The following is a 337424-nucleotide window of genomic DNA, read 5'->3' as shown; positions in this document are numbered from 1 at the left end:
CCCGCGGCCTCCTCCTTGGGAGGTTTGTCAACGCGGGCCGACACAGGCCCAGCCACCACCGTCGCGCCGCGGCCCGCATCGAAAAACCTTCGCCAAAGCTGACAGCATGGAGAGCCCGATCGCCTTGAACCGCCTTGCCGAAAACAACGTCTTCCGTAAAGGTGATGTTTTCGTCCTCTTCGGCGAACTCTTCGGTCGCGGATACGCGACTGGCTTGGTCGAGGAGGCTCGGCGGGCTGGAATGGAGATCGTGGGAATTACGGTCGGGCGGCGCGACGAGAACAACGCACTGCGGCCTCTAAACGCCGAGGAACTTTCTGCCGCCGAAGCCCGATTGGGTGGCAGGATTATCAACATACCGCTCATGGCTGGCTTCGATCTCGACGCTCCGGCAGGCGGCCCCACCCCGACTGATCTCCTCGCGACGATGACGCTGGAGAGCTGGCAGCATGACAGGCTCGACTGGGACTACATTGGGCTGTGCCGGGACATCGCCACCGCGCGGTTCACGAATTCGCTTTCACAGGTCATGGCCGTCCTCGACGGAATGATTGCCGACGGCCGCAATGTCTTTTTCGCCCACACGATGGCCGGAGGCATCCCGAAAGCGAAGGTGTTCCTGGTCGTTGCCAATCGAATCTACAAGGGTGTTGGTCCCCGCCACATGTCGTCGCAAACCCTGATCGACAGCGACATGGGCAAGCTCATCCTGCAGAATTTCGACGAAGTCTCGGCAATCACCTTTCGACATCTTATCGACTTCAGCGCGGCGATCCGGGAGCGCGTGGAGGCATCGGGCGGTCAGGTCCGCTACACGGCCTACGGTTATCATGGAACGGCAATCCTGATAGACGGCAGCTACCGCTGGCAGACCTACACCAACTATACGCAAGGTTACGCCAAGATGCGGCTNGAAGGCATCGCGGAGGATGCCTGGGCAGCGGGCGTCAAGGCAACCGTCTATAACTGCCCCGAAATACGGACCAATTCTTCCGACGTATTCACCGGTATCGAGCTTCCCCTGATACCGCTGCTACTTGCCTTGAGGAAGGAGAACGGGGGCCAATGGGCAGAGGAGCAGTGGCGGGACTGCCAGCAGCTTTTGGCAGACGGCTTCACGATGAAGGATGTGTTCCAAAAAATTACCGATATGCAAGCCAACGAGGTCATGCATCCGTTCTACGACTTCTCGGCGTGGCCGATGGCCAACAGCCAAGCCCAGGCCGATCTGACCATCGGCACGTCCATCGAGATCACGCAGATGCATCGGGACAGCAAGGCGATGATCAGCGACCTCCTGAGTGCTCTCGTGGTGGAGGCGACGGGGCAGCTCATTTTTGGCGCGTCTTCAGATCCCANNGGTCCCATCCGGTGGCTCAACCACGATATCGTGGCGCGCCGGCTTAACGCTTCCCACCTGCAAAGGGAGTCGCCCGCTCCGTTGATCGCGCAAGGGGCGAAAGCCTCTCACCTCGAGATGGCCTGACAGCTTCCCATCTAGCTTGGGAACGTCTCGGTGGCCTATGCCCGAGGACATGTTCCCGACAATGCACTATGCGATCTTTTGAGCCCGGGGTTTCAAGGCTCGCCGACATGCTCGAGTTCGAAGAAATAGATCCGGCCGTCGCCTCTGATCGTCATCGCCCCCATGATTGTCACCTTATCAATGCGACGGAAATAGTCGATGATGGGCTGGTGGTCATAGACCATGGCTGCGCTCTCGACGCCGCCAAACACCAAGGTCTTCAGGGATGCCACCGGCCCCTTCGCCCGCAATCGGCGCTGGAGGAAGGAAAACAGATCTCGCGCAACCTGCGTCCTGCCAACTCCATGGAAACGTAGCGCCAGCCGGAGCGGTATCCATTTAGGATCGACGGCAACGAGCCGCCGTTCGCTGGATCGGAACAATAGCGCATCGGCACGCATGTCCGGCGTGAACCGCTTGCCGAACCAGCCGAGATTTTCCAGCACGCCGTCGAACGGATGGCCGGTCGGGACTCCCTGCCCTTTCCAAAGACCGACAAGTTCGCGCGGCGCGATGGACGGCAGGCTTTGAAACTCCTCAAGGGCTGTCTGCCGTTTTCTCACCGGAAGAATTGTCCTTCTGCTTGCGCTCCTCGGCCCGACGCCTGGATCTGGCGTCGCGTCGGGCGATCCGCAACTCATCGAGCGTCGGCATCCACCAGCCTCGGTCGACTTCGTGTTGTGCCGGCGGTGTTCGAGCGGGCCAGGTCGTCACCAGTTCTTCGAGTGCGCCCGCTCGCCAGAGGGCCCAGACATATTCTTCGCCCGCCGCTGCGGGAAAGTAGAACGTGCTGACCGTCGCCGGGTCGGCCAATTCACCGTGCGTGCCGATGAAAAAGACGACACCGACATGGGTGCCGATCGCGCGCTCGATGGGTGGGCCATCATCGGCAGGGACGGGATAACGCTTCCGCCGGCGCTCCCTCGTCCTCGCCTTGGAGGCCTGCTCTTCTTCCGCCCCCTTGATTGCCTCACGCCGCGCGCGCCTGGCTTCCGGTTCGCTGCGTTCAGCTGCCGCTTCGATCGCCGGCCATCTTCGCCGGAGTTCGTCGAACGAGCGATAGGGCACAGTCCAGAGGCGACGATCGCCATCCCAGCGCGCATGAGGGATTTCGCGGATTTCGTTGACGACGCTACGTGAATAGGGGGTCCGGATCTGAAAGGTTGCCGGCGTCGCCTCAAGGTAGACGCTTTCGATCGGATCGAATACGAAAGCGTCCCTGCCCTTCTCGTCGGCAAAGGCGTCGGCCTCAGCTTCCATTTCGGCCAGCCAGCGGCCGATGCGCTTCTCGGCAGTGCGGCCCGGCACAAACCAGGCATTCAGACTGTCGCTCCACCGCGCACGTGGGAATGCCTCCCGAAAGCGCTGGACCGTCATTCGGTCATGCGGCAGGTCAGTGGAGGCGCCCACACGCGGGGGCGAGGGGGTTTTGTCTTTCGGTTCCTTGTCCATGTGCCTTAACCCGACAACGACCTGAGCAGCTCAGGCGGCCCGATTGGATTTGCCGAGACGCTTGATCGCTTGCTCCAAGGGCCGCCCGCCATGACAATAGTCCTGCCAGGCAGACGTTTTCGCAAGCAGCGCCGGCACAGAGCGGCATCGATACGGTGGCGTCGGGGCTCGCGCGGCGATAGCGGCGCTACGGCCGTCGCCATGCGATCATTGCCTCCGCCCAGGCGAGAGGCTTTCGTTTGTTGACGGCGAGCGGGTGATCACATGCAACCCCTTGCCGCCGGTGGTCTTGCAGAAGCTGACGAGACCGAGTTCGTCAAGCCGATCGCGCATCTCTCGAGCCGCCGTGACCACGGCCGAGGCACGTCGGGCCCAGGATCGAGATCGAGCACCAAGCGTCCCAGTACTTCCAGAAGGCCAAGCTCGCAGTTCCACCGATGCAGATCGATGTCACCGTTTTGGTCGATCGTCGCAAGTCCTTCGATCCGATCGATCTGCAAACTCTCACCAATTCGAGAAGGTTCGAAGTGCCGGGCATCGCATGGCAGGAAAAAGCCCTATCCACACTAATCCGGCGATCAAGTGAGATCATTGAGAAAATCCCGGCACCAGCGCGAAACGTCGTGTTCCAGCAGATGAGCCATCATCGTCTTCCAGCGCTCCTTCCGCTCTTCCAGCGGCATGCTGAGCGCGCGCGCCATGGCGTTTGCGGTGCCCTCTATGTCGTACGGGTTGACGAGCAGCGCTCCCCTTAGCTCGCGGGCAGCTCCGGCGAAACGCGAAAGTACAAGTACCCCCGGATCGTCGGGATCCTGGGCGGCCACATATTCCTTCGCGACGAGGTTCATCCCGTCTCGAAGCGGCGTCACGAGCCCGACTTTGCCAAGCCGGTAAAGGCCGGCAAGAATGTGGCGGCCTACCGAGCGGTTGATATAGCGTATAGGCACCCAATCGACGGTGCCGAGCGCGCCGTTCACCCTGCCGGCCTGTTCGGCAACGGTACGCTGCATGGCCTCATATTCCGGCACTTCGGAGCGGGACTTCGGCGTAATCTGCAGATAGGTGACACGACCCTGCTGTGCCGGATTTGCCAGAACGAACCGCTCAAACGCGTCGATGCGTTGCGTGATCCCCTTGGAATAATCGAGGCGATCGACACCGATGATCAGGCTGCGGTGTTCGATGCTTTCACGCGCTTTTCTGACCGTCTTGTTGGTCGACGCCTTTTTGGCGAATTCGGCAAAGGCCGCAGTCTCGATGCCAATTGCGTATGTGCCACCCTTGAATATTCGGCCATAGGCAATGAAACGACCTCCGCCAAGTTCGTCGCCGATGCCTTCCCGCCTCAGGCAGCCGACGAAGTTCTCAAGGTCATGATCGGTCTGAAAGCCGACGACATCGTAGTGCGACAGGCCACGCATGATCTCCTCGTGAACCGGCATCGTGAAGAGCACGTCCGCAGGCGGCCAGGGAATGTGAAGGAAGAAGCCGATGCGGTTCTTCAAGCCCATCTGACGCAGTTCCGCTGCGAGAGGGATCAAGTGGTAGTCGTGCACCCAGATGACGTCATCGGATTCGACAAGCGGCGCCAACCGATGGGCAAAGAAGCGGTTGACGCGGAAATACCCGGCCATTTCCTTGCGGCCGTATTCGGCGAGATCAAGCCGATAGTGGCAGATCGGCCAGAGAACCCGGTTGGCAAAGCCGTGGTAGTATTCCTCCACATCGGTATCGGTCAGATCCGTCAGTGCATAGACGATATTGCCCTGCTGCAGTTGCGCAAGCGGCTGCGGCTCGTGCTCATCGCTCGATTTCCCCGACCAGCCCATCCAGATGCCGCCATGCTCTTCGAGGGCGACTTTCAGCGCGACCGCCAGCCCGCCGGCCGGCGTCGCAATGCCGCCCTTCTCCGGAACGGGCACGCGATTGGACACGATGACGAGACGGCTCATGCCGAATTCCTTTCATGCATGAAAATATGTCAGGTGCTCAAATATTCAGGAGGCCAATGCGGCGATGACGGCACGCAGGGCATTGGCAGAGGGAATAGAGCCGAGCGCTTCGCTCGCAGGCGATGGTGGTCCGATGCGGATCGAATAGCCGCCGAGCCGGTTGACCGTGCGAAACATCGCTTCGTCGGTCACATCATCCCCGATCGCCAGCGCGCGTCTGCCGGCGAAGGCTGGCTGCGCGAGAAACGCCGCCACTGCGTGGCCCTTGTCGGCGCGGGCCGGGCGGATTTCGATCACCATCTTGCCGTGCTGGAGCGTCCAGTTTGGCCCTGCGCGAATCAATGCCCGCTCCATCAGCAGTTCAAGTTCGAGCTTTCTGTCCGGCGCCAACCGGTAATGGGCGGCGACTGCCGCTCCCTTGTCCTCGATCAGAACACCCGCCCAGTTGGCAGTCTCGGCAACAAGATCGGCCTTCAGCCGCTCGAATTCCGCCGTCGCTGCGGCTTTGTGCACGATGCCATCCGGATCGCGGCGCTCGGCACCATGAAGCCCGGCGATCGGAAAATGGGACAGAGAGAAAAGCTGGTCGACATAATCAAGAGCGCGACCGGTCACGAGGGCCAAAGCACCGCCGAGTTTTCTGGACAAGGCATCAAGATTTGCAGGCAGCGAAGGCGGAACGGTCACGGCATCCGGCGTTGCGGCAAGGTCCAGCAGCGTACCATCGATATCGAGGAACAGCGCCCAGGCGTCCAGATCCCTCGGGAAGATGGAAAGAATGAAATTCTCTCCTGAGACGGCCTCCGAGGAGCTGAGAAGCTGCGTCGGGTGTGACATATGGCTATATGTACATCAGATCCCTGTTACCGGCCAACCCTAACTTTCATTTAGGGTGCGATGACGAGTGGATAGTCCAAGTTGGCTGAAGTTCGCTGCTTTGGAGGGGTTCGAGTAAAGGCCTGGACTGCCCCTGCCCATCCATTGCCTTCCTCGGAAATGCGAACTGATCGCCGTTCCTTCGCCTTGAGAGGATTAGAACCAGAGACACCGTCGTTGCTTTCGACTGAAGTTCAACGTTGCGTAGTTCGAAGATCAAGATGCAGGCTGATTTTCAGAGAACAGATCAGCCTATGAACTGAGGCTCTGCAGCTATTATCAGCTTAGAGACTTATTCATGTTTACGGTCAGCCTGTGAACTGATATGATATCACTTGAAATCAAGTTACAGTCTGAGAAACCCATGAAGAGCGATGCTCGCAAGAGAGGCCGGCTGCGCCTCGACGAGAGGCTTCACGCACTACAGCCCATCGATCGGTTCAGGGCGCCCCCGAAGGGATGGGTGCGCGCTCTGCGCGACGCTCTCGGCATGACAGGTGCGCAGCTCGGCGCGCGCATCGGGGTTCGGCCCCAAACCATCGAATCGATCGAGAAGTCAGAAGCAGCAGGGACGATCCAGCTCAACACACTGCGCCGGGCCGCCGAGGCTCTGGATTGCACGCTTGTCTACGCCCTCGTTCCAAACAGCTCGCTTGAAGCCGTCGTTGAGGCTCGCGCACGCAAGATCGCAATACGCGAGCTCCAGCGCGTTGCGCACACGATGCGGCTGGAAGCTCAGGGGACGGATAATGCAGATTTCGAAGCTCGCGTCCATGCGTACATTCGCGACAAGCTTTCTGAACGCGATCTCTGGAACGAAGCATGACGGATCTCTTCCAAGAGCCTGATGACGCAACACCGCTTGAGCCGCACGAGCGAGAGGGCCTGCTTCAGACCTGGATCACCCACCGCAACGACCTCAACGAGGCCGAGCAGGAAAACATCGTTGAGGGTGCCGCCTGGGCGCGCGGGCGCCGGCGTTTGCCCCTTGAGCAGGTGCTCACCGAAGACTTCATGCGAACATTGCACAAGCGAATGTTCGGGGACGTTTGGCGATGGGCCGGTACGTTCCGGACGACGGAGCGCAACATTGGCATTCAGGCGTACCGCATCGGAATGGAACTCACGAGTCTATTGGGCGACATCCGCTATTGGATCGAGCATGAGACCTTTCCGCCGGATGAGATCGCGATCCGGTTCCACCATCGGCTGGTGCCGATTCACCCATTTCCGAACGGAAACGGTCGTCACGCACGTCTGGCGGCTGATCTTCTGATTGAGCGACTTGGCGGCGAGCCCTTCAGTTGGGGCGGCGGCAGTCTGGCCGACGTCGGCGAACTGCGCGCACGTTACGTCGCCGCACTACGCGCAGCGGACAATCATGACGTCGGGGCGTTGCTGGAATTCGCGCGCAGCTGAGTGCAGAGATCTCCCTCTATTCATTTCGCCGCGGCACGAGCGTTCGAACTGTAGGAGGCGGTCGGTATAGGCATGCTCATGCATGAGCGTCAGGTCCAGAGTTCCGGACGATACATTATGCGATCTTCTTGGCCCAGAACGTGAACATCCTCGCAACACGCCGTGCACAGGGGTCGTGACGAACGGCTTCCTTCGACCCAAGGACGAAGCCGCTCGCGCGGCACTGGCGCCCGTGGTGAGGGTGCAGGAATGATCTGAACGGCGTGCATTTGCAGGTGTGCGGTCCTGGCTGACGATTGAGGTGTTCTCAATCTTCAGACAGGAGGTTGCCATGACGGAGGAGAGGACGACCCCGCTGCGCGAGCGGATGATCGAAGACATGCGCATCCGTGGGATGGGCGACAAAGCTCAGCAGGCGCATATCCGAGCCATCAAGGATTTCGCCGGGTTTCTGAAGCGATCACCGGACACCGCCACAGCCGATGACCTGCGCGCCTACCAACTGCACATGACCAATGCGGGCATCACCCCGCCGACCTTCAACGCCCGCATCGTGGCGCTGCGGTTCTTTTTCGCCACCACCTGCGGCCGCGAGGAGATGAAGCGGCATATGCAGTTCCGTCGGCAGCCGCAGACGTTGCCCGTGGTCTTGAGCATCGAGGAGGTCTCCGACCTGCTGATGGCGGCTCCAGGGCCGGGCCTGAAGTATCGGGCGGCACTCAGCATCTCCTATGGCGCCGGACTGCGCGCCTCCGAGGTCTGCAACCTGAAGATCAGCGACATCGACAGCGACCGGATGCTGATCCATGTCGAACAGGGCAAGGGGCAGAAGGACCGCAAGGTGATGCTGTCGCCCGGGCTGCTCAAGCTGTTGCGCGACTATTGGCGCGAGGCGCGACCACAGGGGTGGCTGTTCCCGGGCAAACCGAAGATCAACCCGATCTCGCCGCGGCAGCTCAATCGCGCCTTTACCGCCGCCAAAACCATGGCCGGTATCGGCAAGCCCGCGACGCTGCACAGCCTGCGGCACAGCTTTGCCACCCACCTCTTGGAAGCGAACACCGATGTCAGGGTCATCCAGGTCCTTCTCGGCCATGCCAGGTTGGTGACCACCGCCCGCTATACCCATGTCGCCACCAAGACGATCCGCGACACCGTCAGCCCGTTCGAGACCCTGCAGACGCTGCAGGACCAAACGCTCCGACGCGGACTGGAGTAGCGCCGGTGCGGTGATCCGGCCGAGACTGGAGATCGGCGACATCTTCCGTGCCTATGGCCCGGCGTGGCGGCGGGCCAATGCCGGGCATGTCAGCCTCACCCAGCTCAAGGTCATGGCGGCCATCGAAGCCTGCCGAACCGAGGCGCTCGGCGGGCATGTGGCGGCCTGTGCCAAATGCGGCCACAGCCACATCGCCTATAATTCCTGCAAAAACCGACACTGCCCCAAGTGCCAGGGGCCTGCCGCGCGGGACTGGATGGCCGCCCGCGCCGAAGACCTGCTGCCGGTCGAGTATTTCCACGTGGTTTTCACCCTGCCGGCCGAGATCGCCCAAATCGCCTACTGGAACAAGAAGGCTGTCTATGACCTGCTGTTTCGGGCATCGGCGGAGACACTGACCACCATCGCCGCCGATCCCAAGCGGCTCGGCGCGCGCATCGGCATGACCAGCGTGCTGCACACCTGGGGATCGGCGCTGACCCATCACCCGCATGTGCACATCATCGTACCCGGTGGCGGACTGTCGCCGGATGGCACGCGCTGGATCTCATGTCGCCCCGGGTTCTTCCTGCCGGTAAAGGTTCTGTCGCGTCTGTTCCGGCGGCTGTTTGTCGAAGGACTGAGGGCACTGCATCAATCCGGCAGCCTCGCCTTCTTCGGGGCTCTCGCCGGACTTGCACAGGCGAAGGCCTTCGCTGCCTGGCTTGCCCCGTTCCGCAAATCCGAATGGGTCGTCTACGCCAAGCCCCCGTTCGGCGGTCCCGAGGCGGTCCTGGCTTATCTCAGCCGCTACACCCACCGCGTGGCGATCTCCAACAGCCGCCTGATCAGCGCCGACGCCGAGACGGTCTCATTCCGCTGGAAGGATTACCGGATCAAGACCGGTGACCGGCAGAAGGTGATGCGGCTGGCCACCGACGAGTTCATCCGCCGTTTCCTGATCCACGTGCTGCCCGACGGATTCCACCGCATCCGCCATTACGGTCTGCTCGCCAGTGCAGGCCACAAGGCCAATGTCGCAAGGATCAGGAAACTGCTCGGGGCGCAAACGCCATCGCAGCACGACGCACCAAACGCCGAGGTCACGCCGCTCACCCTGAGAGAGCCATGCCCGGTTTGCGGCGGCCCGATGCGCATCGTCGAGATCTTCCGCCGCGGCCAACAACCCAGATGCCGCGCGCCACCCCGAAAGGACGCCGCATGACGAAATCCATCTCACATCAGCCGAGGCTGGTCCGCATCGACGAGGCGTTCCGGGGTGGCGCCGGTCAGCCTAAGGCAACCCAGCACACTGAAAAATCGCCGGCGCGAACCTACCAAAGACCTGTGACCCCGATCCCGATCGGCTCATGCAAACCTTCGGGGCTACACCTTCGCACCCGACGCTGCCGCCGATAGCCCCCTTGAAAAACCGCAGCCGCACGCTTTCCCCATAGGCGCTCTACCCAGCCCCCGCGGCCTCCTCCTTGGGAGGTTTGTCAACGCGGGCCGACACAGGCCCAGCCACCACCGTCGCGCCGCGGCCCGCATCGAAAAACCTTCGCCGAAGCACACTGTCAATTCGTTGCGCGTGAACGGCAGGTTTGCGCCCGCATTTCCGCCATTCAGACCACCGTTGCAGCTTCCCGAAAGCTGACGGTCTGCTAAGCCGGCACTAAGGCCTCGAATGGGGGTGCTAGCGGTTACGCCGCCGGTCACAGGTCCTGGAACACCGCCTGCATCCAAAATATCAAGCAAGTACTCCTTCGCGGCCTCGTCTAGGCTATCCGCCCGCGTGGTCGTTGCCACCGTGCGCGGCGATGAACATGGCGACGGCCGACCGGCAATAGGATTCGATTTCGTTGTCGTCCTCTGCGCTCGCCTCATCGAAGCGTGCGATAATCAGGAGATCGGAGCCTTTGAAAAGCGCGGCAAACAAGCGGGCGGACCGGAGAGGATCGGGCACGTTCAGAACCGCCTTCGCGTGCAACTGACGCAACAGGGCCTCGATTTGCGCGATGATATGGGCGGGGCCGGCTTCGTAATGGAGCTTGCTTAACGACTTTTGACTCGTCATGTCGGCCATGACCATGGCTTCGACATTGCGGACGTCCGGGCGCAACAGCGTGCGAAGCAGTGATGATCCCACCGCCATGAGCTGATCTTCGGCCGAACCGTCGACGCCTTCAAAAAGGGCCTGTGGTATTAACTGACGGCAGCGGGCCGCAAACGCCGCGCCAAACAGCGCCTCCTTGTTCTCGAAGTGCCGATAGATGCTGAGCTTGGATATCTTCGCTCGCTGGGCGACCTTGTCCAATGTCGTCGCTTGAAAACCCAGTTCCGCAAAGAGTTCACCCGCGGCGTCGACTATCGTTTGGCCAAGCGCCTCGTTGGCGGGCCGGCCGCGCCGGCCCTGGCTATTTTCGGTCACGACAATTCCAGTACTTGACAGTATCCTAATTCTTTAATTACGATACCATGTAGTATCTAAAATGTGCAAGCCAATGGGTGGGTTTCAGCCCAACCCCCTCGAACCACAACACGGAGACCCATCACATGGATGACGTCATCATCGTCGGCGGCAGCTTTGCCGGTCTCGCCGGCGCCCTGCAGCTCGGCCGTGCCCGCCGCAAGGTCACCGTTCTCGATACCGGCCTGCCGCGCAATCGCTTCGCCGGCCACTCGCATGGTCTGCTCGGCCACGATCACAAGCCGCCGCTGGACATCCTGGCCGAGGCGCGGCAGCAGCTGGCGCGTTATCCCACGATCAGGCTGGTCAATGCCCGGGCCGACAGCGTCTCCGGCGCCATCGACGATTTCTCCGTCCTCACTGGCAAAGGCGAAAGCCTTGGAGCGCGCCGCCTGATCCTGAGCTATGGCGTTGCCGACCAGATGCCTGATGTTCGGGGCTTTGCCGAAGGCTGGGGCACGTCCATCGTGCCCTGCCCCTATTGCGACGGCTTTGAAGTCGCCGGCCAGCATTGGGGCCTCGTCTGGTCCGGCCCGCAGTCGCACAATCAGGTCAGGCTGTTCCACGATTGGACCGACAGGTTGACGCTCTTCGCCGATGGTCACGACATTCCGCCCGATATCCGGGCCGATCTGGCGCGTCGCAACATACCTGTCGTCGAGGGCCGGATCACCGAGATCGCCCGTCACGGGGGCCATAGCGCCACCGTCAAGCTCGATACCGGCCCCGATGTCGCGGTCGACATCCTGTTCGCGCATCCGCGCAACAAGCCGTCCGCAAGCCTGCATGAATCACTGGGCCTCGCCACGGTCGATACGCCCCTCGGCATCGCCCTCAAGGTCGACGAACGCCGCGAAACCAGCATGCCCGGCATCTACGCCGCCGGCGACCTCGCCAACCCCCTCATGCCCTCGGTCACCACGGCATCATGGCAAGGCGCAATGGCGGGCATCTTCGCCCAGCAGTCGATGCTGGTTTGAGAGCACAGATTGGAGATGAGCATGGCCGTCGAACCGGACAACGCGGGTGTGCGCTTCCCTCCGCCCTTCGTCTATCTGGGAGCGCTGCTGTTGGGGCTAGTGGCGGAGCGGTTCGTCACCCTGCGCTCTTTCGGCATCGACTGGCGGTTGCTGGTCGCGACGGGCGCGCTGCTGTTCGTTGCCGGCGCGGCGATGATGCTTGCGGCGGCGGGGCTGTTCCGGCGTCTGCGCACCAACGTTCCGCCGTCGCAGCCAACGACCCTCATCGCCACGACCGGTCCTTATCGGTGGACCCGCAATCCCATGTATCTCGGCATGGCGCTTATCTATGCCGGCCTTGCGATCGGCTTCGACGGGCCGATCGCCTTCGCCTTGCTCCCGTTGGTGCTGATCGCGATCCAGACACAGGTGATCGCCCGCGAGGAGCGCTATCTCGAAGCGAAGTTCGGCGACGACTACCGCCGCTACAAGGCCGAGGTTCGCCGCTGGCTCTGACTATTCCGCCGCTGCCGCCTGCGGGGCCTTCTGATAAACCAGCACCGATCGTCGAACGGTGGGTGTCGAGCATCGGGCTTGACCCCAAGCGCTACGGCACGCATTCGATGAGGAGGACGAAGGCGGCCCACATTTACAAGAAGACAGGCAACCTGCGCGCCGTCCAGCTCTTGCTCGGCCACAAGAAGCTGGAGAGCACCGTGCAGTACCTCGGAATAGAGGTGGACGACGCCTTATCCATTTCTGAGCAAGTGGAGTTGTAGCACTCAAGGCCGGCGCTTCGCTTCGAAGCGCCGGCCGCTGGCCTGCTGAGGCGAAAGTTCGACTGGTTGCAAGCATCGGAATTTGCTTGCCCCTACGGCGCAAGTTGATGCCAGCCGGTCATTCGTCCGACCGGCCACTCAGCCTCTGGAACCCCCCTGCAAAAACGTTCCCGGCGCGAACTCGCGCCGTCAGAACCGAGCTTTCAATCCAGGCCTGGATTTCGGATGTCAGCCGGCCGAGAAAGATGACTTCCGCCAACGTCGCCGCCGCATGCAACGCGGTCATTTCGGGCCAGTTCATGGCGATGTCGTGGTGCCCGATCCAAGCGTCAGGATCCTTGTAGTCGATAACGCCGCGCGCCGTCCACTCCGACGCGTTCACGAAGAACCTGTAGGACTGGACTCCCGGATGACCTTCGGCTTCGGCCCGCGTTGCCAGTGCGCTTACGGCGATCTCAAAGGCTTCCGGCGCCCCCTTCAACTCGTATAGGTTCAGGATGGTGAGGCGGTTGTCGATCATGATTGAACCTCGATCCGAAACAAACTTCGTTCGCGGAAACCGCAAGTACAGCCGGCACGGGATCAGATGCGGCAGCCAACCATACCATCAACAAGCCATTCCTCGCAGCCGTCGAAGTCAGGATAGCGCGCGAGTTGCTCCTTCCAATCGGATGAGACGAGCGACAGCTTCCCTCGCTACGCGATCCGAACCGGACAGATCGACCCGAAGCGGTCATCGAACGCAGGCGCATTGAATGGCTCGATCGATCCCCATTGCAGCCTTCGGCTCGAAAGCGAGCGTACCTGCCAGAGGGGAGTGTTCATTCCTCGCCTTGAATGGACTCAATCCGCAGACGCCGCCATTACGGCGGCCCCTACCCTGCGCTCTAACTGCATCAGCGGCAACGTCGCAAGGATCGACCCAAGGCGGCATATGCCGGTAGCGCATTGAAAATCCGGTCGTGGGTGCAAACGCGCTCTTTAACGCGCCCATCGAGACCCCCATATCGTCATAATTAGTGAGCAGACGTCACGTGACGGGAACGAGATCCCTCATCTGCAATCCTGAACTCAGCCCACGCGACCAGTCCAGCATCCTCTGCCGGATTCTCATCCACGGCGTTCAGAGTGGTCGCGCGACAGTCGTCCCATCCGCCATTGAACGTTAGCGTGTGCAGCGCACGACGACGGTGACAGGCAGGGCCAGCTCGCGAGCCGGGGCAAGCGTTCTCCCTTCATGACCGAAAGGGAGAACGCGCGTCGATAGGTTTGACAAGTGAAGGGCCAAAGATGCCCTTCAGGCCGGGCGTTCGGATGCGCTCGGACGCCACTTGATGAGGCGTTTCTCTGCTACGTCCAGTAGGCTGTCGATGATCAGGACGAAGATGGCGAGGATCAGGATGCCGGCGAAGACGCCCACTGCATCGAAATTGCCTTCGGCTTGGGCGATCAAATAGCCAAGGCCAGCGGAGGAGCCGAGATACTCGCCGATGATCGCTCCGACGACGGCAAAGCCGACCGATGTGCGCAGAGAGGAGAGTATCCAACTCGCCGCTGCTGGGAAGTAGACGTGGCGAAGCAGGTCGGACCGCTTAGCTCCCAGAATGCGGGCGTTCGACAGAACCACAGGGTTCACTTCACGGACACCCTGCATCGCGTTGAAGAAGGTGACGAAGAACACCAGCGTCACGGCCAGCGCCACTTTGGACCACAGCCCGAGGCCGAGCCACAGCACGAAGATAGGCGCAAGCACGACACGGGGGATTGCGTTCAGACCCTTGATGAACGGGTCCAGAATGCGCGCGGCCGAACGGCTGAGACCGAGCCAAACACCAGCCGCGACGCCCAGTGCCGTTCCCACCAAATAGCCCAGCACTGTTTCCGTCAGGGTGATGGCCACATGGCTATAGAAGCTGGCCTCCAGCACCCAGGATACCACCTGGTTGAATATGTCGACCGGTGCCGGGAAAAAGAAGACGTCGATCACGCCTGCTGCCACACCGAGTTGCCAGCCGCCGACAATTACCACCAGCAGCACGACCTGGATGAAGCGTTCAGTCATGGCGTTCATAGCTTTTCTCCACTTCGCCGCGCAGGGACGACCAGATGTTGCGATAAAGATCCATAAAGCGCGGGTCGAGCTTGATTTCTGCGACATCGCGCGGGCGTTCGAGATCCACGGGGAAGCTGTCGATCACCCGCGATCGCGGTCCGGCGGCGAGCACCACGACCCTATCGGCGAGGGCAATTGCCTCCTCGAGGTCGTGTGTGATCATCACCACGGCGCGCCGTTCCTCCTGCCAAAGCCGCAACAGCTCGTTCTGCATCAGGTGGCGGGTATGGATATCGAGCGCGGAGAAAGGCTCGTCCATCAGGATGACCTTGGGGCCGGTGATCAGCGCCTGGGCCATCTGCACGCGTTTGCGCTGACCCCCTGAAAGCTGATGCGGATAGCGATGCTCGAACCCCTTGAGTCCGACTTTCGCCAGCCACCTCATCGACTGCTCGCGACGTTCGGCAGCGCCGACACCCTTGAACATCGGACCGAGTTCCACGTTCTCGATCGCGGTCTTCCACGGAAGCAATGCATCCTGCTGGAACAGATAACCGATGTCGTTCTGGATCCCGCGCACCGGCTGACCATCGATTGATACGGTGCCACTCGCAGGTTTCAGCAGGCCGGCAATCGCATTGAGTATTGTGCTCTTGCCGCAGCCGGTGGGGCCGACGATGGCGAGGAACTCGCCATCGGAGACTTTCAGGTTCACATCTTGCACGGCCACGTAGGCGCCGAAGGCCATGGTGACAGAGTCGAGGGAAACCATCGACTTTGCTTGATGAGGGTTGTCCGTCGGGGATGCGGTTTTTACTACGGCCAATGCCATGACCTCCTCCTGTCAGTTGGCAGCGACGTTCGGGACCTTGCCGACGAACTCATTCGTGTAGGTTTTCGTAAGGTCGATTTCAGCCGCAGCGACTTTTTCGTTGAAGCTCTTCAGGACGGCCAGCGGAGTCTTGATGTCTTCCTCGTTGATGCGCCCGTCCTTTGAGAAGATCGCCTTCGCGTTCTCGACCGCCTTGATGTAGGTGTCACGATCGCCGGAGATGAACTCCTTCGGGAGCTTGTCGACGATCTCTTCTGCGGAGTGGCTATTCATCCACTCGAGCGCTTTGACCGTCGCATTCGTGACCTTCTGGATGGTCTCCGGATTTTCCTCGATATAGCTCTGTGTGGCATAGAGGACGGAGGTTGGGTAAATCCCGCCATAGATCGCCTTGGCACCGTCGTCGCTGCGCCCGTCGACCATGATCTTGCCGACGCCCTTGGCCTCGATGAAGGTCGCTGCCGGGTCGTAGTTGACGAGCAGGTCGACCTTGCCCTGTTCAAGGGCCGCGACGGCGGCGGAGCCGGAGCCAACGCCGATCAGCGAGACGTCGTCCGCGGACAGTCCGTTGCGCTGCAGGTAATAGCGGACGAAGAAATCGGAAGACGAGCCCGGCGAGGTGATCCCGACTTTTGCGCCTTTGATCGTTTCCGGTTTTGCCGGGTCGAAAGTGCTGTTCTTGCCGCCAGCCAGCACGAGCCCGGAATTGCGGGCGAGCTGCACGAAGGCCACGACAGCCTTCTTCTGCGACTGCATCTGGATCGTATGGTCGTAGAAGCCGACGGCGATATCCGTCGAGCCGGCAACAAGCGCCTGAAGCGTCTTCGACCCGCCCGATGCAAAGTTTTCAACGGTCACCTCCAGGCCTTCCTTTTCATAAAGGCCGAGTCCCTGGGCGACCGGAAAGGGGAGATTGTTGAGATTATAAGAACCGACGCTGATGCGGACGGGATCCGCCAATGCCGAACCGGCAAGGGCGACGGTGGCCGCGAGGGCGAGCATGAGCTTGTGCATGATATTCTCCTCCTGTTGGTGGCGCCCTCCCGGCGGCCACGATCATTATGCCGCGCAACCCAGTTGCGTGACAGGTTTTGCGAAGACATGTCCTTCGAACAGCCGCCTGGCGGTACGAAGGATGCCGGCAACGATCTTGCCGTCCCTTTCATAAAGCTTGACGTCCAGGTGGCCGCTCGGGTGCTCAATCGAAAGCACCACCGGTGGTTTGCGCGTGCCGACGAGAAGGGAAGCGACGGTGCCTTCATTGATGCAGGCGGTGGCAATCCCCACGGCTCCCGTCGTCGCCAGCGAAGGGTGACATTGATGCGGCATGAAATACCGTACGCTGATGTCGCCTCCCGACTTTGGCGGGGAAATGAGCACGGGCTTCGGGGTCACCTGGTTCCGCACGTCTCCAAGGCCCATCCGTTCGCCAGCAGCGATGCGCAGCCTCTCCAACCGATCAAGCAGCGTCTTGTCGGCATTGAGCTGAGCCGCTGACTCGAAGCCGGTTGCGCCGATCGAGTCTGCCTCGACCAACACCATCGGCATGGCGCAATCGATGCATGTGACAGCCACACCGTCGATGGAATCGATGGGCTTGCCGGTGGGGAAGAGCTGTCCGGTACGCGCGCCGGCTGCGTCCATGAAGGTCAGCGCGATCGGCGCTGCGCTGCCCGGTACACCGTCGATCGCCGCTTCGCCGAGATAAGAGACGTTGCCTTTCGGCGTGGGAACGTCGGCTTCGATCATCCCGCCGGTGTTAACGTTGTGGATCCGGACGAGCGTCGTTTCGCCTCGGGCCGGAACGAGGCCCGCCTCGATGGCGAAAGGGCCGACCGCGGCAAGCATGTTGCCGCAGTTCGGTGAGGTGTCGACAATCTGTTGGTCGACCCGCACCTGGGCAAAGAGGTAGTCCACGTCAGCACCAGCGATGGTGGCAGGGCCGACGATGGCCACCTTGCTCGTGACCGGGTTGCCGCCGCCGATGCCATCGATCTGCAACGGGTGACCCGAACCCATGACGGACAGCAGGATCTTGTCCCGCTCGCTGGCATCCGCGGGAAGATCGTTTGCCAGGAAGAACGGACCTTTCGAGGTGCCGCCTCTCATCAGGACGCAAGGAATCGCCAAGAGGTCGTTCATCGCTTGTGCTTCCATTGGAATTATGTCATCGCCGTATCAATCGGCCTATTTGATCCAATTATCGGAAGTACGGTTGATTTGTGAAATGCTAAGAATCGGGAAATTGATGCAAGATGAGCATTAATTGCGAGATCCTTGACCTGCGGGCGTTCTTGAGCGTGGTCGAACTGGAGAGCTTTCATCGCGCTGCCGATGCGTTGCATCTGTCGCAGCCCGCCCTGAGCCGCCGGATTCAAAAGCTCGAGCAGGCAATTGGAGCGCCCCTACTGGAGCGAACGACCAGGCATGTGTCGGCGACGGCGCTCGGAACAGAACTCATTCCGCTTGTGCGGCGCATGTTGGAGGAATTCGACGGTTCCTTGTTCGCGGTACGCGACGTTGGTACCAATCGAGGCGGGCTGGTAACGATCGCATGCCTCCCCACCGCAGCATTCTACTTCCTGCCGACCGTCATTCGCCAGTTCAACGAGGAGTATCCCAACATTCGCTTTCGTATCCTCGACCTGCCCGCGACCGACGGCCTCCAAGCCGTGGCACGCGGTGAGGTGGAGTTCGGCATAAATATCATGGGCACGTCGGACCCGGACTTGATCTTCGACCGGCTGGTAGAAGACCCTTTCGTGCTGGCAGCGCGCAGAGATCATCCCCTCGCCGCCAAGCCCGCGGTCGGCTGGGCAGAGCTTGAGCCCTATCATCTGATTACCGTTCATCGATCGAGCGGCAACCGAACCTTGCTTGACGCGGCCTTGGCAAAATCCAATATCAAGCTGCGTTGGTTCTATGAGGTGACCCATCTGTCCACCTCCCTCGGTCTGGTGGAGGCCGGCCTCGGAATATCCGTCCTACCCCGCATGGCGACCCCGCAGGATGACCATCCGTTCCTGATCACACGCCCGATTGGCGATCCCGAGATATCGCGTACCATCGGCGTGGTCCGCCGTCGGGGCGGCACCTTGTCGCCGGCGGCGGAGCGATTTCTTGAGATGCTGATGGGCGTATGGGGCAGTAATTGAAGGCGAGGCCTTTACGCCTCTGGGTGAACACCGCAGTCGTGGAGTACCTTGACCGTTCCAGCACATGATGGGACTGCCTCCGGAGCGCGAAGAAGCGCTTTGACGCAATTCGACCGACCCTGAGCTGGCATTCAGAAATACCGACGGGAATGTGCAGTGCGGGTCCAAAAAGCGGACAATGAGGCGGCTGCTGGATGGACGCTTCCCGGAGAGTTCCCACCGTCGATGAAGCTGCGCTGCGTTGTTGATCAGGAAGTCCATTGGGCCGAGGCCAGGTTCAATCTCGGTAAACGCGATCCTGGCTCGAAAGATGACACGACAACATTTTAACCGTCGCCTGCTTTGCGATCAGATCGCGCAGCCTCAAGACCGCCTGTTCGGAACTGCTGAAAACCGGCAAACCGCTGCTCTAACTTTGCGCACTTTCCTGGACGCGGGAGCGCGCGTTTAGTGCGGAGGACATGTGCAGCACACCAAGTTCAGGGCTAGTAAGTACTGGCACCGATGCCTCGCTCATCTCATTTAGAGCATTTGCCATTGATGCTTGAGCAAGAACAACCACGTCGACGTTGCCCACGAGCGAAGCGAGACCTTCACGTATCATCGCGTCATGCGCCGCCCTGTCCCCGTTTCGCAATTTATCAAAGGCTCCTTCACAAAGACGACCGGTCACGGAAACGTTCTGACCCATTTTTTGAGCATGGCGTTCAATTAGGCGGGTTGTAGGGTTCATTGTTGTGACCAGAGTTGCAAGGACGCCAATTCGGTTCCCGCGCTGGATCGCCTCAATCGCCATCCCGTCATCTATACGGAAGAGGGGTACGGGGCAGAGCGGCACTGCCGCATCCACTGCAGGGCCGAGCGAGGAACAGGTGACGAGGACAGCCGAAGCCCCCGCATCCACCGCCGACCAAATGTGAGTCGCGAGCCGCCGCATGGTCTGACGTGACAGCGTGCCTTCGCGGATCGTGTTCCCCAGCAGGCTCTCATCCAACATGTTGAACGGGCGCCAACCGGGCAGATGGCGGCCAACGAGTTCGTTAAAGGCGGGGATGATCCCGGGGACCGTGTGGATCATGGCAAGCGCAGGGGACTCATGAACGTCTGTAGTCATGGCTTCATCTCTGTTTTTGATTGTGCACGCTCTTCAATTTTCTGTGGCAGCAGGGGTGATACGAACCCGATCGCGGTATCTGTCGTGCTCGACCGAACGTCGATTCAAAACCACTACGATGCTCTGTAGCTTACCCGCGCCACGGCCGCAGATTTGATCGTCGCGCCGCCGAAAACGGAACTTTCGGCCGTCCCTCTATCTTCAGTCGATGCATGCTGCTCGCCTTCCTACGGTAGCTTCCCATGAGCTCACTTCGAGGACGCGCGATGACAGCAAGCTATCAGACAGTCTTCCCTGCCCGTCGGGAATTTCATCGGCGAGGAGTGCGCTGTCGGAGGGGCAGGAAATAGTGCCGTATTAGATCGGCCGCCACAATCAATTCAGGTCAGCCCCCATGTCTCCAATTGTCAAACGCATACAGAACGATCAAGAGCTTCCCGCCAAGGCCGATGTTGTGGTCATCGGCGGCGGCATTATTGGTGCAACGGCGGCTTTCTTTCTGGCGGAGAGGGGACTGTCCGTCGCTCTGGTCGAAAAGGGCCATGTCGGCTGCGAGCAGTCGAGCCGCAACTGGGGTTGGTGCCGCCAACAGAACCGGGATGAGCGCGAGCTGCCGCTCTCGGGTGTCGCCCTGCGGCTATGGGGTGAGTTCGAGTCCAAGATCGGAGAGGACGTCGGCTTCCGCCGATGCGGTCTGCTTTACGCTACGGACAATCCGCAGCAATTGGCGGAATGGGAAGCATGGCGTGACATAGCGCGCCAGTTCAACGTCAATACGAAGATGCTGAGCGCCAAGGAAGCGGCTGCCACGATTCCGGCAAACGGCCGCCGGTGGCTCGGCGGGGTCCATTCGATCGATGACGGCAAGGGCGAACCTGCCATCGCCGCGCCGACGATCGCGAACGGCGCTCGCAAATTTGGGGCGACGATCCACCAGGAGTGCGCTGCGCGAGGCCTCGATCTGGTCAATGGCGCGGTGGCCGGGGTGATCACCGAAAAGGGAACCATCCGGACACAAGCGGTTCTCTGCGCCGGCGGCGCCTGGACGTCGATGTTTTGTCGCCAGCACGGCGTTTTGTTTCCGCAGGCGAGCGTGCGTCAGACAGCGCTTCGTACGCGGCCAACAGCGAATCTGGGTGAGGCGATCTATACACCGGAGTGCGCGCTGACCCGTAGGTTGGATGGCAGCTACACGCTTGCGATCAGCGGCAGGGCGATGCTCGACATCACCCCGCAAGGCATTCGCTACGCCCGCTGGTTCATGCCGATGTTCATGAAGCGTCTGAAAGCGGTGCAGTTCGGCATCGGCAAGTCCTTCCTTCAGGGTCCGGAGGCATTTGGAAGCTTGAACAAGAGCAAGCCGACGGCCTTCGAGCGGATGCGCGTTCTCGACCCGCCGCCGAGCCGCCGCACCATCGCGGCTATTTTGAAGCGGGTCACCGAGCAGTTTCCTGCATTGGCGGGAGTCGAAGTCGCCGACAGTTGGGGAGCCTACGTGGATTTCACGCCGGACGCGGTGCCGGTCATCTCGCCGGCCGACGGTGTGAGAGGTCTTTATCTGGCGGCGGGCGCCTCCGGCCATGGCTTCGGCCTGGGCCCCGGTATCGGCCGCCTGGCGGCCGACCTGGTTGCCAATGATACACCCTGTGTTGACCCCACCCCCTTCCGCCTATCGCGCCTCCTTGATGGTTCGAAAGTCAAAGTCGGCGCAATCTGACCGTGAGGCCAGATCCGGAGAAGGCCGTGGGAATACGCGCCGAGAGAAGCTAGCGGAATGGATTACGACGTAATCGTCATCGGCGGCGGGCTGGTAGGGGTATCGATAGCCTGGGGTCTGTCGAGATGCGGACAAAGGGTTGCAATCCTCGACGAGGGCGATGTGGCAAACAGGGCCGCCCGGGCGAATTTCGGTCTCGTATGGAGCTCCAGCAAGGGCCTCGGCAACGCCGCCTATTCGCGGTGGTCGCGAACCTCGACGGCGAACTGGCACCGGCTGGCAGCCGAACTCAAGGCCGAAACCGGCATCGATACCGGCTTTGTCCAGTCGGGGGGCTTCTCAATCCGGCTCACGCCAACGGAGCTGCAACGCGGGATCGCATCGATGGCGATGCTCGCCGGCCAAGCAGGAATGGACGCGGAAGGAACGCCGCCGCTCGAATATGAGATCCTCGACCAGGCGGAGACGCGCCGCCGCTTGCCCCTCGTCGGAGAGACAGTGGCAGGCGCGATTTTCAGCCCGCTCGATGGACACGCCAACCCGCTGCGGCTGTTCGCTGCCTTTCACAAGGCGCTGCAGCAGCGTGGCGTTCACTATCTGCCACATCGCAAGACGACTGCGATCCGCCATCGCGCCGGCGGCTTCGAAGTGGCTGGGGAAGGCTGGAGGCTCGGTGCCGGCAAGATCGTGCTTGCGGCCGGCATCGGCAATACCGCGCTCGCCCCGATGGTTGGGCTGAGCGTTCCGCTCTCGCCCAGCCGCGGCCAGATCATCGTCACCGAGCGGCTGAAGCCTTTCCTCAGCCACGCCACCGGCTACCTGCGGCAGACGGACGAGGGCTCTGTACTGATCGGCGAGAGCAAGGAGGCGACGATCGATCATCAGCGACCGCGAGGACCTATCACCTCAGTTCTGGCCGAACGCGCCCTACGCACCTTCCCCCTGCTCAGGGACGCCAAGGCGGTGCGGATCTGGACTGCATTCCGCGTGGTGACGCCCGACGGCTACCCCATTTACGAGCAATCGGAGAGGTTTCCAGGTGCCTTTGCATTCGCCTGCCATTCCGGCGTGACGCTGGCGGCGAACCATGCGCTGGTCCTGCCGCGGCAAATTTCGGCCGGGGCGCTTTCTGAGGATCTTTCCGTATTTCACTCCCGGAGGTTCCATGTTCCGGCGGCTGTCTGACAGAAGAGAGAGCTCGGTCTCATTCACATTCAACGGCGTGCCGACCATGGCCCGCCACGGCGACAGCGTTGCCGCTGCCCTGTTGGCCGCGGGGCATTGCAGCACGCGGCGCACCCCGGTGTCCGGCGCCGCCCGCGGTCCTTACTGCATGATGGGTGTCTGCTTCGAATGCCTGGTCAAGATCGATGGCCGGCCGAACCGGCAGGCTTGCCTGACCACCGTGGTCGAGGGCATGCGGGTCGAAACACAGGATGGCGCGGCCATGCCGGGGCGGGAAGAATGATTCAAAACATTCAGTCTGCAGCCGACCTCGCTCCTGCCTATGACCTCGTCGTCGTTGGCGCCGGGCCCGCCGGCCTCTCGGCTGCGATTGAAGCATCGACCCACGGCCTCGCCGTATTGCTGGCCGACGAAAACGACTCGCCTGGCGGCCAGATCTATCGCTCGGTCGAGCGCGCTTCGGACGCCGATCTCGCGCGCATGGGGCCGGACTACGCTGCCGGTCGGATGCTCATCGAGCGGTTCCGGCGCGCGGACCTGAGCTATGCCCGCCGGGCGACGGTGTGGAACGTCGGGCCCGCTGACGAGGAAACCTGCGATGGCGCCCATGCGCTCGAGGTCGGGATCGCGCTCGGCGGCATCGCTCGGCCGATCGCCGCCCATCGAGTGATTCTCGCAACCGGCGCGCTCGAGCGTCCGTTCCCGTTCCCGGGGTGGACCATGCCCGGCGTCATGGCGGCAGGAGCCGCGCAGATCTTGATGAAGTCGTCAGGCCTGGTGCCCTCCGGACGGACCATCCTCGCCGGGACCGGGCCACTGCTGTACTTGCTGGCAAGCCAACTCCTCAGGGCCGGCGTCTCCGTGACAGCGGTCGTCGACACCACGCCGGTCGAGAACTGGCGCTCGGCCCTGCCTCACCTGCTTGGCTTTGCCACGTCGCCCTATGCCCTCAAGGGCCTCAAACTCCTCTTGGAGGTTCACCGTCGAACCCGTGTCATTCGCGGGGTGACTGCGATCGAGACGGTCGGTTCCGCACAATTCAGCGCTTTGCGGGTCCATCGCGGCAACAAGCCCCTGCGCATCGAAGGCGACCTGCTCCTTCTGCACCAGGGGATCGCGCCGAACCTCAATCTCGCGCTCGCAGCCGGCTGCGACTATGTCTGGGACGAGCGCCTGGCAGCATTCCGCCCGGCCGTCGACGTTCGCGGCGCAAGTTCGGTTCCGGGGGTTTCAATCGCCGGTGATGCGGCGGGAATCGTCGGGGCGGTTGCCTCGGCTCGGCAAGGAGAACTCGCGGGCCTGTCTGCGGCGCTCGATCTAAATCGCATTGACCAGGGCGCCTACGAACAGCGCCGGAACGAACTCGCGCGAAAGCTCGCGCGAGCCCTCAGGGGCAGGGCTTTCATCGAGCATCGGTTCCGGCCCGGCAAAAGGTTTCGCGTGCCCGAGGACGACGGCACCATCGTCTGCCGCTGCGAAGAAATTACAGCAGTCAAGCTGCGTGAAGTTGCGGCGCTCGGAGTGCCGGGCCCCAACCAGATGAAGGCGTTCACACGATGCGGAATGGGACCATGTCAGGGCCGGCTGTGCGGTCTGACCGCGGCTGAACTGCTGGCGCAATGCCGTAACGTTCCGCCGGGCGAGGTCGGTTACTATCGGCTACGCCCACCCATTAAACCGGTGACGCTGGGCGAGCTTGCCGCTTTGCCGCACACGGATGCAGCCATCGTCGCCGTCGCCGGATTCGTCGAACGCGCCGCCGATGGGGCGCAGGACGTCACAAATGGGAGCCACCAATGAAATACGCCCACAAGTTCTATATCGGCGGTGAATGGGTCGAGCCCACGGTGCCGAGATCCCGCGAGGTCATCGATCCGTCGACCGAGCAGCCAATGGGAACGATCGCGATCGGCAGTGCCGCCGATGCCCAGAAAGCGATCGCAGCCGCGCGTAGTGCGTTTTCCTCCTTCTCGCAGACGACGAAGGAAGAACGGCTCGCACTGCTAAAGCGCGTCCTGACGATCCTGAAGCGCCGCAATGACGAGCTCGGAGATATCATCTCACGGGAAATGGGCGCGCCGCTCGCCATGGCCCGGAGCGAGCAGGCCGGCCTCGGCGCTGCCCATTTCGAGCAGACGATCAAGGCGTGCGAGACGTTCGCCTTCGAATACATGCAGGGCTCGACCCGCATCGTGCATGAACCGGTTGGGGTGGTGGCGATGATCACGCCCTGGAACTGGCCGCTCAACCAGATCGCCTGCAAGGTCGCTCCGGCGCTCGCCACTGGCTGCACCATGGTGCTGAAGCCCTCGGAGATCGCTCCCCTCAACGCGGTGATCTTTGCCGAGATCATGGATGAGGCCGGCGTGCCGAATGGAGTCTTCAACCTCGTTCAGGGTGACGGTCCGACGGTTGGCGTGATGCTGGCCAGCCACCCGGACGTGGACATGGTGTCCTTCACCGGCTCGACCCGCGCCGGCATTGCCGTGGCGCAGGCCGCGGCACCGACCGTCAAGCGGGTGCATCAGGAGCTCGGCGGCAAGTCGCCGAGCATCGTCCTGCGCAGCGCCGACTTTTCAGCCGCGGTCGACGCCGGGGTCCGCCGCTGCTTCGGCAATTCCGGCCAAACCTGTACTGCGCCGACGCGGATGCTGGTGCCGGCAGCGCGAATGGACGAGGCAAGCTCAATCGCCGCCAGGGAAGCGGCTGCGCTCGTTGTCGGTCCCCCTTCGGATCCGCGCACCGACCTCGGACCGGTGGCAAGCGCCGCCCAGTTCGACAAGATCCAGGCGCTGATCGAGCGCGGCATCGCGGAAGGAGCGGAGCTCGTCGCCGGTGGCCCTGGCCGCCCTTCGCATCTCAATGCGGGCTACTATGTGCGCCCGACCGTGTTTGCCCGCGTAACCAATCAGATGACGATTGCGCGGGAGGAAATCTTCGGCCCGGTGCTGTCGATCATCGGCTATGACAGCGAGGATGAAGCGATCGCGATCGCCAACGATACGGCCTACGGCCTGGCAGCCTACATCCAGGGCGATCCGAAGGAAGCGCGGGCGCTCGCAGGCAGGCTGCGCGCCGGCACCGTTCGCCTCAACAGCTCCGCCTGGGACAGCGCCGCCCCTTTCGGCGGCTACAAGCAATCCGGCAACGGTCGGGAATACGGGAAGTTCGGACTGCACGAGTTTACCGAGATCAAGGGCATCGTCGGCTTCCTGAACGAGTGATGCTCAAAATGCGGTATGTCCGTTTCGAATGCCTGCGCGAGACGCGGTAGTAACAGTCGGTTGGGCGGCGTTTGCCGGCAGCAGCGTGCCTATGGTGAGAACGCGCGGCAGCGTGGGAATGGTCGACGCCGTGACGACAGCCAGAACGCGGTATTTGGGACGCCACTGCCCGCCGAGCCGCCGGTTCTAGTTTCTGAAGTCGCCTCATCTGGAAGTCTCAGGTGCGCCTATAGTCGGGCGCACCTGAGTTTTGCTGTCACTCGTAAACACAAACGTAAATCTTGCGTACAGTCTCGATCGTACGCCAAACACCGACGAAACCAGGTTTCATGACGAAGCTGTCACCAGCGCGATAGGTCTGCGTCTCGCCGCCCTTCTCCTCGATTTCCACGAGGCCTGAAATGATGTGGCAGAATTCGTAGGTGGTCCCCTTGATCGAATGATGCTCGCCAGGCGTCGCCTCCCAGACGCCAGTCAGCACCTTCTCGCTTTTCGAGGCATCCTGTGCCCAGGTCTTGAAGAATGGATTGCCCGAAATGAGCCGTTCCGGTGCGGGGACCGCGTCCTTTGGTGTGAAGTCCGGATCGGTATCGATAGTAATCAACAGTGACATGTCATGTTCCTCATTTGGTTCGCGGGCTGCCGGATCGACGAGGGCGATTGCATTCTTTCCCGGGCGGCGGATGTTTCGAATGACGATCCTGCCCTGGCGGTTCAGGCAGCGATGTGCCTCGGAGCTGGCTCGGGCGTCACCCAGAATAGGTCGATGGAGGAGTTTGCATTGCCAAATAGAGCGTCGGTCTAGCAGATAATCTCAAAAATTCGCCGCGAACCAGCGGACCTGCCCGCCCCTTGCGCCAGTTGTCGCCGCGCCTGCGACACAGTGGCAAGTCTCTTTTATTGTGAGACACTGACTTGCCCGATGCGCCGCGGCGGGACGGCATCATCGCCATCGAGGGCACCCCTGCTTTCTGCACAACGGTGCAGTCCAGTTTCAGCATGTAGCCTAAACCATCCCCTGCCGGGAACACCGTGACCGGTTGCGCAATGACGGCTCTTGTCTGCAAACGCCGCCATTCAGCGCGTTGAGCGCCTAATTCCGCTCACCATCCACCCACGACGCTGTTGAAGGCGAATTCTCGACCGGCCACTGGTCGTGGATGGCGCAAAGGTCCGCAGTGGCTGGCATCTCGGGTCGTTCCACTTCGGCCCCTTGGCTTTGCTCCAATGCGCCATCAAGCAAGAACGTTTCGAGTAATTCTCACAACCGCTTCAGAATGACTTCTGATGCCTTCTCCGCGATCATTATCACCGGCGAGTTCGTATTGCCGGAGACAATCGTCGGCATGACGGAGGCGTCGACGACACGCAATCGGCCGATGCCGTGCACGCGCAGTTTCGCGTCCACAACGGACATAGGGTCACTCCCCATCTTGCAGGTACCGACGGGGTGAAAGATCGTTGTGGAAATGTCGCCGGCGCGGCGGATTAGATCCTCGTCGCTGTCGTGCTCGCGACCGGGGAGCATTTCCTGCGGCCGGAATCGCGCGAGCGCTTTAGTTTCCATGAGGCTGCGGGCGTGGCGGATGGACTTCGCCGCAAGCAATCGGTCGCCGGCGGTGGAGAGATAATTTGGGCGGATTTCGGGTGGCGGTGCCGCATCACGCGCGATGACATGCACTGTGCCGCGGCTCTCCGGCCGGAGATTGCAGACGGACACCGTGACGGCGGGGTAACGGTGCAATGGCTCACCGAGCCGGTCCGTGCTAAGCGGCTGGACGTGGTATTCGAGGTCGGCCGTGGCGACGGAGGGATCGCTCTTGGCAAAAATGCCGAGCTGGCTCGGTGCCATGGAGAGCGGGCCGGACCGGCTGATCGCATACTGCAGGCCCATGCCCGCGCGGCTCAGGAGGTTGTGGTAGAGCTGGTTCAGCGTGCGCGCGCCTTCGATCTTGAAGACAGTGCGTATCTGCAGGTGGTCCTGCAGGTTCTCGCCGACGCCAGCAAGGGCGTGATGAACGGGGATGCCGAGGGCGGAGAGCAGGTCCGGCCGCCCGACGCCCGACAGTTCTAGGATTTTCGGCGAGTTGATGGCTCCAGCCGACAGCACAACCTCTCGGGAAGCACGGGCGAAGCAGAGCCGGTCACCGAGACGGAAACGCACGCCGGTCACGGCCTTGCCGTCGAATTCCAGCCGTTCGGTCTCGGCGCCGGTGAGCACGCGCAGGTTCTTGCGCTTCATGACGGGCCGCAGGAAGGCTTTGGTCGTATTCCAACGCAGGCCGCCGCGCTGGTTGACCTCGAAATAGCCGGAGCCCTCGTTGTCGCCGCCGTTGAAATCATCCGTCTTCGGAATGCCGATTTCCTCCGCGGCATCGCGGAAGGCGTCGAGGATCGGCCAGGAGAGACGCTGGCGCTCGACGCGCCACTCGCCGCCCGCCCCGTGCATGGCGGACTTGCCGCGGTAATTGTCCTCCGACTTCAGGAAATAGGGCAGCACGTCGTCCCAGCCCCAGCCCGCATTGCCCGCCTGCCGCCAGCCGTCATAGTCGGCAGCCTGCCCGCGCATGTAGATCATGCCGTTGATCGACGAGCAGCCGCCGAGCACCTTGCCGCGCGGATAGTTCAGCGCGCGGCCGTTGAGGCCGGCTTCCGCGACCGTCTTCATCATCCAGTCGGTGCGCGGATTGCCCATGCAGTAGAGATAGCCGATCGGCACATGGACCCAATGGTAGCGGTCGCTGCCGCCTGCTTCGAGCAGCAACACTCGATTCTTGGGATCGGCCGAGAGCCGGTTTGCGAGAACGCAGCCAGCCGAACCGGCACCGACGATAATGAAGTCGTATATGCCTTCGTCCACCGGCATTTCAGTGTCATGTATAGTCATGCTGCAACTCCCGCCTCCCGGCCTGTGCTTGCCGAAAGCCGCCGCCAAAGCGGGGTCATCGCCTCTGCTATGTCCTTGTAAAGCGCATAGCGGCGATGGTAGTGCGCGGCGAGCGCGCTATTCGGTCTGTAGTGCCGATCGACCCGCACCATGGCATTCGCCCCGTCCGTGAAGTCGGCGAAGAGGCCGACACCCGTCCCCGCCGCGATCGCGGCACCCAGCGCGCCCGTTTCCCGCGAGACGGAGACGGAGACGGGAACGCCGAGCACATCGGCAAAGATCTGCGGCCAGAGGCGGCTGCGCGATCCGCCGCCGGAGAGCACTGCCTCGTCGAAGGTCGCGCCTGCCTTGCGGATCGTTTCGACATGCTGGCGATGGCCGAAGGCAACGCCTTCGAGCAGGGCACGGATCAGATGCCCCTTGGTGTGCCAGCCGGCGATACCGTAGAAGCCCGCCCGCGCGTGGCCGTCCTGTTGGGCGCCGTAGAGATAGGGGTGGTAGAGCGGATCGTCCGCCGCTGGCTCAACGGCAGCCGCCAGCGCGCAGCAGGCGTCGAAGGGCGAGAGACTCTCCGCATGCTCCCCCTCGAAGAACTCCCGCACAAGCCATTCGAGATTGGCGGCCGAGGTGGCGCTGTTTTCCATCGCCATGTAGCGAGTACGGTCGAAGGTCGAGGACATGAAGACGGCGCCATCGAGATCGGGACCGTCGATGATGACCTGGTTGACGCTCCAGGTGCCGGCGATGATCGAGGCGCTGCCGGTGCGCGACACGCCCGAACCGAGCGCCGAGGCGACGACGTCGAAGAGCCCGCCGATCACCGGCGTGCCCACGGCAAGCCCGGTCTCTCTCGCCACCGCCTCCGTCACCGTGCCGGCGATGTCGGTGCTTTCGATGAGCGGCGGCAGAAGGTCCATGCAATCGGCAAGGCCATAGGCCTCCATCAGCGCCTTGTCGTAGCGGCGCGCCGCGAGATCGAGCAGGCCGGCGCCGGACATGTCCGAGACCTCGCTGACGCGGCTGCCCGTCAGACGGTTGACGACGAAATCCTTGGAGAAGAACACCGTGCCGATGCGCCTGAAGACCTCCGGCCTGTGGCGCTTCAGCCAGGCAAGCAGGGTCGGCGTCTGCGAGGGCCAGGGACGCTGACGCGCGATCGAATAGGTCTGCTCGCCGACGCCTTCGGCCGCCCATTCCTCGACGAGGCCGGTCGCCCTCGTATCCAGTGACTGGATCCCGAGCAGCGGCTCACCATCCCTGTCGAGCGCATAGAGCCCGTTGCCGTGGCCGGCGCAGCCGATCGCGGCGATGTCGCTCGCCGCAATCCCCGCCTTGTCGAGGCAGGCGTGAATGACGCGCTTGGCATTGGCCCAGAGCTCGCCGAGATCGCGTTCGACATGGCCGGGGCGCGGCCCGTGGCTATGCCCCTCCTCCCCGGCATGCGCCAGCTCCCGGCCTGTCCGGTCGAAGATCACCGCCTTGATGACGGTATTGCCGGCGTCGAGCCCCAACAGATATTTTTGCATTCTGAACCCCTCCCAAGGTCCCGTCCTTGTTTTACGCAATTCCGGACGGAAAACCGCTCCACACTTTTCCTGGAATTGCTCCAGCACCTCACCCCTGCTGATAGAGTGCGAAGGCCTCCCCGCCGCTCGCGTCCTCATGAACGATCGCCATCAGCCCGCGCACCACGGCGCTCGGATTGGCGTGCTGGTAGATGTTGCGCCCATAGACCATGCCCATAGCACCCTGCCGCATCAAGGCGGCAGACTTGTCGAAGACGGCGCGAAGGTCCTCCTTGCCGCCGCCGCGCACGAGCACCGGGCAGCGCGCCGCTTCGACTACACGATGAAAATCCTCCGGGTTCGTCGTGGGGTCGGCCTTGATGATGTCCGCGCCCATCTCGCGGGCAAGCCGCGTCAGCGTGACGATCTTGTCGGCGTCGCCGTCGACCATGTAGCCGCCGCGTTCCGTCACCGGCTGCATGACGAGCGGCTCGATCATCAGCGGCATGCCGTACTTCTCGCAGTCGGCTCGCACGCGGGCGATGTTCTGGACGCACTGGCGGAAGAGATCGGGCTCGTCCGGCAGCATGAAAAGGTTGACCACCACGCAGGCCGCGTCCATCTGAAGCGCGCCGATCAGCGGCTCTGCCTCGTTCTGCAACACGGCCCACATGTCGCTATGGCGGATGCGGTTGTAGGGGTTGCCCATGTCGATGCGCATGACGAGGGCGGGCCTGTCCTTGCCGGAAAGGTCCTGCAGCAGGTCGGCCTGACCGTAGTTCATCTGGATCGCATCGGGCTTGGCATCGACCAGCGCCTTCACGACAGCGGGCATATCCTCCAGCCCGTCGAGAAAGGACGACTCGTTGCAAACGCCGTGATCGATCGCCACGTCCAGGCAACGGCCGTTGCCGAACAGCCGGTTCATCCGGACCTTGCGGTTGTCTCGCATAATTCACTCCTTTGTTCGTTCCTTGCGGAAAGGGTTGCCTCCGCGACGCCGTGGCGCTCGCGCATGAGGGTGAGAAAACGGTTGCGCTCCTCGGCTTTGCGCGGCGCCGACCAGCCCTTTTCGGCTGCAAGCAGGTCGAGCGCAGCCTCGGTCATGTCGAGGGAAAGCTCACCGGTGATGGCGAGTGTCGTGCGCCGGAGGAGCAGGTCGTCCAGATGTTCGACCGCCTCCGTGCGGATGAGGTGCAGGAGCTCCCGGGCACTGTAGCCGGCATGCGGCAAGCGGTGGTCCGGCCCCGCGGCGGTGAAGCGGACTATGTCCTTCGCATCTGTGCCGTAGCGCTCGAAAAGCGTTGCGGCGCGATCGGGGGGAAGGCCTGTCGAGTCCGACAGGTCCCGAATCCAGCCGCTCCGGTCTTTCGGAAATCCCCGGCCGCCGCCGAAAGTACGATCGGTCGTTTCGACGCCGCGGCTGTGGCCAAGCCGTTGCAGTGCCATGTCGGCGGCCAGTTCGCCGAAGGATCTGAAGGTCGTCCACTTGCCGCCGATCATGCAGAGCACCGGCGGCCCGCCGTCGCGGGCTTCGAGCAGGGTACAGAAATGGTCGCGCGGGATGCGGCCGGTGAAGCTGTCGTTGCTCGCCGGCAGCGGGCGTACGCCGGCAAACTGAAAGACAATTTCTTCCGGTTGGATGCTGACGCCCGGCAGCACGAAGGCAAGCGATTGCAGGATATAGTCCCGCTCATCGGCTTCGCACCGCGCAGCGTCGGGATGGTCGACGCGGATATCGGTCGAGCCGACCAGCACCTTTCCGAGATAGGGGAACAGAATGCAGATGCGCCCGTCCTCGTTCTCGTAGTAGATCATGTGCCCGTCGAGCATGTCGCGAAGCGCAGGATTGTCGATGATCAGATGTGAGCCCTTCGTGCCACCCATCAGCGGCGCGGGTCGGTCGTCTGCAGGAAACAGCATGCCGTTTGCCGTATCGATCCAGCCGCCGGTGGCGTTGATGACCAGCCGCGGCCGTATCGGGAACTTTTCCGCTGAGATGCAATCGCGCAGCAGGAACTCCCCGGCCTCCGCCTGCTCGATTACTGCGTAGTTCAGGGCGCCGGCATGCGCCCCGGCGGACAGAGCATCGCGCAAGAGCTCGATGCCGATTCGTTCGGGATGGCTGACCCAGGCGTCGTGATAGGTCGCGGAGCTCAGGATTGCCGGATTGAGCGCCGGCCATTTTTCCAGCGTCGACTTGCGGCCGCGGAATTGATGCCGCGGCATCAGCGCCCGCTTGCGCGTCAGGAAATCGTAGATCCCGAGACCCGCCTTTACGGCGACGGCACCGCGACGGCTAGGGCGGCGGGTGAGGCCGAGAAAGCGCACGATGCCGTTGGCAAGACCGGAGAAGACGTCGAAGATCGGCACCGTGGTCGGCAGAGGAGCGACATAGTGGGGGGCGTTGCGCAGCAGCCGGTCGCGCTCGACGAGCGCCTCCTGCACCAGGCCGAACTCACCATTCTCCAGATAGCGCAGACCGCCATGGACCATGCGCGAGAGGGCGGCGCTTGCGCCGGAGCAATAGTCGCCCTTCTCGACAAGCAGCACGCTCGCGCCCTGCAGCGCCAGCTCGCGGAAAACGCTGATTCCGTTGATGCCGCCGCCAAGGACGCACACGTCTACCTTCGGGCTTTGGCGTAGCCCGTCCAATGTCTTTTTCCGGTCCATGATAGCAGTCCGTTATCGGTCCATGTTGGCCAGCTTCGCCGTAATGGCGGCATCGATGGCCGCTAGGTCTTCCGCACCGAGTCGCAGCGTGCCCGCTCGCGCATTGTCGAGCGCCTGTGCCGTGTTGCGCGCGCCGCACAGGGCAAAGGTCACGCCCGGCCGGTTGAGCGTCCAGGCGATTACCGTCTGCGCTATGCTGGCGCCGTGCCGCTCCGCGACGGGCCGGATCGCCTCGGCGAAATCCTTCGCCTTCTGCCGGTTGGCCACGGAAAAGCGTGGATTGTCCTTGCGCTGGTCGTCGCCTGAAAACGCCCGGTCCGGTCCTATCGTGCCGGAGAGCAGGCCGAGCGCGAGCGAAGAGTAGCTGAGCGTCGACACGCGATAGGCGACCGTGAGCGGCAGCAGGTCCGCCTCGATTTGGCGATCGATCATGCTGAACCGTTCCTGGATCGCGTCGAGCGATCCGGTGCTGATGTATTGCTCCAGTTCCGACGGGCTGACGTTGCTGGCGCCGATCGCGCGGATCTTGCCGGCTTGCTTCAGCTCTTCCAGAGCCGCAACCGTCTCCTCGACGGGCGTCGTCGCGTCCTGCCAGTGGGTGATATAGAGGTCGATATGATCAGTGCCGAGCCGGCGCAGGCTTTGCTCAACCTCATGGATGATCGAGCTCCGACCGAGATAACGATGGACTGGCTTGCCGTCCTGGTCGAAGAAGTGGTTGCCTTTCTGCGTATGCCACACGAGGCCGCATTTCGTGACTATCACCGCCTTGTCGCGGCGGCCCGCGATCGCCTTGCCGACGATCTCTTCTGACCGGCCGAGGCCATAGGCCGGCGCCGTATCGATGAGGGTGACGCCGGCGTCGAGCGAAGCCTGAATGGCGGCAATCGCTTCCGCCTCATCCGTTCCACCCCACATCCAGCCGCCGATCGCCCAGGTGCCGAGGCCCACGGCGGATGCCTTGACGCCGGAGCGTCCGATTTCGCGGATTAACTGCTCACCACTCATGCGGAAAATCCTTGCTCGGACGCAATTTCAAGAATGCGCGCGCCGGTGGCCTCGTCGGTTACGAGCGTGTCGAGATGATTGCCCCGCATGACGCTGAGAATCGGGCCCGCCTTGTTGGGTCCGCTCGCGACGCCGATCTTGGTCGGGATCGAGGCAAATTCCTCAAGCGTCAGCGACACCAGCGAACGGTTGAGGCTGTAGTCGCAAACCCGGCCCCGATCGTCGAGCAGGTGGGCGAGCAGTTCGCAGGTCGCGCCGGAGCGTTCGATCGCCGCCCGATCGGTGCTGGAGGACGGGTGCAGATCGTAGTAGCTCGAGTCGTCCGTCAGGATCGAGCCGATGCCGACCACCGCCACCTTCGCCTCGCGCGCCCGTTTGAAGACGTCGGCCACGGAGCGCATGTTGATCAGCATCGCCCGCTGCTCGGCATCGTCGGCAAAGAGGGGTGCGTGGATCTGGTAGGAGCGCCCTCCGAGCCGGTCGGCCATCAGGGTCGAGACATGGTTGACGTCCGTATAGTGTTTGCCCTGCACGCAGCCCGTTGCCGGAATGACCTCGACATCGAAGCGGCGCGGCGGCTGCAGGCCGGCGACGACGGCGCTGACGCCCTTGCCGCCAGTGATGCAGATCGTGTCGCCGTCGCCGATCTGCTGGAGCAACAGCCGTGCCGCCGCCTCACCGACCGCCTGGAGCGCAGTCTGCGGGTTGTCGGAGACGGTGGGCACCACGACCGCGCGGCTGATGCCGCCGAGCGCCAGCAGTCGCTCCTCCATTTCGACCAGCGCCTCGACCGGCGATTTGATCTTGATCTCAACGAGACCGAGCTGGCGGCCGCGCTTGATGAGGCGGTTGACGGTGGCCTGCGAGATGCCGAGATGGTCGGCGATCTGTGCCTGCGTCAGACCCTCCATATAGTGCAGGACGAGCGCCTGGTGCATCTGGCGGGCGATGACGATCTCCTCGCGCGGTGCTGTCGTCTTGAGTTTCGGTTTGGCAATTGGCATGTCAGGCGGCCTTCCGCTTGTGCAGAAAATGGTCGATGGAAACGGCAGCGAGCAGAATGCACCCCTTGATCATGTCCTGCCAATAGACCGAAACGTCGAGCAGGATCAGCGAGCTGGTAACGACAGAGAGAAGCGCGATGCCGAGGATGGCGCCGAGGATCGTGCCCGAACCGCCGTTGAGCGACGCGCCGCCGATTACCGCCGCCGCGATGATGTTGAGCTCCATGCCGACGCCGAAGGTGGGGGTCGCGGCGCCGAAACGGGACATGTAGATGACGCCTGCGACACCGGCGAGCGTGGAGCAGAGCACCGTCACCCAGAACTTAACCTGATTGGTCTTGATACCGGAATAGAGCGCCGCCTTCTCGTTGCTGCCGGTGTAGAAGACCTTGCGGAAGGCGGTCGCACGGCGCAGCAGGAAATCGAACAGGATGACGACGGCGACGAAGATCAGGATGACATAGGGAACGCCGTAGAACGTGCCCTGCCCGACCGCCTTGAAGCCCGCCGGCAACGTGAAGAGCGAAAGCGGCGTGCCCTTTGTGATTATGAGGCAAAGCCCGCGTACGATCACCATGGCGGCGAGCGACGTGATGAAGTGGTTGAGGCCCACGACCGTCACGAAGAAGCCCATGATGCCGCCGATCGCGCTGCTCGCGGCGATGCCGACGAGCGAGGCCGTCCAAGGGTCGAGACCGGCGAGGAAGAGCGTGCCCGAGAGCACCATTGCAAAGCAGACGACGGAGCCGACCGCGAGGTCGATGCCACCGACGATGAGCAGGATCGTCATGCCTACGACGACGATGCCTTCAACCGAAAAACTCATCAGCATGGCGCGGAGATTGCCGAGTGTCAGGAAGTGCGGCGAGGCGAAGCTCATGACCACGCAGAGCGTGAGGATGATCGCGATCAGCCCCGCCTCGCGCATCCTGCCGATGCGTTTCCAGGACGATGTCTTCGTCGCGCCTGCCACCATCGTGTCGATTGCCATTCCCGTCCCTCCCACGTTCTCGTCACGCGGCATGGTTTGCCGCCTTTGCCGTCCCCACCCCCGAGGCAAGGCGGATCACGGCCTCTTCCGTCATCTCGTCAACGCCGAGTTCACCAGCAATGCGCCCCTCCCGGACCACGAGCACGCGGTCCGAGAGACCGAGCAGCTCCGGCATTTCCGAAGAGATGACGATGATGCCGATGCCCGAGCAGGCAAGCTCACGCAGCAGGCGGTGAATTTCCGCCTTCGCGCCGACATCGATGCCGCGTGTCGGCTCGTCCATCAGAATAACCTTCGGCTTCACCGCGAGCTGCTTGGCGATCGCCACCTTCTGCTGATTACCGCCGGAGAGCGACTTTGCGGGTGCCTCGATACCGCCCATCCGGACCGCAAGCCGCCGCGCGAAATCCTCTGCAAGCGAGGCCTCCGCACGGACGTTCATGAGACCGACGGAATTCGTCAGCGACTTCAGATCCAGCACGGAAATGTTCTGCGCGACCGACATCTCCAGAAAGATGCCGGAGCCCTTGCGGTCCTCCGACAGATAGACGATCCCGGCCTTCACGGCATCGGAATAGGAATTGATCCCCTGCGCCTTGCCGCGCAGGCGTACCGCACCCGCCGTGCGCGATCGAAGCCCGCAGATCCCCTCGGCGATTTCCGTGCGGCCGGATCCGATCAGGCCACCGATACCAAGAATCTCGCCCTTGCGCAGCGCGAAGCTGACGCCATGGAAGCGCTCGCCGTCACCGATGTCGTCTACCTCGAAGATCGGCTCGAACGCCCCGCCCGGTTCGAGCTTTTCCGGATAGAGCTGCGAGATCTCGCGCCCTACCATGCGGCGCACCACGTCGTCCGGCGTGATATCGGCGATGCGATCGGTGCAGACGTAACGGCCGTCGCGGAACACCGTGACACGGTCGCAGAGGCTGAAGATCTCGGCCATGCGATGGCTGATATAGATGATCGATATGCCGTTCGCCTTGAGGTCGCGGATGATCGAAAAGAGCTGCTGCGCCTCGGTTTCGGTCAGCGCCGCCGTCGGCTCGTCCAGGATCAGCACGCGGCAGTCGAGCGTCAGCGCCTTGGCGATCTCGACGAGTTGCTGGCTGGAGATTGGCAGGTCCGCAACCTTGCGGCCGACGTCGATCGCGGCAAGCCGGTCCATCACCGCCTGCGCGCCACGTTCGAGCGCGCGGTAGTTCATGAAGGGAGTACGGCGGCGGTTGGTCGCCGCCATGAACATGTTTTCCGCGACCGTGACATCCGGGCAGAGCGCGATTTCCTGATGCACGAGACCGATTCCGAGCAACTGGGCAATGGCAGGAGAGGCGATTCGCACGACCTTGCCGTCCACGCGGATTTCGCCTTCGGTCGGCAGCAGCACGCCCGCGATGATGTTCATCAGCGTCGACTTGCCGGCGCCGTTCTCGCCGCACAGCGCATGTATCTCGCCGCGCTCAAGCGTGAAGTCGACGTCCGTCAATGCCTTCACCGCCCCAAAGTGCTTGGTCACGCCGCGAATCGTGAGCACCGGCTCCGCCATCGCTTCCTCCCCCTCCCTCCGTGGGGCCATCCGCACTATGAGGCGCGGATGGCGCTAATCCGGAGCTTACTCCTCGATGCCCTTCGTGCCGCGACGCTGCAGGTACTTGTCCCAATAGAAGTCGTCGGCATTTTCCGCCGTCACAATGGAGAGGCCATTGTCGACGACCGGGATGCTCATGGGGTTGAAGCCGGAGCGCTTGGCATCGTTCATCGGATCGATCAGTTCGGGATGCTTGGCGAGCCAAAGCAGCATGAAGCCCATATAGCCCTGCATGCCCTGGTTCGGGTTGATCGAGCCGAAGACCTCGCCGGCCTTGATCATGTCGAGGATATTGGCGTTGACGTCCGCGCACATGACGAGGACCTTACCGCCACTTTCCTTGTTGGCCTGCGCGGCACCGATCGCCGAGTTCGCCTCCGGCATGAAGACGGCACCGAGGTTCGGATTGGCCTGGATGATGCTGTTGAGACCCTGATAAGCCTTGGTCGGATCCTGGTTGGAGGCGGCGCGGCCGACGAGCTTCATGTCCGGCCACTTCTCCTCCATGCGGCCAATGAAGGCGGCGATGCGCTTGTCGTGGTTGTCCTGTCCCGGATTCTCCAGAACCGCATATTCACCCTTGCCACCCATCTTCTCGGCGATCGCGTCGGCCGCATAGATACCTTCGCGGGTGTTGTCCGAGGTGATGAAGGACACGCGCCTGGAGAGCGGCGAGTCGGCCGCGAAGGTGACGACTGCCGTGCCCTGGTCGGTGGCACGGTTGATCGGCTCGATGAACGGGTCGGAGTTCATCGGATGGACGAGAATGCCGGCCGGATTCTGCGCCAGTGCCTGGTCGAAGGTAGCGATCTGCTTGTTGACGTCATATTCCGGCGTGCCGGTATATTCCGTCTCACAGCCGAACTGCTGGCCGGCCTGCTTGAACATTTCATAGACCGGGAACCAGTATTCAACGCCCGAGACCATGACGTTCATGACGTATTTTTCGCCCGGTTTGCAGCGGAACGGGTTATCTGTCTCGGCCGCCGCGGAACCGGCAAAAAGCGCTGCCGTAAGGACCGCCATCGCGGTCGAGCTGAAAAAAGTGCGCAAGTGTCCTCCTCGAGGCCGAAGCCCCTCCCAAAAAGCCCGAGGGCGTCGAGCCGACGCTGATCTCAGTGAAGACCGGATTTCCTCCTCGAAGTCCGGTATGGGCAGCTAAACGCAAAGCGCATCGCCTGTCAATATAATTCAAGTTGTGAATTATAATTCAGGCGCCACAGGAGAAAGCGCCCCGGGCAGCCTGCGACGAGACAAGCGTCGTCTAACCAAATGCTCTGCTCTACAAGCGCGGGTGATACGGGGAGCGGCAGAGGGTTCTGCTGGAACGTTCGCGGCCCCGGTGCGGTCCGCGCGTCTACCGCCGCGCTGGCTTGACTAGTGGTCGTCAGCGCCGGGTTTTCAACGTGGAATGAGTAGCTGGATGCGCATAACCTGTGGAGCCGAATGTTAACGTGGGATGGATTTGTCGAGTCGGCTTGGCGGCGACAGTGTCAATGGCCGCTTCCGTCGGGCGAACTAGAGCTGAATGGAGGGGCAGCCAAACCTCCGCTTTCCACCCTGGTGAGACCTACAGGAATAAGCAGAATCGACCCACTGCTGTCCTTCAGGATTTCACGGGCTACGGCGCGAGTTGCCGGCCAAACCAGACATTCGTGCACGATCTTGTATCGAAGACAGCGCCTTTGCGGCTCAAGCCAACGTGACTTTGTCTCCAACGGCAATGGTGCTCGGCTCCGTGACAATGCAGTAGATGCCGAGATTTCGCCGATTTTGCCGAACGATAGTCCTGAGAACCTCAGGCTCTTCCACGATGTTCGGCTGCGCGATCATCGTCATCCCGCAACGTTTCGTTTCTTCCGTCGCGCGCATCATAACCGAACCGACACGGATATCGCGCCCCAGCCACATGGACTCGATAAATCCTGGCTCGCAGTCGGTTCTCACGAGGATCGTGGGACGAAACCGTCGTGCGCTTATCCTCCACGGCACCCCGTATGACGACAGTCGATCCAAGGAGGCCGTGGTCACGAGATGGACCGGGCTCGGCAGGTATCTGTTCTTGACCATGCTGGGCTCGCCATCGCCGTAGGGTCGCGCCTCGACCGGAAAGGAAAAATGGCGCTCCAGCCGTGGCGAAAGTCTGTTGTCGGTGACGGCAAGCCATTCGCCATCGGGAAAGCCTATTTCAGGCACCGTGTCCGCAAGTCGAGACCTAAGAAACAACGCGGCGCGCCATCGCTGATCGGTCTCGGGGGTGGCGGGCTTATTCGTCTGGGGATCGACTAGACACCAGGTTCTGTCTCCAAGCGCGCCGTCTGCGCCCAGTTGGGCCGAGGACAACGGCTCCCCGCCGAGGGAGCTCACCGGATAGCGCCAGATTTCTTCTATGATGCCGATTGCGCCTGAATTCATCCACCTCACCTTTAGCCATGCTGCCGCATGCTTCATTGGGCCCTAGATAACGCAAGCGCCCACCCGGACTCTAGGCGGCCACCGACATCGCCAGGGCTCGTTCTCGAAAACTATCGACCGAACCACCGTCTCGTCTTCGGCCTGTCCTCGTCTCTTGCGGCGTGCATCCCATGAAGCCCTTGTAAACCTTCGCAAAGTGCGACTGGCTGACGAAGCCAGAAGCCATCGCGACGTCGATGATCGGGATCATGGAGTTCTCGAGGAGAGCATGGGCGCGCTCGATACGAAGCTGCCTGTAGTATCTTTGAGGGGACATGCCGAGGTGCTGTTGGAACAATCGTTCGAGATGACGCCGAGATATGCCGGACGAAGCCACGAGCTCATCCAAGTTCAACGGATCGGCCACCGTCTCCTCCATGAGCTTGACGACGGGAAGCAGTGGGGAGGAAATCCTCTCGAGCCGCATGTGCAGCGCCATCGCCTGTCGGTCCGCCCGACTGCGGACGCGGCCCTGCAAGGCGACGTCATTTATCGAGTCCCTCAAGTCCTGGCCAAAGTCCTGCTTGATAATCTCCAGGATCAGGTCGAACGAGGCTGCCTCGCCCGCGCATGTATGGAGCAGGCCGTCGATCTCGTAGAAGGCTCGCGAGAACACCACATCCGGGAAGTTCTCGACGCTTAAGCCGAACACGCTCCAATGTACGGCGCAGCGGCGACCGTCGAGGAAGCCATGTTCCGCGAGCATGAGAGCGCCCCGGCCGATCCCGGCCACCGAGACCCCACGCGACAGGGCCTCCCTTGCCCATGAGATCAAGCGTGCAGGGAATGGCCCGCGTCTGTCGCCTGGCAAGAGCGCAAGGAACCGCGTGCGGTCGTAGGGCTTCGCGTTCCGTGCCGCCTCGATGTCGCAATCGACCGGGAGGCAAAGACCGCAGCTTGTGCGAACCGACGCGCCCAGTTGGCCAACGATGTCCCAGGAATAGGCTTCGTATCCCAGAACCTCGTTGGCGATCCGCAGCGGCGCGGTCAGGGAGGTGAACGCCAACAGCGAGAAGCCGTCCGAAAGGAATATGCTGAAGTGCCTGCGCAAGGTCGAGAGCACTGCGGTACCTCCATGCCTATCGTTCGAGCACGCCATCGAGGCCGTCGCGAGGGGTGAGCGGATCGGACAAGTCCACGATGATCTGCGACCGAGTGGTGATCCAACCTCGTCCGGTGACGGTAACCGTGACGCCGTTACGCCCGTGGTAAGGATCGACACTGACGACGTTGGCGAGAAGATCGGTGTCAAAGATGGAAATGGTTCTTAGAGCGTCCCCTACGGAAAGCTTTCCCTGTTCGACCAGTTGGACAAGGACAGCCGTGCTCGGCACACCAGCTGGAGCCCGACAAACACTGTTGCGCGGATATTCATAGCAACAGATGCGTCGCTCCCACTCGCCCTCGGCCACCTTGTCCGGCTCTCCCGCGAACACCACAAACGACAGCGGAACCTCATCGCCAAACACTGGATGGACGGGATGATGATGTTCTCGAATCATGGGAATGAAGTCGCGCGCGAACTCGACAAGCGAAGCTTCGTCTTCCCTGATCAGCTTGAATCCGAGTTCCGACGCGTTGACGACCGGATAGAACGCCCCAGTCCAGATGAGGTCGAATTTGATCTTTCCTCGGCCTGGCATGTCCAGGACAAGGTCTCGGGCGGCCATATATGAAGGAGTGTTCGCCTTATAAGCGACCGACTTCACCTTGCCGTTTTCGCAGTACGCGTCGACGTCGATCAGCCCGCCAGGTGCTTCGAGCACCAGGCTGTTCGGTCCTTCTACCATCGGAAGCCGCCCCATCTCGAGAAGAGCGATAGCGGTGCTCATCGTGTTGGTGCCCGAAATCAGCGGGTAGCCCATCAACTCCATGATGATGAAAGCCGCGTCGGCCTTGGGGTTCTTGGGCTCGACCACCAGGTCGGCATAGAGCGACGGGTGTCCGCCTCGGGGTTCCTCCAGCAGTATTTGCCGCAGTCCATCGGCGTTGTCACGAAGGTGAGTCATTTTCTCGAGAACGGACTCACCGGGCAATTCGACGATACCGTCGAGAACGATACGATGCAGGTCGCCGCCGACATGGACGTCGACGACGTCGATGACACCTGAACGAGGCGAGATTGGAAGCTGAGACGTTTGAGACATCGAAATCGTCCTGTTTTGGGTGTCCGAGGATTGCGGGTGACCTGATTAAGCTGGCCCAGGAGTTGGGTCGACGTCGTGGCCAACGGTCTAGGATCGAGAGCCATCCTTGATGTACCAGCCCCACGGTTCCGCGCTCGCGAACCGGGTGATTTGTTTGGTTTCGAGGTAATTCTCGAGACCCCAGCGGCCGAGCTCGCGCCCGATACCCGACTGCTTGTATCCACCCCAGGGAGCCTCCGTGAACGTAGGCTGGCTGCAGTTGATCCAGACGATTCCCGCGCGCAAGGCGGCGGCGACCCTTTCGGCTCGCTCGTCGTCTTTTGACATTACCGCGGCGGCCAGGCCGAACTTGCTGTCGTTGGCAAGCTTCACCGCTTCCGCTTCGGTCGCGAACGGACGCAGGCACACGACCGGCCCGAAGATTTCCTCGTTCCACGCGTCGCTATCCAACGGGACGTCGATCAGCACCGTCGGCTCGACAAAGAAGCCCCTGTTGAAGCCCGCGGGACGCCCGCCGCCGACCGCGACTTGGGCTCCATCGGCGCGGGCTTTGTCTATCGCGGACAGGACCTGATCCATCTGCCGCCGCGAGACCAAGGGCCCGAGCAAGACGCCGGGCTCCTGGCCGTCGCCGATCTTGATCTTCCTCGTCTCTTCAACCAGGCGGTCGAGGAAGCTGTCGTAGATGCTCTCCTGTACCAAAACCCGCGAAGTCGCCGAGCAGACTTCACCCTGGTTCCAGAAGATGCCGAACATGACCCATTCGACGGCAGCGCCAATATCGGAATCTTCGAATACGAGAAACGGCGACTTGCCGCCGAGCTCGAGGCTGACGCGTTTGATGTCGCGCGCGGCTGCCTGCATGATCTTCGAGCCGACGGGGACCGACCCCGTGAACGCCAGCTTGTCGACGTCGGGATGATCGGCGAGGGCCTGTCCCGCAACCGGTCCGGCCCCGGTCACGACATTCAGAACGCCAGGCGGCAGGTCCGCCGCCTGTGCGATTGCCGCCAGCTCCATCGCGGTCATCGAGGTCAGTTCGGCGGGCTTGAGAACCATCGTGCATCCGGCCGCCAAGGCCGGAGCCACTTTCCATGCCGCCATCAGCAGCGGATAGTTCCAGGGAATGATCGCCGCGGCGACACCGACGGGCTCTCTGACGGCCTTGGACGCGAAGCGGGCGTCGGGCAACGCGATAGGTTCCTCAGGCTTGCGGTCGAGTTCCTCGGCGAGGTCCGCGTAGAAATCGAAACAGCCGGCGGCGTCGCCGATGTCCCATTCAGCCTCGGGAATTGGCTTTCCATTGTCGATGGTCTCAAGCCGCGCCAGTTCCTGCAGCCGATTGCGGATGCCCGCCGCGATCGCGCGAAGATACCGCGCGCGCTCGGCTCCCGACATCTTGGGCCAAGGCCCCTCGTCGAATGCCCGGCGCGCCGCACGCACTGCCAGATCGACGTCCTCGGCGGTGCCGGCCGGGCCATGATGCACCACTTCCTCCGTCGCGGGATTCACGATCGGGAAGGTGCCGCCTTCGACTGGCTTCACCCACCGTCCATCGATAAAGAGCTCGTTTCGCATTTGCATCGCCTTCTATGGCGCGGCCTATCGGCCGCGGCGGATTGAATTGAGTTGAGGTCCGTTCCTGTCGCTATTCCGACTTGAAGTCGGTGCTAAGGGACAGGGCTTCCCACTTGGCCATCTCATCGACGAACTGGCCCAGCTTGGTGCGCGCGGGCCAACGCGTCGCTTTCCAGCAGGAGGTGCAGCGGCGGGTTTTCGCTATCGGCCAGGGCGATGATCGCCTTCGCCGCGAGTTCGGGATCGCCAGCCTGACGACCGTCGACTGTCTTGAACGCCGCCGCACTCTTGCCGATCGTCTCCGAATAGGCGGCGTCGGCCGCCGCACTCTCGTCATCCTCTCGGGATCAATAGAAGACGTCACATCCTCGTCCGGTCGCCCTTGGGGTCGTACATCGGCTTCAACGACGCCTCGGCGGGGAAACGCTGGCCCGCGATCTCGATTTCGTATGTCGACGCGAGGACATCGTCGGCACTCTCGCCAGAACATGGGACGTAGCCCATGCCGATCGCGCCGCCGAGGTGGTGGCCGTAATTTCCTGACGTGACGATCGAGACGATCTTGCCGTCCCGGACGAGCGCCTCGTTGTGGAAGAGAAGGGGCTCGGCGTCCTTGAGCCTGAACTGGAGCATCCGGCGCTCCAGCCCGCTCTCGCGCTTTCGCAGGACCGCGTCGCGCCCCATAAAGTCGGCCTTGTCGGTCTTCACCGCGAAGCCAAGCCCGGCTTCCAGGACATGGTCCTCGTCCGTGACGTCATGGCCGAAATGCCGGAAGGCCTTCTCGATGCGGCACGAGTCGAGGGTGTGGAGGCCGCAGAGCTTGAGACCAGAGGTCGCGCCTGCCTCTTCGAGGGCTTCGAAGACATGGGCGGTCTGGTCGGACGACACATAGAGTTCCCAGCCCAGTTCGCCGACATAGGTAACACGGTGAGCACGGGCGAGGCCCATGCCGATCTCGATTTCCTGCGCCGTGCCGAACGGAAAGGCCTCGTTCGAGAAGTCGTTCGGACTGACTCCGGTGATCACCTCACGCGCCTTCGGGCCCATCAGCACGAGAACGGACTCCGAAGCGGTGATATCGGTGATGACGACAAACTCGTCCTCACGGACGTGCTTCCGCATCCACGCCAGATCACGCTGCAACGTCGCTCCGGGCACGACGGCGAAGAAGGCGGTCTCCGAAAAGCGGGTGACCGTGAGGTCGCTCTCGATCCCGCCCTTGCTGTTGAGCATCTGGGTGTAGACGATACGGCCGGGGGCGACGTCCATCTGGTTCGCGCAGAGTCGATTGAGGAAGGTGCATGCGTCGCGGCCCTCGATTCTGATCTTGCCGAAAGAGGTCATGTCGAACAGGCCGACACTGTTGCGGACGGCGAGATGCTCTTCCCGTTGGTTCTCGAACCAGTTCTGGCGCTTCCAGCTATATCGGTATTCGCGCTCCTGATCGGGCCGGGCGAACCAGTTCGCGCGCTCCCATCCGGCGACTTCGCCGAAGACAGCGCCCCGCGCCTTGAGATGCTCGTGCAGCGGCGAACGCCGGATGCCGCGCGAGGTCTCGACCTGGCGGTAGGGGAAGTGGTCGGCGTAAAGCAGGCCCAGGGTCTCGGTCACCCGTTCCTTGAGATACCGGCGGTTCTTCTGGAACGGCTGCGCGCGGCGGATATCGACATCCCAGAGATCGAACGGCGGCTCGCCGTCGTTCATCCATTGAGCCAGCGCGAAGCCAGCGCCGCCGGACGAGACGATGCCGATGGAATTGTAGCCGGCCGCGATCCAATAGCCCCTCACCTCCGGCGCCTCCCCGAGATAGTAGCGGTCGTCGGGCGTGAACGACTCAGGGCCGTTGAAGAACGTGTGGATGCCCGCCGTCTCAAGCATCGGCATACGGTTGACCGCCATCGACAGGATCGGCTCGAAATGGTCGAAGTCTTCAGGAAGCTGGTCGAAGCAAAAGTCTTCGCGGATGCCCTCCATGCCCCACGGCTTCGCCTTGGGCTCGAAGGCACCAAGCATCATCTTGCCCGCGTCCTCTTTGTAATAGGCGCACTCGTCCGGAACGCGCAGCACCGGGAGACGCGTCAGGTTCTCGATGGCCTCGGTCACAATGTAGAAATGCTCACAGGCATGGAGCGGTAGGGTCACGCCGGAGCGCGCCGCGAGGTCCCGCCCCCACATGCCGCCGCAGTTCACCACGAGATCGGTTTCAATCGTACCGAATTCTTCGCCGATCGCCCATGAAACGCCCGTCACCCTGCCGTCGCGCTTATGGACGTCCGTGACCTTGACGTTCTCCACGATCTTCGCGCCCAGCTGGCGCGCGCCCTTGGCCAGTGCCATCGCGATGTTCGTCGGGTCGCATTGACCGTCCAGCGGCAGGTGCACCGCTCCGACGACATCCGAGGTGTTGAGATGCGGATACATCTCCTTGACTTCGCGAGGGGAGACCTCGTTGACGTCGATGTCGAACGCCCGCGCCAATGTCGCCTGGCGATAGATTTCCTGTTTGCGCTCTTCGGTCAGGGCGACGGTGATCGAGCCGTTCTGGCGCATTCCGGTGGCAATCCCGGTTTCCGCTTCCAGCTTCACGTAGAGGTCCGCCGAGTATTTCGCGAGGCGGGTCATGTTCTGCGAGGCGCGCAGCTGACCGATGAGACCTGCTGCGTGCCAGGTCGTGCCTGATGTCAGCTGCTTGCGTTCGAGCAGGACGACATCAGTCCAACCGAGCTTCGCCAGATGGTAGGCGACCGAGCATCCGGAGATTCCGCCGCCGATCACGACGACTCGAGCTTTCGTTGGCAGGTTGGGCATGCGCGTCTTCTTTCGTGGTTCGTCGGTCCTGGGGGGACGGTCGTTGGTCTGGTTTTGCCCGGCGGACGGGCGCAGTTGTCCATTCAGCCCGGAAGCGGCTAGCAGGCTGGTCGTGTGGTGTTCGGAGTCTACGAAGTCAGGTCGACTAGCCCGGCCCTCGTCTTCGTGCCTGCAGTGCGCCTTTCGACACCCGGTCCAGCAGGATCGCGATCGCGACGATTGACAGTCCGGCTCTCAGGCCGAGGCCCATCTCCATACGGGTCAGTCCCCGCGTCACCTCGAGGCCCAGCCCGCCGCCGCCCACGAGGCCAGCAAGGACGACCATCGCCAGGCTGAGGAGAATGCACTGGTTCAGGCCCACGATCAGGGTCGGCATCGCCGATGGAATCTCGACCTTGAAGAGGATCGAGCGTGAAGAAGCGCCGATCGCCTGTCCCATCTCCACCATAGACTTTGGCACCTGATTGAATGCCAAGGTGGTCAACCGGAGCATCGGGGGGATGCCGTAGACGATCGTCGCGATGGCGGCTGGAACGACACCCAGGCTGAAGATCATCACGGCTGGAATGAGGTAGACCCACGGCGGCACCGTCTGCATCACGTCGAGGATCGGTCGGAGGATGGCCTCGACCCGTGGACGGCGCGAGGCGAGGACGCCCAGGGGAAACGCGACGAGCACGGAAACGAGCACTGCGGCGACGACGAGGGCCACGGTCTGCATGCTTGCCGTCCAGAAGCCCGCGAGCAGACAGAAGGCAAGCGACAGGAGGACGACAATTCCGATGCGAACGCTGATGAAGTAGGCAGCCGCAACGGCGGCAATGGCGATCACCACGTATGGCGGTAGGAAGAGCAGCGCGGTCTCGAAGCCGACCAGCGCGGCCTCGACCCCCTTCGCCACGGCGGCGAAGAAAGGGTGGAAGTTGGAGTTGAGCCAGCCGACGACGGGGGAGACATAAGCACCGGGCGAGAATTGAAGCTGATCGAGGTTCATTTCCCACCTGCCTTCGCCCGCTGGGCTGCGTTCTGGGTCACCCGATCAAGAACCGTCGTGAGCACGACAATGGCGATCGCGGCGTCGACAGACGTGGCGATGTCGAGCGTGCGGACCGCGCCGTAGATCGTTTCTCCAAGTCCGCCGGAGCCGACGATGCCTGCGATGACGACCATGCCGAACGACATCATCAGGCTTTGGTTGATTCCGGCCATGATGCTGGGGATCGCGAACGGCAGCCTGATCTTCGTGAACATCTGCCAAGGGGTCAGGCCATTGGCGTGACCCAGCTCGATGAACTCGTGCGGTGTCATCCGGATACCGAGTGAAGCCAGCCGTATCGCGGGCGGCATGGCCACGATCAGCGTCGCGACGAGGGCGGTCGCGGGACCGTACCCCAGAAGCGCGATGGCGGGCAGAAGGTAGATGTAAGGCGGAAGCGTCTGCACAAGGTCAAGCACAGGCTCGAGGGCGGAGTTCAGCGTGGCGAGAAAGCCAGCCGCGATCCCGATCGGTAGCCCGACGACGAGCGCGAGCACGGTGGCGGTGGCGACAAGCGCGAGCGTGCTCATGGTTTCGGCCCAGAGGCCCATGGCAGCGCAAAACGCGAGCGCGATCGCCGTAAGCACGGCCGACACCGGACCGATTGCTCTCCAGGCGATCAGTGCGAGGACGAGGCAAACGACATAGAAGGGCGGAAACTCAAGAAGCCACAGGATGCCATCGTACGTGCCTTCCAAAAGCTGCCTCAACGGGTCGAAAAGCCACTCGCCGTTATCGCTGATCCAGGTCAATCCGTCATCGACCCAGGTGTCGAAACTCTCGGTCAGGCTGGTCGTGTCCATGTCCGCCTCCCTCAGGCCGCCACGCGCGGTTCGACCGGGTTGCCCGCGACACCGCGGAGAAGCCCGCGTGTCGTGACGACACCGACGACCTGGCCGTTGTTCACGACCGCGACCGCGTCCCGGTCCGTCTGCATCGTGAGGTCGATCAGTTGCCCGATGTCAGCGTCGGGCGTCGCCTTGAGCAGCGAGTGGACGTCGATATTCGGATGCGAGGCCCTGAATTCGGCGACCGACTTCATGACCGAATGCGCCTTCACCAGGTGGATGCGGGATATGCCCGCGACGAAATCGGCGACGTAGTCGTCGGCAGGCTTGGTGACGATCTCTTCGGCGGTTCCGACCTGAACGATGAGGCCGTCCTTCATGATGGCGATGCGGTCGCCGATGCGGATCGCCTCGTCGAGGTCGTGGGTGATGAACACCGACGACTTGCCCAACGACTTCGTCAGCTGCCGAAACTCGTCCTGGAGCTGCTTGCGAATGAGGGGATCAAGCGCGCTGAACGGCTCGTCCATCAGGATGATCTCGGGGTCGGACGCCAGCGCCCGGGCGAGACCGACGCGCTGCTGCATGCCGCCGGACAGCTCGGACGGATATCGTGAGGTCCAGTCCGCCAGGCCGACCTTTTCGAGTGCTGCGGTCGCGATCAGGTTTCGCTTCTCCTTGGCGACCCCGCGCGCCTCGAGCCCGAATGCGGCGTTCTCGAGCACTGTTCTGTTCGGCAGGAGCGCGACGCTCTGGAACACCATGCCGATGGTGTTGGCGCGCATCTCGCGCAATTCGGCGGGTTTGAGGGCCGACATCTCGCGGCCCTTCACGGTAACCGTTCCGAGGCTCGGTTCGATCAGACGATTGAACAGGCGGACGAGGGTCGACTTGCCGCTGCCGGACAGGCCCATGACGCAGAAGATTTCGCCGCGGCGGAGTTGCAGGCTGGCGTCGGCGACGCCGACGACGCAATCGAATTCCTGAAGCACCTGCTTCTTCGAGAGACCGCGTTCGATGACGGCCTTCACGGCCGCAGGCGCGCGCGATCCGAATATCTTCCAAACGTTCCGGCAGTCCAGCAACACATCGGCGTCATTGATCTTGTTTTCCATGACATTCCCCATAGCCAGTCCTCGACGGGTCGTTTTTATGAAAGAGGGGCGAGCCAACGCCGATGCTCCGGCTCGCCTGCGAGGGTCATTCGCCGCTGATGTTCTCCCAGCGCTTAATCAGGTCGGCATGGCTGTCCGTCCATTCCTTGACCGCTTCGTCCATCTTCTTGCCGTCGAAGACGGCGCCGTTGATGGCGTTGATGTCCTCGAGGGGGACATAGACGCTGGCGAGCACTTCACGTGCGTGCGGGTGCTCAGCGCTGAAGCCCTTCTTTCCGATCCAGTAGTAGGTCTGGGACGGCGAGAAGACGTTCTTCGGGTCCTTGAGGAACTTCATCGGATACTTCGCCATCATCCAAGAGGGTTCCCAGACGGTGACGGCGATCCATTCGTTGCGCTCGATGGCCGACTTGAGGGCCGCGGTCATGGCGGCGGTCGAACCTTCGACAAGCTGAAGTTTCAGGTCATACGCCTTCATTGCGTCGCCGGCTTCGCGCATCAGGCCCGAACCGGGCTCGACACCGATGATCTTGCCGCCGAACTTGTCGGCGTGGGCGTTGAGGTCTTCCATCGAGTCGATGTTGGCGTACTTAGGCACGGCGACGGCCTGGTAGAGGCCATGCGACACCGGGGAAATCTTCTCGAGCTTCGTCTTGTTCTTGTCCCAGTAGTCCTGAGACACGTAGTTGACCTGCGATGCGAGGATTTCGATGTCGCCCTTCTTGAGAGCGGCAAAGGCGATGCCCCATTCGGAGAATTCCTTGACCTCGACCTCATAACCCTGGTCTTCGAGCACCTTCCTGGTGATGCCGGTGATGGGGGTCAGGTCCTCCCAGCCCATCGTGCCGACGACGATGGACTTCGCTTCGGCGTGGGCGGCCGACAGGAACGTCATACCCACCATCGCGGCGGCGGCCAGCGATTTCAGTAATGCTTTCATTGCTTCACTCCTCAGTTTTTGTTCCCACTGACCGGAGGCCCGGCTAGCGGGCCTCCTCCATTGCGCGGCGAGCCGTGATGCCTCGCTGCGTGCACGCAATTTCAAACTACCCGAGCATTGCGCTCGATCGGGAGCCCCGCCGCCGGCCGCGCGCTCCTTTCACATGTGTCTCGTCAGGCCGCCGTCCACGCGGATGTTCTGACCCGTGATGTAGCCTGCGTCGTCCGACAGCAGGAACGCCGCGGTCTTGGCGATCTCGGCCACGGTGCCGATCCGGCGAAGCGGTATCGGATAAGCCGCCTCGGCCGGATGCGCCATGCTGTCGATGTAGCCGGGAAGGAGCGCGTTCATGCGGATGTTCCTCGGGCCGTACCTGTCGGAATACATCTTGGTGTACGCAGCGACCGCTGCCCGATAGGCGCACGAAATCGGATAGTTCGCGTCCGGCTCGAAGGTGGCGAGTGTCGTGATGTTGAGGAACGCCCCGCCGCCCTGTGCGAGCATGAGGGGTGTCACCAGCTTCGCCATCCGTTGGACCGAGAGCAGGATCGACTGGTTTCCAGCCTCCCAAACCGAGTCCTCGATTTCGAGAAGCTCGCCCGTCGGTGGGTGGGCGGTGTTGTTGACCACGGTGTCGATCCTTCCGTAGGACGACATCGCGAGGCCCACTAGCGCCTCCAGATCGGCGAGACTGGCGGTCGATCCGCGCAGCCCCCGGCCACCGAGTTCGCCAGCCAACTTTTCCGAGCTCGCGGAAGGCGACATGAGGACGAGCTCATATCCGCGACCGCGGAGCTCGCGGGCTATGGCCGCGCCCATTCCGCGGCCCGCTCCGGTTATCACGGCGACTGGTTTCGTGTGGCTCAAGGTCGAATCCCGGTCCGGTTGGAGTTCAGTTCGCAAAGGCTTCGAAGAGGGGCGCGAGCGCCTTCTGAAGCGCCTTGTCCTGTTCCTCGGTCAGCCTGGAAAGCGGCCTGCGGACATTGCCCGTGCCGTAGCCACGCAGCTGGGAAGCTCGGAGGACAGAAGGCGTGTAGTGTGTCCGCCAGATGAACAGGAGGGACGGCAACATCCGCTTCCAGAGCTCGAGCGCCTCCGCATGCCTTCTCGCCGAGACCAGATCGTAGAGTTGGACCGCCTCGCGAGGCATGTAGTTCGCGCCGCCCCAGATAACGCCCTTCGTCCCGGCCATGAGGGCGTAGACCGTGCTCGTGTCGCAACCGTTCAGGACAGAGGCCGACGTTCCGAGGTATTCCTGATGGACCGTGAGGTCGCCCGCGCTGTCCTTGATCCAGTTGAAGTTCTTGAGACCAGCCAGTCGCTCGAGCAGATCGACCGACACCGAGATGCCCGTGGCCTGGGGGATGTTGTAGCCGATAATGTCGATTCCGACCGCGGCATCGATGGCCTCGTAGAAGGCAAACAAGCCGTCGTCGTCGCTCGGACCCTCGAAGTAGGGCGGCAGGATCATGAGGGCGTCAGCGCCGATCGACTCCGAATGCTTGGAGCGGCGGATGACCTCGTCCATGTTCAAGGCGGAGGACTGGCAGATTGCGTTGCAACGGCTGGCAATGCGCTTGGCACCGATCTCATAGAGCTTGTTGCATTCCTGCTCCGTGAGATAGGGATGCTGACCCGTTCCCGCTCCGAGCACCAGTCCGTGGACGCCCGCGTCGACATACTTGTCGATCAGTTCCTCGAACACCTTGAAGTTCACCGACCCATCGTCGTTGAACGGGGTCTGCATCGCCAGATTGATGCCCTTGAGATCAGCCATTCCAATATTCCTTTTCGCTAAACTTCTTTGCCAGCCTGCTTGAAGCGCCATCCAGTGACGAACCGGACGCCCGTCGACGTGATGAGCCTCGGATAGGCCCGCGACGGCGGGACACGCCGCTTGAGGATTTCAATGATGGGGGAGGACCGACCCGCGGCGAGTTCGGCAACGGACTTGCCGAACGACGTGCCGCGGGAGACGCCCGTGCCGTTGCAGAAGGCCGCGCCGTAGACGTTGTCGGCAAGCTGGCCGAAGACCATGCCGCCGTTCTGCGCCAGGGTCAGCAAGCCGCCCCAGCTGGCGACGAAACCCATAGTCGAAAGCTCCGGCCAACGGCGGTCGAACGCCATCTGCTGCTGCGCCTTCGCGCCTTCGACATCTTCGAAGGTGGTCTTGAAGTTGTTGGCGTAGGAATAGACGTTGCGAAGGAGAAGGCGGTTGTCGTTGGTCCGACGGACGGTGGTGCCGAAGCTGTTCGCCGGGATCAAACCATAGGGGCCGTTGTTGCCGACTTTCGCCAGCTCCGACGGCGTGAGCTCCCGCGTCATGCTGGCGAAGGTGTAGAGCGGGATCGCGCTATTGGGATAGAAACCGAACTCCGTCAGATAGCCGGCCGCGCAGATAATGACCTTCTTGGTCTTCATCACGCCCGTCGGGGTCTGGAAGACATGGACCGGGTTGCCATACTGCGCGCCGATGATCGCGGTGTTCTCATGTACGGTGACGTTCTTGGGAAGCGCGCGGGCGGCGTTCTTGAGATACTTCGCGGGCTGGATCAGGATCGTCCCGGGGTGATGGAGCGCGCGGATGTAATGCTTGCTTCCGGTCAAGGCCTGGATTTCGTCCTTCTCGACCCATTTGTATTTTTGTCCCATCTTGTCGAGGGCGTGCGAGAAGCTCACGAGATCGGCGACGCCATGATCAGTCGCGGCGCTATGGTATTTGCCCTGGGGGTCCCAATCGCATTCGACACCGTGTTCCTCAACGGCCGAGCGCAGGTAGGCATTGCCGTCGCGATTGACTTCGAGCTCCTCTCGGTTGCCCTGGATGTCCTCGACGAAATCCTGCTTGCGGGGATTGTGCGCAAGATCGATGGCGAAGCCCATGCAACGGCCGGACGCGTTGTTGCCGATCCGGCCTGCCTCAACGAGAACAACAGATGCGTCCGGACGAAGTTCAGCATAGCGGCGGGCGGCGTGAAGTCCCATCCAGCCTGCGCCGATCACCAGGCATTCGCAGGTGGTTTCGCCGCCCTGGGAGATCAAAGGCAGGTCCGGACCCGATGTCAGATACCAGCCCGAAACCGTCGGTTCGTCATAAGGCCGGGACACAGTAATATGCTCCCGCGGCGCGTTTCGATGTGTCGAAGCCACGTTGTTCTCTCTCAGCTCTGGAAAATTCGCGGGGCCTCCCGAGCATCCCGCCTTCAAGTGTGGCGCAAGCTAAACACACATTTCGCAGGTGCTGTAGACGGAAAAGAAATCAGCTGATATGAATTCCATTCATGTCAAAGCTCCGCTCCCTCGTGCCGTCTCCACATTCCCTCTTTGTGTTTGAGGCGGCGGCCCGAAACCTGAATTTCGCAATGGCATCAAGGGAGTTGAACGTCACCCAGCCGAGCGTTTCCCACTCGATCAAGGCGCTGGAGAAGCATTGCGGTACCGTTCTCTTCACGAGGGAGAATCGGGGAGTGCAACTGACGGAAGCAGGCCGGGTGCTTTACGACGGCATCCGGGCAGGCTTTCTGAGAATGGAGGACAGTTTCAACGCCATCTCACCGGAAGCGACCCAATATCTCACGCTCGCCGCCTCCACATCGACGGCCGCCCATTGGCTGATGCCAAAGCTCTACGAGCTCCAGCACGATCATCCCAACCTGAAGATCAAAGTGGTGACGACGGACCGCGACGTCGAACCGGACTCCGAAATCGACATGACGATCTGGATCAGGGATCGGGGATTTCAGCGACCAAACACGTGGTTCATGTGTGATGAGATGGTGTTTCCGGTCTGCTCGCCCACCTATCTCACCAATCATCCTCCCGTCCGAGATGTCTCGGATTTGGCCGCTCATCACCTGCTTCACTCATTCGATCCGCACCGAAAGCGGATCAACTGGGATGAATGGTTCGATCGCGTCGGTGCAGGCGCTGCGCAAGCGCCGCCGAACATGGTAGCCAGTGACTATCAGCTGGTGATGCAGGGGGCGCTGTCCGGCGAGGGTATCGCGCTTGGCTGGAATTTTTCTGCGCAACTCCTGCTCAAGAACAAGCTCCTCGTCAGGCCGTTGGATGTCTCAGTCAAGACGGGAGGCGCGTTCTTCCTGGTGGCCAACGAACGGCGCGTCGAACAAGACAAGCTGGGCATTCTGGTCGAGTGGTTCCTGTCGCAGACTGCCGACCTCCGCTGACGGGCCTCACGTCTCCTTTTGCCGCAACTTGCTCGTTCAGATGAGCAGGGCGATGGGCCGTCTTCCACCCGGTCTGACCGTTGCATCCTGCCGTGCGAAGTCCGTTTGAGGCCAAAACGGGAATCTGTCGGAGGGCGAACGCTCTGCTCAGAGCGCAGGCGTTGGCTTGTACAGTCTGTATAGGGTAGCTTGAACACGCCGTATAACCAGAGATTATCGATGCGCGATTTCGGCGTGAGCGAAGTGGCAAAGCTTTTGACTGGCTCGTCGATCAATATTTCCGCTCTGCGCGATTTAAGCGTCTCGACGCGGCGACGCAGCGCGATAAGCGCAGCGTGTTGATGCGATTCTGCGAGACCGCCCGGGCCACCTCCCTACAAAAAATTCCGCCAGGAGGACGTCGAAAGAAGTCAACTGAAGCGCAGGGAAACGCCTGGCGCGGCTGACAAGCTGGTGAAGGTTTTGAGGGCGTTTTTCAATTGGGCGATGAAGCAGAAGCCTCCGCTTGTGAGTAGCAATCCCGCCGTCGGCATCGAGAAGCTAAACGCGGCGTCCGAAGGCTGGCACCCTTGGACCCCCGAAGAGATCGACCAGTCCGTGATTATCACGTCATGGGCACGAAGGCACGCTTGGCGCTTGAGATCATGATCAACACAGGCGCCCGCCGCTCCGATGCCGTTCGGATCGGTCGCCAAAGTGGTGAGTGGCTACGCTTCACGGCTTGGAAAATCGTAACCGCAGCCCAACTGTGATCGAAGTTCCTGTAACGCCAGAACTGCGCGAAGCCGCTCGGAGCGCGAAGACGGGCGACTTCACATTCTGGTAACAGATTACGGCCAGCCCTTCACGAGCGCGGGGCTAGGCAGTCGAATGCGGGAGTGGTGCGACGAGGCCGGCCTGCCTCACTGTTCGTCGCACGGCCGACGACGGGCTGCGGCCGTGATGCTCGCTGATAGCGGCGTAAGCGCTCCAGAACTGTGCGCCGTGTTCGGCTGGACGAAGCTTGAAACTGCCGAGATCTACACCCGTCAGGCTCGAAAACGAAAGATGGCAGGCAATGCCTTTGCCCGCCTGGAAGACTATCGGAATCGAGAAAGTGTCTCATTTTCGCAGACTGAAAACCCTGGTGAGACAAAACGAGGAAAAAAGCATGAAAAATCAACGTCGAGAAATGGTGGGCCCGGAGGGACTCGAACCCCCAACCAAGCGGTTATGAGCCGCCGGCTCTAACCATTGAGCTACAGGCCCTGCCGGTCGTCCGGCCGTCGCGAACCAATGGCAATTCGCGGCCCAATGGCTCTAGCGGAAAACTTTTTTGACGACAAGCCATTGCCGCAATGCCTACACAATCGACAAGCATGGATTGACGATAACAACCGGAGAGAAACATCCATGATTTCTACACCCATTGCCCGCTCGGCTCATGTCGTGGCGCTTGCCGCCGCCATCGCGGGTGCCTTTGCGGCTGGCGCTGCGGCGCAAGACAACGGTGCCGGCAAGGGCGACGGCAAGGGGCGTCCGGACGGCGCGCGGGGCCGCCAGGCGGTGATCAAGGTCTCCGGCGAAGGCCGGGCGACGGCCGCACCCGACATGGCGACCCTGCAACTGAGCGTCGTCAAGGATGCCAAGACCGCCCGCGAGGCGCTCGACGCCAACAACAAGGCGATCGCGGACGTTCTCGCCGGGCTGAAACAGGCCGGTGTCGCCGAGCGCGACCTGCAGACGAGCGGCTTCTCGATCATGCCGCAATACAACTATCCGCAGAACAGTGACGGCAGCAACCGGCCGCCGGAGCTCATCGGTTATCAGGTCGTCAACGGCGTCAGCGTGCGTGTGCGCGACCTCACCAAGCTCGGTGAGATCCTCGACAAATCCGTGACGCTCGGCGTCAACCAGGGCGGCGGCATCGAATTTGCCAACGACAAGCCGGAGCCGGTGATCACCGAGGCCCGCAAGGCCGCCGTCGCCGACGCGATCAACAAGGCAAGGGTGCTGGCAGAAGCCGCCGGCGTCTCGCTTGGCCGACTGATCGAGCTTGCGGAACAGCCGGCCCGCCCCGAGCCGCCGGTGCCGATGCGCAGCATGGCCAAGGAATTCGCCGCCGATCAGGTGCCGATCGCAACCGGTGAAAGCGCCTATAACGTCACGGTGAACGTGACTTTCGCGGTCAACCAATAGGCTCGCCTCGGCCGCCGCAGCGTGCTCGCCCTGAGGCGCAACTTCACGCATGCGCCCGCTCTGACCCACGCGGCCACATCCTCAAAAAGAAAGAACCCCCGACGCGATTGCGCGGGGGCTCTTGGTCCGTCACCCCGGGGCGACGGAAAGGGCTGGGGCCTTACCAGCGACCGATAATCGGGCAGCCGCGCACATTGGCGAAGATGATCGCCTGGCGGTCGCCGTGACGACGGCCCTGAACGACGACCTGGCGGCGCGAGACGTCGGCGACATGGGCGCGGCGCAGGCCGCGGTCACGTGCCTTGTCCACGGCGAGCCACGGTTCGCAGCGGCCGCGGCGTTCCCAGCGGTCGCGGCGCCAATCACCTTCATCCCAACGGTCATAGTCGCGTTCGCGGTATTGAACGCCGCCACCCTGGCCGAATTCGAAGACCAGCGCATCAGCCGAAGCCGTGGTGGTCGTACCGACAAGGCCGGTCAGCCCAACGACGGCTGCGACGGCTGCAGTGACAAGAAACTTTCTCATGGCATTTCTCCGTTTCGCGAAGGGTTGGCGGTCGCTCTCTCAACGATTGGTCCAAATCTAGACCGGACAAGCTGAACGATACCGGAACCCTTCGTTCATGCCGCGTTCAGGAAGACTCCCGCCTCCGCGCGTCGATCTCAGCCGATTCGGCCGGAATTGCGGCAGGCCATGGAAACAGCGTGAACGGACGTTCGCTCGCGCTTTTCTCTTCCCGTTCAAGGGGAAACGGGAAAACAAGGAATTCGTTCCTTTGAGTTGTTCAACGCGTGTGCTAACGCTTTGAAAAGCGCGCATTTCCTTCTGCTCGAACTAGCTGGAAAGTTCTCGCTCGAACAAGCGGAGGTTGCGATAGTGGCTGAGCCGCGTGATGACACCGTCTTCGACCTCGAAAATGAAGACGCTCGGGATGGCATAGGCCTGGCCCGACGCCTCCGGGAAGCCGGCCATCGTCTCGCGGTAGGTGCCCCGCGCGGTCGTGTCGGCCGCCACCCGCTGCCCGAACGCATCGCGCATCAGCACGACGTCACCGAAGCTCTCGTCGAAATGGCGCAGATAGCTCATCACCCAGGTTCGGAGCGGGCCGATGCCGAGGGTGCGCTGGCCGGTCAGCGAATCGAAGGCGACATCGTCGTCGAGGAGGCGGGCGAGCGTTTCGAAATCCCGGCCGTTCACGGCCTCGATGAAGCGACCGGCAATGGTCTGGGCGTCCGTCATCGTCTCCTCCTCATGTGAGCACACCGTTCATTCTACAGCAGGACTCTTCGCAGCGGCCAGTGCAGAGGAGCGAGCAGAACGTCAACTGCCGAGATGCAAGACGATTTCGCGGCGGTGCGGGCGATCGCGATGCTCGAAAAGGTAAATCCCCTGCCAGGTACCGAGCGCCATGCGCCCGTCGATGACGGGGACGCCGAGCGAGACCTGCGTCAAGGCCGCCTTGATATGGGCGGGCATGTCGTCAGGCCCCTCCTCGGTGTGGACGACCCCGCCCATCGAAGGATCGGACGCCGGCGGCACGAGGCGCTGGAAGAATTGGAGCAGGTCGCGCCGGACGTCCGGATCGGCATTTTCCTGAATAATCAGCGAGGCGGAGGTGTGTCGTACGAAAACGGTCAGAAGCCCCTCCGAGTTTCCGCACGCCCGCACGAAATCCGCCGCCTCGCCGGTGAACTCGTAGAGCCCCTGCCCTCTGGTGGCTATGGTGATGACGGTCTGCGGCATTGCTGTCGTCCTGCTTCTCCGGCAACGCTGTTCACGCGTCCGCACCCGGTAAGAGCTTGAATTGGCGAACGACCTTATGCCGAAAACGGTCCCGACTTAAAGGCGTATGCTCCCCGCTCGCCGGTCAGAGTTCCAGAAAGCTCTCGAACCCGCCATAGATCATCCGCTTGCCATCGAAGATCGATTTCCATTCGTCGCCCTGGAGCCGCGGGTCCGCCATCACCTTGGCGACGATCGCATCGCGGTCCTGGCGCGACCTGTAAACCACCCACGAGAACACGACCGTCTCATCGTCCTTGGCCTGCACCGCGCGCGGAAAGGATGTCAGCTCGCCATAGGGAACGTCGTCGCCCAGGCACTCGACATAGTTGAGCGCGCCGTGCTCCTTCCAGACCGCACCGGCTTTCCGGGCCAGGTCCTTGTAAGCCTCGACATTCTGCTTCGGCAGCGCAATCAGAAAACCATCAACATAAGCCATGTCCGTCTCCTGCGTTGAAACACAACAAGGACGACTGGAGCGGAAAGGTTCCGACCGGCAACTCAATTTTTTTACAGGAGTGTCGGACCGGCCTCTTGCCGTTCGTCCTCCGCAGCAGTTCCACCGTGGGAGACATGCCATGCAGAAGATCACGCCTTTTCTCTGGTTCGACCATCAGTTGGAAGACGCCGTCGAATTCTATACCTCCATCTTTCGCAACGCCCGTATCCAGGACCTGCGGCGCGGGCCGGATGGCAAGCTGTTCACAGCGACCTTCGAACTCGAAGGCCAGCAGTTCATGGGGCTCAATGGTGGCCCGCACTTCAAGTTCAGCGAGGCAATCTCGTTTTTTGTGCGGTGCGCCGACCAGGCAGAGGTCGACTATTACTGGGACCGCCTGCTCGAGGGCGGGACACCGCAGCATTGCGGCTGGCTGAAGGATCGCTACGGCGTTGCCTGGCAAATCATTCCGGACGCCTTGATGCGTCATCTCGGCGATCCGGACGCGGCCAAGGCCGGCCGGGTTCAACAGGCGATGATGCGCATGGTGAAGATCGACGTCGCCGGCCTGGAGGCCGCGGCCGCCGGCTGAGGCTGGTATGGACCGCTAGAGCAATTCCAGGAAAAGTGTACAACGGTTTTCCGTCCGGAATTGCGTAATTTCAAAGAGTTGGATCATTTCACCGTTTCAATGAAACGATGAAATGATCTAGCCGCCGCAGCCCTGCAACTGCCGCGCATAGAGCGCTGCGACGTTGTTGGCGCGTTTGGCGCCCGTCTTCGCCGTATCGCTCCAATTGCCACGCGCATAGCCGCCGTGGCCATGATAATAGGCGATGTAGAGCCGATAGGGGTCGTTGAGCGCGATGCCGTTCTGCTGGTGGCTTTGACTGTGGTACCAGGCAATGAAGCGGATTGCGTCGGCGAAATCGGTCCGGCGCGCCATCCAGCGTCCGGTTTCGGCCTGATAGCGGGCCCAGGTGCCGTCGAGCGCCTGCGAATAGCCATAAGCCGAAGAGACCCGTGTCCAGGGAATGAAGCCGAAGAGCTTGGTGCGCGGCGGCCGTGCATTATGGCGGAAGCCGGACTCCGTATAGATCGTCGCCATCAGCACGGGCACGGGCACGCCATATTCGCGCTCCGCCGCATAGGCGGCGCGACGCCAATTGTTGAAAAGGCCATCTTGCTGCTCGAAAACCGCACAGGCGTTCCGGGTATCTCTCGGCACCGTTCCGCAGCCGGCCAGCAACAGGAGGACGGCGACAAAAACGCAACGCATCGCGGAACCTCTCGTATGCGAGAGATTGATAAATCGTAAATGTTAAGGAACGGTTTTGAATCGACGTTGAATGACCGCTCACGGGGCGAAAACGAGGGCGAGAAAATCGGAATCGTTTTTCGGAAAGCACGATGCGTAGATTCAAAAGTGCTACAGTATCCTTTGCGCATCTGAAAAGACGCGAGGCGCTAGGTGTCGTGGACACTTATCTGATCCACAGTACGATAGCTGCGATTGTGACGACGGCGAGGTAGTTTCTGGCTGTTTTCTCGAAGCGGGTGGCGACGCGCCGGAACTGCTTGAGCTTGGAAAAGCAACATTCGATCAAATGCCGTTGGGCGTAGAGGTGCTTGTCCAAAGGGTATTTCTGCGCACGCGAGGGGTTGTTGGGGATCACCGCGACAGCGCCCTTCTCGGCGATGGCCTTGCGCAGGCGATCGCTGTCATAGGCGGTGTCGGCCATGACGATGTCGGCGGGCAAGCCCTCGATCAGAGCGTCGGCCTGCGGTGCATCGCCCTTCTGACCCGCGGTGAGCGCGAAGCGGACCGGGCAGCCGAGGCCGCGCACGGCCATGTGGATCTTGGTGCTCAAGCCGCCGCGCGAACGGCCAAGGGCCTGATCTTCAGCCCCTTTTTTGCGCCGGCGGCGTGCTGATGGGCGCGGACGATGGTGGAATCGACGATCAGGTATTCGAAGTCGGGATCGTCCGACATCGCCGCGAAGATGCGCCACCAGATGCCCTTGCGGCTCCAGCGGCTGAACCGGCGGAAGGCGCTGTTCCAACTGCCGAATACCTCCGGCAGATCGCGCCAGGGCGAACCGGTCCGTACGATCCAAAGCACCGCTTCGACGAACATGCGGTTGTCGCGGCCCGACGAACCGCGCGTGCGCTCGTCGCCAATGATGTGCGGCGCTATCCGCGCCCACTGCTCGTCGCTGAGGATCAAACGATCCATAACACCCATGACTGCCTCCAAAAGACAGTCTTGAATCTGATTTGCCCAGCCTCGGGAATCCCAAGAGTCCACGCGACCTAGAGCAATTCCAGGAAAAGTGTGTAACGGTTTTCCGCCCGGAATTGCGTAATTTCAAAAAATTAGATCACTTCACCGTTTCAATGAAACGATGAAGTGATCTACTGCATGTTTCCTTCAATCGTAGCCGATTGAAGGACAAAAATATGCAGCAATTCAAAGTGCTACAGCGTCCTTAGTGCGTCTGATAAGACGCACGGCGCTGTAGTGACGCGGCCGAGGGAACCCGGGCGGACCCTTCGCCGCGGTTTCACGAAACGGTGGCACAACCGCCTCCCGCCCTCCGGCCAGAGGCGGTAGCGTTGCCTAGCCGAGCGTACCGATCAGTTCGCGATAAGCCGCTTCCGGGAAGGCTTTCAGCGTTCGGCTCCTGACATTGCCGTAGGTGCCCAGCGTCAGCGCGAAGCGGGCCGCCACCGCATCGTCCGGCGCCTCGCAGATTGCGACCATGTCGTATTCACCCATGGTGAGATAGAAATCCTTGAAGGAACCGCCCATTTCCTCAAGCACCTTCCTGGCCGCATCCAGCCGTTTCGGCGACTCGCGCACGGACTTGATCCCCTGATCGGTCCAATTGAGGAGTAGGACGTAAGTGGTCATAGCACACCTCCCGCGGAACATCCCGCTCTCGAAGGAGAGCGTCCAAGATGCTCCGATTTTCGAAAGGGCCAGAGCGCTTCTGACGCGTTCAAGTGCTGGCGCTCTCATGCACGGTGGACGCCTGCGGTGCAACTACTCCTCTCGCACTGCAACCAGTGCCCCTTTCGCTGCAAGCCATAAAGTATAATCCCGCGGTCACAACCGAACAAGTTGAGCGCGTGCCGACCGTGCCTTTGCAGGTCTCGAAATGAAAAAAGCCGGGCGCTGGGCCCGGCTTTCCGACTTGCTTCAGGTCATCGATGCCTGCTCAGCTATCCAGGAACGAGCGCAGCTTGCGCGAACGGCTCGGATGTTTGAGCTTGCGCAAGGCCTTCGCCTCGATCTGGCGGATGCGTTCGCGGGTGACCGAGAACTGCTGGCCGACTTCTTCGAGCGTGTGATCGGTGTTCATGCCGATGCCGAAGCGCATGCGCAGCACGCGTTCCTCGCGCGGCGTCAGCGAAGCGAGAACGCGCGTCGTCGTCTCGCGCAGGTTCGCCTGGATCGCCGCGTCGATCGGCAGCAGCGCGTTCTTGTCCTCGATGAAGTCGCCGAGATGCGAATCCTCTTCATCGCCCACCGGCGTCTCGAGCGAGATCGGTTCCTTGGCGATCTTCAGGACCTTGCGCACCTTCTCGAGCGGCATGGCAAGCTTTTCCGCCAGTTCTTCCGGCGTCGGCTCACGGCCAATCTCATGCAGCATCTGGCGCGACGTGCGGACGATCTTGTTGATCGTCTCGATCATGTGCACAGGAATGCGGATGGTGCGGGCCTGGTCGGCGATCGAGCGGGTGATCGCCTGCCGGATCCACCAGGTGGCGTAGGTCGAGAACTTGTAACCGCGGCGATACTCGAACTTGTCGACAGCCTTCATTAGGCCGATATTGCCTTCCTGGATGAGATCCAGGAACTGCAGGCCGCGATTCGTGTACTTCTTGGCGATGGAGATGACGAGACGCAGGTTCGCCTCGACCATCTCCTTCTTGGCGATGCGTGCCTCGCGCTCGCCCTTCTGCACCATCGAGACGATGCGGCGGAACTCGGCAATCGAAATGCCGGTTTCGGTGGCGAGATTCTGGATCTCCTGGCGGATGTCGCGGATCGTCTGGTTCTCGGCCTTGGCAAATTCCTTCCAGCCCTTGCCGGCGAGATTGCTGATCGACTTCATCCAGTTCGGATCGAGCTCGGCACCGGAATACTGTTCGAGGAAGGAGTCGCGCTTGACGCCGTAGGATTCGGCAAGACGCAGCAGCCGGCCCTCGTTCTGCATCAGGCGCTTGGAGATGTCGTAAAGCTGCTCGACCAGCGCATCGATGCGGTTCTGGTTGAGCGACAGCGACTTCACCGCCTTGATCAGCTCGTCCTTCAGCTCCTTGTAGCGGCGCTCCTGCGCCGGCGACAGCGTGCCGGTCGCGGCAAGGCGCGCTTCCACCTGCTGGTCCTGCAGCTTGCGGAGCTTCTTGTAGGTCTCGGCGATGATGTCGAGCGTTTCCATCACCTGCGGGCGCAGTTCCGCTTCCATCGCGGCGAGCGAGAGGTTCGATTCGTCGTCGTCCTCTTCCTCTTCCTCGGCGGGCTGGCCCTCGCCGCCGACATTGGTGATGTCGTCGTCATTGGCCGGAACCCGCGACTTGCGGACCTTTTCCTTTTCCTCGGCCGCCTTGCGGTCGGCCTCGATCTTTTCCGGGCTCTGGAACTGCGGCGCAGCCTTGGCCTCGGGGCCGGAATAGGTCGTCTCGAGATCGATGATCTCGCGCAGAAGCGTCTGACCCTCGTTCAGTTCGTCGCGCCAGATGATCAGCGCCTGGAAGGTGAGCGGGCTTTCGCAGAGGCCCGCGATCATCGTTTCGCGGCCGGCCTCGATACGCTTGGCGATGGCGATTTCGCCCTCGCGCGAGAGAAGCTCCACCGAGCCCATCTCGCGCAGATACATGCGCACCGGGTCATCGGTCCGGTCGGTCGGTTCCTTCTTCTTGCCGGTCGCCAGCGCAGTCCCGCTGACGGTCGCCAGTTCGCCGCCTTCGCTTTCGCCGTCGTCGCCGCCGTCCTCGTCGTCGCCGCCGGCCGCTTCCTCGGCTTCCTCATCCTCGATGACGTTGATGCCCATGTCGGAGAGCATCGCCATCGTGTCTTCGATCTGCTCGGAGGTGACTTCTTCGGAAGGCAGGACGGAATTCAGTTCGTCCATCGTCACATAGCCGCGCTTCTTGGCGGCCTTGATCATCTTCTTGACAGCGTCGTCGGAAAGATCGAGAAGCGGACCGTCCGGAGTGCCTTCGCGTTCAACGTCTGCTTCTTCGTTTTCTTTGACTTTTGTTGCCATTTATTCGTCGCTTTCCTTGTCGCAACCGGCGTGTTCCCGGTGCCCAATGCCGCTCGGGGGTCCGGGCGCGCCGCGCACCCGCCACCGACTCATTTCCCCTGACGTAACGGGATGATGTTTAATTCCTGTTTAACCACGACAGCGATCGCGGTCGAGCGGGCAAGCTTCGACAGTCCTGCCACTGAATCGTCTCTGGCATGATTCCCTATCCGCCGTACCATGTCGCCATTTCTGCTTGAAATGGTGATTCCCAGAATTTTTCATCCCGTCAAGCTTTTCCGGTGAAAAACCGCGCAAATCGGCAAAAAACGCTTATCGACGGGACTATCTCGCCGTTCACCAGGGTTGCTCAAGATGTAGGAGCGCCCTCTTAAAAGACAAGAGGCGCGGACTTTTTCCGGGATCGGCGCGTTGTTCCATTTCGGGATGCAACCCGCAGTCACATCAAAGCCAATCCATCACTACCTTGCCGGAGTTGCCGGAACGCATCGCCTCGAAGCCGTCGCGGAACTCGTCGATACGAATGCGGTGAGTGATGACTGGCGAAAGGTCGAGGCCGCCCTGGACGAAGGCGATCATCTTGTACCAGGTTTCAAACATTTCGCGGCCATAGATGCCCTTCAGGTTGAGCATCTTGAAGATCACTTTGTTCCAGTCGATCTCGAAGCCGGCCGGTGCAATGCCGAGAATGGCGATCTTGCCGCCATTGTTCATCTTGTCGATCATGTCGCGAAAGGCTGGTGCAGCGCCCGACATTTCGAGGCCGACGTCGAAGCCTTCGGTCATGCCGATCGAGCGCATCACATCGGCGAGATTCTGTTTCGATGCATCGACGACATAGTCGATCCCGAGCTTACGGGCGAGGTCGAGGCGCACCGGGTTGATGTCGGTGATCACCACCTTGCGTGCGCCCGACCGCTTGGCGACCAGCGCACCCATGATGCCGATCGGTCCGGCGCCGGTGACGAGCACGTCCTCGCCGACGAGGTCGAAGGAAAGCGCCGTGTGCACCGCGTTGCCGAACGGATCGAAGATCGCGGCGATCTCGTCCGGCACGTCGTCCGGGATCGTCACGACATTATATTCCGGCAGGCAGACGAACTCGGCGAAAGAGCCCGGTCGGTTGACGCCGACGCCGAGCGTGTTACGGCAGAGATGCCCCCTGCCCGCCCGGCAATTGCGGCACTTGCCGCAGACGATATGGCCCTCGCCGGAAACCCGCTCACCAACATGGTGCTTGGTGACCGCCGAGCCAACCTCGGCGATTTCGCCCATGAACTCATGGCCGACGACCATCGGCACGGGAATGGTCTTCTGTGCCCACTGGTCCCAGTTCCAGATATGGACATCGGTACCGCAGATCGCCGATTTCTTGACGCGGATCAGCACATCGTTCGGCCCGACCTCCGGCACCGGTACGCGTTCCATCCACAGCCCGACCTCCGGCTTCGTCTTGACCAGCGCCTTCATCATGTTGGTCATTGCACTATCCTCGCTCCCCCGCGCCTCACGCAGCTTACTCAGATCACCCCTAGTTCGCGTCCCACTTCCTCGAACACCGCAATCACACGCCGCACGTCCGCCTCACTGTGCGCCGCCGACATCTGGGTGCGGATGCGCGCCTGTCCTCTCGGCACCACAGGGAAGGAAAAGCCGATGACGTAGACGCCTTTCTCCAGCATGCGGGCCGCCATCTCCTGCGCCAGCGCCGCATCGCCCAGCATGACGGGAATGATCGGGTGCCCCTCGCCGGCCAGCGTAAAGCCGAGTTTCGACATCTCGGCCCGGAACAGTGCGGAGTTGGCATAAAGCCGCTCGCGAAGCGCATCGCCGTTGTCGATCAGTTCGAAGACCTTGAGCGAGGCCGCGGCGATCACCGGAGCGAGCGTATTGGAGAAGAGATAGGGCCGCGACCGCTGGCGCAGCCAGTCGACGACCTCGGCCTTGCCCGAGGTGTAGCCGCCCGAGGCACCGCCAAGCGCCTTGCCGAGGGTGCCGGTGATGATATCGACCCGCCCCTCGACGCCGCAATGCTCGGCCGAGCCGCGGCCATGCTTGCCGACGAATCCGACCGCATGGCTGTCGTCGACCATGACCATGGCACCGTATTTCTCCGCCAGATCGCAGACGCCCTTCAGGTTGGCGATGATGCCGTCCATGGAAAAGACGCCGTCGGTGGCGATCAGCTTGAAGCGACTGCCCTCGGCCTTCTTCAACTCCTCCTCCAGCGCCGCCATGTCGTTATTGGCGTAGCGGAAGCGCTTAGCCTTGGAGAGCCGCACGCCGTCGATGATCGAAGCGTGATTCAACGCGTCCGAGATGATCGCGTCCTCCTCGCCGAGCAGGGTCTCGAACAGCCCGCCATTGGCATCGAAGCAGGAGGAATAGAGGATCGTGTCCTCCATGCCGAGAAAGGAGGAGATGCGCGCCTCCAGTTGCTTGTGCTCCTCCTGCGTGCCGCAGATGAAGCGCACCGAGGCCATGCCGTAGCCGTAGCGGTCGAGCGCCTTCTTGCCGGCATCGGCAAGTTCCTCGCTGTCGGCAAGGCCCAGATAGTTGTTGGCGCAGAAGTTCAGGACCCTTTCGCCGGAACCGACTTCGATCTCGCCCGCCTGCTTGGAGGTGATGACGCGCTCGGACTTGTAGAGCCCGGCCTGCTTCAGGCCATCGAGTTCCGAACGCAGGTGGGAGAGGAAGGCAGAGGTCATGGCAGCCGCTTTCGAAGAGGGAAAAGAATTTCACGTCTAGACAAATAGCATGCCAATTTTCGATGTGCAGCACTTTCTCAGCGCATTGTTGAGGTGAAACGCGCAGGATTCAAGCAACTTCCGCGCCGCCGACGCGGCGCTGCTGAATCCCTCTGACAAGCGCCGGCATGAGGGAGCGGAAGTCGACGTCCAACCAGCCTCAGCTTCGTCGGGGAACACCTGCCCTTCTCAGCCGCCCTCTTCGAACGCATCGATGACCGCCAGGAAGGCCTCGCCATATCTCTCCCGCTTGCTCTCCCCGATACCGGGAATGTCGATGAGATCGTCGAAGTCGCGCGGACGCTGCTTGGCGAGCGCGATCAAGGTCGTGTCCGGGAAGACGACATAGGGCGGGACGTTTAAATCCTTGGCGATCGAAAACCGCTCGGCGCGCAGCTTCTCGAAAAGCTCAAGATCGGAGCCGGCAAGGTCCGAACGCTCGCGGGCCGAGGCCGATTTCTGCCCGCGCGCCGCCTTGCCGGAACTCGGCCGATCCTTGCGGAAGAGCACCTGCCGCTCGCGCTTGAACACCGCTCGCGCTTCCGGCTCGAGTTTCAAGGCGCCAAAGGCAGCGTGATCGACGGTGATCAGCCCCATTGCGAGCAATTGCCTGAAAACCGATTGCCAGGTTCGCGCCGGCAGGTCCTTGCCGGCGCCGAAGACCGGCATGTCGACATGGCCGAAGCGCTCGGTCTTCTCGTTGACTGCCCCCATCAACACGTCGACCACATGGCCGGTGCCGAACCGCTCGCCGGTCCGATAGACGGCGGCGAGCGCCTTGATCGCCGCCTCCGTGCCGTCCCAGGTCTCGACGGGCTTCAGGCAGGTGTCGCAGTGACCGCAACGGCCGGGATGCGCCTCGCCGAAATGCGCAAGGATCGCTTGCCTCCGGCAGCCGGCCGTCTCGCAGATCGCCAGCAGGGAATTAAGCTTTGACCGTTCGATGCGCTTGATCTCGTCCGGCGCGCCGCCCTCGTCGATCATCCGTCGGCGCTGTATAACATCGGCCATGCCATAGGCCATCCACACTTCGGACGGCAATCCGTCGCGCCCGGCCCTTCCCGTTTCCTGATAGTAAGCCTCGACCGAGCCGGGCAGATCGAGATGCGCGACATAACGCACATCCGGCTTGTCGATCCCCATGCCGAAGGCGACGGTCGCGACCAGGCAGAGATTTTCCTCTTTCAGAAAGGCGTCCTGATGCCGATCGCGCAAGGCGCGGTCCATTCCGGCGTGATAGGGCAGCGCGCGGATACCCTGTCCGTTCAGCCACTCGGCCGTATCCTCGACCTTGGCACGCGACAGACAATAGACGATGCCGCTCGAATCCTTGAAGCGCGACAGGAAGCGCAAGAGCTGCTGGCGCGGCTGGTCGCGTTCGACGATCTCGTAGGCGATGTTCGGCCGATCGAAGCTGGAGGTAAAGACCCGCGCGCCGCGAAGCGCCAGCCGCTCGACGATGTCGTCGCGGGTGTGCGGATCGGCAGTGGCCGTCAGAGCGATGCGCGGCACGCCCGGAAAACGCGCGGCAAGGCAATCAAGTCCACGGTATTCGGGCCGGAAATCGTGTCCCCATTGCGACACGCAATGCGCCTCGTCGATCGCAAAGAGGGCGATGTCCATGTCACCGATCATTTCGGCGAAACCGTCGGTGACCGCGCGCTCGGGCGTGACATAGAGGAGGTCCAGTTCATCCGCCGAAAGCGCGCGACGGACGGCGATCGCCTCGTCGCGGCTGAGCGAGGAATTGAGCGCCGCCGCACGAATGCCGACCTGCTTCAGCGCCTCCACCTGGTCGCGCATCAACGCGATCAGCGGCGAGACGACAATGCCGAGGCCCTTGCGGCAAAGTGCCGGGATCTGGAAGCAAAGCGACTTGCCGGCCCCGGTCGGGAAAAGCACGACCGCGTCCCCACCTGTAACGACGTGCTCGACGACGGCCTGCTGCTGACCGCGGAAGGCGGAGTAGCCGTAGACGCGCTTGAGAATATCGAGCGGATTGCGGGCGTCCTCGGTGTCGAAGGGGCGGACGGTGGAGGCGTCGTCATTGTATGGCATGAAATCGCTTTCGTCGGCGGGCAGTATGAGAATTGGAAACGGTGGATGCAAACGAACAAGGGTTGACTTGCGCCTCATCCTGCAGCTTTGCCCCTCTCCTCGGGTTTAACCCAGGGTTTAGCCCGAGGACTAGCCCTCTCCCGCAAGCGCGGCGAGGGGACAGGTGTGCGCTCCGTTGACAGTCGCCTCATACTCTGGAGGCGGAAAATGCGGGGCAGAGCGAGTGCCTCGAGTCCCTTCGCCCCGCTTGCGGGGAGAAGGTGCCGGCAGGCGGATGAGGGGCAATTCGCGGAAGGAAATCACCTCGCCGCCGGCCCCTTCACTCTCCCCGAAAGCACGCCAAAACCTTCGATGATCGCTTCCTGGTTCTCGAGCCGGGTGACTTCCAACTGAACCTCCTGTAGCGTGCGCAACAGTTGCGGCACGGCCTCGAGATCGCCTTCCTCGGTGGCGTGCGCCAGTTCCCGCTCGAGCTCGCGGCGCTGCCAATTGAGCGCCTTCGTGCGCTTGTGCAGCGCAAGCGCCTGCAGATAGCCCTCGCGCGCATCCTCGGGTGCAGCCGCCGTCGTCGCGGTCCACAGACGCGCATAGCGAATCTGCTGGTCGAGCGCGCCGATCAAAGGGGCGAAACCTTCGGCCTCCAATTGCTCGACGAGCCCTTCCCGCGTCAGCCGCGGGCCGTTTGCCGCCGCGGCGTTCAGGACAGACGCCCAGCAACGCTGTAACTCGCGATGATCGAACTCGATCGTCGAGATCTCGTCATATTCGTCGAAAAGCAGTTGCGGATGATTGACGATCGTCAGCGCGAGCACGCTCTCGCGCAGCATCGGCGCCGCCTGCTGACCGCTGACGAGCGACGAGCGCGCCAGCCGATCGGAAATCGACGTCGGGCCGGCGTTCCGGTCGCCGGCTTGGCGAAAACCGCCTTGCCGCCCACCGCGCTCGCGCCCACCGCGCTCGAACGGCCGCCGCTCGCCCCTGAACGGCGCGCTCACCTGCAAGAAGGCGTTCAGCCGGTCGCGCATGTCCTGGCCGTAATGGCGGCGCACGCTTTCGTCGGCGATGACGGCGATCACCTGTCTCAACCGCGCTTCGAGCTCGGCGCGCTTTTCCGGCGTGTCGAACCCTCCGCCCTGAACCTCGCGCATCCAGACCATCTCCGCCAGCGATCGGGCATTGGCGAGCACCTTGTCGAACGGCTCGCGTCCCTCATGGCGGACGAGGTCGTCCGGATCCTTGCCATCGGGCAGCATGGCGAAACGGACCGACCGGCCGGGTTTCAGATGCGGAAGCGCCAGGTCGACGGCACGGTTGGCCGCCCGGATGCCCGCTCCGTCGCCGTCGAAGCAAAGCACAGGCTGGGGCGTCATCTTCCAGAGGAGGTCGAGCTGGTTCTCGGTCAGCGCCGTGCCGAGCGGCGCCACGGCGTTCTCGATGCCCGCCTGGTGCAGCGCGATCACGTCCATATAGCCTTCGACGGCGATGATCGTGCCCGCGCCATCGGCGCCCTGCGAAGCGCGCCGGGCGCGCGCGAAATTGAAGAGCACATTGCCCTTGTGAAAGAGCTCGGTCTCGTTGGAGTTCAGATATTTGGCCGGTGCGTCCGCGGACATCGCCCGGCCGCCGAAGGCGATCACCTTTTCGCGCGCCGAGAGGATCGGAAACATGATCCGGTCGCGAAAGCGGTCGTAAGAGACCGGGACGTCCGGCCCATGGACGACAAGGCCGCAGGCTTCGATCTGCTCCTTGCCGACCCCCTTGCCGGCGAGAAATTCCTTCAACGCGTTGCGGCTGTCCGGCGCATAGCCCAGCCGGAAGGTCTCGATCGTGCGGCCGGTGAGGCCCCGTTCGCGCAGATAGGCGCGCGCCTTGGCGCCGATCGCGGTCTGAAGCTGGTCCTGAAAGAACTGCGTCGCCAGTTCCATGACGTCGAGCAGGCTCGTCCGTTCCTTCTCCCGACGCTCTGCCTGCGGGTCGGGCTGCGGCATGGCGACGCCTGCCATGTCGGCGATCAGCTGCACCGCTTCGGGAAAACTCAGGCCCTCGAGATCGGTCAGGAAGCGGAAATGGTCGCCGGAGACCCCGCAGCCGAAGCAGTGATAGCGGCCCTTGCGATCCTCGCAGTGGAAGCTCGGCGACTTCTCGCCGTGGAAGGGGCAGCAGGCCCAGTAGTCGCCGCGCGACACATTGGTCTTGCGCCGGTCCCAGGTGACGCGCTTGCCGATCACGTCCGAAATCGGAACGCGGTCGCGGATCTCGTCAAGGAAGGACGGTGAAAAGCGCATGGATACCTCTGGCCAGCTTCCATATAAGCGGCCTGGCCGGAGGAAGCCACCGTTCCTCTCGGTCTTGCCCGCTTTTCACAGGCGGCTATCTAAGCAGGCGGGAAACTGAGGCAGCGCCGCCGATCAGGCGCAGCGCCGCGGACTAATTCAACAGTTCCTTGACGATGCTGGACGCCTTGGCGAAATCCATCTGGCCGGGATAACGCTCCTTCAGCGCATTCATGACCTTACCCATGTCGCGTAAGCCCTGAGCCCCGATTTCCGCGATGATCGCGGCGCAGAGCTCCCTCACCTTCTCCTCGGAGAACTGCTCGGGCAGGAACGCGTTGATGATGACGATTTCCTGCCGCTCCTGCTCCGCAAGCTCCGGGCGACCGCCCTCATCGTAGATGCGGGCCGATTCCTCGCGCTGCTTGATCATCTTGGCGAGGATCTGCATGATCTCGTCATCGCCGGCCGGCCCCTTGCTCTGGCCGCGATTGGCGATGTCGCGATCCTTGATCGCCGCCTGGATCAGCCGAACCGTCGACGTGCGCCGGGCATCCTTGGCCTTCAGCGCTTCCTTCAGGGCGTTTGCGAATTGCTCGCGCATCTCTTTCTCCCTACCGAGCCGCCCCCTGCTGCCTGCAACCGGACCGGCTCGTTTGCCTCATTGTCGTCGTCGTCTTAAACCAGTGCGACAGGTACAATCAAACCTATCGCGCAACCAATTGAATTGTAACGAACTTTATTTCCGGGCAATTCGCGGGCGCCCGGTTGACCCCGGTAAAGCCTTTGTTTATTTTCCGGCACCTGCACGAACATCGGCATGAACCTCTTTCTCGCGGGACTCCGCGCGCCATGCCGCATGCAATTTGAAATGGGCTGAACCGACCGGCTTTAAAGCCGCGCCTTCGCCGCAACGGGATAGGAACGATGACCGCGACACCCGCATGGACAACCCAGAAACCCACTGCCCTGCTCGTTCTGGCCGACGGCACGGTGATCGAAGGCAAAGGCATCGGCGCGACCGGCAAGGTTCAGGCCGAGGTCTGCTTCAACACGGCACTGACGGGGTATCAGGAAATCCTCACGGACCCCTCCTATCTCGGCCAGATCGTCACCTTCACCTTCCCGCATATCGGCAATATCGGCGCCAATGACGAGGATATCGAGGACCTGACCCCCGCCGCCCGCCACGGCGCTGTCGGGGTGATCTTCAAGGCCGACATCACCGATCCTTCGAACTATCGTGCCGCCAAGCACCTCGACGCCTGGCTGAAGGCGCGCGGCGTCATCGGGCTGTGCGGCATCGATACGCGGGCGCTGACCGCCTGGATCCGCGAGAACGGCATGCCGAACGCCGTCATCGCCCATGATCCGGCCGGCGTCTTCGACATCGAGACCCTGAAGGCCGAGGCAAAAGCCTGGAGCGGTCTCGAGGGGCTCGACCTTGCCAAGGTCGCGACATCGGGTCAGTCCTATCGCTGGAACGAGAAGCCATGGGTGTGGAACGAAGGCTACTCGACACTCGGGGAAACCGAAGCCGCCTATCACGTCGTGGCGCTAGACTACGGCGTCAAGCGCAATATCCTGCGTCTCTTCGCCGGCCTTGATTGCCGGGTCACGGTCGTTCCGGCCGAGACGAGCGCCGAGGAAGTGCTGGCGCTCAAGCCGGACGGCATCTTCCTGTCGAACGGCCCCGGCGACCCGGCCGCCACCGGCGAATATGCCGTGCCGGTGATCAAGAACCTGCTGGAGAGCGACATCCCGGTCTTTGGCATCTGCCTCGGTCACCAGATGCTGGCGCTGGCGCTTGGCGCCAGGACCGAAAAGATGCATCAGGGCCACCACGGCGCCAACCATCCGGTCAAGGATCACACGACCGGCAAGGTCGAGATCGTCTCGATGAACCACGGCTTCGCGGTCGATTCGAAATCGCTGCCGCAAGGTGTTGAAGAGACTCACATTTCCCTCTTCGACGGCACCAATTGCGGCCTGCGCTTGAGCGGCAAGCCGGTCTTCTCCGTCCAGCATCACCCGGAAGCCTCCCCAGGCCCACAGGACAGTCACTATCTCTTCCGTCGCTTCCTGAACCTCATCCGCGAGAAGAAGGGTGAGCCGGCGCTGGCTGAACGCTGAGAAAGCCGAAGAGAACGAATGAAGGCCCGCTTGCGCGGGCCTTTTTTGCTTCAGCCTTCGCCGAGCCGCTCCGCTATGAAATCGATCGTCGCACGCACCGAAGGCAATTGGCCGCGACGATGTGGCATCAGTATCGTCGTCGTCACCTTGCCCGCAGTCCACTCCGGGAGGATGTGGACGAGTGCACCCCTTGCAATTTCCTCCTGGCAAAGCGTGCCAGGCAGCGCGGTTACCCCAAGTCCTGCCACCGCGGCCGCCAGCAGCACCCGGGATTCGTCCGCCACAAAGCGCGGATTGGGTGAGATCTGCACGCTCGTGCCGTCTTGGTGCTCGACCAGCCAGCCCAGCGAAGTGAGTGACGTCATCAGCCCATCGTGCTCCTGCAACGCCTCTGCTCGTGCAGGCACTCCCCGCTCTCTTAGATAGGCAGGTGCGGCGACGAGAAGTTTGCTCTGTGTGCCGACGCGGCGCTGCACGAGACCAGAGTCCGGCAGCGGCGCAAAATGATCGCGCACCGCCATATCGAAGCTTTCCTGGACGATATCGACAAAGCGGTCAGTCGCGTGCAGGACGACGCGAAGCTTGGGATAGGCGAGCGCGAGTTCGGGCAATAGCGGGGCTAGCGAAAGCTGCGCCGTCGGAACGGAAGCCGTGATCCTGACAGCGCCGCTCGGTTCGGCAAGCCTGCCTTTGATGACATTTTCCGCCGCTTCCGCCTCCACCAGCATCGCCGCCGCGTGGCGGTAGAAGTCTTCCCCCGTTTCAGTCACCGCGAAGCGGCGCGAGGTCCGGTTTATGAGGCGGACGCCGAGGTTCTTCTCGAGCACCGCCACCCGCTTGCTGAGCGTCGATTTCGGCACGTTGAGCGCACGCGCCGCTGGCGCAAAACCGCCGTGGTCCACGACGTGGACAAAGAAGGTGAAGTCGTTGAGGTTCGCCATGGTCGCCAGCGTCTGCAATTGTGGACGATATATCCACGATAAGCCGTCTACCACAAGACCGTCCACGAATGCATCTCTTTCTCATCATTCAATCGAACCAAAGAGGAAGACATCATGGCGATCTATCAGGGTAAGAAGGCGATCGTGGTCGGCGGCACCCACGGTATGGGGCTGGCGACGGTCAGGCTGCTCGTCAATGGCGGCGCTGAAGTGCTCCTGACCGGACGCAACGAGGAGAATATCGCCAAAGTCAGAGAGGAGTTCGGTCCGAGCGTTCACGCCCTGCCCTCGGATATCGCCGATCTCAGCGATATAGCGGTCCTTGGCGCCTCCGCCGGCCAGAAGCTTGGGGCCATCGACCTCCTTCACGTCAATGCCGGCATTTCCGAACTCGAGCCTTTCGATCAGGTCAGCGAAGCCTCCTACGATCGCCAGTTTGCGGTCAACACCAAGGGCGCCTTCTTCACCGTGCAGCGCCTGGCACCGCTGATCCGCGAGGGCGGTTCGATCGTCTTCACCTCCTCCGTTGCAGACGAGGGTGGGCATCCGGGCATGAGCGTCTACAGCGCCACCAAGGCCGCACTCGTCTCCTTCGCCTCGGTGCTGGCGGCAGAGCTCCTGCCGCGCGGCATCCGGGTCAACTCGGTGAGTCCCGGCTTCGTCGACACGCCGACCAAGGGTGCCGCCGGCCTTACCGATGCGGAACGCGCGGAGTTCAAGGCGCTGGGCGATGCGATCACGCCGATGAAGCGCAACGGTACCGCCGACGAGGTGGCCCGTGCGGTGTTGTTCCTCGCCTTCGAGGCCACCTTCACAACGGGGGCAAAGCTCGCCGTCGACGGCGGCCTCGGCCAGAAACTTTCCGTCCCCGCGTGAGACAAACGTACTTCCTTCCCAAGAAAGCAAAATCAATGAGCAAGATCTCCATTCTCGGGCTTGGCGCGATGGGTGCCGCGCTTGCCGCAACCCTCATCCGCAACGGTCATGACGTGACCGTCTGGAACCGGACGGCCTCTCGCAGCGAACCGCTCGCCTCGGCCGGCGCAACTGTCGCCGCGAGCCCCGCCGCGGCTATCGCGGCGAGCGATTTGACGATCCTCTGCGTCGTCGACTACACAGCGGCACACGCAGTCCTTGCCGACGCGGAGCCGGTTCTCGCAGACCGCGATCTCGTCAACCTGACCAATGGCACGCCGGGAGACGCGAAGAGTCTCGCCGCGTTTCTAGAGGCCAAGGGTGCGGCCTATCTCGACGGTGGCATCATGGCGATCCCGCCGATGATCGGCGACGATGGCGCGCTGATCCTCTACAGTGGTTCAGCGGAATTGTTCGAAAGGCACAAGGCAGCACTCAACGCGCTCGCGGCAAGCCACTATCTCGGCGACGATCCGGGCCTCGCGGCACTCTACGACCTTGCTCTGCTCTCGGGGATGTACGGGCTCTTCTCCGGCTTCATGCACGCCAGCGCGCTGGTGACGAGCGGCGGTGGCAAGGCGGCCGATTTCCTGTCGCTGTTGCTCCCCTGGCTTCAGGCGATGAGCGGCACTCTGCCGGACCTGGCCAACAAGGTCGACGTCGGCCAGCATGACCGAAACGTAGTCTCGAACCTGGCGATGCAAAGGATTGCCCTCGATAACATTGTCAGGGCAAGCGGTGAACAAGGCGTTGCGCCGGACTTCATCGAGCCGATGCTGCGGCTCGCCGCCCGCCGTGTCGCCGACGATCATGGCGCCGACGACATCTCAGGCGTGATTGAAATCATCCGGCCGCAAAAATGAATCGGATTTCAAGCCGATAGAGCCGCCACTTGAATCGAGTTGGCAAACCGTTGAATCGCATTGTGAGCGACAACAAAAAAGCCCGCCGGAATCGGCGGGCTCTTTGCATGCGGCAAAGCTGATCTTACCTGCAAGCGGCGCAGAAACGCTGGATGCGCCGGCAAGCCTCTTCCAGCAGCGCCTCGGAGGTCGCATAGGAGATGCGGAAGTTCGGGCCGAGGCCGAAGGCCGAACCATGTACCACCGCGACACCTTCCGCTTCGAGAAGCTCGGAGACGAAGTCCTCGTCGGTCTCGATGACCTTGCCCGACGGGGCGGTCTTGCCGATCAGCCCAGCGCAGGAGGGATAGACGTAGAAGGCGCCTTCCGGCGTCGGGCAGGAGATGCCGTTCGCCTGGTTCAGCATCGACACGACGAGGTCGCGGCGGCCCTGGAAGATCTCCTTGTTGCGCGGGATGAAATCCTGCGAGCCGTTCAGCGCCTCGACGGCCGCCCACTGCGCGATCGAGGTGGCGCCCGAGGTCTGCTGGCCCTGGATCATGTCCATCGCCTTGATGAGCGGCAAGGGGCCCGCGGCATAGCCGATACGCCAGCCGGTCATCGCATAGGCCTTCGAAACGCCGTTCATCGTCAGGGTGCGGTCGTAAAGACCGGGCTCGACCTCGACCGGCGTCGCGAACTTGAAGTCGCCATAGGTCAGGTGCTCGTACATGTCGTCTGTCAGCACCCAGACATGCGGATGCTTCATCAAGACGTCGGTCAGCGCCTTGAGCTCGTCATGCGAATAGGCGGCACCGGACGGGTTCGAGGGCGAGTTGAAGACGAACCACTTGGTCTTCGGCGTGATAGCCTTGTCGAGATCCTCGGCCTTGAGCTTGAAATTGTTTTCCTGTGTCGTCGCGACGAAGACCGGCGTGCCGCCGCACAGCGCCACCATCTCCGGATAGGAGACCCAATAGGGCGCCGGGATTACAACTTCATCGCCCGGATTGAGGGTTGCCATGAAGGCGTTGAAAAGAATCTGCTTTCCGCCAGTGCCGACGATCGTCTGTGCAGCCGTATAGTCGAGATTGTTCTCGCGCTTGAACTTCTTGGCGATCGCTTCGCGCAGTTCCGGAATGCCGGAAACCGGCGTGTACTTCGTTTCGCCGCGGTTGATCGCGTCGATCGCCGCCTTCTTGATGTTGTCCGGCGTGTCGAAATCCGGCTCCCCTGCTCCGAGGCCGATGACATCGCGGCCTTTCGCCTTCAATTCGCGGGCTTTCTGCGAAACGGCAATGGTGGCGGAGGGCTTTACACGGGAGAGGGCATCGGCAAGGAAGGCCATGGTGTGAGGTCCTGATCGTTTCGAAACGGGCGTGAGACGCTACGGAACGGAAGACCGGACTCCATAGCGGTTAGGTCTATGTCGAAAGACGCCCGGTCTTGCAAGCGCCCGACGCAGAAAAACCGCGGCCAAGCTGCGTAAAATGCGTCACCATGACAAAGTTTCATCACTGCGATCACGCGGCTCGAGGGATGACCGCGCCCGTCCGTATGTGGCGCCGCCAATCCGGACAATTCGTCTTGAGAATATCCCCGCCCTCCAATGCGAAGGGGCTTTCGATCACAGGATCCTTGCTGCGCTCTACGCCGGAAATCCCATGATCCTCACCCGCCCTTATTTCGCCACAGTAACTGTCCCAGTGCGCCGCAATTCCGTCCTTCAAGAGCCGATATCGAGGCGTCTTCTTCCATTGCGCATGCATTGGCATCGTGGGGGTTTGCTATGGTTCTCGATGACGAAATCGCTTCGGCGCGAACGGGCCGCAACGAGGCGCGCTGGGGGTTTTACCTCGCGCTGGCGGCACTGGCAGTCTGCATGGTGATGATTTTCGGCCTGGTGGTCGAGACGACCGCCGAGGCGGCTCCGGGCGAGCAGGAACAGCACGCCGCTATGCTCGTTTCCCAACCCGCGGCCGCGGCGGTGCTGGGCGGCGAGCGGCAGATTTCCGTGGGCGCGACGCTGCTTGCCGCCGCGCTGACGGCGGGCACCACTTTCGTCATCGGCCACCGGATCGCCGCGACGAGCAAGGCAAGAAGCAGACGCCATGGCCGATAACGAAGACGATCTGCCCGAACGACGTGCCGGCTTCCTTGCCCAGCTCTCGGCTACCGAAACTATCATTGTCGCGATCATCGTAATGATTGCCCTTGCCGGCCTTATGCTGATCGGCAAGGGCTTTTACACGAAAGCGACCGCCGAGCTCTTTGCCGCGGAAAAGCAGGTGGCAAGCCAGTAGCCGGTTGGCACCAGCAGGTCGCTGCAGGTCCTCCTCAACCGCTTGTAATGCGCTCGCTGCGGCGCGCACGTCCGATAAAGCCGTTTTGATCGGATTTGACTTGAAGCCAAGGCGACTGGGCACCAGTTTCTCTCCTGACCTGCAAAGACAATCATGCAGAAGCTTGGAGCGTCGATTCGCATGTGGCACTGGGCAAAAACCAAACCGAGCAAGATCCCCGTCACGCTCCTTTCGCCCGCCCTGCCTCTGGCGGCGGCTCTGTTGCTTTCCGCCGCTCTGCCTGCCGCGGCACAAGAGGCCCGGGAATTCCAGACACAGACGGGAACAGTCCTTGTCGAGACGCTCGCGCACGGGCTCCAGCATCCCTGGGCGGTCGAAGTCCTGCCCGACGGGGCGCTGATCGTTACCGAGCGGCCAGGACGGCTCCGCATCCTCCGCAACGGCGAGCTCTCGCCCGCGGTCGAAGGTGTTCCTGATGTCGCGGAACGTGGCCAGGGAGGCCTGCTCGACGTTGCGCTCGACCCGCAATTTTCCCGCAACCGCACCCTTTACCTCACTTTCGCGACCCGTGGCGACGGCGGTTATGGCACCGCTGTGGCGCGCGCGACGCTCGCCGACGACGAGCGAAGGGTCACGGACGTCAAGGAGATTTTCCGGATGAACCGGTTCACCCGGGCTGGCCAGCACTTTGGCTCGCGCATCGCCATCGACCGCGACGGCAGCCTGTTCTTCGGCATCGGCGACCGCGGCGATGGGGAGCGGGCCCAGGACCCGCGCGACCACGCCGGCGCGATCCTGCACATCAATGCAGATGGTTCCATCCCCTCCTCCAATCCCTATCGCGGCGGGACCGAGGGCCTGCCGGAGATCTGGTCGAAGGGCCACCGCAATCCCCAGGGCCTCACCTTCGATAAGGCCGACGGCAAGCTCTTGACCGTAGAGCACGGCGCGCGCGGCGGCGACGAAGTGAACAATCCCCAGCCCGGCAAGAACTACGGCTGGCCGGTAATCACCTTCGGAAAGGACTATTCCGGCGCGGAGATCGGCGAAGGCACCGCCAAGGAGGGCATGGAGCAGCCGCTCTATTATTGGGATCCGTCGATCGCGCCGGGCGCGCTCGCGGTCTATCGCGGCAACATGTTTCCGGAATGGAACGGCGACCTGCTGGTGGCGGCGCTGAAATACCAGCTGCTGGCGCGGCTTCAACGCGACGACACCGGGGCGATCACCGCCGAGGAACGGCTGTTCGACGGCGAGTTTGGTCGCATCCGCGATGTGATCGTCGCACCGGACGGCGCACTGCTGATGGTGACCGACGAGCAGGATGGCGCCGTTCTCAGAGTTTCGAAGGCACCGACCGAATGAGGGCTCTCAGAGAGAGGCCCTGATTTCCTTTCGGAACATGAATTTCAGCCCGGACCACACCGGGTCCACGGCGCAGACCTTTACGTCGACAAGACTGAGTGGCAGGAAGATATTCCGCAGGGCATCCTCGGTCAGGGTGCTGGCGATGCCGGAGGTGCGCTTCGGCCACGATATCCAAAGCATCCCGCCAGGCTTCAGCCGGTCTGCAAGGGCCGCGGCCTTCGCCTCTAGCCTCGCCATCTCCGTGTCGAAGCAATGGATATAGTCGAATCGGCGCGATGCCGTCCCCTCAATCGCGGTGACGAGGTGGGCAAATCCGGGGAACGCGGAAATCTCCGGCAGATGGGCAGGCACATCGAGAAGCAGCGCGGCCTGCCCGTCGCGCAGGCCGAGCTTCTTCGCGAGCGGCGTTCCCGAATAGCCTGCCGGCTTCACCTTTTGCTCCAATCCGATCGACATGCGCGCTCCCTATTCCCATTCGGGCAGCGAGGATGAGGCTTGCCCCGCCAAAACGCAACTGTTAGAGCGGCGATGCAATCACGGGGCGAAGCTGCTTTGATTGCTTTCCGTACAAGTCGCGCGCCCGGGAGCCCCAAGTGACTCGCATTCAGGCCAATCTCTTTCTGCTGCTTTCCGGCGCGATCTGGGGGGCTGGCTTCGTCGCCCAGTCGACCGCGATGAGTGCGATCGGCCCGCTCTGGTTCATCGGCCTGCGCTTTGCAATCGCCACGCTGGTGGCGCTGCCGTTCGCCCTCATAGAAGCCCGCCGGGCCATATCACCGCTCCCGCGCGGCGCGATGCGCAACTTCATTTTCATCGGCCTCGCGCTTTTCGGTGGAGCCGTGACACAGCAGTTCGGGCTTCTCACCACCACCGTCACCAATTCCGGCTTCCTGACGGGGCTCTATGTCATCTTCGTGCCGGTCCTGACGGTCGTCTTTCTCCGTCGCCGGCCGCACTGGATCATCTGGCCGGCCGCGCTGATGGCAAGTTTCGGCATTTTCCTCTTGAGCGGCGGCACCCTGTCGGGACTGAACGGCGGCGATCTGCTGACGATCGTCTGTGCCCTCTTCTGGTCGATCCAAGTCCTGTTGATCGGCATCTTTGCCGCTGGCACGGGGCGGCCGATGCTTCTGTCGATGACGCAATTTGCCGTCTGCGCTTTGTTGGGAAGCCTGCTTGCTCTTGTCTTCGAGCCCCTCAGTCTCGACATCGTCGATGCCGCCCTGCCGCAGATCCTCTATGCGGGTGTGTTTTCCAGCGGCATCGCCTTCATCTGCCAGGTCGTCGGCCAGCGCTATACGACGGCCCCGCAGGCGGCGATTTTCCTGTCGAGCGAGGCTCTCTTCGCTGCGCTCTTCGGCGTGCTGCTGTTGGACGAGCTTATCACCCCGATCGGCTATCTCGGCTGCATCGTCATCTTCACAGCGATGCTGGTCGTCGAACTCGTGCCGGAACTCACGAAGCGGCGCCGGCAGGCGGCAGAAGCCGCCGCTTAGACCTACAAGATTTAGCTACATTGGGAAGCCAAGCTGGACTTACTATATTACTTATTACTCTACACCACCGCTCTACTTTGCCCTCATTTGAAACAGATGGCCTTCGCGAGCCGCCCGCGATGTTCCTTGTATTTTTTCTGCAAGACAAACAACGCAATCGACTCGGTCGCTTGAACCTTCTCGAAGCATGAGACTTATCAGAGGGTTGCGAGAGAGACGGGGAACTGCCCAACATCAAGGCATGCCTGGGAGCGACAAAACTTGACGCAAACAATCCAAATCTAGGATTGGCCCGTCAAAAAGCTGTGGATTCAAGACCTTGCAGCCTCTCTGGAATATCCATCGCAAAAGCGCCAATTGACCTGTTTTTGAGCAATGAGAAGTCTCAATACCTCACCAGAAAAGTTTTGCTTGCCAATTCAAAACAAACTGATCACTCTTACTGTGTTCGGGCAATTTGCGAACGCGGGAAGATCTTGAAATAAATGCGGGCCGGAGACGCAAGCAACTCCGGGCGGAGAACCGAGGGAGGGCCATTTTGCCATCCTTTCCAAGGTTCGTCGCGATAACAGGACCCTTTCCTCAATTGTCGAGAACTGCCTGCCCCACGCCCTTCTGGGCAAAACTGCAATGCCACCCGTCGACGGGTGGAGAGAAAAGGACCTGACGCATGGCCGAAACTGGCACTGTTAAATTCTTCAACACCGACAAAGGCTTTGGCTTCATCAAGCCTGAAAATGGTGGTGCAGATATCTTCGTACATATTTCAGCCGTACAGGCCTCCGGCCTGAGCGGTCTGAGCGAGAACCAGAAAGTCTCCTTCGATACCGAGCCGGATCGCCGCAGCAAGGGCCCGAAGGCGGTCAATCTGCAGATCGTCGGCTAACGCCGCTCTCTGTCAATAATTGCATTTGTAGCCCGGCATTTTTGCCGGGTTTTTTCGTTCAGGCTCCGTTCAGTTTGGGCTATATACAGTCCGCTCATCATGAAAGCCGGGCCTTCAGTCCGGTTCCTCCATGCACAGGATTGAAGCCCATGAACAAGTTCCTCAAAGCAACCGTTCTCTCGCTCGCCGCGGCCGCCATGGTCCTCCCAACGTTCGGCACGGCCCAAGCAGGCGACGATCACGATGATGCGTGGGCAGCAGGCGCAGTGGGTCTGGTGACAGGCACGCTTATCGGAACCGCGATCGGTTCACAGCCACGCTATTACAGCGAACCCACCTATATCGATCCGGAGCCGGAATATTACGAGCCACGTCCGGTTTACCAGCCCCGTCCCGTCTACCGCGCCCGCCCGGCCTATCGTCAGGTTGTCGTCGACAGCTACGACCTTGAGCCTTGGACACCGGCTTGGTACCGCTATTGCTCGCAGCGCTACCGCTCCTTCGATCCGGACAGCGGCACCTTCGTTGGCTATGACGGCCGCAGCCATTTCTGCACCGCCGGCTGATCAGAGCGTCGCCCAATTTTAGACGAGAACCCCCGTGCCTCATATGAGTCACGGGGTTTTTATCCCTGTAATCCGATCAGAGCCCGCGCAGATACGGGTTGGTGCGGCGCTCCTCGCCGATCCGTCCGCCCGGCCCGTGGCCGCAGATGAAACCGACGTCGTCGCCGAGCGGCAGGACCTTGTCGCGGATGGAATCGAGGAGTTGTTGATGATCGCCCCCCGGCAGGTCGGTGCGGCCGATCGAGCCGTGAAACAGCACGTCCCCGACATGGGCGAAGTTCTGGGCGCGGTTGAAATAAACGACGTGCCCGGGGGCATGGCCCGGGCAATGCAGCACTTCGAAGACGTGATCGCCGAAGGAGACCGTGTCGCCGTCTTCGAGCCACTGGTCCGGCAGGACGTTCTGCACCTTCATCGCCAGGCCGAAGCGCTCCGCCTGGCTCTCCAGCCGCTCGAGCAGAGGCAGGTCATCCTTGTGCGGACCGATGATTTCGAGGCCCAGTGCCGCCTTCAATTCCTTGGCGCCGCCGGCATGATCGATATGGCCGTGCGTCAGCCAGATCGCCTTCAGGGTGATACCGTTTTCGCGGATCGTCTGGAGGATGACGTCGACATCGCCGCCGGGATCGACGATCACGCCTTCCTTCGTGTCGCTGTCGAACAACACGGTGCAGTTCTGCTGAAAATGGGTAACCGGGATGATGCCCGCCTGTAACATGCCGACCGCCTCGTGCTTACATCGCAAATAGGCGGTAAACGCCGCCACGCCACCTATAGCGATATATGGACGCGGAAACAGTGCAAATCAGCGAAGCGCGACAATTTCCGTCGTGTTCGCCCCGGTCGGCAACTGCACCGTGGTCAGCAACAGCGCGGATACGGCGAGTTTCGCCGCCACGACAACAAGGACCAGCGGGCGCAAACGCTGGGCGGCAAGCTTGGCCTCGTCGACGGTCTCATACTGCATTTTCCGCACTCCCCGCTGATCATGCCCTTTGGGCAGACGTCGAGACTTCATCCAGTTCCTCGGTGATCGAGAGGCGCCTCGCCACATCGGCAATCGTTTCTCCACCGTCGGCCCAGGCAACGCTCGGCGCCGGCAATATGTTTCATGTTCACATTTCCTGATGTCACGCGGGGAACATCCGGGGTGCGCGGTGCGTTTGGCCCGCATCATAGAAGAGGAGCAAGACGATGAAGACCCTCTCCCCCCACCTGTTCAAAGCGGTCGCGGCAGCGGGTTTGATCCTCGCCGCAGGCATTTCGACCGCTGCCGCGGCGATGAGCGCGACGGCCGTGACTGATCTCAATGTGCGCGCCGGCCCCGGCCCACAATATCCGATCGTCGGCATGGCGGCGCGCGGCAGCACGACCGTGCTCGAGGGCTGCATCGAAGGCAGCCTCTGGTGCCGCGTCAGTGTCGGCGGCGTCAGCGGCTGGGCCTACGCCAGGTATCTCTCCGCCGACCAGAGCGGGTCGACGGTGGTAATTTCCGAACGGCGCGCAGAACTCGGCGTTCCGGTCGTGACCTACGAGGCGACCGGCAGCACCGTGGCCACGCCGGCCGAGCCGCTGGAGCTGATAGGGCCGGTGGAAGAGGTCGATGCCATCACGCCGCCCCAGGCCGTTGGCACCTACATCACCTCCAACCCGGTGGACCCGGTCTATCTTGATGGCGAGGTGGTTCTCGGCGCCACATTGCCGAACACCGTGGCCGTCCGGCCGATCCCGGACTACAACTACGAATATGTGATGGTGAACGGGCAGCCGGTGCTTGTGGAACCGTCCACGCGGCGGATTGTCTATATCTACCGCTAACCATCCTACGCGCCCGCGTTTTTTCAGGCGCACAAAGGTGGGATTGCTGCATGTGTCGTTGACGCTGTCCTATTCCAGGACACATGCAGTCGCTTTGCAGGTTCCTAATCCGCAGCGCGCACAAACGCGCTGCGGATTTTTTCGTGGCGGCCAACGCGCCGCCCCTGCCTCACAGTGCCGCGACGGAATTTGAACGCTATTCCCTTCATCAGGCATAGAATTGTGTCAACAAAGCTGACATGTCTTTCTATATATGTCGCAGAGTGCAATCTGCCTTGAAAGGAAATGACCGCGTGGCCGGCCAATCCAGGGACAACAGCCAGTTCATGACCGATGTCGCTCGCAAGGATGAAGACACGATCGATTTCGAGATCATCGAATTGCTGTTCTTTGCCTATCGCGACTTCACCGGCGATCCGGATGCCATCCTCGAAAAAAGGGGCTTCGGCCGCGCGCACCACCGCGTCGTGCACTTCGTCAATCGGGAGCCGGGCATGACGGTGGCCGACCTTCTCGAAACGCTGAAAATTACCAAGCAGAGCCTCGCCCGCGTCCTCAAGCAATTGATCGACTCAGGCTATATTCGCCAGGTAACCGGTCCGGAGGACAGGCGTCAGCGCATGCTCTATACGACGAAAGAGGGCCAGGCTTTGGCAAGGGCACTCGCAGAGCCACAGTCCCGCCGCATAGCGGATGCATTGGCGAAGACAGGTCCGGGGGCGCGCGAAATCGTCAAGCGGTTTCTCGTCAACATGAAGAACAGCGCCGCGGACTGATGCCCGCACTTTGATACGCGGTCATTCATGTTCGGGAGGAGGACGCATTGATCAGCCGATCGCGCGATCCAGAGGGGAAACAAGGCTCTGCCGAGAATGAAGGTTTGCCAAGGATGATAGCCAAAGCGAAAGTGGCCGATGATGCAGCGCATCTTCTGATCGTGGATGACGACCGGCGCATTCGCGACCTGCTCAACCGTTATCTGGTCGAACAGGGATATCGCGTGACGACGGCCGCCGACGCCGACGAAGCAAGACGAAAGCTCATCGGACTCGATTTCGACCTGCTGATCGTCGACGTGATGATGCCCGGCGAAAGCGGCATCTCCCTGACGCAGAGCCTGAGACAGATCAAGACCGTGCCGATCATCATGCTGACCGCGCTCGCCGAGGCGAATTCACGCATCGAGGGCCTTGAGGCGGGCGCCGACGACTACCTGCCGAAGCCCTTCGAGCCGCGCGAACTCGTGCTCCGGATCAGCAACATACTGCGCCGAAACCAGCCCACACAGGCGCCGAAGGTCGATCAGGTCATTTTCGGCCCCTACACGTTTTCGGTCGTGCGCAAGGAGCTTCGCCGCGGTGCCGAGCACATTCGGCTGACCGACCGCGAACAGGAGATCATGACCCTGTTTTCGCAACGCGCCGGCGAAACCATTCCGCGTCACGAATTGATCGGCGACGACGCCGAGGTCGGCGAGCGGACGATCGACGTGCAGATCAACCGGCTGCGGCGCAAGATCGAGGACGACCCGTCCAATCCCGTCTGGCTGCAGACGGTGCGCGGCGTCGGCTATCGATTGAGTGTAGACTAGTCTAGGGTCCGCTTCGGCATCCCGTTTTGACATCGGACCGCTTCGGCAAAGACGCAGACGACGATGGTAAGCTTTGACAGCCTCAGGCGCAACAGATCGAGCAGCGCCGACAGCGCCTGGAAGCGCCTCACCCGCTGGCTGCGCCGCCGCCTGCCGATGGGGCTTTATGCCCGCTCGCTGCTGATCGTCGTCATTCCGATGGTGCTGCTGCAGTCGGTCGTTGCCTTCGTCTTCATGGAGCGCCACTGGCAGCTCGTCACGCAACGACTCTCGGCCGCGGTCACCAACGACATCGCGGCGATCGTCGACCTGATCACGACCTTTCCGCAAGACGGCGACATAGACCAGATTGTCCGCATCGCCCGCGACGAACTCGACCTCAACATCGCCGTCGAACCGGGCGGCGACCTGCCGCCACCCCGGCCCAAGCCCTTCTTCGAAATTCTCGACCAGATCCTCAGCGAAGAGATCTCCAACCAGATCCGCCGTCCTTTCTGGATCGACACGGTCGGCAACTCGAAAATCGTCGAGATCCGCATCAAGCTCGAAGACGGCCGCATTCTCCGCGTCTATGCACGACGCAACCAGGCATATGCGTCGAACACGCATATCTTTCTCGTCTGGATGGTTGGCGCGTCGCTCGTCCTACTGGCGATCGCGATCCTCTTCCTGCGCGGACAGATCCGGCCGATCCTGGCGCTTGCCAGTGCTGCGGAGAGCTTCGGCAAGGGCCAGAAGATCGATGACTTCGCCCCGCGTGGTGCCGAAGAAATCCGCCGCGCCGGCCTCGCCTTCATCCTGATGCGCGAACGCATCGAACGCCAGATCGAACAGCGGACGGCCATGCTGACCGGTGTCAGCCACGATTTGCGCACGATCTTGACGCGTTTCAAGCTGCAGCTCGCACTCGCCGGCGACAATCCGGATCTCGACAGCCTCAATCAAGATGTCGAGGACATGCAGAACATGCTGGAAGGCTATCTCGCCTTCGTCCGCGGCGAGGCGGAAGAGGATGTCGGCGAGTTGAGGCTCAGCGACCTGATGGCCCGGCTCGCCGCCGAGGCCGAGCTTTACGGCAAGACGCTGACCACCTCGATCGAGGGAGAGGACAATATTCGGGTCCGGCCGAACGCCTTTACGCGCCTCGTCGCCAATCTGGCGTCGAACGCCAATCGCTACGCCGACACGGTGCGGATCGAGGCACGCCATACGTCCAAATGGCTGACAATCACAGTCGACGATGACGGTCCCGGGGTTCCGGAGCGGTCGCGCGAGGATGTCTTCAAGCCGTTCTTCCGCCTGGATGAAGCGCGCAATCTCGACAGTTCTGGCACGGGCCTAGGGCTCGCGATTGCGCGCGACATCGCCCGAAGCCACGGCGGCAATGTCACGCTCGGCAACAGCCCGCTTGGTGGGCTGCGCGCCACGGTGCGCGTCCCGACGTAAGACCGGTTCTCGAAATTGCTATCGCGAATAGGTCGAGGTCATACCACCCCGTTCGTTGACGCGGCGCCAAGTTCTGTCTCGAACATCATGTCGCCTCACATCAGCTTTCTGCCATTCGGAACCGGCTTGTCAGTCGCGGCCAGTACAATCGCGCCCTCTTCGTCTGCAAAGCCGAGCGTCAGAACTTCGGAGCGGAAAGGGCCGATCTGGCGCGGCGGGAAATTGACCACGCCCAGTACCTGCCGGCCGATAAGGTCCTCCGGCCTGTAGTGCACAGTGATCTGGGCCGACGACTTTCTTATGCCGATCTCCGGACCGAAGTCGATCCTCAGTTTGAAGGCGGGCTTGCGCGCCTCGGGAAAGACCTCGGCCTCGACGATTGTGCCGACGCGAATATCGACTCGTTCGAAATCGGCAAACTCAATGACGTCCGACATCACAATCCCTCGGTATATTGGCGCTTTGAAGAAGATCCGACCGCGCCCGGCTCTCGTCACAGAGTGCGACGTTTTCGACTGCCGCGAGCGATCGGCGCCAGCCGCGCAGACACCCAAAGCGGAATGTCTTGGTCCGATGGTCGCGCGCGTGCCTTAGCCGGCAAGTTCTTCGGCGCGCGTGCGCGCAGCCGCGATGGCCCGGTCGAAAAGCGGCTGCATGCCATCGTCCGCCATCAGGATTGCGAGAGCCGCGGCGGTGGTGCCACCCGGCGACGTGACGTTCTGGCGCAACCGTGCGGCGTCGTCGGGGGACTGATGTAGGAGCTCACCAGCCCCCGCGACGGTTTCCCGAGCGAGCCGCATGGCAAGGTCCGCCTCGAGGCCGAGCTTTCGCCCCGCCTCCGCCATGCACTCGACGAGATAGAAGACGTAGGCCGGTCCGCTTCCGGAAACCGCAGTCACTGTATCGATGTCGGCTTCGGTGGCAACCCATTCGACCGGCCCGCTGACCTTCAGGAGATCATGAACGAGCGCGCGTTGCTTTTCGGTCACGCGGACGTTGGCGAAAGCGCCCGTGACGCCGCGGCCGATCATCGCCGGCGTGTTCGGCATCGCCCGCACGACCGCCGCTTCGCCGAGATGGTGCTCGATAAAACCGAGCGTCTTGCCGGCCGCGACGGAAACGATCACCGTGTCGGGGCCGACGAGTCCTTTGAGCGGCGGCAGCGCCGCCTCCATGACCTGCGGCTTCACGGCCAGAAAGACCACACCCGCCTGGACGCCTCCGGGTGCGGTGGCCGCATGGCCCACGCCATTGTCAGCGATCAATTTCGCCATCGCCGGAGGCGGTCCTGGATCGATGACGAGGACATCACCACCGCTGACGCCGCTCTTGATCCAGCCGCCGAGCATGGCGCCGCCCATATTGCCGGCACCGACAAGAACGATGGGACCGGAAACGGCGATGCTCATCTCATGCCTCCCCAACGGTCGCGAACAGGACGGCATCGACGGCGCGCTGCGCGTCCATGCCGGACCAGACGACGAACTGGAACGCCTGGAAATAGGTTTCGCAGGCATCGAGCGCGCTCGACAACAACACTTCCACCTGCCGGTTCGTCGGCTCGGCGCCACCGGCAAGCAAGAGAGATTGCCTGAAGATGATGACCTCTTCTTGGCGCCAGAGATCGAAATGCCCCATCAGCACCTGACCGTTGATCTGCGAGAGCAGGCGGATCACCTCGTTGACGCGGCTTTCCGAAACCTTGATGTCGAAGGCGCAGGCGAGATGCAGCGCCTCGAATTCCTCCATCCAGGAAAAGGAAACATGATAGTCCGCCCACCGGCCTTCGACCGTCATGGCGATCTCGTCTTCGCCGGACCGCTCGAAAGACCAGTCATTGTTGGCGGCGACGAACTCGATCATATCGACCGGGTTGGACTGGCGCTCGACTTCCATTTCCAAAAGGCTCATGCATCACCCTAAAGGCACGGCGCAGGCGCGCAAGATCGCGTTCACAAGACGCAACGCTGCAAACCCGACACCGGATACCGACACACTATGATTGCTGGACCTGCGACTATCCTGGCTTACTTACCCTGCCCGGAGCTTGCGTGGCCCGTTTCGAATCATCATTTAAAATCAGTGTATAACGGCAGAGTCACCCTGCCAGCCCCTGAACCGAAAAATTGCAGGGAAGAACTCTCGTCGCCTTAGGATTTCGATTCAGCGCGGATGCTTAAACGACTCTGCGATAAGGGTTTTTTGGCAGTGTCCACAGGTGGAAAACTTTTCAGCTTTCATTAACCCTGAGGCTGAAGCAGCGATTGCGACGCAAATCACCGGCTCGCGAGTCGGCCGGCCACGGAAATCGCCAGATTCCGGTGGCGCTTGAGCCGTCGGCATGGCGGCTCAAAGGCAAGATTCCAAGTCGTTGCGCCCGCTGGGGGCGACCTTCTACAGCTATTTGCCGGTCGTAACGTCCGCGCCTGCCTGTCCTGCCGTGCCGAGGCGGGCTTCCAGCGCCGCGATGCGCGCGAGCAAAGCGTCGTTTTCTTCGCGCGCCTTGGCGGCCATCTCCTTGACGGCCTCGAACTCCTCGCGCTTCACCACGTCGAGCGAATTCAGCCAGCTTTCGGCCTGCGCCCGAAAGGCCGTTTCAACCTCCCGCCGCACACCCTGGGCCGCACCGGCAGCATCCGTCATAAGCTTGGCCAGATCATCGAGAATGCGATTGGGCCCTGTGCTCATCGTATTTGTCTCCGTTTCACTCCCGCACTACATGCGGCGTGCTTTGTCGATTTCAGGTAGGGTCGTCCGGGCAAGGATGCAAGGAAAATAAGAGCCTACGACCTGAAGACCGGGCCGGCAGCTTGACCCCGCCGGTTTCGATCGTCATGTTCCGCCCAACCAATCGGCCGGTATGAGAGAAGACCTTGGAAACACTTGCAAGCCGCCTTGCCATTCTCCCCTTCCCCGAAATCGATCCCGTGATCTTCACGATCGGGCCGCTCGCCGTGCACTGGTATGGCCTCGCCTATGTCGCCGGCATCCTGCTCGGCTGGCTCTACGCCCGGCGCATGGTCCAGAAACCCGCGCTTTGGCGCAGCGACGCCCCCCCCGTCAACCTGACGCAGCTCGATGATTTCCTGCTCTGGGCGGCCGGTGGCATCGTGCTTGGCGGACGCCTCGGCTACACCCTCTTCTACGACCTCGCCTCGGTGCTGCAAGACCCGATCCGCGCCGTCGAGATCTGGAACGGAGGCATGTCGTTCCACGGCGGGCTTCTTGGCACCACTTTGGCCATTATTCTGTTTGCCCGCAGGAACGCCATCCCCATCTGGAGCCTGCTCGACGTCGTGGCGGCCGTCGTGCCGATCGGCCTCTTCTTCGGCCGTATCGCCAATTTCATCAACGGCGAACTCTGGGGGCGGCTGTCATCGATGCCCTGGGCGGTCGTCTTCCCGACCGGGGGGCCTTTCCCGCGCCACCCGAGCCAGCTCTACGAGGCCCTTCTCGAGGGCCTTCTGCTGCTCGCTGTGCTTGCCTATTTGGTTTATCGACGCAAAGCCTTGAGGACGCCCGGCTTCGTCACCGGCATCTTTGTCTGCGGTTACGCCGCAAGCCGTATTTTCGTCGAATTCTTCCGCGAACCGGACGCGCAGATCGGCTATCTTGCCGGCGGCTGGCTGACCATGGGCATGGTGCTTTCGCTGCCGATGGCTTTGGTCGGACTATGGGCCATTGCGCGGGCGCGCAGGGCGGCAGCCGCCGCCGCATAACTGGACGGGTGCATGACGAATCCTCTCGCCGACAAGATCAAGGCGCTGATAAGGACCAACGGGCCGATCAGCGTCACCGATTATTTTTCCCTCTGCCTCGCCGATCCGCAGCACGGCTATTATCGCGTTCGCGAGCCCTTCGGACCGACCGGCGACTTTACGACGGCGCCGGAGATCAGCCAGCTCTTCGGGGAAATGATCGGCATATTCCTGGTTCACGCCTGGCAGGAGCATGGCTCGCCGATGCACGCGACCATTGCCGAAATCGGGCCGGGCCGCGGCACGATGATGTCGGATATCCTGCGGGTCGTCGCGCGCCTGGCGCCCGATCTCTATGCCGCCGCCAATGTTCATCTCGTCGAGACCAGCGAAAGGCTGCGCAAGATTCAGGCTGAAACGCTCGCCGCCCATGAAGGCAAGGTGCATTGGCACGCAAGTTTCGAAAGCTTGCCCTCCGGCTTCCTGCTTCTCGCCGCGAACGAGCTTTTCGACGCGATCCCGATTCGCCAGTTCGTGCGAACCGCACAGGGGTTCCGGGAACGCATGATCGGGCTCGATGCCGACGACGAACTGGCCTTCGCCGCCGGTGTGGCTGGCATCGATCCGTCCCTGCTGCCGACGCCGGCGCAATCAGTCGCCGAAGGCACGATCTTCGAGATCGCTCCAGCACGCGACGCGGTGATGGCAGCGCTTTGCGAGCGTCTCCGCGTCAATGGCGGCACGGCGATCCTGATCGACTACGGCCATCTTTCGACCGGCTACGGTGATACGCTGCAGGCCGTCCGCGACCACCACTACGATCCCCCGCTTGCCCATCCGGGGCGGGCCGACCTCACCAGCCATGTGGACTTCGAGCAACTGGCGCTGCGCGCCAAGGTGGAGGGCCTGCAGGTGAGCGGCCTCGCCCACCAGGGCGACTTCCTGGTCGGCCTCGGCTTGCTGGACCGTGCTGCGGCTCTCGGCCGCGACAAGGATATGGCGACTCAGGAAAGTATCCGTGACGATGTCGAGCGACTTGCCGGTGCCGGCGCCGGAAATATGGGCGAACTGTTCAAGGTCCTGGTCGTCAGCAGTCCGGAAGTGACTTTGGCGCCGTTCCGGAAGAAGGTCCGGTAGCACATACGCAGCGCGATCTCGCTCCGCCACCCCATTTCGTTGCGGTTCTCGAAGGGGAATTGCCGGCGCGGGCGGGACGCCGTCTCGATGCTCCACGATTGACAGCCCCGGCCCGCCGGGCCAACATCGCCCGGCAAATCAGCCGGAATCATCGGGCCGGACGCGCCCTCAATCCAACGAAACCAAGTAAATACAAGGGCGAGAACACCGAATGCAGGACGACGCCTCGCTTTCACCCGTGCAGAGTCCGCTCTTCGGCGCCGAGGCGGGGCCGGAGATTGACCATGGCTACTTCACCCGCCAGGGCGGCGTTTCCGAGGGCATTTATCGCGGCCTCAATGTCGGCCTCGGCTCCCATGACGATCGCGAACGCGTCGGCGAGAACCGCGCCCGGGTCGCCCGCTGGTTCAACGCCGAGCCGCGACGTCTTGCAACGGTTCATCAGATCCATTCCCCCGATGCAATCATCGTCGACGACAGCTACGACGGCGCGCGTCCGGATGCCGATGCGCTGGCGACGGCGACGCCGGGGATCGTCCTCGGCGTCCTTTCGGCCGATTGCGGCCCGGTGCTCTTCGCCGACCGCCAGGCGCGCGTCATCGGCGCCGCCCATGCCGGTTGGAAGGGAGCGCTCGGCGGCGTGCTCGAAAGCACGATCGACGCAATGGTCTCGCTCGGCGCCAGCCGGAAGCGCATCGTCGCCTGTCTCGGACCATCGATCAGCCGCCAGCACTACGAGGTCGGCCCCGAATTCGTCGAACGCTTCCTGGCGGCCGACGACAGCTACGGATCCTTCTTCAGTCCCTCTGGCCGCAACGGCCATGCCCTGTTCGACCTGCCGGGCCTGACGGTCCGGCGGCTCATGGATGCCGGTGTGACGGCGGAAAACCTCGACATATGCACCTATGCCGACGAGGACCGCTTCTTCTCCTATCGCCGCACCACGCACCGGCAGGAACCCGACTACGGGCGGCAGATATCCGCAATATGCATACGGGAGGCTTGATATGGCGCTTCACTTCGCCGAAGAGGAATATGCATCGCGCCTGGCGCGGCTTACGGCCAGGATGCAGGAAGAAAGGCTCGATGCCATCCTCCTCTTCGCGCAGGAGAGCATGTACTGGCTGACCGGTTACGATACGTTCGGCTATTGCTTCTTCCAGACGCTCGTCGTCAAGCAGGACGGCTCGATGGTGCTGCTCACGCGTTCGGCCGATCTGCGTCAGGCGCGCCACACCTCCAACATTGAGCGCATCGAGATCTGGGTGGACCGCGTCAACGCCGACCCCGCCATGGACCTCAAGAACCTTTTGAGCGAGCTCGACCTGCTCGGCTGCCGCATTGGCGTCGAATACGACACGCATGGCATGACCGGCAGGACGGCGCGCCTCGTCGACAATCAACTCTCCACATTCGGCGAGTTGCTTGACGCATCGATGCTTGTCAGCCGCCTGCGCCTCGTCAAGAGCCCGGCCGAGATCGCCCATGTCGAGAAGGCCGCGAGCCTTGCCGACGATGCGCTCGACGCGGCCTTGCCGCTGATCCGCCCGGGCGGCAGCGAGGCCGACATCCTCGCCGCCATGCAGGGCGCCGTCTTTGCCGGCGGAGGCGACTACCCAGCCAACGAATTCATCATCGGCTCCGGCGCCGATGCGCTGCTCTGCCGGTACAAGGCCGGCCGGCGCTCGCTCGATGCCAATGACCAGCTCACGCTCGAATGGGCGGGCGTCAGCGCGCACTACCATGCGGCGATGATGCGCACGATCGTGATCGGCGAACCCACCAACCGCCACCGCGAGCTCTACAGCGCCTGCCGCGAGACGATCCAGGCGATCGAGATGGTGCTCCGGCCAGGCAACACCTTCGGAACGGTCTTCGACGTCCATGCGAAGATCATGGACGAGCGCGGTCTCGCTCGCCATCGCCTGAACGCCTGCGGGTATTCGCTCGGCGCCCGCTTCTCGCCCTCCTGGATGGAACACCAGATGTTCCACGTCGGCAACCCGCAGGAGATCGAGCCGGACATGTCGCTCTTCGTGCACATGATCATCATGGACTCCGACAGCGGGGCGGCCATGACGCTTGGCCAGACCTATCTGACGACCACCGAGAGCCCGAGGCCTTTGTCGCGCTACGGACTGGACTTCATATCTGCGTAAGGAAATCGTCCTATGCTTTCCGGCGAGAAGTGAGCAGAAGCGCGGCAGCCGGTTTTCCGGCCGCCGGCCTCGCCGAGATCGAGCCAGACGGTGGGAACGATGCGTAAGCAGATCATGCCTATCGCAAGCCTTGGCCTTGCCGCAGCCCTTGCCGGCTGCAACACCACGGACGCCTTGATCCCGCAAGTGGACGTGGGCGGCGGCACCTTCCGCTCGCCACCGGTGACGCAGTCCGACCTGGAAGCCATGTCCACGCAGACGGCGGTGATGCCGGTGGAAAGCGTGCCGGCAAACCGCACCGCCGCCTTCGCGGCGCAGCCGAATGTTTCCAGTCCGCCGACACAATACGCGGCCGGCCACACCGATTATACGGATCCCGCCGGTACCCTTGAAGGCCAGGCAAACCGCCTCGCCGAGGGCGCGGCACCGGTGCAGACGATGCAGCCCCAGCCGGTGCAGGCAGAAAATCCGACGCCGCAGGCAGAAAGTACGGCGCCGTCCGAGGAAGAAACCGCAGAGCCGCCTGCGCAGCCTGACGTCGCAAGCGCACCGGAAGAAACGAAACAGGCCGCCGCTTCGCCGGCTGCCGCAGCGACCGGCTCAGGCGGCATTCGCTTCCTGCCGATCATCGGCGCTCCGGTTCAGGCGGTCACGCCGCTGTCGAAACAGCTCGGCGCCTCGGCTCGGGCGCAAGGGCTTACCATCAAGAGTTCCAGCGACACCACGAGCAACCATATCCTCAAGGGCTATTTTTCGGCGCTCAACGACGGCGGCAAGACGACGGTCGTCTATGTCTGGGACGTCCTGGACGGCAGCGGCAACCGCCTGCACCGCATCCAGGGACAGGACTCGGTGACAAGCAGCGCCGCCGAGCCGTGGAGTGCCGTGCCGCCCGAAACAATGCAGGCAATCGCCAGCAAGACGATCGACGCCTACCTCGAATGGCGCCGTTCCCAGCCCGGTTGACGCAAAGTTTTTAGGATAATAGGCGCTGCGGCGCAGCAATCCCCTTGCATTCACCTTCAAGGACGCTAAAAAGCGGCCGATCAGCTCTGACAGCGGCCATCGCAGCGATTGCCCGCGATCGGAATGGCTCAGGGAATCTGCGCGGACAATCCAGACCCGGACTGCACCGGACGGTGGCCGCGCCAGCTCAAGGCGGACCGTCTATGAAGGTTTTCGCAGGCAATTCGAACCGGCTGCTGGCCGAAGCGATCTGCAACTATCTCAATCTGCCGCTCGGCAAAGCCACGGTGCGGCGCTTCGCCGACCAGGAAATCTTCGTCGAGATCGGCGAGAACGTGCGCGGCGAGGATGTGTTCATCGTCCAGTCGACGTCCTTCCCGACAAACGATCATCTGATGGAACTGCTCATCATGATCGACGCCGTCCGCCGATCCTCGGCCCGCCGCATCACCGCCGTGCTCCCCTATTTCGGCTACGCCCGGCAGGACCGCAAGCCCGGACCGCGCACGCCGATTTCCGCCAAGCTGGTCGCCAACCTCATCACCGAAGCAGGCGCCGACCGCGTTCTCACCCTCGACCTCCACGCCGGCCAGATCCAGGGCTTCTTCGATATCCCGACCGACAATCTCTACGCGGTGCCGATCCTGGCGCGCGACGTCAAGGAGAACTACGACCTCAAGAACGTCACGGTCGTGTCGCCGGACGTCGGCGGCGTCGTCCGCGCCCGCGCGCTTGCCAAGCGCCTCGACTGTCTGCTGGCGATCGTCGACAAGCGTCGCGATCGCCCCGGCGAATCGGAGGTGATGAACGTCATCGGTGACGTCCACGGCAAGGATTGCATCCTGATCGACGACATCGTCGATTCCGGCGGCACGCTCTGCAACGCCGCCGAGGCGCTGCTCAAGAACGGCGCCACCAGCGTCACCGCCTATATCACGCACGGCGTGCTCTCCGGCGGCGCGGTCGCCCGCGTCACCTCCTCGATGCTGAAGGAACTGGTGATCACCGACTCCATTCAGCCGACGACGGCCGTGCAATCGGCACACAATGTTCGCGTCATCTCGACCGCCGGCCTGATCGGCGAAGCGATCAGCCGCACCAGCCAGGAAGAATCGGTCTCGAGCCTCTTTGACTGAGGTTCCATACCGGGCCAACGGTCTCTCGAAAGTTGGCGCTGGCCGCGCTTAAATGCGGCCGGCCGGTTATCTTTTTTCGTCCAGCATATATGACGCCGCTTCGCCAGCGGGCATCGCATCGCTCGAATAGGTGAAGGTGCCGTGCTCCCTGACCTCCCGTGCGGCACGCACCAGCGCGCCAAGCGCTGCCCGGGCGAAGGAGCCTCCGACACTGATACGCTTGACGCCGGCCTCCTGCAGTTCCTTGACCGTAAAAATTTGCCCGGTCAGGCCCATGACGACGTTGACCGGTCGCCTGACGGAAGAGCAGACCGTTCGGATCGCCTCGAGACTTGGCAGCCCAGGGGCGTAAAGAACGTCCGCACCAGCCTCCTCGAATGCAACAAGGCGCCGGATCGTATCGTCCAGATCAGGTCGCCCATGCAGGAAGTTTTCCGCCCGCGCGGTCAAAATGAAAGGGTGCTTGCGGGCCGCTTCAGCAGCGGCGGCAATTCGTTCCACGGCCAAACCAAACTCGAAAATTGGGTCGTCCGGATCGCCGGTGGCGTCTTCAATAGAACCACCGACGAGACCAACCTCCGCCGCCATCGAAACCGTCGTGGAACAGTCCTGCGGATTGGCGCCAAAACCGTCCTCCAAGTCGGCCGACACGGGCAGATCGGTCGCTTCGACGATATTTCTGGCATTCTGCAGGATCGCATCGCGCGAGATTGCCGCTGCCGAATCCCGCCTGCCGATGGAGAAGGCGAAACCGGCGCTCGTCGTAGCCAAAGCCTCGAACCTAAGCGCCGTGAGGATGCGTGCAGAGCCGGCATCCCAAGGATTGGGCATAACGAAAGACCCCGGTCGCTCGTGCAATGCACGGAAGGTCTGATGCTTGCTCGCCTGATTGTCCATGCGTCACCTCTCGCAGACTATGGCGAGAGATAGCATTTATCGAACAAAAGCGGAACACTCAAATTCGACGGATCAGCGCTGGATCGGTACCGCACAAGCCTCGCCGCCGCCGAAGAGACGCGACCTCGTGAGGAAGCGCTTCTCGCGGCCATTGTCGAGCGAGAACATCCCGCCTCTTCCCGGCACCACGTCGATGATGAGTTGCGTATGCTTCCAGACTTCGAACTGGCTGGCGCTGATATAGACCGGCACGCCATCGATTTCGCCGAGCTTCACGTCGTTGTCGCCGACGATGTAGTCATCCGCCGGGTAGCACATCGGCGACGAGCCGTCGCAGCAGCCGCCCGACTGGTGAAACAGGATATCCGGATGATCGCGGCGGATTTCGCGGATGAGTTCGATCGCGGCATCGGTCGCAAGCACCCGCGGCTCGCCATTGGTTTCCGTCATCATTCCCTCCTTCCAGGACGCCGATGGCTCCCGGTGAAACACCGGGAGCCTGCCGGGAGGATCGCCGGCACGAGCGGGATGGGAAATTTGAGCGGTCCCCCACTCTCATCCCCGCTCGAACTCTTGGGCCGGGATCAGAAGAAGCCGAGCGCCTTCGGGCTGTAGCTCACCAGCATGTTCTTGGTCTGCTGGTAATGGTCGAGCATCATCTTGTGCGTCTCGCGGCCGATGCCCGATTGCTTGTAGCCGCCAAAGGCGGCATGCGCCGGATAGGCATGGTAGCAATTGGTCCAGACGCGACCGGCCTGAATCTCGCGGCCGAAGCGGTAGCAGCGGTTGGCATCGCGGCTCCAGACCCCGGCGCCGAGGCCGTAGAGCGTGTCATTGGCGATCTCGAGCGCCTCGTCCTCGGTCTTGAAGGTCGTCACCGACACGACCGGCCCGAAGATTTCCTCCTGGAAGATGCGCATCTTGTTGTGCCCGCGGAACACTGTCGGCTTGACATAGTAGCCGCCGGAGAGGTCGCCTTCGAGCACGTTGCGCCCGCCGCCGATGAGGACCTCGGCCCCCTCCTGCTTGCCAATGTCGATATAGGAGAGGATCTTCTCAAGCTGCTCGCCGGACGCCTGGGCGCCGATCATCGTCGCGCTGTCGAGCGGATTGCCCTGCCGGATCGCCTCCACCCGCTTTACCGCCCGCTCGATGAAGCGGTCGTAGATGCTTTCCTGGACCAGGACACGGCTCGGGCAGGTGCAGACCTCGCCCTGGTTGAGCGCAAACATGGCGAAGCCTTCGAGCGCCTTGTCGAAATAGTCGTCGTCCTCGTTGAGCACGTCGGCAAAGAAGATGTTCGGCGACTTGCCGCCGAGCTCGAGCGTCACGGGGATGAGGTTCTGGCTGGCATATTGCATGATCAGCCGTCCGGTCGTCGTCTCTCCGGTAAAGGCGATCTTGGCGATGCGCGGGCTGGTCGCCAGCGGCTTGCCGGCCTCGAGCCCGAAGCCGTTGACGATGTTGAGCACACCCGGCGGCAACAGGTCGGCAATCAGTTCGGCGAGCACGAGGATCGAGGCCGGCGTCTGCTCGGCCGGCTTCAGGACGACGCAGTTGCCGGCGGCAAGCGCCGGCGCCACCTTCCAGGCGGCCATCAGGATCGGGAAGTTCCAGGGAATGATCTGGCCGACGACGCCGAGCGGCTCGTGGAAATGATAGGCGACCGTATCGTGATCGATCTCGCCGATCGAGCCTTCCTGGGCACGGATGCAGGCGGCGAAATAGCGGAAATGGTCGATCGCCAACGGAATGTCGGCGGCCATCGTCTCGCGGATCGGTTTGCCGTTGTCCCAGGTCTCGGCGCGCGCCAGGAGTTCGAGATTGTCCTCCATCCGCGCCGCGATCTTCATCAGGATGTTGGAACGTTCCGTCGTCGAGGTCCGGCCCCACTTCTCCTTGGCGGCATGGGCGGCATCAAGCGCGAGCTCGATATCGGCCGCATCTGAACGGGCGATCTGGCAGAGCGAGCCGCCGGTGACGGGCGTAGTATTGTCGAAATAGCGGCCGGCGACCGGTTCGCGCCACTCGCCGCCGATGAAGTTTCCGTATTTGTGCTTGAACGGGTTGTCGAGAATTTTCTGATGCAGCATGGCTTCCTCCCTTAGAAAAACAGCACTCCAATTTGCTGTGGAAGGAGAGTGAAGCCGGATGGGGATTTGCGGTAGAGTGCCGCGGCATCCCGCTTCGCCATCTGTTTCAGAATTGAGACAGGTCGGCTTTGCCTGTCATGCTGCAGTGCAGCGATGGCCTGATGGAGAAGGATTTTCGTGCGTGGCGGCGCCCTCATCCCGCTGCCGCGACCTTCTCCCCGCCAGCGGGGCGAAGGGACGATGCCGCCGCCCAAGTCCCCTCTCCCCGCATGCGGCTAGTCCTCGGATTAAAGCCGAAGAGAGGGCCATTCTCGAGAAAACTCAATTCAGCGAAAGCCGCTTCATTTTCCGATAGAGCGTCGCGCGGCTGATCCCGAGAAGGTCGGCGGCCATCGACACATTGCCGTTGGTGCGCGACAGCACGCGGCGCAGGGCCGCCCGCTCGGCGTCCGGCAATTCGGCGCCCTCGCCGGGAGCCCCCTCCTGCAGCAGGTCGGTGGCCGGAATGCCGGCGGCGATGCGCTTGTCGTCGAGCCCGAGCCACTGCCTTGCCGCTCGCGTCGCGCCAAGCACGAGATCATCACGGTCGACGGCAAGCAGAGCCGGCCCTTGTCGATCGACCGGGACAAGCACGATCCGCGCCTCCGCAAAGGCCCGGCGGAACAGGTTGGCCTCGATACGGGCAGCCGCATCGCGCACCGCCTGCGAGAGGATCGACAGCGTCCCTTCCGAGGCGTCGTCGCGGCAAGTGGAAATATCGAGCGCCGCGGCAAGGCGCCCGGTTTCGTCGCGGATTGGCGCTGTCGCGCAGCTCAAGCCGATATTGCGGCTGAGGAAGTGCTGGTCGCGATGAATGATGACCGGGCGCTCGTCGGCGATCGCCGTGCCGATGCCGTTGGTGCCGACGCTCGCCTCGCTCCACACGGCGCCCGACCACAGGCCGACGCCGCGAAAATCCGCATCGTCCCCGCCTGCCCCGCGGCGCTCGAGCGCAACCCCCTTCTCGTCGGTGAGCAACAGGCAGCATCCGGCCTTGACGATGACGGCGAACAGCCGGTCGAGTTCCCCGACGGCTTCCGCAATCAGCACCCCGGAGCGTTCGCGCGCCTGCAGGAACTCGCCATCCGAGAGGCGCCATGGCAGACGCGCCTCCTCGGGCGCAAGACCGTGCAGGGTCATGCAACGCCGCCACGAGGCGGCGACCGGTGAGCTGACGCCTGCTGACGGCTGTTGCGCGGTCTTGTAGACGTGTTCCGTATGCTCCCTGACTGCAGGCATTCGCCCCCTCCCTGAAAGCGTCCTCCGGCGTTGGATCGCGGGGGGGCCGATCCCAGGTTCGGCGCCGCGTCGGCCGTCACTATAGGCTGAGGTTGACCGGCCGGTCTAGCCAGACGAAGGTCGTGCGGCCCCGTCCTCCGCCGATACGCCGGCCTGCGGTATCGACACGGCTGCCAATATGCTAGAGCCGGTTCCTGCGACTCGCCCGCAACATCCGGTTGTCCGCCATGCTTCGTGATTTCTCCGTCCAAAGCCTCTTCATGGGCGTGCTGATCGCCTTTGTCGGCTTCGCAAGCTCCTTCGCCGTCGTTCTGCATGGCCTCGCCGGCGTCGGCGCCACGGAGGCCCAGGCGGCCTCGGGCCTGATGGCGCTCTCCATTTCCATGGGCGTCTGCGCGATCGTCATCAGCATCGCCACACGGCTTCCGGTCAGCATCGCCTGGTCGACACCCGGCGCAGCGCTGTTGGCGACATCGGGAGCCGCCCCGGGGGGCTTCAATGCCGCTGTGGGCGCCTTTCTGGTATGCGCCCTGCTGATCGTCGCCGCCGGCCTCTGGAAGCCGCTCGGTCGGATGGTCTCTTCCATTCCGCCGGCTCTGGCCAACGCGATGCTCGCCGGTGTGCTGCTGAGCCTCTGTTTCGCGCCGGTGAAGGCGATCGCCTTCAACCCGCTCTTCGGCCTGCCGATCGTCTTCGCCTGGGCGATCGTCGGCAGCGTCAACAAGCTTTATGCCGTGCCGGCCGCACTTGTCGCCTTCGTGCTGGTCATCGCTTTCGGCGTCGAGATGCCGGACAATGTCTTTGCGCAATTTTCATCCGCTCTTGTGCCTAGGGCTGAACTCGTCCCGCCGGTCTTCAATGCGGCGGCGATGGTCAGCATCGCCCTGCCGCTCTTCATCGTCACCATGGCGTCGCAGAACATTCCCGGCATCGCGGTGTTGAAGGTCAACGACTATCACCCAAATCCCGGCCCGCTCTTCGCAACGACCGGGCTCTTTTCCCTGTTCAGTGCACCGTTCGGCGGCCATGCCGTCAACCTGGCGGCGATTACCGCGGCCATGTGTGCCGGCCCCGACGCCCATCCGGACCGCAGCCGTCGCTACTGGTCGGCGATCACCGCCGGGATCGCCTACATTCTATTCGGCCTTCTCGCCGGCGCCGTCACCACCTTCGTCAGCTTGGCCCCACCGGTGCTGATCCAGGCCGTCGCCGGCCTGGCGCTGATCGGCGCCTTCTCGAGTTCCGCCGTGGCCGCCTTCACGGAGGCTCAGACCCGGGAGGCCGCCGCCATCACGTTCCTCGTCACGGCGTCCGGCGTCAGCTTTGCCGGCGTCTCCGGCGCTTTCTGGGGCTTGATTGCCGGCGGCCTCATGCTGGCGTTGGCGCGTTTTTCCAGGCGGCAACGCTGAGAGGCGCTACGCTCCTTGCAATTCGGCCGGTTCTCCGCTAAGGACCCGGCGTCCGCGCAGACACCCTTGGAGGCAACGCGGATGGGGCCGCCACGCGGCTTCAAGTTTTTCCGCCCGTGGCGGACGAACTCTCCAAATAACCAGAAAGGTCTATCCATGAGCCAGACTTACGAGCTCAAGGCCGAGACGCGCGAACGGGTTGGTAAGGGGTCCTCCCGTGAACTTCGCCGCAACGGTCTTATCCCGGCTGTCATCTACGGTGACAAGCAGGCCCCGCTTTCCATCGCACTTTCCACCAAGGAAGTGACGATGAAGATCCACGCCGGCGGTTTCATGACCACCGTCGCGACGATCGACGTCAATGGCGAGAAGATCCGCGTCCTGCCGAAGGACTACCAGCTGGATCCGGTTCGCGACTTCACCATGCATGTCGACTTCCTGCGCGTCTCCAAGGGCAGCCAGGTGTCGGTTCAGGTTCCGGTCCACTTCGAGAACGAAGAGAAGTCCCCGGGCCTGAAGCAGGGCGGCACGCTGAACATCGTTCGCCACGAAGTCGAACTGAACGTTTCCGCCGACAACATTCCGGAGTTCCTGAGCGTCGATCTCAGCGGCCTCAAGATCGGCGACACGGTCCACATCTCGAACGTCAAGCTTCCGGCTGGTGCGACCCCGGTCATCGCCGATCGTGACTTCACGATCGCCACGATCGCCGGCCGCGCGCAGGAAGTTGAAGCCGAAGAAGAAGCAGCCGAGGGCGAAGCGGAAGCTTGATCCGCGGCTGACGCCCCATTCCGGTCGCAGCATTCGAGAAACCCGTCCCAACCCCAGGGGCGGGTTTTTTTATTCCATATTGCACCACACACGAGCCGCGGGCACGCCTCATGAAATCTCGGCGTGCAATTTCAGCAACATTTAAGATTTTGATGATGTTCTGCACGCGGGGAAAAAAGCGTGGCAGTGCAGAGTATCCGAATGTTGAGAGTGGTGACGTCCGTCATCGGGAGCATCCGATGATGCACTCGGTTGAGAACCGGTTTATTGCGATCGTCTGCGGCGCGATGCTTGTGTTCGTAGCGCCCCTGTTGGCACTCTTCCTCGCCATATCCAGCGAGCGCCTTGCACGAGAGCGCCTGCAGAACGTCGAATTGCTGATGCAGGCAAGCGGCGAAGCGCTTGGCAAGCCGATCTGGGACTTTGATCAGGACGGCATCGAGCGGATCGCTCATTCGCTCGCAAATGCCACCGACATTCGCGCCGTCACGATTCGCGATACTGCCGGAAACGTCCTTGTCGCACTGCCTTCGGGAAGCGCTGAAACTGCAGTCGGCAAGTCCCTTGAAACGGCCATTTCCTACGATAGCGTCAAAGGCCCCGTGCCCGTCGGCGCGCTGACGGTCGTCGTTCCTACGTCCGGCCTCCTACTGCGCTTCAGTACGGACGAGTGGGCGATCCTCGGCATCCTTCTTTTTGCCGTCGCAGCGGTGTTCGCGGCGGCGCTGATCGGCAACCGCTTCATGGTCGTACGGCCGCTGATGCGGCTGACCGCTGCAGTCGAAGCGACCCGGCGCCTCGGATCGCGCCATCGGGTCGACTGGAATTCAGATGACGAGATGGGCGCTCTGGCTGGCAACTTCAACGTGATGCAGGACCGGCTGGAACGTGAGGAAAAGGAGTTGAAGAGCGCACATGCCCGGGCGACGGAAACCTACAACCTGACGCCGGCCATGCTCTTCTCCCTCGACGCCGCGGGCCGGCTGACCGCGGTCAGCGACTATTGGTTGCTGGCGACCGGTTATCTCCGCGACGAGGTCATCGGACGCAGCTTCACCGATTTCATCGACCCTTCCTGGGACGAAGCCTACCACCTGCGCTCGAAAGCGGCAGCGGCCGATGGTCACGGCATCAGCGACCTGACCCTGCCCTTCCGCAAGGCCGACGGCACGTTCATGACCGTGCTGATCCTGGAGACGGAGACGAGCGGCGGCGGGATCTCGCTGTCGGTGATGACCGACGTCACGGCCCTGAAACAGGCCGAAAGCCGCAATCATGCCCAGGCAATCACCGATCACCTGACCGGGCTTTTGAACCGGCAAGGCTTCGAGAACGCGCTCGACGAGGCGATTCTGAGCGCCGACCAATGCGGCATGCAACTCGCCTGCCTGTTCATCGATCTCGACCGCTTCAAGTGGATCAACGACAATTTCGGCCACGCCGCCGGCGACGCCGTCCTGCGCCAGACGGTGGAGCGTATCCAGGCGGCGCTTCGACCCGAAGACGTGATCGCACGGCTCGGCGGCGACGAGTTCGCCATTCTCATTGCCGCAACGGACGTCGAGGCGCTGGCAAGCGACATCGGCGAGAGTATCTGCACTGCGTTGCACGAAGCGATGCCGGTCGCCGGCAACGAACTCTTCGTCAGCGCCAGCGTCGGCGTTTCGGTTTACCCGAGCCACGCCTCGGGTGCCTCGGACCTGCTGCTCAAGGCCGACATGGCCATGTACGCGCGCAAGCGCGACGGCAAGAATGGCCTGCAGGTTTTCGATGCCGGCATGCTCGATGCCGCGCGCGAACGCCATGAGATCGAACAATGCATCGAGGCCGGCCTCAAGGAGGATTGGTTCGAAGCCTGGCTGCAGCCGATCGTAAGCCTCGGAGACGGGCAGATCGTCGGCTTCGAAGCGCTGATGCGCCTCAATCATCCGGAAAAAGGCCTGATGCCGCCGGGCAAGATCATCGGGATCGCCGAGGAGACCGGCACGATCGGCCGAATCGGCGACCGTGTTCTGGAAAAGGCGATCCGTCATCTCGCCGCAATTTCCGACCTGGACGGAACCCAGAGCACCTATCTCGCCGTCAACTTCTCGCCGTTGCAGTTCGAGGTAACGCTGCCCCACAAGCTCGCCGCGCTCCTGCTCAAGCATCACATTTCGCCACAACGCATCGTCGTAGAGATCACCGAAGCGGTGCTGATGCTCGACAATCCGGAAGTCCATGCCGTCCTGAAACAGCTGAATGAATTTGGCTGCCGTATCGCCCTTGACGATTTTGGCACCGGCTTTTCGTCGCTCAGCTACCTCAACCGCTTCCCGGTCGATATCGTCAAGGTCGATCAGTCCTTCACCCGCTCATTGAGCTCCGGAGCCGCCGACGTGCGGCGCAAGAGCCGAATGTTGATCAAGGGCATTCGGACGATCTCGCACCAGATGGGTTGCACGGTCGTAGCCGAGGGCATCGAGACGAAAGAACAGTGGCAACTTCTGCGCAAGCTCGGTGTGGATAATGGTCAGGGTTATCTCTTCAGCCGACCGATGCCGATCGACCATATGCTGGCCATGCTGGAGAACGAATCCGAAGCCAAGGCCAGCGCTCCTGCCTAGCGCATCGGCCCGAAAATCGGACCCGATTTTCGGAAAGCACGATGCGCAGGTTCAAAGTGCTACAGCGACCTTTGCGCGTCTGATCAGACGCGCGGCGCTGTAGGAGTAGGCAACAAGGAGTTAAGGCGTGAAGCAACTGATCCTGGCATTCTTCCTCGGTCTTTCCGCCGCCGCCCACGCAGAGACGATCCATTTCGTCACAGAGGAATATCCGCCTTACAATTTCTCGACCGACAAAGGCCCAAGCGGCGCGTCGGTTGACCAGATCGCCCTGATCATGGAGGCCGTCAAGCTCCCCTACGAGATCGAGGTGCTGCCTTGGGCGCGCGCCTTTGCGCTTGCCGAAAAGGAGCCCTTCCATTGCGTCTTCACGACCGGCCACGACACCGAACGGGACAAGAAGTTCAAGTGGATCGAGCCGCTTCTCGTCGACCACATGATCATGGTGCGTGGCAAGGATTCGGCCACCAGGCCGCGGTCGCTCGATGAGGCCAGAGAGTTCATCGTCGGGACGCAACGCGAGGACTTTTCCGCCAATTATCTGAAGGAACACGGCTTTCAGAAGATCGACTATGCCGCCAATCTCGACTCGACGCTCAAGAAGCTGATCGCAGGTCGCGTCGACCTGATGATGACCTCGGAAAAGACCTTCGAGACGATGCGCGCCGACGGCAAGCCCGTCGAGGCGGCACTCGTGCTCGAAGGCAAGCAATATGGCATTGCCTGCCACAAGGACATGCCCGACGAAATCGTAGCCGGCATGCAGACGAAGCTTAACCATCTGATCGCCCAGGGAGTCCAGGACCGGATTTTCGAGCATTACGGCATTCGCCCGGCAGGCATAAGGCAGGCGGCGAAATAGGGATTGACTCGGCCGGTCCAGGGGTGATTTTGGGTTGAGCGACGGGCTACGGCGGAAAATTGCCCCTCACCCTGACCCTCTCCCCGTCAAGACGGGAGAAGGTCGCAGCAGCGGGATGAGGAGCAAGAAACCTCGCCTCTCCGCATGGGCATCCCGTCGAAGCAGAAGCATCAGGAGTTCGCCGCATGCTGATCATCGCGGGACTTGGCAATCCGGGATCGAAATATGCCGGCAACCGCCACAATATCGGCTTCATGGCGGTCGATGCCATGCAGCGACGCCAAGGCTTCTCCTCCTGGTCGAAGAAGTTCAAGTCGGAGATCGCCGAGGGCGAGATTGGCGGCGAGCGCGTCCTGCTGATCAAGCCGCAGACCTTCATGAACCTTTCCGGCGAAGCGGTCGGCGAAGCCATGCGCTTCTACAAGCTCGCGCCGAAGGACATCGTCGTCATCTATGACGAGCTGGATCTCCCGGCCGGCAAGGCGCGCATCAAGACCGGCGGCGGCCATGGCGGCCATAACGGCATCAAGTCGATCGACGCGCATTGCGGCAAGGAATACCGCCGCCTGCGCCTCGGGATCGGCCATCCCGGCGTCAAGGACCTCGTGCATGCGCATGTGCTCGGCGACTTCGCCAAGGCCGATCAGGCCTGGCTTTCGGCCCTTCTCGACACCATCGCCGAGAATGCCGGCATGCTCGTCAAGGGCGAGGATTCGCAGCTCATGAACAAGATCGCCCTCGCCACCGGCGGCAAGTCCGACGCGGATGAGCCGCAGGCACCGAAGAAGCCGGTCGCCAAATCCCACATCCACCAGGCCCGCAATGCCGCCCAACCCAAGAAGCTGCCGACAACCGGTCCGATGGCCGAGATGCTGAAGAAGATGTTCGGCTCCAAGGGGGACTGAGGGCACGATCCCCGGCCGCAGGGCACCGCGTCGACAGCGCCGTCGAACGTCGCACGCTCAAAGGTCGCTGCACCTTGGATTGCTGGATTTTCTTATCGTTAGATCGCCGATCCAGGTGCTGTCCGTGGCATCACTCCTGCTCCTCCTGTGCCCGGACGGCGGATTTGCGCGACTGTTCTGAGTCCGACGGACTTCTTCTATCAGAGGACGTTTTCCAAGAGACTTGTCGCGCACGCGTGAGCGTGAACGCGCGCGTCGCAGCGAGGAGCAGAAACCAGAGACCAAAATCGCTCATCCGTCTTCCTCCTGGATGTTGCCGGTGGAGCGCCGCCTCTACTCAGATGCGATAGCCCGCGGGCGTTCCCGCGGCCTCATGGCATCGCGCAAGCCGCTCAAGCCACAGGGCCAGGTCCTCGGGGATTTCCGCTTCACCGCTCTCCATGGCCTCCACCCACGCGAGTTGGCATTGCAGCGCCGATGTGAGATCGATTGCGGTCCATCTCAGGCTGGTGAGGCATTCGACAAAACGTTCGGGCGTCATCGGCCGCACTACGTCGCAAGGCAGGGGAGAGGTCATCGGTTCAACATTGCACGGCGCATAGGTCCACTGCGGTGCCTAAGCCCCGCCAGGAAGTCCCGACGGGGCATCGACAGCTCACACGAACAGGAAGTCGCTGAGTGCCAGCGTCGATACGTGCGTGCTGCTATTCGCAAGCGTCACGATCAGCTCGGCGTCATAATTGTTGCCGGTGCCGTCGCGGTCGTACCAGAGGCGGCCATTGTCCGTTTCGAACAGGAATTGCGGACCCGTTCCCGAAGCTACGGGGTTGGCACCGACGACAAATCCCGGATTGCCGGTTGCCGCCATGCCGAAGTCCGAGCGGTCTATGACGAGCTTATCCTGGCCGCGCGTGAAGTCGACGATCTGGTCGCCGGTGCCAAAACCGTCGCTGTGGAACACGAACTGGTCCTTGCCGGTGCCGCCCTGCAGCAGATCCCCGGCCGCGCCGCCTTCGAGCACGTCGTCTCCGGCACCGCCGAAGAGGAAGTCGTCCGCGCCGCCCCCGAAAAACGTCTCGTTGGCGGACGTGCCGCGAATGTCGTCGTCCTGGGCCGAGCCATAGACGACCTCGATGCCGGTCACGGTCATTCCCTTTGCCATGCCGCCATTGGTGGCATTGTTGGCAAGGTCGAGCTTCACCGACATCGAGGAGCTGAAGCCGAACTTCAGTGTATCCGTGCCGGCGCCGCCATCGAAGCTATCGGTGCCAACGTCGTTGGTGCGGATCAGCGTGTCGTTGCCAGCGTCGCCATAAAGCTTGTCGTTTCCGGCGCCATCCTCGAGGCGGTCGTCGCCCGCGCCGCCCCGCAGCGCATCGTTGCCGCCATTGCCCTTGAGCACGTCGTTGAGAGCGCCGGCGGTGACACTGTCGTTGCCGCTGGTGCCGTAGAATTCCAGGCTTTCGGCGCCGGTAAATTTGGTAGCCGCATTGACCGTCACGGTGCCGTTCGAGAAGGCAAAGCTTACCCCGGTCGCCTGGTTGGCGAGATCGACATAGACGCGGTCGGTGCCCGTGCCCGCATCGGCAAAGTCGCCCTGGTTGATGCGCAGGCTGTCATTGCCGGCACCGCCGTAGAGCTTGTCTGCCTGCGTGTCGAACTGCGTGCTGTAGGTCGCCTGAAGCGTGTCGTTTCCGTCACCGCCTTCGAGCCGGTCGGCTCCGACCCCGCCATAGAGCCGGTCGTTGCCGGCAAGACCCTTCAGCGTGTCGTTTCCGGCGCCGCCATGGAACAGATCGTTGAGGGCGCCGCCCGTCAGGCTGTCGGTGCCCGATCCCGTCCAGATCTGCACGGCTTCGATGTTCTTGAGCGTCACGTCGCCATTGGTCAGCACCGCGTTTGGCGACACCACAAAACTCATACTGGCGGTGCCCATGGAGCGGTTGACCGAAACCGTGTCCGTTCCCGCGCCGCCGTCGACGGTGAACTTGCCGGCAGTAAGTCCGCGAAACGAGTTGATCTTCACCAAGTCGTTGCCGGTTCCCAGCAGGATCGAATTGGCAGCGGTGCCTGTGCCGATCTCGATGTCCACCAGGTCGTTGCCGGTGCCGGCATCGATCGTGTTGGCGCCGCCGTCGTCATAGATCGTGTCGTTGCCGTCGCCACCCCTAAGCGTATCGTTGCCCGCTCCGCCGTCGAGCAAATCGCTGCCTTTTCCGCCCGTGAGCCTGTCGTTGCCGTTAGCGCCATAGAACTTGACGGAAAGTGCCGCGCCGGCGGTGAGTGTATCGCTGCCGGAACCTGCATGGATCGTGTAGTGCTCGGCGTCGGTGACACTTGTGCCGTCATTGAGCGTGCCGGTCACGCCGGTGATCGCAAACGTAAGGTTGGTGGTCGCATCACTCCGAACGATGGTGACCGAGTCCGTGCCGGCACCGGCCCTGATCGTGTCCTTGCCGCCGTTTGCGACCAGAATCGTATCATTGCCGTCGCCACTGTTGACGATGTCGACGCCGACCCCGGCATCGATCGAATCGTTGCCCTTGCCGCTGGTGAGCGTATCGTTTCCGCCCCACGCGACCATCGTGTCGTTGCCGTCACCCGTGGTCCAGTTGTCGACGGTTGAACTGCCTATACCGCTGTTGAGCGAATAGGCCTCCATGTTGATGAAGGTCGTGCCATCCGACAGTGTATTGGAGAGATTGGACGCCTTGGCGGTGAAGGTGCCGCTCAGGTTCAGGACTTCGAGAATATCGGTGCCCGCGCCGCCGTTGATGGTGTCCCGGCCGTGGCCAATCGTGACGCCGACGCGGTCGTTGCCGTCTCCGCCAATGACGTTGTCGAGACCTAAGCCGCCGTAAAGAGTGTCGTTTCCGCTCCCTCCATCGAGAGTGTCGTTCCCGCTCACGGTCAGGTTGAAGGCGGCATCGCCCCACAGCATATCATCGCCGTCGCCGCCCGACAGCGCGTCGTCCCCGTTGAAGCCGGTGAAATTGTCGTTACCGGCCTCGCCGAAAAGCTTGTCGTTGCCGTCGCCGCCATCGCCCATGTCATTGCCGTAGCCGCCATTGATCGTGTCCGCGCCGGCTTCGCCAGACAGAATGTCGGAGCCGTTGCCGCCATTGAGCGTGTCGTCGCTGTCGGCGCCGTCGAGCATATCTCGACCGATGCCGCCGTTCAGCGTGTCGTTTCCACCGCCGCCGTTGAGGAAGTCATTCCAACGGCCGCCGGCGATCGTGTCGGCGAAATTCGTCCCGACAATCATAAACTGCTCGACGTTGGTGACCTTGATTCCGCCGGCAAGCGTCGATTGCCCAATCGGATCCGGCGCGACGAAGGTGAGCGCGGTCGTTCGTTCCTCGAACATAAGCGCCAACGTATCGAATCCCAATCCGCCATCAACGACGTCCCCGTCGCCATCAGCCAAGTCGAAAGCCATGACCATATCGTCGCCGGTGCCGGCATTGATCGAATCGGCTCCGGCTCCGCCTTGAATGTTGTCGGAGCCGGAACCGCCGCTGATTGCATCGTTCCCGACGTCACCGTTGATCGTGTCATTCTGGAAACCGCCGGACAGCACATCATCGCCGGCGAGCCCGAATATCTGATCGGAGCTGAAGCCGCCGGACAGGGTATCGGCCGTGTCCGTGCCGAGGATAAAGTCCTGCTGGTCGGTGCCTGGATTGGTTGCCATTCTCTTCTTCCCTCTACAATGGACGCAAGAAACCTGCTCGCCGCGCGCAGCGAGGCAGCTTGGAATCGTTTCAGTTCTGGCTGGGCGGTCCGGACAAGGTGAAGCAGCCCGTCCGGTCGTGTCATCAGAGTCGTGTCGGACGTAGGGTTTAGAAACCGATCGGCCGTTTGTGAAATTCAATATTCATATGGGCTCGATCCACGCGGTAAATGCAGCCCATCAAGATCGGCATCATCTTGCCGTCCGGCATGCCGAGCAATTGGCCGGGCCGACCCTTCCCATCTGACCGATCGCCTGTACCCGTGGAAACAGGGGATGCACGGGGAACTGCGATACAGGCTCCTGAAACGGCTGGGCTGCAGGTCCATTCAGAATTGCCACCGACGTGCGCTGGCTATTGAACTTGCTGCCTCTTCTGTGCGTCTGGTCATTTGCCGTTTGACAGGATAGCTATTCTCGGGATCGGTCCGGCAAGAATTGCGGCCGCATGGGGCACATCGATGAATTTGAATGCGTTCGACCTCAATCTTCTGCGAGTTTTCGACGCCCTCATCCGCGAGCGCAGCGTAACCCGCGCCGGCGACCAGATCGGTCTTAGCCAGCCTGCGGTCAGTGCGGCGCTGAAAAGGCTACGCGACCTCCTGGATGACCAGCTCTTCATCCGCCGCGGCAATGACATGATTCCGACTCCGCGCGCGCTGGAGCTCGGCTCCCCCGTCCGCGACGCGCTGGGCAAGATCGAGTTCGCTCTGCACAAGCGCAGACACTTCGACCCGGCGACGATTCAACGGCGGTTCACGCTTCTCGGCTCGGACATATTCTCCGTCATGGCGATGTCCGCGCTCTCCCGCTGCTGCGCGGAAGAAGCGCCCGGGATTTCGCTTCATCTCGTCGATAGTGCCTTGGGAAACGCCGAGCGCCTGCTCCAGGAAGACGCGGTGGATATCGCCCTCGAGACCGAACTCAATGTCCCTGATTGGGTGTCGAGCATGCCGCTGCTGGCGGCACCCTATGTCGTGGTGGCTTCAGCCAAACATCCCGGGATCGCGGCGGCAGGTATTGCCGCGCGCGAAGCGATCCCCCTTGATCTCTTTTGCCAGTTCCACCACGTGGCGCGGTCGTCCGCCGGTGTGCTAAACTGCGTCGTCGACGCCGAACTCGCCAAGGTCGGGCGCAAGCGGCACGTGGCGCTAACCCTGCCCCACACTTTGGGGGTTGCCATCGCGACCGCCAATTCCCTGCATCTCGCCACGGTTCCTCGGCAATTCGCGGAACTGATGGCCACCCATCTGGGGCTGAAGATCTACGAGGCGCCCGTGCCGCTTCCCGCGACGAACATTAACGTTTTCTGGCACTCCCGCCACGATGGCGATCCTGCACATCAATGGCTGCGCCGGCAAATCGTGCGGGTCCGGGATGAATTCGATGCGAAGATGCGCACGCGCACCAACCCCGCGCTCTCGATAGGATGCCCGTTCGACACCAACGAGCCGACGAAAACGACTCGGAGCGACGACGGCATCGCCGCCCGCGTCGCGTCCAACAAAAGCCCGGCAACGCTGCACGTCTCACCAGACGCACAGAAAATCGCCGCGGACCTTTGAGATTTCGACCGTTCCTAGCCTCTGCTCGATTGATCGCAGGCCCTACTCTTCCGGCTCGGTCGTGAACATCAGGGGGTAGCCGGCTTCCTTGCCGAGATCGGTCGCCTCCTTGGCCTTGGTCTCGGCTATGTCCCGGGCGCAGACCACGACCACCGACGTGCCGAGCTTGTGGGCGGTCATCATCACCCGGTAGCCGGCCTCCTCACTCATGCGAAAAATGGCCTTCAACACCATCACCACAAAGTCGCGCGGCGTGTAGTCGTCGTTGACGAGGATGACCTTATGGAGCCGCGGCCGCTCGAGCTTGGGCTTCACTCTCGTTTTTCGTTTTGGGGCAACTTCATTGTCACTCATCGGAAACTTCACCCGTTGATGACATGCGATGGGCCGAAATCCAGTATCGCGCCTGCGGCGTCGGCGTTCAAGTCGAAGCCGGCCAAGTTCCACCCAATGCGCGCGAAGCGCTTGACCGCCCCGCTCCTTTCCCCCATAGCCACGCCCAAGAAATTCAAGAACGACAGGTTTAGGCCATGGGCTTCAAATGCGGTATCGTCGGGCTGCCGAATGTCGGCAAGTCCACCCTCTTCAACGCGCTGACCAAGACGGCGGCGGCGCAGGCGGCGAACTATCCCTTCTGCACGATCGAGCCGAACACCGGCGAGGTCGCCGTGCCTGACGCGCGCATGCGCAAGCTTGCCGACATCGCCAAATCGAAGGAGATCATCCCCACCCGCATTTCCTTCGTCGACATTGCCGGCCTCGTGCGCGGCGCCTCAAAGGGCGAAGGCCTTGGCAACCAGTTCCTCGCCAATATTCGCGAGGTGGATGCCGTGGTGCACGTGCTGCGCTGCTTCGAGGATGACGACATCACCCATGTCGAGGGCCGCATCCATCCGGTCGAGGACGCCGAGACGATCGAGACCGAGCTGATGCTCGCCGATCTCGAAAGCCTCGAGCGGCGCACCGAACAGACGCGCAAGCGTGCGATCGGCAAGGACAAGGAGTCCATGGCACAGCTTCCGATCATGGACGCCTCGCTGAAGCTCCTGCAGGAAGGCAAGCCGGTCCGCACCCTGCTGCCGAAGCTCGATGCCGAGGAACTGCGCATCCTCCAGGGGCTCAACCTCCTCACCGCCCACCCGGTGCTCTACGTCTGCAACGTCGCGGAGGCAGACGCCGCAACGGGCAACGAACACACCCGCGCCGTCGCCGAGATGGCCAAGGCCCAAGGTGCAGAGACGGTTACCATCTCCGCCGCGATCGAATCCGAGGTCGCCCAACTGCCGGAAGAGGAGGCCAGGGAATTCCTCGGCGCTCTGGGCCTCGAAGAGGCCGGCCTCGACCGGCTGATCCGGGCGGGCTACAAGCTGCTCGACCTCATCACCTATTTCACCGTCGGCCCCAAGGAGACGCGCGCCTGGACCATCGCGCGCGGCACCAAGGCGCCGCAGGCGGCCGGCGTCATCCATTCGGACTTCGAGCGCGGCTTCATCCGCGCCAACACGATCGCCTATGACGACTTCGTATCGCTTGGCGGCGAGACCGGCGCCAAGGAAGCCGGCAAGGCGCGCGACGAAGGCAAGGAGTATGTCGTCCAGGATGGCGACGTGATCCACTTCCGCTTCAACACGTGACGTGTAAGGGTGCGGTTCTATCGTCGCATCCTTCCGGCTGCATGGAGAGGGCATGCTCTATTTCGAGGATTTCACGCCGGGGCGGCGCTTTGACTATGCGCCCGTTCAGATGCAGGCTGCAGATATGATCGCCTTCGCCGGCGAGTTCGACCCGCAGCCGATGCATCTCGACGAAGAGGCAGGTCGGAAAAGCATTCTCGGTGGCCTTGCCGCCTCCGGCTGGCACACCAGCGCCATCGGCATGCGAATGATGATCGATGCCTTCCTTGGCCATTCGTCTTCGCAGGGCTCGCCCGGTATCGACTTCATGGACTGGAGGAAGCCCGTGCTGACGGGCGACGTGCTTTCCGGTTTCAGCCTGGTTCTGGAATCGCGCCCGTCCAAGTCAAAGCCCGGCCTCGGCATCGTCAAGTTTCGCAACGAGATCTGCAATCAGAGCAACGAAGCCGTCGCCGTCTCCGAATGCTCGATCATGTTTCGACGCCGAGAGGGCCGGCGGCCATGATGACGCTGGAGGAACTCTATGCGGCCGGCCGCAAGACCACGATCGGCAGCCTGACATTCGGGGCAGAGGACATCATCCGCTTCGCGCGCGATTTCGATCCGCAGCCTTTCCATCTCGACGAGGAGAAGGCAAGGGACTCGCTTTTCGGCGGTCTTTGCGCCTCCGGCTGGCACACCTGCGCCGGCTGGATGAAGTGCTTCATCCGCTTCTGGACGGGTGAGGTCCGGCGCCTCGCGGCAGAAGGACTGCACGCGCCGCGGCTCGGACCTGCTACCGGCTTCCGGGCGCTCAAGTGGCTGAAGCCGGTCTATGCAGGCGATACCGTGGCCTATGCCGTCACGCTGCTGGAATCGCGCGCCATCGCCTCCCGCCCCGGCTGGCGAATCAACGCGATCCTTTGCGAGGGCGAGAACCAGCACGGCGAGCCGGTGATCCGCTTCGAAAGCAAGGTGATCGAATTCACGTGAGAGACCGGCGGGGAGCCTTTGCCTTTGCCTTCGTCTCCCTCAATGGCCCTCGAACTCGATCAGCGTACGGACCTTGACGCCGAGCGCCTCGAGCTTCTTGCGCCCGCCGAGCTCCGGCAGGTCGATGATGAAGCAGGCGGCAATGATGTCGGCGCCCATTTGTTGCAAGAGCTTGGTGGCGCCCTCGGCGGTCCCCCCCGTGGCGATCAGGTCATCGACCAGGATCACCTTTTCGCCGGGTGTGATCGCGTCTCTGTGCATCTCCATCTCGTCCACGCCGTATTCCAGGCTATAGGCGATCCGGACCGTTTCATGCGGCAGCTTGCCCTTCTTGCGGATCGGCACGAAGCCGGCCGAAAGCTGGTGCGCGATCGCGCCGCCCAGGATGAAGCCGCGCGCTTCGATGCCGGCGATCTTGTCGATCTTGGTTCCGGCATAGGGGTGGACAAGTTCATCGATCGCCCGCCGGAACGTCTTCGGGTTGCCGAGCAGCGTGGTGATGTCGCGAAAGACGATGCCCGGCTTCGGATAGTCAGGAATGCTCCGGATGGCGGAAGTCAGTTCCGATTGAACAGCGTTCATGGTGTGGAAACGGCCTTTATGGAAGTCTTGAGGATGGCAAAGCCATAGCACCATCGAACGGCATGTTCACAGGAATTTCTTTGAGCGGTGAGCGCCTGGAACAATTTGGCCCGGCCGCTAGTTGATGTTACGCTTAGCTGTCGGCAGGTCCCGGCCGCGGCTGTGCTCAAATTACAATGACGACCAGAGCGGGAGAGGCAAGGTGTCGGCGGTCCTCCGCCCGTCCCGCTCCACTTCTTGGAAGCAACCACGATGCTTTTGGCGCGATGCGAAAGCATGCTGATCCAGAGGAAGGAGAACACCATGCGCCTATTCGAATGCGGTTCGCTTGTCCCGGGTTGCGCCTGGCACACCCGCGCGGAGAACGATGCGGAAATCGTCCGTCGCGTTATCGAGCACATGCGCGACACGCACGGCGAGACGGTCATTCGCGAAAACATGGTCGACAACATCAAGGCTCGCATCGTCGACGAAACCCAGGCCGCGTAATCCTACAACGCGCTGTCGGTCAGCCTGAACCGACCAGCGATTCGAGCCGGGCGACCAGCGTCGCCCGGTCGACATTGAAGTTGCGGTCGATCCAGAAATTTTCAAGCTCGGTCAGCAGTTCCCCGACCCTCGGCCCGGCGGGGACGCCCGCCTTCAGGACATCGGCCCCGTTCAGCGGGAAGACCGGACGCTGCCACTTTTCCGCACGCGCCAACAGCCGCTGAAAGGCGGCAGTCTCAGCCAGGAACGCCGGATCCGTTTCCGACTTGCGGCGAGCCGAAGCGAGCGAAAGCTTGAGTCGGGCTATGATGCCTTCCGACCCCTGGCGGTAGAGCTCCCGAGCGAGCGCGGTGTCCGCAAGTGTGGCCGCAACGGCTGGCGCTTCGGAAAACCGGGCGAGGAAGGCCCCTTCGGCTTTCGAAAGGCGCAATCGGGCCGCCATCGCCTCGAGCCGCGCGGCATCGGGCGGAACGATTGCCGCCAGCCGCAGAAGCGGCTCCGGCGTCCAGGCAAAGATCTTCTCGGCGGCAATCAGACCCGGAATGGCGTCAATACCCCATTTCTCGGTTTCAGGCAGGACCTCGCCGAGCACGCCTGCCTGGCGCATCCACAGAAGCGCTCGGCCCGGATCCTCTGCGGCCAGCAGTTTTTTCATCTCGCCCCAGACGCGCTCGGCCGAGAGCGTTGCTAGTTTCGCGCGCGCCTGTGCACAGGCTTTGAGCCCGTCCGCATCCGGCCTGCCCTGGCCGTAATGCGCGAAAAAGCGGAAGAATCGCAGGATGCGCAGGTAATCCTCCGCGACCCGCTCGGCGGCGCTGCCGATGAAACGCAGAGTCCGGCTCTGGATGTCGGGTAAGCCGCCGACATGGTCGAAAATCTCGCCTTTCGCGTCGGCATAGAGGGCGTTGATCGTGAAGTCGCGGCGTTCCGCGTCCGCTTTCCAATCGGTGCCGAAGGCCACCTCGGCGCGGCGGCCGTCCGTCGCAACGTCGCGGCGCAACGTCGTCACCTCATACGGAATTCCGTCGATCACCAGCGTGACGGTGCCGTGGTCGATGCCGGTCGGCACCACCTTGATGCCGGCGCCCTTCGCCCGTTCCGCCACTTCCTCCGGACGCCAGGTCGTGGCGAGGTCGACGTCACCGGCCGGCAAGCCGAGGAGGCTGTTTCGAACGGCGCCGCCGACGACGCGCACCTCGCCGCCGGCGGCGTTCAACAGCTCGAAGACGCGGCTGAGCGATGGAGCCCGGAACCAGGGCTCGGCGGCGATGGAAGTCATGCATAAAGCCTTTCGTAGAGCATGCGGACGATACCGGCGGTGATCCCCCAGATGTTCCGTTCGCCATAGGGCATCCGGTAGAAATGCCGTTCCGCGCCCTCCCAGTGGCGGCTGCCCCGCCCGTGATTGCCGGGGTCCATGAGAAAGGAGAGCGGAACCTCGAAGACGCTCTCGACCTCTTCGGGATTTGGCGCGAGTTCGAATCCCGGCTGGACGACGGCAAGCACCGGCGTGATGCGGAAGCCGGACATCGCCATGTAGTGCGGCAGGCGGCCGATCGTTTCGACGAACCGCGGATCGAGGCCGATCTCCTCCTGCGCTTCGCGGAGCGCCGCCGCCTCGATGGAATGATCTTCGGGATCGACGGCGCCGCCGGGGAACGCGATCTGGCCGGAATGCTTGCGCAAATGCGAGGTGCGCTGGGTGAAGATGACGCTTGCATCGTCGCCATCGTCGACCACCGGCACGAGCACCGCTGCATCCTTCAGATGCAGGGACTCGAGATAGGGCACGATGCCGGGGTTGAGGAGAAAGTCGCCGTGATCGCGCCAGGCGGTCTCGATTGGACCGCCCGCCTGCCTCAGCGCACGGTGGCGAAACTCGTCAGCGGAAAAAAGCGGGTGACTCATCGAGACAGCGCTTCCAGTTCGGCTGCCGGCATGACTGGGAAGACCGCTCCTGCGGACCGGACACAGTACATGTCGATGCCGTCGATCGGGACGGTTTCGCCGAGTTCGACGATGTCGTACATGACCGGCCGGGAAACGAGCGCCTCCAGGCGGCCGCGCACGTGCAGATAGGGCTTCAGCTCGCGGTTGTCGCCGTGGATGACGAAGCGCAGCGGATGCTCCGGTCCGGCCTCGACGACGTCGCCGACATTGGTTCGGAAGGTAAGTACCGTTTCGCCATCCCTGGCCGTCACACTCATCTCGACGGCGATGAACGGCGCATCGGCGACGCGGATGCCGACCCTTTCCACCGGTGTGACAAGGTAGGTCCTGCCGTCGTTGTCCTTGCGGAGCACCGTGGAAAACAATCTCACCAGCGGCTGCCGGCCGATCGGCGTGCCCATGTAGAACCACGTTCCATCGGAGCGGATTTCCATGTCGATGTCACCGCAGAACGGCGGATTCCAGCGCTCGACCGGCGGCAACCCTTTTGCTTCGCCGCCTGTCTGGCCGGCAGCGCGCGCGATCAGCGCGGCAAGCCCCGCCGCGTCGCTCGTCTGCTCAATCTTGGTCTCTGCCATCGTTCTGTCCCGTTTGGCCCCAATCCTGCCTTGGAAAGTACGTCGATGCGATGTTCGTCACCGGTTACGAGCATCTTGACCGAACGTCGCGCTTGGCGGAGAAGCCGGAATGCTTCAGGGCTTCCTGAAGCTCACGAGATAGTGCGTTGGGGGCGGCTTGTCAGCCGTCTGCCAGGGTCTAAATTGAAAAAAGGGAAGCCGAATGCCGGGTAAGGCCGAATCGGTTCGCCACGCAGGAGCGGGAGACAGGCGATGAGTGTTATGAAGGGCGCGGCCGAAGCGGCCGACGAGAAGGCGATCGTCGCTGCTGCGGAAGCGGCTCTCGGCGAAATCGCCCTCATCCGCGCGGAGGTCGGCAAGGTTATCTTCGGCCAGGAGAGCGTGGTCGAACAGACGCTGCTGGCGGTGCTTTCCGGCGGCCATGCGCTGCTCGTCGGCGTGCCCGGCCTCGCCAAGACCAAGCTCGTCGCCACGCTCGGGACCGTCCTTGGGCTCGCCAACAGCCGCATTCAGTTCACGCCCGACCTGATGCCCTCGGACATTCTCGGTTCAGAAGTCATGGACCAGGATCAGGCCGGCCACCGCTCCTTCCGCTTCATCCCCGGCCCGATCTTCACCCAGCTTCTGATGGCCGACGAAATCAACCGGGCCTCGCCGCGCACCCAATCGGCGCTGCTGCAGGCCATGCAGGAGTATCACATCACCATCGCCGGCGCCCGCAAGGACCTGCCGCAGCCCTTCCACGTGCTCGCGACCCAGAACCCGCTCGAGCAGGAAGGCACCTATCCTCTTCCGGAAGCCCAGCTCGACCGCTTCCTGATGCAGGTCGATGTCGGCTATCCTGAGCTCGCCGCCGAACGGCAGATCCTGCTGGAGACGACCGGCGTCACGGAGGCCGAGGCCCGTCCCGTCATCAATGCCGAGCGCCTGCAGCAGCTCCAGAACCTCATTCGCCAGATGCCGGTCGGCGAGAAGGTCGTCGATGCCATTCTGTCGCTTGTCCGTTCCGCCCGCCCCGGTAACGGCAATCCGGCCACCGACAAGAACGTCGCCTGGGGACCGGGTCCGCGCGCCGGCCAGGCTCTGATGCTCTGTGCCCGGGCCCGCGCGCTCTACGACGGCCGGCTGGCGCCCTCCATCGACGATATCCTCGCGCTTGCCGAACCCGTGCTGCAGCACCGCATGGCGCTGACCTTCGCCGCCCGCGCCGAGGGCATGACGGTTCGCGACGTCATCGCCGAACTGGTGAAGCGAGCCAAGGGATAGGCTATGGCCTCGATCGGGCAGACAGTCGCGCGTACACCGTCCGGAGAAGTCCTGTCGCGCGCCCAACAGCGTGCGATGCTCGTCCCCGACTGCCTTGTCGAGGCCCGTCGCATCGCCAATACGGTGATCGCCGGCTGGCACGGCCGCCGCAAGCGCGGCATCGGCGAAAATTTTTGGCAGTTCCGTCCCTACAGCCAGGGCGAAAGTCTGTCGCGCATCGACTGGCGCCGCTCCGCCCGCGACGATCACACCTATGTTCGCGACCGCGAATGGGAAGCGGCACACACGATCTGGCTTTGGGCCGATCTTTCGCCCTCGATGATGTACAAGTCGACGCTCGGCGCCGTCTCGAAGGAAAGCCGCGCACTGGTATTGATGCTGGCGCTGGCCGAGATCCTCGCCCGCTCCGGTGAGCGGATCGGCTGCCCAGGCGTGATGGAGCCGGTTTCCGCCCGCAACGCCGCCGAGCGCCTGGCGACGGCGATCATGCTGAGCCCGCTTGGCGAAGGCCTGCCTGAGACCGGCATGATCCGTGGCGCCAGTGATCTGGTCCTGATCGGCGACTTTCTCGACCCGGCCAACGAGGTGATGGGTAGACTCGGCCCGCTCGCCCGCCGGGGGTTGCGCGGGCATGTCGTCGAGATCGCCGACCCCGCCGAAGAAGTCTTCCCCTATGCGGGCCGCACCGAATTCACCGATCCGGAAAGCGGCGAAAAACTGACGGCAGGCCGCGCCGAGATCCTGCGCGAGGACTACCAGCGCGCCTATCGCGCCCGCCGCGACAGCCTCGGCGAGAGCCTCCGCCATGTAGGCTGGACCTTCATTCCGCATCGGACCGACCGGCCGGCGTCGGAAGCCCTCGTCGCCGTTCACATGTATCTTTCCGGAATGCCCACCCGCGCGACACACGGGGGGCAGCTATGATCGGCGGCCTGGCCTTCGCCTTTGCCAACCCTGCGATACTGGCGGCGCTTGTCGCCGTGCCGGTGATCTGGTGGCTTCTGCGCATGATGCCGCCGAGGCCGGCGGCGGAGGTGTTCCCGCCTTTGCGCATCCTCGCCTCGGTGATGAAGCGCGAGGAGACGCCCTCGAAAAGCCCCTGGTGGCTGACGCTGCTCAGAATGCTGATGGCCGCGGCGGTGATTTTCGCGATCGCCGACCCGGTCTTCAATCCCCGCAGCAACACGCTTGCCTCCTCCGGTCCGTTGGCGCTCATGATCGATAACAGTTGGGCAACCGCGCCCGATTGGGAGCGAAGGGTCGAGGCTACGTCGGCGCTGATCGACGATGCCGAGGCGAAGGATCTCGCCGTTTCGATCGTTTTCACCGGCGATCGCCAGCACGATGCGACACCGGCATCCGCGGCCGCAGCACGCACGCGGCTCGCCGCCGCCGCGCCCGAGCCGCTTCCCGCCGATCGCCGATCGGCGCTTGCGGCGCTGAAGACGGCCTTTGACACCAGCCCGCCCGGGACGATCGCCTTCGTTACCGACGGCATCGAACCGGCCGATGCCAAGACCATGGAGGCGCTGGACCAAATCGGCGCAGCCGAGATCCGGGTGATCGAGGCCGACGGCGGTCAGGCGGTGGCACTGACCGGCACGAGCAATGAGTCGATCGGCATGTCGGTGACGGCGACCCGCCTCAAAACGGACGACCGCCGGTCCCTTTCGATCGTCGCTTACGACAGCCGCGGCCGTGCCATCGCCGACGGCGCGATCGATTTTGGCCTGGGCGCAGCCGTCGCCAAGGGAACGATCGAAGCCCCGTTTGAGCTGCGCAACGATTTCGCCCGCATCGGCATCGAAGGTGCCGCCACCGCCGGCGCCACCCATCTCCTGGACGACGGATTCCGCCGGCGCCGCGTCGCACTCCTGAGCGGCGAGGCGCGCGACCTCTCGCAACCGCTTCTGTCGCCGCTCTACTATATAAACCGCGCGCTCACCCCCTATGCCGATCTCATCGAACCGCGCGAGACCGATCTCGCCGTCGCCATTCCCGAACTCCTGGAACAGCGTCCCTCGGTTCTGATCATGGCCGACATCGGTCGATTGCCCGAGGAAACCTATCCGCTGCTGGCGAAGTGGATCGAGAATGGCGGCATGCTGATCCGCTTCGCCGGCCCGCGGCTTGCCGCCGCACCCGCAGACGATCCGCTTGTGCCGGTGACCCTGCGGCAGGGGGAACGGGCGCTCGGCGGCGCGCTCTCCTGGTCGGAACCGCAGCCGCTCGCCGACTATCCGGCCAACAGCCCCTTCGCGGGCATGGCGAAGCCGAGCGATATTCTCGTCAAACGGCAGGTTCTGGCAGAGCCGACGGCAGATCTGGTCGAACGCACCTGGGCAAACCTCGCCGACGGCACGCCGCTGGTGACGACATCGGCGCGGAGCAATGGCCGCATCGTCCTCTTCCATGTCAGCGCCGAGGCGACCTGGTCGAACCTGCCGATTTCCGGGCATTTCGTAGAGATGCTTCGCCGCAGCGTCCAGCTTTCGCGCAGCGGCGGCGTCGCTGGTGAAGGCAAGGCGGTGCAGGCGCACACGCTGGCGCCTTTCCGGCTCCTCAATGCCGACGGCGTGCTGGTTGCTGAAACCGGCAATGCCCGCCCGCTGGAAGTCCAACCAGGCAAGACGCCGGTCACCACGCCGGACAACCCGCCCGGTCTCTACGGCTCCGAGGACGGGTTTACGGCCTTGAACCTGTTGCCGCGCGACGCGGAACTCAAACCGATCGACATGACTCTTGCCGGGCCGCACATCGTCGAAAGGCTCACTCGGGCGGAGAGCTGGTCGCTGAAACCCGCCCTGCTGACACTGGCCCTGCTCCTGCTCATCGCCGATGCCGTCATCGTGCTGTTCATGGGCGGCGCCTTCTCTCGTCTTCGCATGGCACGCGCCGCATCGGTGCTGGTCCTGATGGTTGCCGCGGGCGCCCTCTTCACGCCGCAGCAGGCCTCTGCAGACGACACGCGCCCGGATGATGAGCGCATACTCGAACGTCTCGACACGACCCATCTCGCTTATGTCGTCACCGGCGAGGACGAGGTCGACCGGCTCTCGGAGAGCGGGCTTCGCGGCCTGACCGATTTCCTGACCTACCGCACGACGCTTGAACCCGGCGCGCCGGTCGGCCTCGACATCATGAGGGACGAGCTCAGCCTCTATCCGATCATCTATTGGCCGGTCTCGGCGAGCGCACCGATGCCGAGCCCGCAAGCGGTCAGCCGTATCGACGCCTATATGCGCGCCGGCGGCACCGTCCTCTTCGACACGCGCGACCAGTTCTCCTCGCTCGGCGCCGCCTCGAGCGGCACCAGCCCGAACACGGAGCGGCTGCAGGCCATTCTGGCCAATCTGGACATACCGCCGCTGGAGCCAGTGCCTGCCGACCACGTCCTGACCAAGGCCTTCTACCTTCTGACGAACTTCCCCGGTCGCTACACCGGCAGTCCGCTGTGGATCGAGGCGCAGTTCGAAAATCGCGACGAGCCGAGCAATCGGCCGGCCCGTTCCGGCGACGGCGTCACGCCGATCATGATCACCGGCAACGACTTCGCCGGGGCCTGGGCGGTGGACACGAACGGCGTCGCCCTGCTGCCGACCATCCCGCCGGACGAGATGCAGCGCGAATATGCCTTCCGCTCCGGCGTCAACATCATGATGTACATGCTGACCGGCAACTACAAAGCCGACCAGGTACACGTCCCGGCCCTGCTCGAGCGGCTCGGGCAATGAGGCAGCGATGACGATCGATTTTTCACCGCTCCTTCCCTGGCCCTACCTTGCCGCCCTCGCGCTCATTGCAGCGGCCCTGGCGGCGTTCGGCATCTGGCGAGGGGTTCGCGGCGCCTGGCTCCGCGCCGCAGCACTCACGGCATTTTGCCTTGCGCTTGCCAATCCGGTGTTTTTCCAGGAAGAGCGCGAGCCGCTTTCGACCATCGTTGCCGTCGTGGTCGACCGCAGCCAGAGCCAGGACAATGCCGGCCGGCGCGAGCAGACCGACAAGGCACTCGCCGACCTCCAGGAGCGGCTCGCCCGCTTCCCGCAGATAGAGACGCGCGTCGTCGAGGCAAAGGACGGCGAGGAGAGCGAGGCGCCCTCGACAAGGCTCTTCGGCGCTCTTTCGACGGCGCTCGCCGACGTGCCGCCCGCCCGCGTCGGCGGCGCCATCTTCATCACCGACGGCCAGATTCACGACGTGCCCGACGTCAACCAGAAGCTCGGTTTCGAGGCGCCGATCCACGGATTGATCACCGGCAAGCCGGACGAAGTCGACCGGCGCATCGAGATCGTCAACGCACCGCGCTTCGGCATCGTCGGCGAGCAGCAGAAGCTGACCTTCCGCGTCGTGGACGACGGCACGGCCGCGGGCGGCGGTGCCGAAGTGACGATCCGTCTCAACGGCAACGAGATCGCCACGGAGCATGTCGAACCGGGAACGGACGTCCCGTTCAGCTTTACCGTGCCGCGCGGCGGCAACAACATTCTCGAGTTCGCGGTGAACCCGATCGAAGGGGAAGTGACGGAGGTCAACAACCGCGCCGTTCACGTGCTGGATGGCATTCGCGAGAACCTGCGCGTCCTCCTCGTCTCCGGCGAACCGCATGCCGGCGAGCGCGCCTGGCGCAATCTTCTGAAGTCCGATGCCGCCGTCGATCTCGTGCATTTCACGATTTTGCGGCCGCCCGAGAAGCAGGACGGAACGCCGATCAACGAACTCTCGCTCATCGCCTTTCCGACGCGCGAGCTCTTCGTCGACAAGATCAGCGAGTTCGATCTGATCATCTTCGACCGCTACCAGCACCGCGGCGTGCTGCCCATTCTCTACTACGACAATATCGCCCAGTACGTGCAGAACGGCGGCGCACTGCTGATTGCGGCGGGGCCAGAACATGCCGGCGACGACTCGATCGCGGCAACCCCGCTGTCCGCGGTGCTGCCCGCAAACCCCACCGGCGTCATGAACGAGAAGGCTTTCTTCCCGCGGCTTTCCGACGAGGGCCGCAAGCATCCGGTGACCCGCGGCCTCGAAGGCGCCGCGAGCGAGCCGCCCGGCTGGGGACGCTGGTTCCGCACCGTGGACGTCGACCGGCCGCTCGGCCAGACCGTCATGGAGGCGGCGGACGGCAAGCCGCTGCTTGTCCTCAACCGCGTCGGCAAGGGACGCGTCGCCATGCTGCTCTCCGACCAGGGCTGGCTCTGGGCGCGTGGCTTCGAGGGCGGCGGGCCGCATGTCTCGCTTTACCGGCGCACCGCCCACTGGCTGATGCAGGAACCGGCACTCGAGGAAGAAGCGCTGACTGCGCGCGCCCTTGGGCGGACGCTGGAAATCACCCGGCAGACGATCGAAGGCGACCCCGGCCAGGCGACACTCACCTACCCTTCCGGCAGAACACAGGAGGTAGGCCTCACTGAACGTGAACCGGGCCTCTACAAGGCAGAGGTGAAGACCGACGAAATCGGTCTCTTCGAAGTCGCCAATGACGAGCTGACGACGCTCGTCCATGTCGGCAATGCCGATGCGCCGGAGTTCAAGGCGGCGATTTCGACCGAGGAAAGGCTCAAGCCCTGGGCGGAGAAGACCAAGGGCATCGTCCGCCGTCTCGCGGATGCGGATGGCCCTGTCGACCTGCCCTCGATCCTGCCGGTCCGGGGGGCCGTGCGTGTTGCGGACGACCAGCGCCTATCGCTGCGCATGACCGACGAAACCGTGCTCAAGGGCGTCAATTCGCTGTCGCTGTTCGCCGGCCTGTTCGGCCTCGCCGCCCTGCTCTTCCTGATCTCAGCAATGTGGTACCGCGAGGGACGGTGAGAGGGGAGTCACGAAGTCAACTCGCGCCCTGCCTCCGGCGGAATTTTGCTCCCGTTGGACTTGCACGCTGCAAACCTCCTCTCTGTTCGTCATCCTCGGGCTTGACCCCATATGCGCTAACTTAGACTTGACGGTGATGGATTTAGATGATTCACCGTGGTGATGAGCGAATCATTGCAAGCGCTGGATTGGGACGAGCTGGTCGGACGACTGGGCTCGGCGGAAGCGTTGGAGGCGAGCGCGCGGGAGGCGGGCGCGCTGCTTCGCAAGCGGCAGGTGGGCGGGGCAGTCGACCTGTTGCGGTTATGCTTTGCCTATGTGCTGGGCGGGTTTTCGCTGCGGACCCTGGCGGCCTGGGCCGAGCAGCGGGCGCTGGCGTCGATGTCCGACGTGGCGATGCTCAAGCGTCTGAAGGGCAGCGCCGATTGGGTGGGCGGCTTGGTTGCGGCGCTGCTTGCCGAGCGCTGCCCCGAGGCGTTGACCGGCGTCGCCGGCGAACTGCGGCTGATGGCGGTTGACGCTACGGCTGTGGCACCCGCCCGGGCCGAAGCGGGACTATTGGCTGGTGCACACGGTGTTCGACCTGTCGCGGCTGCAGCTCTGTTCGGTGCAGGTCAGCGACCGCCGTGAGGCGGAGCGGCTGTCGCGCGGCGCCAAGGCCGGCGAGCTTCGCATCGCCGACCGTGCCCACGCCAAGGCGACCGATCTGGCCCAGGTGGTCGCGGCCGGGGCCGATTTTCTCGTCCGCGCCCCTTCGAACTATCCGCGCCTGCTGGACGGCAACGGCCAGCCGTTGGATCGTCTGACCCTCTGCCGCGAAGCGGGCGAGAAGGGCGGGCTCGATCGCGCCGTGCGGGTCCAGGACGGCAAGTCCAAGGCCGAAGTGGCGGCGCGGCTGGTGATCTTGCCCTTGCCGGCCGAGGCGGCCGAGAAGGCCAGGCGGGCGGCGCGCCGGGCGGCCTCGAAGGCGCAATACCAACCGAGCCAGGCCGGCATCGAGATGGCCGGCCATCTGGTGCTGCTGACGTCGCTGGCAGGCTCGCCGCGACCTATCGCCTGCGGTGGCAGATCGAGCTGGCCTTCAAACGCATGAAGTCACTGGTGGGACTGGAAGACCTCCGCGCAAAGGATGCCGACCTGGCCCGCCTGTGGATCAACACCGCCCTGCTGGCCGCCCTGTTGGCCGAGGACGACCTGCCGGCCCTCGATCCCGAGGCGCCGGACTTTCTCCCCCTGGCCGCCTGAAGCGATCCACCTTGCCGATCTGGCGCCTCGTCGTCATCGCCATCACCAACATCGCCATCGCCGTCTTGCACGGGCCTATCCGGGCGATCCCCATCGACCGGTTGCTGCATCGACTGCGCGAGCCACCGCGAAGGCGACGCGCCATTGCGCATCGACAACTAAGTTAGCGCGTATGGGGCTTGACCCGAGGATGACGAGGAGGAAGAAAAGCGCCTGACTGCGGCAAGGGGCCCAGCGCCCAAGAATCAGGCGGCAGCGCCCGTAGAGGCGCACGCGCTGAGTTCGGCCGCAGGGGCAATGCTGCTGTCCTCCCGCCAGGCAATCACACCCTCGAGCCGCCTGTGAACATCGGCAGCGATCGGCACGACGAGCACCCGGGCGGGATCGACCGGACCGGGGAATTCAAGTGCCGCGTAGCGCACCTTTTCGAAGCCCAGCGGCTGATAATAGGGCGGATCGCCAACCAGGATAACCGCTTCGGAACCTTTCCGCCGCGCCGCCTCGACGGCAATCCGGACCAGTTCCCGACCGATACCCTTGTTCTTGTGCGACGGCCGCACGGCGAGCGGACCGAGCAGGTGTCCCTTGACCGATCCGGCATTCACCGGCGTCATCCGCACGGATGCAATCGTTTCGCCATCGTCGGTGCAGATGAAGGACAGCGACCGGTCGTGCGGGCCCTGTTCGCGGATTCGCGCAGCCGCACGGGCAAACCGACCCGGCCCGAAGGCTTCCTCATTGATGATTTCGATGGCTGCGTCGTGGGATGCGTCTTCGATCAGATAGACGAGATCGTGCTTTTTCATGGATGTCGAGAACCGGCAAGCGAACAGACAATAGGGATGGCGCGCCCTAAAGGGGCGTTTGCAGCATCAGCGTCGTCGCAGGCTTCCCGACAGGATCATGACCAGATCGTTTCCAAGAGTGAAAAAAGCTTCGGATCGCCGATAGCAGAAAATCGCCGACCGTCAAAGCCTAAAACGCACTGTTCCGAATTTCACCCCTATCGGCGCGGCGATCGCGCCTTATCTATCGAGTTGGAAAGAACAGGAAGGATCACGTTCATGGGCAGGCTGGTGGACGGCGTCTGGCAGGACGTCTGGTACGATACCGTGGAAACCAACGGGCATTTCAAGCGCAGCGTGTCGCAATTCCGCAATTGGGTCACCGCCGACGGTTCACCGGGCCCGTCCGGCGAAGGCGGCTTCAAGGCCGAGGCCGATCGTTACCATCTCTATGTGTCGCTTGCCTGCCCCTGGGCGCATCGCACGCTGATCTTCCGCAAGCTGAAGAAGCTTGATGAATTGATCCCGCTCTCCGTCGTCGATCCGCTGATGCTGGAAAACGGCTGGGAATTCAAGGGCGAGAACGGCGGCACCGTCGATCACCTCTTCGCCTCCAAGGCCCTGTGGCAGGTCTACGCACGCGCCGACTCCAACTATTCCGGCCGCGTCACCGTACCGGTGCTCTGGGACAAGAAGAAGGACACGATCGTCTCCAACGAGTCCGCCGAAATCATCCGCATGTTCAATTCCGCCTTCAACAATCTTACCGGCTCGACGGCGGACTTCTATCCGGCGGATCTCAGGGAAGAAATCGACGCGCTGAACGCCCGCATCTACGACAAGGTCAACAATGGCGTCTACAAGGCCGGCTTCGCCACGCGCCAGGAGGCTTATGCGGAAAGCGTCACGGCCCTGTTCGCCATGCTGGACGAACTGGAGAGCCGCCTCGCTGCGCAACGCTACCTATTCGGCGACCGTTTGACAGAGGCGGACTGGCGCCTTTTCACGACACTTCTGCGCTTCGATCCGGTCTATGTCGGCCACTTCAAGTGCAATATCCGCCGGATCGCCGACTATCCGAACCTGCAGGGCTATCTGCGCGACCTCTATCAGGTGCCGGGCGTCGCAGGGACCGTCAACATGCACCACATCAAGGAGCACTATTACCGCAGCCACAGGATGATCAATCCGACCGGCATCGTCCCCGTCGGACCTGAGTTCGATCTTCAGGCGCCGCACGGGCGCGACAAGCTTTAGATTACCAGACGGTATCCGGCATCGCCGTTCCGGCGAGTTCGGCAAGCCTGCGGCGCGTCGCCGGCGTCACGTCCGCGGGCAGGCCGTCGAGCGGGAAAAAGCAGGCGGCGGCGATTTCCAGGTCTGCAACTTTCGGCTTTTCCTGGCGAACGCCGTCGCAGCGGAAGAAGACGACATGATCGCGCTTGCTGGTTCCGGGGTTGTAGTAGACCTGCACGAGCAGCGGCGGCGCACTCAGTTCCAGATTGCCTTCCTCCCGGAGTTCGCGGACGAGCCCGTCGACCGCCGTCTCGCGCCGGTCGACGCCCCCGCCGGGCAAGTGCCAGCCGGGCAAATAGGAATGCTTGACGAGGAACACCCGACCCTCCTCATCGAAGCAGGCTGCCCGCACGCCAAGCGTCATGCCGCGCGACACGGCAAAGTACATGTGAGCAAGCCGCGCCAGGGGCCAGAGCCAGTTGCGCACCTCTTGCGGGCGGTGCTGGTCCATGGGTTTCTCCTTCGCGGCAACTCATTATGCGGCAGCAACCCGGGTGACGTCTGATTGGGCCTGCGCCGCCGCGTCGGGATAACCCATACAAGTGATTCCCCTGCCGCCGAATATGCGCTAGACCGACGCGATGTTCAAACTTGCGCATATTTCTGACGTCCATCTCGGCCCCCTGCCTGACCTGTCGTTTCGCGAGCTCGCTTCCAAGCGCATCACCGGCTTCGTCAATTGGCACAGGAACCGGGCGCACCACCTCTTTCCGGGCACGCTCGAATGCCTGATGGACGACATCGAAAAACGCGACCCGGACCACCTGGCGATCACCGGTGATCTCGTGAACCTCGCCTCCTCCCGGGAGATCGAAGTGGTTACCGAATGGCTCGCCGAGGCGGGCGACCCGCAGAACATTTCCATCGTGCCGGGCAATCACGACGCCTATGTTCCGGGCGCCTACGAAAAGACGGCGCGCGCCTGGTATCCCTATATGCGCGATGACGGCGGACCGTCCGGATGGATGAAGGATCACCACTGCTTTCCCTACATGCGGGTGCGTGGCTCGGTCGCCCTCATCGGCTGCTCGACGGCGGTGGCCACGCCCCCCTTCGCAGCCAGCGGCTATTTCGGCCCGCGTCAGGCGCGCGCCACGGTCAACCTGTTGCGCGCAGCCGGCGAGGCCGGCCTGTTCCGGGTCGTCATGATCCATCATCCGCCGATCCGCGGCGCGACATCCATGCACAAGCGCATGATCGGCATCCGCCGCTTCGCCGCGACCATCTCGTCGGGCGGTGCCGAATTGGTGATCCACGGCCACACCCATTTCAACACGGTCTATTGGCTCAGAGGACATCCGGCGCCGGTGCCGGTCGTCGGCATCGCCTCCGCCTCACAGGGCCCGGGCGGCAGCAAGCCGGTCGCCGCCTACAACCTCTTCTCGATCGGAGGTGAACCGGGCGCCTGGACGCTGACCCGCGATCGCTACGCCCTCGGTGCGGACGCCAAGACCGTCACGCTTGCCGAAACGACCCAGTTCCACCCTTGAGCGAATGCTGAGCGAAAGAGATTTTTTCGATGCCCGCCGAATAATCGGCAAGGCTCCGGCGTCTATTTCGCGTTGGGAGGTCAACAGCCGCCGGAGCGACACCTGCGTCGGCCGGTCAGCGTCCACCGCGATGTTCACAGGAGACACGCATGATGAACCGAAAGGTAGTTCTCTTCACCCTTGCGGCCTTTGCTGCCTCAATGGCGGGCCAAGCGGCATGGGCCGTCGGTGATGATACCAGCGCACCGCCGAAGAAGACGAAGACGAGCACCCAGTGCAAGGACGGCAAGGTCTGGGACGCCAAGAGGAACAGATGCGTCGAAGCGAAGCGGAGCGACCTCGGCGACGATATCCTGTTCGACGCGGCACGTGAGCTCGCCTATGCCGGCCAATACGAGAATGCGATCAAGGTTTTGGGCGCCATGAAGGAGCAGAGAAGCGCTCGCGTCCTGAATTACCTCGGCTACGCCAATCGCAAGGCCGGGCGCATGGAACTCGGCATGCAATACTACAAGCGTGCACTTCAGGCCGACGAGAACTACATTCTCGCGCGCTCCTATATGGGACAGGCTCTGGTCGAACAGGGACGGGTCGAGGAAGCGCGCGTGCAGCTCGTCGAAATCCGCGATCGCGGCGGCGAAGGCACGTGGGCATACAGGGCACTGCTCCAGTCTCTCGGAGGTGTACGTCAATACTGACGGCCGTGCGGCAAGGATGATATCTGAGGAGCGCCGTGCAGCAGCCCCCGGAAAATCCGGATCCGGAACGCAAAAAACTCTTTGCGTTCCGGCTCTTCCCTTGCAGACTTCGGATCAAGTTTCATATCATGGGCCGTGCCTTCGCATGGCGAATAGACGGATGATCCGGCACGTCTCACTGGAAGAGAAATGCGCCCAGCGGCAGAGATGAAGGATTTCAGACGGGATTTGGTCAGCCTGCTGCCCAAATTGCGCCGCTTCGCGATGACGCTGACGCGCAATGCCAACGATGCCGATGACCTCGTCCAGGAGGTTTGCGAGCGGGCGATCAGCCGCAGCCACCTTTGGAACGGCGAGAGCCGGCTGGAGAGCTGGATCTACGCCATGACACGCAATCTCTGGGTGGACGAGGTTCGTAAGCGCAAGGTCCGCGGCACTGGCGGCATGGTCGACATATACGATCAGGACACGCTGAATGTCGAAGCCACCGCCGAGAAAGCCGTCTATGCCAATCAGCTGCAGGAGATGATCCTTTCCATGCCGGAGGGACTGGCGAGCGTCTTCCTGCTGGTCAATGTCGAGGGCCACAGCTACCGCGAGGCGGCAACGATCCTCGGCATCCCGATCGGCACGGTGATGAGCAGGCTTTCGACGGCCCGCCTGCGGCTTGCGGCGATGTTGTCCGAGGATACCGAAAGGAGGGCCTGACCGTTGCAGCAGACGAAGGGGCTGGCGCTCGAAGTGCGGTTGTCCGCCTATATCGATGGCGAACTTGGCGAGGCGGAAAGGTCCGAGCTCGACGCCCTTTTGGCGCGCGATGACGACGCCAGGAGGCTGCTCGATAAACTGCGGGCAGGCAGCGCATTCGGCAACAGGGCGTTCGAGGATTTTCTTCACGACCCGGTGCCGCTGGCATTGGTGCGGCAGATCAAGCAGGGACCTGGCATCAACCCGAAACTGGAGCGGGTGACGACGTCGAACCTTCCCAAGCGAAGCGTCCGGATCTTGCCACGCCTGGTGGCCGCATCGGTAGGCCTGGTGCTTGCGGGAGGGATCGCGGGGTTCATTCTGGGCAGCACGACCAATTTCGTCGACCCGGTGATCGAGACCGCCGCAAGCCCCTGGATCAACGAGATTGCCGACTACCACCGCATCTATTCGCGTCAGAAGGCGCATCTTGTCGAGGTACCGGCCGCTCAGGCGGGCGAGATAGAACGTTGGCTGACGTCCAGCGTCGGCGTTCCGTTCAAGGTGCCCGATCTCGCGCGTAAGGGGCTCGCCTTCGTGGGCGCAAGGCTGCTGGTCGCGAATGGAAAGCCGGTGGCCCAGCTCGTCTACCGTGACCAGGAAGGCGAGATCTTCGCCATCTGTTTCCTACGAGGCGGCGATGGCGCGGGGACGGCCGAGCTCAGCGAAACCATTCGCGGCGATCTCGGATTCGTCTCCTGGCAAAAGGAGGGCGCCTCCTTCGTCTTCGTCGGGCCGTCCTCGGCCGCCGAATTGCAGGATCTGGCGCAAACGGTAGCTGCCGTCATCTGACTCGGAGTCGCGGTTTCTGCCCCTCATCCGGCCTGGCCGGCCGCCTTTCTTCCCGCAAGCGAGGCGAAAGTGACGTGCCTCACTGCTGCAGGCCCCCTCTCCCCGCTTGCGGAGAGAGGGTCAGGGCGAGTGGCAATCGCAGCGCGCGCAGCCTTCGGCCACGGTTTGCCGGCTCCCGGCCGAGCTTATTTGCCGGTCATCTCCAACACCCGGTTGGCGGCCGAGACGATCGCTTCGAGCGAGGCTGCGACGATGTTGGTATTGATGCCGGCGCCGAACAGCGTGCCGCCCGGATACTCGACCTCCACATATGCGATGGCGGCAGCATTCGAGCCGTGCTGCAGCGAGTGCTCGGAATAGTCCGCGACCGAGAGTTCGATGCCGAGATAGATCGACAGCGCATTGATGAAGCCGTCGATCGGACCGGTGCCCTTGCCTTCGATCCGCTTGGTCTCGCCGTTGTCGGTGATCTCGGCGGCGACAACCCGCACGCCCTTGTGCTCGCCGACCGGATAGGTGTGGTGATCGACGAACCTGATGCGCGCGCCCGGCTGTTCGACATAGCGCTCCAGGAAGCGCTGATGGATGCGCTTCGAGGGAAGCTCCTTGCCCTCCTGGTCGGTGATGCGCTGAATGTCTTCGCGGAACTCCACCTGCAGGTTGCGCGGCAGGTTGATGCCGTAATCCTCCTGCAGGATATAGGCGATGCCGCCCTTGCCCGACTGCGAGTTGATGCGGATGATCGCCTCGTAGGAGCGGCCGACGTCGCGCGGATCTATCGGCAGGTACGGGACCTCCCACAGCGGCTTGTTGGCGGTCTTGATCGCCTTCATGCCCTTGTTGATCGCATCCTGATGCGAGCCGGAGAAGGCCGTATAGACCAGTTCGCCGACGTAGGGATGGCGCTCCGGAATGACCATCTGGTTCGAATATTCGTAGACTTCCTTGATGCGCTCGATATCCGAGCAGTCGAGTTTCGGATCGATGCCCTGGGTGAACATGTTGAGCGCCAGCGTCACCACGTCGACATTGCCGGTGCGCTCGCCATTGCCGAAAAGCGTGCCTTCGACGCGATCGGCGCCGGCCATCAAGCCCAGTTCCGTGGCGGCGATGCCGGTGCCGCGATCGTTGTGCGGATGCAGCGAAATGATCAGGTTCTCGCGATTGTCGAGGTTGCGGCACATCCATTCGATCTGGTCGGCATAGACGTTCGGCGTCGCCATCTCGACGGTCGAGGGCAGGTTGAGGATCAGCTTGTTGTCCGGCGTCGGCTTGACGATCTCGGTGACCGCGTTGCAGATCTCTAGTGCAACTTCCAGTTCGGTGCCGGTGAAGCTCTCCGGCGAATATTCGAAACGGTAGCCGCCGCCGGCCTTGGCAGCCATCTCGGTGATCATCTTGGCGGCGTCGGTGGCGATCTGCTTGATGCCGGCGACGTCCTTGCCGAAGACGACGCGGCGCTGCAGCTCGCTCGTCGAATTGTAGAAATGCACGATCGGCCTATGGGCGCCCTGAAGCGCCTCGAAGGTCCGGGTGATCAGCTCCGGTCGGCACTGCACCAGCACCTGCAGCGAGACATCTTCGGCGACATTGCCCTCCTCGATGCACCAGCGGGCGAAATCGAAGTCGGTCTGCGAGGCCGAAGGGAAGCCAATCTCGATTTCCTTGAAGCCCATGTCGAGCAAGAGCTGAAACATGCGCGCCTTGCGGTCGTGACCCATCGGGTCGATCAGCGACTGGTTGCCATCGCGCAGGTCCACCGAGCACCAGATCGGCGCCTTGTCGATCGTCTTGGACGGCCAGATGCGATCCGGCAGCCCAACCTGCGGATAGGGCTGATATTTCACCGCGGCCTCGGGCATGCCGGTCTTGATGGGATGCGATTTCAAAATCATTGCAGCTTCTCTTCGTCACTGGAGCGTAGCTTGCCGGATGCAATAGCCGATCACGGGCGATATTGCGAGGCTGATGCCGACGCGTTTTGTTTCAGCTTTGGGAATTCGAGGAGCAATCTGCCGGCAAGGCTTTTCGGCCGCCGGGCGCTCCTCACCGGACCCGGCAACCGCGAGTAAGACCGAGAAGAAGAAGCGAGGCAAAGGCACGCGAAGGGGCACGATCGTGATCGTGTCCGGAGAAGATCGCTGCGATCTTGTGCGCGTATGCCTTGGTCATGGGAGTGCCTATACACGGCCCGCCGGCCCGGAGCAAGGGGCAACTGCCGGTTCGCTCGCCACTGCGCCCCAGGGCACCCTGTGAAGTACAAAAGGCAACGGCGTCTCCGCCGGTGCCTTGGATGGTGCCCCGCCGGGAAGAAAAATCCAATCAGATTTCTGCGACGGAGGTGACGATCCGCGAGACGAGCCCGTAGGACTTCGCCTCGTCGGCGCCGAGCCAGTAATCGCGATCCGTATCCTTGGCGATCTTCTCGACCGGCTGGCCGGTCGCTTCCGAGAAGATCTTGTTCAACCGCTCATTCATCTTGATGATCTCGCGTGCCTGGATCTCGATGTCCGAGGCCATGCCGCGGGTGCCGCCGGACGGTTGGTGGAGCAGGAAGCGGGTGTTCGGCAGGCAGATCCGCCGCTCCTTCGGCGGAGCGACAAAGATGAGCGCGCCGGCGGAGGCGACCCAGCCGGTACCGATCGTCCAGACCTTCGGCTTCACGAACTTGATCATGTCGTGGATGCTGTCGCCCGATTCGACATGTCCGCCCGGCGAGTTGACGAAAAGGCGGATGTCTTCGTCGCTGGCCGAAGCGAGCGCCACGAGCTGCGAGCAGACCTTCTGCGCCAGTTCCTGGGTGATCGTTCCGTAGATGAAAATCGAACGCGACTTGAAGAGGTTCGCCTCGGTTTCCTTGCCCAGCGGCAGCTCGGTCTTCTTTTCTTCCTGGTCGTCGTCGTTCATCCGCATGCTCCGGACTCCTCATGAAATGTCTCAAGGTCAGATAATGCGACTCGACGCCGAAGACAATGCAAACCGTCCTTCGCCGGCCGGATTGGGTCACCAGCGCTGTCGCGATGGTAAATGCCACCACCGTCAAATGCCGTATGGACAGCGGACGAAAGCCCCATAAGATCAGCGCATCAAAGCGGACGGATCGCCTCCCGGGCCTGTCGACAAGTGGGGACCAGAATGAAGACACGCATGCTCATTGCCACCGCGGCGCTCGGCGCTTCCGCCGCGCCCGCCGTCGCGCATCTCAATCCGGCCGAGCACGGCTCGCTGGCGGCGGGTCTTTCCCATCCGCTTTTCGGCGCGGACCATGTTCTCGCAATGGTCGCCGTGGGCCTCTGGGCCGCGCAGATCGGCGGCCGCGCGCTCTGGGCTGTCCCCGCCGCCTTCGTCGCCATGATGGCTGTCGGTTTCGGACTTGCGCTTGCCGCCGTTCCCCTGCCCTTCGTCGAGCCGGCAATCCTCGCCTCGGTCGTCGCCCTCGGGCTGATCGTCGCGATGGCCGTGCGCCTCGACGCGGCTTCGGCCGCCGCGGTCGTCGGCGTTTTCGCGCTCTTCCACGGGCATGCCCATGGCGGCGAGTTGGGTACGGCCGGCGCCTGGTCTTTCGCGACGGGATTCGTCATCGCGACCGCATTGCTGCACGCCATAGGCGTTGGTCTCGGCATTGCTCTCCGGCGGCTGTCGAGCAACGGCGCACTCGCCCGTTTGCTCGGCGGCGCCACCGTGCTGGCCGGAGCTGCGCTGCTCTTCGGTTGAAAGGCACGACTGCGCTGCCGAAAGCGACGGGGCTCCCCGTCGCCTTATCCACGGCCGCGATAGGTCGGCACGCCCTGATCCGGCAGCCAGACGCCTTCGGGCGGATTGCCGGTCTGCCAGAACACATCGATCGGGATGCCGCCGCGCGGATACCAATAGGCACCAATCCTCAACCACTTCGGCGAAAGCAGCGACACCAGCCGCTTGGCGATGTCGATGGTGCAATCCTCGTGGAAGGCGCCGTGGTTGCGGAAGGAATGGAGAAACAGCTTCAGCGACTTCGACTCGACCAGCCAGCCGTTCGGCACATAGTCGATGACGATATGCGCGAAGTCCGGCTGTCCCGTCATCGGGCAGAGCGACGTGAATTCCGGCGCGGTGAAGCGGACAACAAAGTCCGTGCCCTCATGACCGCTCGGCACCCTTTCCAGCACCGCCTCCTCCGGGCTCTGCGGCAGGTCGACCTTCTGCCCGAGCTGTGAAAGTCCTGTTACGTCCGTCTTCGTCATTTTCCTCAATTCCGTAAGTTAAGCGATGCGGGCCGAAAAACCGCAGATATCTTTCCTCAGCCCAATCTGGTTTTGACGCGCACGCCGTGCGCCTTTTCGCCTTCCGGCTCGACATGAATGGCGATCCTCGCGCCCGGTTGGACGGCGCGGATCGCATCCTCGATCCGGTCGCATATATCATGGGCGTCGCCGACCGGCATCGCCTCGGGCACGACCATGTGGAAATCCACGAAGGTCGCCGAGCCGGCCTGCCGGGTCTTCAGGTCGTGAACGCCGAGCGATCCGCCTGCAGCCGCGGCGATCGCCTGCTTGATCGCTTCCTCTTCCGCTGCCGGAACGGCCCTGTCCATCAGCCCGTCGATGGAGCGCGAAATGACGCCCCAGCCCTGGAACAGGATATTGCCGGCCACGACCACCGCTAACAGCGGGTCGAGGATCGCATAGCCGGTAGCAATGGCAAGAACAAGGCCGGCAAGCACGCCCGCCGATGTGATGACGTCGGAGAGAAGGTGATGCCCATCAGCGCTCAGCGCCGGCGAGCGGTGCGCTCTACCGGCGCGGATCAGAACATAGGCCCAGATCGCGTTGATGACGCCGGCGGTAAAGTTGATCGCAAGACCGAGCGCCGGCGCGTGCAGCAGGGACGGCGCCAGCATTTCGGGCACGGCCTGCCATATGATCAGAAGCGCTGCCACGACAATCAGCACGCCTTCGACAACCGCCGAGAAATACTCCGCCTTGTGATGCCCGAACGGATGGTCGGTATCCGCCGGCTTCGCCGCGTAGCCGATCACCGCATAGGCGATTACCGCAGCGATGACGTTGACGGTGGACTCCAGCCCGTCCGAGAGGAGCGCCACGGACCCCGTCATCCACCAGGCGAGCATCTTCAGCCCCATGACGCCGAGGGAAAGCGGAATGCCCCAAAAGGCGAGCTTCAGAACCGTTCGGTTGTCGGACGCGGTCATCTTCATTCCTCGCGCAGATGCAAACGAGTTGCAAATGCATGCCCATTCAAACGCAAAACCGCCCGCGCGGGTTTTCGCGCAGGCGGGTTTTCATGCTCATATGGGCGATGTCGGCGAACTTGTCAAAGGGGCGAGTGCGAATTCCCCCGTGGCCCGTCAGGCGGCTTTGACCTTCGCCCTTTTTGCCAGATGGGCCACGACGTTCTCGATCATCCGCATGCCGGCGTCGCCGCCGAGCGTCATGATCGATTCCGGATGGAACTGCACGGCCGCCACCGGCTCCTTGACATGCTCGATGCCCATGATCGTTCCGTCCTCGCTTTCGGCGGTGATCATGAAGTCGCGCGGCAGGCTCGACGGATCGGCGAAGATCGAATGATAGCGCCCGACCGTCACCTCCTTGCCAAGACCGGAGAAGACGATGCCCGGTTCCAGAACACGGATGCGCGACGGCTTGCCATGCATCGGGATCGCCAGCTGGCGCAAATCGCCGCCATAGGCCTCGGCCAGCGCCTGCAGGCCGAGGCAGACGCCGAAGATCGGAAGCTCACGCGCCCGCGCCTTCTTGATCGTCGCCTTGCAGTCGAAATCCTTCGGACTGCCCGGCCCGGGCGAAAGCACGACGAGGTCCGGTTTGACGCGGTCGAAGATCTCGTCGGCGACCGGCGTGCGAACCGTGGTGACGGTCGCGCCCGTCTGCCGGAAATAGTTCGCCAGCGTGTGGACGAAGCTGTCCTCGTGGTCGACGAGCAGGATATTGACGCCCGCGCCGACCGGCGCAACGTCAGGCCCGGCCTTGGCGCTGTTGGCGGCTTTGGCGTCGCGGATGGCTGCAATCATGGCGGATGCCTTCAGTTCGGTTTCGGCTTCTTCTTCTTCCGGATTGGAATCGTAGAGCAGCGTGGCACCCGCTCTCACCTCGGCAATCCCGTCCTTGATGCGGATGGTGCGCAAGGTCAGGCCGGTGTTCATGTCGCCATTGAAGCCGACCATGCCGATGGCGCCACCATACCATGCGCGCGGGCTCTTCTCATGGCTTTCGATGAAGCGCATCGCCCAGAGCTTCGGCGCGCCGGTGACGGTGACGGCCCAGGCGTGGCTCAGGAACCCATCGAAGGCGTCCATGTCATCGCGAAGCCGCCCTTCGATATGGTCGACCGTGTGGATCAGCCGCGAATACATTTCGATCTGGCGGCGGCCGATCACCTTCACCGAGCCCGGCACGCAGACGCGGCTCTTGTCGTTGCGGTCGACGTCCGAGCACATGGTGAGTTCGGACTCGTCCTTCTTCGAGTTCAGCAGCTTCAGGATCTGCTCGCTGTCGGCGATCGGGTCGTCACCGCGCTTGATCGTGCCGGAGATCGGGCAGGTCTCGATGCGGCGGCCGGACACGCGTACGAACATCTCGGGTGAGGCACCGACGAGATATTCCTGATTGCCGAGATTGATGAAGAATGAATAGGGCGACGGGTTGATCGCCTTCAACCGGTTGGAAATCTCCGAGGGACGGCTTTCGCAGCGCTCGTAGAACTTCTGCCCCGGCACCACCTCGAAGAGGTCGCCGCGGCGGAAGCTTTCCTTCGCCTTGACGACAAGCTCGGCGTATTCGCCGGGACGATGGTCCCCGTGCGGCGGGATGCTGTCGACGGTGAGGAACGGCTCGGGCGCGATATCCGACGCCTGGCCCTCGGTCGACACCCCGTCCCTGGCGAAATCGTAGCGGTCGATCCAGGCCTTCGCGGCATAGTGGTCGACGACGAGGATTTCATCGGGCAGGAAGAGCACCATGTCGCGCTGGTCGTCCGGCCGGGCGAGCTTCAGGTCGATCGCGTCGAACTGGAAGGCGAGATCGTAGCCGAAGGCGCCGTAAAGGCCGAGGCTCGCATCCTCCTCCGAATGGAAGAGGTTCGTCACGGCGCGAAGCATCGTGAAGACCGTCGGCATCTTCGAGCGCTCTTCTTCGGTAAAGACGCGATCGGGCTCATTGATGCTGAGATCGAGACGGCGGTCGGTCAGCGTCCCGAGCGTGATGTCGGCAACCGTTTTCAGGTGCTCGGCGATCAGCGCCAGCAGCACCTCGCCGCGCCCGTTATAGGCTTCGATCCAGAGCGAGCGACCGAAGGAGGAGATGGCGAGCGGCGGATCGACGACGGCGGTATCCCAGCGCGTGTAGCGGCCGGGGTATTCGTAGTTCGACGAGAACACCGCGCCGCGACGCTCGTCGAGCCTGTCCACATAGGAGGCGATCGCATCCGCATAGGACGCGTCGCGCCGCCGCCGCGTCACGACGATGCCGCCATTCGTGGTGTAACTCTCCGCGCCGTCTTCCAGAATTACCGTTGCCATTCGCCTCGCTCCGTAAAAGCCCGGTCATTCCACGCGGCTCGAATACGAAAAAAGCCGCCTCGAAATCTCCGGGCGGCTTCATGTCTCAATCACGCATGACTGGTCAAGGCCGCCTCAGCGAGCCCACCACCAGATCGAAATGTTCTGCGTGTTTGCCATGGGCGAAGTGTTAGCGTGCCTTTTGGCGGCACGCAAGCGGGAAAACGGCACCGAATGTTCGCGCGCCCCGAAAGAAAAGAGGCGGCCCTTTCGAGCCGCCCCTCCATGCAGTCGTCGACGCGAAGAAGGCTTAGAACTTCGCCTTCGCCGTGACGAGGAACGTCCGGCCCCGGCCGGTGTCAACCGTGCTGCCGGCGATCGTGCTCGACGCCGGGGTGTAGGTCTTGTCGAAGACATTCGTCACGCTGCCGGTCAGTTCGAGACCGTTCTCGAACTTGTAGTTGGCGAAGAGGTCGACCAGCCCGTAACCGTCGACGAAAGCCGAAGCAGGCGGCGTCACGTTCACGTCGCCGATGAAGGCCTGCGAAACGGCATAGAAACGCGTGCCCACGGTCAGACGCTGGTCCTCCAGGAAGCGCGCCCCGACGGTGGCGCTGAAGATGTCGTCCGGCAGGTAGCTCTGCACGCCGAAGCCGTTGATCTGCGACGGAAGCTCGCTGTCGGTATGCGTGTAGGCGAGATTGCCGAAGACATAGCCGGCATCATAGGCAGCCTGCAGCTCGAAGCCCTTTACCGTGGAAGTCCCCGGGTTGTTGACGAAGAAGAATTGCGGAATAAACCCGCTCATCGCCATCGCGCCAGTGATGTAGTTGTCCACCCTGGTGTAGAAGTAATTCGCCTTCAGCCGGAAGCTGTCGCCGGCGTCAAGCACGCCGTCAAGACTAATATTGGCGCCGAACTCCCAACCTTTGGATGTCTCCGGCTTGAGGAAAGGATTCGGGAAGAACATCTGGGTGGATCCCGGGTGCGAACCGCCAACGAAGATTTCGTTGACCGTCGGCGCGCGCGAGGTCTCGGCATAGGTCACGTAAGGTTGCAGCCAATCGGTGGCATTGACGGCGAGCGTGATGTTGGGATTGAGGCGGCCGTCCGATTCGTCGACGCTATAGGCGCCCGCCGGCATGCCGAGCGGATTGCCGGCACTGACCGAGCCTGAGCCGTCGATCGTGAAGCGGTCATAGCGCAGGCCGGCGGTCAAATCGACGATTCCATAGGTGAAGGTGGTCGAATTGAAGATGCCCGTCGTCGCGTTCTTGCCGCTGCCGTTGACGCCGCCAGTCGGCTGCGCCGCGCTGTTGATGACATCGTAGTCATCCTGGAAATACTCGACGCCGTAGTTGGAGCGGACGGCCACCTCGCCGAGATCGAAAGTCGAGGTGTTCGAGATGTCGAAGCCGATGCCGGTGTCGGTGATCCGGCGCCCCGCCGCCGCGCCGGCGCCCAGAATGTTGGTATCGTACTTCATCCGCAGCCGGTTCCAGTAGGCGTTGGCGCGGAAATCGATCAGCTCATTGTCGGGTGTGTAGGCATAGTTCGCGCTGACCGTCTGGTTCCTGACGTTCTGGAAATAGGAGTTCGCGAAGAAATCATTGTCGTAGGACATCGCGCTGAACTTGAAGGAATGGTCCTTGTCCGGCGTGATTTCGGCCTTCAGGAGGCCGGAAAGCAGATCCTCTTCGGTGAAAGGAACTTCGATGCCGTCGCCGTTGTCATAATTCCCCGGATCGCTCTTGCTGATGCCGCCAAGCACCGAGACGACGTCGTTGAAGCGATAGGCGCCGAGCAACGATTCAGACCAGCCGCCACCATTCGTGCCGTAGGTGGCGACAGCCTGGCCGCCATAGTTCTTGCCGTCCTGGATCAGGTCCTCGATGTCATAGGTCTTGAAATTGACCGAGCCGGCAAGAGCGCCGCCGCCGACGCCGGTAACGGCGCCGCGAGTCAGGTCGATCTCGGAAAGGAAAGCCGGATCGACATAGGCGAAGCCCTGGGCCTCGTGGCCGGTGAAGCGGAAGTTCTGGCGCACCCCGTCGATCATCATGTTGACGCGGCCCGAGCCTTCGAAGCCGCGAATGTTGACGGCAACGCCCGGGTTCTGGGGGTTGTTCGCCGTCGAAGTGCCAGGAACGCTGCGCAGCAGATCATCGGTCTCCTGGCCGGACTGAAGTTCGATTTCGTCCGTGCCGACGACGCTCGAGGGGCCGGGTTTCGCATAGGGATCGGCATCACGCCCGCCCTTGACGACGATCGGCGAGAGATAAGTCTCGCCTTTCCTTGCGGCTTCGGCTTCTTCGGTCTCCGTCTGCTTGGAGGTCGTCGCGCTTTGCGCGAAGCTGTCGGAAGCGACGGACAACGCGAGTGTCGCCGTGCATGCGAGAAGAGCCAGGCGATGATGCCGGTTGAGCATGGACCAGTCCTTTGAAATTGTCGGCCGGGCTTGCTGTTGAGCGGCACTCAAGGGCTGGCTGGGCGGTGTCGGAATCGGCGAAAACGGTCATGTCATCGCCTTAATTGGGCCACATAAAAAACATGACAAAAAAAGTCAATATAATTTTAGGGGCACCGGCAAAACATCCTTCTTCCGGCACTACCAGGGCTTTTCTCCTCAGTTTGAGCACAATTTGAAACAGGATTGTCCCCTCGTGCGTTTGGCGAGGACAAACGGGAAGGACCTGCATGCGCGTAGCCGGAGTGATCCTGATATCCGCCTTGATGCTCTCCGGGGCGAGTCTTCCGAGGAAGGGCCCCTTGCCGATCGCAAGGCCCGCCGCTGAGGGCGAGCAGCCGACGCCAACGCCAAAACCCGCCGTGCCGCAGAGTGATCGTCAAGCGCCCGACCAGGGAAAGGCCAGCGGACAGCCCAGAGGCGGCTTGCCGCCGGGCTGGAAAGACGACGATCTCCGGTCCGTGCCCGAGGCGAAAGAGGTGATCCTGGAGATCGAGAAGGAAGACCCGAAAGCCTATGCGTCCTGCCTCGCCGCTCTGAAGGAAATCGGCAGCACGTTCAAAGAGACCGCCCGCGTCGATGACGGCAAGGGTTGCGGGATCGACAAGCCGATCGGTGTCAGTGCGGTATTGCCGGGCCTGGCGCTCAAGCCCGAGGGCGTGATGCGCTGCGAGACGGCCCTGGCGCTCGCCCGCTGGGTCAAGGAGACCGCCGCTCCGGCGGCGAAGGCCGCTTTCGGACCCGAAGCCCGCATCTCAGCCTTGAACCAGGCGTCCACCTATGTCTGCCGGCTGCGAAACAATGCGAGCACCGGCAAGATATCCGAGCACGCACGCGGCAATGCAGTGGACATTGCCTCCTTCAGCCTCGCCGATGGCAAGACCATCGAGATCCAGCCGCGCGACGAGGACGGAACGCTGGCCGGCGCCTTCCAGCGCGCCGTGACGGCCTCCGGCTGTTTGTACTTTACGACCGTGCTCGATCCGGGCAGCGATGCAGCGCATGAAACGCACCTGCATTTCGACGTCATCGAAAGGAAGAACGGCTATCGCTATTGTCGATAGGCACAAATCGAGGAGGCTTCGGCCCGGAGTCTTTTTCAGGGAGGCAAAGATATCCGCTGCCGGTTGAACCCAGAGCAGGTCGATACGATCTATCGAGCAGCACCGACGGAAGCCATAGCCTTCCGCTTCTGCTTCGGCTGCAATCACCGCCTTCAGCGAGGAACAGTTCCATGCCTCTGACAATGTACGCGCTCACCATTCCTACCTTCACCCGCGGCTTTGCCGCACTCGGAGGGCTCCTCGACAAGGCCGAGGCCTTTGCCGTGGAATCAGGCACGCCGATCGATGAATTCTTCAGGGCGCGGCTCGCGCCGGACATGCTGCCGCTCTCGGGCCAGGTCCAGCGGGCGAGCGACACCAGCAAGAATGCGATCGCCCGGCTGACGCCGGTCGAGGTGCCGCGCTTTCCCGACGACGAGCAGAGCTTCGCCGATCTGCGCGAGCGGATCGCCAAGACGGTGACGTTCTTCGAAACCGTCACCCCGGAACACCTCGAAGGCAGCGAGACGCGCGAAGTGACGCTCAACTTTCCGAATCTGAAGGTCAGCTTCAGCGGCGAGGACTATCTCCTGCGTTTCGTTCTGCCGAACTTCTATTTCCACTTGACCACCGCCTACGACATCCTGCGCCACAGGGGTGTGCCTATCGGCAAGGCGGATTTCATCGGCCGCCTCGATTGACGATCGGCGCGGCGCGGCGTCAGAACAAGCCCTCGATGTAGCCCGCTTCGTTGAGGTGGATCTTCTCCGATGACGGCACCTTCGGCAGGCCCGGCATCGTCATGATCTCGCCTGTGATGACGACGACGAAGCCGGCGCCGGCCGCAAGGCGGACCTCGCGGATCGGTACAGCATGGCCGCTCGGTGCGCCGCGAAGGTTGGGATCGGTGGAGAAGGAATATTGCGTCTTGGCCATGCAGATCGGCAGGTGCCCGTAGCCCTGGTCTTCCCAGGTCCTCAACTGGTCCCGTATCAGCTTGTCGGCAATGACTTCGCTGGCATGATAGATGTCCTTGGCGATGGTCTCGATCTTGTGGAAGAGCGGCATATCGTCCGGATAAAGCGGCGAGAACTGTGTGTGTCCCGCATTGGCAAGATCGACGACCTTGTGCGCGAGCTCCTCGATGCCGGCTGATCCCTCGGCCCAGTGCCTGCACAGGACCGCCTCGGAACCGAGCGTTCTGACATAATCCTTGATCGCCTGGACCTCGGCCTCCGTGTCGGAGGTGAAGTGGTTGATGGCGACAAGCACCGGCACGCCGAATTTCTTGACGTTCTGCACATGGCGTCCGAGGTTCGCGCACCCCCTCCTCAGCGCCTCAAGATTTTCCTTGCCGAGGTCATCCTTTTTCACGCCGCCATTCATCTTGATTGCCCTGACGGTGGCAACAATGACGGCGGCGTCCGGCTTCAGGCCGGCCTTGCGGCACTTGATGTCGAAGAATTTCTCGGCGCCGAGATCCGCTCCGAAACCTGCTTCGGTCACGACATAGTCGGCGAGCTTCAGCGCCGTCGTCGTCGCCACCACCGAATTGCAGCCATGCGCGATATTGGCGAAGGGGCCGCCATGAACAAAGGCCGGATTATTCTCGAGCGTTTGCACCAAATTCGGCTGCATCGCATCCCTGAGCAGGACCGCCATTGCCCCGTCCGCCTTGATGTCCCGCGCATAGACCGGGCTCTTGTCGCGCCTGTAGCCGATGATGATGTTGCCGAGACGCTTTTCCAGGTCCTTGATGTCGGCGGCAAGGCACAGGATCGCCATCACCTCCGAGGCGACGGTGATGTCGAAACCCGTCTCGCGGGGGTAGCCGTTGGCGACGCCGCCGAGCGAACCGATGATCTGGCGCAGGGCCCGGTCGTTCATGTCCATCACCCGCCGCCAGGCGATGCGGCGGATATCGATCGCCTGTTCGTTGCCCCAATAGATGTGGTTGTCGATCAGCGCCGCGAGCAGGTTGTGCGCCGAGGTGATGGCATGGAAATCGCCGGTGAAATGAAGGTTGATGTCCTCCATCGGCACGACCTGGGCATAGCCGCCGCCGGCCGCACCGCCCTTGATGCCGAAGCAGGGGCCGAGCGAGGCCTCGCGGATGCAGACGATCGTCTTCTTGCCGATCCGGTTGAGGCCGTCGCCGAGCCCCACCGTCGTCGTCGTCTTCCCCTCGCCGGCCGGAGTCGGGTTGATCGCCGTCACCAGGATCAGCCGGCCGCTTCTCTTTTCCTTCTGCGCCGCAATGAACTCGGCGCTAACCTTCGCCTTGTCATGGCCGTAGGGGAGCAGATGTTCCGGCGGAATGCCGAGCTTCGCGCCGATCTCCAGGATCGGCTTCTTCCGCGCTGCGCGCGCGATCTCGATATCGGACTTGACCTCCGGCATGGCTCTCCCCCTTTTAAGCGCTGCGCGTCCGCGCAAGCCGCCATCGCCACGTTTGACCGCCCGCTCATCCCGCCTCCTCTGCGGAATGCGCACGCTTCGTTGCTTTCTGCTTACGCTGCCATGCCGGCCGTCAGCGGGCAAGGATGTCGCGCATCTCAACGAGGTTCGACCGCACGCGGAGAATATAGAAGCCCATCGTCGCCAGATGCGTCGGCATGATCCAGCCGTCCTCGCGGCCGTTCGAAATGATCAGCGGCTGGATGCGCAGCGCCGAGCGAAGCTGCTTCATCGTTTCCGTGTAGATCGGCATCAGCCCGCGCTGGGCGACGACATTCTCGAAATCGGCACCGGCCGCCGAGAGAATGCCGTAGTAGCCGTAGAGCTGGCCGAAGGCGAACCAGAAGCGGTCGTCGGCGCGCGTATCGAACCAGCCGCCATTGTGGAACTCCGAGCGCTCGCGGATGATCGCCGAGGTGTTGCCGAGGTCGTTGGCGATGCGGTCGAGGAACTCGACCATGTTGTCGGAGCGGCCGTCGAAGATCGCCTCGCATTTGCCGAGCGAAACATTGAACTTCCGAAGGTCGCGCTCCGCGGCGCGGTAAAAGCTTGGCGTCGGAGTCTTCGGACCGAACGGATTGATGCCGAAATACCAGGTTTCCTCGTCGAACTGAATGTTGCCGCGGGCCGCCTGCAGGTCGTTGTTGACGCCGGAGGTGCCGCGTACGCGGCCGAGCGAGTCGACCAGTTCGACGGTGGTGCGGCGCACCGCCTGGTTGATGCCGCGCTGGAACGAGGCCTTATTGTCGAGCCAGGGCGTGTCGTCCCAGTCCATCCCGAACAGACCGAGCTTGTAGGCGAGCATCGAAGAAATCCAGGCGTTCTGGTTGACGTTGAGGTCGATGAGATCGGCCGCGACATCGACGATCGCCGAGGTCTGGCAGACCGTGCCGGCAGGCAGCTGCACCATGTCGAGCGCTTCGGTGGTCGACCCGTTCGGGGGCACCACGGCTGCGGCCTGGCTGGCAGCCGCCGCGCTGCCGGATTGTCCCGTCGTGGCGCCGGGGCCGCTGATCGGCGAACCCGCCGGCACCTTGCGCTCGGCGAGCTTGTAGCGATTGACATAGTCCGGATCGAAATTGGTCCAGGCCTGCGTCTGCCAGATGAAATAGCCGTAGAAGAAAATCAGCCCGAGCAGCACCAGGCCGATCGGCCCCTTGATGATCCAGCCCCGCGCCCGATACCAGTTGGCGAGCGCAACGAACGGCCAGAGGAGCCAGGAAACCGCCAGACCTATGCCGCGGCCGATCGCCGTGAACACGCGCTGAAAAAACACAACGATCGGATCGAGCATGTCCTATTCCTCTTTGAGACCGTAAAGCTTGTGGCGAAAGGTGGTCTTGTCTTTCAGATATGTGCCCGTCAGGGTCGCCACAACATATTCGCGGAACTTTTCGCTGTAGTGCTCGTAAGCGCCATAGAATCCCTGCTTGTCGAACACGAATCGCGAGACGAAGTCGCGCGGAACGAGCTGTGCAATCAGTTGGTTGACGAGCCATCTGTCCGGATGGTCGGGAGCGGCCCGTACCAGCAGGAATCGATTCTCTGCGGCAACGTCCTGCATCTTGATCGTGCCCGTCGCGGCGATCGACCGGGACATTTCCTGCAGGAAGGGATAGCTGCCATCGCGAGCGACGAGTGCGGCATTGCGATGGATCCAGGTCTGCAGCCAGATCCGATCGGCGTTGAGGAGATCCGCATCAGGATCCGTGTCATTGATCAACCCGCGGATGGCCATGTCGGCGCGATGCTGGAACAGCCCCGATTCCTGCACCCAGGACGCCTGCGGCAGTTGCAGCCGATTGGTCGACGCCAGGAAATCGTAGATGCGTGCATGATCGGTGATGGCGATGTAGCTCACCTGCCATGGGCGCGAACGCCGGAAGCCGGGTACGGACGGATCGCAGATCACCGTCGTCGTCTTCTCGTCGAGGAAGACATAGACGCCGCCGAAGTGATTGGCCCAGAAGGCCTCGTGGCGAAAGACCAGTTCGTCGGGGACCAGCGCATTCTGGCGGATGTCGCCGGTCAGCTTGGCAAGCTCCACCATGCGATCCAGCATCGCGTCATCGGCCCAGGCGTTCGGCACTTTTTTCAGTCGATCGACCAATTCCCGAAGTTCCGCCGCCTTGCCGAGCATGTCCTCGGCGGAAAGCACGCGGAAGCGGACCTCGTTGATCGACAGCAGATCGTCGATGTCCTCGACCACCGACACCGAGTCCTCTATCTCGCCATAGAGCGCATCCTTGATGGTGACGGCGTTGATCGCCCGACTGTTGGCGTTGAAGAACTCATGCATCAGCGCCGCGGTGTTGGAAAAGCTCGTGTGGACCACCGGCAGGTCCGCCTGGGCAGGCGTCAGGATGATGAATCGCCGATTAACCCGGTTCGGGTCGAGATAGTCGCGGTCTCCGAGTTCCTGGGCAATTTCGGGCGAAAAGCCGGTCATATCGATGCTGAACCGCGAGAGCCCCGTCGGCTTCAGCCCGAAGCCTTCGAGCGCCTTGTTGTAACGCGCGACAAGATGCGGCTCGGAAATATCGAGCAGCCGACCATAGATGAGCTCGGCTTCGAGAAGGCGCTTCATGGGGCAGTGTTCTCTTCCGTCATCCCTGCCACCTGCCCTCGCGTTTCATCGTCTCGATCTCGCCGATCGCCTTCTCGCGCTGACGCTCGCGGCGGATGATCTCGGCGACGGCCGCGTCGTCGGACTTGTCGGTGTAGCGGAATTCGCTGTCGGCGTAGCGGTTGATTTCCTGCAGCACGATCTCGATGGTGATCGGGCCGCGCAGTTCCTCGATCATCGCCTTCTTCTCGTCGTAGGACTTGCGCATGAAGGAGCCCGCATCCTTGAACCAGTCGTCCGGCAATTCGACGTCCATCGCCCGCATCTTGATCGCGTCGGTGATGTTGCGGATCGCCCGGCCGGTGAAGCGCGGTTCCGCCCCCTTGATCATGTGCAGATAGGCGCCGACATCGGCGAGGGAGGCGATCTTGCCCTTCTCCTTCTCGTAACGCTCCCAGACCGCCGCAAGCCCATCCTCCTGTGGCCGTGCATGGGCCGCATAGGATTGCGAGACGGCGCGCTTGATCTCCTGGCCGGCATAGAGATCGTGCCCCCCGAGCGGGATCTTGTGGTTCTTGCCGACGAGCAGCGCGAAGATGTCGATATAGTCGGCCTCCGTCTGCGGTCCGTCGACCAGCCAGCGTGCGCCGGCCCTCTGACGCAGGGCATCGTCGACATTCTCCGGATGGTTCGAGAACATGCCGAAGGTGCAATTGCCGCGCACCACGGTCGAAGCGCCGGCGAAGCTCTCCATCAGCACCGCCGTCACCTCGTGCTGGCCGGCGGAAGCGCGATCGTCGGACCGCTTCGCCGTCACCTGGTCGACGTCGTCGATCGTGCCGAAGCCGATCGCTCGCGGGTTCATCACGTTGTTGACGAACTCCTTGCAGTTCTGGCCCGATTTGCCCTGATAGGAGGAGATCTGGTCGACGCCGAAATTCTCGTAATGGAAGGCGTATCCGGCGACACCGCAATAATCGTGGAGCATACCGGCAAGCATCTGGATCAATATCGTCTTGCCGGTGCCCGGCATGCCGTCGCCGATGAAGGTGAAGAGGAAGCCGCCAAGCTCGACAAAGGGATTCATCTGCCGGTCGAAGTCATAGGCCATCAACATCTTGGCGAGCTTCAGCGCCTGATACTTGGCGATGTGATTGCCGATGATCTCCTCCGGCTTCTTGAAGGTCATGACCAGCGGCTTGCGCTTCTGCCCGGGGGCGACATCGAAGCCGTTCAATGTGAAGTCATCCTGGTCGAGCCGGATGTGGACATTCTCGAAGTTCTGCAGCCCGGTGAAGCGCGCCTTGCGGGCAAGCAGACCCTCGATCGCGACGCGTGAAAAGGCGCGCGCCCGCGCCGTCAGGGCCAGATCGTCCGGCGCACCGGCAAGGCTGCGATCGAGGCCGGCAACCATGCTCTTCAGCGCGTCCTGGGGCGTATCGAAGAGAAAATCCGGCTCGGCGGCATCGTCGACCGGCTCTCCCTCGCCCTGCAACGTCGCGCCGAGATAGGCGGCAAGCGTGAAGGCGGCGATATAGGCGGCGGCCGAGAGCAGCGCCTTGAAATGTCCCGCATCCTCGCCGGCGAGCGGTGCGCTCGAGTTGCGCGCCTGCAATTGCTCGAGTTGCGTCTGCCGTGCAAACACATCGGAAACGGCGAGCGCCACCTGAATGCCGCGCCGTGTTCGATAGAGGACGGCGTGCTGTGCCGGCGAAAGCAGCGGATCGGCGCCGCGCACAGACTGGATCGTACGGGCGAGTTCCACCTCTCGGGTGCGGCGCTGACCGCCGGTCGAGACGGTCGAGACGAAGCGGCGGCCCGTCCCCGCAATCGGCGTGCCCGCCGAGGGTTCGTCCCGCTCGAGGATGACGAGCTTGGTGACCAGGCTCTGGGCCACCGCCTGATGGTTGGCGATCTCATCTTCGTGCAGTGTCGTCAGGCCCGTATTCAGCGTCATCGCTTAAACCTCGCTCACCACCTGGTTGCCGGAGATCACATGCACCTTGTAGTCCCCGAAGACCTGCGCCGCCTCGCCGGCCGCGTAGAGCGCCTGATAGGCGTCGTGCGGCACCAAGGCATGTTTCTCATAGGCGCTGACGCCCATGCGCGCGGCTTCGAGATTGTCGGTGTCGATATGAAATTCCTCCTGCGCCGGCGTCGTCGACCAGAAGCCGCGCTCGGCCGGTCGCTCGGCCTGGGAGAAGACTTCCTGCACCGTCCAGGTCAAGAGCCATGCATTCTCGGTCTTCCGCACCTTCGAGAGGATGTCGTTGATCCGGGCATTGTTCTCGGTGATCCCGGCCGAATAGAACGGTCCGAGCACGATGCGTCGCAGCTGCTTCGGATGCAGTTCCGGAAAATCCTTGTCGAGATTGGTGGCGATCGTCACCGGCGTCAGCGAATAGGCGCTGTTCTTCGAGGCGAAATCGTCGAAGCGGCTCGCAAGCTCCGGATTGAGCAGCCCGCCGACCGGCAGCGGGATGTCGACCTGCGGATTGAGCTTGCCGTCTTCGGTAACCAGCATCTCGACGATGTTTTCCGAAGAGTCCTCGATCGTCGCCATGTAGATCATCGGCAGCGTTTGCGTGCCGTCAAAGGCACCCCAGGCGACGACGTAATAGGGCCGCATCGTCTTCGGATTGACGGCGACCCGGATCGTCTCCGGCAGGATGAAGGGCGAGAAGATATCTCCCTTGCCGATCTGCTCGAGATAGAGCCGCTCGGCCATGCGGGCCTGCAGCGCCTCCGGAAAGGCCTTCTGCCGGAGTATGAAATCCACCATCTCCTCTCGCAGCGCATCCGCGGAGGGGATGCTCGCCAGTCGCTTCTCCGCGCTTTGCCGGTCATTTTCAAGTTCCAGCACGTTCTGGAAGACGGGAAAGCCGCTCTCCGCGCGCGAGATTCGAAAATGCTCGACGAAGCCGATGCGGTTTTCCCAGCAGGCAACCGAAGCCTTCAGCCGCATGAGATAGGGAACGATAACTTCGCCGACGACCGTGTTGCGATAGAGCGGCGAATTTCGGTCGCCGAGAAACAGCTCCAGGCCGGCCAATGCGGCCCTGATCGAGGTGAAATATTGCCTGACGGCAGGCGATACGGCGGTATTCATGTAAACCCCTCCGGCAACGGCCGAAAGGCGGTCGGAAAGCTGGTCATTGCAGCCTTGCCGATCACTGCTTCACGTAGTTTGCGGCATTGTGCTTGTCCATCACCGACTGGAAGCGGCGGGCAAAGGCGTCGTCGGCGAGCTTCTTGCGCCGCTGGATATCCTGCGTCGCAAGCATGTTCTTTTCATGCATTTCGAGCAAATCGCCGATGTGGCGTTGGGCGGCAGCGCCGATCCCGGCCATGGTCTCTTCCGCCGCGGTGTCGACCTGGCTGCCGAGCGTGTTGATCTTGTGCGCCACATCCTGCTGCGCCGCTGTCTTCAGCGAATCCTCCAGCGATTTGTAGAGCACGATGCGCTGCTCCGTATCGATCGTCAGCTTGTTGATCAGCGTGTTCTGCGCGGCGATCTGGTTGTTGAGCGAATCGACGAAGGTCTGGAACATCGCGGTATAGCGCTCGAGCGTCTGGCTCTCGGCGAGCAGTTCCTGTTCCTTGGCCTGCTTCTCGTTGTATTCCGTCGCCAGCCGCGAGCGCTCGGCCTCGAGGTCGGTGCGGGTCGTCTGGTCGGTGGAAGCCGCGATCCGGTTCTCGATGTCGAGCAGCAGCGGATTGAGTTCCTCGATGCGCTTCTGGGTCTCCACGAGCGCCGCCATCGTGCCCTTGCGGCGCTCGATCACCTGGATGAGGCTCTGCTCGGAGGTCTTGTAGCGCTGATCCAGGATCGCCTTCTGCTCCTTGAGGATGCCGACGATGGTGTCGGACTTGACGAGCAGCTCCTGGAGGTTGCCGGCGAGCGACATGTTGCGCACCCGGTCGGTGCGCATCCGCTGCATCGACTGCTTGGAGAACATGCCGATGAACTTCTCGTACCCCGTATAGTTCTTCATGCTCTCGAACTCGGCACCGAAGACGTTCGTTGCATCTTCGAGGCCGATGATCAGATCGGCGATATTGGCTTCCATCGCCTTCTGCTGCTTGAGGACGTCCTGAATGCGGGCGTTCTCGATGTCGAAATTGACATCGCCGAGCTTGGTGTCCGCCTTGGCGAATTGCTCCAGCACGACGCCCGACTGTTCGAGCTTGCCGCGCATCTCGTCGACGACGCTCCGCGTCTTGGCGATCTCGGCGTCAAAATTCTGAAGAGTGGCCATTTCCTATCCCCTTCGTCCGTCCGGGCAGCTGTGCCCGCGGACCAAACTGCTCAGCCCTTGATTGCAGTTATATAAAGGGTGTTTAGCAGGTCAGGACAAGAGACGCCGGCGGGCTTTTTTTCGCAGTAAGGCGAGGCTGGGCGGCGCCTTCATTGGTGTCGCCATCCGCCTAGGCTGGGCATCGCGACAAGGGCGAGGCAGATGGCGAGGACGATGCACCGCATCCTTGGACCTCCCGTTGAAGACCGGCACGCCGTCCTCAGACGTCGAGCATCTCGTCTTCCCAATGGCGACGGCAGTAGGAGACGTATTTCTCATTGCCGCCGACATCGACCTGTGCCCCCTCGCGCATGACCTTGCCGTCGCCGTCGAGGCGCACGACCATCGTGGCCTTGCGCCCGCAATGGCAAATCGTCCTGACCTCGCGCAGTTCATCGGCGATCGCCAGCAGGACCATGGAGCCGGGAAAGAGCTTGCCCTGGAAGTCGGTTCTCAGGCCATAGGCCATGACCGGAATGCCGAGGCGGTCGGCAACGCGCGCCAGTTGCCAGACCTGGTCGTCCCCGAGGAACTGCGCCTCGTCCACAAAAACGCAGGCGATCTCGCCGGAACCGTCGCCGTTCAGCCGCTCGACGAGGCCGTAAAGATCGTCGTCTCCACGGAACGGGATCCCCTCCGATTGGAGCCCGATGCGCGACGCGATGCGTCCCGCCCCGGCTCGATCGTCAAACGCGGCGATCAGCATCACGACGCGCATGCCGCGCTCCTGATAGTTGTAGGCGGCCTGCAGCAGCAGCGTGCTCTTGCCCGCATTCATCGTCGCGTAGCTGAAATAGAGTTTGGCCATGATCACGGTTTCCAGACGTCGATCTCCGCTAAATGACCGTGCAAAAGGCTCATGACCAGAGCGCGGCGGCGCGACCCACAGATTTTCGCCCTAGCGGAATTTGGTCTGGCCCGCGTCGCATGTCAGCCTATCGATGTTTGTGAAGCGTCATTTCGCAGGCATTGCGACATTCAGCGTCGTTTTGTGCACCCCCTTAATGGAATGAGACAATACACTTCGTTCGACGCCAAGGCCTTGAATTTGGGGCGCATTGGTGTTTGGCTAAAAAAAGAACACAGGCAGGGGAACGACAATGATGATAAGGACATTCTCACTCAAATTCATGCTCGCGGGTGCCATCTGTGCGGCAGCTCTGACCGCCGGAAACGCGGCTGCGGCCGAGGCGGAAAGCTGCGGTACCGTCCGCTTCTCCGACGTCGGCTGGACGGACATCACTGCCACGACGGCGACGGCGACCACGATTCTCAAGGCGCTCGGCTATGAGACGGACGTCAAGGTGCTTTCGGTCCCCGTTACCTACACGTCTCTGAAGAACAAGGATATCGACGTCTTCCTCGGCAACTGGATGCCGACGATGGAAGCCGACATCAAACCCTATCGCGACGACAAATCGGTCGAAACCGTGCGCCAGAACCTCGAAGGCGCCAAGTACACGCTGGCGACCAACGCCAAGGGTGCCGAGCTCGGTATCAAGGACTTCAAGGACATCGCCGCCCAGAAGGATGCGCTCGAGGGCAAGATTTACGGCATCGAGCCCGGCAACGACGGCAACCGCCTGATCATCGACATGGTCGACAAGGGTACGTTCGATCTCAAGGGCTTCGAGGTCGTCGAATCCTCCGAGCAGGGCATGCTCGCGCAGGTGGCGCGCGCCGAGAAGGATGGCAAGCCGATCGTCTTCCTCGGCTGGGAGCCGCATCCGATGAACGCCAACTTCAAGCTGACCTACCTTTCCGGCGGCGATGACGTCTTCGGCCCCAACTTCGGTGGCGCCACGGTGCACACCAACGTGCGTGCTGGCTACACGACCGAATGCCCGAATGTTGGCGCCCTGCTCAAGAACATGAATTTCTCGCTCCAAATGGAAAACGAGATCATGGGCAAGATCCTGAATGACGGCGAAGACCCGGAGAAGGCCGCTGCCGCCTGGCTCAAGGACAACCCCTCTGCCATCGAGCCCTGGCTTGCCGGCGTAACCACCAAGGATGGTGGCGAGGGTCTCGCTGCCGTGAAGTCCGAACTCGGTCTTTGATTGCCGTAGCGCCGCGCGTCCAATCGGGCGCAAAAGGTCGCTGCAGCACTTCGAATTGCTGCATGCCTCTGTCCTCAAATCGGCTCTGAATTGAAGGAAACATGCAGTCGGGCGGGGAAACTCCCCGCCTTTTTCCACCGCTCCATGCGATCGAGTGTTTGACCCTGACAAGAGGGATCCAGTTCGTGGAATTTCTGACTGAAAACCGCATCCCGATCGGCGGCTGGGCCAAGGCCTTCGTCGACTGGCTGACGACGAATTTCGAGCTGTTCTTCGACCAGCTTGCAAATCTGCTCTCGGGGATCATCTCCGTCCTGCTCTACATCCTCCAGACGCCGCACCCGCTCGTCGTCATCGCAATCGTGACCGCCCTTGCTTGGTGGTTCCGCCGTTCCATCGGCATCGCCGCCTTCACCTGTCTCGGGCTGCTCCTGATCGTCAATCAGGGCTACTGGCAGGAAACGACGGAGACGCTTGCGCTGGTGCTCGCCGCAAGCTTCGTCAGCATGGCGGTCGGCGTGCCGCTGGGCATCGTGGCTGCGCGGCGTGCCTGGGTCTACTCGATCATGCGGCCGATCCTCGACCTGATGCAGACGATCCCGACCTTCGTCTACCTCATTCCGGCGCTGATCCTCTTCGGCCTCGGCATGGTGCCGGGGTTGATCGCCACGGTCATTTTCGCCATTCCCGCGCCAATCCGCCTGACGCGTCTCGGCATCATTTCGACGCCGCCGTCGCTGGTCGAGGCGGCGGAGTCCTTCGGTGCCACGCCGTGGCAGGTGCTGCGCAAGGTCGAGATCCCCTTCGCGATGCCACAGATCATGGCCGGACTGACGCAGACGATCATGCTGTCGCTGTCGATGGTGGTGATTGCTGCGCTCGTCGGTGCCGATGGCCTTGGCGTGCCGGTCCTGCGGGCGCTGAACACGGTCAACATCGCCAGAGGGTTTGAATCCGGCCTCTGCATCGTCATCCTGGCGATCGTCCTCGACCGTCTTTTCCGCGCGTCGGATGAAGGAGAAGGCGCATGACCGAAGCCGTCGTTTTCAAGAATGTCGACATCATCTTCGGCAAGAACCCCCAGCCTGCCCTGCAGATGGTCGATCAGGGCAAGACCCGCGACGAGATCGGCGCTGCCACCGGCCACGTGCTCGGCGTCGCCGGCGCCTCGCTGGCGATCCACGAAGGCGAGATCCTCGTGCTGATGGGCTTGTCCGGCTCCGGCAAGTCGACGCTGCTGAGAGCTGTCAACGGCCTGGCCCCGGTCGTGCGCGGCGAGGTCGAGGTCAAGACTTCGAGCGCACCGCTGAACCCCTATCGTTGCAACGCCAAGGCCTTGCGCGACTTCCGCATGCACACCGTATCCATGGTGTTTCAGCAGTTCGCCCTCCTGCCCTGGCGCACCGTGGCCGACAATGTCGGTTTCGGCCTCGAACTGGCCGGCGTCGCCGACGCCGAGCGAAAGAAGCGCGTCGGCGAACAGCTCGAGCTCGTCAATCTGACCAAGTGGGCAGACCGCAAGGTCAACGAGCTTTCGGGCGGCATGCAGCAGCGCGTCGGTCTTGCCCGAGCGTTCGCCACCGGCGCCCCCATCCTGCTGATGGACGAGCCTTTCTCGGCCCTCGACCCGCTGATCCGCACGCGCCTGCAGGACGAGCTGCTCGAGTTCCAGCGGCGGCTGAAGAAGACGATCATCTTCGTCAGCCACGACCTCGACGAGGCCTTCCGCATCGGCAACCGCATCGCCATCATGGAAGGCGGGCGGATCATCCAGTGCGGTACGCCGCAGGAGATCGTCAAGAACCCCGCCAACCAATATGTGGCCGATTTCGTCCAGCACATGAACCCGATCACCATGCTGACGGCGAAGGACGTGATGCAGTCCGGTGTCGGGCGGACCGCGGCCACGACCGGCGTGACGGCAACCGCCAAGCCGACGACGCCGCTCGTCGACATCCTCGATGCCATGTCCCGCCAGCCGGGGAGCATCGGCGTCGTCGACAACGGTGCGGTGGTCGGGACGATCGACGCGCAAAACATCGTCGAAGGCCTGACGCGCCACCGCAGCAAAGATTGACGCCACGAGCCGTGGGGTTCAAAAGAAGCCTGGAGCGGCCGCTCCGGGCTTTTTTGTGTGAACTGACCGCGAGGAAGCGCATCATGAGCGACAAACCGAACGTCTTGCGTGAGACAGACGACGAAGCGCGCAGGCTTGCCCGTGTGTTGCTCCGGTCCGCGCGCAGCGGCGCGCTCGCAGTGCTCGAACCCGACGGCAACGGCTTTCCCTTCGTCAGCCGTGCCTTGATCGGCATCGACATCGACGGTGCGCCGGTCATTCTCGTCTCACGGCTTTCGACCCATACCCAAGCGCTCCTTGCCGATCGGCGCGCATCGCTGCTGACGGGCGAGCCGGGCAAGGGCGATCCCCTCGCCCATCCGCGCCTCACCGTTCAATGCGAGGCCGAGGAGGTTCTACGCGACAGCGCCGCGCATGGGCGCATCCGCGAACGTTTCCTTCGCCGCCATCCCAAGGCCCGGCTCTATGTCGATTTTCCGGATTTCGGCTTTTTCCGCCTCATGCCGCTGCGTGCCAGTCTCAATGGCGGCTTCGGCCGTGCCTATGTGCTGACCGCCGAGGATCTCGTCATTGCGTCGCCGGTCGTGTCCGCGCTCGCCGAGATGGAGAAGGGCGCGATCGAGCACATGAACGCCGATCATGCCGATGCCGTGAAACACTATGCGACCGTCCACTGCCGTGCGGGCGATGGCGACTGGAAGATCGTCGGAATCGATGCGGCCGGTCTCGACCTTGCCGACGGCGAGCGACTGCAACGTCTCGAATTCGAAGCGTTTATCGAGGACACGGCCCAGTTGCGGCCGATTTTGAAAAAACTTCACAGTTAATCGACACTTAGCTACCCCCAATTCTTGCAGTGGGTGGTTGCCCTTTTATGCATCACGTCTAATTATCGTGCTTCGTAAAACATAAATACGTGTGAAGTAATTCTCGCATGGAGCACGCAATGCAGCCTCTTTCGCCTGAAAAACACGAGGAAGCGGAGATCGCAGCCGGTTTCCTCTCGGCCATGGCAAATCCAAAACGCCTGCTCATTCTCGACTCTCTGGTCAAGGAAGAAATGGCGGTGGGCGCATTGGCCAACAAGGTCGGGTTGAGCCAGTCCGCTCTTTCCCAGCACCTGTCGAAGTTGCGTGCCCAGAATCTGGTTAGCACCCGCCGTGACGCGCAGACGATCTACTATTCCAGTTCGTCCGATGCCGTCATGAAGATTTTGGGCGCATTGGCCGAAATTTACAGCCCGGCCACGAGCGTGGTGGTGGAAAAGCCCCTCGTCCGCAAGTCGGCCTGACTCCCAAGACGCCGACAAGCTGCGAAATCCGAAAGCCCCGTCGAGCAATCGCGGGGCTTGTTCATTGCGCGAGCGAAATTTCGCTGACCGTCGGCAGGCTTGACGCTCGCAGGGGCGCTGTTAATTTGACCAACGGGTAAAAAAATCCGGATCCGATCGGCGGCTCACGCTGCCGGCAACAGGATCCGCCGAGGAGAACTGGACATGTCGGACCGTCTTAACACCACCCCGAACGATCTCCGCGCCTTCTGGATGCCGTTCACCGCCAATCGGCAGTTCAAGAAGGAGCCGCGGCTGTTCGTCGGCGCCAAGGACATGTACTACACGACCCATGACGGGCGGACCGTGCTCGATGGAACGGCAGGGCTCTGGTGCGTCAATGCCGGCCACTGTCGGCCGAAGATCACCGAGGCGATCCGCGAACAGGCGGGCGAGCTCGATTATGCGCCGGCCTTTCAGCTCGGCCATCCGAAGGCCTTCGAACTCGCCAACCGGCTCGTCGACATCGCACCCGAAGGGCTGAACCATGTCCTCTACACCAATTCCGGCTCGGAATCGGTCGACACCGCGCTGAAAGTGGCGCTCGCCTATCACCGCGCCAAAGGCAACGGCTCGCGCTTCCGCCTCATCGGCCGCGAACGCGGCTATCATGGCGTCAATTTCGGCGGCATTTCGGTCGGCGGCATCGTCGCCAACCGCAAGATGTTCGGCACGCTTCTGACCGGCGTCGACCACCTGCCGCATACCCACCTGCCGGGGAAGAACGCCTTTACCCGCGGCGAGCCCGAGCACGGCGCCGACCTCGCGAGCGAATTGGAGCGGATCGTCACCCTCCACGACGCCTCGACCGTCGCCGCGGTCATCGTCGAGCCGGTCGCCGGCTCCACGGGCGTGCTCATCCCGCCGAAGGGCTATCTCCAGAAGCTGCGCGAGATCTGCACCAAGCACGGCATCCTGTTGATCTTCGACGAGGTCATCACCGGTTATGGACGTCTCGGCACGCCCTTTGCCGCGCAATATTTCGACGTCAAACCGGACATCATCACCACCGCCAAGGGCCTGACCAACGGCGTGATCCCGATGGGCGCGGTGTTCGTCACGTCGGAAATCCACGACGCCTTCATGACCGGGCCCGAGCATCTCATCGAGTTCTTCCACGGCTACACCTATTCGGGCAATCCCATCGCGTCCGCCGCAGCACTCGGAACGCTCGACACCTACAAGGAAGAAGGGCTGTTGACGCGCGCCGCCGAGCTCGCCCCCTATTGGGAGGAGGCGCTGCATTCGCTGAAGGACTGCCCGCATGTGATCGACATCCGCAACATCGGCCTGATCGGCGCGATCGAGCTCGAACCGATCGCCGGCGAACCGACGAAGCGCGCCTTCTCCGCCTTCCTGAAGGCCTACGAGAAGGGGCTGTTGATCCGCACCACCGGCGATATCATCGCGCTGTCACCGCCGCTGATCATCGAGAAGCACCAGATCGACGAACTTTTCGACAAGCTGCGCGACGTCCTGACGAACAATATCTGATAATTCAGCCTCGCGATTTCTCGAACCCTTTCCCCGCGCACGGGGAGAGGGTTATTCTCAAAATAAACAGAAGGGGCGAGGTGCAGGCATGTCCGAGGCGCTGGAACGGTGGATCGATCAAGGCGTCGGCCGCAAGCCGGCCGATATCGTCCTCAAGGGCGGGCGGTTCTTCGATCTCGTTACCGGCGAACTCGTCGCCTCCGACATTGCCATTTCCGGCGACCGGATCGTCGGCACCTGCGGCGACGACTACCGGGGGCGCGAGGAGATCGACGTCTCCGGTCGCATCGTCGTCCCCGGCTTCATCGACACGCATCTGCACATCGAGTCCTCGCTCGTCACCCCGCACGAATTCGACCGCTGCGTCCTGCCGCTCGGCATCACGACGGCGATCTGCGACCCGCACGAGATCGCCAACGTGCTCGGCACCGAGGGCATACAGTTCTTCCTGGACTCCGCGATAGAAACGATCATGGACATCCGCGTCCAGCTTTCCTCCTGCGTGCCGGCGACGCATCTCGAGACGGCCGGAGCCGATCTGCCGATCGAGCGACTGACGCCCTTTCGCCACCATCCCAAGGTGATCGGCCTTGCCGAGTTCATGAATTTCCCCGGCGTCATCCACAAGGATCCGCTCTGCCTCGCCAAGCTCGACGCCTTCCAGGGCGGCCACATCGACGGCCACGCGCCGCTGTTGCGGGGCAAGGAACTGAATGGTTACCTCGCGACCGGCATCCGCACCGACCACGAATGCACCAGCGCCGAGGAAGCGCTCGAAAAGATCCGCAAGGGCATGCATATCCTCGTGCGCGAAGGCTCGGTGTCGAAAGACCTGCATGCCCTGATGCCGATCATCACAGAGCGGCTGTCGCCCTATCTGGCGCTCTGCACCGACGATCGCAATCCGCTCGACATCGCCGAACAGGGCCATCTCGACCACATGATCCGCACGGCGATCGCCGCCGGCGTCGAGCCGCTGGCGATCTATCGCGCCGCCTCGATCTCCGCGGCGCGCGCCTTTGGTCTGCGCGACCGCGGCCTCGTGGCCCCGGGCTGGCGGGCCGATCTCGTCGTCATCGACAGTCTGGAGAACTGCAAGGCCGAGATAGTCTTTTCCGGTGGAAAACGCGTGACTGACGCCCTCTTTGCCCGGCGCAAGCCGGTCGAGCCGGTGGGGCTCGACAGCGTCAAGGCCGACGAGATCAAGGCGGCCGACTTTGGCGTTCCCTACAGCGAAGGCGAGACCTCGGTGATCGGTGTGCTGCCCGGCAAGATCATCACAGAGCACCGCCGCTATCGTCTTCCCGCCGAAGGCAACCAGACTGGCGTCGATCTCGGCCGCGACATCATCAAGGTCGCCGTCATCGAGCGCCACGGCATCAACGGCAACCATGCCAACGGCTTCGTCCAGGGCTTCGGACTGAAGAAGGGGGCGATCGCCTCAACTGTCGGCCATGACAGCCACAATATCTGCGTCGTCGGCGTCAACGAGGAGGACATGGCGGTTGCCGCAAACCGCCTCGGCGCAATCAGGGGCGGTTTCGTCGTCGTCGAGGATGGCAAGGTGACCGGCGAGATCGCATTGCCCATCGCCGGGCTGATGAGCCTTGAGCCTCACGAGCGGGTCCGGGATATCCTCCACCATCTGCGCCAGGCGGCCTTTGCGCTGGGCGCGACGCTGGAGGAACCCTTCCTGCAACTCGCCTTCCTGCCGCTGCCGGTGATACCGCACCTGAAGATTTCGGACCGCGGCCTTGTCGATGTGGACAAGTTCGCGCTGATCGGGTGAGACTGGCTGCGGGCCGTCATCGCCAACTTGCCACGTTCCTCCAATACTTCGCTCGCCGGCCGCCATCCTCGGCCTTGAGCCTACGGGCACCGCCCTCTCCTCTCGCTTCGTCATCCTCGGCCTTGAGCCGAGGATCCAGGCGCAAGTCTTGACGCACGACACAAGAGGATCGCGCGACCAAAACATCACGCCCGAGAAATTCGAAGCCACAGTTCGGGTTTGCGGCCTCGTGGCTGGATCCTCGGCTCAAGGCCGAGGATGACGGGGGAAAGAGGGCCGCTCACCTCAGCCTTCCGCAGAAAACGTCGTAGCCGGCAAGCGTGATCGCATTATCAGCGAAGACGGGCGCAAACCCAGGCATCGGCAACACCTCGGCGATCGCAAGGTCTGCGGCGAGCTGAACGACCTGCGGCTCCCCCGTCAGATTGAAGACGAAAAGCAGCGTCTCGCCGCCCTTCTTCCGGGTGAAGGCCAGCACATCCTGATTGGTCGCAAGGAACGCCATGTCGCCGTCGAGGAGGGCCGCATGCGCGCGACGGAAGGCGAGCGTAGCGCGGTAGTGCTCCAGCACCGACCCCGCGACGCCCTCCTGTGCATCGACCGCCAGGAACCGCTGGTCGTCGCGCACCGGCAGCCAGGGAAACCCGGATGAAAAGCCTGCATTCGCCTCGTCTCTCTCCCAAACCATCGGCGTCCGGCAGCCGTCGCGGCCCTTGAAGGCCGGCCAGAATCGGATGCCATAGGGGTCGCGCAGTTCCTCATAGGTAAGTTCCGCCTCCGGCAAGCCCAGTTCCTCGCCCTGGTAGAGGCAGATCGAGCCGCGCAGGCTGGCGAGCAGGGAAATCGCGAGCTTCGCCACCCGTACCCGATCGGCCTCGCGCAGTGCAAAGCGGCTGACATGGCGCATGACGTCGTGGTTGGAGAAGGCCCAGCAGACCCAGCCATCGGTGACGATCGCCTGGAAATTCTCGACGCAGCGGCGGATATGGCGGGCCGAGAGATCCGGGCCGAGCAGGTCGAAGGTGTAACACATGTGCAGCTTGTCGCCGCCGCTCGTATAGGCGGCAACGGTCTTCAGCGAACGAGCGCCGTCGCCGACCTCGCCCACCGTCGTGCGACCGCCATATTCGTCGAGCAGTGCCCGCATGCGGCGCAGGAAATCGACATTCTCCGGCTGGGTCTTGTCGTAGAGGTGGTCCTGCATGCCGTAAGGGTTGACCTCCGGCGCATCGTTGCTCGTCGCATCTGGATCCGGCACGAGCGGCGGGTTGTCCCGAAGATGCCGATCGTGGAAGTAGAAGTTGACGGTATCGAGCCGGAAGCCGTCAATCCCCCTGTCCAGCCAGAAACGCACGGTCGCGAGCAAGGCCTCCTGGACGTCGGGATCGTGAAAATTGAGATCCGGCTGCGACGACAGGAAATTGTGCATGTAATATTGCTTGCGCACCCCGTCCCATTCCCACGCCGGGCCGCCGAAGATCGAAAGCCAGTTGTTCGGCGCGGTGCCGTCCGGCTTCGGATCGGCCCAGACATACCAGTCCGCCTTGGCGTTGGTCCGGCTCGAGCGGCTCTCGACGAACCAGGGGTGCCGGTCGGAGGTATGCGAGATCACCTGGTCGATGATCACCTTCAGCCCGAGCCGATGCGCCTCCGTCATCATGGCGTCGAAATCGGCAAGCGTGCCGAACATCGGATCGACGTCGCAATAGTCCGAAACGTCGTAGCCCATATCCGCCTGCGGCGACTTGAAGAAGGGCGACAGCCAGATGGCGTCGACGCCGAGCGATGCAATATGCGAAAGACGTCGGGTGACGCCGCGCAGGTCGCCGATGCCGTCGCCATCGGTATCCTGGAAAGAACGCGGATAGACCTGATAGATCACCGCGCCACGCCACCAATCGTCGCCAGACCCCGATCCAACCGCCATCCGCATACCCCGCCGCTTCAACTGTTGACCAAGAGATGTATCGCCGCGCGTTCATCGAGTAAACGGCGCTCGCAACATTCGCTTGCTGGCCAGCCGATAGATCGCTAACCCATTGGCGGCGAGGCAAATGGAGGAGAAGCGCGAATGGCCGGCAGCATGCTTTCAATCGGCGAATGCATGGTCGAACTGATGCAGGCGGAGGGAGGTTTGCTGCGCAAGGGTTATGCGGGCGACACCTTCAACACCGCCTATTACGCGCGTCTGTTCGCACCTGCCGACTGGACTGTCGAATATCTGACCGCCGTCGGCACCGACATTGTGTCGCAGGAAATGCTCGCCTTCATTGAAGGCACCGGCGTCGGTACCGCGCATATCGCCAGGATCGAGGGCCGGATGCCCGGGCTCTACATGATCCATCTCAAGGACGGCGAGCGCAGCTTCTCCTACTGGCGCTCCACCTCGGCCGCAAAGCTGCTCGCCGACGACGCCGATCGGCTGCGGGCGGCAATCGAAGCAATGGACGTGGTCTTCTTCTCCGGGATTACGCTGGCAATCCTTGCTCCGGATGCGGGCGAAACCCTGCTGTCGGAACTGCGCCGGGCAAAGGCGGGCGGCAAACGCGTCGTGTTCGATCCGAATATCCGCCCGCGCCTCTGGGACGACGTGGCACGGATGCGCGCAACCATCGGGGCCGGCGCGCGGGCGGCGACGCTGCTGCTGCCGAGTTTCGACGACGAGGCAACGCATTTCGGCGATGCGTCCGTCGGCGACACGATCGAACGCTACTGTGCGCTCGGCGTCGCCGACATCGCCGTCAAGGACGGCGCCAACGGCGTCACGCTCCAGTTCGGCGAAGGCGAGCGCCTACATATCCCGGCAGCACCCGTTGCCCGCATCGTCGACACCACCAGCGCCGGGGACAGCTTCAACGGTTCCTTCCTCGCACGCCTCGCCGCCGGCGACACCCCGGCCGACGCAGCCGCCTTTGCGGCGCGGGTCGCCGCAGCGGTGATCGGCCATCATGGCGCGCTGGTCGGGCGGGAGAAGTTGGAGACTGTCCGTTAAGTCGGTTTTCACCGAGCCTTCTACCCCATCCGCCCCGATGAGCCAAATATTTTGGATGGAGAGTGTCCCGCGCCGCAGACGCGCGGCGCTGCAGGATTCCTGTGACAAGCACAGGAATGAGGGCTTGATTGTGAAGCGGCGATGCTTCCTTCAAGCCTTAGCAAAAATGTCTCGTGGCGGGAAATTTCTTTTGCGGCGCCGCACTGTCCTTCCCTCATTCCTGTGCTTATCACAGGAATCCAGCCACGGCGCGTCCGCGCCGTGAAAGACAGTTTCGGCCAATCACCGCCTCTTGCGCGCCTTCGATTCGAAAGGATTGTCCGAGGCGCGGAAATGAACGCGGATCGGCACGCCCGGCATGTCGAAATCGTTGCGCAGGCCGTTGATCAGGTAGCGGACATAGGATTCCGGCACCGCTTCGGGGCGCGTGCAGGAAATCATGAAGCCCGGCGGGCGGGCCTTCACCTGGGTCATGTACTTGAGCTTCAAGCGGCGGCCGGAGACGGCCGGCGGCGGGTGCTGCACCTGCTGCGATTCCAGCCAGCGATTGAGCCGCGCCGTCGAAATACGCCGGTTCCAGACCTTGTCCGTCTCGATGATCGCCTGCATCAACCGATCGAGACCATAGCCGGTGTGGCCGGAAATCGGCACGGCGCGGATGCCGCGGGCCTGCGGCAGCAGCCGCTCGGTCTTTTCGCGCAGATCGGCAAGCACCGCCTGCCAGTCCTCGACCAGATCCCATTTGTTGAAGGCGAGCACCGCTGCACGGCCCTCACGCAGAACCAGGTCGACGATCTGCAGGTCCTGCTTCTCGAAGGGGATCGTGGCGTCGAAGACGATCACGACCGTCTCGGCGAAACGGATGGCGCGCAGTGCATCGGCGACCGACAGCTTTTCGAGCTTTTCCTGAACCTTCGCCTTGCGGCGCATGCCGGCCGTATCGAACATCTTGATCGTGCGGCCGCGCCAATCCCACTCGACCGAGATCGAGTCGCGGGTGATGCCGGCTTCGGGGCCAGTCAACAGCCGGTCTTCGCCGAGGAAACGGTTGATCAGCGTCGACTTGCCGGCATTCGGCCGGCCGACGATCGCGACGCGCAGCGGCTTGGTTTCGTCATAGGCGGGTTCCGCCTCTTCGTCCTCGCCTGCCCGCGTCGGGCGGATATCGACATCGGTCTCGGCGACATCCTCAGCCGGCGGAAAGGCCCTATCCTCGCCGAGTGCGACGACGATCGCATCGCGCAGGTCGAGCATTCCCTGGCCATGCTCGGCCGAGATCGGGCAGGGTTCGCCGAGTCCGAGCGTGAAGGCGTCGTAGAAGCCGCCGTCGGAACCGCGCGCTTCCGACTTGTTGGCGACGACGATGACTGGCTTGCCGCGCCGGCGCAGCATTTCGGCGAGCGTCTCATCGGCCGGCGTCAGGCCCGCCTTGGCGTCGATGACGAAGAGCGACAGATCCGCCTCGTCGATCGCCTGTTCGGTCTGCGCCCACATCCGACCCTGCAGGCTGTCGGGCGCCGATTGCTCGAGCCCGGCCGTATCGATGATACGGAATTTGAGATCGACGAGCTTCGCATCGCCCGGCCGGCGGTCGCGCGTGACGCCAGGCGTGTCATCGACAAGCGCCAGCTTCTTGCCAACCAGACGGTTGAACAAGGTCGACTTGCCGACATTGGGACGCCCGACTATGGCGACGGTGAAACTCATATCAAACGCCTCAAGCCTTGCCGCTCGCCGCAATCACATCGAGCAGCATCTGCGCCCGGTTGACGACGCCGCGCGGGCTTTCGGTGTCGTCTGCGATCTGCTGGAACCAGCCTTTCGCCTTGGCGAAATCACCCGCCTTGAACGCTGCAAGACCGAGCGCCTCACGCGCCGAATGGCGCATGGCGTTCTGCGGCACCGCCAGTTGCTCGACCTCGGCCGAGACCTCGTCATAGGTGCCTGCGTCGATGAGCAGGTAGGCCGCGCGCAGCCGCGCCGCGTCGCGAAGTGCGGCGGGAATGCGGGTGTCCTTGCCAATCTCGGAAAACGCCGCGACGGCCGCATCGGTCTCGCCCTTCTGGGCCTGCAGCGTCGCCGCGCGCAGACGTGCGAGAACCGGATAGGAGCCGTAGCCCTCCTGTTCCAGCTTGGTGAGTGCGGCAAGCGCCTCCTCCGACTTGTTTTCCTTGGCAAGATCAAGGGCTACGAGGAAGGCGTCTCCCGACTGCGACGAGGAACTCTCCTGCCAGTAGTCATAGCCGACCTTGCCGACGGTGCCGAGGACGATGAGCGCTGCGATCCCGATGATGACGCCACCGAACCGCGTCCAGATGGCTTTCATCTGATCCGAGCGGAGTTCTTCGTTTACCTCGCGGATAAAGCTGTCGTCCTGGTTTGCCATCTCTCGCCCCGGCCTTCCCTGCACCCTGGCGCGCAACCCCGACAACCGACACCGATGTCCGGAAAGGATACGCGCAATCTCAAACTGTTCGAGCATCCGTTACGCGTCCGGCCGGACGCGCGTCGCTCTTTGTGGATTTTGCGCCTTCTACCCGATTTTGCGCCGCTTGTAAGGGGGCCGGCGACATTTAGCCCATAACGATAGGCGGGACGCCGATCAACCAATCGTGCAGTTTCCAGACGAAGAGCACATAGGCGGCAAGGCCGATGAGCACCGCCAGCACGTCGCTCTGCGCCGACTTGAACACGGGAAGCACGGTTTCGCCCGCGCGCTCGCGTCGCTTCAGCGAGATGCGCAGGATCACCGCCCAGGCGAGAAACGAGCCGAAGAGCAGGACGGAAGAGGTCTCGCCGTTCGCGAGGAGGTGCGCCAAGGCCCAGACCTTGATCGAGAGGATCTGCGGATGCTTGACCGCGACGGCAATGCGCCCCGCCGGCAGGAAGCCCGCGGCAAGGAAGACAAAGGCAAAGAGCATCAGCAGAAGAGCGATGTGGCGCAGGAAGACCGGCGGATCGTAGAGCATCCCCGTTTCGCCGCGCGCCTGGCCGAAGCCATAAATGATGAGACAGAGGCCGACGAAACTGACGGCCGCATAGAGCCCCATCCATGTACCCTTGCCGCGGTTCTCGATGACGCCGGCGCGAAGGCCGGGCGCAACCACGCGAACGAGATGCATGCCCAGAAAGATCACGATACCGAGGACCAGTAGAGTCATAAGTCACCCACGCTAGATTGCATCGAACCGGGGAATCCGGATTGTGAACGCATCGATCAACAATTCGGAGCGCGATGCAAGCCATAGCCTGCGTCGAACCTGCTGCATCCCGCTTTATTCCTTTGTTTACTATCGCATAACGGTATCCACAGCGAATTTCGGGCGAGACCAAAGGATTGCCGCATTGTTGAAGAAGGGACGGCGAATACAACTTGTCCGCTGATTCTCCCAAGAAGCCGTCCCCATGCCCCGCAAGATCCTCGCGCTCTCGCTCTGTCTCCTTCCCACGGTGGCGCTCGCCGATCCGCCTTCGGCGCCCCTGCCCGCCAAGGAAAAGCAACTCGTGATCGTCTCCTTCGACGGTGCACACGACAATGCGCTGTGGGAAAAGAGCCTCGCCATGGCCAAGCGGCATGGCGCGCATTTCACCTATTTCCTCTCCTGCACCTTCCTGATGACAAAGGCAGACGGCAGAGCGAGCTACAGGGCGCCCGGCCAGAAGCCCGGCCGCTCCAATGTCGGCTTCGCCCAGAGCCGCGAGGAGATCGCCGTTCGCGCCGGCCATATCTGGCAAGCGCATGTTGAAGGCCACGACATCGGCAGCCATGCCTGCGGCCATTTCGACGGCAAGGGCTGGAGCGAGGCGGATTGGGAGAGCGAATTCGCCGCCTTCCGCACGGCACTCGTCGACGCCTGGAAAAAGGCCGGCAAGGCGGACTCGGAGCCGCAAGGCTGGGCGGGCTTCGCCCGCACCGGCGTCAAGGGTTTCCGCGCGCCTTACCTCTCGGTGAGCGACGGCCTCCTGCCGGCGCTCGAAGCCTTCAAATTCACCTATGATGCGAGCCTCGTCACCAAGGGGCCGGGCTGGCCCAAAACCGAGGACGGCATGCCGCGCTTCGGCCTGCCGCTCATCCCGGAAGGGCCCTCGCACCGACCGGTGATCGGCATGGACTACAATCTCTTCATCCGCCATTCGATGGGCGTCGAAAACCGAAGGGACAGCACCCGCTTCGAGGAACGCACGCTGGCGGCATACCGGGAGGCATTCCGCAAGGAATATGACGGCGAGCGCGTCCCGCTGCAGCTCGGCTTTCACTTCGTCGAGATGAATGGCGGCGCCTATTGGCGCGCCCTCGACCGCTTCCTGACGGAAACCTGCGGCAAGCCGGACGTCGCCTGCGTCAGCTATGCGGAGGCTCTGCCGATGATCGAGGATGCGAGAAAGAAGGCGGATCGCTCCGCCTTCTGATGACATTCGTTACAAGGCAAGTTCTTCCTTGCCGCCGGCCTCGATGAACTGCTGGTCGATCTCGGGCAGCGGCTCCTCGTCGAGCACCGACTCGAAGGCGCGCAGACGCTTATAGATTGAAAGAAGCTCGACGATCGTCGGCCAGGAATTGACCAGATATTGGAATGACGAACTCACCTGGCCGAACGCGCCGGAAATCTGGTTCAACGCCCCGAGCGAAATTTTTCCCGCGATGATCGAAGGCGCCAGGATCAGCAATGAGAAGATGTTGTTGATCTGCAGGTAGAAAATGCGCGCGATATTGAAATACAAATAGTGGAAATACAGGCGGAAATAGTTCATGCGCACGTTGCTGAAAAGCTCCGCCACCGTTTCCGGTTGGGCGCGATCCATGTGATCCTCGCCGTAAACCAGCTCCTTGCGATAGGCGGCTTCCACACGCTGGTTGCGAAACTCCAGTCCCGGCAGCTTGATCCCGACCAGAGCGAGGAAAACGGTACCGAAAAGCGACCACAGGACGGCTGCCGTGACCAACGGGTAGGGAATGATCCCGACGATCGGTAGTTCGGTGACGTTCTCCGATAACCGGATCAGCACGGGCGTGAAGGCGATCAAAGTCATGACACTGTCAATAAGGCTGACACCGAGCCCTTCAACAGTCGTGGAGAATCGCATGGTGTCTTCCTGCACGCGCTGCGAGGCGCCCTCGATGTGACGCAGTTTGCCCCAGTTGGTCATGTAGTATTCGTTCATCGCCGTTCGCCAACGGAAGATGTAGTGGCTCACGAAGAAGCGCGTCATGACCGCGACAGCAACGGCGACCATGGCGATTCCGAGGAAGGTGCCAATCTGACCGTAGAATTGTTCCGCCGTGACAACCGCCGCCTTAGAAACGGCGGCTTGGATCAGGTCCCAGAACGGACCGTACCAGTTGTTGATCGCGACGCTCACCTGCACCTGGAAATAGGTGACAAAGAGGATGAGAGCCGATCCCCAGATAGACCAGCTCTGCCAGCGGTGCGGAGAATAGACCTGCCAGAAGGCGGCGAAAATCGCCACCACCAATCCAAAGTAGATGTAGAACCAGATGAAGGCAGGTGACCAGAAGGCCGAGATACCGACGATCGGCGGTGCATCGGCTGGCGTCGGCGGCAAACCAACGAGCGCGCCGATGCTTTCACCCCAGCCGTACCAGAAGGCAACGGCAATCAGCGACCAGACAATGACGGAGATGAAGAACAGCTTCGGCTTGGGGAAGAAGGATTGAAACAAGGGACGGCACTCTCGCTATTTGGAGGACAAGGACTTGCCTCCTGATGCGGCCGAAACTAGGGCAAATTGCCTGTTGCAACAATTACGCATTGCGAATGTTACTGTTATTTCATGAAGCTCCGCCGGGTTTATTCCCCCTAAGCGCCCGGAAGTCGTTGAGCTTCACCGGCCCAGCGCCGCCCTGATCCGGCGCATCTCCAGCACCACCACACCACCGCAACCAAACAGCACAACGGCAGCCACCAGCGTCGGCAAGGCGAAGCTTCCGGTCCGTTCCGCCAGCCACCCGGCAACGAGCGGCCCGATGATCTGGCCGATGCCAAAGGCGGCGGTCATCAAGGCGAGGGCCCGGCGCGGGCTTTCAGGCGCAAGCTGACGGCCGATCTGCAGGCCATAGGCGGTGACCATCATGAAGGTGGCGCCGAGCATCAGGCCGCCGACGAGCGGCGCATAGGGTGAAGGCAAGGAAACGGTCAGCACGAGGCCGGCGGCCTCCACCAGCAGGCCCGCCGCATAGACGCCTGCGAGCCCGAGGCGCGGCACGGCGAAACGCCATAGGTAGATCGACAGCGCAGCCGTGACGCCGGTGATGAGCCAGGCAAGGAACTCGACGCTGTGACCGCCGCTGGCATCGCGCGCCATGGCGACGAGGAAGGTCGCGGTAATCACATAACCGAAGCCGAAGAAGCCGTAGGTGAGCGTGACGACGCTAAGGGGCCGCGTCCAGGCGAGCGGCGCCTCGCGCTCAGCGCCCTTTCCTGCGTGATGGCTGCCCGGCAGCAATACGGCGACAAGGACGGTTCCTGCAAGCGCGACAAGCGCGCCGGTGAACCAATCCGCCTGCGAGGCCGCAAGGCCGGCGACGCCCGCGAGCGGTGCCGCCCAGACGCAAAGCGAGGAAAGCGCGATTCCGAAACCGACGCCGCCGAAATGCACCGACGGCACATGCTCGGATTTCGCGCGCAACCCATGCCCTAACACGATCCCGGAGACGAAGATCATCGCGAAGGCGCTCGCCAGACCGGCCAGGAAACGGATGAGACTATAAACGAGAACAGACGAGGTGAGGCCCATCGCCGCGAGCAGAAGCGTCGTCGCACCGAGCGCCGCAATGCCGATCCGCCGCTCGTGACCATGCGCCCATCCATAAGCGGCAAGCACGGCACCAGCGAGATAGCCGACGAAATTGGCCGAGGCGATCAGCCCGGCATCCGCCGGAGACAGCCCCGCATCCGCCATCATCGCCGGCAGGATTGGCGTATAGGAGAAACGGCCGAAGCCCATGGCAACGGCCATGGCGATGGCGCCGGCGATCGCCGTCGCGGCGAGTCTGCCGCCCGACACCGCACCAGGCGCGGGAGACGACGTCTCCTCGGCGTGAGCCGCCCGATATGTGCCGGCATGCCTCGACCGGTCTTCGTTGCGATCCGGCAATCTGTGAAGCGTGCTCATGCGTCCTTATTGCATCGCAGCAAGAAGGCGACAAATCATAATAATTGAAGCTTCGATTGACGGAATCGAACGATCTCAGCCGTGCCGCGCTGATATCCACCTCAGCCAGGCAGGGTGACGACCAATGGTCCGCCGCGGGTGACGACGAGCGTATGCTCGTACTGCACCGTCGGGGCGCGCGGTTCGCTGTAGAGTGTCCAGTCGTCGTCGCCGCTCTCGGCCCAGTGCGCCCCCATCGAGAGGAACGGCTCGACCGTGAAGACCATGCCCTCCTTCATGCGGCGACGCTCCGAAGGATCCGGCCAGGTGGCGATCTCGGCCGGCTCCTCGTGAAGCGACCGGCCGATGCCGTGGCTGGCGAGGTTGGTGACGAGCGAATAGCGGTTCTTGCGGGCGAACTCGCCGATCGCATTGCCGATCGCCGCCAGCGCCTGGTCCGGCCGCACCTGCTTCAGGCCCACCCACATCGCCCGCTTGCCGTCGCGGCAGAGCCGGTCGATCGCGCTCGTCACCGGCGGCACCGGGAAGGAGGCGCCGGTATCGGCAAAGAGGCCATCCTTCTCGGCGGAAACGTCGATGTTGACGAGATCGCCGGCGCGGATCACCCGGCTGCCCGGAATGCCATGGGCGATTTCCTCGTTGACGCTGATGCAGGTCGCGCCGGGAAACTTGTAGCAGAGCTCCGGCGCCGAACGCGCGCCCGCCTCCTCGAGCACCCTGCGGCCGATCGCGTCGAGCTCAGCCGTGGTGATGCCCGGTTCGAGCGCAGCGCCCATAGCCTGCAGCGCATTGGCGCAGATACGGCCGATTTCCTTCAGCCGCTCGAGATCTTCATCGTTGTTGAGGGTCATGGTGTCTCGCTTTCGCGGCCACATGTAGCGTGGCGGCGCGGCGGATACCAGTGGCGGCTGGTCCGCTACCCGCTTGCTTCCGCCAGCATCTCGCGAACCAGCGGCGCGACCTTGGTGCCGTAGAGCTCGATGCCGCGCATGATCTGGTCGTGCGGCATCGGGCCGATCGCCATCTGCAGCAGGAAGCGATCGTTTCGGAAGAGTTTCTGGTGCGCGACGATCTTTTGCGCGACCGTCTCCGGGTCGCCCAGGAAGAGATTGCCGGTCGGGCTGCGCGCCTGGTCGTAATGGGCGCGGTTCGTCGGCCCCCAGCCGCGCTCGCGGCCGATCCGGTTCATCACCTCCGCCTGCGGCCCGTAGAACTGGTCGGCGGCCTCATCCGTTGTGTCGGCGATGAAGCCGTGCACGTTGATGCTCGTCTTCAGCCTAGATGCATCCTGCCCCGCGCGGCGCGCCGCCTCGCGATAGAGATCGAAGAGCGGCGCGAACCGCCGCGGTTCGCCGCCGATGATCGCGAGCGCCATGGGCAAGCCCAACGCGCCGGCGCGGGCGACCGACTGCGGCGTGCCGCCGACGGCGATCCAGAGCGGCAGCGGATCCTGCAGCGGCCGCGGATAGACGCCCCGACCGTCGATCGGCGGACGCATTTCGCCCGACCAGGTGACCTTCTCGCTGTCGCGGATCGCCAGCAGGAGATCGAGCTTCTCGGCAAAAAGCTGGTCATAGTCGTCCAGCGACTGGCCGAAGAGCGGGAAGGATTCGATGAAGGAGCCGCGCCCGGCCATGATCTCGGCACGACCATTGGAAAGAAGATCGAGCGTTGCAAACTGCTGGAAGACACGAACCGGCTCGTCGGAACTCAGAACCGTCACGGCGCTGGTCAACCGGATGTTCTTCGTCCTGGCCGCAGCCGCCGCCAGAATGACCGCCGGCGCAGAGGCGGCGTAGTCGGGCCGGTGATGCTCGCCAAGCCCGAAGACGTCGAGTCCGACCTGGTCGGCAAGCTCGATTTCTTCGATCAGGTTCTTGAGGCGACGTTGTCCTTCCCTGCCCTTGTTTTCGGCGTTCGGATCGACGTCCGCGAATGTGTAAAGCCCGAGTTCCATGCTGCCCGTCCTGTTTCTGTTTTGACAACAGATAGTTGGCGCACGCATGGGCAGCAAATGCTCATCCGGGAAACACATCGTTTCCCGGACAAGTCGATCGATGTCGGCGGACCTTGTGTTCACTTCACTTGAGCGGCGGAACGACCACTCCGCCATCTCGTGGCATAGGGGAGCGCGAACATATAGAGGCCACTAAACAACAGCAGGAACAGAGGAAGCAGCGGCGAATAGACGATCCAGGCGGGCGGCTCGCCCAGCGCCATGGCGACGAAGTTGGCAATCACGGTCGCCGTAAAAATGATCGACAGCCAGCGGTGAACTTGCCGAATCCAAGCACTCATTAAAACCTCCCAGGAAATTCGATGACATACGGTTCTCGCCGGCTTCAATCGAGCCGTGCCAGAACCTGCTCCAGATTTGCAAGGAACTGTTGCCACCCGGCCTTGGCGCCACCAAAGGCCTGGCGCTGCTCCGGACGGAAGCCCGATTGCTCCATGCGTAGCTGGGTCCCTGTGGTCGTTGGCGTGAGGATGAACGTCACCACGCTCTTGAGGTCGAAGGCCGCATCCTCGTGCGCGAAATTCCAAGTATATGTCAGCCTTCTGTTCGGCTCCACGGCGAGGACTTCGCAGTCCAGCACACCACCCCATTCTCCGCGCAGATTGAAACGATGACCGACGACGGCCTGAAAGTCGTTCTTCATCAGCCATTCCTCGACGAGGTGCGGCTGGGTGAGTGCGCGCCAGATTTTCTCCGGCGGATGCGGTAGGTCACGCTCGACCACGACGGTGCGGGTTTCGTTCATTGGTCCATCCTTTTCAGCAAAGCTTCGAGATCGTCGAAACGGTTCTGCCAGAATGCCGCCATCTCGCTTGTCCAGTCGACCAAGGGGGCGAGCGCGCCGAGTTGGGCGCTGTAATAGGTGTGGCGGCCTTGATGGCGATCACGCACCAGGCCGGCTTGCTTCAGCAGGCCGAGATGCTTGGAGACGACCGGCTGAGAGACACCCGCCCGCTCCGTCAGCGCTCCGACCGTTCTTTCCCCTTCGCGGCATAGTCGTTCAAAGAGGGCCCGTCGCGTTGGATCGGCAAGCGTCCTGAAGAGAACATCCTGAGCCTCTGACATGTCAGATCCATACCTGCTTGACTATGGGTTGACGTATAGCCAATTAGCTATGCGTAAGTCAAGCCTGCACTTGTCGGATGAAGCCTCTCAGGAAACGTGCGGACAAGGCTGTCGGTCGCGCTGCCGGAAGCGGCGAGCTTGCGGGATCAAGCGATGCATTCAGGCATCGAGCGCATGGCGGGATGTCAGGCGCGAGACGCGCCCGATATCCCCCATTGACTATGCATTTCGTGCCGGATGCCGGGGCCGTGGCCCTCTTGGAGAAAGCGCGACCAGCTACGGAAAAGGCAAACCGCCCAGCTACGCGGCCATCAGCGTCCGCTTCACCGCACTGCGCCAGCCCTTCAGCTTGCCCTTGCGGGTCGTTCCGTCCATCTTCGGCTCGAAGCGCCGGTCGCGCGCCCAGGACTTGGCAAACTCCTCCTGGTTCGGCCAGACGCCGGCGCGGCTGCCGGCGAGCCAAGCGACCCCGAGCGCCGTCGTCTCGAGGATGACGGGCCGGTCGACCGGCGCATCGAGGAGATCGGAGAGCCTCTGCATCGTCCAGTCCGAGGCGACCATGCCGCCGTCGACCCGCAGCACGGTGTCCTTGCCGTTGCTGTGCCAGTCCCTATGCATGGCGTCGAGCAGATCGCGCGTCTGGTAGCAGACGGATTCCAGCGCCGCGCGGGCGAACTCGGCGGGCCCGGTATTGCGCGTCATCCCGTAGATCGCGCCGCGGGCATCCGGATCCCAGTGCGGGGCGCCGAGCCCGGTGAAGGCCGGCACCAGATAGACCTCCTGCATCGGATCGGCGCTTTCGGCCAGCGTGCCGGTGTCGGGCGCCGCCTTGATGACCTTGAGCCCGTCGCGCAGCCATTGGACGGCAGCGCCCGCGACGAAGATCGAACCTTCGAGCGCGTAGGTGGTTTCCCCGTTCAACCGGTAGGCGATGGTGGTGAGCAGCCGGTTCTTCGAGCGGACGATGTCCTTGCCGGTATTGAGCAAGGCGAAGCAGCCGGTGCCATAGGTGGATTTCAGCATGCCCGGCTTGAAGCACGCCTGGCCGATCGTTGCCGCCTGCTGGTCGCCGGCGACGCCGAGAATGGGGATCGGCGCACCGAGGATCGACGCGTCCGTGACGCCGAAATCGGCGGCGCAATCCTTCACCTCCGGCAGCATTGCGCGCGGAATGCGCAGGATGTCGGTGAGTTCGTCGTCCCAGAGATTGTCGACGATGTTATAGATCAGCGTGCGCGAGGCGTTGGTCGCGTCGGTCGCGAAGGACTTGCCGCCGGTGAGCCGCCAGATGAGGAATGTGTCGACGGTGCCGAAGCAGAGTTCGCCCTTTGCGGCGCGCGCCTGCGCACCCTTGACGTTGGTCAACAGCCAGTTGAGCTTCGTGCCGGAAAAATACGGATCGAGCAGCAGTCCCGTCTTTTTGGTGAAGGTCTTTTCGAGGCCCTGCTTCTTGAGTTTGTCGCAGAAGGAGGCGGTGCGGCGATCCTGCCAGACGATAGCGTTGTGGATCGGCTTGCCGGTCTCGCGATCCCAGACGACCACCGTCTCGCGCTGGTTCGTGATGCCGATCGCCGCCAGATCACTTGCGGCAATGCCGGCCTTCTCGATCGCCTGCCGGATGGTGGAGAGGACGGTTTCCCAGATTTCCTCCGGGTCGTGCTCGACCCAGCCGGATTTCGGAAAGTACTGCCTGAACTCCTTCTGGTCGATGCCCGCGACCTGCTGCTTGCCGTCGAAGACGATCGCGCGCGTGGACGTCGTACCCTGATCGATCGCGAGAATATATCCGCCCATATGCCCCTCCTCGGCACGCAACAGACGGCCACCTTCCCTCTGGAGGCAGCCTTCGGAAGACTTCAATACGATGGGCAAACGAATGTCAAACGAAAACAAAACGCAACTGCCGTACTCTTTTGAGCACGGCGCCAAATCTGCGTCGCCGGACCGAAAAACACAATTGTCACCGCCGCGCTTTTGCGCGTAGGCTGCGGCTGTTGCGTCGCAAAACCAGCGCGCGGACGGGTATGAATGCGGCACGGGTCTGCGGCGCCGAGGGAGAGATCGAGAATGACGAAAACAGCGGTCATAACGGGTTCGACGAGCGGCATAGGGCTCGCCATCGCCAAGGCCTTTGCGAAGAACGGCGCCAATATCGTGCTGAACGGTTTCGGTTCGGCTGACGAAATAAGGACCGTGACGGACGAGGTCGCCGGCCTCGGCTCCGGCACCGTGCTTCACCATCCCGCCGACATGACGAAGCCGGCCGAGATCGCCGACCTGATCGCGACCGCGACCGCGCGCTTCGGCAGCACCGACATTCTGGTCAACAATGCCGGCGTGCAGTTCGTCGAAAAGATCGAGGACTTTCCGGTCGAGCAATGGGACCGGATCATCGCCATCAATCTCTCCTCTTCCTTCCACACCATCCGAGCGGCGATCCCCGCCATGAAACAGCAAGGCTGGGGCCGTGTCGTCAACATCGCCTCGGCGCATGGCCTGGTCGCCTCGCCTTTCAAGTCCGCCTATGTGGCAGCCAAGCATGGTATCATGGGTCTTACCAAGACGGTGGCGCTCGAGGTGGCGGAAAACGGCATCACCGTGAACTCGATCTGCCCCGGCTATGTGCTGACGCCGCTCGTGGAAAAGCAGATACCGGACCAGGCGAGGACTCGCGGCATCACCGAAGAGCAGGTGATCAACGAGGTGATGCTCAAGGGCCAGCCGACCAAGAAGTTCATAACCGTCGAGCAGGTCGCCTCGCTGGCGCTCTACCTTGCCAGCGACGAAGCCGCCCAGATCACCGGCACGCATGTCTCGATGGACGGCGGCTGGACGGCGCAATAGAGCGGGATCGAGAAGGACGTGATGGCACAGGCATCCGGCAGCATCCGCTTCATTCTGAACGAGACGGAGATCGCCCTTTCCGAGGTCGCGCCGGCCGCTACGCTGCTCGACTTTCTCAGGCTCGAGCGCCGCCTCACCGGCACCAAGGAAGGTTGCGCCGAGGGCGATTGCGGCGCCTGCACCGTGCTCGTCGGCCGGCTTGCTGACGACGGTCGCAACGGTGAGAGTCTCCTCTACGAGAGCGTCAATGCCTGCATCCGCTTCGTCGGCTCGCTCAACGCCACGCATGTCGTCACCGTCGAGCATCTGGCGGCAAGCGACGGGGCGCTGCATCCGGTGCAGCAGGCGATGGTGGATTATCACGGTTCGCAATGCGGCTTCTGCACGCCCGGCATCGTCATGTCGCTCTATGGGCTATGGCTGACGAACGACAACCCGAGCCGCGCCGCGATCGAGAAGGCGCTGCAGGGCAATCTCTGTCGCTGCACGGGCTACGAGCCGATCGTGCGGGCGGCCGAAGCCGCCGCCAAGGAGCGGCCCTCGGCGATTTTCGATCCGATCACTCGGACGCGGGAGACCGTAGCGGCCCGGCTCAAGGTGTTTCAGGCGACGGAAACGATCGTCATCGGCCCCGGCGAGGACTGTCTTATCGTACCGGCGGATACAGCCGGCCTCGCAACGGTGCTCGCCGAAAATCCGGCGGCGACGATCGTCGCGGGCTCGACCGATGTCGGCCTCTGGGTGACGAAGCAGATGCGCCCGATCAACCCGGCAGTGTTCATCAGCGGCATCGCCGAATTGCAGCGGATCGAAAGCTCTGGAGCCGGCCTGACCATTGGCGCCGGCGTCACTTATACATCCGCCTTCGAAGCCCTTTCCTCGGCCTTTCCAAGCTTCGGCCCGCTGCTCGACCGCATCGGCGGCGATCAGGTGCGCAATATGGGCACGATCGGCGGCAACATCGCCAACGGCTCGCCGATCGGCGACAGCCCGCCACCGCTGATCGCCCTCGGCGCGACGGTCACCCTGCGGTCGAAGGATGGCAGCCGAACGCTGCCGCTCGAGGATTTCTTCATTGCCTATGGCAAGCAGGACCGCAGGCCCGACGAGTTCGTCGAGAGTATCTTCGTCCCGGCGCTGCCGGCGGGCGACCGCTTTGCCGCCTACAAGGTGACGAAGCGCCGCGACGAGGACATTTCCGCCCTGCTCGGTGCCTTCCGCATCTCGCTCGCGGGCGATCGGGTCGAAACCGCCCGCATCGCCTTTGGCGGCATGGCGGCGACGCCAAAGCGGGCAAAGGCCGTCGAGGCAGCGCTGATCGGCCAGCCCTGGTCGGAGGAGACGGTGCGCGCAGCGCAAGCGGCCTTCGAGACGGACTTCCAACCGATCACCGACTGGCGCGCCAGCAGCGCCTATCGCATGCTGGCGGCGAAGAATCTGCTGATGCGCTTTTTCCTGGAGAACGTCGGCGAAAAGGCGCAGCTTCAGCGTTTCGAGGATGTGGCATGAGTGCTGTCTTCGATGTCGGCGTTGTGGAATTGCCGCTCTCCTCGGGTTCAACCCGAGGACTCTCCCCGGTTGCGTGGAGAGGGAACGGAGGCGGCGCCGCGACGTCCCGTCTCCCCGCCTCGCGGAGAGAAGGTGCCGGAAGTTGGATGAGGGGCGTCTTCTTCGAAAAGGACCATCGGCATGGATAAGTCCACGTTCGAAGAACCCCAAACCATCGCCGGCCCGATGCACAGCGAACTGCGCCACGACAGCGCCCACAAGCATGTCGCTGGAACTGCCGACTATATCGACGACATCCCGGAACCGGCCGGCACCTTGCACGGCGCGCTGGGGCTCACCGACCGGGCCCACGCCGAAATCCTCGAAATGGACCTCTCCGCGGTCGCCGCCCTCCCCGGGGTCGTTTCAGTGCTGACCGCCAGGGACATGCCGCATTCCAACGACATCAGCCCCACACATCTGCACGACGAGCCGGTGCTTGCAGACGGCCGTGTGCAGTTTCATGGTCAACCGGCCTTTGCGGTAATCGCCGAGACGCGCGATATTGCGCGCCGCGCGGCGCGGCTGGCGAAGATCACCTATCGCGACCTGCCCCACAGGATTGATGTCGCCGATGCGATGGCCGGAGGCGGCGAGCTCGTCACGCCGCCATTGACGCTGCAGCGCGGCGACGCGGAGGGCGAACTGGAGCGTGCACCGCGGCGGCTGAAGGGTCGGATGCGCATCGGCGGCCAGGAGCATTTCTATCTCGAAGGACACATCGCGCTCGCGATTCCCGGAGAGGACGACGAGATGACCGTCTGGGTCTCGACCCAGCATCCGACCGAGATCCAGCATATGGTCGCGCAGGTGCTCGGCGTCCCGTCGAACGCCATCACCGTGAATGTCCGCCGCATGGGCGGCGGCTTCGGCGGCAAGGAGACGCAGGGCAACCAGTTCGCTGCACTCGCCGCCGTCGCCGCGCGCAAGCTGCGTCGGGCCGTCAAGTTCCGGCCCGACCGCGACGATGACATGATGGCCACAGGCAAGCGCCACGACTTCCTCGTCGATTACGACGTCGGTTTCGATGATGCCGGGAACATCCTGGCAGTGCAGGCGACCTATGCCGCGCGCTGCGGTTTTTCCGCCGACCTTTCCGGGCCGGTCACCGACCGGGCGCTGTTCCATGCCGACAACGCATACTTCTATCCGCATGTGAAGCTGACCTCGCAACCGCTGAAAACCAACACGGTTTCCAACACCGCCTTTCGCGGCTTCGGTGGCCCGCAAGGCATGGTCGGCTGCGAGCGAATCATCGAGGAGGTCGCCTACGCGCTCGGCAAGGACCCGCTCGAAATTCGCAAACTGAACTTCTACGGCGACAAGGATTCGGGCCGCGACATCACGCCCTACCACCAAAAGGTGGAAGACAACATCATCCGTCAGATCGTCGAGGAGCTGGAAGCAAGCGCGGACTACCAGGCGCGGCGTGCCGCGATTGTCGACTTCAACAGGTCGAGCCGGGTGATCCGCAAGGGCATCGCCCTGACACCGGTCAAGTTCGGCATCTCCTTCACCCTGACCCATCTCAACCAGGCGGGCGCGCTCGTTCACATCTACAAGGACGGCTCGGTCCATCTCAATCACGGCGGCACCGAGATGGGCCAAGGCCTCTACACCAAGGTGGCGCAGGTTCTCGCCGACAGTTTCCAGATCGATATCGACCGGGTGAAGATCACCGCGACGACGACCGGCAAGGTGCCGAACACCTCCGCAACCGCCGCCTCCTCCGGCTCCGACCTGAACGGCATGGCCGCATTCGACGCCGCCCGGCAGATCAAGGAACGCCTCGTCGCCTTCGCCGCCGAACGCTGGCAGACGACCGCCGAGAACGTCACCTTTGTGCCGAACCATGTGAAGATCGGCGAACAGCTCGTGCCCTTCGCCGAGTTCGTCGGCCAGGCCTATATTGCCCGTGTGCAACTCTCGGCCGCTGGCTTCTACAAGACGCCAAAGATCCACTGGGACCGCGCCGCCGGGCGCGGCACGCCCTTTTACTATTTCGCCTATGGCGCCGCCGTCTCGGAAGTATCGATCGATACGCTGACCGGGGAATATCTGGTCGACCGGGTCGACGTGCTGCACGACGTCGGCCGCTCGCTCAACCCGGCGATCGATATCGGCCAGGTCGAGGGCGGCTTCGTGCAGGGCTTGGGCTGGCTGACGACAGAGGAGCTCTGGTGGGATGAGAAGGGGCGGCTGAGGACGCATGCCCCCTCGACCTACAAGATCCCGCTCGCCTCCGACCGGCCGAAGATCTTCAACGTCCGCCTCGCCGAATGGTCGGAAAATGCCGAAAAGACGATCGGCCGGTCCAAGGCGGTGGGTGAGCCGCCCCTGATGCTGCCGATCTCCGTGCTGGAAGCCCTGTCGATGGCGGTCGCCAGCGTCGCCGACTATCGCGAATGCCCGCGCCTGGATACGCCGGCGACACCTGAACGGGTCCTGATGGCGGTGGAGCGGTTGAGAGAGAAAGCATAGATCCGTTCTCTCCTCATAATAATTTCCCGACCGCGTCCAGCAGCGCACCGGGCGTTTCGAGTTGGGGCATATGTCCCGCTTCCGGAATTGTCTGGAACTCGGCTTGCGGAATATAGCGGTGAAGCTGCCTTCCACGCTCAAGCGGAATCCATGGGTCCTTTTCGCCCCAGATGATCTTAACGGGGCATCGCACGGCACCAAATGATGGCTCTATTTCTGCAGTATATTTTTCGTCCGCCTGAGCGAATTGCCGATAAAAGCTATGTGCGCCATCCTCGGTGAGCCAGGGCTCGATCAACCTGTCGAGATCGCTATCATTGAGCGGACGGACCAAGGCGCCCCGGATGTAGGCTTCCACAATTGCACGATGAATATGCTGCGGAAGACCCTGGAAGGCTTCGACATGTCTTCCAACATGATCAAAAAACGCCGATCCCCAAGGCCGAACTGCGACCACGTTCATGAGCACATACCGCTCGTACTCACAACCGTGCAACAAATGGGCGCGCAAGCTAATCGCTCCACCGAAATCGTGGGCAATGACGGATGGGCGGCAAAGCCTCCAATGCGTGAGCATTTCCACGAATATTTCGCCCTGCACGTCGAGCGAAGTGCGGCGATCCGGACGCTTTTCGGAATGGCCATAGCCGGGCATGTCGTACCAGTGAACCCGATACCTTTGCGCGAGCGTTGGAATAACCTTGTGCCACGAGAACGAAGACCACGGCCAACCATGCGCGAGAACCAGATCCGGTCCTTGCCCGGTCTGACCGGCCGAAACAACTCCCGCCGATGTCTTGACGGTTTCAGTCAGTGCCCAATCGCTCATGCCATTCTCCCGTATCACCTTTATCGATGCAATAAACGGTGATAATGTGAACGCACCCAATATCACTGTCAAATCAAAATTTAAGGGTAAGAAATGACGACTGGATCGGTATGGGAGGAAGAAGATTTTGTTGGCGGACATGTCGCCCTTGACTTCCTGAATACGGCTGGAGGGGCGAACAAAGCTCGGGATGTGGAGCGGCTTGTCGACTACGGCGCAGCTCTCCGGTGGGGTACGGCTACCAAGCTTTTAACCGAGGACGAAGCTAGCCAGCTGACGCGGCTTGCGCATACGGGTCCGCAAACCGCACAGCATGCGCTGGATTCTCTGCGGGCATTTCGCGAGACGTTGCACATTTGCCTGATGGCCGAACAGGCGGGATCCGAATGGCCCTGGTACGAACGGTCAAAGGTCGAAAAGCAAATCAAGGCTGCGCTCTGCGAGGCTAGCCTCGACAGAGGCGACGAGCGCTTTCTCTGGACCGCATCGGCCCAACAATGCGGCTTGGCGTTGCTTCTTGCACGGATTGCGATCGCCACTGAATCACTGTTGCGGAGTGATGACCTGCCCCGCATGAGGAACTGCGAACGGTGTTCCTGGCTCTTCATTGATCGTGGCCGTGGAAAGCCTCGTCGCTGGTGCAGCATGGCGGCCTGTGGCAGTAGGGCGAAGTCGGCTCGCTACTACCGCCGTCATAAGGAAGGCCAAAATCGCGACGGAGTTTAGCGCGCGAAGCATAAGCGCCAGCACCGTCGCAATGCCCGAAAAAGGGGGCGGTCTCGCACGAAAAAGGATGGACAGTTGCGAAACCGCGGTGTGCTACCGCCGCATCTCGTCCTCGCAACGTGGCATGCGCCCATCGAGGAAACCCAGATCCTTTTTCATGTATTCGGACGTGGAGTCGAGGTCGAGATTCAAGCGCCGCCCTCTCATCCGACGAAAGGCAACGGTGACTGTCCGGACTGCTCCTGTGAACGAGAGAAGCGGTTTTCTTTCAGCATATTCCAATACATCGCAGGACATCTGAGCACCCTCGAATCCGGTGAAGTTGACTTGCAGCATGCCGCCGAACATGCTCGAACTCCAATCGAACATCCGTCTGCATGCATCAAGAGAGCTTATCCATGAAGATGTCGAAGCAGTTCCCGCTCAATGCGCTGAGGGTCTTCGAGGCCGCCGCCCGGCTCGGCAGCTTCACCAAGGCGGGCGAGGAGCTTGGCATGACCCAGACAGCGGTCAGCTACCAGATCAAGCTCATCGAGGAGAACGTCGGCGAGCCGCTGTTCCTGAGGAAGCCGCGCCAGGTGACGTTGACGGAAGTGGGCCAGCGGTTGTCGCCGAAGGTGACCGAAGCATTCGAACTGCTGCACGACGCGGTCGCCTCGGCGCGCGGCGACACGGAAGCGGCTCTGCTCATCAACTCGACTGCGACCTTTGCCTCGCAATGGCTTGCCCGAGAGATCGGCACGTTCCAGCTCGCACACCCGAATATCGCCGTACGTCTCGTGGCGAACGACGCAATCATCGATTTCAACAAGGAGTCGGTCGACGTGGCAATCCGCTCCGGCAATGGCGAATGGCCGGGCCTTGTGAGCCATCAGCTGATGCGGGTGGAGTTTACCCCGATGCTCAGCCCCGCCCTAGCCGCGACGATCGGCGGCGTGCGCTCCCCGCGAGACCTTCTGAAGCTCCGCATCATCGACCCGCGAGATCCCTGGTGGCAGTTATGGTTCCGCGCCGCCGGCGTCAACGACCCGGATCTGGCTGGCCGCACGGCGAGCCGGCTCGGCGCCCAAGCCTTCGAGGCGCGGGCAGCGGTCGCGGGCCAGGGCGTCGCGATCCTGATGCCGGAATTCTATGGCGACGACGTTGCCCTTGGGCGGCTTTACCAGCCATTCGAGCTGCGCTGCAGCGATGGTCACGACTATTGGCTGGTTTATCCCTATGCCCGCCGCAATACCCCCAAGATCCGCGCCTTCCGCGACTGGATCCTTGGCAAGCTCAATCCAGGCGACATTGCAGGCCAGTGATGAACCGGCTTCCGAGAACGCCGCTCTAACCTTTTGGACAAAATCGGTTTCAAGGGCGCCGGCATTGGCGGTGGATTACGATCGAGTGATTGTGTCACCCCTTCCCCACTCCCGTTTTTTCTCGCAAGCTGCGACACCGGAGAGAAAGGGGACCTGAATGTACGAATTCGCCATCGCCTGGGAATGGCTGGCCTTTGCCGTCCGCTGGCTGCATGTGGTGACCGCCATCGCCTGGATCGGCTCGTCCTTCTATTTTATCGCGCTCGACCTTGGCCTGGTGAAGCGCGACCACCTGCCGCCCGGCGCCTATGGCGAAGAATGGCAGGTGCATGGCGGCGGTTTCTACCACATCCAGAAATATCTGGTGGCGCCGGCCACGATGCCGGAACATCTCACCTGGTTCAAATGGGAGTCCTATTCGACATGGCTCTCGGGCTTCGCAATGCTCTGCATCGTCTATTACGGCGGTGCCGATCTCTTCCTGGTCGACCGGCATGTGCTGGATATCTCAGCCACAACGGCGATCCTGATTTCGCTTGCTTCGCTCGGTGTCGGCTGGATTTTCTATGACCTTCTCTGCAAGTCGCCGATCGGCAACAACACCTGGGGCCTGATGGCCCTCCTTTATGTCGTGCTCGTCGCCATGGGCTGGGGCTATACGCAGGTCTTTACCAGCCGCGCGGCCTTCCTGCATCTCGGCGCCTTCACGGCGACGATCATGTCTGCCAACGTCTTCTTTATCATCATCCCCAACCAGAAGATCGTCGTCGCCGACCTGATCGCCGGCCGCACGCCCGATCCGAGGCTCGGCGCCCAGGCCAAGCAGCGGTCGCTGCACAACAACTACCTGACCTTGCCGGTCATCTTCTTCATGCTGTCGAACCACTATCCGCTCGCCTTCGCGACGGCGTTCAACTGGATCATCGCGGCCCTGGTGCTCCTGATGGGCGTGACGATCCGCCACTGGTTCAACACCACCCATGCGCGCAAGGGCAAGCCGACCTGGACCTGGCTCGCGACAGTAATCCTCTTCATCCTGATCGTGTGGCTGTCGACCGTGCCGAAAGTGCTGACCGGCGAAGAGCGGGCTGGGGCGGCACCCGCTTTTGAGCGCTTTGCCGAGAATGAACATTTCCCCGCAGTCAGGAACACGATCTCGACCCGCTGCACCATGTGCCATGCCGCCGAGCCCGTCTACGAGGGCATTGCCCGCGCCCCGAAGGGCGTCATACTCGAGGGCGACGCCGAGATTGCCGCGCTGGCGCGTGAAATCTATATCCAGGCGGGGCGAAGCCACGCCATGCCGCCCGGTAACATAACCGACATGACGGCGGACGAACGCAGGCTGCTCACAGCCTGGTTCGAGAGCGCCGCCGGGGAGACACGATGACACCCACCCTCATCCGCGGCCGCACGCTGAGCTTCAACCGGGCGCCGGAGAGCATCGACGACAGCGCCGCCTATGCCTATGAAAGCGACGGCGCGCTGCTCGTCGAGGATGGGGTGATCAGGGCTTGCGGCCCTTACGCGACCGTAAAGGCAGCAGCTCCGGAAGGGGTGGAGGAGATCGATCACCGCCCGCACCTCATCGTGCCGGGCTTCATCGACACGCATCTGCATTTCCCGCAGATGCAGGTGATGGCTTCCTACGCGGCCAACCTGCTGGAATGGCTGAACACCTACACCTTCCCGGAGGAATGCCGCTTCGTGGAGACGGCACATGCGGAGCGGATCGCGGTGCGCTTTTTCGACGAGATGGTTCGCCACGGCACGACGACGGCGACGGCCTATTGCTCAGTGCACAAGGCGTCCGCTGATGCCTTCTTTGCCGAGAGCCTCAGACGCGGCACCTGCATGGTCGCCGGCAAGGTGATGATGGACCGCAATGCCCCGCAGGGCCTGCTCGACACGCCTCAGATGAGCTATGACGAGACGCGGGCGGTGATTGCCGATTGGCACGGCAAGGGCCGCAACCACGTCGCCATCACCCCGCGCTTCGCGATCACCTCGACGCCGGAGCAGATGGAGGTGGCGAAATCGCTGGTCCGCGAGTTTCCCGACCTGCACGTGCAGACGCATCTCTCCGAAAATCGCGACGAGATCGCCTTCACCTGCGAACTCTATCCGGAAGCCAAGGATTATACCGACGTCTATGCCCGCCACGGCCTGCTCGGGCGCAAGAGCCTCTTCGGACATTGCATTCATCTCTCAGAGCGCGAAGCCGATGCGATGAGCGAGACCGGCTCGGTCGCCGTCTTCTGCCCGACATCCAACCTCTTCCTCGGCTCCGGCCTGTTTCCGCTTCGCGCTTTGACGCGACGCGACAAGCCGGTGCGCGTCTCGGTCGCCTCCGACATCGGCGGCGGCACCAGCTATTCGATGCTGAAGACGCTCGACGAGGCTTACAAGATCCTGCAGTTGCAGGGCGAGCGGCTGAACCCCTTCGACAGCTTCTACATGATGACCCGCGGCAACGCCGAGGCACTATCGCTCGTCGACCGCATCGGCACGCTGGAGCCGGGCACGGATGCCGACCTCACGGTGCTCGACATGGCGGCGACGCCGGCCATGGCGCTCAGGGCCGAAGTGGTCAACTCGCTCGCCGACGAGCTCTTCCTTTTGCAGACGATGGGCGACGACCGCTCGATCGTCGAGGCCTATGTGGCCGGCAAACCGGCAAAATCGGTGCTCGCCATCGCCTGAGAAAAGAGGTCAATTTTTTTTACCTCTTTTCTGTTGCAACTATTACAACCCTTTTCGAAACATGATAAGGCGTCCGTAATCTCCATTCGATGAGGGCGAACCATGGCGCAAATCCTCGACATCAGCGACCTCAAGGAACTCGCCAGGCGGCGGGTGCCGAAGCTCTTCTTCGACTACGCCGACAGCGGCGCCTGGACGGAGGGCACCTATCGAGCCAACGAGGAGGATTTTGCGAAGATCAAGCTGCGCCAGCGGGTGCTGGTCGACATGACCAATCGATCGCTCGAAACGACGATGATCGGCCAGAAGGTGTCGATGCCGGTCGCCCTTGCCCCGACCGGCCTGACCGGCATGCAGCACGCCGACGGGGAAATGCTGGCGGCCCAGGCAGCGGAGGCCCATGGGGTCCCCTTCACGCTCTCGACCATGAGCATCTGCTCGATCGAGGACGTCGCCTCGGTCACGACAAAGCCGTTCTGGTTTCAGCTCTATGTGATGCGCGAGCGCGAATTCGTGCTCAACCTCATCGACCGGGCGAAAGCGGCGAAATGTTCGGCGCTCGTCCTGACACTCGACCTGCAGATCCTCGGCCAGCGCCACAAGGATCTTCGCAATGGTCTGTCGGCGCCGCCGCGCATGACGCCGAAGCATCTCTGGATGATGGCGACGCGGCCAGGCTGGTGCATGAAGATGCTCGGCACGAACCGGCGCACCTTCCGCAACATCGTCGGCCACGCCAAGAGCGTCACCGACCTCTCCTCGCTCCATGCCTGGACCGCGGAGCAGTTCGATCCGCAGCTCTCCTGGAAGGACGTCGAGTGGATCAAGGAGCGCTGGGGCGGCCCGCTCATCCTGAAGGGCATCCTCGATCCGGAAGACGCGAAAATGGCGGCGAAGACCGGCGCCGACGCCATCATCGTCTCCAACCATGGCGGCCGCCAGCTCGACGGCGCGCCGTCTTCGATCAGCATGCTGCCGAAGATCATCAACGCTGTCGGCGATCAGGTCGAGGTCCATCTCGACGGCGGCATCCGCTCCGGACAGGACGTGCTGAAGGCCGTCGCGCTGGGTGCCAAGGGCACCTTCATCGGCCGCCCCTTCCTTTACGGTCTGGGCGCGATGGGCAAGGAGGGCGTGACCCTGGCACTCGACATCATCCGCAAGGAGATGGACATCACCATGGCGCTCTGCGGCAAGCGCAACATCAACGAAGTGGGCCGCGACGTCATCGCCGACTACGCGATGTGACGCGCCAAGCGCAGTGCCGGCACGCAGCAGCGCTTCAACCGGATCGGGCCTTGCTCTAGCTGCCGCGATAGGTCGAATAGCCGTAGGGCGAGAGCAGCAGCGGCACGTGATAGTGGCTCGCGGCATCGGCGATGCCGAACCGCAACGGGATGAGGTCGAGGAAGGCCGGTTCCGACAGCGACGCGCCGACCGCACGCAAATAGTCGCCCGCATGAAAGACCAGCTCGTAATGGCCCGCCGCAAATTCCGCACCCTCGGCGAGCGGATCGTCGACCCGGCCGTCGCTGTTCGTGCGGACGGTGCGGATCAATTGCCGCTCCCCGCCGTCCAGCCGATAGAGGTCGATCCGCAGCCCCGCTGCCGGCTTGCCGAGTGCGGTGTCTAGAACATGGGTCGTCAGACGGCCGGTCTTGCTCATCGCGTGCTCTCCTTCGACAACGGATCGAGGATGACGAAGGGCTCCTCGTAGAAGAATTCCTCGAGGTTGTTGTCCGGGCCATCGCGATCGACGACGAGGAAATCGCTGGCGGCATCGACCGCCATCAGCGGATGGTGCCAGACATTGCGACCGTAATTGACCCCCTGCCGACCGCTTGCCAGAAAGACCCGCGGCCGGCCGGGACGCCCGCCTTCGTCCTCGGCGACGACGGCCAGCCAGGGCCGATCGTCAAGTGGCGAAAAGCTCTGGCTGCCGAGCGGGTGGCGCTCCATCATGGCGAGCCTATAGGGGAAGGCCCGCGCCTGGCCGCGAAAGATGTTGATGATGACCCTGGCGCCTTCGCCGACGGCATCGGCCACTGCAAGCCCATGAAACCGTTCGGTATTGCCACCATTGATGAATCGTGCCGACACCGGGTCGGCCTCGATGACGCTGCCGAACGGAGCGAAGGCTTCCTTCGTCAGCGGCTCGATTGAAATGAGATGCGACATCAAACCCGGGACCCGGCTGTCCAGCCGTTGAGGCCAGGGCGCGAAACGCCGCAGGCGGCCGGTTCGGCAACGGTTATGTCAGGCATTATCTTCTCCCGGAAGCATGGAATTGAGCCGCAGCCGGGCGATCTGCTCCACCTGCGCACAGGCGGTTTCAAATTCCTCTTCCTTCGAATTGTCAATCCGCTGTTCGAAAGCAGCGAGAATATCGTCCTTCGTCAGCCCCTTCACCGCGATGATGAAAGGAAAGCCGAATTTCTTCATATAGGCTGCGTTCAGCCCCGTGAAGCGGGCATGCTCTTCCGGCGAAAGCCGGTCAAGCCCCGCCGATGCCTGCTCGAACTTCGAGTCGGCGGTGAGCTTGCCGGCGACGGCCAGCTTGCCGGCAAGATCCGGATGCGCGCGCAAGACCGCGAGGCGTTCTGCCGGCGACGCCGCACGAAACGCGTTGCAGAGCGCCGAGTGGAGGTTGCCCTCCGTCAACCCCGACGCGGCGGCATGATCGAACGCACGCTCCGCCACCCAGGGCGAATGCTCGAAGATGCCGCCGAAGCGGCGAACGAACTTCTCGCGTTCCAACATCAGCGCAATCCTTCCGGTCGATGATGCTCGTACCAGTGGCGGGCAATGTCGATGCGTCGTGGCACCCACACCTTGTCGTGCGACATCACGTAATCGATGAAGCGGGCGAGCGCCGCCGCCCGGCCGGGCCGGCCGACGAGACGGCAGTGCAGGCCGATATTCATCATCTTCGGACTGCCTTCCTTGCCTTCCTCATAGAGCACGTCGAACGTGTCCTTGAGATAGGTGAAGAACTGGTCGCCGGAATTGAAGCCCTGATTGGTGGCAAAGCGCATGTCGTTGGCGTCGAGCGTATAGGGAATGATGAGATGCGGCTTGTCGGGGGTCAGCCCCGGAACCCAATAGGGAAGTTCGTCCGCATAGGAATCGCAGGAATAGAGGAAGCCGCCCTCCTCCAGCACGAGCTTCAGGGTATTGACCGAAGGCTTGCCCTGATAGAGGCCGAGCGGCCGCTCGCCGGTCAGTTCAGTATGCAGGCGCACCACTTCGCGAATATGTTCGCGCTCGACCTCCTCCGGAAAATCCTTGTATTCGAGCCAGCGCAGCCCATGGCTGGCAATCTCCCATCCGGCCTCCTTCATCGCCGCAACCGCCTCCGGGTTGCGTGCCATGGCGAGCGTCACGCCATAGACCGTCAGGGTGACGCCGCGGCTCGTGAACATCCGCCACAGGCGCCAGAAACCGGCGCGCGCGCCGTATTCGTAGATCGATTCCATGTTGAGGTTGCGCTGACCCGCCCAGGGCTGCGCGCCGACGATCTCCGACAGCAGGCACTCGGATGCCGGGTCGCCGTCGAGAATCGAGCTTTCGCCGCCCTCCTCATAGTTCAGGACGAACTGCACGGCGATTCGCGCGTCGCCCGGCCAGTGCGGCTGGGGCGGCGTACGCCCATAGCCGATGAGGTCGCGCGGATAGGGAGTCTCGACCATGAAATCACCTTCGCTTTTTCCGAAACGGTAACACCGCCCACCGGATTGTCGAGATGAAATTGGCGGCGCGAGAGCCGCTTAGCGTATCGCGGAGAGGGAACCGGCGCCGTGTGGCCAAGGGCGTCCAGTATCGGCCGATGCACGCATCGGCACCGGCGGACGGGCGGAAATCTTGCCGAGCGGATGCTGGGAATGAACGCGCATCGGCGCCCCGGCCTCCGGCTCGACGAACAGGGCAAGGCTGTGGAGGATAAGCGGTTTCGCAAGATGCGGCTCGAAGACCTCTCGCAACGGCACTTCCAGGCCTCGCCCGACGTCGGCGGCCAGTGGGCCGGTCAGTTTCATGTGGAAGCGGTACTCGTCCATCACGAAGGGATTGCCCCAGCGGTGCAGGTTGGCGAATTGCGGAGCCGACAGCTGATCGGGATCGGAGCGTTCGATCTCATCCTCGCTGAGCGGTGCGCGGAACCGGTCGAACACGTGCAGGACCCGCGCGGCGAGCCTGTGCATCGCATCGCTCGGCACCTGCGGCAGCAGGCCCAGGCATTGGCTGAGGCGCGCCACCTGCAGCGGCTCGATTGCGAACGGCGTTTCGGCGCTGGTGAAGTGCATCAGCGCCCTCAACAGTTGCGCCTCATCCGACCCTTCGGCGAGGCGGAAGGGCGCCATGATCATGGCGTGAAAACCGAAACGGCGCGGAACCGCCGTGTGGAAGGCTATCTCCGAAACGCGAAGCCCGGCGATCGAGGGCGGCTCCACGGGCTCGCCCGAATAGACGCTGCGGCCGAGCCAGCTCGCCGCCGCCGCAGACAGCGGGTCTCCCATCGGCGGCGTAAAACAAATGGCGTACCGCATTGCAAGGCTCCGAAATTCGGTTCGATAGCCGCCTCTTAGGTGATTTGCGTGACAGATTGACGAAGTGGAATGGGGCTATTGCAGTGCCGCGAGATGGGTTTCGCACCGGAAGGCTTGCGGCAGTTCGACGTTCCTGCGCCCGACAATCTCGTCGATGACGAAGCCCGCCAGGACATGCGCCATTCCAAAACTGACCTTGAAGCCGCCCGTCAGCACCGACAGCCTCTCATGATCCGGATGCCGGCCGACCATCGGCTCCCTGCCGGTTGCCTTCGGGCGCAGCCCGGCCCAGCGTTCGATCACCGGCGCGCCGCGCAGGTTCGGGGCCAGAGCGACGGCCCGATCGATCAGCGCGTCCAGTTGCGCGTCCGTCGAAAACGGCGCGGAGAAATGGCTTTCGCTGGTGCTGCCGACGGCGACATGGCCGTTTTCATGCGCAACGATATAGACACCGTCGGTGAAGATGGTCGGCGAGGCGGGATCGATGTCGGCTCTAAGCAGCGCCGCCTGCCCCTTTACCGCGCCGCCGCTCGGCGCCTGCGGCCGCTCCGCCAACCGGTCGATCAAGGGGAAACTCTCGACGCCCGCTGAGAGTATGCACTGTCCGAACGCCAGTTCCCGCCCGTCGGCAAGCGCCAGCCGGCCACGCTGCGGGTCGATCGAGGAAACCTCGGCACCCTCTTCGACCCGGACATGAGGAAACTGAACTAATGCCGTCCGTAGCGTCGTCAGCAGCCTTCGCGGCGCCACGCGCGCCGCAAGCGTATCGTGGACGACGCCGAAAGGCGCTGCGCTCGCCGCTGGCCAGTCCCCGATACCGGCATCGCCGACATGCCAGTGGAAACGCCGGTCGCCCGCAATCCAATGCCGCTCCGCGTCCTTCTCGTGGCCAAGTGCGATGTCGCGCAGATGCTCTCTGCCGAGCGGCATAATCCGCCCCGAGCGGCGATAGCCTGCCGAAAGGCCCGTCTCGGCTTCGAGCCGGGCAATCTCGCTTTCGAGAGAAACCAGGGCATCGAACTGGAACTGTTTCTTGGCATTCCAGCGGTCGGGCATATGCGGCATCAGCGCTCCAAGCAGACCGCCGCTCGCCCCCGCACCGACGTTCTTCCGCTCGAGAAGACATGTCTCGATGCCGGCCCGGCCGGCCATGAGCGCCGCCCAGAGCCCCATGATCCCGCCGCCGACGATCAAAACTTCGCTCATCGATTGACGTTCCCCAGACACAAGACTATCGCCATTGCCATGACTGCAACCGATCTACGCCAGAGCCAGCCGCCCGCCAGCCAAAGCCTCGAATGGCATGCGGGCGATATGCCCTATTCGGTGGAATTTGGCGATCACTTTTACTGCCGCACCGATGGCCGGCTGGAATGCGGCCATGTCTTTCTTTCGGGCAACAGGCTGCCGGCGCGCTGGAGCGCAGGCGGGACCTTTACGATCGGCGAGCTCGGCTTCGGCACCGGCCTGAATTTCTGTGAGACTTGGCGCCAGTGGAAACTGGTGCCGACCTCCGGTGGCCGGCTGCACTTCGTCTCCTTCGAACGCTTTCCGATGCGCGCCGGCGAGATTGACCGGGCGCTTTCCCATTGGCCGGAGATCGACGCAGAGCGTCAGGCGCTTGTGGCTCATTGGCCGGATATGCCCGCAGGCCGGATCGACATTGCGTTCGGCGACGTGCGTCTTACGGTGGTCTGCGGTCCGGCGCTCGAGTGCCTCTCCGCCTCACGGGAAAGTTTTGGCGCCTGGTATCTCGACGGCTTCGCGCCTTCCCGTAACCCCGACATGTGGTCGCAAGAACTCATGCGCACGGTCTTCGACAAGACCGTGCAGGGCGGCACCTTCGCCACTTATGCTGCCGCGGGCTTCGTCCGACGCAATCTCGCCGCCGCCGGCTTTGCCGTCGAGCGTCTTCCGGGCTTTGCCGGCAAACGCGAGATGCTGCGGGGCGACAAGAACTGAAACTGCCTACCCGGGAAAGACCACGGACTTGACCGTAGCGATCAGCTGGTCTGTCGGAACTGCGACGCAGTTGCGGTCGATCTCGGCAACAGTCTTTTCCTTGACGTGATGCGAGAGCAGCTTCCTGAGATCGCCGAGCGTCCGCGGCGCGGCGCAGATCACCAGATTCTCGAAGGCGTTTTCCAGAGCATAATGGTCGAGCTTCCCGGCAATCTCGACGGCGAACCGGTGCTGTTCCTCGCGGACCGGATCGCTGCTGTATTCCATGGCCGAGCGACCATGTCCCACCGACGAATGGCTGCGACCCGGTTTGTCGGCCATGATGTCCTGAGCGCGTCTCCCCTCGATCTCGTAGGATTCCACTTCTGGCTGCTGATGCCCATCCTTCAACAAGTTTACGTCCTTGACGATGCGCGCCGCGTTGCCATCGGCTGCCAGTATCCAAATCCGGTTCCGCACTGGTTCCTCTCCTGTCTCTCGATTGGCAGATAGGTCGGCGAAGGCTCAAGGAACGGAACGGTTTGAAGTCGCGTCAGGTTCCCGATCGCCGAAGGTCCTTTTTGTCCAATGCCACGCGGCTTGGCTGGAAATGCGCAAGGCAGGCATCGAAATCGGGTTCCCGCGTCGGCTCGTACCCTCTACTCCCGCCGACCTGGAACCCGCAATCCCCGGCACAATTCGCATCTGGCCGGCAGCTGCAACGTGCCCGAGAATGCTGAGGCCAAGCCGAAGGATTGTACGCTCCGGCGCTTCTTCTGCAAGGCTTTCATGCAGCGTGACCGGCGACACGACCTCGCCGGACTGTCATCAGCGGTGCCCCTCCATCGGAGGCCGATGCAGGACGCCAAATTCGCACGCGCAAAAGATGCAGCTTGACTTTTCAGCCCAAAACAACGACATGGACAGCGCGTCACCTTCCGGCCGCCGCGTGAGCGCGCCCTCGGCAGACACTTCAAGCCGTGAAGAAGGAAAAGCGCGAGACATCGCCGCAATCGGCGGCACAGGCGCTTGACGATTTTTCTTTAACCCACAAGTTCCCAATTCACGCGGGGTTCTTGACGCCAGACGACACCGGAATTGCAAGAGGCGATTCCGGCGCATGCGTTTGGCGCCCCCGAAAGGTATATCCCTTGTCCACTTTCAAAGAGCTTGGCCTCTCGCAGCAGATCCTGGCCACCCTCTCCGCCAATGGCTTCGAGAAGCCGACGCCCATCCAGATGCAGGCCATCCCGCTCGTCCTCAAAGGCCATGACCTCATCGGTCTCGCCCAGACGGGCACCGGCAAGACGGCCGCCTTTGGCCTGCCGATGATCGAGAAGCTTCTCGCCGACGGCCGGCGCGCCGACCCGCGCAACATCTGCGCGCTCGTGCTTGCCCCTACCCGCGAACTCGTCAACCAGATTGCAACCAACCTCAAGCTCTTCGTGAAGAAGAGCCCGCTGAAGGTCGGCGTCGTGGTCGGCGGTGTCTCGATCAACAAGCAGACCGAACAACTCGCCCGCGGCGTCGACATCCTCGTGGCAACGCCCGGCCGCCTGCTCGACCTCGTCGCCCGCAAGGCGGTGACGCTCACCCAAGCGCGCTACCTGGTTCTCGACGAAGCCGACCAGATGCTCGACCTCGGCTTCATTCATGACCTGCGCAAGATTTCGAAGCTCGTGCCGAAGAACCGCCAGACGCTGCTGTTCTCCGCGACGATGCCGAAGCAGATCGCCGAGCTTGCCGGCGAGTACCTCACCGACCCGGTCAAGGTTGAAGTCACGCCTCCGGGCAAGGCAGCCGACAAGGTTGAGCAATATGTGCATTTCGTGCCGGGCAAGGACCTGAAGACGACGATCCTCAAAAAGTCGCTGGCCGACAACCCGGATGGGTTGTCGCTGGTCTTCAGCCGGACGAAGCATGGTGCCGAGAAGCTGATGAAGCATCTCGACCATGTCGGTTTCAAAGCCGCTTCGATCCATGGCAACAAGAGCCAAGGCCAGCGCGAGCGGGCCTTGAAAGGTTTCCGCGATGGCGAAATCCGCGTGCTCGTCGCAACCGACGTCGCCGCCCGCGGCATCGACATCCCGGGCGTCACCCACGTCTACAACTATGATCTGCCGGAAGTTCCGGATGCCTATGTGCATCGCATCGGCCGCACGGCCCGCAACGGCCGCGACGGCATTGCGATCGCCTTCTGCTCGCCGGACGAAATCCGCCTGCTGCGCGACATCGAAAAGCTGATGGGTATCCAGATCGCCGTCGCCAGCGGCGACGCGCCGGCCGACCAGGCTCGGCCCGCAAAGGGTCGCGGCGGTCGCGGCAACGGCCAGCATCGCGGCAACGGCGGCGGCCAGCATCGCGGCAATGGCGGTGGGCAGCGTCGTGACGGAGATCGCCCGCCCAAGCGGTCGGCGCAGGAGACGCCGCGGACGGGTGGGTTTGCCGGCGACGATCTGCTGCACGACGACCGCCCGCAAAAACACGAGCGCCGGGATCACCGCGCCGCGGGCACAGGCCATCATGACGGCCGGTCCGAGGGCAACCGCAACCACGAAAACCGGAAACATCATGGCCGCCCGGGCGCGAAGCAGGACGGCCGTCGCCACGGCGACGGACAGCCCGGCAATCGCCGCGAGCGCGGCCAGGGCCAGCGCCGCGCCGACAATGGCGGCCGGCAGGGCTGAGGCGCTGCATGACATTGCGGCCGGCCGCGGAAGGCCGACCTCTGTGACCAGGATGATGTGACAACTCGGTCGCGGGACTGTGTTCCGCGACCGTTTTTTTTTAAGAAAGTCAGCCGCCAATGGCGGCGAGTTCGATCAGAAGGCTATTTCAGCAGCGGGGCGAACCTCGACCTGGCCTTGCCCGCATCGAATCCATCCAACGTTTCATTGTGATGCGCAACGATCTCCGGAAACGTGAGCGCTCCCGAGTCCGCGGTGGTGTGGCCGTCGGCAATCAGCGTCACATTGTATCCGAGCGAAACGGCCCGCCGCACCGTGGTATCGACACAGAACTCGGACATGCAGCCGCCGATCACCAGATGCGTTGCGGAACGCTCCTCGAGGCGTTCGGCAAGGTCGGTCTCGAAGAACGAGTCGCAGCTTTTCTTATGAATGACGACATCGCCCTCGGCTGGCGCGATCTCGTCGCGAATAACCCAGCCGGCGGTTCCGACCGCCAAGCGATGCTCTGCATCGCCGTCATGCTGGATCAACACCACCGGAACGCCAGCCGCTGCGGCACTCTCCTTGAGAATGCGAAGCCGCGCGACCGTCTCGTTCAGCGCCGCATCGATTTGCGGCTGTCGAGCCGGAGCGGCCTTTCCTGAAAGGATCGCGTTTTGCACGTCGATTATCAACAGTGCCTTGGTCATAGAAAGCGCCTTCTAATTCGCAGAACCTGCCACGGCTTTGTTCGCATGCTCACGTGAAAGGGCCTCGCCGGTCGTCTTGCGATTGGTAAGGTAAACGCCCGTCACCGCGATGACGGTGCCGATTATCATCGGCCAGGTCAGGGCCTCACCGAAGAAGAGCGCGGCCTGAACCGCCGCGAGCGGCGGCACCAGGTAGATGAGCGATGCGGCGCGAGAGACCTGGCCGCGCCGGATGAGATAAAGCAGGAGCGCGATCGCCCCCATCGACAGGCCGAGGACGGACCAGGCGAGTGCAGCGACGAGTTCGATGTTCCAGGTGACGCGCAGATCCTCGAGCATCAAGGCGAGCGGCACCGTGACGATCAGGGCGCCGACATATTGCAGCGCGGCGATCGACCGGATGTCGCCGTTCTGCAGGTACCGCTTCTGGTAGAGCGTGCCGTAGGTCACCGCTGCCATCCCGAGCACGTTGACGGCGACCGGCAAAAAATGGATGGGCGTCGATGCGGTGTCGATCGCCAGGGTCTTCGGCAAGACGGCGAGTGCGATGCCGCAAAAGCCGAGCATCAGGCCAAACCGCTGCTGCCGGCTGAGATTTTCGCCGATCAGGAAGGGCGCCACCGCCGCCGTCATCAATGGCTGCAAGCCGGCGATGATGCCGGATATGGCCGCGGGCACGCCCTGCCCGATCGCCCACCACACGGCGCCAAGATAAAGACCGTGAAGGAAGATTCCGGACACGACTGCATGGCCGACCGTGCTCCAGGAGCGCGGCCAGCGCGCACCGGTCGCAGCGCAGAAGCCGATGAAGAGCAGGATCGCCACGCTGTAGCGCAGCGCCAGGAAGGTCAGCGGATCGGCAAAGAAGGCGGCGTATTTCGCAACCACCCAGCCCGTTGACCAGAGCAGCACGAAAATGGCCGGGGCCAGGCGGGCAAGCAGCATTGGCGTTTCCCCAGTAAGGCGGACCAAGCAAGGCGGATCCCGAAGATCCAAAGAGGTCGTCGCCGCGGCGATAGAACGCGTGCCGCGCTCGGTCAAAGCAATTTTTCTGATGATTGCGATCAGCGAATCGGAACCATCAGGCGCAGCGGGGATGCAGCCGGGGAAACGAACCCGGCCTCGTATTCTTCGCGATAGTGAAGGTGCGTCGTATCGACGGCATATCCCTCCGCAGCGATCCAATCGATCATCTTGCGGTATTGGACGAAAACATCTCCTCCCTCGGGATGGTGCATCGTCGTGGCGAAGCGCATCGCCGGCAGATCCAGGTGCTCGGGCGAGGCAAAGGTCGTGTGATCCTCGCCCACATAGCCGATCAGATAGGTGAAGCCCTCCGGCCGGACATTCCAGGAGAGACCGATGAGAGCGGCATGGTCTCGCGGATGCGTGCGCCGGCGATGCTCCTGTGTCTCGGCGATCAATCGGTGGACGGCGCCGTCGGCCGCTTCGACGAACGTGCCGTCCCAGAGGCAGCCGGTGACCCGTTGCGCCGGCCGTTCCGCGATCTCGTATACTGCGTCCATTCCGCTTCGCCCTGCCGTCATCACCTGCCGGCGCGGACATTTTACGCCTGCCCCATGGACGGACAAGATCGACAAGGCAATCCGCGACGGCAACCCTCGGTGGGGCGCCGAAAATTCAGGCATCTGCCCACCTGACGGTCAGGAAGGGAAGGCTGTCGGCGCGTCAGCCGCAGGTTGCGTTCGATCTGACCGAACGACGAGGGCCGAAAGCGCTTTCAAAATTTCTTCGCCAGCGAACGTGCACGCTTCTTGCATTGCGTCAAACGTTGTACTCAAATGATCGAAAATAAGGGGATTACGCCTTTGGCATTTGATGAAATGATCAATGCGGACAGCAGCCCGCGCCAGCCATATTCGACCTATCATCAATGGTATGCCGGCCAGGACAGAAACCGGCTCATAGCGAAATCGAAGGAAGCCGAAAACATCTTCCGCAAGACGGGCATCACCTTCGCGGTTTACGGACACGCCGATTCCTCCGAAAAGCTCATCCCCTTCGACCTCATTCCCCGCATCATTTCCGGCCGTGAATGGCGCCGCCTCGCCCAGGGCATCGAACAGCGGGTCATTGCGCTTAACGCCTTCCTGGACGACATCTACCACAAGCAGGAAATCATCCGCGCCGGCCGCATCCCGCGCGAACTGATCGAGAAGAACGATGCCTTCCTGCCGCAGATGATCGGCTTCCGCCCACCGGGCGGCGTCTATACCCACATCGTCGGCACCGATATCGTCCGCACCGGCGAAGACCAGTTCTATGTTCTGGAAGACAATGCCCGCACGCCGTCCGGTGTCAGCTACATGCTGGAAAACCGGGAAACCATGATGCAGATGTTCCCGGAACTCTTCCATCAGAACCGCGTGCGGCCGGTGGAAAACTATCCCTACCTGCTCCGCCAGAGCCTGGCATCGCTGGCGCCCCCCGGTTGCGCCGGCAAGCCGCGCGTCGCCGTGCTGACCCCCGGCATCTACAATTCGGCCTTCTACGAGCACGCCTTCCTCGCCGACATGATGGGCGTCGAACTGGTGGAAGGGTCGGACCTCAGGGTCATCGACGGCAAGGTGAAGATGCGCACGACCCGCGGCTACGAGGCGATCGACGTGCTCTACCGTCGCGTCGACGACGATTTCCTCGATCCCCTGACCTTCCGGCCGGACTCGGCTCTCGGCATTCCCGGCATCATGGACGTCTATCGCGCCGGCAACATCACCATAGCCAATGCGCCCGGCACGGGCATTTCCGACGACAAGGCGATCTATTCCTACATGCCGGAGATCGTCGAGTTCTATACCGGCCGCAAGCCGCTGCTCGAGAACGTGCCGACCTGGCGCTGCTCCGAGCCGCAGAGCCTCAAATACGTGCTCGAACATCTGGAGGCACTCGTCGTCAAGGAAGTCCATGGCTCCGGCGGCTACGGCATGCTCGTCGGACCGACGGCGACCAAGAGGGAGCGCGCCGCCTTCGCCGAAAAGCTCAAGGAGCGCCCCGGCAACTATATCGCCCAGCCGACATTGTCGCTCTCGACGGTGCCGATTCTCGTCAACAAGGGCATCGCGCCGCGGCATGTCGATTTGCGTCCCTACGTGCTCGTTTCCGATAAGGTGCAGATCATTCCCGGCGGCCTGACGCGCGTCGCGCTGAAGGAGGGCTCCCTGGTGGTGAATTCCAGCCAGGGCGGCGGCACCAAGGATACCTGGGTACTGGAGGACTGAGGCCATGCTGGGAAGAACTGCGAACGGCCTCTACTGGATGTTCCGCTATATCGAGCGCGCCGAGAACAGCGCCCGGCTGATCGACGCGGGCCTGCGCATGTCATTGACCCGCAGCGAGTCGAGCGAGGGCGACTGGGACGGCGTCTTGCAGAGCGCCGGCGTTCGCGAGCTCTATGACGAGGTGCACGACACGCTGACGAGCGGGGACGCCATCGATTTCCTGCTGCGTGACCGGGCCAATCCGTCGAGCGTCATGTCCTGCATCGAGGCGGGCCGCCACAATGCCCGCATGGTCCGCACCGCGCTCACCCGCGAGACCTGGGAAGCCACCAACGAATGCTGGATCGAATTGAAGGCGATGCTCGCCAAGAAGGCGCGGGCGGCCGACATGCCCGAGATCATCGACGCCATCAAGCGCCGCGCCGGCCTCATTCGCGGCGCCTTCCACGGCACGATGCTGCGCAACGAGATCTTCAATTTCTCGCGCATCGGCACCTTCATCGAGCGGGCCGACAACACCGCCCGCATCCTCGACGTGAAGTATTATGTTCTGCTGCCGGCGGTCTCCGCCGTCGGATCGTCGGTGGACAACGTGCAGTGGGAATCGATCCTGCGCTCCGTCTCGGCGCACCGCGCCTATGGCTGGGTCTATGATGCGGAACTGAGGCCCGCCAACATCGCCGACTTCCTGATCTCGAACGGCCGCATGCCGCGCTCCCTTGCCTATTGCTACGAAAAGATCGTCAGCAATCTCGGTTATCTCGCGCGCGAATATTCGGAGAGGCACGCCGCGCACGAAACCGCCGAAGAGACGCTTGCCTCGCTGCGCAGCCAGTCGATCAGCGACATCATGGATCGTGGCCTGCACGAATATCTGGAAGAGTTCATCAGCCACAACAACCGTCTGGGCCAGGAAATAACCGACGGCTACCGGTTTTACCAGTAAGGTCCGGGAGAGTGGAATGCACCTGAAAATCAGCCACACGACCGAATACCATTACGACGAGCCAGTGCCTTATGCGCTGCAGCGGCTGCGTCTGACGCCGACGACGCAGCCGGGCCAGACGGTCCTGAACTGGAGGACACTCGTCGAGGGCGCCGTGGTCGAGGCCAGCTACGACGACCATTTCGGCAACCGCACGCACCTCGTCAGCGTCGACGCGGATCGGACGACCTTCCGGATCGAGGCGAGCGGCGAAGTGGATACGGAGGACAAGGCCGGCGTTTTCGGCCCCCACCAGTCCTACGTTCCGCTCTGGCTCTATGCGCGCGAAACCCCGCTCAGCAAGGCGGGCAAGCTGATCCGCGAGCTTGCCAAATCCGCCACCGGCGAGACCGACCTCGCGCGCATGCACGCGCTGATGGAGATCATTCACGAAAGCATCGAATACAAGCCCGGCGAGACCCATGCCGAAACCACCGCGGAAGAGGCGCTCGAGCGCGGCAAGGGCGTCTGCCAGGACCACGCGCACATCCTCGTCTCGGCCGCCCGAACGCTCGGCCTGCCGGCCCGCTACGTCTCCGGCTATCTGCTGACCGAAGGCCATCCCGAGCAGACCGCAAGCCATGCCTGGGCCGATGTCCACATCGCCGGCCTCGGCTGGGTGGGCTTCGATCCCGCCAACAAGATCTGCCCGGACGGCCGCTATGTCCGCGTCGCTTCCGGCCTCTGCTACCGCGATGCCGCACCGGTTTCCGGTCTGGTCCACGGTGTCGCCAGCGAGACGCTGAAAGTGGCGGTTACGGTGGAGCGGCAGGGGCAAAGCCAGAGCCAGGGTGAGCAGAGCCAAAGCCAGAGCCAGTAGACGTCTCTGCCGAAATTGCCCCTCATCCGGCCTGCCGGCCACCTTCTCCGCGCAGGCGGGGCGAAGGTGACTCGCGGCACACCGCTCGATCCCCCCGCCGTCGACGGGGGGCGTCTGGAGCGGGTAGCAGTTCGGAATTGCCGCTCAGCGCGAAGCGGTCGACTGCAGCAGCCGGCAGAGCGAGACGAGCCCGCTGTCATAGCCGCCGCTCACAACGTCGCGACAGCGTTTCAGCAGCTTCGTCCTTTCATCGGGGGACATGGCGGTGAAAGCGGCGACCGAGGCAGAGCCCGGTTGCCCGACGGCCCCGCCGCTTGCTGGCCCGCCGGCACCGGTACCGCTTCCGGGCAGGACGCCAAGTCCGAGACCGCCGGCACTGCCCGCCGCGGCGCCAACGGCAGCATTCAATCCGCTGCTACCTGAGCCGGCGTTCACTGCGGCGTTGGCACCGTTGCCTGCACCAAGCTCGACGACCGCATTGGCATTGGTGCCGTTGCCGCCACCCACCGTCGCATTGACATTGGCATTCACGCCCTGCCCCCGGCCAAGCGAAGCCGCGGCCGAGGCATTCGTGCCGCGCGCGCCGCCGACGGATGCGTCAACATCGGCACCGCTGCGGCCAACCGCGGCATTCACATTTGCGTTAACGCCTTTCGTGCTCCCAAGCGAAACATCGACATTCAGGCCGGTGCTTCCGTTGGAACTTTGAGCGAAGGATGGCGTCACCAAGAAAGTGGCCGACAAAAACAAGACAACAGCTGTCTTCCGCATGTTCGTCCTCCTAAGCGATCAGCGGCCCAAACGGTCCGCTTGCAGAGATAAGACGGAACACGCCAATAAGTTTCAGAGGATGCAACATTGAGGGAATGCGAACCTGCCGCCCGAGCGTCTGATGAGACGTGCAGGAGGGGCACGATCAAACGAGAGCGGCGGCACGCACGTGGAGGTCGCGCCGCCGCTCTATCGGTCTGTTTTTTGCCGCGGGGCCAGGTGATACCACCCGGCTGCAAAATGCCTAATGGCTGTCGCGGTCCATCGGGATGCGATCGCCGCGCGCGCCGACCAGGAAGTCGAGATCGGCGCCGCTATCGGCCTGCATGACGGTCTTGATGTAGAGGCCACCATAGCCGCCGGTGAGCGGCTTGACCGGCGACACCCAGGCAGCGCGGCGGCGGGCGAGCTCTTCGTCGGAAACGTCGAGGTGCATGGTCCGGTTCGGAATATCGACCGCGATCAGGTCGCCGTTCTGAACGAGCGCCAGCGGTCCGCCCTCGGCCGCTTCAGGTGCCGTGTGCAGGATCACGGTACCGTAGGCCGTGCCCGACATGCGCGCATCGGAAATGCGGATCATGTCGGTGATGCCCTTCTTCAAGACCTTCGGCGGCAGGCCCATATTGCCGACCTCGGCCATGCCCGGATAGCCCTTCGGACCGCAGTATTTCAGCACCATGATGCAGGTCTCGTCGATGTCGAGATCCTCGCGGTTGATGCGGGCGTGGTAGTCCTCGATGCTTTCGAAGACGACCGCCCGGCCCTTGTGCTGCATCAGATGCGGCGAAGCGGCGGACGGCTTCAGGACGGCACCCTTCGGCGCCAGATTACCGCGCAGCACCGCAATGCCACCCGATTTCGTCAGCGCCTTTTCCCTGGGCAGGATCACGTCTTCGTTGTAGTTCGTTACGCCCTTGACGTCGTTCCAGATCGTGTCGCCGCTGACGGTGATGGCGTCGTTGTGTAGAAGCCCCATCTCGGCGACCGCCTTGATGACCACCGGCAGGCCGCCGGCATAATAGAACTCCTCCATCAGATACTTGCCGGAGGGCTGCAGGTTGACGATCGTCGGCACGTCGCGGCCGAGCCGGTCCCAATCGTCGAGCGAGAGATCGACGCCGATGCGGCCCGCAAGCGCCAGCAGATGCAGCACCGCATTTGTAGAGCCGCCGACCGCGCCGTTGACGCGAATGGCGTTCTCGAAGGCCTGCTTGGTCAGGATGTCGGAAGGCCTCAGGTCTTCCTTGACCATCTCGACGATGCGGCGGCCGGTGAGCTGCGAAATCACCCGGCGGCGGGCGTCGACTGCGGGGATCGCGGCGTTGCCGGACAGCGTCATGCCGAGGGCTTCGGCCATCGACGCCATCGTCGAGGCCGTGCCCATGGTCATACAGCTTCCGGCCGAACGGGCCATGCCCTGCTCCGCATCCATAAACTCCTGGAGACTCATCTCGCCGGATTTGACCATTTCCGAGAACTGCCAGATCGCCGTGCCGGAGCCGACGTCCTTGCCGCGCCACTTCCCGTTCAGCATCGGCCCGCCCGAGACGACGATCGCCGGAATGTCGACGCTCGCCGCGCCCATCAGGAGGCTCGGCGTGGTCTTGTCGCAGCCGCCGAGCAGCACCACGCCATCGACGGGATTACCGCGGATCGCCTCTTCGACATCCATCGCCGCCAGGTTGCGGAACATCATCGCTGTCGGGCGCAGCGTGCTCTCGCCGACGGAGAAAACCGGGAATTCGACAGGGAAGCCGCCCGCCTCGTAGACGCCGCGCTTCACGCGCTCCGCGAGATCGCGCAGGTGCGCGTTGCAGGGCGTGAGTTCGGACCAGGTATTGCAGATGCCGATGATCGGCCGGCCGTCGAAGGTGTCGGCGGGCAGCCCCTGGTTCTTCATCCAGGAGCGGTGCATGATGGCATTCTTGCCCGTACCACCGAACCATTCCTGCGAACGGAGCTTGCGCGGCCACTCAGCTTTCTTCTTCATCTCTTCCTTCCTTGGAGGCCCGTGGGTGCGGGCGTCGGCTTCGGAGCGGGATGCGGGCATCCCGCTCCTGGTCTTTAAGCCAGCGTGTAGGCTGTCTTGACGGTTGTGTAGAATTCGGCGGCGTATCTGCCCTGCTCGCGCGGGCCGTGCGAGGAGCCCTTGCGGCCGCCGAAAGGCACGTGGAAATCGACGCCGGCGGTCGGCAGGTTGACCATCACCATGCCGGCCTCGGCATTGCGCTTGAAATGCGTCGCATGCTTGAGGCTGGTGGTGGCGATGCCGGACGACAGCCCGAACGGCGTGTCGTTGGCGACGGCCAGCGCCTCGTCGTAGTCCTTGACGCGGATGACCGCGGCGACCGGCCCGAAGATTTCCTCCCGGGCGATCCGCATTGCATTCGTTGCCTCGGTGAACAGCGCCGGCTGCAGATAGAAGCCGGGGGTGTCGCGCGAAATCAGCTCGCCCCCGAAGGCGAGCCTGGCGCCTTCCTTTTGGCCGATTGCGATATAGTCGGTGTCCTGGTTCAGCTGGCTCTGGTCGACCACCGGGCCGATATGGGTGCCGGCCTTCAACGCGTCGTCGACGACGAGGCCCTTGATGCGCTCGCCCATCGCCGCGACGAACTTGTCGTGGATGCCCTCGGTGACGATGATCCGCGACGAGGCGGTGCAGCGCTGGCCGGTCGAGAAGAAGGCGGAGTTGACTGCCGCCTCGACGGCCACCGAGAGGTCCGCATCATCGAGGACGACGAACGGGTTCTTGCCGCCCATCTCCAGCTGGAACTTGCGATTGTGCTCGACCGAGGCCATGGCGACGCGTTTTCCCGTGCCCACCGATCCGGTGAAGGTGATCGCCTGCACGTCCGGGCTGTCGAGCATCGCCTGGCCGACCACCGAGCCCTTGCCCATGACGAGGTTCAGGACGCCCTTCGGCAGGCCGGCGCGATGCAGGATGTCGACGATTGCCCAGGAGCAGCCCGGTACCAGCTCGGCCGGCTTGAAGACGACGGTGTTGCCGTAGCAAAGCGCCGGGGCGATCTTCCAGGCAGGAATGGCGATCGGGAAGTTCCACGGCGTGATGATGCCGACGACGCCGACCGCCTCGCGGGTGACCTCGACGCCGATGTTCGGACGGACCGAGGGGATCGTCTCTCCGGCCAGCCGCAAGGCTTCACCGGCGAAGAAATCGAAGATCTGGCCGGCGCGGATCGTCTCGCCGATGCCCTCGGCAAGCGTCTTGCCTTCCTCGCGCGACAAGAGCCGGCCGAGTTCATCCTTGCGGGCGAGGATCTCGTCGGCGGTTTTTCTCAGGACGGCGTGGCGCTCGAGGATGCCGGAGCGCGACCAGGCCGGAAAAGCGGCCTTCGCCGCGGCGATCGCGGCGTTCGCATCCGCGGCACTGGCCCGGGCATATTCGCCGATGACGTCGTTGGTATTCGACGGGTTGATGTTGGCGATGCCGTCGCCGCCGACCCATTCGCCGGCAATGAGATTCTGGTGAAGTGTCATGGGCTTCAGCCTCCTTGTCTTCTTGTCGCAAGCGACCGCCTGTTGCGGCCCGCCGCTGCTATAACAGATATATCAGAGCTGATGTATGGCGATCTCTTCTTCCGCGGCGATCGCCAGCGGATTGCGGAGCGCAAGGCCGAAATCCTTGGCCTCGATCTCGAAGACGTCTCCCGCCTCGGTGCGGATGCCGTCACCGAAGGAAAGCGTCGCGGTGCCGAACATGTGCACATGCACGTCGCCCGGTGCACGGAAGAGACCGTATTTGAAGTGGTGATATTCCAGGTTGGCGAAGCTGTGCGACATGTTGGCTTCGCCCGAGAGGAACGGCTTTTCCCACAGGACCTTGCCGCCGCGCAGGATACGCGAGGTGCCGCGGATGTCGTCCGGCGCCGCGCCTATGCGGATTTCCGGGCCAAAACTTGCCTGCCTGAGCTTCGAATGCGCCAACCATAGGTAATTGACCCGTTCGGTCTTGTGGTCGGAGAACTCGTTGGCGACCGCAAAGCCAAGACGATAGGGCTCGCCCTTGTCGGAGATGACGTAGATGCCGGCCATTTCCGGCTCCTCGCCGCCGTCCTCGGCGAAGGAGGGCGACGTGAGCGGCTGGCCCGGCGCGATCGCGGCGGTGCCGTTGCCCTTGTAGAACCACTCCGGCTGGACGCCCTTTTCGCCGGCCTTCGGCTTACCGCCTTCTAGGCCCATGCGGAACATCTTCATCGAATCGGTGAGCGTCTCTTCGGCCGCCTCGGTCGTCTTCTTGTGCATCGCATCGCGCGTTGCGGCCGAGCCGAGATGCGTCAGCCCGGTACCGGTCAGATGCAGATGCGCCGGATCGGGATGGGTGATCGGCGGCAACATCCGCCCTTCGGCATAGGCCGCCTCGAGGTCAATCGTCTCTCCGAGGCCCTTGGCATCGATGACCGCCTGGAGGCTCTTGCCGCCATTCGCCGCTTCCATCGCTAATGCGTAGACGCTTTCCGCGTCCCTGACGACGCGCGCCGTTTCACCCGGCGCCCGCACTGCGACTGCTATCGATCCGTCTTGCTTCCTGACTTGGGAAATCAGCACGTCTCTATCCTTCCTGATCGAGTTGGCTTCGGCCACGCCTTCCGCTTTAGGAAAGGCAACGCTCCGCCTCGAGAGTGGCTCGCGCCACCCAGCTTAAGCGGCTACGGCCGCCCGTTCATGATGTGGTCAATGGGAGCTAACCGGATTTCCGATCAGCCCTTGCCTTTGTTCTTGTTGTAGACGTCGAAGAACACTGCTGCGAGCAGCACGAGGCCCTTGATGAGCTGCTGGTAGTCGATGCCGATACCCATGATCGACATGCCGTTGTTCATCACGCCCATGATGAAGGCGCCGATCACCGCGCCGGTGATCTTGCCGACGCCGCCCGAGGCCGACGCGCCGCCGATGAAGCAGGCCGCGATGACGTCGAGCTCGAAGCCGACACCTGCCTTCGGAGTCGCCGAATTCAGGCGCGCCGTGATGATCATGCCGGCAAGCGCCGCGAGCACGCCCATGTTGACGAAGGCATAGAAGGTCAGCCGCTCGGTGTTGATGCCGGAGAGCTTGGTGGCCTTCTCGTTGCCGCCCATGGCATAGATCCGGCGGCCGATCGTCGAGCGAGTCGTGATGAAGGTATAGGCGGCGATCAGCACGCCCATGACGATGAGCACGTTCGGCAGGCCGCGATAGGTCGAAAGCTGGAAGCCGATGAATAGGGCAACGACGCCGATGACCGCCATCTGGACCGCGAAGAATACGAAAGGCTCGTTCTCGGTACCGTGCTGCTCGTTGATGCGGCGGTTGCGGATGCCGGCATAGATCGCATAGCCGACGAGGGCCAGGACCGCCACGAGCGCCACCATATTCTTGATGATCTCCGGGCTTGGATTGAGGAAGTAGAGAAAATCAGGAACGAAGCCGGTCGAAAGGATCTGGAAGTCCTTCGGGAACGGACCGATCGGACGACCGCCGAGCACGACATAAGTCATCCCGCGAAACACCAGCATGCCGGCGAGCGTGACGATGAAGGAGGGGATCTTCTGGTAGGCCACCCAGTAGCCCTGCGCCGCCCCCATGATGCCGCCGACGACGAGACAGGCGGGAACGACGACGATGGCCGGCAGGCCCCACTTGACCAGCATGATCGCCGAAATCGCCCCGACAAAGGCAACGATCGAGCCGACCGACAGATCGATATGACCAGCCACGATGATCAGCAGCATGCCCAGCGCCATGATGACGATGAAGGAATTCTGCAGCACCAGGTTGGTGATGTTGACGGGCTTGAAGAGGACGCCGCTGGTGACGAACTGGAAGAACAGCATGATGATCACGAGCGCGACCAGAAGGCCGTATTCGCGGATGTTGTTCCTGAGGTAGTCCCCGATCGACGGTTTGGTGGTGTGGGTGCTCGTGTCGGCGACCATTAGTGTTTCTCCCCTGAACGCATGATGGCCCGCATGATCGACTCCTGACTTGCTTCCTCCTTGGAAAGCTCCGCCACGATGCGGCCCTCGTTCATGACATAGATGCGATCGCAGGTTCCGAGCAGTTCCGGCATTTCCGACGAGATCATCAGGATGCCTTTGCCCTCGGCTGCGAGCTGGTTGATGATGGTGTAGATCTCATATTTCGCGCCGATGTCGATACCGCGGGTCGGCTCGTCGAGTATGAGGACTTCGGGATTGGTGAACAGCCACTTGGAGAGCACGACCTTCTGCTGGTTGCCGCCCGAAAGGTTCACCGCCTCCTGATAGATCGAATGCGACCGGATTCGGAGCTTCGAGCGGTAGTCGGAGGCGACCTTCCGCTCCTTGCGCTCGTCAATGACGCCGTTCGCGGCCACCGCACTCAGATTGGCAAGCGTGGTGTTCTCCTTGATGTTGCTGATCAGCACGAGACCGAGTTGCTTCCGGTCCTCCGTCACATAGGCAAGACCTGCCTCGATGGCGCGGGGAATCGTGCTGACGTCCACCCGTTGGCCGCGCATCGTCACCTCGCCGGTGATCTTGTGGCCCCAGGACTTGCCGAAAATGCTCATTGCCGTCTCGGTGCGGCCGGCGCCCATCAGACCGGCTATGCCGACGACCTCGCCGGCGCGGACCTTGAAACTGACATCATGCAGGAACTGCCGGTCGCGGTGATGCTGGTGATAGACGTTCCAGTTCTTCACTTCGAGCAGCGTGTCGCCGATCTTCGGTTCGCGCAGCGGATAGCGGTCTTCCATCGCGCGGCCGACCATTCCCTTGATGATCCGGTCCTCGCTGATGTCTTCCTTGTGACAGTCGAGCGTCTCTACCGTGCCGCCATCGCGCAGGATGGTGATCTGATCGGCGACCTTTTTGATCTCGTTCAGCTTGTGCGAGATGATGATCGAGGTCATGCCCTGATTGCGAAACTCCATGAGCAGCTTCAGCAGCGCGTCGGAATCGGTTTCGTTGAGGGATGCGGTCGGCTCGTCGAGGATCAGCAGCCGGACCTTCTTTGAAAGCGCCTTGGCGATCTCCACCAGCTGCTGCTTTCCGACGCCGATGTCGGTGATCAGCGTCGCCGGCGATTCGGTAAGGCCGACCTTCTTGAGCAGTTCCTGCGTCCGGGAGAAGGTCTGCGGCCAATGGATGACGCCCTTGTCGGCGATCTCGTTACCGAGGAAGATGTTCTCGGCGATCGATAGCAGCGGAACGAGCGCCAGTTCCTGATGGATGATGATGATGCCGAGTTCTTCGCTGTTGGCGATCGTGCTGAAGCGCCGCTCCTCGCCGTCATAGTGGATCTCGCCATCGTATGTGCCGGCGGGGTAGACGCCGCTCAGCACCTTCATCAGGGTCGACTTGCCGGCACCGTTTTCGCCGACCAGGGCATGAATCTCGCCCTCGCGGACCTTGAACGAGACATTATCCAGCGCCTTGACGCCCGGGAACGTCTTCGTGATGCCCCGCATTTCAAGAATGATATTGTCCATATTCAGCCATTCCAGCGGCAATCTGCGAGAGACTGCTGGCTTCCACCCGCTGCATGGTCCCCGGATCGGTCGAGATCCGGGCTACCGATGAGCAGTTCAAATTATCACAGCGACCATGGTGCGTCTGCACAGATGCACGTCGCATCAGGCGAAAGGGTCCGCGGTCAACCGCGGACCCTCGAGTGAGATCAGTTGTTGATCTGGTCTTCCGTGTAGTAGCCGGAGCCGACGAGAACGTCCTTAGCGTTGGTCTTGTCGACGGAAACGGGCTTCAGCAGGTAGGAGGGAACGACCTTGACGCCGTTTTCATAGGTCTTGGTGTCGTTCACTTCCGGCTCCTTGCCATCCATGATCGCGTTGACCATGCCGACGGTCACCTTGGCGAGTTCGCGGGTATCCTTGAAGACGGTCGAATACTGTTCGTCGGCGAGGATCGACTTGACCGAAGGCAGCTCCGCGTCCTGGCCGGTGACGATCGGCATCGGCATGTCGCCGGAGCCGTAGCCGACGCCCTTCAGGGCCGAGATGATACCGATCGACAGGCCGTCATAGGGCGACAGAACGCCATCGACCTTGGCATCGGTGTAGGTGGACGACAGCAGGTTTTCCATGCGGGACTGGGCAACAGCACCGTCCCAACGCAGCGTACCGACCTGGTCCATGCCCGTCTGGCCGGACTTCACGACGATCTTGCCGCTGTCGATCAGCGGCTGCAGAACCGACATCGCGCCGTCATAGAAGAAGAAGGCGTTGTTGTCGTCCGGCGAACCACCGAACAGTTCGACGTTCTTAGGCTCCTTGGCTTCCTCGAGCTTCAGGCCCTGGACGAGCGACGTCGCCTGCAGCACGCCGACCTGGAAGTTGTCGAATGTCGCGTAGTAGTTGACGTTGCCGGAATCGCGAATCAGGCGGTCATAGGCGATCACCTTGACGCCCGCGTCGGCGGCCTTCTGCAGGATGTCGGAGAGCGTCGTGCCGTCGATGGCGGCAATCACGAGAACCTTCGCGCCCTTCGTCACCATGTTCTCGATCTGGGCGAGCTGGTTCGGAATGTCGTCGTCGGCGAACTGCAGATCCGGCGTGTAACCGGCTTCCTTGAACAGCTTCTCCATGGTCTCGCCGTCGGAAATCCAGCGGGTCGACGTCTTCGTCGGCATGGAGATGCCAACCGTGCCCTTGTCCTGGGCGAATACCGGCGCAGCGAAGGCGGCGACGGACATCGCCGCGGCTGCGAGAAGCGAAGTAATCAATTTCATCAGATCTCTCCCTGAGTGTTGAAGCCGGCGGCCGGAGCCTCCGTCATATGCGCAGCGATTCACCGGCCCGGAGCGTTCGTCCCCGGCGGCGTTTCAAGATAAAGGAGGTCCTCCCTGTCTCAGCATACTCCCGCATGCGCTGGCGCACATGGACGGAAACTGGAATCAATTGCCATAACTGTCAAATACAATATCGCTTTGCTTACATACCAAAAATGGTATATCGCTGTTAAAGAGTGTGATTTTTGAATCTCTTGAATAGCAGGCCTGAAAAATGACCCTTGACAGCAAGCCGAGCGTTGCGACGCCGGTGGGAGACCTCTTCGACACCGGCCTCTCCCGGTCGGGGCTGAAGATCAATCACCTGCGGCTCATTCTGGCGATCGACGACCATCGCCGCATCAGCGCCGCGGCCGATTCGCTCGGCGTCTCACAGCCGGCCGCCTCGCGCATGCTCGCCGAAATCGAGGCGATTGTGAAGGCGCCGATCTGCGCGCGGGTGGCGCGCGGCGTCGAACTGACCCGCTACGGCGAAGCCCTCGCCCGGCGGGCGCGGACGATCTTTCTCGAATTGCGCGAGGCCGCGCGCGAGATCACCGAACTGAAGACGGGCAGCGGCGGCTCGGTGTCGCTCGGCTCCGTGACGGGCCCCGCCCTCAATCTCGCCGTACCCGCGATCCGCCAGGTTTCGACGGCCTATCCCGGTATCGAGATCAACGTGCAGATCGACAACAGCAATGTGTTGACGCGCGAGCTGCTCGCCGCACGCCACGACTTCGTCGTCGGCCGCATCCCGGACGACCTCAATCCCCGGCTCTTCAACTTGGTCGAAATCGGCTTTGAGGAGGTCTGCCTGATTGTCCGCCAGGGCCACCCGCTGCTCGAGCATGCTTCCGCCGGCGCCGACGACCTGCCGGGTTATGATTGGGTGTTCCAGCCGCCGGGGACGCTGCTGCGCCGCGCCGTCGAGGACAGCTTCATTTCGGCCGGCGTGCGACTGCCTTCGACCGTCATCAACACATCCTCGATCATCCTCACCCTGTCGATCGTCCGCAACACGAATGCCATCGCCCCGGTCGCGCTCGACGTCGCGAAGCTCGTCGCCGGCAATGGCACCCAGGCCGGCGAAATCCGCATCCTGCCGACCGAGTTCCCGATCCGCATCAAGCCGTACGGCCTGATCACCGCCGAGGGTCGGGCGCTCCCCCCGAGCGCGAAATTGCTCTACGACCTGATTCTCAAGCAGAGCCGGACGTGATCAGGCTCGCATAATCCTCGATGGGCATGATCGCCACCGTTCGCACGCGCTTCGGTTCGTTGTGTGCGGCAGACCACGGGAGACTCCATGTTCGGCATGTCGGTGTTTCAATCGGTGCTCGAGCGCCTGAAGTCCGAGGAGGCCCTTGAGGGAGACAGTGAGGCGGAGACGTCCGACGGCCTGCAGTCACCGATCGGCCGTTCGCCGGCCTTCGTCGTCGACACGCCGGCATCGACCACCGCAGCATTCTGCGCCGTCGAGAGCGCCTATCGCGATCTCGCCGCAAGCGAACGGGCCGACAGACCGCCCGCAATGCCCGACCATTTAAAGCGCACGGGCCTTGCCGATGTCGCGGCCGAACTTGGCCTCGGCGAAGCTGAAACATCGCTCACGCTCGCCGCCAAGCGCCGGCGCTTTGCGGCCGCGAACCATCCCGACCGGCTTCCCCCGGAATTCCGGGAGAACGCCACGATCCGGATGAAACTTGCCAATATGCTGATCGACGAAGCCTCGCGAAGACTGAGGCAGCACTAGCCGCTACTTCGTCTCATTACCCCCGCCGGTTCCTTTTTCGTCCGGCTGCTTCGGTTTGTAGAAGAGCAGGAGAGCCGCTCCGGCATAGGCCGTCACGACGAGAAAGATCGTCGCCCACATCATCTGGCCGCCATAGAATTCGACACCTGTCCACGCCGCACAGAGGCCAACGATGAGCAGCCGGATCCAAAGCGGCCGATAGAAGGGATGATCCGGATCGATGAATTTGATCATGACATTGCCTCTGACGAAAGCGCACGGCCTGCCTCTCGTCTACCGCATAATTTTTCAAATCGATACCGGCTAAAGGACATAATCCTGCGGCAATTCTCGGTGCTGGAACGGCATTTGCCATCGGCAGGGGGATGAATACCGTGAAGATGGCGGATCGCCCTCTACGGCGGTCGGCGGTAGCTTGACGTCGGAACACAAAATGGAATAAACATTCCGAAAACAAATTGCGTAGCTGTTTCATTCCGAATTGGGAGCATCTGTCGGGAGGCAGGACTCAGGATCGGACTGCTATCCGCGGATGCATCAGCCCGCAACGCCTCCGCGCGATGAGCGTCCATATCATCGCGCACCACCCGGTCTGGAACCGGAATTCGAGAGAGACGAAGATGACAGTAAGATTTGGTCTTCTGGGCGCCGGTCGTATCGGCAAGGTTCACGCCAAAGCCGTCAGCGGCAATGCGGACGCCGTTCTTGTCGCGGTCGCCGATGCCTTTCCGGCAGCGGCGGAGGCCATCGCCAGGGCCTATGGCTGCGAAGTCCGCTCCATCGAGGCGATCGAGGCGGCATCCGACATCGACGCCGTCGTTATCTGCACGCCGACCGACACCCATGCGGACCTGATCGAGCGCTTCGCCCGGGCCGGCAAGGCGATCTTCTGCGAAAAGCCGGTCGATCTCGACGTCGATCGCGTCAAGGCATGCCTGAAAGTGGTCTCCGAAACCGGCGCTAAGCTGATGGTCGGCTTCAACCGCCGCTTCGACCCGCATTTCATGGCCGTGCGCAAGGCGATCGACGCCGGCACGATCGGCGACGTCGAGATGGTGACGATCACCTCGCGCGATCCGGGCGCACCGCCGGTCGACTACATCAAGCGCTCGGGAGGCATCTTCCGCGACATGACGATCCATGATTTCGACATGGCGCGCTTCCTGCTCGGCGAGGAGCCGGTTTCGGTGACGGCAACCGCCGCCGTGCTCGTCGACAAGGCGATCGGCGCAGCCGGCGACTATGACAGCGTCTCGGTCATCCTGCAGACGGCATCGGGCAAGCAGGCGATCATCTCCAACTCGCGCCGCGCCACCTATGGCTACGACCAGCGCATCGAAGTGCACGGCTCGAAGGGCGCCGTTTCGGCCGAGAACCAGCGCCCCGTCTCGATCGAAATCGCCACCGGCGAGGGCTATACGCGCCCGCCGCTGCACGATTTCTTCATGACGCGCTACACCGAAGCCTACGCCAACGAGATCGAAAGCTTCATCGCCGCGATCGAAAAGGGTGCGGAGATCACCCCGTCCGGCAAGGACGGCCTTGCGGCGCTCGCGCTTGCCGACGCAGCCGTCCGCTCGGTCGCCGAGAAGCGGCAGATCAGCATCGCCTGACGCTGACGGCAATCTCGACTGCCAAAGGCCGGGCATCCCCCGGCCTTTATTTTTGCTAAGCGAGGATGCGCCTCGCCGTGCAGGGCTCAGGCATGCCCGGCGGTGGTGATATCGCCGTCGACGGCGCCGAGCGCTCGGTCGAGATGGCCGTCGAAGACAAGCCGCTGCTCGTCTCCGACGACGGTGATCTCCGGCAGGCCTTCGAGGCGCACCTGCAAGGATTGCGCAAGCCCCTCCTCCACCCCCTTCTGCAGCAGGTCGAAATAGCGCGTCCCCTGCCCCGTGACGTAGATCGGCATCGGCTCGTAGAGGCTCAAGAGGCGGGATATGCCGTTGCCAAGCGCGATGCCGGCCTGGCGGAAGGCATAGCCGGGCATGCGCTGGCCCTGCCGCGCCCCGGCGGCGATCTTGTCCATTTCGGCAAGCGGCACGAATTTCGCCGGGATCGTGTCGGACGGCACCTCGAAGGCGGCGCGCAGGATGCCGTAGAAACCGGCCGCGGCCTCGATGCAGCCGACAGAACCGCAGCGACAGAGCCCGGCGGAGGGAGCGTGCAGCATGTGCCCGAAATTCGGCGCGAAGACGTCGAGCTCGCCCGCCCGGCCCCTTCGGGCAAGACCGAGACCGATGCTGTGGCCGAGCGAGATGGCTGCAAGCGACCGGAAGGCATCGCCCTTTTCCTCCGCCTTGGCCGCCAGCGCCTGGGCGACGAGCAATGTCTCGTTGCTGAGCATGATTCGGGCGCGCCATTCCTCCTCGAGCAGTTTCCCGAAATCGAGCTCCTCGCTGCCGAAGACCGGCGACCAGAGGAGCCGCGCGCCGTCGCCCGCCACCAGCCCCTTGCTGCTGATCGAAACGGCAAGCACCCGGTCCTTCTCGATCCGCGAGCGCTGCAGCAGGCGCTCGAGCGCCGCCACGAAGGCCCGCCCGAAAGCCGCCGTGCCGCCGGCCTCGTGGCTGCGCGCCTCCTCGAAGCGATCGAGGAGCACGCCGCCATAATCGGCCAGCGAATATTGGACGATGTCGGAGGAGATGCGTACGACGATCACATAGCCGCAGTCGCGGCGTGGCGCGAAGAGCACGCGCGGCCGTCCCCTGCCGCCCTGAACATGCTGCTCGGTCTTGGCGATCGTGCCCGACCGCTCCAGTTCGGCGGTGATGACGGAGATCGTCGCCGAGGCGAGGCCGGTCTGCTCGGCGATCTCGGTGTGGGATAGCGCTCCCTTTCGCCGCAGCGCCGAAAGCACCAGCGCGCTGTTTTGCTGACGCACGACTTCGGTGCTCGTTTTGGTCAGCATCAAACGGTCCTGGCCCTGGCGGATTGCGCGATCACGTGCCCTCTCAAAGCACCTGTTGACTGGCGAAACAAGACGTTACGGGCCTTGTTGACAGCCTTCTAAAACTCTGACATTTATTTTCTCGACTGTCGAGAAAAAAGCCTTGCACCTGTGGCGGCGATGTTTGCGACAGCAGATCACGGCTCGTCGGGGATGCGTGCGGGAGGTTCGTGCGCGCGGCGCAGCCACTTGGGAGGATAGAATGAAATCCATTTTGAAGCTGATGGCAGGGGCTGCCATCATCGCGTCCATGCATTCGGCAGCGGTCGCCAAGGACCTCGTCGTCGGCGTCTCCTGGTCGAACTTCCAGGAAGAGCGCTGGAAAACCGACGAGGCTGCCATCAAGGCCGCGCTCGAGGCCTCCGGCGACAAGTATATTTCCGCCGACGCGCAGTCGTCTGCCGCCAAGCAGCTCACCGACATCGAATCGCTGATCGCCCAGGGCGCCAATGCGTTGATCGTGCTTGCGCAGGACTCCGACGCGATCGCGCCGGCGATCGAAAAGGCGACTGCCGAAGGCATCCCGGTCGTCGGCTATGACCGCCTGATCGAGAACCCGGCCGCCTTCTACATCACCTTCGACAACAAGGAAGTCGGCCGCATGCAGGCCCGCGAGGTGTTCAAGGCGAAGCCGGAAGGCAATTTCGTCTTCATCAAGGGCTCCTCCTCCGATCCGAACGCCGACTTCCTCTTCGCCGGCCAGATGGAAGTGCTGAAGGAAGCCGTCGATGGCGGCAAGGTCAAGAATGTCGGCGAGGCCTATACCGACGGCTGGAAGCCGGAAAACGCCCAGAAGAACATGGAGCAGTTCCTGACCGCCAACGACAACAAGGTCGACGCGGTCGTCGCCTCGAACGACGGCACGGCCGGCGGCGCGATCGCGGCACTTTCGGCCCAGGGTCTTGCCGGCTCCGTTCCGGTCTCGGGCCAGGACGGCGACCATGCGGCGCTCAACCGCGTCGCCCTCGGCACACAGACGGTTTCCGTCTGGAAGGACGCCCGCGAGCTCGGCAAGAAAGCGGCTGAAATCGCCGCGACGCTTGCCGGCGGCAAGACGATGGACGAGATCGAAGGCGTCCAGACCTTCAACGGCGGACCGAAGGGCGTCGCCATGAAGTCCGTCTTCCTGGCGCCGATGGCGATCACCAAGGACAATCTGAACGTCGTCATCGACGCCGGCTGGATTTCCAAGGACGCCGCCTGCCAGGGTGTGGCTGCCGGCTCCGTCGCCGCCTGCAAGTGACGGACGGACGTTTGAAGTGACCCTTGAAGACGCCGCAACGGGGTTCCGTTGCGGCGTTTGCATGAGGTCGGAACGGTCTGGTCGCGTGGATGCTATGATTGCGGCAACGCCGCGTGAGCGACCGGTAAACACGTAAAGTAGTGGGGGACGGCGGCCATGGCCGACACGACACATACCGCATCTTTCAATCGCGCCCGCAGCGCGGACGAAAGCCCGGTGAAGCGCTTCTTCCGCGCCACCGAAATCGATACGCGCCTGCTCGGCATGGTCGGCGCGATGCTGATCATCTGGATCGGCTTCCATTTTCTGTCGGGCGGCCTGTTCCTGACGTCGCGCAACCTCTGGAACCTGTCGGTGCAGACCGCCTCGATCGCCGTCATGGCGACCGGCATGGTGCTGGTCATCGTCACCCGCAACATTGATCTCTCGGTCGGCTCGATCCTCGGCTTCGTCGGCATGATCATGGGCGTGCTGCAGGCGGAACTCTTGCCGCAGCTTCTCGGCTTCAACCATCCGGCCACCTGGATCATCACCCTCTTCGCCGGCCTGCTGCTCGGCGCCGCGATCGGCGCGCTGCACGGCGTGATCATCGCCTTCCTCAACGTGCCGTCCTTCATCGTCACGCTCGGCGGCCTGCTCGTCTGGCGCGGCGCCACCTGGTTCGTGACGAGCGGCCGCACCGTCGCGCCGATGGACTCGACCTTCCGCCTGATGGGCGGCGGCACGGAGGGCTCGATCGGCGCAACGGCGAGCTGGATCGTCGGCCTCATCGCCTGCATCGCGATCGTCGCCAGCATCATCCACTCGCGCAGGCAGCGCAAACGCTTCGGCTTTCCGCGCCGCCCGGTCTGGGCCGAATATTTCCTGTCGGCGGTCGGCTGCGCGCTCGTGCTCGGCGCCGTGGCGATCGCCAATAACTACGGCTGGCCGGTCAACATCGCCCGCAAATACGCCGACGCCAACGGCATCGCCTGGCCGGAAGGCGGCCTGTTCATTGCCCACGGCATCGCCATTCCCGTGCTGATCGCCATCGCCATCGGCATCATCATGACTTTCATCTCGACGCGCCTTCGCTTCGGCCGCTACGTCTTCGCGCTCGGCGGCAACCCGGAAGCGGCCGAGCTTGCCGGCATCAAGACGCGCTGGGTCACCGTCCGCATCTTCGCGCTGATGGGCATGCTCTGCGCCATCGCCGCGGCGATCTCGACGGCCCGCCTCAATGCCGCCACCAATGCGCAAGGCGAGCTCGACGAGCTCTACACGATCGCCGCGGCCGTCATCGGCGGCACGTCGCTTGCCGGCGGAATGGGCACGATTGCCGGCGCCATGCTCGGCGCGCTCGTCATGCAGTCGCTGCAGTCGGGCATGGTGCTGCTCGGCATCGACAGCCCGCTGCAGCGCATCGTCGTCGGCATGGTGCTCGTTACCGCCGTCTGGCTCGACACCGTCTACCGCGCCCGCGCCAAGTAACCAGGAGTTCGAACAATGACTGAACAACGCACTCCGCTCGTGGAAATGAGGAACATTTCCATCTCCTTCGGCGGCATCCACGCGGTCGACAACGCCTCCGTCGACCTCTATCCCGGCGAGGTCGTCGCCCTTCTCGGCCATAACGGCGCCGGCAAGTCGACGCTGATCAAGATCCTTTCCGGCGCCTACCGGCGCGATGCCGGCGAGATCCTGATCAATGGCGAGCCGGCCGAGATCGGCAACCCGCGCGACGCCAAGAAATACGGCATCGAGACGATCTACCAGACGCTCGCCGTCGCCGACAATGTCGACGCTGCCGCCAACCTCTATCTCGGCCGGGAGCTGCGCACCCCCTGGGGCACGCTCGACGACGTGGCGATGGAGGCGAAGGCGCGCGAGGTTATGGGCCGCCTCAACCCCAACTTCCAGCGCTTCAAGGAGCCGGTGAAGGCGCTCTCCGGCGGCCAGCGGCAATCGGTGGCGATCGCCCGCGCCATCCTCTTCAACGCCCGCATCCTGATCATGGACGAGCCGACCGCGGCGCTCGGGCCGCAGGAGACCGCCCAGGTCGGCGAGCTCATCAAGCAGCTGAAGCGCGAGGGCATCGGCATCTTCCTGATCAGCCACGACATCCACGACGTCTTCGACCTCGCCGACCGTGTCTCGGTGATGAAGAACGGCCAGGTCGTCGGCCACGCCCGCACCGAGGACGTCACCAAGGACGAGGTGCTCGGCATGATCATCATGGGCAAGGTGCCGGCGAAAGCCATCCCCGGCCCCGGCGCCATGCAGATGGCTTGAGATAAGGGCGGATCGAAAGGCCAGAAGCGCCCTCGAACACCCTACGGCCTGCCCGCGAAATCCGCTCACGCCTCGATGCCGCATCCTCCCGGATGCGGCATTTTTCTTGGGCGGGAGGCGCAGGATAAGCGATGCACCGAGACCACAGCCTCCGCGCGGAAATCGAATTTCCCCCGCACTCTCTTGCAATTGGCCATTGAAGCGGCACGCAAGCTAGGCTAAGAACCGCTCACAGCCTGCTTCGGCGGCCCTGGCCGCCAACGGATGCACCCGTAGCTCAGCTGGATAGAGTGTTGGATTCCGATTCCAAAGGTCACAGGTTCGAATCCTGTCGGGTGCGCCATCAGCTTCTCATCTTTGTCACCACATAAGTGCGAACTCGCACCCGCGGTTCGCGAACTGTAGCCACCATAATTGCGAACTGAGTGTGGTCGATCGACTGCAGGCGGATCACGCTATCGAGGGGCTCTCCTCCTCAATTTCTCCGTCTGGAAAGTTGACAACGCCGAATCCCTTGGCCGATCCCGCCATAAAAGCGGATTCTGAAAAAAATTGAAGTTTATTTCGGATGATTTTGCTGCACTTGCGAGAATGAATAACTGCTCGCCTTCGGCCGAGATCGACTTCGACGGTCAAACACAGAGCATGTAATTCCGAAGTGCGTCGGGGCCGAAACCAGTGGAGTTCGGAATGTACTTGCAATGCGAAAGCAACGCCGTTTTCGATGCCCAAGAGGGGCCAGGGTCAGCCTTTTACGAATCCTTTGGCCAAGGATTTAATCCTGCGATGCCGCCTCATTGCAAAGACACTTCGTATTCATCGCCGTCCTGCACCTGCTTGAGAAGCGCGGCTCCTTCGTGAGACCACTTGCGGGCCATGCTGGAAGCCTTATTCCCGGTCTTGATCTTGCAATGGTATCGATTGTCTGAGGAGCGCAGATCGATGCCCTTCTCGTCTTTGATGCGGTTGAGAAGGTGGTTTGCGGCCTGCCAGTTCGGCAACCCGATCCGTTGAGACAACTGTGTCAGGGTATAGGGATGGGACTGGTTGGGGTTATCGATGACCGTGATGCCCAGAAGTTTCGGAAGATAGTCCTTCTCGCCGGCGACGCGCTCATCCTACATCGGGCATGCTTCCAAGTGCCTCGTCCACAATGATCAGCCTGAATCCCGCTCCGGTACCGGTTGGTTAGCGCCACGCTGGGCATTCCTCGACCACGGCCACCGACCATCGATCTCGGCCTCGAGGGAAAAGCTCAGGAAAGTTCGAATGAGGACGATGAGCCCGAGAAGGCCGACGCTTTCCCACGTCAGAGGAGCAATGATAGTGGCGATGATATCGGCCCCTATCAGGATTTCGAGCCCAAGCAATATCCCCCGCCCGAGATTGGCGCGATAGCGCTCATAGGCATCGCGTTGTCCGGACGAGAGCAGATCCCGGACGTATCCGGCCGTCGCCACGGCCACGCCGATCCGGATTACGCCGACCCCGAAAAATTCGAGCCCGGTTGCAAGCGGCTTCAACACGGGAGCGATCAGGTTGGCGAGACCGCTCGCTTCACTACCAATGTCCATCTCAGTATCCTCTGTAATAAACTGAAAAGCCCTGACGTCCAGTTTCTGTCAATTGGGCTCGGCACCTGACGTGCTGGCGAAGAGAGCAACGGCGGCGATGATGGCTGGCAGGCTAAAGGCGGCCGCGGGGATGAACATGTAGCCGGCCGCTCCGGCGCCGCATCCAATGGCAAACGTCAGGACAGCGGTGGCCATCTTTTTCACCCGTGCTTTTGCGACGGTGATTTCCTGGGCTTTCGAGTTGGCAAGGATGTCGGCAAGATCGAGCATGATTTGTGTCGTCGTACCCGTCATCAGGGTGGTCGGCGGCGCTTTCGACAGATGGGACCGGTGAAGACCGTTCTGTATGGCCATTGCCGACACCAGTGTCATCGCAACTGCAAACGTAACGCCATTCTCGTCGCCGTGGAATGGACCATAAACAATGGCAAGGACCGCTACCGCGGCGAGCAGGATCAATTTTACGACCAGCATGGGCCGGACGGGGGAGCGATTCCGGTTTTGAAGTTTCAGGCAGACCAGCCGGGACGCGAAGACGACCAGGCAGAACATCGGAAGGACCAGCAGCTTCGATAATGCTCCGCCAAGGCCATGCGCCATCGTTGCGCCCAAGGTCACGAAGTTGCCTGTGACATGCGCAGTAAAAAGCCCTGAAAGAGCCAGAAAGCCGAGCGTATCGACGTAGCCGCCATTGAAACTCAGAAGGGTAGGAAGGGAGGGAAGCTTCATTTCTTGAGCTCTATTTCTGTTAGGTGCCGCGACGTTGCTCGCGACGTGGCTCCAGTTTTGAAGTCAGAATGCCGGCTTCAACAATTGCATCAATTGTTTCGAGTTCATTGCGCGTGGCGGCATAATGGGCAGGGCGGCGGCTTCGGCCGCCCTGCCCAAGTCTTCGTTAAGCTGCACCTGGTCGAGTGATCGTCAGGAAATGGCGTACGACGGGTTTGTCCGGACCAACATGGTAGGCGAGCACCTTGCCCTGCAGGTCAGCGTCGGCATTGGAAACCCGCTTGTGCTGGCGAAGATGTTCAGCCCAGGATTCCACCATGAACCATTCGACGATCTTCTCCGGGTCAGCCGAGTCCTCTGTGACACCCCAGCCATAGGCACCATCGCGGCGGCGTTCGTTGGAAAGATGATCGATGGCGTGCAGGAATGCGCTGCGATGCTGCTTCTCGACCTTGTACTCGATCAGGATCAGAACCGGACCACGGTCATGGGCAACGGGTTCCGCAACAAGCGGCTCAGGCCAGTGGTTGGACGGCACCATGTCGGCATCGCCTGCAGGAAGCTTCACGCGGTGCATGAGGAGCCCGGCCACAAGCAGTCCGGCGGCTCCGATGAGCAAGGTAGACCGGATGCCGACAGCTTCGGCGACAGCACCCCATCCGAGGCTTCCAGCAGTCATCGCACCATTGAAGACGGTCAGGTAGACGGCAAGACCACGACCGCGCACCCAGTTGGGTAGAACAGCCTGCGCTGCGCCGTTGAGCGTGGTCAGGGCGGTGATCCATGCGCCCCCGAGGAACAGAAGAACGATGATGGCGACGATCTTCGGCGGGGCAAGCGACAGGAAACCCAAGACGACTGCGGTGATCAGCGCGGCACCAAGAAGCAGACCGTCCGAGTTCAGGCGTTCGCGAAGCCTCGGCATGACCAAGGCTCCTCCGATCGCACCAGTTCCGACCGCACCAAGCAGGATGCCGTAGAAGCTGGCATCACCACCGAGCAGTTGCCGGGCGACGAGCGGGAGGAGCGCCCAGACGGCGCTGGCGAAGGCGAAGAAGATCGCGGCGCGCAGGAGGACGACGTGGAGCGGTGTGCTGGAGCGGGTGTAGCGAAGCCCGGCCCGGAAGGCACCGAAGAAGTTCTCCTGAAGCGCGTCGTTTGCATTCTTCGCCCGTGGCCACCAGACCAGAGCTGCGATCACCACGGCGTAGCTTGCGACATCCGCGCCGTAGGTGATCCCGGCTCCAAAGGCTGCGAGAAGCAGGCCGCCCGCAGCAGGCCCGATGGAGCGGGCGATATTGATGCCGAGCGAGTTGAGCGCCACCGCGCTCTTCACGTCCTCACGTTTCACCAGTTCCGGAACGATCGCCTGCCAGGTCGGCCCCATCAACGCGGCGCCAATGCCGCCGAGGAAGGTCAGGCCGATCAGTGCGCTGACCGAAAGCATGCCTGTCTGGGACAGAACCATCAGGGATATACTGACGGATGCCAGCAGGAGCTGGACAGCGATCAGGAACTTGCGGCGATCGAGGATGTCGGTGAGAACGCCTGCCGGGATGGCAAGCAGGAAGATCGGCAGGGTTCCGGCCGCCTGAACCATGGCGACTGCGGCGGGCGATGCGGACAGATCCGTCATCAGCCAGGAGCTGGCGACGTCGCGCATGAAACTTCCGGTATTGCCAAGGACGGTGGCGGTCCACAGAACAGCAAAGACTGGCTGTGCGAGGGGCGCGAAGGTCCCCCCGGATGACTTTGCGGCACTCATTTGCCTGCTCCCTTGGTGAGGTCAAATGCTGCAACGAAGACGAATGCGCCTGCGAGGCCCAGGTGCTCGAAGAAGGCGTTGGTCGCCATCATGCGATCCATGCCCGGGACCATTTCCCAGAAGCGGAGAGCGATGAAGGTCGCGAGAAGTGTGAAGCCAGCCAGCGCCAGGGCGCCTGCCCAACGCAGGAAGCCCGAGACCACCATGGCTGAAGCCGCAAGTTCGAACACGATGACGGCAACTGCGAAGAATGCGGCTGGGTGGAGACCGAAGTGGTTCATTTCGGCCAGTGCGCCGTTGAAATCGAAGATCTTGGTGAGCGGGCCCTGGATGTAGGCGACGCAGAGCGCAAGCAGCGACACGGTTCGCGTGACCGGAGAAGCGACGATGCGTGCCAGACTGCTCCGCACTGGATTCGACATATGGGATTGGTAGGTCATATCTGCTCCTGCATGTTCGCCGATCTGATCGAGCGGCTGCGTTTGATGGAGCGATATTGGCCGGTTACCGTCTTGCCAACAATTGCAGCAATCGTTTCGATTTAATTGCGGTTTTTGAAATTATCAGACGGATCGCTCGGGCGGCGGCGTGGCCGCCCGAGCGAAAGCTGAGTTTAGACCGCCCAGCAGGAGCAACCGAGTGCGCCAAAGAACCCCTTGAGGTCGGCGATCGGAAGCTTGGATGTCCAAGCTCCGGCATGGTCGTGGCCGTGCACGCCGCAATCGCTGGCGCATCCGCATGTGGAGATCGCCGTGCGGCGCAATGAACGAGCGCCTGCGCCTTCCGGTTCGCCCCAGGCCGCGTAACCGCCGAACTTGCGTACGGGAGACCAGTCGGGCATCGCAGGCGGGATGTCGTTCTCGTCGAGCGTCTTGAAGTCGCCCGCGCCATAGACGATCTTGCCGCCGACCATGGTCAGTTCCGAGGTGAGGAACGAAATCTCGTCCTCGGCGCAGGAGAAGAAGTCCTTGTCCGGCACCACGAGGTCGGCAAACTGGCCCTTCTCGATACGGCCCTTCTTACCCTCTTCGTTCGAGAACCATGTGACTTTTTCGGTCCACATGCGCAGCGCCGTCTCGCGATCGAGGCAGTTTGCACGCGGGTAGAGCTGCATTCCGCCGACTGTCTTGCCGGTCACCATCCAGGAGAGCGAGACCCACGGATTGTAGGAGGCGACGCGGGTGGCATCCGTACCTGCCGAGACATTCACGCCCTTGTCGAGCATGCGCTTGATCGGTGGCGTGGCTTCCGCCACTCCATGGCCGTAGCGCTCAACGAAATATTCGCCCTGATAGGCCATGCGGTGCTGAGTGGCGATGCCGCCACCGAGTGCGGCGATGCGGTCGATCGAGCGATCCGAGACGGTTTCGGCATGGTCAAAGAACCAGTTCAGTCCTTCGAGCGGAATGTCCTTGTCGACCTTCTCGAACACATCGAGGGCGCGGGAGATGGTCTCGTCATAGGTGGCGTGGAGACGCCAGGGCCAGCGGTTCTCGACGAGAACGCGGACGACCTCTTCCAGCTCGCCTTCCATTTCCGGAGCCATTTCCGGACGGGGCTGGCGGAAGTCCTCGAAGTCGGCAGCCGAGAAGACCAGCATCTCGCCGGCACCGTTGTGACGGAAGTAGTCGTTGCCCTGCTTGTACTTGACCGACTGCGTCCAGTTCAGGAAGTCCTGTTTCTCTTCCTTGGGCTTCTGGGTGAAGAGGTTGTAGGCCAGACGCACCGTCATCTGGTTCTCATCGGAGAGCTTCTGGATGACCTCGTAGTCGTCCGGATAGTTCTGGAAGCCGCCGCCCGCATCGATCACGCCGGTCACGCCGAGGCGGTTCAGTTCGCGCATGAAGTGACGGGTCGAGTTGACCTGGTAGTCCAGAGGAAGCTTCGGCCCCTTGGCGAGCGTCGAGTACAGAATGCCCGCATTCGGCTTAGCGAGCAGCATGCCCGTCGGGTTGCCGTTGGCATCGCGCGTGATTTCGCCGCCGGGCGGGTTCGGCGTGTCGCGGGTGTAGCCGACGGCGCGGAGAGCGGCACCGTTGAGCAGCGCACGATCATAGAGGTGCAGAAGGAACACGGGCGTGTCGGGCGCGATCGCATTGATCTCCTCGATCGTCGGGAGGCGCTTCTCGGCGAACTGGTGCTCGGTGAAGCCGCCGACGACGCGCACCCATTGCGGCGCGGGCGTGATCGCCACCTGGCGCTTCAGCATGTCCATCGCATCGGCGAGCGACCGAACGCCGTCCCAGCGCAGCTCCATGTTGTAGTTCAGGCCACCGCGAACGACGTGGGTGTGGTTGTCGATCAGACCCGGCAGGACGCGCTTGCCCCTGAGGTCGACAATCTTCGTGTTGTCACCAGCCAGCGCCATAATCTCGCTGTCGGATCCGACTTCGAGAAACAGGCCATCCTTGATGGCGATCGCCGTGGCGTTCGGATTGGTCCGGTCGAGGGTCGTCACGCGGCCGTTGTGGAGGATCAGGTCGGGATGCATGGTGTCTACTCCGGTCTGGTTGGGATCGGCGGCTTTCGCCGGGGAGAAGAGGTTCGAGAAAGCCAGGCTCGACGCGCCCCCAAGAAAGGATCGACGAGTCGTCATCAGCTCCGGTCCCCCGCTTTCGCCTCTGCCTGATGGGCGAGGTCGATAAGATCGCCGCCCTTCGGCAGGTGGCCGAACATGTGCGGCTTGATCTGATGAAGCCATGAAACGGCCGCTGGCTCCCTGCTCCACAAGGTCTTTGCGAAAGGGATGATCTGTTCGCCGACGAGAATGCCGAGAAGGCCGACCAAGGCGATGACAGGCGGAGCCGGCGAGCGGACGTTTAGGAGGCTGTAGACGATGCCCACAAGCAGACCTGCACCGAGAGAAAGAAGATAGATTTTCATGGGATGTCCTCCACGGTTAGAGAAAGGCCGCTCCGACGGGCTTATCGGAGCGGCCTGATCAGGCCGTTACTTGGCTGGGTTCGGGCCGATGCGCTTGCCGTGCTTGACGCGTTCCTCTGCGCCGTGAACCATCGTGTAGGCGTAGTCGATGCCCATGCCGTATGCGCCGGAATGCTCCTTCACGAGGGTGGTGACAGCATCGTAGGTTTCCCTGCGGGCCCAGTCGCGCTGCCACTCGAGCAGGACCTGCTGCCAGGTGACCGGGATCACGCCTGCCTGAACCATCCGGTCCATCGCGTATTTGTGCGCGTCTGACGACGTACCGCCGGAAGCGTCGGCAACCATGTAGATTTCGTAGTCCGGAACATCGTGGAGAGCCGAGAGCGCGAAGGTGGTGTTGCAGACTTCGGTCCACAGACCGGAGACGACGATCTTCTTGCGGCCGTTGGACGCATTCTTCGCCAGCGCGTCACGGACGTTCTGGTCGTCCCAGGAGTTCATCGAGGTGCGCTCGAGAATATCGTTCTCCGGGTAGACGGCAAGCAATTCCGGAAACGTGTTGCCCGAGAAGGATTGCGTCTCGACCGTGGTGATCGTGGTGGGGACGTTGAAGATCTTGGCGGCCTTGGCGAGGCCGACGACATTGTTCTTCAGCGTCTGGCGATCGATCGACTGGACACCGAACGCCATCTGCGGCTGCTGGTCGATGAAGATGAGCTGGCTGTTTGCCGGGGTCAGGACTTCGAGCTTGGACATGGGTCAATTCCTCTTCGGTTGTTTGGACCGCCTGTTGCGGTGTCAGAAATGGGCAGCAGCGGTCGATCGGACGTCGCGGCGCGACCCTCGTTCTGCAATCCTTGGAGTGTTTCTGGGTCCGTACGGCTCCGCTCACTCGTTGTCTTGGCTGCTGAATAGAAATCTAACGCATCGGATAACGGCACGGAATTGCAATATTGATTGCGAATGAATTACGGATTTCGCAACAATTCCCACTGAGGTCGCCTTCCCCGTTGCGGCAAAGCGCCCGCCGCTCACCCGATGCACGGGGTTTTCGCGCTTAGTCGGAAGAAGGTCTTGTCAGATATTCAGATCCATAGAACAAAAGACAGGCAAATCTTGGCGTGCGCCGAGCGCTTGCGTGTCAGGCGTTTCGCCGCCAGATGCCGGGAGTCGTACCGACGACATTCGAGAACACGCGAGTAAAGTGACTCTGATCCGAGAAGCCGCAGGAGATTGCCACTTCGGAGAGAGCAGCATCCGTCTCGAGCAGCAGCGTCCGCGCCCTGGTTATCCGCTCGCGCAGCAGCCATTGATATGGGGTCATGCCAGTCGTTTCGCGGAACGCGTGGATGAAATAACCGCGGGAGAGACTGCAAGCCTCCGCGAGCTTCGCGATCGAGACGTTGCCGTGAAGATTGTCGAGGATGAGCGACTTGCGACGTTCTCCTGGGTACGCGAGAGCTTACGCGATCTCGATCCGGTCGAGATGACACGGTCGCCGTATTGATGGACGACGTGGGTTCCGATTGCGGCCGTCAGTTGATCGACGAACAGCCTGCTGGCCTTTTCCGGGTTTTCGAGCGCAGGTATCAGAGCGCGCGCCAGATTGGCGAGAACACGATCCGGATGGGCAGTGATGGTGTTCAGCGCCGATACTGTCGGGAGGTCGGCTTCCTCGGCGATCAGGGCAAGCGAGTCGGGAGAGATCTCGAGGAGAAGGAAATCGAAGGGGGCCGCGAGGTCGGCCTTATAGGTCTCACCGAGACTGCGAATGTAGATGGAGTCAGGTTCGAAGACATGCGTTGTCGCATGGTGCTCATGAAAGATACGGCGGGTATGGCCTGGAACCGTGGAGACACCGACCACAAAGCCGCGATCACTTGGCAGCGTGGATACCTGCTGCAGGAAGGCTTCCCGTGACCCCTTGCGCAAGACGGTCAGGCCAGCACCGCGAATTGTCTGGTTCCTGTAGAGCTTGTCGAAAGGGCAGCCGAAGTTGTCGGTCGATTCGTCGGTGGGAATTTCCAAGGGAGTGGTGGATTTCCTCAGCAAACACGCTACCTTCCAGTTCGACTAAGCCAACAGGCGGGTCTCTTTCCCCATCACCTCCCGGAAAGATCGAGGTACTTCACTATCGTAATATGACCGGGCGCGCCACAACGGTGGATTGAACGGAAATTTGCTAACCAGCGCCCGGGACGTCTGTCCGGCTTCCAGGCCCTATTCATACGAGTTCATTGTGAGTGGGCGAATGGTTCCAGGCAGGCAGTGCTCGCACTCTCGTGACGAGACCTCTCCGGGAAACCGAGATGACGATGGCCCACGTCGCCCGCGATTACGCCGAGCATGATCCTGCTGTCGTCATCCCGCCGATGACGCATCGTGCTCCATCTGACCGATGTCGAGCATTCCGACATCTGGCAGGACCGACCGCCATCTCCGCTCAGGATCTATCCGGAAGGATCCATCTGTCTCATCAACCTGGCGAAGGGCGCTGCGATCGCCGTACGCGGACAGTTCGAAGCACTCGTGATCCATCTCCCACGCAAGCATCTAGCCGAGCTTGCGGAGCAGACAGGTGAACCCCGTGTCGACGATCTGGCTGTCTGTCGCGGCATGGACGATCCGACCGTGCGGGACATCGACGCGGCACTTCTTCCCCTGATTGGCCAGGATGAGGTGGACCAGTCGCTCGTCGCGCATATCGCGCTCGCGCTCAACGCCCACAGAGCCCATTGCTAAGGGCGCTCGCGCAGGACGCACTGAACGCGCCGCAAACACAGAGGTTCGCGGCGCTCAGGTCCTCATGGCACGAAAGAGCGTTCCTCCGTCAGGCTGCCAGCGGCACGAGGTTGGCCTGAATCTGATCCCGGTAGTCCTCGTATCGGCTCGGGAGCTTGAGGGCCTCCCCAAGATGCGCGGTGTCCTCGTCACGGTTGAAGCCAGGCTCGTTCGTGGCGACCTCGAAAAGGATTCCGCCCGGCGTGCGGAAGTAGATGGCCCAGAAGTAGTCGCGATCGATCACCGGGGTGACCTGGTAGCCAGTGTCCATCAGCGCCTTACGGACCTCGAGCTGCTTCTCTCTGTTGTCTACGGCGAACGCAATGTGGTGAACAGACCCCGCGCCCTGTCGTGCAAAAGGCGTCTTCGGCAACGCTGCCAGATCGATGGTGTCCGCGCCGTTGCCATCAGGGATGATGAAGCGTGTCACGTCGCCCTCCTTCTCGGCGCGCTGGTACCCCATGAACCCGAGCAGCTCCTCCGTTGCAGCGGTGTCGTGCAGGCTGAAGCGTGCGCCGGCGAAACCGCGGATGGCCGCATCATCAGCGATTCCGTCCGCTAGCCATGGAGCGCGCTTGTCGTCAGCGGATTCGATTAGTGCGAAGCTGTCGCCGTCCGGCCCCATGAAGCGAAGGCGGTCGGCGCCGAAGACAATATCGCGTTCCAGACCGTGCACGCCTTGTGCGGTGAAGCGATCCTGCCAGAACTTCAGCGATCCCTTCGGAACGGAAAACTGGGTCTCGCCGACTTCACCGACTCCGGGTCGGCCGAGCATCATGTTCGGGAACGGGAAGTAGGTCATCACGGTCCCGGCCGAGCCCGTCTCGTCACCATAGTACAGGTGATAGACGCTCGGGTCGTCGAAGTTGACAGTCTGCTTGACGCGGCGCAGGCCGAGAGTGTCGGTAAAGAAGCGGTTGTTCTGCCGGGCATCCGATGCCATGGAGGTTACGTGATGCAGTCCCTTGATGTCCTTGATCATGTCGATGCCTTTCGGTGTTTGTGTTCCGGTTGATATGAATGTAGACCCGTTGATCACGACGCAGAATTGCAATATTTCTTGTGATTGAATTGCAAATTTTGAAACAATGAGATGAACGACTACAAAGCCCTCCGAACCTTTCTGCTCGCCGCTGAAAAGCGGAACTTCGCTCAGGTCGCCCGCGAACTGGACATGACACCCGCCGCGGTGACACGGGCGATCGCCGCTCTCGAGGCGGAACTTGGCGTGCAGCTCTTTGTGCGCACGACCAGGCAGGTGTCCTTGACGACCGACGGGGCGATCTTTGCCGCACAGATCCAGCCTGCGGTGAAGACGTTGGAGGACGCGCGGCGCGAGGTGATGAACGCTCACAAGGCGGATGAGGGGCGGCTCCGGATCAGCGCGCCGACGTGGTTCGGCAAGGCCGTGCTCCCGCCAATCCTTTCAGGATTCAAGGAGCGCTATCCGAAGATGAGCTTCGAGATCTCGCTATCGGATGGATTGGTGAACATCGTCGACGACGACTACGACCTGGCAATCCGAATCTCCTCGCAGCCCTCCGACAAGTTCACCATCTGGCGGAAGATCAGGGTGGTGCCACGCATCCTGGTTGCCGCCCCCGGGAGCCGGTTCGTCGACATGCAGCACCCGAACGAACTCACACCTGATGACTGCCTCGCGTATAGCGGCGAAAGCCGGCGTGAGAACTGGGTCCTGTCGGACGGAGGATCGAGCATGACGATTTCGGCTGGCCGGGCCTTCAGTGCTAACAACGGTGAAGTATTGGCAGACATGGCCGCCGATGGCGCAGGCGTTGCCATGCTGCCGGGCTTCCATATCTCCGAGCACCTGCGAACCGGGCGACTGGTCCATGTCTTCAAGGGGTGGGCGCCACCTGACTTGTGGCTGACCCTCTACTATCCGCCATACCAGGCCCTGCCGCCGCGGATTGCATCCTTCTCGAAGTTCTTTGAGGAGCAGGTCCCCGCCCAGATGGTGATGCTGGACTAGGCCGCAAGCGCCTCAGGAGGGCTGACGCGCTGTGATCTTGGCGGCGACCAATGCCTGTAGATGCCATAGGTTCCGATACCGGATCCCCTCGGCTTCAAGATCAACGATCGTGTTGCGCAGGTACTGCGCGCAGGATCCACCCTGCCCGCAGGCTTTGGCGATCAGCGCAGCCGTTGTCTCCGTCGGCAATGGCTTCGTCAGGCCGGACCGTCTGGTGCTTGCCCAGAATGTCAGGGCCATCATGGGCCCTTCAGGTGTGTGGACATGTATCCAGCGGACCATGTCGGCGACCTCGCGGTACTTGATTTCACGAGCGACGAGAGCGCGGAGATCATTGCGGCGGTTCTCGTTTGACAAACGTAGAACCATGCCGTCACATCGCCCGCCGCGCTCCAGAGCCATCATTAGGCCCGGCTGTTCGCTGGTGGCTCGCCAGCGTTCGATCCTCAGCGAAAACGATCGGTGCCATCCATATGCGGATGCTCGCATACGGGCTGTCGGCTTGAACTCAGGATTCCAGATAAGAGAACCGTAAGCGAAGACCCAAATCGGTTCGCCACCTACCTCTCGTTCAATCCTGTCGACGAGACGGTCAAGTTCCGCCTCGGAGAGTGGTGTCCAGCCCGGTTCTGGGCCATCGTCCAGGACGTCTCGCAACGTCAGGGCAACAAGCTCTGGGGTCAACAGCATCATGGTCCCGTTCAGAAATTCGTTCTGTGTTCAATAAAAGATCGGAGCCGCGATTGCTTTCACATCGCGGCTCCGATCTTGTTTAGGCCTGAACGAAGGCCAGAAGATCGGCGTTCAGCACGTCGGCATTGACTGTCAGCATGCCGTGCGAGAAGCCTGGATAGGTCTTCAGCGAGCCGTTCTTCAGAAGCTTGGCCGACTTCAACGCCGAGTCCGCGATCGGAACGATCTGGTCGTCTTCACCGTGCAGGACGAGCGTCGGAACCGTGATCGCCTTCAGGTCTTCCGTCTGGTCGGTTTCGGAGAAGGCCTTGATGCCGTCGTAATGGGCCTTCGCGCCGCCCATCATGCCCTGGCGCCACCAGTTCTGGATCACGCCTTCCTGAACCTTGGCACCTTCCCGGTTGAAGCCGTAGAACGGGCCGGCCGGAACGTCGCGGAAGAACTGCGCGCGGTTGGCCGCAAGCGCCGAACGGAAACCGTCGAAGACTTCCATCGGCAGGCCTTCAGGATTCGCTTCAGTCTTGAGCATCAGTGGAGGTACGGCGGAAACGAGAACCGCCTTGGCGACGCGACCGCTCGGCTGGCCGTGCCTGGCGACATAGCGGGCGACCTCGCCGCCACCCGTCGAGTGGCCGATATGCACGGCATTCTTCAGGTCGAGCGCTTCTGCGACGGCAAAGGCATCGGCCGCGTAATGATCCATGTCGTGACCATCGGCCACCTGAGCGGAACGGCCGTGACCGCGGCGGTCATGGGCGACGACGCGATAGCCCTTCGACAGGAAGAACAGCATCTGGGCATCCCAGTCGTCCGACGACAGCGGCCAGCCGTGGTGGAAGACGATCGGCTGCGCGTCCTTCGGACCCCAGTCCTTGTGGAAGATCTCAACGCCGTCCTTGGTGGTTACATATGCCATTGTCTTGTTGCCTTTTGGGTTGGTGGCGGGAGCAGCCGTGGCTGCGAAGCTGAGAGCGGGTGAAATTGCCATGGTCGCTGCGGCGGCGCCTGCGGAGAGCAGTGCGCCCCTGCGTGTCATGGAAAAAAGGTTCTGGGTCATCTCGCGTCCTGCGATTTCATCATTGAGAACGTCAGGCGACACTGAGTTCGTCTGACGGATGGATAATGCGGCGGGATACACGAGCCTACAATTGCGATAATGGTTTTCACTTTATTGTCGATTTCGCAATAATGCGCGTGGCTTCATATCGTGGGGTCCTGCTTCTGACCGGCGATGTGCTGGCATTGTGGTCGCTCTGGCAGTTACGTGCGGAGCTCGTGAAGAAACACGGAGCCAGCGTTACGTTCGGCAGGTTGCGCCGGATGTCGGCCATGGGCTGCGATCGCTCGGTGGATACCAACGGTGAGCCCGCTGACCGCTCGCGTTTCATGCTCGCGTCCAGCTCAACGAGGAGCGCGTCCGACTCTAGGCAGCAACAGATGCCGCACCCGTTCGCGTCGAAGTCGCTCACGCTTCTTGCGGCTCAACGAGGTCATGCTGGCGCGCAAGCGATGATCGGTGCTGCCTGCCACCTTGGAACCGGTGTGGAGCTCGATCGACTGCGTGCTACACGTTGGCTTAGGGCGAGCGCCGAGCAAGGTAATCGGCTCGCGCAAGCATATTTGCCAAGAGTAGAAGCTGAACTTACCCCTGATGAACGAATGCTTTTGCAGAAGGAAATTGCCGATTCAGCCGGGGCAGACCAAAGTTAGGGCGGTTGGCGTGAGCGTTGTTTCTTCGATGAAAAATTAAATTGTGAAAACAATCATATAGCAGTTCCCAGTTTCATTCCCTCCGGCGCGCCATTTGTCCGCATGGAGGACGTCTTCCTCGATGCGGAGCGACTTGGGAAGGCATGCGGCACGCCAACATCGTCAAGACCGGCGACGGGCGCGACTGCATCATCGTCGACTGGGAGAGCATGGAGGCGCTGGCCGCCAGTCGGCCTCAGATGATCGCCACGCTCGACAGCTTCCGCGAGTCGCTCCGAGGCCTGGGCGGCGGGATCGGTTGTCCGCTCGTTGAAATAGAAATCGCGCAGCGTCTTTGCAGCATGGGCGATCGAAACGCATCACCCCTTGAACAACACCTGCGCAACCACCGGCTGCTCAATCCCCTTGAGCCTGTAGGTTCGCGTTTGCGTGCCGGCCATCAGGTTCGGCGCCTGCGCCGCTGCTTCGGCCGAGACCAGGATCTCGCCTGCGGCGGCTTGAGATTCGAGCCTTGCGGCCAGGTTGACGGCACTGCCAATTGCCGTGAAGTCACTGCGGAAGGTCGAGAACTCGCCGATCTCGACCTGGCCGGTATGGACCCCTATGCCGACGCCGAGGGCGTCGAGCGCAAGTCCGTCGGCGTGCAGATCGAGACTCCTGAGAGCCGACGTGCATGATCGTTGGATGTCGAGTGCTGCCGCGATGGCGGCGTCGACGTGATGCCTGATCTTGATCGGAAAGTTGAAGATCGCCATCAGGCCGTCGCCCATCTGCTTGTTGACGATCCCGTCATGATCCCAGACCGCCTGAGCACATCGATCCTGGAAGGCGCTGACGATTTCACTCAGGATCAACGGGTCCATCCGCTCCGAAAGATGCGTGAAGCCGCGGATGTCGGCGAACAGAATGGTCGCGGCGGCCGATATGTGCTGTTGCTTCTTGACGTATCGAAAGGAACGCTCGCAGATCGTGCAGATGTTCGGGTTCATCTTGCTCCGGGTGATGCCGAAAGCACGAAACGGAAGCGCCAGCGGACCCCGGATCGGGATTGGTACGTGCATCTGATCCCAGCAGCCACGGCAGATGCGAGCGGGACTGCGTGCTGTCGATTCCATCTGAACGCTCCTCCACGTTTCGGCCGGTGATTAGCCCCCGCGCCCATTAAGCTCCAGCCACGCCTTCAGCGCCACCGCATTGTTGTGGCTCTCATCCCGCGCCGCATAAAGCAGCGTCACCGCCCCCTTCTTGAGATGTACCCGGAGTTCTGTCGCCGCCGCCCGCGCCGCCTCGCCTTCCAATTCCTCTGCATAGGCCGCGCAAAACGCCTCCCAGTCCTCCGGCTTGCCATGGAAGCGCTTGCGCAGCGCGTCGCTCGGGGCGATGTCCTTCAGCCAGAGGTCGATCCCCGCCTTGTCCTTGGCAATCCCGCGCGGCCACAGGCGGTCGACGAGAATGCGTGTTCCGTCCGACGCTTCCGGCGCCTCGTAGACGCGCTTCAGCTTGAGCGATGCCATCCGATCCCCGCAATAATTCAGGGCGGCTCACCCGCCCCGGAAAATGTAGCGGACCTCCACTAGCTGTGGAAGTACGTCTGGATCTCTTCGGGCGTGACCTTGCCGTCGCGGTTGGCGTCCACCTTGTCGAAGATCCGCTTGTGGATGGTGCTGATCTCCTCGAAGGAAAGCGCGCCGTCATTGTCGGCATCGGTGATGGCGAACATGATCTTCATCATCTGCCGGTGCATCATTCCGCCGCGCATCCTGCCGCCGTGACGCATCCGATCACGCATGCTGTCACGCATTCCGCCCATTGCGTCAGGCCTATCCCCTTCCGCGTCCTGGGCCTGGTCGGGCATTTCCGCGGCCGGCGGCATGGGAGCGGGCGTCTGGGCGGCGGCAACGGCCACCGAGGTGATGGTCATGAGCGCGGCAAGCGCGGTTACAGCCGGCAATCTCATCGGTGACATGTGTTCTCCTCCTCGATTTGCGTATCGGTGGTTTGAAGCGCCTTCGTCATCCGCAGCAGGGGCACGGCGGCTCCGCCGCGATCATCGAATAGCTGTTCCAACGGTTCAAAACCGCAAGCGCGGTAGAGAGGTTCCCCGGCCATCGTCGCCATCAGCTCGACGCGGCTGAAGCCCTCGGCGCGTGCCGCCGCCTCGCAGAGCGACAGCACCAACCGGCCGATGCCGCGACGCGTGAAGTCCGGATGGGTGTACATGGCGCGCACCCGCGCCGGATCGGTCGCGGGATCAAGCAATGCGTCGTTGCGGCCGGGCGAGCAGTCGCCGCCGTAGAGCGTGGCGCGACGGCTCCAGCCGCCGCAGCCCGCTATGGCGCCATCCTGCTCGACGACGAAGTAGGTTCCGTCGTCGATGAGCCGCGTATCGAGACCCATGCATGTCCGGCTCGATTCGATCTCGGCGGCATTCAGGAACGGCTTCTGCAGTTCGGAGATCGCCGCCTCGATCAGCGCCGAGAGAGCAGGAAGGTCGTCGCGGGTCGCCAGGCGATGCGTGAAGATATCGATGGCAGAGCCCGGATCACGCAAGCGTGCAGTCTCGGGGTCGGTGCCACTGCCCCCGATCGCCCGCCAGGCGGCTATGATCGCGTCGGCGGCGATCTCTCCCTCGCGATCGTCTGTCAGCCACGAGATGACCGAGATCCGCATCACCTTTCGCCCGCGCCAGGTCGCGCCGCCGGCAAAGCAGACGCCGTCGGCCTGCAGCCGCTCGACCGTCTGCTGGGTCAGCCGGTCGGCCTCTTCGTCCGGCCGTCCCGAACCGAAGCGGAGCATGAACTGGTTGAGCACGACCTGGTTCAGGACGGCGATGCCCTGTTCGCCGCCGAGCCGCTCGGCCATGGCACGCGCGATCCGGCAATGGCGATCGACCATGGCGGCGATGCCCTTTCGGCCGAGATGTCTGATCATCGCCCAGGTGGCAAAGCCGCGGGCACGGCGCGAAAGCTCCGGCACGAAATGGCTGGGATCCCGTTCTCCCTCATGGCTCGGCGGCAGGTAGCTCGCCGCGATCGTCATCGCCCGGCGGTGAGCGTCGGCATCACGAATGATGGCGTAGCCGCAATCATAGGGCGTCTGCAGCCATTTGTGGCCGTCCGTCGCCCAGGAGTCGGCCGTGTCGGCTTCGCTGGCGAGCGCTCGCTTCTGCGGGCACGCCCGGGCCCAGAGGCCGAAGGCGCCATCGACATGGACCCAGGCGCCGATGCGCCGCGCGATCGGGATGAGAGCGGCGAAATCGTCGAAGCCGCCGGTGTTGATCTGCCCGGCCTGCAGGATGACGATCGCCGGGCCGGAAATTTTCGCTGCCGTCTCGGTGAAATCCGATGTGCTGATGCGGCCCATGCCGTCGGTTTTCAGGCGCAGGACACGGTCGTGTCCGAAGCCCAGGAACTGCAACGCCGAAAAGACCGTCGCATGCGCGTCGTCGCCGATCAGCACGGTAACCGGCGGTGCGCCGAAAAGCCCTTGCGCCTCGGCATCCCAGCCGACACGCCTCAGGACCGCGCCGCGCGCCGCGGCGAGACAGACGAAATTCGCCAAGGTCGCCCCCGTCGCGAAACCGACGGAACTTTCCCGCGGCAGGTCAAGGAGATCGAGGAGCCAGCCCGCGGCAACCGCTTCCGCCGCAGCGGCCGCTGGCGTCGCATGGTGATTGCCGGCATTCTGACCCCAGGCGCTGGTCATCCAGTCTGCCGCAACCCCGACCGGATGCGAGCCGCCGATCACCCAGCCAAAGAAGCGTGGGCCGGTCATCGCGTGAAGGCCGGGCTCCGCCTTGACGGCAAGATCGTCGATTACCTCGCCGCCGGATGTCCCATTCTCCGGAAGCGGCTCGCGAAACGCCTCCAGCGAGCCGAGATAGTAAACCTGCGGCCTTTGCCTGCGATCGGAAATGGTGTCACGGAACCGCGCGGCATGCTCTGCTGCGCGGCGAAAAAGGTCATGGACCGATCCGTCATCCATACACGGCCTCCCTTTCGGCATGCGGTCACGCACCGCGCGTGATCGGCTCGTCAATGAACTCCGATCCCGTTCAAGCGACGCCGCGCAACTCGGTCGGGCGCACGTTCTGGTTCATCCGGAACAGGTTCTGCGGATCGTAGCGGCGCTTGACCTCGACGAGACGCCGGTAGTTGCCGCCATAGGCCGCCTCGACCCGGTCGACTTCGTCCTCGGGCATGAAGTTGATATAGGCCGTGCCGGCCGCATGCGGCTTGGCGGCCTCGAAGAGTTGCCTTGCCCAGCCGATGCAGGCCTGGTCCATGGCCGGTTCGCGCCAGCGGGCGTGAACGTTCATGACGAAATGCGAATTGCGCTGCGGGAAAGCCGTCTCCTCCACCGCGACCCGGCCGGCGGCCCCGCCGACATGGGCGATGAAGACCTCGCATTCCGGTCCCGGCAGTTGCCGGATCGCATCGGTGAGGATGCCGATCGCCTGGTCCGAAAGCTCCATGAAATCGTGGCTCTTCCAATAGTTGCGGGCGCCGGGCGAAAGCAGCGGATCGAAGGCCTGCTGCCAGGCGACGAAGGGCACGGGCCCAACGACATCGGCGATCGGCTCGCCGATGGAGCGCAACTCCGCGGTTGGCTTCTCGCCTGCTTCGGGGTCGCCGCAATAGCACATCGCCAGCGCGAGGATCTCCTTCCCATGCCATTCCTCGGGCAGGAAGGGCAGCGGCGGCGCCTGCCGCATGACCACCCAGCAGGTAAGTTCGTCCGGAGCGTTTTCCAGGGCCTGCCGATACTGGCTGAGGACGTTTTCGGCATCGGCGAAGGGATGCACGACCAGCCCCGCGACAACGTCCGGGCCGAGTTCGTTGAGCGCGAATTCGAAAGCAGTGACGACGCCGAAATTGCCGCCGCCGCCCCTCAAGGCCCAGAAGAGATCGCGGTGCTCCGTCTGGCTGGCGCGCAGCAGCTCGCCATTCGCGGTCACGACGTCGACCGAAACGAGATTGTCAACCGTCAATCCGAACTTTCGCGTGGTCCAGCCGAAGCCTCCCCCGAGCGTCAGCCCGGCGATGCCGGTGGTCGAGTTGATGCCGGTCGGCAGCACCAGGCGGAAGGCCTGGGTCTCCTTGTCGACGTCGGCAAGCGTCGCACCGGGCTCGACCCAGGCGCGCTTCGTCGTCTGGTCGACGCGCACCGATTTCATCGGCGAGAGGTCGATCATCAGGCCACCGGCGCAGACCGCATTGCCGGCGATGTTGTGTCCGCCGCCGCGCACCGCGACGAGCAACTGGTTCTCCGCCGCGAACCGAACCGCATTGACGACGTCGGAGGCGCCGGCAGCCTGCACGATCAGGCCAGGCCGGCGGTCGACCATCGCGTTCCAGATGCTGCGCGCCTCGTCATAGGCCGGATCGCCCCCGTCCAGCACCCGGCCGCGCAGCTGCCCCGCAAGGGCCTCGATGGCTGCGGCGCTGACGGTTGTCTTTCCTGCTTGCAGATTGGTGAGGCTCATATCGTTCATGATTCGATCCTCCCTCGGTGAACCACGCCCCAGCAGCGCCGCATTTTGCGCCTTTGGCGGACGCCCGGCAAGCGAAGCCGCCCGCCGCGGCCGGTACGCAATTCGGGCTAGCTGCCAGAGCCTGCAAACCGGGGATTGCCGCTGTTGTTGCAATCGCGCTGAAAATGCTCCAATGAACCGCCGGAACGCCGGCCACACGGGCGGCAGCTTTGAAGAGGCAGGTTCGAGCATGAAGGTCGTCATTCTCGCCGGCGGATACGGCACCCGCATCTCCGAGGAAAGCCACCTGAGGCCCAAGCCGATGATCGAGATCGGCGGACGCCCGATCCTCTGGCACATCATGAAGATCTACAGCCATTACGGCTTTTCCGATTTCGTGATCTGCCTCGGCTACCGCGGCTACATGATCAAGGAGTATTTCTCCAACTACATCCTGCATCTGTCCGACGTTACCTTCGACATGGCGACAGGCGAGACGATCTACCATACGAGCAAGGCGGAGCCCTGGCGGGTGACCCTGGTTGACACCGGGGCAGAGTCCATGACCGGCGGACGCTTGAAGCGCGTCGGCGAGTATCTCGGCGACACCTTCTGCCTCACCTATGGCGACGGGGTGGCCGACATCGACATCCGCGCGCTCACCGATTTCCACCTCCGCCACGGCCGCGAGGCGACGGTGACGAGCGTCGTGCCGCCGGGACGCTACGGCGCGCTGGCGGTCGAGTCCGGGCAGGTGAAAAGCTTCACCGAGAAGCCCGCCGGCGACAACGGCCGCATCAATGGCGGCTTCTTCGTGCTGAACCGTTCCGTGCTCGACCGCATAGACGGCGACCACATCGCTTTCGAAAGCGCACCGCTCGAAGGGTTGGCGCGCGACGGACAGCTGATGGCATTCCCGCATGACGGCTTCTGGCGTCCGATGGATACGCTGCGCGACAAGAACCAGCTCGAAGAGCTCTGGCAGCAGAACCGCGCACCCTGGAAGCTCTGGCCATGAGCCGCCTGCCCGATCCGGATTTCTGGGCCGGAAAGCGTGTTCTTCTGACCGGCCATACGGGGTTCAAGGGCAGCTGGGCGAGCCTGTGGCTGAAGAAAATGGGCGCTGCGGTCACCGGTTACGCCCTGCCGCCGACGTCCGACCCATCACTCCATGCTCTCCTCGATGATGGTGGCTTGCAGGACGGGCAGCTCGGCGATATCCGCGACGGCGAGGCGCTCGCCACAGTCACGTGCAAGAGCGAGCCGGAAATCATCCTGCACATGGCGGCCCAACCGTTGGTGCGCGAGAGCTATGCAACGCCCGCCGAGACCTTCGACGTCAACGTCATGGGCACGATCCGGCTGCTGGAGGCGGCGCGCGCGGTGCCCTCGGTGAAGGCGATCCTCGTCGTGACCACCGACAAGGTCTATCGCAACGACGAGAGCGGCCGGCATTTCCAGGAAAGCGACACGCTCGGCGGGCACGATCCCTATTCCGGCTCCAAGGCCGCCTGCGAGGTGGCCGTGGCGACCTGGCGCACTGCCTTCCTCAGCGATCGCGGCATCCGCGTCGCCACGGCCCGAGGCGGCAATGTGATCGGCGGCGGCGATTTTTCGGCCGACCGGCTGGTGCCGGATATCGTCCGCGCCGCCCTTGCCGGCAGCAGGCTCAACATCCGCAGCCCGCTCGCGACGCGCCCCTGGCAGCACGTGCTCGATTGCCTGAACGGGTACTTTCTCTTCGCCGAAGCCCTCTATAGCGGCGCAAGTGCCGTCGATGCCCTGAATTTCGGCCCCTCGCCCGCCGAACCGCAGATCCCCGTGCGCGATGTGGCGAACGCCATCCAGGCGGCAATGGGACTCGACCCCGAATGGGACGACGTCTCGTCATCGAAGCAACCCCGCGAGATGCAGACGCTCGGCCTCGACCCGGCGCTTGCTGGCGAAAGCCTCGGCTGGCGCGCCCGATTCACCCAGCAGCAGGCGATCGAATGGACCGCCCGCTGGTACGACGGCTGGCGCCAGGGCAAAGCCGCACTCCCGCTGACGCTCGATCAGATCGACGCATACACGAAAGGCCGCTGATGTCTCACTCCTGCCGCTTCTGCTCGAGCCCGCTTGAAACTGTGGTCGCCGACCTCGGCGCCACGCCCTGGTCGAACTCGTTTCTCGAGCCGACCGAGGAAGCCATCGCACGGGAAAAGGCCTTTCCCTTGAAGGTAATGGTCTGTTCGGAATGCCTGCTCGTCCAGACCACCGAGACCGTGCCGGCCGACGAGATCTTCAACGCCGACTATCACTATCTCTCATCCTTCTCGACGAGCTGGCTGGACCACGCCCGCCGCTATGCCGAAAAGATGACCGGGCGCTTCGGCCTCGACGGCACGTCGCAGGTCGTCGAGGTCGCCTCGAACGACGGCTACTTGCTGCAATATTTCGCCGCCGACGGGATCCCGGTGCTCGGCGTCGAGCCGGCCGGCAATGCCGCCAAGATTGCCGAAACGCGCAATGTGCCGACCCATGTCGCCTTCTTCGGCCGCGATACCGCGAATGAACTCACCGGCCGCGGCATCCGCGCCGACCTGACGGCCGCCAACAATGTCCTCGCCCATGTGCCCGATATCGCCGATTTCGTCAGCGGCTTTGCCATCCTCCTGAAGCCGGATGGCGTCGCGACCTTCGAGTTCCCGCATCTGCTGCGGCTGATCGAGGGCATCCAGTTCGACACGATCTATCACGAGCACTATTCCTATCTGTCGCTCGTCGCCGTCGAGCGGATCTTCGCCGCCTGCGGCCTGAAGGTCTTCGACGTCGAAGAACTTCCGACCCATGGCGGCTCGCTGCGCGTCTATGCCCAGCCGCTGACCGGCACGCGGGCGGCGACCGAGGGGCTTGCGAAGGTGCGAGCGGACGAGGCGAAGGCCGGCCTTACGGATATGGCGACCTACATCGCCTTCGGGCAACGCATCGCCGCCGTCTGCGAGGGTTTCCGCGCATTCCTGGAAAGGGCGAAGAGCGAGGGCAAGCGGGTGGCCGCCTATGGCGCCGCCGCCAAGGGCAACACGTTCCTCAACGTCTGCGGCGTAACCGCCGCCGACATCGATTTCATCGTCGACCGCAATGACCTGAAGCAGGGCAAGCTCTCGCCGGGCAGCCATATTCCGATCCACGAACCGGCCAGGCTCGAAGCGGCGAAACCCGACTATGTCGTCATCCTGCCCTGGAACCTGACCGACGAGATCGTCAGTGCCCATGCCTATATCCGCGCCTGGGGTGGCCGCTTCGTCGTCGCCATCCCGGAAGTGCGGGTGATTTGAGCCCGGGGGGCTCGGCGCAGCGAGGCCGAAAGCAAAAGGGGCCGTCGCTGTCGCGAACGGCCCCTCTCTTCGATTGATGCGGCGATCCTGTCGCGCGACGGTCACAGCCGCTTCAGGAAACCGTCCGGCGCAACCGTGACCATCAGCTTGTTCTGAACCGACCTGTCGATCTCGAATTCCCCATGGGATTGCAGATACTCATGCACCGCGGTCTTCGGATTGTCGCCGACATCCCAGGGACGGTCGCTGAAGAAGCCGGCCGGCAGGTCCTCGACCAGCGTGTCGAACACGACGCAGTAGCAGCCGGGCGTCACCAGGGGAGCATAGGCCTCCAGTTCGGCAAGCACATGCGCGTGCGTATGCATGGAATCGAGGCAGACCATGACGCGCTTGTAGCCCTCCGACGCCTCACAGACCTGCCGAACGATCTCGGGATCGATGGCCGAGCCCTGGAACATCTGGATGCGGCTCGCCATCGGGTGGCTTTCGATTGCCGCGCGATTGTGGGCGCGAATGTCGATGTCGATACCGATGACCTTGCGTTTGGACTGGCTGGGATCGAACGAAACGCCCGCTTCGATGGCATCGCACATGTCGAGCATGGCGAGCAGCGAGGCGCTGAGGATCAGCGAGCCGCCATGGGCAATCCCGGTCTCGATCACCAGATCGGGACGTGTCGCCCAGACCAGCTCCTGCATGGCCACCATATCCTGCGGATACTGTATGATCGGACGGCCGAGCCAGTCGAAATTGTAGACATAGCGCTTCGCCATCGTGGCTTCGCGCCACTGATCGGAGAGCGCCTGGAAATCGCCGTCGCGGCCATAGCTGTCGATCGTCGCCACCCGTTCGGAGCGGAATTGTTCGATTGGGTCCATGTCAGGTCCTGTCTTCATGTGGAAGGCCGCGGATCGGTATCGGGCCCCGATCCGCTCATGCCCAGGATTTCAGAGATGCGCTCTAGCACAGGTGTGGCGGCAAAAGCGAATTCCTCTTTCACCCGTTCATTGGAGATCGGCGCAAGAGAAACGACCGGCGCCACGTCGTTTACGGCAACGGCGCACCCTGTGCAGGATTGTATTGCCGCGCACCAGTCCGCGTGACTGGTCCGCCGGCCGCTTGCCACATTATAGACCGTGTGACGCCCCTGCTGAGCGATGCGGAGCAACAGATCGACGGCGTCGTCGATCCAGATATAGTCCTTGGCGGAACTGAGGGCCGTCTGGAGCTGGATATGCCCCGCCTTCGCTTCCCGGCAGAGCGCGCCCAGGAACGTATCCGCCTCTGCCTCATCGGGGCCGACGACATTCGACAGCCGGGCGACCCGCACGTTCTCGCGTCCGGAGGCGAGGCAGATCGCCTCCCCCGTCAGTTTCGAGAGATTGTAGAGATCCGAGGGATCGAGCGGCGACGCCGACAGATGGGCAGTTTCGCGCGTATCCTCACCGTTGGCATAGACCCGCGTCGATGAAAGATAGAGAAAGGAGGAAAACGCGTTGTGGCGCAGTACATCCGCCGCCAGCGACACGTGCGCCTCGATGGTGTCGAACGGCCGGGTGCGGAAGTCGGCGGTCAGGCCGACGGCATAGATGACGTGGCCGAGATCCCGGTTGGCGAGCGGCAGGTCGGCGCGCGCGGGGACATTGACGGCGTGTCCGAGCGCGCGCAAACGGCGGACCAGATTGCGCCCGATGAAGCCGGAGCCGCCGAGAACCGTGAACATCACGACCTCTCGCCGAGCCGCCGCAGCGGATTGCCGCCGCAGATCGTGTAGGCGTCGACCTCGCCGCGCACGATCGAGCCGGCGGCAATGACGCAGCCCTTCCTGAGGATGGCGCCATCGAGGATCACCGAATTCGCTCCGATCCAGACGTCCTCCTCGACGACGATGCCGCCGCGGCTCGGCTGGAAGCCCTGTTCGCGGATCAGGCGATCCCTGTCCTTGAAGCCGTGATTGACCGGGGCGAAGGTGCAATTGGCGGCGATCAGGACGTTGTCGGCGATGCGTATGCCGTTGCCGGTGTAGAAGACGCAGCCGCTATTGACGTAGCAGAAGCGGCCGATCGTGAGGTCGCCCGAGCCGCCGGCCGGCTTGATCTTGACGAAGCTGTCGATGACGGACGCCTCGCCAATGACGATCCGGGTCCCGCGAACGGAATCCTCGATGTCGCTGAGCGGGCTGATCCTCGCCGTCGGGTGCACGTCGATCATGGTGGCTCCAATGTCGTTCGGCACTCTTTTCAGTTACCGCTTGCCGCGTCAACGTTTGATCGTGCAAGAAACGGTTCGTAAAGGCACCACCTCCCGAGGACCATCATGTCGCGCTTCAACCGTATCCAGACCCCCCTGCCGGACCTGATCGTCATCGAGCGCAAGCAGATGGGCGACGAACGCGGCTTCTTCTCGCGCTTCTTCTGCCGCGACGAGCTGGGCGATTTCGGCGTGGACGGTTCCGTCGCGCAGATCAACCACACTTTGACGCGGATCAAGGGGGCAATCCGCGGCATGCATTTCCAGCGGGCGCCGCACGACGAGACGAAATTCGTCTCCTGCCTTTCCGGCGCCGTCTTCGACGTCGCCGTCGACATCAGGCCGGATTCGCCGACCTATCTCCAATGGCACGGCGAAATCCTGAGTGCCGAGAACGCCTGCTCGATGATGATCCCCGGCGGTTTCGCGCATGGCTTCCAGACGCTGACCGAAGACTGCGAGCTTTTTTATCTGCACGACAAATTCTATGCGCCGGGCTCCGAAGGCGGGCTCAACCCGCTCGATCCCCGCCTTGCCATCGCCTGGCCGCTCGAGGTGACGCAGATGTCGGAGCGCGATCGGGCTTTTAGCTTGCTCTGATCGGGAAAGCGGGTGTGGATACCCCCCTCTGCCCTGCCGGGCATCTCCCCCACAAGGAGGGAGATCGGCAAGGATCGACGCTTTCGCCGGTCGGCAACGCCGCAGATTGAGCTAAGGGCTTATCGTGCCGCCTCTACTTCGCGCTTAGTGCTATCGGAAAATTGGAGCAGGGAGCCCGCGCCTTGCCAATCTCCACCCTTGTGGGGGGGAGATGCCCGGCAGGGCAGAGGGGGGGTGCCGGCCCTCGGCACCTCGGAGACGCCGCTTTACGATATCTGAGCGTCGTCCACCCAGAAGCCTCACGCGCTCTTCCGCCGAAACCCCTTGCTCGCCACCATCAGGTTGCGCGTGTAGTCCTCCGCGATGCGCCCCGCGACGAGATCCGCCGACGTCAGCCGCTCGACCACGCGGCCGCCCTGCATCACCGCCAGCCGCTCGCACATATGGGTGACGACGCCGAGGTCGTGGCTGACCATGAGAAAGGTCAGCTTGCGGTCGCGGCGCACCTGTTCGAGCAGGTTCAGCACCTCGGCCTGGACCGACGCATCGAGCGCCGAGGTCGGCTCGTCGAGCAGCAGGATCGAGGGCTCGAGGATCAGCGCCCGGGCGATCGCCACGCGCTGGCGCTGGCCGCCGGAAAGCTGGTGCGGATAACGGAAGCGGAAGCCGGAGCCGAGGCCCACTTCGTCGAGCGCCTTCAGAATGCGGCGCTCGCCGTCGCCGATGCCGTGGATCGCCAGTGGCTCTACCAGTTGCCGGTCGACGGTCTGGCGGGGATGCAGCGAACCATAGGGATCCTGAAACACCATCTGGACGGCGCGATAGAACGCCTTGTCGCGGCGCGCACCGTGAAGTTCGCGCCCCTGAACCCGGATCGCACCCTCGCTCACCGGAGCAAGCCCGGCGATGGCTCTCAGCAGTGTCGACTTGCCCGAACCGGACTCGCCGACAAGACCGAAGGATTCGCCGGCCTCGACTTGCACGCTGGCGGCGTCGAGCGCCCGGAAGTCGTCATAGACGACGCTGAGGTTTTCAACCGAAACAGTCACGGTCATAGCGCCCACTCCGGCTTGCGGTCGAGAACGGGCAAGGGATGGCGGTCGGCACCGATCACGGGCATGCAGTTCAGCAGCCCCTGGGTATAGGGGTGCCTGGCATTGGCGAGTTCCGATGCGGCGATTTCCTCGACGATCCTGCCGGCATACATGACGAGCACGCGATCGCAGAAGGACGAAACCAGCCTCAGATCGTGCGAGACGAAGATCAGTCCCATGCCACGCTCCGCAACCAGCTTGTCGAGGATCGACAGCACTTCGAGCTGCACCGTCACGTCGAGGGCCGAGGTCGGCTCGTCGGCAATCAGCAGCTCGGGTCCCGCGACCAGCATCATGGCGATCATCGCCCGCTGGCCCATGCCGCCCGAAACTTCGTGCGGATAAAGGTCGAAGACGCGGGCGGGATCGCGGATCTGCACCGCCGCCAGCATGTCGAGCGCCCGCTCGCGTGCCTCGGCACGGCTGACCCTCTCATGGCGCCGCAAGGTCTCGACGATCTGCCGGCCGATGCTCATCACCGGGTTCAGCGAGTATTTCGGATCCTGCAGGATCATGGCGATCCGCTTGCCGCGAAGATCGCGCCGAAGCTTCGGCGGTGCCGAGATGAGGTCGATGCCGTCGAAGGCGAGCTGCTTCGCTGAAGCGTCCGCATGCGGCGGCGTCAGCCCCATGATTGCCCGGCCCGTCTGCGACTTGCCGGAGCCGCTCTCGCCGACGATGCCGAGGCGTTCGCGGCCGAGCGTGAAGGAAACGCCGCGCACCGCCTCGACGACGCCGGTGCGGGTCGGGAACCGGACGCGGAGGTCTTCGACGGTGAGCAGCGCACTCATTGGCCGCTCTCCCGTGGATCGAACGCATCGCGCAGGCCGTCGCCGAGCAGGTTAAAGCCGAGGCTGACGATCAGGATGGCGATGCCGGGCATGGTCGCGACCCACCATTGATCGAGGATGAAGCGGCGGCCGGAAGCGATCATGGCGCCCCATTCAGGAAGCGGCGGCTGGGCGCCGAGACCGAGGAAGCCGAGGCCCGCCGCTGTCAGGATGATGCCTGCCATGTCGAGCGTGACGCGCACGATCAGGGACGACATGCACATCGGGATCACGTGGCGGAAGACGATGCGCGCCGGCGAGGCGCCCATCAGGCGCACGGCGGCAATGTAATCGGAATTGCGCACCGTCAGCGTCTCGGCGCGGGCGATGCGCGCATAGGGCGGCCAGGAGGTGATTGCGATGGCGATGACGGCGTTTTCGATGCCGGGGCCAAGCGCTGCAACGAAGGCGAGCGCCAGGACGAGTTTCGGAAAGGCGAGGAAGATATCGGTGATGCGCATCAGGATCGCGTCGATCCAACCGCCGGCATAGCCGGCGACGGCGCCGACGATCAGGCCGACGGGCGCCGCGATGATGGCGACGAGCACGACGACGGCGAGCGTCAGCCGCGACCCATGGATCAGCCGCGACAGGATGTCCCTCCCTTGGTCGTCGGCGCCGAGCAGATATCCCTCGCTGCCGGGCGGCAGCAGCCGCGCGCTGGCGAGGTTGCCGATGACCGGCGAATGCGGCGCGAGAAGGTCGGCGAATGCGGCGACGAAGACGAGGCCGAGGAGAATGAGAAGACCGAGAACCGCGAGGCGGTTCGCCGAAAACCGCCGCCAGGTCATGTAGGCGCGGCCGAGGCGGGCCTGCAGCCGCGATTGCGGCCGGTCGGAGAGCAGCCACTCGCGGCGTGTCATCGGGCGTGTTTCCGTGGCAAGGCTCATCGCGCGCGCGTCCTCGGGTCAAGCGTCCGGTAGAGGAGATCGGAGAGCAGGTTGATGCCGATGAAGACCGATCCGATGATGATCGTCCCGCCGAGGACGGCGTTCATGTCGGCGTTCTGCAGCGAGTTGGTGATGTAGAGGCCGAGCCCAGGCCAGGAGAAAACTGTCTCCGTCAAGACCGAGCCTTCGAGCAGCCCGGCATAGGAAAGCGCGATCACCGTGACCAGCGGCACGGCCGCGTTGCGCAGTGCATGAGCCCAGATGATCCGCGCCTCCGAAAGCCCCTTGGCGCGGGCGGCGACGATGTATTCCTGCTGCAGTTCGTTCAGCATGAAGCTGCGGGTCATGCGGCTGATATAGGCGAGCGAGAAATAGCCGAGCAGCGAGGCAGGCAGGATGATGTGACGGAAGACGTCGCGGAGCACGTCCCATTGCCTCTGCCACAGCGCATCGACCAGGTAGAAGCCGGTGATCGGCGAGAAGGTGTACTCGTAGACGATGTCGATGCGGCCGGGATAGGCGACCCATTTCAGCCGTGCGTAGAAAACGAGCAGCGCCAGCAGCGCCAGCCAGAAGATCGGCACCGAATAGCCGACGAGGCCGATGACGCGGACGATCTGGTCCGCGATGCTGCCACGCTTGACGGCGGCGAGCACGCCCAGCGGTACGCCGATCAGCGCACCGATCAGCGTCCCGACCGTCGCCAGTTCCATGGTCGCCGGAAAGACGCGGCGGATGTCGGTCATCACCGGGTTGGTGGTCAGTACGGAGATGCCGAAATCACCGGAAAGCGCCTGCCGGCAATAGATGACGAACTGCTGGTAAAGGGGCAGGTTGAGCCCCATCGCTTCGCGCGTCCGTTCGACGACGTGCGCGGGCGCCCGGTCGCCGAGAACGGCGAGCACCGGATCGATCGGGATCACCCGGCCGATGAAGAAGGTGACGGCGAGAAGCCCGAGATAGGTGGTCGCCACGACGACGAGAAACTGCAGCGCCGCGGCAACCGCCTTCCGGGAACGGGCACGCCGGCGCCCGTTCATTCGCTCTGCTCCGCTTGTGCTCAAGGAAATGGTCCTTCCGACTATTCCTTGGAGACGTTCCAGACGTAGTTCGTGTCGAAACTCGGACCGAGCTTGAACCCCTTCAGGTTGCTGCGAAGCCCGGCGACCTCCGTCTGCTGGAAGATGACGACGAAGGGGCTGTCCTCGAGGACGGTCTTCTGCAAGCCCTTGTAGATCTCCGCGCGCTTGGCACTGTCGCGCTCGAGCAGTGCTTCCTTGGTCTTCTTGCTCAGTTCCGGAACGTCCCAGGCATTGCGCCAGGCGAGCGTCTTGTTCTTGCCCTCGTCGGAATTGTCCGGGTTGTTGGTGAACGTATCGGCATTTGAATGCGGGTCGAAATAGTCCATGCCCCACTGGCCGATATACATGTCGTGATTGCGGGCGCGATACTTCGTCAACGTCTGCTTGCCGTCACCCGGAATGATTTCGAGCTTCACGCCCGCCTGACCCAGCGTCTGCTGGAAGGATTCCGCAACCCCCGTCACCGGCTGCGTGTTGCGCACGTCCATGGTGACGGTGAAGCCGTCCGGATAGCCGGCCTGCGCCAGCAGTTCCTTGGCCTTGGCGACATCGAAGGTGTAGGGGTTCTCGTTGAGCGCGCCGAGAACGTCCTTCGGCAGGAAGCTCTGGTGGATTTCGCCGATCCCCTTGATCAAGGTTGCACCGATCGCGTCATAGTCGACGAGATATTTGAAGGCCTTCTGTACCTCAGGCTTCGCCAGCTTCTCGTTCTTCTGGTTGAGGCTGATGTAATAGACGGTGCCCTTCGGAGCGCTGGTCGTCGCGAGATCGGCGTTCTTGGAAGCGGCCTCATAGTCGCCCGGCTCGAGATTGCGCGCCACATCGATATCGCCGGCTTCGAGCGCCAGACGCTGGCCGGCGCTTTCCTTCATGTGACGGTAGATGACGCGGGCGAGCATCGCCGGTTCGCCATAGTAGTTTTCGTTGCGCTCCAGCACGACGACCTCGTTCGCCCGCCATTCGCGCAGCTTGAAGGGTCCCGACCCGGCGTAACCAGTCTTCAGCCACTCATTGCCGAAATCGTTGTCGTATTTGTACTTGTCGTCGGGCGTCACTGGCTTGACATGCTCGAGCACCAGCTTCTTGTCGACGACGGAAGCGACGGTCGCGGTCAGGCAGTTGAGCACGAAGCTCGGCGCATAGGGCTGGTCGACGGTAAAGACGAAGGTCTGTGCGTCGGCGGCCTTGGCCTTCTCGGTGACGTTGTCGCCGGTAAGACCGAATTGGGTGAGGATGAAGGCCGGGCTCTTGTCGAGCTTCACGGCGCGCTCGAAGGAATAGGCGACGTCTTCGGCGGTGATCGGGTTGCCCGAAGCGAATTTCATGCCGGGCTTCAGCTTGAACGTATAGGTCAGGCCGTCGTCGGAAACCGTCCAGTTCTCGGCCAGATCGCCGACGACCTTGGAGGTGTCGTTGAGATCGAGGCGGACGAGCAGGCTGTAGGTGTTGCTGGTCATCTCGGCGGTCGAAAGCTCGAAGGCCTCGCCCGGATCCATGGTGATGATGTCGTCGAACGCAAAACCCTCGACCAGGGTGTCCTTCGGCGTTTCAGCAAAGACCGGCTGAGCGGCACCCATCACGAGCGCGAGCGTCGCGGTAGCAGTCAGAAGTCGAAAACGTCCATTGAGCTTATGCATCATTTTGCGCTTCCCTCTTTCTAGCCCTTTGCGGGCTCTTCTTCATGGGTTCAGGCAGCCTCGTGCCAAGCCTGTCCCAGAACTCTCAGCCAGTTCTCGCGGCATATTTTTGTAAGTTCGCGGTCACCATATCCGGCGGCCCTGAGCGCGACAACGAGCTTCTGATTGCCCGCCGCGTCGCCGATTTCCTCCGGTATCGTCGCCCCATCGAAGTCCGAACCGAGGGCAATGCAGTCGATACCGACTCGCTCGACCATGTAGTCGACATGGCGCACCATGTCGGAAAGCGGCGTCGCCGCATCCTCCTGCCCATCGGCCCGCAGCATGGTCGTCGCATAATTGAGTCCGACCAGCCCGCGGCTCTCGCGAATGGCATCGAGCTGCCTGTCGGTAAGGTTGCGGGCGACCGGCGTCAGGACGTGGGCATTGGAATGGCTGGCGACGAGCGGCTGGTCGGTCGTCTCCGCCACGTCCCAGAATCCCTTCTCGGTGATGTGGGCGAGATCGATCAGGATGCCGAGCCGGTTGCAGGCCCGCACCAGTTCGAACCCGGCCTCGGTGAGACCGGGGCCTGTGTCCGGCGATGATGGATAGGCGAAGGGCACGCCATGGCCGAACACATTGTGGCGACTCCAGACCGGCCCTAGCGATCGCAGCCCGGCCGCGTGGAAGGTCTCGAGCGCGGCAAGGTCCGGTCCGATCGCCTCGCAGCCTTCCATGTGCAGGACGGCCGCGAATGTGCGATCCGCCACCGCGTCGCGGATTTCGCCGGTCGAGCGGCAGAGTCGCCAGGCGCCCGCCCGGTCAAGCCTGACCGCAATATCGGCAAGCTCGATCGCCGTCGCGAGCGATGGCAAGTGATCGAGCGGCTCCGACAGCGGCGTCGCGTAATGGCCATTCTTGTCCGGCGTTCTGAGCACCAGATCACCCGATGGGATGTAGATGGCGCACAGGCCGCCGACGAGACCGCCCGCCCTGGCGCGCGGCATGTCGATATGACCCTTGTCGGTCCCTTCGATGAATTCGGCCACCGGGTCGCTTCCACCACGCGCATGCTGCCAGAGGCGCAAAAGCACGTCGTTATGGCCGTCGAAAACCGCCTGCATTCCCAAGATTCCTCATTATTTCAGGGGGATCGGCTGAATACCGCATCCGGTCAGGGACCCGACGATGCTATTGAAAGACATCCCGCTTTTCAATGAATATCAGGGGGATTTCCCGCTCCGGTTCTGTAGCGAAATATTGCACAAGATCCGCAATCGAATGGCGCGCGGAAGTCCGCTGCAGGCATAAAAATCATCGCAAAGGCTGTCCTGACGCGCAAAAATCTGCCATTTCTTCGCTGAAGAGAGAACGCTGTCCGATAGTCGCCGGTCATGACGACCGGTTCGGGTCGTGCTCAAGAGGGGGCTCGGAGTGCCGTCGATCGCTGGGGGAAACCTGACCGCGCGGGCGAGCCGCGCCTTGCTCTTCCTGGGCCTGTTATTCTGCCTTTCCGGCTGCGGCGGGCGTCCCGTCGGCGTCCTTGTCCCTTCCGGCTCCGCCGCGGGCGCCTCGGAAGTCGACCTTCTTGTGGCGACCACCCGCGCCCCATCCAACGATCCCGGCGTCCTCTTTTCGGGCGAACGCAACCCGGAACTCTCGCTGACCGAGATCGTCGTGTCGATCCCCCCCGAGAAGAACCGCAAGGTCGGCCAGGTCCAATGGCCGAAGAAACTGCCGGCCGATCCGAGCCGCGATTTCTCTACCGTCAGCGTCAAACCGCTGGAGCCCGGGGCGGAGACGCAGGCTTGGCTCCACGGGCATCTGCCAAAGAACCGGCGCGTCCTGATTTTCGTCCACGGCTTCAACAACCGCTTCGAGGACGCCGTTTACCGCTACGCCCAAATCGTCCATGATTCCGATGCCGATGTCGCGCCGGTCATCTTCACCTGGCCGTCGCGCGCCAGCATCTTCGACTACAATTACGACAAGGAAAGCACCAACTACTCGCGCGACGCTCTCGAAGAGCTGCTCCATCGCGCCGTGCAGAATCCGGCCGTTGGCGAGATCACGGTGATGGCGCATTCCATGGGATCGTGGCTCACTGTCGAGGCGCTACGGCAGATGGCAATCCGCGACGGCCGCGTGCCCTCGAAGATCACCGACGTCATCCTCGCCTCGCCCGATCTCGACGTCGACGTCTTCAAGAAGCAGATGCAGGCGATGGGCAAATCGCGGCCGAAATTCACGCTCTTCGTCTCTCGCGACGACCGGGCGCTCACGATCTCGCGGCGGATCTCCGGCAATATCGACCGGCTCGGGCAGATCGATCCCGCGGCGGAACCCTACCGGAGCCAACTCGAGAGGGCGGGCATCACGGTGATCGACCTGACGGCACTCAAAGGCGGCGACAAGCTCAACCACGGCAAGTTCGCCGAGAGCCCCGAGGTCGTGCGGCTGCTCGGCAACCGGTTGATCGCCGGACAGACCGTGACGGATTCGGATGTGGGCCTCGGCGAACGGATGGGCGCTGTCGCCCTCGGCACCGCCCAGACCGTCGGCAGCGCCGCCAGCGTCGCCGTCTCGACGCCGATTATGATTTTCGATCCGCGCACCCGTCGAAATTACGACGCGCAGCTCCGCCGTTTTGGCCAATCGGTGGGGAACACCGTCGGATCAACCATCACGCCGTAAGGTGCAAAGCGCGGCCGATGCGACGGCAACGCCTCAATGGAATGTCGACTTCGAGAAGAGATTGAGGACCAGCACCCCGGCGATGATCAGCGCCAGGCCGAGGATCGCCGCCGGGTCGAGCTTCTGTCCGAAAGTGACGTAGCCAACCACCGAAATCAGCACGATGCCGACGCCGCTCCACAGCGCATAGGCGATCCCGACGGGAATATAGCGCAGCGTATAGGACAGGAAGAAGAAGGCGACGGCATAGCAGACCACCATCAGCACCGTCGGCGCGAGCCGCGTGAAATGCTGCGCCGCCTGCATCGCGGACGTGCCGAGCACCTCGAAGACGATGGCGATCACCAGGACGGTGTAGAGCATGGCGGGGTTCACGGCACGTCTCCGAAAAGTTCGAGTTGGATGGATTCCATGTGGTCGGCGATATCACTGCAGTGAAAGCGCCTTGAGCTTTTGAAGCAGGTCGGCCCTCGTGTCTTCATCGACGGCATGGCTCTGCATCAGGTCGGCAAGCCAGATGCCGTCTGCGGCAAATCGGGCGAGCAGGCAATCCGGCGAGCCGTCGGTCTCGGCGAACTCGGCCGAGCGCCGTTCCACCCAATCGCGCCAGCGCGCCTTGAGATGCGGCTCCGCAAGCAGCGCGATCGTCAGCACCCGCCAGCCCTGCCCCTCCGCCTGCGCTTCGAGCTGAAAGCAAACGGTGAGATAGGCGCGCGTAAATCGCCCGCGCTCCTCCGCATCGCCGGCCATCGCCGCCTCGATCGCCCGATCGAAGCGGCCGATCAATTCGTCGAAGAGGCCGTCGAGCAAGGCAAGCTTGTTGGGAAAATGATGCAGCAGCCCGCCTTTGCTGACCCCTGCCGCCTGCGACACCTTTTCGAGGGTGACCGCGGCGATCCCCTGTTCCAGCGACAGCCGCGCGGCGACGTCCAGCAATTGCTGGCGAACCCGCTCCGGCTGCTTCTTTCTTTGATAGGCGTTTGTCATGACTGCCAAAGATACCGTCTGGACGGTTTTGTCAAGCCCTCTTGGATGAAAGACCTCTGACGCGATGAAACGCCGCAAGGCAGGGGCCGACATTGTGCCCGGCGCCGGGCCGCTATACGAACGTGAGCAAAGGACAGGATCATGACGGAAACGAAAACCACGACGCTCTACGAGGCGATCGGCGGCGATGCCGCGGTCCGCGCACTGACGCGGCGGTTCTATGAGCTGATGGACAGCCTGCCCGAAGCGACCCGCTGCCGTGCCGTGCATCCGCCGGATCTCTCCGGCAGCGAGGAAAAGCTCTATGAATATCTGACCGGCTGGCTCGGCGGGCCGCCGATCTATATTGAGAAGCGCGGCCATCCGATGCTGCGCCGGCGGCACTTCATCGCCGAAATCGGCCCGGCCGAACGCGATGAATGGCTGCTCTGCTTCACCCGCGCCCTCGAGGAGACGGTGACGCACCCGAAGCTCCGGGAAATCATCCTCGAACCGATCACCCGGCTCGCCCATCACATGCAGAACAAGGAATGATCATCAAATGCCGAACCGCGGGATGCGTGGGATTGCGCTTTTCATTGCCGGGCTGATGGGTGTTTTCGGCGTCGCCGCCGCCGCGGCCGCTTCACATGGTGCGGATCCGCGGCTGCTCGGCGGGGCATCCGCCATGTGTCTCGCCCATGCGCCGGCTCTCGTCGCGCTCCATGCCGGATGGGCGCATTTCCGCACGGCTCCCCTCGCCGCACTGCTGCTAGCTGCCGGAACCGCACTCTTTGCTGGGGACCTCACCATGCGTCACTTCGCCGGTCACGGCCTGTTCCCGATGTCGGCGCCACTTGGCGGTCTGACGATGATGGCGGGATGGCTGGCCGTCGCTGCGGGGGCGTTCCTGCCCCGCGGCTGAAAAAAGACGGCTCAGGCGCCCTCGACGACCGTGTAGCCTTCGAATTTCGGCGGCCCCAGATACATGGCCCGATTGTCGGCGGCATTGCGATGGGCGGCCCGGAAGTTTTCCGATTTCGTCCAGGCGACGAAGGCGTCCCTGCTTTCCCAGTTCGATTTGGAGATGAACGGAGTATAGCCTTCTGCAGGCACGCTCTCGCCGCGCAGCAGATGGAAGTCGATGAAGCCGGGCATGTCTGCAAGGCTCGAATCACGCCCTTTCCAGACGGCCTCGAATGCCTCTTCCTGACCAAGGGCGACGTGGAAACGGTTCATGGCGACAAACATCGGGCTACCTTTCACGTGCCTTCTTCTCCGGGATCCCGGCTTCGCTTCGCGGGAACGGCAGGATAACGGCGTTTGCCGCCGGCGCAACTCCGAACGGCTCGCGGACCGGAGGACGGGCCTGCCATGCCGGGAATTCCGCCACGTTGGGATTGTCCTCCAGCAAGCGGGCACGACGCGTCAGCACTTCGTAGAGTTCCGGCACCAGCCCGTCGCCGAGCTCCGATGCGAGCTTGTGAAGACCGATCATCATCATTTGATCGGGACGTTCTTCGTTCATCATCGATTCTCCGTGCGGCCGGCACCCAGGGAGAAGGTCGCCGCCGCTGTCGTCAAGAAATCAGTTGTCGCCGCCGTTCGTGGACAGGTCCTGAAGGGCCCTCTCCAGGCTCGATTTCGAGCCGTTGCGCAGCGGCACGAAGGCCTTGCCCCACTTCTTGCAGCCGGTCTTCACGCGCAGACATGCATCGTGGCTGATGCAGTCGATGGGGCAGAAGACGCAGTCGACAGACGGAAGAACGCGATCGATGCGCGACACGGCCTCTCGCAGACCGCCGTCATGGTGGAGGAGTTCCGCACCATAGGAACTGGCGATCTCGCGCAAATGGGCAACTTGGCAATCGCGGCCGCCGACATAGAGGAAGCTGCGCCCCTCGAGCGTTGCCTTGCCGCCGTTGGGCTGCACTGCAGGCGTTTCCTCCCTCGCCTTTCCCTTGCCGCCCTTGCCTGCATGTCGCTTGCCGCGCATCCGTTCTCTCCGTCCTGTCGGCGAAGCGGGTCCCTGCCCTGGTCGCCATCTAAATTCGTTGGCACACACCGATCGGTTGTGCGACGGCGGCAACTTATTAAACTTGATTATCGGAGTAAAGTATAAACTTGAGTATTCAAGTCATATTTATTCAGACAAATGCGAGCCTTCCGCATCGCTTCCGACAAAGAAAATTACCGTGTGAAATCAACGGGAACTGTGAATGGCCAGCTGCCACGGCGGGCTTCCGCGGGGATTGGCGGAAAAGGCGTAGCGCGGCGGACAGTATCGAGGGCTGCCTGATCGAGAATCGGCGAACCTGAGCTTCTCGCCAAACCGACGCCGGCGAGCCCCCCGTCGGACGTGACCGTGAAGCGTACGTGAGCGACGCCGCGCAGACTTTGGCGTTTGGCCTCGGCGGGATAGCGTTTGGCCCGATTGAGCTTGCGCTGTACCTTGCCCTTGTAGTTGTCGAGAACGGCATTGCCCGCTTCCCGAGCCACGGAACCTTGCCTTACGCCAGTGGCGGCGCTGGCCGTTGCATTTTGGGCGCCGTCCGCCTGTCCCTTGACCTGCGAGCTCGCCTGCTCGCCCCCTTCCCCGGCCTTTTTCCGCGTTACCTTCTTTTTCTTTACCGGCTTCTTGGGCTCCGGTTTCTCGACCTTCTTTTCGATCTTTTCCGGTTCCGGTTTCTCTTCCGGAACGACGGTTTCGACCGGGGCCACACTGGCCGTGACCGGAGCCTCGGCGACCTGCGTCACCGGCATCTCCTCTGCCGGCAGAATGACGTCCGCGTCGGTCGGCGTCACTTCGGACGGCTGCTCCGAGACGACATCTGGAGTCGTTGGCTCGACCGCCTCCGCGATCTCTTCCGGCGACTGGATTTCGGTCGGCGTCAGCTCCTCGGAGGTCTCTTCCGTCGGCTCGACGACATCGGACGGATCGCCCGCCTGCAGAGTCTCATCGAAAGCATTGCCAAGCAGCGCAACCTCGGTTGCCTCACCACCGGCCATCTGAGTATCGTCGTTGCTAGAAGCAAACAGCATGGCGCCGCTCGCATGCGCCAGCAAGGAAAGGCCGATCGCCGCGGCCCATTTCATGATGTGCTTCATTTATGCGCCTGCCTTCCATCGGCACGTCAGCGAACGGGATCGTCTCAGCCCTTGAGTTCAACCGCCGATTTGGACCCGGTCTTGAGCCCCGTCATGCAGGCGCCCTTGTCGATGCCCTCGCCGACGCAGGCGGGTGCATCGTTGATCAGCAGGCTCTTCACCGCCTCGCATTTCGTGCCCGGCAGGTCGAACTGCCGGACCTTCGTCTTGCCGGCAGGCAGGTCGCGAAAATCGAGCACAGCCATCCGCTCGACCAGCCCCTTCTGATCGAAGAGGACGAATTCAAACGAAACCTTGGAGAGGGATTGCGGCAGACCGTTGCCGGCGACGAAGGTCAGCTTGCATCCCTTCGCGGACGGCGCAACCTCGTTGAGCTCGATTGTCAGCCCGCTGGCGGCTGTTGCCTCCTGTGCCATGGCCGGCGCTGCCAGCGACAGGATCATCGCTGCGATCGAAAACGCGATACGGGAAAGACAGGCCATCATCACACCACCCAAGCTCCGCATCCGAACCGGCTCTTCCAAGCGGCGGAGGCGATCAATTAACTTGACTATAACTATCCGGTATTGCGTCCTTAAAGAAATATGAGTAATGCAGTCAAGATAGTAATTGGAATGCGCGAGAGGAATGAGGGGATATCGCCTTGCTTCCGCCCCTCGTGAACTGGCCGAAACCGTGACACCAAACGACCCCGATACCCCCCGACCCTCGCAGCCGCCGAGCGCGACCAACGGCTCGCAGCCGATCGTGGAAAGTCACGAGCTTTTCCGCGGCGCCAGCGAGATCCTGATTTCCCATGACGGCGCGATCTACCGGATGCGGATCACCCGACAGGGCAAGTTGATTCTGAATAAATAGCGAGACGACCGATGATCGACAGCACGCGCCCCACGCCCCATGAGATCCGCGCCTACCGCGCGGCGAACCCGAAGATGCGCGAGCGCGACATCGCCGCCCAACTCGGCATTTCCGAAGCGGCCCTCGTCGCTGCCGAATGCGGGCTGACGGCAAGCCGCATCGATGCCGATGCCAATCGTTTCCTGGAGCGCGCTGGGGAACTGGGCGAGGTCATGGCGCTCACACGCAATGAATCCGCCGTCCACGAGAAGATCGGCGTCTATGAGAACGTCAAGACAGGCACCTCTGCAAGCCTCGTGCTCGGATCCGAAATCGACCTGCGGGTTTTCCCATCCGCCTGGGCGCATGGCTTCGCCGTATCGAAGACCGACGCCAATGGCGAAGTCCGCCGCAGCCTGCAGTTTTTCGACAAATGGGGGAACGCGGTTCACAAGGTCCACCTGCGCCCGACGTCGGACCTTGAAGCCTACGACCGGATCGTCGCGGACTTCCGCCTCGAGGACCAATCGCAGGAATGCCTTGCCGAGGCCGGCGCGCCGGCCGCCGACGACGGAACCGCTATGGTCGATACGCAAGCACTGCGCGACCACTGGACGAAGATGACCGACACCCATCAGTTCCACGGCATGTTGCGCAGCCTGAAAATCGGTCGGCGCCAGGCCCTGCATGCCGTCGGAGACGACCTGGCTTGGCAGCTCGACGCCGGTAGCATCGAGACGATGATGCGCGGTAGCGCCGAGATCGAGCTACCGATCATGTGCTTCGTCGGCAGCGCCGGCGTCATCCAGATCCACTCCGGTCCGGTCGCCAACATCGCAACCATGGGGCCGTGGCTCAACGTCATGGACCCGACATTCCACCTGCATCTGCGCACGGATCACATCGCCGAGCTTTGGGCGGTACGCAAGCCGACGTCCGACGGGCATGTGACCTCGCTCGAAGCCCTGGATGCCAAGGGCGAAATGGTCATCCAGTTCTTCGGCAAGCGCAAGGAAGGCTTTGCCGAAAGACCGGAGTGGCGCAACCTCGTCGAGACCCTGACGCGCCTCGACAGCATCGCCGCAGCCTGAGGAGACAAGGGATGAACGGCTTCGATTTCCGCCGCCTGCGCCGCTGGGAACTGGCGCTCGCTGCCTTCGCACTGTCGGCGCCCTTCCTGCTGCCGGCGCTCGCGCCTGGTTCCGCCTCGATTGTCAGCCCCGCAATGGCTGAGACCGTCGAGCAGCCGGATACCTCGCGGGTCGTTTCGATCGGCGGCGCGGTGACCGAGATCATCTATGCGCTCGGCGAGGAGAACCGGCTCGTCGGCCGCGATTCGACGAGCACCTACCCCGAAGCAGCGGCGAAACTCCCCAATGTCGGCTACATGCGGCAATTGGCGCCGGAGGGCATCATCGCCGTCAACCCGGCGGCAATCGTGGCAATCGAAGGCAGCGGGCCGCCCGAGGCGCTGGCGGTGCTGAAGCAGGCGAATATCCCCTTCACGACGATTGCCGACACCTACGACAAGGCCGGCATCCTCGCGAAGATCCGCGCCGTCGGCGCGTTTCTCGGTGTTCCCGACAAGGCCAAAGCCCTGGCCCGGTCCGTCGAGCAGGAGCTCGACGCGGCGTTGGCGGACAGTGCCGCCCGCCCGACAAGCGAACGCAAGCGCGTCCTCTTCATCCTCAGCACCCAGGGCGGCAAGATCATGGCCTCGGGCACCGGTACCGCCGCCAACGGCATCATCGAACTTGCCGGCGCGATCAATGCCACCGGCAATTTTCCCGGCTACAAGCCGCTGACCGACGAGGCGATCGTCGAGGCGAAGCCGGACGTCGTCCTGATGATGGACCGGGGTGGAAGCCATGCCGTAAGCGCCGACGAACTCTTCGCCCTTCCGGCGCTCAGCCTGACGCCGGCGGCGAAAAGCAAGGCGCTCGTCCGCATGGACGGGCTGCACCTGCTCGGTTTCGGCCCGCGCACCGCAAGCGCGGTCCGGGAACTGAATACGGCGGTCTACGGAAAGAAGACCAATGCCTCGCAGTGAGGCCATTGGCGGCACGGGCGGACCTGCCTTGGCTTCGAACTTTGCCCATTCCCGGCAGAAAGGCGATCGATCGGGTGTGGCGCGCGTGCTCATCGCCGCCCTCGTGGTGCTCGCCGTCGCCACCTTCGCGACCTCGATCATGACGGGCGCCGCGGACGCTTCACTCGGAAACGTCTTTGGCTGGCTCGTCGGCGAAACGGCCGCCGACCAGACCTTGAGCATGCGCGATCGCATCATCATCCTGGATATTCGCTTGCCGCGCGCCGTGCTCGGCATGCTGGTCGGTGCGGCGCTTGCCGTTTCCGGCGTCGTGATGCAGGGACTGTTCCGCAACCCGCTGGCCGATCCCGGTCTTGTCGGCGTGTCTTCGGGCGCAAGCCTCGGTGCGGTCCTGGTGATCGTTCTCGGCAGCACGATGCTCGGACCGGTTTTTGCGCTTGTCGGTTTTTACGCGCTACCGCTTGGCGCTTTCCTCGCCGGCCTCGCCACGACGCTTCTCCTCTACCGCATCGCCACGCGCAGCGGCCAGACATCGGTCGCAACGATGCTGCTCGCGGGGATAGCTCTTGGCGCACTCGCCAACGCGGTAACGGGCGTGCTCGTCTTCATCGCCGACGACAAGCAGTTGCGCGATCTCACCTTCTGGGGGCTCGGTTCGCTCGCCGGCGCCAATTGGACGAAGATCCTGGCCGCCGGGCCGATCATCCTCGTTTCGCTTTCCGTCGTCCCTTTCCTGGCACGGGGCCTCAACGCCATCACCCTCGGCGAGGCGGCCGCCTTCCACATGGGGGTGTCCGTGCAGCGCCTCAAGAACATCGCCATTTTGAGCGTCGCCGCGGCAACAGGCGCCTCCGTCGCGGTCAGTGGTGGAATCGGTTTCGTCGGCATCGTCGTGCCGCATCTGCTCCGGCTCGTCATCGGCCCGGATCACCGCTACCTCCTGCCGGCGTCGGCCCTTCTCGGCGGCACGATGCTGATCTTTGCCGATATGGTGGCCCGCACGATCGTCTCCCCCGCCGAACTGCCGATCGGCATTATCACCGCCTTCGTCGGAGCGCCGTTCTTCCTGTGGGTTCTCTTGCGCGGGCGCTCGAACATGGGACTTTGACATGATCCGCGCCTCCGACATCTCCGTTCGCCTCGGCGGCCGGCCCGTGCTCCACGGCGTTTCGTTCGAAGCCGCGCCGGGAAGGATGACGGCGATCGTCGGACCGAACGGCTCCGGCAAGACGACGACCTTGAAGGCGATCTCCGGCGAGCTTCGCCTTTTCAGGGGCGAGGTAACCATCAACGGTCATGACATCGCCCGGCTGAGGCCGTGGGAATTGGCCGTGAAACGGGGCGTCCTGCCCCAATCGACGGTCATCTCCTTCCCGTTCACTGTCCGCGAAATCGTCGGACTCGGCCTGTCAACGGGCGGTTCCGATGCTTCCGGCTTCGACCGCACGGTCGACCATGCGCTCGATGCCGTCGATCTCGCCGGCTTTTCCGGCCGCTTTTATCAGGAACTGTCGGGCGGCGAGCAGCAGCGCGTCCAGCTTGCCCGCGTGCTTTGCCAGATTTCCGCGCCGGTCAGCGACGGCGAGCCGCGCTACCTTCTACTCGACGAGCCGGTGTCGAGCCTGGACATCCGCCACCAACTGACCATCATGCGGCTGGCGCGCCAATTCTGCGAGCAAGGCGGCGGCGTCATTGCGGTGATGCACGACCTCAACCTGACGGCGATGTTTGCCGACCAGATGGTGATGATGAAATCAGGCCGCATCCGCGCCCTCGGCGCGCCGAAGGACGTCCTGACCAACGAGACCATGGAAGCGGTGTTTGGATGCCGGATGCAGGTCAGCATGGCACCGGCCCGCGATGTGCCCTTCGTCCTGCCGCAGACCGCGTCGCTTTGATATTTCGGACGCCGGCGCTGCGTGGCAACGTCAAGATTTAGCGAAACAAATTTCTCCCTTATGCGTTGATCCCGGGCGTGCCACGTCCGGCGCGCCGCCGAGAATGTGCCGGACGTTGGCCGGCAGCGAAGCGAAGGGAGCGACAAGATGGCGACGGGTCTCTTTTCAAGTTCAAGCAGCAGGAAGCGCAACGGCGGTGCGGTCGACGCATCGATAGAGGACCAACTCCAGGAAATTCGGGAAGACATAGCGCAACTCGTGGCGCTGATCGCCGATCGGGGCGTGGAAGCCTCGCGGGAAGTGAAGGCCAAGGCCCGCAGCACCCGCAAGCAAGCGGAATCCGACCTGAAAGACCTGCTGGAGAACGGCGAGCAGATGCTTTCCGATCTGCGCAGCCGTTATGCGGATACCGAAAGGGAGGTTCGCCGGGCGGTGCGCGAGCATCCGGTCGCCACCCTCGGCGCCGCAGCGGCGATCGGCCTCATCGCGGCCGCGCTTCTGCGACGCTAGCTGCCGCGCGACAGTCGGGGCGGAGCGAAACATATGGCTCAAAGCGCATGTCGCCCATTTTCGGTGCGCTACGATGGGGAGAAGCTGGCATGCAGACCTTAGGAGCCGTCTTGACCGCCTTGCTTGCAGCCGACTTCGGCGCCGCGGCCTCGCGCTACAAGCGCAATGCGCTTCTATGGGCGCTCGTCGCCGCGCTTCTCGGCACCGCCTATGTGTTCGCGCTTGTGGCGATCGCCCTTGTTCTCGCCGACCGCTATTCGCCGGTCGTCGCCACGGCGGCGATCGCCATCGCGCTTCTCGCGGCTGCCCTCGTCATTGTTGCCGTGATGGCTGCGCTGAACGCCCGCGACCGGCGTATCCTGGACGAACGCCGCCGGCGTTCGCTGCTTCAGACGAACCTCGCGCTTGCCGCGGCCACAAGCCTCCTGCGCAAGCAGCCGCTGCTGGGAGTCGGCACGGCGATCGCCGTGGGGCTGCTGCTCGGTCTCGGCAAAGGGCGGCGTCGCGGCGACCGGCATTGATCGCTCGCCTCAGCTGTATCGACCCCGGAAACACGTGGTCAGAGAGGCAGCCGGATCAACGCTGTGACGCCCGCCGGCAGATATTCGACCTTGACGGAACTGCCGATGATCTTGTCGAGGCTCCGCTCGATCAGCAGCGAGCCGAAACCGCGCCGGCGCGGTTCACGAACTGGCGGACCGCCGACTTCCGTCCAGGTCAGGTGCAGCACGGCCCCGCCTTCCTCGACGACCCCGCGCGCCGTCAGAACGATCTTGCCCTTCGGTACCGACAGCGAGCCATATTTCACCGCATTGGTCGCCAGTTCATGCAGCACGAGGCCGAGGCCGACCGCCTGATCAGGGCCGAGCAGAACCTCGTCCTTGTGGATTTCCACCTGCTCGGCATAGTCGCTGACATAGGGCTTGAGCTGCTTGGAAATCAGCTCCGCTAGGCGGATCGTCCCCCATTCGTAATCGGAAAGCAGCCCATGCGCCTCGGAGATAGCCTGCAGCCTGCCGGCAAAGGCGGTCATGAACTCGGCCGGGTCGCTGGTCTGGCGAAGCGTCTGGCGCGCCAGCGATTGCAGCATTGCAAGGGTGTTCTTGACCCGGTGATTCAATTCCTTCAACAGCAGCCGCGTCCGCTGCACAGAGGCCTGCTGTTCGGTGACATCGATCGTCATGCCGAGAAACGTCAGCGCCGAGCCCTTGCTGTCCCGGTCGTGCACCCGGCCGCGGCCGAGCAGCCAGCGTCCGTTCGCGCGAATCCGGAACATGCCGTCATACTCCTCGTTGGCGGCCATCGCCTGCCTGAGCTTGAAGAAGGTCGCACCGCGATCGTCCGGATGGATCGCGCCAAAGACGGCCCTGGCGGTCAATATCCGCTCCGGCGGAAGCCCGAACATGCGCATCATCGCGCCATTGCCCGCCACGGTCCCGGCGCGAATATCCCAGAGCCAGCTGCCGACATTGGCGGCGTCAAGTGCCATCGCGAGCCGCTGTTCCTCGCGGGAGAGCGCGGCCTCCTTGAGCGCGCGCCGACGCGCCTCGTCCTTGAGCTTGAGCAACGAGGCGGCAGAGTCGGCAACAAGCTGCAACGCGTTTAGCTGTGTCGCGGTGACGTCGGTGCGTGCGGCCCGGTCGAAGACGCAGACAGTGCCCACCGCCTGTCCGCCCAGGACTATCGGGGCGCCTGCATAGAAACGCAGGAAGGGCGCTTGCGCGACCTTTCGATTGTGACGCAGGGCCGGATGCAGGGACGCGTCGAGCACAAGAAATGCACCATGACCGCCATTGCCGATTGCATGGGCTGAGAAGGATTCGTCGGCGCGCGTCCTGGTCTCCGTCGTCCCGACGGCTGCCTTGAACCACTCCCATTCATGATCGACGAGCGTGACGAGGGCCATCGGCGCCTCGAACAGGCCGGCGGCCAGCTTCGCCAGCGGTTCGAAGTCGCTGTCGGCGACGGCCATGTCCGGCGCCGTCGCATGCAGCACGCCGAGCCGCTCTCGTGAACCGAGCGTCTCAGCCATTGCCGGAAGCATTGCTTGTGCCTTCTCGTGCATTCCGCCCGAACTCCAACCCCCATCCCGCCCGCAACATCGAGTGGTTAGGAACGCCGGGGCTCATCCGTCGAAGCAATGAGACCCGTGCCCCACTTCGCGGCTGGCCCGTGGAACTATGCAGCAATTCTAAACGCCGCCGCAATCCATGCTTCGAGTAAACGCGCATTGCAAAGCAGAAATAAGGAAGGAAGCGCCGTGGCGATGAGGACTTGTCAGGACACGAAGGCCCGCGACGTGATGGGCGCCGAGGTTTCGTCCGGCCCATAGTCGTTCTCGCCCTGGATCTGGAGAATCTCCTGGAGGCGCTGGCGTGCTCGGTTGACGCGGCTCTTGATCGTGCCCAGCGCGCAGCCGCAAATCGTCGCGGCCTCTTCGTAGGAGAAGCCCGAAGCGCCGACGAGAACGATCGCCTCGCGCTGGTCCGGCGGCAACTGGTCGAGGGCGCGGCGGAAATCCTGCAGGTCGAGCGAGCCGTATTGTTCCGGATGGTGTGCCAGCGTCTCCGTGAAATGACCGTCGCTGTCCTGGATCTCGCGGCCGCGCTTGCGCATCTGGCTGTAGAGTTCGTTCCGCAGGATCGTGAAGAGCCAGGCCTTCATGTTTGTGCCCATCTCGAAATGATCCTGCTTGGCCCAGGCTTTCATGATGGTGTCCTGCACGAGATCATCGGCCCGGTCGTGGCGGCCGATCAGCGACATGGCGAAGGCGCGCAGGCTCGGCAGGGCCGCAAGCATCTCACGCTTGAACTCTTGGTTTTCCGACTGGTTGTCCGACATCCCGGCGCTCACTCCTTGCCATCCAGCATGGATCGTTTTTCCACGGCCTCAAGCTTTTCCAGAAGATCGAGGAAGCGAGCGGGAATTCCCTCTTCCTGTACCGACAGGTAAAGTGCTTTCAGCTTTGCCGCGATCTGCGCGTTCGGATCGTCAGACTTCGGACGCATTCCGACCGTCCGTCCTGCCCCTGAAGTATATCTCATCGTATAACTGCCGCCCTTGAAACTTCGCCTGCACCATAACGCGGCGGAAAAATGAAATGTTCCGCGCCGGAACCTTTTTTTCATCGGAACGTTTCCGCAGCGGAACCACGTTCAAAAGACAACGTTCAAAAGAACATGGATTGAGGGAGTCCTGCATGACACTGTCCACCCGCATAGCTCCATTTCTCCCCTATCTGCGCCGCTATTCACGCGCCTTGACCGGATCGCAGACATCGGGTGACGCCTATGTCGCGGCCGTGCTCGAAGCGTTGATCGCCGATACCTCCATTTTCCCCGAGGCCAGCAGCGACAGGGTCGCGTTGTTTCGTCTCTTCAGCTCGCTGTTCGGTTCTTCGTCCGTGTTCGTCCCCGAGCCGGTCTCGCCATTTGCCTGGGAACAGCGCGCCTCCGTCAATCTTGCGGCCGTATCTCCGGTCGCACGCCAGGCCTTCCTGCTGGTGTCCGTCGAAGGCTTTGCCCCGCAGGAAGCTGCGGAAGTCCTCGACGTCGATACGGCCAAGCTCACCGCGCTGCTCGACCGCGCTTCGCAGGAAATCTCCCGTCAGGTCGCGACCGACATCATGATCATCGAGGATGAGCCGCTGATCGCCATCGACATCGAGCAGATGGTCGAAAGTCTCGGCCATCGCGTGACGGGCATTGCGCGCACCAAGGACGAGGCGATCGCTCTGTTCAAGACGGCAGCGCCGGGAATGGTGCTCGCCGATATCCAGCTCGCCGACGGCAGCTCCGGCATCGACGCGGTCAACGAAATCCTCAAGACCAGCATCGTCCCGGTGATATTCATCACTGCTTTCCCCGAGCGGCTTCTAACCGGCGAAAGGCCGGAGCCGACATTCCTGGTGACGAAGCCCTTCAACCCGGAGATGGTCAAGGCGCTGATCAGCCAGGCCCTGTTCTTCAACGAATCGACCAGGGCCGCCGCCTAAAGCTTCAACGACAGAAGGAAGCGCCCTTGTCGGGGCGATTGCGCTGCGCCTGATGTGGACGCGGCCGACGCGGTCGGCTTCTAAAAATTCTGAAAGCAAAACCAATCGAGACCTGCAAAGGAAAACAGCCAGTGCCGAGGGAAGGGCACTGGCTGAGGTCTTTCAACTCACTGAGGGGGATGTGAGTTGGAACCGGCGGTATGCCTCCGACGTCACATTGGGGGCGATGTGCGTCGCCGCTCGGTTATTGCCAATAATGCGCGAGCAGCGAAAAGGTTCCGCGAAAAATTCGGAGTTTCTACCTATTCGATCGACTCCAGTTCGGCGCGGTGCCGATAGAGCGCCAGGAAGCGTCGGTAGTCGCGGTCGTAGAGGTCGCGCAATGCCGGGTTCGGATGCCTCTCCTGTCCGGCCGAGGCCATGGCGCCACCCGCATGTGCGAGGTCGGGATAGAGGTTGCCGGCCACCGCGGCTGTGATGGCAGTCCCGAGCAGAACGGCATCCGGGGCCTGCGGCATCACCACCCGGCAGCCGGTGGCGTCGCAATAGAGCTCCATCAGCAGCGGATTGCGCACGTGGCCGCCGGTCACGTGCAGCGTATCGAGGTCGTAGCCCGCCTCCTTCATCATCTCGAGGATGTGGCGAATGCCGAGCGCTATGGCGACACAGGTCCGCCAATAGAGGCGGCAGAGCGCGTCGAAGGACGAGTCGAGCGCCAGCCCGCTGACGACGCCAAGCGCATGCGGATCGGCAAGCGGCGAGCGGTTGCCGTGAAAATCGGGAAGGACATGCAAGCGGTCGGCGAAGCCGTCGCCGTGCTCGGCGCGCAATTCCTGCACGCGCCCGATGATCCTGCTGTGGGTTTCGGCCGTCGGCTGCAGCCCGCCCCCGTGCAGGCGCACGACATGATCGAGCAGCGCGCCGGTCGCCGATTGCCCGCCTTCGATCAGCCAGAAACCGGGCAGCACCGCTTCGAAATAGGGCCCCCACATGCCGAAGCCCGGCTTCATCTCCTTCGAGAAGGCGACGATGCAACTCGACGTCCCGGCGATCAGAGCCAGTTGGCGTTCGAGCTTCGCCGGTTCGCCGGCGAAGCCTGCGAGCACGCCCAGCGCTCCCGCATAGGCATCGATCAAGCCCGGCGCGACCCGGCATTCGGTGTCGAGACCGAGTTCCGCGGCGGCCTTCGCCGCGAGACTTCCGACGGCACGCTCCACCGGCAGCGTCTCTTCGGGCAAGCCACCGCGCTCGAGAAGGTCTCCGAGACCGATCCGCTCGAGATAGTCCTGCTGCCAGCCGCGCTCCTTATGGGCAAGATAGTTCCATTTCGCCGTCAACGTGCAGCGCGACCGCGCCGCGTTTCCCGTTGCCCGCCAGGACATATAGTCTGCAAGATCGAAGAAATAGCCTGCTCGCTCCCACTGGCGAGGCAGGTTTTTCTTCAGCCACATCAGCTTCGGCATCTCCATCTCCGGCGACATGACCCTGCCCGAGTGATCGAGGACCGGATGCTCGGTCGCCGTGCAGAAATCCGCCTCCGCCAGCGCCCGATGGTCGAGCCAGACGATCGTGTCCCAGCGCGGTTCGCCGCGGCGGTTGACCGACAGCGGCGCGCCGTCACGGTCAAGCACGACCAGCGAACAGGTGGCATCGAAGCCGATTGCCGCAATGCTCTCGGCGCCAATTCCCGCCATCTGGCGCGCCGCCCGCACCGCTTCGCAGACGGCGGCCCAGATGTCTTCGGAATCGTGCTCGGCGTGGTTCTCCTCCGGCCGGTTCATGGCAATCGGCCGGTCGGCCCGGGCCAGAAGCGCGCCTTTCCGGTCAAAGATGCCGGCGCGGGCGCTGCCGGTTCCGATATCGACCGCCACGACATATTCGCGCATCAATGGATGACCCCGTCCCGAGATGATTGTTGGATTTTCAGCTAGCCGGAGCAGTGCAGCCGGGACCGCCCCACCCTGCTCTCCCTATTGCCGGACAAACTGTATCAATTCGCCCATGTCGTCAAACAAGACGTCAGGATCAAGGCCGGCGAGCACCTGCCGATGCCGCTCGTTTCGGGCGTGGCTGGCGCCAGCGAAGGCAAAGACCCGCATGCCCGCCGCCTTGGCCGCCTCGATCCCGGCCGGACTGTCCTCGATGACGATACAGTCCGCCGGCGCGTAGCCCATTTCGGCGCTCGCATGCAGGAACAGATCGGGAGCAGGCTTGCCGCGCGCCACCATGGTCGCGCTGAAGATATGCGGCTCGAAGAGATCGATGAGGCCGGTCACCGTCAGAGACAGGCGAATGCGCTCCGGCTGGCTGGAAGAGGCGACGCAGCAGGCCGCGCCGAGCTGTTCGACCGCCTCGCGTATGCCGGGAACGGACTTCAGTTCCTGTCGAAACCGCGCATAAAGCTGCTTCCTCATTGCTTCGAGAAAGGCATCGTCGGTCGCAAGCCCGTATTCATCGTGCAGGATTGCCGACATGCTCTTGAGGCTGCGGCCGAGGAATCGCTCGCTCGCCTCCTCCGTCGTCATCAAAACGCCGGCCGCATCCAGCGCCTCGACAAGCACGCTGAGCGAGATCGGTTCGCTGTCCACAAGCACGCCGTCGCAGTCGAAAATGACCAGTCTCGTGGCGTGCCCCGCCATCGCAAGAGCCTTTCATGTCTAAATGGAAGCAATTCTGCCGGTGCAGGTTTTCGTCAGGGCAGAGGCGATTGGCGAGGATCGTACCCGCATGTACGGCCGAGGCGATCGCCTCTGATCCTGGCGGAAAGATGTCCGGCCCTTCGGGTTGGCTGAAGCGGGCGGCCTGTTTGCTCGGCTGGCTTGGACGTATGCTTTGGCTACGCCGCGCGCCAGCCGAGCAAACATTCCACTCCGCTTGAGCCAACAGAATTGGTTCCATTTAGACATGAAAGGCTCTAATCCCCGAGATTGTCGTCCAGATAAAGTTGCAGCGTGGCGCGCGTACCCTTTTCCCAAAGTGTTTTCAAGGCATGGGCAAAGCGGCGGCGGAAAAGGTTGGACTGCGCCACCTCGCCGAAAATGTCGGAAAGCGCGAGGAAGGCCATGGGGTCGTCTTTCGCCGCAAGGGCGGCCGCCTCCAGACGGTCGGCATTCGCGTCGTTGAAGGCGATCGCGTTGCCGCTGTCGGACGTGCCGGCGAAATAGCGGCACCACAGCGCCGAAACCAGCGACAGCCCGACTACGTCCTCACCGCGGCGCAGGCGGTCGGCGGTCGATGGCAGGATGAATTTCGGCTGCCGGTTCGAGCCGTCCTGCGCCAGTCGAGCGATCGTGTCGCCGATCTTCGGATTCGCAAAACGCGTCTCGATCAGCTTGTAGTAGTCCTTCAGGTTCGTATCCGGCACCGGCGGAATGACCGGGATGATCTCCTCGTGCTCGAGCTTGGCCAGGAAGGCGCGGATCAGCGGCTCCTCCATCGCCTCGTGTACGAAATGGACATCGAGCAATGCGGCCGGGTAGGCGATCGCCGCATGGCCGCCATTGAGAACGCGGATCTTCATGTGCTCATAGGGCGCCACGTCCGGGACGAACTGCACTCCGACCTCTTCGAGCGCCGGGCGGCCTTGCGGGAATTTGTCTTCCAGCACCCATTGCTTGAACTCTTCGCAAAAGACCGGCCAGGCATCGTCGATGCCGTAGTCCGTAGCAACGATACCGATCTCGCGGGCGCCCGTCGCCGGCGTGATGCGGTCGACCATGCCGTTCGGAAAGGCGACATTGGCATCGATCCAGTCGGCAAAAGTCGGGTCCGACAGACGAGCGAGGCCGGAGACGGCCGCGTGCGTCACCTCGCCATTACCGGGAATATTGTCGCAGGACATGACGGTGAAGGGCGCTATCCCCTTCGTCCTTCGCTCGGCAAGGCCCGCCAGTATGAGACCGAACACCGTTTTCGGCGACGCAGGATTCCGGGCATCCCCGGCGATCGCCGGGTGGGCGGGATTGAACACGCCCGAGGCCGGGTCGATGAAATAGCCGCCTTCGGTGATGGTCAGCGACACGATACGAATGTGCGGGCTTGCGAGCTGGGCCACAATGGCAGGTATGTCGCCGGGCCTCAGATAGGCGATCATCGCGCCGGTGACGTGAGCGCCAGTGCGATTGTTGTCCTGCTCGACCACGGTGGTCAGGAAATCCTGCGCCTCGAGCTTGGCGCGCATCACATCGTCGGATGGCAGGACACCGGCGCCGATGATCGCCCAATCATGGTCACGCCCCAGATTGAAGAGATCGTCGAGATAGACGGCCTGATGGGCGCGATGAAAGTTGCCGACGCCGAAATGGACGATCCCGGCCCTGAGGGCATGCCGATCATAATTCGGAACGCCGGCCTTCGCCTTGATCGCGTCCAAGGTGGCGAGGGAGAGTTTGGTCGTCATCCTAATAGTCCTTTCGAACCCATCCTTCGGACCGGTTTCAGCTCATCCATTGGCCGCCATCGACGTTGTAGGTCTGCGCAACGACGTAGTCGCTCTCCGGCGAAGCGAGGAAGATCGCCATGCCGGTCAGATCCTCCGCCGTACCCATGCGCCCGTAGGGAACCGCCTCCCCCACCAGCCGCTTCTTCTCTCCAAGGGGACGGTTTTCGTATCTGGCGAAAAGCGCATCGACGCCGTCCCAGTGCTCGCCATCGACGACGCCCGGCGCGATGGCATTCACGTTGATGCGGTGCTTGACGAGGTCGAGCCCGGCGGACTGGGTGAGGCTGATGACCGCTGCCTTGGTCGCGCAATAGACCGCGACCAGGGCCTCGCCCCGCCGGCCCGCCTGGCTTGCCATGTTGATGATCTTGCCGCCCCGCCCCTGCGCGATCATCTGCTTGGCTGCTGCCTGCAGCGTGAAAAGCGTGCCGGCGACGTTGATCGAGAAGAGCCGCTCATAGCTTTCGCGCCTGATCTCGACGATCGGCGCGAGGTCGAAGAGCGCGGCATTGTTGACGAGGATGTCGAGCCCACCGGCCTGCCGCACGACGGTGGCAACCGCCGCATCGATCGAATCCTGCCGGGTGACGTCCATCTCGACCGGATAGGCCGATGGCCCGATCTCCGAGGCCGCCTGGCTTGCCCGCTCGATATTGATATCGGCGATCGCTACCGTGGCACCCTCGCGCGCATAGGCCTCCGCGAAGGCGCGGCCGATTCCCCGCGCCGACCCGGTGATCAGTGCGCTCTTGCCTTCAAGTCGTTTCATCGAATTGCCAGTCCCTTTTCGTCGAACTTGTGCAGGCGCTGCGGGTCCGGTGTCAGGAAGACACGGTCGCCATGCGTAACTGGGAAATCACCGCTCACCCGCGCCGTCAGCGTGCCGATGTCATCCGCCCTCACATGAAGGAAGGTGTCGGAGCCGAGATGCTCGGCCACGCCGACCGTGCCCTGCCAGGTGCCGTGATCCTTCGACAGCACCAGGTGTTCCGGCCGGACGCCGATCGTGTGGGCCTGATGGCTGGCCGCCGGACCGCCGGAAATGAAGTTCATCTTCGGCGAGCCGATGAAGCCGGCGACGAAGAGATTGTCGGGCCGGTGGTAGAGCTCGAGCGGCGAGCCGACCTGCTCGATGCGGCCGCGGTTCAGGACGACGATCTTGTCGGCCATGGTCATGGCCTCCACCTGGTCGTGGGTGACATAGATCATCGTCGTCTTCAACTGCTGGTGAAGCTGGCTGATCTCGAGCCGCATGTTGACGCGCAGTGCCGCGTCGAGGTTGGAAAGCGGTTCGTCAAACAGGAAGGCCTCCGGCTGGCGGACAATCGCCCGGCCGATCGCGACGCGCTGGCGCTGGCCGCCGGAAAGCTGGCGCGGCTTGCGGTCGAGATAATCGGTGAGGTTCAGCACACGCGCCGCATCCTCCACCTTCTTGTCGATCACCGCCTTGTCCTCGCCGGCCATCTTCAGCGGGAAGGCGATGTTGGCGCGCACGCTCATGTGCGGATAGAGCGCGTAAGACTGGAACACCATCGACAGGCCGCGCTTGGCCGGCGGCAGTTCGGTGGCGTTCTTGCCGTCGATGACGATCGCGCCGTCGCTGACGTCCTCGAGCCCGGCGATCAACCTTAGAAGCGTCGACTTGCCGCAGCCGGAGGGGCCGACGAAGACGACGAACTCGCCATCATTGATATCGAGGTCGATCGACGGGATCACGGCGTGCGCGCCGAAGACCTTCGAGACGTTCTTGAGTGTGATGCTTCCCATGAGTCTTACCCTTATTTGACCGCGCCGAAGGTGAGGCCGCGCACGAGCTGCTTCTGCGAGAACCAGCCGAGAATGAGGATGGGGGCGATCGCCATCGTCGAGGCCGCCGACAGTTTCGCGTAGAACAGGCCTTCAGGGCTCGAATAGGAGGCGATGAAGGCGGTGAGCGGTGCCGCCTTGGCGGCGCTGAGATTCAGGGTCCAGAACGCCTCGTTCCAGGCGAGGATGATGTTGAGGAGCAGCGTCGAGGCGATGCCGGGGATCGCCATCGGCGTCAGCACGTAGATGATCTCCTTGGCGAGCGAGGCGCCGTCCATCCGGGCCGCCTCGAGGATCTCGCCGGGGATCTCCTTGAAATAGGTGTAGAGCATCCAGATGATGATCGGCAGATTGATCAGCGTCAGCACCAGCACCAGTCCGGTGCGCGTGTCGAGCAGCCCCGTATTGCGGAATATCAGATACATCGGCACCAGCACCCCGACAGGCGGCATCATCTTGGTGGAGAGCATCCACATCAGCACATCCTTGGTGCGCTTGGTCGGCGCAAAGGCCATGGCCCAGGCGGACGGAATCGCGATCACGAGGCCGAGCAGCGTAGAGCCGAAGGAGACGACGACCGAGTTCATGAAGTGCTTGAAGTAATCCGAGCGGCTTTGCACCTCGAAATAGTTCTCCGTCGTCCAGTCGAAGAACAGGAAAGCCGGCGGCGAGGCGATCGCCTGCGCCTCAGTCTTGAAGCTCGTCAGGAAGGTCCAGAGGATCGGGAAGAAGATCAGGATGCCGATCGTCCAGGCCACCACCGTGGTGACCAGCTTGCGCTGGGTCGAGACATTGCGTGCCATGGGTATCAAGCCTCCAGCGTCTTGCCGATCATCCGCATCAGGAAGAATGCGACGATGTTGGCGAGGATGACCGCGATGATGCCGCCGGCGGACGCGCCGCCCACGTCGAACTGCAGCAGCGCCTGCGCATAGACCAGGAACGTCAGGTTCGTGCTCTGCGTGCCCGGGCCGCCATTGGTCGTGACGAGGATTTCCGCAAAGACCGAAAGCAGGAAGATGGTCTGGATGAGGATGACGACGGTGATGGCGCGCGAGAGATGCGGCAGGACGAGATAGATGAAGCGGCTCAAGGCGCCGGCGCCGTCCATCTGCGCTGCCTCCTTCTGCTCCTCGTCGAGCGACTGCAGTGCCGTCAGCAGAATGAGCGTTGCAAAGGGCAGCCACTGCCAGGCGACGATGAGGATGATCGAGAAAAGGGGCGCATTGGCGAGGAAGTCGAAAGGCTGCAGGCCGACGAGTTTGGCGAGCCAGGCGAAGAGCCCATTGACCGGGTTCATGAACATGTTCTTCCAGACGAGCGCCGCGACCGTCGGCATGATCAGGAAGGGCGCGATCACTAGGATTCGCACGATCCCCTGCCCGAACATCGGCTGGTCGAGCAGCAGCGCAAGCCCGATACCGCCGACGACGGTGATAAACAGCACGCCGAGCACGATCGCGAGCGTGTTGAAGACCGCCTGGAAGAAGGCGGGGTCGGTCAGAAAATAGGTATAGTTGGAGAGGCCCGCGAACTCCTCCATTCCCGGCATCAGCAGATTGTAGCGCAGGAGCGAAAAATAGATCGTCAGCGCCAGCGGCACGATCATCCAGGCCAGAAGCAGAAGCACCGATGGTGCGATCATCAGCCGCGCGGCGGAGCGGGTATGCAAGGTCGCCATGGCGTCCCCCAATGTGATGTCAATGCAAATCCAAGAAGAGGCATGCGCCCGTAGGCCAAAAATCAGAGCGGGACGCGGGTGAAGGCGGGGTTCGCCCCTGTCCTCGTCCCGCTCTGGAGGTGGCCGGGGCGCCGGCCGTTTCCGGACGGCGCCCCGGCCCCTTGGGAGCCTCACTTGATATAGCCGGCCTTGGTCATTTCGCGTGTCGACAGTTGCTGCGCGCTGGCGAGCGCCTGATCGACACTCATCTGACCGGCGAGCGCGGCCGAGAACACCTGGCCGACCGCCGTACCCAACCCCTGGAATTCCGGGATCGCCACGAATTGCACGCCGACATAGGGCACCGGCTTTACCGCCGGGTTCTTCGGGTCGGCCGCATTGATCGAGTCGAGCGTCATCTTTGCGAACGGCGCCGCCTTCTGGTATTCCGGGTTCTCATAGAGCGAGGTGCGGGTGCCGGGAGGCACGTTCGCCCAGCCTTCCTTCTCGGCAACGAGCTTCAGATAGTCCTTGCCGGTTGCCCAGGCGATGAACTTCTGGGCCGCTTCCGCCTTCTGCGATCCTGCGGGAATCGCGAGGTTCCAGGCCCAGAGCCAGTTGCCGCGCTTGCCGAGGCCCGTGTCGGGGGCAAGCGCAAAGCCGACCTTGTCGGCAACCGTCGACTCATGCGGGTTGGTCACGAAGGAGGCCGCGACCGTCGCGTCGATCCACATGCCGCATTTGCCGGTCTGGAACAGCGACAGGTTTTCGTTGAAGCCGTTGGAGGAGGCGCCGGGCGGGCCGGCGTCGTTCATCAGCTTGACATAGAAATCGAGCGCGTTCTTCCACTCCGGCTGATCGAACTGCGGCTTCCAGTTCTCGTCGAACCAGCGCGCGCCGAAGGCGTTGGCCGTCGCCGTCAGGAACGCCATGTTCTCGCCCCAGCCGGCCTTGCCGCGCAGGCAGATGCCGTAGATCTCATTGTTCTTGTCGGTGATCTTGCGGGCGGCATCCGCAATGAACTCCCATGTCGGCGCGTCGGGCATCGTCAGCCCGGCCTTCTCGAACAGGTCCTTGCGATACATCACCATCGAGCTCTCGCCGTAGAACGGCGCGGCATAGAGCTTGCCGTCGATGGTCAGGCCGCTGCGGATCGCCGGCAAGAGGTCGTCGACGTCGTAGTCGGCGCCGAGATTGTCGAGCGGCAGGAGCCAGCCCTGCTTGGCCCAGATCGGCACTTCATAGGTGCCGATGGTCATGATGTCGTACTGGCCACCCTTGGTGGCGATGTCAGTCGTCACGCGCTGGCGCAGCACGTTTTCCTCGAGCGTCACCCACTCGAGCTGAATGTCCGGATTTTTCGACGTGAATGCCTCCGTCAGCTTCTGCATGCGGATCATGTCGCCGTTGTTCACGGTCGCAATGGTCAGGGTCTCTGCTTGGGCCAGGCCTGCCAAAGCGACTGCCGAGCACGTGCCCAGCAGGAAAGTTCTCAAATTCATCGACTTCCTCCCAGAAGAAATTGAGCATTTGCCTTGCTCGTGAGCAATTACTCACCTGTTGGCGAAAAAAGTCAATGCGCATTCGTCGCCGCCAAGCAGCGAACGCGCTAAGCGCTCATTTTTGTTGAAGAATATTTTGTTCGCTATGGACCGGGAGGACGCAGGCGATCCGGTCTATCGCCGCTGCGGATCGCTCCCCACAAGTAGACTCAATCGCCGAGCAGGTACTCAGCAGTTGTCTCATCGGTGATGAGGCCGTTGATGATCCGCCCCTTGAGCGCCGCTCTCAGGGCCTCGTATTTTCGCTTGCCCTTGGCGATGCCGATCACCGCGGCCCGCTCGCGTGGCGGCAGCGGCACGGAGGCCACGCGCTCGTTGATGCTGCCGGTAAGAAGAGCGCCGTCGTGGTCGAACATCCAGCCGCAGATCTCGCCGGCAGCACCCGCCGCCGTCAGCCGCGCCATCTCGTCGCGGGCCAGAAAGCCATCCGCGCAAAGCGGGGCATCCGGCCCGAGTTCGCCAACGCCGACAAAGGCCGCATCGGCCTCGGCGCCGAGCTCCAAAGCCATTCTGACGAGGCTCTGCTTGTGCAGCACTTCGCGCTCCTCGGCCGACGAGACGAGCACCGGCAAGGGCATCGGGAAATGCCGCGCATTGATCGTGTCGGCCATGCTGAAGATGACGTTGTAATAGGCGGCCGAACCGTCGAGGCGGATATTGCCGGTGAGAGAGACGATGCGGTGCTGCGGGCATTCCATGAAAGGCAACTGATCGATCGTCGCCTTCAGCGTCCGCCCCGTGCCGATGGCGAGCACGACCGGATCGGTCGACTTCAGCCAGCGCTCGATCTCAGCCGCCCCGGCTTCCGCGATGCCCACGGTCGTCGAACTGGATCCGGGATCGCTCGGCACGACATCGACATGCCGCAACTCATACTTTTCCTTGATCCGCACTGCCGCTTCTAGGCAGGCGGCGATCGGATGATCGAGCCGCACCTTGATCAGCCGTTCGGCCATGGCGAGCGATACGAGGCGCTGCGCCGATTGGCGCGAAATCCCCATGATCGACGCGATCTCGTCCTGCGTCCGGCCGGCCACATAATAAAGCCAGCCAGCCCGGGCCGCATCGTCCAGCCTGTTGTTGATCTCCGCCTTGCGCGCCATCGCCACCCACTCCCTGCCGTCGATTTGCTGCCACTATTTGCCGTGCACGTCAAACAAAGCGCAAATCTACGCTGCAGGAAAAACACCCGCAGCACGCGGATTTCGGGAAAAGCGCGACCAAAATTTTACCGTTTGATAAAAAAATAAAGCGTGTTACCGTTCCCTATCCTGAGAATACATTGGGAGCCAAAAATGGGAACGACGCAATCTGGGATTCTCTACGGGCGGCTGCCGCTCGCGGAGTACGAAGCCAATTTCTCCGATCTTCATCCGCCGCTCGACAGGCACGAAGCGCTGGTCGCGGCCGACCGCTGTTATTTCTGTCACGACGCGCCCTGCATGACGGCCTGTCCCACCTCCATCGACATCCCGTTGTTCATTCGGCAGATCGCCACGGGCAATCCGATCGGCTCGGCGAAAACGATCTTCGACCAGAATATCCTCGGCGGCATGTGCGCCCGCGTCTGTCCCACCGAAACGCTCTGCGAGCAGGCCTGCGTGCGCAATACGGCGGAGGAACGGCCGGTTGAGATCGGCCGCCTGCAGCGCTATTCGACCGACGTCGCGATGAAGGAAAACAAGCAATTCTATGCGCGCGCCGACGCAACGGGGCGCCGCATCGCCGTCGTCGGCGCAGGGCCGGCGGGACTGGCCTGCGCCCACCGGCTGGCCGTCAAGGGTCACGACGTGGTGATCTACGATGCGCGTGAGAAATCCGGCGGCCTCAACGAATACGGCATCGCCGCCTACAAGACGGTGGACGATTTCGCCCAGAGAGAGGTCGACTACGTCCTGTCGATCGGCGGCATCGAAGTGCGCCACGACCAGGCCCTCGGCCGCGACTTCTCGCTCGCCGACCTCGCCGAGCAATATGATGCCGTCTTCCTCGGCCTCGGCCTCGCCGGCGTCAATGCGCTCCGGATCGAGGGCGAGAACGCTGAAGGCGTCGAGGATGCGGTCGACTTCATCGCGGCACTTCGCCAGTCGAAGACCAAGGCCGACATTCCGGTCGGCCGGCGGGTCGTGGTGCTCGGCGGCGGCATGACGGCGATCGACGCCGCAGTCCAGGCGAAGCTGCTGGGCGCCGAGGAAGTGACGATCTGCTATCGGCGCGGCAAGGAGCACATGAACGCCTCGGAATTCGAGCAGGACCTGGCGGCATCCAAGGGCGTCACCATCCGCCACTGGCTGCAGCCGAAGCGCATCGCCGTGAAGGACGGCAAGGTCGCCGGCATCGAGCTCGAATACACGACCCTTGAGAACGGCAAGCTGACGACGACCGGGGAAACGGGTATCATTGCCGCCGAGCAGATCTTCAAGGCCATCGGCCAGACGTTCCAGGCCTCCGGCCTCGGTGCCTTGCGGATGGAAAGCGGACGCATCGTCGTCGATGCAGAAGGCCGCACCTCGCTCGCCAAGGTCTGGGCGGGCGGCGACTGCGTGCTCGGCGGCGAGGACCTGACGGTATCCGCCGTGGCGATGGGACGCGATAGCGCCGAATCGATCAACCGGGCTTTCGCCGCGGCCGCGCCGCTGGCGAGCGCCGTCGCTTGAAACGGATCGAGAGGACGAGACAATGGCTGATCTTCGCAACAATTTTGTCGGCATCAAATCTCCGAACCCGTTCTGGCTCGCCTCGGCGCCGCCGACGGACAAGGCCTATAACGTCGAGCGTGCCTTCAAGGCGGGCTGGGGCGGCGTCGTCTGGAAGACGCTCGGCGAAGAAGGGCCGCCGGTGGTCAACGTCAACGGCCCGCGCTACGGCGCGATCTGGGGCGCCGACCGCCGCCTGCTCGGCTTGAACAATATCGAGCTCATCACCGACCGCGATCTTTATGTGAACCTGCGCGAGATGAAGCAGGTCAAGATGAACTGGCCGGACCGGGCACTGATCGCTTCGATCATGGTTCCCTGCGAGGAGCAGGCGTGGAAGGCGATCCTGCCGCTGGTCGAGGAAACCGGGGCCGACGGCATCGAGCTCAACTTCGGCTGTCCGCACGGCATGTCCGAGCGCGGCATGGGTTCCGCGGTCGGCCAGGTGCCGGAATACATCGAGATGGTGGTGCGTTGGTGCAAACAGTACACGCGCATGCCCGTGATCACCAAGCTGACGCCGAACATCACCGACATCCGCAAGCCCGCCCGCGCCGCCAAGGCCGGCGGCACCGACGCGGTGTCGCTGATCAACACGATCAACTCGATCACGTCGGTCAACCTCGACACCTTCTCGCCGGAGCCCTCGATTGACGGCCGGGGCAGCCATGGCGGCTATTGCGGCCCGGCGGTGAAACCGATCGCCCTCAACATGGTCGCTGAGATCGCCCGCGATCCGGAGACCTACGGCCTGCCGATCTCGGGCATCGGCGGCATCACCACCTGGCGCGACGCGGCCGAATTCCTGGCACTTGGCGCCGGCAACGTGCAGGTCTGCACGGCGGCAATGACCTACGGCTTCAAGATCGTCCAGGAAATGATCTCCGGTCTTTCCGACTGGATGGACGCCAAGGGTCACAGGACACTCGACGACATCTGCGGCCGTGCCGTGCCGAACGTCACCGACTGGCAGTATCTCAACCTCAACTATGTCGCCAAGGCGAAGATCGACCAGGACGCCTGCATCAAGTGCGGCCGCTGTCACATCGCCTGCGAGGACACCTCGCACCAGGCGATCACCCAGTTTGTCAATGGTGTGCGCCATTTCGAGGTGATCGAAGAGGAATGCGTCGGCTGCAATCTTTGCGTCAACGTCTGTCCGGTTGAGAACTGCATCACCATGGAGCCGCTCGCGGCCGGCACCCTCGACAAGCGCACTGGCAAACCGGTCGACCCCAACTACGCCAACTGGACGACGCACCCGAATAACCCGATGGCCCGCCAGGCGGCCGAGTAGCAACAGTCGACAGGACAGCATGGCCGCCGGTAAAATCGCCGGCGGCCATGCTCGTTGTGGTCCATCAGAATTCGATCACTACCTTGCCGAAGGGGCCACGATCGAGATGCGCGAGCGCCTCACCGACTTCGGTAAACTTGTAGCGCTTGTCGATAACCGGCTTTAGCCGCAAGCGATCGACGGCACCGACCAGGTCTTCGAGCGCCCGGCGATGTCCGACGCTGATGCCCTGCAGCACCGGCGATTTCGTGAGCAACGGCGCAACCGGGCCGGAAACCTCGAAGCCTTCGAGCACGCCGATCACCGAAATGCGCCCGTCCGGCGCGACCGCCTTCAGCGACTGGCCAAGTCCGGCGCCGCCCGCGATCTCCAGAATGTGGTCCGCGCCATGGTCGCCGGTCAGCGCGTAGACGCGCTCCACCCAGTCCTCGCTCAAGCGGTTGATGCCGTGGTCGGCGCCAAGGGCGAGCGCCTTCTCGAGCTTTTCGGAACTGCTCGAGGTCACGATCACCTCGGCGCCGACTGCCTTGGCGATCTGCAGCCCGAAGAGGGCGACGCCGCCCGTTCCTTGGACAACAACGCGGTCGCCGGGCCTCAGATGGCCCTTCTCGATCAATGCGAACCACGCGGTGAGACCGGCGCAAGACAGAGTACTCGCCTCCGCGTCGTCGACACTTTGCGGCGCGGCGACGAACCAGTCTTCGGGGAAAGCGACATATTCCGACAGCACGCCCGGGTGGACGCCGCCAAGTGTTGCGTAAGCAGGCGTTCTGCCACTTCCCTGCCGCAGGCCATCGAGCCATCCCGGCGCGAAGGTCGAAATGACGCGGTCGCCGGAGCGGAAGCGGGTCACACCCTTGCCGACCGCTGCGACGACGCCGCTCATGTCCGAAGCCGGTACGAAGGGAAAGGCAAGATCCAGCCCCATGCCGCTTTCCAATACCAGCTTGTCGCGATAGTTGAGCGACACCGCCGTCGTGCGGACCAGCACATCAAGCTCGCCGATTTCCGGCACCTTGCGCTCGGTGATCTTCAGCTTGTGCGGGCCGACCGCCTCCGTGCTCCATTCCTGCATCCATTTCGACATGCTCGTTCCTTTCGGTTTGTGGTTTGAACAAGCATAGTGTTGAAACATGATCGCCAGTTGCGATAATATTTCCCATTATTGGTTCCAAAGTGGATACAATTCGATGGAGCACCTGAGTGGAATCGCGGTGTTTGTCGAGGCCGCGGAAGCCGGCGGCTTTTCCGCAGCGGCGGCGCGCATGAACCTTTCGCGCTCCGCCGTCGGCAAGACCATCGCCCGGCTCGAGCATCGGTTAGGCATCCGACTTTTCCATCGCACCACGCGGGCGCAGAGCCTCACCGAAGAGGGCCAGCTTTTTTATGAGAGTTGCCAGAAGGCGCTGGGCGAGATCCGAACTGCCGAGGCCCTTCTCGAATCCGGCAGGCAGGAAATTCGGGGCCGGTTGCGTATCTCCATGCCGGTCCTCTTTGGCCGGCAATGCGTGGCACCGCTCTTTCGCGACCTGTTGCGCAGACACCCGCATCTCGAACTCGATCTGTCCTTCAACGACCGCGTGGTCGACCTGCTCGACGACGGTTTCGACCTCGCAATCCGCAACAATGTGTTGGGCAATGATTCCGGCCTGATGACACGGGTGATCGCCGAACAGCACATGACGGTCTGTGCCTCGCCGGCCTATCTCGCTGCACGCGGCGCGCCGCCAACCGTGGCGGACCTCGTAGATCACGAAGCCGTGGTCTACTGTCGCGGCGGCCAGCAGCGGCCATGGTCCTTCCCCGGCGAAGGCAGTGCCGAAGACACCATCCTGCCGAAGACCCGGCTGCGGCTCGACGATCTCGCGGCGATCGCCGATGCGGCAGCCGAAGGGCTCGGCCTTGCCTGGCTGCCATGCTGGCTGGTCCGCGAGCGCGTACAGCACGGCGAACTCGTTCGCGTCCTGACAGATCGGCCGGGTCTCGTTTTCAAGGTCCATGCCGTCTGGCCGCGAACGCGGCACCTGCTGCCGAAACTCCGCGTGGCGATCGATGCCCTCGCCGCCGGCCTGCCGCGCATCATGGAGTAGCTAAGGCTGCCCACCCTAACTCGCTCAAACGCATGCATATTCCTGCAATTGACGGGACGGTCGAGCGAACACGATCGCTAAACACATTGTGTAGAAAACGTAAGTTGTCGCCACCGACAATCTGGTCAATAAGGGGAAATACCAGCAGCAGCCGGCGGCAGCCGGCAGACCCGGGCAGACTATTTGACGATCCTTTCCGCCAGTACACGCAAGAAGACGCACCTGATCTCAGGGGCCGTGCTCGGCGTCTTCGTGCTCTCGCATTTCACAAATCACGCGCTCGGCCTGATCTCCATCGAAACTATGGAGGCCGGCCGGCGAGCCTTTACCTTCGTCTGGCAGAGCATACCCGGAACCATCCTGCTCTACGGCGCCCTGCTCCTGCACTTTCTGATGGCGCTCGACAGTCTCTATCGCCGCCAGACGCTGAGGATGCCGGTCGGCGAGGCCCTGAAGATCTTCTTCGGCCTGAGCCTGCCCTTTCTGCTGATACCCCATGTGGTCGCTACCCGGGTGGAGCCGCTCCTGACCGGGATCGATGCCGATTATCCGGCCATCCTGCGCGCCCTCTGGTCGAGTTCAGCCGGCACGACCCGTCAGACAGTCGCGTTACTCTTCGTATGGAGCCACGCCTGCCTCGGCGCCTGGTTCTGGATGCGCGGCCGGGACTGGTTTCCACGCTACGAATTTCTACTCTACACCGTTGCCCTGCTCGTGCCGATTTTCGCGCTGCTAGGCTTCGTCAACGGCGCCCGTTCCCTTGGCCGCGACTATGCGGAACATGGCGGCTACGGCGACCGGGCCTATGCCAGTCGGCAAACGCGCCTCGATCCCGGCGTTGCCCAAAACATCCGGCTTGCCTTTTATGCGGGCTTTGCCGGCCTGATCGGCGGCACCCTGGCGCTGCGTGCCATGCCGGCGCGCGGCCGCATCCGCGTACGCTATCCGGATGGGCGCGTGGCGGCGGTAAGCCTCGGCTTCAGCGTGCTCGAGGCAAGCCGCGCCGCCGGATTCCCGCATGTCTCCGTCTGCGGCGGCCGCGGCCGGTGCTCGACCTGCCGTGTTCGCGTCATTGAGGGTCTCGTTGGCCAGCCGGCGCCGGAGGCAGCGGAACTTGCGACCCTCAGCCGGATCGGCGCACCCGAAAATGTGCGTTTGGCCTGCCAGTTCCGGCCCACCCACAATGTTACCGTCGTGCCCATTCTCGACACCGACAGCCTTGGCATCAAGACGCAGCTTGCCCGGCAGAACGGCGGTGGTCGCGAGCGGCGGGTGGCGGTGCTGTTCTGCGACTTGCGCGACTTCACCCGCATTGCCGAGCACAAACTGCCCTATGACACGGTGTTTCTGCTCAACAGCTACTTCGAGATGGTGGGCGAGGCCGTCGAGGGCTCCGGCGGCGTTATCGACAAGTTCATCGGCGACGGAGCGCTGGCAATCTTCGGACTGAAGACGCCTTTGCCGGAGGCCTGCCGCCAGGCATTGACCGCTGCCGCCCGCTTGTCAGACGGGATTCGCGCCCTCAACCTGACATTTGAAGACGAGCTCGAGCAACCGCTCAGGCTGGCGATCGGCCTGCATGCGGGGCCTGCGATCGTCGGCGAGATGGGCTATGGTCAGGCGACGTCGCTGACGGCCGTCGGCGACACGATCAACACGGCAAGCCGGCTGGAAGGCTTGGCCAAGGAGCACGACGCCGAGCTTGCCGTATCGGTCGAGCTCGTCGAGCGCGCCGGTCTCGACCTCGAAGGCAACAGGCGAATGGTAATAGGCCTTCGCGGACGGAAGGCGACCCTCGAAACCTGGATCGTCGACGATGCCGCGCGGCTTTCCGGAGTGATGCCGGCGCCGGATTAGACTACCTTACTCGCGGACCTGTAGCCCATCGACGAACAGCCGCTCGAGAAAACGCGCCGCATCCTCGAAGCGCCCGTCGCCCGCCTGCTCCTGGCCAAGCACCGCCCGCACCTGTACGTCGAAATCAGCGTAGTGCTGCGTCGTCGACCAGATCGCGAAGATCAGGTGATAAGGGTCGCATTTGGCGATCTTGCCGGCCTTTGCCCAGGCCTGGATGACCTCGGCCTTTTCGTCGACCAGTTGCTTCAGCGGCCCCTTCAATTCGTCCTCGATATGGGGAGCGCCCTGCAGCACCTCATTGGCGAACAATCGGCTTTCGCGCGGGAAATCGCGCGCCATCTCGAGCTTGCGCCGGATATAACTGCGGATTTCGGCAACCGGATTGCCCTCGGCATTGAATTCGCGCAGCGGGTCGAGCCAGGTATCGAGCACACGGTCGATCAACGCCCGATGCATCGCTTCCTTCGTCCGGAAATAATAGAGCAGGTTCGGCTTCGACATGCCGGCCACTTCGGCAATCTGGTCAATCGTCGAGCCGCGGAAGCCGCTCGCCGAAAAGACTTCGAGCGCCGCTTCGAGGATCCGCTCCTCCTTCTCCTCCTGGATGCGCGTGCGCCTCTGAGTTTTCGCCGCTCTTGGAAGTACCATCTCTCCCCCTGCCGATGACCGCACCGTCGCGTTCTGCCCAAATTTCGGACGCGCCATTTATTTGGGCAACAAACTGTTTTTTTCTTTTTCCGGCTTGAGTGCAGCTACGGAAGTTGTAATGTTTACCAACCGGTCAAATTATCAGCCAGATTGCCGACAAAGGCAACGACTGATCGAAGGGCATACAAGACAAAGCTCCGATTTGGCCAACGGGAACATGAGGGCTATCCCCGGGAGGGTCTAGCCGAATAAAGAGGAGAGCGCCATGGCTGCACCTGGCGAGAATAGGCGCGTCAATGCCGACCGCCTGTGGGATTCGTTGATGGAAATGGCGAAGATCGGCCCCGGCGTTGCCGGCGGCAACAATCGCCAGACCTTGACGGACGCCGACGGAGAGGGCCGCCGGCTCTTCCAGTCCTGGTGCGAAAAGGCCGGGCTTTCCATGGGTGTCGACAAGATGGGCACCATGTTCATGACCCGCCCCGGCACTGATCCCGATGCGCTTCCCGTCCATATCGGCTCCCATCTCGACACGCAGCCGACCGGCGGCAAGTATGACGGCGTGCTCGGGGTCCTGAGCGGGCTCGAGGTCATCCGCACGCTGAACGACCTCGGCATCAAGACCAGGCATCCGATCGTCGTCACCAACTGGACCAATGAGGAAGGCGCCCGCTTCGCGCCGGCCATGCTTGCCTCAGGCGTCTTTGCCGGCGTTCACACGCTCGACTACGCCTATGCCCGCAAGGACCCGGAAGGAAAGAGCTTCGGCGATGAATTGAAGCGCATCGGCTGGGTGGGCGACGAGGACGTCGGCGCCCGCAAGATGCACGCCTACTTCGAATATCACATCGAGCAGGGGCCGATCCTCGAGGCGGAGAACAAGCAGATCGGCGTGGTCACCCACTGCCAGGGCCTGTGGTGGCTGGAATTCACGCTGACCGGCAAGGAAGCCCATACCGGCTCGACGCCGATGAACATGCGCGTCAATGCCGGCCTCGCCATGGCCCGCATCCTCGAAATGGTGCAGACCGTCGCCATGGAAAGCCAGCCGGGCGCCGTCGGCGGCGTCGGGCAGATGTTCTTCTCGCCCAATTCCCGCAACGTGCTTCCAGGCAAGGTCGTCTTCACCGTCGACATCCGCTCGCCGGACCAGGCAAAGCTCGACGGCATGCGCGCCCGGATCGAGGCCGAAGCGCCGAAAATTTGCGAACCGCTCGGCGTCGGCTGTTCGATCGAGGCCGTCGGCCATTTCGACCCGGTCACCTTCGATCCGAAGCTGGTGTCCACCGTCCGCGGCGCCGCCGAGAAGCTCGGCTACAGCCACATGAACCTCATCTCCGGCGCCGGCCACGATGCCTGCTGGGCCGCCAAGGTCGCGCCGACGACGATGATCATGTGTCCCTGCGTCGATGGACTGAGCCACAACGAGGCGGAGGACATTTCCAAGGAATGGGCCGCCGCCGGCGCCGACGTCCTCTTCCATGCCGTGCTCGAAACGGCAGAGGTCGTCGAGTGAGCTTTCACGGGGCGGGACGAAGGTTCCGCCCTTCTTCTTTTGGTATCCCGCGCCCGCTGAACGCATTCTCGCGAAGGAATATGACCATGAGCACCGTCATCAAGGGTGGAACCGTCGTTACCGCAGACCTGACCTACAAGGCCGACGTCAAGGTCGAAGGCGGCAAGATCGTCGAGATCGGCCCCAATCTATCCGGCACCGAGACGCTGGATGCGACCGGCTGCTACGTCATGCCGGGCGGCATCGATCCGCACACGCATCTCGAAATGCCTTTCATGGGCACCTATTCCTCGGACGACTTCGAGAGCGGCACGCGCGCGGCCCTTTCCGGCGGCACGACAATGGTCGTGGATTTCGCCCTCCCCTCGCCGGGGCAGTCGCTGCTCGAAGCGCTGACCATGTGGGACAACAAGTCGACCCGCGCCAATTGCGACTATTCCTTCCACATGGCGATCACCTGGTGGAGCGAGCAGGTCTTCAACGAGATGGAGACGATCGTCAAGGACAAGGGCATCAACACCTTCAAGCACTTCATGGCCTATAAGGGCGCGCTGATGGTGGACGACGACGAGATGTTCTCCTCCTTCCAGCGCTGCGCCGCGCTCGGCGCGCTGCCGCTGGTCCACGCGGAAAACGGCGACGTGGTGGCCCAGCTTCAGGCGAAGCTGCTTGCCGAAGGCAATAGCGGCCCCGAGGCCCATGCCTATTCGCGGCCAGCCGAGGTCGAGGGCGAGGCCACCAACCGGGCGATCATGATCGCCGACATGGCCGGCTGTCCCGTCTACATCGTCCACACCTCCTGCGAGCAGGCGCATGAGGCGATCCGGCGCGCCCGCGCCAAGGGCATGCGCGTCTTCGGCGAGCCGCTGATCCAGCACCTGACGCTCGACGAGACGGAATATTTCAACAAGGACTGGGATCATGCCGCGCGCCGGGTGATGTCGCCGCCGTTCCGCAACAAGCAGCATCAGGACAGCCTCTGGGCCGGTCTTGCCTCCGGCTCTCTGCAGGTGGTCGCGACCGACCACTGCGCCTTCACGACGGCGCAGAAGCGTTCAGGTATCGGCGATTTCACCAAGATACCGAACGGCACCGGCGGACTTGAGGATCGCATGCCGATGCTCTGGACCTACGGCGTTAACACCGGCCGCATCACCATGAACGAGTTCGTGGCGGTGACCTCCACCAACATCGCCAAGATCCTCAACATCTATCCGAAGAAGGGCGCCATCCTCGTCGGCGCCGATGCCGACCTCGTCGTCTGGGATCCGAAGCGCTCGAAGACGATCTCGGTGAACACCCAGCAATCGGCGATCGACTACAACGTCTTCGAGGGCAAGACCGTCACTGGGCTCCCCCGCTTCACGCTGACGCGCGGCGCCGTGGCGATCGAGGAAGGGGCGGTCAAAACGCAGGAAGGCCACGGTGAGTTCGTCCGCCGCGATCCCTTCCCGGCGGTCAGCACGGCGCTTACGACCTGGAAGGAAGTGACGGCACCGCGCGCCGTGCAGCGCACCGGCATTCCGGCAACCGGCGTGTGACGGAAGTCAGATGCAGCATTCGTCATCCGCCATGCGTGAGAGGGTCGGCCGGCACCAGCCCGTCGAGTTCGGGCAGCAGCACGACGCTTTCCTGCTCCTTCGGATCTGTCCGGGCGATGACGGCCGTACAGGGGCTGTCGGAAAGGTTGGCGGGCATGTGCGGAAGGCCGGCCGGGATGTAAAGCATTTCTCCGGCCCTGACGAGCACGCGCTCTTCGAGCCGCTCGCCGAACCAGGTGTAGGCCTCGCCGGCAAGCACGTAGATCGCCGTCTCATGGCTCTCGTGGAGATGCGCCTTGGCCCGCGCGCCCGGCGGCATGGTGATGAGATGCATGCAGATGCCGGAGGAACCCACCGTCTCCGCGGCAATGCCTTCGAAATAGTTAAGCCCCTGCTTGCCGGCATAGCCGCTGCCCGGCCGCACCACGCGACAGCCAGGATGGGATGATCGAGACATGACCGTTCTCCAGAATTCGCTGAAAAACCTTGAACAGGGGCCGTCCGCGGTAAATCCGCGATTGCATGTTGGAGGTCCGAATAGCAGTCTGGCACAGACACGCGACAATGAGAATCCATCCATGACATCCAATTCCGCCTCCGTGGTCTCGGCCCGAAATCTCGGCCTGACATTTCAGACCAGCGACGGGCCGGTCAACGCGCTGACGGACGTCAATCTCGACGTGGCCAAAGGCGACTTTGTCTCCTTCATCGGTCCCTCCGGCTGCGGCAAGACGACCTTTCTGCGCATCATCGCCGACCTCGAGAAGCCGACCGCCGGCACTATCGCCGTCAACGGCATGACGCCGGAGGAGGCTCGCCACAATCGCGCCTATGGCTACGTGTTCCAGGCGGCCGCTCTCTACCCTTGGCGAACGATCGAGAAGAACATCGCGCTGCCGCTCGAAATCATGGGTTACGCCAAGGATGAGCAGAAGGCGCGCATCGAACGGACGCTGGAACTCGTCAACCTCACCGGCTTCGGTAAGAAATATCCCTGGCAGCTTTCGGGCGGCATGCAGCAGCGCGCCTCGATCGCCCGCGCGCTCGCCTTCGACGCCGACCTCCTGCTGATGGACGAACCGTTCGGCGCGCTCGACGAGATCGTCCGCGATCACCTGAATGAGCAGCTCCTGAAACTCTGGGCGCGCACGAACAAGACGATCTGTTTCGTCACCCACTCGATCCCCGAGGCCGTCTATCTCTCGACCAAGATCGTGGTGATGAGCCCGCGCCCTGGCCGCGTGACCGACATCATCGAATCGACGCTGCCGAGGGAACGGCCGCTCGGCATCCGCGAGACGCCGGAGTTTCTGGAGATCGCCCACCGGGTGCGGGAAGGCCTGAGAGCGGGGCACAGCTATGATGAATAGCTGTCGCGCGGGAAACACCCCTCCGCAACCTTGGCGAGGAAAGACCCCTCCCCAACCCCTCCCCACAAGGGGGAGGGGCTTCACCGCGTATGCCGCTCGCCTGAGTTCCAACTACCCGTCCAGCCCTCCGGCGGTGCCCGCGCGGCGGCGTGGCACGAATCGCTCTCTTACTTGCGACAACAAGAGACTGGCACCGCACAAGGCCACTTCGGGATCTGGACGGATCAAATTTAGGGACGACGGCGTGGCGGGGGTCTCCCTCCCCCTTGTGGGGAGGGTGGTGAGCGCAGCGAACCGGGAGGGGTCTTTGGCACACTCGAACATCGATCCCAAAACCAGGCAACGCGCCAAAAAACTCCGCACGGAAATGACCAAAGCCGAGGGGGCAATGTGGAAAATGCTGCGCGACCTGCGTCTATTCGGCGCCCGCTTCCGCAGAGAAACGCCGATCGGCCCCTACATTGCAGACTTTGCTTGGCTATCCGCTCGCATCATTGTTGAAGTGGACGGTGACAGTCACGAGACGGAATCCGGCAGGCGCCATGATCAACGGCGCGACCAATTCCTAAGAGCACAGGGCATCACTGTCCTCCGCTTCGACAGTTCTCAAGTGCTTGACGGTCCAAACTATGTGTTCCTGACCATTCGCGACCACGTCGCCTCGTTCCTTAAGAAGGAGCGCCCCCTCGCCTCAAAAGAGGCGAAACTTGGGACCGGAGGCGCCGATGCGTAAACCGATCTTTCTCCGCGACAAGCTGCTGCCGATCTCCACCGTCGTCGCATTTCTGATCGCCATCTGGTATATCGCCGCCATCTTCCTGAACGCCCCCTTCGAGCGCGACACCGCCGCGCGCGCCGGCACCGAGATCGCCCTCTCCGACCTCGTCAGGAACACCATGGTGCAGGAAAGGCCGGTGCTGCCCGCGCCCCACCAGGTCATCGCCGAAATCTGGGACACGACCGTCAACAAGGCGATCACCTCGAAGCGCAGCCTCGTCTACCACGCCTGGATCACGCTGTCGGCCACCCTGCTCGGCTTCGGTATCGGCGCAGCGCTCGGCGTGTTTCTCGCCGTCGGCATCGTTCACAATCGCGCCATGGACCGCTCGCTGATGCCCTGGGTGATCGCCAGCCAGACGATCCCGATCCTGGCGATCGCGCCGATGATCATCGTCGTCTTGAATGCAATCGGCATCGCCGGCCTCTTACCGAAGGCGCTGATCTCCACCTATCTGTCGTTCTTTCCGGTGGTGGTCGGCATGGTCAAGGGCTTGCGCAGCCCGGAGACGATCCAGTTGGACCTGATGCACACTTACAATGCCTCGCCGGCCCAGACCTTCTGGAAGCTGCGCTGGCCCTCCTCCATGCCCTATCTCTTCACCTCGCTGAAGGTCGCCGTCGCCATCTCTCTCGTCGGCGCCATCGTGGGCGAACTGCCGACGGGCGCGGTGGCGGGGCTCGGCGCGCGGCTGCTTGCGGGCTCCTACTACGGCCAGACCGTGCAGATCTGGGCGGCGCTGTTCGTGGCCGCAGCGCTCGCCGCCGTGCTTGTCATGATCGTCGGCTTCGCGCACTCCGCCGTCCTGAAGCGCATGGGAGCCAAGCCATGAACCTTCCCGCGCTCGCCGGCGCCATCCTTTTCTGGCTGATCGCCTGGGCCCTCAACGAATGGCTGGTCCGTCAGCATTTTGCAAACCGCACGATGAGCAACGCCGCGCGCTTCGCGGTGCCGTTTATCTTCGGCGTCACGATCCTGGTCCTTTGGGAGGGCATCGTCCGCGGCTTTGCCGTTCCCTCGGTGCTGCTGCCGGCACCGTCGATGATCTGGCAGCGGCTTCTCAATTCGCTGCCCACGCTCGCGGCCGATTTTCGCCAGACCTTCCTGAAATCCGTGCTGACCGGCTATGCGCTCGGCTGCGGCCTCGGCTTCCTGGTGGCGATCCTCATCGACCGCTCCCCCTTCCTGCAGAAGGGCCTGCTGCCGCTCGGCAACTTCGTCTCCGCCCTCCCCGTCATTGGCGTCGCGCCGATCATGGTCATGTGGTTCGGCTTCGACTGGCAGTCGAAGGTCGCCGTGGTCGTCATCATGACCTTCTTCCCAATGCTGGTGAACACGGTGTCGGGGCTTGCCACCGCGAGCCACATGGAGCGCGACCTGATGCGCACCTACGCCGCCACCTGGTGGCAGATGCTCGTCAAACTGCGGCTGCCCGCGGCCTGGCCTTTCATTTTCAACGCACTCAAGATTAACTCCACGCTGGCGCTGATCGGCGCAATCGTGGCCGAATTTTTCGGAACGCCCATTGTCGGCATGGGTTTCCGTATCTCCACGGAAGTGGGGCGCATGAACGTCGACATGGTCTGGGCCGAAATCGCCGTCGCAGCGGTGGCTGGCTCCGCCTTCTACGGAGCGGTCGCGCTCGTCGAGCGCACCGTTACCTTCTGGCATCCGTCCATGCGCAGTGGCCGGGGCTGACACCAAAGCAATGATAAGAGGGAACTGACATGAACAAGAAACTTGCATCTCTGCTGGCTGCCGGCGGCTTTTCGCTCGCCGCCTTCCATGCCAATGCCGCCGACAAGGTCACGCTGCAGCTGAAATGGGTGACGCAAGCCCAGTTCGCCGGCTACTATGTCGCCAAGGACAAGGGCTTCTACGAGGAGGAGGGGCTCGACGTCGAGATCAAGCCGGGCGGCCCGGACATTGCCCCGGCCCAGGTTATCGCCGGCGGAGGCGCCGACGTCATCGTCGACTGGATGCCGTCCGCACTTGCCACGCGCGAAAAGGGCGTGGCGCTCGTCAACATCGCCCAGCCTTTCAAGAAATCCGGCATGATGCTCACCTGTCTCAAGGAATCGGGCGTGAAGACCCCCGAGGACTTCAAGGGCAAGACGCTTGGCGTCTGGTTCTTCGGCAACGAGTATCCGTTCCTCTCCTGGATGGCGCATCTGAAGATTCCGACCGACGGCGGGCCGAACGGCGTGACTGTGCTGAAGCAGGGCTTCAACGTCGATCCGCTGCTCCAGAAGCAGGCGGCCTGCATTTCGACGATGACCTACAACGAATACTGGCAGGTCATCGACGCCGGCATCAAGGAGGAGGACCTCGTCACCTTCAAATATGAAGACCAGGGCGTCGCCACGCTCGAAGACGGCCTCTACGTGCTTGAAGACAAGCTTAAGGATCCGGCCTTCAAGGAAAAGATGGTGAAGTTCGTCCGCGCTTCGATGAAGGGCTGGAAATATGCCGAGGAGAATCCGGACGAGGCGGCGGATCTGGTGCTCGAAAACGACTCGACCGGCGCCCAGACCGAGAAGCACCAGAAGCGCATGATGGGCGAGATCGCAAAGCTGACGGCGGGGTCGAACGGTGCGCTCGACGAGGCCGACTACAAGCGAACGGTCCAATCGCTGCTCGCCGGCGGCTCCGATCCAGTCATCTCCAAGGAGCCGGAAGGCGCCTGGACGCACGAGGTCACCGACGAAGCGCTGAAATAGGCTTCCGATCAAGCAACTTGAAAGCGCGCGGCAGTATGCCGCGCGCTTTTTGCCAACTCGCTCCGGTTGTTGAGCTTGCATTTGGGTCGCGGCACTATAGCCTCGGGCAGCGGTGGAGCAAAAAAATAATGAGGCACCATCGCTTCTGCGCCCTTGTAAGCATTTGCTACCACGCTTACATAGGCCGGAACGTTTGACTGGGGAGCAGGCGCAGGGAGGAACCGGTTTCTCTTGAATGCACCCCGGCAAGCAAAATTCTCCCACCCGGTACCTTTGGTTTGAAACCGTGGGCCGGATATTTCGATTGCGCGGATCGCGAGTGTGACGGTCGGGACGCCGACGATACCCGGCGGTACTCGCTGGAATAGCATGATTGCAGCCGGATCTTCACCCTTGCTGAATGGCGATACGGCATGGTTTATTTGTGTCAGGACGATAGGCCGATGGCTCAGAAACTCCTCCCTCTTCTCGGCGCATGCGCAGCGATGACGCTCGGCGTATTTTCCGGCGTCTCGGCCGAGGAGGCTGCAAAAGAGCAGCCCTCGCAAGCCCTGCCTTCGATCGTCGTTACGGAAGCGACGCAGCGCACGATCAGCGATCGGGTCATCGCCACCGGCTCGATCGAGGCGGTCGAGGAAACCTATGTCGCGCCACTTGTCGACGGCCTTTCCATTCGCTCATTGAATGTCGACGTCGGCGACCGGGTTGATGCGGGCAGCACGCTCGCTGTTCTCAACGACGACGCACTGCTCCTGCAGAAAAGCCAGCTCGAGGCCAATCTCGCCAAGGCGGAGGCCTCGCTCGCGCAACTCAACGCCCAGCTTGCCGAAGCCACCGCGAATTCCGAAGAGGCAACGCGCGTCGCCGATCGGGCCGTGCGGCTTTCGGAGAACGGCACTGTCTCGACCGCTGAGGCGGATCGCCTGAAGGCACTCGCTGCTGCCACCCGCGCCCGCCTTCGCTCGGCGGAACAATCGGTCGGTGTTGCAAAAGCCGACATCAAGGTTGTCCAAACGCAGATCGACGACATCGACCTCAGGCTTGCCCGCACCGCGGTCAAGGCCCCTGTCAGCGGCGTGATCTCTGCCAAGAATGCCAAGATCGGCGCGATCGCGAGCGGCAATGGCGAGCCGCTCTTTGCGATGATCCGCGACGGCGAGATCGAAATGACCGCCGATGTCACCGAGGCGGACGTCATCAAGCTTGCCATCGGTCAATCCGCAACTGTCAAACTCGCCGGCAGCAACACGACGGTCGAAGGCAAGATCCGCCTGATCGCCCCGACGGTCGATTCCGAGACGCGGCTTGGCAAGGTGCACATCACCCTCGCCGACACCACGGAGGCCCGCGCCGGCATGTATGCGAGCGCGGTCGTAACGGTCGAGGAAAAGCAGACGGTCGTGTTGCCGCAAACTGCTGTCACACTGGAAGACGGCAAGTCTATCGTCCGCAAGGTCGAGGGCGGTGTCGTCCGCCTGGTTCCGGTCGAGACCGGCATTCAGGACGGACAGTTCGTCGAAATCCTCTCCGGCCTCCAGCCGGGCGAGCAGGCGGTGGCAAAGGCCGGCGCCTATGTGCGCGACGGTGACCGGATCAATCCGGTCAAGTCCGACCAGCCGATAACCAATTGACGGGAACAGAGACCATGAACTTCTCCGCCTGGTCTATCCGCAATCCGGTCGCGCCGATCCTGGCGTTTTTCGTGCTGGTCGTGCTCGGCTGGCAGTCCTTCAACGGGCTGCCGATTACCCGCTTCCCTAATATCGACGTGCCGATCGTCTCGATCAACGTCGCGCAGAGTGGCGCCGCTCCTGCCGAACTCGAGACCCAGGTCACCAAGGAGATCGAGGACGCCGTCGCCGGGATATCCGGCGTTGACCACATCGAATCGACGATCACTGACGGCACATCCACCACCGCCGTCATCTTCCGCATGGAAGTGCCGACGACCCAGGCGGTGCAGGACGTCAAGGATGCGATCGACCGCATCCGCGGCGACCTGCCGACCTCGATCGAGGAGCCGATCGTTTCCAAGGTCGACGTGGAAGGCCAGGCGATCCAGACATTTTCCGTCTCCTCGCCCGGCATGACGCTGGAGGAACTCTCCTGGTTCGTCGACGACACGATCAAACGCGCCATCCAGGGCCAGACCGGCATCGGCCGCGTCGACCGCTACGGCGGCTCCGACCGCGAGGTCCGCATCGAGCTCGACGAGGACCGGCTGAATTCCTTCGGCATTACGGCCGCCGACGTCAACGGGCAGCTTCGCCGCATGAACATGGACCTCGGCTCCGGCCGCGGCCAGGTCGGCGGCAGCGAACAGGCGATCCGTACGCTCGGCGATGCGCGCGACGTTTCCCAACTCGCCAACACGATGATCTCGCTGCCGAACGGCCGCTTCGTCCGCTTGTCGGAACTCGGCAATGTGATCGACACCTACGAGGAGCCGAAGTCGTTCTCGCGCTTCAACGGCCATCCGGGCGTCACCTTCGCGGTTTTCCGGGCCAAGGGCGCGAGCGAAGTCAGCGTCGCCGAAACGGTCGCCAAGACCCTCGACGAGATCCGCGCCAAGCATCCGGACGTCACCATCGAGATGGTCGACGATCTGGTCTACTTCACCTACGGCAACTACGAAGCGGCGATCCATACGCTGATCGAGGGTGCTCTGCTCGCCGTCGTCGTCGTGATGCTGTTCCTGCGCAACTGGCGCGCCACCTTGATCTCGGCGGTTGCCCTGCCGCTTTCGGCCATTCCGACCTTCTGGATCATGGAGCTGCTGGGCTTCTCGCTGAACCTCGTGAGCTTCCTGGCGATGACGCTCGCAACCGGCATTCTCGTCGACGACGCAATCGTCGAGATCGAGAATATCGAGCGCCACATCCGCATGGGCAAGTCGCCCTACAAGGCGGCGATCGAGGCAGCCGACGAGATCGGCCTTGCGGTCATCGCCACCACCTTCACGATCATCGCCGTCTTCGTGCCCGTCTCCTTCATGCCGGGCATTCCGGGGCAATACTTCATCCAGTTCGGCCTGACGGTCGCTGTCTCGGTCTTCTTCTCGCTGCTCGTCGCCCGCCTGATCACGCCGGTGATGGCGGCCTATCTGATGAAGCCGACGGATGTCGGCGGCGGTCACCACGATGACGACGGCTTCATGATGCGGCAGTACACGCGGGTCGTGCACTTCACCACGAAACGCTGGTACACGCGCTACTCCACGCTGGTCGTGGCGATCCTGCTCACGATCGGCTCCGTCGCCGCGCTCCTCGTCTTCGTGCCGGGTAGTTTCCTGCCGCCGGAGGACAATTCACGCGTCAGCCTGTCGATTGAACTGCCGCCGGATGCGATGCTCGAGGATACGGACCGGACGACCACGGAGATCTACAACCGCATCAAGGATATCGAGGGAGTCGAAAACGTCTTCGTGCTCGGCGGCGCCTCGCCGAAGGGCGATCTCGAACTGCGCCGCGCCGCCGTCACCGTGCTGCTCAAGAAGCTCGATCACTCGCTCGTCAACAAAGTCGTCAACGACGTGATCGGCCGCACGCCGCTGATCGGTGAGTATCTGCCTAAGCTGCCGCCGGCTGGCCGCACCAAGCCCCAGTCGCAGATCGAGAAGGAAATCTTCGCGCGGCTGCAGTCGATCCCGGACCTCCGCGTTACCAAGTTGAACGATCGCGGCGAGCGCGATCTGTCGTTCAACCTGCTCTCCAACAACGAGGCGGATCTGGAGACGGCCATCGCCACGCTCGAAGCGAAGCTGCGCAGGGATCCGCTGCTCGCCAATGTCAGCCCGGACGGGGCCCTGCCGCGGCCGGAACTGCAGATTCGCCCGCGCGACGAACAGATGTCCCGCCTCGGCATCACCACGGCGCAGATCTCCGAAGTCATCCGCGTCGCGACGATCGGCGATATCGACGCACAACTGACGAAGATTGCACTCGACGGGCGACTGATCCCGATCCGGGTCCAGCTCAACCGCGATTTCCGAACCGATCTGGCCGCGATCCGTAATCTCAGGGTTCAGACGGCGTCCGGGGCAACAGTCCCGCTCGCGAGCGTCGCCGACATCAACTATGGCGAAGGGCCGAGCTCCATCAAGCGCTATGACCGCAACCGCGTCGTGAAGCTCGGCGCCGATCTGCCCGTAGGCGTCGCCCTCGACACCGCGTCGGCCCGCTTCAAGCAGATCGCCTCCGAAGCGAAGCTGCCGGGGACCGTCGAGTTCCTCGAAAGCGGTGACGCCGAGGTGCAGGCGGAAATGCAGCAGAGCTTCGGCAATGCGATGCTGCTCGGCCTGATGATGGTGCTGGTCGTGCTCATTCTCCTGTTCAAGGACGTCATCCAGCCCTTCACCATCCTGTTCTCACTGCCGCTGGCGATCGGCGGCGTGGCAGCCGCTTTGATCCTCACTCAGAACGCGCTCTCCATGCCGGTCCTGATCGGCATCCTGATGCTGATGGGAATCGTCACCAAGAACGCCATCCTGCTCGTCGATTTCGGCATCGAGATGATGCATCACGGCATGGACCGGACCCTGTCGATGATCGAGGCTGGCCGCAAGCGCGCCCGCCCGATCGTCATGACTTCCATCGCCATGTCCGCCGGTATGCTCCCCTCCGCGCTCGGCGTCGGCGAAGGCGGCTCGTTCCGGGCGCCGATGGCGATCGCGGTCATCGGCGGTATCATCGTCTCGACGGTCCTGAGTCTCGTCGTCGTCCCCTCCTTCTTCCTGATCATGGACGATCTGTCGCGGCTGCTCGCCTGGATCTTCGGCCGTTTCGTCGGCAAGAAGGACGAGGAAGACCTGCCGCTCGACCGCGAGGCGCTGAGCAAGCTCGCCGCAGAACAGGGCATCACGATCGAAAGCCTCGAGGAACGCATCAAGGCTTTGGAAGGGGAGCGCCGCGGCAAGTCCGAGGGCAAGGTCATCAGCCATCCGGCGCTCGCCGCCGAATAGGCATCTCCCAAAGAACTGTGCCGCACGCCCGAGGGTCGTGCAGCAGCATTCTTTTCGCGAAGTTGTTTGATGCGGGTCAATTCATGACCGGCGACGAACCGCTAGGTTGGTCTCGATTTTTTCGGGACCAGCGGTATGAAGACTTTGCGATTGACCATGAGCGACCGGGCCATTCTCCTCAGCGCGCGTTTCTTCGCGCGGTTGCCGCGAACCGCGGCAGAGGCAATTCTCGAGGGCGCCACCGTCTCCACACACGAAGCGCATGATACGCTGTTTCGCCAGGATGACCCGACCGATGACGTGATCGTCGTCCTCTCCGGTCTCGTCCGCCTCTTTCGCCTCGGCAAGGACGGCCGCGAGGCCGATATCGCCGTCTCCCAGAAAGGCGAAATGATCGGTGTGAACGCCGTGTTCCTGGATCGCCGCGCCACCGCCAATGCGCAGGCCGCCGAACCGTCGATCGTCGCGCGACTGGAAGGCGGCAAGTTGCGCCAACTTGCCGCCGAAGACAGCGACGTCGCCCAGGCGCTTCTCGAGCTCGTTTGTCACCACGGCAAGATGACCGAGGATTGCCTAGCCGAGGACCGCCTGCTCACCGCGCCGCAGCGTGTCGCGAACTACATTCTCAGCCATTGCCCGATCGGCTCGGAGAGTTTCTCCTTCCGCCTGCCATTCCAGAAGAACGTGCTCGCCGGCAAACTCGGCCTCGCCCCCGAGGCGCTGTCGCGGGCCTTCTCCACGCTTCGCCGGTCAGGCGTGATCGTTAAGGGCCGGATGATCGAGATACGCGACCGTCAGGCGCTGGAGCAGTTCTGACGGCGGCCGCTTTCCTTCGGCTCAGAGCCCGCCATGCACGGTCAGGAACTCGACGATCGGGTCGATGCCGTCGCCGCGCTTCATGTCGGAAAACACGAACGGCCTTTCGCCGCGCATCCGAGTCGCATCGCGTTCCATCACGTCGAGATCGGCGCCCACATAAGGGGCGAGATCCTTCTTGTTGATCACCAGCAGATCCGACTTGGTGATCCCCGGGCCGCCTTTGCGCGGAATTTCCTCACCCTGGCAGACGGAGATCACGTAGATCGTCAGGTCCGCAAGGTCGGGTGAAAAGGTGGCGGCGAGATTGTCGCCGCCGGATTCGATGAAGACCACATCGAGATCGGGGATGCGGCGATTGAGATCGGCGATCGCCTGGAGATTGATCGAGGCGTCCTCACGGATCGCCGTATGCGGGCAGCCGCCGGTCTCGACGCCGACGATGCGTTCCGAAGGCAGCGCCTGCATGCGCACCAAGGCCTCGGCATCCTCCTTGGTATAGATATCGTTGGTGACGACCGCGACCGAATATTTCTCGCGCATCGCCTTGCACAGCTTGTCGGTAAGGGCCGTCTTGCCGGACCCGACAGGACCGCCGATGCCGACGCGAAGGGGGCCGTTTTTCGATGGCATTTCCTAAGTCCTTTCTACTCGTCAGACGCACAGCGTCCGCAGGCCCCGCTATGAGCGGAACAGGCGCGAATGCAGTGTCTCATGTTTCAGCGACGCGATATCGGCGACGATCGCCGCCGAGCCGAGCTCGTCGAGCGATCCGCGTGCGGCACGGGAGGCGACGGCCGCAATCCCCGCCTCCAGACCGGCAACTACACCGACACCATCGCGCTGGCCGATGACGCCGCAACGGATGGCGACCGATACGGCACTCGACATCGTTGCGTTGAGAAAGGCCGCGATCGTCGGCTCAAGTCCGGTCCGATGCGCACCGGCGACGGCACCGACCGCCACCGGATAGGCGGCCGTCGATCCGAACGTCTCCAGCACCGGGTGCGGCCAGTGGCCGGCGGCGGCAAGAAACGCCTCGCCGAGGAGCATGGTTTCCATATGCCGTTCGCGTGAGCCGGCGAGCGCCTCGGCAAGCTCGGCGACCGCCTGCAGTCGTGCCGGATCATCGTGGCCGCGATAGCTTTCGGCCAGAAGCAGCGCGTCGTTCCAGCCCGGGCCGTGGTTCACGAGCGTTTCGAGCCAAAGCCGCAGATCGTCGGCATTCGCCACGAGGCCGTCGTGAACCGCCTGTTCCAAACCGCCGGAATAGGAAAAGGCACCGACCGGAAAGGCGGGCGAAAGCCAGGTGACGAGACGCAGCAAAGCCTGCGTGGCGGCCCCCTCAGTCATGGTGGTGGTGGTGGCCGTGTCCATGGTCGCCGCCGGTACCGTGATAGGCACCGCGCAGGGGTTGAAACGGCTCGACCACGTCGCTCACCGTCGCGCCCAGGCCTTCGAGCATGGCGCGGATCACGGGATCGCGGGCAATCAAGATCCGCCCCTCTTCGATCGCCGCCGGCAGGTGCCTATTGCCGAGATGCCAGGCAAGTCCGACCAGATGCACCCTGTCGCGCGGGCGTATCTCGTAGAGCGGCTCCTCAGCTGCCTTCACTTCGATGTAGCCGCCGCCCTCCAGCACCAGCAGGTCGCCGTCAGCGAGCATCACCGGCTCCTTGAGGTCGAGCATCACGACATCGTCGTTTTCGAGATGGAGGAGCTTGCGGCGCAGATGCCGCTGGTCGTGGGTGAGCGTCACCCGGTGAAGCGGCCTCTTGTCGGCAGGACCGGGCGAAAGAACGTCGGTCGAACGATAGGGCACGTCAGATGACCTCGACCTTTTCCGGGTGGACAACCTCGATGCGGACTTCCGCCAGGAGATCAGCCATCGCCGCCTGGAAGGCCTTCAGATGCGGCTCGATAAAATGCGCATCGACGGCCGCCCGGCTCTTCCAGGTCTCCACGAAGACCAGCACGTCCGGCTCGGTGATCTTGCGATAGAGATCATAGCTGATGCAGCCGTCCTCCTGGCGGGTGGCCTCGATCAGCGGCGCGGCGAGCGCTGCGACCTCGTCGCCCTTGCCTGCATGCGCCCTCAGATGTGCGATGACGTAAACCATTGAATTCCATATCTCCGACGGGCTTCACTTTAACAAGAAAAAGCCCCGGCGCCAGCAAGAAGGCGAAAATCCGAAGAGTTTCAAGCCTGCTTGCGGCAGCCGGGGCCTTCAAGATCAGAATGCCGGATCAGGCAGCGATCTTCTGCGACTTCAGCGTGTCGAGAATGTTCTGCGGCGAGGAAACGCCGTAGGGATCGCTGTCGCAGTTGTCGGAGTAGCCTTCCTCCTCGAACCACTGCTCGACCGTGCCGTTGTTAACGACGGCGGCGTAGCGCCAGGAGCGCATGCCGAAGCCGAGATTGTCCTTGGCGACCAGCATCCCCATCTTGCGGGTGAACTCGCCCGAACCGTCCGGAATGAGCTTGACGTTTTCGAGGCCCTGCGACTTGCCCCAGGCATTCATGACGAAGGCGTCGTTGACCGAGATGCAATAGATCTCATCGATCCCGAGCGCGCGGAACTCGGACGTCAGCTTTTCAAAATCCGGCAGCTGATAGGTCGAGCAGGTCGGGGTGAAAGCGCCCGGCAGCGAGAACAACACGACGCGCTTGCCGGCAAAATAGTCGTTCGAGGAAACATCCTGCCAGCGGAACGGATTGGGACCGCCGACGGATTCGTCGCGGACGCGGGTACGGAAGGTCACAACGGGAACTTTTCTGCCGAGCATCATCATCTCCTTTAGGTGGGGCAGCCGGCGTCAAGTCGTGGGAGGAAACGACAACCGGCGAAAGGGAAGGCCCCTTCTACCGAAGATTCCGCTGCAGCGCAGCACGAAAGCGTCCATTCCGGCCGCGCCGCATGGCAGCCATGCGCGCACTGCACGGCTGCAGGGCCGTCGCCGTGGATCAGTTGTAGAGCCCGAGAGAAAATTCCAGGGACATCGGAAGCGGATTCCAAAGCCCTGTCCGCAGTCCGGCTTTTCGCAGGGCATTCGCCGTCCACGTGTTGCATCCGAACAAGGCGTTGAAATAGCCGTGCGCCTCAAAGAAGCGGTCGTTCGGTCCATAGGAGAAGTCGGCCACGGGCATGACTGCACCCGCCTCCCGCCGGAAACTGTCGTCGATGAAATCGAGCAATCGCCGGTAGTCCTCGACAGGAATATCGAAGCTTGCGACCGAATCCTGCGGCTCGAGGATATGTCCGGCGACATCGACATGCATCACGGACCGATCGACGCTGAGAGCCTTCAATACCGGCAATGGCTTCAACTCGCTCCAGGTCGGCGTCTCCAGATAGAACGCGCGACCTCCCCAGCCAAAGATCAGCCATTCGGCAGCCGGATGACGAAGAGGCACGCCTGCACCTTCGACAAATGCGAATCTTGCCCGCATTTCGTCATCCAACGGAATGGCGATATCCGTATGAATAGGACCGGACAGCAGCAGGATTCGACGCAGCCCGGGCGTCTCCGCCGACGCATAGGCGGGCATAATCGGCCGCGGAATCAAGGTTCCGCACGCGGTGGCGAGCAGGAAGACGAGGACAGCGCCGAGCAGCCACCGGACCCATTTCATTCGGATCGCTCCAGAGCAACCGGGGCCGACTAGAACAGGAAATACCGCTGCGCCATCGGCAGCACGGTCGCCGGCTCGCAGGTCAGCAGCACGCCGTCGGCGCGCACCTCATAGGTTTCCGGATCGACCTCGACATGCGGCGTCAGGCTGTTGTGGATCATCGACGCCTTGCCGATGCCGCCACGGGTATTCTGGACGGCGACGAGTTGCTTGGCGACGCCGAGCCTCCCGGCGAGCCCCGCATCAAGCGAGGCCTGCGAGACGAAGGTGACCGAAGAATTGGTCCGGCTGCGGCCATAGGCGCCGAACATCGGCCGGTAATGGACCGGCTGCGGGGTCGGAATCGAGGCGTTCGGATCGCCCATCGGGGCGGCGGCGATCGTGCCGCCGAGCAGCACCATGTCCGGCTTCACGCCGAAAAAGGCCGGGTTCCAGATGACGAGATCGGCGCGCTTGCCGACTTCCAGCGAGCCGATCTCATGGCTGAGGCCATGGGCGATCGCCGGGTTGATCGTGTATTTGGCGACGTAGCGCTTGACGCGGAAATTGTCGTTGTCTCCGGTCTCTTCCTTCAGCCGGCCGCGCTGGCGCTTCATCTTGTCTGCCGTCTGCCAGGTGCGGATCGCCACCTCGCCGACGCGGCCCATGGCCTGGCTGTCGGAGGAGATGATCGAAAAGGCGCCGATGTCGTGGAGGATATCCTCCGCCGCGATCGTCTCCTTGCGGATGCGGCTTTCGGCAAAGGCGATGTCTTCCGGGATCGAAGGCGACAGGTGGTGGCAGACCATCAGCATGTCGAGATGCTCGGCCAGCGTGTTGAGCGTATAGGGCCGCGTCGGGTTGGTCGAGGATGGGATGACGTTCGGCTGGCCGCAGATCTTGATGATATCCGGCGCGTGGCCGCCGCCTGCCCCTTCCGTATGGAAGGCGTGAATGGTCCGGCCCTTGATCGCCGCAATCGTATCCTCGACGAAGCCGCTTTCGTTCAGCGTGTCGGTGTGGATCATCACCTGCACGTCGTATTCGTCGGCGACCGACAGGCAGCAGTCGATCGCCGCCGGCGTCGTGCCCCAGTCCTCGTGCAGCTTCAGCGAGGTGGCGCCGCCGAGCACCATCTCGACGAGCGCGCCGGGGAGCGAAGCGTTGCCCTTGCCGGCGAAGGCGAGGTTCATCGGAAAGGCATCGGCCGCCTCGATCATTCGGGCAAGGTGCCACGGTCCCGGTGTGCAGGTGGTGGCGAGCGTGCCGTGCGCTGGTCCTGTGCCGCCGCCGAGCATGCAGGTGAGCCCGCTCATCAGCGCCTCTTCGATCTGCTGCGGGCAGATGAAGTGGATGTGGCTGTCCATACCGCCGGCCGTCACGATCTTGCCCTCGCCGGCGATCGCCTCGGTGCCCGGGCCCACGATGATGTTCACGCCGGGCTGCGTGTCGGGATTGCCGGCTTTTCCAATTGCCGCGATCCGGCCGTCCTTCAAGCCGACATCCGCCTTGACGATGCCCCAGTGGTCGACGATCAGCGCATTGGTGATCACCGTATCGACGGCGCCGCCCTCGCGCGTCACCTGGCTCTGGCCCATGCCGTCGCGGATGACCTTGCCGCCGCCGAACTTCACCTCTTCGCCGTAGGTGGTGAAGTCCTTCTCGACCTCTATGAAGAGCTCGGTATCGGCTAGCCGCACCTTGTCGCCGACGGTCGGACCGAACATGTTGGCATAGGCCGCGCGCGACATTTTGTAGGACATGGGTTCAGGCTCCTTGGGAAAAGTCTGGCGAAGGCAATGGGTTGAGGCGGCGAAGTCGCCCTTGCGCCGCAAGCGCATCGACATAGCGCCGCTCGGCCGCGAAGGGATGCCACTCCCAGCCGCTGTGACCGAAACCGGCGAGCACGATCTCGTCGCCGGCGGAGGCGACGCTGGACAGGACGTCGGCGATCACCACCAGGCCGCTCGACGGGGCAACGTAAGGCGCCGGCGCGAAGCGGGCGAGATCGCGCTCGAGCCGCTCATGCGTCTCGGCCGGCACGATCCGATGCTGCCGTCCGGTCGCCCGCGCGAAACTTTCGAAGCCGGTGGTGTAGTCGTCGCAGAAATCGTCGAGATCCGGATGGGTCTCGGCAAGCATCGCCCGCATCGCGGCGAACTTCGCGCCGGAACGCACGCTCCAGAATTCTCGCGCCTGCCGTACCGGGTCGCGCGTCTTCCAGCGGCCGCCGCCAAGCATCGCAAGCGCCGGGCGGCCGGTGTTGCAGACAGCGACGATGTCGGTCTTCGTCCCGCCCGGTCCGACCGAGCGGCAGTCGTTGAAACGGATCACCAGGTCGGCGGCATCGATCGTTGCGGCAGCGCCTTCCGGCACCTCGCCATTGCCCACGACCATGATGACGCGCCGGCTTTGCAACGCTCAGTTCCCTTGAGCCTCGAGAAGTTCCTTCAGTTCGGCGGTGCGCTTTCGGGTTAGGTCCGCGAGGCACCCCGAAACCAGCATCGGCTCCATCGAGCCACCCCGCGCCTCGAACCCCGCGAGCTCGCACTGGCCGTCGCGATAGCCGATCCAGGATCGCTGCGCCTTCTTCAAGGCGTCGACGGCGCCGACATAGGCGGCGTCGAGATCACCGAGCTCCTTGTCAGTCTTCTGCATCGCGTCGACGGCCTTGCGGTAGACTTTGTTGAGTTCCGTATCAGCCGCCTGGTACTCCTGATCGGCGCAGATGTTCAGATCCATCTGCGTCTCTGCCTTTTGGCAGTCCACCTCAGGCTGGTCCTGGGCGGACGCAGAAATCGCGAATATCAGCAAGAGGCCGATGGCAGGAGCGGCTGCCCTCATAGCTTGCCCATCACCTGCTGGCGGAAGCCGAAAACCTCACGCTTGCCGGAAAGCGGGATCAGCGTGACCTGCCGGGTCTGGCCGGGTTCGAAGCGCACGGCCGTGCCGGCCGGAATATCGAGCCGCTTGCCGCGCGCTGCGTCACGATCGAAGATCAGTCCGGGGTTCGTTTCCGCGAAATGATAGTGGCTGCCGACCTGCACGGGCCGGTCACCGGAGTTGGAAACCTCGATGGTCACGGTATCGAGGCCGGCGTTGAGTTCGATGTCGCCCGCGGCTGCGATGATCTCGCCTGGAATCATGCTCGTGTCCCCTTAAGCGGCCTTATCCGGCGCACAGCCTTCCGGCTTCAGCACGCGCTCCGTGGAGGCCGGATATTTCTTCAGCATTGCCGCCGGGCGCACCGGGCGGCGAACCAGTTCGCCGCTGCAGTTCGGGCAGATCCCGCGCAGTTTCGTCTCCACGCAATCGCTGCAGAAAGTGCATTCGAACGTACAGATCATCGCCTCCCGGCCCTCGGGCGGCAGGTCGCGGTCGCAGCACTCGCAGTTCGGGCGCAGGCTCAGCATCGTGGTCTCCTATCGGATCGGTTCATGAACGGTGACGAGCTTCGTGCCGTCCGGAAAGGTCGCCTCGATCTGGATGTCGTGGATCATTTCCGGGATGCCTTCCATCACCTGAGCACGGGTCAGCACATGCGCGCCGGCCTCCATCAGTTCGGCAACGGAGCGGCCGTCGCGCGCCCCTTCGACGACGAAATCGGTGATGAGCGCGATCGCCTCCGGATGGTTGAGCTTGACGCCGCGCTCCAGCCGCCGCCGCGCGACCATCGCCGCCATGGAAATCAACAGCTTGTCTTTTTCGCGCGGGGTGAGATTCATGCGTCGCTATCCAGATTGATTGCGGGATCAGAGAGTCCAGACTTTCGGCACAGATGCGTCCTTACGCAAGTGCGAAATGAGCGGCACGAGGATTTTTCTAAGCTCGAAACCATCGGCAGCGACGACACGAGCGACGAGCTTGTCACGGTCGCCGACCCTGTAGTGGCTGACACCCGCCCGCACGACCGGTGCGAGCAATCCGCGCAGTTTCGAGAGCATCGCCTCGCAATCCGGCGCGGCATAGAGGAGGGTGGCGAAGGCGGTTGCGCCGCCAAGTGTTGCCGGCCTGGCCGCAAGCCTTGCAACGTCATCGGCAAGCGCCAGGTTCTCCGCATGCACCAGCCTGCCGCCGCTCCTCACCCGCCAGCGATCGCGAAACAGACCAGCCTGCACCGTCTCGCCCATCGCCTTGCGGCCGAGGAGCACCGCCTCCACCGCAAGGAACCGCGCATCGGGCGCCAAGTCGACCTCGAGCGAGCGCGACAGCGAGGCGCGGTCGAAGAGGATCGTTTCCTGCGGCAGCCAGTCGACGCGGCTTCCGGCCGCGACCGATATGCGCGTAGCGATATCGGCCGTGCCCGCGCTCGCCTTGTAGATCTTCTCGCAGGCCTGCGTCGTCAGCGTCAGATCGGTCCCCTCGCCGGCTTCGAAACCCCATTCGAGCCGGTCGCCGCCGGTGACGCCGCCCGAGGAGTTGATGAGCACCGCTTCCATGGAGGCATCGAAGGTCTTCGGCAAGCGGATCTTGGCGCAGCCTTCCTGATAGAGCTCGGCGATGCGCGTGCGTCCGCGTTCGGACTTGGCAACAAGCCGCCCTTTTCCCCACGCCCTTTGCGGAGCGATGATTGCCGCGTCATTCAAGGTGTTCAAATAATCCCTGCCGGCACGCCCCTGCGACGTGCACGTGATGCGGTATCGTCCAAAATGGCACGATTAAAGTCAAGTCACTGTTTCGCAAGCACAATCCGCCCCGCCCAAGGAACTCTGCGGACCGGCCAACTTGAACGCACAGGCTGCGGGATAACCAAAAGGAAGGCGCCGGTTTGCGGCGCCCTCCCCACGACGATTTTGGCACGCGCCATCCTAGGCCTGGGCGAACTCCAGCAAGTCCTTGTTCAACTGCTCTTTGTGAGTATCCGTGATGCCGTGCGGGGCGCCCGGATAGACCTTCAGTTCCGCATGCGGGATGAGTTTCTTCGAGGCCCGCGCGGCAGCGTCGATCGGCACGATCTGGTCGTCGTCGCCGTGGATGATGAGGGTCGGCACGTCGAACTTCTTCAGATCCTCGGTGAAGTCGGTCTGCGAGAAGGCGACGATCGAATCATAGGTATTCTTGTGGCCCCCCGTCATACCCTGCAGCCAGAAGCTGTCGATCATCCCCTGCGAAGGCTTCGCGCCCGGCCGGTTGAAACCGAAAAAGGGGCCTGAAGCGATGTCCTTATAGAGCTGCGAGCGGTCGGCGACGCTTGCTGCCTGCAGGCCGTCGAACACATCCTTGGGCAGGCCGCCGGGGTTCTCCTCGGTCTTGACCATCAGCGGCGGCACCGCGGAGATCAAGCCAGCCTTGGCGACGCGGCTGGTGCCGTGACGACCGATATAGCGGGTGATCTCGCCGCCGCCGGTGGAGAAGCCGGCCAGGAAGATATCCTTCAGATCCAGTTGCTTGATCAAATCGGCAAGGTCGTCGGCATAGTGGTCCATATCGTTGCCTTCCCAGGGCTGGCTGGAGCGGCCGTGGCCGCGGCGATCATGGGTCACGACGCGGAAGCCGTTATTGGCCAGATGGAAGGCCTGGGATTCCCAGCTGTCGGACGACAGCGGCCAGCCGTGGCTGAGGATGACAACCGGGCCGTCCTTCGGACCCCAGTCCTTGTAATAGATTTCAACGCCGTCGCGAGTGGTGATCCTGCTTCCCATGGTCCTTACTCCTTCCGTGGTTGATGGCTTTACTTTATCCGCTGCGGCGACCGGCTGCGAGACAGAGAGCACGGCAGCCGCGCTGGCAGCGCCGAGTGCTCCCGTCAGCATCTCCCTCCTGGAAACGGTGGCTGTACTGTCCTGAACCTTCGTCATCGAATTGTCCCTTTGCTATTAAATCGAGCACGATATAAATCAACAAACAATTTTCATTGCTGTCAATTAAATCGTGCACGATGTTTACCGAACGCAATTCGCGGTGTCAATACCTTGCGATTATATCGCGAGCGATTTATTATCGTCTGCAGAACCTGGAACTGGCCATGGCAAAGACAGACACCTCCTCCCCCGAAGAGTTGATGAAACTCGATAATTTCCTGTGCTTTGCGATCTACTCCGCGAATCACGCATTCACGCGCGTCTACAAGCCGCTGCTCGACGAGTTGGACCTCACCTATCCGCAATATCTCGTAATGGTCGTTCTATGGGAAAAGGACGATCAAACCGTTGGCAGTCTCGGCGAAAGGCTCTTCCTGGAATCGAGTACGCTCACGCCCATGCTGAAGCGTCTCGAGGCGATGGGATATATTTCGCGGGTTCGCGACCGCGCCGATGAGCGCCAGGTGCGCGTGTGCTTGACCGAGACGGGCCTCACGCTCAAGGAAAAGGCCAGCGCCGTTCCTCGTGGCATCATCGAAGCGACAGGAATGGAGCCCGCCGAGATCGGCCGGCTCAAGCAGGAAGTCGCAGCACTCCGCACCTTGCTGTTGCGGTAGCAGCCGAGCGGATCCCTCGCCTAGAGCAATTCCAGGAAAAGTGTGTAACGGTTTTCCGTCCGGAATTGCGTCGTTTCAGAGAGTTAGATCATTTCACTGTTTCAACGAAACTGTGAAATGATCTAAATACCGAGGACAACCGCCCCTCCGGCCAACCCCGCACCGGCCGCCGTCAACAGCAGCTTTTCCCCGCGGACGAAGGGTCTCGCTTTGTGCGCCAGCGAAAGCGAAAGCGGGATCGTCGCTGCCGACGAGTTGCCGTGGTCCTTGATGGTGCGCACGGTCCTCGAGGGGTCGATGCCGAGATTGTCGCAAACCGCATCGAATATCCGGACATTCGCCTGGTGCGGCACGAAGCGGCTCACTTCCGCCGGGCCGATGCCTGCACCGGCGAGCGCACGTGTTGCGCACGCCGACATCATTTCGACGGCGCGGACAAACACCTCCCGCCCGTCGCGCATCGTCATCAGCACGTCCTCGGCCGGCATGCCGGACGCGAAGGGCCGGTTGCTGCCGCCGGCGGGGATCGTGATCAGATCGTAGCCGCTTCCGTCCGACGCAAGGTCGACACCGAGCACGCCCTTCTCCGGATCGCCTGAGGGCGCGACGACGACGGCGCCCGCCGCGTCGGCAAAGAGCACCGCGCTTGCCCTTTCCTTCGGGTTGATGCGACGGCTCAGGATGTTGGCGGCAACGACGAGGACCGGCTTGCCCTGCGCGCGGACGAACCCGTCTGCGAGCGTCAGCGCATAGAGGAAGCCCGAGCAAGCGCCGGCCAGGTCGATCGCACCGGAATTGCCAAGCCCGAGGCGATGGGCGAGCAACGGCGCCGAGGGCGGCAAGAGGTGGTCGGGCGTCGAGGTCGCAAGCAGCGTCAAGGCGATGTCGTTCCGCGAGACCCCCGCATCCTGAAGCGCCGCCTCGCCGGCTTTGGCCGCCAGGCCGCTCAGCGTATCGCCGTCCCCAACCCAGCGCCGCGCCCGGATGCCGGTGCGGCGCTCGATCCAACCCGACTCAAGGCCAAGCTGCGCCTCGATTTCCGCGTTGTCGACGCGGCGCGCCGGCACGGAATGGCCGAAGCCGGCAAGACGGGATGACCGGACGATGCTCATAGCCGACCCGCCGCAAAGGCCGATGCCGCCTCGTCGATCGCGTCATAGGCGCGATCGAGATCGGCCTCGGTGACGCAATAGGGCGGCATCAGGTAGATGACGTTGCCGAGGGGGCGGATCAACAGCTTGCGCTCGCGAAAGAAGGCCCTGAGCCGGGGTCCGACATCCGAAAGATAGCCGCCCGCCGGCACGGAAAGGTCGAGCGCCGCGATCGTGCCGGCCTGGCGAACATTGCTGATGCGCGAATCCGCCGAGAACCGTTGCAGGCGTCGCCGCTGGTTTGCGGCAAGCGCTTCGATGCGCCCGCTGACCGGCTCCCTTTTCCAGACCGCGAGATTGGCGACAGCCGCCGCGCAGGCGATCGGGTTGGCGGTATAGGAGCTGGAATGGAAGAACGTCCGGCGCCGGTCCGCCGAGAGGTGCGCGTCGAATATCTCGGCCGTGCAAAGCGTCGCCGCCAACGGCAGCGCGCCGCCGGTCAAGCCCTTCGACGTGCACAGGACATCGGGCGCGATGCCCGCCTGTTCGCAGGCGAACAGGCTGCCGGTGCGGCCCCAGCCCGTCATCACCTCATCGGCAATCAGCAGGCTGCCATGCCGTTCGGCAATGCGCTTCAATTCGGCAAGGACGAAGGCCGGATAGATCTTCATCCCACCGGCGCCAAGTACAAGGGGCTCGACGAGCAGCGCCGCCACCTGACCGGAGGCGCAGAAGGCCTCGAACGCGTCGAGCGTCTCCTGTTCGCGACCGGCCTCCGGGAACGGCACCCGATCGACGGCGAAGAGAAGCGGCTCGTAGGCCGCATTGAAGACGCCGCGCTCACCGGCCGACATCGTGCCGATCGTGTCGCCGTGGTAGCCGTGTTCCATGACGCAGATGCGGCGACGTGGCGAACCGATGTTGTGGAAGTAGCCAAGCGCCATTTTCAGCGCCACCTCCACGGCGGTCGAACCGCTGTCGGAATAGAAGACGTGCTTCAGGCCGGTGGGCGCGATCTCGATCAGGCCCCTGGCCAATTCTTCCGCCGGTGCATGGGTGTATTCGGCAAAGATCACCTGGTCATAGGTTTCCGCGGCGCACCGGATCGCCTCCATGATCGCGGGATGCCGATGGCCGTGGGTAATCACCCACCAGGAGGAGATCGCATCGAGAACGGGCGCGCCATCCTCGTCGATCAGGTAGGCGCCCTCGGTTCGGACGATGCGTTTCATCGCCGGTTCCAGCGCGTGCTGGGTGAAGGGATGCCAGACGGGAGAGCCTGTCATGCTGACACCTCGCGGAACTGGTCCAGTTCGAAACACTCGCGGAAGGTCTGCCGCAGGCCATCCGGCGTCAACGGATCGAGCCGTGGCAATCGCCCGAGCATCCGGACGCCTCCCAGTTCCGCGATCGTCCTTTGCGTGTCCGCTTGCTCGTCGCCGATGAAGGCAACGCCAAGGACCGGGATCGACCGGACGCGCAGCGCTTCGAGCGAGAGCAGCGTGTGATTGATGGTGCCCAATCCGGTGCGCGCGCAAAGGACGACGGGAATCCGCCAGCCCTGGAAAACGTCGGCAAAGACCGTCCGCTCCGTCAGCGGCACCAGGAGCCCGCCTGCCCCTTCGATGACGAGCGGCGCCTCGGTCCGAGGCGGCGAAAGCGTGTCCGGCAGGATCGTGACGCCGTCGAGCCTGGCGGCGAGATGCGGCGATGCCGGGGTGGCGAGCCTGTAGGCCTCCGGCAGGATGCGGCAGGGCTCTAACCGGCCGAGCCGTTCGACGGTCTCGCTGTCCGTTTCGCCGTCAAGCCCGGATTGCACCGGCTTCCAGTAGCAGCCGGCAAGGGCATCGGTGAGCGCGGCGGCGAAGACCGTTTTGCCGATGCCCGTGTCCGTGCCCGTAACCACGATCCGAGTCGTCATCATCGTTCCTCCGCCATCGCGAGCTTCAACCGGTCCAGCATCCGCGCGATCGCCGGTCGGTCGACATTCAGGGTGATCGCGATCCTCAGCCGCGCCGTCCCCTCGGGGACCGTCGGCGGCCGGATCGCCCGGATGTCAAAGCCCTCGATGCGCAGGCGCTCGGCAATCCTCACGGCACGCGCATTGTCGCCGATCGTCACCGGCAGGATTTGCGATCCGCTGCCTCCGACGCCAAGCGCTGCAGCGAGCGCTTCATTGGCGAAAGCCCTGAGGTCATCGAAGTCCGTCCGGCGCTGTGGTTCGTCCGCGGCGATCCTCAACGCCTCGCGAACGGCGGCCGCCGTGAGCGGCGACGGCGCGGTGGAATAGATGAAGCCGCGGGCACGGTTGACGAGATAGTCGCAAAGGATCCGGTCGGCGCCGAGCAATGCGCCGGAGACGCCGAGCGCCTTGCCGCATGTATGCAGCACCACGACATTCTCCCGGCCCTTGAGCGCCGCCGAAAGCCCGTGCCCGCCGGGGCCGAAGACACCTGTGGCATGAGCCTCGTCGATGACCAGAAAGCCGTCGTGACGGTCTGCGAGCGCGGCAAGCTCCATCAGAGGCGCCCGGTCGCCGTCCATCGAATAGAGGCTTTCGACCGCAATCCACGGATGTCCCGTCCCACCGGCGCGGCGCCACGCATTGATGGCGTCGGCAAAGGCGTCGACGTCATTGTGCGTTGCCGCGACCGCCCGTGCCTTGCTCGCGGCGATGCCCTCATGAGCGCTCGCATGGATCAATGCGTCGTGGACGATGAGGTCGCCGCGCTGCGGCAGGGCCGAAAACAGCGCAACATTGGCCGCATAGCCGCTGCCGACGAATAGCACTCGATCGGCGCCGAAGAAGTCGGCCGCCTCCGCCTCCAGCGCCTCGTGCTCCGGATGATTGCCGCGCAGCAGCCGCGACCCGCCGGCGCCGACCGGGACGCCGCGGTCGAGTGCCGACAGGATCGCCGACTTCAGGCGCGGCGAGTGGGCGAGTGCCAGATAGTCGTTGGAGGTAAAATCGACGCCACCCTGGGCGACAAGCGCCCGTCGCCGCCCCTTGCGTTCGAGCCCTGTCAGCGTTTTTTGATAGCGGCGGATGCCGGCGGCGATCATTCGGCCGGCTCCGTCTCCGCCGGCTGAAATGCCATCGGCTCCAGCCCGAGGCGGCGAAACAGTGCCGCGTCGTGGTCTTCGCCGGGATTGTCGGCGGTCAGCAATGTCTCGCCGACGAAGATCGAGTTCGCCCCGGCGAAGAAACAGAGCGCCTGCATCTCGTCGGACATGTCCGTGCGACCCGCCGAAAGGCGGAGATGAGATTGCGGCATCAGGATCCGGGCGAGCGCGATCGTGCGGACGAAGTCGATCGGATCGACCGGCGGCGCATCGGCGAGCTTCGAGCCGGGAATCGGGATCAGCATGTTGATCGGCACGCTTTCCGGTGCGGCCGGAAGATTGGCGAGCGTCACCAACATCGAGATGCGGTCATCGACCGTTTCGCCCATGCCCAATATCCCGCCGGCACAGACCTTGATGCCCGCCCCGCGGACATTGTCGAGTGTCTCCAGCCGATCGGCAAAAGTGCGGGTCGTAATGATCTCGCGGTAGTAGCGCTCCGAGGTATCGACATTGTGATTGTAGTAATCGAGCCCGGCATGGGCGAGCCGCTCCGACTGGGCGGGCGACAGCATACCGAGCGTCATGCAGGTTTCCATTCCGAGGGCTTTCACACCGCGAACCATGGCGACGATCGCCTCCATGTCGCGCTCCTTCGGGCTGCGCCAGGCGGCGCCCATGCAGTAGCGCGTCGCGCCGCCGTCCTTGGCCTTGCGCGCCTCCGCGATGACCCGCTCGACCTCCATCAGCTTCGACGCCTTGAGGCCGGTCGGGTAATGCGCCGACTGGCTGCAATAGCCGCAGTCCTCCGCGCAGCCACCGGTCTTGATCGACAGCAGCCGGCTCATCTGCACGGCGTTCGGATCGAAATGCGTGCGATGGACAGTCTGGGCGCGGAACAGGAGATCGTTGAAAGGCAAATTATAGATTTTTTTCGCCTCGACGAGACTCCAACATGTTTCGCCGGCACCGGAGCGGGCCGGGTTCGCTCCATACTCTATGCTCATATCCCGCATTCGTGCCTGTCCCCTCTGTTCACGATCATCGATATAGATAGAATCAGATATTATCTATAATTTGATGTTCGAGGGGGAAGCAACCGCCTATCGGGATTCTTCACACCGATATCCCCGCAGGCTAGACCTTGGAGCCCGCCATGCTTGCCATCCCCGCCGACAGCGGTTCTGGCCATGTGCACAAAAATTAAGGCCCGGCGCTTGCACGCCGGGCCCGCTGACGCTGTCAAAGCGCCGGAACGAAACTATTCGTTCTGGAAGTAGCTGTACTTGCCGTCTTCACCCTTCTTCCAGGTGTACATGACGTAGTCCGGACGGGTGATGTCGCCCTTTTCGTCATAGCCGAGCTCGCCGATCGCGGTCTTGAACGGACCCTTGGCCTTGATCGCTTCGGCAACGGCCTGCGCGTCGTTGCCGCCGGCAGCCTTGGCGGCGTCAGCGACCACCTGCAGCGCAGCATAGGAATACAGCGTGTAAGCTTCCGGTTCGAAGCCGGCGGCGCGGAACTTCTCGACGAGTTCCTTGGAAGCCGGGTTCTTGCGCGGATCCGGCGCGAAGGTCATCAGCGTGCCGTCGACCGCGTCACCGGCGATCGAAGCGAGTTCGTTCGAAACGATGCCGTCGCCCGACATGAAGGTTGCCTTCAGGCCCTGGTCCTTCATCTGACGCATGATGAGTCCGGCTTCCGTGTGCAGACCGCCGTAGTAGACGACCCCGACACCGGCTTCCTTCATCTTGGCGATCAGCGCCGAGAAGTCCTTGTCGCCGATGTTGATGCCTTCGTAGAGAGCCTCGGTGAGACCCGCTTCGTTCATCGACTTCTTGGTTTCATCGGCAAGGCCCTGGCCGTAAGGCGTCTTGTCGTGGATGACGGCGATCTTCGCGTCCTTGAAGTTGGCGGCGAGATAAGCGCCGGCAACTGCGCCCTGCTGGTCGTCACGGCCGCAGGTGCGGAAGGTGTTCCACATGCCGCGCTCGGTGAGCTGCGGGTTGGTCGCAGACGGCGTGATGACCAGGATGCCGTTCTCGGCATAGACTTCCGATGCCGGGATCGTCACACCGGAGTTGAAGTGGCCGACCACGAATTTCACACCGTCGGCAACGAACTTGTTGGCGACCGAAATGCCCTGCTTCGGGTCCGAAACGTCGTCGCCGAGGACGAGCTTGATCTGTTCCCCGTTGATGCCGCCTGCCGCGTTGATGTCCGCAGCCGCCTGCTCCGCACCTTTCTGAAGCTGGGCGCCGAATGCGGCGTTCGGGCCGGTCAGAGGACCGGCAACACCGACCAGAATATCAGCCCATGCGGTGCCGCTGAAGGCGACCATTGCTGTCAGCGCCACGGCCGACAGAAGAGACTTTTTCATTTTGTTACTCCCAAATATTCGAGCGGGTCTCGTTTCATAAAGCCAGCGCAATGCCCACCATAATTGCGCCGGTGTTCCTTCGCACCGGCCGCACCCGACCGGCACGCGCTGTTCCCTTATTTGGCCTTCCAGGAGAAAGGTGAGGTCTTCTCGTAGAGCCAGTAGTAGTTGTTCGACATCTGCTTGGTCCGGTAGTACCGGTAACCAGCGGTAGCAAACAACAAAAGGACGAGCGTGTCTACGACATAGTACTGCAGGCTGAACATGGTGCCGCCGAAAAGTGCGTGGTGCACGAAGCGGATGGCAAGTCCCAGCAGCGCCACGTAGACGAGCAGCCGCGGCACCTGTCCCCAGCTTTCGGCAACGCTTTTGCCCGTGCGCCAGGCGGTCCAGCCGCCGAGGACGCAGGTGATGAACAGAAACTGCCAGATGGAAGCTTCTTCGTAGAGAATTCCCTGCATGTCACTTAACTCCAGCGTGCATCAATGACGGCCGCCTTCGAGATAGGCCGCACGGACCTCCGGATTGGCGAGCAGGTCCTTGCCCGTTCCGCTCATCGTCACCCGTCCGTTGACGAGCACGTAGGCGCGGTCGGAGAGCTTCAGCGCCCCGAAGGCGTTCTGCTCGACGAGGAAGACCGTCAGGCCCTCTTCCTTGTTGAGCTTCTTGATCGCCTCGAAAATGCCCTTGACGATCAGCGGCGCGAGCCCGAGCGAAGGCTCGTCGAGCAGCAGCAGCTTTGGTCGGGCCATCAGCGCCCGGCCGATCGACAGCATCTGCTGTTCACCGCCGGACAGCGTCCCGCCACGTTGAGCCTGCCGCTCCTTGAGGCGCGGGAAGAGCGTGAAGACCTTTTCCACGTCCTCCTTGAAGTGCTTCAGTTCGTCGAGGCTGGCGCCCATCTGGAGGTTTTCGAGCACCGTCATGCGCGGGAAGATGCGGCGTCCCTCAGGAGACTGGGCGATCCGGAGCCGCGCGATCTCGTGAGTCGGCAGGCGCGTAATGTCCTGCCCTTCGAAGGAGATCGTCCCGGTGCGCGCCTGCGGCCTGCCGAAGATCGTCATCATCAGCGTCGACTTGCCGGCGCCGTTTGCGCCGATCAAGGAAACGATTTCCCCACGATGGACTTCGACATCGACGCCGTTCAGGGCCCGGATATTGCCGTAATAGGTCTCGACGGCTCTCACATTCAGCAGCGGAGCAGTCATGGCTGGGTGCCTCCCTGCTCGCTTTCGATTTCCTCGATCTGTTCGATCACCTCTTCAACCTCTTCGTCTTCGACGCCCAGATAGGCCGCGATGACCTTCGGATCGTTCTTCACGTAATCCGGATTGCCGTCGGAAATCTTCTGTCCGTATTCGAGCACGACCACGTGGTCGGAGATTTCCATCACCACCGACATGTCGTGCTCGATCAGCAGGATCGAAGCGCCCGTGTCGCGACGAATGGTCTGCAGCAGCTGGTTGAGGGCAAGCGACTCGCGCGGGTTGAGGCCGGCGGCGGGCTCGTCCAGGCAAAGCAACTCCGGACCGGTGCACATGGCGCGGGCGATCTCGAGCCGCCGCTGTGCGCCATAGGGCAAATCGCCTGCCGGATCGTCGGCCCGGTCGACCAGCGACGCCATTTCGAGCCAGTGCTTGGCGAGCTCGATCGCCTCCTTGGAGGCCTGGCGGTAGGCCGGTAAGCCGAGCAGTCCCAGGACCGTATAGCCGGACGCCTGCATCAGCTTGTTGTGCTGCGCCACCAGCAGATTTTCCAGGACCGTGAGCCCCGAGAACATCCGGATGTTCTGGAAAGTGCGCGCCACCTTGGCGTGCTTGGTGATTTCGAAGTCGGCCAGGCGCTCCAGCAGGTACTCCTTACCGGACCGCTGCTTCAGGGTGATCATGCCCATCGTCGGCTTGTAGAAGCCGGTGATGCAGTTGAACACCGTCGTCTTGCCGGCTCCGTTCGGCCCGATCAGCGCGGTGATGTCGCCGCGCCCGGCCTCGAAGGAGAAGTCGTTGATGGCCATCAGACCGCCGAAGCGCATCGACAGGTGCTCGACCTTGAGAATGGGGTCTTTCGTCATAGTGCTTGTCTCGAGGGCCATCAGCCGTGCCCTTCCTTAGTGAAGCTACCGGAGACCGCCTTGCGTTCGCGCAGGAAGGCAGTCGGTTCGCGCGATCCGACGAAGCCGCGCGGCTTCAGGACCATCACGATGACCATGGCCAGGCCGAAGATCAGCATGCGATAGAGTTCAGGCGTGAAGCTCTCGCCGAAGATCACCTTGAGGAAGGTCAGTTCACGCAGGATTTCGGTGCCGCCGATCATCACGATCGCTGCAATTGCGATACCCGTCAGCGAACCCATGCCGCCGAGCACGACGATAGCCAGGATGACTGCCGACTCGAGGAAGACGAAGGATTCGGGCGACACGAAACCCTGTCGCACCGCGAAGAAGGAGCCGGCAAAGCCGCCAAACATGGCGCCCGTCGCGAACGCCGTGAGCTTCGTGGTCGTCGTGTTGATGCCAAGCGAACGGCAGGCGATCTCATCCTCGCGCAGCGCTTCCCAGGCCCGGCCGACCGGCATGCGGCGCAGCCGGATCGTCACGAAGGCCGTAATCAGGCAAAGGCCCAGGATCAGATAGAACAGGAAGATCTTGTAGTAGGCCGAGGAGATCGGCAGCCCCATCAGTGCTGCAAAACCATCCTTTGAGGCATCGAACTTGATACCGAAGAGGGTCGCCTTGGCGATGCCGGACACGCCGAACGTGCCCTTCGTCACCTCGGTCCAGTTGATCAGCACGAGGCGGATGATTTCGCCGAAGGCGAGCGTCACGATCGCGAGATAGTCACCGCGCAGGCGCAGCACCGGAAATCCGAGGACCACCCCCCAGCAGGCCGCGAGAAGCCCGGCCACCGGCAACAACACCCAGAAGGACAGGCCGAAATAGCTGGACAGCAGCGCATAGGAATAGGCGCCCACCGCGTAGAAGGCCACATATCCAAGGTCGAGCAGGCCGGCGAGGCCGACGACGATGTTGAGGCCCCAGGCGAGCATCACATAGATCAGAATCTGCACGCCGAAATTGTCCACCCACTTCAGCGACCCCTGGACGCCGAACAGCGCGAGGATGATCGGCGGATAGAGCACCAGAGCGGCAATCGCGATCTTGGAGAAGTGGCGGCCGAAGAAGCCTTCCTCCTTCACCACTTCCGGCGCGGCCGCCTTGGCAGCCTTCCGCTGGGCGAGCCAAGGCTGGACATAGGCGACCATCAGGAAGCGTCCGACCATGGCGACGACCACGAAGATCGCCAGCAGGCCCCAGCGCTGGGTGAGGATCAGCTCGTTGCGGATGTTCTGGTCGGTCTTGAGCCCGACGAAGAGCACGAACAGTCCGAGCGTGATGAGCCCCGAGAAGACAGCCTCGCGCAGGGCCCGCGCCGTCAACTCAGTGCCGGCGCTTGCAGTAGTAGAAGCAACATTTGCCATGGAATTATACCTTCTCGACTTCCGGTCGTCCCAGAATACCAGACGGCTTGAAGATCAGGACGATCGCGAGAATGGAGAAGGTCGCGACATCCTTGTAGTCGATGGTGAAATAGGCCGACCACAACGACTCGATGAGACCGATCAGCAGTCCGCCGAGAACGGCGCCCGGCAGCGAGCCGATGCCCCCGAGAACGGCGGCGGTGAACGCCTTGACCCCCGGAGCAAAGCCGTCGGTAAAAACGACCACGCCGTAATACATGAGGTACATCGTGCCAGCGACGGCAGCGAGCGCCGCACCCATGATGAAGGTCACCGAGATGGTGCGGTCGACATCGACGCCGAGCAGCGCCGCCATCTTGCTGTCCTGCTCGGTGGCGCGCTGTGCGCGGCCGAGCGGCGTCCGGTTGACGATGTACCAGAAGACCGACAGCAGGATTGCGGTAATGACGACGATGATGATCTGCTTAAGCGAGACGGTAATCCCGAACAGGTCATAGACCGAGGACACGAGCGGCGGGATCGGCTTGTTGCGCGGTCCCTGCGTCACCTGGATGAAGTTCGACAGGACGATCGACATGCCGATCGCGGTAATCAGCGGCGCCAGACGGAAGGACCCGCGCAGCGGACGGTATGCCACCCGCTCGATGGTCCAGTTCCAGAATGCCGCCGTCAGCATGCCGACGATCATCATAAGCAAAAGCGCCAGTACAACTGGTACGCCTGCCATGAATGTCGTGAGAAGCAAGAAGACAATCAAAGCGGCGAAGCCGCCCAGCATGAAGATATCGCCGTGGGCGAAGTTGATCATGCCGATGATGCCGTAGACCATGGTATAACCGATCGCGATCATACCATAAATAGACCCAAGCGTCAGCCCGTTGACGAGCTGCTGGATGAAATACTCCATCAATCTTCCCCTGGACCGGATCCTGTTGGTCCGATCTCTTTTTATTAGTTTTCCTTCATGAGCGTGCTCTCAGAGGATTTCATACCTCTTTCAATTGAAAATGAAAGTCAAAAATTGCGAGGCCTGCAGATTCTTCCGCGATAAAATCGATTTGACGTTTTTCCTGCCAGAAAAATCAAAAAAATTGCAGCCTTCGCTTCGAAAATGATCAGATTTCGGCTCGGAATTGAGAAAACGGCCGTGTCTGCGTCATGAACCTATGACGAAAAAATATGACCGCCCCGGACAGTATTTTACAGTTGATTTCGCCTGATATGATCGAGATCAAGAATCGTCGGCCGTGTGGCACGAATCGACGCCGCGATGGCCCTCAGAGAACGGGACGATGCTGGAAATATTGGAGAGATCGGCGATCGCAGCCGGGCGGGCGATCATGAATGTCTACGGTGCCGGCCCGGCCGTCAGTTACAAGGCGGACACCTCGCCGGTGACCGACGCGGACCATCGCGCCGAGCGCATTATCCTTGCCGATCTAGCCTCAGCCTTTCCCGATATCCCGATCATTGCCGAGGAAGCGGTCGCCGCCGGACACGTGCCCGATATCACCGGTCAGTCGTTCTTTCTCGTCGATCCACTTGATGGGACCAAGGAATTCGTCGAGCGCAACAGCCATTTCACCGTCAATATCGGATTGATCGTAGCGGGTACTCCGGTCGCCGGCGTCGTCTATGCGCCGGCGCTTGGCGTCATCTATGGGGCAAGCAACGGGATCGCTCGAAAGGCAACGGTGGAGGACGATCGCCTCGCTGGAGCCTGGCAGCCCATCGGCTGCCGCAAATGCGGTGACCGGCCACTCGCCCTGACGAGCCGTTGGCACAACAGCGCCGAAACGCTCGCCTATATCGCCGAACACGGGATCACCGACCACGAGGCCGTCGGCTCATCGCTGAAGTTCTGCCTGCTCGCCGAGGGATATGCCGACCTCTACCCGCGTTTCAGCCGCACGATGGAGTGGGATACCGCGGCCGGTGACGCCATCCTGCGGGCCGCAGGTGGAGAAACGCGGACGGCCGGGGGAATGCCGCTTGCCTACGGAAAGCGCGAACAACCGGACGACAGCGACTTTGCCAATCCCTGGTTCATCTCGCGCGGCAAGAGGTGAGCCGCGGCGGGTAGGATCAGGGATTTCCCGGCCGGAAGGCGGCCACTATCAGGCTGCTGAGGCTGCCCTCGCTGAAAGGCTTTTCGATCCTCGGAATGTCGCGGAGATGGCTCGGCAGGGCCAGCAAATCGCCATACCCGCTGGTAAATCCAAAATTGATGCCCCGGCCGATCAACAATTCGGCAACGGCGAAGCTTGTCTCGTCGCCGAGATTGATATCGAGAACGGCGAAGTCGACCGGATGTGCCGCGACGATCTCCATCGCCTTTTCAACGCTGGTGGCGATGTGCACGCTCTTGACGCCGAGCGCATTGAGGATTTCTCCCATATCCATGGCGATGAGGAAATTATCCTCGAGAACGAGGACCGATTCGATGGCCGGCGAAATCTGACTTGTCATCTATTAGCATCCCTCGGTCTCCTCGTTCTGCCGAGAACCGACCACTTCGCGCACGCTAGGCCAGACGGACAGACGTGGCATTTAAAAAAGACATATCGCGTCCTTCGAACGACGTATTCCGCGTCAAATCAGCGGCCTCTTCAGTTCCCTTAGCCCCTCCCATCCAGCCAGGGACAACAAGCCGTCGATCTGCAGGACATTGCACCCTCCTTCGGCCCAGCGGATGAGCTTGAGCGCGGCCAGTTTCCTGAGCGTCTTGTTGGTGTGCACGATCGACAGGCCGAGCGTGTCGGCAAGATGTTGCTGGGTGATGGGAATGACGCCCCGGCCACCACGGAAAAGCTCCAGCGTCTCCGCCCTCTGATAGAGAAAAGCAACCAGATAGGCCGCCCGTTCGAGTGCCGAACGCCGGCCGATGCTCAAGAGGTTCTCGTCCAAAATGCGCTCCTCGCGGGCCGCGATCCAGGTCAGGTCGTAGGCGAGTTCCGGATAGCCCCGGTAGAGTTCGCCGAGCCTGCTTCGCTTGAACACGCACAGCGTGACCGGCGACAGCGCCTCGATCGAGTGCTGCATCTCGCCCATGAGGCTGCCCTGCAGTCCGACGATGTCGCCGGGCATCACATAGTTCAGGATCTGCCGGCGGCCGTCGTCGAGCATCTTGTAGCGGAAGCCCCAGCCGGAAAGCACGGTGAACAGATGCGCGCTCGTCTCGCCCTCGGCAAGGATCGTCCCGCCGCTTTCGACCGTTTGCTCGCCGATCTTGAAGTCCGACACAAAGGTGAGTTCTTCAGCCGTGAAGGGACGGAACACCTCGAGCGGCCGCAGGGGACAGTCCCGACACGGTATGCCTTTGCCGAACTTGCCTTCAAAAGCCATGGAATGTCTCGCGGGAGGTGAACGCACGCACTCAGCGACCGGGCAGGCGGGAGGATATTTCGAAGAAGTGTCGGCGGCCCATCCCTCATGGACTTGTGCGCCGCCGGGCCCTATCTCTCGTCGATCGTCCGTCGCAAGCAGGATTGTGAACCATGTTGTCCTTTTCCGCCATCGCCAAAAACAATGTCGCCGTCGTCACCGGCTCCGCCTCCGGCATTGGGCTTGCCGCAGCAAAATGTTTTGCCGATCGCGGCATGAAGGTCGTGCTTGCTGACCTCGCCGGCGAGCGGCTGCAGGCGGCCGCGGCGGAAGTAGCGAAGCTTGCCCCCGGCGGGGCGGCGGACGTCGCTGCAATCGCCACGGACGTCTCCCGGCCCGACGAGCTCGTCGCCCTGGCGCGGGCGACGCACGAGCGGTTCGGCCATGTGCATGTGCTGATGAACAATGCCGGCGTTCAGCCCGGCAGCTCGATGTTCGGCCCACTCGAGAACTGGGAATCGGTGCTCGGTGTCAATCTGTGGGGCGTCATCAACGGCTCGCGCATTTTCGCACCCGCCATGATCGCCCATGGCGAGCCGGCGCTGATCATCAATACCGGCTCCAAGCAGGGCATCACCACGCCGCCCGGAGATCCGGCCTACAATGTTGCGAAGGCGGGCGTGAAGGTCTTCACCGAGGCGCTGCAGCACGAGCTGCGCAACACCGAGAACTGCCAGGTCAATGCGCATCTGCTGATCCCCGGCTTCGTCTACACGGCGCTGACTGCGCATGGCCGCACCGAAAAGCCGGCCGGCGCCTGGACACCCGAACAGACGGTCGATTTCATGCTGGAAAGCCTTGCCCGCGGCGATTTCTACATCCTCTGCCCCGACAATGAAGTCGAAAGGTCCACGGATGAAAAGCGCATCCTTTGGGCGGCCGGCGACATCGTCGAGAACCGCCCTCCCCTTTCCCGTTGGCACTCCGAGCACGGCGAGGCGTTCCGCTCCTTCCTCACCGGAAATCGGGATTGATCCGCAGACCGGCTTGATCGATCCTTTGGCAATGAACCGCCACGATGGCGGCAAGGAGGGCTAAGTCCGTGACCAGCGGCATTCACCACATCACGCTGATCAGTCGCAGGGTCCAGGCAAATGTCGACTTCTATGTCGGATTTCTCGGCCTGCATCTCGTCAAGCGAACCGGCGGTTTCGAGGATCCCAATCAGTTGCACCTCTTCTACGGCGATGCGTCGGGGTCGCCCGGCTCGCTCGTCTCCTTCCTGATCTGGGAGGATGGCTCACCGGGGCGCGTCGGCGCCGGCCAGCCTAGCGAGATCGCCTTCGCCGTCCCGACGCACAGCATCGGCTTCTGGCTGACGCGCGCCCTGCAATTCAATATTCAGGCAAGCGGCCCGGTACAGGAGTTCGGCGAACCGGCGCTGCGGCTCAAGGATCCGGACGGGGTGATCGTCAAGCTGGTCGGCACTGACGCGCTCGCCGAGCCGGCGCCCTGGGCGAGCCGCGACATTCCCGAATCGGATTCGATCCGCCGCCTGCGTGGGACGACCGTGCTGACCGAAAAGCCTAAGGAAACGGCGCATTTTCTTCGGAGCCATTTCGGGTATCGGGAGGCTGTGGCGACGGAAACGATCCATCGCCTCGTCTCTTCATCCGGCGACGTCGTCGACGTGCGCGACGCCACCGGCTTCTGGGCTGCCGCACCCGGCACCGGCACGATCGACCACATCGCCTTCCGCGCCCCGGACGAGGCGACCGTGCTCGCCGTGCGCGCCGACCTCGAGCAGGAACATGCCGGCGCCACCAATGCCCACGACCGGAAGTATTTCTTCTCGCTCTATGTGCGCGAGCCGGGCGGCTCGCTTTACGAGCTCGCCACCGACGGCCCCGGCTTTGCGGTCGATGAACTTCCGGACGCGCTCGGTTCAAAACTCTTCCTGCCACCGCATTTGAGCAGCGATCCGGCCGCGACCGTGGTCCGGTTGCCGCAATTCGCACTTCCCGGTGAGCCGCGGTTGACGCTCCGCGACCTGCCCTTCATCCACCGCTTCCATCATCCGGAGCGGATGAACGAGCGGACGTTCGTGCTGCTGCACGGCAGCGGCGGCAACGAGACCGACATGCTCCCCTTCGGGCACCAGCTCGATCCGCGCGCGACGCTGATGGGCGTGCGCGGCCGCAGCACCGAGGAGGGCTTTCCCCGCTGGTTCCGCCGTCTGTCGATGACCACATTCGATCAGTGCGACATCCGCTCGGAAGCGGAGGCCTTCGCCGCCTTCGTCGAGGAGGCGCGCGAGGCGTACGGGCTCGATCTCGCAAGGACCGTGTTCGTGGGCTATTCGAACGGCGCCAATCTGCTGGCGGCCGTCATGCTGCTCCATCCGGGCGTGATCAGGAATGCGGTGCTGATGCGAGCCATGGCGGCCCTCGAGGATGCGCCGAAGGCGGACCTATCGGGCACGAACGTCCTGATGCTGACGGGCAAGGACGACATCTACGGCAGGCATGCGCCGCAGTTGAAGGCGGAATTGCAGGAAAGCGGCGCGAATTTGGAGGCGGTGGACCTCGACACCGGACACGGCATCGGCCCGGAAGACGTCGCGGTGATCCGCCCGTGGTTGACCGAACAAGGCTTCTAAACCGGAAAGTCTCCGCCGGCTGGCGTCCCGGATGAGCATCGGCGCCCCAGCTCCACTTCTCCCTCGGTCGAGAAAGAGGAAGCCAGGTGACACTGGCTTCCATTATTCGCAATGGGACTCCTGCGAGCTCGCCAAATGCGACTATACAAACAGGAAGTCGCCGGAATTGAAGTTCGCGAGAGCGTTGCGCGTCGCGATATTGTCCAGTTCCGCGACGAGCACCGCGCCGCCGGCCGCACTCGCATTCGCATCGTAGTAGACGGCTGCATGACCGAGATCGGTGTTGTAGAACACGAACAATGCACCGGTCGTTATGGTGCCGTAGCCGTCGATCGTACTCTGGACCGTTGCGTTGGATACGTCTGCGTCCGTCTTCACCGCCAGTTCCGTGCCGGCTGCATTGATCGTCCCGTTGCTCCCCGATTTGAAACCGTCAACTGCCGTATTGTTGTTGCCGACGGCGAATTCAAACGTCCCGCTGCCGACGTCGAACTGAAGCCTGTCGACGAATGTGTTGCTTGTCCCGGCACTGAAGTCGTTGACATGATTGCTTGTGCCGAAGAGCTTCTGGAAGACGAAGGTATCGTTTCCTCCACCCCCGTTCAGCACATTGTTGCCAGCACTCCCGTTCAACGTGTCGTTTCCGCCCTGGCCGAACAAGGTGTCGTCTCCGCCAAGGCCGAACACCATGTCGCTGCCGCTGCCGCCATAGAGCACGTCGTCACCCGATCCTCCGCTTGGGCTGTCCGCGGTATTGCCGTTGCTGCCCGTAACGATCGTGAAAGTTTCGGTTTTTTCGTATGCCGCCCCGGCCGGGTCGCCGGTCTGTATCGCCTTCACGGTCACCGTAAATGTGCCGTTTGGTGCCAGATCCTCGGAACGCAGCGTGTTGCCGCTGATCGAGAACAAGCTGGCATGCGACTGCGAAGCAATGCTGAAGACGAATGCGCCTGCATCGGGATCGGCCGCGCTCAGAGATCCGATGAACTCGAAATTATTGAAATTGGGGGCGTCCGTCGCGACGACGGGGGTCAATTTGATGTCCGTCGGCGCCTGCCTCGGTGACGCATCGTCAGCGCCGGTGATGTCGACGCCAATCGCATGGCTGACGGTGCCGTCGAGCGAGGTGACCGTCAGCGTGTCACTGACGGTCTGGCCCGCGCTCAGCGCCTGTGTCGCCGCCCGCTCGTTGTCGAGTATATAATCCCACTCGCCCGTCGCTGCATCGAAACTGAAACTACCGTAGATGCCCGCGAGCGAGACCGGAACCTGGAACGCCGCTTCGCCGGCGTCGACATCCGAGACGCTCAGCGTGCCGGAGGCATCCGGGTCACCGAAATCTGCGATCCCCGCCTCGCTGACCGAACGATCATCGACAACAGAAGTATCGACGACGATCGCCGCCGCATCGTTGCTGCCGGTGATGTCGACGACGATCGCATGGCTGGCGGTGCCGTCCAGCGAGGTCACCGTCAGCGTGTCGCTGACCGGCTGACCGTCTTTGAGAGCCTGCGTCGCCGCCCGGCCGTTGTCGAGGATGTAGCTCCACGCGCCGGTCGCCGCGTCGAAGCTGAAGCTGCCGTAGACGCCGTCGAGCGATGCCGGCGTCCGGAACGCCGCCTCGCCGGCATCGACATCCGAAATGCTGAGCCTGCCGGAGGCATCCGGATCGCCGCTGCCGGCGGCGCCTGCCTCGACGACCGCCCGGTCGTCGGCAATGCTCGCGTCGACGACGATCGCCGCCGCATCGTTGGCACCAGTCAGCGTGAGCGACACATTCGCCTCGCTCAACGTACCATTGCCGAGCCGTATCGCGTAGACGAAGCTGTCCTTGATGGTTTCGCCGGCCGAGAGGGAATTGATATCGACGCCGGCCCCGGGAGTTCCGCTTCCGTCGCTCAGACGATATTCGATTTTCCCGTTATTGATTCTGACCCAGTTGCCGAGCAGCGTCTTCTCCCAGGCCGACGCGCCGGTCGATCCGACGTCTTTCGCGAGTAGCTCATAATCTGCGGTGATCGGATTGCCGTCGCCGTCGTCTACCGAAAAAAGGGACTTGGCTTTTCCACCGAGATCGTTCGCCATCACGTCGAGAATGATGGTGTTGCTGACCGGGTTGTAGTTCTGCAGATTGAGGATCTGGTCTTCTGACCAGACGTAGCTATCGTCCTGTGCCTGTGGAGTATTGGTGAACGAAGTCGCACTGCCGCCGCCGCTCTGCGTAGCCATTAAAGTACCTCTTAATCAAAAAGAATTATATAAAAATGACTATATCAAAATTCAGAGAGACTTTAGACCGATACCGTTCGAGGATAAAGCTCTGTGTTCCCTTAAAAAAGACGGATCAACTTGTCTCTTTGCGAATTTCTACCACATCGCCTGTAAAAGGGAAGTAGTTTTTATAGATCGCTTGATTTATCGCAGCGGAAACCCGCTGCGCCCCGCTCTAATGCGCTTTCACCGCCGCCACATATTCCGCAAAAGCCTGGACGAAGGTGCGCAGCCGCTCCCGGGTCTCTTCGTCAGTCAGTTGTCCCTGGCCGTCGAAGAGCGTCGCGGCCTTCGGCACCATCAGCCGCTTGCCCGACCAGAGCTCGGCGCCGAGCGTTCTCATCACGGAAAGCCAGGCATTTTGGCTGAGGATCGTCCCGAAATTGCCGGGCGAGGCGCCGGCGATGGCGAACGGCCGACCGCCGAACACTTTGCGAATATCGGCCGGCGGGCGGCTCAGCCAGTCGATCGCGTTCTTGAAAACGCCGGGCATCGAATTGTTGTATTCCGGCGTGAAGAGAATGACGCCGTCCGCCCCGATGATCCGCTGTTTCAGCACCTCTACCGGAGCCGGCACGCCGCTTTCGGCCTCGACGTCCCCGTCATAGAGCGGAATGCCATGCAAGGTCGCGGTCTCGAACTCGACCCCCTCGGGCGCGACCGATCTTGCAGCCGTGAGCAGGCCGGTGTTGAAGGAAGCCTTGCGCAGGCTTCCCGATATGCCGAGTAGTTTCGTCATCGATATGTGCATCCTCCGGTCTGTTCGGTCGCGAATTCCTAATTGCAAAAAACTAGGCGCGAGGAGACGAAAGGAAAGGCAGCGATCGCACCGGCTTCGCTTGTGGGGGCGAATATGAAAACGGACGCGCCAGTGCTATTCCAATGGCTTCAGCCGCGCCTCGATCTGCTCCCGCTTCGGCTCCAGGAAGGGCGGCAGCGACAGGCTCTCCCCGAGCGACTCCAAGGGCTCGTCGACGGCAAAGCCGGGGCCGTCCGTGGCGATCTCGAACAGAATGCCGTTCGGCTCGCGGAAATAGAGCGAACGGAAATAAAAGCGCTCCACCTCGCCGCTCGACGGCAGATGAAAGCCCTTCAGCCTCTCGGTCCACTGGTGCAGATGGTCGACGTCGGGCGCGCGGAAGGCGACGTGGTGGACGGCGCCCGCTCCCTGCCGCGCGATCGGCAGGCCCGGCTGGACCGCGACATGGAGTTCGGCCGCCGCCCCGCCCTCGCCCATCGAGAACACATGCACCTTGCCGTTTCCGTCCGGCGAGGGATAGTGGCGCACCTCGCGCATGTTCATAACATGGGTGAGCACCAGCGCCGTATTGGTGATATCCGGCACGCTAATGGTGATCGGCCCGAGACCCCTGATCTGGTGCTCGGCCGGCACCGGGCTCCTTTCCCAGGGATGCGAAGGCTGAAGCCCGCCGTCGTCCACTAGTAGGAACCGCTGGCCCTCACCGTCCTCGAAATCGAGATAAACCCGACCGTCGATTTCGCCGACCTCGCCTGAGGACACGTCGAGCTCGTCAAAGCGCCGCTTCCACCATTCCACGCTTTGCGCACTGCCGACGCGGAGCCCGGTGCGCGAGATGCTGTGCGTCCCGCGCCCTTCCGGTCCGACCGGCCAATCGAAGAAGGTCAGATCCGAGCCCGGCGTCGCCTTCCCGTCGGCGTAGAAGAGATGGTAGGCCGAGGTGTCGTCCTGGTTGACGGTCTTCTTAACGAGCCGCAGCCCAAGGGTCCTCGTGTAAAAGCGCAGATTTTCGGGCGCGTTCGCGGTAATCGCCGTCAAGTGGTGAATACCTGTCAGTTGCAAGCTCATGATTGCCCTCCTGATGCCTTCCGTTGAGCCGAATATCGGCGTCCGGCCAAGCATTCTGCAAGTGGGGACGGCTCGAACGGATTGTTCCTTGACAGCGAACGATCGAAATCAGACCCGTCTGAGGTCCTTGAGGTAGGTATTCTCCGCTCGTGAAATGGCAAAGGCTTGCGGGTCGATTTCCGCATAGATCACGATTTCGTCGGCGGAATTGGCTTTCGCCATCACCTGTCCGTCAGGCGATGCGATGCAGGAAAGACCGGCGAAGGAGAACATCGCGTCCGAGCCGCAATGGTTGACATAGGCGACGAAGACCTGGTTCTCGAAGGCCCGGGTCTGGATCATGTGATCGGTTATGAAGGTGCCCGACCAGCCGGCCGGAAGTGCGGTCGGCACCAGCACGGCATCGGCACCGGCCGATGCCAGGCGGCGGACATTTTCCGGGAATTCGACATCGTAGCAGATCAGCATGCCGCAGGTGACGCCGCGATGTTCGAAGAGGCGCGTCGAGGGTGCCGCGGGTGTGAACAGCGCGCGCTCGTAGTCGCCATAGAGATGCGATTTCCGGTAGATCGTCGGCGCGGCATCGCCATCCACATGGACGGCGCTGTTGTAGACGGCCGCGCCTTCCCGTTCTGCGAAGCCGGCGATGATGGCGATGCCGGCGTCGCGGGAAATTCGCCGCAAAGATTCAACGGTCGACCCGTCGGCCGGCTCCGCGAGCGCGCGGATGTCCTCACCCGCGCCGTAACCGGTAATCCCGAGTTCGGGTGTCACCAGCAATGTCGCCCCCTTGGCCGCGGCCTCGGAAGCCGCGCCCTCGATACGGGCGAGATTGGCGGCGAGATCGCCGCCAACGCTTTTCATCTGCAGGGCCGCGAGCTTCATCATTTTTGATCGGATGCCATGGCGCCGAGCAGCTTCGGCAGGTCGCCTAAGCGGGCGACGAGACCGAAGATGACCGCCGCCGTCGAAACGAAGAGGACGGTTACCGAAGCCATGGTCGGCGTGTAGCCGTAGCGCAGCGCGTTGAAGATCTTGATCGGCAGCGTTTCCATCGTAAACCCGACGGTCATATAGGCGACGATATATTCGTTGAGAGACAGCACGAAGGCGAAGGCGTAGCCCGAGACAATATAGGGCAGGATCAGCGGCAGCACCACAGTGCGGAAGATCGTCCGCTCATCGGCGCCCATCGTCGCGGCGACCTCGACCAGCGAGCGATCGATCGAGGTAAAGCCCAGCGACAGCGTCACAAGCGGCAAGGTCACGAAGAAGATCGCGTGGCTGACCACCGCCGTCCAGGGTTGGCCGTAGAAGCCGGCGGTCGCCCAGAAGGTGAGCAGGCCAAGCGCCGTGATCACCGGCGGCAGCGTGAAGGGTGCGACGCCGAGGAGCTGGAAGATGTTCGCCCAGGGCGCCACCCGCCGCCACAGGAACCAGGCGAGCGGCAAGGCGATGGCGACGGCGAGTGCGGCAGAGAGCACCGCGAGCGTCACTGAGGCGAGGAGAGCGTTCCGCCATTCGGGGTTCAGGAAAATTTCGCCGTACCAGGATGTCGAAAAACCTTCCGGCGGAAAGGCGAGCGTCTGCTTCTGGTTGACCGAGACGCCGGCGACGACGATCAGCGGCAAGGCGAGAAAAAGCCCGATCAGGAAGAAGTAGAACTTGCGGAAAACGGACGTCATGCCGCTTCTCCCTTCCGTCCAGCAATCACCGTCAGCGCCACCAGGCCGAGCGTCACCAGCACCAGGAACACGGCCATGGCGGCGGCAAAGGGCATGTTCGACTGGTAGATCGCCTGATCGGTGATCAGCACCGAGAGCGTCCAGTGCTGCGGCCGGCCGAGAAGCTGCGGCAGCAGATAGGAGCCAAGTGCAAAGATGAAGACCATGATCAGCGTCGCGACGATGGTGTTCCTGAGCGCCGGCACGACGACGGTGAAGAAGGCCTTGAGCGGCGAGGCACCGAGCGTGCGGGCTGCCTCGGTCAGCGTCGGGTCGAGCCGGACGAGCGCCGGAAACAGGACCAGCACCGTGTAGGGAAAGGCCTGGTAGACCATGCCGGTCAGCACCGCCGCGAAGCTCGGCGTCAGAGCCTTCGCCTCGCTCATCAGGCCGAGCGCGACGAGAATGTTGGTGATGCCGGCGGTGCGCGAGAACAGCGTCGACCAGGCAAAGCCGATGATGACCTCGGAGAGCGACAGGATCGAGAGCAGCGCGACCAGCCAGACGATCTGCACGCGACGCGCCATGCGTGTCAGCAGATAGGTGAACGGCAGTGCCAGCACCACACAGCAAATGGCGACCGCGATCGCCATCATCAGCGAGAAGCCGAGCACGCCGCCGAAGAAGGCCGAAAGGAAGCGCTCGTAATTGTCGAAGACGAAGGCTGGCGTGTAGAACCCACCCTGCTGCCGCTGGAAGAAGCTGACGGCGATCATCGTGCCGAAGGGCACGACGAAGAAGATGGTGAGCATCGCCGCGGGGAAGAGGAGCGGCGAATAATCGCCGAGGGTCTGGGGCGGTTCGCGTCTCATTTGCGCAGCACCACGCAAACATCCGGCGTGAGGGCCACGCCCACCTGCTGGCCGACCGTGACCTCCGGACGCTCCCGCGGCGTCGAGACCGCGACGATCTGGCGGCCGGCGACATCAACGAAGGTCTCGATCGTGCCGCCGAGGTCGCGCACGAAAGTGACGGTGCCGGTCAGCGCCCCGGCCCCTGGTGCGGTCAGGTGAACGTCTTCCGGCCGGATCGAGATCGTCGCCTTGGCGGCGCCTGTCGGCAATTGCAGCCCCGGCACCGGCTGACCGAGCACGGTCACATGGTTCCGGCTATCGGATTCGGCTTCGATCAGATTGGTCTGGCCGATGAAGTCGGCAACGAAACTGTCGGCCGGCCGGCGATAGATCTCGATCGGCGAGGCCGCCTGGCGGATTTCGCCGCCGCTCATGACGACCACCGTATCGGCCATGGTCATCGCCTCGCGCTGGTCATGGGTGACGACGATCGTGGTGATGCCGAGCTTCTGCTGCAATTGCCGGAGCTCCACCTGCATCGCCTCGCGCAGCTTGGCGTCGAGTGCCGAGAGCGGCTCGTCGAGCAGGAAGAGCTTCGGCGAGATCGCCAGCGCCCGGGCGATCGCCACACGCTGGCGCTGCCCGCCCGACAGCTTGGAAACCGGCCGGTCCGCATAGCCGGGAAGATGGATCATCGACAGGAGCTCGTCGACCCGCTTCTTCTGCTCCTCCTTCGGCGCACCGCGGATGCGCAAGGGGTAGGCGATGTTCTCGCCGACCGTCAGATGCGGAAAGAGCGCCAGCGACTGGAACACCATGCCGAGATTGCGCTTGTGCGTAGGCACCCGGGTGATGTCCTCGCCGTCGAGCCGGATGGCGCCCGCGGTCGGCAGGTCGAGCCCGGCTATCATCCGCAGAAGGGTCGTCTTGCCGCAACCGGAAGGGCCGAGCATGCAGACGAATGTGCCGTGCGGCACGGTGAGGTCGACGTCGTTGACGGCCCGGAAGGCTCCGAATTCCTTGACGACGTTCTGAAGGGCAAGTCCCGACATGTGTTCCCCTGCTCTCGCGCCTCATGCGCGGATGCCGGCCGCGCCCCGTCCAGTTGCGGGCGATACGGCACAGCAGCATTCTTGAATTTCCGCATAGGTTATCCCCAAAACGCTTGCGCTTTAAGGGATCGTGCATCGAGCCATCCGTGCCCGCCCCGAATCTTCAGGGCGGGCACGTTTTCGTTGCCTCATCAGCCGACGATCAGTTCCGTCCACTTCTGGTTCAGCCAATCGGACTTCGTCTGATAGAGATCGTAGCGCGGGACGATCGGCTCGATATCGGACGACACGGCGGCAAATTCCTTGTCCGTCAGATCGGTCGACTCGCGCTTGACGGTCGGCGAGGTTCCGACCTTGCGCGACAGCGTCGCCTGAATGGCGGGCTGGCACATATAGTCGATGAAGATATGCGCCTCCTCCGACTTCTGCGAGGCGCGCGAGAGGGCCCAGCAACCGGAATCCTGGATGCCGCCTTCCTTTGGGAAAGTCGAGCGCACCGGGTGGCCGTCTGCAGCGGCAAGGCCAGTGACGTCATGGTAGTACTGGCCCATCGGGATTTCGCCCGACTTCAGCGCCTGCTCGAACTGCGCCTCGTCGCGGTACCAGAGGCGGACATTCGGCTTCACTTCGGCGAGCTTCTCGAACGCCTTCAGGATGCCCTCCTCAGTGTCGAGCGCATTGGTGCCGCCCATGTGAGTCTTGGCGGTCACTTCGAGCAGGAAGGAGTTGGAAACCAGCGCCAGCAGGCCGAGCTTGTCGGCGTTTGCCGGATCCCAGAGAGCCGTCCAGGAGGTCGGCGCTTCCTTATAGACGTTGGTGTTGGTGACGAGCGTGATGTACCAGGAGACAGCCCCGACACCGGCAACGCGGCCGTCCGGATACTTGTTGACGAAGCGGTCGAGCAGGTCCGACGCATGCTTGATCTTTGCCATGTCGATCGGCGTCCACAGCTCGGTCGCCTGACCCTTGAGCATCGCGACCTGCGACATCATCGAAACGTCCGCCGGCGCCTGTCCCGCCCGGGCGGCCTGCTCGAGCTGGACCAGCCAGGCCTCGCCCGTCGGTTCGGCGATCGACTCGACCGCAATGCCCGTCGCCTTGGTGAACTCCGGGAAGATGTTCTTGTCGAAGGAGTCCTTGAAGTAGCCGCCATAGACGCCGACTTTCAGCGACTTGTCCTGGGCTCTCAGCACCGCGGGCATGGCCAGCATCGATGCACCGGCGAGCCCCGCCCCCAGCAGCGTGCGGCGCTTGATGGAACTGATGTTCATTGCATGTCTCCTTTGTTTTGACGGCAGTCGCCGCGTTCCCGTTATCTTGAATTTTATAACCGTCCAGTGGAAATTACACGCGTTCCTCGCGCGGTTAGCGCGATCTTGCAGCCCTTACCCCTTGCTTACGACGCTGGGGCTGAAGACCATCAGGCTCAGGATTTCGAAGAGCACCTGGGCGCCGGCATGGGCGGTATTGGTCGTAGCGTCATATTGCGGGGCGACCTCGACAACGTCGCCGCCGACGATATTGACGCCCTTGAGGCCGCGTATCAGCTCCAGCACCTCGCGCGTCGTCAGGCCGCCGACCTCGGGCGTTCCGGTGCCGGGCGCGAAACTCGGGTCGAGGCTGTCTATGTCAAAGGAAAGATAGGTCGGGCCGTCGCCGACGATCTTCTTCGCCTTTTCGATGATGGCGGGGATGCCGAGGCCGGTGACTTCCTCCGCATGAATCACCGTCATGCCGGACTCGTAGGAGAATTCCCAAAGATATTCGGCCGAGCCGCGAATGCCGATCTGGATGACCCGCGTCGGGTCGAGCACGCCGTCGAGGACGGCATTGCGGAACGGGCCGCCGTGATGGAACTTGGTGAGATCATAGGCGCCGCCGGTATCGCAATGCGCATCGATATGGATCATGCCGACGGGCTCTCTTTTGCCGACCGCCTTGAGGATCGGATGGGTCATCGAATGGTCGCCACCGACTGAGAGCGGCACGACGCCGGCATCGACGATCTGGTTGAGGCGCTTCTCGATGTCCTCATGGCTGAGTTCCAGCCGGTAGCGGCTGCGGAAAGGCACGTCGCCGATGTCGGCCACCCTAAGATCATGCACTGGCGCGCAGCCGAGAACGTGGTTGTACGGCCCGATCCGCTCGATGGCGCGCAGCGCCCGCGGTCCGAAGCGGGAGCCCGGGCGGTTAGTGACGCCGAGGTCCATGGGGATGCCGACGATTGCCACCTGCAGATTGCCGAAATCCGGCTGCTCGGCATCGACTGGCATATAGGGCGCGGTCAGGAAGGTGGGGATGCCGGAATAGGGCGCGAGCCGCGTGCCGCTCTTGGTGAAGATCTTGTCCGCCACCTTGCGGAAGGTCGGATCGAAGAGTTCGCCGCCATGGCTTTCGCCATACTTCGCCTTCAATTCGCCGAGCTTTTTCTCATCCCAGGCCATGCGCCGGAGCCTCCTTGTCATTCGCCGGGGAATGAAAGCGTCGCAACACCGATCGCAACTCGCGGTGCTGCCGAGCAATACAGGCGCAATCATGTTCCCCAGGCTTTTGCCCTTGTTGGAACCTATTAGGTGACAAAACCTCTGGAAAATCAATTGACATTGTTATAGCTTTTTGTGTGAGAAAAACTCACATGCTGAACCTATCGGAGTTCCGTTGTCGAGCCGCCTACCCCCATTGAACCCGCTGCGCGCCTTCGAGGCGACCGCCCGGCGTGGCTCGGTTTCCGCGGCGGCCCGCGAGCTCAATGTCACGCATGGGGCGATCAGCCATCAGATTCGCGCTCTGGAGCTTTCCTTCAACGCACCGCTCTTCGAGCGGGGCGGCAAACGACTGAGGTTGACGCCCCAGGGCGCACTGCTGTTGCCCGCCGTCATGCACGCCTTTGCCGAGATCGCCGCCGCCACGGCGGCGATGACCCGCCCCGCCACCAGCGGCGAACTCCGGATCACCTGCGTGCCGGCGCTGCTCTCCTTCTGGATGATCCCGCGCCTGCATCAGTTCACCGAGCAATATCCCGACGTGCAGCTGACGCTGATCGCCTCCAACGACGCGGCGCATCTCCACTCCCCCGACGTCGACGTCTGCCTGCTCTATGGCGATGGCAATTGGGGAGACAGCTGGGCAAAGCTCTGGAGCCGGCTGGAGCTGTTTCCGGTGGTGAGCCCCACGCTCCTCAACATGCGGCCGCTGCGCTCGGTCCGGGACCTGCGTGACCATGTGATGCTGCATGGCGACGACGGCCGCGAATGGAATACCTGGCTCGCCGCCGCCGATGCGACCGACCTCCAGCGCGGCCGCCAGCATTTCATGAGCGATGCGCGGCTTTCGACGGAGGGCGCCCTGCACAACCAGGGCGTGGCGCTCGGCGATACGATCACCGCCGGCAGTCTCATCGCCCGCGGCGAGTTGATCGCGCCCTTCGACCTGACGGTGCCGGCCAACGACGCTTTCTTCGTCGCTTGCCGCAACGAGGTACGCGCCGCGCCGATCGTCCGCGTCTTCATCGACTGGCTGTTTGCGGCGCTCGAGAGCGACCCGATGCCGGAGCTCCAGACATCCGCCCGCACCATGATCCGTAGCCGCAGGCAGGAAGATCCGAAACCGGCAGCGGAGAGCTTTCGGCCGGTTTCGTCACCCCGCAGCCGGCGCTTGGAAACCCCGCAAAAACGCAAGATCAAGTCATAGAGCCGGGTACGCCCGCGCCACTCGCCAACCACAGGATACGCCGATGCCTCATCTCAATCCGCTCATCGCAAAGCTCTCGCCGCCGCCGGTCCCCTCCGTGCTTGCCTGGGCGAAGGCCTATGACGGGGCAAAGGGCCCGCTGATCGACCTCTCCCAGGCGGTCCCCGGCTATCCCGCCCATCCGGATATGCTGAGATGGCTCGGCGAGGCAGCGGCATCTCCTGCCTACACCGGCTACGGCGTGATCGAGGGCGAACCGGAACTGCGCAGCGCCTATGCCGATCAGGTGGCAACGCTCTATGGCGCGCCCATTGC

The 337424-nt window shown here is 62.9% G+C and carries 324 protein-coding genes, 2 tRNA genes and 6 pseudogenes (1 of these 332 only partly in view); 129 read left to right on the top strand and 203 right to left on the bottom strand.

Features of this window, described 5'->3' with window-relative positions:
* Nucleotides 1–106 precede the first annotated feature (106 nt).
* Nucleotides 107–1486 (top strand): hypothetical protein, encoded by a 1380-nt coding sequence (locus RHIBR816_RS0111615; RefSeq protein ID WP_018236714.1) that lies wholly within the window; start codon nt 107–109, stop codon nt 1484–1486.
* Between the two features lie 92 nt (nt 1487–1578).
* On the opposite strand, the gene RHIBR816_RS0111610 is transcribed toward RHIBR816_RS0111615, so the two are convergent.
* The 5 genes and pseudogenes from RHIBR816_RS0111610 to otsB form a co-directional block, all read right to left on the bottom strand.
* Nucleotides 1579–2097 (bottom strand): DUF4334 domain-containing protein, encoded by a 519-nt coding sequence (locus RHIBR816_RS0111610; protein ID WP_026186887.1) that lies wholly within the window; start codon nt 2095–2097, stop codon nt 1579–1581.
* Nucleotides 2063–2977: a hypothetical protein gene (locus RHIBR816_RS0111605; RefSeq protein ID WP_026186886.1), complete on the bottom strand. Its 915-nt coding sequence runs from the start codon at nt 2975–2977 to the stop codon at nt 2063–2065. Before RHIBR816_RS0111605 ends, RHIBR816_RS0111610 begins: the two co-directional genes overlap by 35 nt.
* Before the next feature lie 30 nt (nt 2978–3007).
* Nucleotides 3008–3572 (bottom strand): annotated as a pseudogene (locus RHIBR816_RS38355) (ATP-dependent DNA ligase); the annotation flags it as partial.
* Nucleotides 3556–4929, bottom strand: a complete 1374-nt coding sequence (gene otsA, locus RHIBR816_RS0111600; RefSeq protein ID WP_018236711.1) for an alpha,alpha-trehalose-phosphate synthase (UDP-forming) — start codon at nt 4927–4929, stop codon at nt 3556–3558. The pseudogene RHIBR816_RS38355 and the gene otsA, both read right to left, overlap by 17 nt.
* 45 nt (nt 4930–4974) lie before the next feature.
* The gene (gene otsB / locus RHIBR816_RS0111595) at nt 4975–5766 is read right to left on the bottom strand and encodes a trehalose-phosphatase (RefSeq protein WP_018236710.1); all 792 of its coding nucleotides are present in this window, start codon (nt 5764–5766) and stop codon (nt 4975–4977) included.
* A gap of 403 nt (nt 5767–6169) precedes the next feature.
* On the opposite strand from otsB, the gene RHIBR816_RS0111590 reads away from it, so the two are divergent.
* From RHIBR816_RS0111590 to RHIBR816_RS0111575, 4 genes are all read left to right on the top strand, one after another.
* Nucleotides 6170–6631: a mobile mystery protein A gene (locus tag RHIBR816_RS0111590; RefSeq protein ID WP_018236709.1), complete on the top strand. Its 462-nt coding sequence runs from the start codon at nt 6170–6172 to the stop codon at nt 6629–6631.
* Nucleotides 6628–7224: a mobile mystery protein B gene (locus RHIBR816_RS0111585; protein ID WP_018236708.1), complete on the top strand. Its 597-nt coding sequence runs from the start codon at nt 6628–6630 to the stop codon at nt 7222–7224. The genes RHIBR816_RS0111590 and RHIBR816_RS0111585 overlap by 4 nt, the downstream gene beginning before the upstream one ends.
* Nucleotides 7225–7555: 331 nt before the next feature.
* Complete coding sequence (locus RHIBR816_RS0111580; RefSeq protein ID WP_026186521.1) at nt 7556–8443, top strand: site-specific integrase; 888 nt, start codon at nt 7556–7558, stop codon at nt 8441–8443.
* 10 nt (nt 8444–8453) lie between these two features.
* Nucleotides 8454–9647: an IS91 family transposase gene (locus RHIBR816_RS0111575; protein ID WP_018236707.1), complete on the top strand. Its 1194-nt coding sequence runs from the start codon at nt 8454–8456 to the stop codon at nt 9645–9647.
* A 558-nt stretch (nt 9648–10205) separates the two neighbouring features.
* On the opposite strand, the gene RHIBR816_RS0111570 is transcribed toward RHIBR816_RS0111575, so the two are convergent.
* Nucleotides 10206–10853: a TetR/AcrR family transcriptional regulator gene (locus tag RHIBR816_RS0111570; protein ID WP_018236706.1), complete on the bottom strand. Its 648-nt coding sequence runs from the start codon at nt 10851–10853 to the stop codon at nt 10206–10208.
* A 125-nt stretch (nt 10854–10978) separates the two neighbouring features.
* On the opposite strand from RHIBR816_RS0111570, the gene RHIBR816_RS0111565 reads away from it, so the two are divergent.
* From RHIBR816_RS0111565 to RHIBR816_RS0111555, 3 genes and pseudogenes are all read left to right on the top strand, one after another.
* Nucleotides 10979–11872, top strand: coding sequence for an NAD(P)/FAD-dependent oxidoreductase (locus tag RHIBR816_RS0111565; protein WP_018236705.1), 894 nt, complete (start codon nt 10979–10981; stop codon nt 11870–11872).
* Nucleotides 11873–11893: 21 nt separating this feature from the next.
* Nucleotides 11894–12367, top strand: a complete 474-nt coding sequence (locus RHIBR816_RS0111560) for an isoprenylcysteine carboxylmethyltransferase family protein (protein ID WP_018236704.1) — start codon at nt 11894–11896, stop codon at nt 12365–12367.
* A 47-nt stretch (nt 12368–12414) separates the two neighbouring features.
* Nucleotides 12415–12630: pseudogene (locus RHIBR816_RS0111555) on the top strand (tyrosine-type recombinase/integrase); the annotation flags it as partial.
* A 118-nt stretch (nt 12631–12748) separates the two neighbouring features.
* On the opposite strand, the gene RHIBR816_RS37915 reads toward RHIBR816_RS0111555, so the two are convergent.
* From RHIBR816_RS37915 to RHIBR816_RS0111530, 5 genes are all read right to left on the bottom strand, one after another.
* Nucleotides 12749–13150 (bottom strand): hypothetical protein, encoded by a 402-nt coding sequence (locus tag RHIBR816_RS37915; protein WP_018236702.1) that lies wholly within the window; start codon nt 13148–13150, stop codon nt 12749–12751.
* 777 nt (nt 13151–13927) lie between these two features.
* Nucleotides 13928–14701 (bottom strand): ABC transporter permease, encoded by a 774-nt coding sequence (locus RHIBR816_RS0111545; protein WP_018236701.1) that lies wholly within the window; start codon nt 14699–14701, stop codon nt 13928–13930.
* Nucleotides 14685–15515, bottom strand: a complete 831-nt coding sequence (locus RHIBR816_RS0111540; RefSeq protein WP_026186885.1) for an ABC transporter ATP-binding protein — start codon at nt 15513–15515, stop codon at nt 14685–14687. Before RHIBR816_RS0111540 ends, RHIBR816_RS0111545 begins: the two co-directional genes overlap by 17 nt.
* Before the next feature lie 12 nt (nt 15516–15527).
* Nucleotides 15528–16529, bottom strand: coding sequence for an ABC transporter substrate-binding protein (locus RHIBR816_RS0111535; protein WP_018236699.1), 1002 nt, complete (start codon nt 16527–16529; stop codon nt 15528–15530).
* 45 nt (nt 16530–16574) lie between these two features.
* Entirely contained in the window at nt 16575–17657 is a 1083-nt protein-coding gene (locus RHIBR816_RS0111530; protein WP_018236698.1) for a 4-oxalomesaconate tautomerase, read from the bottom strand.
* Between the two features lie 113 nt (nt 17658–17770).
* Here RHIBR816_RS0111530 and RHIBR816_RS0111525 point away from each other — a divergent pair, with 113 nt between their 5' ends.
* Nucleotides 17771–18670, top strand: coding sequence for a LysR family transcriptional regulator (locus tag RHIBR816_RS0111525; RefSeq protein ID WP_018236697.1), 900 nt, complete (start codon nt 17771–17773; stop codon nt 18668–18670).
* A gap of 409 nt (nt 18671–19079) precedes the next feature.
* Here the strand turns inward: RHIBR816_RS0111525 and RHIBR816_RS0111520 are convergent, their stop codons facing one another.
* A complete protein-coding gene (locus tag RHIBR816_RS0111520) occupies nt 19080–19784 on the bottom strand; it encodes an aspartate/glutamate racemase family protein (RefSeq protein WP_018236696.1) in 705 nt (234 codons plus the stop codon).
* Nucleotides 19785–20178: 394 nt separating this feature from the next.
* On the opposite strand from RHIBR816_RS0111520, the gene RHIBR816_RS0111515 reads away from it, so the two are divergent.
* From RHIBR816_RS0111515 to RHIBR816_RS0111495, 5 genes are read left to right on the top strand one after another with little or no spacing between them, the layout of a single operon-like run.
* Entirely contained in the window at nt 20179–21501 is a 1323-nt protein-coding gene (locus RHIBR816_RS0111515) for an FAD-binding oxidoreductase (protein ID WP_018236695.1), read from the top strand.
* A 57-nt stretch (nt 21502–21558) separates the two neighbouring features.
* Complete coding sequence (locus RHIBR816_RS0111510; RefSeq protein ID WP_018236694.1) at nt 21559–22686, top strand: FAD-binding oxidoreductase; 1128 nt, start codon at nt 21559–21561, stop codon at nt 22684–22686.
* Nucleotides 22667–22969, top strand: coding sequence for a (2Fe-2S)-binding protein (locus RHIBR816_RS0111505; RefSeq protein ID WP_018236693.1), 303 nt, complete (start codon nt 22667–22669; stop codon nt 22967–22969). Before RHIBR816_RS0111510 ends, RHIBR816_RS0111505 begins: the two co-directional genes overlap by 20 nt.
* Nucleotides 22966–24486 (top strand): NAD(P)/FAD-dependent oxidoreductase, encoded by a 1521-nt coding sequence (locus RHIBR816_RS0111500; protein ID WP_018236692.1) that lies wholly within the window; start codon nt 22966–22968, stop codon nt 24484–24486. The genes RHIBR816_RS0111505 and RHIBR816_RS0111500 overlap by 4 nt, the downstream gene beginning before the upstream one ends.
* Complete coding sequence (locus RHIBR816_RS0111495) at nt 24483–25910, top strand: aldehyde dehydrogenase family protein (protein WP_018236691.1); 1428 nt, start codon at nt 24483–24485, stop codon at nt 25908–25910. Before RHIBR816_RS0111500 ends, RHIBR816_RS0111495 begins: the two co-directional genes overlap by 4 nt.
* 256 nt (nt 25911–26166) lie before the next feature.
* Here the strand turns inward: RHIBR816_RS0111495 and RHIBR816_RS0111490 are convergent, their stop codons facing one another.
* The 22 genes from RHIBR816_RS0111490 to RHIBR816_RS0111380 all read right to left on the bottom strand — a co-directional run bounded on the left by RHIBR816_RS0111490 (nt 26167) and on the right by RHIBR816_RS0111380 (nt 53540).
* Nucleotides 26167–26523, bottom strand: a complete 357-nt coding sequence (locus RHIBR816_RS0111490) for a cupin domain-containing protein (RefSeq protein ID WP_018236690.1) — start codon at nt 26521–26523, stop codon at nt 26167–26169.
* Between the two features lie 648 nt (nt 26524–27171).
* Complete coding sequence (locus tag RHIBR816_RS0111480) at nt 27172–28797, bottom strand: GMC family oxidoreductase (RefSeq protein ID WP_026186883.1); 1626 nt, start codon at nt 28795–28797, stop codon at nt 27172–27174.
* Nucleotides 28794–30323, bottom strand: a complete 1530-nt coding sequence (locus RHIBR816_RS0111475) for an FGGY-family carbohydrate kinase (protein ID WP_018236687.1) — start codon at nt 30321–30323, stop codon at nt 28794–28796. Before RHIBR816_RS0111475 ends, RHIBR816_RS0111480 begins: the two co-directional genes overlap by 4 nt.
* Before the next feature lie 88 nt (nt 30324–30411).
* Nucleotides 30412–31254 carry a class I fructose-bisphosphate aldolase gene (locus tag RHIBR816_RS0111470; RefSeq protein WP_018236686.1) on the bottom strand — a complete coding sequence of 281 codons (843 nt, stop codon included), beginning with the start codon at nt 31252–31254 and terminating at the stop codon, nt 30412–30414.
* Nucleotides 31227–32975 carry a glycerol-3-phosphate dehydrogenase/oxidase gene (locus RHIBR816_RS0111465; protein ID WP_026186882.1) on the bottom strand — a complete coding sequence of 583 codons (1749 nt, stop codon included), beginning with the start codon at nt 32973–32975 and terminating at the stop codon, nt 31227–31229. The genes RHIBR816_RS0111470 and RHIBR816_RS0111465 overlap by 28 nt, the downstream gene beginning before the upstream one ends.
* A 12-nt stretch (nt 32976–32987) precedes the next feature.
* Nucleotides 32988–33983, bottom strand: a complete 996-nt coding sequence (locus tag RHIBR816_RS0111460; protein WP_018236684.1) for an aldo/keto reductase — start codon at nt 33981–33983, stop codon at nt 32988–32990.
* Nucleotides 33980–34987 (bottom strand): sugar-binding transcriptional regulator, encoded by a 1008-nt coding sequence (locus RHIBR816_RS0111455; RefSeq protein WP_018236683.1) that lies wholly within the window; start codon nt 34985–34987, stop codon nt 33980–33982. Before RHIBR816_RS0111455 ends, RHIBR816_RS0111460 begins: the two co-directional genes overlap by 4 nt.
* Before the next feature lies 1 nt (nt 34988).
* On the bottom strand, nt 34989–35978 hold the full coding sequence (locus RHIBR816_RS0111450; RefSeq protein ID WP_018236682.1) for an ABC transporter permease: 990 nt from the start codon (nt 35976–35978) through the stop codon (nt 34989–34991).
* Nucleotides 35979–36000: 22 nt separating this feature from the next.
* Nucleotides 36001–37524 (bottom strand): sugar ABC transporter ATP-binding protein, encoded by a 1524-nt coding sequence (locus RHIBR816_RS0111445; RefSeq protein WP_018236681.1) that lies wholly within the window; start codon nt 37522–37524, stop codon nt 36001–36003.
* Nucleotides 37525–37590: 66 nt separating this feature from the next.
* Nucleotides 37591–38619: a substrate-binding domain-containing protein gene (locus RHIBR816_RS0111440; RefSeq protein WP_018236680.1), complete on the bottom strand. Its 1029-nt coding sequence runs from the start codon at nt 38617–38619 to the stop codon at nt 37591–37593.
* A gap of 639 nt (nt 38620–39258) precedes the next feature.
* The gene (locus RHIBR816_RS0111435) at nt 39259–39981 is read right to left on the bottom strand and encodes an MOSC domain-containing protein (RefSeq protein WP_018236679.1); all 723 of its coding nucleotides are present in this window, start codon (nt 39979–39981) and stop codon (nt 39259–39261) included.
* Nucleotides 39982–40051: 70 nt separating this feature from the next.
* Complete coding sequence (locus tag RHIBR816_RS33960) at nt 40052–41083, bottom strand: GlxA family transcriptional regulator (RefSeq protein ID WP_018236678.1); 1032 nt, start codon at nt 41081–41083, stop codon at nt 40052–40054.
* A 16-nt stretch (nt 41084–41099) separates the two neighbouring features.
* The gene (locus tag RHIBR816_RS0111425; protein WP_084811049.1) at nt 41100–42167 is read right to left on the bottom strand and encodes a proline racemase family protein; all 1068 of its coding nucleotides are present in this window, start codon (nt 42165–42167) and stop codon (nt 41100–41102) included.
* 87 nt (nt 42168–42254) lie between these two features.
* Nucleotides 42255–43745 carry an aldehyde dehydrogenase family protein gene (locus RHIBR816_RS0111420; RefSeq protein ID WP_018236675.1) on the bottom strand — a complete coding sequence of 497 codons (1491 nt, stop codon included), beginning with the start codon at nt 43743–43745 and terminating at the stop codon, nt 42255–42257.
* A 360-nt stretch (nt 43746–44105) separates the two neighbouring features.
* The gene (locus RHIBR816_RS0111415) at nt 44106–46553 is read right to left on the bottom strand and encodes an FAD-dependent oxidoreductase (protein WP_018236674.1); all 2448 of its coding nucleotides are present in this window, start codon (nt 46551–46553) and stop codon (nt 44106–44108) included.
* A gap of 145 nt (nt 46554–46698) precedes the next feature.
* Complete coding sequence (locus RHIBR816_RS0111410) at nt 46699–47547, bottom strand: proline/glycine betaine ABC transporter permease (RefSeq protein WP_018236673.1); 849 nt, start codon at nt 47545–47547, stop codon at nt 46699–46701.
* Nucleotides 47544–48392 carry a proline/glycine betaine ABC transporter permease gene (locus tag RHIBR816_RS0111405; RefSeq protein WP_018236672.1) on the bottom strand — a complete coding sequence of 283 codons (849 nt, stop codon included), beginning with the start codon at nt 48390–48392 and terminating at the stop codon, nt 47544–47546. Before RHIBR816_RS0111405 ends, RHIBR816_RS0111410 begins: the two co-directional genes overlap by 4 nt.
* A gap of 11 nt (nt 48393–48403) precedes the next feature.
* The gene (locus RHIBR816_RS0111400) at nt 48404–49492 is read right to left on the bottom strand and encodes a glycine betaine/L-proline ABC transporter ATP-binding protein (RefSeq protein ID WP_026186880.1); all 1089 of its coding nucleotides are present in this window, start codon (nt 49490–49492) and stop codon (nt 48404–48406) included.
* Between the two features lie 85 nt (nt 49493–49577).
* Nucleotides 49578–50432 (bottom strand): glycine betaine ABC transporter substrate-binding protein, encoded by an 855-nt coding sequence (locus tag RHIBR816_RS0111395; protein WP_018236670.1) that lies wholly within the window; start codon nt 50430–50432, stop codon nt 49578–49580.
* 159 nt (nt 50433–50591) lie between these two features.
* Nucleotides 50592–51299, bottom strand: a complete 708-nt coding sequence (locus RHIBR816_RS0111390; protein WP_034816183.1) for an SDR family oxidoreductase — start codon at nt 51297–51299, stop codon at nt 50592–50594.
* A gap of 25 nt (nt 51300–51324) precedes the next feature.
* Entirely contained in the window at nt 51325–52209 is an 885-nt protein-coding gene (locus RHIBR816_RS0111385; protein ID WP_018236668.1) for a dihydrodipicolinate synthase family protein, read from the bottom strand.
* A 17-nt stretch (nt 52210–52226) separates the two neighbouring features.
* Entirely contained in the window at nt 52227–53540 is a 1314-nt protein-coding gene (locus RHIBR816_RS0111380) for an FAD-binding oxidoreductase (protein ID WP_018236667.1), read from the bottom strand.
* A gap of 173 nt (nt 53541–53713) precedes the next feature.
* Here RHIBR816_RS0111380 and RHIBR816_RS0111375 point away from each other — a divergent pair, with 173 nt between their 5' ends.
* Nucleotides 53714–54619: a LysR substrate-binding domain-containing protein gene (locus RHIBR816_RS0111375; protein ID WP_018236666.1), complete on the top strand. Its 906-nt coding sequence runs from the start codon at nt 53714–53716 to the stop codon at nt 54617–54619.
* An 816-nt stretch (nt 54620–55435) separates the two neighbouring features.
* Nucleotides 55436–55597, top strand: a pseudogene (locus tag RHIBR816_RS38345) (integrase); the annotation flags it as partial.
* Between the two features lie 194 nt (nt 55598–55791).
* Here the strand turns inward: RHIBR816_RS38345 and RHIBR816_RS0111365 are convergent.
* Nucleotides 55792–55867: transfer RNA gene (locus RHIBR816_RS0111365), tRNA-Ile, on the bottom strand.
* 144 nt (nt 55868–56011) lie between these two features.
* Between RHIBR816_RS0111365 and RHIBR816_RS0111360 the strand changes: the two genes are divergently transcribed.
* On the top strand, nt 56012–56797 hold the full coding sequence (locus tag RHIBR816_RS0111360) for an SIMPL domain-containing protein (protein WP_018236664.1): 786 nt from the start codon (nt 56012–56014) through the stop codon (nt 56795–56797).
* Nucleotides 56798–56957: 160 nt separating this feature from the next.
* Here the strand turns inward: RHIBR816_RS0111360 and RHIBR816_RS0111355 are convergent, their stop codons facing one another.
* The 4 genes from RHIBR816_RS0111355 to RHIBR816_RS0111340 form a co-directional block, all read right to left on the bottom strand.
* Entirely contained in the window at nt 56958–57323 is a 366-nt protein-coding gene (locus RHIBR816_RS0111355; RefSeq protein ID WP_018236663.1) for a hypothetical protein, read from the bottom strand.
* Nucleotides 57324–57632: 309 nt separating this feature from the next.
* Nucleotides 57633–58037 (bottom strand): ketosteroid isomerase-related protein, encoded by a 405-nt coding sequence (locus RHIBR816_RS0111350; RefSeq protein WP_018236662.1) that lies wholly within the window; start codon nt 58035–58037, stop codon nt 57633–57635.
* 81 nt (nt 58038–58118) lie between these two features.
* Complete coding sequence (locus RHIBR816_RS0111345) at nt 58119–58541, bottom strand: secondary thiamine-phosphate synthase enzyme YjbQ (RefSeq protein WP_018236661.1); 423 nt, start codon at nt 58539–58541, stop codon at nt 58119–58121.
* A gap of 124 nt (nt 58542–58665) precedes the next feature.
* Nucleotides 58666–59019: a DUF1428 domain-containing protein gene (locus tag RHIBR816_RS0111340; protein WP_018236660.1), complete on the bottom strand. Its 354-nt coding sequence runs from the start codon at nt 59017–59019 to the stop codon at nt 58666–58668.
* Nucleotides 59020–59158: 139 nt separating this feature from the next.
* Between RHIBR816_RS0111340 and RHIBR816_RS0111335 the strand changes: the two genes are divergently transcribed.
* Nucleotides 59159–59611 carry a VOC family protein gene (locus RHIBR816_RS0111335; RefSeq protein WP_018236659.1) on the top strand — a complete coding sequence of 151 codons (453 nt, stop codon included), beginning with the start codon at nt 59159–59161 and terminating at the stop codon, nt 59609–59611.
* Nucleotides 59612–59728: 117 nt separating this feature from the next.
* On the opposite strand, the gene RHIBR816_RS0111330 is transcribed toward RHIBR816_RS0111335, so the two are convergent.
* The 9 genes and pseudogenes from RHIBR816_RS0111330 to RHIBR816_RS0111285 all read right to left on the bottom strand — a co-directional run bounded on the left by RHIBR816_RS0111330 (nt 59729) and on the right by RHIBR816_RS0111285 (nt 71977).
* Nucleotides 59729–60298, bottom strand: a complete 570-nt coding sequence (locus RHIBR816_RS0111330; protein WP_018236658.1) for a transglycosylase SLT domain-containing protein — start codon at nt 60296–60298, stop codon at nt 59729–59731.
* Nucleotides 60299–60503: 205 nt separating this feature from the next.
* Nucleotides 60504–61255, bottom strand: a pseudogene (locus RHIBR816_RS35800) (IS5 family transposase).
* A gap of 384 nt (nt 61256–61639) precedes the next feature.
* Nucleotides 61640–61933, bottom strand: coding sequence for a GYD domain-containing protein (locus tag RHIBR816_RS0111315; protein ID WP_018236655.1), 294 nt, complete (start codon nt 61931–61933; stop codon nt 61640–61642).
* 307 nt (nt 61934–62240) lie between these two features.
* The gene (gene rpoD, locus RHIBR816_RS0111310; protein ID WP_018236654.1) at nt 62241–64295 is read right to left on the bottom strand and encodes an RNA polymerase sigma factor RpoD; all 2055 of its coding nucleotides are present in this window, start codon (nt 64293–64295) and stop codon (nt 62241–62243) included.
* 444 nt (nt 64296–64739) lie between these two features.
* Complete coding sequence (gene tdh, locus RHIBR816_RS0111305; protein WP_018236653.1) at nt 64740–65777, bottom strand: L-threonine 3-dehydrogenase; 1038 nt, start codon at nt 65775–65777, stop codon at nt 64740–64742.
* Nucleotides 65778–65815: 38 nt separating this feature from the next.
* On the bottom strand, nt 65816–67003 hold the full coding sequence (locus tag RHIBR816_RS0111300; RefSeq protein ID WP_018236652.1) for a glycine C-acetyltransferase: 1188 nt from the start codon (nt 67001–67003) through the stop codon (nt 65816–65818).
* 228 nt (nt 67004–67231) lie between these two features.
* A complete protein-coding gene (recQ, locus tag RHIBR816_RS0111295) occupies nt 67232–69100 on the bottom strand; it encodes a DNA helicase RecQ (protein ID WP_084811250.1) in 1869 nt (622 codons plus the stop codon).
* 299 nt (nt 69101–69399) lie between these two features.
* Nucleotides 69400–71385 carry a DNA primase gene (gene dnaG, locus RHIBR816_RS0111290; RefSeq protein WP_018236650.1) on the bottom strand — a complete coding sequence of 662 codons (1986 nt, stop codon included), beginning with the start codon at nt 71383–71385 and terminating at the stop codon, nt 69400–69402.
* A gap of 142 nt (nt 71386–71527) precedes the next feature.
* Nucleotides 71528–71977 (bottom strand): GatB/YqeY domain-containing protein, encoded by a 450-nt coding sequence (locus RHIBR816_RS0111285; RefSeq protein ID WP_018236649.1) that lies wholly within the window; start codon nt 71975–71977, stop codon nt 71528–71530.
* Between the two features lie 323 nt (nt 71978–72300).
* On the opposite strand from RHIBR816_RS0111285, the gene carA reads away from it, so the two are divergent.
* A complete protein-coding gene (gene carA / locus RHIBR816_RS0111280; protein ID WP_018236648.1) occupies nt 72301–73506 on the top strand; it encodes a glutamine-hydrolyzing carbamoyl-phosphate synthase small subunit in 1206 nt (401 codons plus the stop codon).
* A 50-nt stretch (nt 73507–73556) separates the two neighbouring features.
* Here the strand turns inward: carA and RHIBR816_RS0111275 are convergent, their stop codons facing one another.
* Nucleotides 73557–74447, bottom strand: coding sequence for a LysR substrate-binding domain-containing protein (locus RHIBR816_RS0111275; protein ID WP_026186875.1), 891 nt, complete (start codon nt 74445–74447; stop codon nt 73557–73559).
* Between the two features lie 114 nt (nt 74448–74561).
* On the opposite strand from RHIBR816_RS0111275, the gene RHIBR816_RS0111270 reads away from it, so the two are divergent.
* Nucleotides 74562–75323 (top strand): SDR family oxidoreductase, encoded by a 762-nt coding sequence (locus tag RHIBR816_RS0111270; protein ID WP_018236646.1) that lies wholly within the window; start codon nt 74562–74564, stop codon nt 75321–75323.
* A gap of 35 nt (nt 75324–75358) precedes the next feature.
* Complete coding sequence (locus RHIBR816_RS0111265) at nt 75359–76225, top strand: NAD(P)-dependent oxidoreductase (protein ID WP_018236645.1); 867 nt, start codon at nt 75359–75361, stop codon at nt 76223–76225.
* Between the two features lie 124 nt (nt 76226–76349).
* Here the strand turns inward: RHIBR816_RS0111265 and RHIBR816_RS0111260 are convergent, their stop codons facing one another.
* Nucleotides 76350–77552: a pyridoxal phosphate-dependent aminotransferase gene (locus RHIBR816_RS0111260; protein WP_018236644.1), complete on the bottom strand. Its 1203-nt coding sequence runs from the start codon at nt 77550–77552 to the stop codon at nt 76350–76352.
* Between the two features lie 441 nt (nt 77553–77993).
* On the opposite strand from RHIBR816_RS0111260, the gene RHIBR816_RS0111250 reads away from it, so the two are divergent.
* The 3 genes from RHIBR816_RS0111250 to RHIBR816_RS0111240 all read left to right on the top strand — a co-directional run bounded on the left by RHIBR816_RS0111250 (nt 77994) and on the right by RHIBR816_RS0111240 (nt 79872).
* The gene (locus RHIBR816_RS0111250) at nt 77994–78326 is read left to right on the top strand and encodes a hypothetical protein (protein WP_018236642.1); all 333 of its coding nucleotides are present in this window, start codon (nt 77994–77996) and stop codon (nt 78324–78326) included.
* Entirely contained in the window at nt 78316–78507 is a 192-nt protein-coding gene (locus RHIBR816_RS0111245) for a hypothetical protein (protein ID WP_018236641.1), read from the top strand. The genes RHIBR816_RS0111250 and RHIBR816_RS0111245 overlap by 11 nt, the downstream gene beginning before the upstream one ends.
* A gap of 153 nt (nt 78508–78660) precedes the next feature.
* Entirely contained in the window at nt 78661–79872 is a 1212-nt protein-coding gene (locus tag RHIBR816_RS0111240) for a PQQ-dependent sugar dehydrogenase (protein WP_018236640.1), read from the top strand.
* Nucleotides 79873–79878: 6 nt separating this feature from the next.
* Here the strand turns inward: RHIBR816_RS0111240 and RHIBR816_RS0111235 are convergent, their stop codons facing one another.
* Nucleotides 79879–80331, bottom strand: coding sequence for a hypothetical protein (locus RHIBR816_RS0111235; protein ID WP_018236639.1), 453 nt, complete (start codon nt 80329–80331; stop codon nt 79879–79881).
* A 137-nt stretch (nt 80332–80468) separates the two neighbouring features.
* Here RHIBR816_RS0111235 and RHIBR816_RS0111230 point away from each other — a divergent pair, with 137 nt between their 5' ends.
* From RHIBR816_RS0111230 to RHIBR816_RS0111220, 3 genes are all read left to right on the top strand, one after another.
* Nucleotides 80469–81371, top strand: coding sequence for a DMT family transporter (locus RHIBR816_RS0111230; RefSeq protein WP_018236638.1), 903 nt, complete (start codon nt 80469–80471; stop codon nt 81369–81371).
* 670 nt (nt 81372–82041) lie between these two features.
* Nucleotides 82042–82257, top strand: a complete 216-nt coding sequence (locus RHIBR816_RS0111225; RefSeq protein ID WP_018236637.1) for a cold-shock protein — start codon at nt 82042–82044, stop codon at nt 82255–82257.
* Between the two features lie 149 nt (nt 82258–82406).
* On the top strand, nt 82407–82823 hold the full coding sequence (locus tag RHIBR816_RS0111220) for a BA14K family protein (protein WP_018236636.1): 417 nt from the start codon (nt 82407–82409) through the stop codon (nt 82821–82823).
* Between the two features lie 76 nt (nt 82824–82899).
* On the opposite strand, the gene RHIBR816_RS0111215 is transcribed toward RHIBR816_RS0111220, so the two are convergent.
* Nucleotides 82900–83541, bottom strand: coding sequence for an MBL fold metallo-hydrolase (locus tag RHIBR816_RS0111215; RefSeq protein WP_018236635.1), 642 nt, complete (start codon nt 83539–83541; stop codon nt 82900–82902).
* Nucleotides 83542–83628: 87 nt separating this feature from the next.
* Nucleotides 83629–83790 carry a hypothetical protein gene (locus tag RHIBR816_RS37910; RefSeq protein WP_018236634.1) on the bottom strand — a complete coding sequence of 54 codons (162 nt, stop codon included), beginning with the start codon at nt 83788–83790 and terminating at the stop codon, nt 83629–83631.
* 227 nt (nt 83791–84017) lie between these two features.
* On the opposite strand from RHIBR816_RS37910, the gene RHIBR816_RS0111205 reads away from it, so the two are divergent.
* The 4 genes from RHIBR816_RS0111205 (at nt 84018) to RHIBR816_RS0111190 (ending at nt 87678) form a co-directional block, all read left to right on the top strand.
* On the top strand, nt 84018–84641 hold the full coding sequence (locus tag RHIBR816_RS0111205) for a DUF1236 domain-containing protein (RefSeq protein WP_018236632.1): 624 nt from the start codon (nt 84018–84020) through the stop codon (nt 84639–84641).
* A gap of 293 nt (nt 84642–84934) precedes the next feature.
* Nucleotides 84935–85417 (top strand): MarR family winged helix-turn-helix transcriptional regulator, encoded by a 483-nt coding sequence (locus RHIBR816_RS0111200; RefSeq protein WP_018236631.1) that lies wholly within the window; start codon nt 84935–84937, stop codon nt 85415–85417.
* Nucleotides 85418–85530: 113 nt separating this feature from the next.
* Nucleotides 85531–86232 (top strand): response regulator, encoded by a 702-nt coding sequence (locus RHIBR816_RS0111195; protein ID WP_018236630.1) that lies wholly within the window; start codon nt 85531–85533, stop codon nt 86230–86232.
* Nucleotides 86233–86295: 63 nt separating this feature from the next.
* Nucleotides 86296–87678, top strand: coding sequence for an ATP-binding protein (locus tag RHIBR816_RS0111190; protein WP_018236629.1), 1383 nt, complete (start codon nt 86296–86298; stop codon nt 87676–87678).
* A 95-nt stretch (nt 87679–87773) separates the two neighbouring features.
* Here the strand turns inward: RHIBR816_RS0111190 and RHIBR816_RS0111185 are convergent, their stop codons facing one another.
* The 4 genes from RHIBR816_RS0111185 to RHIBR816_RS0111170 all read right to left on the bottom strand — a co-directional run bounded on the left by RHIBR816_RS0111185 (nt 87774) and on the right by RHIBR816_RS0111170 (nt 90366).
* Nucleotides 87774–88115, bottom strand: coding sequence for a tRNA-binding protein (locus RHIBR816_RS0111185; protein WP_018236628.1), 342 nt, complete (start codon nt 88113–88115; stop codon nt 87774–87776).
* Between the two features lie 153 nt (nt 88116–88268).
* Nucleotides 88269–89087 (bottom strand): pyrroline-5-carboxylate reductase, encoded by an 819-nt coding sequence (gene proC / locus RHIBR816_RS0111180; protein ID WP_018236627.1) that lies wholly within the window; start codon nt 89085–89087, stop codon nt 88269–88271.
* Between the two features lies 1 nt (nt 89088).
* Nucleotides 89089–89589, bottom strand: a complete 501-nt coding sequence (locus RHIBR816_RS0111175) for a YbjN domain-containing protein (protein WP_026186872.1) — start codon at nt 89587–89589, stop codon at nt 89089–89091.
* Between the two features lie 489 nt (nt 89590–90078).
* Complete coding sequence (locus tag RHIBR816_RS0111170) at nt 90079–90366, bottom strand: accessory factor UbiK family protein (RefSeq protein WP_018236625.1); 288 nt, start codon at nt 90364–90366, stop codon at nt 90079–90081.
* Nucleotides 90367–90551: 185 nt separating this feature from the next.
* Between RHIBR816_RS0111170 and lgt the strand changes: the two genes are divergently transcribed.
* The 6 genes from lgt to RHIBR816_RS0111140 all read left to right on the top strand — a co-directional run bounded on the left by lgt (nt 90552) and on the right by RHIBR816_RS0111140 (nt 96774).
* Nucleotides 90552–91397, top strand: a complete 846-nt coding sequence (gene lgt / locus RHIBR816_RS0111165; RefSeq protein ID WP_018236624.1) for a prolipoprotein diacylglyceryl transferase — start codon at nt 90552–90554, stop codon at nt 91395–91397.
* Nucleotides 91398–91409: 12 nt separating this feature from the next.
* Nucleotides 91410–92513, top strand: coding sequence for a class I SAM-dependent methyltransferase (locus tag RHIBR816_RS0111160; protein ID WP_018236623.1), 1104 nt, complete (start codon nt 91410–91412; stop codon nt 92511–92513).
* Between the two features lie 211 nt (nt 92514–92724).
* Nucleotides 92725–93519, top strand: coding sequence for a peptidoglycan editing factor PgeF (gene pgeF, locus RHIBR816_RS0111155; protein ID WP_018236622.1), 795 nt, complete (start codon nt 92725–92727; stop codon nt 93517–93519).
* Nucleotide 93520: 1 nt separating this feature from the next.
* On the top strand, nt 93521–94672 hold the full coding sequence (locus RHIBR816_RS0111150) for a Xaa-Pro peptidase family protein (RefSeq protein ID WP_018236621.1): 1152 nt from the start codon (nt 93521–93523) through the stop codon (nt 94670–94672).
* A gap of 99 nt (nt 94673–94771) precedes the next feature.
* The gene (locus tag RHIBR816_RS0111145) at nt 94772–95638 is read left to right on the top strand and encodes a hypothetical protein (RefSeq protein ID WP_018236620.1); all 867 of its coding nucleotides are present in this window, start codon (nt 94772–94774) and stop codon (nt 95636–95638) included.
* 203 nt (nt 95639–95841) lie between these two features.
* Nucleotides 95842–96774 (top strand): ribose-phosphate pyrophosphokinase, encoded by a 933-nt coding sequence (locus tag RHIBR816_RS0111140; protein ID WP_018236619.1) that lies wholly within the window; start codon nt 95842–95844, stop codon nt 96772–96774.
* 66 nt (nt 96775–96840) lie between these two features.
* Here the strand turns inward: RHIBR816_RS0111140 and RHIBR816_RS0111135 are convergent, their stop codons facing one another.
* From RHIBR816_RS0111135 to RHIBR816_RS0111115, 4 genes are all read right to left on the bottom strand, one after another.
* On the bottom strand, nt 96841–97671 hold the full coding sequence (locus RHIBR816_RS0111135) for an oxaloacetate decarboxylase (RefSeq protein ID WP_018236618.1): 831 nt from the start codon (nt 97669–97671) through the stop codon (nt 96841–96843).
* Nucleotides 97672–97743: 72 nt separating this feature from the next.
* Nucleotides 97744–98124, bottom strand: coding sequence for a DUF779 domain-containing protein (locus tag RHIBR816_RS0111130; protein ID WP_018236617.1), 381 nt, complete (start codon nt 98122–98124; stop codon nt 97744–97746).
* 131 nt (nt 98125–98255) lie between these two features.
* Nucleotides 98256–99764, bottom strand: a complete 1509-nt coding sequence (adh, locus tag RHIBR816_RS0111125) for an aldehyde dehydrogenase (RefSeq protein WP_018236616.1) — start codon at nt 99762–99764, stop codon at nt 98256–98258.
* Between the two features lie 321 nt (nt 99765–100085).
* Entirely contained in the window at nt 100086–101042 is a 957-nt protein-coding gene (locus RHIBR816_RS0111115; protein WP_026186870.1) for a helix-turn-helix domain-containing protein, read from the bottom strand.
* Between the two features lie 194 nt (nt 101043–101236).
* Between RHIBR816_RS0111115 and RHIBR816_RS0111110 the strand changes: the two genes are divergently transcribed.
* The 5 genes from RHIBR816_RS0111110 to pth all read left to right on the top strand — a co-directional run bounded on the left by RHIBR816_RS0111110 (nt 101237) and on the right by pth (nt 107595).
* Nucleotides 101237–102451 (top strand): benzoate/H(+) symporter BenE family transporter, encoded by a 1215-nt coding sequence (locus RHIBR816_RS0111110; protein ID WP_084811047.1) that lies wholly within the window; start codon nt 101237–101239, stop codon nt 102449–102451.
* A 156-nt stretch (nt 102452–102607) separates the two neighbouring features.
* The gene (locus RHIBR816_RS0111105) at nt 102608–103222 is read left to right on the top strand and encodes a 50S ribosomal protein L25/general stress protein Ctc (RefSeq protein ID WP_018236612.1); all 615 of its coding nucleotides are present in this window, start codon (nt 102608–102610) and stop codon (nt 103220–103222) included.
* Between the two features lie 239 nt (nt 103223–103461).
* Nucleotides 103462–105828, top strand: a complete 2367-nt coding sequence (locus tag RHIBR816_RS0111100) for a bifunctional diguanylate cyclase/phosphodiesterase (RefSeq protein ID WP_018236611.1) — start codon at nt 103462–103464, stop codon at nt 105826–105828.
* Nucleotides 105829–105955: 127 nt separating this feature from the next.
* The gene (locus RHIBR816_RS0111095; protein ID WP_018236610.1) at nt 105956–106690 is read left to right on the top strand and encodes an ABC transporter substrate-binding protein; all 735 of its coding nucleotides are present in this window, start codon (nt 105956–105958) and stop codon (nt 106688–106690) included.
* Between the two features lie 185 nt (nt 106691–106875).
* A complete protein-coding gene (gene pth, locus RHIBR816_RS0111090) occupies nt 106876–107595 on the top strand; it encodes an aminoacyl-tRNA hydrolase (RefSeq protein ID WP_018236609.1) in 720 nt (239 codons plus the stop codon).
* 337 nt (nt 107596–107932) lie between these two features.
* Here the strand turns inward: pth and RHIBR816_RS0111080 are convergent, their stop codons facing one another.
* Together RHIBR816_RS0111080 and RHIBR816_RS0111075 are read right to left on the bottom strand one after the other, a co-directional pair.
* Entirely contained in the window at nt 107933–108136 is a 204-nt protein-coding gene (locus RHIBR816_RS0111080; protein WP_018236608.1) for a hypothetical protein, read from the bottom strand.
* A gap of 114 nt (nt 108137–108250) precedes the next feature.
* Nucleotides 108251–111289, bottom strand: a complete 3039-nt coding sequence (locus RHIBR816_RS0111075; protein WP_018236607.1) for a calcium-binding protein — start codon at nt 111287–111289, stop codon at nt 108251–108253.
* Between the two features lie 500 nt (nt 111290–111789).
* Between RHIBR816_RS0111075 and RHIBR816_RS0111065 the strand changes: the two genes are divergently transcribed.
* Nucleotides 111790–112893 (top strand): LysR family transcriptional regulator, encoded by a 1104-nt coding sequence (locus RHIBR816_RS0111065; protein WP_018236605.1) that lies wholly within the window; start codon nt 111790–111792, stop codon nt 112891–112893.
* Nucleotides 112894–112935: 42 nt separating this feature from the next.
* On the opposite strand, the gene clpS is transcribed toward RHIBR816_RS0111065, so the two are convergent.
* Entirely contained in the window at nt 112936–113247 is a 312-nt protein-coding gene (gene clpS / locus RHIBR816_RS0111060; RefSeq protein ID WP_026186869.1) for an ATP-dependent Clp protease adapter ClpS, read from the bottom strand.
* A gap of 176 nt (nt 113248–113423) precedes the next feature.
* Here clpS and ychF point away from each other — a divergent pair, with 176 nt between their 5' ends.
* From ychF to RHIBR816_RS0111040, 3 genes are read left to right on the top strand one after another with little or no spacing between them, the layout of a single operon-like run.
* Complete coding sequence (ychF, locus tag RHIBR816_RS0111050; RefSeq protein ID WP_018236602.1) at nt 113424–114527, top strand: redox-regulated ATPase YchF; 1104 nt, start codon at nt 113424–113426, stop codon at nt 114525–114527.
* 52 nt (nt 114528–114579) lie between these two features.
* Nucleotides 114580–115032 carry a MaoC family dehydratase gene (locus tag RHIBR816_RS0111045; RefSeq protein WP_018236601.1) on the top strand — a complete coding sequence of 151 codons (453 nt, stop codon included), beginning with the start codon at nt 114580–114582 and terminating at the stop codon, nt 115030–115032.
* Nucleotides 115029–115499 carry a MaoC family dehydratase gene (locus tag RHIBR816_RS0111040; RefSeq protein WP_018236600.1) on the top strand — a complete coding sequence of 157 codons (471 nt, stop codon included), beginning with the start codon at nt 115029–115031 and terminating at the stop codon, nt 115497–115499. Before RHIBR816_RS0111045 ends, RHIBR816_RS0111040 begins: the two co-directional genes overlap by 4 nt.
* Nucleotides 115500–115538: 39 nt before the next feature.
* Here the strand turns inward: RHIBR816_RS0111040 and RHIBR816_RS0111035 are convergent, their stop codons facing one another.
* On the bottom strand, nt 115539–116081 hold the full coding sequence (locus RHIBR816_RS0111035) for an adenine phosphoribosyltransferase (protein ID WP_018236599.1): 543 nt from the start codon (nt 116079–116081) through the stop codon (nt 115539–115541).
* Nucleotides 116082–116384: 303 nt separating this feature from the next.
* On the opposite strand from RHIBR816_RS0111035, the gene RHIBR816_RS0111030 reads away from it, so the two are divergent.
* Nucleotides 116385–116570, top strand: coding sequence for a DUF1059 domain-containing protein (locus RHIBR816_RS0111030; RefSeq protein WP_026186868.1), 186 nt, complete (start codon nt 116385–116387; stop codon nt 116568–116570).
* A gap of 19 nt (nt 116571–116589) precedes the next feature.
* On the opposite strand, the gene RHIBR816_RS0111025 is transcribed toward RHIBR816_RS0111030, so the two are convergent.
* Genes RHIBR816_RS0111025 through RHIBR816_RS0111015 form a run of 3 tightly spaced genes read right to left on the bottom strand, consistent with a single transcriptional unit; the run spans nt 116590 to nt 119098 of the window.
* Entirely contained in the window at nt 116590–117849 is a 1260-nt protein-coding gene (locus RHIBR816_RS0111025; RefSeq protein ID WP_018236597.1) for a CCA tRNA nucleotidyltransferase, read from the bottom strand.
* Nucleotides 117846–118478 (bottom strand): CoA pyrophosphatase, encoded by a 633-nt coding sequence (locus RHIBR816_RS0111020; protein WP_018236596.1) that lies wholly within the window; start codon nt 118476–118478, stop codon nt 117846–117848. The genes RHIBR816_RS0111025 and RHIBR816_RS0111020 overlap by 4 nt, the downstream gene beginning before the upstream one ends.
* The gene (locus tag RHIBR816_RS0111015) at nt 118475–119098 is read right to left on the bottom strand and encodes a DUF1285 domain-containing protein (RefSeq protein ID WP_018236595.1); all 624 of its coding nucleotides are present in this window, start codon (nt 119096–119098) and stop codon (nt 118475–118477) included. The genes RHIBR816_RS0111020 and RHIBR816_RS0111015 overlap by 4 nt, the downstream gene beginning before the upstream one ends.
* Nucleotides 119099–119350: 252 nt before the next feature.
* On the opposite strand from RHIBR816_RS0111015, the gene RHIBR816_RS0111010 reads away from it, so the two are divergent.
* From RHIBR816_RS0111010 to RHIBR816_RS38330, 7 genes are all read left to right on the top strand, one after another.
* Nucleotides 119351–120364 carry a MoxR family ATPase gene (locus RHIBR816_RS0111010; RefSeq protein ID WP_026186867.1) on the top strand — a complete coding sequence of 338 codons (1014 nt, stop codon included), beginning with the start codon at nt 119351–119353 and terminating at the stop codon, nt 120362–120364.
* A 3-nt stretch (nt 120365–120367) separates the two neighbouring features.
* Nucleotides 120368–121288 carry a DUF58 domain-containing protein gene (locus tag RHIBR816_RS0111005; RefSeq protein ID WP_026186866.1) on the top strand — a complete coding sequence of 307 codons (921 nt, stop codon included), beginning with the start codon at nt 120368–120370 and terminating at the stop codon, nt 121286–121288.
* Complete coding sequence (locus RHIBR816_RS0111000; RefSeq protein ID WP_018236592.1) at nt 121285–124098, top strand: DUF4159 domain-containing protein; 2814 nt, start codon at nt 121285–121287, stop codon at nt 124096–124098. Before RHIBR816_RS0111005 ends, RHIBR816_RS0111000 begins: the two co-directional genes overlap by 4 nt.
* A gap of 7 nt (nt 124099–124105) precedes the next feature.
* Nucleotides 124106–126175 (top strand): membrane protein, encoded by a 2070-nt coding sequence (locus RHIBR816_RS0110995; RefSeq protein WP_018236591.1) that lies wholly within the window; start codon nt 124106–124108, stop codon nt 126173–126175.
* A 162-nt stretch (nt 126176–126337) separates the two neighbouring features.
* The gene (locus RHIBR816_RS38340; RefSeq protein WP_245262576.1) at nt 126338–126805 is read left to right on the top strand and encodes a hypothetical protein; all 468 of its coding nucleotides are present in this window, start codon (nt 126338–126340) and stop codon (nt 126803–126805) included.
* The gene (locus tag RHIBR816_RS38335; RefSeq protein ID WP_245262575.1) at nt 126741–127268 is read left to right on the top strand and encodes a hypothetical protein; all 528 of its coding nucleotides are present in this window, start codon (nt 126741–126743) and stop codon (nt 127266–127268) included. Before RHIBR816_RS38340 ends, RHIBR816_RS38335 begins: the two co-directional genes overlap by 65 nt.
* Nucleotides 127265–127420, top strand: a complete 156-nt coding sequence (locus RHIBR816_RS38330; RefSeq protein ID WP_018236590.1) for a hypothetical protein — start codon at nt 127265–127267, stop codon at nt 127418–127420. Before RHIBR816_RS38335 ends, RHIBR816_RS38330 begins: the two co-directional genes overlap by 4 nt.
* 245 nt (nt 127421–127665) lie before the next feature.
* On the opposite strand, the gene RHIBR816_RS0110975 is transcribed toward RHIBR816_RS38330, so the two are convergent.
* A complete protein-coding gene (locus RHIBR816_RS0110975; RefSeq protein ID WP_018236589.1) occupies nt 127666–128226 on the bottom strand; it encodes a GNAT family N-acetyltransferase in 561 nt (186 codons plus the stop codon).
* A gap of 258 nt (nt 128227–128484) precedes the next feature.
* Here RHIBR816_RS0110975 and RHIBR816_RS0110970 point away from each other — a divergent pair, with 258 nt between their 5' ends.
* Nucleotides 128485–129462 carry a glutathione S-transferase family protein gene (locus RHIBR816_RS0110970; RefSeq protein ID WP_018236588.1) on the top strand — a complete coding sequence of 326 codons (978 nt, stop codon included), beginning with the start codon at nt 128485–128487 and terminating at the stop codon, nt 129460–129462.
* Nucleotide 129463: 1 nt separating this feature from the next.
* Here RHIBR816_RS0110970 and RHIBR816_RS0110965 read toward each other — a convergent pair whose 3' ends face one another.
* Entirely contained in the window at nt 129464–129952 is a 489-nt protein-coding gene (locus RHIBR816_RS0110965) for an NUDIX domain-containing protein (RefSeq protein WP_018236587.1), read from the bottom strand.
* A gap of 130 nt (nt 129953–130082) precedes the next feature.
* Between RHIBR816_RS0110965 and RHIBR816_RS0110960 the strand changes: the two genes are divergently transcribed.
* The 4 genes from RHIBR816_RS0110960 to RHIBR816_RS33945 all read left to right on the top strand — a co-directional run bounded on the left by RHIBR816_RS0110960 (nt 130083) and on the right by RHIBR816_RS33945 (nt 133228).
* Complete coding sequence (locus RHIBR816_RS0110960; protein WP_018236586.1) at nt 130083–130991, top strand: metallophosphoesterase; 909 nt, start codon at nt 130083–130085, stop codon at nt 130989–130991.
* A gap of 152 nt (nt 130992–131143) precedes the next feature.
* Nucleotides 131144–131689, top strand: a complete 546-nt coding sequence (locus RHIBR816_RS0110955; protein ID WP_034816174.1) for a tetratricopeptide repeat protein — start codon at nt 131144–131146, stop codon at nt 131687–131689.
* A 189-nt stretch (nt 131690–131878) separates the two neighbouring features.
* Entirely contained in the window at nt 131879–132397 is a 519-nt protein-coding gene (locus tag RHIBR816_RS0110950; protein WP_026186863.1) for an RNA polymerase sigma factor, read from the top strand.
* Between the two features lie 3 nt (nt 132398–132400).
* Entirely contained in the window at nt 132401–133228 is an 828-nt protein-coding gene (locus RHIBR816_RS33945; protein ID WP_034815204.1) for an anti-sigma factor, read from the top strand.
* Between the two features lie 185 nt (nt 133229–133413).
* On the opposite strand, the gene leuA is transcribed toward RHIBR816_RS33945, so the two are convergent.
* A complete protein-coding gene (gene leuA / locus RHIBR816_RS0110935) occupies nt 133414–135123 on the bottom strand; it encodes a 2-isopropylmalate synthase (protein ID WP_018236581.1) in 1710 nt (569 codons plus the stop codon).
* 427 nt (nt 135124–135550) lie between these two features.
* A complete protein-coding gene (locus RHIBR816_RS0110930) occupies nt 135551–136135 on the bottom strand; it encodes an ATP-dependent Clp protease proteolytic subunit (protein ID WP_018236580.1) in 585 nt (194 codons plus the stop codon).
* Nucleotides 136136–136363: 228 nt separating this feature from the next.
* Here RHIBR816_RS0110930 and RHIBR816_RS0110925 point away from each other — a divergent pair, with 228 nt between their 5' ends.
* Nucleotides 136364–136942: a HupE/UreJ family protein gene (locus RHIBR816_RS0110925; RefSeq protein WP_026186862.1), complete on the top strand. Its 579-nt coding sequence runs from the start codon at nt 136364–136366 to the stop codon at nt 136940–136942.
* Nucleotides 136943–136986: 44 nt separating this feature from the next.
* Here RHIBR816_RS0110925 and queF read toward each other — a convergent pair whose 3' ends face one another.
* The 5 genes from queF to RHIBR816_RS0110905 all read right to left on the bottom strand — a co-directional run bounded on the left by queF (nt 136987) and on the right by RHIBR816_RS0110905 (nt 143172).
* On the bottom strand, nt 136987–137451 hold the full coding sequence (queF, locus tag RHIBR816_RS0110920) for a preQ(1) synthase (RefSeq protein WP_018236578.1): 465 nt from the start codon (nt 137449–137451) through the stop codon (nt 136987–136989).
* Between the two features lie 56 nt (nt 137452–137507).
* Nucleotides 137508–138419 (bottom strand): cation diffusion facilitator family transporter, encoded by a 912-nt coding sequence (locus RHIBR816_RS0110915; RefSeq protein WP_026186861.1) that lies wholly within the window; start codon nt 138417–138419, stop codon nt 137508–137510.
* Nucleotides 138420–138575: 156 nt separating this feature from the next.
* Nucleotides 138576–140765 (bottom strand): anthranilate synthase, encoded by a 2190-nt coding sequence (locus RHIBR816_RS0110910; protein WP_018236576.1) that lies wholly within the window; start codon nt 140763–140765, stop codon nt 138576–138578.
* Nucleotides 140766–140879: 114 nt separating this feature from the next.
* Entirely contained in the window at nt 140880–140924 is a 45-nt protein-coding gene (trpLE, locus tag RHIBR816_RS37905; protein ID WP_178385068.1) for a trpE operon leader peptide TrpLE, read from the bottom strand.
* 130 nt (nt 140925–141054) lie between these two features.
* On the bottom strand, nt 141055–143172 hold the full coding sequence (locus RHIBR816_RS0110905; RefSeq protein ID WP_018236575.1) for a TonB-dependent receptor domain-containing protein: 2118 nt from the start codon (nt 143170–143172) through the stop codon (nt 141055–141057).
* A gap of 269 nt (nt 143173–143441) precedes the next feature.
* Here RHIBR816_RS0110905 and RHIBR816_RS0110900 point away from each other — a divergent pair, with 269 nt between their 5' ends.
* Nucleotides 143442–144275, top strand: a complete 834-nt coding sequence (locus tag RHIBR816_RS0110900) for an extensin family protein (RefSeq protein ID WP_018236574.1) — start codon at nt 143442–143444, stop codon at nt 144273–144275.
* A gap of 170 nt (nt 144276–144445) precedes the next feature.
* Nucleotides 144446–144955, top strand: coding sequence for a DUF1993 family protein (locus tag RHIBR816_RS0110895; RefSeq protein ID WP_026186860.1), 510 nt, complete (start codon nt 144446–144448; stop codon nt 144953–144955).
* 19 nt (nt 144956–144974) lie between these two features.
* On the opposite strand, the gene RHIBR816_RS0110890 is transcribed toward RHIBR816_RS0110895, so the two are convergent.
* The 7 genes from RHIBR816_RS0110890 to RHIBR816_RS0110860 all read right to left on the bottom strand — a co-directional run bounded on the left by RHIBR816_RS0110890 (nt 144975) and on the right by RHIBR816_RS0110860 (nt 154383).
* Nucleotides 144975–146654 carry a formate--tetrahydrofolate ligase gene (locus RHIBR816_RS0110890; protein WP_018236572.1) on the bottom strand — a complete coding sequence of 560 codons (1680 nt, stop codon included), beginning with the start codon at nt 146652–146654 and terminating at the stop codon, nt 144975–144977.
* Between the two features lie 130 nt (nt 146655–146784).
* Nucleotides 146785–148005 carry a DUF2333 family protein gene (locus RHIBR816_RS0110885; protein ID WP_018236571.1) on the bottom strand — a complete coding sequence of 407 codons (1221 nt, stop codon included), beginning with the start codon at nt 148003–148005 and terminating at the stop codon, nt 146785–146787.
* A 3-nt stretch (nt 148006–148008) separates the two neighbouring features.
* Nucleotides 148009–149298: a DUF6638 family protein gene (locus RHIBR816_RS0110880; protein ID WP_018236570.1), complete on the bottom strand. Its 1290-nt coding sequence runs from the start codon at nt 149296–149298 to the stop codon at nt 148009–148011.
* A gap of 19 nt (nt 149299–149317) precedes the next feature.
* On the bottom strand, nt 149318–151234 hold the full coding sequence (locus RHIBR816_RS0110875; protein ID WP_018236569.1) for an AAA family ATPase: 1917 nt from the start codon (nt 151232–151234) through the stop codon (nt 149318–149320).
* Between the two features lie 3 nt (nt 151235–151237).
* Nucleotides 151238–152386 (bottom strand): hypothetical protein, encoded by a 1149-nt coding sequence (locus RHIBR816_RS0110870; RefSeq protein ID WP_018236568.1) that lies wholly within the window; start codon nt 152384–152386, stop codon nt 151238–151240.
* 61 nt (nt 152387–152447) lie between these two features.
* Entirely contained in the window at nt 152448–153536 is a 1089-nt protein-coding gene (locus RHIBR816_RS0110865; protein WP_018236567.1) for a hypothetical protein, read from the bottom strand.
* A 259-nt stretch (nt 153537–153795) separates the two neighbouring features.
* On the bottom strand, nt 153796–154383 hold the full coding sequence (locus tag RHIBR816_RS0110860; protein ID WP_018236566.1) for a thymidine kinase: 588 nt from the start codon (nt 154381–154383) through the stop codon (nt 153796–153798).
* Nucleotides 154384–154678: 295 nt separating this feature from the next.
* Between RHIBR816_RS0110860 and RHIBR816_RS0110855 the strand changes: the two genes are divergently transcribed.
* From RHIBR816_RS0110855 to ade, 7 genes are all read left to right on the top strand, one after another.
* Entirely contained in the window at nt 154679–155635 is a 957-nt protein-coding gene (locus tag RHIBR816_RS0110855; RefSeq protein WP_026186859.1) for a choline ABC transporter substrate-binding protein, read from the top strand.
* A gap of 185 nt (nt 155636–155820) precedes the next feature.
* Nucleotides 155821–156666, top strand: a complete 846-nt coding sequence (gene choW, locus RHIBR816_RS0110850; RefSeq protein ID WP_026186858.1) for a choline ABC transporter permease subunit — start codon at nt 155821–155823, stop codon at nt 156664–156666.
* Nucleotides 156663–157712, top strand: a complete 1050-nt coding sequence (gene choV / locus RHIBR816_RS0110845; protein WP_018236563.1) for a choline ABC transporter ATP-binding protein — start codon at nt 156663–156665, stop codon at nt 157710–157712. Before choW ends, choV begins: the two co-directional genes overlap by 4 nt.
* An 83-nt stretch (nt 157713–157795) precedes the next feature.
* Nucleotides 157796–158539, top strand: a complete 744-nt coding sequence (locus RHIBR816_RS0110840; protein ID WP_018236562.1) for a HugZ family protein — start codon at nt 157796–157798, stop codon at nt 158537–158539.
* A 119-nt stretch (nt 158540–158658) separates the two neighbouring features.
* Nucleotides 158659–159003, top strand: a complete 345-nt coding sequence (locus RHIBR816_RS0110835) for a helix-turn-helix transcriptional regulator (RefSeq protein ID WP_018236561.1) — start codon at nt 158659–158661, stop codon at nt 159001–159003.
* A 204-nt stretch (nt 159004–159207) separates the two neighbouring features.
* A complete protein-coding gene (locus RHIBR816_RS0110830) occupies nt 159208–160536 on the top strand; it encodes an aspartate aminotransferase family protein (RefSeq protein WP_018236560.1) in 1329 nt (442 codons plus the stop codon).
* Nucleotides 160537–160624: 88 nt separating this feature from the next.
* Nucleotides 160625–162325: an adenine deaminase gene (ade, locus tag RHIBR816_RS0110825; protein WP_018236559.1), complete on the top strand. Its 1701-nt coding sequence runs from the start codon at nt 160625–160627 to the stop codon at nt 162323–162325.
* Between the two features lie 280 nt (nt 162326–162605).
* On the opposite strand, the gene RHIBR816_RS0110820 is transcribed toward ade, so the two are convergent.
* Nucleotides 162606–164252: an alpha-glucosidase family protein gene (locus RHIBR816_RS0110820; protein ID WP_026186857.1), complete on the bottom strand. Its 1647-nt coding sequence runs from the start codon at nt 164250–164252 to the stop codon at nt 162606–162608.
* Nucleotides 164253–164396: 144 nt separating this feature from the next.
* Between RHIBR816_RS0110820 and RHIBR816_RS0110815 the strand changes: the two genes are divergently transcribed.
* On the top strand, nt 164397–165317 hold the full coding sequence (locus RHIBR816_RS0110815; protein WP_018236557.1) for a sugar kinase: 921 nt from the start codon (nt 164397–164399) through the stop codon (nt 165315–165317).
* 282 nt (nt 165318–165599) lie between these two features.
* Here the strand turns inward: RHIBR816_RS0110815 and der are convergent, their stop codons facing one another.
* The 3 genes from der to RHIBR816_RS0110800 all read right to left on the bottom strand — a co-directional run bounded on the left by der (nt 165600) and on the right by RHIBR816_RS0110800 (nt 168478).
* Complete coding sequence (der, locus tag RHIBR816_RS0110810; protein ID WP_018236556.1) at nt 165600–167024, bottom strand: ribosome biogenesis GTPase Der; 1425 nt, start codon at nt 167022–167024, stop codon at nt 165600–165602.
* A gap of 10 nt (nt 167025–167034) precedes the next feature.
* Nucleotides 167035–167703: a tetratricopeptide repeat protein gene (locus RHIBR816_RS0110805; RefSeq protein ID WP_018236555.1), complete on the bottom strand. Its 669-nt coding sequence runs from the start codon at nt 167701–167703 to the stop codon at nt 167035–167037.
* Between the two features lie 187 nt (nt 167704–167890).
* Nucleotides 167891–168478, bottom strand: a complete 588-nt coding sequence (locus RHIBR816_RS0110800) for an NnrU family protein (protein WP_018236554.1) — start codon at nt 168476–168478, stop codon at nt 167891–167893.
* Nucleotides 168479–168722: 244 nt separating this feature from the next.
* Here RHIBR816_RS0110800 and RHIBR816_RS0110795 point away from each other — a divergent pair, with 244 nt between their 5' ends.
* Entirely contained in the window at nt 168723–169727 is a 1005-nt protein-coding gene (locus RHIBR816_RS0110795; RefSeq protein ID WP_018236553.1) for a polysaccharide deacetylase, read from the top strand.
* Nucleotides 169728–169736: 9 nt separating this feature from the next.
* Here RHIBR816_RS0110795 and sbmA read toward each other — a convergent pair whose 3' ends face one another.
* From sbmA to glpK, 8 genes are all read right to left on the bottom strand, one after another.
* Nucleotides 169737–170999, bottom strand: coding sequence for a peptide antibiotic transporter SbmA (sbmA, locus tag RHIBR816_RS0110790; RefSeq protein WP_018236552.1), 1263 nt, complete (start codon nt 170997–170999; stop codon nt 169737–169739).
* Nucleotides 171000–171161: 162 nt separating this feature from the next.
* Nucleotides 171162–172451, bottom strand: coding sequence for an MFS transporter (locus tag RHIBR816_RS0110785; protein ID WP_018236551.1), 1290 nt, complete (start codon nt 172449–172451; stop codon nt 171162–171164).
* Between the two features lie 101 nt (nt 172452–172552).
* Nucleotides 172553–173302, bottom strand: a complete 750-nt coding sequence (gene map / locus RHIBR816_RS0110780) for a type I methionyl aminopeptidase (protein WP_018236550.1) — start codon at nt 173300–173302, stop codon at nt 172553–172555.
* Nucleotides 173303–173367: 65 nt separating this feature from the next.
* Nucleotides 173368–174408, bottom strand: coding sequence for an LLM class flavin-dependent oxidoreductase (locus RHIBR816_RS0110775; RefSeq protein WP_018236549.1), 1041 nt, complete (start codon nt 174406–174408; stop codon nt 173368–173370).
* Between the two features lie 119 nt (nt 174409–174527).
* Entirely contained in the window at nt 174528–174749 is a 222-nt protein-coding gene (locus tag RHIBR816_RS0110770) for a hypothetical protein (RefSeq protein WP_018236548.1), read from the bottom strand.
* Between the two features lie 44 nt (nt 174750–174793).
* Nucleotides 174794–175213, bottom strand: a complete 420-nt coding sequence (locus RHIBR816_RS0110765; RefSeq protein ID WP_018236547.1) for an SRPBCC domain-containing protein — start codon at nt 175211–175213, stop codon at nt 174794–174796.
* Entirely contained in the window at nt 175210–175533 is a 324-nt protein-coding gene (locus RHIBR816_RS0110760; protein ID WP_018236546.1) for a helix-turn-helix transcriptional regulator, read from the bottom strand. Before RHIBR816_RS0110760 ends, RHIBR816_RS0110765 begins: the two co-directional genes overlap by 4 nt.
* A 300-nt stretch (nt 175534–175833) precedes the next feature.
* Entirely contained in the window at nt 175834–177327 is a 1494-nt protein-coding gene (gene glpK, locus RHIBR816_RS0110755; RefSeq protein WP_018236545.1) for a glycerol kinase GlpK, read from the bottom strand.
* Nucleotides 177328–177600: 273 nt separating this feature from the next.
* On the opposite strand from glpK, the gene RHIBR816_RS0110750 reads away from it, so the two are divergent.
* The 3 genes from RHIBR816_RS0110750 to xdhB all read left to right on the top strand — a co-directional run bounded on the left by RHIBR816_RS0110750 (nt 177601) and on the right by xdhB (nt 182406).
* Nucleotides 177601–178377, top strand: a complete 777-nt coding sequence (locus RHIBR816_RS0110750) for a 3-hydroxybutyrate dehydrogenase (protein ID WP_018236544.1) — start codon at nt 177601–177603, stop codon at nt 178375–178377.
* Nucleotides 178378–178398: 21 nt separating this feature from the next.
* Nucleotides 178399–179886 (top strand): xanthine dehydrogenase small subunit, encoded by a 1488-nt coding sequence (xdhA, locus tag RHIBR816_RS0110745; protein WP_018236543.1) that lies wholly within the window; start codon nt 178399–178401, stop codon nt 179884–179886.
* A gap of 180 nt (nt 179887–180066) precedes the next feature.
* Nucleotides 180067–182406, top strand: coding sequence for a xanthine dehydrogenase molybdopterin binding subunit (gene xdhB, locus RHIBR816_RS0110740; RefSeq protein WP_018236542.1), 2340 nt, complete (start codon nt 180067–180069; stop codon nt 182404–182406).
* 13 nt (nt 182407–182419) lie between these two features.
* Here xdhB and RHIBR816_RS0110735 read toward each other — a convergent pair whose 3' ends face one another.
* Nucleotides 182420–183235 carry an alpha/beta fold hydrolase gene (locus RHIBR816_RS0110735; protein ID WP_018236541.1) on the bottom strand — a complete coding sequence of 272 codons (816 nt, stop codon included), beginning with the start codon at nt 183233–183235 and terminating at the stop codon, nt 182420–182422.
* 93 nt (nt 183236–183328) lie between these two features.
* Here RHIBR816_RS0110735 and RHIBR816_RS33940 point away from each other — a divergent pair, with 93 nt between their 5' ends.
* Complete coding sequence (locus RHIBR816_RS33940) at nt 183329–183961, top strand: CGNR zinc finger domain-containing protein (protein ID WP_018236540.1); 633 nt, start codon at nt 183329–183331, stop codon at nt 183959–183961.
* 93 nt (nt 183962–184054) lie between these two features.
* Here the strand turns inward: RHIBR816_RS33940 and RHIBR816_RS0110725 are convergent, their stop codons facing one another.
* Nucleotides 184055–184309, bottom strand: coding sequence for a hypothetical protein (locus RHIBR816_RS0110725; RefSeq protein ID WP_245262573.1), 255 nt, complete (start codon nt 184307–184309; stop codon nt 184055–184057).
* Between the two features lie 50 nt (nt 184310–184359).
* Here RHIBR816_RS0110725 and RHIBR816_RS0110720 point away from each other — a divergent pair, with 50 nt between their 5' ends.
* From RHIBR816_RS0110720 to RHIBR816_RS0110705, 4 genes are all read left to right on the top strand, one after another.
* A complete protein-coding gene (locus tag RHIBR816_RS0110720; protein WP_018236538.1) occupies nt 184360–185265 on the top strand; it encodes a LysR substrate-binding domain-containing protein in 906 nt (301 codons plus the stop codon).
* 157 nt (nt 185266–185422) lie between these two features.
* On the top strand, nt 185423–186655 hold the full coding sequence (gene puuD / locus RHIBR816_RS0110715) for a urate hydroxylase PuuD (protein WP_018236537.1): 1233 nt from the start codon (nt 185423–185425) through the stop codon (nt 186653–186655).
* Nucleotides 186652–187968, top strand: a complete 1317-nt coding sequence (gene guaD, locus RHIBR816_RS0110710) for a guanine deaminase (RefSeq protein WP_018236536.1) — start codon at nt 186652–186654, stop codon at nt 187966–187968. Before puuD ends, guaD begins: the two co-directional genes overlap by 4 nt.
* Before the next feature lie 102 nt (nt 187969–188070).
* The gene (locus RHIBR816_RS0110705) at nt 188071–189216 is read left to right on the top strand and encodes an alpha-hydroxy acid oxidase (protein WP_018236535.1); all 1146 of its coding nucleotides are present in this window, start codon (nt 188071–188073) and stop codon (nt 189214–189216) included.
* A 55-nt stretch (nt 189217–189271) separates the two neighbouring features.
* Here RHIBR816_RS0110705 and uraH read toward each other — a convergent pair whose 3' ends face one another.
* The 6 genes from uraH to RHIBR816_RS0110675 all read right to left on the bottom strand — a co-directional run bounded on the left by uraH (nt 189272) and on the right by RHIBR816_RS0110675 (nt 193718).
* Nucleotides 189272–189634 (bottom strand): hydroxyisourate hydrolase, encoded by a 363-nt coding sequence (uraH, locus tag RHIBR816_RS0110700; protein ID WP_018236534.1) that lies wholly within the window; start codon nt 189632–189634, stop codon nt 189272–189274.
* The gene (locus tag RHIBR816_RS0110695) at nt 189631–190146 is read right to left on the bottom strand and encodes an ureidoglycolate lyase (protein WP_018236533.1); all 516 of its coding nucleotides are present in this window, start codon (nt 190144–190146) and stop codon (nt 189631–189633) included. The genes uraH and RHIBR816_RS0110695 overlap by 4 nt, the downstream gene beginning before the upstream one ends.
* Before the next feature lie 78 nt (nt 190147–190224).
* Nucleotides 190225–190728: a 2-oxo-4-hydroxy-4-carboxy-5-ureidoimidazoline decarboxylase gene (uraD, locus tag RHIBR816_RS0110690; protein WP_018236532.1), complete on the bottom strand. Its 504-nt coding sequence runs from the start codon at nt 190726–190728 to the stop codon at nt 190225–190227.
* Nucleotides 190728–191657, bottom strand: a complete 930-nt coding sequence (gene puuE / locus RHIBR816_RS0110685) for an allantoinase PuuE (RefSeq protein ID WP_018236531.1) — start codon at nt 191655–191657, stop codon at nt 190728–190730. The genes uraD and puuE overlap by 1 nt, the downstream gene beginning before the upstream one ends.
* A gap of 78 nt (nt 191658–191735) precedes the next feature.
* Nucleotides 191736–192512, bottom strand: coding sequence for a DUF1045 domain-containing protein (locus RHIBR816_RS0110680; protein ID WP_026186855.1), 777 nt, complete (start codon nt 192510–192512; stop codon nt 191736–191738).
* 75 nt (nt 192513–192587) lie between these two features.
* Complete coding sequence (locus tag RHIBR816_RS0110675; RefSeq protein ID WP_018236529.1) at nt 192588–193718, bottom strand: FAD-binding oxidoreductase; 1131 nt, start codon at nt 193716–193718, stop codon at nt 192588–192590.
* Between the two features lie 39 nt (nt 193719–193757).
* Here RHIBR816_RS0110675 and mnmD point away from each other — a divergent pair, with 39 nt between their 5' ends.
* Nucleotides 193758–194474 (top strand): tRNA (5-methylaminomethyl-2-thiouridine)(34)-methyltransferase MnmD, encoded by a 717-nt coding sequence (mnmD, locus tag RHIBR816_RS0110670; RefSeq protein WP_018236528.1) that lies wholly within the window; start codon nt 193758–193760, stop codon nt 194472–194474.
* A gap of 6 nt (nt 194475–194480) precedes the next feature.
* Here the strand turns inward: mnmD and RHIBR816_RS0110665 are convergent, their stop codons facing one another.
* Nucleotides 194481–194933: a host attachment protein gene (locus tag RHIBR816_RS0110665; RefSeq protein WP_018236527.1), complete on the bottom strand. Its 453-nt coding sequence runs from the start codon at nt 194931–194933 to the stop codon at nt 194481–194483.
* A gap of 671 nt (nt 194934–195604) precedes the next feature.
* Here RHIBR816_RS0110665 and RHIBR816_RS0110660 point away from each other — a divergent pair.
* Nucleotides 195605–197140, top strand: a complete 1536-nt coding sequence (locus RHIBR816_RS0110660; RefSeq protein WP_018236526.1) for a DEAD/DEAH box helicase — start codon at nt 195605–195607, stop codon at nt 197138–197140.
* A gap of 135 nt (nt 197141–197275) precedes the next feature.
* On the opposite strand, the pseudogene RHIBR816_RS33935 reads toward RHIBR816_RS0110660, so the two are convergent.
* The 3 genes and pseudogenes from RHIBR816_RS33935 to RHIBR816_RS0110645 form a co-directional block, all read right to left on the bottom strand.
* A pseudogene (locus RHIBR816_RS33935) lies at nt 197276–197832 on the bottom strand (isochorismatase family protein).
* A 12-nt stretch (nt 197833–197844) separates the two neighbouring features.
* A complete protein-coding gene (locus RHIBR816_RS0110650) occupies nt 197845–198774 on the bottom strand; it encodes a DMT family transporter (protein ID WP_245262715.1) in 930 nt (309 codons plus the stop codon).
* A 122-nt stretch (nt 198775–198896) separates the two neighbouring features.
* Complete coding sequence (locus tag RHIBR816_RS0110645; protein WP_018236524.1) at nt 198897–199358, bottom strand: GyrI-like domain-containing protein; 462 nt, start codon at nt 199356–199358, stop codon at nt 198897–198899.
* Nucleotides 199359–199676: 318 nt separating this feature from the next.
* Between RHIBR816_RS0110645 and RHIBR816_RS0110640 the strand changes: the two genes are divergently transcribed.
* Genes RHIBR816_RS0110640 through RHIBR816_RS0110630 form a run of 3 tightly spaced genes read left to right on the top strand, consistent with a single transcriptional unit; the run spans nt 199677 to nt 202876 of the window.
* On the top strand, nt 199677–201071 hold the full coding sequence (locus tag RHIBR816_RS0110640) for a circularly permuted type 2 ATP-grasp protein (RefSeq protein WP_018236523.1): 1395 nt from the start codon (nt 199677–199679) through the stop codon (nt 201069–201071).
* 4 nt (nt 201072–201075) lie between these two features.
* Nucleotides 201076–202017 (top strand): alpha-E domain-containing protein, encoded by a 942-nt coding sequence (locus tag RHIBR816_RS0110635; protein WP_018236522.1) that lies wholly within the window; start codon nt 201076–201078, stop codon nt 202015–202017.
* Nucleotides 202018–202033: 16 nt separating this feature from the next.
* Complete coding sequence (locus RHIBR816_RS0110630) at nt 202034–202876, top strand: transglutaminase family protein (protein ID WP_018236521.1); 843 nt, start codon at nt 202034–202036, stop codon at nt 202874–202876.
* Nucleotides 202877–203020: 144 nt separating this feature from the next.
* Here RHIBR816_RS0110630 and RHIBR816_RS0110625 read toward each other — a convergent pair whose 3' ends face one another.
* The 7 genes from RHIBR816_RS0110625 to chvE all read right to left on the bottom strand — a co-directional run bounded on the left by RHIBR816_RS0110625 (nt 203021) and on the right by chvE (nt 212371).
* On the bottom strand, nt 203021–203512 hold the full coding sequence (locus tag RHIBR816_RS0110625) for a hypothetical protein (RefSeq protein ID WP_245262572.1): 492 nt from the start codon (nt 203510–203512) through the stop codon (nt 203021–203023).
* 379 nt (nt 203513–203891) lie between these two features.
* Nucleotides 203892–205637, bottom strand: a complete 1746-nt coding sequence (gene araD, locus RHIBR816_RS0110620; protein WP_018236519.1) for an L-arabinonate dehydratase — start codon at nt 205635–205637, stop codon at nt 203892–203894.
* A gap of 74 nt (nt 205638–205711) precedes the next feature.
* The gene (locus RHIBR816_RS0110615) at nt 205712–207145 is read right to left on the bottom strand and encodes an aldehyde dehydrogenase family protein (protein WP_018236518.1); all 1434 of its coding nucleotides are present in this window, start codon (nt 207143–207145) and stop codon (nt 205712–205714) included.
* A 72-nt stretch (nt 207146–207217) separates the two neighbouring features.
* Entirely contained in the window at nt 207218–208213 is a 996-nt protein-coding gene (gene araD1, locus RHIBR816_RS0110610; RefSeq protein WP_026186854.1) for an AraD1 family protein, read from the bottom strand.
* A 152-nt stretch (nt 208214–208365) separates the two neighbouring features.
* Nucleotides 208366–209580 carry a multiple monosaccharide ABC transporter permease gene (mmsB, locus tag RHIBR816_RS0110605; RefSeq protein ID WP_018236516.1) on the bottom strand — a complete coding sequence of 405 codons (1215 nt, stop codon included), beginning with the start codon at nt 209578–209580 and terminating at the stop codon, nt 208366–208368.
* Nucleotides 209580–211115 carry a multiple monosaccharide ABC transporter ATP-binding protein gene (gene mmsA / locus RHIBR816_RS0110600; protein ID WP_026186853.1) on the bottom strand — a complete coding sequence of 512 codons (1536 nt, stop codon included), beginning with the start codon at nt 211113–211115 and terminating at the stop codon, nt 209580–209582. The genes mmsB and mmsA overlap by 1 nt, the downstream gene beginning before the upstream one ends.
* A gap of 188 nt (nt 211116–211303) precedes the next feature.
* A complete protein-coding gene (gene chvE, locus RHIBR816_RS0110595; RefSeq protein WP_018236514.1) occupies nt 211304–212371 on the bottom strand; it encodes a multiple monosaccharide ABC transporter substrate-binding protein in 1068 nt (355 codons plus the stop codon).
* Nucleotides 212372–212645: 274 nt separating this feature from the next.
* On the opposite strand from chvE, the gene RHIBR816_RS0110590 reads away from it, so the two are divergent.
* A complete protein-coding gene (locus RHIBR816_RS0110590; RefSeq protein ID WP_018236513.1) occupies nt 212646–213629 on the top strand; it encodes a LysR family transcriptional regulator in 984 nt (327 codons plus the stop codon).
* 87 nt (nt 213630–213716) lie between these two features.
* Nucleotides 213717–214163 carry a hypothetical protein gene (locus tag RHIBR816_RS0110585; protein WP_018236512.1) on the top strand — a complete coding sequence of 149 codons (447 nt, stop codon included), beginning with the start codon at nt 213717–213719 and terminating at the stop codon, nt 214161–214163.
* A 3-nt stretch (nt 214164–214166) separates the two neighbouring features.
* Here RHIBR816_RS0110585 and RHIBR816_RS0110580 read toward each other — a convergent pair whose 3' ends face one another.
* Nucleotides 214167–214397 carry a hypothetical protein gene (locus tag RHIBR816_RS0110580; RefSeq protein WP_018236511.1) on the bottom strand — a complete coding sequence of 77 codons (231 nt, stop codon included), beginning with the start codon at nt 214395–214397 and terminating at the stop codon, nt 214167–214169.
* Between the two features lie 386 nt (nt 214398–214783).
* Here RHIBR816_RS0110580 and iolG point away from each other — a divergent pair, with 386 nt between their 5' ends.
* Nucleotides 214784–215776, top strand: a complete 993-nt coding sequence (gene iolG, locus RHIBR816_RS0110575; protein ID WP_026186852.1) for an inositol 2-dehydrogenase — start codon at nt 214784–214786, stop codon at nt 215774–215776.
* Nucleotides 215777–215862: 86 nt separating this feature from the next.
* On the opposite strand, the gene RHIBR816_RS0110570 is transcribed toward iolG, so the two are convergent.
* On the bottom strand, nt 215863–217074 hold the full coding sequence (locus tag RHIBR816_RS0110570) for an ROK family transcriptional regulator (RefSeq protein ID WP_018236509.1): 1212 nt from the start codon (nt 217072–217074) through the stop codon (nt 215863–215865).
* 241 nt (nt 217075–217315) lie between these two features.
* Between RHIBR816_RS0110570 and xylF the strand changes: the two genes are divergently transcribed.
* From xylF to RHIBR816_RS0110550, 4 genes are all read left to right on the top strand, one after another.
* Nucleotides 217316–218356 carry a D-xylose ABC transporter substrate-binding protein gene (gene xylF, locus RHIBR816_RS0110565; RefSeq protein WP_026186851.1) on the top strand — a complete coding sequence of 347 codons (1041 nt, stop codon included), beginning with the start codon at nt 217316–217318 and terminating at the stop codon, nt 218354–218356.
* 156 nt (nt 218357–218512) lie between these two features.
* Nucleotides 218513–219826, top strand: a complete 1314-nt coding sequence (locus RHIBR816_RS0110560) for a sugar ABC transporter permease (RefSeq protein WP_018236507.1) — start codon at nt 218513–218515, stop codon at nt 219824–219826.
* A 15-nt stretch (nt 219827–219841) separates the two neighbouring features.
* Complete coding sequence (locus tag RHIBR816_RS0110555; protein ID WP_018236506.1) at nt 219842–220627, top strand: ATP-binding cassette domain-containing protein; 786 nt, start codon at nt 219842–219844, stop codon at nt 220625–220627.
* A gap of 266 nt (nt 220628–220893) precedes the next feature.
* A tRNA-Arg gene (locus RHIBR816_RS0110550) sits at nt 220894–220970 on the top strand.
* A 451-nt stretch (nt 220971–221421) separates the two neighbouring features.
* On the opposite strand, the gene RHIBR816_RS0110545 is transcribed toward RHIBR816_RS0110550, so the two are convergent.
* The 10 genes from RHIBR816_RS0110545 to RHIBR816_RS33930 form a co-directional block, all read right to left on the bottom strand.
* A complete protein-coding gene (locus RHIBR816_RS0110545) occupies nt 221422–221628 on the bottom strand; it encodes a hypothetical protein (protein WP_018236505.1) in 207 nt (68 codons plus the stop codon).
* A 156-nt stretch (nt 221629–221784) separates the two neighbouring features.
* Entirely contained in the window at nt 221785–222201 is a 417-nt protein-coding gene (locus RHIBR816_RS0110540) for a DUF1622 domain-containing protein (protein WP_018236503.1), read from the bottom strand.
* Nucleotides 222202–222249: 48 nt separating this feature from the next.
* On the bottom strand, nt 222250–222930 hold the full coding sequence (locus tag RHIBR816_RS0110535; RefSeq protein WP_018236502.1) for a YoaK family protein: 681 nt from the start codon (nt 222928–222930) through the stop codon (nt 222250–222252).
* A 166-nt stretch (nt 222931–223096) separates the two neighbouring features.
* Nucleotides 223097–224695, bottom strand: a complete 1599-nt coding sequence (locus RHIBR816_RS0110530; protein WP_026186850.1) for an MFS transporter — start codon at nt 224693–224695, stop codon at nt 223097–223099.
* The gene (locus tag RHIBR816_RS0110525) at nt 224692–225135 is read right to left on the bottom strand and encodes a DoxX family protein (protein WP_018236500.1); all 444 of its coding nucleotides are present in this window, start codon (nt 225133–225135) and stop codon (nt 224692–224694) included. The genes RHIBR816_RS0110530 and RHIBR816_RS0110525 overlap by 4 nt, the downstream gene beginning before the upstream one ends.
* A 173-nt stretch (nt 225136–225308) precedes the next feature.
* Nucleotides 225309–227291 carry an amidohydrolase gene (locus RHIBR816_RS0110520; RefSeq protein ID WP_018236498.1) on the bottom strand — a complete coding sequence of 661 codons (1983 nt, stop codon included), beginning with the start codon at nt 227289–227291 and terminating at the stop codon, nt 225309–225311.
* Nucleotides 227291–227578 carry a XapX domain-containing protein gene (locus RHIBR816_RS0110515; RefSeq protein WP_018236497.1) on the bottom strand — a complete coding sequence of 96 codons (288 nt, stop codon included), beginning with the start codon at nt 227576–227578 and terminating at the stop codon, nt 227291–227293. Before RHIBR816_RS0110515 ends, RHIBR816_RS0110520 begins: the two co-directional genes overlap by 1 nt.
* A 66-nt stretch (nt 227579–227644) precedes the next feature.
* Nucleotides 227645–228334 carry a hydrolase gene (locus RHIBR816_RS0110510; RefSeq protein ID WP_018236496.1) on the bottom strand — a complete coding sequence of 230 codons (690 nt, stop codon included), beginning with the start codon at nt 228332–228334 and terminating at the stop codon, nt 227645–227647.
* A gap of 385 nt (nt 228335–228719) precedes the next feature.
* Entirely contained in the window at nt 228720–228974 is a 255-nt protein-coding gene (locus tag RHIBR816_RS38990; RefSeq protein ID WP_371259068.1) for a helix-turn-helix transcriptional regulator, read from the bottom strand.
* Nucleotides 228899–229606, bottom strand: a complete 708-nt coding sequence (locus RHIBR816_RS33930) for an AraC family transcriptional regulator (RefSeq protein ID WP_371259049.1) — start codon at nt 229604–229606, stop codon at nt 228899–228901. Before RHIBR816_RS33930 ends, RHIBR816_RS38990 begins: the two co-directional genes overlap by 76 nt.
* A 354-nt stretch (nt 229607–229960) precedes the next feature.
* Here RHIBR816_RS33930 and RHIBR816_RS33925 point away from each other — a divergent pair, with 354 nt between their 5' ends.
* Nucleotides 229961–230320, top strand: coding sequence for a hypothetical protein (locus tag RHIBR816_RS33925; protein ID WP_018236494.1), 360 nt, complete (start codon nt 229961–229963; stop codon nt 230318–230320).
* A gap of 88 nt (nt 230321–230408) precedes the next feature.
* Here RHIBR816_RS33925 and RHIBR816_RS0110495 read toward each other — a convergent pair whose 3' ends face one another.
* Complete coding sequence (locus tag RHIBR816_RS0110495; protein ID WP_018236493.1) at nt 230409–231341, bottom strand: VOC family protein; 933 nt, start codon at nt 231339–231341, stop codon at nt 230409–230411.
* Nucleotides 231342–231452: 111 nt separating this feature from the next.
* Between RHIBR816_RS0110495 and RHIBR816_RS0110490 the strand changes: the two genes are divergently transcribed.
* Complete coding sequence (locus RHIBR816_RS0110490; protein ID WP_018236492.1) at nt 231453–232352, top strand: LysR family transcriptional regulator; 900 nt, start codon at nt 231453–231455, stop codon at nt 232350–232352.
* Nucleotides 232353–232364: 12 nt separating this feature from the next.
* Here RHIBR816_RS0110490 and RHIBR816_RS0110485 read toward each other — a convergent pair whose 3' ends face one another.
* Both RHIBR816_RS0110485 and RHIBR816_RS0110480 read right to left on the bottom strand, forming a co-directional pair.
* Nucleotides 232365–233042 (bottom strand): gamma-glutamylcyclotransferase, encoded by a 678-nt coding sequence (locus tag RHIBR816_RS0110485; protein WP_052522727.1) that lies wholly within the window; start codon nt 233040–233042, stop codon nt 232365–232367.
* Between the two features lie 82 nt (nt 233043–233124).
* Nucleotides 233125–233961, bottom strand: coding sequence for an alpha/beta fold hydrolase (locus RHIBR816_RS0110480; RefSeq protein WP_305809673.1), 837 nt, complete (start codon nt 233959–233961; stop codon nt 233125–233127).
* A gap of 206 nt (nt 233962–234167) precedes the next feature.
* Between RHIBR816_RS0110480 and RHIBR816_RS33920 the strand changes: the two genes are divergently transcribed.
* Nucleotides 234168–234755, top strand: a complete 588-nt coding sequence (locus tag RHIBR816_RS33920) for a sel1 repeat family protein (RefSeq protein WP_018236489.1) — start codon at nt 234168–234170, stop codon at nt 234753–234755.
* A gap of 359 nt (nt 234756–235114) precedes the next feature.
* Here the strand turns inward: RHIBR816_RS33920 and RHIBR816_RS0110470 are convergent, their stop codons facing one another.
* From RHIBR816_RS0110470 to RHIBR816_RS0110450, 6 genes and pseudogenes are all read right to left on the bottom strand, one after another.
* Entirely contained in the window at nt 235115–235870 is a 756-nt protein-coding gene (locus tag RHIBR816_RS0110470; RefSeq protein ID WP_018236488.1) for an adenylate/guanylate cyclase domain-containing protein, read from the bottom strand.
* 30 nt (nt 235871–235900) lie between these two features.
* Nucleotides 235901–236269, bottom strand: a complete 369-nt coding sequence (locus tag RHIBR816_RS0110465; protein WP_018236487.1) for a DUF488 domain-containing protein — start codon at nt 236267–236269, stop codon at nt 235901–235903.
* 59 nt (nt 236270–236328) lie between these two features.
* A complete protein-coding gene (locus RHIBR816_RS0110460; RefSeq protein ID WP_026186848.1) occupies nt 236329–236721 on the bottom strand; it encodes an EF-hand domain-containing protein in 393 nt (130 codons plus the stop codon).
* Nucleotides 236709–237152 (bottom strand): GNAT family N-acetyltransferase, encoded by a 444-nt coding sequence (locus RHIBR816_RS38325; RefSeq protein ID WP_245262714.1) that lies wholly within the window; start codon nt 237150–237152, stop codon nt 236709–236711. Before RHIBR816_RS38325 ends, RHIBR816_RS0110460 begins: the two co-directional genes overlap by 13 nt.
* Before the next feature lie 186 nt (nt 237153–237338).
* Nucleotides 237339–238739, bottom strand: a pseudogene (locus tag RHIBR816_RS33915) (aspartate aminotransferase family protein); the annotation flags it as partial.
* A gap of 70 nt (nt 238740–238809) precedes the next feature.
* Nucleotides 238810–240249, bottom strand: a complete 1440-nt coding sequence (locus RHIBR816_RS0110450) for an FAD-binding oxidoreductase (RefSeq protein WP_018236484.1) — start codon at nt 240247–240249, stop codon at nt 238810–238812.
* Between the two features lie 229 nt (nt 240250–240478).
* Here RHIBR816_RS0110450 and rfbF point away from each other — a divergent pair, with 229 nt between their 5' ends.
* From rfbF to RHIBR816_RS0110435, 3 genes are read left to right on the top strand one after another with little or no spacing between them, the layout of a single operon-like run.
* On the top strand, nt 240479–241246 hold the full coding sequence (gene rfbF, locus RHIBR816_RS0110445; protein ID WP_026186847.1) for a glucose-1-phosphate cytidylyltransferase: 768 nt from the start codon (nt 240479–240481) through the stop codon (nt 241244–241246).
* Nucleotides 241243–242313, top strand: coding sequence for a CDP-glucose 4,6-dehydratase (rfbG, locus tag RHIBR816_RS0110440; protein WP_018236482.1), 1071 nt, complete (start codon nt 241243–241245; stop codon nt 242311–242313). Before rfbF ends, rfbG begins: the two co-directional genes overlap by 4 nt.
* Nucleotides 242313–243545: a class I SAM-dependent methyltransferase gene (locus RHIBR816_RS0110435; RefSeq protein WP_018236481.1), complete on the top strand. Its 1233-nt coding sequence runs from the start codon at nt 242313–242315 to the stop codon at nt 243543–243545. Before rfbG ends, RHIBR816_RS0110435 begins: the two co-directional genes overlap by 1 nt.
* Before the next feature lie 101 nt (nt 243546–243646).
* Here RHIBR816_RS0110435 and RHIBR816_RS0110430 read toward each other — a convergent pair whose 3' ends face one another.
* From RHIBR816_RS0110430 to RHIBR816_RS0110420, 3 genes are read right to left on the bottom strand one after another with little or no spacing between them, the layout of a single operon-like run.
* Entirely contained in the window at nt 243647–244423 is a 777-nt protein-coding gene (locus RHIBR816_RS0110430; protein WP_018236480.1) for a cephalosporin hydroxylase family protein, read from the bottom strand.
* 14 nt (nt 244424–244437) lie between these two features.
* Complete coding sequence (locus RHIBR816_RS0110425) at nt 244438–245268, bottom strand: NAD(P)-dependent oxidoreductase (RefSeq protein WP_018236479.1); 831 nt, start codon at nt 245266–245268, stop codon at nt 244438–244440.
* A complete protein-coding gene (locus tag RHIBR816_RS0110420) occupies nt 245268–245756 on the bottom strand; it encodes a DapH/DapD/GlmU-related protein (protein ID WP_018236478.1) in 489 nt (162 codons plus the stop codon). Before RHIBR816_RS0110420 ends, RHIBR816_RS0110425 begins: the two co-directional genes overlap by 1 nt.
* A gap of 105 nt (nt 245757–245861) precedes the next feature.
* On the opposite strand from RHIBR816_RS0110420, the gene rfbC reads away from it, so the two are divergent.
* Nucleotides 245862–246395: a dTDP-4-dehydrorhamnose 3,5-epimerase gene (gene rfbC / locus RHIBR816_RS0110415; RefSeq protein WP_018236477.1), complete on the top strand. Its 534-nt coding sequence runs from the start codon at nt 245862–245864 to the stop codon at nt 246393–246395.
* A 299-nt stretch (nt 246396–246694) separates the two neighbouring features.
* Here rfbC and RHIBR816_RS0110410 read toward each other — a convergent pair whose 3' ends face one another.
* From RHIBR816_RS0110410 to RHIBR816_RS0110385, 6 genes are read right to left on the bottom strand one after another with little or no spacing between them, the layout of a single operon-like run.
* A complete protein-coding gene (locus RHIBR816_RS0110410) occupies nt 246695–247450 on the bottom strand; it encodes an ABC transporter ATP-binding protein (RefSeq protein ID WP_018236476.1) in 756 nt (251 codons plus the stop codon).
* Nucleotides 247447–248280 carry an ABC transporter ATP-binding protein gene (locus tag RHIBR816_RS0110405; protein ID WP_018236475.1) on the bottom strand — a complete coding sequence of 278 codons (834 nt, stop codon included), beginning with the start codon at nt 248278–248280 and terminating at the stop codon, nt 247447–247449. Before RHIBR816_RS0110405 ends, RHIBR816_RS0110410 begins: the two co-directional genes overlap by 4 nt.
* Nucleotides 248277–249209: an ABC transporter permease gene (locus RHIBR816_RS0110400; RefSeq protein ID WP_026186846.1), complete on the bottom strand. Its 933-nt coding sequence runs from the start codon at nt 249207–249209 to the stop codon at nt 248277–248279. Before RHIBR816_RS0110400 ends, RHIBR816_RS0110405 begins: the two co-directional genes overlap by 4 nt.
* Nucleotides 249206–250249 (bottom strand): ABC transporter permease, encoded by a 1044-nt coding sequence (locus RHIBR816_RS0110395; protein WP_018236473.1) that lies wholly within the window; start codon nt 250247–250249, stop codon nt 249206–249208. The genes RHIBR816_RS0110400 and RHIBR816_RS0110395 overlap by 4 nt, the downstream gene beginning before the upstream one ends.
* 41 nt (nt 250250–250290) lie before the next feature.
* Nucleotides 250291–251931 carry an ABC transporter substrate-binding protein gene (locus RHIBR816_RS0110390; protein WP_018236472.1) on the bottom strand — a complete coding sequence of 547 codons (1641 nt, stop codon included), beginning with the start codon at nt 251929–251931 and terminating at the stop codon, nt 250291–250293.
* Between the two features lie 47 nt (nt 251932–251978).
* On the bottom strand, nt 251979–253034 hold the full coding sequence (locus tag RHIBR816_RS0110385; protein ID WP_018236471.1) for a dipeptidase: 1056 nt from the start codon (nt 253032–253034) through the stop codon (nt 251979–251981).
* Nucleotides 253035–253344: 310 nt separating this feature from the next.
* On the opposite strand from RHIBR816_RS0110385, the gene RHIBR816_RS0110380 reads away from it, so the two are divergent.
* Complete coding sequence (locus tag RHIBR816_RS0110380) at nt 253345–254604, top strand: alpha/beta hydrolase (RefSeq protein ID WP_026186845.1); 1260 nt, start codon at nt 253345–253347, stop codon at nt 254602–254604.
* 33 nt (nt 254605–254637) lie between these two features.
* On the opposite strand, the gene RHIBR816_RS0110375 is transcribed toward RHIBR816_RS0110380, so the two are convergent.
* Both RHIBR816_RS0110375 and RHIBR816_RS0110370 read right to left on the bottom strand, forming a co-directional pair.
* The gene (locus tag RHIBR816_RS0110375) at nt 254638–254967 is read right to left on the bottom strand and encodes an SMR family transporter (protein ID WP_018236469.1); all 330 of its coding nucleotides are present in this window, start codon (nt 254965–254967) and stop codon (nt 254638–254640) included.
* A 63-nt stretch (nt 254968–255030) separates the two neighbouring features.
* The gene (locus RHIBR816_RS0110370) at nt 255031–255591 is read right to left on the bottom strand and encodes a TetR/AcrR family transcriptional regulator (protein ID WP_018236468.1); all 561 of its coding nucleotides are present in this window, start codon (nt 255589–255591) and stop codon (nt 255031–255033) included.
* 141 nt (nt 255592–255732) lie between these two features.
* Here RHIBR816_RS0110370 and RHIBR816_RS0110365 point away from each other — a divergent pair, with 141 nt between their 5' ends.
* A complete protein-coding gene (locus tag RHIBR816_RS0110365; RefSeq protein WP_018236467.1) occupies nt 255733–256125 on the top strand; it encodes a globin in 393 nt (130 codons plus the stop codon).
* A gap of 7 nt (nt 256126–256132) precedes the next feature.
* Entirely contained in the window at nt 256133–256495 is a 363-nt protein-coding gene (locus RHIBR816_RS0110360) for a DUF423 domain-containing protein (protein ID WP_018236466.1), read from the top strand.
* An 11-nt stretch (nt 256496–256506) separates the two neighbouring features.
* Here the strand turns inward: RHIBR816_RS0110360 and RHIBR816_RS0110355 are convergent, their stop codons facing one another.
* From RHIBR816_RS0110355 to RHIBR816_RS0110335, 5 genes are all read right to left on the bottom strand, one after another.
* Nucleotides 256507–256821 (bottom strand): antibiotic biosynthesis monooxygenase, encoded by a 315-nt coding sequence (locus tag RHIBR816_RS0110355; protein WP_018236465.1) that lies wholly within the window; start codon nt 256819–256821, stop codon nt 256507–256509.
* Between the two features lie 4 nt (nt 256822–256825).
* Nucleotides 256826–257098: a hypothetical protein gene (locus RHIBR816_RS0110350; protein ID WP_026186843.1), complete on the bottom strand. Its 273-nt coding sequence runs from the start codon at nt 257096–257098 to the stop codon at nt 256826–256828.
* Nucleotides 257099–257158: 60 nt separating this feature from the next.
* Nucleotides 257159–257566, bottom strand: coding sequence for a DUF2325 domain-containing protein (locus RHIBR816_RS0110345; protein WP_018236463.1), 408 nt, complete (start codon nt 257564–257566; stop codon nt 257159–257161).
* A 194-nt stretch (nt 257567–257760) separates the two neighbouring features.
* The gene (locus RHIBR816_RS0110340; protein ID WP_018236462.1) at nt 257761–258678 is read right to left on the bottom strand and encodes an energy transducer TonB; all 918 of its coding nucleotides are present in this window, start codon (nt 258676–258678) and stop codon (nt 257761–257763) included.
* A gap of 44 nt (nt 258679–258722) precedes the next feature.
* Nucleotides 258723–259160, bottom strand: coding sequence for a hypothetical protein (locus RHIBR816_RS0110335; RefSeq protein ID WP_026186842.1), 438 nt, complete (start codon nt 259158–259160; stop codon nt 258723–258725).
* Between the two features lie 145 nt (nt 259161–259305).
* On the opposite strand from RHIBR816_RS0110335, the gene hemP reads away from it, so the two are divergent.
* From hemP to RHIBR816_RS0110300, 7 genes are all read left to right on the top strand, one after another.
* Nucleotides 259306–259536, top strand: coding sequence for a hemin uptake protein HemP (gene hemP, locus RHIBR816_RS38320; protein WP_018236460.1), 231 nt, complete (start codon nt 259306–259308; stop codon nt 259534–259536).
* 11 nt (nt 259537–259547) lie between these two features.
* Nucleotides 259548–260606 (top strand): hemin-degrading factor, encoded by a 1059-nt coding sequence (locus RHIBR816_RS0110325; protein WP_018236459.1) that lies wholly within the window; start codon nt 259548–259550, stop codon nt 260604–260606.
* Between the two features lie 11 nt (nt 260607–260617).
* Entirely contained in the window at nt 260618–261565 is a 948-nt protein-coding gene (locus RHIBR816_RS0110320; protein WP_018236458.1) for a hemin ABC transporter substrate-binding protein, read from the top strand.
* Entirely contained in the window at nt 261552–262673 is a 1122-nt protein-coding gene (locus tag RHIBR816_RS0110315; RefSeq protein WP_018236457.1) for an iron ABC transporter permease, read from the top strand. The genes RHIBR816_RS0110320 and RHIBR816_RS0110315 overlap by 14 nt, the downstream gene beginning before the upstream one ends.
* 1 nt (nt 262674) lies before the next feature.
* Nucleotides 262675–263463: a heme ABC transporter ATP-binding protein gene (locus tag RHIBR816_RS0110310; protein ID WP_018236456.1), complete on the top strand. Its 789-nt coding sequence runs from the start codon at nt 262675–262677 to the stop codon at nt 263461–263463.
* Nucleotides 263464–263610: 147 nt separating this feature from the next.
* Nucleotides 263611–263973: a DUF883 family protein gene (locus tag RHIBR816_RS0110305; RefSeq protein WP_026186840.1), complete on the top strand. Its 363-nt coding sequence runs from the start codon at nt 263611–263613 to the stop codon at nt 263971–263973.
* A gap of 89 nt (nt 263974–264062) precedes the next feature.
* Complete coding sequence (locus RHIBR816_RS0110300; RefSeq protein ID WP_018236454.1) at nt 264063–264494, top strand: hypothetical protein; 432 nt, start codon at nt 264063–264065, stop codon at nt 264492–264494.
* Nucleotides 264495–264532: 38 nt separating this feature from the next.
* Here RHIBR816_RS0110300 and RHIBR816_RS0110295 read toward each other — a convergent pair whose 3' ends face one another.
* The 3 genes from RHIBR816_RS0110295 to RHIBR816_RS0110285 all read right to left on the bottom strand — a co-directional run bounded on the left by RHIBR816_RS0110295 (nt 264533) and on the right by RHIBR816_RS0110285 (nt 267017).
* Nucleotides 264533–266038: a sensor histidine kinase gene (locus RHIBR816_RS0110295; protein WP_026186839.1), complete on the bottom strand. Its 1506-nt coding sequence runs from the start codon at nt 266036–266038 to the stop codon at nt 264533–264535.
* A gap of 212 nt (nt 266039–266250) precedes the next feature.
* The gene (locus RHIBR816_RS0110290; protein ID WP_018236452.1) at nt 266251–266814 is read right to left on the bottom strand and encodes an RNA polymerase sigma factor; all 564 of its coding nucleotides are present in this window, start codon (nt 266812–266814) and stop codon (nt 266251–266253) included.
* Nucleotides 266815–266822: 8 nt separating this feature from the next.
* Nucleotides 266823–267017 carry a NepR family anti-sigma factor gene (locus tag RHIBR816_RS0110285; protein WP_026186838.1) on the bottom strand — a complete coding sequence of 65 codons (195 nt, stop codon included), beginning with the start codon at nt 267015–267017 and terminating at the stop codon, nt 266823–266825.
* 155 nt (nt 267018–267172) lie between these two features.
* Between RHIBR816_RS0110285 and RHIBR816_RS0110280 the strand changes: the two genes are divergently transcribed.
* A complete protein-coding gene (locus tag RHIBR816_RS0110280) occupies nt 267173–267967 on the top strand; it encodes a response regulator (protein WP_018236450.1) in 795 nt (264 codons plus the stop codon).
* Between the two features lie 302 nt (nt 267968–268269).
* Here RHIBR816_RS0110280 and RHIBR816_RS0110275 read toward each other — a convergent pair whose 3' ends face one another.
* From RHIBR816_RS0110275 to RHIBR816_RS0110230, 9 genes are all read right to left on the bottom strand, one after another.
* Complete coding sequence (locus tag RHIBR816_RS0110275; RefSeq protein ID WP_026186837.1) at nt 268270–269853, bottom strand: FGGY-family carbohydrate kinase; 1584 nt, start codon at nt 269851–269853, stop codon at nt 268270–268272.
* Between the two features lie 84 nt (nt 269854–269937).
* Nucleotides 269938–270606, bottom strand: coding sequence for an HAD family phosphatase (locus RHIBR816_RS0110270; protein ID WP_018236448.1), 669 nt, complete (start codon nt 270604–270606; stop codon nt 269938–269940).
* Nucleotides 270607–270881: 275 nt separating this feature from the next.
* A complete protein-coding gene (locus tag RHIBR816_RS0110260; RefSeq protein WP_018236446.1) occupies nt 270882–272366 on the bottom strand; it encodes a mannitol dehydrogenase family protein in 1485 nt (494 codons plus the stop codon).
* Nucleotides 272367–272403: 37 nt separating this feature from the next.
* A complete protein-coding gene (locus RHIBR816_RS0110255; protein ID WP_018236445.1) occupies nt 272404–273177 on the bottom strand; it encodes an L-iditol 2-dehydrogenase in 774 nt (257 codons plus the stop codon).
* Nucleotides 273174–274175 (bottom strand): ABC transporter ATP-binding protein, encoded by a 1002-nt coding sequence (locus RHIBR816_RS0110250; protein ID WP_018236444.1) that lies wholly within the window; start codon nt 274173–274175, stop codon nt 273174–273176. The genes RHIBR816_RS0110255 and RHIBR816_RS0110250 overlap by 4 nt, the downstream gene beginning before the upstream one ends.
* A gap of 11 nt (nt 274176–274186) precedes the next feature.
* Nucleotides 274187–275017 (bottom strand): carbohydrate ABC transporter permease, encoded by an 831-nt coding sequence (locus RHIBR816_RS0110245; protein ID WP_018236443.1) that lies wholly within the window; start codon nt 275015–275017, stop codon nt 274187–274189.
* Between the two features lie 5 nt (nt 275018–275022).
* Nucleotides 275023–275895 (bottom strand): carbohydrate ABC transporter permease, encoded by an 873-nt coding sequence (locus tag RHIBR816_RS0110240; RefSeq protein WP_018236442.1) that lies wholly within the window; start codon nt 275893–275895, stop codon nt 275023–275025.
* A 170-nt stretch (nt 275896–276065) separates the two neighbouring features.
* On the bottom strand, nt 276066–277376 hold the full coding sequence (locus tag RHIBR816_RS0110235) for a sugar ABC transporter substrate-binding protein (protein ID WP_018236441.1): 1311 nt from the start codon (nt 277374–277376) through the stop codon (nt 276066–276068).
* Between the two features lie 209 nt (nt 277377–277585).
* Nucleotides 277586–278539 carry a sugar-binding transcriptional regulator gene (locus RHIBR816_RS0110230; RefSeq protein ID WP_018236440.1) on the bottom strand — a complete coding sequence of 318 codons (954 nt, stop codon included), beginning with the start codon at nt 278537–278539 and terminating at the stop codon, nt 277586–277588.
* 192 nt (nt 278540–278731) lie between these two features.
* Here RHIBR816_RS0110230 and RHIBR816_RS0110225 point away from each other — a divergent pair, with 192 nt between their 5' ends.
* Both RHIBR816_RS0110225 and preA read left to right on the top strand, forming a co-directional pair.
* Complete coding sequence (locus RHIBR816_RS0110225; protein WP_018236439.1) at nt 278732–280093, top strand: NAD(P)-dependent oxidoreductase; 1362 nt, start codon at nt 278732–278734, stop codon at nt 280091–280093.
* Nucleotides 280094–280115: 22 nt separating this feature from the next.
* Nucleotides 280116–281429 carry an NAD-dependent dihydropyrimidine dehydrogenase subunit PreA gene (preA, locus tag RHIBR816_RS0110220; protein ID WP_018236438.1) on the top strand — a complete coding sequence of 438 codons (1314 nt, stop codon included), beginning with the start codon at nt 280116–280118 and terminating at the stop codon, nt 281427–281429.
* 64 nt (nt 281430–281493) lie between these two features.
* Here preA and RHIBR816_RS0110215 read toward each other — a convergent pair whose 3' ends face one another.
* The gene (locus RHIBR816_RS0110215) at nt 281494–282516 is read right to left on the bottom strand and encodes an NAD(P)-dependent alcohol dehydrogenase (RefSeq protein WP_018236437.1); all 1023 of its coding nucleotides are present in this window, start codon (nt 282514–282516) and stop codon (nt 281494–281496) included.
* Nucleotides 282517–282619: 103 nt separating this feature from the next.
* Between RHIBR816_RS0110215 and RHIBR816_RS0110210 the strand changes: the two genes are divergently transcribed.
* Both RHIBR816_RS0110210 and RHIBR816_RS0110205 read left to right on the top strand, forming a co-directional pair.
* Nucleotides 282620–283519 (top strand): LysR substrate-binding domain-containing protein, encoded by a 900-nt coding sequence (locus tag RHIBR816_RS0110210; RefSeq protein ID WP_018236436.1) that lies wholly within the window; start codon nt 282620–282622, stop codon nt 283517–283519.
* A gap of 183 nt (nt 283520–283702) precedes the next feature.
* Nucleotides 283703–285376: an adenylate/guanylate cyclase domain-containing protein gene (locus RHIBR816_RS0110205; protein ID WP_018236435.1), complete on the top strand. Its 1674-nt coding sequence runs from the start codon at nt 283703–283705 to the stop codon at nt 285374–285376.
* Between the two features lie 6 nt (nt 285377–285382).
* Here RHIBR816_RS0110205 and rutR read toward each other — a convergent pair whose 3' ends face one another.
* Entirely contained in the window at nt 285383–286024 is a 642-nt protein-coding gene (gene rutR / locus RHIBR816_RS0110200; RefSeq protein WP_018236434.1) for an HTH-type transcriptional regulator RutR, read from the bottom strand.
* Between the two features lie 265 nt (nt 286025–286289).
* Between rutR and RHIBR816_RS0110195 the strand changes: the two genes are divergently transcribed.
* Together RHIBR816_RS0110195 and hydA are read left to right on the top strand one after the other, a co-directional pair.
* Nucleotides 286290–287540, top strand: a complete 1251-nt coding sequence (locus RHIBR816_RS0110195) for a Zn-dependent hydrolase (protein WP_018236433.1) — start codon at nt 286290–286292, stop codon at nt 287538–287540.
* 86 nt (nt 287541–287626) lie between these two features.
* Entirely contained in the window at nt 287627–289081 is a 1455-nt protein-coding gene (gene hydA, locus RHIBR816_RS0110190) for a dihydropyrimidinase (RefSeq protein WP_018236432.1), read from the top strand.
* Between the two features lie 22 nt (nt 289082–289103).
* Here the strand turns inward: hydA and RHIBR816_RS0110185 are convergent, their stop codons facing one another.
* Nucleotides 289104–289538 carry a cupin domain-containing protein gene (locus tag RHIBR816_RS0110185; RefSeq protein WP_018236431.1) on the bottom strand — a complete coding sequence of 145 codons (435 nt, stop codon included), beginning with the start codon at nt 289536–289538 and terminating at the stop codon, nt 289104–289106.
* 121 nt (nt 289539–289659) lie between these two features.
* Between RHIBR816_RS0110185 and RHIBR816_RS0110180 the strand changes: the two genes are divergently transcribed.
* From RHIBR816_RS0110180 to RHIBR816_RS0110145, 8 genes are all read left to right on the top strand, one after another.
* Nucleotides 289660–290451: an ABC transporter ATP-binding protein gene (locus RHIBR816_RS0110180; protein WP_018236430.1), complete on the top strand. Its 792-nt coding sequence runs from the start codon at nt 289660–289662 to the stop codon at nt 290449–290451.
* A gap of 307 nt (nt 290452–290758) precedes the next feature.
* Complete coding sequence (locus RHIBR816_RS37470; protein ID WP_052522726.1) at nt 290759–291184, top strand: endonuclease domain-containing protein; 426 nt, start codon at nt 290759–290761, stop codon at nt 291182–291184.
* The gene (locus RHIBR816_RS0110170) at nt 291177–292061 is read left to right on the top strand and encodes an ABC transporter permease (RefSeq protein ID WP_018236428.1); all 885 of its coding nucleotides are present in this window, start codon (nt 291177–291179) and stop codon (nt 292059–292061) included. The genes RHIBR816_RS37470 and RHIBR816_RS0110170 overlap by 8 nt, the downstream gene beginning before the upstream one ends.
* The gene (locus RHIBR816_RS0110165) at nt 292058–292927 is read left to right on the top strand and encodes an ABC transporter permease (protein ID WP_018236427.1); all 870 of its coding nucleotides are present in this window, start codon (nt 292058–292060) and stop codon (nt 292925–292927) included. The genes RHIBR816_RS0110170 and RHIBR816_RS0110165 overlap by 4 nt, the downstream gene beginning before the upstream one ends.
* A gap of 29 nt (nt 292928–292956) precedes the next feature.
* Nucleotides 292957–293949, top strand: a complete 993-nt coding sequence (locus RHIBR816_RS0110160; protein WP_018236426.1) for an ABC transporter substrate-binding protein — start codon at nt 292957–292959, stop codon at nt 293947–293949.
* A 443-nt stretch (nt 293950–294392) separates the two neighbouring features.
* Complete coding sequence (locus RHIBR816_RS0110155) at nt 294393–295580, top strand: efflux RND transporter periplasmic adaptor subunit (RefSeq protein WP_018236425.1); 1188 nt, start codon at nt 294393–294395, stop codon at nt 295578–295580.
* 14 nt (nt 295581–295594) lie between these two features.
* Nucleotides 295595–298909, top strand: a complete 3315-nt coding sequence (locus tag RHIBR816_RS0110150; RefSeq protein WP_018236424.1) for an efflux RND transporter permease subunit — start codon at nt 295595–295597, stop codon at nt 298907–298909.
* A 135-nt stretch (nt 298910–299044) separates the two neighbouring features.
* The gene (locus RHIBR816_RS0110145) at nt 299045–299725 is read left to right on the top strand and encodes a Crp/Fnr family transcriptional regulator (protein WP_026186836.1); all 681 of its coding nucleotides are present in this window, start codon (nt 299045–299047) and stop codon (nt 299723–299725) included.
* A gap of 21 nt (nt 299726–299746) precedes the next feature.
* On the opposite strand, the gene ureG is transcribed toward RHIBR816_RS0110145, so the two are convergent.
* The 14 genes from ureG to RHIBR816_RS0110075 all read right to left on the bottom strand — a co-directional run bounded on the left by ureG (nt 299747) and on the right by RHIBR816_RS0110075 (nt 309136).
* The gene (gene ureG / locus RHIBR816_RS0110140) at nt 299747–300358 is read right to left on the bottom strand and encodes an urease accessory protein UreG (protein WP_018236422.1); all 612 of its coding nucleotides are present in this window, start codon (nt 300356–300358) and stop codon (nt 299747–299749) included.
* A gap of 48 nt (nt 300359–300406) precedes the next feature.
* Nucleotides 300407–301078, bottom strand: coding sequence for an urease accessory protein UreF (locus tag RHIBR816_RS0110135; protein ID WP_026186835.1), 672 nt, complete (start codon nt 301076–301078; stop codon nt 300407–300409).
* Nucleotides 301071–301547 carry an urease accessory protein UreE gene (gene ureE / locus RHIBR816_RS0110130; RefSeq protein ID WP_018236420.1) on the bottom strand — a complete coding sequence of 159 codons (477 nt, stop codon included), beginning with the start codon at nt 301545–301547 and terminating at the stop codon, nt 301071–301073. The genes RHIBR816_RS0110135 and ureE overlap by 8 nt, the downstream gene beginning before the upstream one ends.
* Before the next feature lies 1 nt (nt 301548).
* Nucleotides 301549–301845, bottom strand: coding sequence for a putative quinol monooxygenase (locus RHIBR816_RS0110125; RefSeq protein ID WP_018236419.1), 297 nt, complete (start codon nt 301843–301845; stop codon nt 301549–301551).
* A 127-nt stretch (nt 301846–301972) separates the two neighbouring features.
* Nucleotides 301973–302512 (bottom strand): peroxiredoxin, encoded by a 540-nt coding sequence (locus tag RHIBR816_RS0110120; protein WP_026186834.1) that lies wholly within the window; start codon nt 302510–302512, stop codon nt 301973–301975.
* Between the two features lie 178 nt (nt 302513–302690).
* Nucleotides 302691–303359: a TIGR02117 family protein gene (locus tag RHIBR816_RS0110115; RefSeq protein WP_018236417.1), complete on the bottom strand. Its 669-nt coding sequence runs from the start codon at nt 303357–303359 to the stop codon at nt 302691–302693.
* 29 nt (nt 303360–303388) lie between these two features.
* The gene (gene ureC, locus RHIBR816_RS0110110) at nt 303389–305101 is read right to left on the bottom strand and encodes an urease subunit alpha (RefSeq protein ID WP_018236416.1); all 1713 of its coding nucleotides are present in this window, start codon (nt 305099–305101) and stop codon (nt 303389–303391) included.
* Between the two features lie 4 nt (nt 305102–305105).
* Nucleotides 305106–305756, bottom strand: coding sequence for a hypothetical protein (locus RHIBR816_RS0110105; protein WP_018236415.1), 651 nt, complete (start codon nt 305754–305756; stop codon nt 305106–305108).
* A gap of 3 nt (nt 305757–305759) precedes the next feature.
* Entirely contained in the window at nt 305760–306182 is a 423-nt protein-coding gene (locus RHIBR816_RS0110100; protein ID WP_018236414.1) for a lysozyme inhibitor LprI family protein, read from the bottom strand.
* A complete protein-coding gene (locus RHIBR816_RS0110095) occupies nt 306179–306484 on the bottom strand; it encodes an urease subunit beta (protein ID WP_018236413.1) in 306 nt (101 codons plus the stop codon). Before RHIBR816_RS0110095 ends, RHIBR816_RS0110100 begins: the two co-directional genes overlap by 4 nt.
* A 12-nt stretch (nt 306485–306496) precedes the next feature.
* A complete protein-coding gene (locus RHIBR816_RS0110090) occupies nt 306497–306751 on the bottom strand; it encodes a DUF1272 domain-containing protein (RefSeq protein ID WP_018236412.1) in 255 nt (84 codons plus the stop codon).
* A gap of 9 nt (nt 306752–306760) precedes the next feature.
* Nucleotides 306761–307063: an urease subunit gamma gene (locus RHIBR816_RS0110085; RefSeq protein ID WP_018236411.1), complete on the bottom strand. Its 303-nt coding sequence runs from the start codon at nt 307061–307063 to the stop codon at nt 306761–306763.
* A 27-nt stretch (nt 307064–307090) separates the two neighbouring features.
* Nucleotides 307091–307924, bottom strand: a complete 834-nt coding sequence (locus RHIBR816_RS0110080) for an urease accessory protein UreD (protein ID WP_034816156.1) — start codon at nt 307922–307924, stop codon at nt 307091–307093.
* 222 nt (nt 307925–308146) lie between these two features.
* Nucleotides 308147–309136, bottom strand: a complete 990-nt coding sequence (locus RHIBR816_RS0110075; RefSeq protein ID WP_026186833.1) for an alpha/beta fold hydrolase — start codon at nt 309134–309136, stop codon at nt 308147–308149.
* A 167-nt stretch (nt 309137–309303) separates the two neighbouring features.
* Here RHIBR816_RS0110075 and RHIBR816_RS0110070 point away from each other — a divergent pair, with 167 nt between their 5' ends.
* Nucleotides 309304–309756, top strand: a complete 453-nt coding sequence (locus RHIBR816_RS0110070; protein ID WP_018236408.1) for a MarR family winged helix-turn-helix transcriptional regulator — start codon at nt 309304–309306, stop codon at nt 309754–309756.
* A 122-nt stretch (nt 309757–309878) separates the two neighbouring features.
* Here RHIBR816_RS0110070 and RHIBR816_RS0110065 read toward each other — a convergent pair whose 3' ends face one another.
* From RHIBR816_RS0110065 to RHIBR816_RS0110015, 11 genes are all read right to left on the bottom strand, one after another.
* Entirely contained in the window at nt 309879–310868 is a 990-nt protein-coding gene (locus tag RHIBR816_RS0110065; RefSeq protein ID WP_018236407.1) for a beta-ketoacyl-ACP synthase III, read from the bottom strand.
* Nucleotides 310865–312133 (bottom strand): adenosylmethionine--8-amino-7-oxononanoate transaminase, encoded by a 1269-nt coding sequence (locus tag RHIBR816_RS0110060; protein ID WP_018236406.1) that lies wholly within the window; start codon nt 312131–312133, stop codon nt 310865–310867. Before RHIBR816_RS0110060 ends, RHIBR816_RS0110065 begins: the two co-directional genes overlap by 4 nt.
* Entirely contained in the window at nt 312130–312768 is a 639-nt protein-coding gene (gene bioD / locus RHIBR816_RS0110055; protein WP_026186832.1) for a dethiobiotin synthase, read from the bottom strand. Before bioD ends, RHIBR816_RS0110060 begins: the two co-directional genes overlap by 4 nt.
* Nucleotides 312768–313910 carry an 8-amino-7-oxononanoate synthase gene (locus tag RHIBR816_RS0110050; RefSeq protein ID WP_018236404.1) on the bottom strand — a complete coding sequence of 381 codons (1143 nt, stop codon included), beginning with the start codon at nt 313908–313910 and terminating at the stop codon, nt 312768–312770. Before RHIBR816_RS0110050 ends, bioD begins: the two co-directional genes overlap by 1 nt.
* Complete coding sequence (gene bioB / locus RHIBR816_RS0110045; RefSeq protein WP_018236403.1) at nt 313907–314917, bottom strand: biotin synthase BioB; 1011 nt, start codon at nt 314915–314917, stop codon at nt 313907–313909. Before bioB ends, RHIBR816_RS0110050 begins: the two co-directional genes overlap by 4 nt.
* A gap of 254 nt (nt 314918–315171) precedes the next feature.
* Nucleotides 315172–316290 carry a branched-chain amino acid ABC transporter substrate-binding protein gene (locus RHIBR816_RS0110040; protein WP_018236402.1) on the bottom strand — a complete coding sequence of 373 codons (1119 nt, stop codon included), beginning with the start codon at nt 316288–316290 and terminating at the stop codon, nt 315172–315174.
* Between the two features lie 116 nt (nt 316291–316406).
* On the bottom strand, nt 316407–316751 hold the full coding sequence (locus RHIBR816_RS0110035) for a DUF6867 family protein (protein WP_018236401.1): 345 nt from the start codon (nt 316749–316751) through the stop codon (nt 316407–316409).
* A gap of 21 nt (nt 316752–316772) precedes the next feature.
* Complete coding sequence (locus RHIBR816_RS0110030) at nt 316773–317498, bottom strand: ABC transporter ATP-binding protein (protein ID WP_018236400.1); 726 nt, start codon at nt 317496–317498, stop codon at nt 316773–316775.
* Nucleotides 317495–318382: an ABC transporter ATP-binding protein gene (locus RHIBR816_RS0110025; RefSeq protein WP_018236399.1), complete on the bottom strand. Its 888-nt coding sequence runs from the start codon at nt 318380–318382 to the stop codon at nt 317495–317497. The genes RHIBR816_RS0110030 and RHIBR816_RS0110025 overlap by 4 nt, the downstream gene beginning before the upstream one ends.
* The gene (livM, locus tag RHIBR816_RS0110020; RefSeq protein ID WP_034815175.1) at nt 318382–319767 is read right to left on the bottom strand and encodes a high-affinity branched-chain amino acid ABC transporter permease LivM; all 1386 of its coding nucleotides are present in this window, start codon (nt 319765–319767) and stop codon (nt 318382–318384) included. Before livM ends, RHIBR816_RS0110025 begins: the two co-directional genes overlap by 1 nt.
* Before the next feature lie 4 nt (nt 319768–319771).
* On the bottom strand, nt 319772–320674 hold the full coding sequence (locus tag RHIBR816_RS0110015; RefSeq protein ID WP_018236397.1) for a branched-chain amino acid ABC transporter permease: 903 nt from the start codon (nt 320672–320674) through the stop codon (nt 319772–319774).
* A gap of 385 nt (nt 320675–321059) precedes the next feature.
* On the opposite strand from RHIBR816_RS0110015, the gene cysQ reads away from it, so the two are divergent.
* Nucleotides 321060–321836 carry a 3'(2'),5'-bisphosphate nucleotidase CysQ gene (gene cysQ / locus RHIBR816_RS0110010; protein WP_026186830.1) on the top strand — a complete coding sequence of 259 codons (777 nt, stop codon included), beginning with the start codon at nt 321060–321062 and terminating at the stop codon, nt 321834–321836.
* 16 nt (nt 321837–321852) lie between these two features.
* Here the strand turns inward: cysQ and RHIBR816_RS0110005 are convergent, their stop codons facing one another.
* Both RHIBR816_RS0110005 and RHIBR816_RS0110000 read right to left on the bottom strand, forming a co-directional pair.
* Nucleotides 321853–322236, bottom strand: coding sequence for a response regulator (locus tag RHIBR816_RS0110005; RefSeq protein ID WP_018236394.1), 384 nt, complete (start codon nt 322234–322236; stop codon nt 321853–321855).
* Between the two features lie 123 nt (nt 322237–322359).
* Nucleotides 322360–323112, bottom strand: a complete 753-nt coding sequence (locus tag RHIBR816_RS0110000) for a Crp/Fnr family transcriptional regulator (protein ID WP_018236393.1) — start codon at nt 323110–323112, stop codon at nt 322360–322362.
* Nucleotides 323113–323264: 152 nt separating this feature from the next.
* Here RHIBR816_RS0110000 and RHIBR816_RS0109995 point away from each other — a divergent pair, with 152 nt between their 5' ends.
* Nucleotides 323265–324125 carry an SDR family NAD(P)-dependent oxidoreductase gene (locus RHIBR816_RS0109995; protein ID WP_018236392.1) on the top strand — a complete coding sequence of 287 codons (861 nt, stop codon included), beginning with the start codon at nt 323265–323267 and terminating at the stop codon, nt 324123–324125.
* Nucleotides 324126–324193: 68 nt separating this feature from the next.
* The gene (locus tag RHIBR816_RS0109990) at nt 324194–325750 is read left to right on the top strand and encodes a VOC family protein (RefSeq protein ID WP_018236391.1); all 1557 of its coding nucleotides are present in this window, start codon (nt 324194–324196) and stop codon (nt 325748–325750) included.
* 141 nt (nt 325751–325891) lie between these two features.
* Here the strand turns inward: RHIBR816_RS0109990 and RHIBR816_RS0109985 are convergent, their stop codons facing one another.
* From RHIBR816_RS0109985 to speB, 9 genes are all read right to left on the bottom strand, one after another.
* Complete coding sequence (locus RHIBR816_RS0109985; RefSeq protein ID WP_018236390.1) at nt 325892–327979, bottom strand: VCBS domain-containing protein; 2088 nt, start codon at nt 327977–327979, stop codon at nt 325892–325894.
* Nucleotides 327980–328196: 217 nt separating this feature from the next.
* Nucleotides 328197–328760 carry an NADPH-dependent FMN reductase gene (locus RHIBR816_RS0109980; protein ID WP_026186829.1) on the bottom strand — a complete coding sequence of 188 codons (564 nt, stop codon included), beginning with the start codon at nt 328758–328760 and terminating at the stop codon, nt 328197–328199.
* Nucleotides 328761–328895: 135 nt separating this feature from the next.
* Entirely contained in the window at nt 328896–329849 is a 954-nt protein-coding gene (locus RHIBR816_RS0109975; RefSeq protein WP_026186828.1) for a ring-cleaving dioxygenase, read from the bottom strand.
* Nucleotides 329850–329957: 108 nt separating this feature from the next.
* Nucleotides 329958–330737 (bottom strand): carbon-nitrogen hydrolase family protein, encoded by a 780-nt coding sequence (locus tag RHIBR816_RS0109970; RefSeq protein ID WP_018236387.1) that lies wholly within the window; start codon nt 330735–330737, stop codon nt 329958–329960.
* Nucleotides 330734–331534: an ABC transporter permease gene (locus RHIBR816_RS0109965; RefSeq protein WP_018236386.1), complete on the bottom strand. Its 801-nt coding sequence runs from the start codon at nt 331532–331534 to the stop codon at nt 330734–330736. The genes RHIBR816_RS0109970 and RHIBR816_RS0109965 overlap by 4 nt, the downstream gene beginning before the upstream one ends.
* Nucleotides 331531–332385 carry an ABC transporter permease gene (locus tag RHIBR816_RS0109960; RefSeq protein ID WP_018236385.1) on the bottom strand — a complete coding sequence of 285 codons (855 nt, stop codon included), beginning with the start codon at nt 332383–332385 and terminating at the stop codon, nt 331531–331533. Before RHIBR816_RS0109960 ends, RHIBR816_RS0109965 begins: the two co-directional genes overlap by 4 nt.
* The gene (locus RHIBR816_RS0109955; protein ID WP_018236384.1) at nt 332382–333419 is read right to left on the bottom strand and encodes an ABC transporter ATP-binding protein; all 1038 of its coding nucleotides are present in this window, start codon (nt 333417–333419) and stop codon (nt 332382–332384) included. The genes RHIBR816_RS0109960 and RHIBR816_RS0109955 overlap by 4 nt, the downstream gene beginning before the upstream one ends.
* Before the next feature lie 191 nt (nt 333420–333610).
* A complete protein-coding gene (locus RHIBR816_RS0109950) occupies nt 333611–334690 on the bottom strand; it encodes a PotD/PotF family extracellular solute-binding protein (RefSeq protein WP_018236383.1) in 1080 nt (359 codons plus the stop codon).
* 114 nt (nt 334691–334804) lie between these two features.
* The gene (gene speB / locus RHIBR816_RS0109945; protein ID WP_018236382.1) at nt 334805–335863 is read right to left on the bottom strand and encodes an agmatinase; all 1059 of its coding nucleotides are present in this window, start codon (nt 335861–335863) and stop codon (nt 334805–334807) included.
* A gap of 214 nt (nt 335864–336077) precedes the next feature.
* On the opposite strand from speB, the gene RHIBR816_RS0109940 reads away from it, so the two are divergent.
* Both RHIBR816_RS0109940 and RHIBR816_RS0109935 read left to right on the top strand, forming a co-directional pair.
* Nucleotides 336078–337109 carry a LysR substrate-binding domain-containing protein gene (locus RHIBR816_RS0109940; protein WP_026186827.1) on the top strand — a complete coding sequence of 344 codons (1032 nt, stop codon included), beginning with the start codon at nt 336078–336080 and terminating at the stop codon, nt 337107–337109.
* A 43-nt stretch (nt 337110–337152) separates the two neighbouring features.
* A protein-coding gene (locus RHIBR816_RS0109935; protein WP_018236380.1) for an aminotransferase crosses the window boundary here: on the top strand, nt 337153–337424 show its 5' portion. It continues 907 nt past the right edge of the window; only the first 272 of its 1179 coding nucleotides appear in the window; the start codon lies at nt 337153–337155; its stop codon lies beyond the right edge, outside the window.

The sequence above is a fragment of the Ensifer sp. BR816 genome (assembly GCF_000378985.1).
In the GTDB taxonomy this organism is placed as follows: domain Bacteria; phylum Pseudomonadota; class Alphaproteobacteria; order Rhizobiales; family Rhizobiaceae; genus Sinorhizobium.
This window is presented reverse-complemented; position numbering and strand designations above follow the sequence as displayed.

Excerpts from the sequence above, each read along its gene's own strand:
- RHIBR816_RS0110355 (WP_018236465.1), bottom strand. The coding sequence starts at position 256,821 with ATGTTTGTCGCCATGAACCGTTTCCACGTCGCCCTTGGTCAGGAAGAG.
- RHIBR816_RS0110060 (WP_018236406.1), bottom strand. The coding sequence starts at position 312,133 with ATGACAGGCTCTCCCGTCTGGCATCCCTTCACCCAGCACGCGCTGGAA.
- RHIBR816_RS0111405 (WP_018236672.1), bottom strand. The coding sequence starts at position 48,392 with ATGGACACGACCAGCCTGACCGAGAGTTTCGACACCTGGGTCGATGAC.
- RHIBR816_RS0110635 (WP_018236522.1), top strand. The coding sequence starts at position 201,076 with ATGCTGGGAAGAACTGCGAACGGCCTCTACTGGATGTTCCGCTATATC.
- RHIBR816_RS0110385 (WP_018236471.1), bottom strand. The coding sequence starts at position 253,034 with ATGCAGGCGGTTTTCGACGGCCATAACGACGTGCTTTTGCGCCTCTGG.
- RHIBR816_RS0111510 (WP_018236694.1), top strand. The coding sequence starts at position 21,559 with ATGGATTACGACGTAATCGTCATCGGCGGCGGGCTGGTAGGGGTATCG.
- RHIBR816_RS0110955 (WP_034816174.1), top strand. The coding sequence starts at position 131,144 with ATGAACCGAAAGGTAGTTCTCTTCACCCTTGCGGCCTTTGCTGCCTCA.
- RHIBR816_RS0110855 (WP_026186859.1), top strand. The coding sequence starts at position 154,679 with ATGATAAGGACATTCTCACTCAAATTCATGCTCGCGGGTGCCATCTGT.
- RHIBR816_RS0110770 (WP_018236548.1), bottom strand. The coding sequence starts at position 174,749 with ATGAGTGCTTGGATTCGGCAAGTTCACCGCTGGCTGTCGATCATTTTT.
- RHIBR816_RS0110555 (WP_018236506.1), top strand. The coding sequence starts at position 219,842 with ATGACTGAACAACGCACTCCGCTCGTGGAAATGAGGAACATTTCCATC.
- RHIBR816_RS0110345 (WP_018236463.1), bottom strand. The coding sequence starts at position 257,566 with ATGCGCGGCAAGCGACATGCAGGCAAGGGCGGCAAGGGAAAGGCGAGG.
- tdh (WP_018236653.1), bottom strand. The coding sequence starts at position 65,777 with ATGACCAACATGATGAAGGCGCTGGTCAAGACGAAGCCGGAGGTCGGG.
- RHIBR816_RS0110675 (WP_018236529.1), bottom strand. The coding sequence starts at position 193,718 with ATGAGCGAAGTTTTGATCGTCGGCGGCGGGATCATGGGGCTCTGGGCG.
- RHIBR816_RS0111535 (WP_018236699.1), bottom strand. The coding sequence starts at position 16,529 with ATGCACAAGCTCATGCTCGCCCTCGCGGCCACCGTCGCCCTTGCCGGT.
- xdhB (WP_018236542.1), top strand. The coding sequence starts at position 180,067 with ATGGATAAGTCCACGTTCGAAGAACCCCAAACCATCGCCGGCCCGATG.
- RHIBR816_RS0111515 (WP_018236695.1), top strand. The coding sequence starts at position 20,179 with ATGTCTCCAATTGTCAAACGCATACAGAACGATCAAGAGCTTCCCGCC.
- rfbF (WP_026186847.1), top strand. The coding sequence starts at position 240,479 with ATGAAGGTCGTCATTCTCGCCGGCGGATACGGCACCCGCATCTCCGAG.
- glpK (WP_018236545.1), bottom strand. The coding sequence starts at position 177,327 with ATGGGCGGATATATTCTCGCGATCGATCAGGGTACGACGTCCACGCGC.
- RHIBR816_RS38330 (WP_018236590.1), top strand. The coding sequence starts at position 127,265 with ATGAAGTCACTGGTGGGACTGGAAGACCTCCGCGCAAAGGATGCCGAC.
- rpoD (WP_018236654.1), bottom strand. The coding sequence starts at position 64,295 with ATGGCAACAAAAGTCAAAGAAAACGAAGAAGCAGACGTTGAACGCGAA.
- RHIBR816_RS0110895 (WP_026186860.1), top strand. The coding sequence starts at position 144,446 with ATGCCTCTGACAATGTACGCGCTCACCATTCCTACCTTCACCCGCGGC.
- RHIBR816_RS0110095 (WP_018236413.1), bottom strand. The coding sequence starts at position 306,484 with ATGATTCCAGGCGAGATCATCGCAGCCGCGGGCGACATCGAACTCAAC.
- RHIBR816_RS0110035 (WP_018236401.1), bottom strand. The coding sequence starts at position 316,751 with ATGCAGGGAATTCTCTACGAAGAAGCTTCCATCTGGCAGTTTCTGTTC.
- RHIBR816_RS0110260 (WP_018236446.1), bottom strand. The coding sequence starts at position 272,366 with ATGACGACCAAACTCTCCCTCGCCACCTTGGACGCGATCAAGGCGAAG.
- RHIBR816_RS0111035 (WP_018236599.1), bottom strand. The coding sequence starts at position 116,081 with ATGAACGCTGTTCAATCGGAACTGACTTCCGCCATCCGGAGCATTCCT.
- choV (WP_018236563.1), top strand. The coding sequence starts at position 156,663 with ATGACCGAAGCCGTCGTTTTCAAGAATGTCGACATCATCTTCGGCAAG.
- RHIBR816_RS0110085 (WP_018236411.1), bottom strand. The coding sequence starts at position 307,063 with ATGAATCTCACCCCGCGCGAAAAAGACAAGCTGTTGATTTCCATGGCG.
- RHIBR816_RS0111445 (WP_018236681.1), bottom strand. The coding sequence starts at position 37,524 with ATGGCGGAGCCGGTGCTCACGATTCGCGGCGTGACCAAGCACTTTGGG.
- RHIBR816_RS0110245 (WP_018236443.1), bottom strand. The coding sequence starts at position 275,017 with ATGGCACGCAATGTCTCGACCCAGCGCAAGCTGGTCACCACGGTGGTG.
- RHIBR816_RS0111355 (WP_018236663.1), bottom strand. The coding sequence starts at position 57,323 with ATGAGAAAGTTTCTTGTCACTGCAGCCGTCGCAGCCGTCGTTGGGCTG.
- RHIBR816_RS0111530 (WP_018236698.1), bottom strand. The coding sequence starts at position 17,657 with ATGAACGACCTCTTGGCGATTCCTTGCGTCCTGATGAGAGGCGGCACC.
- RHIBR816_RS0111385 (WP_018236668.1), bottom strand. The coding sequence starts at position 52,209 with ATGGCTGATCTCAAGGGCATCAATCTGGCGATGCAGACCCCGTTCAAC.
- RHIBR816_RS0110280 (WP_018236450.1), top strand. The coding sequence starts at position 267,173 with ATGACACTGTCCACCCGCATAGCTCCATTTCTCCCCTATCTGCGCCGC.
- RHIBR816_RS0111540 (WP_026186885.1), bottom strand. The coding sequence starts at position 15,515 with ATGGCATTGGCCGTAGTAAAAACCGCATCCCCGACGGACAACCCTCAT.
- hydA (WP_018236432.1), top strand. The coding sequence starts at position 287,627 with ATGAGCACCGTCATCAAGGGTGGAACCGTCGTTACCGCAGACCTGACC.
- RHIBR816_RS0110050 (WP_018236404.1), bottom strand. The coding sequence starts at position 313,910 with ATGATCGCCGCCGGCATCCGCCGCTATCAAAAAACGCTGACAGGGCTC.
- RHIBR816_RS0111465 (WP_026186882.1), bottom strand. The coding sequence starts at position 32,975 with ATGGACCGGAAAAAGACATTGGACGGGCTACGCCAAAGCCCGAAGGTA.
- RHIBR816_RS0111500 (WP_018236692.1), top strand. The coding sequence starts at position 22,966 with ATGATTCAAAACATTCAGTCTGCAGCCGACCTCGCTCCTGCCTATGAC.
- speB (WP_018236382.1), bottom strand. The coding sequence starts at position 335,863 with ATGGCCTGGGATGAGAAAAAGCTCGGCGAATTGAAGGCGAAGTATGGC.
- RHIBR816_RS0110025 (WP_018236399.1), bottom strand. The coding sequence starts at position 318,382 with ATGGCCCTCGAGACAAGCACTATGACGAAAGACCCCATTCTCAAGGTC.
- RHIBR816_RS0110510 (WP_018236496.1), bottom strand. The coding sequence starts at position 228,334 with ATGTCCAAGCTCGAAGTCCTGACCCCGGCAAACAGCCAGCTCATCTTC.
- RHIBR816_RS0111175 (WP_026186872.1), bottom strand. The coding sequence starts at position 89,589 with ATGAGCCTTTTGGAAATGGAAGTCGAGCGCCAGTCCAACCCGGTCGAT.
- RHIBR816_RS0110230 (WP_018236440.1), bottom strand. The coding sequence starts at position 278,539 with ATGGCGCGCAAGGCGGAGATCAACAACAGGCTGGACGATGCGGCCCGG.
- RHIBR816_RS0110590 (WP_018236513.1), top strand. The coding sequence starts at position 212,646 with ATGACCCTTGACAGCAAGCCGAGCGTTGCGACGCCGGTGGGAGACCTC.
- RHIBR816_RS0110645 (WP_018236524.1), bottom strand. The coding sequence starts at position 199,358 with ATGGACGCAGTATACGAGATCGCGGAACGGCCGGCGCAACGGGTCACC.
- RHIBR816_RS0110925 (WP_026186862.1), top strand. The coding sequence starts at position 136,364 with ATGAAGACACGCATGCTCATTGCCACCGCGGCGCTCGGCGCTTCCGCC.
- RHIBR816_RS0109970 (WP_018236387.1), bottom strand. The coding sequence starts at position 330,737 with ATGATGAAGCTCGCGGCCCTGCAGATGAAAAGCGTTGGCGGCGATCTC.
- RHIBR816_RS37915 (WP_018236702.1), bottom strand. The coding sequence starts at position 13,150 with ATGATCGACAACCGCCTCACCATCCTGAACCTATACGAGTTGAAGGGG.
- RHIBR816_RS0110040 (WP_018236402.1), bottom strand. The coding sequence starts at position 316,290 with ATGAAAAAGTCTCTTCTGTCGGCCGTGGCGCTGACAGCAATGGTCGCC.
- RHIBR816_RS0110030 (WP_018236400.1), bottom strand. The coding sequence starts at position 317,498 with ATGACTGCTCCGCTGCTGAATGTGAGAGCCGTCGAGACCTATTACGGC.
- RHIBR816_RS0110320 (WP_018236458.1), top strand. The coding sequence starts at position 260,618 with ATGAACGGCTTCGATTTCCGCCGCCTGCGCCGCTGGGAACTGGCGCTC.
- chvE (WP_018236514.1), bottom strand. The coding sequence starts at position 212,371 with ATGAAATTGATTACTTCGCTTCTCGCAGCCGCGGCGATGTCCGTCGCC.
- RHIBR816_RS0111420 (WP_018236675.1), bottom strand. The coding sequence starts at position 43,745 with ATGCGAAACGAGCTCTTTATCGATGGACGGTGGGTGAAGCCAGTCGAA.
- ychF (WP_018236602.1), top strand. The coding sequence starts at position 113,424 with ATGGGCTTCAAATGCGGTATCGTCGGGCTGCCGAATGTCGGCAAGTCC.
- xdhA (WP_018236543.1), top strand. The coding sequence starts at position 178,399 with ATGGCACAGGCATCCGGCAGCATCCGCTTCATTCTGAACGAGACGGAG.
- RHIBR816_RS0110400 (WP_026186846.1), bottom strand. The coding sequence starts at position 249,209 with ATGAGCCTTGCCACGGAAACACGCCCGATGACACGCCGCGAGTGGCTG.
- RHIBR816_RS0110835 (WP_018236561.1), top strand. The coding sequence starts at position 158,659 with ATGCAGCCTCTTTCGCCTGAAAAACACGAGGAAGCGGAGATCGCAGCC.
- RHIBR816_RS0110015 (WP_018236397.1), bottom strand. The coding sequence starts at position 320,674 with ATGGAGTATTTCATCCAGCAGCTCGTCAACGGGCTGACGCTTGGGTCT.
- RHIBR816_RS0110930 (WP_018236580.1), bottom strand. The coding sequence starts at position 136,135 with ATGAACGACGACGACCAGGAAGAAAAGAAGACCGAGCTGCCGCTGGGC.
- RHIBR816_RS0111145 (WP_018236620.1), top strand. The coding sequence starts at position 94,772 with ATGCGTAAGCAGATCATGCCTATCGCAAGCCTTGGCCTTGCCGCAGCC.
- RHIBR816_RS0111505 (WP_018236693.1), top strand. The coding sequence starts at position 22,667 with ATGTTCCGGCGGCTGTCTGACAGAAGAGAGAGCTCGGTCTCATTCACA.
- RHIBR816_RS0110965 (WP_018236587.1), bottom strand. The coding sequence starts at position 129,952 with ATGGACCAGCACCGCCCGCAAGAGGTGCGCAACTGGCTCTGGCCCCTG.
- RHIBR816_RS0111490 (WP_018236690.1), bottom strand. The coding sequence starts at position 26,523 with ATGTCACTGTTGATTACTATCGATACCGATCCGGACTTCACACCAAAG.
- RHIBR816_RS0111235 (WP_018236639.1), bottom strand. The coding sequence starts at position 80,331 with ATGTCGATCGGATTGGAGCAAAAGGTGAAGCCGGCAGGCTATTCGGGA.
- mnmD (WP_018236528.1), top strand. The coding sequence starts at position 193,758 with ATGACTGCAACCGATCTACGCCAGAGCCAGCCGCCCGCCAGCCAAAGC.
- RHIBR816_RS0111265 (WP_018236645.1), top strand. The coding sequence starts at position 75,359 with ATGAGCAAGATCTCCATTCTCGGGCTTGGCGCGATGGGTGCCGCGCTT.
- RHIBR816_RS0111560 (WP_018236704.1), top strand. The coding sequence starts at position 11,894 with ATGGCCGTCGAACCGGACAACGCGGGTGTGCGCTTCCCTCCGCCCTTC.
- RHIBR816_RS0110490 (WP_018236492.1), top strand. The coding sequence starts at position 231,453 with ATGAACGACTACAAAGCCCTCCGAACCTTTCTGCTCGCCGCTGAAAAG.
- preA (WP_018236438.1), top strand. The coding sequence starts at position 280,116 with ATGGCTGATCTTCGCAACAATTTTGTCGGCATCAAATCTCCGAACCCG.
- RHIBR816_RS33940 (WP_018236540.1), top strand. The coding sequence starts at position 183,329 with ATGACGACTGGATCGGTATGGGAGGAAGAAGATTTTGTTGGCGGACAT.
- RHIBR816_RS0110720 (WP_018236538.1), top strand. The coding sequence starts at position 184,360 with ATGAAGATGTCGAAGCAGTTCCCGCTCAATGCGCTGAGGGTCTTCGAG.
- ureG (WP_018236422.1), bottom strand. The coding sequence starts at position 300,358 with ATGCCATCGAAAAACGGCCCCCTTCGCGTCGGCATCGGCGGTCCTGTC.
- RHIBR816_RS0111075 (WP_018236607.1), bottom strand. The coding sequence starts at position 111,289 with ATGGCAACCAATCCAGGCACCGACCAGCAGGACTTTATCCTCGGCACG.
- RHIBR816_RS0111340 (WP_018236660.1), bottom strand. The coding sequence starts at position 59,019 with ATGGCTTATGTTGATGGTTTTCTGATTGCGCTGCCGAAGCAGAATGTC.
- RHIBR816_RS0110705 (WP_018236535.1), top strand. The coding sequence starts at position 188,071 with ATGGCGCAAATCCTCGACATCAGCGACCTCAAGGAACTCGCCAGGCGG.
- RHIBR816_RS0110155 (WP_018236425.1), top strand. The coding sequence starts at position 294,393 with ATGGCTCAGAAACTCCTCCCTCTTCTCGGCGCATGCGCAGCGATGACG.
- RHIBR816_RS0111015 (WP_018236595.1), bottom strand. The coding sequence starts at position 119,098 with ATGGCAGAGACCAAGATTGAGCAGACGAGCGACGCGGCGGGGCTTGCC.
- RHIBR816_RS0111225 (WP_018236637.1), top strand. The coding sequence starts at position 82,042 with ATGGCCGAAACTGGCACTGTTAAATTCTTCAACACCGACAAAGGCTTT.
- RHIBR816_RS0111215 (WP_018236635.1), bottom strand. The coding sequence starts at position 83,541 with ATGTTACAGGCGGGCATCATCCCGGTTACCCATTTTCAGCAGAACTGC.
- RHIBR816_RS0109965 (WP_018236386.1), bottom strand. The coding sequence starts at position 331,534 with ATGACGTCCGTTTTCCGCAAGTTCTACTTCTTCCTGATCGGGCTTTTT.
- puuE (WP_018236531.1), bottom strand. The coding sequence starts at position 191,657 with ATGGTCGAGACTCCCTATCCGCGCGACCTCATCGGCTATGGGCGTACG.
- RHIBR816_RS0110480 (WP_305809673.1), bottom strand. The coding sequence starts at position 233,961 with ATGGCATATGTAACCACCAAGGACGGCGTTGAGATCTTCCACAAGGAC.
- queF (WP_018236578.1), bottom strand. The coding sequence starts at position 137,451 with ATGACGAAGACGGACGTAACAGGACTTTCACAGCTCGGGCAGAAGGTC.
- RHIBR816_RS0110775 (WP_018236549.1), bottom strand. The coding sequence starts at position 174,408 with ATGGAACTCGGGCTTTACACATTCGCGGACGTCGATCCGAACGCCGAA.
- RHIBR816_RS0110760 (WP_018236546.1), bottom strand. The coding sequence starts at position 175,533 with ATGTCAGAGGCTCAGGATGTTCTCTTCAGGACGCTTGCCGATCCAACG.
- RHIBR816_RS0111565 (WP_018236705.1), top strand. The coding sequence starts at position 10,979 with ATGGATGACGTCATCATCGTCGGCGGCAGCTTTGCCGGTCTCGCCGGC.
- RHIBR816_RS0110070 (WP_018236408.1), top strand. The coding sequence starts at position 309,304 with ATGGCAAAGACAGACACCTCCTCCCCCGAAGAGTTGATGAAACTCGAT.
- RHIBR816_RS0110350 (WP_026186843.1), bottom strand. The coding sequence starts at position 257,098 with ATGAACGAAGAACGTCCCGATCAAATGATGATGATCGGTCTTCACAAG.
- RHIBR816_RS0110785 (WP_018236551.1), bottom strand. The coding sequence starts at position 172,451 with ATGAGCACGCTTCACAGATTGCCGGATCGCAACGAAGACCGGTCGAGG.
- RHIBR816_RS0111435 (WP_018236679.1), bottom strand. The coding sequence starts at position 39,981 with ATGAATTCAGGCGCAATCGGCATCATAGAAGAAATCTGGCGCTATCCG.
- RHIBR816_RS0111360 (WP_018236664.1), top strand. The coding sequence starts at position 56,012 with ATGATTTCTACACCCATTGCCCGCTCGGCTCATGTCGTGGCGCTTGCC.
- RHIBR816_RS0110160 (WP_018236426.1), top strand. The coding sequence starts at position 292,957 with ATGAACAAGAAACTTGCATCTCTGCTGGCTGCCGGCGGCTTTTCGCTC.
- RHIBR816_RS0110185 (WP_018236431.1), bottom strand. The coding sequence starts at position 289,538 with ATGTCTCGATCATCCCATCCTGGCTGTCGCGTGGTGCGGCCGGGCAGC.
- RHIBR816_RS0111350 (WP_018236662.1), bottom strand. The coding sequence starts at position 58,037 with ATGACGGACGCCCAGACCATTGCCGGTCGCTTCATCGAGGCCGTGAAC.
- RHIBR816_RS0110725 (WP_245262573.1), bottom strand. The coding sequence starts at position 184,309 with ATGTTCGGCGGCATGCTGCAAGTCAACTTCACCGGATTCGAGGGTGCT.
- RHIBR816_RS0110135 (WP_026186835.1), bottom strand. The coding sequence starts at position 301,078 with ATGACTGAGGGGGCCGCCACGCAGGCTTTGCTGCGTCTCGTCACCTGG.
- RHIBR816_RS0109985 (WP_018236390.1), bottom strand. The coding sequence starts at position 327,979 with ATGGCTACGCAGAGCGGCGGCGGCAGTGCGACTTCGTTCACCAATACT.
- RHIBR816_RS0110840 (WP_018236562.1), top strand. The coding sequence starts at position 157,796 with ATGAGCGACAAACCGAACGTCTTGCGTGAGACAGACGACGAAGCGCGC.
- pth (WP_018236609.1), top strand. The coding sequence starts at position 106,876 with ATGCTGATCATCGCGGGACTTGGCAATCCGGGATCGAAATATGCCGGC.
- RHIBR816_RS0110235 (WP_018236441.1), bottom strand. The coding sequence starts at position 277,376 with ATGAATTTGAGAACTTTCCTGCTGGGCACGTGCTCGGCAGTCGCTTTG.
- araD (WP_018236519.1), bottom strand. The coding sequence starts at position 205,637 with ATGAAGAAGAAAGCTGAGTGGCCGCGCAAGCTCCGTTCGCAGGAATGG.
- dnaG (WP_018236650.1), bottom strand. The coding sequence starts at position 71,385 with ATGCGCTTTTCACCGTCCTTCCTTGACGAGATCCGCGACCGCGTTCCG.
- RHIBR816_RS0110585 (WP_018236512.1), top strand. The coding sequence starts at position 213,717 with ATGTTCGGCATGTCGGTGTTTCAATCGGTGCTCGAGCGCCTGAAGTCC.
- proC (WP_018236627.1), bottom strand. The coding sequence starts at position 89,087 with ATGAGCATCGCCGTTTCCGGTCCCATCGTTCTTGTCGGTGCCGGCAAT.
- RHIBR816_RS0110305 (WP_026186840.1), top strand. The coding sequence starts at position 263,611 with ATGGCGACGGGTCTCTTTTCAAGTTCAAGCAGCAGGAAGCGCAACGGC.
- rutR (WP_018236434.1), bottom strand. The coding sequence starts at position 286,024 with ATGGTACTTCCAAGAGCGGCGAAAACTCAGAGGCGCACGCGCATCCAG.
- RHIBR816_RS0111545 (WP_018236701.1), bottom strand. The coding sequence starts at position 14,701 with ATGAACGCCATGACTGAACGCTTCATCCAGGTCGTGCTGCTGGTGGTA.
- RHIBR816_RS0110860 (WP_018236566.1), bottom strand. The coding sequence starts at position 154,383 with ATGGCCAAACTCTATTTCAGCTACGCGACGATGAATGCGGGCAAGAGC.
- RHIBR816_RS0110570 (WP_018236509.1), bottom strand. The coding sequence starts at position 217,074 with ATGCTGACCAAAACGAGCACCGAAGTCGTGCGTCAGCAAAACAGCGCG.
- RHIBR816_RS0110310 (WP_018236456.1), top strand. The coding sequence starts at position 262,675 with ATGATCCGCGCCTCCGACATCTCCGTTCGCCTCGGCGGCCGGCCCGTG.
- RHIBR816_RS0110365 (WP_018236467.1), top strand. The coding sequence starts at position 255,733 with ATGACGGAAACGAAAACCACGACGCTCTACGAGGCGATCGGCGGCGAT.
- RHIBR816_RS0111040 (WP_018236600.1), top strand. The coding sequence starts at position 115,029 with ATGATGACGCTGGAGGAACTCTATGCGGCCGGCCGCAAGACCACGATC.
- RHIBR816_RS0111520 (WP_018236696.1), bottom strand. The coding sequence starts at position 19,784 with ATGACTACAGACGTTCATGAGTCCCCTGCGCTTGCCATGATCCACACG.
- RHIBR816_RS0110250 (WP_018236444.1), bottom strand. The coding sequence starts at position 274,175 with ATGGGAAGCATCACACTCAAGAACGTCTCGAAGGTCTTCGGCGCGCAC.
- RHIBR816_RS0111190 (WP_018236629.1), top strand. The coding sequence starts at position 86,296 with ATGGTAAGCTTTGACAGCCTCAGGCGCAACAGATCGAGCAGCGCCGAC.
- RHIBR816_RS0110750 (WP_018236544.1), top strand. The coding sequence starts at position 177,601 with ATGACGAAAACAGCGGTCATAACGGGTTCGACGAGCGGCATAGGGCTC.
- RHIBR816_RS0110535 (WP_018236502.1), bottom strand. The coding sequence starts at position 222,930 with ATGAAGCTTCCCTCCCTTCCTACCCTTCTGAGTTTCAATGGCGGCTAC.
- RHIBR816_RS0110270 (WP_018236448.1), bottom strand. The coding sequence starts at position 270,606 with ATGGCGGGGCACGCCACGAGACTGGTCATTTTCGACTGCGACGGCGTG.
- RHIBR816_RS0111020 (WP_018236596.1), bottom strand. The coding sequence starts at position 118,478 with ATGAGTCACCCGCTTTTTTCCGCTGACGAGTTTCGCCACCGTGCGCTG.
- RHIBR816_RS0111475 (WP_018236687.1), bottom strand. The coding sequence starts at position 30,323 with ATGCAAAAATATCTGTTGGGGCTCGACGCCGGCAATACCGTCATCAAG.
- RHIBR816_RS0111080 (WP_018236608.1), bottom strand. The coding sequence starts at position 108,136 with ATGACGCCCGAACGTTTTGTCGAATGCCTCACCAGCCTGAGATGGACC.
- RHIBR816_RS0110370 (WP_018236468.1), bottom strand. The coding sequence starts at position 255,591 with ATGACAAACGCCTATCAAAGAAAGAAGCAGCCGGAGCGGGTTCGCCAG.
- RHIBR816_RS0110800 (WP_018236554.1), bottom strand. The coding sequence starts at position 168,478 with ATGACTCTACTGGTCCTCGGTATCGTGATCTTTCTGGGCATGCATCTC.
- RHIBR816_RS0110390 (WP_018236472.1), bottom strand. The coding sequence starts at position 251,931 with ATGATGCATAAGCTCAATGGACGTTTTCGACTTCTGACTGCTACCGCG.
- bioD (WP_026186832.1), bottom strand. The coding sequence starts at position 312,768 with ATGACGACTCGGATCGTGGTTACGGGCACGGACACGGGCATCGGCAAA.
- RHIBR816_RS37910 (WP_018236634.1), bottom strand. The coding sequence starts at position 83,790 with ATGCAGTATGAGACCGTCGACGAGGCCAAGCTTGCCGCCCAGCGTTTG.
- RHIBR816_RS0109975 (WP_026186828.1), bottom strand. The coding sequence starts at position 329,849 with ATGAGCTTGCAACTGACAGGTATTCACCACTTGACGGCGATTACCGCG.
- RHIBR816_RS0111045 (WP_018236601.1), top strand. The coding sequence starts at position 114,580 with ATGCTCTATTTCGAGGATTTCACGCCGGGGCGGCGCTTTGACTATGCG.
- RHIBR816_RS0110680 (WP_026186855.1), bottom strand. The coding sequence starts at position 192,512 with ATGCGGTACGCCATTTGTTTTACGCCGCCGATGGGAGACCCGCTGTCT.
- RHIBR816_RS0111415 (WP_018236674.1), bottom strand. The coding sequence starts at position 46,553 with ATGCCCAACCTGCCAACGAAAGCTCGAGTCGTCGTGATCGGCGGCGGA.
- RHIBR816_RS0110950 (WP_026186863.1), top strand. The coding sequence starts at position 131,879 with ATGCGCCCAGCGGCAGAGATGAAGGATTTCAGACGGGATTTGGTCAGC.
- RHIBR816_RS38325 (WP_245262714.1), bottom strand. The coding sequence starts at position 237,152 with ATGGGTCTCGATACGCGGCTCATCGACGACGGAACCTACTTCGTCGTC.
- RHIBR816_RS0111345 (WP_018236661.1), bottom strand. The coding sequence starts at position 58,541 with ATGCCGCAGACCGTCATCACCATAGCCACCAGAGGGCAGGGGCTCTAC.
- RHIBR816_RS0111285 (WP_018236649.1), bottom strand. The coding sequence starts at position 71,977 with ATGCGCGAGCAATTCGCAAACGCCCTGAAGGAAGCGCTGAAGGCCAAG.
- RHIBR816_RS0111150 (WP_018236621.1), top strand. The coding sequence starts at position 93,521 with ATGGCGCTTCACTTCGCCGAAGAGGAATATGCATCGCGCCTGGCGCGG.
- RHIBR816_RS0110150 (WP_018236424.1), top strand. The coding sequence starts at position 295,595 with ATGAACTTCTCCGCCTGGTCTATCCGCAATCCGGTCGCGCCGATCCTG.
- RHIBR816_RS0110315 (WP_018236457.1), top strand. The coding sequence starts at position 261,552 with ATGCCTCGCAGTGAGGCCATTGGCGGCACGGGCGGACCTGCCTTGGCT.
- RHIBR816_RS0111115 (WP_026186870.1), bottom strand. The coding sequence starts at position 101,042 with ATGCCTGCAGTCAGGGAGCATACGGAACACGTCTACAAGACCGCGCAA.
- RHIBR816_RS0110485 (WP_052522727.1), bottom strand. The coding sequence starts at position 233,042 with ATGCTGTTGACCCCAGAGCTTGTTGCCCTGACGTTGCGAGACGTCCTG.
- RHIBR816_RS0111030 (WP_026186868.1), top strand. The coding sequence starts at position 116,385 with ATGCGCCTATTCGAATGCGGTTCGCTTGTCCCGGGTTGCGCCTGGCAC.
- ade (WP_018236559.1), top strand. The coding sequence starts at position 160,625 with ATGTCCGAGGCGCTGGAACGGTGGATCGATCAAGGCGTCGGCCGCAAG.
- RHIBR816_RS0110970 (WP_018236588.1), top strand. The coding sequence starts at position 128,485 with ATGGGCAGGCTGGTGGACGGCGTCTGGCAGGACGTCTGGTACGATACC.
- RHIBR816_RS0110830 (WP_018236560.1), top strand. The coding sequence starts at position 159,208 with ATGTCGGACCGTCTTAACACCACCCCGAACGATCTCCGCGCCTTCTGG.
- RHIBR816_RS0110125 (WP_018236419.1), bottom strand. The coding sequence starts at position 301,845 with ATGGTTTACGTCATCGCACATCTGAGGGCGCATGCAGGCAAGGGCGAC.
- RHIBR816_RS0110240 (WP_018236442.1), bottom strand. The coding sequence starts at position 275,895 with ATGGCGACCTTGCATACCCGCTCCGCCGCGCGGCTGATGATCGCACCA.
- pgeF (WP_018236622.1), top strand. The coding sequence starts at position 92,725 with ATGCAGGACGACGCCTCGCTTTCACCCGTGCAGAGTCCGCTCTTCGGC.
- RHIBR816_RS0110430 (WP_018236480.1), bottom strand. The coding sequence starts at position 244,423 with ATGGACCCAATCGAACAATTCCGCTCCGAACGGGTGGCGACGATCGAC.
- RHIBR816_RS0110005 (WP_018236394.1), bottom strand. The coding sequence starts at position 322,236 with ATGACAAGTCAGATTTCGCCGGCCATCGAATCGGTCCTCGTTCTCGAG.
- bioB (WP_018236403.1), bottom strand. The coding sequence starts at position 314,917 with ATGAGCATAGAGTATGGAGCGAACCCGGCCCGCTCCGGTGCCGGCGAA.
- RHIBR816_RS0110375 (WP_018236469.1), bottom strand. The coding sequence starts at position 254,967 with ATGCTCTACACCGTCCTGGTGATCGCCATCGTCTTCGAGGTGCTCGGC.
- RHIBR816_RS0110325 (WP_018236459.1), top strand. The coding sequence starts at position 259,548 with ATGATCGACAGCACGCGCCCCACGCCCCATGAGATCCGCGCCTACCGC.
- RHIBR816_RS0110360 (WP_018236466.1), top strand. The coding sequence starts at position 256,133 with ATGCCGAACCGCGGGATGCGTGGGATTGCGCTTTTCATTGCCGGGCTG.
- RHIBR816_RS0111260 (WP_018236644.1), bottom strand. The coding sequence starts at position 77,552 with ATGGCCTTCCTTGCCGATGCCCTCTCCCGTGTAAAGCCCTCCGCCACC.
- mmsA (WP_026186853.1), bottom strand. The coding sequence starts at position 211,115 with ATGGACAATATCATTCTTGAAATGCGGGGCATCACGAAGACGTTCCCG.
- uraH (WP_018236534.1), bottom strand. The coding sequence starts at position 189,634 with ATGAGCAAGACCGGCCGTCTGACGACCCATGTTCTAGACACCGCACTC.
- RHIBR816_RS0110805 (WP_018236555.1), bottom strand. The coding sequence starts at position 167,703 with ATGGCAAACCAGGACGACAGCTTTATCCGCGAGGTAAACGAAGAACTC.
- puuD (WP_018236537.1), top strand. The coding sequence starts at position 185,423 with ATGTACGAATTCGCCATCGCCTGGGAATGGCTGGCCTTTGCCGTCCGC.
- RHIBR816_RS0110795 (WP_018236553.1), top strand. The coding sequence starts at position 168,723 with ATGCCCCGCAAGATCCTCGCGCTCTCGCTCTGTCTCCTTCCCACGGTG.
- RHIBR816_RS0110420 (WP_018236478.1), bottom strand. The coding sequence starts at position 245,756 with ATGATCGACGTGCACCCGACGGCGAGGATCAGCCCGCTCAGCGACATC.
- der (WP_018236556.1), bottom strand. The coding sequence starts at position 167,024 with ATGAGTTTCACCGTCGCCATAGTCGGGCGTCCCAATGTCGGCAAGTCG.
- RHIBR816_RS33920 (WP_018236489.1), top strand. The coding sequence starts at position 234,168 with ATGCGGCGGGATACACGAGCCTACAATTGCGATAATGGTTTTCACTTT.
- RHIBR816_RS0111375 (WP_018236666.1), top strand. The coding sequence starts at position 53,714 with ATGTCAAAGCTCCGCTCCCTCGTGCCGTCTCCACATTCCCTCTTTGTG.
- RHIBR816_RS0111205 (WP_018236632.1), top strand. The coding sequence starts at position 84,018 with ATGAAGACCCTCTCCCCCCACCTGTTCAAAGCGGTCGCGGCAGCGGGT.
- guaD (WP_018236536.1), top strand. The coding sequence starts at position 186,652 with ATGACACCCACCCTCATCCGCGGCCGCACGCTGAGCTTCAACCGGGCG.
- RHIBR816_RS0111470 (WP_018236686.1), bottom strand. The coding sequence starts at position 31,254 with ATGCGAGACAACCGCAAGGTCCGGATGAACCGGCTGTTCGGCAACGGC.
- RHIBR816_RS0109960 (WP_018236385.1), bottom strand. The coding sequence starts at position 332,385 with ATGAGACGCGAACCGCCCCAGACCCTCGGCGATTATTCGCCGCTCCTC.
- ureC (WP_018236416.1), bottom strand. The coding sequence starts at position 305,101 with ATGTCCTACAAAATGTCGCGCGCGGCCTATGCCAACATGTTCGGTCCG.
- RHIBR816_RS0110435 (WP_018236481.1), top strand. The coding sequence starts at position 242,313 with ATGTCTCACTCCTGCCGCTTCTGCTCGAGCCCGCTTGAAACTGTGGTC.
- RHIBR816_RS0110470 (WP_018236488.1), bottom strand. The coding sequence starts at position 235,870 with ATGGAATCGACAGCACGCAGTCCCGCTCGCATCTGCCGTGGCTGCTGG.
- RHIBR816_RS0110995 (WP_018236591.1), top strand. The coding sequence starts at position 124,106 with ATGACGATCGATTTTTCACCGCTCCTTCCCTGGCCCTACCTTGCCGCC.
- RHIBR816_RS0110335 (WP_026186842.1), bottom strand. The coding sequence starts at position 259,160 with ATGGCCTGTCTTTCCCGTATCGCGTTTTCGATCGCAGCGATGATCCTG.
- RHIBR816_RS0110560 (WP_018236507.1), top strand. The coding sequence starts at position 218,513 with ATGGCCGACACGACACATACCGCATCTTTCAATCGCGCCCGCAGCGCG.
- RHIBR816_RS0111220 (WP_018236636.1), top strand. The coding sequence starts at position 82,407 with ATGAACAAGTTCCTCAAAGCAACCGTTCTCTCGCTCGCCGCGGCCGCC.
- otsA (WP_018236711.1), bottom strand. The coding sequence starts at position 4,929 with ATGAGCCGTCTCGTCATCGTGTCCAATCGCGTGCCCGTTCCGGAGAAG.
- RHIBR816_RS0110630 (WP_018236521.1), top strand. The coding sequence starts at position 202,034 with ATGCACCTGAAAATCAGCCACACGACCGAATACCATTACGACGAGCCA.
- RHIBR816_RS0111135 (WP_018236618.1), bottom strand. The coding sequence starts at position 97,671 with ATGGACAATCAGGCGAGCAAGCATCAGACCTTCCGTGCATTGCACGAG.
- RHIBR816_RS0110090 (WP_018236412.1), bottom strand. The coding sequence starts at position 306,751 with ATGCTGAGCCTGCGCCCGAACTGCGAGTGCTGCGACCGCGACCTGCCG.
- RHIBR816_RS0110695 (WP_018236533.1), bottom strand. The coding sequence starts at position 190,146 with ATGTCGCATCTCATTTCAATCGAGCCGCTGACGAAGGAAGCCTTCGCT.
- RHIBR816_RS0110820 (WP_026186857.1), bottom strand. The coding sequence starts at position 164,252 with ATGGCGGTTGGATCGGGGTCTGGCGACGATTGGTGGCGTGGCGCGGTG.
- RHIBR816_RS0110225 (WP_018236439.1), top strand. The coding sequence starts at position 278,732 with ATGGGAACGACGCAATCTGGGATTCTCTACGGGCGGCTGCCGCTCGCG.
- RHIBR816_RS0110395 (WP_018236473.1), bottom strand. The coding sequence starts at position 250,249 with ATGAACGGGCGCCGGCGTGCCCGTTCCCGGAAGGCGGTTGCCGCGGCG.
- RHIBR816_RS0111395 (WP_018236670.1), bottom strand. The coding sequence starts at position 50,432 with ATGAAAGCATTACTGAAATCGCTGGCCGCCGCCGCGATGGTGGGTATG.
- RHIBR816_RS0111240 (WP_018236640.1), top strand. The coding sequence starts at position 78,661 with ATGCAGAAGCTTGGAGCGTCGATTCGCATGTGGCACTGGGCAAAAACC.
- RHIBR816_RS0111275 (WP_026186875.1), bottom strand. The coding sequence starts at position 74,447 with ATGGCGAACCTCAACGACTTCACCTTCTTTGTCCACGTCGTGGACCAC.
- RHIBR816_RS0110100 (WP_018236414.1), bottom strand. The coding sequence starts at position 306,182 with ATGAGGGCAGCCGCTCCTGCCATCGGCCTCTTGCTGATATTCGCGATT.
- RHIBR816_RS0111105 (WP_018236612.1), top strand. The coding sequence starts at position 102,608 with ATGAGCCAGACTTACGAGCTCAAGGCCGAGACGCGCGAACGGGTTGGT.
- carA (WP_018236648.1), top strand. The coding sequence starts at position 72,301 with ATGACCGCGACACCCGCATGGACAACCCAGAAACCCACTGCCCTGCTC.
- RHIBR816_RS0110145 (WP_026186836.1), top strand. The coding sequence starts at position 299,045 with ATGAAGACTTTGCGATTGACCATGAGCGACCGGGCCATTCTCCTCAGC.
- RHIBR816_RS0110425 (WP_018236479.1), bottom strand. The coding sequence starts at position 245,268 with ATGTTCACGGTTCTCGGCGGCTCCGGCTTCATCGGGCGCAATCTGGTC.
- RHIBR816_RS0111000 (WP_018236592.1), top strand. The coding sequence starts at position 121,285 with ATGATCGGCGGCCTGGCCTTCGCCTTTGCCAACCCTGCGATACTGGCG.
- RHIBR816_RS0109950 (WP_018236383.1), bottom strand. The coding sequence starts at position 334,690 with ATGAACATCAGTTCCATCAAGCGCCGCACGCTGCTGGGGGCGGGGCTC.
- RHIBR816_RS0110300 (WP_018236454.1), top strand. The coding sequence starts at position 264,063 with ATGCAGACCTTAGGAGCCGTCTTGACCGCCTTGCTTGCAGCCGACTTC.
- RHIBR816_RS0111100 (WP_018236611.1), top strand. The coding sequence starts at position 103,462 with ATGATGCACTCGGTTGAGAACCGGTTTATTGCGATCGTCTGCGGCGCG.
- RHIBR816_RS0110285 (WP_026186838.1), bottom strand. The coding sequence starts at position 267,017 with ATGAGATATACTTCAGGGGCAGGACGGACGGTCGGAATGCGTCCGAAG.
- RHIBR816_RS0111450 (WP_018236682.1), bottom strand. The coding sequence starts at position 35,978 with ATGGCAATCGACACGATGGTGGCAGGCGCGACGAAGACATCGTCCTGG.
- RHIBR816_RS0110520 (WP_018236498.1), bottom strand. The coding sequence starts at position 227,291 with ATGACGACTCGTCGATCCTTTCTTGGGGGCGCGTCGAGCCTGGCTTTC.
- clpS (WP_026186869.1), bottom strand. The coding sequence starts at position 113,247 with ATGAGTGACAATGAAGTTGCCCCAAAACGAAAAACGAGAGTGAAGCCC.
- RHIBR816_RS0111300 (WP_018236652.1), bottom strand. The coding sequence starts at position 67,003 with ATGACCTCTGCCTTCCTCTCCCACCTGCGTTCGGAACTCGATGGCCTG.
- RHIBR816_RS0111400 (WP_026186880.1), bottom strand. The coding sequence starts at position 49,492 with ATGGAAAACAAGATCAATGACGCCGATGTGTTGCTGGACTGCCGGAAC.
- RHIBR816_RS0111250 (WP_018236642.1), top strand. The coding sequence starts at position 77,994 with ATGGTTCTCGATGACGAAATCGCTTCGGCGCGAACGGGCCGCAACGAG.
- rfbC (WP_018236477.1), top strand. The coding sequence starts at position 245,862 with ATGTCGCGCTTCAACCGTATCCAGACCCCCCTGCCGGACCTGATCGTC.
- RHIBR816_RS0110075 (WP_026186833.1), bottom strand. The coding sequence starts at position 309,136 with ATGACGAAGGTTCAGGACAGTACAGCCACCGTTTCCAGGAGGGAGATG.
- RHIBR816_RS0110120 (WP_026186834.1), bottom strand. The coding sequence starts at position 302,512 with ATGCTCGGCAGAAAAGTTCCCGTTGTGACCTTCCGTACCCGCGTCCGC.
- RHIBR816_RS0110890 (WP_018236572.1), bottom strand. The coding sequence starts at position 146,654 with ATGCCGGAGGTCAAGTCCGATATCGAGATCGCGCGCGCAGCGCGGAAG.
- rfbG (WP_018236482.1), top strand. The coding sequence starts at position 241,243 with ATGAGCCGCCTGCCCGATCCGGATTTCTGGGCCGGAAAGCGTGTTCTT.
- RHIBR816_RS0110115 (WP_018236417.1), bottom strand. The coding sequence starts at position 303,359 with ATGAAATGGGTCCGGTGGCTGCTCGGCGCTGTCCTCGTCTTCCTGCTC.
- RHIBR816_RS0110340 (WP_018236462.1), bottom strand. The coding sequence starts at position 258,678 with ATGAAGCACATCATGAAATGGGCCGCGGCGATCGGCCTTTCCTTGCTG.
- RHIBR816_RS0110865 (WP_018236567.1), bottom strand. The coding sequence starts at position 153,536 with ATGGCCACTCTTCAGAATTTTGACGCCGAGATCGCCAAGACGCGGAGC.
- otsB (WP_018236710.1), bottom strand. The coding sequence starts at position 5,766 with ATGTCACACCCGACGCAGCTTCTCAGCTCCTCGGAGGCCGTCTCAGGA.
- RHIBR816_RS0111410 (WP_018236673.1), bottom strand. The coding sequence starts at position 47,547 with ATGAACCTCGATCAGCTTCAATTCTCGCCCGGTGCTTATGTCTCCCCC.
- RHIBR816_RS0110515 (WP_018236497.1), bottom strand. The coding sequence starts at position 227,578 with ATGAAAATCTATCTTCTTTCTCTCGGTGCAGGTCTGCTTGTGGGCATC.
- iolG (WP_026186852.1), top strand. The coding sequence starts at position 214,784 with ATGACAGTAAGATTTGGTCTTCTGGGCGCCGGTCGTATCGGCAAGGTT.
- RHIBR816_RS0110210 (WP_018236436.1), top strand. The coding sequence starts at position 282,620 with ATGGAGCACCTGAGTGGAATCGCGGTGTTTGTCGAGGCCGCGGAAGCC.
- RHIBR816_RS0110765 (WP_018236547.1), bottom strand. The coding sequence starts at position 175,213 with ATGAACGAAACCCGCACCGTCGTGGTCGAGCGTGACCTACCGCATCCG.
- RHIBR816_RS0110580 (WP_018236511.1), bottom strand. The coding sequence starts at position 214,397 with ATGATCAAATTCATCGATCCGGATCATCCCTTCTATCGGCCGCTTTGG.
- RHIBR816_RS0110410 (WP_018236476.1), bottom strand. The coding sequence starts at position 247,450 with ATGACCGTGACTGTTTCGGTTGAAAACCTCAGCGTCGTCTATGACGAC.
- RHIBR816_RS0110165 (WP_018236427.1), top strand. The coding sequence starts at position 292,058 with ATGAACCTTCCCGCGCTCGCCGGCGCCATCCTTTTCTGGCTGATCGCC.
- adh (WP_018236616.1), bottom strand. The coding sequence starts at position 99,764 with ATGCTGCATCAGAAAATTCTCGACAACCCGTTCAAGCACAAATACGGA.
- RHIBR816_RS0111160 (WP_018236623.1), top strand. The coding sequence starts at position 91,410 with ATGACGAATCCTCTCGCCGACAAGATCAAGGCGCTGATAAGGACCAAC.
- RHIBR816_RS0111315 (WP_018236655.1), bottom strand. The coding sequence starts at position 61,933 with ATGACCACTTACGTCCTACTCCTCAATTGGACCGATCAGGGGATCAAG.
- RHIBR816_RS0110615 (WP_018236518.1), bottom strand. The coding sequence starts at position 207,145 with ATGACACTTCACCAGAATCTCATTGCCGGCGAATGGGTCGGCGGCGAC.
- RHIBR816_RS0111460 (WP_018236684.1), bottom strand. The coding sequence starts at position 33,983 with ATGAGTGGTGAGCAGTTAATCCGCGAAATCGGACGCTCCGGCGTCAAG.
- RHIBR816_RS0110170 (WP_018236428.1), top strand. The coding sequence starts at position 291,177 with ATGCGTAAACCGATCTTTCTCCGCGACAAGCTGCTGCCGATCTCCACC.
- RHIBR816_RS0111580 (WP_026186521.1), top strand. The coding sequence starts at position 7,556 with ATGACGGAGGAGAGGACGACCCCGCTGCGCGAGCGGATGATCGAAGAC.
- RHIBR816_RS0110900 (WP_018236574.1), top strand. The coding sequence starts at position 143,442 with ATGCGCGTAGCCGGAGTGATCCTGATATCCGCCTTGATGCTCTCCGGG.
- RHIBR816_RS0111005 (WP_026186866.1), top strand. The coding sequence starts at position 120,368 with ATGGCCTCGATCGGGCAGACAGTCGCGCGTACACCGTCCGGAGAAGTC.
- hemP (WP_018236460.1), top strand. The coding sequence starts at position 259,306 with ATGAGGGGATATCGCCTTGCTTCCGCCCCTCGTGAACTGGCCGAAACC.
- RHIBR816_RS0110975 (WP_018236589.1), bottom strand. The coding sequence starts at position 128,226 with ATGAAAAAGCACGATCTCGTCTATCTGATCGAAGACGCATCCCACGAC.
- RHIBR816_RS0110875 (WP_018236569.1), bottom strand. The coding sequence starts at position 151,234 with ATGACGCTGAATACGGGCCTGACGACACTGCACGAAGATGAGATCGCC.
- RHIBR816_RS0111010 (WP_026186867.1), top strand. The coding sequence starts at position 119,351 with ATGAGTGTTATGAAGGGCGCGGCCGAAGCGGCCGACGAGAAGGCGATC.
- RHIBR816_RS0110525 (WP_018236500.1), bottom strand. The coding sequence starts at position 225,135 with ATGACCTACCAATCCCATATGTCGAATCCAGTGCGGAGCAGTCTGGCA.
- RHIBR816_RS0111270 (WP_018236646.1), top strand. The coding sequence starts at position 74,562 with ATGGCGATCTATCAGGGTAAGAAGGCGATCGTGGTCGGCGGCACCCAC.
- RHIBR816_RS0111605 (WP_026186886.1), bottom strand. The coding sequence starts at position 2,977 with ATGGACAAGGAACCGAAAGACAAAACCCCCTCGCCCCCGCGTGTGGGC.
- RHIBR816_RS0110735 (WP_018236541.1), bottom strand. The coding sequence starts at position 183,235 with ATGAGCGATTGGGCACTGACTGAAACCGTCAAGACATCGGCGGGAGTT.
- RHIBR816_RS0109995 (WP_018236392.1), top strand. The coding sequence starts at position 323,265 with ATGTTGTCCTTTTCCGCCATCGCCAAAAACAATGTCGCCGTCGTCACC.
- RHIBR816_RS0110275 (WP_026186837.1), bottom strand. The coding sequence starts at position 269,853 with ATGCGCGAATATGTCGTGGCGGTCGATATCGGAACCGGCAGCGCCCGC.
- RHIBR816_RS0111185 (WP_018236628.1), bottom strand. The coding sequence starts at position 88,115 with ATGTCGGACGTCATTGAGTTTGCCGATTTCGAACGAGTCGATATTCGC.
- RHIBR816_RS0111140 (WP_018236619.1), top strand. The coding sequence starts at position 95,842 with ATGAAGGTTTTCGCAGGCAATTCGAACCGGCTGCTGGCCGAAGCGATC.
- cysQ (WP_026186830.1), top strand. The coding sequence starts at position 321,060 with ATGCTGGAAATATTGGAGAGATCGGCGATCGCAGCCGGGCGGGCGATC.
- RHIBR816_RS0110465 (WP_018236487.1), bottom strand. The coding sequence starts at position 236,269 with ATGGCATCGCTCAAGCTGAAGCGCGTCTACGAGGCGCCGGAAGCGTCG.
- mmsB (WP_018236516.1), bottom strand. The coding sequence starts at position 209,580 with ATGGTCGCCGACACGAGCACCCACACCACCAAACCGTCGATCGGGGAC.
- RHIBR816_RS0111480 (WP_026186883.1), bottom strand. The coding sequence starts at position 28,797 with ATGACTATACATGACACTGAAATGCCGGTGGACGAAGGCATATACGAC.
- RHIBR816_RS0110530 (WP_026186850.1), bottom strand. The coding sequence starts at position 224,695 with ATGAGTGCCGCAAAGTCATCCGGGGGGACCTTCGCGCCCCTCGCACAG.
- RHIBR816_RS38340 (WP_245262576.1), top strand. The coding sequence starts at position 126,338 with ATGAGCGAATCATTGCAAGCGCTGGATTGGGACGAGCTGGTCGGACGA.
- RHIBR816_RS0110000 (WP_018236393.1), bottom strand. The coding sequence starts at position 323,112 with ATGGCTTTTGAAGGCAAGTTCGGCAAAGGCATACCGTGTCGGGACTGT.
- RHIBR816_RS0110460 (WP_026186848.1), bottom strand. The coding sequence starts at position 236,721 with ATGTCACCGATGAGATTGCCGGCTGTAACCGCGCTTGCCGCGCTCATG.
- RHIBR816_RS0109955 (WP_018236384.1), bottom strand. The coding sequence starts at position 333,419 with ATGTCGGGACTTGCCCTTCAGAACGTCGTCAAGGAATTCGGAGCCTTC.
- RHIBR816_RS0111025 (WP_018236597.1), bottom strand. The coding sequence starts at position 117,849 with ATGACTTCCATCGCCGCCGAGCCCTGGTTCCGGGCTCCATCGCTCAGC.
- map (WP_018236550.1), bottom strand. The coding sequence starts at position 173,302 with ATGACCCTCAACAACGATGAAGATCTCGAGCGGCTGAAGGAAATCGGC.
- RHIBR816_RS0110255 (WP_018236445.1), bottom strand. The coding sequence starts at position 273,177 with ATGAAACGACTTGAAGGCAAGAGCGCACTGATCACCGGGTCGGCGCGG.
- leuA (WP_018236581.1), bottom strand. The coding sequence starts at position 135,123 with ATGATTTTGAAATCGCATCCCATCAAGACCGGCATGCCCGAGGCCGCG.
- RHIBR816_RS0111245 (WP_018236641.1), top strand. The coding sequence starts at position 78,316 with ATGGCCGATAACGAAGACGATCTGCCCGAACGACGTGCCGGCTTCCTT.
- RHIBR816_RS0111590 (WP_018236709.1), top strand. The coding sequence starts at position 6,170 with ATGAAGAGCGATGCTCGCAAGAGAGGCCGGCTGCGCCTCGACGAGAGG.
- RHIBR816_RS0111130 (WP_018236617.1), bottom strand. The coding sequence starts at position 98,124 with ATGATGACGGAAACCAATGGCGAGCCGCGGGTGCTTGCGACCGATGCC.
- RHIBR816_RS0111585 (WP_018236708.1), top strand. The coding sequence starts at position 6,628 with ATGACGGATCTCTTCCAAGAGCCTGATGACGCAACACCGCTTGAGCCG.
- xylF (WP_026186851.1), top strand. The coding sequence starts at position 217,316 with ATGAAATCCATTTTGAAGCTGATGGCAGGGGCTGCCATCATCGCGTCC.
- RHIBR816_RS0110815 (WP_018236557.1), top strand. The coding sequence starts at position 164,397 with ATGGCCGGCAGCATGCTTTCAATCGGCGAATGCATGGTCGAACTGATG.
- RHIBR816_RS0110405 (WP_018236475.1), bottom strand. The coding sequence starts at position 248,280 with ATGAGTGCGCTGCTCACCGTCGAAGACCTCCGCGTCCGGTTCCCGACC.
- RHIBR816_RS0110180 (WP_018236430.1), top strand. The coding sequence starts at position 289,660 with ATGACATCCAATTCCGCCTCCGTGGTCTCGGCCCGAAATCTCGGCCTG.
- RHIBR816_RS0110195 (WP_018236433.1), top strand. The coding sequence starts at position 286,290 with ATGGCTGCACCTGGCGAGAATAGGCGCGTCAATGCCGACCGCCTGTGG.
- RHIBR816_RS0110640 (WP_018236523.1), top strand. The coding sequence starts at position 199,677 with ATGATCAATGCGGACAGCAGCCCGCGCCAGCCATATTCGACCTATCAT.
- RHIBR816_RS0111425 (WP_084811049.1), bottom strand. The coding sequence starts at position 42,167 with ATGTCTCAAACGTCTCAGCTTCCAATCTCGCCTCGTTCAGGTGTCATC.
- RHIBR816_RS0111195 (WP_018236630.1), top strand. The coding sequence starts at position 85,531 with ATGATAGCCAAAGCGAAAGTGGCCGATGATGCAGCGCATCTTCTGATC.
- RHIBR816_RS0110295 (WP_026186839.1), bottom strand. The coding sequence starts at position 266,038 with ATGCACGAGAAGGCACAAGCAATGCTTCCGGCAATGGCTGAGACGCTC.
- uraD (WP_018236532.1), bottom strand. The coding sequence starts at position 190,728 with ATGTTGGAACGCGAGAAGTTCGTTCGCCGCTTCGGCGGCATCTTCGAG.
- RHIBR816_RS0111455 (WP_018236683.1), bottom strand. The coding sequence starts at position 34,987 with ATGCCAATTGCCAAACCGAAACTCAAGACGACAGCACCGCGCGAGGAG.
- RHIBR816_RS0111335 (WP_018236659.1), top strand. The coding sequence starts at position 59,159 with ATGCAGAAGATCACGCCTTTTCTCTGGTTCGACCATCAGTTGGAAGAC.
- RHIBR816_RS0110495 (WP_018236493.1), bottom strand. The coding sequence starts at position 231,341 with ATGATCAAGGACATCAAGGGACTGCATCACGTAACCTCCATGGCATCG.
- RHIBR816_RS0110065 (WP_018236407.1), bottom strand. The coding sequence starts at position 310,868 with ATGAGCATCGTCCGGTCATCCCGTCTTGCCGGCTTCGGCCATTCCGTG.
- RHIBR816_RS0110870 (WP_018236568.1), bottom strand. The coding sequence starts at position 152,386 with ATGAATACCGCCGTATCGCCTGCCGTCAGGCAATATTTCACCTCGATC.
- RHIBR816_RS0111170 (WP_018236625.1), bottom strand. The coding sequence starts at position 90,366 with ATGAGCACAGGGCCCAATCGCATTCTCGATGATCTGGCCAAGCTTATG.
- RHIBR816_RS0111495 (WP_018236691.1), top strand. The coding sequence starts at position 24,483 with ATGAAATACGCCCACAAGTTCTATATCGGCGGTGAATGGGTCGAGCCC.
- RHIBR816_RS0111330 (WP_018236658.1), bottom strand. The coding sequence starts at position 60,298 with ATGCGTTGCGTTTTTGTCGCCGTCCTCCTGTTGCTGGCCGGCTGCGGA.
- RHIBR816_RS0110910 (WP_018236576.1), bottom strand. The coding sequence starts at position 140,765 with ATGGCAACGGTAATTCTGGAAGACGGCGCGGAGAGTTACACCACGAAT.
- RHIBR816_RS0109980 (WP_026186829.1), bottom strand. The coding sequence starts at position 328,760 with ATGACGAAACTACTCGGCATATCGGGAAGCCTGCGCAAGGCTTCCTTC.
- RHIBR816_RS0110450 (WP_018236484.1), bottom strand. The coding sequence starts at position 240,249 with ATGAACGATATGAGCCTCACCAATCTGCAAGCAGGAAAGACAACCGTC.
- RHIBR816_RS0110915 (WP_026186861.1), bottom strand. The coding sequence starts at position 138,419 with ATGACCGCGTCCGACAACCGAACGGTTCTGAAGCTCGCCTTTTGGGGC.
- livM (WP_034815175.1), bottom strand. The coding sequence starts at position 319,767 with ATGGCAAATGTTGCTTCTACTACTGCAAGCGCCGGCACTGAGTTGACG.
- RHIBR816_RS0110960 (WP_018236586.1), top strand. The coding sequence starts at position 130,083 with ATGTTCAAACTTGCGCATATTTCTGACGTCCATCTCGGCCCCCTGCCT.
- RHIBR816_RS0110540 (WP_018236503.1), bottom strand. The coding sequence starts at position 222,201 with ATGGACATTGGTAGTGAAGCGAGCGGTCTCGCCAACCTGATCGCTCCC.
- RHIBR816_RS0110290 (WP_018236452.1), bottom strand. The coding sequence starts at position 266,814 with ATGTCGGACAACCAGTCGGAAAACCAAGAGTTCAAGCGTGAGATGCTT.
- recQ (WP_084811250.1), bottom strand. The coding sequence starts at position 69,100 with ATGCCATACAATGACGACGCCTCCACCGTCCGCCCCTTCGACACCGAG.
- RHIBR816_RS0110215 (WP_018236437.1), bottom strand. The coding sequence starts at position 282,516 with ATGTCGAAATGGATGCAGGAATGGAGCACGGAGGCGGTCGGCCCGCAC.
- RHIBR816_RS0111525 (WP_018236697.1), top strand. The coding sequence starts at position 17,771 with ATGAGCATTAATTGCGAGATCCTTGACCTGCGGGCGTTCTTGAGCGTG.
- RHIBR816_RS0110905 (WP_018236575.1), bottom strand. The coding sequence starts at position 143,172 with ATGCTCAACCGGCATCATCGCCTGGCTCTTCTCGCATGCACGGCGACA.
- RHIBR816_RS0110880 (WP_018236570.1), bottom strand. The coding sequence starts at position 149,298 with ATGAAGCGCCTTCTCGAAGCCGAGCTCATCTATGGTCGGCTGCTCGAT.
- RHIBR816_RS0111065 (WP_018236605.1), top strand. The coding sequence starts at position 111,790 with ATGAATTTGAATGCGTTCGACCTCAATCTTCTGCGAGTTTTCGACGCC.
- RHIBR816_RS0110885 (WP_018236571.1), bottom strand. The coding sequence starts at position 148,005 with ATGCTCGATCCGATCGTTGTGTTTTTTCAGCGCGTGTTCACGGCGATC.